At 70.2% G+C, this 461,373-nt stretch carries 374 protein-coding genes, 1 other RNA gene and 2 pseudogenes (1 of these 377 only partly in view); 232 read left to right on the top strand and 145 right to left on the bottom strand.

Annotated elements, in window-relative coordinates; genetic code table 11:
• The 4 genes in view from AB0B90_RS01885 to tsaD are tightly spaced (at most 31 nt apart) and all read left to right on the top strand, a layout consistent with a single transcriptional unit that may run on beyond the window.
• On the top strand, positions 1 to 201 hold the end of the coding sequence (locus AB0B90_RS01885; RefSeq protein WP_350943326.1) for a class F sortase. It extends 360 nt beyond the left edge of the window; only the last 201 of its 561 coding nucleotides appear in the window; the start codon falls outside the window, past its left edge; it ends in the stop codon at positions 199 to 201.
• A gap of 31 nt (positions 202 to 232) precedes the next feature.
• A complete protein-coding gene (tsaB, locus tag AB0B90_RS01880; protein ID WP_350943568.1) occupies positions 233 to 916 on the top strand; it encodes a tRNA (adenosine(37)-N6)-threonylcarbamoyltransferase complex dimerization subunit type 1 TsaB in 684 nt (227 codons plus the stop codon).
• 17 nt (positions 917 to 933) lie between these two features.
• Positions 934 to 1,365, top strand: a complete 432-nt coding sequence (gene rimI, locus AB0B90_RS01875; protein ID WP_350943570.1) for a ribosomal protein S18-alanine N-acetyltransferase — start codon at positions 934 to 936, stop codon at positions 1,363 to 1,365.
• Positions 1,358 to 2,389: a tRNA (adenosine(37)-N6)-threonylcarbamoyltransferase complex transferase subunit TsaD gene (tsaD, locus tag AB0B90_RS01870; protein WP_362920279.1), complete on the top strand. Its 1,032-nt coding sequence runs from the start codon at positions 1,358 to 1,360 to the stop codon at positions 2,387 to 2,389. Before rimI ends, tsaD begins: the two co-directional genes overlap by 8 nt.
• Before the next feature lie 280 nt (positions 2,390 to 2,669).
• On the opposite strand, the gene AB0B90_RS01865 is transcribed toward tsaD, so the two are convergent.
• The gene (locus AB0B90_RS01865) at positions 2,670 to 3,728 is read right to left on the bottom strand and encodes an alkene reductase (RefSeq protein ID WP_362920277.1); all 1,059 of its coding nucleotides are present in this window, start codon (positions 3,726 to 3,728) and stop codon (positions 2,670 to 2,672) included.
• 110 nt (positions 3,729 to 3,838) lie between these two features.
• On the opposite strand from AB0B90_RS01865, the gene AB0B90_RS01860 reads away from it, so the two are divergent.
• Positions 3,839 to 4,441 (top strand): MarR family transcriptional regulator, encoded by a 603-nt coding sequence (locus tag AB0B90_RS01860; protein ID WP_350943332.1) that lies wholly within the window; start codon positions 3,839 to 3,841, stop codon positions 4,439 to 4,441.
• A 183-nt stretch (positions 4,442 to 4,624) separates the two neighbouring features.
• Here the strand turns inward: AB0B90_RS01860 and AB0B90_RS01855 are convergent, their stop codons facing one another.
• Positions 4,625 to 5,902, bottom strand: coding sequence for a hypothetical protein (locus AB0B90_RS01855; RefSeq protein ID WP_350943333.1), 1,278 nt, complete (start codon positions 5,900 to 5,902; stop codon positions 4,625 to 4,627).
• A 214-nt stretch (positions 5,903 to 6,116) separates the two neighbouring features.
• Entirely contained in the window at positions 6,117 to 7,283 is a 1,167-nt protein-coding gene (locus AB0B90_RS01850; protein WP_350943335.1) for a class I SAM-dependent methyltransferase, read from the bottom strand.
• A gap of 244 nt (positions 7,284 to 7,527) precedes the next feature.
• Here AB0B90_RS01850 and groES point away from each other — a divergent pair, with 244 nt between their 5' ends.
• The 4 genes from groES (at position 7,528) to AB0B90_RS01830 (ending at position 10,753) form a co-directional block, all read left to right on the top strand.
• On the top strand, positions 7,528 to 7,839 hold the full coding sequence (gene groES / locus AB0B90_RS01845) for a co-chaperone GroES (RefSeq protein ID WP_030912806.1): 312 nt from the start codon (positions 7,528 to 7,530) through the stop codon (positions 7,837 to 7,839).
• Between the two features lie 90 nt (positions 7,840 to 7,929).
• A complete protein-coding gene (gene groL, locus AB0B90_RS01840) occupies positions 7,930 to 9,549 on the top strand; it encodes a chaperonin GroEL (RefSeq protein ID WP_350943337.1) in 1,620 nt (539 codons plus the stop codon).
• Positions 9,550 to 9,798: 249 nt separating this feature from the next.
• Entirely contained in the window at positions 9,799 to 10,467 is a 669-nt protein-coding gene (locus AB0B90_RS01835; RefSeq protein WP_344913643.1) for a sigma-70 family RNA polymerase sigma factor, read from the top strand.
• An 82-nt stretch (positions 10,468 to 10,549) separates the two neighbouring features.
• Positions 10,550 to 10,753 carry a hypothetical protein gene (locus AB0B90_RS01830; protein ID WP_350943339.1) on the top strand — a complete coding sequence of 68 codons (204 nt, stop codon included), beginning with the start codon at positions 10,550 to 10,552 and terminating at the stop codon, positions 10,751 to 10,753.
• On the opposite strand, the gene AB0B90_RS01825 is transcribed toward AB0B90_RS01830, so the two are convergent.
• Complete coding sequence (locus AB0B90_RS01825; protein WP_350943341.1) at positions 10,714 to 11,091, bottom strand: DUF5319 family protein; 378 nt, start codon at positions 11,089 to 11,091, stop codon at positions 10,714 to 10,716. The genes AB0B90_RS01830 and AB0B90_RS01825 overlap by 40 nt on opposite strands.
• A 206-nt stretch (positions 11,092 to 11,297) precedes the next feature.
• Positions 11,298 to 12,308, bottom strand: coding sequence for a helix-turn-helix transcriptional regulator (locus AB0B90_RS01820; protein ID WP_350943343.1), 1,011 nt, complete (start codon positions 12,306 to 12,308; stop codon positions 11,298 to 11,300).
• A 482-nt stretch (positions 12,309 to 12,790) separates the two neighbouring features.
• Between AB0B90_RS01820 and guaB the strand changes: the two genes are divergently transcribed.
• The 3 genes from guaB (at position 12,791) to AB0B90_RS01805 (ending at position 15,873) form a co-directional block, all read left to right on the top strand.
• On the top strand, positions 12,791 to 14,272 hold the full coding sequence (gene guaB / locus AB0B90_RS01815) for an IMP dehydrogenase (RefSeq protein ID WP_350943344.1): 1,482 nt from the start codon (positions 12,791 to 12,793) through the stop codon (positions 14,270 to 14,272).
• Between the two features lie 204 nt (positions 14,273 to 14,476).
• Positions 14,477 to 15,592, top strand: a complete 1,116-nt coding sequence (locus AB0B90_RS01810) for a GuaB3 family IMP dehydrogenase-related protein (protein ID WP_350943346.1) — start codon at positions 14,477 to 14,479, stop codon at positions 15,590 to 15,592.
• Positions 15,593 to 15,681: 89 nt separating this feature from the next.
• Positions 15,682 to 15,873, top strand: coding sequence for a hypothetical protein (locus tag AB0B90_RS01805; RefSeq protein ID WP_362920273.1), 192 nt, complete (start codon positions 15,682 to 15,684; stop codon positions 15,871 to 15,873).
• Here the strand turns inward: AB0B90_RS01805 and nagA are convergent.
• Positions 15,857 to 16,993, bottom strand: coding sequence for an N-acetylglucosamine-6-phosphate deacetylase (gene nagA, locus AB0B90_RS01800; protein WP_362920271.1), 1,137 nt, complete (start codon positions 16,991 to 16,993; stop codon positions 15,857 to 15,859). The genes AB0B90_RS01805 and nagA overlap by 17 nt on opposite strands.
• 330 nt (positions 16,994 to 17,323) lie before the next feature.
• Between nagA and AB0B90_RS01795 the strand changes: the two genes are divergently transcribed.
• Positions 17,324 to 19,066, top strand: coding sequence for a glycerol-3-phosphate dehydrogenase/oxidase (locus AB0B90_RS01795; RefSeq protein WP_350943351.1), 1,743 nt, complete (start codon positions 17,324 to 17,326; stop codon positions 19,064 to 19,066).
• A 174-nt stretch (positions 19,067 to 19,240) separates the two neighbouring features.
• Here AB0B90_RS01795 and AB0B90_RS01790 read toward each other — a convergent pair whose 3' ends face one another.
• Positions 19,241 to 22,153, bottom strand: a complete 2,913-nt coding sequence (locus tag AB0B90_RS01790) for a M36 family metallopeptidase (protein ID WP_362920269.1) — start codon at positions 22,151 to 22,153, stop codon at positions 19,241 to 19,243.
• Positions 22,154 to 22,382: 229 nt separating this feature from the next.
• Entirely contained in the window at positions 22,383 to 24,626 is a 2,244-nt protein-coding gene (locus AB0B90_RS01785; protein WP_362920267.1) for a beta-propeller domain-containing protein, read from the bottom strand.
• Positions 24,627 to 24,748: 122 nt separating this feature from the next.
• On the opposite strand from AB0B90_RS01785, the gene AB0B90_RS01780 reads away from it, so the two are divergent.
• Together AB0B90_RS01780 and AB0B90_RS01775 are read left to right on the top strand one after the other, a co-directional pair.
• The gene (locus tag AB0B90_RS01780; RefSeq protein WP_362920265.1) at positions 24,749 to 26,296 is read left to right on the top strand and encodes a succinic semialdehyde dehydrogenase; all 1,548 of its coding nucleotides are present in this window, start codon (positions 24,749 to 24,751) and stop codon (positions 26,294 to 26,296) included.
• A 160-nt stretch (positions 26,297 to 26,456) separates the two neighbouring features.
• Entirely contained in the window at positions 26,457 to 28,148 is a 1,692-nt protein-coding gene (locus AB0B90_RS01775) for a GMC family oxidoreductase (protein WP_362920263.1), read from the top strand.
• 94 nt (positions 28,149 to 28,242) lie between these two features.
• On the opposite strand, the gene AB0B90_RS01770 is transcribed toward AB0B90_RS01775, so the two are convergent.
• Positions 28,243 to 28,650 carry a helix-turn-helix domain-containing protein gene (locus AB0B90_RS01770; protein ID WP_350943359.1) on the bottom strand — a complete coding sequence of 136 codons (408 nt, stop codon included), beginning with the start codon at positions 28,648 to 28,650 and terminating at the stop codon, positions 28,243 to 28,245.
• A gap of 93 nt (positions 28,651 to 28,743) precedes the next feature.
• On the opposite strand from AB0B90_RS01770, the gene AB0B90_RS01765 reads away from it, so the two are divergent.
• On the top strand, positions 28,744 to 29,568 hold the full coding sequence (locus tag AB0B90_RS01765) for an NAD(P)H-binding protein (RefSeq protein WP_362920260.1): 825 nt from the start codon (positions 28,744 to 28,746) through the stop codon (positions 29,566 to 29,568).
• Between the two features lie 146 nt (positions 29,569 to 29,714).
• Here AB0B90_RS01765 and AB0B90_RS01760 read toward each other — a convergent pair whose 3' ends face one another.
• The gene (locus tag AB0B90_RS01760) at positions 29,715 to 31,016 is read right to left on the bottom strand and encodes a helix-turn-helix domain-containing protein (protein WP_362920258.1); all 1,302 of its coding nucleotides are present in this window, start codon (positions 31,014 to 31,016) and stop codon (positions 29,715 to 29,717) included.
• Positions 31,017 to 32,107: 1,091 nt separating this feature from the next.
• Here AB0B90_RS01760 and AB0B90_RS01755 point away from each other — a divergent pair.
• Entirely contained in the window at positions 32,108 to 32,509 is a 402-nt protein-coding gene (locus AB0B90_RS01755) for an ATP-binding protein (protein WP_362920256.1), read from the top strand.
• Positions 32,510 to 32,588: 79 nt separating this feature from the next.
• On the opposite strand, the gene AB0B90_RS01750 is transcribed toward AB0B90_RS01755, so the two are convergent.
• On the bottom strand, positions 32,589 to 32,825 hold the full coding sequence (locus tag AB0B90_RS01750) for a hypothetical protein (protein ID WP_362920254.1): 237 nt from the start codon (positions 32,823 to 32,825) through the stop codon (positions 32,589 to 32,591).
• A 214-nt stretch (positions 32,826 to 33,039) separates the two neighbouring features.
• Here AB0B90_RS01750 and AB0B90_RS01745 point away from each other — a divergent pair, with 214 nt between their 5' ends.
• The 4 genes from AB0B90_RS01745 to AB0B90_RS01730 all read left to right on the top strand — a co-directional run bounded on the left by AB0B90_RS01745 (position 33,040) and on the right by AB0B90_RS01730 (position 38,465).
• The gene (locus AB0B90_RS01745) at positions 33,040 to 34,581 is read left to right on the top strand and encodes a DUF885 family protein (RefSeq protein WP_362920252.1); all 1,542 of its coding nucleotides are present in this window, start codon (positions 33,040 to 33,042) and stop codon (positions 34,579 to 34,581) included.
• 54 nt (positions 34,582 to 34,635) lie between these two features.
• A complete protein-coding gene (locus tag AB0B90_RS01740) occupies positions 34,636 to 35,565 on the top strand; it encodes an SDR family NAD(P)-dependent oxidoreductase (RefSeq protein ID WP_362920250.1) in 930 nt (309 codons plus the stop codon).
• Between the two features lie 62 nt (positions 35,566 to 35,627).
• Positions 35,628 to 37,178, top strand: a complete 1,551-nt coding sequence (gene guaA, locus AB0B90_RS01735; RefSeq protein WP_350943366.1) for a glutamine-hydrolyzing GMP synthase — start codon at positions 35,628 to 35,630, stop codon at positions 37,176 to 37,178.
• An 81-nt stretch (positions 37,179 to 37,259) separates the two neighbouring features.
• Positions 37,260 to 38,465 (top strand): acyltransferase, encoded by a 1,206-nt coding sequence (locus AB0B90_RS01730; protein ID WP_362920248.1) that lies wholly within the window; start codon positions 37,260 to 37,262, stop codon positions 38,463 to 38,465.
• Positions 38,466 to 38,524: 59 nt separating this feature from the next.
• On the opposite strand, the gene AB0B90_RS01725 is transcribed toward AB0B90_RS01730, so the two are convergent.
• On the bottom strand, positions 38,525 to 39,355 hold the full coding sequence (locus AB0B90_RS01725; protein ID WP_350943369.1) for a polysaccharide deacetylase family protein: 831 nt from the start codon (positions 39,353 to 39,355) through the stop codon (positions 38,525 to 38,527).
• A 274-nt stretch (positions 39,356 to 39,629) separates the two neighbouring features.
• Between AB0B90_RS01725 and AB0B90_RS01720 the strand changes: the two genes are divergently transcribed.
• Positions 39,630 to 41,192, top strand: coding sequence for a hypothetical protein (locus AB0B90_RS01720; protein ID WP_362920246.1), 1,563 nt, complete (start codon positions 39,630 to 39,632; stop codon positions 41,190 to 41,192).
• A 16-nt stretch (positions 41,193 to 41,208) separates the two neighbouring features.
• Here the strand turns inward: AB0B90_RS01720 and AB0B90_RS01715 are convergent, their stop codons facing one another.
• The 3 genes from AB0B90_RS01715 to AB0B90_RS01705 form a co-directional block, all read right to left on the bottom strand.
• Positions 41,209 to 42,354 carry a glycosyltransferase gene (locus AB0B90_RS01715; protein ID WP_362920244.1) on the bottom strand — a complete coding sequence of 382 codons (1,146 nt, stop codon included), beginning with the start codon at positions 42,352 to 42,354 and terminating at the stop codon, positions 41,209 to 41,211.
• On the bottom strand, positions 42,351 to 45,233 hold the full coding sequence (locus AB0B90_RS01710; RefSeq protein ID WP_362920242.1) for a bifunctional glycosyltransferase family 2 protein/CDP-glycerol:glycerophosphate glycerophosphotransferase: 2,883 nt from the start codon (positions 45,231 to 45,233) through the stop codon (positions 42,351 to 42,353). The genes AB0B90_RS01715 and AB0B90_RS01710 overlap by 4 nt, the downstream gene beginning before the upstream one ends.
• A 122-nt stretch (positions 45,234 to 45,355) precedes the next feature.
• A complete protein-coding gene (locus AB0B90_RS01705; RefSeq protein ID WP_350943376.1) occupies positions 45,356 to 46,963 on the bottom strand; it encodes an NAD(P)/FAD-dependent oxidoreductase in 1,608 nt (535 codons plus the stop codon).
• A gap of 490 nt (positions 46,964 to 47,453) precedes the next feature.
• On the opposite strand from AB0B90_RS01705, the gene AB0B90_RS01700 reads away from it, so the two are divergent.
• From AB0B90_RS01700 to AB0B90_RS01685, 4 genes are all read left to right on the top strand, one after another.
• Positions 47,454 to 50,960 carry a bifunctional glycosyltransferase family 2 protein/CDP-glycerol:glycerophosphate glycerophosphotransferase gene (locus tag AB0B90_RS01700; RefSeq protein WP_362920240.1) on the top strand — a complete coding sequence of 1,169 codons (3,507 nt, stop codon included), beginning with the start codon at positions 47,454 to 47,456 and terminating at the stop codon, positions 50,958 to 50,960.
• A gap of 164 nt (positions 50,961 to 51,124) precedes the next feature.
• Positions 51,125 to 52,111: a CDP-alcohol phosphatidyltransferase family protein gene (locus AB0B90_RS01695; RefSeq protein WP_350943380.1), complete on the top strand. Its 987-nt coding sequence runs from the start codon at positions 51,125 to 51,127 to the stop codon at positions 52,109 to 52,111.
• Positions 52,112 to 52,136: 25 nt separating this feature from the next.
• A complete protein-coding gene (locus AB0B90_RS01690) occupies positions 52,137 to 53,147 on the top strand; it encodes a sulfotransferase (RefSeq protein WP_350943382.1) in 1,011 nt (336 codons plus the stop codon).
• Position 53,148: 1 nt separating this feature from the next.
• Complete coding sequence (locus tag AB0B90_RS01685; RefSeq protein ID WP_350943384.1) at positions 53,149 to 54,192, top strand: sulfotransferase; 1,044 nt, start codon at positions 53,149 to 53,151, stop codon at positions 54,190 to 54,192.
• Between the two features lie 156 nt (positions 54,193 to 54,348).
• On the opposite strand, the gene AB0B90_RS01680 is transcribed toward AB0B90_RS01685, so the two are convergent.
• Both AB0B90_RS01680 and AB0B90_RS01675 read right to left on the bottom strand, forming a co-directional pair.
• Positions 54,349 to 55,524, bottom strand: coding sequence for a glycosyltransferase (locus AB0B90_RS01680; protein ID WP_350943386.1), 1,176 nt, complete (start codon positions 55,522 to 55,524; stop codon positions 54,349 to 54,351).
• The gene (locus AB0B90_RS01675) at positions 55,521 to 58,316 is read right to left on the bottom strand and encodes a CDP-glycerol glycerophosphotransferase family protein (RefSeq protein ID WP_350943388.1); all 2,796 of its coding nucleotides are present in this window, start codon (positions 58,314 to 58,316) and stop codon (positions 55,521 to 55,523) included. Before AB0B90_RS01675 ends, AB0B90_RS01680 begins: the two co-directional genes overlap by 4 nt.
• Positions 58,317 to 59,510: 1,194 nt before the next feature.
• On the opposite strand from AB0B90_RS01675, the gene AB0B90_RS01670 reads away from it, so the two are divergent.
• From AB0B90_RS01670 to AB0B90_RS01655, 4 genes are all read left to right on the top strand, one after another.
• Positions 59,511 to 60,014: a hypothetical protein gene (locus tag AB0B90_RS01670; RefSeq protein WP_350943390.1), complete on the top strand. Its 504-nt coding sequence runs from the start codon at positions 59,511 to 59,513 to the stop codon at positions 60,012 to 60,014.
• Positions 60,015 to 60,138: 124 nt separating this feature from the next.
• On the top strand, positions 60,139 to 60,264 hold the full coding sequence (locus AB0B90_RS01665) for an AAA family ATPase (RefSeq protein ID WP_362920237.1): 126 nt from the start codon (positions 60,139 to 60,141) through the stop codon (positions 60,262 to 60,264).
• 421 nt (positions 60,265 to 60,685) lie between these two features.
• Positions 60,686 to 61,225 (top strand): RNA polymerase sigma factor, encoded by a 540-nt coding sequence (locus AB0B90_RS01660; protein WP_362920235.1) that lies wholly within the window; start codon positions 60,686 to 60,688, stop codon positions 61,223 to 61,225.
• On the top strand, positions 61,222 to 62,322 hold the full coding sequence (locus AB0B90_RS01655; protein WP_362920233.1) for a CU044_5270 family protein: 1,101 nt from the start codon (positions 61,222 to 61,224) through the stop codon (positions 62,320 to 62,322). The genes AB0B90_RS01660 and AB0B90_RS01655 overlap by 4 nt, the downstream gene beginning before the upstream one ends.
• Positions 62,323 to 62,350: 28 nt before the next feature.
• Here AB0B90_RS01655 and AB0B90_RS01650 read toward each other — a convergent pair whose 3' ends face one another.
• The 6 genes from AB0B90_RS01650 to AB0B90_RS01625 all read right to left on the bottom strand — a co-directional run bounded on the left by AB0B90_RS01650 (position 62,351) and on the right by AB0B90_RS01625 (position 68,019).
• On the bottom strand, positions 62,351 to 63,364 hold the full coding sequence (locus AB0B90_RS01650) for an SRPBCC domain-containing protein (RefSeq protein WP_350943396.1): 1,014 nt from the start codon (positions 63,362 to 63,364) through the stop codon (positions 62,351 to 62,353).
• 179 nt (positions 63,365 to 63,543) lie between these two features.
• Positions 63,544 to 64,524, bottom strand: a complete 981-nt coding sequence (locus AB0B90_RS01645) for a pyridoxamine 5'-phosphate oxidase family protein (protein ID WP_350943398.1) — start codon at positions 64,522 to 64,524, stop codon at positions 63,544 to 63,546.
• Positions 64,525 to 64,968 (bottom strand): VOC family protein, encoded by a 444-nt coding sequence (locus AB0B90_RS01640; protein WP_350943399.1) that lies wholly within the window; start codon positions 64,966 to 64,968, stop codon positions 64,525 to 64,527. It abuts the gene before it with no gap.
• A 433-nt stretch (positions 64,969 to 65,401) separates the two neighbouring features.
• Complete coding sequence (locus tag AB0B90_RS01635; RefSeq protein ID WP_362920229.1) at positions 65,402 to 65,977, bottom strand: ABATE domain-containing protein; 576 nt, start codon at positions 65,975 to 65,977, stop codon at positions 65,402 to 65,404.
• Positions 65,978 to 66,194: 217 nt separating this feature from the next.
• Complete coding sequence (locus AB0B90_RS01630; protein ID WP_362920227.1) at positions 66,195 to 66,401, bottom strand: hypothetical protein; 207 nt, start codon at positions 66,399 to 66,401, stop codon at positions 66,195 to 66,197.
• Positions 66,391 to 68,019: a PspC domain-containing protein gene (locus AB0B90_RS01625; protein WP_362920225.1), complete on the bottom strand. Its 1,629-nt coding sequence runs from the start codon at positions 68,017 to 68,019 to the stop codon at positions 66,391 to 66,393. Before AB0B90_RS01625 ends, AB0B90_RS01630 begins: the two co-directional genes overlap by 11 nt.
• Positions 68,020 to 68,161: 142 nt before the next feature.
• Here AB0B90_RS01625 and AB0B90_RS01620 point away from each other — a divergent pair, with 142 nt between their 5' ends.
• From AB0B90_RS01620 to AB0B90_RS01595, 6 genes are all read left to right on the top strand, one after another.
• Entirely contained in the window at positions 68,162 to 69,376 is a 1,215-nt protein-coding gene (locus AB0B90_RS01620; protein ID WP_350943406.1) for a PspC domain-containing protein, read from the top strand.
• A 67-nt stretch (positions 69,377 to 69,443) separates the two neighbouring features.
• Positions 69,444 to 70,082, top strand: coding sequence for a response regulator transcription factor (locus AB0B90_RS01615; protein ID WP_350943408.1), 639 nt, complete (start codon positions 69,444 to 69,446; stop codon positions 70,080 to 70,082).
• A 51-nt stretch (positions 70,083 to 70,133) separates the two neighbouring features.
• Positions 70,134 to 71,603: a glutamate-cysteine ligase family protein gene (locus AB0B90_RS01610; RefSeq protein ID WP_350943409.1), complete on the top strand. Its 1,470-nt coding sequence runs from the start codon at positions 70,134 to 70,136 to the stop codon at positions 71,601 to 71,603.
• 55 nt (positions 71,604 to 71,658) lie between these two features.
• Positions 71,659 to 72,333, top strand: a complete 675-nt coding sequence (locus AB0B90_RS01605; RefSeq protein ID WP_350943410.1) for a neutral zinc metallopeptidase — start codon at positions 71,659 to 71,661, stop codon at positions 72,331 to 72,333.
• Between the two features lie 270 nt (positions 72,334 to 72,603).
• Complete coding sequence (locus tag AB0B90_RS01600; protein WP_350943412.1) at positions 72,604 to 72,882, top strand: WhiB family transcriptional regulator; 279 nt, start codon at positions 72,604 to 72,606, stop codon at positions 72,880 to 72,882.
• A 123-nt stretch (positions 72,883 to 73,005) separates the two neighbouring features.
• Positions 73,006 to 74,016, top strand: coding sequence for a CPBP family intramembrane glutamic endopeptidase (locus AB0B90_RS01595; RefSeq protein WP_362920222.1), 1,011 nt, complete (start codon positions 73,006 to 73,008; stop codon positions 74,014 to 74,016).
• 102 nt (positions 74,017 to 74,118) lie between these two features.
• Here the strand turns inward: AB0B90_RS01595 and AB0B90_RS01590 are convergent, their stop codons facing one another.
• A complete protein-coding gene (locus AB0B90_RS01590) occupies positions 74,119 to 74,838 on the bottom strand; it encodes a PIG-L deacetylase family protein (RefSeq protein WP_350943416.1) in 720 nt (239 codons plus the stop codon).
• A 118-nt stretch (positions 74,839 to 74,956) separates the two neighbouring features.
• Here AB0B90_RS01590 and pcrA point away from each other — a divergent pair, with 118 nt between their 5' ends.
• Complete coding sequence (gene pcrA, locus AB0B90_RS01585) at positions 74,957 to 77,221, top strand: DNA helicase PcrA (RefSeq protein WP_350943417.1); 2,265 nt, start codon at positions 74,957 to 74,959, stop codon at positions 77,219 to 77,221.
• 276 nt (positions 77,222 to 77,497) lie between these two features.
• Here pcrA and AB0B90_RS01580 read toward each other — a convergent pair whose 3' ends face one another.
• Both AB0B90_RS01580 and AB0B90_RS01575 read right to left on the bottom strand, forming a co-directional pair.
• Positions 77,498 to 78,406 (bottom strand): hypothetical protein, encoded by a 909-nt coding sequence (locus tag AB0B90_RS01580; protein ID WP_350943419.1) that lies wholly within the window; start codon positions 78,404 to 78,406, stop codon positions 77,498 to 77,500.
• 472 nt (positions 78,407 to 78,878) lie between these two features.
• Positions 78,879 to 79,760, bottom strand: a complete 882-nt coding sequence (locus AB0B90_RS01575; RefSeq protein WP_350943420.1) for a hypothetical protein — start codon at positions 79,758 to 79,760, stop codon at positions 78,879 to 78,881.
• A gap of 465 nt (positions 79,761 to 80,225) precedes the next feature.
• Between AB0B90_RS01575 and AB0B90_RS01570 the strand changes: the two genes are divergently transcribed.
• From AB0B90_RS01570 to AB0B90_RS01555, 4 genes are all read left to right on the top strand, one after another.
• Entirely contained in the window at positions 80,226 to 80,633 is a 408-nt protein-coding gene (locus AB0B90_RS01570) for a cobalamin B12-binding domain-containing protein (protein ID WP_350943422.1), read from the top strand.
• Between the two features lie 288 nt (positions 80,634 to 80,921).
• Positions 80,922 to 82,103 (top strand): ADP-forming succinate--CoA ligase subunit beta, encoded by a 1,182-nt coding sequence (gene sucC, locus AB0B90_RS01565; protein WP_350943424.1) that lies wholly within the window; start codon positions 80,922 to 80,924, stop codon positions 82,101 to 82,103.
• Entirely contained in the window at positions 82,103 to 82,978 is an 876-nt protein-coding gene (gene sucD, locus AB0B90_RS01560) for a succinate--CoA ligase subunit alpha (RefSeq protein WP_350943426.1), read from the top strand. Before sucC ends, sucD begins: the two co-directional genes overlap by 1 nt.
• A gap of 187 nt (positions 82,979 to 83,165) precedes the next feature.
• Complete coding sequence (locus AB0B90_RS01555) at positions 83,166 to 84,827, top strand: DUF6350 family protein (protein ID WP_350943428.1); 1,662 nt, start codon at positions 83,166 to 83,168, stop codon at positions 84,825 to 84,827.
• A gap of 214 nt (positions 84,828 to 85,041) precedes the next feature.
• Here AB0B90_RS01555 and AB0B90_RS01550 read toward each other — a convergent pair whose 3' ends face one another.
• Positions 85,042 to 85,452 carry a hypothetical protein gene (locus tag AB0B90_RS01550; protein WP_362920219.1) on the bottom strand — a complete coding sequence of 137 codons (411 nt, stop codon included), beginning with the start codon at positions 85,450 to 85,452 and terminating at the stop codon, positions 85,042 to 85,044.
• A 79-nt stretch (positions 85,453 to 85,531) separates the two neighbouring features.
• Between AB0B90_RS01550 and purN the strand changes: the two genes are divergently transcribed.
• From purN to AB0B90_RS01535, 3 genes are all read left to right on the top strand, one after another.
• Positions 85,532 to 86,152, top strand: coding sequence for a phosphoribosylglycinamide formyltransferase (gene purN / locus AB0B90_RS01545; RefSeq protein WP_350943431.1), 621 nt, complete (start codon positions 85,532 to 85,534; stop codon positions 86,150 to 86,152).
• Positions 86,153 to 86,198: 46 nt separating this feature from the next.
• Positions 86,199 to 87,743: a bifunctional phosphoribosylaminoimidazolecarboxamide formyltransferase/IMP cyclohydrolase gene (purH, locus tag AB0B90_RS01540; RefSeq protein WP_362920217.1), complete on the top strand. Its 1,545-nt coding sequence runs from the start codon at positions 86,199 to 86,201 to the stop codon at positions 87,741 to 87,743.
• A 151-nt stretch (positions 87,744 to 87,894) separates the two neighbouring features.
• The gene (locus AB0B90_RS01535; RefSeq protein WP_350943434.1) at positions 87,895 to 88,077 is read left to right on the top strand and encodes a hypothetical protein; all 183 of its coding nucleotides are present in this window, start codon (positions 87,895 to 87,897) and stop codon (positions 88,075 to 88,077) included.
• A gap of 310 nt (positions 88,078 to 88,387) precedes the next feature.
• Here AB0B90_RS01535 and AB0B90_RS01530 read toward each other — a convergent pair whose 3' ends face one another.
• Positions 88,388 to 89,044 carry an FHA domain-containing protein gene (locus AB0B90_RS01530; protein WP_350943436.1) on the bottom strand — a complete coding sequence of 219 codons (657 nt, stop codon included), beginning with the start codon at positions 89,042 to 89,044 and terminating at the stop codon, positions 88,388 to 88,390.
• A 181-nt stretch (positions 89,045 to 89,225) separates the two neighbouring features.
• Between AB0B90_RS01530 and AB0B90_RS01525 the strand changes: the two genes are divergently transcribed.
• The 3 genes from AB0B90_RS01525 to AB0B90_RS01515 all read left to right on the top strand — a co-directional run bounded on the left by AB0B90_RS01525 (position 89,226) and on the right by AB0B90_RS01515 (position 92,113).
• Positions 89,226 to 90,347 (top strand): citrate/2-methylcitrate synthase, encoded by a 1,122-nt coding sequence (locus AB0B90_RS01525; RefSeq protein WP_350943438.1) that lies wholly within the window; start codon positions 89,226 to 89,228, stop codon positions 90,345 to 90,347.
• 147 nt (positions 90,348 to 90,494) lie between these two features.
• Positions 90,495 to 90,785: a DUF3017 domain-containing protein gene (locus tag AB0B90_RS01520; protein WP_350943439.1), complete on the top strand. Its 291-nt coding sequence runs from the start codon at positions 90,495 to 90,497 to the stop codon at positions 90,783 to 90,785.
• A 113-nt stretch (positions 90,786 to 90,898) separates the two neighbouring features.
• Positions 90,899 to 92,113: an NADP-dependent isocitrate dehydrogenase gene (locus AB0B90_RS01515; protein ID WP_350943440.1), complete on the top strand. Its 1,215-nt coding sequence runs from the start codon at positions 90,899 to 90,901 to the stop codon at positions 92,111 to 92,113.
• Positions 92,114 to 92,273: 160 nt separating this feature from the next.
• On the opposite strand, the gene AB0B90_RS01510 is transcribed toward AB0B90_RS01515, so the two are convergent.
• Entirely contained in the window at positions 92,274 to 93,875 is a 1,602-nt protein-coding gene (locus AB0B90_RS01510) for a hypothetical protein (protein ID WP_350943441.1), read from the bottom strand.
• Positions 93,876 to 94,120: 245 nt separating this feature from the next.
• Here AB0B90_RS01510 and AB0B90_RS01505 point away from each other — a divergent pair, with 245 nt between their 5' ends.
• The 3 genes from AB0B90_RS01505 (at position 94,121) to AB0B90_RS01495 (ending at position 98,977) form a co-directional block, all read left to right on the top strand.
• Entirely contained in the window at positions 94,121 to 96,589 is a 2,469-nt protein-coding gene (locus AB0B90_RS01505) for a transporter substrate-binding domain-containing protein (RefSeq protein WP_362920213.1), read from the top strand.
• Positions 96,590 to 96,882: 293 nt separating this feature from the next.
• Positions 96,883 to 97,860, top strand: coding sequence for a malate dehydrogenase (locus tag AB0B90_RS01500; protein ID WP_350943443.1), 978 nt, complete (start codon positions 96,883 to 96,885; stop codon positions 97,858 to 97,860).
• A gap of 268 nt (positions 97,861 to 98,128) precedes the next feature.
• Positions 98,129 to 98,977 carry a hypothetical protein gene (locus tag AB0B90_RS01495; protein WP_350943444.1) on the top strand — a complete coding sequence of 283 codons (849 nt, stop codon included), beginning with the start codon at positions 98,129 to 98,131 and terminating at the stop codon, positions 98,975 to 98,977.
• 74 nt (positions 98,978 to 99,051) lie between these two features.
• Here the strand turns inward: AB0B90_RS01495 and galE are convergent, their stop codons facing one another.
• A complete protein-coding gene (gene galE, locus AB0B90_RS01490; protein ID WP_350943445.1) occupies positions 99,052 to 100,011 on the bottom strand; it encodes a UDP-glucose 4-epimerase GalE in 960 nt (319 codons plus the stop codon).
• A gap of 122 nt (positions 100,012 to 100,133) precedes the next feature.
• Between galE and AB0B90_RS01485 the strand changes: the two genes are divergently transcribed.
• From AB0B90_RS01485 to AB0B90_RS01465, 5 genes are all read left to right on the top strand, one after another.
• Entirely contained in the window at positions 100,134 to 101,447 is a 1,314-nt protein-coding gene (locus AB0B90_RS01485; protein ID WP_362920209.1) for a hemolysin family protein, read from the top strand.
• A gap of 45 nt (positions 101,448 to 101,492) precedes the next feature.
• Positions 101,493 to 102,497 carry a tryptophan--tRNA ligase gene (gene trpS, locus AB0B90_RS01480; RefSeq protein WP_362502675.1) on the top strand — a complete coding sequence of 335 codons (1,005 nt, stop codon included), beginning with the start codon at positions 101,493 to 101,495 and terminating at the stop codon, positions 102,495 to 102,497.
• A gap of 182 nt (positions 102,498 to 102,679) precedes the next feature.
• Positions 102,680 to 103,612 carry a YihY/virulence factor BrkB family protein gene (locus AB0B90_RS01475; RefSeq protein WP_350943448.1) on the top strand — a complete coding sequence of 311 codons (933 nt, stop codon included), beginning with the start codon at positions 102,680 to 102,682 and terminating at the stop codon, positions 103,610 to 103,612.
• Positions 103,613 to 103,676: 64 nt separating this feature from the next.
• Positions 103,677 to 104,030, top strand: coding sequence for a PadR family transcriptional regulator (locus AB0B90_RS01470; protein ID WP_362896185.1), 354 nt, complete (start codon positions 103,677 to 103,679; stop codon positions 104,028 to 104,030).
• Positions 104,027 to 105,208 carry a hypothetical protein gene (locus tag AB0B90_RS01465; protein WP_362920207.1) on the top strand — a complete coding sequence of 394 codons (1,182 nt, stop codon included), beginning with the start codon at positions 104,027 to 104,029 and terminating at the stop codon, positions 105,206 to 105,208. The genes AB0B90_RS01470 and AB0B90_RS01465 overlap by 4 nt, the downstream gene beginning before the upstream one ends.
• A gap of 233 nt (positions 105,209 to 105,441) precedes the next feature.
• On the opposite strand, the gene AB0B90_RS01460 is transcribed toward AB0B90_RS01465, so the two are convergent.
• The gene (locus AB0B90_RS01460) at positions 105,442 to 106,650 is read right to left on the bottom strand and encodes a D-alanyl-D-alanine carboxypeptidase (RefSeq protein ID WP_362920205.1); all 1,209 of its coding nucleotides are present in this window, start codon (positions 106,648 to 106,650) and stop codon (positions 105,442 to 105,444) included.
• Between the two features lie 87 nt (positions 106,651 to 106,737).
• Between AB0B90_RS01460 and AB0B90_RS01455 the strand changes: the two genes are divergently transcribed.
• Entirely contained in the window at positions 106,738 to 106,956 is a 219-nt protein-coding gene (locus AB0B90_RS01455) for an SCO4848 family membrane protein (protein ID WP_350943452.1), read from the top strand.
• Here AB0B90_RS01455 and AB0B90_RS01450 read toward each other — a convergent pair.
• On the bottom strand, positions 106,915 to 108,330 hold the full coding sequence (locus tag AB0B90_RS01450) for a peptide ligase PGM1-related protein (RefSeq protein ID WP_350943453.1): 1,416 nt from the start codon (positions 108,328 to 108,330) through the stop codon (positions 106,915 to 106,917). The genes AB0B90_RS01455 and AB0B90_RS01450 overlap by 42 nt on opposite strands.
• 537 nt (positions 108,331 to 108,867) lie before the next feature.
• Here AB0B90_RS01450 and AB0B90_RS01445 point away from each other — a divergent pair.
• The 11 genes from AB0B90_RS01445 to AB0B90_RS01395 all read left to right on the top strand — a co-directional run bounded on the left by AB0B90_RS01445 (position 108,868) and on the right by AB0B90_RS01395 (position 120,782).
• Entirely contained in the window at positions 108,868 to 110,109 is a 1,242-nt protein-coding gene (locus tag AB0B90_RS01445) for a M20 family metallopeptidase (RefSeq protein ID WP_350943454.1), read from the top strand.
• Between the two features lie 300 nt (positions 110,110 to 110,409).
• A complete protein-coding gene (locus AB0B90_RS01440; RefSeq protein WP_350943455.1) occupies positions 110,410 to 111,489 on the top strand; it encodes a BMP family ABC transporter substrate-binding protein in 1,080 nt (359 codons plus the stop codon).
• Between the two features lie 122 nt (positions 111,490 to 111,611).
• Positions 111,612 to 113,135 (top strand): ABC transporter ATP-binding protein, encoded by a 1,524-nt coding sequence (locus AB0B90_RS01435; RefSeq protein WP_350943571.1) that lies wholly within the window; start codon positions 111,612 to 111,614, stop codon positions 113,133 to 113,135.
• Positions 113,136 to 113,253: 118 nt separating this feature from the next.
• Complete coding sequence (locus AB0B90_RS01430; protein WP_350943457.1) at positions 113,254 to 114,402, top strand: ABC transporter permease; 1,149 nt, start codon at positions 113,254 to 113,256, stop codon at positions 114,400 to 114,402.
• The gene (locus tag AB0B90_RS01425; RefSeq protein ID WP_362920202.1) at positions 114,399 to 115,682 is read left to right on the top strand and encodes an ABC transporter permease; all 1,284 of its coding nucleotides are present in this window, start codon (positions 114,399 to 114,401) and stop codon (positions 115,680 to 115,682) included. Before AB0B90_RS01430 ends, AB0B90_RS01425 begins: the two co-directional genes overlap by 4 nt.
• Positions 115,683 to 115,730: 48 nt before the next feature.
• Positions 115,731 to 116,195 carry a cytidine deaminase gene (locus tag AB0B90_RS01420; RefSeq protein WP_350943461.1) on the top strand — a complete coding sequence of 155 codons (465 nt, stop codon included), beginning with the start codon at positions 115,731 to 115,733 and terminating at the stop codon, positions 116,193 to 116,195.
• 2 nt (positions 116,196 to 116,197) lie between these two features.
• A complete protein-coding gene (locus AB0B90_RS01415) occupies positions 116,198 to 117,478 on the top strand; it encodes a thymidine phosphorylase (RefSeq protein WP_362920200.1) in 1,281 nt (426 codons plus the stop codon).
• A 198-nt stretch (positions 117,479 to 117,676) separates the two neighbouring features.
• Positions 117,677 to 118,297 (top strand): hypothetical protein, encoded by a 621-nt coding sequence (locus tag AB0B90_RS01410; RefSeq protein WP_362763073.1) that lies wholly within the window; start codon positions 117,677 to 117,679, stop codon positions 118,295 to 118,297.
• A 56-nt stretch (positions 118,298 to 118,353) separates the two neighbouring features.
• Positions 118,354 to 118,710, top strand: coding sequence for an AraC family ligand binding domain-containing protein (locus tag AB0B90_RS01405; protein WP_350943465.1), 357 nt, complete (start codon positions 118,354 to 118,356; stop codon positions 118,708 to 118,710).
• Between the two features lie 180 nt (positions 118,711 to 118,890).
• Positions 118,891 to 119,970 (top strand): adenosine deaminase, encoded by a 1,080-nt coding sequence (locus AB0B90_RS01400; RefSeq protein WP_350943466.1) that lies wholly within the window; start codon positions 118,891 to 118,893, stop codon positions 119,968 to 119,970.
• Positions 119,971 to 120,002: 32 nt separating this feature from the next.
• Positions 120,003 to 120,782, top strand: coding sequence for a hypothetical protein (locus AB0B90_RS01395; RefSeq protein ID WP_362920198.1), 780 nt, complete (start codon positions 120,003 to 120,005; stop codon positions 120,780 to 120,782).
• 55 nt (positions 120,783 to 120,837) lie between these two features.
• Here AB0B90_RS01395 and AB0B90_RS01390 read toward each other — a convergent pair whose 3' ends face one another.
• From AB0B90_RS01390 to AB0B90_RS01375, 4 genes are all read right to left on the bottom strand, one after another.
• Positions 120,838 to 122,481 carry a phospho-sugar mutase gene (locus tag AB0B90_RS01390; RefSeq protein WP_350943470.1) on the bottom strand — a complete coding sequence of 548 codons (1,644 nt, stop codon included), beginning with the start codon at positions 122,479 to 122,481 and terminating at the stop codon, positions 120,838 to 120,840.
• A 14-nt stretch (positions 122,482 to 122,495) separates the two neighbouring features.
• The gene (locus AB0B90_RS01385) at positions 122,496 to 123,299 is read right to left on the bottom strand and encodes a purine-nucleoside phosphorylase (RefSeq protein WP_350943471.1); all 804 of its coding nucleotides are present in this window, start codon (positions 123,297 to 123,299) and stop codon (positions 122,496 to 122,498) included.
• A gap of 204 nt (positions 123,300 to 123,503) precedes the next feature.
• Complete coding sequence (gene chrA, locus AB0B90_RS01380; RefSeq protein WP_362920195.1) at positions 123,504 to 124,646, bottom strand: chromate efflux transporter; 1,143 nt, start codon at positions 124,644 to 124,646, stop codon at positions 123,504 to 123,506.
• Between the two features lie 360 nt (positions 124,647 to 125,006).
• The gene (locus AB0B90_RS01375; RefSeq protein WP_350943474.1) at positions 125,007 to 125,459 is read right to left on the bottom strand and encodes a gamma-glutamylcyclotransferase; all 453 of its coding nucleotides are present in this window, start codon (positions 125,457 to 125,459) and stop codon (positions 125,007 to 125,009) included.
• Between the two features lie 153 nt (positions 125,460 to 125,612).
• On the opposite strand from AB0B90_RS01375, the gene AB0B90_RS01370 reads away from it, so the two are divergent.
• Positions 125,613 to 127,007 carry an NAD(P)H-quinone dehydrogenase gene (locus tag AB0B90_RS01370; RefSeq protein WP_362920193.1) on the top strand — a complete coding sequence of 465 codons (1,395 nt, stop codon included), beginning with the start codon at positions 125,613 to 125,615 and terminating at the stop codon, positions 127,005 to 127,007.
• A gap of 52 nt (positions 127,008 to 127,059) precedes the next feature.
• On the opposite strand, the gene AB0B90_RS01365 is transcribed toward AB0B90_RS01370, so the two are convergent.
• Both AB0B90_RS01365 and AB0B90_RS01360 read right to left on the bottom strand, forming a co-directional pair.
• On the bottom strand, positions 127,060 to 127,290 hold the full coding sequence (locus AB0B90_RS01365) for a DUF397 domain-containing protein (RefSeq protein WP_362920191.1): 231 nt from the start codon (positions 127,288 to 127,290) through the stop codon (positions 127,060 to 127,062).
• A gap of 17 nt (positions 127,291 to 127,307) precedes the next feature.
• Positions 127,308 to 128,171: a helix-turn-helix transcriptional regulator gene (locus AB0B90_RS01360; RefSeq protein ID WP_362920189.1), complete on the bottom strand. Its 864-nt coding sequence runs from the start codon at positions 128,169 to 128,171 to the stop codon at positions 127,308 to 127,310.
• 210 nt (positions 128,172 to 128,381) lie between these two features.
• On the opposite strand from AB0B90_RS01360, the gene AB0B90_RS01355 reads away from it, so the two are divergent.
• Positions 128,382 to 128,783 carry an ATP-binding protein gene (locus tag AB0B90_RS01355; protein WP_362920187.1) on the top strand — a complete coding sequence of 134 codons (402 nt, stop codon included), beginning with the start codon at positions 128,382 to 128,384 and terminating at the stop codon, positions 128,781 to 128,783.
• A gap of 195 nt (positions 128,784 to 128,978) precedes the next feature.
• Here the strand turns inward: AB0B90_RS01355 and AB0B90_RS01350 are convergent, their stop codons facing one another.
• Positions 128,979 to 130,175 (bottom strand): pentapeptide repeat-containing protein, encoded by a 1,197-nt coding sequence (locus AB0B90_RS01350; protein WP_362896217.1) that lies wholly within the window; start codon positions 130,173 to 130,175, stop codon positions 128,979 to 128,981.
• Positions 130,176 to 130,542: 367 nt separating this feature from the next.
• On the opposite strand from AB0B90_RS01350, the gene AB0B90_RS01345 reads away from it, so the two are divergent.
• Together AB0B90_RS01345 and AB0B90_RS01340 are read left to right on the top strand one after the other, a co-directional pair.
• Positions 130,543 to 131,130, top strand: coding sequence for a histidine phosphatase family protein (locus AB0B90_RS01345; protein ID WP_362920185.1), 588 nt, complete (start codon positions 130,543 to 130,545; stop codon positions 131,128 to 131,130).
• Positions 131,131 to 131,438: 308 nt separating this feature from the next.
• On the top strand, positions 131,439 to 132,164 hold the full coding sequence (locus tag AB0B90_RS01340; RefSeq protein WP_362920183.1) for an alpha/beta hydrolase: 726 nt from the start codon (positions 131,439 to 131,441) through the stop codon (positions 132,162 to 132,164).
• 143 nt (positions 132,165 to 132,307) lie between these two features.
• Here the strand turns inward: AB0B90_RS01340 and AB0B90_RS01335 are convergent, their stop codons facing one another.
• Genes AB0B90_RS01335 through AB0B90_RS01325 form a run of 3 tightly spaced genes read right to left on the bottom strand, consistent with a single transcriptional unit; the run spans position 132,308 to position 135,764 of the window.
• Positions 132,308 to 133,990, bottom strand: a complete 1,683-nt coding sequence (locus AB0B90_RS01335) for a pyruvate, phosphate dikinase (protein WP_362920181.1) — start codon at positions 133,988 to 133,990, stop codon at positions 132,308 to 132,310.
• The gene (locus AB0B90_RS01330) at positions 133,987 to 134,619 is read right to left on the bottom strand and encodes a transcriptional regulator (protein ID WP_350943486.1); all 633 of its coding nucleotides are present in this window, start codon (positions 134,617 to 134,619) and stop codon (positions 133,987 to 133,989) included. Before AB0B90_RS01330 ends, AB0B90_RS01335 begins: the two co-directional genes overlap by 4 nt.
• Positions 134,616 to 135,764 carry a helix-turn-helix domain-containing protein gene (locus AB0B90_RS01325; protein ID WP_362920179.1) on the bottom strand — a complete coding sequence of 383 codons (1,149 nt, stop codon included), beginning with the start codon at positions 135,762 to 135,764 and terminating at the stop codon, positions 134,616 to 134,618. Before AB0B90_RS01325 ends, AB0B90_RS01330 begins: the two co-directional genes overlap by 4 nt.
• Positions 135,765 to 135,864: 100 nt before the next feature.
• On the opposite strand from AB0B90_RS01325, the gene AB0B90_RS01320 reads away from it, so the two are divergent.
• From AB0B90_RS01320 to AB0B90_RS01310, 3 genes are all read left to right on the top strand, one after another.
• The gene (locus tag AB0B90_RS01320) at positions 135,865 to 136,842 is read left to right on the top strand and encodes an ATP-binding cassette domain-containing protein (protein ID WP_350943488.1); all 978 of its coding nucleotides are present in this window, start codon (positions 135,865 to 135,867) and stop codon (positions 136,840 to 136,842) included.
• A 67-nt stretch (positions 136,843 to 136,909) separates the two neighbouring features.
• Positions 136,910 to 137,713 carry an ABC transporter permease gene (locus AB0B90_RS01315; RefSeq protein WP_362920177.1) on the top strand — a complete coding sequence of 268 codons (804 nt, stop codon included), beginning with the start codon at positions 136,910 to 136,912 and terminating at the stop codon, positions 137,711 to 137,713.
• Positions 137,714 to 137,950: 237 nt separating this feature from the next.
• Entirely contained in the window at positions 137,951 to 138,751 is an 801-nt protein-coding gene (locus tag AB0B90_RS01310) for a hypothetical protein (RefSeq protein WP_362920175.1), read from the top strand.
• A 215-nt stretch (positions 138,752 to 138,966) separates the two neighbouring features.
• Here the strand turns inward: AB0B90_RS01310 and AB0B90_RS01305 are convergent, their stop codons facing one another.
• The gene (locus AB0B90_RS01305) at positions 138,967 to 139,941 is read right to left on the bottom strand and encodes a YafY family protein (RefSeq protein ID WP_362920173.1); all 975 of its coding nucleotides are present in this window, start codon (positions 139,939 to 139,941) and stop codon (positions 138,967 to 138,969) included.
• Positions 139,942 to 140,077: 136 nt separating this feature from the next.
• On the opposite strand from AB0B90_RS01305, the gene AB0B90_RS01300 reads away from it, so the two are divergent.
• The gene (locus tag AB0B90_RS01300) at positions 140,078 to 141,211 is read left to right on the top strand and encodes an epoxide hydrolase (protein WP_362920171.1); all 1,134 of its coding nucleotides are present in this window, start codon (positions 140,078 to 140,080) and stop codon (positions 141,209 to 141,211) included.
• A gap of 130 nt (positions 141,212 to 141,341) precedes the next feature.
• Here AB0B90_RS01300 and AB0B90_RS01295 read toward each other — a convergent pair whose 3' ends face one another.
• On the bottom strand, positions 141,342 to 143,399 hold the full coding sequence (locus tag AB0B90_RS01295) for a beta-galactosidase (RefSeq protein ID WP_362920169.1): 2,058 nt from the start codon (positions 143,397 to 143,399) through the stop codon (positions 141,342 to 141,344).
• A 205-nt stretch (positions 143,400 to 143,604) separates the two neighbouring features.
• On the opposite strand from AB0B90_RS01295, the gene AB0B90_RS01290 reads away from it, so the two are divergent.
• The 9 genes from AB0B90_RS01290 to AB0B90_RS01250 all read left to right on the top strand — a co-directional run bounded on the left by AB0B90_RS01290 (position 143,605) and on the right by AB0B90_RS01250 (position 156,106).
• A complete protein-coding gene (locus AB0B90_RS01290; RefSeq protein ID WP_362920167.1) occupies positions 143,605 to 145,920 on the top strand; it encodes a TIM-barrel domain-containing protein in 2,316 nt (771 codons plus the stop codon).
• A gap of 10 nt (positions 145,921 to 145,930) precedes the next feature.
• Complete coding sequence (locus AB0B90_RS01285; RefSeq protein ID WP_350943503.1) at positions 145,931 to 147,235, top strand: extracellular solute-binding protein; 1,305 nt, start codon at positions 145,931 to 145,933, stop codon at positions 147,233 to 147,235.
• 186 nt (positions 147,236 to 147,421) lie between these two features.
• A complete protein-coding gene (locus AB0B90_RS01280; protein ID WP_362896263.1) occupies positions 147,422 to 148,300 on the top strand; it encodes a sugar ABC transporter permease in 879 nt (292 codons plus the stop codon).
• Positions 148,297 to 149,112: a carbohydrate ABC transporter permease gene (locus AB0B90_RS01275; protein ID WP_350943505.1), complete on the top strand. Its 816-nt coding sequence runs from the start codon at positions 148,297 to 148,299 to the stop codon at positions 149,110 to 149,112. Before AB0B90_RS01280 ends, AB0B90_RS01275 begins: the two co-directional genes overlap by 4 nt.
• A 126-nt stretch (positions 149,113 to 149,238) precedes the next feature.
• On the top strand, positions 149,239 to 152,241 hold the full coding sequence (locus AB0B90_RS01270; RefSeq protein ID WP_362920165.1) for a glycoside hydrolase family 3 C-terminal domain-containing protein: 3,003 nt from the start codon (positions 149,239 to 149,241) through the stop codon (positions 152,239 to 152,241).
• A gap of 275 nt (positions 152,242 to 152,516) precedes the next feature.
• On the top strand, positions 152,517 to 153,536 hold the full coding sequence (locus AB0B90_RS01265; RefSeq protein ID WP_362920163.1) for a 5'-nucleotidase C-terminal domain-containing protein: 1,020 nt from the start codon (positions 152,517 to 152,519) through the stop codon (positions 153,534 to 153,536).
• Positions 153,537 to 154,180: 644 nt separating this feature from the next.
• Positions 154,181 to 155,047, top strand: a complete 867-nt coding sequence (locus AB0B90_RS01260) for an aldo/keto reductase (protein WP_350943509.1) — start codon at positions 154,181 to 154,183, stop codon at positions 155,045 to 155,047.
• A gap of 125 nt (positions 155,048 to 155,172) precedes the next feature.
• Positions 155,173 to 155,628, top strand: a complete 456-nt coding sequence (locus AB0B90_RS01255) for an Hsp20/alpha crystallin family protein (protein WP_350943510.1) — start codon at positions 155,173 to 155,175, stop codon at positions 155,626 to 155,628.
• A 154-nt stretch (positions 155,629 to 155,782) separates the two neighbouring features.
• On the top strand, positions 155,783 to 156,106 hold the full coding sequence (locus AB0B90_RS01250; protein ID WP_350946384.1) for a MerR family transcriptional regulator: 324 nt from the start codon (positions 155,783 to 155,785) through the stop codon (positions 156,104 to 156,106).
• 87 nt (positions 156,107 to 156,193) lie between these two features.
• Here AB0B90_RS01250 and AB0B90_RS01245 read toward each other — a convergent pair whose 3' ends face one another.
• The 3 genes from AB0B90_RS01245 to AB0B90_RS01235 are packed head-to-tail and all read right to left on the bottom strand — an operon-like array spanning position 156,194 to position 159,811.
• Positions 156,194 to 157,093: a carbohydrate ABC transporter permease gene (locus AB0B90_RS01245; RefSeq protein WP_350946385.1), complete on the bottom strand. Its 900-nt coding sequence runs from the start codon at positions 157,091 to 157,093 to the stop codon at positions 156,194 to 156,196.
• The gene (locus AB0B90_RS01240) at positions 157,090 to 158,073 is read right to left on the bottom strand and encodes an ABC transporter permease subunit (RefSeq protein WP_362920392.1); all 984 of its coding nucleotides are present in this window, start codon (positions 158,071 to 158,073) and stop codon (positions 157,090 to 157,092) included. The genes AB0B90_RS01245 and AB0B90_RS01240 overlap by 4 nt, the downstream gene beginning before the upstream one ends.
• 43 nt (positions 158,074 to 158,116) lie before the next feature.
• Complete coding sequence (locus tag AB0B90_RS01235; protein ID WP_362920160.1) at positions 158,117 to 159,811, bottom strand: extracellular solute-binding protein; 1,695 nt, start codon at positions 159,809 to 159,811, stop codon at positions 158,117 to 158,119.
• Between the two features lie 215 nt (positions 159,812 to 160,026).
• Here AB0B90_RS01235 and AB0B90_RS01230 point away from each other — a divergent pair, with 215 nt between their 5' ends.
• From AB0B90_RS01230 to AB0B90_RS01220, 3 genes are all read left to right on the top strand, one after another.
• Positions 160,027 to 161,232, top strand: a complete 1,206-nt coding sequence (locus tag AB0B90_RS01230) for an ROK family transcriptional regulator (RefSeq protein WP_350946387.1) — start codon at positions 160,027 to 160,029, stop codon at positions 161,230 to 161,232.
• A gap of 446 nt (positions 161,233 to 161,678) precedes the next feature.
• On the top strand, positions 161,679 to 164,483 hold the full coding sequence (locus AB0B90_RS01225) for a glycoside hydrolase family 3 C-terminal domain-containing protein (RefSeq protein ID WP_350946388.1): 2,805 nt from the start codon (positions 161,679 to 161,681) through the stop codon (positions 164,481 to 164,483).
• An 11-nt stretch (positions 164,484 to 164,494) separates the two neighbouring features.
• Positions 164,495 to 165,484 carry a LacI family DNA-binding transcriptional regulator gene (locus AB0B90_RS01220; RefSeq protein WP_350946389.1) on the top strand — a complete coding sequence of 330 codons (990 nt, stop codon included), beginning with the start codon at positions 164,495 to 164,497 and terminating at the stop codon, positions 165,482 to 165,484.
• A gap of 350 nt (positions 165,485 to 165,834) precedes the next feature.
• Here the strand turns inward: AB0B90_RS01220 and AB0B90_RS01215 are convergent, their stop codons facing one another.
• A complete protein-coding gene (locus AB0B90_RS01215; RefSeq protein ID WP_362920157.1) occupies positions 165,835 to 167,208 on the bottom strand; it encodes a hypothetical protein in 1,374 nt (457 codons plus the stop codon).
• 299 nt (positions 167,209 to 167,507) lie between these two features.
• Complete coding sequence (locus AB0B90_RS01210) at positions 167,508 to 169,265, bottom strand: biotin carboxylase N-terminal domain-containing protein (RefSeq protein ID WP_362920155.1); 1,758 nt, start codon at positions 169,263 to 169,265, stop codon at positions 167,508 to 167,510.
• 463 nt (positions 169,266 to 169,728) lie between these two features.
• On the opposite strand from AB0B90_RS01210, the gene AB0B90_RS01205 reads away from it, so the two are divergent.
• A complete protein-coding gene (locus AB0B90_RS01205; protein WP_350946392.1) occupies positions 169,729 to 170,001 on the top strand; it encodes a WXG100 family type VII secretion target in 273 nt (90 codons plus the stop codon).
• A 130-nt stretch (positions 170,002 to 170,131) separates the two neighbouring features.
• Here AB0B90_RS01205 and AB0B90_RS01200 read toward each other — a convergent pair whose 3' ends face one another.
• Entirely contained in the window at positions 170,132 to 174,754 is a 4,623-nt protein-coding gene (locus AB0B90_RS01200; RefSeq protein WP_362920153.1) for an FtsK/SpoIIIE domain-containing protein, read from the bottom strand.
• A gap of 562 nt (positions 174,755 to 175,316) precedes the next feature.
• On the opposite strand from AB0B90_RS01200, the gene AB0B90_RS01195 reads away from it, so the two are divergent.
• The 12 genes from AB0B90_RS01195 to AB0B90_RS01140 all read left to right on the top strand — a co-directional run bounded on the left by AB0B90_RS01195 (position 175,317) and on the right by AB0B90_RS01140 (position 186,323).
• Positions 175,317 to 176,018 carry a hypothetical protein gene (locus tag AB0B90_RS01195; RefSeq protein WP_350946394.1) on the top strand — a complete coding sequence of 234 codons (702 nt, stop codon included), beginning with the start codon at positions 175,317 to 175,319 and terminating at the stop codon, positions 176,016 to 176,018.
• 1 nt (position 176,019) lies between these two features.
• Positions 176,020 to 176,859 carry a hypothetical protein gene (locus AB0B90_RS01190; RefSeq protein ID WP_362920151.1) on the top strand — a complete coding sequence of 280 codons (840 nt, stop codon included), beginning with the start codon at positions 176,020 to 176,022 and terminating at the stop codon, positions 176,857 to 176,859.
• Complete coding sequence (locus tag AB0B90_RS01185) at positions 176,856 to 178,157, top strand: ATPase, T2SS/T4P/T4SS family (RefSeq protein WP_362920149.1); 1,302 nt, start codon at positions 176,856 to 176,858, stop codon at positions 178,155 to 178,157. Before AB0B90_RS01190 ends, AB0B90_RS01185 begins: the two co-directional genes overlap by 4 nt.
• Complete coding sequence (locus AB0B90_RS01180; RefSeq protein ID WP_350946397.1) at positions 178,154 to 179,041, top strand: type II secretion system F family protein; 888 nt, start codon at positions 178,154 to 178,156, stop codon at positions 179,039 to 179,041. Before AB0B90_RS01185 ends, AB0B90_RS01180 begins: the two co-directional genes overlap by 4 nt.
• A complete protein-coding gene (locus AB0B90_RS01175; protein WP_362920147.1) occupies positions 179,034 to 179,969 on the top strand; it encodes a type II secretion system protein in 936 nt (311 codons plus the stop codon). The genes AB0B90_RS01180 and AB0B90_RS01175 overlap by 8 nt, the downstream gene beginning before the upstream one ends.
• A 2-nt stretch (positions 179,970 to 179,971) precedes the next feature.
• Entirely contained in the window at positions 179,972 to 180,220 is a 249-nt protein-coding gene (locus tag AB0B90_RS01170) for a hypothetical protein (protein WP_350946399.1), read from the top strand.
• Positions 180,207 to 180,737 carry a TadE family protein gene (locus tag AB0B90_RS01165; RefSeq protein ID WP_362920145.1) on the top strand — a complete coding sequence of 177 codons (531 nt, stop codon included), beginning with the start codon at positions 180,207 to 180,209 and terminating at the stop codon, positions 180,735 to 180,737. Before AB0B90_RS01170 ends, AB0B90_RS01165 begins: the two co-directional genes overlap by 14 nt.
• The gene (locus tag AB0B90_RS01160) at positions 180,734 to 181,147 is read left to right on the top strand and encodes a TadE/TadG family type IV pilus assembly protein (protein WP_350946401.1); all 414 of its coding nucleotides are present in this window, start codon (positions 180,734 to 180,736) and stop codon (positions 181,145 to 181,147) included. Before AB0B90_RS01165 ends, AB0B90_RS01160 begins: the two co-directional genes overlap by 4 nt.
• Positions 181,144 to 181,602 carry a flp pilus-assembly TadE/G-like family protein gene (locus AB0B90_RS01155; RefSeq protein ID WP_350946402.1) on the top strand — a complete coding sequence of 153 codons (459 nt, stop codon included), beginning with the start codon at positions 181,144 to 181,146 and terminating at the stop codon, positions 181,600 to 181,602. Before AB0B90_RS01160 ends, AB0B90_RS01155 begins: the two co-directional genes overlap by 4 nt.
• A 52-nt stretch (positions 181,603 to 181,654) precedes the next feature.
• Positions 181,655 to 184,585 (top strand): hypothetical protein, encoded by a 2,931-nt coding sequence (locus AB0B90_RS01150; RefSeq protein ID WP_362920143.1) that lies wholly within the window; start codon positions 181,655 to 181,657, stop codon positions 184,583 to 184,585.
• A gap of 188 nt (positions 184,586 to 184,773) precedes the next feature.
• On the top strand, positions 184,774 to 185,403 hold the full coding sequence (locus tag AB0B90_RS01145) for a hypothetical protein (RefSeq protein ID WP_350946404.1): 630 nt from the start codon (positions 184,774 to 184,776) through the stop codon (positions 185,401 to 185,403).
• On the top strand, positions 185,400 to 186,323 hold the full coding sequence (locus tag AB0B90_RS01140; RefSeq protein WP_350946405.1) for a hypothetical protein: 924 nt from the start codon (positions 185,400 to 185,402) through the stop codon (positions 186,321 to 186,323). Before AB0B90_RS01145 ends, AB0B90_RS01140 begins: the two co-directional genes overlap by 4 nt.
• 133 nt (positions 186,324 to 186,456) lie before the next feature.
• Here the strand turns inward: AB0B90_RS01140 and AB0B90_RS01135 are convergent, their stop codons facing one another.
• The 5 genes from AB0B90_RS01135 to AB0B90_RS01115 all read right to left on the bottom strand — a co-directional run bounded on the left by AB0B90_RS01135 (position 186,457) and on the right by AB0B90_RS01115 (position 191,409).
• Complete coding sequence (locus tag AB0B90_RS01135; RefSeq protein ID WP_362920141.1) at positions 186,457 to 186,993, bottom strand: methylated-DNA--[protein]-cysteine S-methyltransferase; 537 nt, start codon at positions 186,991 to 186,993, stop codon at positions 186,457 to 186,459.
• Positions 186,990 to 188,399: an AlkA N-terminal domain-containing protein gene (locus AB0B90_RS01130; RefSeq protein ID WP_362920139.1), complete on the bottom strand. Its 1,410-nt coding sequence runs from the start codon at positions 188,397 to 188,399 to the stop codon at positions 186,990 to 186,992. The genes AB0B90_RS01135 and AB0B90_RS01130 overlap by 4 nt, the downstream gene beginning before the upstream one ends.
• 159 nt (positions 188,400 to 188,558) lie before the next feature.
• Positions 188,559 to 189,500, bottom strand: coding sequence for an NYN domain-containing protein (locus AB0B90_RS01125; protein WP_350946408.1), 942 nt, complete (start codon positions 189,498 to 189,500; stop codon positions 188,559 to 188,561).
• A 101-nt stretch (positions 189,501 to 189,601) separates the two neighbouring features.
• Complete coding sequence (locus AB0B90_RS01120) at positions 189,602 to 189,808, bottom strand: acyl-CoA carboxylase subunit epsilon (RefSeq protein WP_350946409.1); 207 nt, start codon at positions 189,806 to 189,808, stop codon at positions 189,602 to 189,604.
• Positions 189,805 to 191,409 (bottom strand): acyl-CoA carboxylase subunit beta, encoded by a 1,605-nt coding sequence (locus tag AB0B90_RS01115; protein WP_350946410.1) that lies wholly within the window; start codon positions 191,407 to 191,409, stop codon positions 189,805 to 189,807. The genes AB0B90_RS01120 and AB0B90_RS01115 overlap by 4 nt, the downstream gene beginning before the upstream one ends.
• 114 nt (positions 191,410 to 191,523) lie before the next feature.
• Between AB0B90_RS01115 and AB0B90_RS01110 the strand changes: the two genes are divergently transcribed.
• From AB0B90_RS01110 to AB0B90_RS01100, 3 genes are all read left to right on the top strand, one after another.
• Positions 191,524 to 192,309, top strand: a complete 786-nt coding sequence (locus AB0B90_RS01110; RefSeq protein WP_362920136.1) for an ABC transporter ATP-binding protein — start codon at positions 191,524 to 191,526, stop codon at positions 192,307 to 192,309.
• Positions 192,285 to 193,892 carry a hypothetical protein gene (locus AB0B90_RS01105; protein ID WP_362920134.1) on the top strand — a complete coding sequence of 536 codons (1,608 nt, stop codon included), beginning with the start codon at positions 192,285 to 192,287 and terminating at the stop codon, positions 193,890 to 193,892. The genes AB0B90_RS01110 and AB0B90_RS01105 overlap by 25 nt, the downstream gene beginning before the upstream one ends.
• Positions 193,893 to 194,093: 201 nt before the next feature.
• The gene (locus tag AB0B90_RS01100) at positions 194,094 to 196,730 is read left to right on the top strand and encodes a phosphoenolpyruvate carboxylase (protein WP_350946413.1); all 2,637 of its coding nucleotides are present in this window, start codon (positions 194,094 to 194,096) and stop codon (positions 196,728 to 196,730) included.
• A gap of 15 nt (positions 196,731 to 196,745) precedes the next feature.
• Here AB0B90_RS01100 and fdhD read toward each other — a convergent pair whose 3' ends face one another.
• On the bottom strand, positions 196,746 to 197,762 hold the full coding sequence (gene fdhD / locus AB0B90_RS01095) for a formate dehydrogenase accessory sulfurtransferase FdhD (RefSeq protein ID WP_362920131.1): 1,017 nt from the start codon (positions 197,760 to 197,762) through the stop codon (positions 196,746 to 196,748).
• Positions 197,763 to 197,915: 153 nt separating this feature from the next.
• On the opposite strand from fdhD, the gene AB0B90_RS01090 reads away from it, so the two are divergent.
• From AB0B90_RS01090 to AB0B90_RS01050, 9 genes are all read left to right on the top strand, one after another.
• A complete protein-coding gene (locus AB0B90_RS01090) occupies positions 197,916 to 198,740 on the top strand; it encodes a biotin--[acetyl-CoA-carboxylase] ligase (protein WP_350946415.1) in 825 nt (274 codons plus the stop codon).
• A gap of 33 nt (positions 198,741 to 198,773) precedes the next feature.
• A complete protein-coding gene (locus AB0B90_RS01085) occupies positions 198,774 to 199,289 on the top strand; it encodes a PH domain-containing protein (protein ID WP_350946416.1) in 516 nt (171 codons plus the stop codon).
• Between the two features lie 3 nt (positions 199,290 to 199,292).
• Positions 199,293 to 200,420: an adenylate/guanylate cyclase domain-containing protein gene (locus AB0B90_RS01080; protein WP_362920129.1), complete on the top strand. Its 1,128-nt coding sequence runs from the start codon at positions 199,293 to 199,295 to the stop codon at positions 200,418 to 200,420.
• Positions 200,421 to 200,496: 76 nt separating this feature from the next.
• Positions 200,497 to 201,582, top strand: a complete 1,086-nt coding sequence (locus tag AB0B90_RS01075) for an S-(hydroxymethyl)mycothiol dehydrogenase (RefSeq protein ID WP_350946609.1) — start codon at positions 200,497 to 200,499, stop codon at positions 201,580 to 201,582.
• Positions 201,579 to 202,196 (top strand): MBL fold metallo-hydrolase, encoded by a 618-nt coding sequence (locus AB0B90_RS01070; RefSeq protein ID WP_350946418.1) that lies wholly within the window; start codon positions 201,579 to 201,581, stop codon positions 202,194 to 202,196. The genes AB0B90_RS01075 and AB0B90_RS01070 overlap by 4 nt, the downstream gene beginning before the upstream one ends.
• A 280-nt stretch (positions 202,197 to 202,476) precedes the next feature.
• Complete coding sequence (locus tag AB0B90_RS01065) at positions 202,477 to 202,698, top strand: (2Fe-2S)-binding protein (RefSeq protein ID WP_362502459.1); 222 nt, start codon at positions 202,477 to 202,479, stop codon at positions 202,696 to 202,698.
• 15 nt (positions 202,699 to 202,713) lie between these two features.
• Positions 202,714 to 203,196: a bacterioferritin gene (gene bfr, locus AB0B90_RS01060; protein WP_350946420.1), complete on the top strand. Its 483-nt coding sequence runs from the start codon at positions 202,714 to 202,716 to the stop codon at positions 203,194 to 203,196.
• Between the two features lie 250 nt (positions 203,197 to 203,446).
• Positions 203,447 to 204,115: a response regulator transcription factor gene (locus tag AB0B90_RS01055; protein WP_012888073.1), complete on the top strand. Its 669-nt coding sequence runs from the start codon at positions 203,447 to 203,449 to the stop codon at positions 204,113 to 204,115.
• Positions 204,116 to 204,118: 3 nt separating this feature from the next.
• A complete protein-coding gene (locus AB0B90_RS01050; protein ID WP_350946421.1) occupies positions 204,119 to 205,396 on the top strand; it encodes an ATP-binding protein in 1,278 nt (425 codons plus the stop codon).
• A 114-nt stretch (positions 205,397 to 205,510) separates the two neighbouring features.
• On the opposite strand, the gene AB0B90_RS01045 is transcribed toward AB0B90_RS01050, so the two are convergent.
• Positions 205,511 to 206,089: a GtrA family protein gene (locus AB0B90_RS01045; RefSeq protein ID WP_362920126.1), complete on the bottom strand. Its 579-nt coding sequence runs from the start codon at positions 206,087 to 206,089 to the stop codon at positions 205,511 to 205,513.
• Between the two features lie 294 nt (positions 206,090 to 206,383).
• Here AB0B90_RS01045 and AB0B90_RS01040 point away from each other — a divergent pair, with 294 nt between their 5' ends.
• The 5 genes from AB0B90_RS01040 (at position 206,384) to AB0B90_RS01020 (ending at position 210,002) form a co-directional block, all read left to right on the top strand.
• The gene (locus AB0B90_RS01040; RefSeq protein WP_350946423.1) at positions 206,384 to 207,331 is read left to right on the top strand and encodes a hypothetical protein; all 948 of its coding nucleotides are present in this window, start codon (positions 206,384 to 206,386) and stop codon (positions 207,329 to 207,331) included.
• 106 nt (positions 207,332 to 207,437) lie between these two features.
• Positions 207,438 to 208,595: a 5-(carboxyamino)imidazole ribonucleotide synthase gene (locus AB0B90_RS01035; protein ID WP_362920124.1), complete on the top strand. Its 1,158-nt coding sequence runs from the start codon at positions 207,438 to 207,440 to the stop codon at positions 208,593 to 208,595.
• 220 nt (positions 208,596 to 208,815) lie between these two features.
• Positions 208,816 to 209,319: a 5-(carboxyamino)imidazole ribonucleotide mutase gene (gene purE, locus AB0B90_RS01030; RefSeq protein ID WP_350946425.1), complete on the top strand. Its 504-nt coding sequence runs from the start codon at positions 208,816 to 208,818 to the stop codon at positions 209,317 to 209,319.
• A 95-nt stretch (positions 209,320 to 209,414) separates the two neighbouring features.
• A complete protein-coding gene (locus AB0B90_RS01025; protein ID WP_362502443.1) occupies positions 209,415 to 209,540 on the top strand; it encodes a hypothetical protein in 126 nt (41 codons plus the stop codon).
• 225 nt (positions 209,541 to 209,765) lie between these two features.
• Positions 209,766 to 210,002, top strand: coding sequence for a DUF397 domain-containing protein (locus AB0B90_RS01020; RefSeq protein WP_350946427.1), 237 nt, complete (start codon positions 209,766 to 209,768; stop codon positions 210,000 to 210,002).
• 783 nt (positions 210,003 to 210,785) lie between these two features.
• Here AB0B90_RS01020 and AB0B90_RS01015 read toward each other — a convergent pair.
• Entirely contained in the window at positions 210,786 to 212,087 is a 1,302-nt protein-coding gene (locus AB0B90_RS01015; protein WP_350946610.1) for a UDP-glucose/GDP-mannose dehydrogenase family protein, read from the bottom strand.
• A 162-nt stretch (positions 212,088 to 212,249) separates the two neighbouring features.
• Between AB0B90_RS01015 and AB0B90_RS01010 the strand changes: the two genes are divergently transcribed.
• The 6 genes from AB0B90_RS01010 (at position 212,250) to AB0B90_RS00985 (ending at position 220,750) form a co-directional block, all read left to right on the top strand.
• Positions 212,250 to 213,413 (top strand): acyl-CoA dehydrogenase family protein, encoded by a 1,164-nt coding sequence (locus AB0B90_RS01010; RefSeq protein WP_350946428.1) that lies wholly within the window; start codon positions 212,250 to 212,252, stop codon positions 213,411 to 213,413.
• Between the two features lie 401 nt (positions 213,414 to 213,814).
• Positions 213,815 to 214,618, top strand: a complete 804-nt coding sequence (locus AB0B90_RS01005) for a HipA family kinase (RefSeq protein ID WP_362920122.1) — start codon at positions 213,815 to 213,817, stop codon at positions 214,616 to 214,618.
• Between the two features lie 4 nt (positions 214,619 to 214,622).
• Positions 214,623 to 215,495 (top strand): DUF3037 domain-containing protein, encoded by an 873-nt coding sequence (locus AB0B90_RS01000; protein WP_350946430.1) that lies wholly within the window; start codon positions 214,623 to 214,625, stop codon positions 215,493 to 215,495.
• A 1,184-nt stretch (positions 215,496 to 216,679) separates the two neighbouring features.
• Positions 216,680 to 219,340 carry a ricin-type beta-trefoil lectin domain protein gene (locus AB0B90_RS00995; RefSeq protein ID WP_362920120.1) on the top strand — a complete coding sequence of 887 codons (2,661 nt, stop codon included), beginning with the start codon at positions 216,680 to 216,682 and terminating at the stop codon, positions 219,338 to 219,340.
• A gap of 221 nt (positions 219,341 to 219,561) precedes the next feature.
• Positions 219,562 to 219,975 (top strand): YchJ family metal-binding protein, encoded by a 414-nt coding sequence (locus tag AB0B90_RS00990; RefSeq protein WP_362502428.1) that lies wholly within the window; start codon positions 219,562 to 219,564, stop codon positions 219,973 to 219,975.
• A gap of 169 nt (positions 219,976 to 220,144) precedes the next feature.
• Positions 220,145 to 220,750 carry a DUF4240 domain-containing protein gene (locus tag AB0B90_RS00985; RefSeq protein WP_350946433.1) on the top strand — a complete coding sequence of 202 codons (606 nt, stop codon included), beginning with the start codon at positions 220,145 to 220,147 and terminating at the stop codon, positions 220,748 to 220,750.
• 117 nt (positions 220,751 to 220,867) lie between these two features.
• Here the strand turns inward: AB0B90_RS00985 and AB0B90_RS00980 are convergent, their stop codons facing one another.
• Positions 220,868 to 221,500 carry an RloB family protein gene (locus AB0B90_RS00980; RefSeq protein WP_350946434.1) on the bottom strand — a complete coding sequence of 211 codons (633 nt, stop codon included), beginning with the start codon at positions 221,498 to 221,500 and terminating at the stop codon, positions 220,868 to 220,870.
• Positions 221,418 to 223,037 carry an ATP-binding protein gene (locus AB0B90_RS00975; protein ID WP_362920117.1) on the bottom strand — a complete coding sequence of 540 codons (1,620 nt, stop codon included), beginning with the start codon at positions 223,035 to 223,037 and terminating at the stop codon, positions 221,418 to 221,420. Before AB0B90_RS00975 ends, AB0B90_RS00980 begins: the two co-directional genes overlap by 83 nt.
• A 272-nt stretch (positions 223,038 to 223,309) precedes the next feature.
• Between AB0B90_RS00975 and AB0B90_RS00970 the strand changes: the two genes are divergently transcribed.
• The gene (locus AB0B90_RS00970) at positions 223,310 to 223,783 is read left to right on the top strand and encodes a TIGR00725 family protein (RefSeq protein WP_350946436.1); all 474 of its coding nucleotides are present in this window, start codon (positions 223,310 to 223,312) and stop codon (positions 223,781 to 223,783) included.
• Between the two features lie 155 nt (positions 223,784 to 223,938).
• Here AB0B90_RS00970 and AB0B90_RS00965 read toward each other — a convergent pair whose 3' ends face one another.
• Entirely contained in the window at positions 223,939 to 224,283 is a 345-nt protein-coding gene (locus tag AB0B90_RS00965; protein ID WP_350946437.1) for a hypothetical protein, read from the bottom strand.
• Positions 224,280 to 225,152: a DeoR/GlpR family DNA-binding transcription regulator gene (locus AB0B90_RS00960; RefSeq protein WP_350946438.1), complete on the bottom strand. Its 873-nt coding sequence runs from the start codon at positions 225,150 to 225,152 to the stop codon at positions 224,280 to 224,282. Before AB0B90_RS00960 ends, AB0B90_RS00965 begins: the two co-directional genes overlap by 4 nt.
• 294 nt (positions 225,153 to 225,446) lie before the next feature.
• On the opposite strand from AB0B90_RS00960, the gene AB0B90_RS00955 reads away from it, so the two are divergent.
• From AB0B90_RS00955 to AB0B90_RS00930, 6 genes are all read left to right on the top strand, one after another.
• Entirely contained in the window at positions 225,447 to 226,745 is a 1,299-nt protein-coding gene (locus tag AB0B90_RS00955) for a sugar ABC transporter substrate-binding protein (protein WP_350946439.1), read from the top strand.
• 55 nt (positions 226,746 to 226,800) lie between these two features.
• A complete protein-coding gene (locus AB0B90_RS00950; protein ID WP_350946440.1) occupies positions 226,801 to 227,754 on the top strand; it encodes a sugar ABC transporter permease in 954 nt (317 codons plus the stop codon).
• Between the two features lies 1 nt (position 227,755).
• Positions 227,756 to 228,622 (top strand): carbohydrate ABC transporter permease, encoded by an 867-nt coding sequence (locus AB0B90_RS00945; protein ID WP_350946441.1) that lies wholly within the window; start codon positions 227,756 to 227,758, stop codon positions 228,620 to 228,622.
• Between the two features lie 67 nt (positions 228,623 to 228,689).
• The gene (locus tag AB0B90_RS00940; protein ID WP_350946442.1) at positions 228,690 to 229,550 is read left to right on the top strand and encodes a ketose-bisphosphate aldolase; all 861 of its coding nucleotides are present in this window, start codon (positions 228,690 to 228,692) and stop codon (positions 229,548 to 229,550) included.
• Position 229,551: 1 nt separating this feature from the next.
• On the top strand, positions 229,552 to 230,757 hold the full coding sequence (locus AB0B90_RS00935) for an ADP-dependent glucokinase/phosphofructokinase (RefSeq protein ID WP_350946443.1): 1,206 nt from the start codon (positions 229,552 to 229,554) through the stop codon (positions 230,755 to 230,757).
• 110 nt (positions 230,758 to 230,867) lie between these two features.
• The gene (locus tag AB0B90_RS00930) at positions 230,868 to 231,842 is read left to right on the top strand and encodes a class I mannose-6-phosphate isomerase (RefSeq protein ID WP_362920113.1); all 975 of its coding nucleotides are present in this window, start codon (positions 230,868 to 230,870) and stop codon (positions 231,840 to 231,842) included.
• Positions 231,843 to 232,002: 160 nt separating this feature from the next.
• On the opposite strand, the gene AB0B90_RS00925 is transcribed toward AB0B90_RS00930, so the two are convergent.
• From AB0B90_RS00925 to AB0B90_RS00915, 3 genes are all read right to left on the bottom strand, one after another.
• A complete protein-coding gene (locus AB0B90_RS00925; RefSeq protein WP_350946445.1) occupies positions 232,003 to 232,398 on the bottom strand; it encodes an STAS domain-containing protein in 396 nt (131 codons plus the stop codon).
• A 331-nt stretch (positions 232,399 to 232,729) separates the two neighbouring features.
• Positions 232,730 to 233,098 (bottom strand): STAS domain-containing protein, encoded by a 369-nt coding sequence (locus tag AB0B90_RS00920; RefSeq protein ID WP_350946446.1) that lies wholly within the window; start codon positions 233,096 to 233,098, stop codon positions 232,730 to 232,732.
• Positions 233,099 to 233,155: 57 nt separating this feature from the next.
• Positions 233,156 to 234,649: an LCP family protein gene (locus tag AB0B90_RS00915; RefSeq protein WP_350946447.1), complete on the bottom strand. Its 1,494-nt coding sequence runs from the start codon at positions 234,647 to 234,649 to the stop codon at positions 233,156 to 233,158.
• Positions 234,650 to 234,715: 66 nt separating this feature from the next.
• Here AB0B90_RS00915 and AB0B90_RS00910 point away from each other — a divergent pair, with 66 nt between their 5' ends.
• Positions 234,716 to 235,747, top strand: coding sequence for a glycosyltransferase family 2 protein (locus AB0B90_RS00910; RefSeq protein WP_350946611.1), 1,032 nt, complete (start codon positions 234,716 to 234,718; stop codon positions 235,745 to 235,747).
• Here the strand turns inward: AB0B90_RS00910 and AB0B90_RS00905 are convergent, their stop codons facing one another.
• Entirely contained in the window at positions 235,748 to 237,127 is a 1,380-nt protein-coding gene (locus AB0B90_RS00905; protein WP_362920111.1) for a bifunctional cytidylyltransferase/SDR family oxidoreductase, read from the bottom strand. It lies immediately after the preceding gene.
• A gap of 155 nt (positions 237,128 to 237,282) precedes the next feature.
• Here AB0B90_RS00905 and AB0B90_RS00900 point away from each other — a divergent pair, with 155 nt between their 5' ends.
• The 7 genes from AB0B90_RS00900 (at position 237,283) to AB0B90_RS00870 (ending at position 244,220) form a co-directional block, all read left to right on the top strand.
• Positions 237,283 to 238,827 (top strand): CDP-alcohol phosphatidyltransferase family protein, encoded by a 1,545-nt coding sequence (locus tag AB0B90_RS00900; protein ID WP_350946449.1) that lies wholly within the window; start codon positions 237,283 to 237,285, stop codon positions 238,825 to 238,827.
• Between the two features lie 171 nt (positions 238,828 to 238,998).
• Positions 238,999 to 239,622 carry a DUF5941 domain-containing protein gene (locus tag AB0B90_RS00895; protein ID WP_350946450.1) on the top strand — a complete coding sequence of 208 codons (624 nt, stop codon included), beginning with the start codon at positions 238,999 to 239,001 and terminating at the stop codon, positions 239,620 to 239,622.
• Positions 239,623 to 239,728: 106 nt separating this feature from the next.
• On the top strand, positions 239,729 to 240,463 hold the full coding sequence (locus AB0B90_RS00890) for a phosphocholine cytidylyltransferase family protein (RefSeq protein WP_350946451.1): 735 nt from the start codon (positions 239,729 to 239,731) through the stop codon (positions 240,461 to 240,463).
• 5 nt (positions 240,464 to 240,468) lie between these two features.
• Positions 240,469 to 241,509, top strand: coding sequence for an iron-containing alcohol dehydrogenase family protein (locus tag AB0B90_RS00885; RefSeq protein ID WP_350946452.1), 1,041 nt, complete (start codon positions 240,469 to 240,471; stop codon positions 241,507 to 241,509).
• Positions 241,487 to 242,254, top strand: a complete 768-nt coding sequence (locus AB0B90_RS00880) for a CDP-alcohol phosphatidyltransferase family protein (protein WP_362920108.1) — start codon at positions 241,487 to 241,489, stop codon at positions 242,252 to 242,254. Before AB0B90_RS00885 ends, AB0B90_RS00880 begins: the two co-directional genes overlap by 23 nt.
• A gap of 195 nt (positions 242,255 to 242,449) precedes the next feature.
• The gene (locus tag AB0B90_RS00875) at positions 242,450 to 243,331 is read left to right on the top strand and encodes a glycosyltransferase (RefSeq protein ID WP_350946612.1); all 882 of its coding nucleotides are present in this window, start codon (positions 242,450 to 242,452) and stop codon (positions 243,329 to 243,331) included.
• Between the two features lie 13 nt (positions 243,332 to 243,344).
• A complete protein-coding gene (locus AB0B90_RS00870; protein WP_362896368.1) occupies positions 243,345 to 244,220 on the top strand; it encodes a sugar kinase in 876 nt (291 codons plus the stop codon).
• 244 nt (positions 244,221 to 244,464) lie between these two features.
• Here the strand turns inward: AB0B90_RS00870 and AB0B90_RS00865 are convergent, their stop codons facing one another.
• The 5 genes from AB0B90_RS00865 to AB0B90_RS00845 form a co-directional block, all read right to left on the bottom strand.
• The gene (locus AB0B90_RS00865; RefSeq protein WP_350946455.1) at positions 244,465 to 245,202 is read right to left on the bottom strand and encodes an acetoacetate decarboxylase family protein; all 738 of its coding nucleotides are present in this window, start codon (positions 245,200 to 245,202) and stop codon (positions 244,465 to 244,467) included.
• Positions 245,187 to 246,284, bottom strand: coding sequence for a glycosyltransferase (locus tag AB0B90_RS00860; protein ID WP_362920106.1), 1,098 nt, complete (start codon positions 246,282 to 246,284; stop codon positions 245,187 to 245,189). Before AB0B90_RS00860 ends, AB0B90_RS00865 begins: the two co-directional genes overlap by 16 nt.
• 100 nt (positions 246,285 to 246,384) lie before the next feature.
• Complete coding sequence (locus AB0B90_RS00855) at positions 246,385 to 248,541, bottom strand: acyltransferase family protein (protein ID WP_362920104.1); 2,157 nt, start codon at positions 248,539 to 248,541, stop codon at positions 246,385 to 246,387.
• Between the two features lie 247 nt (positions 248,542 to 248,788).
• Complete coding sequence (locus AB0B90_RS00850; RefSeq protein ID WP_350946458.1) at positions 248,789 to 250,405, bottom strand: LCP family protein; 1,617 nt, start codon at positions 250,403 to 250,405, stop codon at positions 248,789 to 248,791.
• Positions 250,406 to 250,561: 156 nt separating this feature from the next.
• Positions 250,562 to 252,019 (bottom strand): hypothetical protein, encoded by a 1,458-nt coding sequence (locus AB0B90_RS00845; protein ID WP_362920102.1) that lies wholly within the window; start codon positions 252,017 to 252,019, stop codon positions 250,562 to 250,564.
• 203 nt (positions 252,020 to 252,222) lie between these two features.
• On the opposite strand from AB0B90_RS00845, the gene AB0B90_RS00840 reads away from it, so the two are divergent.
• On the top strand, positions 252,223 to 254,460 hold the full coding sequence (locus AB0B90_RS00840; RefSeq protein WP_362920100.1) for a hypothetical protein: 2,238 nt from the start codon (positions 252,223 to 252,225) through the stop codon (positions 254,458 to 254,460).
• 83 nt (positions 254,461 to 254,543) lie between these two features.
• On the opposite strand, the gene AB0B90_RS00835 is transcribed toward AB0B90_RS00840, so the two are convergent.
• Together AB0B90_RS00835 and AB0B90_RS00830 are read right to left on the bottom strand one after the other, a co-directional pair.
• A complete protein-coding gene (locus AB0B90_RS00835) occupies positions 254,544 to 254,972 on the bottom strand; it encodes a hypothetical protein (protein WP_362920098.1) in 429 nt (142 codons plus the stop codon).
• Positions 254,965 to 255,369 carry a hypothetical protein gene (locus AB0B90_RS00830; RefSeq protein ID WP_350946462.1) on the bottom strand — a complete coding sequence of 135 codons (405 nt, stop codon included), beginning with the start codon at positions 255,367 to 255,369 and terminating at the stop codon, positions 254,965 to 254,967. Before AB0B90_RS00830 ends, AB0B90_RS00835 begins: the two co-directional genes overlap by 8 nt.
• Positions 255,370 to 255,779: 410 nt before the next feature.
• Between AB0B90_RS00830 and AB0B90_RS00825 the strand changes: the two genes are divergently transcribed.
• The gene (locus AB0B90_RS00825; protein WP_350946463.1) at positions 255,780 to 256,673 is read left to right on the top strand and encodes a glycosyltransferase family 2 protein; all 894 of its coding nucleotides are present in this window, start codon (positions 255,780 to 255,782) and stop codon (positions 256,671 to 256,673) included.
• Positions 256,674 to 257,765: pseudogene (locus AB0B90_RS00820) on the top strand (glycosyltransferase family 4 protein); the annotation flags it as partial. It lies immediately after the preceding gene.
• On the opposite strand, the gene AB0B90_RS00815 reads toward AB0B90_RS00820, so the two are convergent.
• A complete protein-coding gene (locus tag AB0B90_RS00815; RefSeq protein ID WP_362920096.1) occupies positions 257,744 to 258,868 on the bottom strand; it encodes a lysylphosphatidylglycerol synthase transmembrane domain-containing protein in 1,125 nt (374 codons plus the stop codon). The pseudogene AB0B90_RS00820 and the gene AB0B90_RS00815 overlap by 22 nt on opposite strands.
• A 123-nt stretch (positions 258,869 to 258,991) precedes the next feature.
• Here AB0B90_RS00815 and AB0B90_RS00810 point away from each other — a divergent pair, with 123 nt between their 5' ends.
• The 6 genes from AB0B90_RS00810 (at position 258,992) to AB0B90_RS00785 (ending at position 267,218) form a co-directional block, all read left to right on the top strand.
• Entirely contained in the window at positions 258,992 to 259,831 is an 840-nt protein-coding gene (locus AB0B90_RS00810; RefSeq protein WP_362896384.1) for a class I SAM-dependent methyltransferase, read from the top strand.
• A 109-nt stretch (positions 259,832 to 259,940) separates the two neighbouring features.
• Positions 259,941 to 260,858 carry a lysylphosphatidylglycerol synthase transmembrane domain-containing protein gene (locus tag AB0B90_RS00805; RefSeq protein ID WP_350946466.1) on the top strand — a complete coding sequence of 306 codons (918 nt, stop codon included), beginning with the start codon at positions 259,941 to 259,943 and terminating at the stop codon, positions 260,856 to 260,858.
• A 92-nt stretch (positions 260,859 to 260,950) separates the two neighbouring features.
• A complete protein-coding gene (locus tag AB0B90_RS00800) occupies positions 260,951 to 262,072 on the top strand; it encodes a glycosyltransferase family 1 protein (RefSeq protein ID WP_362896386.1) in 1,122 nt (373 codons plus the stop codon).
• Between the two features lie 17 nt (positions 262,073 to 262,089).
• Positions 262,090 to 263,184: an NDP-sugar synthase gene (locus AB0B90_RS00795; RefSeq protein ID WP_350946467.1), complete on the top strand. Its 1,095-nt coding sequence runs from the start codon at positions 262,090 to 262,092 to the stop codon at positions 263,182 to 263,184.
• 23 nt (positions 263,185 to 263,207) lie between these two features.
• Positions 263,208 to 264,104, top strand: coding sequence for a DNA-3-methyladenine glycosylase 2 family protein (locus AB0B90_RS00790; RefSeq protein WP_350946468.1), 897 nt, complete (start codon positions 263,208 to 263,210; stop codon positions 264,102 to 264,104).
• 504 nt (positions 264,105 to 264,608) lie between these two features.
• A complete protein-coding gene (locus tag AB0B90_RS00785; protein ID WP_362920093.1) occupies positions 264,609 to 267,218 on the top strand; it encodes a bifunctional FO biosynthesis protein CofGH in 2,610 nt (869 codons plus the stop codon).
• Between the two features lie 216 nt (positions 267,219 to 267,434).
• Here AB0B90_RS00785 and AB0B90_RS00780 read toward each other — a convergent pair whose 3' ends face one another.
• Positions 267,435 to 268,754, bottom strand: coding sequence for a coenzyme F420-0:L-glutamate ligase (locus tag AB0B90_RS00780; RefSeq protein WP_362920091.1), 1,320 nt, complete (start codon positions 268,752 to 268,754; stop codon positions 267,435 to 267,437).
• Complete coding sequence (cofD, locus tag AB0B90_RS00775) at positions 268,754 to 269,776, bottom strand: 2-phospho-L-lactate transferase (RefSeq protein ID WP_350946471.1); 1,023 nt, start codon at positions 269,774 to 269,776, stop codon at positions 268,754 to 268,756. Before cofD ends, AB0B90_RS00780 begins: the two co-directional genes overlap by 1 nt.
• A 251-nt stretch (positions 269,777 to 270,027) precedes the next feature.
• Between cofD and AB0B90_RS00770 the strand changes: the two genes are divergently transcribed.
• The 4 genes from AB0B90_RS00770 (at position 270,028) to AB0B90_RS00755 (ending at position 277,591) form a co-directional block, all read left to right on the top strand.
• Positions 270,028 to 272,469, top strand: coding sequence for a hypothetical protein (locus tag AB0B90_RS00770; protein ID WP_362920089.1), 2,442 nt, complete (start codon positions 270,028 to 270,030; stop codon positions 272,467 to 272,469).
• A 228-nt stretch (positions 272,470 to 272,697) separates the two neighbouring features.
• A complete protein-coding gene (locus AB0B90_RS00765) occupies positions 272,698 to 272,958 on the top strand; it encodes a WhiB family transcriptional regulator (RefSeq protein WP_037969494.1) in 261 nt (86 codons plus the stop codon).
• A 338-nt stretch (positions 272,959 to 273,296) separates the two neighbouring features.
• Positions 273,297 to 276,179 carry a glycosyltransferase family 2 protein gene (locus AB0B90_RS00760; RefSeq protein WP_350946473.1) on the top strand — a complete coding sequence of 961 codons (2,883 nt, stop codon included), beginning with the start codon at positions 273,297 to 273,299 and terminating at the stop codon, positions 276,177 to 276,179.
• Positions 276,176 to 277,591, top strand: a complete 1,416-nt coding sequence (locus AB0B90_RS00755; protein WP_350946474.1) for a DUF5719 family protein — start codon at positions 276,176 to 276,178, stop codon at positions 277,589 to 277,591. Before AB0B90_RS00760 ends, AB0B90_RS00755 begins: the two co-directional genes overlap by 4 nt.
• 141 nt (positions 277,592 to 277,732) lie before the next feature.
• Here the strand turns inward: AB0B90_RS00755 and AB0B90_RS00750 are convergent, their stop codons facing one another.
• Positions 277,733 to 278,188 carry a metallopeptidase family protein gene (locus AB0B90_RS00750; RefSeq protein WP_350946475.1) on the bottom strand — a complete coding sequence of 152 codons (456 nt, stop codon included), beginning with the start codon at positions 278,186 to 278,188 and terminating at the stop codon, positions 277,733 to 277,735.
• A 407-nt stretch (positions 278,189 to 278,595) separates the two neighbouring features.
• Here AB0B90_RS00750 and AB0B90_RS00745 point away from each other — a divergent pair, with 407 nt between their 5' ends.
• Genes AB0B90_RS00745 through AB0B90_RS00725 form a run of 5 tightly spaced genes read left to right on the top strand, consistent with a single transcriptional unit; the run spans position 278,596 to position 282,627 of the window.
• Positions 278,596 to 278,964, top strand: coding sequence for a DUF3499 domain-containing protein (locus AB0B90_RS00745; protein ID WP_350946476.1), 369 nt, complete (start codon positions 278,596 to 278,598; stop codon positions 278,962 to 278,964).
• Between the two features lie 48 nt (positions 278,965 to 279,012).
• Positions 279,013 to 280,368 carry a phosphomannomutase/phosphoglucomutase gene (locus AB0B90_RS00740; protein ID WP_350946477.1) on the top strand — a complete coding sequence of 452 codons (1,356 nt, stop codon included), beginning with the start codon at positions 279,013 to 279,015 and terminating at the stop codon, positions 280,366 to 280,368.
• Positions 280,369 to 280,372: 4 nt separating this feature from the next.
• Positions 280,373 to 280,546 (top strand): Trm112 family protein, encoded by a 174-nt coding sequence (locus AB0B90_RS00735; RefSeq protein ID WP_350946478.1) that lies wholly within the window; start codon positions 280,373 to 280,375, stop codon positions 280,544 to 280,546.
• The gene (locus AB0B90_RS00730) at positions 280,543 to 281,649 is read left to right on the top strand and encodes an SIS domain-containing protein (RefSeq protein WP_350946479.1); all 1,107 of its coding nucleotides are present in this window, start codon (positions 280,543 to 280,545) and stop codon (positions 281,647 to 281,649) included. Before AB0B90_RS00735 ends, AB0B90_RS00730 begins: the two co-directional genes overlap by 4 nt.
• A gap of 48 nt (positions 281,650 to 281,697) precedes the next feature.
• Positions 281,698 to 282,627: a cation diffusion facilitator family transporter gene (locus AB0B90_RS00725; RefSeq protein ID WP_350946614.1), complete on the top strand. Its 930-nt coding sequence runs from the start codon at positions 281,698 to 281,700 to the stop codon at positions 282,625 to 282,627.
• A gap of 67 nt (positions 282,628 to 282,694) precedes the next feature.
• Here AB0B90_RS00725 and AB0B90_RS00720 read toward each other — a convergent pair whose 3' ends face one another.
• Positions 282,695 to 283,036 carry a MerR family transcriptional regulator gene (locus AB0B90_RS00720; protein WP_350946480.1) on the bottom strand — a complete coding sequence of 114 codons (342 nt, stop codon included), beginning with the start codon at positions 283,034 to 283,036 and terminating at the stop codon, positions 282,695 to 282,697.
• Between the two features lie 219 nt (positions 283,037 to 283,255).
• Between AB0B90_RS00720 and ahcY the strand changes: the two genes are divergently transcribed.
• Both ahcY and AB0B90_RS00710 read left to right on the top strand, forming a co-directional pair.
• The gene (gene ahcY / locus AB0B90_RS00715) at positions 283,256 to 284,683 is read left to right on the top strand and encodes an adenosylhomocysteinase (RefSeq protein WP_362920085.1); all 1,428 of its coding nucleotides are present in this window, start codon (positions 283,256 to 283,258) and stop codon (positions 284,681 to 284,683) included.
• 86 nt (positions 284,684 to 284,769) lie between these two features.
• Complete coding sequence (locus AB0B90_RS00710) at positions 284,770 to 286,020, top strand: adenosylhomocysteinase (RefSeq protein ID WP_350946482.1); 1,251 nt, start codon at positions 284,770 to 284,772, stop codon at positions 286,018 to 286,020.
• 78 nt (positions 286,021 to 286,098) lie between these two features.
• On the opposite strand, the gene AB0B90_RS00705 is transcribed toward AB0B90_RS00710, so the two are convergent.
• The 4 genes from AB0B90_RS00705 to AB0B90_RS00690 form a co-directional block, all read right to left on the bottom strand.
• The gene (locus tag AB0B90_RS00705) at positions 286,099 to 287,157 is read right to left on the bottom strand and encodes a DUF916 domain-containing protein (RefSeq protein WP_350946483.1); all 1,059 of its coding nucleotides are present in this window, start codon (positions 287,155 to 287,157) and stop codon (positions 286,099 to 286,101) included.
• Positions 287,158 to 287,312: 155 nt separating this feature from the next.
• Complete coding sequence (locus AB0B90_RS00700) at positions 287,313 to 290,447, bottom strand: M14 family zinc carboxypeptidase (protein WP_362920082.1); 3,135 nt, start codon at positions 290,445 to 290,447, stop codon at positions 287,313 to 287,315.
• A gap of 627 nt (positions 290,448 to 291,074) precedes the next feature.
• Positions 291,075 to 291,704, bottom strand: coding sequence for a hypothetical protein (locus AB0B90_RS00695; protein WP_362920080.1), 630 nt, complete (start codon positions 291,702 to 291,704; stop codon positions 291,075 to 291,077).
• A 105-nt stretch (positions 291,705 to 291,809) separates the two neighbouring features.
• Entirely contained in the window at positions 291,810 to 293,597 is a 1,788-nt protein-coding gene (locus AB0B90_RS00690; protein ID WP_362920078.1) for a hypothetical protein, read from the bottom strand.
• 305 nt (positions 293,598 to 293,902) lie between these two features.
• On the opposite strand from AB0B90_RS00690, the gene AB0B90_RS00685 reads away from it, so the two are divergent.
• Complete coding sequence (locus tag AB0B90_RS00685; protein ID WP_362906243.1) at positions 293,903 to 294,544, top strand: DUF305 domain-containing protein; 642 nt, start codon at positions 293,903 to 293,905, stop codon at positions 294,542 to 294,544.
• 478 nt (positions 294,545 to 295,022) lie between these two features.
• Here AB0B90_RS00685 and AB0B90_RS00680 read toward each other — a convergent pair whose 3' ends face one another.
• A complete protein-coding gene (locus AB0B90_RS00680; RefSeq protein WP_350946488.1) occupies positions 295,023 to 295,682 on the bottom strand; it encodes a DUF305 domain-containing protein in 660 nt (219 codons plus the stop codon).
• Positions 295,683 to 296,077: 395 nt separating this feature from the next.
• On the opposite strand from AB0B90_RS00680, the gene AB0B90_RS00675 reads away from it, so the two are divergent.
• Together AB0B90_RS00675 and AB0B90_RS00670 are read left to right on the top strand one after the other, a co-directional pair.
• On the top strand, positions 296,078 to 297,490 hold the full coding sequence (locus AB0B90_RS00675; RefSeq protein WP_350946489.1) for a hypothetical protein: 1,413 nt from the start codon (positions 296,078 to 296,080) through the stop codon (positions 297,488 to 297,490).
• 291 nt (positions 297,491 to 297,781) lie between these two features.
• Positions 297,782 to 299,113: a hypothetical protein gene (locus tag AB0B90_RS00670; protein WP_350946615.1), complete on the top strand. Its 1,332-nt coding sequence runs from the start codon at positions 297,782 to 297,784 to the stop codon at positions 299,111 to 299,113.
• A 183-nt stretch (positions 299,114 to 299,296) separates the two neighbouring features.
• Here the strand turns inward: AB0B90_RS00670 and AB0B90_RS00665 are convergent, their stop codons facing one another.
• Positions 299,297 to 300,292, bottom strand: a complete 996-nt coding sequence (locus AB0B90_RS00665; protein WP_350946490.1) for an RDD family protein — start codon at positions 300,290 to 300,292, stop codon at positions 299,297 to 299,299.
• Between the two features lie 37 nt (positions 300,293 to 300,329).
• Here AB0B90_RS00665 and AB0B90_RS00660 point away from each other — a divergent pair, with 37 nt between their 5' ends.
• On the top strand, positions 300,330 to 301,325 hold the full coding sequence (locus tag AB0B90_RS00660; protein WP_362920075.1) for a stage II sporulation protein M: 996 nt from the start codon (positions 300,330 to 300,332) through the stop codon (positions 301,323 to 301,325).
• Positions 301,326 to 301,473: 148 nt separating this feature from the next.
• On the opposite strand, the gene AB0B90_RS00655 is transcribed toward AB0B90_RS00660, so the two are convergent.
• From AB0B90_RS00655 to AB0B90_RS00635, 5 genes are all read right to left on the bottom strand, one after another.
• Positions 301,474 to 302,838, bottom strand: coding sequence for a DUF58 domain-containing protein (locus AB0B90_RS00655; RefSeq protein ID WP_350946492.1), 1,365 nt, complete (start codon positions 302,836 to 302,838; stop codon positions 301,474 to 301,476).
• Between the two features lie 2 nt (positions 302,839 to 302,840).
• Complete coding sequence (locus tag AB0B90_RS00650; RefSeq protein WP_350946616.1) at positions 302,841 to 303,764, bottom strand: MoxR family ATPase; 924 nt, start codon at positions 303,762 to 303,764, stop codon at positions 302,841 to 302,843.
• Between the two features lie 110 nt (positions 303,765 to 303,874).
• A complete protein-coding gene (locus tag AB0B90_RS00645) occupies positions 303,875 to 305,152 on the bottom strand; it encodes a DUF4350 domain-containing protein (RefSeq protein WP_362920072.1) in 1,278 nt (425 codons plus the stop codon).
• On the bottom strand, positions 305,149 to 305,790 hold the full coding sequence (locus AB0B90_RS00640; RefSeq protein WP_350946494.1) for a DUF4129 domain-containing protein: 642 nt from the start codon (positions 305,788 to 305,790) through the stop codon (positions 305,149 to 305,151). Before AB0B90_RS00640 ends, AB0B90_RS00645 begins: the two co-directional genes overlap by 4 nt.
• Positions 305,775 to 307,082 (bottom strand): hypothetical protein, encoded by a 1,308-nt coding sequence (locus AB0B90_RS00635; protein WP_362920070.1) that lies wholly within the window; start codon positions 307,080 to 307,082, stop codon positions 305,775 to 305,777. The genes AB0B90_RS00640 and AB0B90_RS00635 overlap by 16 nt, the downstream gene beginning before the upstream one ends.
• A gap of 341 nt (positions 307,083 to 307,423) precedes the next feature.
• Between AB0B90_RS00635 and mtrA the strand changes: the two genes are divergently transcribed.
• From mtrA to AB0B90_RS00605, 6 genes are all read left to right on the top strand, one after another.
• On the top strand, positions 307,424 to 308,101 hold the full coding sequence (gene mtrA / locus AB0B90_RS00630) for an MtrAB system response regulator MtrA (RefSeq protein ID WP_030907316.1): 678 nt from the start codon (positions 307,424 to 307,426) through the stop codon (positions 308,099 to 308,101).
• Between the two features lie 25 nt (positions 308,102 to 308,126).
• Positions 308,127 to 309,848 carry an MtrAB system histidine kinase MtrB gene (mtrB, locus tag AB0B90_RS00625; protein WP_350946496.1) on the top strand — a complete coding sequence of 574 codons (1,722 nt, stop codon included), beginning with the start codon at positions 308,127 to 308,129 and terminating at the stop codon, positions 309,846 to 309,848.
• A 181-nt stretch (positions 309,849 to 310,029) separates the two neighbouring features.
• The gene (locus AB0B90_RS00620) at positions 310,030 to 311,775 is read left to right on the top strand and encodes an LpqB family beta-propeller domain-containing protein (protein WP_362920068.1); all 1,746 of its coding nucleotides are present in this window, start codon (positions 310,030 to 310,032) and stop codon (positions 311,773 to 311,775) included.
• 99 nt (positions 311,776 to 311,874) lie between these two features.
• Entirely contained in the window at positions 311,875 to 312,579 is a 705-nt protein-coding gene (locus AB0B90_RS00615) for a phosphoribosyltransferase family protein (RefSeq protein WP_362920066.1), read from the top strand.
• A 537-nt stretch (positions 312,580 to 313,116) separates the two neighbouring features.
• Positions 313,117 to 313,782, top strand: a complete 666-nt coding sequence (raiA, locus tag AB0B90_RS00610; RefSeq protein WP_350946499.1) for a ribosome-associated translation inhibitor RaiA — start codon at positions 313,117 to 313,119, stop codon at positions 313,780 to 313,782.
• Between the two features lie 94 nt (positions 313,783 to 313,876).
• Positions 313,877 to 314,581 carry a response regulator transcription factor gene (locus tag AB0B90_RS00605; protein ID WP_350946500.1) on the top strand — a complete coding sequence of 235 codons (705 nt, stop codon included), beginning with the start codon at positions 313,877 to 313,879 and terminating at the stop codon, positions 314,579 to 314,581.
• A gap of 87 nt (positions 314,582 to 314,668) precedes the next feature.
• Here the strand turns inward: AB0B90_RS00605 and AB0B90_RS00600 are convergent, their stop codons facing one another.
• Positions 314,669 to 315,862 carry a crosslink repair DNA glycosylase YcaQ family protein gene (locus AB0B90_RS00600; RefSeq protein ID WP_350946501.1) on the bottom strand — a complete coding sequence of 398 codons (1,194 nt, stop codon included), beginning with the start codon at positions 315,860 to 315,862 and terminating at the stop codon, positions 314,669 to 314,671.
• A 184-nt stretch (positions 315,863 to 316,046) separates the two neighbouring features.
• Entirely contained in the window at positions 316,047 to 316,361 is a 315-nt protein-coding gene (locus tag AB0B90_RS00595; RefSeq protein WP_362920063.1) for an HGxxPAAW family protein, read from the bottom strand.
• A 263-nt stretch (positions 316,362 to 316,624) separates the two neighbouring features.
• Between AB0B90_RS00595 and secA the strand changes: the two genes are divergently transcribed.
• Positions 316,625 to 319,438, top strand: a complete 2,814-nt coding sequence (secA, locus tag AB0B90_RS00590) for a preprotein translocase subunit SecA (RefSeq protein WP_350946503.1) — start codon at positions 316,625 to 316,627, stop codon at positions 319,436 to 319,438.
• Between the two features lie 239 nt (positions 319,439 to 319,677).
• On the opposite strand, the gene AB0B90_RS00585 is transcribed toward secA, so the two are convergent.
• The 3 genes from AB0B90_RS00585 to AB0B90_RS00575 all read right to left on the bottom strand — a co-directional run bounded on the left by AB0B90_RS00585 (position 319,678) and on the right by AB0B90_RS00575 (position 322,874).
• On the bottom strand, positions 319,678 to 320,259 hold the full coding sequence (locus AB0B90_RS00585; RefSeq protein ID WP_350946504.1) for an Rv3235 family protein: 582 nt from the start codon (positions 320,257 to 320,259) through the stop codon (positions 319,678 to 319,680).
• 223 nt (positions 320,260 to 320,482) lie between these two features.
• Positions 320,483 to 321,871 carry a PTS transporter subunit EIIC gene (locus tag AB0B90_RS00580; RefSeq protein WP_362920061.1) on the bottom strand — a complete coding sequence of 463 codons (1,389 nt, stop codon included), beginning with the start codon at positions 321,869 to 321,871 and terminating at the stop codon, positions 320,483 to 320,485.
• A gap of 229 nt (positions 321,872 to 322,100) precedes the next feature.
• Entirely contained in the window at positions 322,101 to 322,874 is a 774-nt protein-coding gene (locus AB0B90_RS00575) for a GntR family transcriptional regulator (protein ID WP_362920059.1), read from the bottom strand.
• A gap of 126 nt (positions 322,875 to 323,000) precedes the next feature.
• Here AB0B90_RS00575 and AB0B90_RS00570 point away from each other — a divergent pair, with 126 nt between their 5' ends.
• The 7 genes from AB0B90_RS00570 (at position 323,001) to AB0B90_RS00540 (ending at position 329,210) form a co-directional block, all read left to right on the top strand.
• Positions 323,001 to 324,035 carry an SIS domain-containing protein gene (locus AB0B90_RS00570; protein ID WP_350946507.1) on the top strand — a complete coding sequence of 345 codons (1,035 nt, stop codon included), beginning with the start codon at positions 323,001 to 323,003 and terminating at the stop codon, positions 324,033 to 324,035.
• Positions 324,036 to 324,099: 64 nt separating this feature from the next.
• Positions 324,100 to 324,336 carry a glucose PTS transporter subunit EIIB gene (locus AB0B90_RS00565; RefSeq protein WP_362920056.1) on the top strand — a complete coding sequence of 79 codons (237 nt, stop codon included), beginning with the start codon at positions 324,100 to 324,102 and terminating at the stop codon, positions 324,334 to 324,336.
• Between the two features lie 182 nt (positions 324,337 to 324,518).
• Positions 324,519 to 324,974, top strand: a complete 456-nt coding sequence (locus tag AB0B90_RS00560) for a PTS glucose transporter subunit IIA (protein ID WP_350946509.1) — start codon at positions 324,519 to 324,521, stop codon at positions 324,972 to 324,974.
• A gap of 95 nt (positions 324,975 to 325,069) precedes the next feature.
• Entirely contained in the window at positions 325,070 to 325,717 is a 648-nt protein-coding gene (locus AB0B90_RS00555; protein WP_362920054.1) for an HAD family phosphatase, read from the top strand.
• A 28-nt stretch (positions 325,718 to 325,745) separates the two neighbouring features.
• The gene (locus AB0B90_RS00550) at positions 325,746 to 326,003 is read left to right on the top strand and encodes an HPr family phosphocarrier protein (RefSeq protein WP_350946511.1); all 258 of its coding nucleotides are present in this window, start codon (positions 325,746 to 325,748) and stop codon (positions 326,001 to 326,003) included.
• The gene (gene ptsP / locus AB0B90_RS00545) at positions 326,000 to 327,691 is read left to right on the top strand and encodes a phosphoenolpyruvate--protein phosphotransferase (protein ID WP_362920052.1); all 1,692 of its coding nucleotides are present in this window, start codon (positions 326,000 to 326,002) and stop codon (positions 327,689 to 327,691) included. The genes AB0B90_RS00550 and ptsP overlap by 4 nt, the downstream gene beginning before the upstream one ends.
• A gap of 115 nt (positions 327,692 to 327,806) precedes the next feature.
• A complete protein-coding gene (locus tag AB0B90_RS00540; protein ID WP_350946513.1) occupies positions 327,807 to 329,210 on the top strand; it encodes a glycoside hydrolase family 3 protein in 1,404 nt (467 codons plus the stop codon).
• A 35-nt stretch (positions 329,211 to 329,245) separates the two neighbouring features.
• Here AB0B90_RS00540 and AB0B90_RS00535 read toward each other — a convergent pair whose 3' ends face one another.
• On the bottom strand, positions 329,246 to 329,371 hold the full coding sequence (locus AB0B90_RS00535) for a hypothetical protein (RefSeq protein WP_350946514.1): 126 nt from the start codon (positions 329,369 to 329,371) through the stop codon (positions 329,246 to 329,248).
• A gap of 66 nt (positions 329,372 to 329,437) precedes the next feature.
• Entirely contained in the window at positions 329,438 to 334,078 is a 4,641-nt protein-coding gene (locus tag AB0B90_RS00530; protein WP_362920050.1) for an HAD-IC family P-type ATPase, read from the bottom strand.
• A gap of 82 nt (positions 334,079 to 334,160) precedes the next feature.
• Between AB0B90_RS00530 and AB0B90_RS00525 the strand changes: the two genes are divergently transcribed.
• From AB0B90_RS00525 to AB0B90_RS00500, 6 genes are all read left to right on the top strand, one after another.
• Complete coding sequence (locus AB0B90_RS00525; protein ID WP_362920048.1) at positions 334,161 to 335,237, top strand: hypothetical protein; 1,077 nt, start codon at positions 334,161 to 334,163, stop codon at positions 335,235 to 335,237.
• A 712-nt stretch (positions 335,238 to 335,949) separates the two neighbouring features.
• Entirely contained in the window at positions 335,950 to 336,594 is a 645-nt protein-coding gene (locus AB0B90_RS00520) for an HAD family phosphatase (RefSeq protein WP_350946517.1), read from the top strand.
• A gap of 204 nt (positions 336,595 to 336,798) precedes the next feature.
• Positions 336,799 to 337,305 (top strand): hypothetical protein, encoded by a 507-nt coding sequence (locus AB0B90_RS00515; RefSeq protein WP_350946617.1) that lies wholly within the window; start codon positions 336,799 to 336,801, stop codon positions 337,303 to 337,305.
• 359 nt (positions 337,306 to 337,664) lie between these two features.
• A complete protein-coding gene (locus AB0B90_RS00510) occupies positions 337,665 to 338,294 on the top strand; it encodes an HAD hydrolase-like protein (RefSeq protein ID WP_350946518.1) in 630 nt (209 codons plus the stop codon).
• A gap of 157 nt (positions 338,295 to 338,451) precedes the next feature.
• Positions 338,452 to 339,186, top strand: coding sequence for a haloacid dehalogenase-like hydrolase (locus AB0B90_RS00505; protein WP_362906314.1), 735 nt, complete (start codon positions 338,452 to 338,454; stop codon positions 339,184 to 339,186).
• 259 nt (positions 339,187 to 339,445) lie between these two features.
• Positions 339,446 to 341,425: an acetoacetate--CoA ligase gene (locus AB0B90_RS00500; RefSeq protein ID WP_362920045.1), complete on the top strand. Its 1,980-nt coding sequence runs from the start codon at positions 339,446 to 339,448 to the stop codon at positions 341,423 to 341,425.
• A 311-nt stretch (positions 341,426 to 341,736) separates the two neighbouring features.
• Here AB0B90_RS00500 and AB0B90_RS00495 read toward each other — a convergent pair whose 3' ends face one another.
• The 6 genes from AB0B90_RS00495 to AB0B90_RS00470 form a co-directional block, all read right to left on the bottom strand.
• Entirely contained in the window at positions 341,737 to 343,158 is a 1,422-nt protein-coding gene (locus tag AB0B90_RS00495) for an FAD-binding oxidoreductase (protein WP_362920043.1), read from the bottom strand.
• Positions 343,159 to 343,333: 175 nt separating this feature from the next.
• A complete protein-coding gene (locus AB0B90_RS00490; protein ID WP_350946521.1) occupies positions 343,334 to 344,791 on the bottom strand; it encodes an NADH-ubiquinone oxidoreductase-F iron-sulfur binding region domain-containing protein in 1,458 nt (485 codons plus the stop codon).
• Complete coding sequence (locus AB0B90_RS00485) at positions 344,788 to 345,651, bottom strand: hypothetical protein (RefSeq protein WP_350946522.1); 864 nt, start codon at positions 345,649 to 345,651, stop codon at positions 344,788 to 344,790. The genes AB0B90_RS00490 and AB0B90_RS00485 overlap by 4 nt, the downstream gene beginning before the upstream one ends.
• 144 nt (positions 345,652 to 345,795) lie before the next feature.
• Entirely contained in the window at positions 345,796 to 347,286 is a 1,491-nt protein-coding gene (locus AB0B90_RS00480) for a DUF1996 domain-containing protein (protein ID WP_350946619.1), read from the bottom strand.
• Between the two features lie 5 nt (positions 347,287 to 347,291).
• Positions 347,292 to 347,963, bottom strand: coding sequence for a DUF4142 domain-containing protein (locus AB0B90_RS00475; RefSeq protein ID WP_350946523.1), 672 nt, complete (start codon positions 347,961 to 347,963; stop codon positions 347,292 to 347,294).
• A gap of 15 nt (positions 347,964 to 347,978) precedes the next feature.
• Entirely contained in the window at positions 347,979 to 348,110 is a 132-nt protein-coding gene (locus AB0B90_RS00470; RefSeq protein ID WP_350946524.1) for a hypothetical protein, read from the bottom strand.
• Positions 348,111 to 348,269: 159 nt separating this feature from the next.
• On the opposite strand from AB0B90_RS00470, the gene AB0B90_RS00465 reads away from it, so the two are divergent.
• The 3 genes from AB0B90_RS00465 to AB0B90_RS00455 all read left to right on the top strand — a co-directional run bounded on the left by AB0B90_RS00465 (position 348,270) and on the right by AB0B90_RS00455 (position 354,454).
• Complete coding sequence (locus AB0B90_RS00465) at positions 348,270 to 348,809, top strand: sigma-70 family RNA polymerase sigma factor (protein ID WP_350946525.1); 540 nt, start codon at positions 348,270 to 348,272, stop codon at positions 348,807 to 348,809.
• Complete coding sequence (locus AB0B90_RS00460) at positions 348,809 to 349,012, top strand: zf-HC2 domain-containing protein (RefSeq protein WP_350946526.1); 204 nt, start codon at positions 348,809 to 348,811, stop codon at positions 349,010 to 349,012. The genes AB0B90_RS00465 and AB0B90_RS00460 overlap by 1 nt, the downstream gene beginning before the upstream one ends.
• 561 nt (positions 349,013 to 349,573) lie before the next feature.
• Positions 349,574 to 354,454 (top strand): NAD-glutamate dehydrogenase, encoded by a 4,881-nt coding sequence (locus tag AB0B90_RS00455; RefSeq protein ID WP_350946527.1) that lies wholly within the window; start codon positions 349,574 to 349,576, stop codon positions 354,452 to 354,454.
• 185 nt (positions 354,455 to 354,639) lie between these two features.
• Here AB0B90_RS00455 and AB0B90_RS00450 read toward each other — a convergent pair whose 3' ends face one another.
• A complete protein-coding gene (locus tag AB0B90_RS00450; protein ID WP_350946528.1) occupies positions 354,640 to 355,722 on the bottom strand; it encodes a hypothetical protein in 1,083 nt (360 codons plus the stop codon).
• Between the two features lie 65 nt (positions 355,723 to 355,787).
• Between AB0B90_RS00450 and prfB the strand changes: the two genes are divergently transcribed.
• Positions 355,788 to 356,906 carry a peptide chain release factor 2 gene (gene prfB, locus AB0B90_RS00445; protein ID WP_350946529.1) on the top strand — a complete coding sequence of 373 codons (1,119 nt, stop codon included), beginning with the start codon at positions 355,788 to 355,790 and terminating at the stop codon, positions 356,904 to 356,906.
• Between the two features lie 265 nt (positions 356,907 to 357,171).
• Here prfB and AB0B90_RS00440 read toward each other — a convergent pair whose 3' ends face one another.
• Positions 357,172 to 357,363 carry a hypothetical protein gene (locus AB0B90_RS00440; protein ID WP_350946530.1) on the bottom strand — a complete coding sequence of 64 codons (192 nt, stop codon included), beginning with the start codon at positions 357,361 to 357,363 and terminating at the stop codon, positions 357,172 to 357,174.
• Between the two features lie 235 nt (positions 357,364 to 357,598).
• Between AB0B90_RS00440 and ftsE the strand changes: the two genes are divergently transcribed.
• The 5 genes from ftsE (at position 357,599) to ssrA (ending at position 362,414) form a co-directional block, all read left to right on the top strand.
• Entirely contained in the window at positions 357,599 to 358,288 is a 690-nt protein-coding gene (gene ftsE / locus AB0B90_RS00435) for a cell division ATP-binding protein FtsE (protein ID WP_012888192.1), read from the top strand.
• Positions 358,289 to 358,319: 31 nt separating this feature from the next.
• Positions 358,320 to 359,228 (top strand): permease-like cell division protein FtsX, encoded by a 909-nt coding sequence (ftsX, locus tag AB0B90_RS00430; RefSeq protein ID WP_350946531.1) that lies wholly within the window; start codon positions 358,320 to 358,322, stop codon positions 359,226 to 359,228.
• Positions 359,229 to 359,340: 112 nt separating this feature from the next.
• Positions 359,341 to 359,808, top strand: a complete 468-nt coding sequence (gene smpB / locus AB0B90_RS00425; RefSeq protein ID WP_344922291.1) for an SsrA-binding protein SmpB — start codon at positions 359,341 to 359,343, stop codon at positions 359,806 to 359,808.
• 2 nt (positions 359,809 to 359,810) lie between these two features.
• Positions 359,811 to 361,700, top strand: coding sequence for a penicillin-binding transpeptidase domain-containing protein (locus tag AB0B90_RS00420; RefSeq protein ID WP_350946532.1), 1,890 nt, complete (start codon positions 359,811 to 359,813; stop codon positions 361,698 to 361,700).
• 329 nt (positions 361,701 to 362,029) lie between these two features.
• Positions 362,030 to 362,414: a transfer-messenger RNA gene (gene ssrA, locus AB0B90_RS00415) on the top strand.
• A gap of 172 nt (positions 362,415 to 362,586) precedes the next feature.
• On the opposite strand, the gene AB0B90_RS00410 is transcribed toward ssrA, so the two are convergent.
• Positions 362,587 to 362,955 carry a hypothetical protein gene (locus AB0B90_RS00410; RefSeq protein WP_350946620.1) on the bottom strand — a complete coding sequence of 123 codons (369 nt, stop codon included), beginning with the start codon at positions 362,953 to 362,955 and terminating at the stop codon, positions 362,587 to 362,589.
• 478 nt (positions 362,956 to 363,433) lie between these two features.
• On the opposite strand from AB0B90_RS00410, the gene AB0B90_RS00405 reads away from it, so the two are divergent.
• Both AB0B90_RS00405 and AB0B90_RS00400 read left to right on the top strand, forming a co-directional pair.
• Positions 363,434 to 364,345: a DUF4388 domain-containing protein gene (locus AB0B90_RS00405; protein WP_350946533.1), complete on the top strand. Its 912-nt coding sequence runs from the start codon at positions 363,434 to 363,436 to the stop codon at positions 364,343 to 364,345.
• A gap of 283 nt (positions 364,346 to 364,628) precedes the next feature.
• Entirely contained in the window at positions 364,629 to 364,997 is a 369-nt protein-coding gene (locus tag AB0B90_RS00400) for a roadblock/LC7 domain-containing protein (protein WP_350946534.1), read from the top strand.
• Between the two features lie 158 nt (positions 364,998 to 365,155).
• Here AB0B90_RS00400 and glpK read toward each other — a convergent pair whose 3' ends face one another.
• Both glpK and AB0B90_RS00390 read right to left on the bottom strand, forming a co-directional pair.
• Entirely contained in the window at positions 365,156 to 366,673 is a 1,518-nt protein-coding gene (gene glpK, locus AB0B90_RS00395) for a glycerol kinase GlpK (protein ID WP_350946535.1), read from the bottom strand.
• Positions 366,674 to 366,760: 87 nt separating this feature from the next.
• Positions 366,761 to 367,591, bottom strand: a complete 831-nt coding sequence (locus AB0B90_RS00390) for an MIP/aquaporin family protein (protein WP_350946536.1) — start codon at positions 367,589 to 367,591, stop codon at positions 366,761 to 366,763.
• 381 nt (positions 367,592 to 367,972) lie between these two features.
• On the opposite strand from AB0B90_RS00390, the gene AB0B90_RS00385 reads away from it, so the two are divergent.
• Positions 367,973 to 369,043, top strand: a complete 1,071-nt coding sequence (locus AB0B90_RS00385) for a polysaccharide deacetylase family protein (protein WP_350946537.1) — start codon at positions 367,973 to 367,975, stop codon at positions 369,041 to 369,043.
• A gap of 228 nt (positions 369,044 to 369,271) precedes the next feature.
• Here AB0B90_RS00385 and AB0B90_RS00380 read toward each other — a convergent pair whose 3' ends face one another.
• Complete coding sequence (locus AB0B90_RS00380) at positions 369,272 to 370,384, bottom strand: trypsin-like peptidase domain-containing protein (protein ID WP_362920038.1); 1,113 nt, start codon at positions 370,382 to 370,384, stop codon at positions 369,272 to 369,274.
• A 358-nt stretch (positions 370,385 to 370,742) separates the two neighbouring features.
• On the opposite strand from AB0B90_RS00380, the gene AB0B90_RS00375 reads away from it, so the two are divergent.
• The 8 genes from AB0B90_RS00375 to AB0B90_RS00340 all read left to right on the top strand — a co-directional run bounded on the left by AB0B90_RS00375 (position 370,743) and on the right by AB0B90_RS00340 (position 384,194).
• Complete coding sequence (locus AB0B90_RS00375; protein ID WP_362920036.1) at positions 370,743 to 371,933, top strand: hypothetical protein; 1,191 nt, start codon at positions 370,743 to 370,745, stop codon at positions 371,931 to 371,933.
• 224 nt (positions 371,934 to 372,157) lie between these two features.
• Positions 372,158 to 374,383, top strand: coding sequence for an acyl-CoA dehydrogenase (locus AB0B90_RS00370; protein WP_350946540.1), 2,226 nt, complete (start codon positions 372,158 to 372,160; stop codon positions 374,381 to 374,383).
• Positions 374,384 to 374,574: 191 nt separating this feature from the next.
• Positions 374,575 to 375,345 (top strand): FkbM family methyltransferase, encoded by a 771-nt coding sequence (locus AB0B90_RS00365; RefSeq protein ID WP_350946541.1) that lies wholly within the window; start codon positions 374,575 to 374,577, stop codon positions 375,343 to 375,345.
• Positions 375,345 to 377,081, top strand: a complete 1,737-nt coding sequence (locus AB0B90_RS00360) for a hypothetical protein (RefSeq protein WP_350946542.1) — start codon at positions 375,345 to 375,347, stop codon at positions 377,079 to 377,081. Before AB0B90_RS00365 ends, AB0B90_RS00360 begins: the two co-directional genes overlap by 1 nt.
• A 139-nt stretch (positions 377,082 to 377,220) precedes the next feature.
• Positions 377,221 to 377,352 carry a hypothetical protein gene (locus tag AB0B90_RS00355; RefSeq protein ID WP_350946543.1) on the top strand — a complete coding sequence of 44 codons (132 nt, stop codon included), beginning with the start codon at positions 377,221 to 377,223 and terminating at the stop codon, positions 377,350 to 377,352.
• Positions 377,353 to 377,649: 297 nt separating this feature from the next.
• Entirely contained in the window at positions 377,650 to 378,864 is a 1,215-nt protein-coding gene (locus AB0B90_RS00350) for a glycosyltransferase family 4 protein (protein ID WP_350946621.1), read from the top strand.
• Positions 378,865 to 383,214, top strand: a complete 4,350-nt coding sequence (locus tag AB0B90_RS00345) for an alpha-(1->3)-arabinofuranosyltransferase family protein (protein ID WP_350946544.1) — start codon at positions 378,865 to 378,867, stop codon at positions 383,212 to 383,214.
• Complete coding sequence (locus AB0B90_RS00340; RefSeq protein ID WP_350946545.1) at positions 383,211 to 384,194, top strand: DUF3068 domain-containing protein; 984 nt, start codon at positions 383,211 to 383,213, stop codon at positions 384,192 to 384,194. The genes AB0B90_RS00345 and AB0B90_RS00340 overlap by 4 nt, the downstream gene beginning before the upstream one ends.
• A 13-nt stretch (positions 384,195 to 384,207) precedes the next feature.
• Here AB0B90_RS00340 and AB0B90_RS00335 read toward each other — a convergent pair.
• Positions 384,208 to 385,278: pseudogene (locus AB0B90_RS00335) on the bottom strand (acyltransferase); the annotation flags it as partial.
• Between the two features lie 202 nt (positions 385,279 to 385,480).
• On the opposite strand from AB0B90_RS00335, the gene AB0B90_RS00330 reads away from it, so the two are divergent.
• From AB0B90_RS00330 to AB0B90_RS00315, 4 genes are all read left to right on the top strand, one after another.
• A complete protein-coding gene (locus AB0B90_RS00330) occupies positions 385,481 to 386,395 on the top strand; it encodes a DUF3068 domain-containing protein (RefSeq protein WP_350946546.1) in 915 nt (304 codons plus the stop codon).
• Positions 386,396 to 386,638: 243 nt separating this feature from the next.
• On the top strand, positions 386,639 to 387,754 hold the full coding sequence (locus AB0B90_RS00325) for a nitronate monooxygenase family protein (RefSeq protein ID WP_350946547.1): 1,116 nt from the start codon (positions 386,639 to 386,641) through the stop codon (positions 387,752 to 387,754).
• Between the two features lie 60 nt (positions 387,755 to 387,814).
• Complete coding sequence (locus AB0B90_RS00320; RefSeq protein WP_350946548.1) at positions 387,815 to 389,635, top strand: hypothetical protein; 1,821 nt, start codon at positions 387,815 to 387,817, stop codon at positions 389,633 to 389,635.
• A 285-nt stretch (positions 389,636 to 389,920) separates the two neighbouring features.
• Positions 389,921 to 393,262 (top strand): family 16 glycoside hydrolase, encoded by a 3,342-nt coding sequence (locus AB0B90_RS00315; protein ID WP_362920031.1) that lies wholly within the window; start codon positions 389,921 to 389,923, stop codon positions 393,260 to 393,262.
• Between the two features lie 148 nt (positions 393,263 to 393,410).
• On the opposite strand, the gene AB0B90_RS00310 is transcribed toward AB0B90_RS00315, so the two are convergent.
• Positions 393,411 to 394,637, bottom strand: coding sequence for a cysteine desulfurase-like protein (locus AB0B90_RS00310; protein WP_350946550.1), 1,227 nt, complete (start codon positions 394,635 to 394,637; stop codon positions 393,411 to 393,413).
• A gap of 177 nt (positions 394,638 to 394,814) precedes the next feature.
• Positions 394,815 to 395,630 carry a crotonase/enoyl-CoA hydratase family protein gene (locus AB0B90_RS00305; protein ID WP_362920029.1) on the bottom strand — a complete coding sequence of 272 codons (816 nt, stop codon included), beginning with the start codon at positions 395,628 to 395,630 and terminating at the stop codon, positions 394,815 to 394,817.
• A gap of 372 nt (positions 395,631 to 396,002) precedes the next feature.
• On the opposite strand from AB0B90_RS00305, the gene AB0B90_RS00300 reads away from it, so the two are divergent.
• Genes AB0B90_RS00300 through AB0B90_RS00280 form a run of 5 tightly spaced genes read left to right on the top strand, consistent with a single transcriptional unit; the run spans position 396,003 to position 402,280 of the window.
• A complete protein-coding gene (locus AB0B90_RS00300) occupies positions 396,003 to 397,553 on the top strand; it encodes an acyl-CoA synthetase (protein ID WP_362920027.1) in 1,551 nt (516 codons plus the stop codon).
• A complete protein-coding gene (locus AB0B90_RS00295; RefSeq protein ID WP_362920025.1) occupies positions 397,543 to 398,454 on the top strand; it encodes an OB-fold domain-containing protein in 912 nt (303 codons plus the stop codon). Before AB0B90_RS00300 ends, AB0B90_RS00295 begins: the two co-directional genes overlap by 11 nt.
• On the top strand, positions 398,455 to 399,474 hold the full coding sequence (locus AB0B90_RS00290; protein ID WP_350946554.1) for a thiolase domain-containing protein: 1,020 nt from the start codon (positions 398,455 to 398,457) through the stop codon (positions 399,472 to 399,474).
• A 48-nt stretch (positions 399,475 to 399,522) separates the two neighbouring features.
• Positions 399,523 to 400,674 carry a thiolase domain-containing protein gene (locus tag AB0B90_RS00285; RefSeq protein WP_350946555.1) on the top strand — a complete coding sequence of 384 codons (1,152 nt, stop codon included), beginning with the start codon at positions 399,523 to 399,525 and terminating at the stop codon, positions 400,672 to 400,674.
• Positions 400,675 to 400,693: 19 nt separating this feature from the next.
• A complete protein-coding gene (locus tag AB0B90_RS00280; protein ID WP_350946556.1) occupies positions 400,694 to 402,280 on the top strand; it encodes an acyl-CoA synthetase in 1,587 nt (528 codons plus the stop codon).
• 29 nt (positions 402,281 to 402,309) lie between these two features.
• Here AB0B90_RS00280 and AB0B90_RS00275 read toward each other — a convergent pair whose 3' ends face one another.
• Complete coding sequence (locus tag AB0B90_RS00275) at positions 402,310 to 403,425, bottom strand: WYL domain-containing protein (protein WP_362920022.1); 1,116 nt, start codon at positions 403,423 to 403,425, stop codon at positions 402,310 to 402,312.
• A 181-nt stretch (positions 403,426 to 403,606) separates the two neighbouring features.
• On the opposite strand from AB0B90_RS00275, the gene AB0B90_RS00270 reads away from it, so the two are divergent.
• From AB0B90_RS00270 to AB0B90_RS00260, 3 genes are all read left to right on the top strand, one after another.
• On the top strand, positions 403,607 to 404,551 hold the full coding sequence (locus tag AB0B90_RS00270; RefSeq protein ID WP_362920020.1) for an alpha/beta hydrolase: 945 nt from the start codon (positions 403,607 to 403,609) through the stop codon (positions 404,549 to 404,551).
• 201 nt (positions 404,552 to 404,752) lie between these two features.
• Positions 404,753 to 405,475 carry a hypothetical protein gene (locus tag AB0B90_RS00265; RefSeq protein ID WP_362920018.1) on the top strand — a complete coding sequence of 241 codons (723 nt, stop codon included), beginning with the start codon at positions 404,753 to 404,755 and terminating at the stop codon, positions 405,473 to 405,475.
• Positions 405,476 to 405,542: 67 nt separating this feature from the next.
• Positions 405,543 to 407,012 carry an aldehyde dehydrogenase family protein gene (locus tag AB0B90_RS00260; protein WP_362920016.1) on the top strand — a complete coding sequence of 490 codons (1,470 nt, stop codon included), beginning with the start codon at positions 405,543 to 405,545 and terminating at the stop codon, positions 407,010 to 407,012.
• Between the two features lie 177 nt (positions 407,013 to 407,189).
• On the opposite strand, the gene AB0B90_RS00255 is transcribed toward AB0B90_RS00260, so the two are convergent.
• On the bottom strand, positions 407,190 to 408,527 hold the full coding sequence (locus AB0B90_RS00255; protein ID WP_350946561.1) for a pectate lyase: 1,338 nt from the start codon (positions 408,525 to 408,527) through the stop codon (positions 407,190 to 407,192).
• Positions 408,528 to 408,630: 103 nt separating this feature from the next.
• A complete protein-coding gene (locus tag AB0B90_RS00250) occupies positions 408,631 to 409,722 on the bottom strand; it encodes a Gfo/Idh/MocA family oxidoreductase (RefSeq protein WP_362920014.1) in 1,092 nt (363 codons plus the stop codon).
• A 263-nt stretch (positions 409,723 to 409,985) separates the two neighbouring features.
• On the opposite strand from AB0B90_RS00250, the gene AB0B90_RS00245 reads away from it, so the two are divergent.
• Positions 409,986 to 410,957 carry a LacI family DNA-binding transcriptional regulator gene (locus tag AB0B90_RS00245; RefSeq protein ID WP_350946563.1) on the top strand — a complete coding sequence of 324 codons (972 nt, stop codon included), beginning with the start codon at positions 409,986 to 409,988 and terminating at the stop codon, positions 410,955 to 410,957.
• Positions 410,954 to 411,907 carry an aldose epimerase family protein gene (locus AB0B90_RS00240; protein WP_350946564.1) on the top strand — a complete coding sequence of 318 codons (954 nt, stop codon included), beginning with the start codon at positions 410,954 to 410,956 and terminating at the stop codon, positions 411,905 to 411,907. The genes AB0B90_RS00245 and AB0B90_RS00240 overlap by 4 nt, the downstream gene beginning before the upstream one ends.
• 129 nt (positions 411,908 to 412,036) lie before the next feature.
• Here the strand turns inward: AB0B90_RS00240 and AB0B90_RS00235 are convergent, their stop codons facing one another.
• From AB0B90_RS00235 to AB0B90_RS00215, 5 genes are all read right to left on the bottom strand, one after another.
• On the bottom strand, positions 412,037 to 412,681 hold the full coding sequence (locus tag AB0B90_RS00235) for a LysE family translocator (protein WP_362920011.1): 645 nt from the start codon (positions 412,679 to 412,681) through the stop codon (positions 412,037 to 412,039).
• 43 nt (positions 412,682 to 412,724) lie between these two features.
• Positions 412,725 to 414,311: a DUF6297 family protein gene (locus AB0B90_RS00230; protein ID WP_362920009.1), complete on the bottom strand. Its 1,587-nt coding sequence runs from the start codon at positions 414,309 to 414,311 to the stop codon at positions 412,725 to 412,727.
• Positions 414,302 to 414,490, bottom strand: a complete 189-nt coding sequence (locus AB0B90_RS00225) for a hypothetical protein (RefSeq protein ID WP_350946567.1) — start codon at positions 414,488 to 414,490, stop codon at positions 414,302 to 414,304. The genes AB0B90_RS00230 and AB0B90_RS00225 overlap by 10 nt, the downstream gene beginning before the upstream one ends.
• Positions 414,487 to 415,128: a heme ABC exporter ATP-binding protein CcmA gene (gene ccmA, locus AB0B90_RS00220; RefSeq protein WP_362920007.1), complete on the bottom strand. Its 642-nt coding sequence runs from the start codon at positions 415,126 to 415,128 to the stop codon at positions 414,487 to 414,489. Before ccmA ends, AB0B90_RS00225 begins: the two co-directional genes overlap by 4 nt.
• Positions 415,129 to 415,213: 85 nt before the next feature.
• Complete coding sequence (locus AB0B90_RS00215; RefSeq protein WP_362920005.1) at positions 415,214 to 416,116, bottom strand: LysR family transcriptional regulator; 903 nt, start codon at positions 416,114 to 416,116, stop codon at positions 415,214 to 415,216.
• A 74-nt stretch (positions 416,117 to 416,190) separates the two neighbouring features.
• Here AB0B90_RS00215 and AB0B90_RS00210 point away from each other — a divergent pair, with 74 nt between their 5' ends.
• Positions 416,191 to 416,715 (top strand): cysteine dioxygenase family protein, encoded by a 525-nt coding sequence (locus tag AB0B90_RS00210; RefSeq protein ID WP_362920003.1) that lies wholly within the window; start codon positions 416,191 to 416,193, stop codon positions 416,713 to 416,715.
• A 154-nt stretch (positions 416,716 to 416,869) separates the two neighbouring features.
• Here AB0B90_RS00210 and AB0B90_RS00205 read toward each other — a convergent pair whose 3' ends face one another.
• The 4 genes from AB0B90_RS00205 to AB0B90_RS00190 form a co-directional block, all read right to left on the bottom strand.
• Complete coding sequence (locus AB0B90_RS00205; RefSeq protein ID WP_362920001.1) at positions 416,870 to 417,616, bottom strand: PspA/IM30 family protein; 747 nt, start codon at positions 417,614 to 417,616, stop codon at positions 416,870 to 416,872.
• A 10-nt stretch (positions 417,617 to 417,626) separates the two neighbouring features.
• A complete protein-coding gene (locus AB0B90_RS00200) occupies positions 417,627 to 418,358 on the bottom strand; it encodes a hypothetical protein (RefSeq protein WP_350946572.1) in 732 nt (243 codons plus the stop codon).
• Complete coding sequence (locus AB0B90_RS00195; RefSeq protein WP_362919999.1) at positions 418,358 to 420,208, bottom strand: substrate-binding and VWA domain-containing protein; 1,851 nt, start codon at positions 420,206 to 420,208, stop codon at positions 418,358 to 418,360. Before AB0B90_RS00195 ends, AB0B90_RS00200 begins: the two co-directional genes overlap by 1 nt.
• A 261-nt stretch (positions 420,209 to 420,469) precedes the next feature.
• Positions 420,470 to 421,816 carry a M20/M25/M40 family metallo-hydrolase gene (locus AB0B90_RS00190; RefSeq protein ID WP_350946574.1) on the bottom strand — a complete coding sequence of 449 codons (1,347 nt, stop codon included), beginning with the start codon at positions 421,814 to 421,816 and terminating at the stop codon, positions 420,470 to 420,472.
• Positions 421,817 to 422,097: 281 nt separating this feature from the next.
• On the opposite strand from AB0B90_RS00190, the gene AB0B90_RS00185 reads away from it, so the two are divergent.
• Together AB0B90_RS00185 and ald are read left to right on the top strand one after the other, a co-directional pair.
• Entirely contained in the window at positions 422,098 to 423,492 is a 1,395-nt protein-coding gene (locus AB0B90_RS00185) for an aspartate aminotransferase family protein (protein ID WP_350946575.1), read from the top strand.
• Positions 423,493 to 423,595: 103 nt separating this feature from the next.
• Positions 423,596 to 424,711: an alanine dehydrogenase gene (gene ald / locus AB0B90_RS00180; protein ID WP_350946576.1), complete on the top strand. Its 1,116-nt coding sequence runs from the start codon at positions 423,596 to 423,598 to the stop codon at positions 424,709 to 424,711.
• Between the two features lie 217 nt (positions 424,712 to 424,928).
• On the opposite strand, the gene AB0B90_RS00175 is transcribed toward ald, so the two are convergent.
• The 7 genes from AB0B90_RS00175 to AB0B90_RS00145 form a co-directional block, all read right to left on the bottom strand.
• Positions 424,929 to 426,338: a tetratricopeptide repeat protein gene (locus AB0B90_RS00175; RefSeq protein ID WP_350946577.1), complete on the bottom strand. Its 1,410-nt coding sequence runs from the start codon at positions 426,336 to 426,338 to the stop codon at positions 424,929 to 424,931.
• 295 nt (positions 426,339 to 426,633) lie between these two features.
• Positions 426,634 to 427,953, bottom strand: a complete 1,320-nt coding sequence (locus tag AB0B90_RS00170) for a sulfite exporter TauE/SafE family protein (RefSeq protein WP_362919998.1) — start codon at positions 427,951 to 427,953, stop codon at positions 426,634 to 426,636.
• Positions 427,954 to 428,131: 178 nt separating this feature from the next.
• The gene (locus AB0B90_RS00165; RefSeq protein WP_362919996.1) at positions 428,132 to 429,337 is read right to left on the bottom strand and encodes a hypothetical protein; all 1,206 of its coding nucleotides are present in this window, start codon (positions 429,335 to 429,337) and stop codon (positions 428,132 to 428,134) included.
• Positions 429,334 to 429,852, bottom strand: a complete 519-nt coding sequence (locus AB0B90_RS00160) for a sigma-70 family RNA polymerase sigma factor (RefSeq protein WP_362919994.1) — start codon at positions 429,850 to 429,852, stop codon at positions 429,334 to 429,336. The genes AB0B90_RS00165 and AB0B90_RS00160 overlap by 4 nt, the downstream gene beginning before the upstream one ends.
• Before the next feature lie 120 nt (positions 429,853 to 429,972).
• Positions 429,973 to 430,605, bottom strand: a complete 633-nt coding sequence (locus AB0B90_RS00155) for a Uma2 family endonuclease (protein WP_362919992.1) — start codon at positions 430,603 to 430,605, stop codon at positions 429,973 to 429,975.
• Between the two features lie 80 nt (positions 430,606 to 430,685).
• Positions 430,686 to 431,333 carry a response regulator transcription factor gene (locus tag AB0B90_RS00150; RefSeq protein ID WP_350946582.1) on the bottom strand — a complete coding sequence of 216 codons (648 nt, stop codon included), beginning with the start codon at positions 431,331 to 431,333 and terminating at the stop codon, positions 430,686 to 430,688.
• Positions 431,330 to 432,457 (bottom strand): sensor histidine kinase, encoded by a 1,128-nt coding sequence (locus tag AB0B90_RS00145; protein ID WP_362919989.1) that lies wholly within the window; start codon positions 432,455 to 432,457, stop codon positions 431,330 to 431,332. Before AB0B90_RS00145 ends, AB0B90_RS00150 begins: the two co-directional genes overlap by 4 nt.
• Positions 432,458 to 432,588: 131 nt before the next feature.
• Here AB0B90_RS00145 and AB0B90_RS00140 point away from each other — a divergent pair, with 131 nt between their 5' ends.
• Positions 432,589 to 434,355, top strand: coding sequence for a gamma-glutamyltransferase family protein (locus AB0B90_RS00140; RefSeq protein WP_350946584.1), 1,767 nt, complete (start codon positions 432,589 to 432,591; stop codon positions 434,353 to 434,355).
• 187 nt (positions 434,356 to 434,542) lie between these two features.
• Here AB0B90_RS00140 and AB0B90_RS00135 read toward each other — a convergent pair whose 3' ends face one another.
• Positions 434,543 to 434,719 carry a hypothetical protein gene (locus AB0B90_RS00135; RefSeq protein WP_350946585.1) on the bottom strand — a complete coding sequence of 59 codons (177 nt, stop codon included), beginning with the start codon at positions 434,717 to 434,719 and terminating at the stop codon, positions 434,543 to 434,545.
• Between the two features lie 130 nt (positions 434,720 to 434,849).
• Here AB0B90_RS00135 and AB0B90_RS00130 point away from each other — a divergent pair, with 130 nt between their 5' ends.
• Positions 434,850 to 435,767, top strand: coding sequence for an SURF1 family protein (locus tag AB0B90_RS00130; RefSeq protein ID WP_362919987.1), 918 nt, complete (start codon positions 434,850 to 434,852; stop codon positions 435,765 to 435,767).
• A 29-nt stretch (positions 435,768 to 435,796) separates the two neighbouring features.
• A complete protein-coding gene (locus tag AB0B90_RS00125) occupies positions 435,797 to 436,114 on the top strand; it encodes a DUF3817 domain-containing protein (RefSeq protein WP_350946587.1) in 318 nt (105 codons plus the stop codon).
• Between the two features lie 253 nt (positions 436,115 to 436,367).
• Here AB0B90_RS00125 and AB0B90_RS00120 read toward each other — a convergent pair whose 3' ends face one another.
• Entirely contained in the window at positions 436,368 to 436,559 is a 192-nt protein-coding gene (locus AB0B90_RS00120; RefSeq protein ID WP_350946588.1) for a hypothetical protein, read from the bottom strand.
• Between the two features lie 239 nt (positions 436,560 to 436,798).
• On the opposite strand from AB0B90_RS00120, the gene AB0B90_RS00115 reads away from it, so the two are divergent.
• Positions 436,799 to 436,933, top strand: a complete 135-nt coding sequence (locus AB0B90_RS00115) for a hypothetical protein (RefSeq protein ID WP_362919985.1) — start codon at positions 436,799 to 436,801, stop codon at positions 436,931 to 436,933.
• Positions 436,920 to 437,876, top strand: coding sequence for a helix-turn-helix domain-containing protein (locus AB0B90_RS00110; RefSeq protein WP_362919983.1), 957 nt, complete (start codon positions 436,920 to 436,922; stop codon positions 437,874 to 437,876). Before AB0B90_RS00115 ends, AB0B90_RS00110 begins: the two co-directional genes overlap by 14 nt.
• Before the next feature lie 46 nt (positions 437,877 to 437,922).
• On the opposite strand, the gene AB0B90_RS00105 is transcribed toward AB0B90_RS00110, so the two are convergent.
• The 5 genes from AB0B90_RS00105 to AB0B90_RS00085 form a co-directional block, all read right to left on the bottom strand.
• A complete protein-coding gene (locus AB0B90_RS00105; RefSeq protein ID WP_362919981.1) occupies positions 437,923 to 439,260 on the bottom strand; it encodes a hypothetical protein in 1,338 nt (445 codons plus the stop codon).
• A 78-nt stretch (positions 439,261 to 439,338) separates the two neighbouring features.
• Positions 439,339 to 440,895 (bottom strand): serine/threonine-protein kinase, encoded by a 1,557-nt coding sequence (locus tag AB0B90_RS00100; protein WP_362919979.1) that lies wholly within the window; start codon positions 440,893 to 440,895, stop codon positions 439,339 to 439,341.
• Complete coding sequence (locus AB0B90_RS00095; protein WP_350946593.1) at positions 440,888 to 442,762, bottom strand: hypothetical protein; 1,875 nt, start codon at positions 442,760 to 442,762, stop codon at positions 440,888 to 440,890. Before AB0B90_RS00095 ends, AB0B90_RS00100 begins: the two co-directional genes overlap by 8 nt.
• The gene (locus tag AB0B90_RS00090) at positions 442,759 to 444,330 is read right to left on the bottom strand and encodes a serine/threonine-protein kinase (protein WP_350946594.1); all 1,572 of its coding nucleotides are present in this window, start codon (positions 444,328 to 444,330) and stop codon (positions 442,759 to 442,761) included. The genes AB0B90_RS00095 and AB0B90_RS00090 overlap by 4 nt, the downstream gene beginning before the upstream one ends.
• A 412-nt stretch (positions 444,331 to 444,742) precedes the next feature.
• On the bottom strand, positions 444,743 to 445,591 hold the full coding sequence (locus AB0B90_RS00085; RefSeq protein ID WP_362919976.1) for an arylamine N-acetyltransferase: 849 nt from the start codon (positions 445,589 to 445,591) through the stop codon (positions 444,743 to 444,745).
• Positions 445,592 to 445,826: 235 nt separating this feature from the next.
• Here AB0B90_RS00085 and AB0B90_RS00080 point away from each other — a divergent pair, with 235 nt between their 5' ends.
• Positions 445,827 to 446,516, top strand: a complete 690-nt coding sequence (locus tag AB0B90_RS00080; RefSeq protein WP_350946596.1) for a response regulator transcription factor — start codon at positions 445,827 to 445,829, stop codon at positions 446,514 to 446,516.
• 246 nt (positions 446,517 to 446,762) lie between these two features.
• A complete protein-coding gene (locus tag AB0B90_RS00075) occupies positions 446,763 to 450,338 on the top strand; it encodes a DUF4153 domain-containing protein (RefSeq protein ID WP_362919974.1) in 3,576 nt (1,191 codons plus the stop codon).
• Between the two features lie 13 nt (positions 450,339 to 450,351).
• Here the strand turns inward: AB0B90_RS00075 and AB0B90_RS00070 are convergent, their stop codons facing one another.
• The 3 genes from AB0B90_RS00070 to AB0B90_RS00060 form a co-directional block, all read right to left on the bottom strand.
• A complete protein-coding gene (locus AB0B90_RS00070) occupies positions 450,352 to 450,783 on the bottom strand; it encodes a hypothetical protein (RefSeq protein WP_350946598.1) in 432 nt (143 codons plus the stop codon).
• A 115-nt stretch (positions 450,784 to 450,898) separates the two neighbouring features.
• The gene (locus tag AB0B90_RS00065; RefSeq protein ID WP_350946599.1) at positions 450,899 to 451,216 is read right to left on the bottom strand and encodes a hypothetical protein; all 318 of its coding nucleotides are present in this window, start codon (positions 451,214 to 451,216) and stop codon (positions 450,899 to 450,901) included.
• Entirely contained in the window at positions 451,213 to 451,443 is a 231-nt protein-coding gene (locus AB0B90_RS00060) for a hypothetical protein (protein WP_350946600.1), read from the bottom strand. Before AB0B90_RS00060 ends, AB0B90_RS00065 begins: the two co-directional genes overlap by 4 nt.
• 257 nt (positions 451,444 to 451,700) lie before the next feature.
• On the opposite strand from AB0B90_RS00060, the gene AB0B90_RS00055 reads away from it, so the two are divergent.
• On the top strand, positions 451,701 to 451,943 hold the full coding sequence (locus tag AB0B90_RS00055; RefSeq protein ID WP_350946601.1) for a GntR family transcriptional regulator: 243 nt from the start codon (positions 451,701 to 451,703) through the stop codon (positions 451,941 to 451,943).
• A 139-nt stretch (positions 451,944 to 452,082) separates the two neighbouring features.
• Positions 452,083 to 452,907 (top strand): inositol monophosphatase family protein, encoded by an 825-nt coding sequence (locus tag AB0B90_RS00050; RefSeq protein ID WP_350946602.1) that lies wholly within the window; start codon positions 452,083 to 452,085, stop codon positions 452,905 to 452,907.
• A 30-nt stretch (positions 452,908 to 452,937) separates the two neighbouring features.
• On the opposite strand, the gene AB0B90_RS00045 is transcribed toward AB0B90_RS00050, so the two are convergent.
• The 4 genes from AB0B90_RS00045 to AB0B90_RS00030 all read right to left on the bottom strand — a co-directional run bounded on the left by AB0B90_RS00045 (position 452,938) and on the right by AB0B90_RS00030 (position 454,550).
• Positions 452,938 to 453,372 carry a hypothetical protein gene (locus tag AB0B90_RS00045; protein ID WP_350946603.1) on the bottom strand — a complete coding sequence of 145 codons (435 nt, stop codon included), beginning with the start codon at positions 453,370 to 453,372 and terminating at the stop codon, positions 452,938 to 452,940.
• 2 nt (positions 453,373 to 453,374) lie between these two features.
• Entirely contained in the window at positions 453,375 to 453,683 is a 309-nt protein-coding gene (locus tag AB0B90_RS00040; protein WP_362919970.1) for a hypothetical protein, read from the bottom strand.
• Between the two features lie 322 nt (positions 453,684 to 454,005).
• Positions 454,006 to 454,323, bottom strand: a complete 318-nt coding sequence (locus AB0B90_RS00035; protein WP_362919968.1) for a hypothetical protein — start codon at positions 454,321 to 454,323, stop codon at positions 454,006 to 454,008.
• A complete protein-coding gene (locus AB0B90_RS00030; RefSeq protein ID WP_362919966.1) occupies positions 454,320 to 454,550 on the bottom strand; it encodes a hypothetical protein in 231 nt (76 codons plus the stop codon). The genes AB0B90_RS00035 and AB0B90_RS00030 overlap by 4 nt, the downstream gene beginning before the upstream one ends.
• A gap of 401 nt (positions 454,551 to 454,951) precedes the next feature.
• Between AB0B90_RS00030 and AB0B90_RS00025 the strand changes: the two genes are divergently transcribed.
• Both AB0B90_RS00025 and AB0B90_RS00020 read left to right on the top strand, forming a co-directional pair.
• Positions 454,952 to 456,037, top strand: a complete 1,086-nt coding sequence (locus AB0B90_RS00025; protein ID WP_362919964.1) for a hypothetical protein — start codon at positions 454,952 to 454,954, stop codon at positions 456,035 to 456,037.
• A gap of 185 nt (positions 456,038 to 456,222) precedes the next feature.
• The gene (locus AB0B90_RS00020) at positions 456,223 to 456,729 is read left to right on the top strand and encodes a hypothetical protein (protein WP_362919962.1); all 507 of its coding nucleotides are present in this window, start codon (positions 456,223 to 456,225) and stop codon (positions 456,727 to 456,729) included.
• Between the two features lie 220 nt (positions 456,730 to 456,949).
• On the opposite strand, the gene AB0B90_RS00015 is transcribed toward AB0B90_RS00020, so the two are convergent.
• A complete protein-coding gene (locus AB0B90_RS00015; RefSeq protein ID WP_362919960.1) occupies positions 456,950 to 458,668 on the bottom strand; it encodes a glycosyl hydrolase family 8 in 1,719 nt (572 codons plus the stop codon).
• Positions 458,669 to 458,871: 203 nt separating this feature from the next.
• Here AB0B90_RS00015 and AB0B90_RS00010 point away from each other — a divergent pair, with 203 nt between their 5' ends.
• Positions 458,872 to 460,395 (top strand): amidohydrolase family protein, encoded by a 1,524-nt coding sequence (locus AB0B90_RS00010; protein ID WP_362919958.1) that lies wholly within the window; start codon positions 458,872 to 458,874, stop codon positions 460,393 to 460,395.
• Between the two features lie 199 nt (positions 460,396 to 460,594).
• Positions 460,595 to 461,373, top strand: a 779-nt coding sequence (locus AB0B90_RS00005; RefSeq protein ID WP_362919956.1) for an alanine racemase, incomplete at its 3' end; no start/stop codon positions are given.

Genomic DNA, 461,373 nt, shown 5'->3' with positions numbered 1-461,373 from the left:
ATCAAGGTCGTACGCAGCGACGGCAAGGTCGCCCAGTACCGGGTGGACACGGTCGAGCAGATCAGCAAGAACCGGTTCCCGGCCGACAAGGTCTATCTGGAGGACGGCCTGCGACTGATCACCTGCGGCGGGTCCTTCGACTGGGACAACCACGAGTATCGCGACAACCTCATCGTCTACGCCACCCTGGTCAAGACCTGAGCCCTCGCGGGACGGGCTAGGCTAAGTGTTCGTGCTGGTCCTGGCCTTTGACACCGCGACCCCCGCCGTCACCGCAGCTCTGCACGACGGTGCGAGGGTCCTCGCCGAGTCGACGACGATCGACGCGCGCCGCCACGGTGAGCTGCTCGTCCCCACGATCGAGACGGTCCTGAGCGAGGCCGGGGCCTCGCTCCGCGACGTCACCGCCATCGTCGCGGGCTCGGGACCCGGCCCCTACACCGGCCTGCGGGTCGGCCTGGTGACCGCCCAGGCCCTCGCGACGTCGCTGGGCGTCCCGGCGTACGGCGTGTGCACCCTCGACGCGCTCGCGTACGGCAGCGGACCGGACGAGCCGTTCCTGGTGGCCACCGACGCCCGGCGCAAGGAGGTGTTCTGGGGCCACTACCGGGACCCGCGCACCCGGCTGTCGGGCCCCGCGGTGGACCGGCCCCAGGACCTGCCGGGGGAGCTCCCGCTGGTCGGCGCGGGCGCGCGGATGTACGCCGAGATCGTCGGCGCCTCCCGGATCCTGGACGTGCCGGAGTATCCCGGCGCGGGCGCGATGGCGGCGCTCGCCGCCGGGCGACTCGGCGAGCCGGGCGTCCGCGAGGCCGCGGAGAGCGGCACCCACCCCGTGCTCGGCCCGCCCAGGCCGATCTACCTGCGCCGGCCCGACGCCAAGGTGCCTTCGGCGCCCAAGAAGGTCTCCACGTGACGGCCGTCCTGCGCCGGATGACCGCGGACGACCTGCCCGCGGTGATGGAGGTCGAGCGGAAGACCTTCCCCGCCGACGCCTGGAGCGAGGGCATGCTCCGGGGGGAGCTCGACGACCAGCCGAGGACCAGGCACTACGTGGTGGCCCTGGTCGACGGCGTGATCGTCGGCTACGCGGGCCTCGCCGCGGCGGGGGACCAGGCCGACGTGCAGACCATCGCCGTCCTGGCCGAGTGGCGCGGGAACGGCGTCGGCGGCGCGATGCTGACCGATCTTCTGGCCGAGGCCGCCCGCAGGGGCGCCGTGTCGGTCTTCCTGGAGGTGCGCGCCGACAACCTGGGCGCGCAGGCCGTCTACGACAGGTTCGGGTTCGAGCGGATCGGCCTGCGCCGCCGCTACTACGAGGACGGCACTGACGCGATCATGATGAGGAAGGATCTCCATGCGTGACGAACCGGTGGTCCTGGGCATCGAGACCTCCTGCGACGAGACGGGAATCGGCCTCGTCAGGGGGCACACGATGCTGGCCAACGCCATCGCCTCCAGCGTCGAGCAGCACGCCCGCTTCGGCGGGGTGGTGCCCGAGGTCGCCTCCCGGGCGCACCTGGAGGCGATGACCCCGACCGTGGAGCGGGCACTGGAGCGGGCGGGCCTGCGGCTCGCCGACGTCGACGCGATCGCGGTCACCGCCGGGCCCGGCCTGTCCGGCGCGCTGCTCGTCGGCGTCGCCGCGGCCAAGGCGTACTCGCTGGGCCTGGGCGTGCCGCTGTACGGCGTCAACCACCTCGCCGCCCACGTCGCGGTGGACCAGCTGGAGCACGGGGCGCTGCCCAAGCCCTGCATCGCGATGCTGGTCTCCGGCGGGCACTCGTCGCTGCTGCTGGTGCCCGACGTCGCCAGGGACGTCATCTCGCTGGGTTCCACGGTGGACGACGCCGCGGGCGAGGCGTTCGACAAGGTGGCGAGAGTGCTCGGCCTGCCGTTCCCCGGCGGGCCGCACATCGACAGGGTGGCCCGTGACGGCTCCGGCGCGGCGATCGCGTTCCCGCGCGGCAAGTACGACGACGGGACGCTCGACTTCTCCTTCTCCGGCCTGAAGACCGCGGTGGCCCGATGGGTGGAGGCGAGGGAGAAGGCGGGGGAGCCGGTTCACGTGCCCGACGTGGCGGCGTCGTTCCAGGAGGCCGTCGTCGACGTGCTGACCCGCAAGGCGTTGCAGGCGTGCGCCAAGTACGACGTTCACGACCTGCTGATCGGTGGCGGGGTGGCGGCCAACTCCCGGCTGAGGGCGATGGCCCAGGAGCGTTGTGACGCGGCCGGTGTCCGGTTGCGGGTCCCCAGCCCCGGGCTGTGCACGGACAACGGCGCCATGGTGGCGGCCCTGGGCTCGGACCTGGTCGCGGCCGGCATCACGCCGTCGCGGCTGGACATCCCGGCCGACTCCTCGATGCCCATCACCACCGTCCACGTCTGACGGGCCCGTCCTCGTCAGGGGATGACGCCCGGCCGAGGGCGTCCGCGCGCTCCGTCGAACCCCCGCCGAGGGCGTTCGCGCGCCCGCCGACCCCGCCGGGGGTGTTCGTGCGTTGGACCCCCGCCGGCGTGTCCGTGTGCGCCCGTCGGCCGTCGCGCCCCCGTTGGGCGGCGGCCGCACGGAGCTCTCCCCTTTGCCGCGGGTTCTTCCTCCGGGGGCCGCCCCGAGGGTTTCTCCTTCGAGGGCTTCCTCCTCCCGGAGGTACTTCACCACGGGTGCCTTAGACGGAGTGCAGGGTGAGTACCGGGTAGTCGGTGTAGCCGCGGTGGTCGCCGCCGAAGGCCGAGCTGAAGTCGGCCTGGTTGAGCTCGGCGCCGAGGCGGAGGCGGAGCGGCAGGTCGGGGTTGGCCAGGAACGACTGGCCCAGCGAGACCAGGTCGGCGCCACGCTCCAGCCACCGCGTGACCCTTTCGACCGGGGCGTCGATCGAGGGGTCGTTGACGATGAGGGCGTTCGGCCACAGCGTCTGGATCTCCTGGTTGAGTTCCTCGGAGGAACTCGCCACCAGGTGGAGGTAGCCGAGGTCGAGCGCGGCGAGCTCGGAGACGAGCGCCGGGTAGATCTCGTGCATGTCGTCCTCGACCAGGTCTCCCGCGCCGTTGCCCGGCGAGAGGCGGATGCCGACCCTGGAGGCGCCGATCCGGTCCACGACCGCCCGCGTGGTCTCCACGGCGAAGCGGATCCTGTTCTCCGGCGAGCCGCCGAAGTGGTCGTCGCGCAGGTTGGCGTTCTGCGACAGGAACTGCTGGATGAGGTAGCCGTTGGCGCCGTGCAACTCGACCCCGTCGAAGCCCGCCTCCACGGCGCGTGCGGCGGCGTCGGCGAAGTCCTGGACGGTGGACTCGACCTGGGCGGTCGTCAGTTCGAGCGGGGTCTGGTAGTCCTGCAGGCCGGTGGGCGTGAAGATCTGCCCCGCCGGTCGTACGGCGGACGGCCCGAAGGGAAGCGCGCCGGTGTTGTCGGGGTGGCCGATCCGGCCGGCGTGCATGATCTGGGCGAAGATCCTGCCGCCCGCCGCGTGGACGGCGTCGGTGACCTCACGCCATCCGGCCACCTGTTCGTCGGTGTGCAACCCCGGGGTGTTCATGTAGCCCTTGCCGGCCTGGCTGGGTTGGACCCCCTCGGTGATGATCAGGCCCGCCGAGGCCCGCTGGGCGTAGTACAGGGCGGTGAGCGACGAGGGGATTCCGTCGACGTAGGCCCGAGAGCGTGTCATGGGCGCCATCACCAGGCGGTTGGGCAGCTGGAGGCCGGCGAGCGTGAACGGTGAGAACGGCATGGTGAACTCCTTTTGTTGGCTGGCCAACTTGGCTAGCCAATAAGTAGTTCTACAACTTGGTCGGCCAACATGCAAGCGGGTAGTCTCGGGGAGAGCGGAAGGATCCGACCATGGCGGAGTTGTCGATCGACGAAGAGCGCGACGTGACCGAAGAGCGCGGCACGACACCCGAGGCCCTCTCCGGAGGAGGTGACGAGGCCGGGGCGTGTCCCTCGTCCGCCGGCGAGTGCGGCGACTACGACAACGACCTCAACTGCCTGATGGCCTACGCCACTCGCGGCCACCGCGTGCTGCTCGCCGACCTCCTCGGCGAGATCGACCTCTACCCGGGCCAGGAGCGTGTGATGGGCGCGCTGTGGGACAACGGCCCCCAGTCGCAGAACGCCCTGGCGAGAATCGTCGGCGTCGACGTGTCCACCATGACCAAGACCCTGCAGCGCCTGGAGCGCAGCGGTTTCGTCAGCCGCAGGCCCGACCCCGCCAACCGGCGGATCAGCATCGTCGACATCACGCCCAAGGGGCACGCGCTCCGCCCGGAGGTGGACCGGGTCCTCGCCGAGGTGCACCGGCGGATGACCAACGGACTGACGGCCGAGCAGACCGACGAGCTGTCGTCCCTGCTCTCGGTGGTCAGGAACAACCTGTGCCGCGAGGCGAAGGTCGTCGAAGGCGCGGGGAGGCGCCCGGCGGCCGATGCCACCCGCTCCGGCTGACGGCGTCCGTGCTTCTCGCGCGGTTCGCCCTCTCCCCGCGAGGCCCGGGTCTCCCCACACGGTGAGGGCCGGGCGGGATCTTCCGCGAGGGGCGAGCGGGACCGGGGAGGCCGGGCGGGATCTTCCGCGAAGGCCGAGCTGGACCGGGGAGGGCCCGGAGCGGCCCTCGGCGGAGAACCGAGGTCAGTCCTTGTCGCCCCTGGTGGGACGGAGCAACGCCTCGGCCAGGGCGAGCATGGTCTCCTCCAGGGCGCTCAGACGACGGGTGAGGTCGGCGTGCGCGGGCTCGACGGTCTCGCTCAGGGCCTCGGAGAGCTCGTCGCGGTCGGGCAGGGCGCGGAGCGTCTCGGCGAGAGGGGAGAGCGCCGCCTCCGCCCTGATGACGCGTTCGTCCAGGGAGTCGAAGCGCTCGCGCTGCTCGGCGGTCTGAACGCCGATGAGCGCGCCGACGCCGAGCACGGCCGGCAGGTCCTCCAGGCGCTCGTCCAGGCTCTCCAGGCGCTCCGCGGACTTCTCCGCGCGCCCGTCCAGCGTGGACAGCCGGGAGTCGATGACGTCCATCCGGCAGGTGAGGCGCCCCTCGATGTCGTCGAGGCGCTCGTCGAGGGTGTCGAAGCGGCCACCGGCCGTCATGCGATGGCCGTCCAGCCTGTCGATGCGGCTCTCGACGGCGGCGGTGCACTCGTCGATCCTCGGCGCGACCAGGTCGACCCTGGCGCCCACCTGCTCGACCCTTCCGCTCACCAGGTCGACCTTGCCGTTCACCTGCTCGACGGCGGCGAGCATCCGGTCCGTGGCCGTGCCGACGGCCTGCTGGACGCTCGCCACCAGGTCGAGCATCCCCGCCTCGACGCGCCCGGTGCGCTGGGAGAGGTCGGCCACGGCCCGGTCGAGGCGGCTGAACCGGTGCGCCGCGACGCCCATGTCGGCCTGGAGCCTGCCCAGGTGCTCGGCCAGTTGCCCCACCTGCTCGTCGAGGCCCTGGGTGCCGTCGGAGATCGCCCGTAGGCGGGTGAGCGCCTCGTCCATGCTCTCGCCCACGGAACCGAGGTCGGTCCACAGGCTCGGCAGCTCGCCCAGGGGGACGACCCGGTCGCGGACGGTGTCGACGCGGCGGCCGAGGGAGTCGACCCGCTCGCCGACGGCGTCGACGTGGTCGCGTATCGCCTCGACGTGCTGGGCCAGGCCCTCGGCCCAGGAGGGCGGGCGGGCGGCGATGTCGTCCAGCCGGCCGTGGACGGACTCCAGCGTGCCGTTCAGCCCGCCGATCTCGCGCTCCCTGACCTCGCGAAGCACCCACTCCATGCCCTCCAGGCGCCGCCGGATCTCGTCGAGCACGGCCCCCTGGGTGCGCTGCTCGTAGACGTGGTCCTGTGCCGCGCGGGCGAGGAGCTCCCGCATCCGGTCGGAGATGGCGGCCTGGCCGCCCGCCTGGAGCAGGGTGTGGTCGGAGTGATCCACCGAGAGCTCCTTCGCTCGCCGACGCTCAGCCGCGCGGTTGGGTTTGATGGGATTTGCTGATGAACGAGAGGGAAACGCAGGCGAGAGAGAACTCCCGCCCGGCAACCTTAGCCCCTGGATCAGGGTTTTCTGGCAGCGAGAATAAAAGAAAGGAATTGCCGGTTGGCTGGAAGAATTGACTATTTTGGCTGGTCAGATGGTGATGATCCGCCGGTCAGTCGGGGGTGCACACGAAGGCGAACGGTCGGTCACCGATTCGGGTGAGAATGACCACCGCGGATTCCCCGCCGGAAAGTCGGAGGTCTTTCCTGAGACGGTCGACGTCCACCGCTGAGCCACGCTTCTTGATCGTCACATTGCCGGCGCCGCGCTCGCGGAGCGCCGCCCGCAGCCGCTTGAGCGAGAACGGCAGCGTCTCGTGGACCTCGTACCGCGACGCCCACGGCGTCGGCGTCGCGGTGTCACCGGTGATGTAGGCGATCTGCGGGTCGAGCAGGTGCCCGCCGACCGACGCGGCGATCTCCGCGACCAGGTGGGCGCGGATCGCCGCGCCGTCCGGCTCGTAGATGTAGCGTCCCGCGGGGCCGGTGGCGGGATCGCCGAGGGCGGGGTCGGGGGTCATCGTGGCCCCCGACGGCAGGATCGTGGCCCTGCGCGCCGTCTCGCCCGCCAGCGCACCGCACCAGATCACGGCCTCCTTGACGTCGCCCTTGTACGAGACCCACTCGGCCTCCGCGCCCTCGGGGACGAACTCGTACGGGATCCCGGGGGCGACCTTCAGGCAGGCGGCCCCGGCTCGGGCCACCATCTCCAGCACGGCGGGCCAGGGCGGTGAGTATCCCATCGGGTCGAAGGTCCGGCCCCGCGCGCCGCGGCGCGCGGGGTCGGCGAACAGGACGTCGAAGGCGGCCGGGTCCAGGGTGGAGGCGTCGGCGGCGCGGACCGAGACCCGGTCGCCGAAGCCCAGGGCGTCGGCGTTGGCCTGGGCGATCGCGGCGGTGAGCGGGTCGGCGTCGACGGCCTCGACGGAGCACCCGGCCCTGGCCAGGGCGAGGAGGTCGCCGCCGATGCCGCAGCAGACGTCGGCGACCCGCGAGCCCGCGGGGAGGCGCCGCGCCCTGTGGTCGGCGACCTCGCGGCGGGTGGCCTGCTCCAGGCCGGTCCGGGTGAAGTACATGAGATCGGCGTCGGCGCCGAACTTCTCCCTCGCGCGCAGCCTGAGCGTCGCCTGGGTGAGCGCCGCGGAGGTCAGGTCCGCGTCGTAGATCTTCCTTAACCTCGTCACCGCGGTCACCGGGTCGTCGGCGGCGGTCTCGGCCGCGGCGCCCAGGGCCTCCTGGCCGCGCTGGGTGAGGAGCTCCCGGAATGCGTCGAGATTCACATCGGCCGACGCTACCGCCTCGGCCGCAGGGCTTCGCCGTAGGGCTTCCACCTGGTTTGACGTTCGCGTGAAGCGGAGAAGGGGTGCTTCGTGTTGACTGTCAAGGCCACCTTGCATACTGTTCCGTATTGGCACTCTCCCGGTGAGAGTGCCAAATACATGCGACGAGGCAGGTCTGACACCCGCGACGGCAGACCGCTGGTCGCCTCTTCTAGATCATTCATATCTGAAGGGGAGGTCCGACGTGACGACCGCCACCAAGGTTCCCGTTAAGCCGCTCGGCGACCGCATTGTGGTCCAGCCGCTTGAGGCCGAGCAGACCACCGCTTCCGGTCTGGTCATCCCGGACACCGCCAAGGAGAAGCCGCAGGAGGGCAAGGTCCTCGCGGTGGGTCCCGGCAACTGGGACGACGAGGGCGAGAAGCGGATTCCGCTCGACGTCAAGGAGGGCGACGTGGTCCTCTACAGCAAGTACGGCGGCACCGAGGTGAAGTACAACGGCGAGGAGTATCTCGTGCTCTCCGCCCGTGACGTGCTCGCCATCATCGAGAAGTAGTTCTCGCTTCACAAAGATGACGTATCGAGCCCCGGGTCGCGTCAGCGCCCGGGGCTTTGATGCGCCGACGTACTTATAGAGAGGATTGTCATGCCGAAGACCCTGTCGTTCGAGGAGGACGCGCGCCGAGCTCTCGAGCGCGGCGTGAACGCTCTCGCGGACGCGGTCAAGGTGACGCTGGGCCCGCGCGGCCGCAACGTCGTCATCGACAAGAAGTTCGGTGCGCCCACCATCACCAACGACGGTGTCACCATCGCCCGCGAGGTCGAGCTGGAGACGCCGTACGAGAACCTGGGCGCCCAGCTGGCCAAGGAAGTGGCGACCAAGACCAACGACGTCGCCGGTGACGGCACCACCACCGCGACGGTCCTGGCCCAGGCCATGGTCCGCGAGGGTCTGCGCAACGTGGCCGCCGGAGCGCAGCCGCTCTCCCTCAAGCGCGGCATCGACATCGCGGCCAGGACCGTGAGCGACCGGCTGATCGAGTCGGCCCGCCCGGTCGAGGACAAGAAGGAGATCGCGAATGTGGCGACGATCTCCGCGCAGGACGCCAAGATCGGTGAGCTGATCGCCGAGGCGTTCGACAAGGTGGGCAAGGACGGTGTCATCACCGTCGAAGAGTCCAACAGCATGGGCCTGGAGCTCGAGTTCACCGAGGGTCTCCAGTTCGACAAGGGTTACCTGTCGCCCTACATGGTGACCGACCAGGAGCGCATGGAGGCGATCCTGGAGGACCCCTACATCCTGATCACCCAGGGCAAGATCGCCTCTGTCGCCGACTTCCTGCCGCTGCTCGAGAAGATCGCGCAGACGAAGAAGGCCCTGCTGGTCATCGCCGAGGACGTCGAGGGCGAGGCCCTCGCGGTCCTCGTCACGAACAAGATCCGTGGCACCTTCACCTCCGTCGCCGTCAAGGCGCCGGGCTTCGGTGACCGCCGCAAGGCCATGCTGCAGGACATCGCCATCCTCACCGGTGGCCAGGTCGTGAGCGAGGAGATCGGCCTCAAGCTGGAGCACGTCGGCCTGGAGGTGCTGGGCACCGCCCGGCGCGTCGTCATCACCAAGGACTCCACCACCGTCGTCGACGGTGCCGGTGAGGCCGCGGCGATCGCCGACCGCGTCAAGGAGATCAAGCTCGCCATCGAGCAGTCCGACTCCGACTGGGACCGCGAGAAGCTCCAGGAGCGTCTCGCCAAGCTCTCCGGCGGTGTCTGCGTGCTCAAGGTCGGCGCGGCCACCGAGGTGGAGCTGAAGGAGAAGAAGCACCGCCTGGAGGACGCCATCTCGGCGACGCGTGCGGCGATCGAGGAGGGCATCGTCTCCGGCGGTGGCTCCGCGCTCATCCACGTCTCCAAGGTCCTCGACGACCTGGGCCTGACCGGTGACGAGGCGACCGGTGTCTCCATCGTCCGCAAGGCCCTCGTCGAGCCGGCCCGCTGGATCGCGGAGAACGCCGGCCTTGAGGGCTACGTCGTGACGGCGAAGGTCACCGAGCTGTCCGTCGGCCAGGGCTTCAACGCCGCCACCGGCGAGTACGGCGACCTGATCGCCCAGGGCGTCATCGACCCGGTCAAGGTCACCCGCTCGGCCGTCCAGAACGCCGCCTCCATCGCCGGCATGCTGCTGACGACCGAGGCCCTCGTGGTGGACAAGCCCGAGGAGGAGGCCCCGGCCGCCGGCCAGGGTCACGGCCACGGCCACGGCCACTGATTCCTCAGCGGTTCCGAAGCGGTTCCGAACGGCTCGCGTCTCGCAGGAGGCGCGAGCCGTTCGCGTTTCGCGGTAAACCGAAAACGATCTCAAGCGTCATGTCGGACGGAAGACCAAACGCGGTTCTAGCGAATAGACGACGTATTTGGCAATCGAATGAAATATTTGCACATTCTGTAGTCGTTGTCGTCGCTGTTTGATTACGCCCCGTTACTCCGCCTCAATGTGACCAATCCGTAGCCGTTTGCGATGACGACAGTCACTATCGGGGCGGGCATCATGCCTAACGTGACCGAGGGATGCGTCGCCGACGCCAAAAATGGGGTGAGGCTTGCGACGAGGTCTGATGGGGTCGCCCACAGGGATGATCTCAAGGATCTGACAAGCCTCGCCGTTCAGGGGGATCGCACCGCGATCGAATCTCTGATCGCGCAACTGCGGCCGATGGTCGTCCGATATTGCCGTGGTCGTCTGGGCCGGGTTTCCGGCCAGTATCACATCGCGGACGACGTGGCCCAGGAAGTATGCATAGCGGTGCTGTCCGCGCTGCCCCGATACCGGGACATGGGACGCCCGTTCGCGTCCTTCGTCTTCGGTATCGCGTCTCACAAGGTGGCCGACGCGCTGCGCAGCTCCGTGCGATCCGCCGTGCCCACCCAGGATCTTCCTGACGGGCCCGACGAGGGGCCGGGGCCCGAGGAGACGGTGGTGCGTTACATCGAGGCCGAACACGCCCGCCGGCTGCTGTCCAGGCTGCCCGACAACCAACGCGAGCTGCTCATGCTCCGAGTGGTGTCGGGTCTTTCCGCCGAGGAGACCGGTAATGTACTCGGCATGTCACCAGGTGCGGTTCGTGTGGCCCAGCACAGGGCGCTCGCCCGGTTGCGGGCGATGGCGGAGCTGGAGTCGATAGCTTGACCGCGGAGCCGTCGAAGAGGGGGCGCGAGCGCAGGCCCGAGCCGCGGGACGGGGATCGCGACGACCCGGAGCGAGAACGATCATGACAACGGTTCACCCGCGCCGTCCGGTTCGTAGATACGGGCCGGACGAGGACCCGGCGGTAGCCGAGACCGACGAGCTCGTGGAGGCCCTCTCGGGCAGGACGCCCGTCTCCACCTCGGACGTCGCGGTCGCGCTGCTGGCGGCCCTGGTCGACGACGTGGATCAGCGGTGTTCTTCGGTGTCGATCACACCGTCCACGTAACCACGGGCGTATTCCCAGCTCACGTAGTCGGTGGGGTTGGGCTGGTAGGCGGGCTCGTGCACCTGGGGCTGGCCGTTCTCGATCATCTGGCGCAGGTTGCCGCGCAGCAGCTCCCAGTCGAAGTAGTGCTGCTCTCCACATTCCGGACAGTCGAGCACCAGGCCGAGCACGCCCTGAGGCTCCAGCAGCGAGCGGAAGACCTCCACGTCGGCGAGGTCGGTCATGGCCTCGTCGCGCTCGTCCGTCGTCAAGGGCTCGGGATCGTCGGCATCGCCCAGCGCCGCCGCCGGGTCGTCGGGGTCATCCGCGAATGGGTCGCGAGGGACATCGTCGAGCACGATCCCACCTTATGGCCTGGATGTGACAGACGAGTTCCGAACTGTATGAGTGGGACGCTTTAGGACAGTGCGGGCAACTTGGAGATGCCGAGGGTTCCCGGCGGTGGGGGGCGAAGGTCCAGGTGGCAGGGGAGACCTCGGGGGAGCCCGAGGGCGGCGGCCGTGCCGGGAGGCCCGGGTGAGCCCCGGGGAAGCCCCGGGGAAGCCTAGGTGAGCCAGCCGCGCCGGGCGGCCTCCACCCCCGCCTGGAACCGCGACTGCGCCCCCAGTTCGGCCATGGCGTCGGCGAACCTGGCACGCACCGTGCGGACCGAGACGCCCAGCTGCCGGGCGATCATCTCGTCGGTGACGCCCTGGCCGGCCAGTCGCAGCACCCGGACCACCCCGTCGTCGCGGTGGGTCCAGGGCAGGCGGGCGGCGCGGGCCCACAGCTCCTCGAAGAGCGAGCGCAGCGCGGCCACCACGACGGGAGCCCTCACCAGGTGGAAGTTGTAGGCGTTCTCGGGCAGCGTGCCGCCCCACTGGGCGGGCATGCCCGCGGCGTCGTCCCCCGCGATGAGGAACCAGCTCGGCACCGTGTCGAGGGTGCGGACCTCGGCCCCCGCCCGCTCGAACTGGTCCAGTTTGTCGCGCAGGCCGGGGATCTCCAGGGTGTGCACCGGGATGGTGACCCGGCAGGAGAGCAGGCCGTCGCGCTGGGCCGCGATCCACTGGTCGGCGTAGCGGTGCGCGAAGTCGCTCATCGTCCGTCTGTCGGGGATGCCCGACATCAGCTTCAGCGGCGGGGCCTGGACCGCCATGCCGATCACGCTCTCGTATAGCTCGTCCGCCCCTCCGACCAGGTCCACGGAGAACTGGCCGGTCTGGTAGTCGCGCCCGGCGTCGTACTGGTGGATGAAGCCGCGGATCGAGCCGAGCACGGTGTCGATCCTGCGACTCTCGGCGGCGAGCCGGTCCAGCCTCTCCGCGACCAGGTGGCCGAGGGCCGCGGCCGGGTGACGGGCGAGGTACTCACCCCCCTGCTCGTCGACGACTCCCAGCCGTACCAGGGTGGCCAGTTCGCGGCCGATCGGCTCGGGCGAGCCGTTGGTGGCCTGGGCGAGTTCGGCGCAGGTGGCGCGGTGCAGGCGCAGGACCGCGTTGTAAAGGGTCGTCTGGGCGGGGGTGAGCCCCAGGGTTTCCAGCGGATCGGGCAGTGCGGGGGTGTCTGTGCGCATCGGTGAGGGACTCCTGCAGGTACACGAGGTCTGGCGAGGATAACCCGGCGAATCATCCCTGTCCGGGCGTTGCTTCTACTCGCATGCCCTCGTGTGCAGCTTCGTGCAATTGCACGTTCGGACATTGCGTGGCGAACGCATCGTGACGCACCCTTGACGCAGCGTCGGCAAAGGCGCGGATCACACCGCCATCCGGATGTGGAGGGGGGTTCGGGTGGTGTCAAGGCGTCCCCGCGCCGACGCCGGTGATCCGGGGGACCGAGCGGATCACCGACCGCTCGGCCCCTCGCTTTCCCTTTCCTCCCCGTTTTACCTGGGGGGCCCGTCTTTCCCCCGGGCCCCCCGGACCCCTCTTCTCTCCGCGGTCCACCTGTCTCGCCTTTTTCCCCCGGGTCCACCGGGTTTGGCGCCAGACTCTAAACTGTGACCCGGGGGTCGGCGCCTTTCCCCGTCATGAGAGCGCCGCGGCAGGAGGATTGCAGATGGCCAAGTTCACCGAGCCGGGGTTCACGTTCGACGACGTGCTCCTCGTTCCCGCGTATTCGGACCTGCAGCCGGGGCAGGCCGACACCACCACGCGGCTGTCTCGGGGCATCACCCTGCGGATCCCGCTGGTCTCGGCGGCGATGGACACGGTGACCGAGGCCCGCATGGCGGTGGCGATGGCACGCCAGGGCGGCATCGGCGTCCTGCACCGCAACCTGTCGATCGAGGACCAGGCCCAGCAGGCCGACCTCGTCAAGCGCTCAGAGGCCGGGATGGTCACCAACCCGGTCACCTGCTCCCCGGACGACACGCTGGCCGACGTCGAGCGCCTGTGCGCGACGTACCGGATCTCCGGTGTCCCGGTGACCGACGAGACCGGTGTGCTCGTCGGCATCGTCACCAACCGCGACATGCGCTTCGAGACCGACGAGAACCGTCCGGTACGCGAGGTCATGACCCCGATGCCGCTGGTCACCGCGCCGGTCGGGGTCTCCACCGACGACGCGTTCGACCTGCTCAAGCAGAACAAGATCGAGAAGCTCCCGCTGGTCGACGCCGGAGGGCGGCTGCGCGGGCTCATCACCGTCAAGGACTTCACCAAGAGCGAGCAGTATCCCCTCGCCACCAAGGACGCCGACGGCCGGCTCGTCGTGGGGGCGGCCGTCGGCGTCGGGGGCGACGCGGAGAAGCGGGCGATGGCGCTGATCGAGGCCGGGGTCGACGTGATCGTGGTGGACGTCGCGCACGGTCACTCCAAGGGCCTCGCCGACATGATCGCCAAGATCAAGTCCAACAGCCGGGTCGACGTGATCGGTGGCAACATCGCCACCCGCGCGGGCGCCCAGATGCTCGTCGACGCCGGGGTCGACGCGGTCAAGGTCGGCGTCGGGCCGGGCTCCATCTGCACCACCCGCGTGGTCGCCGGTGTCGGCGCCCCGCAGGTGACGGCGATCCACGAGGCCTCGCTGGCCGCGGGTCCCGCCGGGGTTCCGGTGATCGGCGACGGCGGCCTGCAGTACTCGGGCGACATCGTCAAGGCCATCGCGGCCGGAGCCGACACGGTCATGCTCGGCTCGCTCCTGGCGGGTTGCGAGGAGTCCCCGGGTGAGCTGATCTTCATCAACGGCAAGCAGTTCAAGTCGTACCGGGGGATGGGCTCGCTCGGCGCGGTCCGCAACCGCGAGCGCGGCGGCGCCTCCTTCAGCAAGGACCGCTACGCGCAGGGCGACGTCGGCCACGAGGACAAGTTCATCCCCGAGGGCATCGAGGGGCAGGTCCCCTACCGCGGCCCGGTCGCCGCGGTGGCCCACCAGCTCATCGGGGGCCTGCGCCAGGGCATGTGGTACTCCGGGTGCCGTACGGTCGCCGAGATGCACGAGCGGTGCGAGCTGATGCCGATCACGGCGGCGGGTCTCAAGGAGAGCCACCCGCACGACATCCAGATGACGGTCGAGGCTCCCAACTACCACGGTCGCTAGAGCGGCGCGCGCCGCTCACACGGGAGAACGTGACGTGCGCCCCGCACGCGCGAGACGCCGCGCGTACGGCCGTACCGCAGGGAACGGCGTGTCGGGCGCACGCAGGGAACACAGCGTGCGCTGTGCGCGCACGGAACACGGCGTGCCGGGCGCACGCATGGAACACGGCGTGCGCTGTGCGCACGGAACGGGAAAGACAGGCATATGACTCAGGTAGAGATCGGCCGCGGCAAGAACGGCCGTCGTGCCTACGCGCTCGACGAGATCGGCATCGTTCCCTCCCGTCGCACCCGCGACCCGGAGGAGGTCTCGATCGCCTGGCAGATCGACGCCTACCGCTTCGAGCTGCCCGTCGTGGTGAGCCCGATGGACAGCGTGGTCTCACCGAAGACCGCCATCGAGGTCGGCAGGCTCGGCGGTCTCGCCGTGCTCGACCTCGAAGGGCTGTGGACCAGGTACGACGACCCGACGCCTCTGCTGGAAGAGGTGGCCGAGCTCAAGGGCGCGCCCGCCACGAAGCGGCTGCAGGAGATCTACGACGCGCCGATCAAGGAGGAGCTGATCGGCCGCCGCATCGAGGAGATCCGCGCCGCCGGGGTGGCGACGGCCGTCCGGCTGTCCCCGCAGCGCACGGTCCAGTACCACAAGGCCGTCATCGACGCGGGCGTGGACATCTTCGTGATCCGCGGCACCACGGTCTCGGCCGAGCACGTCTCCGGCAGGGCCGAGCCGCTCAACCTCAAGCAGTTCATCTACGAGCTCGACGTGCCCGTCGTCGTCGGGGGGTGTGCCACCTACACCGCGGCGCTGCACCTGATGCGGACCGGCGCGGCCGGGGTGCTCGTCGGCTTCGGCGGCGGCGCCTCGCACACCACCCGTACGGTGCTGGGCGTGGTGGTGCCGATGGCCACCGCGATCTCCGACGTCGCCGCCGCCCGCCGCGACTACATGGACGAGTCCGGTGGCCGTTACGTCCACGTCATCGCCGACGGCGGCATGGGCACCTCCGGCGACATCGCCAAGGCGATCGCCGTGGGCGCGGACGCGGTCATGGTCGGCTCGCCGCTGGCGAGGGCCGTCGAGGCTCCCGGCAAGGGCTTCCACTGGGGGTCCGAGGCGCAGCACCCCGAGCTGCCCAGGGGCAAGCGGGTCGAGTTCGGCACGGTCGGCACGCTGGAGCAGATCCTGCACGGCCCCTCCTCGGTCGCCGACGGCTCGATGAACCTGATGGGCGCGCTCAGGCGCACGATGGCCACCGCCGGATACTCCGACCTCAAGGAGTTCCAGCGGGTCGAGGTCGTCGTCGCTCCGCAGGGCTGACCTTCTCGCGAGGGCGGGGCCGGACCTCACGCCGGCCCCCGTGAGGTCGATCGAGGCAGGGGGGGTTTCGCGCGGCAGGCCCTCCCGGTGTGGTCCGGCGGTTCGCCCGGCACGGCGCCGGGGCCGGGGAGCGTGATCTCGGTGAGCTCTCCCCCAACGCCCACCACGCCGTGCACCCGATGGCCGGGTCGCTGGAACCCGGCCTGGTCGGCATCCGCCGGGACCGGCCCTGGTCCGGTCCTGATGCGGCTCTGATCCGCCGGGTCAGCGGGGCTCGGTGATCCAGGTGCCCCCGCGCATGACGCCGGAGACCTCCAGGTCGTCGGTGAGCACCACCAGGTCGGCCCGCTTGCCGACCGAGACGGATCCCAGCTGGTCGGCGAGTCCCAGAACCCTCGCGGGGGTGAGGGAGGCGATCTCGGACGCCTCGGCCAGGGACAGGCCCACCTCGCGCACGGCGCGGCGGAACGCGACGTCCATGGTGAGGGTGCTGCCCGCGATGGTGCCGCTCCCGGCGAGCCTGGCCTCACCGTTCACCACGTTCACCGTCATCGGGCCGAGCTCGTAGACGCCGTCGCCCATGCCCGCCGCCGCCATGGCGTCGGTGATCAGCGCGGTCCTGCCGGGCCCCGCGACCTCGAAGGCGAGGCGCGTCATGGCCGGGTGCAGGTGCACGCCGTCGTTGATCAGCTCCACCGTGACGCGCTCGTCCTGGAGCAGCGCGGCGATCGGCCCGGGATCGCGGTGGTGCAGCGGCGGCATCGCGTTGTAGAGGTGGGTCGCGACGCTGCCGCCCGCCTCGATGCCCGAGATCGTCTGCTCGTAGGTGGCGTCGCTGTGGCCGAGGGCCGCGATCACCCCGTTGGCCGTCGCCTCCCGTACGGTCTCCAGCGCGCCGGGCAGTTCGGCGGCGATGGTGATCATCCGTACGTGGCCGCGTCCGGCCTTGAGCAACCCGGCGAGCTCCGCCGGTGAGGGGTCCCGCAGCAGGGCCGGGTTGTGCGCACCGCAGCGGGCGGTGGAGATGTAGGGGCCCTCGAAGTGGATACCGGCGAGCAGGCCGTCCTCGCACAGGTCGGCGAGGGAGGCGGCGGCCCTGGCCAGATCGTCCGTGGAGGCGGTGACCAGGCTGGCCATGAGCGTGGTGGTGCCGTGACGGGCGTGCAGGTCGACGGCGAGGCTCGCCTGGTCGGGGTCCCCGGTGGGGAAGGAAGCGCCCGCCCCGCCGTGGTTGTGGATGTCGACGAAACCGGGCACGACGTACCGGCCGCCGAGACCGAGCCCGGCGCCGGGGGCCGAGCCCTGGCCCACGTGGGTGATGCGGCCGTCTTCGATGGTGAGCCAGCCTTCGTGGACACCTTCGGGGGTCACGACGCGGGCGTCGGCGAGTGTGATGCTCATGCTGCCCATCCTTGCGGGTCCCCGGGAGAACCGGCTCCCGGCACGGCCGTCGGGACCACGGGGGCAGGGATCTTCTCCCTATGAAGCGACGTGGTGCTCGCGCTCGACTTCGGATGGCCGGTGCGCCGTCCTCAGGTGACCGGTGATATACCGGGCGCGTCCGCTTTCCGGTGAGTTGTTGGTGAAATACTGCCGAGAACTTGGTTTCTTGATGTTCATAGGGTACGGCCTGAGTGCTGCCCGCCTTCCCTACCGGTCAGTAGTAATGCCTAGGGTAGATGGGTAGATACCTCACGTAAGGCGACAAGACGCACCCCAGGGGGTCGCACAATGACGGCGCGAATGGGCACCGGACGACTTGGTCCTGCCGAGCGGTCCGCCGCACTGGCGCAGATGGGCGCCGAAGAACTCGACGTGGTGGTGATCGGAGGCGGGGTCGTCGGAGCGGGGGTCGCTCTGGACGCGGTGACCAGGGGGTTGTCCGTCGGGCTGCTGGAGGCGCGCGACTTCGCCTCCGGCACCTCCTCCAGGTCGTCCAAGCTGATCCACGGCGGTCTGCGCTATCTGGAACAGCTCAATTTCGAGTTGGTGAGGGAGGCGCTCCAGGAACGGGCCCTGCTGCTGCAGCGGATCGCCCCTCACCTGGTCAGGCCGGTGCCGTTCTTGTTCCCGCTGACGCATTACGGCTGGGAGCGGCCCTATGTCGGCGCGGGTCTGGTGCTGTACGACACGATGGGCTTCTCCACCGGGCTCGCGAGGGGCGTACCGGGCCACAGGCACCTGTCGCGTACGAGGGCGTTGCGGCTCGCGCCCGCGCTGCGCAAGACGGCGTTCTCGGGTGCGGTGCAGTACTGGGACGCCCAGGTCGACGACGCCCGCCATGTGATGACCACGCTGCGGACGGCGGCGATGTACGGGGCGAACGTCGCCTCGCGGGCGCAGGTGGTGGGTTTCCTGCGCGAGGGGGAGCGGGTCACCGGGGTCCGGGTGCGTGACCTGGAGGGCGGCAAGGAGTTCGAGGTGCGGGCCCGGCAGGTGGTGAACGCCACCGGGGTGTGGACCGACGACATCCAGGAGATGGTCGGCGGGCGCGGGCAGATCCACGTGAGGGCCTCCAAGGGCATTCACCTGGTGGTGCCGCGCGACCGGATCCACTCCCTCACCGGGATCATCCTGCGCACCGAGAAGTCGGTGCTGTTCGTCATTCCCTGGGGCCGGCACTGGATCATCGGCACCACCGACACCCGATGGGAGCTGGACCGGGCACACCCGGCGGCGTCGCGCTCCGACATCGACTACGTCCTCGACCACGTGAACGAGATGCTCTCGGTCCCGCTCACCCGTGAGGACGTCGAGGGTGTCTACGCGGGGCTGCGCCCGCTGCTGTCGGGGGAGTCGGAGGAGACGTCCCAGCTCTCCCGCGAGCACGTGGTGGCCCACCCCGTGCCGGGGCTGGTGATGGTGGCCGGCGGAAAATACACGACATATCGTGTTATGGCAAAGGATGCGGTCGACGCCGTGGCACACGGCCTGGACCAGCGGGTCCCGCCCTCCTGCACCGATCGCGTCCCGCTGGCCGGGGCCGAGGGCTACCAGGCGCTGTGGAACTCCCGGCAGCGGCTCGCCCAGTCCTCCGGGCTGCACGTGGCCAGGATCGAGCACCTGCTCCAGCGGTACGGGTCGATGATCGACGAGGTCCTGGCGCTGGTCGAGCAGGACCCGTCGCTGGGCAAGCCGCTCACCGGGGCCGACGACTACCTGCGGGCGGAGGTGGTCTACGCGGCGACCCACGAGGGTGCCCGGCACGTGAACGACGTGCTGACCCGGCGTACGCACATCTCGATCGAGACCTTCCACCGAGGGGTGGGCGTGGTCCAGGAGGCGGCCCAGCTGCTCGCCGGGCCACTGGGCTGGGACGCCGAGCAGATCAAGCGCGAGGTGGAGTACTACACCAAGCGCGTCGAGTCGGAACGGCTGTCCCAGGAGCAGGACACCGACCACGAGGCCGACGCCATCCGCCTCGGCGCCCCGGAGATCGTGCCGGTCGCCGTTCCCGAGACGGACCCCGTCTAGCCTCGGGGAAATCGGGAAGCGGACCTCCTCGACGGAGGTTCTCGAACCGGAGGGCTCCGCAACCGGCCCTCGCGGCGGAGGACCTCGAACCGGGAGATCGCGGCACCGGCACCCGGAAACCGGGAGGTCCCCGGGGCCCGAGAAGCTCGGGCCCCGGGGACTCCGGGAGCGGGACTAGCGGGTGAAGGCCTGGAACTCGGCCGCGCGCAGGTGGTCCCTGGCGGGGCTCGCCGTGGCGCAGTCGGTGGCGGAGTTGGGGTCGGCGTCCTGTTCACCGGCGTAGACGGGGTTGCCGGTGCACTGGGTGGAGACGGCTCGCAGGGTGAGGTGGGTCGCGGTGGTCGTGGGGATCTTGAAGGACTCGATGAGCAGGTCGGCACCGCGAGGACGCGGCCTGCGCGTCTCGAAGGCGTTGGACGGGCTGGTGTAGACGACCGAGAAGGACGCGGGTGACGAGCAGTCCTTCTTGGTGGCGTCGCAGGCCAGGACCTCGAAGGCGCGCAGGGCGCTGAAGCGGTTCTGGGTGCCGGGGTCGGCCGGGTCGCTCGGCGCGGGCGGCCTGAGCATGGCGCTGACCTGCACGCGGCGGATCTTCTCCGGCTTGGTGCCGGCCAGGTCCACGGTGACGGACCTGCCCTTGACCGGAGCGGTGAGCGAGGCCCAGTTCGTCGCCTCCGTCTCGTCGATCAGCTTGGCCTGGTTGACGCCGTCACCGGTCGCGGTCGCGCCCAGCGCCGCCGAGGCGAGGTTCTTCGGCAGCGCGAGCGGCAGCGGCAGCTTCACGCCGGGCAGCACCGCGAACTTCACCCGGGTGTGCCCGAACCCGTTGCCCACGACCACGAAGTCGTAGATCCCCGGGGTCATCTCGACGGTGTCGCCGAGTTCGGTCGCCGGATCGGTGTCGGCCACCGGCACCACGCGGCCCTCGTAGTCGCCGACGTACAGCCGGAGCGCCGCGTCCTTCGCCTCAAGCAACGGCTTGAGCTGGATCCTGCCGTTCTTGCCGACCGGGTCGACGAAGCTCGGCGTCGGGTCGGGGTCGTTGCTCCCCGCGCTCGCCGCGCCCTGGCCGAGGCCGTGCTCGGCGAACGCGCGCCACATGATGGCCTGGTTCGCGCCGCCGAAGCGGATCACGTCGGCCGCGAGCATCGCGTCGCGGTGGTCGACGTAGCTGACCGAGCCGGAGGCCATCAGCAGCAGCGCGTCGAAGGAGACCTGCGCCCAGCGGCGGTTGCCCGGGCACTGCCCGAGCGGGGTCGTGCCCTCGGCGCACGCCTTCTGCTTGGCGGGGGTGCCTTCGCCGTACTTCTGGACGAAGGCCTTGCGCACGCCGTACTGGGTCGCCGACCAGATCTCACCGTCGGCGTGCACCTGCTGGCCGACGATGTCGTACGCGATGTCGCTGTAGTTCAGCGGGGACCTGGACATGTCGTAGTTGCGGATGCCCGCCTTCTTGTCGCCGGTGACGTAGCCGCCGGTGACGTAGGGGGTGTCGCCCGCGGGACGGTAGCCGTACTCGGAGAGGTACTCCATCGCGAACAGGTCGGAGGTGCTCTCGTTCATCGCCCCGGCCTGGGCGCCGCTCCACCCGGCGTTCGGACCGGCGATCATGCGACCGGAGATCGCGTGGGTGTACTCGTGCCCGATCACCGACATGTCGTAGTCGCCGTCCACGCAGGGCGAGTAGAACGAGCCCGCGATCGGCTGCCACATGTACATGTTGGTGATGGGGGCGACACCGTCGGGGCCGGTGATCTGGTTGGCGTTGTCGCGCACGCTGAGCACCCGGGCGCCCGCCTGGGCGTTGCCCTGCTCGGGGTCGCCGCCGAGGCCGCCGCGCTCGCCGTTGTCGTTCTGCATGTTCCAGGCGGTCTCGGTGAAGCCGAGCCGGTAGGACCAGTCGTGCATGCGGTTGTGCATGACGTGCAGGTTGGACATCGCGGCTTCGAGGTCGGCCTCACCCGGCTGGTCAAGGACGGCCGGGTCGCACTTGGCGGTGTACCACTTGTTCGTCCACGGGTAGACGTAGTCGCGGCTCGGGGTGGCCACGTTGCTCCGGGTGCCCACGGAGAACGCGTCGCCGCTGGCCCGGTTCTCCACGGTCTTGGCGGCGTTGCCGACGCTCGTGTTCGTCGGGGTGTTCGTGGCGTGGTCGACGTCCCACGCCTTGCCGGTGGCCGGGTCGGCGCCGATCACGTCACAGCCGGGGCCCGCCTTGGCGCACCACGTCGCGCGGGTGTCGGTGGAGGAGTAGTCGGCGGGGGGATTGGCGGTGAACGCCTTCCATCTGGGGTCGTCCGGCGCGCTGTGGTGGTCCACCAGGTTCTCGCGGGTGAGGATCTCGCCGCTGACCGCGTCCACGTGCGTCGTGTACGCGGCGGGCTCGCCCTCGCCGCCGCCGATCAGGACGACCTGGAACGCGTTGTGCGTCCCGTCGGGTGCGGGCACCGCCGTGGCGGTGACCTTCTTCACGGTGGCCGTGGCCAGGTCGATCCCGCCGTCCCTGGCCGCGATCTCCAGCGCCTGCTGCTCGGTGAGCCTGGCGGCGGGAGGCGCCTCGGAGGAGCGCGAGAGCGTCGAGGTGACGTGGAGGACCTTGCCGCCCTTCACCCCGATCACGACCTGCCCGTCCACACCCGCGGGCAGGTCGCCGAACCTCTGCCGCAGCAGTACGGCGTACCCGTCACCGATGGGGTTGGCGGCGATCTTCTCCAGTGCGTCCACGGCCTCGCCGGAGAGCCCGAAGAGGTTCTCGTTCGCCTTGAGGTAGGCCCGCGCGGCCCGCTCGGGGTCGGCGTCCAGGCCCTCGGCGAGGGGGGCGGAGTCGGCGATGACGGCCGGGGTGCCGAGGGCGTTCCACCGGATCGTCGCGGTGCTCGCGGTCGCGGATCTGGAGAGCGAGGCAGGGGGTGCGACGCTGCCGCGCCGGTTGTCCAGGTCGGGCTTGGCGCTGTGTTCCGACTGGAAGTCGTGGGGCTTGGGAGGCTGGCCACCGGGTTCGCCTTGGGCGACCCCCGGCAGGGGAATGAAGAGCGCCGCTGTGGCGGCGGCGATGACGGTAACGCGTGACCAGGGTTTGGTCGACACCGATCCTCCTGCGAAAGCTGGCCGTCGTCGGCCATGGCACACGCGGATCACGTGTGGTGGGCAAGAGGTAACACCGATTCAAGTGTCCTGACAAGATCTTGTAAAGGTGTGTATATCGGTGTTATAGGGGCTCTCAAGGCACATAACAGGACGCGCCCCCGGCGGTGGGCCGGGGGCGCGGTTCCGAGGCCTCGGGAGCCGGGCTCGGGATTTCCTCGGGGAGCCGGGCTCAGGAGAAGGGGATCCACGCCTGGTCGGCGAGGTCCTTCATGTCGCTGACCTTGAGGCCCAGGTCGGAGACCGTCCACAGGCTCTCGCCGATCACGACCGAGCGGCGGATGCCGGGATCGTACGCGGCGAAGCGGGTGTTCTCCGCGGGCTTGGGCCTGGGGTGACTGATCGTGCCGGTCCTGGTGACCGCGGAGTCGTCGATCCTGAGGACCAGGGCGGTCCCGTTGGTCGGCTCGGAACCTCCCCACGAGCTCAGCGGGAGGACCGCCATGCCCGTCCTGGCCCAGTACAGGAAGGCGTGCGGGTCCCACTCGGCCTCCGAGCCCGAGTCCTTCTGGAACATCTGCGACAGGCGGCGCGGGTTCGCCGGGTCGCTCACGTCGAACAGGGAGACCTGGGTGCCGAGTGTACGGCCCTGCTCGCTCGCCTCCTGGCCCACACCGATCAGCCGCCCGTCACCCGCCGGGTGCAGGTACGCCGAGTAGCCGGTGATCTTCAGTTCGCCCGTCTTCCTCGGCGCGGCGGGGTCGCGCAGGTCGAGCGTGTAGAGCGGATCCACCTGCTTGAACGTCACCACGTAGCCCACCGGGCCGATGAAGCGGACCGAGTAGATCCGCTCGCCCCGCCCGAGCCCGCCGACCTCGCCGGTCTTGGCCAGGGTGTCGGCGTCGAGCACGTAGACGGCGCTTGAACTGTCCTGCCCGTCCGTCGAGGTGGTGGCGACCCGCAGGTGTCCCTCGTGCTCCGACAGGGAGTACTGGTTGAGCAGCCTGCCGGAGACCTTGCCCGAGGCGACGTAGCGGGGTGCTCCGGCCGCGGTGATGTCGAACCGGTGGACCTCGGTCTCCTCGGGAGGCTGCCGCGGGGTCGGCTCGGCCGGGGCGGGCGTCGCGGGCACCGGGGTGGGCGAGGCGACGGTCGGTGCGGCGGGGTCGCTCGGCGAGGCCGTGCCGGTCACCGAGGGGTCGGGGACCGGTGAGGCGGGCGGCTCGGGCAGCAGGCTCGGGGCCGGGTCGGCGTTCGAGACGGACGCCGGGGTGACGGCGGGGGTGGGTGTCAAGGTCGACGCGGCGTTCGGCGTCAGGGAGGGCGCGGCGGTCGGTGCCGAGTCGGGCGCGCCGGTCGACGTCCCCGGGACGGCGGTGACGGTCGCGGAGTCGGACGGCTCGGACGGCTCGGAGGTCGCGGGAGCGTCCTCGACGATCGGCAGATCGACCGGCCGTGGCCACCACCAGCGCGGGTTGCTCGCCACGTACAGGCTGGAGCCCGTCCCGTAGACGGTGTCGCCGTCGGCCGCGACGCTGATCGGGGACGTCTCGGCGAGGGCCTGCGACAGGTCGAGGCTGTGCACGGTCAGCATCGACGTCCCCGTGTACTCCGCGGGGTGGCTGACCTGGCCGCAGTCGACCGTACGGTCCGAGGTCACGCCGTCGGCGGTCGTCAGCTCGTACTTCGGCAGCCACGCCTCGATCGGCGCCTTCGCGACGATCTCCGCGTTGCGCCGGGTGCGCTCGTTCTCCGACAGGTCGGGGCCGGGGTCGGGGAACTCGATCCGAGGCTGGCTACGGACCACGACCCGTACGGTCGAGCCGACCATCCTGGCGTCCACGTGGGCGCCGTCGGGGGTGAGCGAACCGATCACCTTCGGCTTCTCCGACAGGTCGATGAGAACGTAACGCGGTCCGGGACTCGCCGGGCGCTTGGCCGTCGCGCCGTACGGGATGATCCCGCCGCCGGAGAACAGCACCAGCGCACGGTCACCGCTGACCAGCAGATCGGCCGGGGCCCACGCCTGCTCGGCGTCGACGAGCCTGAGCGTGCCGGTGACCTTCCTGGTCGCGGCGTCCACCACCCGCAGCACGCCGCGGTTCACGACGACGACCCGCTCACCGTCGGTCTTCACCAGGTCGGGCTCGTCGACCCCGGCCTCGTGCGTGTTCGTGGTGGAGTGCTCGGGCGCGCCGGACCCGCTCTTGGCCGCGGTGTCGGAGGCGAGCGACCGCGCCTCCGCGAACATGATGGCGGGACCGCCGATCCCCCATGGGCCGACGTTCTCGGCCGTCGCCGCGCGCAGACCGGCCAGCATGTCGTCGCAGCCGCTGTAGGAGACCAGCTTGACGTTTCCCAGCTCGACCGGTGCCGTACGACCCGCGGCGGTCTTCGGCTCCGTCGAGCTGCACGCCGTGGCGAGCAGGGCCGCGGCGAGGGTGACCGCGCCGGCCGTACGAATCGATGTCCTCATGCCCCTACGACGGATCGGGAGGGCATGCGGTTCAACACCGTGCTACTCGCCGGTAGTCACGGCACGCCTCCCACGATTACGCTGCGAACATGGCCGTTCCCCCTGAAATGACACGGGCAGAGATGACACGGGTCCTCGACCCCCGCATGATCGAGCGCGTCCTACGGCACGTGACCTCCGGCGGCAGGACGCGGGAGATCACGGCGCCGTTCACCGGCGAGGCCCTCGCCGAGATGCCCGTCTCCACCGCCGACGACGTCCGCGCCGCCCACGCCTCGGCGCGACAGGCACAGCGGGAGTGGGCGGCCAGGTCCGCGCGGGAGCGTGCCGAGCCGTTCCTGCGCCTGCACGACGCCATCCTCGACCGCCGCGAGGAGATCCTCGACGTGGTCCAGTGGGAGACCGGCAAGGCCCGCAGGCACGCCTTCGAGGAGGTCCTCGACGTCGCGGGCTGCACCCTGTACTACGCGCGGCGGGCCCCCGGCCTGCTGGAGCCGAAGAGACGGGCGGGAATCCTGCCCGTCGCCACCAGGACGGTCGAGGCGCGCCGGCCCCGGGGGACGGTGGCCCTGGTCTCGCCGTGGAACTACCCGCTCTCGCTCGGCGTCACCGACGCCGTCCCCGCGCTGCTCGCGGGCAACGCCGTGGTCCACAAGCCCGACACCCAGACCGCGCTGTCCACGCTGTGGACGATCGACCTGCTCGTCTCCCTCGGCATGCCCCGCGACATCTGGCAGGTCGTCCTCGGCGACCCCGCGGAGGTGGGCGAGGCACTGCTCGACGACGCCGACTACCTGGCGTTCACCGGCTCGACCCGGGCCGGCAGGAAGATCGCGGAGGAGGCGGCGAAGCGGCTGATCGGCTGCTCGCTGGAACTCGGCGGCAAGAACCCGATGCTCGTGCTCGACGACGCCGACCTCGACGCCGCCACCCAGGGCGCGCTGCGCGCCTGCTTCACCAACGCCGGACAGCTGTGCCTCTCGGTCGAGCGGCTCTACGTCCACGACTCCGCGTACGACGCGTTCGTGGAACGGTTCGTCCGGCAGGTCGGCAACATGCGGCTCGGCGCGGGGCTCGACTGGAACGTGCAGATGGGCTCGCTCTCCTCCGCGAGGCAACTGGAGGCGGTCGGCGCCCACGTGGACGACGCCGTCGCGAAGGGCGCCACCCTCCTCGCGGGAGGCAAGGCCCGCCCCGACCTCGGCCCGCTGTTCTACGAGCCCACCGTCCTGTCCGGCGTCGACGAGAGCATGGAGATGTGCCGCGCCGAGACCTTCGGCCCCGTCGTCGCGATCTACCGCTTCGGCGACGACGACGAGGCGGTCGAGCGGGCCAACGACACCGCGTACGGGCTCAACGCCTCCGTCTGGACCCGCGACGTGCCGCGCGGGCGGGCGCTCGCCTCCCGGATCAGGGCGGGCACGGTCAACATCAACGAGGGGTACGCCTCGGCCTACGCCTCCTACGACGCGCCCATGGGCGGCATGAAGTCCTCGGGCCTCGGCCGCCGCCACGGGACCGAGGGGCTGCTGAGATACACCGAGGGACAGACCGTCTCCAGCCAGGCGCCCTGGCTGGGCTTCGAACCGGTCCTCGGCATGGCGTACGAGAAGTACGCCGACACCCTCGCGACCGCCTTCAAGCTCATGAAGACGCTCCGCCTGAAGTGAGCGTCACGGGGCCGCCCGGGACGCGGAGTCGCCTGGGCCGTCCGGGGCACGAGGTTTCCCGGGCGGCCGCGCCGAAGACGCGGAGCCTTGCCCGCCGAGGGCCGTCAAGGTCGCCGGGCCGGCTGAGGTCGATGGAGGTCGTCGTTCGAAGGGAGCCGCCGTGTTCGACCACGACGTGCTGGTGATCGGATCGGGGTTCGGCGGGAGCGTCTCGGCGCTGCGCCTGACGGAGAAGGGCTACCGGGTCGCCGTGCTCGAGGCGGGCCGCCGCTTCGACGAGACCACGCTCCCCAGGACCTCCTGGCGGATCCGCGACTTCCTGTGGGCTCCGGCGCTGGGTCTGAAGGGCATCCAGCGCATCCACGTGCTGCGGGGCGAGAAGGGCACCGGCGTGATGGTCCTGGCGGGCGCCGGGGTCGGCGGGGGCTCCCTGGTCTACGCCAACACCCTCTACGAGCCGCCGGACGCGTTCTTCCAGGACGCGCAGTGGTCGTCCATCACCGACTGGAAGGCCGAGCTCGCCCCGTACTACGACCAGGCCTCGCGCATGCTGGGCGTGACGCTCAACCCGACCGTCACCCCGGCCGACGAGGTGGTGCGCGCGGTCGCCGAACGGATGGGCGTGGGCGACACCTTCCACCTCGCGCCGGTCGGGGTCTTCTTCGGCACCCCCGGCGTCGAGGTGGACGACCCCTACTTCGGCGGCGCGGGGCCGCGCCGCAGGGGGTGCACCGAGTGCGGCGAGTGCATGACGGGCTGCCGCCACAACGCCAAGAACACGCTGGTCAAGAACTACCTCCACCTCGCGGAGCGGGCGGGGGCGAAAGTCTTCGCCGAGACCACGGTCACCTCGGTCGCCCCGGTCGAGGGCGGCTACCGGGTCGAGGTGCGCAGGACGGGGACGCCCTGGCGCCGCCGGGTGCTCACCGCCGAGCACGTGATCTTCGCCGCGGGGACGTACGGCACCCAGAGCCTGCTGCACCGGCTCAAGTCCTCGGGTGCGCTGCCCGGCCTCTCCGACCGCCTGGGCGCCCTCACCAGGACCAACTCCGAGGCGCTGCTCGGGTTCGAGCGCCTCTCGGTCACGGGGGAGAAGCTCAACCGGGGGGTGGCGATCACCTCCTCGATCCACCCCGACGCCCACACGCACATCGAGCCGGTCCGCTACGGCGACGGTTCCAACGCGATGGGCATGCTCCGCACCCTGCTCGTCGACGGAGGCGGCGCCCCGCGCTGGCTCAGGTTCCTCGGCGAGGCCATGCGCGCGCCGCGTCGGGCCGCGAGGATGTTCAACCACCGCCGGTGGTCGGAGCGCGGCATCATCGCGCTGGTCATGCAGGCCAAGGACAACTCGATCACCCTGTCCTCGCGCAGGGGGGTGTTCGGCCGCGGGCTGCGCTCGCGGCGGGGCCACGGCGACCCCAACCCCACCTGGCTGCCGGCCGGTCACGAGTTCGTCCGGCACGCGGCCGAGGAGGTCGGCGGCGTGCCCGCGGGCTCCTGGCTCGACCTGTTCGACATCCCGGCCACCGCCCACTTCCTGGGCGGCTGCGCCATCGGCGCCGGGCCGGACACCGGGGTGATCGACCCCTACCACCGCGTCCACGGCTACGCGGGGCTGCACGTCGTCGACGGCTCCGCGGTCTCCGCCAACCCGGGCGTCAACCCCTCCCTCACCATCACCGCACAGGCCGAGCGCGCGATGGCGCTGTGGCCCAACCGGGGAGAGCCCGACACCCGCCCCGCCCAGGGCTCCCCGTACGCCCGCCTCACACCCGTCGCCCCGGCGAACCCCGCCGTCCCCACCGCCGCCCCCGGTGCCCTCCGTCTCCCCATCGTCGACATCACCTGACGGGAGGTGCCGGTCCTGCCGTGAGTTCGGCCACGAGCCACAGCCAAAATCCCGGTGTGCGACTGAAGCCGGCACGGGAAAGTCTCGGCGGGGCTCAGCGGATGCCGGAGTCGGGGTGGGCGGCGTCCCAGCGGCGGCGCGACTCGGCGATGCCGTCGCGGTGCTCGGCCGACCAGTCGGCGAGGGCCCGCACCAGGTGGGTGAGGCTGTGCCCGGTCGGGGTCAGTTCGTAGTCGACCTGCGGCGGGACGACGGCGTGGACGGTCCTGGAGATCAGGCCGTCGCGCTCCAGGCGGCGTACGGTCAGGGTGAGCATCCGCTGCGAGATGCCGGGTACGGCCCGCTGGAGTTCGCGGAACCTGCGCACCCCCTGGGCCAGCTCCACGATCACCAGCACCGACCACTTGTCGCCAATGCGGTCGAGGACCTCACGGATGCCGCAGTCCTCGTCCCCGCAGGAGACGACCGGCTCCGTGGTTACCGCGGTGTGCCCCACTGACATCGAAGTGCCTCCTTATGCCACGCGTTCTGGTTATCGATGATGGACCCAGTTACCGGAGAGAACCACTCACGCGGGGAAGATTCCATGATTCTCATGACAGGGGCGACGGGCGCACTGGGGCGGCTCGTCGCCGCGCGGCTGGCGGGGCGGGACGACGTGGTGATCGGCAGCCGCGCCCCCGAGGCGGTCCCCGCCGGGACACCGAGCCGCCTGATCGACTTCGAGGACCCTGCTTCACTGGAGGAGGGCTTCGCCGGCGTGGACACGCTGCTGCTGATCTCCGCGGGCTACGGTGAGGACCACGTGGTGATCGCCAGGCACGGCGCGGCGATCGAGGCGGCGGAGAAGGCCGGGGTGTCGCACATCGTCTACACCAGCCTCAGCGCCGCCGGTGACCACCTGGCCTACGCGCTCGCCCACCGCTGGACCGAGCGCAGGCTCCGTGAGGGGACCGCGAACTGGACGATCCTGCGCAACGGGCTCTACGCCGAGCTGCTGGCGACGCTCGCACCCGTCGTGGACGGCAGGATCACCGCGCCGCTGGGCTCCGGACGGCTCGCCGCGGTGGCCCGCGAGGACCTGGCGGACGTGGCCGCCCTGGTCGCGACCGATGCCTCCGCGCACGCGGGCCGGACCTACGAGCTGGTCGGGGAGGAGGCGGTCGGCGGCGCGGAGCTGGCCGCCGCACTCACCGAGACCATCGGGAGCACCGTCTCGTACGAGCCGAGCACCCTCGCCGAGGCCCGCGAGGCGTTCACCGCCCTGGGCCTGGCGTCCTTCCAGGTCCCGATGCTGGTGGGCACCTACTCCTCGATCGCGAACGGGTTCATGGACGGCACGGACGGCGACCTGCGAAGCCTGCTCGGTACGGCACCCCGCTCCGCCCTGGAGATCATCGCCGGGAAGTCGTCCCGATAGTGCCGACTCCCGGGTTCGGAGCGGCGCGCGGTCTGGCCTCCGAGGTTCCGGGAGGCGGAGGAGAGTGTGCGTGAGGCGGCGTTCAGGGCGCATGCCAGGTTGATGCAGCACGTCGAGAAGGCCGCAGGACGCGAGGGCTGCGCAGATCAGCGTCGATAGCCGATGGCGGCGGCGAGCGCCTGCACACCGGCCACCCGAGGATGCTGGTCGATCAGGGTCACCGCCATCGCGCGGATGGCAGGCCGAGTGCGGACCTCGTCGGCCGACTGTCGGAAGGCGTTCAACAGGGCCGCCGTGGTCTGTTCGGGTTTGCCCCATTGCCACCATGCTCGTGCAAGATCGGTGTACAGGCGTCCGCGTCGTTCGGGGGTGGACAGCTGGCTGGGATGCACGTCGCGCGCGGCGTGCAGGGCCGCTCCGGCGTCGCCGAGGGACCAGTGCACGCCGATCTCGTACAGGCTGACGTGCGCGGGGCCGATGCTGAAGGGCTGGCCGGGGATCACCCGAGCGGGAAGCCGGGTGGTGACGTGCGCGGCTTGTTTGATCATCTCTAGGGCGCGGTCTCGGTCTCCCGCCTGTGCGGCGTTGTAGGCGCAGGTGCACAGCATCTGGGCGTAGGCGGCAGCGTGGGCGGGCGTGCCGAGTCCTGCGGCCTCCAGGCGGTGGGTGGCCTGCAGAGTGAGCTGGTCGGCGATTTTCCGGCGGCCTTCGTGGCGGAGCACGATGCCCAGGGAACGCGCCGAGGCGGCCATGCTGATCGGGGAGCCGGACAGGCTCGCGAACACGCCGGCGCGGTCTGCGGTGATCCTGCTCGCCTCATACCTCCCGATCTTGTTCAGGGTCGCGGTCGCCAGGTCGTAGCAGGCGGCCGCCCGCACGCAGGCACCCGCTTCTCGGCCGTCGGCCGCTTCGTGAGCCAGGGCCAGAAGGTCAGGCAGATCGGCGACAAGCCGAACCAGATCGCCGCTGTCGAAGCGACTTCGCGCTCGGGTCAGACGAGAGGTGATCTGCTCGGGCAAGGGGGGAGCGGAGGATGCGGGCGGGATGGCCAGCGCGTCATCGAGCCTGGACAGCAGATGGGCAGGGATGGCGAGTCCGGCGGCGGACAGCAGAGTGCGGCGGCGCATCAGGTCTTCCTTCGCGAGCTGACCCATCGTTTCGGCTACCGTAACCGGATTGATCAGCGCGCCGAGGATATGACTGGGTACCCCGGCTGCGTGGGCGACGCGGCGCAGCACCTGCAAATCGATCCCCGCACGCTGACCTGTCTCCAGTCGGGAGATCGTCGAGGCTGAATAGCCCGAGGCTTTTCCCAAGTCGGCCTGTTTCCAGCTCCGTAGCTGCCGCGCGAACCTGATGACACCACCGACGTCATGGGCGGCGATCAGTGTCCGTAACTGTGGCGACTGCCATTGATCGTCATCGCGTGTGATCGGTTGCCCACCCATCGCGACTCCTTGTCACGACATGATTTCTCTTAGTCACCATACTCTCGCTGTCCATCTCCAAGAGTCTGGATATGCAGATCCTGCACACGGCGTGCGCATCTGGCACACGCGCTGGTGAGGAGACGGGGCCGACGCTTCTCTGAAGGCAGGCCGAACATGGCCGCTCCACTTCAGCATCTACGGCGCCCCGGACGAGCCACGGCATCGCACGCCGGGGCGAGCTCTTTGACCGGACGCAGGAGGTCCGATCCGATGCACAACCTCAGAGGAAACCCCAGACCGATCCGGATCCGTTGGCACGCCGACCAGCCGCCGATGCCGCTCGGTTGCCGCTGGTGTGGGCATCCTCCGTACGCCCACGAGGCCACCAGCCTGCCGCACCGAACCCGCCACGACTGGCAGCAGCCCACCGCCGAGCAGGTCCGCGCCCGGATGTCCGCGCGCAGGCGTCTCGGTCTGTGCGGCCGGTCCCAGGCGGTGGTAGTGCCGACGCGACCGATCCTCCGGCCCGAACCTCCGACCTCCCGTCCGCCGCTGCACGCCGCACCCCGTACGGCTCGTCCCCCGCTGCGGCCCGACTTCCCGGTTCACTCACCCGGACGGCATCGGCGACAGGAGCAGCCCGTGACACCGGCCGCTCCTCCTCACCGGCGTGGATGGCCGCCGAACCTCTCAGGCTCGCGTCCGCTGGGCGCGAGCCGTACCGCCTCGGCGGTGACGGTGTGAGCGGGAGGGAAGGCCGGGAGCGGCCGACTGGGCGGCACCGGCGGGGCGCATCCGTCTTTCCGGTCGGTCCCCGGTGCTGGGACGCGGCCAGCATGGCCTGCGCTCGGCAGCTCGATCTGATCGAACCCGCCTGGGCCGTCTGGTACGGACCGGCCACCCGGTGCTTTCACGCTGTCGCCCTCTGGTACGCCCCAGAACCCCTGATCGTGTACGCGAGCACCGCCGACGGCCTCCGCGATGTGATGCGGGCGGCCGAGCAATCCTCCCCACCGCCCCGGCCGACCCACGAAACCCGACCCGCCGCGTCACCACCCTCAAAAACGCGTGAGAGCGAACACACCCCACCGGCACTCCGAGGAGCCACGATGCCCGATGTTCCGGACGACCCCCGTATCGCCTGCTGGGGCGTGCCGCACGACCCCTCGGCGATCGCAAAGATCCGCACCCTGGTGGATGAAACCCTCAACGCCTGGGGGTTTCGACACCTTGCCGACGATGTGGTCCTCGTCGCCGGGGAGCTTCTCGCCAACGCCGTCGTCCACGGCGACGCCCCGGCCGCCCTCTCCCTACGGGCCGGAGCCGGCGAACTCCTCCTCCAGGTCACCGACCACAGTCCGGGGCAGCCCCGCCACCTTCGCCTCGACACCGACGCCTTGCACGGGCGCGGTCTCACGATCGTCGAGGCCCTTGCGCACGACTCCGGCGTCACCCCGCTCCGCGACCATCCCGGCAAAACCGTCTGGGCCCGCTGGTGGCTTTGCTCTTGAACGACTCACTCGATCCACTTGGATACCGTTCTGAGCTTCCCCAGTCCGAGGGGCGGGCGGTAGGTGATCTCGGCGAGCGTCACGGGATCTCGCTCACCTCGCTCACCTCGATTCCCGCCGAGCGCCCCTGGGCGATCGCGGACGCGATCGCCTCCACCGCTCCACTGGCCTCGCGGTCGAACGTGGCGACGCCGGGTCCCCCCGCGACGGGATCGAACGACACCGTGGCGTCGTCCCATCCGGCCTCGTACAGAGCATCGATCACGGCTTCACCGCTCGGAGCCGTGAAATGAAGGTCGAAGCTGTAGACGGTCATGGGCCCATGTTCCATCTAAACCCGCTCACCCGCGCTGCGATTCTCGGTGGTGGGAGGAATGCACGGTCATACTGTTGGACGCGGATGGGCCCGGCAGGATCGATGTCGCCCGTCTGCCCAAGGCCCTGAAGCCTCGGGAGGCATCGCCGGGAGGGGCGTCCGGATAGTGCTTACTCTCGGGTTCGGGAGGGTTCGCTGATATAGCGTCGCGGTCATGAGCGAACTCGACGGCCGCCTTCGCGCGGTGTGCGACCTCACCGTCTCAGGCGTCAGGGAAATGGCCGGGCGGCACGAGTACGACGGACTCATCCAGGACCTCTCGCCCGAGGGGGTGCGCACCGGGCTGGCCGCGCTGGGCAGGGGGCCGCTGCCCGCCGATCCGTACGACGCGGCGCACCTGCAGATCTTCGAGGAGGCCGTACGGGTGCAGTTCGGCGAGCTGGAACTGCACCGCCGCAACCCTCTGGAGCATGTGGGCAACCTCGACCTGGCCACCTACGACCGCGAGTACGCCCCGGAGGCCGAGCGGAACGCCGCCAAGCTCGCGCACCTGGCCCGCTGGCCGGAGGCGGTGGACGGCGCGATCGCCTCGCTCGACCTGCTCAGCGCCCCCGTCGCGACCGCCCTGCTCGGAGTGGTGCGCGGTCTGGCCTCCGGGGTGCCCGGGGACGCCGAGGAGAGTGTGCGTGAGGCGGCGTTCAGGGCGCATGCCCGGTTGGTGCAGCACGTCGAGAAGGCCGCGCACGACGGCGACCCGGACGCCTCCCTCGGCGCCGAGGGGCTCACCAGGCTCATGGGTGGCGGTGAGGGCCTCCCGGTCGACCTGGGGCGGCTCGCCGAGCGCGCCGACGCCGAACGCGACCGCCTGATGGCCAGGCTGGCGGAGTCGTGCGCCGCGCTGGGACTCGCGGGACGGCCGCCGCTTGAGGTCGCGCGCGAACTCGTCAGGCGGCACCCCGACCCCGACGGTGTGATCGAGGCGGCCAGGGTCGGCACCGAGAGGGCGATCGCCTTCACCAGGGAGAAGGACCTGGTGCCCTATCACGACGGGGAGTGCCTGGTCGGCATCGCACCCGAGTCACGCCGGTGGGGCATGGCGATGATGAGCTGGTCGGCACCCGGCGAGCCGGACGGTCCCTCGTGGTACCACGTCACCCCGCCCGACCCCTCGTGGCCCGAGCGCGACATCGAGGAGTGGCTGGAGGTCTTCAGCGACACCACGCTTCCCGCGATCAACGTGCACGAGGTCGCTCCCGGGCACTTCTCCCACGGCCGCGCCCTGCGCCACGCCCGCTCCGACGTGCGGCGGACGCTGATGTCGCTCTCCTTCGCGGAGGGCTGGGCGCACTACGCGGAGGAGCTCTGCGTCGAGGAGGACTTCGCCCCGGGCGACCCGCGCTTCGAGATCGGCGTGTGGCTGGAGGCGCTCATCAGGGTGACCCGGCTGGCCTGCGCGATCGGGGTGCACTCCGGTGCGATGACCGTCGAGGAGGGGGCCCGGCGATTCGCCGCCGACACCCACCTCGCCGGTCCCGCGGCCCTGTCGGAGGCGGCGCGGGCCACCTTCGACCCCACCTACGGCCGCTACACCTGGGGCAAGCTGGAGATCCTCGACCTGCGTGACCGCGCCAGGGCCGAGTGGGGTCCCGGCTTCGGTCTCAACCGCTTCCACACCGCGATGCTCGACCTCGGCTCCCCGCCCCTCGGCCTCCTCGACCACGCCCTCCGGCACGAACCGGAGGAGCGCGAGGTGTGAACCAGCGGCCTGGAGGTACGACGATCCGTAACCATCGGGCTGGGAGGAAGCGCCATGCGGGAGTTGTCGGGCAAGGTCGCGGTCGTCACGGGGGCGGGCGGCGGGATCGGGAGAGCGCTCGCGCTGGGCCTGGCCGCGGAGGGGATGTCCCTCATGCTTGCCGACGTCGAGCCGGGAGATCTCGCGGACACCGCCTCGCTGGTGGAGGCGGTCGCCGACGGGGGCAAGGTCCTCACCGAGATCACCGACGTCTCCGACCCGGTGGCCGTGGAGCACCTCGCCGACCGTACGTTCGGTGAGCTGGGCGCGGTTCACGTGCTGTGCAACAACGCGGGGGTATTCCAGGGCGGCCGAATGTGGACGAGGGAGCCGGAGGACTTCGCCTGGCCGCTCGGGGTGAACCTGTGGGGCATCCTCCACGGCGTCCGGGCCTTCGTGCCCCGCATGATCGACCAGGACACCGAGGGGCACATCCTCAACACCGTCTCCGCCGCTGGACTGTTCGCCATCCCCTACCTGGGGCCCTATTCGGTCTCGAAGTACGCCGCGTTCGCCGCCTCACAGTCCCTCGCCCAGGATCTCGCGGCGGCCGGCTCCAGGCTCCGGGTGACCGCGCTGTGCCCCGGCGGGGTACGTACCGGTCTCAACCGCTCCGGCCGCCACCGGCCGGAGAACCTGGTGGCCGCCGGACGCGCCGAGGACGGGGACGAGGAGGTCTCCGCCGCGATCATCGACGGCCTGGTGGAGGAGGGCATCGACCCGTCCGAGGTGGCCCGCGCCGCGGTGGCCGCCATCCGCGAGGAGCGGTTCCTGGTCCTCACCCACCCGGGCTACGCGGAGATCCTGCGCGAGCAGACCGAGGCGCTGATCGCCGGGGCGCTGCCCTCGTTCTCCGGCCGGGGGGACCGTGCGGGTGGGCGCGACGGCGGGGAGGTCCTTCCTGGTCCGGGTGAGCGGGGCGGCGGGAGATCTTTTCGGCTGTGAGCGGGCGGGCTGACGGGCGCCGATAGACTGGGGACACCGCTCTGTTCCTTTTGGGGGTCTTGGTGTCTGAGTTCGACACGGTCCTGGTCGTCGACTTCGGCGCGCAGTACGCGCAGCTGATCGCGCGAAGGGTGCGTGAATGCCACGTCTACTCCGAGATCGTCCCTTCGACGATGCCGGTCGAGGAGATGATGGCGAAGAAGCCCAAGGCGATCATCCTGTCCGGCGGCCCCTCCTCGGTGTACGCCGAGGGTGCCCCCGCCGCCCCCGCGGGCCTGTTCGAGACCGGCGTGCCGACCTTCGGCATCTGCTACGGCTTCCAGGTCATGGCCCAGGAACTGGGCGGAAAGGTGGCCAGGACCGGCACCGCCGAGTACGGCGGCACCCACCTCGACGTCGAGGAGGAGGGTGTGCTCTTCGCGGGGCTGCCCGCCGCGCAGTCGGTCTGGATGTCCCACGGTGACAGCGTCTCCGCCGCCCCCGAGGGGTTCACGGTCACCGCCGCGACGGCCCAGACGCCCGTCGCCGCCTTCGAGCACCCCGAGCTGGGCCTGTACGGCGTCCAGTTCCACCCCGAGGTCCTCCACTCCGAGCACGGCCAGACCGTGTTGAAGCACTTCCTGGACGCGGCGGGCTGCCGCCCCTCCTGGACGATGGTCAACATCGTCGAGGACGCGGTCGAGGCGATCCGCGCCCAGATCGGCCCCGAGGGCCGCGCCATCTGCGGCCTGTCCGGCGGCGTCGACTCCGCGGTGGCCGCAGCCATGGTCCAGCGGGCGATCGGTGACCGGCTGACCTGCGTCTTCGTCGATCACGGGCTGCTGCGCAAGGGCGAGGCCGAGCAGGTCGAGCGCGACTTCGTGGCCGCCACCGGCGTCAAGCTGCGCGTGGCCGACGCCCAGGAGCGCTTCCTGAAGGCGCTCGACGGGGTCGTCGACCCCGAGGAGAAGCGCAAGATCATCGGTCGCGAGTTCATCAGGGTCTTCGAGGACGAGCAGCGCGCCATCCTCGCCGACGGCCCCGTCGACTTCCTCGTCCAGGGCACTCTTTACCCCGACGTGGTCGAGTCCGGCGGCGGCACCGGCACCGCCAACATCAAGTCCCACCACAACGTCGGCGGCCTCCCCGACGATCTCCGGTTCTCGCTGGTGGAGCCGCTGCGAGCACTGTTCAAGGACGAGGTGCGCCGGGCGGGGGAGCAACTGGGCCTGCCCGCCGAGATGGTCTGGCGCCAGCCGTTCCCCGGCCCCGGGCTGGGCATCCGCATCATCGGCGCGGTGAACCGCGAGCGCCTGGAGATCCTCCGCGAGGCGGACGCCATCGCCCGCGAGGAGCTCTCGCGCGCCGGTCTCGACCGGGACATCTGGCAGTGCCCGGTCGTCCTGCTCGCCGACGTCCGCTCGGTGGGTGTCCAGGGCGACGGCCGCACCTACGGTCACCCGGTCGTGCTGCGCCCGGTCTCCAGCGAGGACGCGATGACCGCCGACTGGTCGCGTGTCCCGTACGACGTGCTCGCCCGCGTCTCCACCCGCATCACGAACGAGGTTCGCGAGGTCAACAGGGTGGTGCTCGACGTGACCAGCAAGCCCCCGGGCACCATCGAGTGGGAGTAGCCGCCTCGGCGGCCGACGGGGGAGGGATCTCCTCGGTGGTTGGCGCCGTTTGACGGGAGGGCGAAGGGTAAGTTGGGGTGGGTGTCTTCCACCACCCCCATCGGCGCAGACTCCCCCAAGACCGCCGTCGCCCGCCTGGCGTGGCTCGACGCGTTGCGTGGCATCGGCGCGGTCGCCGTGTTGCTGGAGCACATGCTGCCCTGGTTCATGCCCGCCCTGAGACCGTACTGGTTCAACCTCGGGATGTACGGCGTCCTGGTGTTCTTCCTGGTCAGCGGCTACATCATCCCGGTCTCGCTGGAGAGGCACGGCGATGTCAGGGCGTTCTGGATCAGTCGCGTGTTCCGGCTCTACCCGATCTACCTGCTGGTCTCGGCGCTCGTCCTGGTGATGGCGTTCTGGATGCCCGTCCGCGAGCAGGTGCCCAGGGATCTGTCGTCGGTGGCCGCGCACGCCACGATGCTGCTGGACGTGGTGGGCAGGGGCGGCCTCGCCGACACCATGTGGACGCTCTCCTACGAGATGGTCTTCTACCTGGTCGTCACCGCGCTGTTCGTCGGCGGGCTGCACCGCGCGAGCGGGACCTTCGCGGTGGGCTTCGGTGTCGTCGCGGTCGCGGTGGGGCTGGTGCTGACGGCACCGCTGCTACAGGGCCCCTGGCCCGCGTACGTGTCCGGGGTGCTGTTCTTCGTGGGGCTGGCGTGCCTGATCGGCGGCCGGTTCAGAAGGACCGCCGCGTACGTCCTCGGTGCGACGGCGCTGGTGCTTCTGATCTTTTCGAGTTTCGTGCCGTGGTTCGGTGCGGCGATCCTGTCGGTGATGTTCGCCGGGACCGCGATCCGCCGCTGGGAGCAGGGTTCGGGCGGGCTCTGGCCCGTGGCGGCGGCGACCGTGCTCGTGGCGCTGGCGCCGGTCTGGGCGGAGCAGGCGGGCTGGTGGTGGGTACAGCCGGGGCCGTGGTTCACCACCATCGCGCTGGCCGGGGCGTCGTTCGCGGGTGCGATGGCCCTGCGCGAACGACGGCTGCCCAGGTTCCTCGTCTGGCTGGGCCTGGTCAGCTACTCGGTCTACCTGCTGCACCACCCGCTCCTGCGGATCGCGCACGTCGTCGTCGGTGACGTGCGGAACGCGGGGCAGGTGGTGCAGGTCTCACTGTCGGTGGCGTTCGTGCTGGTGGTGCTCGGCCTGAGCCTGCTCACCTACCGCTACGTGGAGCTTCCCATGCAGCGGCTGGGCAGGCGGCCGGCCCGGAGGCCGTCCTCCAGCGAGATCGCCCCCACGCGGTGAGGGTTCAAGCGGATCACCCCCGAGAGGTCGCCCCTGCGGTGCGGTGAGGGTTTAACGGCTCAGGAGCCGTCCTCGGGGGACTGGGCGTAGTCCTCGGGGTCGCCGGTGGGCGACTCGGAGGGCAGGTCCTTGTCCTTCTCGGAGCCGACGGGGTAGACGTCTCCGGGCTGGGTGGCCTTGGCGCCGCGCAGCGAGGAGACGGCCACCACGTGGTAGCCCTGCTTCTGGAGCGCGGTCAGCAGCTTCGGCATCACCTTGACGGTCTGCTCCACCCAGTCGTGCATGAGGATGACCCCGTCACGCTTGGCGTTCTTGAGCACCTCGTCGTAGATGGCCTTCTCGTTCTTGGTCGCCCAGTCTCGTGAACCGCCGTTCCACAGGATGATCGGCATGTTCATCTGGGTGGCGATCGCCGAGACCCGCTCGTCGAACTCACCGTAGGGCGGGCGAATCGTCGTCGGGTACTTGCCGGTGACCTTCTTGACGATGTCCTGGGTCTTGGTGAGTTCCTCGCGGATCTTGTCTTCCGAGATCTCCCGCAGGTGCGGGTGGGTGTAGCTGTGGTTACCGATGTCGTGGCCTTCGGTGACCATCCGCTTGGCGAACGCGGGGCGGGACTTCACGTACTGGCCCTCAAGGAAGAACGTCGCCTTGGACTTGTACTTCTTGAAGGTGTCGAGCAGCTTGTCCGCGTACTTGCCGGGGCCGTCGTCGAAGGTGAGCGCGATGCACTTCACCTTCGCGCAGTCCACGGGCTTCGGCGTGGGCTTGGCCTTGGGGGCGGGCTTGGCCTTGCTCGCCGTGGTGGCCTTCGGTTCGGGCTTCTCCGCGCTCCACGCGGTGGTCGGGACGGAAATCATGGCCAGCGCACAGGATGTGGCCAGCAACATTCGGACAGGAGACTTCATGAGGGGAGCTCCGGGTCAAATCGACGTCGGTCGAATGGGCATCCTATCGAGGTGCCTGATGCCTCCTGGGGCAGAAGCGTCACGATGTCCTGTGAAAGGCACGCTCTCCCGTGGCCGGGGCATGCCGTCTTCGCTCAGCACAAACTTGACGTTTCCCCAGGTCATGAGTGCGTATAGCGGGCCGTGGGCGTGCGGGGCGCACCTCGGGCGTATTCGATGATGGGCGTCGGTCCCCCGGAGGAGCGCGCTGGGAAAAATGACGATCAGTACGGCGAGCTTGAAACCGGTCGATAAAGGGCTCGGGGCGACCGATGGGGCGCCGGCCCGCGACCGGCGGTTCACGCTCGCCTGTTACGCCACCGCCCAGCTCGCGCTGCTCGGCTGGTGGCTCGGCTTCCACCCCGGGTTGATGAGCCCCGACTCCGTCACCTACGTCGCGCACGTCACGACGGGCCCCTGGGTGGCCGGGCAGTCGGTCGCCTACGACGCCCTGCTCGGGCTCTCCCTGAAGGTGACCGGCGACCTGTCCGCGGTCACCCTCCTGCAGACGGCGGCGATGGCCGCCGCCCTGGCCCACCTCGCGGGCGCGATCCGGCCGCTGGGGGTACGGGGACGCCCGCTGCTCGTGGCGGTGGGGTGCGCGGCGCTGTCACCGCCGCTCGGCGCCTTCACGGTGTCGATGTGGAAGGACGTGCCGTTCACCGTGTGCGCCGTACTGGCCGCCGGCACCGCGGTACGGCTCATGACCCGGCCTGGGGCGCGGCCCGGTGGGGATGCGGCCGGAGGCGTCGTGCGAGGTGAGGGCCGGATGTGGTACGCGGCCGGGGTCGGCGGGCGGGGGAGGGCCGGGCGCGGGGGCGGCCGGTGGGCGTGGGACCCGCGCTTGTTCGCCCTCGGGGCCGAACTGCTCGGCCTGGGGCTCTTCCGCAACAACGGCTTCCTCGTGGCGCTGGTCGCCGCCGTCGCGCTCGTCGCGCTCCTGGCCGGCCGCCCGGGAGCCCGCCGGCGGGTCGCGGCGCTCGCGGCCGGAGCGGTGGCGGCGCCGCCGCTCCTGCTGAGCGTCGGCTACCCGGCGATGGGCATCGCGTCGCCGTCCCGCTCGTTCGCCTACCAGACGGTGTTCGGCGACCTCGCCGTGGCGTACGGGGAGAGACCCCACCTCTTCGACCGCGAGCAGCGGGAACTCCTGGCGGAGATCGCCCCGCTCGACGTCTGGCGGCGGGGGGCGACCTGCCAGACCATGGCGCGGGTCTTCTTCGATCCCGGGTTCGGCCACGCGCGGGCCGAACAGCGGATGTCCGAGATCCTGGAACTGTGGCGAGGGCTGCTGGGCCGCGCGCCCGGCACGATCCTGAGCGCCAGGATCTGCCGCGCCGCGCTCGCCTGGCAGGTCGGCCCGACCTCGGGCGAGCCCGGCGGTGAGCTCTACCGCTTCTCCCTGGGGGACCCACGGCTCCCCGACGGCTGGGAGGGCTCCCCGGCGGCCTCGGCGATGCGGCGGCGGCCGATCTCCGAAGGGCTGCTCGCAGCCGGGCTGTTCGCGCTGGACGCGAGCACGGTGAGGCAGTTCGAATGGCTGCTCTGGCGGGCGCCCTTCTGGTGCTACCTCACCTACGCCACGGCCGCGCTCGCCTGGTGGCGGACGGGGAGCCGGGCGGCACTCGCGGGGGCGGCCGTGGTCGCGGGGCAGCAGATCGGGGTGATCCTCACCAACACCGCGCCGGACTTCCGGTTCATGGTGTCGCCGATCCTCGTCGGCGTCCTGTTCGTTCCGCTGCTCCTGCGGGAGGCGGGGCACCTCGCCCGTTCCGATCCGTAGGACGCGGGCCCGGTCGTCAGCGGTCGAGTTCGTCGAAGAGCGCCTCCCAGCGTTCCAGGACGCGCGGCAGCCGGTACCTCCTCATCCGTTCCCTGCCCCTCGCCCCCATCCTGCGGCGCAGTTCGGCGTCGGACATGAGGCGCTCCAGGGCGGCGGCGAAGCTCCCGGTGTCTCCGGGCTCGGCCAGTATGCCGTTGTCCCCGTCCTCGACCAGGGTCCTCACCCCCGCCGAGGCGTCGCAGGCCACGGCGGGCAGCCCGCAGGCCGCGCCTTCGGCGAGGACCAGCCCCCATCCCTCGAAGTCGCTGCTCAGGGTGACGATGGAGGCGTCCAGGTACTCGGCCTCGACGTTCTCGACCTGTCCGCGAAAGACGATCCGGTCGCCGAGGCCGGTCTGGGCGGCCTGCGCCTCCAGGGCCGCCCGAAGCGGTCCGTCGCCGATGACGTGCAGCTCCCACGGCTCGGCGACGGCCGGGGCCGCGGCGGCGAAGGCGTCGATCAGCAGGTCGATCCGCTTCACCCTGACCAGCCGTCCGGCCGAGACGATCCGCGGGTTGCGCAGCGGGGCCGCCTCCTCGGGGAAGACGCTGACCGGGTTCAGCATGGTGCCGCAGTTGGCGAGCCGGTGCGCGGTGAAGGACGCCGCGTAGTCGTCGCACAGGAACAGCGCCTTGTCGAGGTGCGCGTAGTGCTTCTTGATGAGCTTGAGGTTCGGTGAGTCCACCGCCTCGGTGTACGACTGGTGGTACTGGCCGATCTTGGCGATGTGCGGCATGGGCAGGTCGGCGATCCAGTGGGCGGCCCAGGGCGAGGCGATGACCATGTATCCGCCGTGTCCGCTGTGTCCGACGTCGATCCGGTCCGTCAGCCGCAGCAGCTTCCGCCTCGCGGCGGCGACCTCCTCCGGGCTCCTTCTCTGCCTGCCCCTGCGCCACGGCAGCGAGCGGGCGGCGGGCTCGGGGGCGGGCGTGTCGTACAGCGTGGCGTGCCGGTAGACGGGGTCGGCGACGTAGGTCTGCGGCTGCCGGGAGGGATTGATACTGATCAGGGTCACCCTGTGCCCCCGCGAGCCGAGGCCCTGGGCCAGGGTGTGGATGACCCGCTGGGACCCGCCCATCGAGTCGCCGTCGGTGCTGAGGAAGAAGACGTCTCGCGATCTCAACGCATGACCTCCGGGAAGAACGCGTCCACGACCCTGCCGCTCGCCTGCCCGTCGTCGAGGCCGCACCAGCGGTCGCGGAACTCCGCGTAGCGCCGCCGGTACCTCTCGGTGATCTCGGTGAGCCGCTCCAGCGCCTCGGCCAGCTCGCCCGGTTCGCGCAGCAGCGGCCCCGGGGCGACCTCGGCCAGGTCGAAGCAGATCCCCCGCTGGGCGGAGGCGTAGCGCTCGTAGTCGTCGACGTAGTAGAGGATCGGCCTGCCGAGACAGGCGTAGTCGAACATGATCGAGGAGTAGTCCGTCACCAGGACGTCCGAGGCGAGCATCAGGTCGTTGACCTCGGGGAACGCCGAGGCGTCCCGGACGAGCCAGCCGAGCGGGTCGGGCACCGTGAAACGGTCGTAGGGGTGGGCGCGCACCAGGATCACCCAGTCCGGGGGCAGCGCGCCGGCGAGGGCGGGCAGGTCGAGCCGGATCGAGTCGCCGCTGAAGCGCCTGTTGTCGCGGTAGGTGGGTGCGTAGAGGATCACCCGCTTTCCCGCGGGGATCTCGAAGAACTCCCTCACCTGCCGCGCCCGCTCGCGTTGCGCCGGTTCCATGTGCCGTACCAGCACGTCGGTGCGCGGGTATCCGGCGTGGATCAGCTCGCCCCTGAACCCGCTCGCCTCGGCGAAGTCGCGCAGGAAGTCGGGGCCCGGGGTGAGCAGCGCGTCCCAGCGTGCCACCGCCTCGGCGTACTTCCTGGCGAGGGCCGGCTGCGTCCGGTGCCTGGGCTCGTCCAGGCCCATCTTCTTGAGCACCTGACCATGCCAGGTCTGCAGGTAGCGGGTGCTCCCGCGCTTGCGGTAGCAGTAGGGCAGGTTGTGGCTGTCCACCCAGTGTCCGGCGCGCGCCAGGGTCCAGGCGTAGCGGAAGGTGTCGCGCCGGACGAGACCGACGTCCTCGGGGAAACGTTCGGGAACGTCCGCGTGGGACCAGACCGCCCGCAGGCCGGTGGCGCGCCGCTGCAGTTCCTCGTGGACGTAGCGCGGGTTGCCGGTGTAGCCGGTGCCCTCGGCCGACTCGAACAGCACCAGGTTCCGGCTCACCGGCACCGTCATGCTGACCAGCCGGTAGAAGCGGCCCAGGTTGCGGGGGGTGGCGAGGTCGGCGAGCAGGCCACGCCAGAGTTCCGGCACGCTCGGGAAACGCCGCTTGGCCGCGGGGCCGAGCCTGCGCGCCATGAGGCGGAACGGGAGGTCGGCGGACGCCTCGAGGACGAGGCGGCCGGAGCCCACCGTGCCCACGGAGGTGAACGAGAACCCCGGGACCGCGAGGAGGGGCCTGAGGTTCCCGCGCTCGCCCTCCTGGAGCGAGATCATGACCGCCTGCGGCCTGACGGCGTTGTCCGGCCACTCCAGCTCCGGCAGGGAGATCGTCACCGTCCCCTCCAGGATTCCCGTCCCCTCGGGAGGACCTCCCGTCATCCGCGGGATCCTCGTCCGCTCCGGCTCCTCCGGCTCCCACTGCCCTTCGAGCCCTCTCGGGCTCTTCTTCTCCCGCTCCTCCAGCGACTCGATCACGACGGGGGCCATCTGGACGGGGATCGAGGTGATCGTCCTCTTCCTGCCGCCGACGCGGAGCCACGCGGTCAGCGTGCGGCCGTCGAGCACCCGGCCGGGGTCGTAGGTTCGCAGGCGCAACCGGATCCGGTCCCTCGACGCCTGCAGGTCGATGAGCTCGTGCCGCAGCAGCGCTCCGGACAGCGGTTGCTCGGCCAGGCGCAGCTCGGTGACGTCCAGTTCGCTCCTGGCCCGCTCGTCCTGAGGGGGCACCGTCCCCCAGAACACCCGATCGCCGTCCGCCGTGACCGCCCGGGGCGGGACGGAGTGCCTGCCCCCCAGCTCGACGGCGGCGAGCGCCGCCTCGGCTCCGCGCCGCTCGCGGACGAGCTGGAGGCACACCCGCTCCGCCCTGGTCAGCCGCTCGATCGCGGCGGGTTCGAGCGTGTCCACGTACGGGATGACGATGTCGGCGAAGTCGGAGATCCACGCCGGGTCACGCTGGGGCAGGTCGCCCAGGTAGAGGCGGAGGTCGTGGGAGAGGAAGCGGAAGTCCTTGTCCTCCTTGAGGTCGAGGGAGTGGGTGTTCGCGAGGGCGCGGTCGCTCAGGACGGCGGCGGCGACGCGCTGGCGAACGTTCTCCAGTTCGTGCCGCCGCGACGAGATCGACCTGGTGGCCGGGGTGGCGGCGAGCAGCCAGCGGTAGACGGGCCACGGCACGACGGCGAACAGCTTGCTGCGGCAGAACAGCTCCGTCGACCAGACGATGTCCTCGTGGTGGATGTCCTCGGGGAAACGGATGCCGGTGACGTCGAGGAAGGTCCGCCGGTACAGCTTGTTGGTGGCGAGGCAGTTGAAGAGGAGTTCGGGTTCGGCGCGGATGCCGTCCACGACCCGTCGTTCCGCGAACAGCTGGGGGTACCAGAGGGTGACGGCGCCGGTCGCCTCGTCGACGCGCTCCACGGTGCCCATGACGAAGTCGGCGCCGGTCGCCTCCGCTTCGAGCAGGAGGCTCTTGCAGGCGTGTCTGGGCAGCTCGTCGTCGCTGTCGAGGAACATCAGGAAGGGCGAGCGGGAGGCGTCCATGCCCGCGTTGCGCGGCGCGCCGCAGCCGCCGCTGTTGGCGGGCAGCCGCAGGTAGCGGACCCGGCCGTCCTCCTCGGTGAGCGCCTTGGCCACCGCCGGGGTGTCGTCACCGGAACAGTCGTCCACGATGATCACTTCGAGGTTCTTGAGCGTCTGGCCGAGAACGGAGCGCACGGCCCGGGGTAACCGGGCCGCGTCGTTGTAGGTGATGACGATCACGCTGACGTCCGGGACCGTGTACGGCTGTGTTGTCATGGCGCGCAACTCCAAGGCGGCTGGGAGGAGAGCCTTGACCCGCGGTGGTCCGCGCTCGGCGGGGCGGAGGCGGCAACGGCAGGGCAAGGCGTCATGGGATCGCTGGTGTTGGATGTGGGCACTCAGCCCGAGGTGGGCGTGCCGGCGAGGAGGACGGGGGCGTCACGGCCGGTTCCCCTCGTGACCCTCGGGGTCCTCGGCCGTCCCGTGTGCTCCTCGTGGTACTCCGCGTCGACGTTGACCTGCCAGACGTCGTGCCCGGCTCCGTCGACGACGTTCTCCACGGTCAGCATCGCGGTGAGCATGGAGTGGTCCTGGTTGTTGTACCGGTGCATGCCGTTGCGGCCGACCGGGTGGATCTCCGGCCACTCCACGTCGAGATACTTCCTGAGCACCTCGACGTTGCCGGCGTAACCGGCGTCGTAGACGGGGTAGGCCTTCGGCATTCGCACCACGTAGCCCTGCCGGACCGAGCCGGGGGTCACCAGGCCCAGCCGCTCCAGCTCCCGGGTGCCGAACGCGATGAGGTCGTCGTCCGGAGCGCGCCACAGGTCGTCGCCCTCGTTGACGAAGTACTCCAGGCCGAGACAGGTCCGTCCCGCCTGCACCAGGTACGGCGACCAGGAACCGTAGTTCTGCACCCGGCCGAGCCGGACCTCGGGGGAGTGGATGTAGATCCAGTTGTCGGGGAAGGAGAACCGCTCGGGGACGACCAGCGCGACGGTGAGGAAGTCGCGGTATTTCAGCCCCGCGGCGGCCTCCGCGACGACATCGGGCACGTCCGGCCCGAACGCGCGGATCAGGGCGTTGAGCGGCATCGAGGAGATGAGGTTGTCACAGTGCACCTCGCGGACGGCGCCCCCGGCACCGTCCTGGCGGTCACCGTCCTGCCGAAGGGCGCCGCCATACGGGCGAACGCCGTCGTCGTGGACGTCGCCGCCCGCCGGACGAACGACACCGGCCCTCTCGTTCTCGCCGTCGTCGTGGCGGACGGTGACGGCGAGGCGGCCGTGGTGGCGGCGGATCCGTTCGACCCGGGTGCCGAGGTGGATGGTGGAACCCCGCTCGCGGACCCGGTCGGCGCAGGCCTCCCACATCATGCCCGGCCCCAGTTTGGGGTAGCGGAACTCCTCGATGAGACTCGTGATCTCCTTGCGGTTCCTCCCCGGCGTCAGCGCGGCGGCGATGGCCTTGCCCAGGGAGAGGTCCCTGATCCGCTGCGCGGCCCAGTCGGCCTGGATACTCGCGGCGGGAACGCCCCACACCTTCTCGGTGTAGGTCTTGAAGAAGATCCCGTAGAGCCGCCGGCCGAACCTGGCCGCGACCCAGCCCTCGAAGGTGGACTGGTCGGCGGGCGGCCTGATCCTGGCCCAGGCGTACGAGCCGACACAGCGCAGGGATTCCAGGACACCGAGGTTGCGCAGGGCGTTGGACGCCCTGAGCGGGTAGTCGTAGAAACGGCCCCCGTAGTGGATGCGGCTCATTCTCGGGCGGAGCAGGAAGTCCTCCTCGCCGAGGATCTCGTTCCAGAAGTCCTCCACCCGGGGCACCTTCGTGAAGAAGCGGTGCCCGCCGATGTCGAAGCGCCAGCCGTCGCGTTCCTCCGTCCGGCTGATGCCGCCGACCACGCGGTCGGCCTCGAAGACCTCGCACGGGTGTCCTCGCCGGGCCAGCTCGTAGGCCGCGGTGAGCCCGGCGGGCCCCGCTCCCACGACCACTGTTGAGTCCATGCGTTTCCCCCCGCGAATGCCGTTTGCCGCGATCTCGCCCGTCTCGGTCACCCGATCGTGTCGGACGGTCAGGGGGGATCGAGGGGTCATCACGTCTTACTAGGACGTGTGCATTCCCAGCCTTGACCTGGGCTTGGGGGAGGCGTTGCCGCGTCACGGACCCGAGGGCGGATCGGCCGGCCGGGGGAGATGTGCCGGAGATGGTCAAGTCTCGGTCAGCTCACTCCATCGCGGTCATATTTTGGGCTCGCCCGGCCCGGCGCGGAGCCATGCTGCTGACGTGACGTCTACGTCGCGTTCATGGCCGCCAGGTTGTGTCGACGGGCACACGGGCTCCTTCCGCCGCTTTCCGGCGACCACTGGGCTTCCCGCCGCGCGCCCGTGACGTCTTCCACGCTGAGTGGATCTTCGCCCGCGTGCCATGTCCGGCGTTCACGCCGATGGACCGGACTGTGAGCTTTCGACTACCGGAGGACCGATCGTGGCCCCAGTGAGCATCATCGTGCCCATATACAACGTGGAGCCGTACCTTGAGGCGTGTCTGGAGTCGTTGGTCGCGCAGACCTGGAGTGACATCGAGGTCGTCATGGTGGACGACGGCTCTCCCGACTCCAGTGCGGAGATCGCCGAGACCTTCGTCGAGCGTGACGCCCGGTTCCGGCTGATCCGGCAGGAGAACGGGGGCCTTGGCACCGCGCGCAACACCGGCATAAGGCACGCCAGCGGTGATTTCCTCGCCTTTTTGGACAGCGACGACATGCTCCCGTTGACGGCCGTCGAGACGATGGTGTGCTCTCTGACGGAGAGCGGATCCGATCTCGTCACGGGCAACGTCCTGCGCTTCAGCGGGCAGGGGGTGCGCCAGTCGGCGATGCACAAGGCGATCTTCGCCAACTCCGCCAGGCGGACCCACGTGACCGCCGACGAGATCCTGCTCAAGGACCGGCTGGTCACGAACAAGCTCTGGCGGCGCTCCTTCTGGGACGAGCGGGGGCTGAGCTTTCCCGAGGGGGTCCTGTGGGAGGACATCGCCGTCGCCCTGCCCGCCCACTTCCTCGCCGGGGCGGTGGACGTGCTGTCCACTCCGGTCTACCTGTGGCGGGAGCGGGAGGGGGAGAGCGTCTCGATCACCCAGAACCGGGGGCACCTCAAGGGGATCGAGGACCGGTTCGCCGCCGTCGACTCCGTGCGGAGTTTCCTCGTCGACACGGGGCGGACCCAGCACCTGAGGGCGTGGGACCGGATGGTCCTCGACAGCGACCTGCCGAACTTCCTGCAGGTGCTCGACCAGGCGGGGGAGGAGTTCCGGAGTCGCTTCCTCGACCTGGCGTGCGCCTATCTCGACAGGGCGGGGCCGAAGGTTCTCCCGCTCATCCCCGCGCAGCGCAGGGCGAAGTGGATCCTCGTCAAGGAACGCAGGATGAGCGACCTGCTCCAGCTGCTGGAGTGGGACAGGACGGTGAAGCCGACCGCCCGCGTCGTCGGGAGCAGCCTGCGCGGGTACCACCTCAACGTCCCCGTTCAGGTCGAGCGGTCCGCCACGCGGATGCGCGAGGAACTGGACCTGCGCCAGCGGGTGGACAGCCTGGAATGGAAGGACGACAAGCTGGTCGTCGAGGGCCGGGTCTCGCTGCGCTACCTGCGTCCCCGCAGGCGGATGCAGCAGCACCTCCTCGCCTGGCTCGTCCCAGAGGGCCCCGAGAGCACCGGGGACGCCAAGGGCACCGGGGGCGCCAAGGGCGCTAAGGGCGCTGAGGGCACCGAAGGACTCGAAGGTCGCCGGCGCAGGATCCGGCTCCCCGTCACGATCAGGCGGGGCCTGTCGCTGGTCGACACCGGCCCGCGCAGGCGCAAGGACTGGTGCGGGTTCCGGCTCACCGTCGATCCCGCCAAGCTCCCGGCCGGCTCGTCCTGGCGGATCGACCTGTGCGTACTGTCCCGAGGACTCCTGCGCCGGGGAAGGCTGGGGCAGCCGAGCCCGGCCGCACGGCGGCTGGAGTTCACCGAGCGCGAGCCGGGGACCGTGGCGTGGACGGAGTGGACGCCCGCCGAGGAGTTCAGGCTCCGGGTGGAGCGGCCGGGGGGCTGGGTCACCGGCCACCGGGTGGCCGAGGGCAAGCTGAGGATCGGCGGCCGGTGCGACGACGACCTCGGCGCCGCACCGACGCTGCGGCTGGTCCGGCCGCAGGGGGGCCGTGACCGGCGCTACCCGATGACCGTGTCGGACGGCGCCTTCGAGGCGGTGGTCGACCTCGACGGGGTGCTGTCCGAGCACTGGCCGGAGCTCGACCCGGCCGGCCTGGAGATGAGCGCGCTCAACCCCGGGGCCGAGTGGCACTTCGAGGTCGTCCCCGCCGAAGGAAAGGCCCGGCCGCTGCTCGTCGCCCGCGACGTGGAGCGTGGCCTCTACCGGCTCCGCGGGCGCGACGTGGTGCTGAACCGGTCGCAGGCCGGTGGGCTCGTGCTGCGCGAGCAGCGGCCGACGTTCTACGTGGAGCGGGTGGAGTGGACCGACCTGGGCCACCTCAGGGTGACCGGGGCCCCGATGCGCCCGATCGACGGCCCGGCGTGGCTGGTCGTCACCTCGCGCAACCGGCTCACCGAGCGGCTCTTCCCGCTCGTCGACGGCAGTGCCACGGTGACGCCCGAGGGGAGCGAGACGCTCGGTGGGTGGCTGCCGCTGCCGGCGGGCACGCACGGCTTCGCGATCCGTACCGGCGCCGGCACCGGTGACATGCGCATGGAGTTCCGGCTGTCCGCGCCGCTGGAGCACATCTCCGCCACCCGTACGTTCGTCTTCGACACCGACCTGATGAACGAGGCCGTCTTCACCGTGAGCGACGACCTGCGCGCCTCGGGCAGGCCGAAGCAGCAGCGGTTGCTGCGCGAGGACTTCTACCCCGCGAGGTGCCAGGAACCGCTGCGGCCCGCCGTCCTCTTCGACGGTTACGGGGGCAGGCAGTTCTCCGACAGCCCGAAGGCGATCTACGAGGAGCTCGTGCGGCGGGGTTCGGACCTGGAGTTCATGTGGGTCGTGCGGGACGGGCAGGTGGAACTGCCCGAGGGGGTGACGCCGGTCCGCCGGTACGGGCGGGAGTTCTTCGAGGCCCTCGCCCGCTGCAGGTACATCGTGACCAACAGCCACCTGCCCTCCTGGTTCGAGCGCAGGCAGGGGCAGACGGTGCTGCAGACCTGGCGGGGCACGCCGTTGAAGCGCGTCGGGTTCGACGTCGAGAAGGTGCCGTTCGCCAGGCCCGACCAACACGAGCGGCTCGCCAGGGCCGTCGCCCGGTGGAGCCACCTCATCTCGCCGAGTCCCTGGTGCACCTCGATCCTGGACGGTGCCCTGCGGTTCGAGGGGGAGATCCTGGAGATCGGCTCTCCTCGCGACGACCTGCTGCGTCGTGCCGGAGCCGAGCGGATCGGAAAGATCCGGGAGCGTCTCGGCCTGCCCGAGGGCAAGAAGGTCATCCTGTACGCCCCGACGTGGCGCGACGACAAGCTCTACAGCAGGGGACGCTACCGGCTCGACCTGCGCCTCGACGTTCGGCACATGGCGGAGAAGCTCGGCGAGGACCATGTGCTCATGATCCGTAAGCACCCGAACGTCACGGACAGGCTGCCCAGGGTCGGCACGGACTTCCTCTTCGATGTCTCGATATATCCGGACATCCAGGAGCTTTACCTGGTCGCGGACATGCTGATCACGGACTACTCGTCGGCGATGTTCGACTTCGCGGTGACCGGCAAGCCGATGTTCTTCTTCACCTACGACCTGGAGCGCTACCGCGACGAGGTGCGCGGCTTCTACTTCGACTTCGAGGCCGAGGCCCCCGGGCCGCTGCTGCGCACGACCGAGGAGGTCGTGACGGCCGTACGGGACGCCGACGAGGTGCGCGGTGAGTACCGGAAGCTGTACGACGCCTTCACCGCCAGGTTCTGCCCGCTGGAGGACGGCGGCGCGGCGGCCAGGGCCGTGGACCGGATCTTCCGGTAGCCGCCCGTCGTCCTCACGAAAGGCCGGGGAGACCCTCCTCGGCCTTTCGTGTCCTTCAAGCGCCGGAGCCCCATGGCGCGGGTCGGTCAAGAAGTGGCATGGAGATCTTCTAGTAGTTACAGAGCGTAGATGACAGGAGACACCGCGTGGCCATGCTGGAACGCATGAGGGCCTATTCGTTGGACGACGTTCTCGCGACCCGGAAACGAAAAGACTCCTGGTGGACCGTTTTCCTGGTCGACCCGGTGGCGTGCAGGCTCACCCTGCTCGTCGCCAACCACACGTCCATCACCCCCAACGGGCTCACCCGTTTCTCCCTGATCCTCGGCATGTGCTCGGCGATCTGCTTCGCGTCAGGACGGCTCGCCGCGGGGGCACTGCTGTTCTACGTGAGCTTCATGGTCGACTGCATGGACGGGAAGATCGCCCGGCTCAAGGGGACGGGGACGGCGTTCGGGCTCTGGCTCGACTACGTGGGCGACCGGATCAGGGTGCTCTGCTGCGCCGCGGGGCTGGCGTCCGGGCAGTACGTGGCGACGGGCGACGTCTCCTACATCCTGCTGGGCGCCGGGGTGGCCGTCCTCGACCTGTTCCGCTACGTGAACGCGCCGCAGATGAAGCGCGTGCGCGAGGTGGTCAGGGAGAACCGGCTCGGACGGCCGGTACCCGTCGAGTCCGTGGTGACCGTGGGATCCCCCAGGGCGGGGGAGGCGCCGGTGGCCGCCGGGCACACCGCCCACGCGGGACACCTCAGGCCCGTCGAGGTCATCACGCCCCGCGAGCCGCTGCGAGTCGCCGGATTCGAGGACCAGGAAGAAGACCGTGAAGAGGTGCGCGGCGAGAACCGGGGAGAGGACGGGGCCGGACGGCGGGGGCCCAGGAAAGGCAGGCGCCCGAGGCTGCCCCGCAGGTTCACCCGACTCCTGGCCCGCCACCGGGTGCGGACCCACCTGATCAGCGGTATCGAGTTCCACGCCGCCGTGTTCGTGGTCGCCCCGCTGGTCGGGACGGTCGCCCTGGTACCCCTCGCGGTCGCGGCGGGGGTCCTGCTTCTGCTGAACGAGGTCGTTCTGATCTACCGAATGTGGCTCTTCGCCCGGGTGGTGCCCGTCGTACCGCTCGTCGGGAAGGCGCCACGCATATCTGTTTGACCAAGCTTTACGGGGGTTCGTTGTCATGCAGTCCGACCGCCCGATCTTCGTGATCGGTTGTCCGCGTTCCGGCACCACGATGCTGCAGCTCATGCTGCACTCGCACCCGCGCATCGCGGTGCCTCCGGAGACACGGTTCGTGGTGCCCGGCTACTACCGCAGGTTCTCCTTCGGGGACCTGCGCGAGGAACGCAACCGGCGCAGGGTCGGCCGGTGGATCGTGAGCGACAAGGACACCAAGTTCAAGGAGCTCAAGCTCGACGGGGACAGGCTGATCGACGACATCGTCGCCGGTCCGCCCACGCTGGGGTCGGCGATGGGAATCACCTTCCGCTCCTACGCCGAGCAGTACGGCAAGAGCCGCTGGGGTGACAAGCGGCCCAGCTACTACCACCACGTGGACCTTCTGCTGCGGCTGTTCCCCGACGCCCAGTTCGTGCACCTGATCAGGGACGGCCGCGACTGCGTGGCGTCGCTGAAGGAGATGCCCTGGTACACCAAGGACGTCTTCCACGCGGCGGTCAACTGGAGCGAGGCGATCGACTACGGCCGCCGCCACGCCAAGAGGCTCCCCGCCGACAGCTACTACGAGCTGCGTTACGAGGACCTGACGGCCTACCCGGAGACCGAGCTGAGCAAGCTCTGCGACTTCCTCGGCGAGGACTACGACCCGGCGATGACCGAGCCGTACCACGTCGCCAGGGTGGCGATCCCGCAGCACAAGGTCTGGCACAGCCACACCCACGGCGACGTCACGACGGCGAGGGCGGGGTCGTGGAAGGCCAGGCTGGAGCCCTGGGAGATCTCGGTGTGCGAGACGGTGCTCGGCGACCGGCTCACCGCGAACGGCTACGAGCTGAGCGGCGCCCCCAAGGCGAGCAAGACCCACGTCGAGGCGTGCGAGAAGGCGGCGTCCAAGCGGCGCTGGGCACGCAGGCGCAAGGAGATGCGCGACCGCGTCAACCGGTTCCGCGAGCCGAGCCCGGTGGCCGCGAGGCTCACCAGCCGGCAACTCGGCGAGCTTGCGAAGGTCTGAGATGAAGCCCGATCGCCCGATCTTCATCCTGGGCTGTCCCCGCTCGGGGACCACGATGCTGCAGCTGATGCTGCACGCCCACCCGCGCGTCGCCATCCCGCCGGAGACCCGGTTCATGGTCTCCGCCTACCAGCGGCGGCTCCAGTTCGGCGACCTCAACGACGCCGCGCACCGGCGTGAGCTGGGCGAATGGGTGGTCGACCGGCGCCAGTCACGCTTCCACGAGCTGGAACTGGACCGCGACGAGGTGCTCGACCAGATCGTCGGCGGGCCGCCGACACTCGGCTCCGCGCTGGGCATCGTGCTGCGCGCCTACGCGGCCAGGCACGGCAAGCCGCGCTGGGGTGACAAGCGGCCCTCGTACTTCCAGTACACCGACGTGCTGCTGCGGCTGTTCCCCGACGCCCAGTTCGTGCACCTGATCAGGGACGGCCGCGACTGCGTGGCGTCGCTGAAGGAGATGCCCTGGTACAACGGGACCGTCTACAGCGCGGTCTCCGCCTGGGCCGAGGCGATCGACTTCGCCAGGCACGGCGCGCCGAAACTGCCGGGCGGCAGCTACCACGAGCTGCGCTACGAGGACCTGACCGCGGAGCCGGAGGCCCACCTGCGCAGGTTGTGCGAGTTCCTCGGTGAGGACTTCGCCCCCGCCATGTGCGACCCGGGCGCGATGGCCGGCATCGCCGTACCCGCACGCAAGACCTGGCACGCGCGCACCTTCGGCGAGGTGACCACCGCGCGGGCCGGTTCGTGGCGTGACCGGCTCGACCCCGGCGAGATCTCGCTGTGCGAGAGCGTGCTCGGGGACCGGCTGCAGACGTACGGGTACGAGCTCACCGGGGCGCCGAAGGCCGAGACCTCGCGGTTGATGTCCTACGAGCGGACGGCGGCCAGGCGGAAGCTGACCCGGGTGAAAAGGGTGACGTTCGACCGGCTGATCCGGCTCCGCGAGCCGAATCCGCTGGGGGCCCGGCTCACCTCCGCCCAGATCGTGCTGGCCGGGGTGCCCATGCCGCGCACCGAGCCCGTCGCGGCCGGCAGGTGAGGGGCTTCCCGCCGATCCGGTACGTGGTCGGCATCCGGCCGAACGGGACTTCCCGCCGGCGGTACGCGGTCAGAGGGTGATCCGGGCAGGGCTTTCCGCCGGTGGTACGCGGTCAGGGTGTGATCCGGACAGGGGTTCCCGCCGGTCCGGGGACGGTCAGCGGGTGATCTGGTCGAACAGGGCCTCCCAGCGGTCCAGGACGTGGTCGGGGCGGAACGCCTCGACGTGCGCGCGGGCGGCGGCTCCCAGCCGCCGCCGCTCCGCGGCCGAGGCGATCAGCCCGGCCAGCGCGGCGGCGAGCCCGGTCACGTCGGCCGGGGGCACCAGCACCCCGGTCTGCCCGTCCAGTACGAGTGACCTGAGTCCGCTCGACACGTCGAACGCCACCGAGGGCACCCCGTAGGAGGCCGCCTCGCCGACCACCAGCGGCAGCCCCTCGTGCTCGCTGGACAGCGCGAGCAGCGACCCGCCCGTGTACTCGTCCGCCATCCGGGCGGCGGGCACCGCGCCGCGGAACACCACCCGGTCGCTCACCTCGCACTCCGCGGCGTGCGACAGGAGCCGTTCCCGCTCGGCCCCCTCGCCGATCAGGTGCAGCTCCCAGCCCTCGCTCGCCTCGCGACGGGCCCTCACGAGATCCGGGTGGTCGCCGTCGCCCTCTGCGCCCTCTGTGCCTCCGGGACCCGGACGGCCGCACGCCCGCGCGAAGGCCGAGATCAGCCGGTCGAACCGTTTCACGCCCTCCAGCCTGCCGACCCCGAGCACCCGGCGGGCGGTGAGGTCCGCGGTCCGCGAGGGCCAGACGGGCAGCGGGTTCGGGATGGACCAGGTGTTGGGCAGCAACGCGTGCTCGGAGAACAGCCACGCGTCCTCCTCGCTGAGGAACACCGCCTTCTCCAGGGCGCCGTAGTGGCCGCGGACCGAGCCGAGGTGCCACGATCCCCGCGCGTGCTCGTAGGATCCGTGGTACTGCCCGATCGGCAGCAGTCGCTCGGGCAGCAGGTCCCCGATCCGGGTGACCACGCTGGGCGAGGAGAGCACCGCGAACCCCGACCCCACCTCCCGCAGCAGCCTGTCGAGCGCCTGCCGCTCGCGGCGCCTGCCGAGTCGGGAGAGCCTTCCCACCGGAGCCCGGTGGATCACGTGACTGGTGTAGCGAGGCCGTTCCACATAGCGGAACGGCTTCTCCGACCGATGCAGCCCGATCACGTGCACCTCGCGGCCCCGTTCCGCCAGGCCCTGCGCCACGGTGTGGGTGACGCGCTGGACGCCGCCCAGGGTGTCGGCGTCCAGGCACGCGAACACCACCGCCCCACCGCGCCCGCCGGTCACCGCGACCGTCCGAGCAGCGGCAGGCGTGCCAGGTGCCGTGGCACGATCGGGGGGCGTTCCCGCACGTCGGAGGGGAGAGGGGCCTGGGCGTGCCGGGGGTCGAAGAAGGCGTCCACCACGTTCGCCGAGGCGTTCCCCTTCTCGTCGGCGCACCACGTCCTGCGGAACGCGATGTACCTGGAGGCGAACGCCGCCGTCGTCCCGTCGAGATCTCGCAGCACCTCGATCAGCTCCTCGGTCGTGGTGAGGCAGGGGCCGGGGGCGATCGCGGGCAGGTCGTGGTAGACGCCGCGTTCCACCCTGCGGTACTCGTCCCAGTCGTCGATCAGGAACAGCATCGGCCGCCCGGTGATCGCGTAGTCGCACATCAGCGACGAGTAGTCGGTGAGCAGCGCGTCCGAGAGCAGGATCAGGTCGTTCACCTCCGGATAGGAGCCCGCGTGCCGGACGAAGTGGCGCAGATGCTCGGGCACCTCGAACCGCTCGACCGGGTGGGTCCGCAGGATCACCGTCCAGTCGCCGGAGAGGGCCTCGGCCATCGCGTCCAGGTCGGCCCTGACCGACTGCCCGGACCCCTTGGCCCGGTCGCGGTAGGTGGGGGCGTACAGCAGCACCCTGGACCAGTGCGGGATCTCCAGTCGCCTCCTCGCCCGCCCCGCCGCCTCCCGGTCGCCGCGCACGAGCACGTCACAGCGGGGAGAACCGTGCCGCAGCAACCGCCCCCGGTAGCCGTTGGAGGGCACGAAGACCCGCTCGAACTCGGCGCTGGGCGAGACCAGCGCGTCCCAGCGGTCCACCGCGGCCCGCCAGGTCGCCCTCGGTCCGTCGAAGTCGGCGCGCAGGTCGGGCGCGTCGAAGCCGACCGACTTGATGCCCTGGCCGTGCCAGGTCTGCAGGTAGCGGGTGCCCGGCGGTTTCGGATAGGCGAGCGGCATGCCATGGCTGTCGACCCAGTAGCCCGCCCTCGCCATGGTCCAGATGTGGCGCCAGCTCATCCGCCGTACCAGCCGGACACCGGAGGGAAAGTGCCCCCGTGCCGTGGCGGCCGACCACACCATCTTCAGCGGCGCGCCGCGTCGCCTGAGCTCCTCGTAGATGTAGCGCGGGTTCCCGGTGTATCCGGTGCCGACATCGGACTCGAACAGGGCGAGGTCCCTGCGCGCGGGCAGCACGGAGATCAGGCTTCTGTAGACGCGGAGCTTCACCTCCGGCCCGCTCACCTTCCGCAGCAGGCGGGCGGCGGCCCGCTTGAGCCTGGGCAGCTGCCGCAGCAGCCCCTGGCGGCGCCAGAGCACCCGCAGGAACGCGGCGTTCCCCTCCGCCTTGACGACGATCTCGTGGCACAGGACGGTCGTGCCCAACGGCGCGGTGGACGGGTCGACGAGCAACCGGTCGGCGGTGACCCGTCCGTCGGGGTTGAGGATCTCGATCACCGGGTCGTAGCGGCCCTCGAAGCCCAGCCGGCCGTGGTGGATCGTGGTGAGGTCGATCGTCGCCTCGCTCAGATAACCGCCGTCCGGCTGCTCGCGCGGTTCCAGCCGCAGCCGATCGTTCCTGAACCGCAGGTACGCGGTCCAGCCGGGCGTGGCGGTGAGCACGCCGAACGGGTCGTACGTCGTGATCGCGAGCCTGATCAGCGAGCCCTTGCCGGTGACGACCGCCTCGTGGCGCAGCCGGGAGGCGCTGTAGGGAAGCTCGGCCATCCGAAGCGAGGTGATCTCCCGCCTCTCGTCGGGGACCGCGCCCCAGTAGGTGCGCCCCCCTTCCCGTACGGCGACGCGCGGCGGGGCCTTCGGGCCGTTCAGCGACCGGGCGGCCACCAGCAGCTCGTCGGGCCTGCCGTCGAGGATGAAGCTGCAGCAGACCCGCATCAGCGGGTCGATCGTCTCGAACACCACCGGGTCGAGCTCCGCCAGGTAGGGGCGGACCACCGAGACGAACTCCTCGATCCACGCCGGGTCGCGCGAGGGCAGCGGGTTGAGATAGACCCGCAGGTCCTGGCGGATGAAGCGGCGCTGCCGCTCGTGCACCAGGTGGCCGAGGCCGTTGTCCCGCAGGATGTCGTCGCTGAGGCGGGCCGCCCTGATCCTGGAGCGGACGTTCGTCATCTCCGTCAGGCACAGCGAGATCGACAACCGGGTCTCGCTCTCCGCCGAGGCCCGGTGCCAGATGTAGACCACCCAGGGGACCACGGCGAACCGCCGCGCCGCGCAGTACAGGGCGGTGGTGAAGACATGGTCCTCGTAGTGCATGTCCTCGCGGAACGGCACCTGCCGCAGCAGTTCGGCCCGGTACAGCTTGTTGGTGCTGAAGGAGTCGAGGAACATCTCCGGCTCCTGGGCGATCCCCTCGACCGTCCTGCGCCTGGCGAACAGCGCGGGGTAGTAGCGCGCGGTCTTCCCGCTCCGCTCGTACAGCCGGGTGATCTGCCCGGTGACGAAGTCCGCGCCGGTCCTCTCGATCTCCAGCAGCATGCTCTTGCAGGCGTGTCTCGTCAGCTCGTCGTCGCTGTCCAGGAACATCACGTACGGCGCCCGCGCCGCCGCCACGCCCCTGTTGCGCGGGACCCCGCACCCCCCGCTGTTGACCTCCCCGCGCAGGTAGCGGACCCTCGGGTCCTTGCGCTGCAACTGCCGGGCCACCCTCTCGGTGTCGTCGGTGCTCGCGTCGTCCGCGATGATCACCTCGATGTCGCGCAGGGACTGCCGGAGTACGGACCGCACGGCCCTGGCCAGCCGTGGGGCATCGTTGTAGGTGATGACCACAACGCTGCATTCCGGGATATTGATCACGACCCGAGATATTCCCGGGAAAAAGTAGGCAGTTGTCCTACTTGTCCACTGATAACACTATTTTTGATGCCCTATGGGGCGCGATCCAGGTCCCGTGCTGCCGGGCACCGCCCGAGCCGTGACGGCCGGGGCCGTCAGGAGGACTTCGATCCTCTCATCGCCCGGTCGCGTCACAGTCCTCCTCGGAGGGGTCTGGCATGCATGATCTTCTAAGCCGCCCAGCCTCCACCTGCCGGGCTCGATACAGTGGTCGGCCAAGCTCGGCGAGACCTGCGGACGCCAGGCCACCCCGCGTACACGCGGCTATCAAACAGTCGTAAATCGCTGTTGGTGATCTAACTCTGGGCTTCGATCGATGGGTTAGTTGGGTGGCGCGATTCTTGCAGAAGTCCTTACCGTCCGGCAAAAGCATCTAATTGACTATAAAACTGCTCACCTCCCAGAGAATATTGATCATGGTCGGGCGATAGGGAAGGGATCCTCGAAACTTGTCTGCGGGCAGCCGGAGGGCGACGAGTCAATGCTCTCTGCAGTAAGGTTGTGGCCAACCTCTATCTTTTGCCGACGGGTGCGCGTAGGCTGATGATGGTTAAAATCCGGCAAGATCGGGCATCTGTGGCAAACTATATGTGAATAGAATAAAATCCCTTATGCGGCTAAAGGGAACGGTAAAACTTCTGTCAATCACGGGAAACTTATAGTGGCTGCAGGCGTCGCTGGTTAGCGTCCGTCTCATGAGCCAGCCAGACCGAGGGTACGTACGTGGAGAGGCCTGCAGTTGTGGACCGCCTCCCGAACGGTGCGTAAAGGACAGTGAAGTGCTGACTCACCACACCAAGAATGCGGGGGAGTTCCTTAACGCGCCTCGTGTCGAAACTGAACGCGAAGTTTCTCTTCTCAGAGGAAGGCTCACCACCGAAGAGGCCACGCGTTACCGCATCAGGCGGGGTGGCGAGGCGGCGATAAAAGCGGCAGTCGAAAGGTCGGAAGTCCGCCATACCACTGCCGGTCGCTTAAGGCAGGCCGGCTTCGCGGTGGTACACACCCCGGGAAGAAGGGTCAACGGCCCCCATGTTTCGGTGGTGTGGCCGGATGACGACCCGTTGGGGAGGCAGGACATCCCGTGGCCGGACAGCGTGGAGGCCGGGTTTGCTGACTGTTTTGTTGGACACGGCTAGATGTGAGGTGGTTTCAGTGAACCTTGACTCCCTGGTGAAACAAGGTCGCCTGCCATGGTGCCCAAATTCCCAAGCAAGCCGCCTGGAAGTCTTTCACCGGTACGAGATTCCACTTACCGGGGTCTTCTGGATGGGACAGTCCGCAGTCCTCTTCACGATGACCTTTGAAGGGGATAGAGATCTATCGGTCTGGGCTTACGTGGAGCTGGACGCAGAGGTGGCGGCGGGCATGAAGGGGCTTGTTTTCGAGTCTCTTGAGGCGCTCGACGAATGGGTCGATGCTCAGTTCGTCGGACGGGAAGCTGTTCTGGCGATCGTTCGCGAAGACAAGATCGGAGATCGTTGGACACGGATGCCTATAGAGTCCGGCCTGTTGGAGGCAACGGACTCCTTTCTTACCGCGATCATCCGGAGCTTAGAAAAGGTCGAAGACACCACGAGTAGGATTCGAGCCAAGATCGCAGGGCTTGACGCGGCCCGATCCGAGCTTCCCGACAATTCCGAACTCCTCAAAATTTAAGATCAGGTCGGTCTGTGTTTTGTGCGCCTGTCGAGGTGTCGACACCACACTGGTCTCCTGCTTGAACCCCTACGACTTCCAGAGCCTCATCGGCCCAGGTTCGCCATGACCCTTGAGGGAGGACATGAGCCCCGAATCCAGGCTGATCCTGCTGTGCGGGCTGCCCGGCTCCGGGAAGACGACGCTGGCCAAGCACTTGGCGAGAGAGCTTCCAGTGGTGCAAATGAGACGACATCGGCTGGCAGGCTGAAGTGCTACGAACAAGGCAGTCATCAAACCAGTGCGAGTGCCCTGCGTCGCGCGCAACCATGAAGGCCCCACAAGCGGGCAGCGCGGCACGGCGCGTGCATGTCGTATCAACAGGCTGCGAAGGTCAGCCGAAAGCGGTGTCGATATCGTCGGCCAGGGCCAGGGCCAGGGCCAGGGCCTGGGTCGAGACGGCGACGAGCATCAGTGCGGGGGCAGCGGCGTCCTTCGGCTCCGGCAACCTCCTTCACCACTCTCATCCCATCGTTGGCTGATGCACCGGCCTGAACGTCCACCGGGGCCGTAGCGACTGCCCAGAGGTTCCGGCTGCTTCCGCCGAAAGGGACGGCGAAAAATAAGGGAAGGGTGGGATGCCCGTCGGGCAAGAAGGGGTGTCTTGTCCTTCTGGCAAGGGAGCCCCTTGCATGATCGCTGTTTCTGATCTGTCCTCGCTGGTCGACCGGGAGCGGTTCGCCGCCGTCTTCGACGCCCACTACGAGGAGATTCGCCGCTACATCGGGCGGCGGCTCGGCCTCGATGTCGCCGAGGATCTGGCCGCCGAGACGTTCCTGATCGCCTTCCGTCGTCGCGACCGGTTCGATGCCGCCAGGGGCGGGGTCCGGCTCTGGCTGTACGGCATCGCCACCAACCTGATCGGCCGTCACCGTCGGGCCGAGATCCGCCGCTATCGGGCGCTGGCCAGGACCGGACCGCCTCCCGACGACGACGGCCACGATCAACGGGTTGCCGAGCGGGTGACGGCGGGGGTCACGGTCGGTCGGTTGTCAGGGGCATTGGCACGGCTGTCCAAGGGCGAGCGCGACGTGGTGCTGCTGATCGCGTACGGAGGGCTGACCTACGAGGAGATCGCCGAGGCGCTCGGGGTCGCCTACGGCACGGTGGCCTCCCGGCTCAGCCGGGCGAGGACCAAACTGCGCGACGTGCTGGGAGTGGAGGTCTGTTGAACGAGTTCCGGTTCATTGACGATGTGATGCCCGACGTCCCGCTCGCCGATGCGGCGAGAGTCGCCGAAACCAGGGCCAGAGCGCTGAACGACGCGAGGTTCTCACAACGACGGTTCGCAGGACGGTCCCGTAGCCGTTTTGGATGGGCGGTCGCGGCCGTTGCCACGGCAACGGTGGTCGCGTTCGTTGTAACCGTGCCCCGACTGGGGCCGGACGCCGCACCTCGGGCGGGAGGGCCGGGAGAGGTGCTGGAGGCGGTGGCCGACCGGGCGGCGGCGAGACCGAAGCCTGTCGAGAGCCTGTACTGGCGGGCGACCACCCAGTTGTTCCTGCGGGTGCGGGTCAACGGCTACGTCGTCGACGACTGGGGACGGCAGACGCTCTGGTACAGCCCTACTCTGCCCACGGTGCGCGAATGGACCAGGCTCGGTACGGTGCCGTCCACGGCGAAGGGCCGTGCCGCGTGGGAGCGGGCCGGTTCGCCGGAGCTTTGCGCTTCGCACCGCGACTGTGACGTCAACCTTCCACCGATCGACCGGACTCTTGTCACGCCGGATTCCTCGAATCGGCCGGCACGTCCCCTGCGGGTCTTCAACGTGCCCTTGGACGTGAAGGAGGTCATGGAACTGCCGGAGAAGCCGGAAGATCTCAGGGCCAGACTTCTCACGTACTGGCCCGCGTACAGCAAGGCGAAACCGAAAGGGCCTGACGAGACAGTGGACGACTGGCTCTGGTCACTGGGGTCCTCCCTCCTGTGGGACGTGCCCATTTCGCCGGGTACGGGCGCGGCCGTCTACCGGATGCTGGCGGCTCTCCCTGGTGTTCGGATCATCGAAACGGTCCAGGGGCCCCACGGGCGCGTGGCGATCGCACTGGCACGCGAATCCTCGTTCGAGGGTACGGAGAGCCGAATTTTGATCGACCCCTCCACCGGCGACCCACTCGGTCTCCGCAAAGCATTGGTGACGGCCAGGGACGGCATGCCATCCGGCACTGTGATCACAACAATCACCGTCGGAAAGTCCGATTGGACCGATAGGTCGCCTCACGTACCCAAGGGCTGCACGTCGGACGACGTCGAAAAGTGCGTTTACTGAGGATCGCGGGAGACGCTCTGACAGCTGGTCAGTGCCGTAGAGCGCGGCGGATCAGCCAGGTGAGCAGGATGAGGGCCGCCAGGGCGGCGACCAGGGGGCCGATGCGCTTGAGCAGGGGCATGCCCGCGACCTCCAGGAGGTTCAGGGCCTCCTCTTCCGGGCTGAGCGAGGTGCGCGAGGTGCCCGCGGGGTGGCTCTGGCGGGACTCGGCCTCCTCGTTGACGGAGAGGCCGGGCGGTGTGGGCACCGCGCTGAGGTGACGTCCCGGTGTGGCCGGGACGCCGGGGGCGTTCAGTCCTTCCGGGCCGCCGGGGCCACCCAGCCCGGACGCCGCCGCCTCAGAGGCCGCCGGGCCACCGGGGCCTTCCGCGCCGTGACCGGTGGAGCCTGCGGGGCCGGGGAACGCCGAGCCGGTGGTGCCGCTCTCCGCGCCGGGGCTCCCGGCGCCGGGGGGTGTCGAGCCCGTCGAGTCCGAGTCGGCCGGACGGGCCGGGCCGGGACCCCAGCTCTCCGAGATCGCCGGAACGTCGTCGGCCGACTCCGGTTTCCCGGCCGCGCTCCGGCCGCCCACGCCGGTCGTTTCCGTGCCGGAGCCCTCGCCCAGCAGGCGGGAGAGGTTGGCCTCGAACTTGTCGATCAGCTTCCCGCCCACCTCGGTCAGCACGCCTCGGCCCGCCTGGGCCGGGCGGCCGGTCACATCGAAGGAGGTGTCGACGGTGACCCGGGTCTCGCGACCCTGGGGGTGCAGGCGTGCGACGACCGTGGCACCGGCCGTGCCCGGACCTTTGGCCTCCTTTCCGGAGGCCCTGATGGTCATGGTGTGGGTGTCCTCGTCCACCTTCTCGAAAGCGACGTCGCCCTGGTACGTCACCGTGACCGGGCCGATCTTCATCTTCATCCGGCCGGTGTAGGAGCCGCCCTCGACCTTGTCCACGGCGGCACCCGGCAGGCAGGGCGCGATCCGCTCGACGTCGAGCAGCACCGGCCACGCCTGCTCGACAGGCAGGGGAACCGTGAACTCGTGCTCGAACCGCATCGCCATCGCTCCGCTCCTTGCCGGTCGGCCGCTGTCGCGACATTACGACTACGCGGGGGCGTATCGCCAGTATGCCGCTCTGGAGTCCCTTCGGACCCTCACGGCGGGCCGTGTCCACGCTCCAGCTTCGTGTCCTTTCCTTCCTACTGCCCTCATTGGCGAGGGCGATGCGTCCGGCCGTGCGGTCAGACCGGCGGGTTGTGGCGGGAGTACTCGGTGAACCTCCAGCGGAGCGGGCTGGCTCCCGGTACGCGGACGACCCGGTCCACCTCGAACCTGACCAGTCGCTCCGCGCCCGGAACGCTCCCCGGATCCCAGTCGATGCGGGCACGTCCGGTCAGGTGCAGGGCGTCGCCGCCCTCCCAGTCGAGGAAGAGCAGGCCGCAGCTGTCGTCCAGCTCCAGGTTCCCCAACGTCATGTACATGGAGTTGCCGACGTACTCCGGCCAGACCAGCCGCCGGTCGTCCAGCACCCGGACGAACCCGGGGTTGCCGCCCCGATGCGACAGGTCGGTGCCGAGGCCGGGCGCGGTGGTGGCGACGAAGAACGTGTCTGCGCCCTCGATCCAGGCCCGGTCGTCGTCGCCGAACGCCGTCGCCGAGGAGAAACCGGCGAGGTCGGCATCGGGAGAAGCGGAGGTCCTTTCATGGGGATCGGGTGAGCCGGGAATTTCCGGGGAGTCTCCGTGGGGATCGGCGGAGCCGGGAGTTCGGGAGGCGGGTCCCGCCGGTTCCGTGACGATCTCTCGCGCCTGGATGTACTTGGGACAGTTGGCGTACGTCTGCTCGGTACGGACGATCAGCCGGTCGCCTTGCCGCGAGACCGTGCCGTTGATCCGCATCCTGCGCCTGCTCCGCGGCTCGATCGCGAGCATCCCGATCTGGCCCCCGTCCAGCCCGGTCAGCGGGTCGTGCTCGCCGGGCACCGCGTCGATCACGACCGTCCGCTCGTCCACCGCCTCCGCGAATCCCTCGGGTCCGGTCAGGACGGACGCCCACAGGAGTCCGTCCCGTCCTGTCGCCCCGATCAGCAGCATCCGCTGTCGCCCCAGGAACTCGGCCGCCACCGTCGGGATCTCCGGCCGGGTCCTGGCCGAGCCCAGCGCCACCGCGCGGACCCCGGCCCTTCGCTGGACCGCGAGCTCTCCGGCGTGTTCCACGGGCATCTAGAAGAAGCCGCAGGTAGGAGCGGCGGCCACCGGTACGGGAGAACCTTCGACGCCCGTGGGCGTGTAGATCTCCAGCCGGATCCCGTCGGGGTCCTCGAAGAACACGCCGCCCGAGGACGCGCCCTCGCCGTGCGCCACCACGCCGTCGTGGTGGAGCGTGGCGCCGGCCTCCCTGATCGCGTCCTCGGCCCGGCGGACCGCCTCGACGTCCGGAACCTGGAAGGACAGGTGGTGCAGGCCGGGCAGGCCGGTGGCGAAGCGGCCCTCGCTCTGCTGCCAGAGGGTGAGCATCAGCGTGCCGTCGAGACCGAGGAAGGCGTACCTGCGGTCGGCCTCACCGGACTCGGCGAGGACCTCGAAGCCGAAGATCTTCAGGTAGAAGTCCCTGGACCTGTCGAGGTCGGAGACGTTGAGGCCGACATGGCCGGTCTGGAAGGTCATCTGATCTCTCCCGTCAGGTTTTCTAACGGATCGGTCCGTTAGTTTGGCTGCAGGATGAATCTAACGCATAACTGGCATTTTTCCCATTATAAATTTGTGGTGTAAATCACAATAAAGAAGGCCTAGATGTGAGATCGCGGCGTCGGGTGTGAGTTCGGCGCGGGTGTCGCGGGTGCGGCCCGACTCGGACGCGGACGTGAGGTGGATCGTCCCGGCGTCGGCCCACGTCGTTCCGTGGCGGGGGGCTCGGTGCCACCTCATGTCGTTCCGTGGCCGGGGTCTCGGTGTTGGTTCGCGTTGTTTCGTGGCCGAAGTTCCGGTGCCGGTTCGCGCCACCTCGCACCCGTGCGTGGGAAAACACCCGTGCGCTGGGAAAGGGGGAGCCGTCGCGGCGACGGCTCACGTGTCACTCGTGAGGGAATCCGGAAAGGCGTCAGCCGTCGCGGTGCTGGTGGTAGTGGCGGGCCGCGCGGGCACGGTTGCCGCAGCCGACCGAGCACCACTCCTGCCGGGCGTGGTCCTTGAGGAAGTAGAGCACGCAGCGCGGCGCGGGGCAGGTGCGGAGCCGCTCCCGCTGAGGCCCGGCGAGCAGCTCGATCGCCGACGTCGCGAGGGCCGCCCGGATCCGCGCCGACTCCGTGACCCCGTCGCCGTGGACGCTACGTGCCCGGGGAACGCCCTCGGCCGGCCACTCCAGCCGCGCGGCGAGCGGCACGGCGAGAGCCGCGGCGTTGACCAGGTCGAGCGACTCGGCGAAACCGGGAAGCCGGTGCGCGTCCGCGCCGCTCGCGGCGCCCGGCTTCACCGCCCTGGCGAAGAGCGCCCGTACGGCCTGCCGCAGCTCCACCACCTCGACCCGCAGCCGCTCCGAGGCGACGAAGTCCGAGTCGATCCCCAGCTCGGCGGCGTGCGCCCGGCCCCACGCGGTCATGCCCGCCACGTCGGCGAGCGTGTCCGTGAGTCCGGCCCGCGTCGCGCGGACGGTGCTGACGAACTCCAGGGCGGACATGCTCCGACTCTAATGCCTGATCTGGCCTTTTGCCGTGAGACCCGGGGGCGGCGGGATCGGGGAGGTGAAGCTCGTGGTCCTGGCGCCGGACGGCCTTGCGTGACCGCGCGGACCGTGCCGTCCTTGACGGTGAGATGCGAGGGCGAATCGGTGAACCGCTCGTTCGCGAGCCAGGAGCCCGTGCCGTTCTCGACTGTGAGGTGTGAGGCCCGCGGTTCTAACGCCGGACGGACTTGGCCAGGATGGCGACCAGACCCGCGAAGCCCAGGCCGCCCACCAGGATCGTGAGCATGACCAGCGGCGAGACGGACGGCTCGCTGATGAAGACGATCCCGGCCGCGATGAAGACCACGCCGCTGAGCAGGGCCATCCAGTCGGTGCGGTGTACGCGACGCTGCTCGGCCCTGTCGATGTCAGGCCGCACGGCGCACCTCCACGTCCCCGATGCCGGCCTTCACGTTCAGCACGATGGTCGCCACGTCGCCCTTGGGGGGCACCTCGGGCTCCAGGATCTTGTTGTGCGCGATGTCCGCCCCTCCCTCCACCGCATGGTCGATCTTGATGTCGCCGAACCTGGTGGCGCTGTTCACCTCGACTCTGGCCGTCGCGGGCAGGATCACGCTTATCGAGCCGACCGAGATCGAGACGTCCACGATGGTCCGTGAGCCCTGGGGCAGGACCAGGTCGCTCAGGTCGAGTCTGCCCGCTCCCACGCCCACCGAGTAGTCGCGGGCCACCTCGGACAGGGTGACGGGCCGCCAGTCGAAGTCGCCGAACTTCTTCGGCATACCGCCCAGCGTGGGCCCCGCGACCAGGGCGATCGACAGGATCGTGCCGGTCGCGACCAGTCCCGCTCCCCGGCCGAACCAGGTGGCGACCAGCAGGCCGGCGCCGATGACGACGAGTACCGCGCCGCCGACGACCGTCATGTTGACCGATCCCGAGGCGGACTGGATCGCCACGATGACCCCTCCAACGATCATGGCCAGACAGATGGTGATGCTCCCGACGAGCGACCTGGGCCGTCGCGGGGCGGGTGGTGCCACCACCGGCCCGCCGTACGCGGCCGGGTCGTAGGGGGAGTAGGGCTGCCGCCTCCGGGGATCCAGAGGCTGGTAGGGGCCGTACGGCGAGAAGGGGGCGCCGGAGGAGTCGAAGGACGGCCTCGTGTGGGCGTAGTACGGGTCCTGCGGGGTCTCGCCGCGTGCCTCCCGCGGTGGCATGGCGGGACCGGTGGGCATGCCCGGCGCATGCCCGGTGGGGCTTTGCGGAGTGGGGAGCGGATGGGACGTCGTGGAGCCCGGTCCGGCCTCGGGCGCGTACGGCTCCGTGACCGTCTCACCGCCCGGCCGCGGCGCGGCGTGAGCGGTGTCTCCCGAGGTGGTGCCGGGAGGGCCCGCCGTCGGAGCTCCGGCGTACGCGGTAGGGCCGGTGGCCCAGGGCGCGGCGGCGTGGGCGGCCGGGTCCCGTTCACCGACTCCGGGCGGTCCTGCGGGGGTGGACGGGCCCGGCCACCGGCCGGGCGGGTGCGGGGTGCGGCGCCTGCGCAGCCGATCGGGCAGGGACCTGGCCACGGCCAGCAGGTCGACCCCGCGGGAGTGGGCGGCGAGCAGGGCGATCGCGAACACCGTGCCGACCACGACCGTGCCGGTGCCGATGCCGTCCGAGGAGACGTTGACGATCAGCCCGAGGGCGAACAGGCCGGTGAGCAGGGTCAGGACCGTCTCGCTGTCGAAGTCGCGCCGGGTCCACTGCTCGAAGTAGCCGGGGCCGCCGTCGGTCTCGCGCATCAGCAGGAACGCCGCGAGGTAGAGCATGATGCCGATACCGGAGCCGAGCACCAGGACCGCGAAGCCGACCCGCAGCACCACGGGATCGATCTGGGCGTATCTCCCCAGCCCCGCGCAGACGCCCGTGAGCATCCGTCCCTCGTTGCTGCGCTTCAGGCCGTGCTCCTCGAAACGCTCCTCGGAGCGCTTTGCCGAGAAGGAGGAGGCGGACGGCGAGCTCGCCGGACCATGGGCCCGCCCGGTGTCGTTCATATGGTCAATCGTGGCCTTTCCCGGTCCGTGACGCATCCGGGAGACCCCTGAGTCGTCCCGGAGGGGGGATGCCTCTCTCAGGGTCGCTTCAGGGGAACGCCTGATGCAGTGGCAGGCTGGTTCATGTGACGATGCTGACGATATGGCTGACCGACAGACAGTTCGTGATTCGGCGCCCGTGACACCCGAAGAAGCCCCTTTCCCCCGCCTTGTGCGGCCGGTGGAAGGACGGCTGATCGCAGGGGTGGCCCAGGGCGCCGCCGCCCAGCTCCGGCTCGACCCGGTCGTGCTGCGGCTGACCTTCGTGCTGCTCACCGTTCTGGGCGGGTTCGGCACCCTGGCGTACGCCGCGCTGTGGATGTTCACCCCGCGCGAGCCGCACGAGGGCAGGGAGCCTTCGAGGGACTGGAGCCAGCTCGCCGCGTACGGCGCGATCGGGTTGGCGCTGACGGCCCTGGGCTGGCTCACCGGCGCCTCGGAGACCGGGATCGGGGCCTGGCCGCTCGCCGTGGGCGGCATCGGTTCGCTGATCCTGTGGCAGCAGGCCGACCCCGACCGGCGGCAGCGCTGGATGAACCACACCGTCGGGCAGGTCCGCCAGAACCGGGTCCGTACGTTCCTCGGGCTCGTGCTCGTCGTGGTCGGCGCGATCGGCTTCCTGGTGGCCAACGACGAGCTGGGCAAGGCCCGTCCCGGCATCGTGTTCACCATGGTGGTCGTGGGCGGTGTCGCGCTGATCGCGGCGCCCTGGCTCGCCGCCCTGTGGAAGGAGCTTCAGCGCGAGCGCCGCGAGCGCATCCGGCAGGAGGAACGCGCCGAGGTGGCCGCCCACGTGCACGATTCGGTGCTGCACACGCTGACGCTCATCCAGCGCAACGCCCAGGACCCGCGCGAGGTGATGCGGCTCGCCCGCTCCCAGGAGCGGGAGCTGCGCAACTGGCTCTACCAGCCCCAGCAGGACGCCGACGCGTCGGTGGCCGCGGCCGTGCGGCGGGTCGCGGCCGAGGAGGAGGACGCGCACGGGGTGCCGATCGAGGTCGTCTGTGTCGGCGACGGCCCGCTCACCCCCGAACTGTCCGCGATGATGCAGGCCGCGAGGCAGGCCATGGTCAACGCCGCGAAATACTCCGGTGCCGAGGTCGTCTCCGTGTACGCCGAGACGGAGCCGGACGAGGTCACCGTCTTCGTCAGGGACCGGGGGGCCGGGTTCGACATGAGCGAGGTGCCCGAGGATCGTATGGGTATCCGCCAGTCGATCATCGGCAGGATGGAACGCCACGGGGGCAGCGCCCGGGTGCGGACCGAGCCCGGCGAGGGCACGGAAGTGATGCTGACCATGAAGCTGGAGAAGACGTGAGTATCGAGCGAGCCGAAGTCGTGCGGCCGGCCGGAAGGCGGACCTCGGGACCGCGAGGGGAAGTCCGATGAGCGTGGTGAAGGTTTTGATCGTCGACGACCACCGTCTGTTCCGTTCCGGGGTACGGGCCGAGCTCGGAGACTCCATCGAGGTGATCGGGGAGGCCGAGGACGTGGAGTCCGCGGTCAAGGCGATCGCCGCCCTCGGGCCCGACGTGGTCCTTCTCGACGTGCACATGCCCGGTGGCGGAGGCCAGGAGGTGCTGCGCCGGGTCCTCGGCTCCGGTTCCACGGTGCGCTTCCTCGCCCTGTCGGTCTCCGACGCGGCCGAGGACGTGATCGGCGTGATCCGGGGCGGCGCGCGAGGATACGTGACCAAGAACATCAGCGGGCGGGAGCTCACCGACGCCATCCGCAGGGTGGCCGAGGGCGACGCGGTCTTCTCGCCGAGGCTGGCGGGGTTCGTGCTGGACGCGTTCGCCTCCAGCGAGGCCCCGCCGATCGACCCCGAACTCGACTCGCTCACCCAGCGCGAGCGCGAGGTCCTGCGGCTGATCGCCCGGGGGTACGCGTACAAGGAGATCGCCAAGGAGCTGTTCATCTCGGTGAAGACCGTGGAGACCCACGTCTCGTCCGTGCTGCGCAAGCTGCAGCTCTCCAACCGCCACGAGCTGTCCCGCTGGGCCACGGCGCGCCGCCTGGTCTGAACCTTCACCCCCTCCTGTACGAGCAGTTACTTATGTGCGACTCTGCGAAGTATGGGACGCGATGTACCCGCGATGGTGTTCAGCCGCGAGGACCGGCGGCGCTACCGGGACAAGGTTCGGCGGTGCCTTGACGTCTTCGCGCAGCTGCTGCGCGAGTCCAGGTTCGAGTTCGACAGGCCCCGGGCCGGGCTGGAGATCGAACTCAACCTCGTGGACGAGCGCGGCGAGGCCACGATGAAGAACACCGAGGTGCTGGAGGCGATCGCCGAGCCCGACTGGGGGACCGAGCTGGGCCAGTTCAACGTGGAGATCAACGTCCTGCCGGAGTCGCTGGAGGGAGACGGTGCGGCCCGGCTGGAGAAGGTGATCAGGGACCGTCTCAACCACGCGGAGGAACAGGCCCGCACCGTCGGCGGGCACATGGTGATGGTCGGCATCCTGCCCACATTGCGGGAGAGCGACGTCCACGAGGGCACCCTGTCGGCCAACCCCCGCTACAAACTCCTCAACGAGCAGATCTTCGCGGCGAGGGGCGAGGACCTGCACCTGTCGATCGAGGGCGACGAGTCCCTGGAGACCTACGCCGACAGCATCACCCCCGAGGCCGCCTGCACGAGCCTGCAGCTCCACCTCCAGGTCAGCCCCGAGGCGTTCGCCGCCAACTGGAACGCCGCCCAGGCCATCGCGGGCCCCCAGGTGGCGCTGGCGGCCAACTCGCCGTTCCTGTTCGGCCGCAGGCTCTGGCAGGAGACCAGGATCCCGCTGTTCGAGCAGGCCACCGACACCCGCCCGGTGGAGCTGAAGACCCAGGGCGTCCGGCCCCGGGTGTGGTTCGGCGAGCGGTGGATCACCTCGGTCTTCGACCTCTTCGAGGAGAACGCCCGCTACTTTCCCGCGCTGCTGCCCCTGTGCGACGAGGAGGACCCGCGCGAGGAACTGGCACGCGGGATCACCCCGCAGCTCGGCGAGCTGACCCTGCACAACGGCACCGTCTACCGGTGGAACCGGCCGATCTACGCGGTCGTGGACGGCACCCCGCACCTGCGGGTGGAGAACCGGGTGCTGCCCGCCGGGCCCTCGGTGGCGGACGTCGCCGCCAATGCCGCCTTCTACTACGGGCTCATGCGCGTCCTCCCGTACGCCGAGCGCCCGGTGTGGACGCGTATGTCGTTCGCCGCGGCCGAGGACAACCTGCACGCCGCGGCACGGCACGGCCTGGACGCCAGGCTCTTCTGGCCGGGGCTCGGTGAGGTGGCCGCGTCCGAACTGATCCTGCGCCGCCTGCTGCCGCTCGCCCACGAGGGACTCGACCTGTGGGGCGTGGCCCCCGACTCCAGGGACCGGCTGCTGGGGATCGTCGAGCAGCGCTGCCTGACGGGCACGACCGGGGCGAGCTGGCAGATCGACATGGTGAACGCGTTCGGCGACCTCGAAAGGCACGAGGCGCTGCGCCGGATGACGTTGCACTACATCGAGAACATGCACACCAACGAGCCCGTCCACACCTGGCCGTCCCCCTGAACCCCGGTCGTGCCGATTCCGCGCGCGGGGAGCGTAACTCCGTCACGATGGGTTCATGAGAGCGTTTTCTTTTCTCCTCGTGCTCGTGCTCGCGGCCGTCACCGCCTGCGGGAGCGTCGGGGAGGGCCCGGAACCGGAGGCCGGTCCCGCCGGTGAGCGGGCCACGCCCAGCGCGCGCGGGGAGACGTTCGAGTCGGACGTAGAGCTGGCCAGGGAGCTCACCGAGGCCTACTGGAAGCAGACCTTCTCCGCGGCGGGGCTGACCTACCGCCCGGTCGCCGCGTTCACCGCCTACCAGGGAGAGAACGGGCCCGACTGCGGCGGGCAGCCCTCGGTGCCGAACAACGCCTTCTACTGCCCGGTGGGGCACTTCATCGCCTACGACGAGAGGTGGATGAACGAGCTCTACGAGCGGATGGGCGACGGCTCGGTCTACGTGATCATCCCGCACGAGTTCGGCCACGCGGTGCAGGCACAGCTGAACACCGCCTTCCGGCTGAGCATCGAGCAGGAACTCCAGGCCGACTGCTACGCCGGAGGAACCCTCGGGGCGCTGGTCAAGGGCGGCGCGCTGCAGACCGAGCCGGGCGACGAGGACGAACTCCTGCTCAACCTCGCCGCGGCCGGCGACCCCACCGACGACTGGCTGCGTCCGGACGCCCACGGTACGGCGGGGCAGCGCCAGGAGCTGTTCGTCAAGGGCTACAACCAGGGGACGAGCGTCTGCTGAGGCGCACCGGGAGTCATCGCGCGGGAGCCGAGAGGCCCCGGAGCCGGGGACCACGTCCGCGATGGTCTCGCGCGGTTTCACGTCCGGGCGTCCGGAGCCGCCGCGTGGGAGCCGCGGGGGAGCCGGAGGAGCCGCCGGGCTGGGCACCCGCCTGACCAGGCCGCGACGAAAGTACGCCGCGATGAGTACACATGAATCCGCCGGGAGGTTGATGCCGGGCCGTCCCGGTCCACCTACGCTGAGGGCGGGGAGCGACCAGGGGGTGATGGCATGCGGATGACGGTGCGAGAGATCGGCTGGGCCGCGCGAGGTGCCTGCGGTACGAGCGATCCCGAGCTGTTCTTCCCGCTGACGCAGTCGGCCGAGCACGAGGCGCGGGCGAAGGCGGTCTGCGAGCGGTGTCCGGTGCTGAATGAGTGCCGGGCCTACGCGCTCCGTGCGGCCGAGCCGGAGGGGATCTGGGGTGGCCTGACGGTGAAGGAACGCCGCGGCCTGCGCTTCCCCGACGGTTGGCGCCAGGCCGCCACGGGCCGGGCCCCCGTCGCGTAGCCTCGAACCGGATTCGTGCCGGATCGGCGGGGATCATCGAAGGCGCGGGGCGGGCCCGAGGTCGCGATCCCCGGCGCGGCCCGGCAGGCGGGGCGCGAGACGACGTCCGAGGGAGTCGTGGGCATGGAACGCGAGCCGGGACGAGCCGCCCGTGCCGGATCCGAGGCGGTGCCCGGCGCTCTGCCGGGCACACTGGCGGGCACCCTGGCAGGCACGGTGGCGGTGCTGGTGGCGGCGAACGTGCTCAACAACCGCCTGGCGCCGAGGCTGGCACCGCTGACCTCGGCCGCGGCCACCGGCGCGCTGGTCGTCATGGCCCGCCGTTCCGGGCTCTCCTGGGCCGAGCTGGGGTTCCACCGGCGTTCGCGGGGCCTGCGGATCGGTGGCGCGCTCGCCTCCGCCGTGGCCGGGGCCTACGCCGCCGGCATCGCCGTGCCGGCCACCCGCAGGTTCTTCCGCGACGAGCGCGCCCTGTCCCTGTCGCGCGCCCGCGCGCTGGAGGAGGCCCTGATCCAGGTGCCGTTCGGCACGGTCCTGCTGGAGGAGGTCGGTTTTCGCGGGGTGACGCACGCCCTCGTCGCCCGCTCGCACGGCCACGGTACGGCGACCGCCGTCTCCTCGGTCCTCTTCGGCCTCTGGCACATCCTGCCCGCCGTCGACATGATGGCCGCCAACCCCGCCCTGAGCCGCCTGGCCACGGGGGAGGCCCTCGGCGCCCCCGGCGCCCCTGGCGTTCCCGGTGTCCCCGACGCCGCGGGCTCCGGTGGCTCCCGTGGCTCCCGTACGGAGGGGACGGGAGGCGAAGGCCCCGGCGTCCCGGTCGTCCGCGCCTCTCGCGCGCGGGGAACGGGAGGCGAGGACGGCTCCGGCGTACCGGCTGTGCCCGCCGGACCGGACGCGCCGGGCGTGCCACGAGGCCCGGAGGGGGCGCCCGCGTGGCAGGTGGCGCGCGTCGTGGCCGGGTCGGTGGTCACGACGGGCCTCGCCGGGGTGCTCTTCACCGAGCTGCGCAGGAGGGGCGGCCTCGCCGCCCCCGCCCTGTTCCACGTCGCGACCAACTCCCTGGGCTACCTGTTCGCCCGCCTCGCCCCGCCGGAGGAGCCGGCCTCGGGCCGCGGACCGCTGCCGAGGTGACCCCGCGCCGGCGGGTCCGGCAGTGCTCTCCCGGTCTCGGCCCCCGGCCGTGCCTTCCCGGCTCTTCCCGGGCCGTGCCCTCCCGGCCTGCGCGCGGGGAGATCAGACGGTGATGACCCGCTGGAAGGCCTCGACGTAGCGACCCTCGCCGAAGCCCGCCTCGGTGGCGATCTGCGAGAAGCGGCCCCGCAGGAAGTCCTCGAAGTCGTCCAGGTGGTCGATCTGGCTGGCGTGGGCGCGCAGGGCGGCGAGCTTGCGGTCGAAGGTGTCGGTGACGTCCACGTAGTGGTCGGGCGTCGGGCCGCCGTTGAGCCAGACCTCGCGGACGGTCCACGCCTCAAGTCCCTCGTCGAGCAGCAGCGAGGGGAAGGTGTACGGGTTGCGCGCGTCGGGATAGACGGCGTCGAGGGTGCAGCCGCCGACCGCCCGGTGGTCGGGGTGGCTGGGGGCGATGAACCGGTGGTTGCGCTCGGGGCTGTGGGTGATCACCAGGTCGGGCCTGACCTGGCGGATGACCCGGGTGATCTCGCACCGCAGCTCCAAGCTCTGCACCACGGTCCCGTCGTGGCGGCCGAGGTAGCGCACGTCGGTCACCCCGACGGCCTTGGCGGCGTTGGACTGCTCGGTCCGGCGCAGCTCGGCCATCCCGGTGTTGTCCAGCTCGCGGTCGAAGCCGCCGGCGTCACCGTCGGTGACCACGCAGTACGTCACCTCGACACCTCGCGCGGTGAACAGCGCCATGGTTCCCGCGGCGGCGAAGTCCACGTCGTCGGGATGCGCGGTGACCGCGAGCACGCGGCTGATCTCGTTTTCCGAAAGCATGGGAGGACCCTTTCGTTTTCCGCGTACCGCTCGGTCGTCACAACCGTGGGCGAGTCCACCCGCATTCCTTGACGACGACTGGACCCGGTTGTCGGTCGGTCGTTCTAACCTAGGGGACGTGTCGATCCCAGCCGCTTCCCTGACCCATCCGTTGCTCGACGGGCTCAATCCTCAGCAGCGCGAGGCCGTCGTGCACCACGGCAGCCCCCTGCTCATCGTCGCGGGTGCGGGTTCCGGCAAGACCCGGGTGCTCACCCACCGCATCGCCTACCTGCTGGGTGAGCGGGGCGTGCAGCCGCAGGAGATCCTGGCGATCACCTTCACCAACAAGGCCGCGAGGGAGATGAAGGACCGGGTCGACCGGCTCATCGGCCCGCGCTCGGCGGCGATGTGGGTGATGACCTTCCACAGCGCGTGCGTGCGGATCCTGCGCCGCGAGGCCAAGCGCCTCGGCTTCCCCTCGGGTTTCTCCATCTACGACCAGGCCGACTCCCAGCGCCTGATGGCGATGGTCTGCCGCGAGATGGACCTCGACCCCAAGCGTTACCCGCCGAGGTCGTTCTCCGCCCAGGTGAGCAACTTCAAGAACGAGCTGATCGACTACGAGACGGCGGCGGCCCAGGCGTCCACCCATCTGGAGCGCAAGCTCGCCGAGGCGTACCGCAACTACCAGCAGAAGCTCACCGAGGCCGGAGCGATGGACTTCGACGACCTCATCATGCTGACGGTGACGCTGTTCCAGATCTTCCCCGACGTGGCCGAACACTACCGGCTCCGCTGGCGCCACATCATGGTCGACGAGTACCAGGACACCAACCACGCCCAATACACCCTGATCCGCGAGATCGCGGGCCGTCCCGAGCCGCGCACCGCCGACGGTGACGTGGTCAGGGAGGGTGGCGAGAGCAGGGTCGCTCCGGCCGAGCTGTGCGTGGTGGGTGACGCCGACCAGTCGATCTACGCCTTCCGCGGTGCGACGATCCGCAACATCCTGGAGTTCGAGCGCGACTACCCGGAGGCGAGGACGATCCTGCTGGAGCAGAACTACCGCTCCACCCAGACGATCCTGTCCGCCGCCAACGCGGTGATCTCGCGCAACGCGAGCCGCAAGCCCAAGAACCTCTGGTCCGACCAGGGCGCCGGGGCGAAGATCATCGGCTATGTCGCCGACAACGAGCACGACGAGGCCATGTTCGTCGCCCAGGAGGTCGACAGGCTCACCGACGACGAGGACGTCGTTCCCGGCCAGGTCGCCGTGTTCTACCGGACCAACGCCGCCTCCCGGGTGTTCGAGGAGATCTTCATCCGGACCGGTCTGCCCTACAAGGTGGTGGGCGGGGTGCGCTTCTACGAGCGCAAGGAGGTCCGCGACCTGCTCGCCTACCTGCGCTTCCTGTCCAACCCGAACGACGTGGTCTCGCTGCGCCGCATCCTCAACGTGCCCAAGCGCGGCATCGGCGAGCGGGCCGAGGCGATGGTCGAGGCGTTCGCGACCAGGGAGCGGATCCCCTACTGGGAGGGGCTGCGCCGGGCGGACGAGGCGCCGGGCATGGCCACCCGCTCGCTCAAGGCCATCGGCGAGTTCGTCGCGCTGATGGACGAGCTCATGGTGAAGGCCGACGACATGACGCCCTCGGAGCTGGCCCAGGAGGTGCTGGTGAGCACCGGTTACCGCCTGGAGCTCACCGCCTCCAACGACCCGCAGGACGAGAGCCGCCTGGAGAACCTGGACGAGATGATCTCGGTCGCCTCCGAGTTCGAGGAGGCGAATCCCGAGGGCACGCTGGTCGAGTTCCTGGAGCAGGTCTCCCTGGTCGCCGACGCCGACCAGATCCCGGCGGCCGACGGCGGTCAGGGCGTGGTGACGTTGATGACGCTGCACACCGCCAAGGGGCTGGAGTTCCCCGTGGTGTTCCTCACCGGCATGGAAGACGGGGTCTTCCCGCACATGCGCTCTCTCGGCGAGCCCAAGGAGCTGGAGGAGGAGCGTCGCCTGGCCTATGTCGGCATCACCAGGGCCGAGCGGCGCCTCTACATCTCCAGGGCGGCCGTCCGTAGTTCCTGGGGCTCACCCGCGTTCAACCCGGCGTCCCGGTTCGTCGCCGAGATCCCGTCCGAGCTGGTCGACTGGCGCAGCGACCCGGAGAAGAGCGCCTGGAGCGCCGCCACCCGCCGCGACTCCCGCCCCGCCCCGGCGAGGAAGCCCGGCGGCAGGCAGATCCCCAACCTCACCCCCGGTGACCGGATCACCCACGACCAGTTCGGTCTGGGCACGGTGGTGTCGGTGGACGGCGTCGCGGAGAAGACCAAGGTCAAGATCGACTTCGGTGGCGGGGGAGAGAAGACCCTGCTGCTGGCGTACGCGCCGCTGGAGAAGCTCTGACCCGCGACCGGCGATCCACGCTGGGCTGACTTACTCCACGGCCCGGAGAGCTCCGTCGCTTCGACCTTCGGGACCCGCGGGTCCGGCACCGGATGACGATGCCGGACGTCGACCGACCGTAATCGAGCGAGAGGTGCCGAGAGCCGGGGTGTCCGGGCGGAGGTGTCCGACGAGTGCCCGGCTGTCGCTCGCCGGGCACTCATCCCGTCCGAGATGCCCTCGGTGATCGCCTCGGACCGGTCTTCGAGTCGCCGATCACCTCGGGCGGCGTGCGGTTCAGCCCTTGAAGATCTCTCCGATGGGGTCCTCCGGCGGGGAGGTGTCACCGATGAGCTCGTCGAACTCGACCACCTGGCCGGCGGGCGGCGCCTTGATCGTGACCTTGGTGCCCCAGCCGGTGTAGCGGGTGTCGTTGACGTAGGACAGCTCGGTGCTGTTGAGGCCCCGGGTCGACTCCGTGTACGACGACACGACCCGGCGGACCAGCTGGTCGGAGCCGACGTAGATCTTCCAGGTCACCGGGAGCGTCGCGGACCTGCCGGTGGGCTTCTTGACCAGCATCGCGCGCACCGCGGGAGAGACCTTGAAGAGCTCGGCCAGTGTGATCGTGCCCGAGTGGACCGTGGTCCGGGTCCCGTCCCACGTCCCGCCGGGACGCTTGGCGGTGGTGCGGGCCAGGGTCGCCCGCAGCGTGGCGGGCTCGACGGTGCTGATGATCTGCTGGACGGCGCTGACCAGGTAGGCCGTGTCGCCGCGAGTGCGCAGCCACTTCTTGCCCTCGGGCATGGACTCGGCGAAGATGCCGCCCGAGGTGTAGGAGACGCCCTTCAGCGAGATCGTCCGCGACGGGGTGAACAGGCCCTTGAGCTCGCCATCCTCTGCGGGCAGGTTGAACTTGGTGGTGAGGTCCGAGGCGACCAGGCCGGTCCTGCCGAACTCCAGCACGCCGCTCCGCCGGGTGAAGATCGCCCGGTGCTTCTTGCCCTCACCGACGACTTTCGTGTTCTCGGTGAGCTTCACGCCCCTGTGGGTCCTGAAGTGGCGCTTCAATGCCGAGACCGGGTCGGCCGCCGAGGCCGTCGCGGCCGGGGTGGTCTTCGCGCTCGCCGGAGTGACGGCGACCAGCGTGGGAGCGATCAGAGCTGCCACGGTGGCGCCGGTGAGGGCGGCGATCATTCGCCTCATCGAGGGGGTCCTCCCGTATGTGTCCTCGCGTCGTCGCTGAGGGCGGAAGAAGATTCTTGCCTATATCCCGAAATATCGGATCAAGAACCGCCGAAGCCGGCGAGTCCCGTGTGACCGAAGAACGCGGAGGGCGCCGACCGCCTGCCGAACCATACCGGGAGCCGAACATGCCGGACAGCCGATCGTCCCAGGCGGTAGGAGGATCCTTCGACGCGCCGGGTCCCGAGCCCGTCGGCTCCCGAGCCCGTCGGCTCCCGAGCACGTCAGGTCTCGCATGTGTCGGATCCCGCGCACATGGAAACGCCGCGAGCCGCGCCCGGCGGGTGAGGCCCACCGGGCGCGGCTCGTGTGGTTCGGGGTGGTCAGCGCGGGACGGTCAACGCGGTGTGATCATCGTGTGGCGACCGGCGAAATGCGATCGGTACGAAGCGATCGGCGTGGTGTGACCGACGCGGCGACCGAAGAAAGACGATCAGCTGGCGCCACTCAGCAGCTGGATGGGGGCGTCGGCCTCCACGCCCTCATCGAGGTCACCGGGCTGGGCGACCTGGTCGGCGGGCGGCGCCTTGACCGTGACCTTGGAGCCCCAACCGGTGTATCGGGTCTCGACCGAGAGGGTCGTCCCTCCCGGGGCGCCCAGGGCGCCGGCGGAGTAGCTGGTGGTCAGTTTCCTCGCGAGCAGGTCGGAACCGAGAACCAGCTTCCACTGCACCACGGTCTTCGACTGCTTGGCGGTCGGGGGAATGAAGATGCCCGCCCGGAACCACGGTGAGACCTTGTAGAGCTCACCGAAGGTGATCTTCCCCGAGTAGGCGGTCGGACGCTTGACCGTGGCGCGCGCGAGCAGGGCCTTGAGCGTCGCGGGTTCGGCCGGGTTGACAAGCTGGCTCAACCGGCCGTTGTTGCCCAGGATGCCGCTGGGAGTCTTCAGCCACGTTTTGTCGTCGGGCAGGAATTGGCCGAAGATTCCGCCGGAGATGTAGGAGGTGTTCTTGACGCGGATCACCCGTTCGGGCGAGGTCAGCCCGGCCAGAACTTTGGCGTCCTCCTCGCTCAGCTCCTCGGAAATCGCCGCGATGTCGCTCGCCTTGAAGCGCAGTTTGGTGGTCTGGTCGGACGCGTTGATTCCGGAGGCGCCGAACTGGAACACCCCCTTTCGCTGGGCCGTGACCGCGCTGCCGTATGAGGCTCGCACCTTCGTGGTGTCGACGTAGGTGACGCCAAGGCCGCTCTTGAACTGCTTCTTCAGCGCACTGACCGGGTCGGCGGCCTGCGCGTGCGCGGTCGATGCCAGCGCCGGAACGCCCAGCATGGCCGTCGCGGCGCACGCCAGACCGGCGATGTATCGCTTCAAAGGAAGATCCTCCTGATTGATCCCTCCACCCCGCTGGGGAGGGGAAACACATTCTTGCGGGGCAAGATCACGAAATGGTAGCGCATTTGGAGGATCGCCTTGAATTAAACGTGCATATTCGGTGCAGAGGCGTCCTCTGGACCTTTGGGGGCCCTACGGAGACACGGGTCTGTTTCCGGTCGACCACGGACGGTCGGTTTCCTTTTTTTCGTGGGTTTTTCGCGGGACCTCGGCCCTCCCGCGCATTCCCGCCGGTTTAACCGGGGCACGGTCGTTCGGGCGGCGGCCGTGGCGCCGTACGAGAAAAAACGATGAAATCGGCGCCGCTGTAATGTGGTTCGCGACGGCCCGCCGACTCCGGCGAGATGTGCCGGTCGCGGTGGCCCGCCGACCCCGGTGAGACGTGGCCGGTTACGCTTCCGACAGTTCCCACGTCGCGAGGGGAGCGCAGACAAGGAGGTCTGGATGGATGCCGTGTCAAGAATCCGCGTCGTCATCGCCAAGCCGGGGCTGGACGGCCACGACAGGGGTGTGAAGATCGTGGCGCGGGCGCTGCGGGACGCCGGGATGGAGGTCGTCTACACCGGCCTGCACCAGACGCCCGAGCAGATCGTGCGCACCGCGATCCAGGAGGACGCCGCGGCGATCGGGCTGTCCATCCTGTCCGGCGCGCACATGACGCTCTTCGCGAAGGTGCTGGAGCTGCTGAAGGAGAACGACGCGAGCGACATCGTCGTGTTCGGCGGCGGGATCATCCCCGAGGACGACATGCCCGCGCTCCAGGAGATGGGCGTCGCACGCGTCTTCACCCCGGGCGCCACCACCCAGGAGATCGTCGACTGGGTGCGCAGCGCGATCCCCTCGCCCGTCTGACATCCCCCTTCGGGCCGGTCTCCCGCCACTCCGACGGATCTCTGACAGGTCGCTCGCCGCTCCGGTGAACGATCTCACGGGGCGGCGGCAGGGCCTGTCGGTTCGGCGCTCACAGCGTTCGAGGCGTACGATCTGGAACCCGGTTACCTGGTCATGTCATCAGGCGGGCTAGGCTTCATTGGCGCAAAACCGTCGGGTCATTGGCGCAAAACCGTCGGGCTCCCCTTGGATCATGGAGTCGGCCCGCTCTCATCTGTACACCAGCCGGACAAGCAAGGACGGACCCTCGTGGACCTGTTCGAACATCAGGCGAAGGAGCTCTTCGCGGAGTACGGCATCCCGGTGCCGCGCGGCGTGGTCGCGCACACCGTGGAGGAGGCACGGGCGGCAGCCGAGGAGCTGACCGGCCGTGTCGTCGTCAAGGCCCAGGTCAAGACCGGTGGTCGCGGCAAGGCCGGTGGCGTGAAGGTCGCCGACGACGCCGCCGACGCCGAGCGGAAGGCCACCGACATCCTCGGCATGGACATCAAGGGCCACACGGTCCACAAGGTCCTGATCGAGGAGGCGAGCGCGATCGCGGAGGAGTACTACTTCTCCTTCCTGCTCGACCGCGCCAACCGTACGTTCCTCGCCATCTGCTCCGCCGCGGGCGGCATGGACATCGAAGAGGTCGCGCACAGCACCCCGGAGAAGGTCGCGAAGATCCCGATCTCCCCCCTGGACGGCGTCGACCGGGCCAAGGCCCGTGAGATCGCCCAGGCCGGCGGGCTGCCGGAGGCCGCGCTCGACGGCTCCGCCGAGCTCATCGAGAAGCTCTGGTGCGCCTTCGTCGACGAGGACGCCTCTCTCGTCGAGGTCAACCCGATGATCCTGTCCGCCGACGGCCAGGTGAAGGCCCTCGACGGCAAGGTCACCCTCGACGACAACGCGGCGTTCCGCCAGACGGACCACGCGGCCTTCGAGGACAAGGCCGCCGAGGACCCGCTGGAGGCCGCGGCCAAGGCCAAGGACCTCAACTACGTCAAGCTCGACGGTTCCGTCGGCATCATCGGCAACGGCGCCGGCCTGGTCATGTCGACCCTGGACGTCGTCGCCTACGCCGGCGAGGCGTTCCCCGGCACGCCCAAGCCCGCCAACTTCCTCGACATCGGCGGCGGCGCCTCGGCCGAGGTGATGGCGGCCGGTCTGGAGATCATCATCTCCGACCCCGCGGTGAAGTCGATTTTCGTCAACGTCTTCGGCGGCATCACCGCCTGTGACGCGGTCGCCAACGGCATCGTCTCGGCCTTCCAACTGCTGGAGGCCCGGGGCGAGAGCGTGAGCCGCCCGCTCGTCGTCCGCCTGGACGGCAACAACGCCGAACTCGGGCGTCAGATTCTCTCCGACGCGAAGCTCCCCGGCGTCGAACTGGTGGACACCATGGACGATGCGGCCAAGCGCGCCGCCGAACTCGCCGCGGTAGGTGCGTAATGGCCATCTGGCTGAACGAGAACAGCAAGATCATCGTCCAGGGCATGACCGGCGGTGAGGGCACCAAGCACACCCGCCGGATGCTCGCCTCGGGCGCCCGCGTCGTCGGCGGCGTCAACGCACGCAAGGCCGGCACCGTCCACGAGGGCCTGCCCGTCTTCGGCACCGTCGCGGAGGCGATCAAGGAGACCGGCGCCGACGTGTCGGTCGTCTTCGTGCCCCCGGCGTTCACCAAGGACGCCGTCAAGGAGGCGATCGACGCCGAGATCCCGCTCTGCGTGGTCATCACCGAGGGCGTCCCGATCCACGACACCACCGAGTTCTGGGCGTACGCGGTCGCCAAGGGCGGCAAGACCCGGATCATCGGGCCCAACTGCCCCGGCATCGCCTCGCCCGGCGCCTCGAACGCGGGGATCATCCCGGCCGACATCACCAGCGCGGGCCGCATCGGCCTGGTCTCGAAGTCGGGCACGCTGACGTACCAGCTCATGTACGAGCTGCGCGACATCGGGTTCTCCACCGCGGTCGGCATCGGCGGTGACCCGGTCATCGGCACCACGCACATCGACGCCCTGCAGGCGTTCCAGGACGACCCGGGCACCGAGGCGATCGTGATGATCGGCGAGATCGGCGGCGACGCCGAGGAGCGCGCGGCCGCCTACATCGAGCAGCACGTCACCAAGCCGGTCGTCGCCTACGTGGCGGGCTTCACCGCCCCCGAGGGCAAGACCATGGGCCACGCGGGCGCGATCGTGTCCGGCTCGGCCGGCACCGCCCAGGCGAAGAAGGACGCGCTGGAGAAGGTCGGCGTCCGCGTCGGCAGGACCCCGAGCGAGACCGCCCGCCTGATGCGCGAGGTCGTCAAGTCGCTCTGACGCACGGCTCCGGGGCCACGGCCCCGCCCACTTTCAAAGGGCGTCCGGCATCTCGCCGGGCGCCCTTCGCCATGCGGTTTCCGTGTCGGCGTCACCCGGATACCACAGGGAGATCCCGTGACGCGGTGCGCGACACGCGGGCGAGGGAGTCCCTTCCGCACCGAAGATCCTGAGAGCATCGACTACTGTGACGGCCCTTTTCGATCAGCTACGGACGGCTCCCCGTAACGTCCTCAGCCGTATCCCCCTGCCCGGCCTCACGGGTGACGACGACGACGCCCGTCGGCCGCTTCCCGTCTCCGGAATGCTCGCCGCCGCGTGGACCCTCGGCGTGGGGCTGGCGGTGCTCACCACGCTCACCCTGGTCGGCTGGATCGCCGCTCCCCGCGGCGCGCTCGGCGCGGGACTGCCCGCGGTGTTCCGCACCGCGTCGCAGCTCTGGCTCGCCGCGCACCACGCGGGCTTCGCGATCCCCGGCGGCTCGGTGGGCCTGCTTCCGCTCGGGCTGACGATCCTGCCCGCCTTCCTGCTGTACCGCGCCGGGATGTGGATGGCCCGCGACGCGGATCTGCGGCTCCGGCTGCCCGCCAGGCTGCCCAAGAACACCCCGAAGGAGGTGTCCAACGCCCGCCGCAGGGCGCAGCTGGTCCTGATCGCGCAGGCGGGCATCTCGCTGGCGGCGCCGTACGCGCTGCTGGCCGGGCTGATCGCGCTGGTCACCAGGAACGAGATCACCCAGCCCTTCCTCGGCGACGTGCTGGCCAGCCATCTGGTGCTGGCCTTCCTCGCGGGCTCGGTGGCCGTCGCCAGGACGATCGGCCCCTGGCGTTCGATGCTGCGCCTGCTGCCCGAGCGGCTGCGCTCGGTCGTGGCCGGGACGTCCGCCGCGCTGGGGATCATGCTCGTCGCGGGCGCCGTCATGGTGGCCGGGGCCGTCGTGGTCAACTTCGGGCAGGTGCGGGAACTCTCCGGGATCCTGGCGCCGGGGTTCGTCGGAGGTGCGCTGCTCCTGCTGGTGCAGGGGCTCTACCTGCTCAACGCCGTCATCTGGGGCCTCGCCTACATCGCGGGTCCGGGGTTCGCGGTCGGCACCGGCACGCTGGTCGCGCCGACGGGCGTGCAGCTCGGCACGGTCCCGAGCCTGCCGATCCTGGGCGCGCTGCCCGAGGCGGGCCCGACGCCGGCCTGGGTGATGATCGTGATCGCGGTGCCTTTCCTCGCCGGGGCCGTGGCGGGTGTCCTGGTCGTCCGGATCTCGCCCTCCCCCTCGTACGAGGGGGCGCCGCTGTGGGGATTCGCCTGCGGGCTCGCGACCGGGACGGTGGCGGGCCTGCTCGCCGCGCTCTCCGGCGGCTCGCTCGGCGGTTCGCGGCTGGCCGCGCTGGGTCCCTCGGGCTGGGAGGTGATGGTCTCGGTGACCCTGGAGGTGGGCGTCGCGGCCGGGATCGCCGCGGGACTGGCCAACTGGTGGTTGATCTTCCGCGGGCACAACACGGCCGTCACCAAGGCGGCGGCCAAGGTCGGCACCGCCACCGCACCGGTGCGCAAGGCGGGTGCCAAGATCGCCAAGGCGGCGGCCTCGGCGGCGGGAAAGGTCGGCTTCGCCGAGCCGGAGGAACTCCAGAAACTCCCCGGCTACTGGCTGGACGCCACGGAGTGCGACACCCAGCCGATCCCGGTCATCAGGGACGACTGGGAGGACGAGCACGCCTCGGCCGCGGCGGAGAACCCGCAGAAGGCCCGCCGCCCCGACCCGCCGCGCCCGCCCCGGCGCGACATCGTCGACGAGAGCGACGACAAGGGCGGCCACGTCATCTACGTCGACCCCTACGCCTGGGACCGCGACTGAGACTCCGCGCAGGTCCGGGCCGAGCGATCGATCCAAGCCGGTGAAGCTCTGTGCCGGTCGGAGCCGGGCGATGAGAGCCGAGCAGGTCCGAGCCGGTCAGGGAGGCGCCGGGAGAAGCCTCGCGCCGAACAGGGGCCGACGGATCCAAGCCGGTCAGAGTCGCGTCGGGTGAAGTCCCGTGCCGGTCAGGACCGGGCGATGAGAGCCGCGCCGGTCAGGGAGGGAAGGGGAAGCGCACCTGGCCGGGCTCCAGGAAGGGCAGCTTCTTCTCCATCGCCCGTTCGAGCTGCTCCACGCACTGGTTCTGCGCCGCCACGGTGCCCGCGCCCCTGCCGCACTCGGTGTAGGCGGCCAGCTCGTCACCGAAGTAGAACTGCAGCGACGTCACCGCGATCGAGATCAGCAACGCCGTGGCCGACAGCACGACGCCCACCACGGCGGTGCCCGCCGGCTTGGGGATGGCGCGGAGCGTCCCGATCGCGCGGATCGAGGTGGCGAGGGCGAAGATCGCCATGACGATCCCCGCGAGGGGGAGCAGCAGCGTCATCACCGCCGCGGCGACCGCGAGCCACAGCGCCCTGCGACCGGCGCTCTCAGCGGGCCGGACCTCGACCGGTGGTGTCACCTGACCTCCTTGCATCGTTCGTACGGACAGGCCGATACCCTTGCAGCGGCGTGAGTCCCCGTCCGAATGGAGTGCGTCGGTGTCATCCCAGGCCGTTCGGCTTGTGGTTCTCGTGTCCGGTTCTGGAACCAACCTACAGGCCCTGCTGGACGCTGTGGCAGACGAGACCTACGGTGCCCGGATCGTGGCCGTGGGCGCCGATCGCGGCGGTATCGAGGGGTTGACCCGTGCGGAGCGCGCGGGGGTGCCGACCTTCGTGGAGAGGCTGGCCGATCACCCCACCCGCGAGGAGTGGGACGGCAGGCTCGCCGCCCGGATCGCCGAGTACCGGCCGGACCTCGTGGTCTGCGCGGGGTTCATGAAGATCCTCGGCGCGCCGACGCTGAACGCCTTCCCGGTCCTCAACACCCATCCCGCCCTGCTGCCCTCCTTCCCCGGCGCGCACGGCGTCCGTGACGCGCTCTCGTACGGCGTGCGCGTCACCGGCTGCACCGTGATGCTCGCCGACGCGGGCGTCGACACCGGGCCGATCATCGCTCAGGAGGCCGTGCCCGTGCTGGACGGCGACGACGAGCCGACCCTGCACGAGCGCATCAAGACCGTCGAGCGTCATCTGCTCGTCGACACCGTCGGCCGGATGGCCCGCGAGGGCTGGACCGTCACCGGCAGGATTGTTCGATTCGGACGACCCGGCGGATGAGCCGGGTTCCCGGGGGAAACCCGGAACCAACCAGGAGGAGCACGAAGTGACCCGCATCGCCATCCGGCGCGCGTTGATCGCGGTGTACGACAAGAGCGGGCTGGAGGAGCTGGCCCGTGGGCTCGACGCCGCGGGTGTGGAGATCGTCTCCACCGGGGGCACCGCCGCGAAGATCGCCTCCTTCGGCGTCCCCGTCACTCCTGTCGAGTCGCTGACCGGCTTCCCCGAGTGCCTCGACGGCCGGGTCAAGACGCTGCACCCGCGCGTGCACGCCGGGCTGCTCGCCGACAGCGGCAACCCGTCCCACACCAAGCAGCTCGAAGAGCTGGAGATCGAGCCGTTCGAGCTGGTGGTGGTGAACCTCTACCCGTTCCAGGAGACCGTGGCCTCGGGCGCCTCCGACGCCGAGTGCGTGGAGCAGATCGACATCGGCGGCCCCGCGATGATCCGGGCCGGGGCGAAGAACCACGGCACCGCCGCGGTGGTCGTCGACCCCGCCTCGTACGGCGAGGTGCTGGCCGCGATCGCGGACGGGGGTTTCACCCTCGCCGAGCGCCGCCGCCTGGCCGCCGCCGCGTACGCCCACACCGCCGCCTACGACACCGCGGTGGCCTCCTGGTTCGCGAGCGTCTACGCCGCCGAGGAGGGCGCGTGGCCGCGTTACATGGGCGCGGCCTGGGAGCTGCGGTCGTCGCTGCGCTACGGCGAGAACCCGCACCAGGGCGCCGCCCTGTACTCGGGGCAGAAGGACGGCCTGGCCAACGCCGAGCAGCTGCACGGCAAGGAGATGTCCTACAACAACTACCTCGACGCCGACGCCGCGTGGCGGGCCGCGTGGGACTTCGACGCGCCCGCCGTGGCGATCATCAAGCACCAGAACCCGTGCGGCATCGCGATCGGCGCGGACGTCGCCGAGGCGCACCGCAAGGCCCACGCCTGCGACCCCGTCTCGGCGTACGGCGGGGTGATCGCGGTCAACGCGGAGGTGACCGGGGAGCTGGCCCGGCAGATCGCCGAGGTGTTCACCGAGGTCGTGGTGGCGCCCTCCTTCACGGCGGAGGCGCTGGAGGTGCTCACCGCCAAGAAGAACATCCGGCTGCTGTCCTGCCCCGCGGGGCCGTCCAACCCGGCGGAGTTCCGCCGGATCGACGGTGGCCTGCTGGTGCAGACCGCCGACCGGGTCGACGCCCCGGGCGACGATCCGTCCAACTGGGAGCTGAAGGCCGGACCCGCCGCCTCCGCGGAGGTGCTCGCCGACCTCGCCTTCGCCTGGCGGGCGTGCCGCTCGGTGAAGTCCAACGCGATCCTGCTCGCCTCGGACGGCGCGTCGGTGGGTGTCGGCATGGGTCAGGTCAACCGGGTCGACTCGGCGCGGCTCGCGGTCTCCCGGGCGGGCGAGCGAGCCTCAGGTGCCACCGCGGCCTCCGACGCGTTCTTCCCCTTCCCCGACGGTCTGCAGATCCTCATCGACGCGGGTGTGAAGGCGGTCGTGGAACCGGGCGGTTCGATCAGGGACGAGGAGGTCGTCGCGGCCGCCGAGGCGGCCGGGGTGACCCTCTACTTCACCGGAACCCGCCACTTCTTCCACTGACCCGCTCCCGCTGCGCGGCCGTCGCGACGACTGTGGCGGCTGCGCACAGGAGATAGGAAAGTGGCGGATTAGACAGGACCACCTGGATGAAAAAGCTTTGACCTGCGGTTAGTCTGAAGCATCCCTTTCGTCACAGTCGTGGAGCCTCCTCATGCCATTGCTCGACCACGCCCTGTACGCCTTTGTGATCATGCATGGTGTCTGGATCAGCCCCTGGATGATGATCATTCTCGCGCTCGGCGCGGCCTACCTCAGTGGGCGGGCGATGGAGTGGATCCCCTTCACCCGCAGGATCATCGAGCGCAAGGAGGCGAGGGAGGCGGAGCGCGGCTGACCCCGCGATCTCGGGCCCTTCTCCCTCGGGGACGCGGAGCAGGCCCGGCGACGCCTGACGGTCATGGCGTCGCCTGGCAGCACGGGCGGTGCCTGACGGTACGGGCGTCGCCTGACAGCACGGGCGACACCGAATGTCTCGGGCAGGACCGGATCATCCGGACCCGCCCGAACCATTCGGCTCGCTCGTTCGCGAGACCTCGCTCACCGGACCCGCCCGGCACTCACCGGATGATCCGGTCCTGCCCGACCCGTTCGGTGCGCCCGTCCATGAGACCTTGCTCACAGGATCCGCGGCCACCGGGCCTCGCTCACGAGGCCCTGCGGTTCGCGGTGGTGGACGACGCGGTCTGAGGCTCGGGAGCGCCGGCCGCGCGCTGCGGCGGCACCACGGGGGTGGGCCTGACCAGCCCCAGGGCGACGACCTCGTTCGCCAGCCTGGTGCGCCGGTTGGTGCCCTCCGGGATCCGGAACTTCTGGTAGAGGCGCAGGAGGTGCTGTTTGACAGCCGCCTCCGTCACCACCAGATCGTCGGCGATCTCCCTGGCCGTGGCCGGTGCGACGAACGCCTCGTCCGACAGCGCCGGACGACACAGTGACGTCAGGACATCAACCTCCCGCCTGGTCAGCTCCGGCGCCGCGGCGCGGCGGAGCTCGATCTCCGGGGCGAAGTCCTCGCGTGGCACTCCGCCGATCCTGCCTCGTGCCGCACCGAAGGACACCACGTCACCGTCGTCAAGCACCCTCCGGGCGATCGGCCGACCGTTGACCCGAGTGCCGTTGCGGGACAGGCCCAGGTCAACGACGTACAGGTAGGGTCCGCGCCGGACGAATTCCGCGTGCAGCCGGGAAACACTCGGATCGGTGAGCCGGATGTCCACTCCCCGGCCACGTCCGATCGTCGTGATCTCGGGGCGCAACGGGACCACCTCGCCTGTGTCCTCGATGCGTATGAACGGCCCCTCCACGGCAGTTCCTCCCCAGGTAGCCCGCCGTAACTATTCCTACAGCTCCGGCTTACCCAGACGAGGTGATGGGGAATCGCCTTTGCCAGAAGGAGAATCCCACGTGAAATTGGCGTGCACCTCTCGGGAGGGTTTCCGCTGCTCACAGGTAGACTTCGGGCACAGATAAGCGGAGGAAACACTTATGGCGGACAAACCCACCAAAGGTCTCGCCGATGTCGTAGCCGCATCCACAGCGCTCAGTGACATCGACGGTCAGGCCGGTCGCCTCTTCTATCGTGGCTACGACATCCACGATCTGGCGGGCCGCACCACCTTCGAAGAGACCGCCCACCTGCTCCAGTACGGCACCCTCCCCACCCGGGAGCAGCTGTCGGCGTACGGCGAGGAACTGGTTCGAGGGCGCACGCTCGGCGCGCTCGTCGAGGCCAACATCCCGGAGATCGCGGAGAAGCAGGCCCCCATGGAGGCGCTGCGCACGCTGGTCTCGCTGGCCGGAGGCGACGATCCCGACAAGGACACCAACGACCCCGAGGCGAACCTGCGCAAGGCCGCCAGGCTGACCGCACAGCAGCCGATCCTCGTCGCCCGCTACCACGCGGCCAGGACGGGCACCGCCGTTCCCGACGCGGACCCCGAGCTGAGCGTGGCCGCGAACTTCCTCCTCCAGATCACCGGCCGTACCCCCGGTGAGCGCGAGGTCGAGATCTTCGACGCCTGCCTGGTCCTGCACGCCGACCACACGATGAACGCCTCCACGTTCGCCGCCCGCGTCTGCGCCGCGACCCTGTCCGACATGCACTCGGCCGTGGTGGCGGCGATCGGCACCCTCAAGGGCCCCCTGCACGGCGGCGCCAACGAGCAGGTCATGCGCACCCTGGAGTCGCTCGACGCGGGTTCCGTCGCCCAGGCCGTACGGGACAGGCTCTCCGCGGGAGAGAAGATCATGGGCTTCGGGCACCGCGTCTACAAGACCGAGGACCCGCGGGCCACGCACCTGCGCAGGATGTCGCGGGAGCTCGGCGAGGCGTCCGGCGACGACACGTACTACCGGATGTCCAAGGAGATGGAGGAGGTCGTCTTCGAGACGAAGGGCCTCTACCCGAACGTCGACTTCTACGCGGCGACCGTCTACCACTATCTCGGCATCCCGACGGACCTGTTCACTCCCGTCTTCTCCGTGAGCCGCATGTCAGGATGGACCGCGCACGTCATCGAGCAGCACGCCGACAACCGGCTGATCCGTCCGGACAGCGAGTACATCGGCGAGCGTGACCAGAAGTGGAAGCCGATCACCGAGCGATGAGCCGGGATCAGGTGATCAGGGATCGTATGACCTGGAATCAGAGGAAATGGGATCATGCGCACCGGGATCATGTGACCCCGAATCAGAAGAACCGGGATCGGACAGGTCGGAATCGATGAGTCGGAGGCGAGAGCGAGTGATGGGCCGGTGAACGCGCGAGCGGTGAACGCGAACGAGGAGCGCTGGGGCGCGTACCCACTGGTGGCGGTCGGCGCGGTCGCCGCCATTGTCTTCGCGGTGCTGCTTGACATGCCCGAGTGGGGCGGTTTCGCCCTGGGTGCCGTCATGACGCTGGGGGCGCTGGCCAGGCTGGCCGGAGGCGGGCGGCTCGCCGTGCGCCGCAAGACGACCGACGTCCTCACCCTCGCGGGTCTCGGAATCGCGCTCATGGTGGGCGGGCTGATCCTCGAATATCCGGCGCTCATGCCGATGCGATAGGTCGGAGGAACGGGTGCGTCGCCAGGCGACGGGCCCGGTCCGATAGCCTCAACGGCCAGTGAGCCTCAAAAAGGACTGTCTGGCCAAATTAGTTCAGAAGGGGAACCACACGCATGCCCAAGATCAAGGTAGAGGGCCCCGTCGTCGAGCTTGACGGCGACGAGATGACCCGGATCATCTGGCAGTTCATCAAGGACCAGCTGATCCTTCCCTACCTCGACGTCGACCTGAAGTACTACGACCTCGGGATCGAGCACCGCGACGCCACCGACGACCAGGTGACGATCGACGCCGCGAACGCGATCAAGCAGTACGGCGTCGGCGTCAAGTGCGCCACGATCACCCCTGACGAGGCTCGGGTGGAGGAGTTCGGCCTCAAGAAGATGTGGAAGTCCCCGAACGGGACCATCCGCAACATCCTCGGCGGTGTCATCTTCCGTGAGCCGATCATCATGTCCAACGTGCCGAGGCTCGTTCCCGGCTGGACCAAGCCGATCATCATCGGCCGTCACGCGTTCGGCGACCAGTACCGCGCCACCGACCTGAAGATCCCCGGCGAGGGCAGCCTCACCCTCACCTACACCCCCAAGGACGGCTCGGAGCCGATCGAGCTCGACGTCTACGACTTCCCCGGCCCCGGCGTCGCGATGGCGATGTACAACCTGGACGAGTCGATCCGCGACTTCGCCCGCTCCTCCATGCGGTACGGCCTGTCGCGCGGTTACCCGGTCTACCTCTCCACGAAGAACACGATCATGAAGGTCTACGACGGCCGTTTCAAGGACATCTTCGCCGAGGTCTTCGAGACCGAGTTCAAGGCCGACTTCGACGCCGCCGGCATCACCTACGAGCACCGCCTCATCGACGACATGGTCGCCGCGGCGCTCAAGTGGGAGGGCGGATACGTCTGGGCCGCCAAGAACTACGACGGCGACGTCCAGTCCGACACCGTCGCGCAGGGCTTCGGCTCGCTCGGCCTGATGACCTCGGTCCTGCTCACCCCCGACGGCCGCACCGTCGAGGCCGAGGCCGCCCACGGCACGGTGACCCGCCACTACCGTGAGCACCAGAAGGGCAACCCCACCTCCACGAACCCGATCGCCTCGATCTTCGCGTGGACCCGGGGCCTGCAGCACCGCGGCAAGCTCGACAACAACCCCGCGCTGATCGACTTCGCGGAGAAGCTCGAGCAGGTCTGTGTCGAGACCGTCGAGGGCGGCCAGATGACCAAGGACCTCGCCCTGCTGGTCGGCGGCGACGCCAAGTGGCTGACCACCCAGGACTTCCTGGCGGCCCTGGACGAGAACCTGAAGAAGAAGATGGGCTGACCGGCACCCGACCGGTCTCCGGCGGCACCGGCCCTCACCCGGCCGGCACCGTCGCACGCAGAACCCGCAGGACCTGTAGAACTCGCAGGACCCGCAGAAAAGGGCCGCCCCACGGCGGCCCTTTTCCCGTTGCGGCCATGGCCCGGCACAGGGGGGCCGGTCACGACGCCGTCGCGGCCCCCAGGACGAGCGAGGCGTCGGCCGGGAGGCCGGGTACGCGGTGCGCCCGTCCGTTGACGGCGTCCACGCGGAAGAAGCCGAGGAGGTCGCCTCCCGCCTTCGCGCTCATCCTCACGACCACCTCGCGGTTGTTCAGCCAGCTCACGACCTCGGCCTCGGCGGGCCGCTTCACCTCGGGAAGCGGGAGCCGTTTGAAGACATCTCGTGATGTGGCGTCGACGATGTGGAGCCGGTGAGGCTTCTCGCCCTTCCCGGTGACGATCGCGGCGGAGTATCTCCCGCTGGGGGAGTCCGACCAGGTCCCGTACCGCTCCCGGAGCCAGGGGGAGATCTTCTCCGCCGGGGACACCTGTTCCGCGGGCAGGGATGTCAGGACGCCGGTCGTGAAGTCGGTGCGCAGACGCCGTTCGCCGAGGGTGACGGTGAAGTGGCGGCCGTTGGGGGAGACGCTCACCGCGGTGCCGTTCTCGGTGTCGGCGGGGACGAGGACCGGCGACAGATGACGCTTCACGCCGCTGCCGAGGTCATGGGCGACGTAGCGGCGCTCCGCCGCGCTGAGGTAGGCGATGCGGCGCCCGTCGCGGCTGACGGCGGGGACGAGCCGGGGGCGCTCCCCCTCGTCCCCGTGTGCGAGGCGCTGGGCGGCGTCGGGGACGCTCAGCGTCGACTCGCAGGGTTTCCGGCCCTCGCAGGCGTTGGGGCCGGGAGCGGGGCTCTCGGGGCCGCCGGGAGCCAGTGTCAGCGTCCAGCCCGCGCAGGTGACGTCTCCGGCCCGCGCCGGGGGTGCGGCGTCGCCCTCGGGACACGGTGCGGGGACCGCGTAGCGGATCACCGAGGAGGTCCGCGGAGCCTGCCACGGCGCCGGGGCGCCGCCGGGTTCCCCGCCGGCCTGTTCCCGGCCGTCGGGCGTGGAACCGTCCGGCTCCCGGCCGTCGGGCTCGGGGCTGGAGACCGCCCGTACGGGCTCCTGTGCCGCGCGGGCCTGGTTGCGCTCGCCCAGCGCCGAGTTCCACACCTCGCCCTGCTGGAGCACGATGAAGGCGGCGACCAGTCCGACCGGGACGAGCGCGGCGGCCACGGTGAGCAGGACCCCCCTGGCGCGGCGCCGCCTGAGCGTGCGCATGGACCGGGCGGAGAGATCGGGGACGGAGGCCTCACCCGCGGCGTTGGCCATCCTGGTGATCAGGCGGCTCTCACTGCCCTTGGTGAGGGTGTCGACCGCCTCGGCGATCTCCGCCTCCACGGTCTTCTCCGGCAGCCCGAGAAGGGAGGCCATCTCCGCGCGGGACCTGCCGTCGTGCAGGCAGGCGACCACGAGAAGCCGCTGCCGGGGCGGGATCCGTACCAGCGCCGTCGGCCCCGCCGCGCTCGGCCGCTGGAGGAAGCGGCGGTAGAGCGCGATCTGGGCGTGCGTGGTGGGGTTCTCCCACAGCGGCGGCGGCCAGGAGAGGGCGACGGTGTGGAAGGAACGCAGGGTGAGGCGGATGGCCTGCTCGTGGCTGCCGGTGAGGAGAAGGGCGGTGCCGACGAGGGAACGCTGATCGCGCTGTACGAACTCGCGATAACCGATATATCGGCGCATGGAAGTTTTTGCTCCGGCTTGCCTGAGGGACGTACAACGGTAGCGATCTAAGCGGCTGGAGCGCCAGATTGGGGTTAATGTCGGAAATTGGGCGGGTGGGATGCCCGTTGTTTCTCGGCGTGACACGACCGGAAGGCCGGTCGTTCCCGGAGGGAATATGAGGTCACGTCGGGATAACAGCGGGAGAGGGCGGGTCATGGCGCCGTAAAGTTTGCCACGTCGAAGATTACGAGACCGTGGGGACGATGATGCCGGATATCGCGCCACTGGAAGCGGGAGAGCCGCGCCAGCTCGGGCCGTTCCGCGTTGTCGGGCGGGTCGGCGAGGGCGGGCAGGGCGTCGTCTACCTCGGGATCAACGCCGCGGGGGAGCGGGCGGCGATCAAGTTGCTGCACGTGAAGTTCTCCGGCGACGCCATCGCGAGATCCCGGTTCGCCAGGGAGGCGAGGGCGGCCCAGCGGGTCGCCTCGTTCTGCACGGCGGGCGTGATGGACGCCGACCTCGAAGGCGACACCCCCTACATCGCGAGCGAGTACATCGAGGGCAGGTCGCTGCGCGAGGTCGTGGAGACCGACGGCCCCCTCAGGGGCGCCCCGCTGCAGCGGCTGGCGATCGGCACGGCCACCGCGCTCACCGCGATCCACCACGCCGCGATCGTGCACCGCGACTTCAAGCCCGACAACGTGCTCATCGCCGCCGACGGCCCGAGGGTCGTCGACTTCGGGATCGCCCGCATCCTCGACTCCACCGGAACGATCACCAGCCGGGCCATCGGCACCCCCGCCTACATGGCGCCCGAGCAGATCTCCGGCGCCGACGTCGGGCCGCACACCGACGTCTTCGCCTGGGGGGCGACCATCGCGTTCGCCGCGACCGGCGAGACCGTCTTCGCGGGCGGCTCGATCGCGGTGGTGCTCAACCGCATCCTCAACCACGAGATCGACCTCGGCATGCTGCCGGAGCCGCTGCGCGGCGTGGTCGGTTCGGCGCTGGCCAAGTCGCCCGCCATGCGACCCTCGGCCGACCAGCTCCTGCTCCGGCTGCTCGGCCATCCCGAGACGGCGAACGCCTCGCCCGCGATCCTCACCCAGGGCGCCCAGGTCGCCGTCCCCAAGTCCTCCCGCGACGAGCCTCGGTCTCGTACCCAGGACCGTGACCAGAGCGGTGACCGAAGCGGTGACCAGGGCCGTTCCCATGGGCAGGGCCTTTCCGACGGGCAGGGCCGTGAGCGGGGGTACGCCCGCGACGTCGGCGGTCAGGGCCGTGACGACGACGCCACCAGCCCCATGCGGACTCCGAACCCCAGGACGGGCGGTCTCCCGAACGACCCGCCTCTCCCGTCCACGGGGTTCCAGGTCCGGCATCCCGCCCACGACCGGCGTACCCACCCCGGCCACGGCGATCAGAGCGGAGGGACTCACCCGGGGCAGGGAAGCCGGACCGGGGCCGGCCAGGACGAGCGCCGCGCACCCACCGACCACGGCGGGCCCTCACACGTCCCCACATCCCCGGAGTACCCGTCCCTCCCGGACCACCGCGCTCCCGAGTCGTATCCCCCGGAGTATCCGTCCTTCCCCGGCCACCGCGCTCCCGAGTCGTATCCTTCGGAGCGGCGCCTCCCGGACCACCGCCCGCAGGAGCACCGCTCCTCGGGCCGTCACGACCATCCGGCCTCTCCCGACCACCGGGACCGCCCGCCGTCTCCCGACCACTGGGACCGGTCCCCGTCTCCGGGGTCTCCCGGGTACGTGGGGTACGCCGGGGAGGTGCCGCCGCCCAGCTGGCAGGCGGCCACGATCTCCGACGGGACACCGAAGACGCAGAAGACGCCGCGCCGCCCGCGTGGGAGGCGCTGGATCGCCGCCGCGGTGGCCGTGCTGCTGCTCGCCGCCGGGGCGGTCGCCGCCTACCGGTGGTGGCCGAGGCCCGTCGACAAGGGCGGGCCGGAGGAACCGGTCCCGACGGCGTTCACCTCCGTGGCGGACAAGGCCGCCAAGACCGGCAAACTCGTCATCGGCCTGCGCGACTCCCTGCCCGGCATCGCGCTGAAGAACCAGGGCAGGTGGAGCGGCTTCGAGGTCGACCTCGCCCTTGAGATCGCCAAGGCGCTGGGGGTGCCGGAGAGCGGCGTCACCTTCCGGGCCACCGCCCGTCCCGACCGGCCGAAACTGTTGGCGAACGGTGACGTCGACCTCGTCCTGGCCACGTACTCGATCAACGACACCGACGACGTCACCTTCGCGGGGCCGTACTACCTCGCCCACGTCGACGCCCTCGTCAAGGACGGCTCGCCGATCGTGACCGTGAAGGGCCTGGAGGGCAGCCGGATGTGCCAGCCGGACTTCAGCGCGGCCGTGGCGGTCCTGCAGGGCGCGGTGGAGCGGCTCACGCTGGTTCCCGCGAAGACCTACTCCGACTGCGTCAACAAGCTGGCCGCCGACGAGGTCGACGCGATCCCCGGTGACGACCTGCTGCTCGCCGGTTTCGGCAACCGGGAGAGCATCCGCTACAAGCTGCTCGGCCTGAAGCTCACCGACGAGCGCTACGCGGTGGCGCTCAAGAGGGGCGACGTGCGCGCCTGCGAGGCCGTCAGGGGGGCGATCGCCGACCTCTACCGGAGCGGCACGGTCCGTAAGCTGCTCGACAAGCACTTCTCCAAGGTCGAGTTCCCTGAGCGGGAGAACAACCTCCCCACCATGGCCCCCTGCTCCTGACGCGCCGTCACACGACCTCGCCGGGGAAACCGGACCCGGAGGGAGCCGGTCACCCGGTCGTGACATTCGGCCGACGTCCGGAGACGGGCCGGCGGTCCACCGGTGGACACCGGCGTCCACCGGCGTCCATCGGTGGATGGACGTACGGAGGTGCTCTCACCCACGGTCGGCGGGGCGTTCGTCGCACCGGTCCTGCCGCTCGGAGGGCCGATCAGGGCACTCGCCGGACGGTCGTCCGCGGTGGACGGGTAGCATCCGAGCGTCACAATTCATCCTTCGAGTGGGGGAAGGTCATGGCCCAGACTCCCGTAAAGGTCACCGTCACCGGCGCCGCCGGTCAGATCGGCTACGCGTTGCTTTTCCGCATCGCCTCGGGCCAGTTGCTGGGCGCTGACGTCCCGGTCAAGCTGAGCCTCCTGGAGATCCCGCAGGCCGTGAAGGCCGCGGAGGGCACCGCGATGGAGCTCGACGACTGCGCGTTCCCGCTGCTCAGCGGCATCGAGGTCACCGACGACCCGAACGTGGCGTTCAGCGGCGCCAACATCGCGCTGCTGGTCGGGGCCCGTCCCCGCAGCAAGGGCATGGAGCGCGGTGACCTCCTCCAGGCCAACGGCGGCATCTTCGGCCCGCAGGGCAAGGCGATCAACGACAACGCGGCGGACGACATCCGCGTGCTGGTGGTCGGCAACCCGGCCAACACCAACGCGCTCATCGCCCAGCAGCACGCCCCGGACGTCCCGGCCGAGCGCTTCAGCGCGATGATGCGTCTCGACCACAACCGCGCGATCTCCCAGCTCGCCGCCAAGCTCCAGGTCCCGGTCTCCGAGATCAGGAAGATGACCGTCTGGGGCAACCACTCGGCCACTCAGTACCCCGACCTCTTCCACACCGAGGTCGGCGGCAAGATCGCCGCTGAGCTGGTCGACGACGCCTGGCTGCGTGACACCTTCATCCCCACCGTCGCCAAGCGCGGCGCCGCGATCATCGAGGCCCGGGGCGCGTCCTCGGCCGCCTCCGCCGCCAACGCGGCGATCGACCACGTCTTCGACTGGGTCAACGGCACCGACTGGACCTCGGCGGCGATCCCCTCCGACGGCTCGTACGGCGTTCCCGAGGGGCTCATCTCGTCCTTCCCCGTCGCCTCGCGCGACGGAAAGTGGGAGATCGTCCAGGGGTTGGAGATCGACGCCTTCTCGCGCGAGCGCATCGACGCCACGGTGCGCGAGCTGGAGGAGGAGCGTTCCGCGGTGCGCGAGCTCGGTCTGGTCTGAGCGGCCACGCGGCCAGGCGGTTTTCGATCCGAGCACCTGCACGTTCTCCGGTCCGAGCCCGTCACGCGGTCTTCGACCTGAGCCGCCCCGCGAACGGGGCCCCGGCACGTGCCGGGGCCCCGTTCGCGTTCCCGGCCCTTTCTCCGCGCGGCGGCGGGAGGTTCCCCCGCGCGGAGACGGGAGGCTCCTTCGCGGTGCGGACGGCGAGGGGAGAAAGCGGCGTGTCGATCGTCGCGGAGCGGCGTGACCCGGCGTTCAATGATCACTTGTGGCCGGGGGATCGGTGTTCAGGGAGTACGCCGCGGTGAGGGTCGTCGCCGGGGTGATCTGTCTCGCGCTCGTCGCGACACCTCGGGGAGCGTTCGCCTCGCCAGGGGACGACACCTGGGGGGCCGCCGACCTGTCGGTTCGGCTCACGGCCTCCCCGAAGCGCGCGCAGCCGGGGCAGCCGATCACCTACCGGGCCGAGGTGCGCAACGACGGGCCGGGGGACGCGGTGCTTCCGCTGCTCACCGTCCGGTTGCCGGAAGAGGTGGCGGTGATCGGCGTGAACGTCGCCGAGTGCCGTCCCGGCGCGGTGGCAGGGGAGGTGGTCTGCCCCTCGGTGAAGGATGTCATGGCAGGTCAGGCCGGTGGGGTGACGATCACGGGGCTGGTGAGGTCCGGCGCGAGGGGGCCGCTGAGGGCGAGCGCGACGATCTCCTCCGAGGTCGTGGACGACGACGAGACGGACAATGTCTCCGAGACGCTGACCGAGGTGGACGAGGGTACGGATCTGGCGGTCCGGTTGTCGCGGGTGGCGCGTACGACGCGGGCGGGCCGCCTGGTGACCGTGGCCGCGGTGGTGCGCAACCGGGGACCGCGGCGCGTCCACGACGCGGGGGTCCTCTTCGACACCGGCGGGGCGCGCCTCATGTCGGCGAGGGGGGCGCGCTGCGACTCCCTCCCCGCCTATGTCGGGTGCAGGCTTCGTACGGTCGGCGCGGGCAGGCGGGTGAGCTTCACGCTCGCCTTCGTGGCCCGCGCGCACGCGCCCAGGGCCGAGGCGACCGTCTACTCTCTTCGGCTGGGCGACCGCCGTCCCGCCAACAACACGGCTCGCCTCCGCTTGAGGTAGGCGTGGCCGCCCGGCCGCACGTTTCCATGGACGGCGGCAGACGGCGGCAGACGAGGGCAGACGAGGGTGCTGTGTCAGCCGCGCAGGGCGGCCCAGGCGTCGGCGACGACGTCGCGGATCGACGGGTGCTCGGGCTTCCAGCCGAGCTCACGCTGGATCTTGGCGGACGAGGCGACCAGCACGGCCGGGTCACCGGCGCGGCGCTCGCGCACGACCGCGGGGATCTCGTGGCCGGTGACCTCACGGCAGACCGACAGCACCTCCTGCACGGAGAAGCCCGTCCCGCTGCCCAGGTTGTAGATCTTGTGCTCGCCCGCCGAGCAGGCGTCCAGTGCCAGCAGGTGGGCTTCGGCGAGGTCGGCCACGTGGATGTAGTCGCGCACGCATGTGCCGTCGGGAGTGGGGTAATCCGTGCCGAACACGCTGACCGACTCGCGACCGCCGAGTGCGACGGCGAGGACGTTGGGGATCAGGTGGGTCTCCACGGTGTGACGCTCGCGGTAGACGCCGCCGTCCGCGGCGGTGTATGCGCCGCCCACGTTGAAGTAGCGCAGGCTCACCGCGGCCAGGCCGTACAGTCCGGCGAACGCGCTCAGCGCGGTGTCGACCGCGAGCTTGGACGCGCCGTAGGGGTTGGTCGGCCGGGTCGGGTCGGTCTCCTCGATCGGGGAGCGCTCCGGCTCGCCGTACGTCGCGGCGGTGGAGGAGAAGACGATCCGTCCCACTCCCGCGCTCCGCATGGCGTCGAGCAGGGCGAGGGTGCCGCCGAGGTTGTGCGCCCAGTAGAGGTCCGGCCGTTCCACCGACTCGCCGACGAGGGACTTCGCCGCGAAGTGGAGCACGCCGTCCATGCCGGTCAGCAGGCCGGCGGCCTCGGTGATCGACCCTTCGACGAAACGGGCGCCCGGTGGCACCGCGTCGGCGTGGCCGGTGGAGAGGTCGTCCAGCACGGTGACCTCGTGGCCCGCCTCGACGAGTCGCGCCGCCACGACGCCGCCGATGTATCCGGCGCCTCCGGTGACGAGCAGCTTCACGGGGCCTCCTGTTTGATGATGTTTGTACTTGTTTACTTTTGTAAGTCTGTTGCCAGCATATGCTGGCACATCAAATATCGACCACCGCCGGAACGGGCGACCGCCATGACGGAGACGATCTCGTGAACAGCGTCCTGGCGAACATCGCCTTGGTCATGCTCTTCGTACTGATCGGGGGATTCTTCGCCGCGGCCGAGATGGCCATGGTCTCCCTCAGGGAGAGCCAGGTCAGGCGGCTCGACACCCAGGGCCGCAGGGGGGCGAGGGCGGCGAAGCTCGCTCGCGACCCCAACCGCTTCCTGTCCGCCGTGCAGATCGGCGTCACCGTGGCGACCATGCTCTCGGCCGCCTTCGGCGCCGACACCCTCGCCCAGGACCTCATCCCCGTGGTGACCGGCTGGGGGACGCCCGAGGCCGTGGCGGCCCCGCTCTCCCTGGTGCTGGTGACGCTGGCGATCTCGTACGCCTCGCTCGTCCTCGGCGAGCTGGTCCCCAAGCGCATCGCCCGGCAGCGCGCCGAGGGGATCTCCCTGCTGGTCGCGCCGTTCCTCGACCGGATGGCCCTGCTGTCGCGGCCGATCATCTGGACGCTGTCCAAGTCCACCGACGGGGTCGTCAAGCTGCTCGGCGGCGACCCCCGTGCCGACCGCGAGGAGATCTCCACCGAGGAGTTGCGCGACATGGTGGTGGGTCACCACGAACTCACCGCCGACGAGCGCCATCTGATCGGGGAGGTCTTCGCGGCGGGCAAGCGGCAGCTGCGCGAGGTGATGCTGCCGCGCACCGAGGTGGAGTTCATGTCCGTCGACACGCGGCTGGCCGAGGCGGCGGTGCTGGCCGCGGCCATGCCGCACTCCCGCTTTCCCGTCTATCGCGACTCCTACGATGACATCGTGGGCTTCGTCCACATCCGCGACCTGCTCGACCCGGTGCTGACCGGGTCCATCGAGCCGATCAGCGAGCTGGTGCCGATCCGCCCGGTCAAGCTGGTCCCCACCAGCAAGCGGCTGATGGCGACGCTGTCGGAGATGCGCAAGGAGGGGCACCACCTGGCGATCGTGGTCGACGAGTACGGCGGAACGGCGGGCATCGTCACCCTGGAGGACCTCGTCGAGGAGCTGATCGGCGACATCCGCGACGAGCACGACGTGGCGGACGAGCACGTCGCACTGCCCGCGGGAGAGGTCGAGCTCGACGGTCTGGCCAACCTCGACGAGGTGGCGGCCGAGACCGGGATCCGACTGCCCGACGGTCCGTACGAGACCCTCGGCGGGTTCGTCATGGGAGCGCTCGGACACCTTCCCGCGCTGGGGGATCGGGTGGAGATCCCGGGGTTCGACCTCACGGTCACCGACATGGACGGCCGCAGGGTCTCCCGGGTCAGGATCAAGCGGAGCGCGCCGAGGCAGGAGGCGCCGCCCGCCTCCGAGGGCTGAGCCTCGCGAACCAAGCACTCCCGACAGCTGACAGAATTGGCTGCTATGGCCAGTCCTCGTGTCCTGTCGGGAATCCAGCCGACCGCAGACTCCTTCCACCTGGGAAACTACCTCGGTGCCATCAGGCAGTACGTCGCCATGCAGGAGGGGTACGACGCGTTCTACTGCGTCGTCGACCTGCACGCGATCACCGTGGACTACCAGCCGGAGGTGCTGCGCAGGCGCTCCAGGGTCGCCGCGGCCCAGCTCTTCGCCGCGGGTCTCGACCCCGAGCGCTCCACGGTCTTCGTGCAGAGCCACGTCCGCGAGCACACCGAGCTGGCCTGGGTGCTGATCTGCCTCACCGGGATGGGCGAGGCCGGGCGGATGACCCAGTTCAAGGACAAGGCGGCGAAGGCCGGTGAGAGCTCGGCCAGTGTCGGGCTGTTCACCTACCCGATCCTGCAGGCGGCCGACATCCTGCTCTACCAGGCCAACCAGGTGCCGGTCGGCGCCGACCAGAAGCAGCACCTGGAGCTCACCCGCGACCTCGCGCAGCGCTTCAACCACCGCTTCGGCGAGACCTTCACGCTGCCGGACCCGCACATCGTCAAGGGGGTCGAGAAGATCACCGACCTCCAGGAGCCCACCGCGAAGATGTCGAAGTCCTCCTCCTCGCCCACCGGGATCCTGGACCTGCTGGAGCAGCCGGGGCCGCTCCGCAAGAAGATCATGCGTGCGGTCACCGACACCGGCTCCGAGGTCCTCGCCGACGACGAGAACAAGCCCGGCGTCACCAACCTGCTGCGCATCCAGTCCGCGCTGAGCGGCGTCCCGATCCCCGAGCTGGAGGCGCGCTACGCCGGGCAGGGGTACGGCACGTTCAAGAAGGACGTGGCCGAGGTGGTGATCGACACCTTCACCCCGATTCGCGAGCGCACCGAGAAGCTGCTCGCCAACGAGGCGGAGCTCGACCGGATGCTCGCCGTCGGGGCGACCAGGGCCCGCGCGGTGGCCGCCGAGACCATGGCCAAGGTGCGTGACCGGGTGGGCTTCCTGCCCACTTCATGATCTTCCGTCGCGGTCCGGGCGGTGTTCTCAGCCGGACCGCGACGCCTCCACACGGCCCCGACGACCTTCCTTCGCACGGGTTCGGGCGGCCTCCCGCCCGCTGCGTGATCTCTCGTGTACGCACGGCTGTTTTTTCGCCGCCGTTCACGATCGGGACGGCGGTGATTGGGTAGGGGGCGCACGTGACAAGCGTGCTGGAACGTATCCAATCGGCCCGTGAGCGGTTCGGGAGGGCGTTTGGTGCGGCCCGGATCAGGTGGCGCTGGCTGGATCATCTGGTCAGGACCTTCCAGCGCTACCAGATCCAGTCCGGTGACCGGCTCGCCGGAGCGGTCAGCTACTTCGCCTTCCTGTCGTTCTTCCCGATCATCGCGCTCGCCTTCGCGGTCTTCGGCTATTTCCTCTCCGTCAGGCCCGACGCCATCGTGACCCTGCAGACGGCGATCAACCAGTATCTGCCGGGCCTCGCCGACAAGCTGCCGATCCAGCAGATCGCCGAGTCCCGGACCAGTGCCGGGATCATCGGCCTGCTCGGGCTCCTCTACGCCGGACTCGGCGCGATCGACGCGCTGCGCGGCGCGTTGCGCGAGATCTTCATGACGACCGAGGCGCCGCTCAACTTCGTCCTGGCCAAGCTGAGGGATCTGGCCGCGCTCCTGCTCATCGGCACCACGCTGGTGTTGTCGGTGCTGATCGGGGGGTTCGCCACCCAGGCGAGCGGGGTCGTGGCCGGGTGGCTCGGTCTGGCGGGTTCGCCGGTGGCCACCGTCACGATCTGGCTGGCGGGGCTCGCGGTGAGCGTGCTCACCGACGTCGTCGTCTTCCTGGTCATCCTGCGCTGGCTGGGCCGCTCCAGGCAGCCGTTGCGGGTGCTGCTGCGCGGCGCGCTGTTCGGCGCGCTCGGTTTCGCCGCGCTCAAGCAACTCGCCGTGCTGATCCTTTCCGGCACCCTGAACAATCCCGTCTACGGGGTGTTCGCCGTGGTCGTCGGCCTGCTGGTCTGGCTCAACCTCTCGGCCCGGGTGATCATGTACGCCGCCGCCTGGACCGCCACCGCGTCCCTCGGCCCTCCGCCCGACCCCACCCCGGTCCCGACGACCGCCCTCCGCGCCTGATCCTCCGCAATCCCGCGAGCTCCGCCGCTCGCTATATCTTGTTCCCCGATATATGTTGTCAGGCATGACTCCGAGAGTGATGACGGAGCCCGCGTTTCTCATCCTCACCGCGCTGGTCGCCGAGCCGTGTCACGGCTACGGCATCGTGCGGGAGGTCGAGGAACTGTCCGGCGGGCGGGTTCGGCTCAAGGTCGGCACGCTTTACGGCGTGCTCGACCGGTTGGCGGGCGACGGGCTGGTGGCTCTCGACCGCGAGGAGGTCCAGCAGGGACGGCTGCGCCGTTACTACCGGATCACCGACTCCGGTTCACGGACGCTGGAGGCCGAGGCCGTCCGGCTCGCGGAGAACGCGAGGACCGCCGTCGACCGTCTCCGCGCCCGGCAGGGCCGCCCCTCCGTCGCGGGAGGCCCCGCGTGAGGGAGAACGAGAACGCCCATGCGAAAGCGGGCGAGGACGTCCACGTGAGGGAGAGCGGGGACGCCCACGTGAAAGCGGGCGAGGAAACTCGCATGGGGGAGAGCGGGGGCGACGGTGCGCCGACGAGCCTGCTGGAAAGGCGCTACCGCCACTGGCTGCGCCTGCTGCCCGCCTCCTACCGCGCCGAGCGCGAGGAGGAGATGGTCTCGGTGTTCCTGGAGGGCTCGCCCGGCGTCTCCGACGCAGACGGGCCCCGGCCGCGCTGGTCGGAGATCGCCAGCGTGGCCGTGCTCGCGGTCCGGGTCCGCCTCGGGGGAGCGGGTGGCGCGGAGCCCGGATTCCTCGCGTGGGGCGAGACGGTCCGCCTGACGGCCCTGCTGGGACTGGGCCTCCAGGCGTTCCTCGGCGTCCTGACCGCCGTGGTCGCCCTGCGTGCGTACGGGATGATCGGCACGGCCGAGCCCCTGCTCGCACAGGCGGCGGGGCCGGCGGGGTCGCCTGAGCGGCTCGCGAACATCCTGGGGGTTCTCACCGGTCCCCTGTGGTTCGCCCCGTTCGCGGCGCTCCTCCTCGGTCACCCCCGCGCGGCCAGAACGCTGGCGCTTGTCGCGCTCGCGGCGGGGCTGCCGATTCTGGTCCAGACGTCCCTGAACGGCTTCCCCGGGCTCGCGCTCGCCGGCCTGCCGGCCCCCCTGGTCACCGTGACGGCCCTGTGGGCCGGTTTCCAGCGGGACTCGCGCCCCGCGCGGCGGTCACCGTGGCTTCTGCTCCCTCCGCTCGCCGCCGGTGTCGCCGTCGCCGCGTTGTACGAGGTGATCGCGTCTCCCGCCGCGACCGTCGCCTGGGTATGGCCGTGGCTGGACGAGCTCGGCCTCAGAAGCGCGTTCGTCCTGGGGGCCGGCGTCGCGTACGTCTGCGTGCACGCGTACGCACCCGCGCGGCGCACCCCGTCGTGGCCGCTGGCTCTCGCGATCCTGGCGCTGCCGACGCTGTGTGCTCGCCTGGTCGGGCTGAGCCACCACTTCGGCTTCGCCGACGGGATAAGCCGGACCATCACCCTCGGCATGGTCGGCCAGGCGGTGCTGCTCCTCGCCCTCGTCGTCGGGGGTGTCGTCCTGGGGATGAGGATCCTTCCGGCCGCACCGGCCAGGAGCGGCAGGGGGCCGGTCGAGGGGTGAAGGGCCGCCCTTCGCGGCGGGGCCGTGCGTGCCGCCTCGGGTCGCTCCGGGGCGTAGGCGTGTCCGGAGCGGATCTCTCCGAGGGGCGCGGTGTCGCACGCGCCGCCCGGAGCGGACGTTCGCCGGGGTGGAGGCGCCGGTGCCGACTCCGATGCGCGGGATCGTGCGCGCCGCCCGGAGCGGGTCGCTCCGGGCGGCGCCGGCTCTCGTGCGGGCTCTCTTGAGGGCTCTCGTCAGCGTGCCCGGCGGGAGCGTCCGCGCAGGCCGTACGCCAGCCAGGTCAGGCCACCGAGCAGGACGGTGAGCAGCACGGCGCCGAGGGCGTAGTAGGTGGCGGGGACTCCCTCGTCGGCGGGTCTCGTGGCCGCGGCCGGGTCCTGCGCGGAGACCGGAGCGGGGAGTTCGGGGGCCGCGGCGGGGGGCGCCGAGGCGGCGGGCCCGGTGGGCAGCGGGGCGGGCTCGGGGACCGGGTCGACCAGTTGGCCGACCGGGACGACCTTGCCGCGGTTGGCGAATCCCCAGTCGAGCAGGTCGGCGACCTCCTCCCAGAAGTAGCCGTCATGCCGCATGATCGACACGATGACGGTGTGGCCGTCGCGCTTCGCCGCGCCGACGAAGCTGCCCAGGGCCTTGGAGGTCCAGCCGTTCTTGACGCCGATCATGCCCTTGTAGCGCCAGAGCAGCTTGTTGTGGTTGCCGATCTCGTAGTAGCCCTTGGGCGCCGGGAACTTGTCGGTCTTTGTGCTGATATATCGACGAAAATCGGCGTTGGCGAGGCCGGCGCGGGCGATCAGCGCCAGGTCGTAGGCCGAGCTGCTCTGACCGGGCTTGTCCAGCCCGCTCGGGGTCTTGGCCACCGTGTCGAACGCCTGCAGGCGCCTGGCCTCGGCGTTCATGTCCGCCAGGGTCGTGGCGAGGCCGCCGTTGGCCTCGGCGAGGGCCATCGCGCAGTCGTTGCCCGAGACCAGCATCAGCGCCTTGAACAGGTCCTCGACGGTGTAGAGCGGTTTGGGGACCAGGCCGACCGCGCTGCCCTCCTCGTTCACCGCGCGCCTGCTCGGCGTGATCTTCAGCTTCTTGTCCAGCTTGGGGATGAGGGTGAGGGCGGTGAGCGCCTTCAGCGTGCTCGCGGGAAGGTAGCGCCCGTGGGCGTCCTTGGCGGCCAGCACCTCACCGGTCTCGGCGTCGGCGATCACGTACGACTTCGCGGCCGTCTTGGGAGGGGCCTTCACACCCGCCGGGAGGATGAGACCTCGCCCCCCGAGCCGGGAGCCGCCGACCGGCTCCCTCTCGTGGTGCGCGGCCGCCGGAACGGCACCCGTGCGCAGGTCCGGTGAACCGGCCGCCGCGGGTGCGTCCGCGACCCGGGCCTGTGCGGGCGCGCCGAGGAGGGCGGTCGCCGCGAGCAGCACCCCGACGGGTGCGACATGTTTGATCCCCATGATGAGCTCAGGGTAGCTTCGTACCGGTTCGCATGGAGTTACAGGTGCCCTGACCAGCTGCGAACCACTCGGCGGAATACTGACACCATGCGAATAACGCGAAAGACAGCCGCTTTCCTGATCGGCCTTGCCGCTTTCATGATCTTCGAATGGATCACCCTTGGCTTCAACCTGGCGGATGGTCATCCGACGGCCTTCTACGTGGTCCACGGAATCCTGATCGCCGTCAACATCGTGCTGGCGATCGTGCTCGGTGCGATCGGCCTACGCGCTCTGGCGAAGCGTGACGAGCGTCCTTCCGTGTAGCTCGGCGGCCTCCTCGGCGGAGTCGCCGATGCTGGTGAACCCGAGCTTGCCGTATTTGGTGACCCCGCCCAGCATGTGCAGCACGTTCCCGGTGCGGCGCTCGCGGTCGAAGCCGAGGCCCTCGTCGTGGATCAGCTTGACCACCTCACCGGGCAGACGGCCGCGAAGGGAGGGCGAGGCGCAGTTGTCCGTCGCCACGTAGTGCTTCGGCCGGCCCGCGTGCACGAGCGTGTGGCTTTCCGGATCGTACGACGCGCCGGTGGTCAGGAGGGCGGCGCCGAACGGGTGGGTGGTGCCGCCGATGCGCAGGTTGATCTCGCACATCAGCGTCCGGTAACCGCCGTCGGTCTTGACGGCGAAGAAGTCGATGCCGAACAGCCCCACCACCCCGCGGCCCGCGAGGATCCTGGCGATCCGCTCGGCGTACTCGCCCAGCTCGGCCCGGTACTCCTGCCGGGCGGGGAAGCAACAGCCCTGGTAGACGTCGCCGTTGGGGCCGCCGAGGACCTGCTCGTGGGTGGCGACCACGTCGTACGAGCCGCCGGGGGTGATCCGGGCCAGCGCGCTGGGGGAGCGCAGCGGCCGGTCCTCGATGAACTCCTCGATCACCGCTCCCCGCTCGGCGACCTTCTCGGCGAACGTCGTCCAGTTCTCGTCGGAGGCGGAGAAGCTCGTGGGGCAGGAGGCGAGCGGCCGGTCGTCCTTGGTCACGATGGCGTTGCCGAGCCCCGAGTAGCTGTTGTTGAGCTTGACCATGAGCCTGCTCGCGGGCTTCATCGCGCGGGCGGCGTGTTCCACCTCGGTCAGCGAGCGCAGGTCGCCGAAGCCCCTGACCAGCGGCACCCCTGCCTCGTCGCCGATCACGCGCCCGCCGCTCTTGGAACCCAGGTGGGCGAGGGAGGTGGCGGGGCCGTAGATCGGCAGGGAGAGGATCCCCGCGAGGCGCTCCTCGTACTCGCTCACCACGAACGGCACCATCCAGGCGGGTCTGTCGTTCCTGCCCGCGTCCGAGGGGACGTCGCCCTGCGGGGGGTCGCCGAGGGCGGCACGGATGCGCGCGATCACGTCCGGGCGGCGCAGCAGCGCCTCGGTGAGCGGATGCGTGTCAGGATCATCCAAACTGATCATCCGCAGGCGGGTGCGGGCCTCGTCGGGATCGTCGAGGAAGCCCAGGTAGTAGTCCACGACCGCGCTGTCCACCGGCGTCGAGGTCAGGTAGACGACCTCGACCTTCGGCTTCCTCAGGGTGAGGAGGAGAAACAGCAGCCGCTCCTCGTAGGAGAGGGCGCCGGTGATCCTGCGCAGCTCATCCTGGGGAAGCGACAGCGAGGGGAGGACCACCAGGGTACCCTCGTCCGGTTCGAATATGCTCAAACGCGACTGCCTCTCCCCGAATGGGATGTTAGTGATCATGTGAGGAGTGAAACACGCATTCCTCCCGTTTACATCACTCCGCCGGGTTCGATGACCGGCACCTGAGGTCACGTAAATTGCCAGGTCGGCGATGTTTGGGAATGGTCCGGTGGTGACGTCCCCCCGGCACTCGCCCTCCCCCGATACGACCATCGTCTCATAGTCAATTTGGGCTATCTTTCCTGGTCATCCCGGGTCGGAAGGTGTACGAGTGGGGCATGGGGTGCCAAAACATTTGGCCTGGATGTCGGCGAGCTGCTCGGGAGGAGGGATAAAGTCGTTGTCATCGCCAACGCGACGGCTTCCCCGGGGCACCGGCCTGCCGCTCACGCGTCGGTGACCGACCAGCCCGTGCTGACGCGGCCCGTGAGACCCCACTCCGGTCCGTCGGTGCGGCGATCGCTTTTTTCGAGACTGCCTCATGGGTTTCGAGATCCTGGGCAGTTGCACGGTGCGTCGAGGATCCAGAGCCCGCCGGCGCGGATGGGACGGTGTGCAATGCGGGGGCGTAATTTGCGGGGAGAGCTCGACGCGTTCCTCGCCGGTCGTGAGCAGGAGCTCATCGCTTTCCGCCGGGATCTGCACATGCATCCCGAGCTCGCGTTCGCCGAATACCGCACGACGCAGCGCGTCGCCGAGCGCCTCACCGCCGCAGGGCTGGTCCCCTCGGTGCTGCCGCGCGGCACCGGCCTGCTCTGTGACGTCGGCAGCGGCGACGGCCCGACCGTGGCGCTGCGGGCCGACCTCGACGCGCTGCCCGTGCCCGACGAGAAGGACGTCCCCTACAGCTCGACGGTCCCCGGCGTGTGTCACGCCTGCGGGCACGACGTGCACACCACGATCCTGCTCGGCACCTCGCTCTTCCTCGCCCAGCAGGCCGAGGCCGGTCTGCTGCCCGGCAGGGTCCGGCTGATCTTCCAGCCCGCCGAGGAGCTTCCCGGCGGCGCGCTGGAGGTGATGGCCTCGGGCGGCATCAGCGGTGTGGACCGCATCTTCGGCCTGCACTGCGACCCCCGGCTGGACGTCGGCAAGGTCGGCCTCAAGGTCGGTCCGATCACCTCGGCCTGCGACAGGGTCACGATCCGGGTGAGCGGTCCCGGAGGGCACACCGCCAGGCCGCACCTCACCGCGGACCTCGTCTTCGCGCTCGCCAAGATCCTCACCGAGCTCCCCGCCGCGCTCTCGCGCCGGATCGACCCCCGTTCCTCGCTCAGCCTGGTCTGGGGCCGGGTCGAGGCGGGCTCGGTGGCCAACGCCATCCCGGACGACGGCGTCGCCGAGGGCACCGTGCGCTGCCTGGACGAGGCGGCCTGGCACGCGGCCCCCGACATGATCAAGTCGCTGCTCGAGTCGGTCGCCGGCGCGTACGGCGTCGAGGCCGAGATGGAGTACGTGCGCGGCGTGCCGCCGGTGGTCAACGACAAGGTGAGCGTGCAGATGCTCGCCGAGGCCGCCGAAGGCGTGCTCGGCGAGGGTGCCCCCGTGCCGACGGAGCAGAGTCTGGGCGGTGAGGACTTCGGCTGGTATCTGGAGTCCATCCCCGGCGCGTTCGCGAGGCTCGGCACCCGCGAGCCGGGGTCGGCGCACCTGGCCGACATCCACCAGGGCACCTTCGACGTGGACGAGAGCGCGATCGGCACCGGGGTACGTTTCCTCGCGGCGACCGCGCTCACCGCCCTGTGGGAGGGGCAGCGCCCCGTCGCGGGCGACACGCTCATGGCCGTGAACGCCGACAAGTAGCGAGTTCCTGACATCTAGTCAGACGAAAAGTCCGGACATATCCTGAGGAACCAGTCGATGGTCCCCGAAGAAGATCATCGGCTCCCGGGCGGACGCGCAGGTGTCGGCCCGTCGCGGACGTCCGGAGCTACCGACAGGTAACCCTGTCCGGTTTTTGGGTCACAAGGTGGCCTGAGCTGGATAACGGACCTGTTGCGGACTCATGCGTTGGTTTGGTCAACCCTGATGGACCAACTATCTTCCGTGCAGGGTTGCCGTGCGTCTCTTCGCGCGTGCACTGAAACGCGAAGGGAGTCCATCTTGCTTCAGAACCGATTCGGCAAGCTGGCCGCGACCGCACTGGCGGGCAGCATGCTCATGGGAGCTGCCGCGTGTGGTGGAAGCGAGGAACCGGCCACGTCGGCGCAGCCGAGCGGGGCCGCGAGCAGTGAGGCGCCGGCGGCGACGGGACCGAAGGTCGGTCTCGCGTACGACATCGGCGGGCGTGGCGACCAGTCGTTCAACGACTCCGCGGCGGCGGGCATCGACAAGGCCAAGACCGAGCTGAAGCTGGCCGAGGTCAGCGAGCTGGAGGCCGGTAACGGCGAGACCGAGGCGGCCAAGGAGGAGCGGCTCCGCCTGCTCGCCGACGGCGGCTTCAACCCGATCATCGCCGTGGGGTTCGCGTACTCCAACCCGGTGAAGAAGGTCGCGACCGAGTTCCCCGACGTCAAGTTCGCGATCGTCGACGACGCGGCGGCCGAGGCTCCCAACATCTCGAACCTGCTGTTCGCCGAGCACGAGGGCTCCTTCCTGGTCGGTGCCGCGGCGGCGCTGAAGAGCAAGAAGAACCACGTGGGCTTCGTCGGCGGCGTGCAGGTGCCGTTGATCAACAAGTTCGAGGCCGGATTCGCCGCGGGCGCCAAGGCCGTCAAGTCGGACGTGAAGATCGAGGTCAAGTACCTCACCCAGCCGCCGGACTTCACCGGCTTCAGTGACCCGGCCAAGGGCAAGACCGCGGCCGAGGGCATGTTCGACGCGGGCGCCGACGTGGTCTACCAGGCCGCGGGCGGCTCCGGTGGCGGCGTGTTCGAGGCGGCGAAGGCGGCCAAGGGCCTCGCCATCGGCGTCGACTCCGACCAGGCGAAGACCGCCGCCGCCGACCTGCAGAGCGTCATCATGACCTCCATGGTGAAGAAGGTCGACGTCGCCGTCTTCGACTTCCTGAAGAGCTTCACCACCAACCAGGTGAAGGCCGGCAGCACGATCTACGACCTCAAGGCCGACGGCGTCGACTACTCCACCACCGGTGGCCAGGTCGACGACATCAAGGCCCAGCTCGACGAGTACAAGCAGAAGATCATCTCCGGCGAGATCACCGTTCCGGACAAGACCTCCTGACCTGGTACTAATGAGGGGCCCGGCGGACATTTCCCCCGGGCCCTTTGTCCTACCTTGATCAACATCTGTTCCACTTTCACCACCACGTTCCGTATCGGGGCATCCGTACGGAGGAGGCCGTCATCAGCACCTCGGCACCGGCCGTCGAACTCTCGGGCATCACCAAACGATTCCCCGGCGTCGTCGCCAACCGCGACATCTCCCTTTCCGTGCGACAGGGCCACGTGCACGCCGTCGTCGGCGAGAACGGCGCGGGCAAGTCCACCCTCATGAAGATCCTGTACGGCATGCAGCGCCCGGACGAGGGGAAGATCCGCGTCAACGGCGAGGACGTGAGCTTCCGCTCCCCGGGCGAGGCGATCGCCGTGGGCATCGGCATGGTCCACCAGCACTTCATGCTGGCCGACAACCTCACCGTCCTGGAGAACGTGGTCCTCGGCAGCGAGCCCAGAAAGGGCGGGATCGCCCTCGACTTCGGCACCGCGCGAAGAAAGATCAAGGAGATCTCCGACTCGTACGGCCTCGGCGTCGACCCCGACGTCACCGTCGAGGACCTGGGCGTCGGGGCCCGCCAGCGGGTGGAGATCCTGAAGGTCCTCTACCGGGGTGCCCGGATCCTCATCCTGGACGAGCCGACCGCCGTGCTCGTGCCGCAGGAGGTGAAGGAGCTCTTCGCCAACCTGCGCGAGCTGGTCCGCGAAGGGCTGACGATCATCTTCATCTCGCACAAGCTGGACGAGGTGCTCTCGGTCGCCGACGCCATCACCGTCATCCGGCGCGGCACGACCGTGGCCAGCGTGGACCCCAAGGACGTGACCGCGAGGCAGCTCGCCGAGCTGATGGTCGGCAGCGAGCTGCCCAGCCCGGAGACCCGCGAGTCCACCGTCACCGACACGGTGGCGCTGTCGGTGCGCGACCTCACCGTCCTGTCCGCCGACGGCCGCCGCGTCGTGGACGACGTCGGCTTCGAGATCCGCAGGGGCGAGGTGCTCGGCATCGCCGGGGTCGAGGGCAACGGCCAGGCCGAGCTGGTCGAGGCGATCATGGGCATGCGCCCGGCCGACGGCGAGATCCGCCTCGGCGAGCACGACATCTCCGGCTGGACGACGCTGCGCCGCCGCGAGGCCGGCATCGGCTACATCCCCGAGGACCGCCACCGGCACGGCCTGCTGCTTGAGGCCCCGCTCTGGGAGAACCGGATCCTCGGACACCAGACGCGGCGACCCAACGTGAAGGGCTCCTGGATCGACCGCGCGGGAGCGCGCGAGGACACCCGGCGCATCGTCGAGGCGTACGACGTCCGTACCCCGGGCATCGACGTGGACGCCTCGGCCCTGTCCGGCGGCAACCAGCAGAAGCTGATCGTCGGCCGGGAGATGAGCGGGGAGCCCGTCTTCCTGATCGCCTCCCACCCGACGCGCGGCGTCGACGTGGGCGCCCAGGCCGCGATCTGGGACCACCTGCGCGCGGCGCGCGCCGCGGGCCTCGCGGTCCTGCTGATCTCGGCCGACCTCGACGAGCTCATCGGCCTGTCGGACACCCTCAAGGTGATCCTGCGCGGCCGGATCGTCGCCGAGGTGGATCCCAAGGACGTGACACCCGAGCGGCTCGGTTCGGCCATGACGGGTGCTGGAGAGGCGGCATGAACACCCACGTAGCGCACACGCCCCCGGGAGCGCGCGGTATGAACCCCCAGACGCACACGCCCTCCGGGACGCGCGGCACGAACACCCAGACGGCGCACACGCACCCCGGGACGCGCGGATGAGCCGGGAAAAGTCCACCTTCGCCGACCGGCTGCTCGGCAGGGTCTCCCCGGCGGGGCTGCTCTCGCTCGCCGCCCCGCTCGTCGCCATCGCGTTCGCCGCGGCGATCACCATGGTCATTCTCTCGATCATCGGCGCCCCGCCGCTCGACACGCTGGTCAGCATGGGCGAGTACGGCATCCGGCCGCGCTCGATCGCGCTCACCCTGAACGCCGCGACCTACTTCTACCTGTCCGCGCTCGCGGTGGCGATCGGGTTCAGGATGAACCTCTTCAACATCGGTGTCGACGGCCAGTACCGCCTCGCGGCGCTCACCGCCGCGGCCGTCGGCGGCGCGGTCACCCTGCCCGCCCCGCTGCACGTCGCGCTGATCATCTTCGTCGCGGTGCTGGTCGGCGCCGGATGGGCCTCGATCGCCGCTCTGCTCAAGGTGCGGCGCGGGGTGAGCGAGGTCATCTCCACGATCATGCTGAACGCGATCGCCACCTCGCTCGGCGCCTGGCTGCTCAACAAGGAGCGCCTCGCGGTCGAGGTCGCGGGCAGCAACAACATCGGAACCAGCCCGATCGGCCCCTCAGGTCAGGTGCCCGGCCTGGCGATCATCTCCGGCACCCAGACGAAGGTGTTCGGCCTGATCATCCTGTCGGTCGTGATGGGCGTCCTCTACCACGTGGTGATCAACCGGACCCGCTTCGGCTTCAACCTGCGCGCCACCGGCCGCTCGGAGTCGGCCGCGGTGGCGAGCGGCGTGAACGTCAAGCGGATGATCCTCATCTCGATGATCCTGTCCGGCGGGGTGGCGGGCCTGGTCGGCATGCCGCAGCTGCTCGGCGCCTCCTACAGCTACAGCCTGGACTTTCCCCCCGGCCTCGGCTTCACCGGCATCGCGATCGCGCTGCTCGGCCGCAACCACCCGGTCGGCATCGCGTTCGGCGCCCTGCTGTGGGCCTTCCTCAACACCTCGGCGGGCATCCTGCAGATCCAGAAGATCTCCCCGGACATCGTCACCATCATGCAGGGCACGATCGTGCTCTCGGTGATCATCGCCTACGAGCTGGTCCACCGCTACCAGATCTCCGCCGAGCAGCGCCGGGTGAGCCGCCAGCTGGCGGACGCCACCCCGACCAGGGAAGGAACGCCGGCATGAGCCAGGGCGCCCTCACCACGCCGGAGGCTCCCTTCCTGGAGCCGAAGGCCCCCGCCCGCTTCAGGGTCACCTGGCGGGTCCTGCTGCTCGCCCTCGGCGCGCTCGTCCTGCTGCTCTCGTTCACGCGGACCGTCACCGGCGCCGTCGACCTCACCTCCGCGGGCGCGATCAACGCCTCCGTCGCGCTCGCCATCCCCATCGGCCTGGCCGGTCTGGGCGGTCTGTGGGCCGAGCGGGCCGGAGTGGTCAACATCGGCCTCGAAGGCATGATGATCCTGGGCACCTGGTGCGGAGCCTGGGGCGCGATCCAGTTCGGCAACCCGTGGGCGGGCGTCGTCGCGGGCGCGATCGGCGGGGCCCTGGGCGGCCTGCTGCACGCGATCGCCACCGTGACCTTCGGCGTCGACCACATCATCTCCGGTGTCGCGATCACCATCCTGGGGCAGGGCGTCACCCAGTTCCTGTCCAAGGTCACCTTCGCCGAGATGCCGGGCGGCGGCGACTCCCAGTCGCCCCCGGTGCCCAAGCCCGAGATGGTGAGCCTGCCGTGGGACCGGATCGGGGACCCGCTCAGGGCACTGGAGGCCAAACAGTGGTTCCTGCTTTCGGACGTGGCGGGCATCCTGCGTGGCCTGACCACGAACGTCTCGCTGCTCACGATCCTGGCGATCCTGCTCGTCCCGCTCTCGTACTACCTGCTGTGGCGCACCGCGTTCGGCCTGCGCCTGCGCTCCTGCGGGGAGAGCCCGGTGGCCGCCGAGTCGCTGGGCGTGAACGTCTACACCTACAAGTACATCGCGGTGCTCGTCTCCGGAGCCCTGGCGGGCCTGGGCGGCGCGTTCCTGTCGCAGGTGGCCGCGAGCGCCTACCGCGAGGGGCAGACCGGCGGGCGCGGCTTCATCGGCCTCGCCGCCATGATCTTCGGTAACTGGCGGCCGGGCGGGCTGGCCGGCGGCGCCGTACTGTTCGGCTACACCGACGCGCTCCAGCTGCGCAGGGGCGGCGAGTCGGTGCACGCGCTGCTGCTCGTGGTGACGATCCTGCTCGTCGGGGTCGCCGTCTACCAGCTCGTACGGCAGAACCGGACGCGGGCCGCGCTGATCACCGGGGTCGCGGCGGTCGCCGTGTTCGTCGTGTTCGCGCTGACCGACAGCGTTCCCTCGGAGTTCACCTCCGCCACCCCGCACATCACCACGCTGCTGGTGCTCTCGCTGGCGGCGCAGCGGCTCCGCGCGCCCGCCGCGATCGGCCTGACGTATCGCAGGGGACAGAGTAAGTGATCGTGACACGCGCACCTCACGAGCGGATCTGATTCGATGGGCACCGAGATGAGCAGCGAACCGAACACCGGCCCGACCGGTGAGCAGGGCATTCCGGACACTGAGCCGGGCGGCGGGCAGGGCATCGACTGGGCGGCGCTGAAGGCCGAGGCCGTACGGGCGATGGGGCACGCCTACGCCCCCTACTCCAAGTTCCCCGTCGGCGCCGCCGCGCTGGTGGACGACGGGCGGATCGTGTCCGGCTGCAATGTCGAGAACGCCTCCTACGGCATCGGGCTGTGCGCCGAGTGCGGGCTGGTCTCCTCGCTCCAGGCCACCGGCGGCGGCCGTCTCGTCGCGTTCACCTGCGTCGACGGGCACGAGGAGCTCCTCATGCCGTGCGGCAGGTGCCGCCAGCTGCTGTACGAGTTCGGCGGCCCCGAACTGCTGCTGGAGACCATCGACGGCCCGAAGCCGATGGCGGAGATCCTGCCCTACGCCTTCGGGCCCCACGACCTGAGCCGGGGAGCCTGAACATGGACGCCATCGACGTCATCGTCACCAAGCGGGACGGCAGGGAGCTGTCGGCCGAGCAGATCGACTGGGTGATCGACGCCTACACCAAGGGCGTCGTCGCCGACGAGCAGATGTCCGCGCTCGCGATGGCGATCCTGCTCAACGGCATGAACCGGCGGGAGATCGCCGAGTGGACCCAGGCCATGATCCGTTCCGGGGCGAGGATGGACTGGTCGTCGCTGCCGGGACCCACCACCGACAAGCACTCCACCGGCGGCGTCGGCGACAAGATCACGCTGCCGCTCGCGCCGCTCGTCGCCGCGTGCGGGGGATACGTACCCCAGCTGTCCGGCAGGGGACTCGGTCACACCGGCGGCACCCTGGACAAACTGGAGTCCATCCCCGGCTGGCGGGCGTCGCTGTCCAACGACGAGATGCTCGACGTACTCGGCAAGGCCGGAGCGGTCGTCTGCGCGGCGGGCGACGGTCTCGCCCCCGCCGACAAGAAGCTCTACGCCCTCCGCGACGTCACGGGCACCGTCGAGGCGATCCCGCTGATCGCCTCCTCGATCATGTCGAAGAAGATCGCGGAGGGTACCGGCGCGCTCGTACTGGACGTGAAGGTCGGCTCGGGGGCCTTCATGAAGAACGTGGAGCAGGCCCGCGAGCTGGCCACGACCATGGTCGAGCTCGGCACCGACGCCGGGGTCGAGACGGTCGCGCTGCTGACCGCGATGGACCGGCCGCTGGGCCTGGCGGTGGGCAACGCCCTGGAGGTCGCCGAGTCGGTGGAGGTGCTCGCCGGAGGCGGGCCCGCCGACGTGGTCGAGCTGACCGTACGGCTGGCGCGGGAGATGCTCCAGGCCGCGGGCATCTCCGGCGGCAAGGACCCCGAGACCGCCCTCGCGGACGGTTCGGCGATGGACGTCTGGCGCCGGATGATCACCGCGCAGGGCGGCGCCCCCGACGCCCCGCTGCCCAGGGCCGCCGAGACCATGGAGATCACCGCTCCCTCCTCGGGCGTGCTGTCCCGGCTCGACGCGTACGGCGTGGGCCTGGCGGCCTGGCGGCTCGGCGCGGGCCGGGAGCGCAAGGAGGACCCGGTGTCGTTCGGCGCGGGCATCGTGCTGCACGCCAAGCCCGGGGACCCGGTCCGCGAGGGGCAGCCGCTGATGACGTTGCACGCCGACGAGACCTCGCGCTTCGCGCGGGCGCTCGCCGCCCTCGAAGGCGCCTACACCGTCGGCGAGACCACCGGCCCCGGCCTGCTGCCGCTGGTGATCGACCGCATCACCGCCTGACGCCCGGTACGCCCTCGCGTCCGGAGCGTCTTAGCTGTCAGAGGGACGTCCGGAGATCGTCAGGAGGACGTCCGGAGAGGGGAAGGGTGCTTGACTACTTCCTCGACAAGGTGTCACGATCCGGCGAGGGCGCATGTGGTCGGCCGGAGGGTGAACCTCTCAGGGGATCCGAGCATCTAACGGGGCAGGAGGCTCATCATGAACCGCACCCTCGTTCCTCTCGCGCTCGTCCCCGTGCTCCTGTTCGCGGCCGGCTGCGGCTCGGCCACGCAGACCGCGACCCCGTCCCCGGCGGACACACCGACCACGGCGACCACGGCTCCGGCGGATCCGTCCTCCACGTCGACCACGTCCCCCACGCCCTCCGCCGCCACGGCGGCCCTCCTTCCTCCGACGAGCACCAAGGAGATCGAGGTCGACCGCGCCGTCTCCACCCAGCCGATCGTCACCGGGGCCCGGTTCGCCGAGCACCAGGGGTTCGACCGGGTGGTGATCGACCTCAAGGGCGAGCTGCCTGGCTACCGGGCGCGGTGGGTCTCCGAACTCGTCCAGGACGGCTCGGGAGACAAGGTCGACGTCAAGGGCGGCGCCTACCTGCAGTTGACGATCACCCCGGCCGTCGCGCACACCGAGGCGGGCCAGTCCACCTGGAAGGGCGGCCCGATCTTCCAGGCCCAGTTGGGCAACGTCCAGAACGTGGTCAAGGTCGGTGACTTCGAGGGCGTGGTGAGCGTGGGCGTCGTCCTCGACCGCAAGGCGCCGTTCCGGGTTCTGGAGCAGAAGAGCCCGAACCGGCTGGTCGTCGACATCTCACACTGAGAGCGCCGGGGAACCGGGTGGCGCCGGGCCCCGAGACCGGGTGACAGACTGGCCTGATGGTACGCAAAATCGACAGCGCGACACGGATTCCCGTCCCCGGTGGCAAGACGATCGACGAATACGTCGGTCTGGCCAACAGCGGCGACCCTCGGATCTCGATCGCGTACATGAAGGCCCCGGCCGGGTGGGACGAGCCCGCCCAGACGCCGGAGTTCGCCGAATACACGCTGGTGCTCAAGGGCACCGTCATCGTGGAGCACGACGAGGGCACGACCGAGGTCGGCGTCGGGCAGGTGTTCCTGTGCGAGCCGGGGGAGCGTATCCGCTACAGCTCAGGTCCCGACGGCGCCGAGTACGTCGCCGTCTGCCTGCCGGCCTTCTCCCCGGAGACCGTCAACCGCGAGGGTGAGTGAGGGGGCGGCCCCGGTGACGGTTCGTCGCGCGTCGATCCCGGTGTCTCCGTACCGGGATCGGCGCCGTGTCCCCTCGTGGTCCCCCTCGCGCGGGACACCCGTGCGAACATTCCCAGGCCGGGCCGTGACGGCGCCTTCGCGCAGGCCGACTGGTCAGGCCCCTGACGGTAAGGTTACCGAATGAGTCAGCTACCCACTTTCGAGCAGATCCGCCTGGCTCCGAAGGTGTTGCTCCACGATCACCTCGACGGTGGCCTTCGGCCGGAGACCATCATCGAGCTGGCCCGCGAGTCGGGCTACGACAGATTGCCCGCGACCGAGACGGAGAGCCTGCGCGCCTGGTTCAGGGAGTCCGCCGACTCCGGCTCGCTGGAGCGCTACCTGGAGACCTTCGACCACACGGTCGGCGTCATGCAGACGCGCGAGGCGCTGGTGAGGGTCGCCGCCGAGTGCGCCGAGGACCTGGCGAACGACGGCGTCGTCTACGCCGAGGTGCGTTACGCGCCCGAGCAGCACACCTCCGCGGGCCTGAGCCTCGAAGAGGTCATCGAGGCCGTGCAGGAGGGCTTCGACACCGGTTCGGCGGGCCGTGGCATCCGGGTGGGCACGCTGCTCACCGCGATGCGCCACCAGGCCAGGTCCATGGAGATCGCCGAACTCGCGGTCCGCTACCGCGACGCCGGGGTGGCGGGGTTCGACATCGCCGGAGCGGAGGCGGGCTACCCTCCCACCCGCCACCTCGACGCCTTCGAATACCTCCAGCGGGAGAACGCCCACTTCACCATCCACGCGGGCGAGGCGTTCGGCCTGCCGTCGATCTGGCAGGCGATCCAGTGGTGCGGCGCCGACCGTCTCGGTCACGGTGTCCGGATCATCGACGACATCTCCGTCTCCGGCGACGCCGAGCCCAAGCTGGGCCGCCTGGCGGCCTACGTCCGTGACAAGCGCATCCCCCTGGAGATGTGCCCGACGTCCAATCTGCAGACCGGTGCGGCGGCCTCCATCGCCGAGCACCCGATCGGCCTGCTGCGCCGCCTGAACTTCCGGGTCACGGTCAACACCGACAACCGGCTGATGAGCGGTACGTCCGTCTCCGAGGAGTTCGCCAAGCTGTCGGAGGCGTTCGGCTACGGCTGGGACGACATGCAGTGGTTCACCGTCAACGCCATGAAGTCCGCGTTCCTGCCGTTCGACGAGCGCCTGTCGCTCATCAACGGCGTCATCAAGCCCGGGTTCGCCCGCCTCAAGTGGCAGGTGTGAACGGGCTCGCCCGAGTGAAGTGAGCTTTTCCGATGAAGCAGGTGTTCCGCTCCAACCTCGCGATGATCGTCGGCTGGGTCTGGATGGCCTTCGCCGCGGTCAACGCGGTCGATCTGGTCGTCCGCTACAGCGGGCGGATGTCGATGATCGCCGCGGCGGTGCTGGCGGTGCTGACCGCGCTGGTCTTCGTCGGCTGCCTGCGCCCGGCGATCCTCCTCACCGAGGAGGGCGTCCACGTCCGCAACCCGCTGAGAAACGCCTTCGTGCCCTGGCTGGGCGTGGACGAGGTCACGGTCTCCCACTCGATCACGATCACCTCCGGCGATGAGAGCGTCCGCTGCTGGGTGCCGCAGACCTCCGCCCGCGAGCGGGCGGCGGCCGCGCGCAGGGGGAGGGCCGCGGCCACGCCCGCCCGGGGGCGCTTCAGGACCGAGCCGGTCCGATCGAAGGCCGAGCAGGCCGCCGCCGAGGCGCTGGCGGGCAGGACCCACGCCGACTGGGTGGCCGAGCAGATCACCGAACGCGCGGAATCCGCCAGGCGCGCGGCCTCACTCGCCGCGACCACGAAGGACGACGCGACCGGGCCGGGGGTGGCGACCGAGGGTAGCGGCGGAACCGGAGCCGAGCCCGGAGCGGGTGCTGTGTCCGAGGCCGGAGCCGCGCCTGAGGAGGGCGTCATACCCGAAGCCGGTGCCGCGTCCGAAGCGGGTGCCGCGCCCGGAACCGGCGCGCTCACGATCACCTGGTCGCCGGGCGCCCTGGCCGCGCTGGCCGCCGCCGCCCTGCTGGTGATCGCGGCCTTCCTCGCCTGACGGGGTCGGAGGCCGGGAGCCGTGATGGGGTCAGCGGCCGGGAGTCCTGGCCGGGTCAGAGGCCGAGGGCCTCGGTGAGGTCGGCCTTCAGCGCGTCGAGATCCCGCACCGCCCGCGCGCGGGCCTCGGAGACCTCGCCGGTCACCGGGACCACGACCTCCAGGTAGCACTTGAGCTTGGGCTCGGTCCCCGAAGGGCGGACGACGACCCGGGCTCCTCCCGCCAGGTGGTAGCGAAGGCCGTCGGTGGGCGGCAGCCCGCCCGCGCCGAGGCTCAGGTCGTCGGCGGCCTCGACCTCGCGACCGCCGAGCCGCGCGGGCGGCGCGTCCCGCAGGCGGGACATGGCCCCGGTGATCAGCGACAGGTCGGCCACCCGGAAGGACAGCTGGGAGGTGGCGTGCAGGCCGTGCCGGCGGGCCAGGTCGTCCAGGAGATCGAGCAGGCCGCGACCCTCCAGCTTCGCCTGCGCGGCGATCCCGGCCACGGTCAGCGCCGCGCCGATGCCGTCCTTGTCGTGCACGGGCAGTCCGAGGTCGGAGCCGACGCTGTATCCCAGCGCCTCCTCGTACCCGAACCGCAGGCCCTCGCCTGCCTTCATGATCCACTTGAAGCCGGTGAGGGTCTCGGCGCAGCGCACCCCGTACTCGGCGGCGATCTTGCCGAGCAGGGACGACGACACGATGGTGGTCGCCACCAGGCGGCCGTCACCCGAGGTCCGCCGGATCACGTGCTCGCCCAGCAGGGCGCCCACCTCGTCGCCGGTCAGCATCCGGTAGCCGCCGCCGGGCAGCGGCACGCCCACCGCGCAGCGGTCCGCGTCGGGGTCGTTGGCCAGCACCAGGTCCGCGCCGACGCGTTCGGCGAGCTCCAGGGCGAGGTCCATCGCGCCCGGCTCCTCCGGGTTGGGGAAGGCGACGGTGGGGAAGTCGGGGTCGGGCGCGGCCTGCGCCTCGACGGTCGCGGGCGCGTCGAACCCCGCGGCGGCGAAGGCCCTGGTCAGGGTGTCGCCGCCCACACCGTGCAGCGGGGTGTACGCCACCCGCAGCTCGCGGGCGTCGCCGATCGGGAGCGCGGTCACCGCCTCCAGATAGGCGTCCACGACGTCGTCGTCCAGCTCGTTCCACGCCGGGTCGCCGGGGGAGCCGAGGGGCAGCTCGGAGACGGGCCCCGTCGCGTCGATGGCGGCGGAGATCTCGGCGTCGACCGGCGGCACGATCTGGGAGCCGTCGCCCCAGTAGACCTTGTAGCCGTTGTCGCGGGGCGGGTTGTGGCTGGCGGTGACGGTCACGCCCGCGTCGGCGCCGAGGTGGCGGACGGCGAAGGCGAGCACGGGGGTGGGCAGCGGCCGGGGGAGGACCGAGGCGCGCAGCCCGGCCCCGGTGAGTACGGCCGCGGTGTCGTGGGCGAAGGCGTCCGACTTGTGCCGGGCGTCGTAGCCGATCACGACGTGTTTGCCGGGGCCGAGTACGCGGGCGAGCCCGGCCGCGGCGCGCATGACCGTCACCCGGTTCATCCGGTTGGGGCCGGCGCCCAGCTCACCCCTGAGCCCCGCGGTGCCGAACTCCAGCCGGGAACCGAACCGCTCGCGCAGCGCGTCGCCGTCACCGCTCTCCAGCAGCTTCTTCAGCTCCGCGCGCGTGTCGGGGTCGGGGTCCTGGGCGAGCCAGGAACGGGCGAGCCCCGCGAGATCGCTGCTCATCGTCACCTCCCGGGTCACAGCTTGCCGACGACGCCGGCCAGCAGGCCGCCCATGCGCGCGGCGGTGGCGCGACCGACCTCCAGCACCTCCTCGTGGTTGAGCGGCTCGCCCACCAGTCCGGCGCCCGGGTTCGTGACCAGGGAGATGCCCAGCACCTCGGCACCGCCCTCGCGGGCCGCGATCGCCTCGAGCACGGTGGACATGCCGACCATGTCGCCGCCGAGGATGCGGCACATGCGAACCTCGGCCGGAGTCTCGTACGTCGGGCCGCGGAAGGCCACGTAGACGCCCTCTTTCAGCGAAGGGTCGGCCTCGCGGGCCAGTTCGCGCAGGCGCGGGGTGTAGACGTCGGTGAGGTCGACGAAGGTGGCGCCGGTGATCGGGCTGGCGCCGGTCAGGTTGATGTGGTCACTGATCAGCACCGCCTCGCCGACCTCCTGGGTCTCGGGGCGCAGGCCCCCGGCGGCGTTGGTCAGCACGACCGTGCCCACCCCGGCCTTGATCGCGGTCCGTACGCCGTGCACGACCGGGTCCACGCCGCGGCCCTCGTAGAGGTGGGTACGGCCCAGGAAGATCAGTGCGTTCTTGCCCGACTCGGTTCGTACGGCGCGGATCCGGCCCGCGTGGCCCTGCACGGCGGGTGGCGCGAAGCCGGGCAGATCGGTCACCGGGATCTCGGCGACCGTCTCACCGATCACGTCGGCGGCCGGGACCCAGCCGGAGCCCATCACCAGCGCGACATCGAAGGAGTCCACGCCGACGGCGCTTCTCAGCGCGTTCGCAGCGTCGGTGGCGAGTGCATACGGGTCATTGGTCACGTCAGTGAGCGTACCGGTCGGCTGCCTTCACACAGCGTCGTGTCCCCTGCTCAGGGGGAGGGCAGGTCCGTCCCCTGCTCAGGTCCGTCTCCTCCTCGGATCCGCTTCCCGCTGAGGCCCGTCCCCGCTCGGGCCCGTCCCCGCTCGGCGGAGGGGGTGACGCGTCCGGGCCGCCCAGTGAAGGACGCGACGCGCCCGGGACGTTCAGCCGAGCCCGGTGACGGCCACCGAGACCAGGCCGACCGCCGCTCCGGCCGCGATCAGCCACGCCGAGTTCAGCTTCGTCCTCCACAGCACGAGCAGTGTTCCCGCGGTGAGCGCCCAGGTGAGCGGATCGACCAGGGAGATGCGGCCGAGCTGGAACGCGACTCCGGCCATCAGGGCGAGCGAGGCGGCGTTCACCCCGTCGAGCAGCGCGCTCGACCAGGTCCTCGCCCTGATCCGGTCGGTGATCTTGGTGAGCAGCCCGACCAGCAGGAAGCTCGGCAGGAAGATCGCGACGGTGGCGACGATCGCGCCGGGGACCCCGGCGATCAGGTAGCCGACGAAGGTGGCCGTGGTGAACACCGGACCGGGGGTGAACTGGCCGATCGAGACGGCGTCGGTGAGCTGGGTGCCGGTGAGCCAGCCGAGCCGATGGACGAAGTCGCCCTCCAGGAAGGCGAGCAGGACGTAGCCGCTCCCGTACAGGACGGCCCCGATCTTGAGCATGGTGAGGAAGAGCCGGAGCAACTGGTCGGGGTCCTGGCCACCGGTGAGGACCAGCGGTGCGGCCAGCAGCGCCCGCGCGCCGTTCCCGTGAGGTTTCTCACCCGGCCCGCGCGGGCGGGAGCGCCAAGCGGAGGCCGTCCGTACCGCCACCGTGAGCAGGGCCCCGGCAACGAGCAGGAGCAGCTCGTTCACGCCGAGCAGGTAGGCCGTCAGGACACCCACGGCCAGGATCCACAGATAGGTGGTCCCCAGCGCGGTACGGACCAGGGAGAGCAGGGCCCAGATGATGATCGCGATGACGACGGGCCTGATGCCGTAAAGGATCCCGCTCACCGCAGGGGTGTGGCCGTAGTGGACGTACAGGGCCGCCAGCCCGCCGACCATGAGCGCGGCGGGCAGGATGAAACAGACCCCGGCGGACACCAGGCCGCGCCACCCGGCACGGTCGTAGCCGATGTGGATGGCCATCTCCGTGGAGTTGGGGCCGGGGATGAGGTTGGTCGCGCCGATGAGATCAAGGAAACGCTGCTCGGTCAGCCAGCCGCGCCGCCGCACCACCTCGTCGTGCATCATCGCGATGTGCGCCGCGGGTCCTCCGAAGGCGATGACGCCCAGCCGCAGGAACAGCCAGGTCACCTCGCGCAGGGATGAACCGCGCCCGGTTTCGCCATTTTCGGGAGGTACGTCATTCACCAGGGAATCATGACATTTTCCCAGGTGAAGGCGGGGTGGCCTCCGGGTTAACTCCACCCCCGCGCGTGCCCGCGTGCGGCGAACTCGTTCGAGCGGGTCAGGCTCGGTCAGGCCCACCTCTCGCGCGTGTCCGCGTGCGGCCTGCTCACGCCGGCCTTCCGCGTGACGGCGATCCGCGTGTCCCTGTGCGGGAGGTGACGAGCGATGCTCTCAGGCTCCCGGGGGGAGTTCCCCCGGGAGATCGTCATGTGCGCGCCCGGAGTGCCTCGGCTCGCAGGGAGCCCGGGGGTCTCTGCAGGGAGGTCAGCTTCCCAGCGAGGTGCAGGGACGCCCACGCAGCTCCCTGACGTAGTCGTCGGGGGCGCCCGCGCGCTCGGCGGCCTCGGCCAGGATGCCGAGGTAGCGGGCCGAGGGCAGCCCGCCCTCGTACCCGTCGAGCACGTAGAACCACGCCACGACCTCGCCCTCCATGGTCTGCACCCGGAGCTTGACCTTGTGATAGAGGCCGCGCGCCGCGCCCTCCCACTGGTCGAGGGAGCTCTCGTCCCACTCGGGCACGTCGTAGAGGACGACGAAGACCTGGTCGTCAGGGTCCTCGACGATGGAGGCGAGCGCGCCCTCCCAGCCGAGATCGTTCCCGCCGAAGGTCAGACGCCAGCCCTGGAGCCAGCCCGTCCCCCTGATCGGGGAGTGAGGGGCCCGCTGGGCCATCTGCTTCGGGTCCATGTTGCTGCCGTAAGCGGCGTAGACAGGCACGGAGACAAACACTAATCCAAGATCCGCGAGACGCTCACCCGGCTTCGAGGCCACGCCGATGACTGGTGGAATCTCGATGGTTTTGTGGTGGTTTCGTGGTTTGGGAGGGGTGCCCAGCGATGCCCGGTCCCGTCATGCGGGAGAATGGGCCATGTGACGAGGATAGTGATCATCGGTGGCGGTCCCGGCGGATACGAGGCGGCGCTGGTCGCCGCCCAGCTGGGAGCGCAGGTCACCGTGGTCGAACAGGACGGCCCCGGCGGGGCCTGCGTCCTCACCGACTGCGTGCCGTCCAAGACGCTGATCGCCACCTCGGTGCGCAAGCAGGCGCTCCTCGACGCCAGCATGCTGGGAGTCCACTACACCGGTGGCCCCGACGGCGACGTCGGCGGCGTCATCGCCGACATGCCACTGGTGAACAGGCGCGTCAAGGAGCTCGCTCGCGCCCAGTCCGCGGACATCGCCGCCCGGCTGGCGGCGGAGGGCGTCGAGGTGATCAAGGCCCCCGGGCGGCTGGTCGACCCGCAGGTGGTCAGGGCGGGAGACCGGACGATCCGCGCGGACGTCGTCATCGTGGCGACCGGCGCGACCCCGCGCATCCTCAACGGCGCCGAGCCCGACGGCGAGCGCATCCTCACCTGGCGCCAGCTGTACGACCTGGAGGAGCTGCCCGAACACCTCATCGTGGTCGGCTCCGGCGTCACCGGCGCGGAGTTCGCCGGGGCCTACCGCTCGCTGGGCTCGGAGGTCACGCTCGTCTCCTCCCGCGACCGCATGATGCCCAACGAGGACGCCGACGCCGCCGAGGTCCTCGAAGAGGTATACCGGCGCCGTGGCATGAACGTCATGGGCCGCTCCCGCGCCGAGTCCGTCAAGCGCACCCCGGACGGCGTGGTCGTCACCCTGGAGGACGGCCGGACCGCCGAGGGCAGCCACTGCCTGATGACGGTCGGCATGGTCCCCAACACCGCGGGGATCGGCCTCGAGGAGGCCGGGGTCACCCTTGACCGGGGCGGCTTCATCCAGGTCGACAAGGTCTCCCGCACCTCCGCGCCCGGCGTCTACGCGGCCGGAGACTGCACCGGTGTCCTGATGCTCGCCTCGGTCGCCGCCATGCAGGGCCGGATCGCCGTCTGGCACGCCCTCGGCGAGGCCGTGCACCCGCTCCGCCTCGCGACCGTGGCCTCCGCTATCTTCACCGACCCCGAGATCGCCGCCGTGGGCATCGCCGAGCGGGCGATCGAGAACGGTGAGATCGAGGCCAACATCGTCAAGCTGCCGCTCGCCACCAACGCCCGCGCCAAGATGCAGGGTTTCAACGACGGCTTCGTGAAGCTCTTCTGCCGCCCCAACACCGGCATCATCCTCGGCGGCGTCGTGGTCGCCCCCCGCGCCTCCGAGCTGATCCTCGGGGTCTCGGTCGCCGTGCAGCAGAGACTCACCGTCGACCAGATCGCCCACACCTTCGCGGTCTACCCTTCCCTGTCCGGCTCCGTCACCGAGGCCGCCCGCCGCCTCATGCAGCCGATGACCCCCAGCGGCATCTGACCGTCCGGCTGGAGAGGGGACCGGGACCCGGTCAACAAGGTCCGCTCGACTTTCAGGAAGATCCCGGACCGAAGTCGAACTCTCCGGCACGGACACCGGAGATGAAGGCGTCCCATTCCGCGCGGGTGTAGTGGATCATCGGTCCATCGGGATCTTTGCTGTGCCGTACGGCGATACGTCCAGTGCCGTCGTTCACCGCCCCCGCCTCGACGCAGTTGCCGCCGCCGTCGGCACTGAAGCTGCTGATGTGCCAGGAAATCGGAGTGTGCTCGGGAGCGGACATGAGCGGTGCGGCTCCATTCATGTGGGCTGATGGAACTTTTCCGCGATCGCTGTGATCAACTCGATGGATTTCTTGGGGTCGAGCGAATCATGGCAAATGCGGTCGAACTTGGACGCAAGCCTGTTGGCGGCTTCGGCTTCAACGTATATCGCACCAGCGGGGCTCGGGACATAGGCGACGGCGGGGTAGGGGCCGGAGATCTCGAAGATTCGAAAGGCCCCGTCGGGGCTGGCGTGGGCACCTGCACTGAGGGGCAACACGCGGAGTTCGATGTTCGTCTGGTTCGCGGAGGCGAGGAGTCGATCGAGCTGATCATGCATAACTTCGAATCCGCCTACTCTGCGGCGCAGCGTGGCCTCGTCGAGAACCGCGATGAGGTTTGGCGCGTTGTCCGTGTTCAAGATCTGCTGGCGGGTCTGCCGGAACTTGATCCAGCGGTCGACCTGTTCTGGATCTGCCGTGGGTTCCTCGGCTCGGATCATGGCATCCATGTATTCCCTGGTCTGGAGCAGTCCTGGGATGACGAACGCGTCGAACGATCTGATCCTCTGAGCGCGTGACTCCAGCCAGGCGTAGTCGACGATGTTCAGGGACAGGTCCTCGGAGTAGTTGTCCCACCAGCCGCTCTGCCAGACGTCGCGGCTCAGCCGGATGAGTCCGTCTCGTCGCTGCTCTCCTGCGACACCGTACAGATCGAGCAGCGCGATGACATCCGGTGTCCGGGCAGGGTACAGGCCGGCTTCGAAACGGCTGACTGTGGAACCGTCGCGTTGCAGGAAATCGCCGGTTTCTTTGAGGGTGAGATTGGCTGCCTCCCGTAGTTCACGGAGCTGCTTGCCCAGCCACTGAGATCGCAGAGTCACTCCGCGCTTGGCGTTCACGGTCACCCTCCTTTGTGTACGGACAGTGGTCGAAGGTTACACCTCTGTCACGCATATGGGAGGAGTTCACGATTCCGCTGTGCAGATTTGCAGAGCGCATGCCACAGTTCATCGTGTTCAACTCATTACTCTCTGTATCCGAGAGGTTGTGAACGACATGAGAACGTTCGCGTGCGTTGGCCGCGCTACTCGTAGCGAGGGGGGCACATCGTGATCGGCGTAACGTGGCGTGGGTCTTTTCCCGGAGATCCGGACCAGCTCCACGATGTCCGCAGACTCGTTGGAGCACTCCTGGCCGGATGTCCCGTCCTGGATGACGCGATCGCCTGCCTTGCCGAGCTGGCTTCGAACGCGGTAGTCCACACCAAGTCCCACGGCGACGTGTTCACGGTCGAGGTCCGGCTGATGGATGGCTCTGTCCGGGTCGCCGTAACGGACGCCGGAGGGCCTACAGTGCCGACCCTTCCTTCTCACGTTCCGGGAGAGATGCTCGAAAGCGGGAGAGGGCTGGCCATCGTTGCCGCGTTAAGCACGCAGATGGGCACCGAGGGCGATGAGGAAGGCCGGACTGTGTGGGCGGAACTCAAGTGGGCTGTCCAAGACGGGCGCTGAGAGGCAGGGGGGCGGCCTCTGTCGCTTTCACGTACCGGTGATCTCGACACGGGTAAGAGGTCGAGGTGGTCAGTGAACCTCGCGGAGCGTTGTCCACCGCTTCCTCGTCCCCTTCGCGGCGCCTCGGCTCGGACGCCTCACGCGCACCTGCCCGAACCCACGTTCTCTCGATCGCCGCCGTCCCGCCGAACCGTGTCAGTGGACGCGGGGGCGGAGGCGGTCCAGGGCGGCTCTGCCGTCCTGGACGGCGCGGGCCACGAAGTGCAGTTCCTCTTCGCGGCGGGCGACGAGAAGGGCCTGCTTGGCCGCCTCGTAGGCGTCGAGGGCGAGGCGCCAGTCGCGGTCGGCGGTCATGCCGCCGCGACCGCTGACCTGGAACTCGTAGTCGAGCTGGTCGATCTCCTCGCCCAGCCGGGTGATGTTCTCCTCCGCGCCGTTCCGCATCAGCACGAACCGGGCGTTGCGCCGGCTCCGCCGCTGGGCGCTGACGCCCCAGGCCACCACGGTCAGCGCCAGGCCCACCGCGCTGAGCACGACCATGACGAGTCCGACGGACGGGCCGCCGCTCTGGATGGGGTCGTCCTGCGGGGCGTTCGTTTCCCTGGCTCCGAAGATGTCGAGGTCGGGCAGCGAGGTCGGGAGCGGGACGGTGAGACCGGTGGGGGTGCCCTTGGCGCCGGTGAGGTCGACGTCGTCGGCCTGGATGAAGGACGCGGCCTCGACCAGCGCGCCGGTGAAGTCGGCGCCGTCCAGCTCGGCCTGGGTGAACTCGACCTCGCGCACGTCGGCGTCCTTGAACGTCGCGTTGCGCAGGTTCGCCTGGCTCATCTTGGCCTCGCGGAGCTTGGCCCTGGTGAAGTCGGCCTTGCGCGCCTTGAGCTGGCCGGGGGTGCTCTCCTCCAGGTCGGCGTCGACCAGCTTGGCGTTGGTGAAGTTGACCTGGGTCAGCTCGGCCCTGGTCAGCTTCGCCCCGGTCAGGTCCGCGTGCGGGAACTCCGCCTGTCCGGCCTCGGCGTCGACCAGGATCGCCTTGCGCAGGTCGGCGTGGTCGGCGTGCATCTGCCCCAGGTCGGCCTCGGTGAGGTTGGCGCCCCGCAGGTCGGCGTACTTCAGCGTGGCCTGGGTGAGGTTGGCCTGCCTGAGCGAGGCGCCGCGCAGGATCGCTCCGGTGAGGTCCTTCTGGATGAGTTCCACACCGTTCAGCTTCGCCCCGGTCAGGTCGGCGCAGCGCAGGGTGACGGGAAGCTGGGCGCCCCTGGTGAAGTCCTTGCCGCGCAGGTTGACGCCCTGACCGGGCTTGCACGGCCCGGCCGCGGCCTGGGCGGGAGAGATGACTGTCCCCGAGAGCGCGAAGATCGCGACGATGAGAGCCAGGGGGATGGGACGACGCACGGGAGCCTCCTTCAAAGCAGCCCCGATCGTGGCAGCGGACCATTGCATCACGCTAGACACCCACTTGCACCTTTCGCGCCGGGGTTCGTGGACAACCTCCCGGTGGGGCTACCTCCGTCGCGTGACGGCAGGGCTCGCGCTTCTCATTGTTCAGATGTTGAAAACATTTGGATTTTGTTAGTATCCTGATTTCTGTTGTTCTGGGAAAGGGGGTGGCGATGGTTCGGCTGATTCGGGGTGCGGTGTGCTCGGACCTCTCCGAGCAGGCCCGCACCGGGCGGCGGAGAGGAGCGTCGGCCCTCGCCGTACGGCGCCTCGGAGCCGTACGAGGATCCGGTCCCCACACCCCGAGACCTGGGAGCTGACGATGGCGACTCGGCACCTGTACGTGATGCGGCACGGCGTGGCGGACGCGTTCGGCACGTTGACCGACGTCGGGCAGCGGCAGTCCGAGCTGGTCGGGAAGCGCCTGGCCGCCCTGCCCGTCGACGTCGTGTGGCATTCGCCCCTTCCCCGGGCGGTGCGCTCCGCCCAGATCGTCGGCGAGCACCTGCCGGGCGCTGCGGTGCGCGAAGCGGCCGAGCTGATCGACCATGTGCCGTACGTGCCGGACGAGATGCCCCCCGCGTGGGCGGGGTTCTTCGACGGGTACGACGCGGAGGAGGCCGCCGCGGGCGCGGCCCTCGCGGACGCGCTGGTCGACAGGTTCGCGCGCCCGGCGGAGACCGAGACCCACGAGGTCCTGGTCACCCACGCCTATCCGGTGGCCTGGCTGCTGCGGCACGCCCTCGACGCGCCACCGGTGCGATGGCTGGGGCTGAACTGCGGAAACACGGCGCTGACGGCGATCGAGTATCGCGACGCCGTGGCGCCGACGGTGCTGTTGTACAACGACATGGGCCACCTCCCGCCCGACCTGCGCTGGACGGGGTTCGGGCCGGGCACGCGACCCTGAGCACACGATCGACCAGGACCGTCCCGGACGCTCGACGGCGCGGGCCGAGCGGGGAGCATGCACGACCGCTCCGACGTGCCGGTTACCCGGCGAGGCCGGACCGGAGCGGGCCAGGCCGGGTACCGCGCCGGGCGGCCTGTGCCCGCAGAGGTCCGTGTGATACGTTCGGCGGCGCCGTGCGGCAATACGACCGAAGGAGGTGAGACCGATCAACGCTGTGACGACAGATCGGGGCTCCCTCCCACGCATGGTCTAGGGAGCGCCCGACAAGGCACCCCCGAAAGGCTTCGAACGCCATGCGCTTCAGCTTGACCTCTCAGACGTCGACCGACGGCGTCACCGAACGGTCCTTCACCCTCGGCGAGATCCCCGGCGTGTTGTTCACGCCGGAAGGCGCCACCGGAACCCGCCCGCTGATCCTGATGGGACACGGTGGCGGCCAGCACAGGAGAGCACCCGGCGTCCTGGCCGGCGCGTACCGGTTCGCCGCCGAGGGAGGTTTCGCCGTCGCGACGATCGACGCTCCCAACCACGGCGAGCGGCGGAAAAGCGAACGGTTCCTCCGGTTCGCGGGCGACATGCGGGCCCGCATGGCCGCCGGCGAGGATCCGGCCGGGCTGGTCGCGGCCATGCACGACCTGCTGGCAGAGCAGGCCGTCGCCGACTGGCAGGCCGTTCTGACCGCGGTCCAGGAGCTCGACCATGTGGGCACCGGCCCGGTCGGCTACTGGGGGGTGTCGATGGGCTGCGGGCTCGGCGTGCCGCTCCTCGCCGTCGAGCCCCGGATCCGCGCCGCGGTGCTGGGCCTGCTCGGCGTGCACGGGCTGGCCGAGAGCGCCGCCCGGGTCACCGTGCCGGTGCAGTTCCTGCTCCAGTGGGACGACACGCGAGTTCCCAGAGACCAGGCGCTGGCGCTGTTCGACGCCCTGGGCTCGACCGAGAAGACGCTGCACGCCAACCCCGGCGACCACGGGGGAGTCCCCGAGTTCGAAACCGACACCGCGCTGCGGTTCCTCACCCGGCACCTTGGATAGGAGCGTCGCCGTTTGACGAGCTCCCCGCGGCCTCTCACATGGATGACCGTTGATCCATGTGAGGGGCCCGGACGGGACCGGACTCCCAAGGCCGGTTCGTGCGGATACGGGAAGATGAGGCTTCACGCCCGCGCGGTAGGCGGTCACGTCGAAGAGTCACCGTCTCCCAATCGCGATCGACCCGTGCCCCCGTGACGGGACGCGCCGGTCTCTCGCCCACCCGAGGACCCAAGGTCCTGGCCGTGACGGAGTACGGCATGGGCGGCGCCGAGGCGCAGGGCCTCGTCGCGTTCCGAGTGGTCGCCCGACACCTCGTCGGCCCATTCGAGGAGCCGGCGCAGGTGTGCGTCGGCCCCGGTCGTGACGACACCGGGACTGCCGAGGGCGACCTCGCCGCCGGTCCCGTCGATGGTGACGAGGGTGCCCTCACCGACGGTGCGTCCACCGGCCCGCACCGAGGCGCCGGTGACGTCGACGACGAGGTCGCCGATCCCCACCACAGCGGGCTTTCCCATCGATCGCGCGACGACCGCGGCGTGGCTGGCCGGCCCGCCGCGGGCGGTGACGATTCCGGCGGCGGCCGACAGACCGTGCATGTCGTGCGGGGAGGTCTCCGGCCGTACCAGGATGACCGGGCCGTCCGCGGCCATGCGTACCGCTCCGTCCGAGGTGGTCGCCACCCTGCCGGCCGCGACACCGGGGCAGGCGCCGATCCCCCTGGCCAGGATGTCGGCGGTTCCCGCGATCCGGGGTGTGCGGACGTGCGGGAGATGCCGCGGTGAGATCCTGAGCAGCGCTTCGTGCCGCCCGATCACCCGCTCGTCGGCGAGGTCGGTCGCGACGCGGACGGCGGCACCCCCGACGAACCTTCCCGGCCGGACCTGCAGAATCCACAGCTCCCCGGCCTGGAAGGTGAACTCGACGTAGCACGCGTCGCGGTAGTGCCCCTCGACCCGGCGCAGCGCGTCCAGGAGGCCGGCCCACACCGCCGGTTCCCGGTCGGCGAGTTCGCGCAGCGGCCGGGTGAGTGAGCTGCCGGAGACGACGTCCTCACCCTGGTGCCCGAACAGGACCTCACCGAACGGGACGTTCTCCCCGGTGTTGGGGTCGCGGCTGAACGCGACCCCGGTGCCGCTGCGGCCATCGCGGTTCCCGAAGACCATCGTCTGCACGATCACGGCCGTACCGAGGTCGTGCGGGATGTCGTGCAGCTCGCGGTAGGTTCTGGCGCGCGGTGTGTCCCACGACGAGAACACGGCCTCGACCGCCGACTCCAACTGCCGCGCCGCGTCGTCCGGGATCGGCCGGCCCCACCGTCGCCGGATGAGCTCCTCGATCGCCTCGATCCGTGCCTGCTCGTCGCCTGCCCCTTGCCCGAGGGTTCCGTCGTCCACGTTGACGATCGCGGCGGCGAAGCCGGCCAGGAACCGCAACCGTGAGTTCAGCGCGAACCGCGCGTCGCCCGTCTCGGACGCCAGAGCGGCCGTGGCCTCGGTCGTGAGGCCGAGGTTGAGGATCGTGTTCATCATGCCGGGCATCGACACCTCGGCCCCGGAGCGAACGGAGACCGCCAACGGCGTCCGTGATCCCCCGAAGCGACGCCCGGTGGAGGCTTCGAGATCGGCGACGGCCGCCGCGAGTTCGTCGTCGAGCCCGTCGGGAAGACGCCCGTCGCGCAGGAACGTGCGACACGCGTGGGTGGTGACGACGAACCCGGGGGGCACCGGCAACCCGAGACGTCTCAGGACCAGGAGACCGTGTGCCTTGCCGCCCAGCGTCTCCGCCGTCTCCTCGACACGCGGAGAGAGCGGGCGAACCCATCTCATACCCATCGGGGGATCCCGAGTGTGGCGTGCAGGTCCTCGTGCAGCTCCGCCCACACGATGTGGTACGACGAGAAGTCGTCGGCCACGTACGCCAACTCGCCGGCGGCGGCGCGATCGAGTGCCTCGGTAAGACGGACCCGGTAGCGGCCGAAGCGGGGCAACGCCGCGGACAGCCGGGCACCGACGACGGCGGCACGCCGGTCGAAGTCGACGAACCGGGAGAGGACGCGGGCGTCGTAGGAGGCGTCACGATGGTCGTTGGCGGCCATGACACCGTCGACGGACCGGATCTGCCACGCCGTGCACAGTTCGAGCAGTTCCGGGTTGAGCACGAGAAAGTCGTCGAACGCCGCCTGCACGGCGGCACGGGCACCGGCCGACTCCAACTCGGCGGCGAGGCGTTCGGCGTTCACGACCCGGCCGACGTCGGTGAGACTCCACCCGCCGAAGTCGCCGCCCGCATACGTGACGAGACCGGCGACCGCGAGATCGATCAGCTCGGACTCGACGTCGGATTCACCGAGCCCCGTGGTGCCGGCGAGGCGGGTGAGGCCGGAGGCGCCGCTGCAGCGCAGGGCGTGGAGCACCGACAGACCGGTGTCGGTCGCGAAAGACTCGGATCGGGTCATGACGTGGGCCCCTTCGGCAGGGTGTCGTTCGAGTCGTCGGCGGTGGAGGTGCCGGAGGTCGAGACGTCGGAGGTCGAGGCCGCGTACGCGGCGCCTCGCCCGTGGGCTCGGGCGACGATCGCGCCGTTCCGGACGCGTACGGCGGACTCCGTCTCGTCGTCGAGGTCCGTCAGGCCGATCGCCGACGCCACCAGGGCGGCGCCGTCGAGGACGAGCCGGACACGCCGCCAGGCGTCTGGAGCGAAGACCCGCCGCAGGCAGCCGACGAGATCGGTGATCCTGAGCCGTACGAGGCGGCCCGTCTCGGCGGCGTCGTCCGTGACGACGACCACCGTCACCTGCTCGCCGGGCCGGGCGGAACGGACGGCCTCCTCGACGGCGGCGAGACGACCGGCCCCCAGCACCGTGATCAGGCCGTCGGCGCCGAGGTCGGCCCGACCCCCGCTGATCCGATCCGTGAGTTCGGCGGGCGGATCCCACGTGTCCTCGCACGGTCGCGCCGGAGTGACATAGGGAAGATACGGCGGCTCCCAGGTGTCGGTGAGCTCGATCCCGGCCAGATGCTCACACGCGCGTGCCAGGTCGAAGGGGTCGCCGAATCCCGGCGCGCTCTCGGCCAGGTGACCCGAACCGTCCAGCAGCGTCAGCGCCAGCTCGGCGAGCCGTACCCGCCGCACCGGCGTCGCGCGGTCCTGTTCGCACGACTCCAGGGCGAGGGCGAGCAGCAACGCCTCCACCCTGACGACCTGCGCCAGCACCGTACGCCCCCGCTCGTCGTCGAGGACGCCGCCGAGCGAGCGCAGGTGCAGGCGCCCTCCGGAGGCCGTGTCGCCGACCAGAGGCAGCCGTTCGAGCCAGGTCCTGGCGAACGCGCCCAGTGCATCGGACGTCGTCGTCGGCTGGGCCGGCGGTGGCGGCGGCTCGTCCGCGGTGGGGTTCTCGACCATGTCGATCAGCACCGCGAGATACAGCGCGCGCTTGCTCGGGAAGTTCGAGTAGACCGCCCCGCGGGTCAGGTCGGCCCGATCGGCGATCCGGTCGACCTTGGCCGCCGCGTAGCCGTGCTCGGTGAACTCCTCCCTCGCCGCCGTCAGCACGAACCTCCGGGTGCGCTCCTGCTGCTGCACCCGCGTCAGTCGAACCATCACCGTTCCTTTCTGCGAACCATCGGCATTAGGATACTCTCAAAATTCAGATGTTAGGAACATCTGAATTGCGAGACGATCGAGATGAAGGATGGTGAAGGTGAGCGATCATGGGTTCGAGACCGAAGGGTTGGCCAAGGCGTTCGGCAAGGTCACCGCGCTGGACGGTGTCGATCTGGCCGCTCCGCGCGGACAGGTGCTCGGCCTGCTGGGACCCAACGGTGCGGGAAAGACCACCGTGATCCGCGTCCTCGCGACCCTGCTGCGTCCCGACGGCGGACGCGCGTCCGTGGCCGGGTTCGACGTGGTACGCCAGCCGGGAGAGGTGCGCCGCCGGATCGCGCTGTCGGGCCAGCACACCAGCGTGGACGAGGAGCTGACCGGCCTGGCGAACCTGGTCATGATCGGCCGGCTCCTCGACCTGTCCCGGTCGCAGGCGCTCCTGCGCGCCACCGACCTGCTCGCCCGTTTCGGCCTGGAGGACGCGGCGAAAAGACCGGTGGCCGGCTACTCCGGTGGCATGCGCCGCCGCCTCGACCTCGCCGCGAGCATGGTCGGACACCCCGAGGTGGTCTTCCTCGACGAGCCCTCGGTGGGACTGGACCCCGGCAAACGCGACGAGCTGTGGCAGATGATCCGGGGCCTGAGCGCGGACGGCGTCACCGTCCTGCTCACCACCCAGTACCTCGAAGAGGCCGACGCCCTCGCCGACGCCATCGCCGTCATCGACCAGGGACGGGTCATCGCCTCCGGCACCCCCGCCGAGCTGAAACGAGAAGTCGGCGGGCACACCATCGCCGTGCGGCCGAACGACCCCGCCGACACCGACGTGGCCGCCCGCATCCTGGCCGACGTCGCGGGCCGGGCCCCGGAGCGCTCCAGCCGCCACGAGCTGGTCGTGCCCGTCACCGGTGACGCGGACTTCTTCGAGATCGCCGCCCGGCTGCGTGAAAGCCGCATCGGCGTCTCCGAGCTGTCGCTGCGCCTGCCCAGCCTCGACGAGGTCTTCCTCGCCCTGACCGGAACACCCGCCACCCCCGCCGCCTCCGCCGAAGAACCGACGAAAGCCGCACGATGACCGCCACCGAACGATCGCGTACCGGAATACCTACCACCGCCGCCGACGAACCGACGAGGGCCGCCCGATGACCGCCACCGTGTCCAGCATCGAACCACCGCGCACCCGGCCCCTCGCCTGGCTACGGCACAGCTTCGTGCTCGCCGGCCGCAGCCTCGCCAAGACCACCCGCAACCCCGGCCCGATCATCAACGGGGTCGTCACACCCGCCCTGTTCATGGTGCTCTTCCTCTATCTCTTCGGCGGCTCCGTGGCCGGCTCCACCGCCGACTACCTGCAGTACCTCTTCCCCGGCATCCTCGTCATGGGCGCCGGCCTCGCCGGGTTGGTCTCGACCGGCACCAACATCAACCTCGACCTCAAGAACGGCGTCACCGACCGGTTCCGCAGCCTGCCCATCAGCCGCCTCGCGCCCCTGCTCGGCTCCGTACTGGCCGACATCGTCCGCTATCTGCTCGCCGTCGCCATTCTCTTCGCCATCGGCACGCTCCTCGGCTTCCGCGCCCACGGCGGTCTCCCCGCGGCCCTCGCCGCCGCCGGCCTCGCCATCACCTTCGGCTTCTGCCTCAGCTGGGTCACCGTGTTCTTCGGCGTCCTCGTCAAGAGCGCCGACACCGTCCTCGCGATCAGCTTCATCGGTTTCCTGCCGTTGCAGCTCGGCACCAGCCTCGCCGCTCCCGTCGAGACCCTGCCCGGCTGGCTGCGAGCCTGGGCCGAGATCAACCCCGTCACCCACGCCATGGACGCCTGCCGCGCCCTCCTCAACGGCACCCCGGTCGGCGGCACCGTCACCACCACGCTCATCTGGTGCGCGGCCCTCTTCGTGGTCTTCTGCCCCCTCGCCATCCGCGCCTACAGCCGCCAGCAATGACCCGGCCTCGGTGAAGCGACATGAAGATTTCGGGGAATCGTCGGCCGCGCCGTCGCACCTGCAAAACCGGACTCCGTCCTATGGGCAGGTCGAGGTCCTGCACCGGTACGGTCGGTACTCCTTGAAACGAGCCGCGTTCCTGGTGCTCGGCCATGGCGGCCCGCAGGGGGTGAGACACGTCCGTGATCAAGGTCGGGGAAGATTGCCCTTCTTTTCCCGGACTATCGAGGAACCCCTATGAAGCGAATGATCGCGAGCATCTCCGCGGTCACGGCCGTCGCGCTCGTGACCGGGACACCGGCCCAAGCCCAGGCTCAGGCCGCCCCCGCCGATCCGGTCAAGGCGTTGAAGAGCCAGTTCGTTCCGGGCAAGGGGGTGAGGTTCAGCGATCGGAGCACCATGATCGAAGATGGCGAGGGCCAGCCTTACCTGCGGCGCACCGGTTCCTTCCAGTTCGGCCGAGGCGGGGTCGTCGCCTCCGACATCAGCTCGCAGAGTGCCCGCCCGGCCGACGATCGCCTCAATCCGCCCGTTCCCGAACGAACGATCCGGGTCGGCACCACGAGCTACTCCCAAGGTGGCACCTATCGCGACAAAATGCCGCGAGGCAAGAGTTGGTACAAGGACCCGGACGGCATGACGGGCGGTACGGACGGCTGGTTCAGCCAGCTGGTGAACGTCGCCGAGCCGGCGACCCTCACCAGCCTGCTCAAGGGGGCCAAGAAGTCACGTACCACCTACAGCGGCACCACCACCTTCGGCAGGCTCGCCAAGGTCTCGCCCTGGTTCCGCGCCACCCTGCCGCTCCGGTCGAGCGACAAGACCGTGGTGACGTTCAAACTCACCGTGGACAGAAACCACCTGCCACAGCGCCTGACCACGTCCTTCCCCGTCGTCGGCATCTTCGACAGCACCGGGTGGGAGGGCAAGACGATCAGCGTCGAGACCCGATTCACCGGCTGGGGCAGCAGGGTCTCCATCAAGGCGCCGCCCGCGAACAAGGTGACGACCAAGCTTGAGGACAGGGACGGGTTGTGACAGCTGACGGTGGCGCTGTTGTCATGAGACGGGCCGGCCTCGGTGACCCCGTGGCCGGCCATGCCGATGACCATTGCTGCCACGTCTTCACCTCCTGACGGCTCACGCTCAGGCCCGGAGCGCACTGCCTCAAGGCGGCTACTGCCACGCCTGCGATCGAGTGCCGAACGACGGCACATTCCTCGATGCGTCGAAGTTCGGCGTTCGGAATCGCCTCAAACATTCGCGTGACCAGGTTCGGCGGCGCGGATGGCGCGGGCGCCCGCCGCACGCAGGTACGCCAGCAGTTCGGGCGGCTCGTGCACCTGGAACTCGCAGCCGAGCAGGAGCAGCCGGGAGGCGAGCCACTCCAAGGTGTCGGCGCGCCCGTGCAGGCGGCAGCTGTGCTCGTCGATCGGCTGGACGTCGCCGGGGGCAGTGCCGAGCCTTCGCGTCACCTGGTCGGCCGGAAGGTGCAGGGTCGCCCGCATCTCATAGGTGGGTGCCGACGCGTACAACTTGTCGACGATGAAGGCGGCCGCGTCCTGCTCGGGCGGCTCGCGGGGTGAGACCCGCACGCCGGTTGGCCGCGGATCGCCGATTCGGTCGACGCGGAAGGTCCGCCAGTCATCGCGATCGTTGTCGTAGGCCAGCAGATACCAGCGGCGTTCGGCCGCCACCAGGCGGTACGGCTCGACCAGGCGTCTGGTCTCGTTCCCGTCGCTCGCCTGATAGGCGAACCGCAGGCGTTCTCGGTTGGCGACCGTACCGGCGAGCACCGTCAGGTTCTGCGGATCGACACTCGGCCCGTTCCCGGTCAGTGTCGACACCAGGGCCGCGGCCAGCGCGGCGACCCGGTACCGCAGCCGAGACGGCAGCACCTGCTCCAACTTGGCCAGGGCCCGCACGGATGCCTCCTCCATGCCGTCCACCGGAGTCCCGGCCGCCATGCGCAGACCGACCGCGATGGCCACCGCCTCCTCGTCGTCCAGCAGCAACGGTGGCATGGCCTTGCCGGCGGCGAGCCGGTAGCCACCCACCGCTCCCATCGTCGCCCGTACCGGATAACCCAGCTCGCGCAGCCGATCGACGTCCCGCCGGATCGTCCGGGGGCTGACTCCCAGACGCTCGGCCAGCTCGCTGCCGGGCCATTCGCGCGGCGTCTGCAGCAGGGACAGCAGTTTGAGCAGTCGTGCGGGGGTGTCGCTCATGGAGGCCATCATGCCCGGCCATATAGGTCAGGAACTGTCCCAGATGATTCCTACTCTCGGTCAGGTCACCGCGACGTACCACCGGGCCTGCCCGGGGACGACGTGGCGGGACATCGCGTACCCACTGAGGAGAGTCATGAGCACCGAGGTCCGCCCCTTCCGCATCGATATCCCCCAGGCAGATCTGGACGAGCTGCGCGGCCGGCTGGCCCGGACCCGGTGGCCTCGGGAACTTCCCGGTGAGGGGTGGAGCCGGGGCGTCCCCGCCGGCTACCTCAAGGACCTGGCCGAATACTGGCGCGGCGAGTACGACTGGCGCGGGCACGAGGCACGGTTGAACGGGTTTCCGCAGTTCATGACCGAGATCGACGGTCAGGACATCCACTTCCTGCACGTGCGTTCCCCCGAGCCCGACGCCCTGCCGATCATCCTCACCCACGGTTGGCCGAACTCGTTCGTGGAGTTCACCGACCTCGTCGGCCCGCTCACCGACCCCCGCGCGCACGGCGGCGACCCGTCCCAGGCGTTCCACGTCGTCGTGCCGTCGATACCCGGTTTCGGGTTCTCCTCGCCGCCGCACGAGAACGGCTGGAACGCCACTCGCGTCGCGCGGATCTGGGCGGGTCTGATGCGTCGCCTCGGATACGACCGCTACGGCACCCAGGGCGGGGACTTCGGCGCGTACGTCGCCCCGGAAGTCGCCAAGGTCGCCCCGGAGCACGTGGTCGGCGTCTATGTCATCAGCGGGCTCGGCTTCCCCACCGAAGACGACGTTCCCGAGATGACCGACGACGAGCGGGAGGCATATGCGCAGCTTCAGAAGCAGGACTGGATGAGCGGCGTGGATCATCATGGGTTGCTGCGCGCGGCGCCCCAGACCTTCGCCTATGGATGGCACGACTCGCCGGTCGCCGCGCTGGCCTGGATGACGCAGAAATTCAAGGAGTTCACCGTCGCCGCGAAATCGCCTGAGCAGGTGATCGATCGCGACCTGATCCTTACCAACGTCAGCCTCTACTGGCTCACCGGAACGTTGGGAACCTCTTCCTGGCCCTATTACGAGAGCACGGGCTTCGGCTGGCCGGAGGGGCAGACGGCGGCACCGACCGGTGTGTACAACGGACCGCCTGGAATCCGCCGGTTCGCCGAACGACGCAACGTCATCGTGCACTGGCCGGAAGACAATCCAGGCAGCCACCACTTCGTCGCCATGGAGCGGCCCGATCACGTCGCCGCCGACATCCGCGAGTTCTTCGGCAAGGTCCGCTGACCTTCCCGACGGACGTGCCTCTCACGTCCGGTGACGTGGACCCGACATGGTCCCTTCGGGGTCGGTGAAAGTCGCGATACGTCTTTCCGAGCAGAGGCCCTACGGTTCGGCATCGAGGTGGCCGCCGTTGTCATCCTCGCTCAACGTGTGGTCGTACGGCGAAACCGCCCGGGGACAGTCGCTCGCCGTCCACTTCGTGTTCCTCGTCGCCGTGGTTGACGGCGAAGAGCCAGTCGCCGCGTCGTACGAGTTCCACGGGGGCGGGGGAGAGGCCGAGCAGGCGGGCGTAGGCGTCGTCGGTCAGGCGGGTGGAGATGTAGAGGGCCGTTCCTGAGCCGTACGGGTGGCGGGTGATGGCGGGTTGGCCGGAGAGGGGGGTGTCGAGGGTGTGCGGGCCGGTGTAGACGGCCAGCGCCTCGGCGCCCTCCAGGTGGACGTGTTCGCTCCAGAAGGTGCCGGTCTCCGGCCGGTCACCGGGGAACGTCGTTTCACCGGAAAACGTCGCCTCGTCGGTCGGGGGACGTGCGGGTGTTCCGGCCCGGGAGGAGGTGCTCCGGGGGGCGAGGACGTCAGGAGCTGACAGGGTGAGGGCGACGTCGGGGGGCAGGGGGTGGAACTCCTCGACGCGGATGCCGAGGAGGTCGCGGAGGGCGCCGGGGTAGCCGCCGAGGCGGACGCGGGCGTGTTCGTCGGCGATGCCGCTGAGGTAGGAGACCACGAGGGTGCCGCCGCCGGAGACGTAGCGGCGCAGGTTGTCGGCGTCGGCGTCGGAGATCAGGTAGAGGCTGGGGACGAGGACGAGCGGGTAGGCCGACAGGTCGGCGGAGGGGTGGACGAGGTCGGCGGTGACGCCGTGCCGGTAGAGGACCCGGTGGGCCTGGCGTACGGCCTCGGTGTAGTTCAGTTCGGTGGAGGGCAGTCCGGGTGCCTGGAGCGCCCAGTTCGCCTCGGCGTCCCAGAGGATCGCGGCCCCGGTCTCGACGGGAGCCGCGCAGGCGTCCTCCAGCGTGGGGAGCAGGGCGCCCAGGTCGCAGATCTCGCGGAAGATCCGCGAGTCGGGCCCGGCGTGCGGGACCATGCCGCCGTACCAGAGTTCGGCGCCGCCGCGGGAGGCCCGCCACTGGAAGAACATGGCTCCCCGTGAGCCGCGCGCGATGTGCGACAGGCTCAGCCTGGTGATCTCACCGGGGCGCTTGGCGCGCATCCGGGGGCCGGTGTAGGTGACCACCGCCTGCTCCATCAGCAGCCAGGGTTTCCCGGTGGCCGGGCAAGGTGCCGGGGCGTCGGTTGGGGCGTGCGCCGGGGACGCGGCCCAGCCGCGGGCCAGGTCGGCGGCGAAGGCGGTCTCGGCGGGCGGGTCGGTGGACGGGTAGTGGTCGATCGCCACCAGGTCGACCTCGGCCGCCCAGCGGCGGTGGTTCACCGGCACCCAGTCGCCGAGGACGAAGTTCGTGGTGATCGGGATGTCCGGGGTGAGCTCGCGCAGCACCGCCTTCTGCTCGCGGAAGTGGTCGAGCATCGCGTCGGAGACGAACCGGCGGAAGTCCAGGGCCTGGGAGGGGTTGGGCAGGTACTGGGTGGCTCGCGGGGTGGTGATCTGCTCCCAGGCGGAGTAGTGCTGGCTCCAGAACGACGTGGTCCAGGCGTCGTTCAGCGCCTCCAGGGTGCCGTGCCGCGCCCGCAGCCAGATCCTGAAGGCGTCGGCGGCGTGGTCGCAGTGGCAGGTGGTGCCGTACTCGTTGTGCACGTGCCACATGGCGAGCGCCGGGTGGTCGCGGTAGCGCTCGGCGAGCGTGCGGACGATCCCGGCGCAGGCGGCGCGGTAGGCGGGGGAGTGCACGCAGTAGGTGTCGCGGCTGCCGTGGGTGAGCCGGGTGCCGTCGTGGGTGACGGTGAGGGCGTCGGGGTGGGCGAGGCCGAACCAGGGGGGTGGCGAGGCGGTCGGGGTGGCGAGGTCGACCCGGATCCCGCCGTCGTGCAGCAGGTCGAGGACGCGGTCGAGCCAGCCGAGGTCGTGGACGCCGGGTGCGGGCTCCAGGCGCGCCCAGGAGAACACACCGACGCTGACCAGGTTCACCCCGGCCCGCCGCATCAGCTCGACGTCCTCCTTCCAGACCTCCTCCGGCCACTGCTCGGGGTTGTAGTCCCCGCCGTAACACAGCCCGCCGAGCCGTTCCGACCAGTCCACGGCTCCCCTTTGTTTGGATGGAAACTAAACTAATTATCCACGCGCGGCGGGCCGGGCTCAAGAGGGCGGCTCCGGCTTCCTTCGTCCGCGAACGACCTGTTCGAGGGGGTGGGTCAGCGGAGTTCGGCAGGTCGAGGGCATTGACGTTTGTTGGTTTGGACGTAAAACTAACTCGGCAGATGCAGGCCCGAGCGCTGGAGTTCCCATGCCTTACCGTCCCCCGTTGGTCGCGCACGAGTACTTCGTCGCCGACCCGCCTGAGCTGCCCGTACGCTCGCACGGTGAGGGGGGCCTGTCGGCGTTGATCTCGGCTGAGCCGGTCGCCTCCGATGCGGCAGGGGTGATCCTGAAGGCCGTGACATCGGCCGAGGAGACGCTTTTGGTCCAGTTGAGCGTGGCGGGCGAGGGGGTGATCCGGGTCCGGCTCGGGCAGGACGCGGACGCGCGGACCCGGTCGGCCGCGGCGATCTCGATGGTCACGCCGGGCGAGTTCGCCGGGGCTCGGGTGGAGAGCCGCGAGGGGACGATCCTGCTGGACGCGGGCTCGCTGCGCGCGGAGATCACCCTGGCTCCCTGGCACCTGAGGTTCACCGACGCGAGCGGGGCGCCGCTGCTCGAGCAGGACCGGGGGCACACCGACATCAGTGGCCGGTTGCGCACGCTGCCGTTCGGCCGTTCCAGCTCGGGTGGCGCGGTGGTCGGCTATCACGAGAGCTTCGTGGCCCCCGCCGACGAGGCGTTCAGCGGGTTCGGCGAGTCGTTCACCCGGCTGGACAAGCGCGGCCAGCGGCCGGTGATGTGGAACTTCGACGCGTTCGGCGCCGAGTCGCAGCGGGCGTACAAGAACATCCCGTTCTACCTGTCCAGCAGGGGTTACGGCGTGCTGGTGGACAGCGGGACGCCGGTGGAGTTCGACGTGTGCCAGTCCACGCACAGCTGCGTGCAGATCGTGGTCCCGGACGACCTGATCGACTACTACGTGATCGCCGGGCCGACCCCGTCGGAGGTGCTGGAGCGGTTCGACCTGCTGACCTGCCGGCCGCTGCTCCCGCCGAAGTGGGCGTTCGGCACCTGGATCTCCTCGGGGTTCTTCGTGGACACCCAGGAGCGGGTGATGGCGCGGGCGCGGAGGATCCGCGAGCGCGGCATCCCGTGTGACGTGCTGCACCTGGACACGTACTGGCAGACCGACGGCCACTGGTCCGACCTGCGCTGGGACGCCGAGGGCTTCCCCGACCCCACCGGCATGCTGGCCGAGCTGAAGGAGATGGGGTTCAAGGTCTGCCTGTGGATGAACCCGTACATCTCCCACCTCAGCCCGATCTTCGCTGAAGCGGCCGAGAGCGGATATTTCCTGAAAAAGCCTGATGGTGAGGTCTACGTCGCCGACTGCTGGCACGGCTCCTACCCGGCCTGCGGCATCGTCGACTTCACCGACCCGGCCGCCACCGAGTGGTTCAAGGGACTGCTGCGCCCGCTGCTCGAACAGGGCGTCCAGGTCTTCAAGACCGACTTCGCCGAGGGCGTGCCGCACGACGCGGTCGCGGCCAACGGCATGTCCGGCACCGACCTGCACAACGTCTACACGCTTCTGTTCAACGACGCCGTCTCCGAGGTGACCAAGGAGGTCGCGGGGCACGGCATGGTCTGGGCGCGCTCGTCGTTCCTCGGCGGGCAGCGGCATTCGGCGCAGTGGAGCGGCGACACCTACACCAGCTACGCCGCGATGGGCAGCACGCTGCGCGGCGGGCTGGCGCACGGCCTGTCCGGCGTCCCGTTCTGGAGCCACGACGCGGGCGGGTTCACCGGCCGCCCCACCGACGACCTGTACGTCAGGTGGACCCAGTTCGGCGCGCTCTCCCCGCTGCTGCGCCTGCACGGCACCACCAGCAGGGAGCCGTGGGAGTTTCCCGAGGTCGAGGCGGAGGCGGTCGAGGCGCTGAGGCTGCGCTACCGGCTCATGCCGTACATCTACACGGCGGCCGTCGAGGCGGCCAGGACCGGGGCCCCGATGATGCGGGCGCTGTGCGTGGACTACCCGGACGACCCGGTGGCCTGGCAGGCGGACCTGCAGTATCTCCTCGGCCGCGACCTGCTGGTGGCGCCGATGACCTCGCCCGAGCAGGTGAGGAAGGTCTACCTGCCCGAGGGGGAGTGGGTGGACCACTGGACGGGCGAGATCCTGTCCGGCGGCCGGTACGTCACGGCCGCCACGCCGCTGGACCGCGTTCCGCTGTACGTCCGGCGCGGGGCCGTCGTCCCCGTTCTCACCGAGCAGGGCGGGACCGAGGCGGGCGGGACCGTCGGGGACGGGCCGTTCGGGGAGATCACCCTGGTCGCGTACGGAGTCGGAGCCGACAGCGGCGAGATCCGTACCGTCGTCTCCGACCTCGACGGGGACACCGTGATCACCGCGGTCCCCGAGGGGGAGGGCCTGCGGGTGACCGTCTCGGGGAGCGCGCGGATCGCGGGCGTCGAGTTGGTGGGGGCCGACATACCACTCGTCATCACCACCATCTAGGAGAAAGACCATGTTCAACCTGAAAGTCGGTGTCGCCGCGGTGGCGGCGCTCATGGCGCTCGCCGCCTGCGGCGGCACCGAACCCGCGGCGGACACCCCTGCCGCGGAGGGCCCCCGTGTCCTGAAACTCTGGCACTACGAGGGCGCCGACAGCGCGATGGGCAAGGCGTGGGCCGAGGCCGTCAAGCAGTTCGAGGCCTCGCACCCCGGCGTGACGGTCAAGTTCGAGGAGAAGGCGTTCGAGCAGATCCGCCAGTCGGCGGGGATGATCCTGAACTCGGACGAGGCCCCCGACGTGATGGAGTACAACAAGGGCAACGCCACGGCCGGTCTGCTGTCGAAGCAGGGTCTGCTCACCGACCTCACCCCCGAGGTGACCAAGCGCGGCTGGGACAAGCTGCTCAGCCCTTCGATCCAGACGACCGCGAGATACGACGAGCGCGGTGTGATGGGCGGGGGCAAGTGGTACGGCGTCCCCAACTACGCCGAGTACGTGATGGTCTACTACAACAAGGACGCCTTCAAGAAGGCGGGCGTCGAGGTGCCCACCACCTTCGAGGAGTTCACCGCCGCGCTCGACACGTTCGTCAAGGCGGGGACCACCCCCATCGCGGTCGGCGGCGCCGAGTATCCCGCGCAGCAGATCTTCTACCAGCTCGCGCTGAGCAAGGCGCAGCGACCGTGGGTGGACGCCTTCCAGCTCTACAAGGGCAAGGTCGACTTCAAGGGACCCGAGTTCAAGTACGCGGCCGACACCTTCGCCGACTGGGTCAAGAAGGGCTACGTCGACAAGGACTCCGCCGCGATCAAGGCCGAGGACATGGGCACCTCCTTCATCGGCGGCAAGTATCCGATCCTGGTCTCCGGCAGCTGGTGGTACGGCCGCTTCGCCAGCGACGTCAAGGACTTCGAGTGGGGCTCGTTCCTGTGGCCGGGTAACACGATGAGCGCCGGATCCAGCGGCAACATCTGGGTCGTCCCCGAGAACGCCAAGAACAAGGATCTCGCCTACGACTTCATCGACATCACGATGAAGAAGGACATCCAGAACCTGCTCGGCAACTCCGGCGGCATCCCGGTCGCCGCCGACACGGACGCGATCACCGACGAGAAGAGCAAGGAGCTGATCGAGAACTTCAACAGGCTCTCGACCTCCGACGGGCTGGCCTTCTACCCCGACTGGCCGGCGCCGGGCTACTACGACGTGCTCGTCTCGGGCGTGCAGAACCTCATCAACGGCACCAAGACCCCCGACGCGGTCCTGGACGAGATCGCCGCTCCGTACGAGGAGAACCTCGCCGACATCGGCAACTGACGTCTCCCACGGCCCGCGCCGTGACGATCACGGTGTCACGGCGCGGGCCGCGCGTACCGAACACGCGGCCCGCGCACGGAGCAGTGCACGGAGCAGAGCGTGCGCGCAGATCACAGAACACGTGCGCGGGACACGCGCACGGAGCAGAGAAAGCCGTACGCACAGAACAGAGAAAGGAGACCTCCGATGCCGAGGTCTCGCGACCGCGGGTACTGGGTGTTCCTGCTGCCGAGCGCCGTGCTCTTCACCGCGGTCATCGTCGTGCCGTTCCTGATGAACGTCGGCATCGGCTTCACCCGCTGGCAGGGGATCGGCGACCCGAGGTGGATCGGGCTGGAGAACTACACCCGCCTCCTCGCCGACGAGCGGTTCTGGTCCTCCTTCCGCAACAACGTCGCGCTCATCGTGGCGATGGCGATCGTCCCGACGCTCATCGGCCTCGTCCTGGCCGCCACGCTCTTCGACTACGTGGGCAAGAAGGTCGGTCCCCGTGCGGCCAGTGTGCTGCGGGCCGCGTACTACCTGCCGCAGGTGCTGCCGGTCGCGGTGGCCGGGATCGTCTGGGGCTGGATCATGCACCCGCGCTTCGGGGCGCTCAACGACCTGCTCGGGCTGCTGGGGATGGAGCCGAGGAACTGGCTCGGCGACCCGGCCTGGGCGCTGCCGAGCGTGATGGCGATCATGGTGTGGTTCCAGATCGGCTACCCGGTCGTCATCTTCATGGCGGGGCTGCAGCGGGTCGATCCCGCGCTGTACGAGGCCGCCGAGATGGACGGCGCCTCGTGGTGGCGGCGGTTCTGGCACATCACGATCCCGCAGATCCGGCCGGAGATCTACGTGGTCCTGCTCACCTGCACGATCGCCGCGCTCAAGGTCTTCGGGCCGATCTTCGTGCTGACCAGGGGCGGTCCCGGCGGTGCCACGCTCGTGCCGTCCTACTTCAGCTACCAGAACTTCTTCGAGAAGGCCAACGTCGGGTACGGGGCGGCGATCGCCACCGTGCTCACCCTCGTGATCATCGCGGTGACGGTGTTCTTCCTGCGGGTTCAGGACAGGGAATCATGATCCGGAAATACTCGGTCCTGGTCTCGCTGGTCGTGCTGGCCGTCGCGATGCTGGTGCCGTTCGCCATCGTCACGCTCAACGCGGTGAAGTCCCCGGCCGACTACTCCTCGGGCGGGCCGCTGGGACTGCCGAGCGAGCTGTATCTCGACGGGATCGTCGACTTCTGGAACCGGGTCGACTTCGGCGGCAAGCTGTGGAACAGCCTGCTGATCAGCGGCTCGGTCGCGGTGCTCGCCACGGTCCTTTCTGTGCTCAACGCCTACGCGCTCGGCATCGGCAGGGTGCGCGGGCGGGTGTGGATCCTGGTCGTCTTCCTGGTGGCGAACACGCTGCCGCAGGAGGCGCTGGTCTACCCGCTGTACTACCTGGCCAAGCAGGTCGGACTGTACGACACCAGGCTCGGTGTGATCATCATCTTCACGGTGATCCAGAGCGCCTTCGGGACGTACCTGCTCGCCTCGGTGCTCGGCCGCTTCCCGCGCGAGATCCTGGAGGCGGCGGCCCTGGACGGCGCGGGCAAATGGCGGGCCCTGTGGCAGGTCGTCGTGCCGATCAGCAGGCCGACGCTGAGCGTGCTGCTCATCTTCTTCTTCATCTGGACCTGGAACGAGTTCTTCCTGCCTCTCGTCTTCCTCATCTCCAACGAGAACCAGACCGTCCCGGTCGCGCTCGGGGTGTTGCAGGGGGACAAGATGATGGACGCCACGATGTCCAGCGCCTCGGCGCTGCTCGGCATCCTGCCCGCGGTCGCCTTCTTCCTCATCTTCCAGCGGACCCTCACCCGCGGCGTGACCGTGGGCGCCGTCAAATGACCGCATCTCATCTCACGCTCGATCACATGACCACACCGTGTCTGCCGTTCGACGTCGTACGCCGCTCGGGGGCGGACGGCGTCCCGACAGCGGTGTTTCTTCGACTCCCCCTGACCTGGAGGCGAAATGTCGTTATCCACCACGTCCGTTGCGGCGGTCGCCGTGACGGCCCTCACCCTGGGGTTGTGCGCGGTCCCCGCCCATGCGGTCCCCGCTCGCGTGCCCCACGAGACGACCCCCGCCCACGAGTCGCACGAGCGATCGGCCCGCGCCCCCACCCGCACGGTTCCCGAACATCCCTTCCGCGACCCCTCACTCCCGCTGAACCGGCGCGTCGACGACCTGCTCGGCCGCCTCACCACGGCGGAGAAGGTCTCCTGGCTCCACCAGTACCAGCCCGCGGTGGAGCGGCTCGGCATCGGGCTGTTCAAGACCGGCACCGAGGCGCTGCACGGCGTCGCCTGGTCCACCGACGTCGACAACGCCGGGAACGTCGTGACGGCGGAGGGAACCGTGTTCCCGCAGGCCGTCGGCCTGGCCAGCACGTGGAACCCCGACCTGGTCAAGAAGGTCGGCACTGCCGTCGGTGAGGAGGCGAGAGGCTACCACGCGGAGAATTCCCGTCTGTGGGGCCTGCAGTTGTGGACGCCGGTGGTCAACCCGCTCCGTGACCCACGCTGGGGCCGCAACGAGGAGGGCTACTCCGAGGACCCGCTGCTCACCGGCGCGATCTCCACCGCGTACGGCTCGGGTATCCAGGGCGACGACCCCGACCACTTACGGGCGGCCCCGGTACTCAAGCACTTCCTCGGCAACAACAACGAGGTCCGTCGCGACACGACCTCCTCCAGCCTGCGCCCTCGCGTCCTGAACGAGTACGAGTACCCGGCGTTCAAAACGGCGTTGGAGGCGGGCGCGGCCACCGGCGTGATGACCGCGTACAACCTGGTCAACGGGCGGCCCGCCACGGTGACCGACCTGAACTCCACCGTCAGGGCCTGGACGGACCGGCCGCTGTTCAACGTCTCCGACGCAGGGGGGCCCAACAACCTCACCGGCTCCCAGGGCTACTTCGCCACCAAGGCCGAAGGCGCCGCAGCCATGCTCAAGGCGGGCGTCGAGAGCTTCACGGTGGACAACACCGACGGCGCCCCGACGGTGGCCGCGGTGAACGAGGCGCTGGCGCAGGGGCTGCTCACCCAGGCCGACCTCGACACCGCCGTCCGCCGCATTCTCGTTCTCCGGTTCAGACTCGGCGAGTTCGACCCGGACGGCGGCCCGTACGGAAAGATCACCAAGGACGTGGTCGACAGTACCGCGCACCGCGAGCTGGCCAGGCGGACCGCGGGCGAGGCGGCGGTGCTGCTGAAGAACTCGGGGAAGACCCTGCCGCTGCGTCCCTCGCAGAAGGTCGCGGTGGTCGGCCCGCTGGCCGACACCCTCTACACCGACTGGTACTCGGGCAGGCTTCCGTACCGGGTCACCCCGCTCGACGGGATCGGGGAGCGGGCCGCCACGGTCACGTCCGAGGGCGTCGACAGGATCGCGCTCAAGTCCGGCGGCAGGTACCTCACCGCGGGTACGGGGGCGGGCGCGGACCTGAGGCTCTCGGGGATCTCGGCGGGTGCGACCGAGCAGTTCGACGTCTTCGACTGGGGCGAGGGGATCGTCACCCTGCGCAGCGTCGCCAACGGAAAGTACGTCAGCCGCGCCAACTGGTCCACCCTGGTCAACAATCAGGAGCAGCCCACCGGCTGGTTCGTGCAGGAGCAGTTCAAGCTGGAGGCGCAGGCCGACGGCACGACGCTGCTGCGCTACGCGGGCTACGAGACCGCCTACGACTGGTTCGGCCAGAACAAGTACGTCAAGGCGGCGGCCGACGGCACGCTCGGCCTCACCGTCGCGGAGGACGCCACCCGCTTCGAGAAGGAGATCGTGCGCAGCGGGACCGCGGAGGCGGTCGCGGCGGCGAGGAGCGCCGACGTGGCGGTGGTCGTCGTCGGCAGCATGCCGTTCATCAACGGCCGTGAGGACCACGACCGGACCGACCTCGGTCTCGCCGAGGGGCAGCAGGCGCTTGTGGAGGCGGTGCGCGCCGCCAACCCGAACACGGTCGTGATCCTGGAGAACAGCTACCCGACCACGATCGACCGGCTGCAGGAGAAGGTCCCGGCGATCCTGTGGACCACCCATGCCGGAGCCGAGACCGGCAACGCACTGGCCGACCTGTTGTACGGCGACGTCAACCCGGCAGGCCGCCTCACCCAGACCTGGCCCCGAGCCGGCACGCCGTTGCCGGACATCCTCGACTACGACATCGTCAAGACCGGCTCGACCTACCTGTACTCGAAGCGGAGGCCGCTCTACGCTTTCGGCCACGGGCTGAGCTACACCACCTTCGGCTACCAGGGCCTCAAGGCCGTTGCGAAGGGTGGCGGGCACGAGGTGAGCGTCAAGGTGACCAACACCGGCTCGCGCGCGGGTGACGAGGTCGTCCAGCTCTACACCCACCAGCACACCTCCCGGGTGGAGCAGCCGGTCAGGCAGCTGCGCGGCTTCCAGCGGGTGCGCCTGGCCCCCGGGGAGTCGAAGGTCGTGAGGTTCACGCTCAGGACCGCGGACCTGGCCCTGTGGGACGTGACCAGGGGCCGCTTCGCGGTGGAGCCGGCGACTCACGACGTCCTGGTCGGCTCGGCCTCGGACGCGATCCGGCAGCGCGTGACCATGCGGGTGGACGGCGAGCGCATCCCGGCCCGCGACCTCACCCGGACCACCCGCGCCGCCGACTTCGACGACTACTCGGGCGTCGAACTGGTCGACGAGACCAAGGTCCGAGGCGACGCGGTCGGCGCCTCGGCGGGCGAATGGATCTCCTTCGAGGACGCCGACCTCCGCGCCGGGGTCACCGGCGTGCGGCTCGGGGTCGCGGCCACCGCCGCCTCCTCCGTCGAGATCCGCCTCGGCTCCCCGACCGGCAGGCTCGCCGGGACCGTGCGGGTGCCCGCCACCGGCGGGACCTACTCGTGGGCCACGGCCACCGCCCCCGTCTCGGCCGTACGGGGCGCTCAGGACGTCTACCTGGTCTTCCGCGGCGCCCTGCGGATCAAGGACGTGACCTTCACCCGCTGACCGCCCCCCTCACGCGGCCCGTCCCCTCCGCCGGGGGCGGGCCGTGCGGCGTATGTGGTGAACTTCCTGCCGCGCGAGGTGGAGAATTCTCGGACTTCGTTTTCCCAGCCCGTTTCATGGTCCATACACGATGGTTTTCTCCCGCCCGTCGGACGGGCGCTTCGCTCCTCTTATCGGTTTCACAGAATTGTCGGTCGGCCTGGTTAGCATCTGCTCGTCCAGAGGAACGGGATCGCCCCGTTATTCCTTGTCATGGCTCGGCGGATAGGAGTTCTGTGAAATTTTCCAGTAGGGTTGGGCGCCGGATCGGATGGCTGGCGGCCTTTGTCGCTCTGGCGTCCGGCGCCTTCGCCCCGGCAGCGCACGCCGCACCGAAACAGGCCGTTTCCGGTACGGCTTCCGCGGCGCCCGCGCAGGACGATCCGGTTCAGAACCCCGTGGGGAAGGTCACCATCCACTTCGAGCGGACCACCGCGTCGAAGTGCCCGGTGACCTTCAGGATCCACGGTTCCTTCGAGGGGCTCCCCGCCGGCGTGCAGATCATCCGGTACCGCGTCGTCGGCACCGAGAAGTGGCGGAGCTTCAAGGTTCCGCCCAACCACGGTGGCGCGTACACCACCGTCCTGCAGACGTTCGAATGGGACTGGGAGACGGAGGAGACGTCGGTCCAGATCGAGATCAAGCAGCCGGACGGTCTCGTGTCCAACGTCCTCCACTACTTCAAGTGCGGGTTGCCGGGCGAGGACGAGACGTTCGGCGAGACCACGGGGGATGTCGGGCTGACGGCCTCGGGCGGCCCACTGGCCGAACTCGTCGCCGACGCCTACGTGGACGCCGTCCAGGCTCTCTCCGGTGCGGAGGTCGCCCTGGTCAGCAGGTACGGCTTCTACGCGGGCCTGGACGCGGGCCCGGTCACCCGCGAGGAACTGTGGGGCACCCAGTCGGCCGGGCTCGCCGTGGACGTGCACGCGATGACCGGCGCGCAGCTCAAAAGTCTCCTGGCGTACCCGAACCCGCAGGGCTGGGTGCTCACTCCCTCGGCCGCGCTCCGCTACACGCTTGAGGGCGGAGCCGTCACCGAGATAACGCTGAACGATGTCCCGGTGACCGACACCCAGGTTATCAAGATCGCGGCCAACTACATCCTGATGGGCGGCTGGCAGGGGTTCCCGCAGTGGACGGGGACCACCAGCGTTTATCACGGCGGTCCGGACGACACGGCGGCACTGGCGTCCTACCTCGTGAAGAACTCGCCGGTGAATCCGCCCGCGGGGGACCGCGTCACCATTCGATAAGTGCCGATGAATCGTCCCGGCGAACATAGTACCGGGTGACCGAGCTGGTCGCCGGACGGAATTCGTTCCGTCCGGCGACCGGCCATCGGCCGGAATATCGCCACGCATACAGGAAAAAGGCTTCACGCTGTCGGTATTCCTCTTGAAGCTCAGTGTATTGGAGGTAAAGGTGCCGCCGGCATGTCGAATACGGTGAAAAAGGATCCTCGGAGCCCGGATTTCCGAAGAGTTCGCGGCCGGGCGTGGGGTTGAAATAGACACCGTGGACCGGTCTTTCGTTCGCTCCACTCGGCCGGGGGCTTTCCGAGGGCCGACTACGCTTCCCCGCGCGCCGGTGAGGGGCGGCACCGCGTCACCCTCGGAGGCGGCGAAGACGCTTCCCCTGCGCGCCGTGGGGGTGGCTCCCGGCATGGCGAGGATGGGGTCCTCCGCGCGGGACGGCGTGATCGTGTTCGACGTGCTCGGCCCCGGCGAAGCGGAGCGATGGTCGCTCGGTCGTCGCGCGGTCCGGCCGTCCTCGCCTCGGGTCGCTTTGCGAGTGCGTGCCGGAAGGTTTACGGGCGACGGGAGGCGCAGGGGGAATCGGTCACTTCGTCGTCCTGTTGCGAATCATGAACGCCAGACCGAATTCGCAGGAGGACATCATGACGACCACGACGCGTCCCGCCGAGGCCTCCGGGCAGTTCACCATCGGGGGCGACCTCACCGTCAACCGCCTGGGCTACGGGTCGATGCAGCTCACCGGCGAGGGAGTGTGGGGAGACCCACGCGACCCCGACGAGGCCGTCCGGGTCCTGCGCAGGGCGGTCGAGCTCGGCGTGAACCTCATCGACACAGCCGACTCCTACGGCCCGTTCGTCGCCGAGCTGCTCATCAAGAAGGCGCTGCACCCCTACGCCGACGACCTGGTGATCGCGACCAAGGCGGGGTTCACCCGGCAGGGTCCCGGGCTCTGGACGCCGGTCGGCCGTCCCGAATACCTGCGCCAGCAGGTCGAGCTGAGCCTGCGCCACCTCGGCGTCGAGCGGATCGACCTGCTGCAGCTGCACCGCATCGACCCGGCCGTCCCCGTCGCCGACCAGGTCGGGGAGCTGGCGCTGATGCAGCGGGAGGGCAAGATCCGCCACATCGGCCTCAGCGAGGTGAGCGTCGAGGACGTCGAGGAGGCGGGGAAGTCCGCGACGATCGTCTCGGTGCAGAACCTCTACAACCTCGCGCACCGCGACGCCGAGCCCCTGCTGGAGTACTCGGAGGCGAACGGCATCGGCTTCATCCCCTGGTTCCCGCTCGCGACCGGCAGGCTGGCGGCGGAGGGCGGCCCGCTCGCCGCGGCGGCGAGGGAACACGGCGCAACCCCTTCGCAGCTCGCCCTGGCGTGGCTGCTGCGCCGTTCCCCGGTGATGCTGCCCATCCCCGGCACCTCGACGGTCGCCCACCTGGAGGACAACGTCGCCGCCGCGGCCGTCCGGTTGACCGACGAGGAGTTCAACGCTCTGACCAGGGGCGTCTGAGGAGACCTGAGAATTTTCCCGAGGATACTTGCGAACAGAAGAGCCGCTAACCTATAACTGAAGTAAGAGGTTTCCGAGAAGGCAGGCTTGAGGATACCTGCCAGTTCACACGGAGGTGGTTACCGATGCTGCTGACGTCGATCGACCCGTTCATCCAGGAGTTCGACCGCCAGTTCGACAGGCTCTCCCGCCAGGTCCTGGGGTCGGGTGATGGTGCCGCGCGCGTGGCCATGCCGCTCGACGGGGTCCGCCGCAAGGACGACGTCCTCCTGAAGTTCGATCTCCCGGGCATCGACCCCGACACCATCGAGGTGACCGTCGACCGCGGGGTGCTCTCGGTGAGCGCCGGCCGCGAGGAGGAGTACGGGGAGGAGGACCGCCTGTTCGTCCGCGAGCGCCCGATGGGCACCTTCACCCGCCGCGTCTACCTGTCCGAGCACCTCGACAGCGACAAGGTCGACGCCGCCTACTCCAACGGCGTCCTGGCGGTGCGCATCCCGGTCATCGAGCGGGCCAAGCCCCGCAAGGTCGCGATCCAGAAGGCCGAGAGCACGGCCGACCAGAAGTCGATCAAGGCGTGAGGTCCAGGGTCTGACCGCAGAACCTCCTCGGGGTGGGTGCCGGTTCCGGCACCCACCCCGCGCGTTTCCCGCCCCGTCCCCTCCTGGGGAACCATCCACGAACCCCACGACCCCGCAAGGGAACCCCATGACCCCGCAAGGGAAAGGAGCGGTGATGGCCCGGTTACCCTTCGACGACGAGCACGCCCCGCTGTACTCCGTCGGCCAGGTCGCCGACATGCTCGAGGTCGAGCAGGCGTTCCTGCGCAGGCTCGACGAGCACGACGTGGTCAGCCCGGCCCGCTCCACCGGCGGCCAGCGACGCTACACCCGCCACGAGATCGGTGACCTGCAGGACGCCATCCGGCTCGTCGGCGAGGGGATGAGCCTCGCCGCCGTACGCCGGATCTTCACCCTGCAGCAGCAGGTCCGCGACCTGCAGGAGGAACTGGCCAGGGAGCGTGCCGCCCGGCAGGAGGAGCGCTCCGCCGAGCGGTAGGACGGGAGGAGCCTGCCAGGGAGCGTGCCGCCCGAGGGGAGGAGCGCTCCACTGAGCGGCAGGGGCGGCAGGGGCGGCAGGATCCGCTCAGCCCTTGATGGCGCCGATGATGACCCCCTTGGTGAAGTGCCGCTGGACGAACGGGTAGACGAACAGCACCGGCAGCAGCGCGAGGACGACGATGGCCATCTGGATGGCCAGGCTCGGCGGCGGTGACTGCCCGGCGATGGTGCCGACGCCGGTCTGGCCGGCGATGAGTGACTGGCCCTGGAGCACGTACTGCCGCAGCACCACCTGCAGCGGCCACTTGGCGCTGTCGTTGAGATAGAGGACGGCGTTGAAGAACGAGTTCCAGTAGCCGACCGCGTAGAACATGCCGATGACGGCGGTGACGCCCTTCGACATGGGCAGCACGATCGTCCGCAGGATGCGGAACTCGCTCGCGCCGTCGATGCGGGCGCTGTCGGTCACCTCGTCGGGGATGTTCATGAAGAACGCCCGCATCACCACCAGGTTGAACGCGGTGACCGCGCCGGGCAGGATGAGCGACCAGTAGGTGTCGATCAGTCCCAGCGAGCTGACCAGCAGATAGTTGGGGATCAGCCCCGGTCCGAACAGGAAGGTGAGCAGGACCAGGAACAGCATCGGCCGGTGCAGCAGCGAGCCGGGCCGCGACAGGCCGTAGGCGGCGAGCACGGTGACGGTGAGGCTGATCGCCGTGCCGACGAGGGTGACGCCGAGGCTCACCATCACCGACCTGGTCACCACGCCGCCCGCGAACAACTCCTGGTAGGCGGCGAAGGACAGCCCGTTCGGCACGGTGACCAGGCCGCCGGCCTCCGTCACCGCCTCCTGGGTGGACAGGCTGGTCAGTACGACCATGTAGATCGGGAAGAGCACGCACGCGACGATGAGCGTGAGGACGAGTCCCTTGAGGAGAGCGCCGACGCGGCTGGGCCGCTCGGCCCAGGGGGGAAGAGTCGTCATGATCGTTTGTAGATTCCCTGCTCGCCGAATCGGTGGGCGACCTTGTTGGCCACCAGGATGAGCACCAGTCCCACCAGGCCCTTCACCAGACCGGCCGCCGCGCCGTAGCTCCACTCGCCGGTGAGCAGCGTGCGCCAGTACACGAACGTGTCCAGCACCTCGGCGGCCTCCCTGCCGACCGCGTCGCGTTGCAGGAAGAACTGCTCGAAGCCGACGTTCAGCGCCTCGCCGAGGCGCAGGATGAGCAGCAGCACGATGACCGGGCGCAGGCCGGGCAGGGTGATGTGCCACAGCCGTCGCCAGCGGCTCGCGCCGTCGACGGCGGCGGCCTCGTAGAGGTTCTGGTTGATGGCGGCGAGCGCGGCGAGGAAGATGATCGTTCCCCAGCCGGCGTCCTTCCAGACCGTCTCCGCCGTGACCAGCACGATGAACGTATCCGGATTTGTCATGATGTCGATGCCGTCGTACCCGTGGTCCCGCAGCGTCTGCGCGAGCAGGCCCGCGCCGCCGAACATCTGCTGGAACAGCGTGACCACCAGCACCCACGAGAAGAAGTGCGGCATGTAGACGATGCTCTGGATGAACAGCCGCAGCCGGGGCCGCACCACGCTGTCCAGGAGCACGGCGAGCAGGATCGGCAGGGGGAAGTAGAAGATCAGCTGAAACGTGGTGATCGTGAGGGTGTTGATCGTCGCGTCCCAGAAGCTCGCGTCGAACATCAGCCAGTGGAAGTTGGCGAACCCCACCCACGGACTGTCCCCGATGCCCACGTACGGCGAGTAGTCCTGGAACGCGATCACGTTGCCGAGCAGCGGGACATAGTGGAACAGGATGAGCAGCCCGATGGCGGGCAGGGTCATCAGCAGCAGCTGCCAGTCACGTTTCAGTCGCGATCCGAAGGGTTGCGGGCGCGCCCGGCTTGTCCTCGAACCCCTTTTGCGGACATCCTTGGAGGTGCCGGCGCCGGCGGGTGAGGTCAGGTCACCCGCCGGCCCGGTCCCTTCGCTGTCTTCGGGGGCGGTCCTAAGCACGGCCGTTGTCCCGCAGGACCTTCATGTAGAACTCGCGGGCCTCGTCCCCGCCGTCCCGCCGCCACTCCGTGACGATCTGCTTGGCGTCGCTCACCGGCCGCCGGCCCCGCATGATGTCGGTGAACTTGTCCTCGGTGGGGACCTGCAGACCGGAGTACTTCGACGGCTTCTGGATCCTGATCCCGTCGAAAGGACCCTTCTCCAGATACTGGAAGCTCGCGTTCTGCCACTCCATGTTGAGCTTGACGGCGTCGGGGAAGGCCCAGTCCACGTAGATCGGGCGCCCACCCAGGAAGCCGTAGGTGTAGGCGACCTCCTTGCGGCCGAGGTCGGTCCCTTCAGGGATGCCGTTCGCGTCCCGCTTGAAGTGCTTGCCCTCCACACCGAAGTTGGCGAGCTCGTACTCCTTGGTCCCGTACGGCGCCGCGCACCAGTTGAGGATGGAGATGATCTCCTCCACCCGCTCCTTCGGCAGGCCCTTCTTGACGAAGGTGAAGAGGCCCGCCGCGTTGCCGTGGTACATCAGCGGCGTGCCGCCGTCGTGGGCGAAGACCGGAAAGGCGCCCAGGCCGAACTCGGGGTTCCTGCCGCGGTGCTGCTGCAGGAGCTCCTTCCAGCCGCCCAGTCCGTCGCGGTAGATCAGGATCTGCCCGCTCCCCATCAGCTCCTTCTCGTTGGCGCCCTTGCTGCCGACGACGCTCGGGTGGACCAGCCCTTCCTTGAAGACCTTCCGCATGAACTCCAGCATCGGCTCGAACTCGGGGGTCTCGTACTTGTGGACGAGCTTGCCGCCCTCGTACCGCCACTCCTGCGGGATGCGGAAGGTCGGCCACATCATCTCGTGGATGCTGCCGAACGCCCAACGTTTGGCCTTGGCGTCGGTGATCTCCTTGCCGAGTTCGAACAGCTCGTCGGCGGTCTTGGGGTTGGTGTTCCAGCCGTTCTTGTCGAACAGGTCCTTGCGGTAGAGCAGCGCGAAGGGATACGGCTCGGTCGGGAACGGCACCGCCATGAGCTTGTCGTTCCAGACCGACCACTGCCACGCGGCGGTCGGCAGGTTGGCCAGCAGCTGGTAGGGCTTGACCTTGTCGCCCTGCAGGTAGGGGGTGAGGTCCTCGAAGGCCTTGTCGACGGCGGTGTTGAAGTCCGCCATCTTGTCGATCTCCCAGCTGGGGATGCACATGATCTCCGGGATGTCCCCGGCGGCGAGCCTGGCGATGACCTTGTCGACGTAGACGTTGCCGTCGGCGATCTGGAACTCCACGGTGGAGCCGATGTCGGCGTTGACGGCCTGGAAGTAGGAGTTGCTCGCCAGACCGGGCGGCGGCGGGCCCCACAGCGGGGTCATCGCCTTGTAGGTGCCGCCCCTGCCCGCCTTCTGGGTGAGCGCCGGGAGGGGGGTGGCCGGGTAGGAGGTGAAGCCGCCGCTGACGTCGGGTACCCCGGGATGGGTGGAGATCGTGCCGGGGATGTCGGGCTTGAGCCCGGGGAAGGCGGTGTAGGTGGGGGTGAGGGACGTGAGCTTGTCCGCCGCGGCGGCCGTGGCGCCTCCGCTGCCGGGCCGGGGGCCGCTCGGCGCGGAGCACGCGCCGAGCAGGCCGCCGCCCGCGGTCATCGCGGCGGTGAGCCCCACCAGCCCGAGGAATCCGCGGCGGCTGGTCAACGCGCCCTGGGGAAGGTCGTTCACGGGGCGCTCCCTTCGTTGGTTCGTGGTGGATCGGGGGGGGTGTCGTGGAGGATGGCTCCGGGGTAGAATTAGTTCGTCTTTCGACCAAACAAATTAGTCGAGGGTGGCCGCCGCCACAAGGGACCGCCGATCGCGGGGCACGGGGGAGCGGTCACGGATTGGTGAACGATGGGGCATGATGGGGCCAGCCTGGCCGAGCGGGAGCGGGACTCACCTTGATCACATCTACGACTGACCCGCGGCCGGCGGACTTCGCCGACGTGCGGGCCACCAACCTCGCCGTCGTGCTGAGGTTCGTACGCGGGCACGCGCCGTGCTCGCGGGCCGACATCGCGGCGTCCACCGGTCTCAACAAGGCGACCGTGTCGAGCCTGGTCGCCGATCTGATCGACCGCCGGCTGGTCAGGGAGACCGGCCTGACGGAGAACCGCGTCGGCCGCCCCGCCACGATGCTCGTGCTCGACGGCTCGCCGTACGCGGCGATCGGCATCGAGGTGAACGTCGACTACGTCACCGCGGTCGCGGTGGACCTGTCGGGGGAGAAGCTGCTGTCCTGGCGCCGGTCCTTTCCCGGCGCGGCCGGTACGGCGGGCCAGGCGATGGCCACCGTCGCCGGAATCGTCCGCCGGGTGGTGAGCCGGATGGCGAAGGAGGAGCGCCAGGTCCTGGGGCTCACCGTGGGCGTGCCCGGACTGATCGGCACCGACGGCGCCGTGCGCGTCGCCCCCAACCTCGGCTGGCGTGACGCCGACCTCTGCGGCGACCTCACCAAGGCCCTGCGCGACCCGGGCTTCCCCGTGCAGGTCGACAACGACGCCAACCTCGCGGCCCTGGCCGAGCACCGCTTCGGCCCGCACGCGGGGACGGCGAACCTGGTCTACCTCACCGGCGAGATCGGGGTCGGGGCCGGGATCATCCTCGACGGACGGCTGCGCCGCGGGGGCCAGGGATACGGCGGGGAGATCGGTCACATCCAGATCGACCCGCTCGGCGCCGAGTGCCGCTGCGGACGCCTGGGCTGCCTGGAGGCCGTCGCCGGGATCGGCGCCGTGCTGGAACACGCCGCGATCTCGCCCGCCGAGGTCGAGACCGAGCTCGAAGAGGTGGCGCGACTTGCCCGCGTGGGCGACGAGCGCACGCTCGCCGTGCTGAGCACCGTGGGCCACAACCTCGGCAAGGGCGTGGCCCTGCTGGCCAACCTGCTCAACCCCGAGGTGGTCATCCTGGGCGGCTACTACGTGCCGCTCGCGCCGTGGTTGCTGCCCGCGGTGGAGGCGGAGATCGCGGGACGCACGATCGCGCCGGACGCCGGGGGCTGCCGGGTGGTGGCCTCCACACTCGGGTACGGGGCGGCCGCGCTGGGGGGCGCCGCCCGGGTGCTCGACTCCGTGGACGCCGGCCACCTGCCGCGAGTCTCGTGATCCGCGTGCGGCCGGGGGAGTGCCCCGTGGGTCCGAAGGGCCTGCCGCGGGTCTCGCGATCTGGGTGAGGCCGAGGCGGGGTATCGCCCCGGGCGGATCGAAGAACCCGCGGTCCTCGTGATCGGCGTCAGGGCGGACGCCCCGTTGGATTCATGCTGTTTTCAAAGGATCCCCTGACCCGGATCCGAGGTTTTCCGGTCGCCGTCAGGCGTTCTTTCGATCCGGATCCGGGTGGATTCAGGCCGTTTGCCGGGTAACTCTTGACCTCGGCCGCACAGGAGTGCACCCTTCAGGGAAGCTCCGTTCGAAACACGCGCGTAACGAACACCGGGGCGCGCGGGTGACGACGGAGTTTTCCCGGACCGATTATCGAAGCGCTTCGACTGAAGCGCCCTTCCACGCCGGAAAGTCGAAGCGCTTCGACGCTCTCAAAGGGATGGTCCCCGATGAACGAACCGTTCCGTGACCCGGAACTCCCCCTCGCGCGGCGGATCGCGGACCTGCGCGGCAGGCTCACCCTGGAGGAGAAGGTCGGGCTGCTGCACCAGTACCAGCAGCCGGTGACCCGCCTGGGGGTCGGCCCGTTCCGCACCGGCACCGAGGCGCTGCACGGCCTCGCCTGGCTCGGTCCGGCGACGGTGTTCCCGCAGGCGATCGGGCTGGCCAGCACCTGGGACCCCGACCTGGTCCGGCGGGTCGGCGAGGCCACGAGCGACGAGGTCCTCGCCTTCCACCACAAGGATCCGACGGGGGCGGGGCTCAACGTCTGGGCTCCGGTCGTCAACCCGCTGCGCGACCCCCGCTGGGGCCGCAACGAGGAGGGCTACTCCGAGGACCCGTGGCTGACCGGCCTCATGGCGACGGCGTACGCGTCCGGCCTTCGGGGGAGCGATCCCGCGGTGCTGAAGACCGCGCCCACCCTCAAGCACTTCCTCGGCTACAACAACGAGACCGACCGCTGCGTCACCTCCAGCGAGCTGCCGCCCCGGGTGCTGCGCGAGTACGAACTCCCGGCCTACCGGCCCGCGCTGGAGAGCGGCGCCGCGGTCGCCGTGATGCCCTCCTACAACCTGGTCAACGGCCGCCCCGCCCACCTCAGCCCGCTGATCGAGGAGGTGCTGCGGGCATGGGCGCCCGACGACATCCTTGTCGTCAGCGACGCGTACGCGCCGGGCAACCTCACCGGCGCGCAGGGATACCACGACGACCTGCCCGAGGCGTACGCCCACGCGATCAGGGCCGGGCTCGACAGCTTCACCCAGGACGACGACCGTTCCGAGGCCACCCTCGGCCACATCCGCGCCGCGCTGGAGCGCGGCCTGCTCACCGAGGAGGACGTCGACGCCGCCGTGGGGCACGCGCTGTCCGTCCGCTTCCGGCTGGGCGAGTTCGACCCCACCACCCCGTACGACGACATCGACGAGGCGGTCGTCAACTGCCCCGAGCACCAGAGCCTCGCCCGCGAGGCCGCCAGGCGCTCGATCGTGCTGCTGCGCAACGACGGCCTCCTGCCGCTCGACGCCTCGGTGCGCAGGATCGCGGTCATCGGCCAGCTCGGCGACACGCTCATGGAGGACTGGTACTCGGGGACCCTCCCGTACGCCGTCACCGCCCGCGCAGGGCTCGCCGAGCGGTGCGAGACCGTCTTCTGCGAGGCCGTGGACCGGATCACCATCTCGGTGGACGGTGGCGCGGAAGGAACGAACGGCCGTTTCGTCGTCGCCGACCCCGACGGCGGGCCGCTCGGGCTCGGCGGCGAGCCCGACCTGTTCGACCTGTTCGACTGGGGCGGCGGCTGCTACGCCCTGCGGGCCGTGACGACCGGCCGCCACCTGTCCGTCGACGAGAAGGGAGTGCTGGTCAACGACCAGCCGGGTCCCAACGGCTGGGAGGTGCGCCAGACCTTCCGCACCGAGGACCGCCCCCGAGGCGCGCTCGCGCTCCGGCACATCTCCACCGGCCGCTACCTCGCCTTCGACGGTGAGGTCTTCCGTCTCGCCGACGACGCCGACGCCGCGGCCTGGCTCACCGTGGAGCGGGTGGTGAGCGGCGCCGAGGCCGCCGCCGCGCTCGCCGCGACCGCGGACGTGGCCGTGGTGGTCGTCGGCGACCACCCCCTGGTCAACGGCAGGGAGACCGAGGACCGCCTCGACCTCGCGCTGCCCGCCGCGCAGCAGGCCGTGGTGCGGGCGGTGCGCGAGGCGAACCCGAGAACCGTGATGGTGATCAGCAGCGGCTACCCGGTGAGCTGGGACGGCGACGACCCGCCCGCGGTGCTGTGGTCCTCGCACGGGGGCCAGGAGTACGGCCACGCGCTGGCCGAGGTGCTGTTCGGCGACGCCGACCCCGAGGGGAGACTCACCCAGACCTGGTACCGCTCGGCGAGCGAGCTGCCCGACCTGCTCGACTACGACATCATCGCCACCGACGCGACCTACCAGTACTTCAGGGGGACCCCGCTCTACCCCTTCGGGCACGGTCTCGGCTACACCACCTTCGAGTACGCCGACCTGGCCGTCTCGGTGGAGGGCGGCAGGCTCACCGCCTCGGTCACCGTCACCAACACCGGCTCCCGCGAAGGGGTGGAGGTCGTCCAGATCTACACCCGCCAGCGGCGCTCCCGGGTCAAGCAGGCGCTGCGCCACCTGCGCGGCTTCGTCAAGGTGCGTCTCGCCCCCGGCGAGAGCACCCGGGTCGACTGGGGGCTCGACATCGCGGAACTGGCCTTCTGGGACGTCACCAGGGGCCGGTTCGTCGTCGAGGACGCACCCCACAAGGTCATGGTCGGTGGCTCCGCGCGGGACATCCGGCTGTGCGCCCCCTTCCACGTGGACGGCGAGCGGATCCCGCCGCGCGACGCCTTCGCGGGCCCGATCGCCGCCGTGGACCACGACGAGTACGACTCGGTGGCGTTCGTGGACGCGGCCAGGGTCTCGGGTGACGCCGTACGGTCCGCCGCCGAGGGCGCGTGGATCGTGTTCCGCTCGGTCGACCTGGGGGAGGGGGCGCACAGCCGGATGTCCTGCTCGGCCACCGCGACCAGCGCCGAGGGCGGCGTGCTCACCCTGCGCCTGGACGACCCCCTCTACGGGCCCGTCGTCGGCGACCTCCCCGTTCCCCGCGCGGGCCGTTACGACCTCGCCGAGATACGCGCCGGGCTTGCGGAGGCCGGGGGAGTCCACGATCTTTATGTGGTGTTCGAGAACGCGGGGATCACCCTCGCCTCCCTGAGCTTCGGCGCGGTCACGTGAGCGGGCGGGCGGTGACGATCAGCGAGGTCGCCAGGCACGCCGGAGTGGCCGTGAGCACGGTGTCGTACGTGCTCAGCGGGAAGCGCGCGATCTCGGCCGACACCCGGCGCCGGGTGCTCGACAGCGTGCGGGTCCTCGGATACCACCCCAACGCCGGTGCGAGGGCCCTGGCCAGCAAGCGGGCCAACGTCATCGCGCTGGTACTGCCCCTTCGGGCGGGCGTGCACGTCCCGGTGCTGATGCAGTTCGCCACCTCGGTGGTCACCGCCGCGCGCAGGTACGACCACGACGTGCTGCTGCTCACCGCCGACGAGGGCTCCGACGGGCTGCGCAGGGCGGCGGCGAGCGCCTTGGTCGACGGGCTGGTCGTGATGGACGTGGAACTCCACGACAGCCGGGTACCGCTGCTCAGGGATCTCGCCGAACCCAGCGTGCTGATCGGCTTCCCCGCCGACTCGGCCGGCCTCACCTGCGTCGACCTCGACTTCGCGCGGGCGGGCGCGCTCTGTGTGGAGCACCTGGCCGAGCGCGGGCACCGGGAGGTCGCGCTGCTCGGCGCCCCCTCGGTCGTCTACGACCGGGGCACCGGCTTCGCCCGCCGCACCAGGGAGGGCTTCGTCGCGGCCGTGGGCGAGACCGGCCTGACCGGCGTGGCCCTGCCGTGCGAGGAGAACTTCGACCAGGTCTCCGCCACGATCGCCGAGCTCCTCGACAGCAGGCCGGGCCTGTCCGGGCTGGTCGTGCACAACGAGGCCGCGGTCGGTCACGTGCTGGGGGCGCTGCGCCAGTACGGCAGGCGGGTGCCCGGCGACGTCGCCGTGGTGGCGATCTGCCCCGACGACATCGCGGAACGCTCCAGTCCGCCGCTCACCTCGGTGCTGATCCCGGCCGAGGAGGTGGGCCGTCAGGCGGTCCGGCTGCTCATGGAGAAACTCGAAGGCCGCGCCGTCCCCGACGGCACCCTGCTCCAGCCGAGGCTCACCGTCCGCGACAGCACCTGAGGTGCCTTTCGCCGAGGTCCTCGTCGTTCCCGACGGCTCCTGAGGTGCCTTTCGCCGAGGTCCTCGCCATCCACGACGGCATCTGAGGCGCTGCCTTCCGACGGTTTCCCCGCACTCCGAGGCCCCACCGCCCGCGACGGCATCCGAGGCGCCCTGCGCCGAGGTTCTCACCGTCCTCGACGGCTCTTGAGGCGCCCGACCCGGCGGCTTCCCGCCAAGGTCTTCCCGGCGAACCCCCTGTTTCCCCTCAACGGCGACGGGCGCGCTCCCCCAAGGGAAACGCGCCCGCCGGTCTTGCGTGCGTACTGTCCTACCTGTTCGGCTTCTGCCGGGTGTTCCGCGCGGAACGACTACCAGTCGCCGCCGCCGAAGTCACCGCCGCCGAAGTCGCCTCCGCCGCCGAAGTCACCCCAGCCCCCACCGCCGAAGTCGCCTCCGCCGCCGAAGTCGGTGGCGCCGCTGCTGTCGCCGCCGCCGCCGTAGCCGCCGTAGCCGTAGCCGCCGAAGCCGCCGCTCATCATGCTGCCGATCATCGTGCCGACCAGCATGCCGGTCATGACGTCGCCGAAGCCGCCGTAGTAGCCCTGGGCGTAGGGCTGGTAGGCCGGGCCCGCGTCGTAGTACGGGCGGCGCTGACCGTTGACCATGACCTCGCGCGCCTGCGGCTCGAAGCCGCGCTCGACGGCCTCCGCGTCGGCCGCGCAGGCGGGCACGTCGCGCAGCGCACCGCCGGGCGGGGCCCAGCGCACGTCGCGGACGGAGGGGCCGTGCTGCGGGTTGAAGAAGCACGGGGAGCGTCGCTCGGGCAGCGGCTGGTTGTTGACGCGCGCCTTCACGCAGGCGAGGGCGTAGCGGCCCTCCTCCAGCGCGGTGGTCACGCCACGGAGCTCGTCGGGGCGGTTGACCGCCGCGAGCTCCAGCTTGGCCCGCTCGTAGGAGTCGAGGGCGCGCTGCCAGTCCTGCTGGTGGTCGGCGCCGTCGTTGAGCAGCTTGACGTCGGTGTCGAGGTCGGTGATCTCCTCACCGAACTTGGTGACGTCCTCGTCCACGGTCTGCTTGACCGCGGCCAGCTCGGCGGCCTCGCGCTCCTCGCGCTGCTTCTTCTTCTTGCGGGAGTAGAAGAAGATGCCCGCGCCACCGGCGAGGGCGAGCACCAGGATGCCGACCAGCACGCCCGTGCCGGAGCCGCCGGAAGAGCTGGAGGAAGCGGAGGAGGAGTCGGAGGAGCCGGCCGGGGCACCGCCACCGACGGCCGCCGCGTCGGCCAGCTTGATGAAGTTGATCACGTTGTCGGTCGGGCTGGAGGCGGTCTTCGCCCGCCCGAGCAGCTCGTCGACGTCGACGCCCTTGATGTTGGTGACGCCGAACGGCGTGGTGCCGCTCATCACCAGGACGACGGACTTGGAACCGACGCCCTTGAGGATCGAGCTCAGCAGAGTCCTCGCCTGGGACTGGCTGCCGATCGAGCCCTTGGGCAGCAGTGCCACGTAGACGGAGGAAGTCTCGTCGGCAGCCTTGCGCATGGCGTCGACGGCATCGGTGGGCAGACCCGCAGCGGGATCGGCGTAGAAGTTGTCCCCGTCCGTCAGCTCAGAGACGATCGCACTGGGGTCTGGCGCCGCGGCGTGGGCCGCCGGGGCGATCATGGACATGGCGAGCAGCCCGACGAACAATGCCATGATCATGGCACCGAAACGACCTGGCGCGGCTTTTGTGATGGTCACGGCAGAAAGCCTCCTTCGTCCTGAAGACGAATGAGTGGACGACAGAGTTCCCCACTCATCGACCGTATCCCCTTCAGGGCCGGGTCAAGCGTCCCCCGCCCACCTCGGTAGGGGATCGTCACACTGCCCCTCTCGGCTCGGCACCCGGCCTCGCCCGGTTCGACCCGGTACGCGCCCGCGTCCCCGGCTCGGCGTGCATCCGTGCGGACCCTCTCCGCGCTTACCCGCCCTCGCCTTTCCAGCTCCGCCGGACCGTGCTCCGCAGACCCGGGCCGCCGAACCGTGGACCGCGGGCGCGCTCAGGTGTCCTTGATCTCGCAGATCGTGGCGCCGGAGGAGATGGTCTGGCCGACCGACGCCGCCAGTCCCGTGACGGTGCCCGCCTTGTGGGCGGTGAGCGGCTGCTCCATCTTCATCGCCTCGAGCACGACGATCGTGTCACCGGCCGCGACGGTGTCGCCGTCGGCGACGACGATCTTGACGATCGTGCCCTGCATCGGGCTGATCAGGGAGTCGCCGCTCGCGGCCTTCCCCGCCACCCCGCCGCCGCTCCGGCGCGGCGCCTTCGAGGCCGCGCGGCCCGCCCCCGCGGCGTTGCCGACGGCGAATCCCGAGGGCAGCACCACCTCAAGCCGCTTGCCGCCCACCTCGACGGTGATCCGCTCCCGCTCGGCCAGCTCCCCGGCCGTGCCCGGCTCTCCCTCGTACGGCGGGATCACGGTGTCGAACTCGGTCTCGATCCACCGGGTGTGCACCGAGAACGGCTCGCCCGTGAACGCGGGGTCGTCCACCACGGCCCGGTGGAAGGGCAGCACGGTCGGCATGCCGCCGATCTCGAACTCCGCCAGGGCCCTGCGCGAGCGCTCCAGTGCCTGCCGCCGGGTCGCACCGGTCACGATCAGCTTGGCGACCAGCGAGTCGAAGGACTGCGGGACGGTCATGCCCGCCTCGTAGCCGGCGTCCAGGCGCACCCCGGGACCCGAGGGGGCGCTCATGCTCGTGATCGTGCCGGGGGCGGGCAGGAAGCCGCGCCCGGCGTCCTCGGCGTTGACGCGGAACTCGATCGAGTGGCCGCGCGCCACGGGGTCGCCGTAGCCGAGCTCCTCACCGTCGGCGACGCGGAACATCTCCCGTACGAGATCGATGCCCGCGACCTCCTCGGTCACCGGGTGCTCGACCTGCAGACGGGTGTTGACCTCCAGGAAGGAGATCGTGCCGTCCTGGCCCACCAGGAACTCGCACGTGCCGGCGCCGACGTAACCCGCCTCGCGCAGGATCGCCTTGGAGCTGGTGTAGAGCAGGTCGAGCTGCTCGGGTGACAGGAACGGGGCCGGTGCCTCCTCGACCAGCTTCTGGTGGCGGCGCTGCAGCGAGCAGTCGCGGGTGGACACCACGACCACGGTGCCGTGGGCGTCGGCGAGGCACTGGGTCTCCACGTGCCGGGGCCGGTCCAGGTAGCGCTCGACGAAGCACTCGCCCCTGCCGAAGGCGGTGACGGCCTCGCGGACCGCGCTGTCGTACAGGTCGGGGATCTCCTCCAGGGTGCGCGCGACCTTCAGCCCGCGCCCGCCGCCGCCGTAGGCGGCCTTGATCGCGATCGGCAGGCCGTGTTCGGCGGCGAAGGCGACGACCTCCTCGCTCCCCGAGACCGGATCGGTGGTGCCCGCCACGAGCGGCGCGCCGACCTTCTGGGCGATGTGCCGGGCCTGCACCTTGTCGCCGAGCGCGGTGATCGCGGCCGGCGGCGGGCCGATCCAGGTCAGCCCCGCGTCGATCACGGCCTGGGCGAAGGCGGCGTTCTCGGCGAGGAAGCCGTAGCCGGGGTGCACGGCGTCGGCTCCGGCCTCGGCGGCGACGCCCAGCAGCTTGCCGACGTCGAGGTAGGTCTCCGCGGGAGTCTCGCCGCCGAGCGCGCGGGCCTCGTCCGCGACCCGGACATGGAGCGCGTCCAGATCCTGGTCGGAGTAGACGGCGACGCTGGCCAGCCCGGCGTCCTTGCAGGCACGGGCGATTCGTACGGCGATCTCACCACGGTTGGCGATCAGGACCTTGTGCACCGACGTCGTTCCCTTCAGTACGTGCCAGTACGTGCGGAGGAGAGGACTGGCGGGCCTTCAACGGAGTGTAGGCGTCGCCTGACGGCAAGGGGTGGGTGGGTCCCGCAGTCCTGGTCATGCCCCCGGGTCCCGTTTCCGATATCGCCCCTGCCCCTGCTCTCAGCCCCGGCCCCGGTTTCGACCTCGGTCGTGGTCCTCGTCCCGGTCTCGGCCCCGGCCGGGGCGCGGAGGAGCCCCGCCCGGCCGCTCCCGAGGTCCCGCCCTTCACCGCGATCTCGCATAACAGTCCTATAACCCCTCTGAATTACGAAAAATCACAGCAATGGAGAACGTTTAGCCTCTCGGCCACCGAGGGAACGTCCATAGCCGCTTGGCATAACCCGGGCACCTCTGTGATCCTTGCGCCTATCGTGTTTTCGTTTGGCGACCGACTCTCCCCGACACCGATCCTAAGGAGACTGGCATGAGCCAGAACTTGCTCGGCGGCAATCCCGCGGAAATGCAGCAGATGGCCACCCAGTTCACCCAGCAGGCCGACCAGGTGAGGGCCACCGTGGCCGCCCTCGACCGGGAGGCCGCGAAGGTCGGCACCGCCTGGACGGGGCCCGGTGCCCAGCGTTTCAGCGAGGCCTGGCAGAACTACCGCGCCGCTTTCCAGCGCATGTCCGAGGAGCTGTCCGAGGCTTCTCGGGTCATCAACACCTACCGCGGCAATATCGAGTCCGCCACGCGCTAGAAAACGGTCCGCCGAAATGCCCCGTCCCACAAGGGACGGGGCATTTCCGCACTGGACGCATCGGCAGCGGAGAGTGCGCCGGCACGAGGGCCTCTCGTGCGATGACGAACCGTCGTACGACGGCGGCCTCTCATGTGACGGCGGCCTGGATGGGGGTGACCGAGCCCAGGGTCACGAGCAGGCCGCGGCCGGGAGGGCCGCCGACCGCGCCGCGGGGGAGGCGGACGGTGAACAGGTCACCGTCGGCGGGACTCTGGACCGCGAGCAGCAGGCCCGTCCTGCCCTTGCGGGCCTCGGCCGCGAACCCCCGGTAGGCGGTGGTCAGATCGCCGGTGGTGCCGCCGACGAGCAGGCCGTGCTCGCCGTCCCTGCCGCTGCGCAGCACCTGTTCCAGCGCGGTACCCAGGGGGGAGTCGGGGGAGATCAGCTCGGCGTCGTCGACGATCACGACGTAGCGGTCCTGCCCCGCGACGGCCTCGTGCAGGTCGCCGTTCGAGTCCAGCACGGCCAGCACGCCGGGGGTGTCCACCAGCGTGCACAGGGGGCTGCGCCGAGGGGTGACGAGGACCGCGGGGGTGCCGTGGGAGAGCAGCGAGTGGGTGGCGGTCAGCAGGGCCGTCGACCTGCCCGACCTGGGCGGACCGGCGACGACCGCCGCCGGGCCGTGCGCGAGCAGGTCGACGCCGAGCGGTGCCAGCGAGTCGCCTCCCGCGCCGAGCAGCGCCCACAGCGGTGAGGGAGGCCGGAAGGAGGGCACGAGGTCCAGGACCTGCGCGGCGGTGACGCGCATCGGCAGCGCGTCCACCCGCATCGGCGGCTCTGCGGTGATCTTCGGCGCCGAGCGGGCCAGTGCCTGGAGCGTGGCGACCTGCGCCGGTCCCGAGGGGTCGTCGCACAGCAGCGCGATCTGGCTCTCGATCGTGCCGTGCTCGCCGGTGGACAGCGCGCGGCCCGGCGCGAGGGTGGCCGGCAGGTCCTTGATGGACAGCCCGGCCAGGCCGTAGTCGGTGGGGTCGGCCAGCCGCAGGATCAGCCGGTCGTCGAAGACCGTGGAGATCTGCCCGATCAGCGCCGACCTGTCGCCGGTCACCACGGCCCGCAGTCCCACCGCGGGGCCTTCGCGCAGCAGCTGCATCAGCGACTCGATCAGCCGCCCGTAGTCGTACGCCTCGAACGCGGCGACGAACCCCTCCCACCGGTCGAGCATCAGGACCAGCCACGGCAGCCGCGGCCCGTCCTCGGCGGCGCGCAGCTCGGCGAGCGAGGCGTACCCGGCCTCGGCGAGGAGCTGCTGGCGCCGTCCCACCTCCGCGCGGAGCCTGGCCAGCAGCCGTTCCACCCGGTCGAGCTGGTCGCGGGTCACCACCGCCCCGCAGTGCGGCATCGCCACCAGGGGCAGCAGCGATCCCGAGCCGCAGTCGATCGCGTGCAGGTGGACGTCGTCGGGGGAGGCTCCGGCGGCGATCGCCCCGGCCAGCGTGCGCAGCGCGGTGGAGCGACCGCTGCGCGAGGCGCCCGCGACGAGCAGGTGCCCCCCGTGGGCGAGGTCGAGCGCGAGCGCGCGCCGGTCCTGTGCCCAGGGCAGGTCGGTGATCCCGAAGGCGAGCGGCGGCACCTCCTCGACCCCCGCGCGGTACGGCAGGGCGCGGGGCGCGTCATCGGGAAGCACGGGCGTCGCGGGAAGGACGGGGACGGTCACGAGGTCGGGGAGCGGTTCGAGCCAGGGACTCGGCTGCTCGGCGACCCCGTCCAGGCGGGCCGCCTCGACCAGGGCGTCGACGAGCAGGGAGAGGTCGGTGACGTGGCCGCTCTCGGCCCCGGCGTGGACCGGCCTGGGCCGTCCCAGGGCCTGCCAGCCGACCTCCGTCACCCGTACCCTCACCTCGCCTCCTGAGGCGCCGGGACTCCGGCCGCCGATCCGCGCGGTCTGCACGGACGTCGCCGCTCCCGCGCCCGACTTCACGTAGCAGCGGCCGGGCGCGGACTTGGGGATGTACGAGGCGTCGGGGCGGTCGATGACGTCGGCCGACTCCGACGCCTCGGTGACCCGCAGGGCGATCCGCAGGGAGGTGTTGGCCTGGATGTCGGCGGTCACCACACCGCCGGGCCGCTGGGTGGCGAGGATGAGGTGGATGCCCAGCGAGCGTCCCCGCCTGGCGATGTCGACCAGCCCGGTCATGAAGTCGGGCAGCTCGCTCACCATGGCCGCGAACTCGTCGATGACCAGCACCAGCCGGGGCAGCGGCGGCGGGGGCTCCAAGGACGCAGAGGTCGCCGAGGCCGCCGAGGCCGCCGAGGCCGCTGTGCGCCCGCGCAGCGGCCTGACCTGGGGGCCGCCTCCGGCGACGAGCAGGTCGCGGGAGGCGCGGGCGGTGCGGGTGTCGCGCAGCTCGTGGTAGTCCTCGATGTCCTTCGCCCCCGCGGCGAGCAGCAGCCGCTCGCGGCGGCGGATCTCCGCGGCGAGCGAGGCGAGGGCCCGCTGGGTGAGGTGGCCGTCGAGGTCGCTCACCATGCCGACGGTGTGCGGCAGCCGCACGCACTCCTTGAACGCGGCGCCGCCCTTGTAGTCGATGAGCACGAACGTCATCTCGTCCGGCCGGTTCGCCACCGCGAGCGAGGAGATCAGGGTCTGCAGCAGTTCCGACTTGCCCGCGCCCGTGGTGCCCGCGATGAGCGCGTGCGGCCCGTCCCTGCGCAGGTCGACGGAGAACGGCCCCTCGGGGCCCACGCCCACCACGGCCTCGGTGGCCCGTCCCCAGCGCCCGGTCAGGGCCGCGCCGGAGAGCGAGGGCAGTTCCAGCAGGTCCAGCAGCCGCGCGGAGTCCGGCAGGGCGAGTCCGGCGTCGTCGCGGCTGACGTCGCGGATCGGCGCCATCGAGCGGGCCAGCCTGTCGCACCAGGCGGACGTCACCTGGTCGGCGAGGATCTCGCCGAGGTCGTCCAGGCCGCCGCCGCGCAGCCGCACCGTGCCGTCGGCCTCCACGGCGGCGACGGTGGCGCACTCCTCGGGCAGCAGTCGCTGGTCGCCGTCGACGGCCAGGGTGTGGACGCCCGCCCTGGGCCCCTGGCGCAGCACCTGGGGCATGCCGGGCAGGGCGCGCAGCGCCTGCGCGCCGTCGAGCACGACCAGCACGTCGTAGGGACGCTCGTCGTAGACGGGGGCGGCGTACAACTGGTCGGCGCCGGTGCCCGCGCCGCCGCCCAGGTCGCCCCAGCCGGCCGGGATGCGGCCCAGCTTGGCCGCGGGACCCGCGGCGGCGTCGTCGCCGAGGCGCTCGTCGATCAGCGCGGCGAGCTCGCTCACCCGGCGGGCCGCGCTCTCCGGATCGGCGCCGACCAGGGCCACGCAGTCCTCGCCGCCGCGCGGGGCGCAGTGCGGCAGCCAGCGGACCCAGTTCCAGCGTTCCTCGCCGTCGCCGTGCGCGGACAGGACGACGATCGCCAGGTCGCGCGGGCTGTGCAGGGCGGCGGCCTGGCCGACCAGCCAGCGCGCCACCCCCGCCGTCGTGTTCCTCGGCCCGGTGAGGCCGGCGACGCCCAGGCGGCGCATGGCCAGCGCCACCGGTACCGCCTGGCAGGTGGGCGGGGCGGGCAGCGGGGCGTCGGCCGGTGCGGAGCGCTCGGGGGTGAACTCCAGGTCGGCGGGGAGGTCGGCGAGGCCGACCCGCAGCCGCAGCGCGTCGGGGTCGTGGTCGCGCCGCTCCCAGAGCCGCCGCCGGGGGCCGGTCACGGTGAGCAGCACCTCGGCGGGGTCGGGCGCGGCGGCGCGGCGGGCGGTCTCGTCGTCGGCGCGCGCCCGGTCCACGGCCGCCTCGAAGACCTCCAGCCGCTGTTTGTACTCCTTGAGCTGCCGGCGGTACTGCTTGCGGCCGTGCCGCCTGTCGCTCCACCACTGGCCGATCATGATCAGTGGTGTCATGAACGCGAACAGCAGGAAGTACGGCGATTTGAGGGCGATGGCGAGGCCCACGCCCAGCGCGGCGGGCAGGAACGCGGTGAGCAGCTGCAGCCGCATCGTCTCCGCCCGCCTGGGCTCGGCCGGGACCTCGAAGCGCCGCGCGCCGCCCGGCGGCCGGAACCTGGGCGGCCGGTTGTAGGCGAGCCCGCCGTCGGGTTGCGCGTCCAGGTGGGCGTCGGGCGGCTCCACCGCCTTGAGGGTGAGCACGGTGCCGCCGCAGCTCAGCAGGGCGTGTTCCGGCCAGGGCAGCGGGCCTTCCAGGGGGTCGCGGCCCAGCAGGGGCGCCGTGCCATCCCCGGGTTCCACGGTGATGGCGTCCGGGGTGAGCCGTACCACCGCGGCCCGCGCGGGCAGCCGGGGGTCGGCCACGGAGACCGAGCAGGCGGGGTCGGAGCCTATGGTGTGCACGCCCAGGCTGAGGCGGTGCACGGAGCCCGCGGCGGGTCCGCCGACCACCCGGATCTCCACGATCCCGCCGGGCTCCTCGGCGAGGGTGGCCGTCGCGAGGGAGCGGTCGAGGGTGACGAGGTCGCCGTCGCGGAGCAGGCCGAGCGCGGGGGCGGCGGGGTCGAGGGGGCGGCCGTCCATCCACAGCGTCGGGGGCTCGGCCCCGGCGGAGTCGCGATCCAGCCCGTACGGGGCCTTGCTGCGCGTCAGCCGCACCACGTTGCTCGGTCGCTCGCCGCCCTGGCCCGCCAGGGACTCCGCGAGTCGTGCCACCGTGGTCGTCTCGTCGCCCTCGACCACGACATCGCGGTCGGCGTGCTCGCTGAGCACGGTGAGCATGATTCGCATCGCCGCTCTCCTCGGGTCGGGCCGCGGGTCCACCGTACAGAGGGAAAACCATCCCGGTGGGAGTGTTCGCGGCAATGTGGTGACTCACCGCCGGTATGTGGAAAACGGTAAAGCCTGTGGATAACTGCCTGGGGATGATGGCCGGTTATACCGTCTCAAGTGGGCATTTGTCGCTGCGGAGGCTTCGGGGCGGTGACCTGCTCGTGATGCGGGGCTGTGGAAAACCTGTTCGGAGAACCGGGGGGAAGTCGCGCGCTCCGCTCCGGATCCGGAAACCGGCGGCATCCCCTTGCGGGGCGGGCATGCCGGACACGGGAATGAGGGGTGAAAAAGCTGGGGTGATTGGTGCGAGAGTTAATTACCGTCCATATCACCCGGATAAGCCTCCCGTCAGCTAGCCAAACGGACATCTTCTTCTGAAGTGGCGTTGACAGCGGTGTTCCTATCAAACGAGCATGGGTCCTGGCTTTTGTCCTACAGCCCGTCCGCATGGTGCGCATAATGGCGTAAATTCGACCAGTAGTTCCCCATATTTTGATCACTCTGGGAGTCCCCCTAACCCATGAGGACCAGTGAGAAGCCAACGGGCCGCGTCCCGGTGAACGCCGAGCGTCAGACCTCGGCGGGCGCCCTGTCGGGTCCGGCGTCGCGCAAGCTCCCCGTGCCCCCACGCGAGCGCAAACCCGCCCTCGCCGCCCTCGCCGTCCTCCTCATCCTGGGCGGCGCCCTCGCCACCACGCTGCTCGTCCTGCGCAGCGGCGACCGCGTCTCGGCGATCGCCGTCTCCCAGCAGATCGGCGCCGGACAGCCCTTCACCGAGGCGATGCTCAAGGAGGTCCAGATCGCCGACACCGGCATCGGCTACGTGGCCTGGTCCCAGCGCGCCCGCGTCACCGAGAACTTCGCCCGCGTCACCCTCCTGCCCGGCACGCTCCTCACCCGCGACATGGTGGTCTCCTCCAGCAGGGAGCTCGGCCCGGGCAAGGCCCAGGTCGGCCTCGCGCTCAAACCCGGCCAGACACCGGGCACCCTGGAGCGCGGCGACCGGGTCCAGGTCGTCCACGTGCCGAGCAAGGGCAGTGGCGCCGACCGGGAGAGCCGGGTGCTGGCGCAGAGCGCCCTCGTCCACCAGATCGGCACGCCGGGCAGGACGGGGGCGAACGGCCTGGTCACCATCATCGTGGACAGCTCCGTCTCACCGCAGATCGTCGCGTACGCCTCCGCGGGTGAGATCGCCCTCGCCGAGCTGCCGGGAGCGCGCTGACGTGGCGCTCATCGTGCTGGCCGCCGACAAGGGCGCGCCCGGCGTGACCACGGCGGCCACCGCGCTCGGCGCGATCTGGCCGCGTCCGGTGCTGCTCGCCGAGTGCGACCCGGCGGGCGGCGACCTCGCCTACCGCCTGCCCGCCGCCGACGGCGGCGTGCTCAACCCCGCGCGCGGACTGCTCACCCTGGGGGCCACGGCCCGCAGGGGCCTGCACCCCGACCAGATCCACGAGCACACCCAGAAGATCGTCGGTGGTCTGGACGTGCTGGCCGGGCTCACCCACGGCGAGCAGGCGTCCGGGCTGACCTGGCTCTGGGGTCCGCTCGGCCGGGCGCTGGCCACACTGCCCGACGCCGACGTGCTCGCCGACTGCGGGCGTCTCGGCGGACACCCGCAGCTCGCCGAGCTGACCGCTGAGGCCGCGCTGGTGGTGCTGTTCACCAGGGCGAGCCTCGACCACGTCGCCCACCTGCGCGAACGCCTGCAGATCATGCCGCGCGAGCCCCAGGTGGGCGTGGTGGTGATCGCCGACCCCCGCCAGTACCGCACGACCATCGACGAGGTGCGCCGGATCGTCGCGGGCACCGGCAGGCACATCGCCTTCGTGAGCGGGCTCGCGCACGACCCCAAGGGCGCCGAGCTGCTGCGCGGCCAGTGGGGCGGACGTCTGGACCGCTCCCTGCTGATCCGCACCGCCAGGGAGCTGGGCGGCCGTCTCGACGCCCAGCTCCGCGCCCAGGAGTCGGCGGAGTCGGCCTTCCGCGCACGGGAGCAGGCCGCACGCTCGCCGGTCAAGCCCGTCGAGCCCGTCGAGCCTTCGAGCGGAGCGAGGCCGTGACCATCGACCACACGCTGGTGAAGCGTTTCCGGCAGGACGTCGGCGACAGGCTCGCCCACCAGCGCCGCCTCGACCAGGCGAGCGGCCTGCCACCGATGAGCGGCGAGGACGAGCGTCAGTTCGCCCGCGCGCTGATCGCCCAGATCCTGGAGGAGTTCGCCCGCGGCGAGATCGGCGTCGGCAGGACGCCGCCCACCGCCGAGGAGGAGGAGGCGCTGGCCGCGGGGATCCACGCGGCCCTGTTCGGCGTCGGCCGCCTCCAGCCGCTGCTCGACGACCCCGAGGTCGAGAACATCGACATCAACGGCTGCGACCGGGTGTTCGTCGGCTACGCCGACGGCCAGGAGCTCATGCGCGAGCCGGTGGCCGAGTCCGACGAGGAGCTGGTCGAGCTGATCCAGATCCTCGCCGCCTACAGCGGTCTGTCCAGCAGGCCGTTCGACACCGCCAACCCACAGCTCGACCTGCGCCTGCCCGACGGCTCCCGGCTCTCGGCCGTGATGGACGTGACGGTGCGCCCGTCCATCTCCATCCGCCGTTCCCGGCTGGGCAAGGTGTTCCTCAGCGACCTCGTGGGAAACGGCACCCTCACCCCCGAGCTGGGACGGTTCCTCGCGGCCGCGGTGGCGGCGAGGAAGAACATCATGATCTCCGGTTCGACGAACGCGGGGAAGACGACCCTGCTGCGTGCGCTCGCCAACGAGATCTCGCCGTCCGAGCGCCTCATCACCGTCGAACGCGCGCTGGAACTCGGCCTCGACCAGTTTCCCGAGCTGCACCCCAACGTGGTCGCCTTCGAGCAAAGGCTCCCCAACTCCGAGGGCCAGGGCGAGATCAGCATGGCGGAGCTGGTCCGCCGCTCCCTGCGGATGAACCCGTCCAGGGTGATCGTCGGTGAGGTCCTCGGCGACGAGATCGTCACCATGCTCAACGCGATGACCCAGGGCAACGACGGCTCGCTGTCGACCATCCACGCCAACTCCTCGATGGAGGTCTTCAACCGCATCGCCACCTACGCCCTCCAGGCCTCGGAGCGCCTGCCGATCGAGGCCACCCACATGCTCATCGCCGGCGCGATCGACTTCGTGGTGTTCATCGAGAAGCGCAACGACTACGCGGTGGGCGGCAGGCTGCGCCGCTTCGTGTCGAGCGTGCGCGAGGTGGCCGGGGTGGACGGGCGGGTGCTCTCCTCCGAGGTGTTCGCGACGGCGCCCGACGGCCGGGTGACACCGCACGCTCCGCTGTCGTGCCTGGAGGAGCTCGCCCACTTCGGCTACGACCCGGGAGGCTGGACATGACCTCCCTGCCTCCGGGCCTGTTCGACCCGCTGGTGCTGCTCTCCGGCCTCGCGCTCGGCGCCGGGCTCTTCCTGCTCTTCCTCTCCCTGTACGGGGTGCCCGTCCGGCCGGCCACCCCCGGCAGGTCGGCGGGCAGGCGCGAGTTCCTGCGCGCGCTGTCCACCCGGTCGGCGGTGGGGGTCATCGCCGGGGTGCTCGTGCTCGTGGTGACCGGGTGGCCGGTCATGGCGGTGGGGGCCGTGCTCCTCGCGCTGGCCTGGCGCGGCCTGTCCGGCGGCGCCGCGGAGGAACGGACCGCGATGCGGCGGCTGGAGGCCCTGGCCGCCTGGACCGAGTCGCTCCGCGACACCATCGCCGGGGCGTCCGGGCTGGAACAGGCGATCCCGTCCTCGATCCGGGCGGCCGCCCCCACCCTGCGCCCGCACCTGCGGTCCATGGTCGACCGCCTGCACACCAGGATGGCGCTGCCCGACGCGCTCAGGCTCTTCGCCGACGAGCTCGACGACCCCTCGGCCGACCTGGTCGTGGCCGCCCTCATCCTCAACTCCAAGCTGCGCGGCCCCGGCCTGCGCGACGTGCTCGGCGCGCTGGCCGTGTCGGCCCGCGAGGAGCTCGACATGCGCCGCCGGGTCGAGGCCGAGCGCCGCTCCACCCGTCGCAGCGTGCAGATCGTGGTCGGTACGGCCCTCGCCTTCGCCGTCATGCTCGTCGTGTTCAACCCCTCCTACGTCGAGGAGTACGACAACACGCTCGGCCAGGCGGTGCTCGTGGTGGTCGCCGGATTCTTCGGCGCCGGGTTCGCCTGGATGCGCCGCCTGGCCCGCTTCGACAAGCCCGCACGCCTGCTCGGCCTGCCCTCCGGAGGCGAGGTGCGCGATGACTGAGGCGCTGCTCGCGGGATCGGTGCTCGGGATGGGCCTGTTCCTGCTGATGCGGGCGCTGTTTCCGGCCCGTCCCGGGCTGGTGACGCGCCTGATGGCGCTCGACGCCGCCAGGGAGGGCACCGACGCGCCCCGCGCGCGGCTCATCCTGCCCGACGAGGAGGTGAGCGCGTTCCGGCGCGGCCTGGGGGAGCGGATGGCCCGCTTCTACGCCGCACGGGGCTGGGAGGCCCGCTCGGCGAGAGCCGACCTCGCGCTGCTCGGCAGGTCGTTCGAGGGCTTCCTCGCCACCAAGGTGCTGCTCGCGGTCTCCGGGCTGCTGGCGTTCCCGCTGCTGGTCGGCTGGCTGGTGCTGATGGGGTGGGGCCTGTCCCTCACCGTCCCGCTGTGGGCGGCGCTCGTGGTCGCCGGAGTCTTCTTCGTCCTGCCCGACCTGCAGGTCAAGCGGGACGCCGCGCGGATGCGCCGCGACTTCCGGCACGTCGTCGGCTCCTTCCTCGACCTCGTCGCGATGAACCTGGCGGGCGGGCGAGGGGTGCCCGAGGCGTTGATGATGGCGGTCTCGGTGGGCAGCCCCGGTCCCGACGAGGACGGGGCCAACTGGGCGATGTCCCGCATCCGCGAGGCGCTCGGCAACGCCAGGATCGTCGGCATCACCCCCTGGCAGGCCCTCGGCCAGCTCGGTGACGAGATCAACGTCGACGAGCTGCGCGACCTGTCCGCCGCCCTGGGGCTGGTCGCCGACGACGGTGCCAAGGTCCGCGCCTCCCTCACCGCCCGCGCCGCGACCATGCGGCGCCGGGAGCTCGCCGAGATCGAAGGGCAGGCGGGTGAGCGTTCCCAGTCGATGCTCGTCGCCCAGCTCCTGCTCTGCGCGGGTTTTGTGATCTTTCTGAGTTTTCCGGCCGCTATGAAGATGTTGGGGTCCTGACCATGCTGAGCCATCCGTGGATCGTCTACGCGGTCGCCGTTCTGAGCGTCCGGATCGAGAAGGCGCGCAGCGCCCCCACCCGGGGCGCCTCCGCCGTCGAATGGGTCATCATCACGGCCATCATCGCCGGGGTGGCGCTCGGGCTCGCCACCCTCATCAAGGGCCTCGTCGAGGGCAAGCAGGCCGAGATCTCCAACCAGTTCGGCGGCGGGGGCGGCGGGGGCGGGGGCGGCGAACTTGGAGACCCGTGAGCGCGCGCGACGCCGCACCCGAGGAGCCCGAGGAGCCCGAGGAGACCGGGATGCCCGGGACAGGGACGGCGAGCGCGACCGGGAGGGCAGCGCGCGCCCCGGCGCCGGGGACCGTACCGGCGAGCGCGGCGCCACGGTCGTCGAACTGGCGATCATCATGCCGGTGGTGCTGGTCGTCGTCCTGCTCATCGTGCAGTCCGCGCTGTGGTTCCACGGACGCCAGATCGCCGACGCCGCGGCGAGGGAGGGGGCGCGGCTCGCCAGGGTCGACTCCGAGTCCTGGCAGCAGGACGCCGAGTCCCGCGCCCAGGAGCTGATCCGCACCATCGGCCCGAAACTTCTCGAAGGCGCCACGGTCACCGCCTGGGAGGAGGGCGACCAGCGGGGTGTCGAGGTGAGTGCCTCGGCGGTCCAGGTCGTCCCGCTGCTGCCGTCCACCACGTTCACCGTCACCGCGCGCTTCGGCGGTCCCATCGAGTGCTTCCGTCCCGACGACGGGAGCGAAGGATGCGAGTGATCCCCTTGACGTCCGGCGGGGACAGGAACGAGCGCGGGTCGCTCAGCACCGAGACGGTGCTGCTCGCCCCGGTCTTCCTGCTGTTCCTGCTCTTCCTGGTGGGCGCGGGAAGGGTGGTCGAGGCCCAGGGCGAGGTCAACGGCGCCGCCAGGGACGCCGCCAGGGCCGCCTCCGTCGAGCGCACCCTGGCCGACGCCGAGGCCGCCGCGGACGAGGCGGCCCGCGGAGCACTGTCGGGCGAGTGCGAGCCGCAGGTCAGCCTGTCCGGCACGACCTGGGAGGAGGGCGGCCAGGTCCACGCCGAGGTGACCTGCTCCCTGGACCTGGACTTCCTGGGCTTCGGGGCGGCCAAGGACATCAAGGGCGACTCGGTGGTCCCGCTGGAGCAGTTCAGGAGGGTCGAGGAGTGAACCCCGCGCACCCGTCTCCTCCCGCCGCGCCCGGCGAGCGGGGGTCGATGTCGATCTTCACGGTGATCTTCTCGGTGGTGGTGTTCCTGCTGGCCGGGCTGCTCGTCGACGGCGGGGCCGCCATCAACGCCCGGCTGCGGGCGGCCGACGTCGCCGAACAGGCCGCCAGGGCCGCCGCCGACCAGATCGACGTCGAGCACCTGCGTTCCACCGGCCAGGCCCGGCTGCTGGGGGAGGGGGAGTCCTGCGGGCAGGCCGAGGAGATCGTCTCCGCTCACGGCGGCGGCGACGTACAGCTCACGGAATGCACCCTCGGCGGCGGCCAGGGCGAGGTCACCGTGAGCGTCTCCGTCACCTGGAAGGCGTTCTTCCTGGCCGCCTTCGGCTTCCCCGGTTCGGAGATGGAGGCCGAGGCCACGGCCGGGCCGGACGTCGGGGAAGAGCAATTGCCGTGAATCGCCGGCCCACCGGTTGACCGAGGACGAATCCGAACGGGGAGGGAGACGAATGCCAACGCGACAGCCCGTGCGCATCAAGGCCAGGCGCACACCGGGAGACCTGCTGGCCGGCCTCGGCGCGCTCGTCGTCCTGGTCGCGCTCATCGCGGGGGTCCCCTACGCCCTGTTCCGGCTGGCCGGGCCGCCGCTCCCGCCCGAGCTGCTCAACCTCGACCTGCTGACCAGCCAGGTGGGTACGAGCACGATCGTCGCGATCCTCGTGCTGCTGGTCTGGCTCGCCTGGCTGCAGCTGGTGGTCTGCGTGCTGGTCGAGATCTACGCGGGGCTGCGCCGGGTCGGCATGCCGGCCAGGGTGCCGCTGTCGGGCGGCACGCAGATGTTCGCCAACCGGCTGGTCTCGGCTGCCATGCTGCTGTTCACCGTCTCGGCGGTGGCCCTGCCGATCGCGAAGATGACCAGCCTGCCGCCCACCGCTCCCGGCATCGTCTCCACCGGCCTGTCGTCGCCGTCCGCTCCGGCCGCCGACGAGCGGGCCGAGCTGGCGCCCGCACGCAAGGCGAAGAAGGTCTACGTGGTGCAGCCGCCGCACGGGCGCCACCACGAGAGCCTGTGGGAGATCGCGGAGAAGTGCCTCGGCGACGGGCGCAGGTATCCGGAGATCTACCGGCTCAACCAGCACAAGGAACAGCCCGACGGCAGCCGCCTGCACATGGCCGACCTGATCAGGCCCGGCTGGGTCCTGGACATGCCGGACGACGCGCGCAACATCCACATCGTCCCGGCCTCCCAGCCGCGTGACGACACCCTCAAGGACCATCCGGACAAGCCGACGGAGCTGGACGGCCGTACCCAGACCATCACCCCCGGCCGCGCCGACCTTCCCGCGGAGCCCGCGCCCGAGGTCTCCGGCCCCCGAGAAAGGGCCGGGGACAGGATCGGGGCCGAAGGGAGACGGGAGGTCGGCCCGGCGCAGGAACGCGGGGACGGCGCCCGTGACAGTGCCCGTGACAGCGCCCGTGACAGTGCCCGCACCGTGCCCGATGCGGCGGCCGACAGCGGGCGGCAGGACCCCGGGCAGGTGGAGCGGCGAGACCCGGCGGCGGTGGCCGAACCCCCTGACATCGGACAGAACGCCGGGCAGGAGACCGCCCTGGGGATGCTCGACTACCTGGCGGGGGCCTCGCTGGCGGCGGCGGGACTGCTCGCCGCGCTCGGACGCAGGCGCAGGCAGCAGCTCTGGCACCGCGCTTTCGGGCGCCGGATCACCCGACCCAGGGACGACGCCGCCCAGGCCGAACTCGCGCTCAGGCTCGGTGCCGACGCCCCCGGCAGCCGGATGCTCGACGTAGGACTCCGGCTCCTCGGCAGGTCCCTCGCCGCCCAGAACCGCGTCCCGCCCACGATCTACGCCGCCCACCTGTCGCCGCAGACTCTCGACCTGTGGATCCACCCGCCGGACTCCGACGCGCCCGCGCCCTGGACCTCCCACGACGGCGGCCAGGTCTGGCGGCTTCCCGCGCACGAGGGCCGGATGATCGACGAGCGGACGCTCGCCGACGCGCCCGCCCCCTACCCGGGACTGGTCTCGATCGGTTCCAACGGTGAGGGCGGTGAGGGCAGGGTGCTCGTCGACCTGGAGGCCGCCCACGGGCCGATCGGCATCAACGGCCCGCGGACCACCGAGGCCCTGGCCGCGCTCGCCGTGGAGCTGGCCACCAACCGCTGGTCGGACCGGATGCGCCTCACGCTGGTCGGCTTCGGCGAGGAGCTGACCGTGATCGCCTCCGATCGGATCAGATACGTGGGCGCCCTGGCGGAGGTCCTGCCCGAGCTGGAGGCGGGGGCTGGTAAGCGCGATCACGCCGGTGAGGTGCTCACCGGCCGGATCCACGGGCGCGCCGGCGACCCGGTCGCCACGCCGCACTACCTGCTGTCCGCGATCGCCCCGACCCCCGAGGAGGGCCGCCGCCTCGCCCTGCTCGCGAGGAAGGGCGTACGGACCGCGGCCGGGTACGTGATCGCGGGTGACGTGCCGCACGCCACCTGGAACTGGACGATCACCGAGGGGGGCCGCGCCGAGATCGACGCGCTCGGCTTCGACGTGGCCGCGCAGCTGCTGCCCCGGCGCCAGTACCGGGCGCTGATCGACCTGTTCCTCGCGACCGAGCGGCTGGAGGGCGAGCCGCTTTCCGACGAGCCGGAGCCCGTACCGCACACTCCCTCGGTCGAGGTGCGCATCCTCGGTCCGGCCGAGGTCGTCGGCCCCCCGCCGATGGAGGAGGGACGGGCCGTGATCGCCGTCGAGCTCGCCGTCTACCTGGCGACGCACCCCGGTGGCGTCCATCCCGTCGTGCTCGGCGGCATCCTCTGGCCGAGGGGCGTGCAGTCGGTGGTGCGGGACGCCACGATCGCGAGGGTCGTCGCCTGGCTGGGCACCGACAGTCAGGGGCGGCCCAACCTCTACGCCGACGAGTCAGGGCGGCTCAAGCTCGGTCCCGAGGTGCGCACCGACTGGATGCTCTTCCGCGACCTCGTCCGCCGGTCGCACGCCGGCCCCGCCGGGCGTCCCGAGCTCCTTGACCGGGCACTCGGCCTGGTACGGGGCCCGCTGCTGAACGGCCGTCCCCGTGGTCGCTACGCCTGGCTCGCCGCCGACGACCTGGAGTACAACGTGACCGCGGGCGTCGCGGACGCCGCGCACCGGCTCTGCGAGGTGCGCCTGGCCCGAGGCGAGACCGACGAGGCCGTCGCGGCGGTGCGTGCCGGGCTGCTGCTGGCCGCGGACGACGAGGGGCTCTGGCGCGACCTGCTGCGGGCCACCCACCTCACCGCCGACCCCGTCCGCCTGCGCGCCGTGGTCGACGCCCTGCACCGCAGGGCCGAGTCCCATCCCTACGGCGGCGGGATGGCTCCCGAGACCGAGGCCCTCATCGACGAGCTGCTGCCCTCGTGGCGGATGCGCTCGGCCCCGACCGCATGACGGGCCGGGCGGACCCGGCCCGTGCGCCGGACGTCACGCGGTGGCGGGCGGGTGCCGCGCCCGGCGACCGTCGGGCGGGAGGTGTGACGGGTCGTCGTGAGGAGGGCCGCGAGGAGGACGAGGAGAGAGTCATGCCGAATCGCGCATATCGGTGGTTTCGGTGGTCGGGCGCTCCTAGCGTGATCGGTGTGCGTGTCGCGATCGCGCTGGTCGTACTCCTGTCGACGGCCTGCGCCCCGTCGGAGGCCGAGCGGTTCACTCCCGTCGACCTTCCCGCCGAGACCTCCGCGCCGGGCTCCGCCGCGACGGCGCCGACGGCGCCGAGGGTGGAGACGGTCCAGGTCTCCGCAGACGTCCAGGTGGTGGTGGAGTGGCCGGTCACGACCGACGAGGACACCATCGCGATGATCAACACTTTCCGCGACTACCGTGCCGGGTCCTTCCGTTCGGTCGTCACCGGAGGTGAGGACACCGCGTACTACGAGACGGTCCAGGAGGGGGCGAGCATGGACGCGTACGCGTGGGTGAAGGCGTTCCTGGACCAGCGCCGTTCGGTGCGCGGGGTTTCCCGGCTGTACGCGCTGAACGTCGTCTCGGTCACCGGCAGGGGAGCCGAGTTGAACGCGTGCGTGGACGAGACCGGGATGCGACTGCTGGACGCGGAGACCGGGAAGGCGGTCCGCAAGCAGCCCGACTGGGCCAGGCGCCCCTTCCTCCAGGTCGCCGGTCTCCGGCGGGGTGACGACGGGGTCTGGCGGATCAAGCTGCTCCAGCACGCCAAACCTTTCAGTGACGCCTCGAAGGGATGTCATCGATGATCATGAATGTGGTGGTCGCGGGGCTGCTGCTGCTCGGTCCGAATCCCGGTGGCGGCGGTGGTGGCTCCGATGTTCAGGTCCGAGGCAACCAGGACGGGAACACGGCGGGGGTCAGTCTCAAGAACTCCCAGATCATCATCAGCGGGAACGGCCGCGGGGGAAAAAGCGACGGCTACCGGCTCAAGCGGCCCTGCTGGTACGAACCCGCCCAGAACGCCTCAGAGATGCTGGACTTCCAGCAGCGGACCACCCGGGTGGACCCGGGCGCGCCGCAGACCCGGCAGGAGGCACTCAAGCCTTTCGTGGAGAAGCTCGGCGAGGAGGGGCGCTGGTGGACGGTCGCCCACGACTCGTCCGATCCCAACGGGGTGAGCTGCCAGATGGGGCTGGACACCTACGTGTTCGTACCGCCCAACACGACCCCGCCCGCGGGGATCACCATGGCCGAACTGGTCGACATCGCCCGCGCCGCGCTCACCGTCCCCGAGCCGAAGATCGAGCTCAACCCGGACGCCAAGAGCTACGTCAACCTGCCGACCTGGGTCTGGTTGAGCGGTGTCGGCGAGACCACCAGGTCCGTGACCGCGACGCTGCCCGGGATCATGAGCGCCACCGTGACCGCCACCCTGCAGGACATCCAGATCGACGCGGGCACCACCGCGGACCGGGCGGAGGTCAAGGAGGAGTGCGGTCCGGGCGGCAAGCCGTACCAGCAGGGCGCCGAGTTCACCTGCGGCGTCCGCTATCTGCGCTCCTCGATCGACCAGCCGCGTGACGTCTACGTGCTGGAGGTCACCTCGGTCTGGCCCATCGAGGTCGAGGACGACGTGGTGCCCTTCGTCTACGACCCGATCGAGGTGGGGGTGACCCGCGACGTCCCGGTGGGCGAGGTGCAGAGCACGGTGAGAAAGGCCGGTTGACCGTCCGGGGCGATCACCGGGTCCCGGGAGGACCGTCGGCCGTCCCGGGACCCGGCGCGGGGTGCGTCGAGGAGGACCGGTCACGGGCCGGTGGTCGGCCGGTGAGACGCGGAACACGGCGGGGATAGCCGGGTCAGCGGCCCTTCTCGTGGGTTCTGAGCCGTTCGGCGGCCGGTGCCCCCTCGTGGGTGAGCAGCCACTGCTTCACCGGGGTGCCGTAGTAGTAGCCGCCGTACCCGCCGGTGGACGGCAGGATGCGGTGGCAGGGGACGAACGGCGCGATCAGGTTCCGCGCGCACGCGGACCCCGCGGCCCTGGCCGCGGTCCTGGGCAGCCCCGCCCGCTCGGCGAGCTCGGCGTAGCTGATCGTGACGCCCGCGGGCACCTGGCGCAGGGCGGCGAGCAGCCGCTGCCGGGTGGGCGTGCCCGGCTGTTCCACCGGAACCGCGTCGAGGGCGGCGAGGTCGCCGTCCAGATAGTCGCGTACCGCCCGCGCCGGCCCGCCCAGGTCGTCGCTGAGAACGAGCCCTTCTGCGCGTACCTCGGGGGAGAGCCGCGCGAACATCTCCTCGGGTCCCGCCGCGGTGAAGCCCGCCGCCAGCAGCACACCCTCGCGGGCGAGCATGGCGAGCGGACCTGCCGGGGTGTCGAGAACCTGTGCCTCTATCATGCCGAGCTCCAAAGGTGCAGCGCGGCGTACGCCCGCCAGGGACGCCACCGCTCGATGTGATCTTCAGGGATGCCGAGGCAGGCCATGGCCCGCCGCAGGCCGAGGTCTCCGCCAGGCCAGGCGTCCGGATCGCGCAGCGCCCGCAGCGCGATGTAACCGCAGGTCCACGGCCCGATGCCGGGAACCTCCAGCAGGGCGGCCACCGCTCGCGCGGGCTCCTGCGCGCCGTCCAGGTCGATCTCGCCGCTCGCCACCCGCGCGGCGAGCGCCTTCAGCGTCGCCACCCGCCGCCCGGTCAGGCCCAGCCCGGCGAGATCGGCCTCGGCGAGCTCCTCCGCGGTCGGGAACAGATGGGGCAGGCCCTGGTCGCCGCCTGCGCGCCCGGCCCTGGCCGCGACGCGGCCCAGGATGGTACGGGCACCGGCGACGGAGATCTGCTGGCCGACCACGGCGCGGACGGCCATCTCGAAACCGTCCCAGGCGCCGGGCACGCGCAGACCGGGGCGGGCGGCGACGAGCGGAGCCAGCGAGGTCTCGCCGAGGGCGGAGGAGATCGCCTCGGGGTCCGCGTCGAGGTCGAGGAGGCGGCGGCAGCGGGCGACGATCCTGGCCAGGTGGCGGGTGTCGTCGACGCTCACCTCCAGCCGTACGTGGCCCGGCACGGGGGTGAGGGTGATCGTTCCGCCGGGGACGGCCCGGCGGTAGGAGGTGCCGTCCCCGTGCTCCAGCCCCGGGATCGCCCTCGCCGCCAGGAACCGCATCAGAGTCTCGGCGTCGTAGGGCTCCCTGCGGTGCAACCGCAGGGTGAGCGCGTCGCCGCGTATCTCCGGCCTCGCCCCCGTCGTCGCCCGCAGCTCGCCGGGGGTGAAGCCGTAGGTGTCCTTCATGGTCGCGTTGAACTGCCGTACGCTGCCGAAACCCGAGGCGAACGCCACGTCGACGATCGGCAGCCCGGTCTCGGTGAGCAGCTGCTTGGCCAGCAGCAGGCGCTTGGTCCTGGCCACGGCGAGCGGGCCCACGCCGATCTCCGCGGTGAACAGCCGGTGCAGATGCCGTCCGGTGATGTGCAGCCGCCCGGCCAGCCGGGTCATCCCGCCGTCGTCCGCCACCCCCTCGTCGATCAGCCGGAGCGCCCGGCCGACCAGGTCGCCCCGGTGGTCCCAGCCGGGATCGCCGGGGCTCAGCTCGGGCCGGCACCGCTTGCACGGCCGGAACCCGGCCGCCTCGGCCGAGGCCGCGTGGCGGTAGAACCGCACGTTGCGGGTGGAGGGGGTGCGTGCCGGGCAGATCGGCCGGCAGTAGATGTTGGTGGAGGTGACCGCCGTGTAGAACCGCCCGTCGAACCGGGCGTCCCTCGCGGCCACCGCGCGGTAACAGGAGTCGAAGTCGAGCTCTCTCACGGACACGGTGACGACGCTACCCGCGGCTCAGGGGGGACGGCTGGCGGGAATCGGACCTGGCCGTGGGGGCCCGTCGCGCCGGGGCCGGGACGGTCCACCGGGGGCCGGGAACCGGCCGCGGCAGTCGTCGCGACACAGGCCGGGGACCGGACGGTCCGGCGGAGGTCACTTGGAGGAGACGCCGACGCCGATCTCGAACTCCCGGTAGACGCGGGCCCAGAATCCGTCGCGGAGCCAGACGCGCGCCTCGGGGTACGGGCGCAGCGAGTGGCCCAGCTCCTTCTCCGCCTCGATGAGCAGCTCGGTGTCGATCACCGTGGGCAGGATCGGCCCCGGCAGCAGGTCGCGGATGTTGTCGCGGCCGCGGGTGAGGATCCACTTCTGGGCGACGTGCTCGCCGACCTCCTCGACGCGCGGGCGGCTCGGCCCCAGCTTGGTGACCTGGCCCACGGGGGCCTTGGGCTTGGCGGCGGTGCGCCCGGCGAAGACCTGGGCGGGGGAGGGGGCGATCGGGGGCACCGGCACGGGGACCGGTGCGGGGGCGCGGCTGAAGTAGGAGCGCAGGAAGTCGGCGCTGATGATCTCGACGGTGTCGGACTCCCAGACCAGGCGTTCCGCCTGGTTGGTGCCGTAGGGGGGCTCCACGCCCCACAGGTGGATCCGCACCCCGTAGGCCTGGGCGGCCTCGACGGCGGGGACCATGTCCTCGTCCCCGGCGAGCAGTATCGTGTCGCTCACCGCGTGGTGCCTGGCCAGCGCCTCCAGGTCGCTCCTGATCTGCGCGTCCACGCCCTTCTGCTGGCCTCGCGCGTTCAGGTTGCCCAGGCGCACCTTGACCCAGGGGAGCTGGGCGATGACCCGCTGGTCGACGGTCGGCACCCGGTCGCGGGCGGCGTCGTACCAGTAGATCCGGAGCAGCTCGCCGTGGATGCGCTCCTCGGCGTGCTTCTGCAACGCCTGGATCAGCTCGTCCGCCGCCACCCGGTATTCCTTGCGCTCCTTGGCGCCCAGGAGCACCTCCCCGGCCGCCGCGTACAGATAGCCGACGTCGACCAGGACGGCGTACTTCGCGGCGATGGGATGTGATGTGAGGTCCAGGATGCTCATGTCGTCCTCCAGGCCTCGGAACTAGCTGATCGGCTGACTATATGCGCCCATTTCTTAGATGGTCCCAACTCTCGCGCAACTTGACACCCCGTTCCTTGGATCTATCTCGGCAGCGCGCTGGATCGCCACGCGCCTTGTCCGACAGGAAGTGCTTTTCGCATGCGATCTGAGGGATTGCTCCAGGATTTCGAGGTCTGCGGGGTTTTTCGCACCGGATTCGCCGGTGTGGCAAGCGCCGAGAGGGCGATCACCACCGCGGCGATCTCCTCGGGGGTCGCGTCCCCCTTAATGATCTTCAGGTGTCTCATAGCGGGATGTTCCCGTGCTTCTTCGGGGGCAGGGTCGCGCGCTTGCCACGCAGGGCCCGTAGCGCCTTGACGATCTGGACGCGGGTGTCTGAAGGGCGGATCACGGCGTCCACATACCCACGTTCGGCCGCGAGATACGGGTTGGCGAGAGTGTCTTCGTACTCGGTCACGAACCTGGCCCGCGCGGCGTCCGGCTCCTCGGCCGCGGCCAGCTCGCGCCGGTAGAGGATGTTGACCGCGCCCTGCGCGCCCATCACCGCGATCTGCGCGGTCGGCCAGGCCAGGTTGATGTCGGCGCCCAGGTGCTTGGACCCCATGACGTCGTACGCCCCGCCGTACGCCTTCCTGGTGATGACCGTGACCAGGGGCACGGTCGCCTCCGCGTAGGCGTAGAGCAGCTTGGCGCCGCGCCGGATGATCCCGTTCCATTCCTGGTCGGTGCCCGGCAGGAATCCGGGAACGTCGACGAATGTCAGTACGGGAATGTTAAAGGCATCGCAAGTACGAACGAATCTCGCGGCTTTCTCGGAGGCCGCGATGTCCAGCGTTCCGGCGAAACTCATCGGCTGGTTGGCGACGATCCCCACGGAGCGTCCCTCGACCCTGCCGAAACCCACGAGGATGTTCGGCGCGAATTGCGCGTGCACCTCCAGGAATTCGCCGTCGTCGAGGACGTGTTCGAGAACCGTCCGCATTTCGTAGGGCTGGTTCGCCGAGTCGGGGATGAGCGTGTCGAGCTCGCGGTCGGAGTCGGTGGTCTCCAGCGGCGGATCGGCGTCGAACGCCGGTGCCTCGTCCATGTTGTTGGACGGCAGGTACGACAGCAGCGCCCTGGCGAAATCCAGGCAGTCGGCCTCGTCGGACGCCTCGTAGTGGGCCACACCCGAGCGGGAGTTGTGCGTGTGCGCCCCGCCGAGCTCCTCGAACGTCACCTCCTCGCCGGTGACCGTCCTGATCACGTCGGGGCCGGTGATGAACATGTGCGACTTCTCCGACACCATCAGCACGAAGTCGGTGAGCGCGGGCGAGTAGACGGCGCCGCCCGCGCAGGGGCCCATGACGAGCGAGATCTGCGGGATCACCCCGGAGGCGTGGACGTTGCGCCGGAAGATCTCGGCGTACAGGCCCAGCGAGACGACGCCCTCCTGGATGCGCGCCCCTCCGGAGTCGTTGATGCCGATCACCGGGCAACCGGTCTTCAGCGCGTGGTCCATCACCTTGACGATCTTCTCTCCGAAGACCTCGCCCAGGGACCCGCCGAAGACCGTGAAGTCCTGGGCGAACACCGCCACCGGGCGGTCGTCGACCGTGCCGTACCCGGTCACGACCCCGTCACCGTACGGCCGCTGGCGCTCCAGGCCGAAACTGGTGGACCGGTGCCTGGCCAGCTCGTCGAACTCCACGAAGCTGCCCTCGTCGAGGAGGGCGAGCACCCGCTCCCTCGCGGTCATCTTCCCGGCGGCGTGCTGCTTCTCGACGGCTCGTGCCGAACCCGCGTGGGCCGCCTCACCCAGGCGGCGCTCAAGATCGGCCAGCTTGCCGGCCGTCGTGTGGATGTCGGGTCCGGAATCCAGCGGTTCGGCGCTCAGGGGCTCGCTCATTCCAGCAGGGTAACCGTCCGCTCACATCGCGAACCATCGGGGGCGATCGTTCGTTTCCTCCCTGCGAGTGAACCGAAGTGGACTGATCGGTCAAGCTGGGGGAAGGGCGGCGCCATGGCAGATATCACGGAGGCGGTAAGAACACGGGGGCTGGTCAAGAGATTCGGGCAGCAGGTCGCCGTGGGAGGTGTCGACCTGGTCGTGCCACAGGGCGGTTTCGCCGGGCTTGTCGGACCCAACGGGGCGGGGAAGACCACCACCCTCAGCATGGTCACCGGCCTGCTCCGCCCCGACGACGGCTCGGTCCACATCGGTGGCGCCGACGTCTGGCGTGACCAGGTCGCGGTCAAGGCCCGCATCGGGGTGCTCCCCGAGGGATTACGCCTGTTCGAGCGCCTGTCGGGCAGGGAGCTGCTCTCCTACAACGGCCAGCTCCGCGGCATCCCCAAGGCCGAGGTGGACCGGCGGGCGGAGGAGTTGCTGAACGTCATGGCCCTCACCGGCTCGGCGGACAAGCTCGTCGTCGACTACTCCACCGGCATGCGCAAGAAGATCGGCCTGGCCGCGGCGCTGCTGCACAACCCCGACGTGCTCTTCCTCGACGAGCCGTTCGAGGGCGTCGACCCGGTCAGCGCCAACACCCTCGTCGAGGTGCTCAGGCGCTACACCGCCTCCGGCTCGACGGTGGTCTTCTCCAGCCACGTGATGGAGCTCGTCGAGCGCCTGTGCGACTGGGTCTCGGTGATGGACCGCGGGCGGATCGTCGCCCAGGGGCCGCTGGACGAGGTGAGGGCGGGCCGCAGTCTCAACGAGGCGTTCCTCGCCCTGGTCGGGGCGAGGGGCGACGGCGATCCGGCGGGAAGGGAGGGCCTGTCGTGGCTGGGCGCGACTCCCTCGTGAACGCCGGGACCGTACGGGTGGGGCCCATGGTGTTCGTGCGGCTCAAGCTGCGGCTCGTCGCGGGAAACCTGCGGGGCAGCACCCAGCGCCTGCTGGGGTTCGTCTTCACGACGATCGCCGCGCTCCTCTTCGGCACCGTCGGCTTCCTGATGATGTCCTCGCTGCGCCTCGCGTCCGCCGACGTCGCCGTGGAGACCGTGACGGTGCTGTTCACCGTCTTCCTGGTGGGCTGGGCGATCGTGCCGCTGCTGGCGTTCGGGGTGGACGACACGCTCGACCCGTCGCGCCTCGCCCTGTTCCCGCTGCGGACCGGCCAGCTCGTCACCGGCATGTTCGCCGCCTCGATCACCGGCGTGTGGCCGCTCGCCTCGCTCGCCGTGACGGCGGGGGCGGTGGCCGGTCTGGCCACCGGGATCGGCGGGGTGCTCCTGGGCGCGGTCGTGGTGCTGCTCCACTTCGCGCTCTGCGTCATGCTCTCCCGGCTGGTCACCACGTCGCTGTCGGGGATCCTGCGCACCCGCAGGGGCCGCGACGTGCTCGCCGTCTCGGTGGTCTTCATCGTCCTGGCGGCCCAGCTGCCCAACCTGCTGATCAACGGCGGCGTGTCGGCCGATCCCAGGGCCGTGCTGCACGCCCTGGCCTCGGCGCTGAGCTGGACCCCCTCCGGTGTCGCGGCCCGCTCCATCGCCGACGGCGGCCTGACGGCGCTCGCCGGGGCGGCCCTGCTCGCGCTCCTGATCGCCGGGGCGGGGTGGCTGTGGATCGCGGCGCTGCGCCGTGCCCTGGTCACCCCCGACGCCTCCACCCAGGGCGCGTCGGTGCGCAACTCCCGTGGCCTGCCGGCGAAGGTCCTGCCCGACGGCCCGCTCGCCGCGGTCGTGGGCAAGGAGTTCAGGTACGCCAGGCGCGACCCGCGAGGCAGGGTCGGCTGGTTCGCCGCCATCGCGGTCACCGGCGTGATGGCCTTCTCCATGTACGGGGACGGCGAGGGCGCGGCCGGGGGCGTCCTCGCGATCGCGCCCGCCTGCATCGGCGCGGTGATGATCAGCATCCAGTGGTGCAACGCCTTCGGTATCGACGGCCGTTCCCTGTGGATGAACGCCGTCGCCTACGGCAGCGACCGCGACTGGCGTACCGACATCGCCGGGAGGCACCTCGCCGTGGCGACGATCGCGGTCCCGCTGCTGCTCCTGCTCGCCGCGGTCGCGGCGCTGCTCTCCGGGGACGTCGGGTGGGTGGTCCCCGCCGCGCTCACCGCCTGGGGCGTGCTGGGGGCCGGGCTCGGCGTGGGCGCGCTGACCAGCGTGCTGGTGCCCTACACCGTGCCCGAGCGCCTGAACGCCTTCACCGGCGCGGCCCCCGGCCAGGGCGGCATCGCCTTCGTGGCGTCGTTCGGCGCGCTGATCTGCACCGGCCTGCTCGCGCTGCCGATCGTCCTGCCGGTCCTGCTCGGCCTCACCTGGGTCAGCGCGCTCGCGGTGCCGTACGGGCTGCTGCTCTCCTGGGGCGGCCGCAGGATCGCGGGAAAGATCGCCTTCGCCAGGTATCCGGCGCTCCTGCAGGCGACCTCCGTCGCCACCTGACGCCCCCGCGCCTCCCCTCCTGGCCGTACGCGGGCCCGGAGGGGAGCGGCGGCCCGACGGCTGCCGGAACGGTGAAGAACGGTCCTCGGTGACTGTCACGCACGGCCCCGGGAACGGCAGGGGAGCAGCCTCCTCAGTGGTCTAGTCCAATGGGTGAGACCGGTCTCCGTTCGACAAAACGGACTGGGTACGCTGGCGAGCATGCCCGCCACCGTGTCCCATCAGGCAGAGCGTTCCTCCGCTGTCACCGAGATGCCCGACGAGCTGCGCGCGGACGTGCGACTGCTCGGCGAGCTCCTGGGGCAGGTCATCGCCGAGCATGGCGGCGATGACCTGCTCGCCGATGTCGAACGGCTACGCAAGGCCGTCATCGGGGCCCGCAGAAAGCAGGTGTCGGTCGACGAGATCACCGCGATGGTGGCCGAGTGGCCGATCGACCGCGCGGTGCAGATCGCCCGCGCGTTCACCTGTTACTTCCACCTGGCGAACCTCGCCGAGGAGCACTTCAGGATCCGCACGCTCAGGGTTCGCGACACCGGCGAGGAGCCGCTGCCCGAGTCCCTGGCACAGGCCGTGCAGGAGCTCGGCGACGGCAAGGTCGCCGAGCTCGTCGAGGGACTGCGCCTGCACCCCGTGCTGACCGCGCATCCCACCGAGGCCCGCAGGCGCGCCGTGGTCACCGCGATCCAGCGCATCAGCGGCCAGCTCACCGCCTACAACAGCTCGGACAGGGGCGCGGCCGAGCGGGCGGAGACCCGGCGGCGGCTGCTGGAGGAGATCGACCTGCTGTGGCGTACCGCCCAGCTCAGGTCCACCAAGCTCGACCCGCTGGACGAGGTGCGCACCGCGATGGCGGCCTTCGACGAGACCCTCTTCCGGGTGGTCCCGCAGGTCTACCGCGCCCTGGACGCCGCGCTCGGCGGCGGAGGCGGCACCGCCAAGCCCCGGGCCCGCGCCTTCATCAGGTACGGCAGCTGGATCGGCGGCGACCGCGACGGCAACCCGAACGTCACCTCCAAGGTGACCAGGGACGCGGTGCTCATCCAGGCCGAGCACGTGCTGATCGCCCTGGAGAACGCCACGCTCAGGATCGGCCGCTCGCTCACCCTCACCGCCGACTACACCCCCGCCTCGGCGGGGCTGAGGGCCGCGCTGTCGAGCGCGGTGAACGACCACCCCGACGTGGTCTCGGAGATGGCGACCCGCTCCCCGAGGGAGCCGCACCGGCAGTGGCTGATGTTCGTCGCCGCCCGCATCGCGGCCACCCGCCAGCGCGGCCTCGACCTGGCCTACCGCTCGCCCGAGCAGCTGCTCGCCGACCTGCGCACGGCCCAGGACTCGCTGGTCGAGGCCGGGGCGAACCGGCAGGCGTACGGAGAGCTGCAGCACCTCATCTGGCAGGTGGAGACGTTCGGCTTCCACCTGGCCGAGCTGGAGGTCCGCCAGCACTCGCAGGTCCACGCCGCCGCACTGGAGGACATCGCCGCCGGGCGCACCTCCGAGCGGACCGAGGAGGTCCTGGCCACGATCCGCACGATCGCCTGGATCCAGGAGCGGTTCGGGGTGACCGCCTGCCGCCGCTACGTCGTCTCCTTCACCCGCTCGGCCGACGACATCGCCGCCGTCCACGCGCTGGCCGCGCACGCGATGGGCGACCGGGCCCCCAGGCTCGACGTCGTCCCGCTGTTCGAGTCGGGCGCCGACCTGGCCGCCGCCCCGGCCGTCCTGTCGGGGATGCTCCAGATCCCGGCCGTACAGGCCAGGCTCGCCGAGGAGCGGCGCCTGGAGGTCATGCTCGGCTACTCCGACTCCGCCAAGGAACTCGGCCCGGCCGCCGCGACCCTGAAGCTCTACGAGGCCCAGGAGGCGCTCGCCACCTGGTCGGCCGAGCACGACGTGCCGCTCACGCTGTTCCACGGCCGGGGCGGCGCCCTGGGCCGAGGCGGCGGCCCGGCCAACAGGGCCGTGCTCGCGCAGGCCCCAGGGTCGGTCGGCGGCAGGTTCAAGGTCACCGAGCAGGGCGAGGTCATCTTCGCCCGCTACGGCCACGACGCCATCGCCCGCCGCCACATGGAGCAGGTCACCTCGGCGGTGCTGCTCGCCTCCACCCCGTCCATCGAGGCCCGGACGGCCGAGGCGGCGGGGCGCTTCCGCGGTGTGGCCGAACGGGTCGCCTCCGCCTCGGAGAAGGCGTACCGGCTGCTGACCGAGGCGCCCGGCTTTCCCGAGTGGTTCTCCCTGGTCAGCCCGCTGGAGGAGATCGGCTCGCTGCGCCTGGGGTCCCGCCCGGCCCGGCGCGGTCTCGGCGCGCCCAGGTCCCTGGACGACCTGCGGGCCATCCCGTGGGTGTTCGCCTGGGCACAGACCCGGGTCAACCTGCCGGGCTGGTACGGCCTGGGCAGCGGCCTGGAGGCGGTGATCTCCGAGGCGGGCCTGGACGAGCTGCGCGCCGCCTACCGCGAATGGCCGCTGTTCGCCTCGCTGCTGGACAACGTGGAGATGTCGCTCGCCAAGACCGACCGCGACATCGCCGCCCGCTACCTCGCACTCGGCGCGAGGGACGACTTCGTCGAGCAGGTCCTGACCGAGTACGACCTGACGCGCCGCCTGGTCCTGGAGATCACCGGCCACACCCGCCTGCTGGAGGACCGCAAGGTGCTGTCCCGCGCGGTGCAGCTCCGCGACCCGTACGTGGACGCGCTCTCCCACCTGCAGTTGCGCGCCCTGTCCACGCTCCGCGCGGACGAGGGGCTGTCGGAGGGCGAGCGCGAGCGCCTGTCCACGCTGCTGCTCCTGTCGGTCAACGGCGTCGCCGCCGGCCTGCAGAACACCGGCTGAGCGCGGGCGGACGGTTCAACGGCCGATGCGGTGGGCCCCCGCGTAGACGTTGAAGCGCTCCTCGCGCAGGAAGCCGACCAGCGTCATCCCGAACTCCCTCGCCAGGTCGACGGCGAGGGAGGACGGCGCGGAGACCGCGCAGACGACCGGCAGGCCCGCGGTGAGGGCCTTCTGCATGATCTCGTAGCTGGTCCGCCCGCTCACCATGAGCACGTGCCCGCCCAGCGGTAGCCTCCCGCCCATCATGGCCCAGCCGACCAGCTTGTCCAGCGCGTTGTGCCGCCCCACGTCCTCGCGGACCGCGAGCGGCTCACCGTCGGGGGTGAACAGGCCGGCCGCGTGCAGCCCTCCGGTCTTGCCGAAGACCCCCTGGGCGCTCCTCAGCCGGTCGGGGAGGTCGTACAGGACCTCGGGGGAGACGAGCAGGTCCTCCTGGTCGGGCAGCGGCGAGCAGCGGCCGCGCAGGGCGTCGAGGCCGGCGGTGCCGCAGACGCCGCACGCGCTCGACGTCACGAAGTGCCGGTCGAGCGAGGGCAGGTCGGGCAGCACGCGACCGCGCAGCCGTACGGTCACCGTGTTGTAGCGCGCCTCGGGCGGCACGTCCTCGTCGGTGCAGTAGGCGACGGACGCGACGTCCGCCGGTGCCGCGACCCCCTCGCCGTACAGGAATCCGGCCGCCAGCTCGAAGTCGTGCCCGGGGGTGCGCATGGTGATCGCGACCGTGCGACGCTCCTCGCCCGCCTGGATGCGGATCTCCATCGGCTCCTCGGTGGCGAGGTCGTCCCGGCGCTCGTGAAGGGTCCCCGCCCGCATCTGCCCGACCCGCGCCCTGGTGGTGGGCCCCGGTCTCCGCACGGCCTCCACGATCTCCAAGCCCGAGTCCGTTCTTGAGCCCGGAGTCGCCTTCCTGGCGAAGGCAGGTTCCGAGGTGTCCCCTCCCGCCTCTCGGGCCGCCGCCGGGCCCGTACCCATCTCGGAGCCGGGATCGCCCCCCGTGCCGGTCGTGTTCCGCGCGCTGAGATGTCTGCTCATACGTTCATCGTCTCTTTTCGCGACCTTCCGCACGCTTTCCCGACCCGGTCAAAGGCCTGACCTTGCCCGCCGACCCAGACTTCGGTAACAGTATTCCCTGGTCATTGGATTAATTCGGTAACAGGGGGTCGTTAGTGGAGGCAAGATGGCTAAGTGCTCGACTCGCCCTTCACCGATCTTGACCGCCCGCCGCTCTCCCAGGCGGCGCTCACCCGCGCCCTGGTCCGTCCCGGGGGCCTCTGGTCCGGCATCACCGTGGTCGACAGGACCGGATCGACCAACGCCGACCTCGCGCACGCCGTCCGCGACGGCGCACGGCAGGGAGCCGTCGTCGTCGCCGAGTCCCAGTTCGCCGGGCGCGGCAGGCTCGGCCGTGTCTGGAGCGCTCCGCCGCGTTCCGGCCTGACGTTCTCGGTGCTCCTGCGTCCCGACCCGCCCATGTCCACCCAGGGGTGGCTGCCCCTGCTCGTCGGCCTGGCGGTCGCGTCGGCCGTCCGGAAGGTCGCCGAGATCGACGTACGGCTCAAGTGGCCCAACGACCTGCTGATCGGCGAACGAAAGCTCGCCGGGGTGCTCGCCGAGCGGATCGACAGCGCGGTGATCGTGGGGGTCGGCCTCAACGTGAGCGTGCGCCCGGAGGAACTGCCGGTGGAGACCGCGACCTCCCTCGCCGTCGAGAAGGCCGCCTGCACCGACCGCGACCCGATCCTGCGCGCGGTGCTGCGGGAGATCGAGACCCACTACCGCGAGTGGTCGGAGGCGGACGGCGACGTCGAGGCGTGCGGCCTGCGGGCCGCCTATCTCGCGGTCAGCGCCACGGTCGGGCGGGAGGTGAGGGTGGAGCTGCCGGGCGAGCGGGTGCTGACCGGCACCGCCACCGGCGTCGACCGCGCCGGGCACCTGCTCGTCAGCTCCAAGGGGGAGGAGCACACGCTCAGCGCGGGTGACGTCGTGCATGTTCGGCCTCACACCTCGTGACGCAGGGCATGCGCACGTGTCACGATTTGCCCCATGGGTCTACCCGATCACCACATGACGGAGGGGGAGCGACGGATCACGTCGTTCCACCCTCACTGGAAGCGACTCACCGGCCCGTTCCTCATGCTGATCCTGATCAGCGCAGGATCCGGTGCCGCCCTTTACTTCATGCCCGACTTCGAATATCGGCTCTACGCGAGCGTCGCGGTGGCGGTGATCGCCGTCGGCCTGCTGACGGTGTGGTCGTTCATTCCGTACCTGCGCTGGAAGAACGCCGTCTACATCCTCACCTCGCACCGGTTCACCATCAGCACCGGGGTGCTGAACAAGTCCATCGACGACATCCCGATGGTCAAGGTGAACTCGGTCAGCGCCGACCAGACCTTCATGGAGAGGCTCCTGGGCTGCGGCACGCTGGTCGTCGAGTCGGCGAGCGAGCAGGGCCGGATCACGCTGCGGGACATCCCCCACATCCAGGAGGTCCGGGCCGAGCTGTTCCGCGCGCTCGACGACGCGCTCGACGGGGAGCCGTCGGAACCCGGACGGTGACCCGTGGGGCGTGACCTCCCGGATCCGGGGGAGGCCGGGGGAGAGGCGGAGGTCCCCGTCGGACGTCCGGCGGCCGAGCGTGCCCACGCCGGACCTCCGGAGGCCGAGCAGGCTCACGCCGGACCTCCGGAGGCCGAGCAGGCTCACGCCGGACGCCCGACGGCCGAGCAGATCGAACGCCTCTTCGTCGGGGCGTCTCCTCGCCACACCCGGATCCAGGTGGCGAGTCTTGCCCGGGTGCCGCAGGAGCTCACCGAGCGGATCTGGCGCGCGCTGGGGTTCGCCACGCTCCCGGACGACGCCGTGGCCTTCACCGACGCGGACGTGGCCGTGCTGGAGCGGGTCCGGGCGATGATGGAGGGCGACCTGCTGGACGACCAGACCGTCATCCGGATGGCGAGGGCGCTCGGCCAGACGACGGCGAGGCTCGCGCAGTGGCAGGCCGAGATCATGATCGGCGCGATGCTCGACCCGGGCCGCCGCCCCACCGACGAGGACCTGGCGGCGGTCATGGAGACCTCGCGCCGGCTGCTCCCCGACTTCGAGCAGATACTGGTCCACATCTGGCGCGCCCAGCTCGCCGCCGCGGGGACCCGCCTGCTCACGCTCGCCGACATCACCGACGAGATCGTGCCGGACAGGCTCACCCTCGCGGTGGGCTTCGCCGACCTGGTCTCCTTCACCCGGGTCTCGCGCGAGCTGGACGAGCGGGGCCTGGCCGAGCTGGTCGAGGGTTTCGAGTCGCGGGCCTCGGACGTGGTCGCCGAGCACGGGGGACGGATGGTCAAGACGCTCGGGGACGAGGTGTTCTTCACGGCGGCCGACCCGAGGAAGGCCGCGGTGATCGCCCTGGATCTGGTCGGCGCGATCCGCAGGTACGGGCCCGAGGTGCGGATCGGGCTCGCGTACGGTCCGGTGCTGCCGATCATGGGCGACGTCTTCGGTACGACGGTCAACCTGGCGGCCAGGCTCACCGCCATCGCCCGCCCCGGCACGGTCGTCGTCGACGACAGGCTGGCCGAGGCGCTGAAGGGCGCGCCCGGTGTCGAGATCGGCCGCATCCGCCAGCGGCCGGCCCGTGGCCTGGGGGTGGTGCAGCCCTACGTGTTGCGCCGGGCTGGTAATCATTGACTGCCGGGTGCCCAGGTCCGTTCAATCGGTAAGCGGCCCCGTGAAGGTCGAAACCATGACAGATGAGGTGCAGGACATGCCGTACACCGTGCAAGGCGTGGTCGCGCGTGGCAAGGGCGAGCCCGTCTCGCTGGAGACCGTTATCGTGCCGGATCCCGGCCCTGGCGAGGCCGTGGTGACGGTCCAGGCCTGTGGTGTCTGCCACACGGACCTGCACTACCGCGAGGGCGGCATCAACGACGAGTTCCCGTTCCTGCTCGGCCACGAGGCCGCGGGAGTGGTCGAGGCCGTCGGCGAGGGCGTCACCGAGGTGGCCCCCGGTGACTTCGTGATCCTGAACTGGCGGGCCGTCTGCGGCGAGTGCCGGGCGTGTCTGCGAGGCCGTCCCTGGTACTGCTTCAACACCCACAACGCCACCCAGAAGATGACCCTGGAGGACGGCACGCCGCTCAGCCCGGCCCTGGGCATCGGCGCCTTCATCGAGAAGACCCTGGTCGCGGCCGGGCAGTGCACCAAGGTCGACCCTGCGGCACCGGCGCAGGTGGCCGGGCTGCTGGGCTGCGGCGTGATGGCGGGCATCGGCGCGGCGATCAACACCGGCGGCGTGACCCGCGGTGACAGCGTGGCGGTCATCGGATGCGGCGGCGTCGGCGACGCGGCCGTTCTCGGCGCCGCCCTGGCGGGCGCCTCGAAGATCATCGCGGTGGACGTGGACGACCGCAAACTCGCCTGGGCCAAGGAGTTCGGCGCCACCCACACGGTCAACTCCCGCACCTCCGACGTGGTCGAGACGGTCAAGGAGCTCACCGGCGGCAACGGCGCGGACGTGGTCATCGAGGCGGTCGGCCGCCCGGAGACGTACCGGCAGGCCTTCTACGCCCGCGACCTGGCCGGGACCGTCGTCCTGGTCGGGGTGCCCACCCCGGACATGACGCTGGAGCTGCCGCTGCTCGACGTCTTCGGCCGAGGTGGCGCGCTGAAGTCCTCCTGGTACGGCGACTGCCTGCCCAGCCGCGACTTCCCCATGCTCATCGACCTCTATCTCCAGGGGCGGCTCGACCTCGACCGCTTCGTCTCCGAGACGATCGGTCTCGGCGACATCGAGGACGCCTTCGCGAAGATGCACCGCGGCGAGGTCCTGCGTTCGGTGGTGATCCTGTGATCGACAAGGTCGTCACCTCGGGAACGTTCTCGCTGGACGGCGGGACGTGGGACGTCGACAACAACGTCTGGATCGTCGGCTCGGCGAGCGAGGTGCTGATCGTCGACGCCGCCCACGACGCCGCCGCGATCGCCGAGAGGGTCGGCGACCGCGAGGTCAAGGCCATCGTCTGCACCCACGCGCACAACGACCACATCGACGCGGCGGCCGACCTCGCCGAGCGGACGGGCGCGCCGATCCTGCTCCACCCGGCCGACCAGGTGCTGTGGGAGATGGTCTACACCGACCTGCCGTACACCCCGCTCAAGGACGGGCAGGTGCTCTCGGCCGGCGGAGTCGAGCTGACCGTGCTGCACACGCCCGGCCACGCTCCGGGCGCGGTCTGCCTGTACGGGGCGGAGATCGGCGCGGTCTTCACCGGCGACACCCTGTTCAACGGGGGTCCCGGCGCGACGGGGAGGTCCTTCTCCTCCTTCGACACGATCATCGAGTCGATCACGGCGAAGCTGCTCACCCTGCCGCCGGGGACGGCCGTGCACACCGGTCACGGCGAGTCCACCTCCATCGGCGCGGAGGCGGGGCACCTGGAGGAATGGCTCGCCAGGGGCCACTGACCCGCGTCTTTCCGCACTCGATCCGCTCACGCGTCCCGGCCTTCGCCGGGGCGCGTTCGCGTTTCCCGCTCCCCTGCCCCGGTGGTGTGTCCACGGGTCCCCTTCCCGGGTTTCCGGCGGACCTTTTCCGGTGATCGCCCGCCAGTCGGCCCTGAGGTCGTGAGGTTTTCCGCACGTCGACCGGTTGCCGCCCGGGTGGGAACTTCGGACCGATGACAGAGAGATTAAGGTCGTGTGCCCTAGTTCACATAGGCAAGGCTTACCAAATGAGCTAGTTTAGGTGTGCCTAACCTATGGTAGCCTCCAGAAAGGTCGCACTCCCGTGTACGTATGCCTCTGCCGCGCGGTGACCGAGAACGAGGTGCACGACTGCATCTCGGCAGGGGCCAGAAGCGCGCGCCAGATCCGCGATGCCACGGGCGCCGGCGGCGACTGTGCTTCTTGCGTGCGAAAAATCTGTGCGATCCTGAAGCGGTCTGAAGATTTGATGCCGACCGCATAGCACGAGGAGCCCGCCATGCAGGGCGACAAGAAAATCATCGAACTGCTCAACGAGCAGCTGACCGCGGAGCTGACCGCGATCAACCAGTACTTCCTGCACGCCAAGATGCAGGAGAACTGGGGGTATACCCGGTTGGCCAAATACACCCGCGAAGAGTCCATCGACGAGATGCGCCACGCGGAGAAGCTCACCGACCGCATCCTCTTCCTTGAAGGACTGCCCAACTACCAGAAGCTGGGCACCCTCCACATCGGCCAGACCGTCGCCGAGCAGCTCCGCGCCGACCTGGACGTCGAGCTTGAGGTCGTCAACCGGCTGAAGCCCGCCATCATCCTGATGCGTGAGAAGGGCGACACCACCTCGGCCCGGCTCTTCGAGGAGATCCTGGAGGACGAGGAGCACCACATCGACTACCTGGAGACCGAGCTGGGTCTCATCGGGAGCCTCGGGGAGCAGCTCTACCTCGCCCGCTACGCAGAGCCGCCCTCGGCGTCTTGAGGTAATAAAGCATGAACACGCCCACCAGATCCCCTCTGGTGGGCGTGTTCTGTTTTGTCGCCTCCCCCTTTTGGGGCGCTGTGCTTTCCAGGCACTTCCAATGCGGGAGACCTACTCCGTGGCCCTCGGCCGTTGCGGGATGACTATCCGGGATTTATCAGTGTTTGCCCAGGTCAATGGATAGGTCAACGACGAGTCAAACCGCGCGCTGTACCCGGGAAACGATCCCCTAAGGTCCTACGATCGCAACATGACCTGTGTACTACTCGCCGAGGATGACACCTCGATTTCCGAGCCACTGGCGCGAGCTCTGCGCCGCGAGGGTTATCAAGTAGAGGTGAGCCCTGATGGCCCGCAGGCTCTGGAGCGGGCTCTGTCGGGTGGCATAGACCTGATCGTTCTCGATCTGGGCCTGCCCGAGATGGACGGCCTGGAGGTGGCCCGGCGCATTCGCGCCGAGGGCCACGGGACTCCCGTGCTGATCCTCACCGCCCGTGTCGACGAGGTCGACACGGTGGTGGGCCTCGACGCCGGGGCCGACGACTATGTCACCAAGCCTTTCCGCCTCGCCGAGCTGCTGGCGCGCGTCCGCGCGCTCCTGCGGCGCGGCACGTCCGAGACGCCCGTGGTCCAGGGCGTGCGCATCGACGCCGACTCACGTCGCGCGTGGATGGGAGACAAGGAGTTGCATCTGACCACCAAGGAGTTCGATCTGCTGAGGGTCCTGGTCCGGGACGCGGGAAAGGTGGTCACCCGCGAGCAGATCATGCGCGAGGTGTGGGACACCAACTGGTGGGGGTCGACCAAGACCCTGGACATGCACATCTCGTGGCTCCGCCGGAAACTCGGTGACGACGCCGCCAAGCCCCGATACATCACGACCGTTCGAGGAGTCGGCTTCAGGTTCGAGCGCGAGTAGGGGATGCGTCGCCGCCTGCTCTCCTCAACCCTCCTCGTCGCGGTCATCGGGGTGTTGCTGCTCGGCATCCCCCTCGGTGTGGCGGTCAACCGGCTCATCGAGGAGGAGGCGACCCAGGAGCTCTCCTCGCACGCCAGAAGCCTGCTGGGGGAGGTCGAGTACGCCCGGATCCAGGATCAGCCCGTCGACGAGCACCAGCTGCAGCGCAAGTATTCCGATCTCTACATTCAGATTTACGCGAAAGGGACGCCGCCCCAGGTGATAACGGTGGGCACCGAGCCCCCCGAGAACCAGAAGATGACCGAGGACGCGCAGTCGGAGAACGGCGTGTACGTCGCGGTCAGCCGGGACAAGACGGGAGTGGAGCGCGAGGTCCGCGCGTGGTTGTTCCTCATCCTGGGACTCGCCGCGGCTGCCCTCGCGGTCGCGGTGGGGCTCGCCATAGTGCAGTCGCGCCGCCTGAGCTTACCGCTCAGCGACCTTGCGATGATCGCTGAGCGGCTCGGTTCCGGCGACGCCAGACCGAGCAAGCACCGCTACGGCATCCAGGAGCTCGATCGGGTGGCCGAGGTGCTCGACCGCAGCGCGACCCGCATCTCCGACCTCCTGTCCAGGGAGCGGGAGTTCGCCACCGACGCCTCCCACCAGCTGCGCACTCCGCTCACCGGCCTGACCATGAGACTTGAGGAGATCGTCGCCGCCGCCGACGAGCCGGGCATCGTCAAGGAGGAGGGCGAGGCCGCGATCGTGCAGGCCGAACGGCTCACCGCCGTGATCGACGAGCTGCTGGCCACCGCCAGAAGGCAGCGTCAGGCACAGTCCGAGGTCGTCGAGCTCGACACGCTGCTCGACCAGCAGTTCATCGAGTGGGGCCCCGCGTTTCGCAGGGCCGGGCGGCGGCTCAGCCTGGCCGGTACGCGCGGGCTCCAGGCGCTGGGCACCGGTGGCGGCATCGGCCAGGTGATCTCCACCCTGCTGGAGAACTCGCTGAAGCACGGAGACGGCACGGTGACCGTGACCACCTGCACCAAGGAGAGGTCCGTCGTGATCGAGGTGGCCGACGAGGGCAGGGGCATCACCGACGACCTGGTTCCGCGGGTCTTCGAGCGGAACGTGAGCGGGGGCGGCGGCACCGGGCTCGGCCTGCCCCTCGCCAGGGCGCAGGCCGCGGCGGACGGCGGACGTCTGGAGCTCGTGAAGGCGCGTCCCGCGACGTTCGCGCTCTTTCTGCGTCAGGTGGGCGAGACCGTCAGGAACCGCGTCGTCCGCGGGCCCGCCTGACCGCGGCCGGCCGGCGCGCTTCGATCGAAGCAGGACTCGTTTCCGCGGGTGCCATCTCGTGGCCGTCCGATCCGGTGCGGCGGACGATCACCCCGGGTCGAGGGAACGCGCGGATCAGCCGGACTGGCGCGGGCCGGTGGGGGGCGTGTTCTCTTCCGCCGACTTGCCCAGGAGATACATGTGGCCGTTGACCTGGCTGTTCGGCACCGCCGACCGGTTGGGCGGCGTACCGGGCACGGGCTCCGCCTGCCCCACGGGCGGCGAGATCGGCAGGAAGACCCACTTCTTGTACGACCAGAACCTGAACAGGGTCCCGAGGGCGGTACCGGTGAGCAGGGCGATGTTGTAACTCAGCACGTCCTGCAGGCCCAGGGTGTAGGTCACGAAGCCGATCACCAGCAGCGAGATCAGCAGGCCGATGCCGTTGAGGACGAAGAACAGGAAATACTCGCGGGCGAGGCCGCTCTGCTCGCGGTGCCTGAACGTCCAGTAGCGGTTTCCCAGGTAGGCCAGGGTCGCCGCGACGATAGTGGCGATCACCTTGGAGGTGAGCGGTCCCCAGCCGAGACCGAACCTGAGCAGGTTGGTGCCGCCGGTGTCGACCACGAAGGCGATCGCGCCGATCGTCCCGAACTTCGCCAGCTCGCGCGCCAGGTCGGCGAGCCGCCGGTAGGCGTGTCGGAGAAACTCCACGTTTCCTGCACGGTCCTTTCGGGGGTCGGCCGCCGATCCGCCGCTTCGGAGGATCTCGAACACTCTTCGGGTCAGGTTACCGGTGAGGAGGCGTGATCCGCGCGAGGTTGACTCGTCGGTGTAGATATCCGTCAGCAAGTGCCTTTTCAACAAATGTCTCATAACACGGGATAAATGGGGGCGGTGACGTTACGCTGACCCGGTAGATCACGGGAAGCCCTCGGCAGCTCCGCCTCCCGTGGTCGGTCCAGACGGACTGCCGTACGCGACGGCCACTACCCCGGGGATCCACCCTTGCGCCGCCGACTCCTCGCCTTGATCCTGGGCCTGTCGATGACGACCGCCTGCGGTGCGGGGAGCGAGACGCGGGTCACCACCCCCGAGGCCGGCGGCCCGTCGCGCGAGGCGTCCACCGAGGTGGAGCTCGGCGAGGCGACCGACGCCCTCGCGCTGCTGAGCAGGCTCGACGACGCCTGGCGCGACAAGGACTGCGCGACGGTCGAGAGGCTCACCACCTGGGCGGAGAGAGCGCTGGGCGGTCGTGCCTGTGAGGCGACCCGGAACGGCCGCCCAGCCCCCGCCAGGAAGTCCTACAGCGTGGCGGAGTTGTACCTGCCGGGCACCGTCGGCGAGGACCGCTGGTTCGTCGCCCTGGCCCGAGAGCCCGACCCGGCCTACTTCCTCTTCGTCCAGGAGGGCGGCGAGTGGCGGCTCGGCGCCGGGCCCATCCCGATCAGGGGCGAGATCCGCGAGCCGACCGAGGGCGCGGTGCCCGCCGACGACCCGTCGGTGGGGGTGAAGGCCCGCCTTGTGCCGCAGCGCTACCTGGCCTACCTGACCGACCCGGCGGGGGTGAGCGGGGTGACCTTCCCCAAGGGCGACCCGGCCCGTGATCTCTTCGGTGATCTGGTCAGGCGCCCGCAGAGCGTGCGGCCCGACCGTCTCACCACCGAGGTCCGCCTGCTCGTCGGCCCCCAGCGCGCGCTGCTGCTGCCCGGCGGCGGTGCCCTGGTCATCCACGCCCTGGAGATCGAACACCGGCAGAGGGCCCGTGAGGGGCGCTCCGCCCTGGCCCGCCCCCTCTACGGCAAGGCCGACCTGCGCGGTTTCACCGGCAGGACCAGAACCGCCAGGCTGACCGGTACCGAGGTCGTGCTCGTCGCCACCGAGATCATGGGCAAGGGTGCCGAACTCGCCACCACCGGCCTGCGCCGCGGCCTCGCCACCCTCACGGCGGACTGACCTCACCCCGTCACGACCCTGTCACAACGTCCGCCGGCCACCCGCCGTCCGCCCGCCGTCCGCCCGACGCCTGGCCGCGCATCGTGCGACGGTAAACTTAACCGCTGTGAGCAGCCCTTCTTTGGCCAGTCCCATCGGACCCGTCGTCGGCGTGATCGGAGCGGGCCAGCTGGCCCGGATGACGCAGCAGGCGGCGATCGCCCTCGGCATCGAGCTGCGGGTCCTGGCCAACTCGCCCGACGAGAGCGCCGCCCGTGTGATCGCCGACGTGCGCCTGGGCGACTACCGGTCGCTGGCGGACCTGCGCGATCTCGCCAAGGGGTGTGACGCGGTCACGTTCGACCACGAGCACGTGCCCACCGAGCACGTCCGCGCCCTGGCCGAGGACGGCTTCGCCGTGCGTCCCGGCGCGGAGGCGCTCGTCCATGCCCAGGACAAGGCCGTGATGCGCGAGCGGCTGACCGCGATCGGCGTCCCCTGCCCACCCTGGCGGCGGGTCGAGACGGTCGCCGACGTCGAGGGGTTCGCCGCGGAGAACGGCTGGCCGGTCGTGCTCAAGGCGGTGAGGGGCGGCTACGACGGGCGCGGCGTCTGGGTCTGCCACTCGGCGGGCGAGACGACCGAGGTCCTCGCCTCCGGCGTACCGCTGATGGCCGAGGGGTTCGTGCCGTTCGAGCGGGAGCTCGCCGTGCTGGTCGCCAGGTCGCCGCACGGGCAGGGGGTCAGCTACCCGGTGGTGGAGACCGTCCAGCGCGACGGCATCTGCGTCGAGGTGCTCGCCCCGGCTCCCGGCCTCGACCCCGAGTGGGCCGCGGTGGCCCAGCGGATCGCCCTGACCATCGCCAAGGAGCTGGGTGTGACCGGGCTGCTCGCCGTGGAGATGTTCGCCACCCCCTCGGGGCTGGTGGTGAACGAGCTGGCGATGCGCCCGCACAACAGCGGCCACTGGACGATCGACGGGGCCCGCACCTCCCAGTACGAGCAGCACCTGCGTGCGGTCCTCGACCTTCCGCTCGGGTCGCCCGCGCCGACCGCCCCCGTGGTGGTGATGGCGAACCTCCTGGGCGGCGACGACCCCGACATCTTCTCCCGGTACGAGCACGTGATGGCCCACGACCCGGGGATCAAGGTCCACTTCTACGGCAAGGAGGTGCGGCCGGGACGCAAGATCGGCCACGTCACCGCCATGGGAACCGACCTTGACGAGGTCCGGGCGCGTGCCAGGCACGCCGCGGTCTATCTCGCCGAGGGAAGATACACCTGAGCTCGCTTCGGGACACCTTGTCGTCGGCGGCAGTCGGCGGCAGTCGGCGGCAGCCGGGGCCGTGCCGGTGGAACACCCCGGTACCACCGAGGTCCCGAGCGCCGGAAGACCCGGGAGGGTGAAGGCTCCGGCGGCACAGCAGACCGCTGCCCCCTCCGCGGGGCAGGACACCAACGCGAACGCGCGGCCGGTCGGTCGCGACGAGGCACAGGGAGAAAGCATGACCACCGTCGGCATCGTCATGGGCAGCGACTCCGACTGGCCGGTGATGAGACTCGCCGCCGAGGCGCTCGCCGAGTTCGGGGTGGCGTTCGAGGCCGACGTGGTCTCCGCGCACCGCATGCCCGAGGAGATGATCGCGTACGGCGCGGAGGCGGCCGGGCGCGGTCTGAAGGTGATCATCGCGGGCGCCGGGGGAGCCGCCCACCTGCCGGGCATGCTCGCCTCGGTGACCCCCCTGCCGGTGATCGGCGTCCCCGTCCCGCTGAAGTATCTCGACGGTATGGACTCCCTGCTCTCGATCGTCCAGATGCCCGCCGGGGTCCCGGTCGCGACGGTCGCCGTCGGGGGTGCCCGCAACGCGGGCCTGCTGGCCGTACGGATCCTCGCCGCCGCCGACGAGGGGCTGCGGGCGAAGATGGAGGCGTTCCAGGTCGCCCTCAAGGACCAAGCCCATGCCAAGGGCGCGAAGCTTCGCGCCGAAGCCGCCCAGCTCGGCGCCTGATATGGCCGCTTTTGGCCAATAGCTTGACAACAATACGGATATATGAGGACTCGGAGGGAAGGAGCAGATCTCCACGGATTTTGGAGGTGGGGATCATGAGGAACGCTATCCGCGCCGTCCTCGGGCTCACGGTGGCGGTGCTGGCGGTGTTCGGAAGCCTGGGCATGGGTGAGAGTCAGAAGACCACCGACTCCGCCGTGAGTTCCGTCTCGACGCGCTGACTTCCTGGTGCTCCGGCTTGGTCTCTTCGTCGTTGCGGCTGTCTCGGACGGCCCGGATACTGTGTGCGTGGAGCCCGCCACCCGTTCGCGGAGCCGTCACAGGAGGGCACGTCACTGAGATCATCCTCGGGACGTGACGGAGGCTTGTCGGCGTTGCGGGGGCGATCCGCGCGAATGACCGCGCCCGTTGTGGGCGACCGCCGACATAGCGAGGGTGATGACGACGTGGAAGCAGACCTCAGCAACGCCGTCTGGCGCAAGGCGGCCCCGGAGGGGGACGACAGCGGTCCTTGCGTCGAGGTGGCCGTTGTCGACGCTCCCGAGGAGGGCCACAAGGCCGGGTCGGGTTCTCTTTACGTATTGCGCGACTCCAAGAATCCCGACGGACCGAAGCTGTTCTTCACCCGTTCGGAGTGGGACGCCTTCGTCGGGGGCGTGAAACTCGGCGAGTTCGACAACTGACCCGACGGGATCGGGGCGGGTAAAAGGCCCTCGTCGGTGACGGGGGCCTTCTTGCTGCGCGCTTCCAGGGTTTCTCCCTCGTCGCCGCGATCGGATCGCCCGCCGGGTCGACCCGGTGAAAGGTGCGCCATCCTCGGGGTTCACGCTTCGGCCACCGCTCACCCGTGAGGGTAAAAACCCTTTTGTCGAAAGAAAAGGAAGAGCTGGTTCTGTGAGGCGGCTCGCCCTGCTGCAGTGCGAGCGACTTCGCCGTAATCGCCGCCAAAAGCGTTATACGGATAACTTGGGGGCGATTTGGTGTTTTTTGCCATGAAATTTCGAATATCGTAGTAATTGTCATGTCCAAGGGATTACTACGAGAGAGGTGTCCCGATGGGTATCACGATGTTCCCGGGGGGTGCTTGGCCGGCTCACGACCCGCACTGGCACTACCACCATCACCGTCACTACCATCGCCGCAGGCGCTGGCATCGTAGATATCACTGGGGCGGTTGGAACTGGTGACCTGAGAGACAGTGGTGACCGACGCGATATCCGAGAAGTCGACGACCATCCGGCCCGTTTCCGGCACAAACCGGGGACCCGCCGTCGTGTCCGCTCCGCCTGCCACGTGAGCGGACCTCGCGACGTCCACGCCGTTCTGGCGAGACCGGCGGGTTCGCTTCAGGGCGACATGCCTCGACCCGGGAGAGATGCGGCAAAGGGAGGTACGCCCGGCCGTGTCGTCAGGGTCGCCTCGGAACGACCCTGACGAGGGGAGGGGCGCGGGATGACGCGCTGCGCTCAGGGACGGCCCAGAGCGCGGTAGTGCCAGCCGGAGGCCCGCCAGGTCTCGGCGTCGAGGGCGTTACGACCATCAACGATCTTGCGGGAGATCACCACGGAACCCAGCTCCTCGGGATCCATCGCGACGAACTCCTGCCACTCGGTCAGCAGCAGCACGACGTGGGCGTTTTTGGCCGCGTCCAGGGCCGAGGTGCCGTAGGCGAGTCCTGGGTGGGCCTTGCGGGCGTTCTCCTGGGCGACGGGATCGTAGACGGTGACCCGGCCACCCTGCTCGCTGATCTTGACGGCGACGTCCAGGGCGGGCGAGTCGCGGATGTCGTCGGAGTTGGGCTTGAACGCGGCGCCGAGCACCGCGACCGTACAGCCGCGGAAGGAGCCGCCGGCCAGCTCGCGGGCGAGGTCGACCATGCGGGCGCGGCGGCGCATGTTGATCGCGTCGACCTCCCGCAGGAAGGTCAGTGCCTGGTCGGCGCCGAGCTCACCGGCCCGGGCCATGAAGGCGCGGATGTCCTTGGGCAGGCAGCCGCCGCCGAAGCCGAGACCGGGGTTGAGGAACTTGCCGCCGATGCGGTCGTCGAAGGACAGCGCGAGGGAGAGCTGCTTGACGTCGGCGTGGGCGGCCTCGCAGACCTCGGCCATCGCGTTGATGAAGGAGATCTTCGTGGCGAGGAAGGCGTTGGCGGCCACCTTGACCAGCTCCGCCGTGGGGTAGTCGGTGATCACCATCGGGGTGCCCATCTCCAGCATGGAGGCGTACACCTCCCGCATGACCTTCTCGGCCCGGTCGGAGGCGACACCGAGCACGATCCTGTCGGGGTGGAGGGTGTCCTTCACCGCGAAGCCCTCACGAAGGAACTCGGGGTTCCACGCGAGCTCGGCGCCCGCGCCGATGGGGGCGAGCCGGGCCAGCTTGTCGGCGAGGCGCTGCGCGGTGCCGACCGGGACGGTCGACTTGCCGACGATCAGGCACTCTCGGTCCAGATGGGGGGCGAGCGACTCGATCGCGGCGTCCAGGTAGGACACGTCCGCGGCGTACTCTCCCGGCTTCTGCGGCGTGCCCAGGCACAGGAAGTGCACGTCGCCGAAGGCCGCGGCCTCCTCGTACGAGGTGGTGAAGCGCAGTCGGCCGTTGGCCAGGTTGCGTCGCAGGATCTCCTGCAGGCCCGGTTCGTAGATGGGCAGATCGCCGGCCCGCAGGCGGTCGATCTTCTCCGCGTCAACGTCGAGGCTGAGGACTTCGAAGCCCAACTCGGCCATGCACGCGGAAGTCGTCGCACCGAGATATCCGGTTCCCACCATCGTGAGGCGGTAGGCCACTGGTGCTCCCTTCGTTCTGCCCAATTCTTTGCCGACAGGGTATCGGCACCTTGTGGTCCCACTTTGCCACCTGCGCAAACGCCGCAGGACATACCACATGGGGTGGAGCGCTCCATGTTTTGTTGGACGTCCTAGTATTTTCCCATGAGCTACCCTCTCTACGCACTGCCCGAGGAGCACGAGATGCTCCGCGAGACGGTCCGCGCTCTCGCCGACGAGAAGATCGCCCCTCGCGCCGCCGAGGCCGACGAGACCGGGGAGTTTCCCTGGGACGTCTACAAGGCGCTCGTCGCGGCGGACCTGCACGCCGTGCATGTCCCCGAGGAGTACGGGGGCGCCGGCGCCGACGCCCTCGCGGCGGTGATCGTCATCGAGGAGGTGGCGCGGGCCTGCGCCTCGTCCTCGCTGATTCCCGCCGTCAACAAGCTCGGCACCGTTCCGCTGATGCTCGCGGCCTCCGAGGAGCTCAAGCGGGACTATCTCCCGCCGGTCGCGCGGGGGGACGCGATGTTCTCGTACGCCCTCTCGGAGGCCGAGGCGGGCAGCGACGCCGCCGCCATGAAGACCCGCGCTGTCCTCGACGGCGACCACTACGTGCTCAACGGCGCCAAGATGTGGATCACCAACGCCGGGGTGTCGGAGTACTACACGGTGATGGCCGTCACCGAGCCGGGCGTCGGGGCGAAGGGCATCTCCGCGTTCGTCGTGGAGAAGGGCGACGAGGGCGTCAGCTTCGGGGCGAAGGAGCGCAAGCTCGGCATCAAGGGCTCCCCGACCCGCCAGGTCATCCTGGAGAACGTGCGGATCCCCGCGTCCCGGATGATCGGCGAGCCGGGCACCGGTTTCAAGACCGCCCTCGCCACCCTGGACCACACCCGCGTCACCATCGCCGCCCAGGCGCTCGGCATCGCCCAGGGCGCGCTGGACTACGCGATCGGCTACGTCAAGGAGCGCAGGCAGTTCGGCAAGGCCGTCGCCGACTTCCAGGGCGTGCAGTTCATGGTCGCCGACATGGCGATGAAGCTGGAGGCCGCACGCCAGCTCACCTACGCCGCCGCCGCCAAGTCGGAACTCGCCATGCACGGCGAACCGCAGAAGGACCTCACCTTCCTCTCCAGCGCCGCCAAGTGCGCCGCCTCCGACGCCGCGATGGAGATCACCACCGACGCGGTCCAGCTCCTGGGCGGGTACGGCTACACCAGCGACTACCCGGTCGAGCGCATGATGCGCGACGCGAAGATCACCCAGATCTACGAGGGCACCAACCAGATCCAGCGCATGGTGATGGCTCGGCAGCTGTTGAAGTAGTTGTCGACGCCGGAAACCCCGCCCACCGGAGTTCGGTGACGAGGTTTCCGGCGTCCGATTTCGCACCCTGAACAATCACCGTTCTGTTCCTGTTTCATGAGAGAGGAACCGCGGCCAGGACAACGGGTCGTCGATGGCCTGGCGGGCGCGGTCGTGTGAGGCCGGCATCATGTGTGCGCAGACACGGAGAGCGAACCCTGGATCGGCGGAGCCGAGGTGCTCGGCCAGTGCCTTGATTGAGACGGCCGACCTGCCATTTGATAGCCCCGGTTTGTGATCGGAGGCCGCGGTGACGTGCGGAGAGCCACTTTTTCCATTGCAGGTTCGCCAATCCACAAGCAAACGTCCGTCCCGCCTGTACTCTCACTCACGGTTTTGGGTTGCGTGCGGAAGGTGACCGAGTGGTCGGCGAGAGTGATTGGGCGGGACGAGTCGGCGGGCGTAACGACGACTTCGACGAACTTCAGGTTGTCGCCATCCTGGAGCCCGGCCGGGCCTCGTGGGGCTCACCCTTTCAGGTAAGGGCCGGCGACGGGCACGACTACTTCGTCAAGGTCCTTGAGGGCTGCACTCGGAACTGGGCACGTGGCGCTCTCGTGGCCGAGTATGTCGTCAGCCGCGTGGGAGCCCTCATCGGCGCACCCGTGTGCCAGAGCAGTCTCATCCGGATCCCGGAGGAGCTCCGTGGGCATGGGATTGCCAGAGGTGTCGAACTCACTCCGGGGATAGGACATGCGAGCCGAACCATCCGGCACGCCGACGAAGTGCGGGACAGACTCGGCCACAGGCGGCGTGACGACAACCGCAGCCGGCACGTCGGTCTCTACGCGCTCTATGACTGGTGCTACGGGGATGATCCGCAATGGCTGCACGACTTGGAAGACGACTACACCGTCTACTCTCATGATCACGGTCTTTATCTTCCGCCGAACACGGGAGAGATCTCGCCTCAGGTCCTGCGTGAAGCGAAGGACGAGCCAAACGAGTTGCCAGACGTCCGGAATGGGCTGAACGCGGAGGCGGTTTCCCTGGTAGCGGATGCCCTTGAGAAAATTGACCGCGAAGTTCTCGTCAACATCATGTGCGGCGTGCCAGCATCATGGCCAGCAACCGATGAAGAACTGGCCACACTGGGCTGGTTCCTCGAATACCGCGCTCCAGTCGTAGCGGGCCGGGTGCGCAACCTGATCCGGAGGGAGGGGTAGATCGATGAGCCGCTACCTGTACTCGATCATCCGCTGTCTCCCCGATCCGCAGACAGGTGAATTTGTGAACGTCGGGGTCATCGCCGGGGATCCGGTCACCGGGGACTGGGCCGTTCGCCGCCTGTCCAACATCGAGCGGATCCGCAGGTTTGCTCCGCAGCCGGTTCTAGAGGTATCTGAACGCTTCATGGCCCGCGTGACAGGCGAGATCGCCGACGCCAGGGCTGCGGTGGAGGTGGACAGAGGAGAGCCACTCGGGGAAGCGTGGCTTGATCGACTCTGTCGAGACCATCGCAATACCGTTCAACTCAGCGCGCCCGCTCCCGTCATCGCGAGACGGGCCGAAGAGGCGCTGGCGATGATCTTCGACAGTATGATGATCGATCCCGCCTTGCCTCCGCGCCAGCAGTCGATAAGCAGGATCAGGGCAGTCCAGGACCTGAAAGACGCCTACAACCGGGCGGAGATCCCGGGATCGCTGCTGAAGCCGAAATGTCGGATCTACATCGGGGATCGGCTGAACTCTCTCATCGACATCGCCGTCGCCAACGGCTCCGCAATTCAGCTCACGCAAGCATGGTCCTTCCAAATCAGCTCGATCGATGACCTCTCCACCCGCGTCAAGGCATGGGGTTACGCAATAGAGCGACTCCGGCGAGGCGACGAGGCCCGCCTGATCGACGCGCAGGACTCGGTCAGCGAGGTAGCCTCCGACGTGGATCTCCAGATTGTCGTAGTGCCCCCAGAGACGGCACAGCAAGAGTTCGCGTATGAAGAGGCAGAGCAAGTCTTCATTGGTCTTGGCGCGGCGGTGCACACGCTTGACGACGTCGATGCGGTCCCTGCCCGCGCCGCAGCCTTGCTGGCGGCGAAGTGATAGCGCAGAACCGATTGGCTGAAGTCCGGCGCGGGCCGTCCTCCATAGGAGTGCCCCACGCCCTGGTTGTCTGAGTGTGCAGCGGGGAACACCCAGATCTACGAGGGCACCAACCAGATCCAGCGCATGGTGATGGCCCGCCAGCTCTTCAAGTAGACCGTCGACCAGCGGAAACCCGGTCCGAACCATGCCCGTGGACCGGGTTTCGCCTGTGCCTCCGGGTTTCGGTCTGGTCGGTGTGGGGTGGCCTACGGCACCTACCGCAAGATTGAGCGAACCGGCGGACGTGATCGCCGTCGCCGATGAAAGTTACATCGGCGACGGTGATTCACCACTGCCGAAGTAAGTGATTTCCTCCCCCGCTCTGCCCGGAGCGCGGGCTGATCCGGCAGGGATCCGGTGCGTCGCGAGCGCCGTGCGGAGGACTGCGCCTAGTCGTCGGCGACCGGCGCGACGACGGAGACGTCGGCTCCTGACCTGCAAGATCGGACTCACTGTCCGCCGGGTCGCATCGTGCGCATGAGCGACAGGCCTCTGCCGCGCCCCGCGAGAGGTCCACCGTGTCGTGGAAGATCATCTGATGTCGTGGCGCCGGGATGGACAAAGGTGCGCCTCACCCGCTCAGTGGACTATTGCGAGACATCCCTGTTAATGGGACATTACACCCAGACATCAGTCGGCATACGTCATACGTTACGAAATAGTAACGCTGCGTCTGCCACGGATTCTTGGGGCGCGCTATGAGGAGACCTCTCGCGCCCCGGCGGCGATGACCCTCGTCAGCGCGGCGCCGGGGTGGGCGACCAGGGTTCCTTCGGCGCCGACGAGATCGTCCTTCGCGTGCCGGAGAGCCCGTGAGCCGCCTGGGGCGAATGCTCGGTGCCACGAGACGGCGGGCACCGCTCATCCCGCGACAAGGACATTCGGCCTCACCGACGACGAGCCTGCCGAGTCCCACGCTCTGCCGGCGATCGCCGCGCATGGCGTGCGGGTGGGCCGACCCCTCGGGCCGGAAAGGTGCACAGCCCTCCGATCGATGCCCTCAACCGCAAGACAGGCGTCACATCCGCGCGACGGCACACCCCGATGAGTTCCACGGCGACGGGTGATCACGCGGCGACCACTCTGCTCGGAATCAGCGAAAGGAACAGAGCGTGAAGTCAGCCTCGTCCACCACTGGGAAGGTGTTAGCAGCGCTCGCGGTGTTCGCCGCCGCGGTGCTGCCGACCTTCGTGGGTAATACCTCGGCCTCGGCGGCGGCCCAGGCGACCTACTACGTCGCCCCCGACGGCAACGACGCCAACCCCGGAACGATCACGTCGCCGTTCAGAACCCTGCAGCGCGCGCGGGACGTCGTCCGTACGGTGAACGCCAACATGACGGACGACATCTACGTGTATCTCCGCGGGGGCAACTACTCGATCGGCAGCACCGTCGACTTCACGTCGGCCGACTCCGGCACGAATGGTTACCGGGTCATATACGCCGCGTACCAGAACGAGACGCCGATCCTCAGCGGAGGCGTTCAGGTGACCGGATGGACGCAGCACAGCGGCAACATCTGGAAAGCCCCGCTGAATCGCAGCAACAAGCTTCGCGCGCTCTACGTCAACGACAAGCGAGCGTTCATGGCTTCGAAGACGATGAACTCCGCGGGATGCTACGGCACCTACAGCATCACGGCAGGGCAGGCGTCCTGGGCGTGGGAATCGGGTTCGCAGTGCGCGGGGGTGAAGTACAACCTGAATGATTTTCCCGCCATCGCCGCCAATCAGGACGACATCGAAATCGAGACGGGGACGACCTGGACCACGGCCATCGTGGGAGCCCGGCAGGTCACCTCTGACGGGGCGAACCGGATCGTCCAGTTCCAGCAACCGGGAGCGGCCATCGCCCAGGGGGCCTTCAACGGCAACGCCCAGATCAACGGCAGCCACAAGGTCATGAACGCCTACGAGTTCCTGGACGCGCCGGGCGAGTTCTTCTTCGACAAGACGAGCCGGACGCTGTACTACTACAAGGCGAGCTCCGAGAACATGACCACCGCGACGGTTTTCGCGCCGAACAACGTGTCCACCCTCCTCAGGGTCGCCGGCACCTCCACGAGCAGTCGCGCCCGGAACATCACCTTCTCCGGCCTCACGGTCCAGCACTCCGACTGGAACCTGTTCAACGTGGCCGGCTCGGTGCTCAAGCAGGCCCAGCAGGGCAACCTCGGTGCGCAGGCGTACGCCAGGCAGAACTTCCACGTCTACTACTACCGCAACGTCGACATGGCGCCCGGCATCATCCAGATCGAGAACGCCGACGGGCTCGTCCTGCAGAACAACAGGGTGCAGCACACCGGCGTCGACGGAATCAACATGGTCAACGACGTGGTGAACACGAAGCTGATCGGAAACTACACGAACGACATCGCCGGATCCGCCATCGCCGTGGGCCATCCCCAGCACGTCTACATCGGGGACCACACCTCGACGAACCGCGAGAAGTATCCCGCCCAGGTCGAAGGCGCGCCCAAGAACATCGAGATCAAGAACAACTACATCTACGACAGCGCCGTGTTGTTCAACGGGCACAGCCCCATCTCGGCGTACTTCGCCGACGGCCTGTCCATCCAGCGCAACCGCATCGAGAAGACCCCTTGGTCCGGTGTGACGCTCGGCTGGGGATGGTGGAACTTCGACGGATCGTCAGGCTCGATCGCGCCCAACCGGCCGACCACCACGGCGAGGAACAACACCATCAGCTACAACCACTTCATCGACACGGTGCAGCGCCTGAGCGACACGGCTCCCGTCTACACGCTGGGCAACCAGCCGGGAACCACGATCACCAACAACTACATGCAGGGCGTCCCGTCCGGCCACAAGTACGGACTCCACCCGGACGAGGGCTCGGGAAACATGGTTTTCCGCGACAACCTCCTGAGCGTGGACAAGAACATCACGTGGCTCATCAACTCCGACGACTTCGGGCGCAAGCACGATCTGAGCATCACGCAGACGTACGGCCCCATCAACAAGGTCTCCAACAAGAACCTGCCGAACAGCACGGTCCACGACATCCTCGTGTCCTCCGACTACGTCTGGCCGTCGCAGGCGTACAGCATCGCGGTGAATTCCGGACTTGAGGACGCGTACCGAAACATCATTCCGCAGAGCAATCTTTCCCTGCCGGATTACGTCCTGCCCGCCAGCACCGTCGTCAGCGCCGGTGCGACGTCGATTCCCATCCGCAGCGCCGGCGACGCGAGCAAGTCGGTCTGGCTCGCCCCCCTGGGTACGACGTCCTTCGCCGCCGGCAACACGATGACCAGGGCGAGCGGAACCGCGACCTCCATCGCCGTTCCGACGTCGAACGGTGAATATCGGCTCTACGTCGTGGACGCCCAGGGGAACCGGTCGGCCGAGTCGAAATCGCTCGTCAGGCAGGGAAGCGGCGGAAGCAACCAGCAGAACGGCACGATCGTGGGCGGCCAGTCGGGTCGATGCGTGGACATCAACGGCGGCACGGCGACCAACGGCGCTCAGGCGCAGCTGTGGGACTGCAACGGCGGCACCGGCCAGCGGTGGACGTACACCTCGGGCAAGCAACTGCAGGTGTTCGGCAACAAGTGCCTGGACGCCTACGGCCAGGGCACCTCGAACGGCACTCAGGTCGTGATCTGGGACTGCAACGGACAGACCAACCAGCAGTGGAACGTCAACTCCAACGGCACCATCACCGGTGTGCAGTCCGGGTTGTGCCTGGACGCCAACGGTGCCGGCACCGCCAACGGTACGAGGATGATTCTGTGGGCGTGCAACGGCGGCACGAACCAGCAGTGGAGCCTGCGCAACTGACGTGAGCTCCCACCGGGTCGCGGGCGGTCGTACGCGCCGCCCGCGGCCATCCCGGCGAGGGCCGAAATCCCCTCGGAGGCCGATGCGGCACCGGTGAGGTGACCCGCCGGACGGGGCCTTGCAAACGGAACGACATGCCCGCGGAACGGATCCGGCCGGTTTCCGGGGCCGAGGTGGGTGCAGGGAACGGGCCCGGTGGAGGGCGCGGGCATACTGGGGGCGTGCCACGACGTGATCCACGGTCCCGAGTCCGTTTCGCGCCCACCGCCTCGTGTCCGTGCGGCCTGCCCGCGCCGTACGGGGACTGCTGCGGGCGACTGCACCGCGGGGAGGCGTCCGCGACGACGGCCGAGGCGCTGATGCGGTCGAGGTTCAGCGCCTTCAGCGTCGGCGACGCCGGCTATCTCCTGCGCACCTGGCACCCGTCGACGCGCCCGCCCGCCGTCGACCTCGGTGGCGGGCTGCGGTGGACGCGACTGGAGGTGACGGAGACGACCGGCGGCAGCGCCTTCCACACCGAGGGCACCGTCCGCTTCCGTGCCCACTACGTCGAGCGCGGCGAGGAGGGCCACCTGGAGGAGCACAGTCGCTTCGTCAGGCACGGGGGAGACTGGGTGTACGTCGGGGCGCTCTGAAAGCCTCGTTCCGCGGCGGAGGCGGTGCCGTCAACACGATCGTGAACCCTTTCTGGGTACCGCCATGGTGCATCCAAGCGTTTGCTCTGTCCGTGGGGACTCCGCGTGCCGTGAAGGAAGACGGTCGTGATCTATTCGGGGATGTTCGTGAATGCCAGAATCATGTCCCATGGATGAGGACGCCTTCTGGGAGCTGGTCGATCGGTCCGACCGGGAGACCGATACCAGAAAGAAGCGACTTGCCTGGCTGGATGGCGAGCTTTCCCGGCGCTCGGCCGAGGAGATCGCCGACTTCTCGATGTGGTGGGACTCCGCGACGAGCAGGCTCTGCACCTGGGACATGTACGCGGTGTACTGCTACGTCTTTTCGCGGCAGTCGTTCAACGCCTTCGAGTACTTCGTGAACTGGCTCGTCAGCCTTGGCCGTGTGGCGTTCGAACAGGTGGCGGCCGATCCGGACAGTTTGGTCGAGCTGCCCGAATTCCTGCGTCTGATGAAAGTGCTTCGCGCGAGGATCGCCGCCGGTAAGTACCCTGTATGGTCGGTGAACGAGGAACCGGAGTTCGAACTCCTTGCCTACGTGACGTTCGAGCCTTATCGAAAGGCCACTGGCCTGGATACGAGTCATCTGGGCGACGTTGTCCACGCTCGGGGGGTCCATGCGAAGTTCCCTCTCCTTGGCGAGAATTTCGACGGTGAGGAATGGGACTTCGAGGACGAGGCGGAGATAGGCCGTAGGCTTCCCCGGGTGGCTAGTTATCTGGGCATTTTCTGAGGTCGATTTGAGGTTGCGACATCGGTCGCCGGCTGTGACAACTGGCTAAAAGTGCGATCGGAACACCGGCTGTGAGCAGTGTCAAGCCTGATCGCGCAAAATGATCTATCCCGTTCTTTACATTTGAGCGCGCAAACTGTCGACAAGCTCCCAAACGGAAGTGAATGGATTTCGTTTCGCCGGCCTGGGCTCAATCTTGTGAGCTTCTTCGAGTGTCTGAGCACGTTTGCGTGCGAGTTCATAGCTCCGCATGATGGCGGTAGGCTCGAAGCTCTTTCCGTTGCGGGTGTAGGCGCATCCCCCTTGTGCTTCCAGTGAAGCACAAGCTTCGTCTGTTGTTAGGTAGGTGCGCTGATCTTTCACGTGCAGTATGAGCCAGAGCTCAAAGCAGGGATTAGAGATGGCGCACTTTATGTTATTTTGTCTGGCCAGAACCAATGCTTGCTCTAGTGAGCCATGAGGGGTTGGCGCTTCAACATCTATTACGCACCAAACCTGGTCATATGGAGTCTTTTTATCACTAAGGGAGTTAGGCGCTCTCCGCTTATGGTCAAGAGCAGCTCGCACAAGCCCTAGTGGCTCCCCGTGGGTCGAACCAAAGCGAACGCCGGGGATTCGAAGGTCCCGCACCAGCGCTCCTAGGTAAACGCGCTCTGTGACTTCACCTTCACAGTAGACGAGGAAGCGCTTCCTGCCCGGCAGGTTTCCCGGAGTCCGTTTCAGGGGCTTGTTCCGACTGCGGAGCGACATGTGAACCAGTGTGCCCTCTCAGGGCGCGCTCCAAGAAGTGATCGTCGAAAATCGGCACTCCTCTGTACCGGCCGAGCATGTAGCCCCGGAACACGTTGTCGAGGCCCTCCCTTACCCGGTATCGCGTCAGGGGGTGCAGTTCTGTCGCTCCGTCGGAGGCGCGATCCGCCAGCCAGATCTGATCGCGTCTCAACCGGGCATCGGCGAGTGGAGACATAAGGGTCACGTCGTGCGTATTGAAAAGTATTTGAGCGCCTAGCTTATTGTAAGTCGGGCTCTGAAACAGTTTCAAAAGCTCGGAAGCCAGCAAGGGGTGCAGGAAAGCATTCAGCTCGTCGACCACCAGCAACTTGCCTAGCGAGAGCGCATTGACAACGGGGCCCAGAAGGGCGAACCAGCCACGCGTTCCACTGGATTCGTGGTCCGCCGACAGGGTGTATTCTCGCTCGTTTACGCGATGAACAAAATCGATTTTTGGCGGCCCCTGCACCTCGACGCTCTCATCGGCGGCATTTTCGGGGTCCATCACTTTGATGAGCGCTAGAAACCTCTCCCGTATCTCTGCGTTAAACGGTTGCTGCTCATGGCGAACATCGGTGATGCCGAAATCTGCGTAGTTGAGTAGGCTCAGAACGCTTTTTCGGCCATGTTCTGACAGCCCGTGCAGGGTGGCGATAGGATTTTGATGTGGATGGCCTGCAGCCACATACGAAATATCGCTCTCAAACCAACGATAGATCCGGGTAAGCTGCTCATGGTTGTTTGCGGCAGCCGTTGAGAGGTACAGGCTGTTCGGTCTTACCAGGTCGGCGATTGCCCGCTTTCGCCCTTTGAGGCTCTCGCCGAAGCGGATGGAACTTCCCTGTGGCCCTGCTCGCTCGAATATGAGGCGTCGGACCAGTCGTTGCTGTCTGGTGAAGCTGTAGAGCCACTCGCTCTTTATCTCGTGGTCATCCAGAGAGAACCCATACTCATAGCGAACCCCGTCGAGCGCGATATCGACGGAGAACTCCGTGGGATTGATGTGGCTTTTTTCGTCAAAACGGAAATTGTTGCGCCGGATATGCGCTCCGGGCTTCCACAGTTGATGGGATTCTTCGACGGCATTTGCCATGAAGCGTAACGCCTGAAGCAGGTTGGACTTTCCTGACGCGTTGCCACCATAGATGGCAACGGCCGGTAGCACCGACAGGTCCTCTCGCGTCGGACTCCGCACCGCTAGATCGCCATGCTCGTCCAGCGCAACCAGACTGAGTTCCTGCTCGTCGCGCAACGACGCGTAGTTGGCGACACGGAAGCGGAGCAGCACCTTGCCTCCCGTCAGGCAACTCTCGGACATGGGTGTGTGACTAGGGGCCCCGAGCGTCACTACTTGACGATTATGCGCCTTAAAGCTACCGGGAGGTAGGTCCTTGAGCGTGTAGATGGTAAAAATCGGCCCTCCTGGCTCTGCGAGTGCACCATCACCTGCGGCATCAAAGATCACGACTGATGCAGGAACCTCCGTCTGAGCGGGTCGGATATCGGCCGCGATCATGGGCCCCGGCTCCGGATTTCGGTGCATCGAGAGGAGGTCCCCGGCGCCTCCTCCTTCAGAGGGCACGCCTCGTAGCGCACGACCAGCGGAGACCCGGCTGCCGATCATGCCCGTGGACCCGATTCCGTGTGTCGTGTGGATCGGGAGGGAGGTTATGTCCGAGGGCGGTTTCGCGGGTCGTGGGCGGGGTGCAGGTGTTCGTTCGGCGCGCGCCTCGCGGTCACCTTGGAGGTCTCTGGTCGGTGGTCGTCGCTCGCGGGCAGGATCCCCACGTGACGATTCAGGTGGCGGTGTGCGGTCCGCGCGAGTGTACGGCGCAGGAGGAGTCCAACGCCCGCGAGGTCGGCCGATTACTGGCGGAGCGCGGTGCGGTGGTGATCTGCGGTGGTCACACCGGGGTGATGGCCGCCGTGGCGGCCGGTGCCCGGTCGGCGGGTGGAACGGTGGTCGGCGTTCTGCCCCGGTCGGACAGGGCGGACGCCAATCCCGATCTCTCCATCGTGATCCCGACCGGTTTGGGGGAGGCGCGGAACACCGTCATCGTCAACTCGGGGGACGCCGTGATCGTCATCGGCGGATCATGGGGCACGCTGTCCGAGTTGGCGTTCGCGATGCGGTACGGCCGTGTCCCCGTGGTCCAGCTCGGCGGCTGGCGGATCCTCGACGGGGAGGGGCGTCCGGTCGCCGGTATCACGCACGTCTCGTCTCCTGAGGAGGCGGTGGCGGCCACGGGGCTATGGCGGTGACCCCCGGAGGGGGGCCTGAGAGACCGGCCGCGACACGCTCCGGAGACGCCCTGTTCCGTTCGTGGCGCCATCCCCGCGAGTTCTCACTCCCACGGTTGTGCGCTTCTTCGCGTGAGAGCCGCTCGGGATTCCCGCGGAGACGGTCAGGTCCAGGGTCAGCCCGGGGAGGGACTCGTCCTTGGTGCCGGAGGGGTTTTCGAGTGCTTGGCGCATGTGGTGTCCCACTCGGGGATGCGGAGCAGCGCGGGATTGGCGACGCCGCTCTCGCCGCGTGCCCCGCTCGACGTGCTGGCGAAGGCGAGGCCCTCGACGCAGATCCGGGCGACGTTGGGGAAGTTGTCCGCGTTGCGGAAGACCTCGACGTAGTCGACGTCGCCGACCTTGTCCGGCGCCGCGTTCTCCTTGCCGCCGCGATCGCCCAGCTGGTCGGAGGAGCAACCGGTCAGCAGGAGAGCGGCGAGAACCGCTCCGGTCCAACCGGCGGACACCGGACGTGTCATTCGTTACTCCTTCGCGTGGGGGAAACGGGCTGGCTCCTGGCCTCTCGTGGCCTCGGTGGAGCCGCGGGGGTGATCAGCTCCACCTCGTTCGCGGCGAGGGCGTCTCTCAGGTCGGGCGGCGGCATGGTGTCGGTGATGAGGTAGTCGGCGGCGCCGAGCTCCGACACCTGGGCGAACAGCCGGCGTCCGAACTTGGAGGAGTCGGCGAGGATCGCCACGCGGGCCGCGCGGGCGAGCATCTCCTGCATCATCGCTGCCTCGGCGAGGTTGCTCGTCGTGTAGCCGGCGTCCGCGGAGACGGCGCCGACGCCGATGAGCGCCAGGTCGCAGCTGACGTCCAGCTCGGTGCCGGTGTTGGTGCGGAAGCTGACCGGGCCGATCGTGGCGAGCGTGAGCGAGCGCACCGCGCCGCCGAAGATGTAGATGTCGCGGATCGCCGTCGGCGGCAGCGCGCCGGGCACCAGCAGGTTGTTCGTCGCCACCGTGAGGTCGCGGTGCTGGCGCAGGCCGCGGGCGAACGCGAGGGTGGTCGTCCCGCCGTTGATCATGATGGTCGAGCCGTCCTGGACGAGTGCCGCGGCCAGTGCCGCGATCTTCTCCTTCTCCTTCTCCTGCTCGTTGAGTCGCTGGTCGACGGCGCGGTCGGTGCGGGAGATCGTGGACAGGCTGACGGCGCCGCCGTACGTGCGCACGAGGATGCCGTCGGCGCTCAGCTGGTCGAGGTCGCGTCGCACGGTGTCGATGGAGACGCCGAAGCGCTCCGCCAGCTCGCTCACCGTGACCTGCCCGGTGTCGGAGACGTACGCGGCCAGTTGGGCCTTGCGTCCGGCAGGTAGGTGGCGCTGCCGATCGTCCCTGTCGCCGCTCACTGATCTCCCTTCGGTAGTGCGGCAGTATGCCACAAACGCACCCCGCTCACGTGCATCGCAGCATAGAACAGCGAAAACCTGCAAGGGTGGGCGGGGTCCTCGAAGCCATGCATCTCCCTGTTCATCTCCAGGTCGAAGCAGGTGGCCGAGACGCCTGCCCTGCCGTGCGGCGCGAGACTTTGCCATAGTGCGCAGCTTTCTGCCGTTCTTCTCTTGTTTACGTTCGTAATGCGCTGCTAACGTGACCGCCACACAGCAGAAAACAGAAAGATCTAGATGTGGAAGGAGCTGGCCATGACGATTCGCGCAGCCCGGCTGAGGCGACTGACAGGGGCGGTGACAGCGGCCGCGATGGTCGCGTTCGTTGCGGCGTGCGGCTCGGGCAGCACAAGCGACTCGGCTGACGCCGGTGCGGACAACACCGTGACGCTGGAGTTCGCGCAGTGGTGGGGGGCCGAGCTCCCGGCCGAGGATTTCGACAAGATCATCAACGACTTCACGGCCCAGAACCCGAACATCAAGATCAAGCTGCTGAGTGCGCCGTACGCCTCGACCAAGCAGCAGCTGCTCACCGGTGCGGCGTCCAAGACCCTGCCCGACGTGGTCGGTCTCGACGGCGCCTGGGTGAACGACTTCGCCAAGCAGGGCGCGATCACCGACATGTCCAAGCTGATGGCCGAGGCGGGCTACGACGACAGCCAGCTCGCCAGCCAGGTGCAGCTCGACGGCAAGACGTACATGATCCCGGTGGTCAACTTCGTCTACCCGCTCTTCGTCAACAAGGACCTGCTCACCAAGGCGGGCATCGAGAAGGTGCCCGGCACGCGCTCCGAGTTCCTGGACGCGGCCAAGAAGATCAGTGCGACCGGCGGCAACGCCAAGGGCTGGGCGCTCCCGCTCGACACCGCGGTGCCCAACGGCATCCAGAACGACGTCATGTCCTGGCTGTGGGCCTCGGGCGGCAGCATGCTGCAGGACGGCAAGCCGAACCTGACCAGTCCCGAGGTCAAGGGCGTGGTCGACTTCGTGAAGAGCCTGAACGACGCCGACGCCATCGCGCCGGGCTCGCTCACCATGAAAGAGCAGGACAAGGTCGAGAAGTTCACCAACGGCCAGGTCGGCATGATGATCGACTCGCTCGCGCACATCAACCTGATCAAGAAGAACAAGCCGGACCTGAAGTTCGAGATCGCGGCCCTGCCCGCCGAGGACGGCTACACCGGCAAGCGCGGCATCCCCTACGCGTCATGGGGCATCGGCATCTCCGACTCCACCGAGCACAAGGCCGAGGCGTTCAAGTTCGTGTCCTACCTGATGAGCCAGGAGGCGAACGCGAAGCTCAGCACGATCGCGAACGGCTTCCCCGGCAACAAGAACGCGGAGCCCGACTTCAGCGGCGGTGACCCGATGTTCAAGACCGCTTTCGAGATCTACCAGCAGGGCTACCCGGCCAACGAGTTCGTCGGCCTGCCCAAGGCCGAGGACCTGATGCGCAGCTTCGACGAGCAGCTCCAGCTCGTGCTGACCGGCAAGACGAGCGTCGACGAGGCCCTCCAGAAGTCCCAGGAGTCCTGGTCCTCGGTGATCGAGTAGTCCGCCCGGGCGCCGCGCCGCTCCGCCGGCGCGGCGCCTGACCAAGGAGACAGCGATGACATCGGCGCAAGTCGAACCCATGACCGCGCCGGAGAGCGCGCCGCCGCCGGGGCGGGCCGCCCCCGGCCGCGACCGCTCCACCCCGGCCCGGCGCCTGGTCCCGTACGGCTATCTGTCCCCCACGATCCTGCTGATCGTGCTCCTGATGGTGGTCCCCATCGTCATGGTGGTCGGCTACTCGTTCCGGGACAACGTGATCATCCAGGAGAACTCGGTGTTCGCCGGGTTCGCCAACTACGCCAAGGTGCTCACCGACCCGGACTTCCTGGCCGCGCTGAAGAACACCGCGATCTTCATCTCGGTCAGCACCGTGGCCCACCTCGTCCTCGGCCTCGCCTTCGCGATGATGCTCAACACGCGGCTGCTGGGCGGGGTCGCGAAGGCCGTCTTCCGGATCGTCTACATCCTGCCCTGGCTGTTCACGATCGCGGTGATCGCGGTCATCTGGCGGCTGCTGCTCGACCCGGCCGGCGTGGTCAACTACGTGCTGCAGACGCTGGGCCTCATCCAGGAGGGTGTGAACTGGCTCGGTGACCCGAGCACGGCGCTCTGGGCGGTCACCTTCGTCAACATCTGGTCCGGCTATCCGTTCTTCATGATCAGCCTGCTCGCCGGGTTGCAGGGCATTCCCGCCGACCTGTACGAGGCGGCCGCGGTGGACGGGGCGAATCCGCTCCGGCGCTTCCTGAACGTGACGCTCCCGCAGCTGCGGCCGGTGATCATCGGCATGGCGGTGCTCGACCTGATCTGGACGTCCCAGCAGTTCGCGCTGATCTGGATGATGACCGGCGGCGGGCCGCTGAACACCACCGAGATGCTCAGCACCTACACCTACAAGCAGGCCTTCAGCGAGTACGAGTTCGCGACCGCGTCCGCGGCCGCCGTGGTCGTACTGCTGCTCACGATGGTCCTGGCCTTCTTCTACGTACGCCAGCAAAGGGAGCGGTGAGATGGCCAGCGTCAAGAGCAGCGTCAGGATGACCGTCAAGACGCGGCACACCCTCGCGAAGGCCGGGGTCGTCACGGGACTCGTCCTCGGCGCGCTGTTCGCCGTCCTGCCGGTCCTGTGGATGCTCTCCACCTCGTTCAAGGGGAACGGAGAGGTCTTCCAGAGCCCGCCGCAGCTGATCACCGAGGGTTTCTCGCTGGACGCCTACCGCGAGATCCTGGGCAGCGGCGAGCAGCTGCGGTTCTTCCTCAACAGCTACATCGTCGCCCTCGCGGTGACGGCCCTCACGCTCCTGGTGGCGATCCTGGCCGGGTACGCGTTCAGCCGCTTCACGTTCCCGTTCCAGCGGACCATCAACGCCGTGATCGTCAGCGTCCAGGCGGTGCCGCCGATCACGCTCGTCATCCCGTACTTCGGGCTCGTCGTCGGGCTCGGCCTGTACAACACCTATCCCGGCCTCATCCTCACGCACATGGTGTTCACCCTCCCGTACGCGATCATCATGATCACCGCGTACCTGAACACGCTGCCGCGCGAGCTGGACGAGTCGGTCAAGGTCGACGGCGGTACCGGCTGGACCGCGCTGTGGCGGATCCTGGTGCCGGTCTCGGTGCCCGGTCTGATCGCGGTCGGGATCTACACGTTCATGATCTCGTGGAACGAGTATCTGTTCGCGCTCACGCTGACCCGTACCAACGACATGCGCACGGTGCCGATCGGCATCCAGCTGCTCATGGGCCAGCACTCCTACGAGTGGAACCAGATGATGGCGATGAGCATCCTCGGCTCCATCCCCGTTCTCATCCTCTTCCTTCTCTTCCAGCGGCGGTTCATCGGCGGGCTCACCGCCGGCGCCGTCAAGGCCTGATCCCTCCCGGCCGCTGAACACCCCCCAGTAACCAGACACACCCCCATTTATAAGGAGAAAAACCGAAATGCTGACGACCGGCAAGGCGATTCTGGACGTCGCCAACGAGCACAGTTTCGCCGTGCCCGCGTTCAACATCAGCGACTGGGCGATGTTCAAGGGCATCGTGGAGATCAGCGAGGAGAAGAACGCGCCGCTGATCGTCGGGATCCACCCCGACGAGGCGCGGCACATCGGCCGCGAGATGATCACCGGCATCATCGAGCGCTCGCACAACGCTAGCGTCCCGGTCGCGATCCACTGGGACCACGGCGCCACCTACGAGCAGATCCTGCAGGCGATCCAGTACGGCTTCACCTCCGTGATGATCGACGCCTCGCTGAAGCCGTTCGACGAGAACATCGCCATCTCCAAGCGGGTCGCCGACTCCGCGCACGCCCTCGGCATCTCCGTGGAGGCCGAACTCGGCACGATCGGCGCGACCGACGGCGAGGCCGAGGAGGGCGCCGACACGATCATCTACACCGATCCGGACGACGCGGTCACCTTCGTCGAGGTCACCGGTGCGGACAGTCTCGCCATCGCGATCGGCACCTACCACGGCATCTATCCGGCGCACCTGAAGCCCGAGCTGAAGCTCGACCTGCTCAAGGAGATCAAGAGCCGGCTGCCGATTCCGCTCGTGCTGCACGGCGGCTCCGGCAACCCGGACGACGAGATCGCCGAGGCCGCGCGGATCGGCATCAACAAGATCAACATCTCCAGTGACATCAAGGTCGCGTACCACGACAAGATGCGCGAGATGCTCGCCGACGGAAAGCTGCGCGAGCCGAACAGCATCCAGCCCGCGTGCGTCGAGGCGATGAAGGCGGTCGCCGCCCACAAGATCGACCTGTTCGGCGCCGCCGGCAAGGGCTCGCTCTACTGACATGGCCGACGCGTCCCGTGTGGTTCTCGGCCTCGGCGGTTGCGTCGACTACGAGTTGACGCTCACCGCCGGCGTCCTGGAGCGGCTGGTCGCCGACTACGGCATCCTCGCCGCCGAACTGGAGTCGCCGCCGGTTACCGTGACCGGCGAGCGGGACCTCGTGGTGTCCATTCTCGGATACGTGGCCCGGGGCCGTGGCGGCGAGCACTTCGTCGCCTCCGCCCCGGCGCTCGAGGCCTTCGCCGACCGTTTCCCCTACCGGGCGACCCTGGGCGGCACCTCGGTGCGGGCCGGGATCCTGATGAGCCGGTTGGGCGTGCCGTCGACGCTCCACCTGGTCAGCGTGAACGACACGATCCGGCGGCTGCTGCCGCCGGACGGTGACTACGTCTCCAGCGGCGTCGAGGACACCTTCTACCCCCACCTGATCGTCCAGTACGACCAGGGCCTGCGAATCCGGAGCGGTGACCTCGACATCACCGCGCCGTTCCCGAACCGGCTGATCTACGTCAACGACCCGGCCAACGGCGACATGCTGCTCACCGACGACCTGGGCGACCGGCTCGCCAAGGCGGAGGTTTTTCTCATCTCGGGCCTCAACGCGATGCAGGACGAGGCGGAGCTCGACCGGCGCCTCGCCGAGCTGCGCTCGCACATGCGGCGGCTGCCGCCGGGGGCGGTGACCTACTTCGAGGACGCGGCGTACCACGAGCCCGCCTTCAGCCACCGGGTCAGGGACGCGCTGCTCGACGAGATCGACGTGTACGGGCTGAACGAGGACGAGATGCAGTCGTACCTCGGACGCCAGGTCGACCTGCTCTCGGCGGAGGACGTCGCCGCCGCGCTCACGGCGGTCCGCGCGCTCATCCCGGTGCCGACGCTGGTGCTGCACACGAAGTACTGGGCGGCGGCGTTCGGGGAAGGCGCGGGCGAGTACGCCGACGCCCTCGACACCGGCACCGTGATGGCCGCGACCCGCTACTGCCACGGTGACGACTTCACCGGCGAGGACGTCGACCGGCTGCGCCGACGACCGCGAAGGATCGAGTCCGTCGCCTTCGCGAGGGCGTTGCACGAGCGGATGGGCGACACCGTCCACTGCGTCCCGGGATTCTCGCTCGACGTCCAGAACCCCACGACCGTCGGGCTGGGGGACACGTTCGTCGGGGGCTTTCTCGCCGCGCTGGCCCGCGAGGAGCGCCGATGACCATCGCTCGCCGCGTCGGCGCGCACGGAGAACCGACGGTCTCCCGCCGCGCCGGCGCGTATGGAAAACCGATGCCCGTCTCCCGTCGCGTCGGCTCGTAAGGAGGCCCGATGACCATCGAGATACTGTCCGCCAACCAGCCGGAGACGTTCTACCGCGGCGCAGGCCGGATCGCGGAGTTCCGCGGCGCACCGGCGCTGCCCGATCGCCCCGAGGACTGGGTGGGCTCGGTGACCAGCAGGTTCGGGCTCGCCCCTTCCGGGCTGTCCACCCTGCGGGACGGCCGGGTGCTGGCCGAGGCGATCGCCGCCGACCCCGCCTGGTGGCTCGGTCCCGGGCGCACCGACACCGGCGTGCTGGTGAAGCTGCTCGACGCCGGGCAGCGGCTGCCGTTGCACGTGCACCCCGACCGCCGTTTCGCGAACGCGCACCTGGCCTCGCCCTACGGGAAGACCGAGGCATGGGTGATCGTCTCCGCGCGGCCCGACGCGTACGTCCACCTGGGTTTCGCCCGGGACGTGGAGGCCGGCGAGCTGGCCGGTTGGGTGGCGGGCCAGGAGACCGAGCGGATGCTCGCCGCCACCAACAAGGTCCCGGTCGCGGCCGGTGACGCGATCCTCTGCCCGGCAGGACTGCCGCACGCGATCGGCGACGGCATCCTGCTGGTCGAGATCCAGGAGCCGACCGACTTCTCCGTACTGCTGGAGTACGAGGGCTTCGGCCTGTCGGACGGCCACCTCGGCCTCGACTACGACCTCGCCCTGGGCTGCGTCGACCGCGGCGCGTGGACGCCGTCGCGCCTGGACGGGCTTCGGGGCACTCCGGCGCGACTGCTGCCCGAGGCCGCCGACGAGTTCTTCTCCGCACGCCGCGTGCGCGGCGGCGACCGCCTGGACCAGGGGTTCGGCGTCCTGGTCGCGGTGTCGGGCGTGGGAAGGCTGACCGGCGGGAAGGACGACTGGTCGCTCAGGAGGGGGGACACGCTGCTGGTTCCGTACGCGGCCGGCCCGCTTCTCCTGGACGGCGAGATCGAGGTGATCCACATGTCGGCGCCCACCGCTCCCCACCGTCCGCCGTCGGGCTGAGGACATGACCGCGGGCCGACCCACATCGAGTGCCCTGACCATCCGCGGACCTCGCGGATCTTCGACCCGGCCCTGGTGAACGGAGAGTCGCCCGACCCGGGAGGAGTAGTCGATCCCGGGCGGAAAACCTCTCCGGTTGGGCGGCGGTGTGGGCCGGCTTCTACCGGTCGGCGAGAGGGGAGGCCGTCTTGGGATGTGAGGCGGCCTCGGGACAGCCCGGCGGAGGGCTCATCGCTCCCGAGCGGGAGACCACGGTGAAGGACGCGTCGAGGTTCGTGAGCTTCAGGAGCTTGAGAACCACGGGCGGGGCTCCGGCCAGGAGCAGAGGTGTGTCCCGTTCGCGCGCGTGCCGCCTGATGGCGATCAGCGCGCTCAGGCCGCAGGCGTCGATGAAGGTGACGCCTGACAGGTCGATGATGACCGTACCGGGGCGGGCGTCGATGACGTCCTGGGTGAAGACCGACAGTTTCGGCCTGGTGGCGAGGTCGAGCTCACCGGCCACCGTGATGACCACGAAGCCATCGGCGTGCTCGCTCGTGAGTTGCAGTGCGTTCATCGCCCACTTCCCTGCAGGCTGACGTGAATGTACGTATCCGGCCAGGGGGTGTCGCTCGGACGCCTGGCCTCAGCTCGCCGCCTCCCTGGCCGCGTCGTGCGGGCGCGGAGGGGATGGACGATCTGAAGCCACGATACTCCCTAACGGTGCGAACCATCGCTTTCCGTGATCGTGTAGCTTCGAAGCGAAGTGTAGATGCCAACCTGGATATGTGCCAGCTATTCAAGGAAACAGCTTTGTAGCCGTGTCCCCGAAGGGTCGTCAGGGTGGTTCCCGAGTGGCGGGAGAGGGTCCTGCGCCGGGTGGGAAAGCGGGCCTGAGCTGGGCGGAGTCAGCCCGCGGAATGGCTCGGGGCCATGGCGTCGAGCGCGTCGCGCAGGGTGGCTCGCGTCTCGAAGTGCCTGTCGAGATTCGTGATCGTCAACAGGTGTGTGATCATGCCGGGGCTCACCACCAGCATGAGGTGACCGTGGGCCTCCTTGATCCGGGTGAGCGTGCCCACGATGACCCCCAGCCCCACCGAGTCGCAGAACGGCACGCCCGTCAGGTCCAGCACCAGGTTCGGGGTTCCGGCGTCCTCCAGGGCGTGGTCGATCTCCGCGCGCAACCGCGGAGCCACGGCCATGTCGAGCTCGCCCGCCGCCTGTACGACCACACAGGTGCCACTGCGCCACGTCTGAACGTCGAATGTCGAGATCACGATCATCACCTCCGTGCCTTTTCAGCTTCCCTGGCAGAAGGTTGTTATGCACGTAGCTCACTTTTTGCAGATATTGTCGGTCGCTGTTCTTGCTGTCGGAGTCGCGGTAGGGGTGGCGACCGCTGTAGGCGCGGCGGTCTCCTGCACGGTGACCTTCTTCGCCCGCTCGTGTTTCCGGCCGACGACCACCTCGATCTTGTCGCCGAGGCTCTCCACCGGGCGCAGGTCCGCTCCGGGCAGCGCGGCGGCGACGGTGTGTGCCGAGTCCTCGCGGCCGGGGCCGTACCGGATGACGGTCTTGTCGAAGTCCTTCTGCGGGGTGTTGCCGGGGATCTCGGGCACCAGGAAGCCGACCCTCTGCAGGTCCGCCCTGGTCTGCGCGCCCAGCCCCGTGATCGTGGTGCCGTTGAGCACGGTGAGGGCGATCCGCGAGGGCGCGACGGTCAGCGCGGGAGCCGAGGGGGAGGCCGTCGGGGTGGGCGTGGCCTTAGGGGGCTTGGAGGGCTTGACGAGCGTCTCGTCGGCGGCGATCCTGCGGAACAACTCCTTGGCCGCCGCTTTGTCCCAGAGGACGGCGGACTCACCGGTCGGCGTCTTGTAGTCGACGTCCGCGAGCGGGACCGTGGCGAAGGTCACGTCGTCGGTGGAGACGTCCTTGAGCTGGTCGGCCAGGCCGAGCAGGTCCCCGCGGAGCGCGTCGTCCACCCGGATCGTGTCGAGGGCCGTGTCGACGAACGAGGCGAGCCTGACCGGGTTGGTCAGCGTCTCACCGCTGAGCGCCTGGTTCAGCAACGCGGAGATCACCTGCTGCTGGCGGTCGATGCGGTCGAGGTCGGAGCGGGCGGTGGCGCGGGTGCGGGCGTAGGCGAGCGCCTTGACGCCGTCGAAGGAGTATGTGCCCGGCTGCAGGTTGAGCGCGGTCTTCGGGTCGTTGATCGGGACCGGGGTGCAGACCGAGATGCCGCCGAGGGCGTCGACCACCTCGATGAACCCCAGCACGTTGACCTCGACGTAGTGATGGATGGTCAGGCCGGTGACGGCCTGCACCGTGCGCGTCGTGAGCTTCGGGCCGCCGAACTGGTAGGCGGCGTTGATCTTGTGCTCGCCGTTGCCGGGAATCGCCGTCCAGGTGTCGCGGGGGAGGCTGACCACGGTGACCTTGCGGTGGTCCTCCGACACGTGGATCACCATCATGGTGTCGGTGCGCTCGCCGGTCTCGCGGCCCAGCTTGAGCTGGTTCTGCTGTTTGCGGGTGAGGTTGTCACGCTTGTCGACCCCGACCACCAGGATGTTCATCGCGCCGGTGCTCGACCGCGATCCCTGGACCCCGGCGTCGACCGCCTCGATCTTCTTCGTGGCGTAGTTGGTCAACGCCCAGGTCACTCCAGAACTGCCCAGGACCAGGCAGGACAGCGCGCCGGCGATCACCAGGCCGCGCCGCCTGGTGCGGGCGCCCCTCGCCGACCTGCGAACACGCCTCGGGTCCACCCGGACGCTTCCGTAGGCGTCACCGCCCACGTGCACACCCGAATCCTCCTCCGGGTCGCGCATGCATGGCCCCCTAGGCTCCAGCTGGGTCGATGAGGTACCCGTTCGTACAGTAGCGTGAGCGACGCCATGAAGCAGTTCCCCGACTCGCCCTCGCCGGCGTCGTCTTCCGAGACACGTGTCTGGCCCCCCATCTCCATCGTCATCCCGGTGCTGAACGAGGAGCGCCATCTGAGGGAGGCGGTGCGTCAGGTGCTGTCGCAGCGATACGCGGGACCGATCGAGGTCGTGCTCGCGATCGGCCCCTCCCACGACCGTACCCAGGAAGTCGCCGACGAAATCGCCGCCGCCGACCCTCGGGTGATCGTCGTTCCCAACCCGACCGGCCGCACTCCCAACGCGCTCAACGCGGCGATCGCCGCGTCCGGTAACTCGATCATCGCGAGGGTGGACGGCCACGCGATGCTCCCCGAGGACTACCTCCAGGTCGCGGTGGAGACCCTTGAGGAGACCGGCGCCGACAACGTGGGCGGCGTGATGGCGGCCGAGGGCGTCACTCCCTTCGAGCAGGCCGTGGCCCGCGCGATGACGTCCAAGATCGGTGTCGGCGGCGCCCGGTTCCACACCGGCGGCACCGCCGGCCCGGCCGACACGGTCTACCTCGGTGTGTTCCGCCGCGCCGCGCTGGAGCGGGTCGGCGGCTACGACGAACACTTCCAGCGCGCCCAGGACTGGGAGATGAACCACCGCATCCGCGAGTCGGGCGGCCTGGTCTGGTTCCAGCCCCGGATGCGCGTCTCCTACCGCCCGAGGCCCAACCTCAAGGCCCTCGCCAAGCAGTACTTCCACTACGGCCGCTGGCGCAGGGTGGTCGCCCGCACCCACGAGGGCACGATCAACCTGCGTTACCTGGCGCCTCCGCTCGCCGTGCTCGCCATCCTGGCGGGCCTGGTGGTCTCCCCGTTCTTCTGGCCGGGGCTGTTGATCCCCGGCGGCTACCTGGCGGCGATCCTCGCCGGTTCCGCGATCACCGGCAGCGGCCTGCCCACCCCGGCGCTCGTCCGGCTGCCGCTGGTCTACGTCACCATGCACATGTCGTGGGGCTGGGGTTTTCTCACCAGCCCGAGAAGGCTGGGAAAGGCCGACCACGCGGGCGGCTGATCAAGGACGGGAGTCGATCACCTGACCGGTGACGCCGGAGGCGAGCACGTCCAGCGAGGTGCGGGCGACGGTGTGCGAGGAGGACGGGCTCGTCGGCGTCGCGGCTCCGGCCCGTCCGGGTTGCACGCAGTTGACCCGAATCCCGTACTCCGTCCACTCCCTGGCGAGAGCGAGGGTCAGCCCGGCCACGGCGGCTCCCGCGAAGGAGCGCAGGCCCTCGCCCGCCCCGTCCCCACCGGGAGAGGGGGAGTGGAACAGCAACTGTCCCCGCGTCTCGCGGAGACGGGGGAGCGCCGCCCTGGCGACGGTGACGGGACCGAGGTGGTCCGCGTTCACGGTCCCGGCGATCGTGGCGTCGTCCACCGCGTCGAGCCTGCCCTGTGGTGGCGTGCCCGCCGCGCTGATCACGTAGTCGACACCGCCCGTCTCCTTGACGACCCGGGCGAGCGCGTCGGCCACCGCCCGGGGGTCGTCCACGCGCACTTCGCCGGGGGCCGGTGATCCGGGGAAGGGGAACACCCGGGCGCCGTAATCTCCGGCGAGTCGCGCCACCTCGGCGCCCGCGCCGTCGTCCGCGCGGAAGACCACCACGGTCCTGCCCTCCAGCGCCTCGCGCAGGGCGGTGTCCGAGCGGGAGGGAACCTCGCTCGCGGCGAGCCTGAGGAGCCTGTCGGCGACGAAGAGGTCCACCGGGTGCGTGACCTTCATGTTCCGCTCGCTGCCCGGCACCACGTGGATCGGCACGTCGGGCAGGTAGCGCAGCACCACGCCGCAGTCGTCGGTGGCCGGCCGGTCGCCGAAGCCGGGATCGGCGAAGGCACGCTCGTACGCCTCGCGGATCACCGAGAGCCGAAAACACTGCGGGGTCTGGACGCGGCGCAGGCGGGCACGGTCGGGGACGTCACTGACGATCTCCCCGTGCGGCCCCGGCGAGGTCACCACGATCGTGTCGGAACTCGGGATCGCCACCTCGACCGCCGAGAAGGTCCTCAGCGCCTCGACGCAGTCGGCGATGATCCTTCTGTCCGCCAGCGGCCGTACGGCGTCGTGCAGCAGCACGTGGCACTCCTGCGCACCCAGGGCCTGCAGCGCTCGCCAGGTGGTCTCCGGGCGGCTCGCGCCGCCCTCCAGGATCCTGCCGACCTTCGTGAAGCCGTTGCGCTCGACGATCCGCTCCACCTCGCCGGTGAAGCCGGGCGCCATCAGGACGATGATCTCGTCGATCTCCGGTGCCTCCTGGAACAGGGCGAGGGTGTGTTCGAGGATCGTCCTGCCCGCTATCTCCAGCAGTTGTTTGGGGGTGTCGTGGCCGACGCGTCGGCCGACGCCGCCCGCCAGGACCACACCGACGGTTCGGGGACGCGGTTCACGTTCGGCCACGATCGGATTCCTTTGACAGTTCGGGTATGGCGAGCGTAATGGGTGTGTCCCTGATCGTCCGGCGTGCTCCCGTGCTATCCCGTCAAGATCTAGCTACGCTGAGTGCGCACTCCCCGATTCGTACGGTGATCCCGTCGGATACGAAGGAGCCCGGATTGCCTGACTCTCGCGCCACCGTCTCGTCCGACGCCTCGCAGGCGGTCGCGGTCGTGCTCGCCACCACCGAGGCGTCCGACCTGCGATGTTCCGCAGGGACGCTCCTCGACAGGCTGACCGGCCAGCTCGCCACGCTTCCCGTACGGGATGTGCACGTGATGGCCCGTTCCAGTGACATCATCCACGTGCCGGGCGGCACCCACATGATCGGGACGGAGGGGCCGAAAGGGCTCGCCGACGACCTGCGCAGGGTCGCGAAGGCGGCCCGCTCGTCCGTCGGGCCGGTGCTGGTGGTCGCCGGTGACCTGGTGGCGCACACCGAGGCGCTGGCCATGCTCGTGGAGCACCCGGCCCGCGACACCTGCGCGCTGGTGGGCGGAAAGGACGAGCCGCCGGGGCCGACGCGACCGCCGGTCAGGATCGAGGGCAGGTCGGTGGTGGCCGCCGGCACCTCCTTCCACGAGGTGGGCGAGACCAACGGCACCTTCAGGGGCGCGCTCCAGGTCGGCGTGCCCGATCTCGCGGGCTTCGCCGAGACCACCGAGACGCTCGCCGAGCTCGCCGAGGCGGGCGGCTTCGGCCCGATGGACGGCGGCGAGGTCCCCGGCCTGCTCCTGGTCGGCCTCGTTCGCTCCGGCGTCCAGGTGCGCGCGGCGAGACTCGGCCGCCTCCACGCCGACCGGATGACCGTGCAGGCGGACGCCGACGTGGCCGTGTCCCGGCTGGCCGAGGTCGACGAGAACGAGGCCAGGCTGGACGCCGCGGTCAAGAGCGACGACGGCTTCTTCGCCACGTACGCGGTGAGCTCCTGGTCCAGGCACCTGCTGAGGCCGATCGCCGGGCTCGGCCTGACCCCGAACGCGGTCACCGGCATATCCGTCGGTCTCGCCGCGCTCGCGGCGGTCTGGTTCTCCGAGGGCACCAGACCGGGGCTGATCGCGGGGGCGGTCCTGCTCTACCTGTCGTTCGTGCTCGATTGCGTCGACGGGCAGCTCGCCCGCTACACCCGCACCTTCTCGCCGCTCGGGGCGTGGCTGGACGCCACCTTCGACCGTGTCAAGGAGTACGCCGTCTACCTGGGCCTCGCCGTCGGATACGCGGCGGGGGCGGACGTCGCGGGTGGCGGCCCTGACGGCATCTGGGCGCTCGCGGTGGCCGCGATGATCCTGCAGATGCTCCGCCACGTGATCGACTTCTCGTACGCGGGCGCGCGGGCCGACGCGAGCCGGGTGGGCGCGGCCTGGACCAGGTCGGCGGGCTCGCTGGGGAGGACGGACTCGCTGAGCAGGGCGGCCGCCGCGGACGGCGCCTGGACAGGAGGCGGCAACCCGATCCTGCGGCTCTCGCGGACCATGGAGAAGGCGTCGCCCACCCGCTGGTTCAAGAAGATCATCGTGTTGCCCATCGGGGAACGGATGGCCCTGATCGCGGTGACCGCGGCCTTCTTCAACGCCCGGGTGACCTTCGTCGCGCTGCTGGTCTGGGGTGGGATCGCGGCCCTCTACGTCCTCTCCGGCCGGACCGGCAGATCGCTCAGCCGATGACCGGAGGCCGCGGGCGCGATGACCGGCGGGGACGGATGTCCCGCCGGACGAGGGACGAATCCGTCCTCGGGTCTCTCCTCACCCGGGACGAATCTCGCCTCGGGTCTCTCCTCACCCGGACGGATCTCCCGTCAGGCGACCCTCAGGTAAGTGGAAGAAGCAGGTGCGATCATGATTTCTGTGCATATGGCGCCGGTGCCGCGGAGCGCCGTGGTCGCCTACCGGGACGACGGGGTGCTGTCGAGGGGCATGGGCGCCATGGTGGCCGGGCAACTCCCGCCGCTGCCGCCCGCGATCGTCGGGATGTTCGTCACCGGGGTGCTGCTCCTCGTCGGCGTGGCCGGCACCGAAGGACCCGCGGTGTTCGCCCCGGCGGTGGCGCTGCTGCTGGCCGGTCCCGGCAGCTCCCATCCGCACGACGGCCGGCTCGACTGGCTGGTGCCGCCGATCCTGCGCCTCACCGAGTACGGCTTCGTGGCCTCGGTGGGCTTCGCGCACGACGTGCCGCCGTGGCTGATCTTCATGTTGCTCGGCGCGATGGCCTTCCACCACTACGACGTCGTCTATCGGCTGAGGCAGCGGGTCTACCCGCCCGCCTGGCTGGCCACATCCGGCCTCGGCTGGGACGGCCGGATGCTGCTCATCGCCCTCGGCGGGCTCGCCGGGCAGGTCACGCTGATGTTCGCCCTGCTCTCGCTCTACCTGTGGTGCCTCTTCTCCTGGGAAAGTGTCACCTGCTGGCTGGCCGCCCCGAGGTTCGGGGTGGACGCGGCCGACCTCGGCACCCACGATTGAGAACGCCCGGCAAATGCCCGATTACACGATCAGGGCGTGAAGGCAACTAATCTTTGGGGCCTAGGAGTGCCCGCCGGGAGGCTCTCACCCGAATGAGGAGTGCACGTTGCTGGGAATGGTGCTGGCCGCCGGGGCCGGACGACGCCTGCGGCCGTACACGGACACGCTGCCCAAGGCGCTCGTGCCGGTCGACGGCGACACCACGATCATGGACATCTCGCTGCGCAACCTCGCGGCGGCCGATCTTCGTGACGTCGTGGTCATCGTCGGCTACCAGGCGCAGGCGGTACACGAGCGCAAGGCCGAGCTGGAGCGGCGGCACGGTGTGAAGCTCACCCTCGTGCACAACGACAAGGCCGAGGAGTGGAACAACGCCTACTCCCTGTGGTGCGCGCGCGACTACTTCGACCAGGGCGTGCTCCTGGTCAACGGTGACACGGTGCACCCCGTCTCGGTGGAGGAGACGCTGCTCTCCGCGCCGGCGACCAGCGACATCCTGCTCGCGGTCGACGACGTCAAGAAGCTCGCCGACGAGGAGATGAAGGTGACCCTCGACGACGACCGTCACCTGCGGCTGATCACCAAGTTGATGGACCCGGCCGCCGCCGCCGGTGAGTACATCGGCGCCACGCTCATCCGTTCCGGCATCGGCGACCGCCTCGCCGACGCCCTCCAGGCCACCTTCGAGCGCGACCCGCAGCTCTACTACGAGGACGGCTACCAGGAGCTCGTCGCCCGCGGTGAGAAGATCGCCGTCGCTCCGATCGGCGACGTCCCGTGGGTCGAGGTAGACAACCACGACGACCTCGCCAAGGCGCGGGAGATCGCGTGCCGATACTAGCCAGGATGCTCCCGGCGCCCCTGTCCATGGAGGTGCGCCGGGGCGCCGTCGCCCAGCTCGGCACGTTGCTGGCCGACAGCAGGGTGGCGACCTCCGGTCGGGTGGCGGTGGCCGTGGGCGCGGGCCAGGGAGACAGGATCGCCTCGGTGATCACTCCCTCGCTCGGCCAGGCCCAGGTCTTCCGGGTGCCCGACGGCTCGGTCGACGCGGCGATCTCGCTCGGCGCCGACCTGCGCAAGGGGGCGTACGAGGCGGTCGTGGGCATCGGCGGCGGCAAGACCATCGACGTGACCAAGTACGCCGCGTCGCTGGCCGGGATCCCGATGGTGGCGGTGGCCACCAACCTGTCGCACGACGGGATCTGCTCGCCGGTGGCCTCGCTCACGCACGACGGGGGCAAGGGCTCCTTCGGCGTCCCCATGCCGCTCGCCATCATGGTCGATCTCGATTTCGTGCACGACGCGCCCGCCTCGCTGGTCAGGTCCGGGGTCGGTGACGTGGTCAGCAACCTCTCGGCGATCGAGGACTGGCAGCTCGGCGCGGGCGAGCGCGGGGAGCCGATCGACGGCCTGGCCTGCGCGATGGCCCGCACCGCGGCGGAGGCGGTGATCGGCAGATCCGACTCGATCGAGTCCGACGCGTTCCTGACCGTGCTGGCCGAGGCGCTTATCCTGTCGGGCATGTCGATGGTGGTCGCCGGATCCTCACGTCCTTCGAGTGGCGGAGATCATGAGATCCTGCATGCCGTGGATCAGCTTTTTCCCGGCACCTCCAACCACGGCGAGCTCGCCGGGATAGGTGCCGCGTTCTGTTTCTTCCTCCGCGAGGACTCACGGAGGCTCAATCAGGTCGTCGACTGCCTGCGCGGGCACGAGCTGCCGGTCACCCCCGCCGATGTGGGGCTGTCCCCGGCCGAGTTCACCGAGGCGGTCGCGCTGGCCCCGGCCACGCGTCCCGGCCGCTACACGATTCTTGAGCACCTGCGCCTGTCGGAGCCGGAGATTCGCGATCGGGTGGAGGATTATGTCCGGGCCGTCGGTCGCTGAGCTCCGTGCGGTGGCCCAGCCGCACACGACCATGGACCGCAACAGCGGCGAGCACTGGGCCGGCGCTCTCTACATGCGCAAGCTGTCGATCTACGTCACCTGGTTTCTCGCCAAGACGCCGATCACGCCCAACCAGACCACCTGGCTGATGATCTTCACCGGCCTGCTGGCCGGAGCCGTGCTCGCGCTGCCCGGACTCTGGGCGGCCGTCCTCGCGGCCCTGCTGGTCCAGCTCTACCTGCTGCTCGACTGCTCCGACGGTGAGCTGGCCCGCTGGACCGGGCGCACCTCCATCACGGGCGTCTACCTCGACCGGGTCGGTCACTACTTCGCCGAGGCCGCGATCCTCATCGGGCTGGGCTTCCGGGCGTCGGAGGTCCTGCCCGACTGGTACACCGTGACGGGGTTCGCCGCCGCGCTCGGCGCGATCCTGATCAAGGCGGAGACCGACCTGGTCGACGTGGCCCGCGCCCGCTCCGGGCTGGTCGCGGCGACCGAGGCCTCGGCCGAGCACTTCCGGTCGCGCGGGCTGGGCATGGCGCGCAAGGCGGCCGCGGCGCTGAAGTTCCACCGGATCGTGCAGGCGGTCGAGCTGTCACTCCTCATCGTGGTCGCCGCGATCTGGGACGCGATCGACGGGGGGCTGGCGGCGACGAGGGTCCTCGTGGTGGCCTGCGTGGTCGTCGCCGTGCTGCAGATGATCCTGCATCTGATCAGCATTCTGGCGTCCAGGCGGCTTTCATGAGGAACCGGATGGCGTCCGGGCGCGTCGTAGGTGCGAACACACCGCTGTTTGGCGGGTGTTCGTCGGCGGTTCCGATACGCTTGTGCCCCGGTATACCAGGAAACTCCAGCCCTGCCAGAATTCCCGACCCAGCAGACTCGGTGATCATGAAAGTATGCTCCGTACGTGCTCTCGACGCGTCAGGACGATGACCCGTTGAAGATCTCGTGCGTCATCCTCACCATGGGCAACCGTGTCCCCGAGCTGGACCGCGCGGTCGAGTCCGCGCTGAACCAGGTCGACGGTGACGTCGAGGTGGTCATCGTCGGCAACGGCGCGGACGTCCCCGAACTCTCGGTCACCGTGCCCGCGGGGTCCTCGGCCTCGATCAGGAGCGTGCGGCTGAACCACAACGCGGGCATTCCCGCGGGCCGTAACCGAGGCGTCGAGGAGTGTTCCGGCGACGTCGTCCTCTTCCTCGACGACGACGGCTGGTACGCCGACACCGGGCTCGTCTCCCACCTGCGGGAGCGCTTCTCCACCGAGCACGACCTCGCGGTCGTCTCCTTCCGGGTGAAGGATCCCGAGGGCGGCATCGGCCAGCGCCGTCACGTTCCCCGCCTGCGCGCGGGCGACCCCGAGCGGTCCTCTCCGGTCACCACCTTCCTGGGCGGCGCGTGCGCCATCCGCCGTTCGGCCTTCCTCCAGGTCGGCGGGCTCCCCGAGCGTTTCTTCTACGCCCACGAGGAGACCGACCTGGCGTGGAGGCTCCTCGGCGAGGGATACCGCATCGAGTACGACGCCGAGACGGTCATGTACCACCCGCAGGTCCCCCCGACCCGGCACACCGACTTCTACCGCCTCAACGCCCGCAACCGGGTCTGGCTCGCCCGTCGCAACCTTCCCTGGCCGCTGGCCGCGCTCTACCTCCTCAACTGGATGGTGCTCACCCTCGTCCGCGAGCGCTCCAGGCCCGCCCTGCGCGCCTGGTTCAAGGGCTTCGCGGAAGGGCTCCGCGAGCCCGCGGGAGAACGTCGCCCCATGGGCTGGAAGACCGCCTGGCGGATGCTCCGCCTCGGCCGTCCGCCGATCGTCTGACCTTCGATCAGCAGTGGACGTATACACCCTCGGCGAGGCGTTCGGCGTCGTCACCAGCGGCCGGATCCGCCACGAGCACGAGGCCAGGCTGGACGTCGCCGGAGCCGAGTTCACCGTCGCGGTCGGTCTGTCCAGGCTCGGCCACCGGGTGGGCTGGCTGGGCAAGGTCGGCGGCGACGAGCTGGGAGCGAGGATCCTCACCGTGCTGCGCGGCGAGGGCGTGGACGTCTCCGACGCCAGGGTGGACGAGGGGTCCCCGACCGGGATCCTGCTGAAGGAGTCGAGGCTCGGCCAGGCGGCGAGGGTCACCTACTACCGCACCGGCGTCAGGCTGGCCCAGGGGAACGTTCCCGTGGACCGGATCGCGGCCTCGCGCATCCTGCACGTGAGCGGGATCACCGCCGCGCTGAGCGCGCGCGACGCCATGCACGCGGCCGTACGCGCCGCGCGGACCGCCGGGGTCGCGGTCTCGGTGGCGATCGACTACCACGACCAGCTCTGGCCCGACCTGCGCGAGGCGGAGGAGATCCTCAGCGTGCTGGCCTGCTCCGCCGACGTGCTGTTCGTCCGGCAGAGCGAGCTCGACCTGGTCAAGCCCGCGCTCACCGGGGATCGCGAGGTCATCGTGACGCGCGGTGCACGAGGGGCGAGCGTGCGGGTCGACGGAGTACGCCACGACGCCGCGAGCCTCTCCGCGCCCGTGGTCGACCCCAACGGCGCGGGGGACGCCTTCGTCGCGGGCTATCTCAGCGCGCTGCTCGAAGGTCTTCACCCGGCCGACCGGCTGCGCAGGGGCGGCCTGCTCGCGGCCTTCGCCTCGTCGGGGCCGAGTGACTGGCAGGGCCTGCCGACGAGGGCCGAACTGCCCCTCCTGGAGCTCGACACCTGACGGTGAGGATGTGGGTGAGCGCCTCCGGGCGGGGTCTGACCCAACCTCCGACCGACCGCAGGGTCCTTGACAGGATCTGACCCGCCGATCCGCGCGGCTTCTCGCCGTGCGCGGGCGGGTCAGGGCCTTTTCGAGGCCCGATGCCTGGTCCGGTGCCCGATTTCTCGCCGGGGGAGGGTCTCCGAGCGCTCCGCCGGGCCGGGACGTGCCTTGCCTTGTCCGGCCGGGCCTCTCACGAGGAGCCTCAGGGCTCCTTGGCCTCACCGAGGGTCATGGCCAGGTGGGAGATCGTGCTCGTCATCAGGGCGCGTTTGGGCAGACCGAGCTCGCTCAGCTCCTTGGCGATCGGATGGTTGCCCAGGCGGATGAGAGCGCCCCCGGGACGCGTGCGGACCCCGCGGGGAGAGAGCGACCACGGGATGCGGCGGGTGACGCCGTCCAGGTGGCTGTAGGCGTCGAGGGCGGTCATCATCCCGGTGCCCGGCACCGGGACGCCGGGTTTGATCAGCAGGTCCAGCACCAGGCGGCCGTCCTTGCGCAGGACGCACCGCTTGTAGGGGGAGGAGATCCGCAGGTCGATGTCGGCCAGTTCCTTGGGGAAGCCCCAGATGGCGCGGCCCGCCTCCAAGGTGAAGTCCTGGTCGACCGGGAGCCAGTGGACGAACGCCCCGGCGCCGGTGCGGCGCAGCTCGGACAGGTTCGCGCGCAGCCCTCCGCCGGGAACGTGGCCCGCGCCGGGCGGCCTCGCCAGGAAGGCGACACCGAACTCGTGGTAGCGGCCCAGATCACCGTCGCGGTAGTCGGCGAACACCAGCGTGCACAGGGCCTTGCGGGGTAACACCTCGGCGACGTCCAGGTGCGAGTAGGCGATCACGGCCCGCGCGGCGTCCGCCCGGACCAGGTAGGACGCGCTGCAGACCATGACGTCGCGGACGCGGACCGGCATGGTGACCTCGCGCCCCTGGATCAGATGGCGTGCCATGCCTCCAGTACACCAATCTCCCGGCCGGACGTCACTGGTTTGCCGGCCCATTCCTCAAGCCGCCCGACGAAGGCGCCCGCGTGATCCGGCCAGTTGTGGCGGGCGAGGGCCTCGGCGTGGCCGCGCGCTCCCATCTCGGCCGCCCCTTCCCGGTCGTCCCGCAGCGCCAGCACCGCGCGTACCGTCGCCTCGGCGTCCCCGAAGGGTACGACGACGCCGCACCCGACCTTCTCGACCATGGACGCGGCGGCGGACAGGGGGGTGGTGACGACGGGGACCCCCTTGGACATGTAGTCGATGATCTTGGCGGGTACGGGCCGGGTGCCGGGTGCGTCGTGCGGGAGCGACAGGCCGGCGATCGCCCCCTCGGCCATCCGCAGCGCGTGCCGGTTGGGCACGTAGCCGTACCAGTCGAGCAGGCCCTCCCGCTGCGCGTCCCGCAGCAGCGGCCTGACGCGGACGTCGGCGGAGCCGATCAGGTCGAGCCTGATCCCGTGCGGGAGCAGCCGCCTCGCCGCTTCGATCAGCTCGCCCACGCCTCCGGCCCTGGAGAGGTGGCCCACGTGGATCACCCGGTTCCCGCCGGGCGGCGCGGGCGGGCACGGGGAGACGTAGGCGGTGTCGGGAACGACCTGGTGGGGGCCGGAGAGCCGTTCCCGGTGGGACTCCTCGGCCAGGATCAGGTGCAGGCGGTGCTCCGGGGAGGCCCCGATCCGGCGCGCGAGCGCGGGCAGGGCGCGGCTCAGGTGGCCGGGGAGGGTGAGGCCGAGCGCGGCGGTCACGCCCCAGCCGCCCCAGCCGTCCCCGATGTCCTCGCGCACGTCCCAGACGGTGACGGGACGGTGCCTGGGCAGGCGGAACAGCAGCTCCCTGTCGTGCACGACCAGCAGGTCCGCGCCCTCCACCCCGCGCTTGAGAGCCCCCCGCGCGGCCTTCAGCGCGCGTCTGCGGCGGTTGGGGATCGCCCGGGGTACGTCGATCGCGCGGATACCGGGATCCGGGGTGACGTTGCAGTCGGTGAAGGGGGCGACATAGGTGATCTCATGCCCGGCGTCGAGGAGCGCCCGGATCTGCCGATGCATGATCCTGGCGTCCTCTGGGTGATGAGCGATCGTCGCGACGCATACCCGCATGTCCCGATGTTGAGTGTTCGTTCCGTCATCACCGGATGTGTTGCGTTAATCAGCGGGGAACTGAGGCTGAACTCTCCTTGGCGGCGGGTGCGCCCTCGGCCGGTGCGGTGGTAGCGGCGGGGGGAGGGGAGGGGCGGCGGTAGAGCCATACGAGCCGGGGTTCGAGCATCCACTTGAAGAGCTTGCGGGTCTCGGGCAGGCACAGCACGATGGCGAGGGCGAGCGAGCTCGACGCGATCGCCGCCACGCCCAGCGGGCCGTACAGCCAGGGGAAGCTCAGCCAGCCCTGGTCCTTGGCGATGACCACCACGACGCCGTGGAGCAGGTAGGCGTACAGGGTGCGGGTGCCGAGGTCGGAGAACCAGGTCTCGCCCCGGGGGATCAGCGCGAGCAGCGCCACCGTCATGGCGAGTGCCGCGATCAGCAGGGCGCCTCGCACGCCGAGGCCCAGCCACCAGGACATGTCCATCGCCTTGAAGCTGTAGCGGAAGTAGATCGGCGCGCGCGGGACGTGGGGCGCGATGAGGATCGCCACCCCGGCGGCGCCGATGAGGACGACCGCTGAGGTGATCTTGACCCAGAGGGGCTTGAGCAGGTCGAAGTGCTCCGGCTTGAGCAGCAGGCCGAGCACGTAGAACGGCAGCAGGCCGAAGAAGCGGTCGATGCTGAAGTCGCCGGAGATCTCCGAGAAGCCCGCGACCAGGTAGATGACGACCGCGACCAGCAGGGGCTGTCGCATCCGCGTCCAGATGGGCGTGGAGATCCGCCAGAGGACAAGGGCGACCAAGTACCAGTTGAGCCAGGCCGGATCAATGATCGTCAGCGTCCACTTCTGGCCGAGCCCGTAGCGGAGCAGCGCGTAACCGATCTCCACGACGATGTACGGGATCAACAGGGTGTCGACCAGCTTGTTGATCTTCGCGTTGGAGTTCCAGAAGTTGCGTCCCAGATAACCGCTGATCAGCACGAACGCCGGCATGTGGAACGTGTAGATGAACAGGTACGCGGCCTCCGACGAGTGCGCCTTCAGGGTGGGGACGAGCGAGTGGCCCATCACCACCAGGGCGATCAGGACGAACTTCACGTTGTCGAGGTACGGCTCGCGCTTCTTCTTGACCGGAGGGGCCGGGGGCTCCTCCTCGGCGACCGTCTCGCGCTCACGCTCCGCCCGCAGCTCCTGCTCGGCCCGCGGTCCCTGGTTCCAGAACGAGGGACCGCCGTCCCTCGTGGTGTTCTCCCAGTACGAGGGGCCGCCGTCCCTGGCGGTGTTCTCCCAGTACGAGAAGGGGCGTTCACCGGACGCTCGCGGCTCCTGCCGGGGTCTCGGGGCCTCCGCGTCCGGGAACCGCACGGGAGCCTGGGGCTCCCCGGGGAGCCTGGGACGTCCGGGAAGCCCGGAGAGCTCAGGTTCCTCGGGGAACCGGGGCCGCCCCGGATCGGGCGTCCAGCCGGGATCCTGAGGGTGCGCGGCTCCTGGCGGTGGGGAGGCCGGCGCGGGGACGCGCGGTGTCATGGGCGGCGGGGCCCAGTCGGGCCGGGGGGACGGCGCACGGGGGGCGCCCTGCGGAGGGGTGGGCCCCTCAGCCCACGACGGCGTCTCCTGTGCCCACGGTGACTCCCGCGTCCACGACGGGCCGTCCTGTGCCCAGCCGGGCTCCTCGCGGTCCCACGAGGGGTCCTGGACGACCGGCTCGGGCGCGAGGGGCTTCGACAGGTCGAGCGGGTCGTGGGAGCCGTGGGCCCCGCCGAACGAGGGGCCGCCGGGACGCTCGCCGAAGTAGGACTCGCCGAACGGGGATCCGCCGGGCCGGGGTTCACCGAAGGGGGACCCGCCGGGACGAGGCTCGCCGGGGTGGGTCTCGCCGAAGTGGGGTCCGCCGGGGTGGGATTCGCCGGTGGAGGGTCCGCCGGCACGGGTCCCGCCGGGGTGGGGCTCGCGATACGCCGGGTAGCCCCCCCACTCGGTGACCTCGCCGGGGCTCTCCTCGCGGCCGTCCCCGATGTCGCGCCGGGACGCCCCGCCGGAGGTGACCGGTCCCGGTGGCTCCGGCCACGAGGGCTGGGATCCACCGGACGCCTGCGCCTGGCCGGGCGTGGGCCACGGAGCGGACCTCCTGCCCTGCCCGCCGTTGGCCCCACCGGAGCCGGGGTCGGAACCGCCGTCGTCCTGGGGGGCAGGCACCTGGAAGGGTCGGATGTCGCTCACGAGGGGGAGGCTCAGCTATCTGTCGGAGACCGGGGGAAGTGTCGGGCAGATCGGCGGGGCGCCCAGGGGAAGGGTCGGGGACGCGGGCAGGTGTTCGCCTCGCCGCCTTGACCAACCCTAAACCGACTGTGCGCCCTCTGTCGCACGCATGCACTTTGATTCGGACGGTTCTCGGGGAATCGTGACTGTCCACGGGGTCACGGGCCCGGCCGCGCCCTCGGGGCGGCCGGGGGTGAGGGGAGGCGTCTCAGCTGCAGGGGTTGGTCTTGCTGTCGACGACCTTGTCCGTGAGGGCGTCGGGGATCTTCGGGAGGGCGCGGACGCCCGGCCAGTCGGCGCCGATGACGAGCTGGATGACCGGCCCGGTCGGAGCCTTGCCCTCCGGGGTGGGCGGGGGCGCCACGGCCGGGACGTACTTCTCGGTGGTGACCGGCTTGACCTTGCCCGCGACCGGGGTCCGCTTGTCGCCGGAGAGCCTGGCGGCCACCGCGTCGCCGTACGAGGCGCCGTCGGCGGCGTCCTTCTTGGCGTAGCGCACCGTGGTGGTGGGCACGTTGGCGGTCGCCGGGCGGGCGTTGCCGACATGGGTGACCACGAACCCCTGGTCGGCCAGCTCTGCGGCGACCTCCCTCGCCCTGTTCGGCGTGTCCGTGCCGTTGAAGACCTGGAGCCTGACCTGCTCGCGCTTGACGGCCGGCTTGGCCTTGGGGTCGGGGGGCGGGGTGACCTCGGTGTCGTTCTTGATCGCGGCGAACAGCTGGTTCGCGTACGGCTGCACCCAGGCGACCCGGTTCGGGTCGTCGGGGTGGGGGCCCCACGGGACGGTGATCAGCTTGACGCCGCTCGCGGTCAGCTTCTGGGCGCTCTGCCCGATCTGGAGCAGGGTGTTGGTGTCCCTGGCCAGTTCCTCGTCCATCCGGACGGACTTGGCGGCGGTGGTGATGAAGTTCAGCATCTTGGCGGGGTCGCTCAGCAGCTCGCTGCTGGTCGCCTTCTTCACCACCTGGCTGAGGAAGACCTGCTGGCGCTTGATGCGGCCGATGTCGCTGCCGTCGCCGTAGTTGCGCAGCCGGACGTAGCCCAGCGCCTTCTCGCCCGCGAGGAGGTGCCAGCCCGCGGGGAGGGTGAGCTTGGACTTCTTGTCGTCGACCGGCTTGGTCAGGCAGATCCTGACGCCGCCGAGAGCGTTCACGATGTTCTTGAAGCCGGTGAAGTCGACCTCGACGAAGTGGTCGATGCGGATGTCGGTGAGCGACTCGATCGTGGTGATCGTGCAGGTGATGCCGCCCTCGTTGTAGGCGGCGTTGATCATTTCGGTGCGGGCCGCGACCGGCGCGCCGGTCTCCGACTTGCAGGGGGGCATCTCGACGACCGAGTCACGGGGGAAGCTGATGAAGGTCGCCTTGTCCCGGTCGGGGGCGATGTGCATGAGGATGATCGTGTCGGTGCGCTTGCCCGCGTCGGCCATCTTCTGGCCGTACTTCAGGTTGTCGCCCTCGCGGGTGTCGGAGCCCACGATCAGCACGTTGAGGGCGCCCTTCACGGCAGCCGGCCGGTTCTGGCCGAGTTTGCCGCTGAGGTCGACGGTCTGGAACTCGCCGAGGGTGTCGCGGTAGACCTTGTAGCCGCCGAGGGTGCTGAGCACCAGTACTCCGGTCGCCGCGATGCCGGCCCAGGCGCCGATGCTGAGCCGCCGCTGCTTGCGGCCCCGGCCCCTCGGTGCTTTCTCCTGCGGAGGCGGCGGGAGGTCTCCCGGCGGACCCTGGGGCGGGGCGTCCCCTCTTGAGCGCCGCGGTCCGCGGTGGCCGGGGGAGGTCGGTTCGCTCCGGCGGTCTCTGACGGCCGCCTGCCGGTGGTCGCTCATGCGATCCTTCCGCTCGGCGGCGTCGTCCGGTGCTCATGCTCGGTCATCGAGCCCAAAGGGTAGATCACGAGATACGCGCCAGGAGACATGATGATGCGAACTTGGCCAAGACCGCCCCCTGACAACCGCCATGTTTGGATCCGGCGGCCAGCATACTCAAATACGGACATTAGTAGGAATGTTACTGAAATTAGGTTTACGTACGGCAAGTGCCGCTGCCAGGCAGGCGGCGGGCACGGCCGGCAGGACGTACCGGTAGTCGAACTCCGCCACCGCCGGCGGCAGCACCAGCAGCACCACCGCCACCGACCAGGGCAGCGCCCACGCCGTGGACTCCGGGCGGAAGCGCCGGACACACGCCGCCGCGGGCGGCAGCAGGAGAATCACCAGGACAGCCGCGCCAGGCAGTCCTGCGACTCCCTGATAGGTACGGATCCAGCCCGCGTACGGTTCGACGATCCGGGTGGAGATCGGTCCCCGCTCGTAGCGCTTCGCGGCCTCGGCGCCCACCGTCGCCGGATAGCGTCCCGGCGGCGCGGGCGGTGTCGCGGGGAACCGGTAGTAGTCGTAGATCTCCTGATCCGGGTAGACCGGGCGGCCCACGGTGAACGAGCGGGCCAGTTCCGAGGCGACCGAACCGAGATAGTCCAGCGGCTGGCTCATGATCGCCAGTGACGCGAACCGCCCGGCCAGCGTGTCGTTCGTCCGGGTGAAGGTGATGCCGGGCAGTTTGACCAGCGGGGAGTCCTGCGCCCAGACGTACTCCTGTGCGGGAGGCCGCAGGTGCGGCGGGCGGGGATCGCAGAGCACCGCCAGGTCGGGCGGCGGGCGCATCACGTCGCAGTCGGCGAAGGTCATCGTCTTGCCGTACAGGAAGACGCCGTTCGCGCCCACGATGCCGATCCGCTGGTACGTCGCGTAGAACCAGGCCCCGTACCCCACGATCGGCACCGTCGCGGCGGCGATCATCACGCCGGCCGCGAGCACCCGCCCCCGCTCCCTGAAGATCAGCCAGGCGGCGAAGAGCGCCACCAGCGGCAGCCCGACGGTCCTCGTCAGCGTCGCCGCCGCGAGCAGCAGTCCGATCCCGCACGCCGTACGCCATCCGACGGAGTCGCGCACGGCGAGGCAGGCCGCCGACACGACCAGGACCGCGAACAGGGTGTCGGAGACCAGCAGGTGCTCCAGCTGGATCTGGTAGGCGTCCAGGAGGGAGGGGACCGCCGCGAGCGTCGCGGCCCAGCCCGGCGCCCGCAGCCGCCGCGCGGTGAGATAGACCAGCACGCCGACGAGCAGCCCCAGCAGGTGCTGGGCCGCCACGACGACGGCGAACTCGTGGAACGGTTCGAGCAGTCGCATGAACATCGGGTATCCGGCGGGACGGACCAGGTCGGGCCGGGGTTTCAGCGCGGTGACGACGTACGTGTAGGAGTCGGGGAACCAGAGCGCGGGCCGGTAGCCGAGCATGGTGATCACCCGCAGCGCGATCCCCGCGCCGAGCACGGCCAGGAACCAGCGATGGTCGGTGAGCCGGCGGCGACCGGGGAGCCCGCGGCGCTCAGGAAACCCGCGACCGCCCGCGCCCCCGCGACCACCCCGCACCCACCCGATCACTCGTCCCCCTCCTCGCACGCTGCGCGTACGCTACCGGCTCTCCCCCGGCTCCGTGCTCGCACCGGCCCTCGTGTCCGCGCATCCGGTGCCCGCCCGGCCCCGGTCGGGCCTCGCCGGAAACCCGGTGCCCGCCCGGACGCGTGTCCGGCCGGGCCCGGCGTGCCCGGTGCGGGCGGGAAGTGGCACTACGCTCGGTTCGAATCATGACCATCGGCTGGCTGGACCGTACGCGCAGGCCCTCGGCGGGCAGGGTGCTCGCCGTGGTCTCCGTCGTGCCCGTGCTCGTCCTGGCGGGCTGGCTGCTGGCAGGGCTGCCGCTGCTGCTGCTCGGCTGGTTCCGGCCGCTCGTCGCGGTCCCGCTGGGGCTGGTGGCCATCGCGCTGCTGTGCCGGTACGGCCTGCGCCGCCTGCCGGAGATCGTCGAGGCGACCGCCTGGCAGGTGACCGGGGTGGTCGCCGTCGCCCTCGCCTCCGGGATCTTCAACGGCCTGCTCCACGGCGAGCAGCTGATCGTCCGTCGCGACCCCGCCACCTACGCGCAGTACGGCATCTGGCTGGCCAGGCACGGCTCGCTGCCGATCCCCTTCCAGGACTGGGCCTTCGGCGGCACCGACCCGGCGCTCCACTTCGACAGCGTGGGCTTCTACGTCTCCGGCGGCGCGGTCGTACCGCAGTTCATGCCGGGCGCGCCGATGCTGCACGTGGTGGGCGCCTGGCTGGGGGACATCGCGGGGTTGCTGCTGGTACCGCCGGTGCTGGGAGCGGCGGCCGTGCTCGTCCTCGCGGGGGTCGTCGCCCGGCTCGCCGGGGCTCGCTGGGCACCTCTCGCCGCGCTGGTCTTCGCCGTCTGCCTGCCGATCCTCTACACCTCGCGGACGACCTTCAGCGAGATCCCGTCCCTCGTCCTGCTCTTCGGCGGTCTCGCGCTGCTGTACGACGCCGAGGCGAGGCTCCGCTCCCACACCGTCGGCGCCGGCGCCCCGCCGCACATGCCCCTCACCCCCGCCCTCAGCCCCACCCCCACCCCCACCCCCGTCTCCGCCTCCGACCCCGTCTCCGCCCCCGACCTCGGCCTCGGCCTCGCCTCCGGCCTCAACCCCGGCCCCGGCCCCGGCGAGGGCATGGCGCGAACGGGCGCCGCCCTGGCGGGGCTGGTGTTCGGGCTGGCCATCCTGATCAGGATCGACGGGCTGCGCGACGTGCTCCCGGTGCTCGTCTACGCCGGGCTGCTCATCGCCCTGAGCCGGGCGGGGAACCGCGACGGGGGACGGCTGGGCATGCCGCTGCTCGGCGGGCTCGCGGTGGGGACCGGGCTGGGTCTGGCCGCCGCCTACCTGCTGTCCAGGCCGTACCTGAAATACCTGTCGGACTCGCTGATCCCGTTGCTCGCCGTCTGCGGCGCGGTCGTGGTCCTCACCGTGGTGGCGGCGGTGCTCGCCCCGTGGCTCGCGGCGCCGTTGCGGCGGATGGCCGGGATCGGGAGACTGCCCGAGATCGCCGCCGGACTGGTGGTGCTGGTCGCGGCGGCCTTCGCCGCCCGGCCGTGGCTGGAGACCGTGATCCGGCCCCCCGTCACCTCGGGCGACCGGATGACCGCGCAGTTCATCGAGGGGGTCCAGCGGGTCGAGCGCCTGCCGCTCGACGGTTCCCGGCTCTACTACGAGAACTCGGCGCACTGGGTGATCTGGTACGTCGGACTCCCCGTGGCGATCATGGCCACCCTCGCCGCGGCGGTGCTCGCGCGCAGGCTCGTCAGGGGGACGGCGCCCGGCTGGCTGCTGCCGCTCGCCGTGATCGGCTGGACCACGGTCACCACGCTCTACCGGCCGGGCATCACCCCCGACCACCCGTGGGCCGCCCGGCGGCTCGTCCCCGTCGTCATCCCCGGCCTGATCCTGCTCGCCGTCTGGGGCCTGGGCTGGACGCGTGACAGGGTGCGGAGGTCGGGGTACGGCCAGGGCGTGCGCAGGGGCCTCGTCGCGGTCGGCGCGGTCCTCTTCCTCGTCCCGCCGGTGATCACCTCGGGGGGGACGGCGTTCAGCCCGGTCGACCGCGACGAGCTCGCCGCGGTCGAGGCCATGTGCGCGGCCCTCCCGCCCCGAGCCTCGGTGCTCGTCGTCGAGCGCGTCACCGCCGCCCGCTTCACCCAGGTCGTCCGGGGCGTCTGCGGCCTTCCCGCAGCCAGGCTCACCATCTATCGCTCCGACCTTCCCAAGGCCGCCGACGTCGCCCGCCTGGCCGCCCGGGTCCGCTCCGTCGGCCGTACCCCGGTCCTGCTCGCCGCCGAGTCCCGCCAGCTCTCCCAATACGGCGCCCCCGTCCACATCATGAACCTCCGCACCCGCCAGGACGACCGTTCCCTCGTCACCCCGCCCAACGGCACCTGGTCCCTCGCCGCCGACGTCTGGATGGCCGTCCCGTGGGTGGACCCGAGAACCTGATCCGTCATCGAGACGATCAAGCGCTAGCAGTGCGCTGCTGCCGGAGCGGGGGAGACGACAGGACGGCTGTCACCCCACTCCGATCAGCAGGTGGCGAGCACGTCGATGGCGCGCACGGAGTCGGCCTTGAGGCTGATGGCCGTCGTCGCCGCTTTCACCGGGGCGCGGTCGCGCTGGTGCTCCACCAATGCGGCCATCTCCAGCCCGTGGTCGATGGCCACCGCCGCGGTGAACGATCGTGACCTGAGGATCCTGGTGAACAGTTTCTGGAACTCGGCGGCTCCTCGTGTCCTCAGTATCTCCCGGCGCTCACTTCGGCTGATCTCGGCATAGGCCCAGAGGTTCGAGTCGCTTCCATGCCCGTCCAGGCACTCGAAGAGGTAGTACTTCCGGTGCTGCTGGATGATTCCGGCGAGTGGAACGTCGTAGTGGTTCACGACTTTGTCGAGCTTCGCCGTGTCTGCCGGCAGCCATGGTTCAGCGCCGATTCGCAGATGGATCTGCTCACTCATCGCCGCTCTCCTTCCATATCGGCTCGCCGAAACATTCGTTGAAGCGGGCACTGTCATCATCAGTCCATTCCCGCTTCGCGTCCAGATTTTCGACAGAGACGTGAACCTGATTCCACTGGTTTGGAGTGTATTCGACGCGAAATTTGGCCTCACGGAGGCGTCCCGCTGTGGTGTGTCGAACCCCCTCACCTTTGCGGGCGACAGCTCGGCGGTTGGGGAAGTTGGCGACGGCCTCGTCCACCGGAAGCCGGCCCCGCATGAGTGAGACCGCGTTCTTGATGTGCGGTTTGACAGGGCGGTCCTTGAACGGCTTGCCTTTGACCGGCCTTTCCCGATCTCCGTATTCGGTGAGGACTTCGTCATCGGCGATCTTCTTGCGTCGCCCGAACCATCGCATGGTCGTGGATGGTAGAGCTTGATCGCATTAAACGTAATCGGGTCGATACTTTAAGTGATTAACGGTTGAGTTGCGGTGGAATCATCCTGTTGCTGCACGGTCGAAGCCATGGCCTGGAGTCGTCATCACTCTTACCGGTCGATGCTCTCCGGTTGACCAAGGGTCCCGCGCTCCCGCCCGCGTAGTCCGTACCGCGTCGCCGGCCGGGCCCACCGGCGGCGACCGTGCACGGGCGGGGGCGGTATGCGACCTCCGGGGCATCGGTTCCTCCTGCGGGGAGCCTCTCCGGCGATCCCGGCAGGGCTGTCCCGAGGGGGTGTCCCGGAAAGGCGATGTGCGCTCGGGGCCTGTCCGGGCAGAGTATCCTCGCCCGTCGAGAGCATGCCCGAGAGCCCGAGAGTGGATCAGCCGTGGACGCAACGCCGTACGTGACCATCGTCCTGCCGTGTTACAACGAGCAGGACCACGTCATCGCCGAGGTCGAGCGCATCTGCGAGGCGATGGACCACAGCGGATACACCTACGAACTCGTCGCCGTCGACGACTTCTCCACCGACGAGACCCTGGCGAGGCTGAAGGAGGCCGCGCCCAGGTTCCCGAACATGCGGATCAGGGCCTTCCACCGCAACGGCGGCTCCGGCACGGTGCGCAGGATCGGCACGCAGGAGGCGCGCGGCGAGATCGTCGTGTGGACCGACGCCGACATGACGTACCCGAACGAGCGGATCCCCGAGCTCGTCCAGATCCTGGAGAAGGACCCGACGATCGACCAGGTCGTGGGCGCGCGGACCAGCGAGGAGGGCTCGCACAAGTTTCTGCGGGTCCCGGCCAAGTGGTTCATCCGCAAGGTGGCCGAGCGGCTGGCCGGGCAGAAGATCCCCGACCTCAACAGCGGGCTGCGGGCGTTCCGCAAGTCGGTCGCCAAGCCCTATCTGCGGCTGCTGCCCCCCGGCTTCTCCTGCGTCACGACGATCACGCTGTCGTTCCTGTCGAACCAGCACGACGTCTACTACCTGCCGATCGGCTACAGCAAGCGGGCCGGCAAGTCCAAGTTCAGCTTCGTCTCCGACGCCTACCGCTACATCCTGCAGGTGCTGCGGATGGTGATGTACTTCAACCCGCTCAAGGTCCTCATGCCGCCCGCACTCTGGCTGGTCGGCATCGGCCTGGTCAAGGGCGTCGTCGACATCGTCCGCTACGGGTTCTACCTGACCAGCAACACCATCGTGATCTTCCTGTCCGGCCTGCTCATCGGCTCGCTGGCGCTGCTGGCCGACCTCATCGTGCGCTCCAGGAGCGAGTAGATGCGGATCGCCGTCATCGGGCCGACGTACCCCTACAAGGGCGGCGGGGCCGCGCACACCACCGAGCTGGCACACCGGCTGCGGGCCGCGGGGCACGACGTGGTGATCGAGTCGTGGCGGGCGCAGTACCCCTCCTTCCTGTATCCGGGGCGGCAGACCGTCGAGGTGCCCGACGGCGAGCCGTTCCCGAACGTCCTGCGCGACCTCGACTGGCGCCGTCCGGACGGCTGGGTCCGCGCCGGGCGGCGGCTCAGGAGCGCCGACCTCGTCGTCCTCGTCGTCCTCAGCCCGGTGCAGGTCCCGCCCTACCTGGGCATCCTGTACGGCCTGGACCGCAGGACCCGGGTCGTGGCGCTCTGCCACAACGTCCTGCCGCACGAACGCAAGCCGTACGACACGCCGCTGATGAAGGCGCTGCTGCGCCGGGTGGACACGGTGCTCGTCCACTCGGAGGGGCAGGCGGGCAAGGCCCGCGAGCTGGCGGCCACGCCGGTGCGGGTGGCCGAGATGGCGCCGCACCTCCCGTCGGGGGCCGACAGGCACGGCGGGCACAGCGGACACAGCGGACACAGGCCGGCCGAGGGCGTGCACGACAGGCTGCTGTTCTTCGGGCTCGTCAGGCCGTACAAGGGGCTTGACCTGCTGATCCGCGCGCTGCCCGACGGGGTGTCGCTGCGGGTCGCCGGGGAGTTCTGGGGCGGCCTTGAGGAGACGACCCGGGCGCTCGCCGCCGAGCTGGGGCTGGACGGGCGGGTGGAGCTGCGGCCGGGATACGTGGCCTCGGCCGACCTGCCGGGGCTGTTCGCGGACGTGGACGCGCTCGTCCTGCCCTACCGGAGCGGGACGGCGAGCCAGCAGGTGTGGCTCGGCCACGAGCACGGGGTGCCGGTCATCGCCAGCAGGGTGGGCACGCTCGGCGACCACGTCACCGACGGGGTGGACGGGCTGCTGGTCGAACCGGGCTCGGTGGAGGGCCTGCGTGCCGCGCTGACCGCGTTCTACCGGCCTGGTGAGCCCGAGCGGCTCCGCGCGGGGGTCAAGGCCGTCGACCCCGAGCCTTACTGGGCCTCCTACGTCGAGGCGCTGGTCTCGGACGCCGTTCCGGACGCGGTCTCGGAGGCGGCCCCGACTCCCGGCACGGAGGCCGGTCCTGACCCGAGCCCGGACGCGGTCCCGGTCCCCGAGCCGGATCCGGCTCCCGGCCCTGACCCGGTCTCGGCCCCGGCTGACGGCCCGGATCCGGAGCCCGGTCCGGTCTCGGAGGCGGGCCCGGGTTCCTCGCGCTGACCCCCGGGACGGGAGAGACGTCCCCACAGGAAGCCGATCCCGGCCCAGCTCAGGTCGGCGAGGGTGAACATCACCCTCGACACCACCGCGGCCACCAGCGCCCTGGGGGAGTCGAGCACCGGTGCCAGGGCGAGCACCAGCGCCCCCTCGCGGACGCCGATCCCGGCGGGGACGATCACCGTGACGATGCCCGTCGCCCAGGCGAGCGCGTAGGCGCCGACCGCCACCGGATAGAGGGAGTCGCCCCGGGCGCCCAGGTCGGCCATGGGGAGCAGCAGGTGGGCGCCGTACACCACCCAGCCGGTGACCGTGAGGGCGACCGCGAGGAGCACCGCCCCGCCGCTGAGCAGCCGGCCCTGGCCGAGGGGCTCCTGGCGGGCGATCCGCAGGGCCAGGTTGAGCCCGAACGTGAGCACGGCCGGGTGCAGGCAGACGGCGATCACCGGGATCAGCGCCAGCAGGTACCACGCCTGGGTCATGGTCTCGCGCAGGGTGACCGCCGCGACGAGGAGCGCGCAGCCCAGGGAGATCAGCAGGGCGAGGGAGACGGAGCCGAACATGCGCCGGGGCGGGACGTCGTGGTCGCGGCCGAGCTCCATCATCGCGGCGTACGCCCAGACGCTGCCCGGCACGTACTTGCCGAGCTGGCCGACGAAGAACACCCTCGCGGTGCTTCCGAGGGGGAGCGGCGAGCCCATCCCGGCCAGCACCGTCCGCCAGGCCAGCACCATGAAGCCGATCCCGGCCATCACCGAGAGGTAGGAGCCGCCGAGGGACCACCACGACAGCTGGGAGATCGCGGCCGTCGTCTCCTCGCGGTTCCTGACCAGGCCGTACCCGAGGAAGCCCACCGCGACCAGCGCGAGCAGCACCCGGAGGAGGCGGCTTGACCGCAGTCGGCTGAGCATCCGCCAAGGGTACGACGGCCTGCTTACCCGACGGTAGGGTCGCGGGTCACCGGTACTCTTGGGCGGCGTCGTGCGAAGTCGCGGAGTCGCGTGGAGGGGAAGAAGAGGAGCGGTGAGCGAGTGATGAGCGCCGAGCGGGTCGCCCAGCTTGAGTACTCCGAGTTCCAGGCGGCGATGCTGGACGAGGAGAAGCGCCGCAGGAAGGCCGCGAAGATCGTCGCTGTGCTCGGGCACTTCCTCGGCAGGGACACCGACGTCCTCGCCGGTCTGACGGTCGCCGACATCGGCTGTTCGGCGGGCTTCATCGCCGACGAGCTGGCCTCGGCGGGCGCGAGCCACACGTTCGGCGTCGACATCGACGTGCCGGGCCTGCGCAGGGCGTCCCAGAGGTTCGGCGAGCGGGTCGAGTTCGTGTGCGCGGACGGCACCGCGCTGCCCTTCCCCGACGGCTCGATCGACGTGCTGGTCTTCAACCACATCTACGAGCACGTGGTCGACCCTGACGCGATCATGGCCGAGATGCGCCGGGTGCTCTCCGAGGACGGCGTCCTCTACCTGGGGCTGGGCAACCGGCTCGGGGTGATGGAGCCGCACTACAAGCTGCCGTTCCTGTCCTATCTGCCGCCCGCGCTCGCCGACCGCTACGTGCGGCTCTTCGGCCGGGCCGACAGCTACTACGAGCGCTACCGCACCAGAAGGGGCCTGCGGAAGATGGTGCGCGGCCTGCGGGTGTGGGACTACACCTTCCCCGTGCTCGTCACCCCGGCCGCGTTCGCCGGGAACGAGCTCTTCCCCGGCGTGGTGGGACGGGTCGCGGGCGGGGTGCTGTCGCGGCTGCCCCGCCCGGTGCTGCGGGCGCTGCTGCCGGTGGTGCCCACCTACCTGTGGGTGGCGACCAGGGGCGACCGCCGCCCGGCCGGGGCCTCCCTGCGCCGGCCGCCCGAGCCGGTACGCCCCCTGTGAGCTCCTCGCGGGCCCGCCACATCTCCTTCCCGGGGCGTGCCGCCGCGGTGACCTCGGCGGGGCTCTGGTGACCGCGGGTGCCGGATCCGGCAGGTCCACCCTGAGGCGGGTGGCCCGCGTCGCGTTCCTGCTCGTCGCGCTCGGGTTCGGCGCGTGGGTGGTGGTGGACCAGTGGGAGGAGATCCGCGCGGGGTTCGCCCGGCTGTCGTGGACGTCCCTCGCGCTGTCGCTCGTCGCGGTGCTCGCCGCGCTGTGCGGCGGGATGATGACGTGGCGGGCGCTGCTGGCCGACCTGGGCTCGCCGCTGCCGCTGCGCGCGGGGGCGAAGGTCTTCTTCGTGGGCCAGCTGGGCAAGTACATTCCCGGATCGCTGTGGCCGGTGATCGCCCAGATGGAGATGGGCAAGGAGCTGGGAGTGCCCAGGTCGCGGAGCGCGGCGGCATTCTTCCTGACGCTGCCGGTGCAGCTCGGCAGCGGGCTCGTGGTCTCGGGGGTGACCCTGCTGGCGGCGATGCCGGGGGCCGCGGCGCCGTACGCGTGGGCGTTCCTGCTCATCCCGGTGCTCGCGGTGGCCTTCGAGCCGAGGGTGGTGAACGCGGTCCTCGGGTTCGGGTTGCGGAAGCTGGGGCGCGAGCCGCTGGAGCGCCCGCTCACCCGCGGGGGCATGCTCACCGCGCTGGGCTGGGCGCTGCTCGGCTGGATCGCGTACGGGCTGCACCTGGCGGCGATCGTCCACGACCTCGGGTCCTCCGGCCTTTCCGCGGTCCTGTTCTCGATCGGCGCGTTCGCGCTCTCGTGGTGTCTGGGGATCATGACGTTCGTCGTCCCGGCGGGGGCGGGGGTGCGCGAGGTGGCTATGGTGGCCGTGCTGGCGCCGGTCCTGGACCGGGGATCGGCGATCACGGTGGCGCTCTGCTCCCGGATCGTGATCATCCTCGGAGACCTTCTCTGCGCGGGTCTCGCCGGCCTGACCGCGCGCCGCGCCGAGGGATCCCGAAAGGACCGCGCTTCGGGAAAAGCAGTGTGATTTCCCCCACGGTTTCAGCGACTCTGGCAATAGAGTAAACAAGAGGAAGGGGACGGTCGTCCCGCTGTGGATCATGAGGGGGGCGATCCTTCTTGACGCCGAGAGTGCTCGTCGACGCGGCCGCGGTTCCGGCCGATCGCGGTGCGCTGATCAGGTATGTCGATGGGCTCGTCGCCGCACTGGACAGAGCGGGCGCTGATCTCGCGGTCGTCTGCCAGCGCGCCGACGCCGCCCGATACGCCGGGTTGGCACCCTCCGCGCGGATTGTGCCCGGGCCTCACGGGATCACCAACCGGGCCGCCCGCCTGACATGGGAGCAGACGGGTCTGCCGTTTCTGGCCCGGCAGGTCGGCGCCCAGGTCATCCACGCCCCTTACTACTCGATCCCGCTGAGTCCCGGCCTGCCCACCGTGGCGACCGTGCACGACCTCACCTGCTTCACCGAGCCCCTGCAGCACGACGCGGTCAAGGCGGCGTTCTTCCGGGCCGCGACCCGCACGGCGGTCCGGCACGCCGCCCGGGTGATCGTGCCCTCCAAGGCGACCAGGGACGAGCTGATCAGGATCCTCTCCGCCGACCCGACCCGCATCGACGTCGCCTACCACGGCGTCGATCCCGCGCTGTTCCACCCGCCGTCCGAGCGGGAGATCACCCACGCCTCCGACCGGCTCGGCCTGCACGGCACCCCGTACGTCGCCTTCCTCGGCCCGCTGGAGCCGCGCAAGAACGTGCCGAACCTGATCCGCGGCTTCGTGCGGGCCGTCGAGAACATCCCCGACCCGCCCGCCCTGGTGCTCGCGGGGGGCATCCGCGACGCCGAGGTGGACGCCGCGGTGGAGAAGGTCCCCTCGACCGTGCGGGTGCTGCGTCCGGGCTTCCTGTCGTTCTCCGACCTGTGCGGCTTTCTCGGCGGCGCGGTGGTCGCGGCCTTCCCCTCGCGGGGCGAGGGTTTCGGGCTGCCGGTGCTCGAGGCGATGGCCTGCGGCGCGCCGGTGCTCACCACCCACCGCACCTCGTTGCCCGAGGTGGGGGGCGACGCGGTCGCCTACACCGAGCCGGACGCCGAGAGCATCGCCGAGGCGCTGCGCACGCTGCTCTCCTCGCCCGAGCGCAGGGAGGCGCTGTCCGTCGCCGGGATCGCCCGCGCCAAGGAGTTCACCTGGGAGGCCTCGGCGGAGGCGCACCTGCTCTCCTATCAGCGCGCGATCGAGTAGTGGGTTAACCTCTCGGCATGATGGAGACCCCCTTGCCCGATCTAGAGGCGATTCTCCTTGTCGGTGGACGAGGGACACGCCTGCGTCCGATGACGCTCGGCACACCGAAACCCCTGTTGCCCACGGCAGGGGTGCCCTTCCTCGCCCACCAGCTCGCCAGGGCGAGGGCTTTCGGGGTGCGGCGCATCGTGTTCGCGACCTCCTACCGGGCGGAGATGTTCTCCGAGGCGTTCGGAGACGGCGAGGCGTTCGGCCTCGCGCTCGAATACATGACGGAGGAGGTCCCGCTCGGCACCGGCGGAGCCATCCGCAACGCCGCGGAGGCGCTCACCTGCGGTCCCGACGACCCGGTGCTCGTGCTCAACGGTGACATCCTGTCCGGTCACGACATCGGCGACCAGATCGCGACGCACGTGGCGAGGAGGGCCGCCGTCACCCTGCACCTGACCGAGGTGGAGGATCCCTCACGCTTCGGGTGCGTGCCCACCGACGAGGAAGGGCGGGTGACCGCCTTCCTGGAGAAGACCCCCAACCCGGTGACGAACCGGATCAACGCCGGATGTTACGTCTTCACCCGCTCGGTGATCGACACGATCCCCGAGGGCGAGGTCGTCTCGGTCGAGCGTGAGACCTTCCCCGGCCTGATCGAGGACGGCGCCCTGGTGCTCGGCTACGCCGACGCCTCCTACTGGCTCGACGTGGGCACGCCCGCGGCCTTCGTGAAGGGCTCCCGCGACCTGGTGCTCGGCCGTCTCGCCTCGCCCGCCCTGCCGGGACCCACCGGTGACTTCCTCGCCCTGCCCGGCGCCATGATCTCGCCGGAGGCGAAGGTCTCCGGCGGCTCCGTGATCGGCGCCCGCGCGATCGTGGAGTCGGGAGCGCAGATCGGCGGCAGTGTGCTCGGGGACGACTGCGTCGTTCACTCGGGCGCGGTCGTGGTCGACTCGGTGGTCGGCATCGGCGCGCGCGTCAACTCTGGAGCGGTCCTGAGGGACGTCGTCCTCGGCGACGGCGCCGTGGTCGGCTCGGGGAACGAACTGCTCGCGGGCAGCCGGGTCTGGCCCGGCGTCGTGCTTCCCGAGTTCGCGATCCGCTTCTCCAGCGACATCTGAGCGTCCGGGGCGCGTGGACCTTCGTGAGGGAACGCGAGTGGTGCCCGCCCTGGCCGGTCGACCTGGCGCTCTCACTCGACCCGCACCGGCGCGGGAGCGGCGACCCCACCCTGAGGTCGGTGCCCGGTGGGGCCTTCTGGCGGACCTCGCGCACGCCCGACGGGCCGGGGACGCTACGGGTGGCCCTCACGGGCGGCCGGGTGGCGGCCTCGGCGTGGGGGCCCGGGGCGGAGTGGATGCTGGAGACGCTCCCCGCGCTGCTGGGCGACGGTGACGACGTCTCGGGGTTCGTTCCCGGGCACGAGGTGCTGCGTGACGCGGCGAGACGCCATCCGGGGCTGAGGATCGGCAGGACCTCACGGGTGCTTGAGGCGCTGGTCCCGGCCGTGCTGGAGCAGAAGGTGGTGTCCACCGAGGCGCGGCGGGCGTGGCGGTGGCTGCTGGGCCGCTATGGCGAGCCCGCGCCGGGTCCCGCGCCCGAGGGGATGAGGGTCTTCCCGCCACCCGAGGTGTGGTGGTCGATTCCTTCGTGGGACTGGCACCGCGCGGGGGCGGAGGCGGTGCGGGCCCGGACGATCGCGAACGCCGCCCGGTACGCGGGGCGGCTGGAGGCGGTCGGGGGCAGCGCCGACGCGGATCGGCTGCTGAGGGCGCTGCCCGGGATCGGGGTGTGGACGTCCGCCGAGGTGCGCCAGCGCTCGCACGGTGACGCGGACGCGATCTCGGTGGGCGACTTCCACCTGCCCGCGCTGGTCGGCTGGTCGCTCAGCGGTGAGCGGGTGGACGACGCGCGGATGTTGCGGCTGCTCGCTCCCTACCGGGGGCACCGGCACCGGGTCAGCCGGCTGCTGGGGTTGGGCGGTGTGCGGCCACCCGCTCGCGGGCCGAGGATGCCCGTGCGCGACTACCGGTCGTTCTGAGCGCTCCCTCGGATGCCGGTGCGCGATCACCGGTCGTTCTGCGGGTTCCCTCGTCGGGGAAGGGTTCGCCGCGTTGCCAGTCGAGGCTGTCGCGCGTGTCGGCTCCGATCAGCGGGGCGAGGACGGCGACGGCGGCGAGGGCGAGGAGAAACCAGAGCATTGTCGGCTCCTGTCGGGTGAGGTCCGAGGGGGTCCCACGGAGGATCGGGGCGGGTTTCCCGCAGGGGCGGGGTTCCGGTTGATGCCTCTAATTTATGCATCTGCAAGTATTTACGTCTATCGAGACTTGCTTGACGACATGCTTTAGAAACACTGAAGTGTCCGGCCTTCGCCGTCGTCCGGTGCGGGTGGTGTTCCTGCGCCCGGACAGGGCCTTCGCCGAGGTCCGGCGTCCGGGCATTCGGGTGGGGCGGGCATCGGGCCCGGGGCCTGTGCCGGGAGTCCGTGGGCCGTGAGCGGGTACCCGCCGCCCCGCGTTCTCGTCTCGCGCCGTACTGTGCCGTCATGAGCGCTCACCCCACCGACAACGCGATGCGCCGGGCTCTGGCCAGGGCCCGCGACGGCAAAGCTCTCGACGTCACCGAAGCCACCGTCCTGCTGCACGCGCGGGACGAACATCTGGAGACCCTCCTCGACCACGCGGGGAGGGTGCGGGACGCCGGCCTTGAGGCGGTCGGCCGGCAAGGGATCATCACCTACAGCCGCAAGGTCTTCATCCCCCTGACACGCCTGTGCCGCGACCGCTGCGGTTACTGCACGTTCGCCACCGCCCCGCACAAGCTGGAAAGCATGTTCCTGAGCCCCGACGAGGTGCTGGAGATCGCGAGGCAGGGCGCGGCGATGGGGTGCAAGGAGGCGCTGTTCACCCTGGGCGACCGGCCGGAGGACCGCTGGCACCAGGCCCGTGAGTGGCTGGACGCGCACGGCTACGACGACACGCTGTCCTACGTCCGCGCGATGGCCGTGCGGGTGCTCGAGGAGACCGGGCTGCTGCCGCACCTGAACCCGGGCGTCATGACCTGGCGGGACCTGCAGCGGCTCAAGCCGGTCGCGCCCTCCATGGGCATGATGCTGGAGACGACCTCACGGCGGCTCTTCGAGGAGAAGGGGCAGGCGCACCACGGCTCGCCCGACAAGGATCCCGCCGTGCGGCTGCGCGTGCTGGAGGACGCCGGGCGGACGAACGTGCCGTTCACCAGCGGCATCCTCATCGGCATCGGGGAGACGGTCGCCGACCGCGCCGAGTCGCTGTTCGCGCTGCGCAGGGTGGCGCGTGAGTACGGCGGCATCCAGGAGATCATCGTCCAGAACTTCCGCGCCAAGCCGGACACCGCGATGCGCGGCATGCCGGACGCCGACCTGCAGGAGCTGGCCGCGACGATCGCGGTGACCCGGCTCGTGCTCGGACCGAAGATGAGGGTGCAGGCCCCGCCGAACCTCGTCGACTCCGAGTACGAGCTGATGATCAGGGCGGGCATCGACGACTGGGGCGGCGTCTCGCCGCTCACGCCCGACCACGTCAACCCCGAGCGGCCCTGGCCGCAGATCGACGACCTCGCCGCCCGTACGGCCGCGGCCGGGTTCGCGCTGCGCGAGCGGCTCACCATCTACCCCGAGTTCGTGCTGGCCGGGGAGCCCTGGCTCGACCCGAGGCTCAACGCGCACGTCGCAGCCCTGGCGGACCCCGAGACCGGGCTCGCCTGCGAGGACGCGGTCCTGACCGGCCGCCCCTGGCAGGAGCCCGACGGCGGTTTCGTCTCCCTGGGCCGCGTCGACCTGCACACGGCGGTCGACACCGAGGGGCGCGGCGCCGACCGCCGCGACGACTTCGACAGCGTGTACGGCGACTGGGAGGCGCTCAGGGAGCGTCTGCCCGCGGCCACCTCGGCCGTGCGGGGCGACGTGCGGGAGGCCCTGAACCGGGCCGAGAGCGACCCGGCGGGCCTGAGCGACGCCCAGGCGCTCGTCCTGCTGGACCTCGCGGGAGACCAGAACGGGGTGGGCGCCGACGACGCCGCGCTGGACGAGCTCTGCCGGATCGCCGACGGTCTGCGCAGGGAGGCCGTCGGCGACGAGGTCACCTACGTGGTGAACCGGAACATCAACTTCACCAACGTCTGCTACACCGGCTGCCGCTTCTGCGCCTTCGCGCAGCGCCGTACCGACGCCGACGCCTACACCCTCTCCCTGGAGCAGGTCGCCGACCGCGCCTGGGAGGGCTGGCAGGCCGGGGCGACCGAGGTGTGCATGCAGGGCGGCATCCACCCCGACATGCCCGGCACCGCGTACTTCGACATCGCGAGGGCGGTCAAGGCCAGGGTGCCGGAGATGCACGTCCACGCGTTCTCGCCGATGGAGGTGATCAACGGTGCCAGCCGTACCAACCTGTCCGTCGAGGACTGGCTGGTCGCCGCGAAGGAGGCGGGCGTCGACTCGCTCCCGGGCACCGCGGCGGAGATCCTCGACGACGACGTCCGCTGGGTGCTGACCAAGGGCAAGCTTCCCACCAGGGAGTGGGTCGAGGTCATCTCCACCGCGCACCGGGTCGGCATCCCGACGACCTCCACGATGATGTACGGCCACGTCGACAACCACGGGCACTGGGTGCGGCACATCCGGCTGATCCGCCGTATCCAGGAGGAGACCGGCGGGTTCACCGAGTTCGTGCCGTTGCCGTTCGTCCACCACAGCGCGCCCATCTACCTGGCGGGGATCGCCCGTCCGGGGCCGACGGCGCGGGAGAACCGGGCCGTGCACGCGCTGGCGCGCGTCCTGCTGCACGGCGCGATCGCCAATGTCCAGTGCTCGTGGGTGAAGCTCCAGGACGAGCTCTGCCGCGAGGTGCTGCTCGGCGGGGTCAACGATCTCGGCGGCACGCTGATGGAGGAGACGATCAGCAGGATGGCCGGGTCGGAGAACGGCTCCTTCAAGACCATCGGTGAGATCGAGGCGATGGTCGCCCCGACCGGGAGGCCGCTCCGGCAGCGGACCACCTCCTACGGCGTGCCGGACGCCGAGCGGGTGGCTGCGGCGAGGGCGAGTGACGGCGTCTGCCGCAGCGTCCGCCCCAACGCGCTTCCGCTGCTCTCCCTGGAGCCCTCGGCGAAGTCATAACAAGTTCTACGTCTGGCCGTCTTCGCGGAAGGTTCGTCGGCGCAATCGGCACTCCCTCTGTAGCCATATGTAGGGAGAGGTCCCGGTTTGTCGTCATCCGGCGGACACCGCGCGGCAGCCGACGTCGAGCGCCGCCGGCGTGCCGCCGGCGTGCGTCTGTCGCCGGCGGCGGTCGCGGTCGCCGGGTCCGCCCGAACGGCCGACCCGGTGCTCCCGTCAGCGGACGACGACGAAGTCGGACGCGAGCCTGGGGGCGCGGTCCCTCGGCGGGGCGGCGGGGTGGCCGATGGCGACGGCGCCCATCGGGTCCCAGTCCAGGGGCAGGTCGAGGACCTGCCTGACCACGTCGCGGCAGAACATGGTGGACGACACCCAGGCGGATCCCAGGCCCTCCACCGCGAGCTGGACCAGGAAGTTCTGCACCCCCGCGCCGGTCGCGACCACGAACATCTCCCGCTCGGCCGCATCGCGCCGGGCGTCGCCGTAGGTGTGCGAGCCGTCCATCACCAGGCAGGGCACCGCCAGACAGGGGGCCGCGCGCAACACGTCGCCCCGCCTCACCCGCTTGGCGATCGACTCCTCGGAGAATCCGTCACCGCGCAGGTCGGTGATCCAGGCCTCCCGCATCGCGTCGAGCAGCTTCTCGCGGGTCTCCGCCGACTCCAGCAGGACGAACCGCCACGGGGTCGTGTGGTGCGGGGCGGGTGCGGCGATCGCGGCCTCGACCGCCCTGCGGACCTTGGCGCCGTCCACGGGGTCGGCGGAGAACTCGCGGACGGTCCTGCGGGCGAAGACCACGTCGCGCGAACCGTACCGGAACATGTCCTCGGCGGACGGGCGGAGCAGCTCGCCGACTCCCGGACCGTCCTCCTCCGTGGTGTACTCCGCCAGACCTCTGATCACCGCCACCGGGGTCTGCGAGACCTTCCCCTTGACCAGGTCCCCGGCCGCCGCGAACTCGTCGGCGACGGCGGTCAGGGTGACCTCGAGCGGGTTGCCGTGGTCGTCGGACATGCCCCGGTAGTCGAGCGCGGGCGTCACCCCCGCGAGGCCGACGGCGAGGTCGGTCTGGCCGTTGCGCCACGGGCGGCCGAAGGTGTCGGAGATGACCACGCCGACCGACACACCGAGCAGCTCCCTGACGCGCGCCCTGACGGCCGAGGCGGAGGCGTCCGGGTCGGTGGGCAGCAGGACGACCGTGCCGGGACGGGTGTTGGAGGCGTCGACCCCGGCGGCGGCCATCACGAACCCGTGCGCCGTCTCGGCGATCACGGTCTCACCCCTGCGGGCGACCACCCGCCGCGTCTCCGCCTCGACGGCCTCGGCGCGGGTCGCGTCGTGCAGCACCCGGCCCTCGGCCTTGCTGGAGATCTTCGAGGTGACCACGAGGATGTCGCCGTCGCGCAGGTCGGGCAGGGCCGTGGCGATCAGCTCGCCGACGTCGTCGCCCTCGCGCACCTCGGGCATGCCGGGAACCGCGAAGACCTCCACCTTGACGTCCGAGGACTCCTCCTGTCCGCGCCTGAACCGGCTCATCACACACCTTCCTCGGGGGTCGCGGACGCGCCGGATCCGTTCGCGGCGGGAGAACCCTCGTACGGCGCCGGAGGGGCGGCGCGCCGGCCCGCGAGCCGTACGGCCATGTCCAGGGCGGCACGGGCGATGGCCGCGGCGGACTCGACGTCGTGCATGATCAGCGGGCGGGCCTCGACGTCGACGCCGTCGAGGGCGACCCCGGCGTCCTCCTCCGCGACCAGCCAGCCGTCCACCAGCGGTGATCCGTACAGTTCGAGGACGGCCTGCGCGGTGGTCTCCACGCCGATCGCGGTCAGGCAGGCGTCGGCCATGCCCCGGACGGGGGCGCCGCCGACGATGGGCGAGACGCCGACGACGGTCTTGCCCTCAAGGGCCTCGCGGACGCCCTTGATCTGCAGGATCGTGCCGATGCTGACGACCGGGTTGGACGGCGGGAGGATGACCGCGTCCGCGGCGGCGATGGACTCCAGCACTCCGGGGGCGGGGGAGGCGTCGTCCGCGCCGACCAGGATGATCTGCTCGGCGGGGACCGAGGCGCGCAGCCGCACCCACCACTCCTGGAAGTGGATGGCGCGACGGCCCCGCTCGTCGGAGACGACGACGTGGGTCTCGGTCCTGTCGTCGCTCATCGGGATCAGGCGTACGCCCGGCTGCCAGCGCGCGCACAGCGCCTCGGTGACCGCGGACAGGGGGTATCCGGCGTCGAGCATCTGGGTGCGCACGATGTGGGTGGCGAAGTCACGGTCGCCGAGGCCGAACCACTGCGGCTCGACGCCGTAGGCGGCGAGTTCCTCCTTGACGACGTGCGACTCGGACCGCCGTCCCCACCCCTGCTCCTCGTCGATGCCGCCGCCCAGTGTGTACATCACGGTGTCGAGGTCGGGGCAGACCCGCAGGCCGTAGAGGCTGATGTCGTCACCGGTGTTGCCGATGACGGTGATCTCGGAATCGGGGGCCGCGGTGAGCAGGCCGCGCAGGAAACGGGCGCCGCCGATTCCGCCGGCGAGGGAGACGATGCGCATGCCGTCCAGTGTTCCACTAGGTCACCTGACCCGTTGTCGGGGTACCGGCGGGCGATTCACACTACTCTTTTCATGATCGTTATGCGGGGCGCCCGCCCTGCCGGATCGCCTGGTAGGACGCCCGAAATGTGGGCTTATAGGGTGTCAAAAAAGTATTTGTGGGGTTGGTGGGCTTCCCGGGACCACCGGCAGCAAAGTCAGCCATGTGCAAAACTGACCCGGGTTTACCTAAAGACCCTCTGGGGGTAGTTGTGATCAATGTCGAGGCGGGCCGGCTCCGGGAACCGGCCGCGTGGCTCATGGTCGCCTTCGGGTCCGCGAGCGTTCTCGTCGGCATCGAACGCCTGCTTTTCGGGGGTGGGCCGTCGTCCTCCTTCGCCGAGCGCTCGTCGGACTTCACGGGGCAGTTCACCTCGCCGGTCGCGTCCGCGTTGCTCGTGGGCGCCGTGCTGCTGGCGACCAACTTCGGCCCGGTGATCGAGCGGCTGAAGGTGATGGCCCTCGTCGTGGCCGGCACGCTCGGCCTCTCCGCGCTGTTCGGCCTGATCGGCCTGTTCGGCGGGCTGTTCGGGGGCGCGGAGGGCTTCCTGGGGAAGGTCGAGTTCTTCCTCGTCAACCTGCCCGCCCTCGCGTTGACCGTGGTCGCGCTGCTGTACGTGCTGCCGAAGGCGATCCCGCCGGGCCCGCGCGAGGACCCCTTCCGCGCCGGTGGCGGCTTCGGCCACTCCCCGGACCCGCAGGAGCAGCGGTACGCCTACAGCCGGCCGCCCGTCCCCGGGCAGCAGGCTCCCTCCCAGGGCCCCCAGGGCGTTCCGGGACAGGGCGTTCCGCAGGGCGCGTACCCCCAGGCCCAGGGCGGCCCCCCTCCCCACGGCCCCCAGGGGCAGATGCCCCCGCAGGGCGGCCAGGGGTATCCGCAGGGCCAGGGGCCGCAGGGCGGCCAGGGGTATCCGCAGGCCCAGGAGCCGCAGGGCGGCCAGGGACACCCGCAGGAGGCCCCGCCCGTCCCGGCTCCGCAGCCCCCGTACGAGCGCCCCGCGCTCCCGCCGGCGCCCGCGCACAGTTCCACCGGAGCCCAGGAGGGATACGGCCGGCCGGAGGCGTCCCCCGCGCCGCAGGCCGGTGAGGGATACTCACAGGCCCCCTACCCGCCGCCCGCCGAGAACCAGTCCTACGCCGCCCAGCCCGGCCCCTACGCTCAGCCGTCCCAGCAGCAGGAGCCGCAGGGGTACGCGCAGCAGGAGCAGAACCACCCGCAGCCCGCCTCGCCTGTGGAGAGCTACACCCCGAACCCGTACGTCGCGGCGGACGTCCAGCCCTCGGCCCCTGCCAAGCCGTACGATCCCCCGGCCGCGGCCTACGACCCGCCGATCTACGCCGCCCCGGTGGAGCCGCACGCCCAGACGGAACCCCGTCTGCCGAGCTACCCGCAGTTCCCCGACTCCTCGTCGTACGGTCAGGAGTCGCAGGACTTCGGCAGGCAGGCTGAATCTCCGGCGTCCCCGGCGTTCCCGGAGTCCCCGGCCTCGCCGGTTCCCCCCGCGTACGGCCAGGAGGCGCAGCCGTCGGGATCCGGGCGGCACTCCAGCCCTCGGCTGCCGAGCTACTCCCAGTACTCAGAGCCCTCCCAGTACGCCGAGCCCTCGTCGTCCTCGTCGTACGGTCAGGGGACGCAGGACTTCGGCAGGCAGGCCGACTCGTCCGCGTACGGTCATCAGTCGGACCCGCTGCGGTCCGACTATGGGCAGACCGCTCCTTCCGGACAGTCCGACCCGCTCTTCGGACGCCAGGACGAGCCTCCGACGTCCCCGGTCTCGCCGGTTTCTCCCGCGTACGATCAGGAACCGCGGCAGCCGGGCTACCCGCAGCCCGAGCAGCCGAGCTACTCGCAGCCCGATCCGCAGGGATACCCGCCCGCCGACTCGCAGGGCTACCAGCGGTCCGAGGTCCCGGGCTTCGGCGGGCACCGGGAGTCGCAGTCCTACCCGCAGCCGGAGCCGCAGTCGCCCGGCTACGGGCACCAGCCCGAGCAGCAGGCCGAGGGGCACCAGGGCCGGACGGCGGACAGCCGGCAGCACCCGCCGTTCGACGGCCCGCCGCAGTCCTTCCCGCAGCCGCCGGAGAACTACGGCCAGCCGTTCACCGGTTACTCCGGCGCCGAGTTCGGCCGTCAGGGCGAGCAGAGCCCGGCATACCCGGCGCCCGACCCGGTGGACCTCAGGTCCCAGCAGATGGCCCAGGCGTACCAGCAGGCGGAGAGCTACCAGCAGCAGGCCCAGCAGGGCGGCACCGAGCCGCAGCTGCGCGTTCCCGAGTACGGTTCCCCGGGGTACGAGGGCCCGTTCGGGCACCCGCAGACCCCTGAGGCCCCGCGCCCCCCGCAGAGTCCCCAGCCCTCACAGACCCCTCAGGCTCCGCAGGACTCCCAGGCGCCGTACGGGTCCCACCAGTGGGACCCCCAGTCGGAGACGACGGTCCGGTTCGACCCGAGCGCCTACCAGGGAGACCCGCTGAGCGGTCCCTCGCCCGCGGCCAGGACGTGGGACTCGCAGCCGATAGACCCCACGGCGATCTACAAGCCCGAACAACGCCCAGGTCAGGTCACGGATGAGGAAACCACGGATAGAGAGAGGGTGGGCCCCGGTCAGGATCAGAACATGTCCTGGTACGGTTCCGACCGCCGAGAGCACTGAGCCCCTGGCGGTCGAAGCGATCACCTGGTGCAATTGCCGTCGTGGCAGGCACACGACCCACAACCGGGGAGAGCAGGTCTTTCCCCGGATACCAGCATGCCGCTTGACGCCACACCGAGCACACGCGTGTAATTACACACGTGTTGTTACGCCTTCCTCTGGGTGGGTAAGGGGGAGGCGTTCATAGGGGGGCTCCAATTTTGCGGGCTTGCGGCAGGGAGGTGTGCAGTGGCCGACCTGGTCATCGCACAGGAGAGCATCGCTGAAGAGCAGCTTGGCTGGCAGGAGCGCGCCTTGTGCGCGCAGACCGACCCGGAGGCGTTCTTCCCGGAGAAGGGAGGGTCCACCCGCGAGGCCAAGAAGGTTTGCCGCTCCTGCGAGGTGCGTGCCGAGTGTCTTGAGTACGCACTCGAACACGACGAGCGGTTTGGAATCTGGGGTGGGTTGTCGGAGCGTGAGCGCCGCCGCATCAAGCGTGAGGCGGTCTGAGCCGTCCGGAGACCGGGTGGCCGGAAGGCTTGAGCGCTCTGGCGTCCGGACGCTCTGGACGTCCGGGCACCGGCGAACACTATGAACACGACAAACACCATGAACACCATGAAAACCGATCGAGACCGAGGCGCCGAAGCGGTGGCGAAGAGGCTTGATCGGTCTGGCAGAAGTGCATGACGCCTCTAGGAGGCGTTTGACGAATATGTCCACGGGGTCACGTGACCGTCGGTCACGTGACCCTTTTTTCATGCCCGCGACCAGGTGTAAGACATAGTCCGACAGAGGGTGCCGTATCGTTAGCGCGCCGATTCCCGCCACTCCTGAACACGGGACATATGTCCATCACCGACCCCCCGCACCCCCAGCGCCCCCAGCACACCGTCACCGCGATCGTCGTCTCCCACGACGGTTCCCGCTGGCTGGGGGAGACCCTGGAAGCCCTGCTCAAACAGACCCGCCCGGTGGACCGGGTCGTCGGGGTCGACAACGGCAGCAGGGACGGCAGCGCCGCGCTGCTCACCGCGGCCCTCGGCTCCAGGGCGGTGCTCACCCTGCCGCGCTCGACCGGTTTCGGCGAGGCCGTCGCCGAGGTCCTCGACCGGCTCGGCCCCGGTGGCGGACAGGAGTGGATCTGGCTGCTGCACGACGACTGCGCCCCGGACGTCCACGCCCTGCGGCTCCTGCTGGAGGCCGCGGACGAGGACCCCAAGGCGGCGGTGCTCGGGCCCAAGCTCCGCGACTGGCTCGACCGGCGGCTCCTGCTGGAGGTCGGCGTCACCGTCGACCGTACCGGCCGCAGGGACACCGGGCTGGAGCCCCGCGAGTTCGACCAGGGGCAGTACGACGGGACCAGGGACGTGCTCTCGGTCTCCACCGCGGGCATGCTGGTCCGCAGGGACGTCTGGGAGGAGGTCGGCGGGCTCGATCCCGCCCTGCCGCTGTTCCGCGACGACCTCGACCTGTGCTGGCGCGTCAGGAACGCCGGACACCGCGTGCGGAACGTCACGGGGGCGGTCGCCTGGCACGCGGAGGCGGCCACCCGGCGGCGGCGCCGCATCACCGCGAGCGGGGACCACCCCCGCCGCCTGGACCGCCGCAACGCGCTCTTCGTCGTCATGGCGAACCTGCCCCTGCGCCCGCTGCTGTGGGCACTGGTGCGCAACGCCTTCGGGTCGATCTTCCGTACGGTGCTGTTCCTGGTGGCCAAGCAGCCCGCCAACGCGCTGGACGAGTTTCTCGCGTTCGGCTCGGTGTTCGGTCACCCCATCCGGATGATCAAGGCAAGGCGGGTGCGGGCGAAGGGCCGCAGGCAGGGGTACGCGGCGGTGAGCCGGCTCCTCACCCAGCCGGGCGCCGGTTACCGCCGGCTCGCCGACAGGGCACGGAGCTACCTGGCCGGGGGCGGGTTCGTGGAGTCCGCGGGACGCCACCACGCCATGGCGGCCTCGCCGCACGCGCAGGAGGACGGCGAGGAACTGCTCACCGACGCCGGGGTGATGCAGCGCGTCTTCGGAAACCCCGGCGTCCTGCTCTTCCTGGCGCTCGTCCTGGTGACGCTGGTCGCCGAGCGCGCGGTGACCGGCGGGGCCAGGCTGGGCGGCGGCGCGCTCGTCCCGGTGATCGGCGGGGCCTCCGACCTGTGGGACCTCTACCGCGCGAGCTACCACCAGGTGGGACTGGGCACCGACGCGTGGGCCCCGCCGTACGTGGCGGTGCTGGCCGTGCTCTCCACGCTGATGTTCGGCAAGACGTGGCTCGCGGTGTCGCTGCTGCTGCTCGGCTGCGTGCCGCTGGCGGGGATCTCCGCGTACGCGGCCACCCGGTCGATGATCCCCGGCCGCTGGACCAGGGTCTGGCTCGCCTCCTCGTACGCCCTCCTGCCTGTCGCCACCGGCGCGGTCGCCGCGGGACGGCTCGGCACCGCGGTGGTCTTCGTGCTGCTGCCCGTCTACGCGGCGCTCGCCACCGCCGTCCTCACCGCGGAGCGCCGTCGCGCCCGCCGCGCCGCCTGGGGCCTGGGACTTCTCCTCGCCGTCGGCACGGCCTTCGCCCCGCTGGTCTACCCGCTGACCGCGATCCTCGGCGCGCTGGCGGCGCTCGCCTTCCCGCGCAGGGGCGTCGCGGTCTCGATGCTCGTGGCGTTCGCCGTCCCCGTGGCCCTGCTGTTCCCCTGGCTCCTCCAGGTGGTCGCCGCCCCCGGGCAGCTGCTGCTGGAGGCCGGGCTGCACCAGCCGGAGCTGGTCGACCCCGCGCTGCCCGCCGGGTCGCTGCTGTTGCTCAGCCCCGGCGGTCCCGGCATGCCGCCGCTCTGGGTGACCGGTGGTCTCCTCGCCGCCTGCCTGCTCGCGCTGCTGATGCGCCGCAACCGGATGGTGATCGCGGTCGGCTGGGGCGTCGCGCTCTTCGGGGTGCTGGTGGCGATCCTGGTCAGCAGGACCACCGTCACCTCGATCAACGGCGACGTCGAGGCCCCCGCGTGGCCGGGGGTGCCGCTCGCCTTCGCCGCCACCGGCATGCTCGTGGTGGCCGCGCTCACCGCCGACAGGATCGTGGAGTTCCGGGCCGCGGGGGGAGTGCGCAGGCTCGCCGCGCTCGGTGTCGTGCTGGTCGCGTTCTCCACGCCGCTGCTCGCGGCGGGCATGTGGATCGTGAAGGGCGTGGACGGCCCGCTCCGAGGGACCGTACGCGACGTCATGCCGGCCCTCGCCGCGAACAACTCCTCGGGCGGCGAGCGGACCCTGCTGCTGCGCTCCTCGACGGGCGGTCTGCTCTTCACCGTGCTGCGCGGGCGCACCCCGGTGGTCGGCGAGGCCGACATCCCCGTCCCCGAAGGGCCCAGGGAGCTGGTCCGGCTCGCCGCGGCGGGGCTGGTGTCCGGCAGGGGCGGTGACGACGCCCGGGTCCTCGCGGCCCACGGCGTGCGGTTCGTCGTGGTGACCGCGCCCGTCGATCCGGAGATCAGCCACGCGCTCGACTCGCAGCCCTCGCTGGCGAGGATGAGCCTGTCCCGCTCGGTCGGCGTGTGGCGGCTCACCCAGCCGATCGCCCTTCCGGTGCCCCCGCCGGGAGACCCCTGGCACGGCCGCTGGCTCTGGGCCCAGGCCGCGCTGGTGCTGGTCGTCCTGGTCCTGGCCGCACCCGGGGCGCGTACCGAGTCCGACGAGCCCGCGCTCCCCCAGAACCTGCCCGAACCTCGCAGAGAGCTGGCCGCCCGGTGAAATCCCTGATCGAGAACCGGTTCAGCCTGCTGGTGCTGGTCCTGGTGGCCCTCCTCGCCCTGTACGGGGTGGCCTACGCCACCCAGCCGCAGGCCGTCGTCGTCACCGCCCCGGGGTTCGAGAAGGTGCCCGTCGCCTCGGTGACGGCCGTCTGCCCGGCGCCCGGAGACACCTCCGTCGGGGTGGTCGTCCCGCCGGGCAGCCGGGAGCCGGGCTCCGCGACGCTCGTCACGGGCGACAAGAGCCTCGCCACCGTCGACGTCCCCGGACGTCTCTGGCACGACGAGGTGCCGGCCTCGTCGCCGCCCCTCGTCGTCGCGGCCACCGGGAGCATGGCCGCCGGTCTGGAGATCTCGCAGACCCGCAGGGAGAAGTCGGGCGAGCAGCGAGGACTGGCGGGGACACGCTGCACGGAGCCGACGGCGAGCACCTGGCTGGTCGGGCCGGGGCCGGCCGCGGCGGACGTCACGCTGTACCTGACCAACGCCGATCTCGCCCCGGCCATCGCGGAGATCATGGTCTACACGGGCGAGGGGCCGGTGTTCGACGACTCGGGCGGCGTGTTCACCCTCAAGCCGGGCCAGAGCCGCTCGATCAAGGTCGTGGACATCGCCCCCTCGGCGCTCGTCGTGGCGATCCAGGTCCGTACCAGCGCGGGGCGGGTCACCGCCGCGGCACGGGCGATCATGAACGACGGGCGGGGCGTGGACTGGCTGCCCGCCTCCGCGCCCCCCGCCACCCGCGTCGTCGTGCCGGGCATTCCCGGCGGCGGCGGAAAACGCGAGCTGATCGTCGCCTCCGCAGAGGAGTTCGACACCCTGGTGGAGGTCAAGGCACTCACCCCCGAAGGGACGTACGCGCTCCAGGGCCGCGAACTCGTCGAGGTGCCCGCGGGTTCCGTGACGAGCCTCGACCTGTCCGGCGGGATCGGCGGCCAGCCGTCCGCGCTGGTGCTCACCTCGGACACCCCGATCGTCGCCGGGCTCGTCGCCACCGGCACCGGTTCGAAGACCGATGTGGCCTTCACGGCGGGGGCGGCCCCCATCGACCTGGGCAGCGTCGTCGCCGACAACCGTACGGGCGGCAAGGTGAGCTCCCGGCTGCTGCTGACCGCGCCGGACACGGCCGGCCTGGTGAGCGTGCAGGTGGTCCCGCGCGAGGGCGAGCCGGGCGAGCCGTTCCAGGTGGAGATCCCCGCCGAGCGGACCAAACAGGTCGCGCTCACCAAGGTGAAAGGGCCCTTCGCGGTGGTCGTGCAACCGCTGCCCGGGTCGGGACCGGTCTACGGGGGGCGCGTCCTGGAGGAACGGCTCAAGGGTGGGCCCGCGCTGACCGTGCAGCCGCTCGCCCCCGCCCGCCTGTGGGCGCTGGTCCCGCCGATCGCCGAGTCCGCCGCGACCGTCCTGCCCTGAACCGTTCTGCCCTGAACCGTCCTGTCCTGAACGGGGTCCTGCGCCGGAAGGCCACGGGAGCGTCGTGGTCTCCCATGTCGTGCCGGGTCGGTCGTGGCCGCCTCGGGACACGGCGGGGACGGCCCTCTCCGGCGCGGCGGGTCAGTCGTGATCGTCGAAGCCGGGATCGACCGACTCCGGGGAGAGCCCGAACAGGCCCGCGACCTGCTCGACCACCGTCTCGTGCACCATCGCGCCCAGGTGGTCGCGGTCGCGCGCCCTGCTCTCCAGCGGGCGACGGTAGATGATCACAACGGCCGGGCGGCTCCCCGCGGCGGGCTCCGAGCGTCCGAAGGGGATGGGGTCGCCGTTCAGCAGTCCGGGACCGTCGCCCAGCTCGCTGATCGGCGGGACCTCCTCGACCGCGAACTCCACGGCGGACAACTGCTTGGCCCACCGGGGCTTGAGCCGGTCGACGGCGTCCAGGACGAGATCGTCGAACCGCTCGCTGCGGGCCTTGGCGATCGGCACGTGCGAGGGCGCCAGCGGGCCGCGCAGGCCGCGACCATGCCTGTCGCGCCTGCGGGGAGGGCGGGGTCTGCCGGGTGCCGGGCTCACGGCCCCAGCTTAGACGTGACCCGGACCAGGGCGGGAGGTGCCGTGACCGGAGTGCGGGCGGACGGAAGGGGTGACGGCGGGGGCGCGGGTGACGGGGGATGCCGAGGAGAGGCGCGCGGACGACAGGAGTGATGTGGCGGAGCGGCAGGGGAGGGGCGCGGGAGGGAGGGGGCGTGCGGGAGATCCTGTCGTTCGCGTCAGGCGCACAGCGGTGGGACGAGAACCCCGTCGGGGAACGCCGCCCGCGGCGGCTCGTTTCTCCTCCCGGAGAAACACCGGGAATCGGCGAACGGTTGTAAGCCGTACAGGCAGGTGGAACCCGGGACACGTGTCCGAATTGTGGCGACACGCTCGTTAAGAGCGCTCAGATAGTGGCGCCTCGGACGCTTACCGGATACGGTCCCACCGTGAGCCCCGTCCGCCGCTGTTCCCGCACCGCGTGCAGTCAGCCTGCCGTTTTCACGCTCACGTACGTCTACGCCGATTCGACCGCTGTTCTCGGACCCTTGGCGACGTACGCCGAGCCGCACTGTTACGACCTGTGTGCCGAGCACGCCGAGCGGCTCACCGCCCCCCGAGGCTGGGAGGTGGTGCGCCTGCCGACCGATGGCGCGCCGCCGAGCACGGACGACCTGGAGGCCCTCGCGAACGCGGTCCGCGAGGCGGCCAGGCCCACGCCGAGCGGCGGCACCGAGCCGGTCGGCCAGGGGGTCGAGGTCGGCCGCCGAGGTCACCTGCGAGTGCTTCGCTCCGCACAGCCCCAGCGCGACCGCTGACCCTACTAGGCTGGGAGCACGAGACACGACGCAAGGGGTGGAGCTGGAGTGGGCGACCTCGCCAAGATCTTCAAGGCGTACGACGTCCGTGGCGTCGTGCCGGACGAGCTCGACGAGGAGACCGCGGAGGCGGTCGGCGCGGCCTTCGTGGAGGTGACCGGGGCGAAGACCGCCGTGGTGGCGTACGACATGCGCGAGTCGTCGGTGCCGCTGGCCGCGGCCTTCACCCGGGGGGCGACCTCGCGGGGGGCCGATGTGATCAACGCGGGCCTGGGCTCCACGGACCTGCTCTACTACGCGAGTGGCAGCCTCGGCCTGCCCGGGGTGATGTTCACCGCGAGCCACAACCCGGCCCGCTACAACGGCATGAAGATGTGCAGGGCGGGCGCCGTGCCGATCGGTGGCGCCACCGGGCTCGTCGAGATCCGCGAGCGGGCCGCCGCGATCCTGGCCTCGGGCATCCTCGGCGGCGAGGGGGGCGGGAAGGTCTCCGAGCGCGATCTGCTGCGCGGCTACGCCGACCACCTGCGCACCCTGGTCGACCTGTCGGGCATCCGGCCGCTGCGAGTGGTGGTCGACGCGGGCAACGGGATGGGCGGGCACACGGTCCCGACGGTGTTCGAGGGGCTGCCCGTCGAGCTGACGTCCCTCTACTTCGAGCTCGACGGCACCTTCCCCAACCACGAGGCGAACCCCATCGAGCCCGACAACCTGCGCGACCTGCAGAAGGCCGTGCTCGACGTGGGCGCCGACATCGGGCTCGCCTTCGACGGAGACGCCGACCGCTGCTGGGTCGTCGACGAGCGCGGCGAGTCCGTCTCCCCGTCGACGATCACCGCGCTGGTCGCGGTCCGCGAGCTGGGCAGGCACCCCGGGGCCGCGATCATCCACAACCTGATCACCTCCAGGGGCGTTCCGGAGATCGTCGCCGAGCACGGCGGCCGTCCGGTCCGCACCCGCGTGGGGCACTCGTTCATCAAGGCCGAGATGGCCGCGACCGGCGCGGTCTTCGGCGGCGAGCACTCCGCCCACTACTACTTCAGGGACTTCTGGTTCGCCGACTCCGGCATGCTGGCCGCGCTGCACGTGCTGGCCGCGCTGGGCGAGCAGGAGAAGCCTCTCTCGGAGATCCTCGCCGAATACACTCGGTACGCGGCCTCCGAGGAGATCAACAGCACGGTCGCCGACCAGGATGCGGCGACGAAGCGGGTCCGCGAGATCTTCGCCGCCCGCGCAGGCGTCACCTTCGACGAGCTGGACGGCCTGACCGTCTCCGGCCCCGGATGGTGGTTCAACCTCCGTCCTTCCAACACAGAGCCGCTGCTCAGGCTGAACGCCGAGGCGGCCGACGAGATTCAGATGGCAGCGATCAGGGACGAGGTCCTGGCTGTCGTGAGGAGCTGAACGAGTGAAGATCGACGACTGGCTGCTGGAGATCCTTGCCTGCCCCAACTGCAAGTCCCCCCTGAGGGCCGATCCCAAGGTGGACGAGCTGTCCTGCACCTCCGCCTCGTGCGGCCTGGTCTATCCGGTACGGGACGACATCCCGGTCCTGCTGGTCGACGAGGCCCGGAAGTCGTGAACTGGGAGCCCGATCGGCTCGACGACCAGAAATGGCTGATCGAGGGAGACCCGGCGGGCATGTTACGGGCGGTGGCCGGCTCGGCCGCGCAGGTCCGCACCTCCCGCAGGGCCGCCCTGGAGTCGGGCCTGTCCTCGCTCGCCGAGGACGGCAGGCCCCGGGCGGTCGTGGTCGCCGGTATGGGCTCCTCGGGCATCGCCGGTGACATCCTCGACGTGGTGTGCGGCCACGGCGCCCCGCTGCCGATCGTGACCGTCAGGTCCTACCGGCTGCCCGGCTGGATCGGCGCGACCGACCTGGTGATCGCGGTGTCGCGTTCCGGCAGGACCGAGGAGACGCTCGCGGTCGCCGCCGAGGCCGTACGCAGAGGCTGCCGCCTGCTCGCCGTCGGCGGGCCCGACTCGCCGCTGCACGCGATCGCCAGGCAGGCGGGAGCGCCGTTCGTGCCCGTCGCGGGCGGCGGGCAGGCGCGCGCCGCGGTGTGGGCGGCGTCGGTCCCGCTGATCGTCGCCGCCGCCCGGCTCGGCCTGGTCGAAGCCGGGGAGGAGGTGTTCGAGGAGGTGGCCACGCGCCTTGAGGATCTCGCCCACCGCTGCCGCCCGGCGAGCGAGTCGTTCATCAATCCCGGCAAGTCGCTCGCGATGGAGTTCGCCGAGACCGTGCCGATGATCTGGGGATCCTCCCCGCTGGCCGCCGTCGCGGCCCGCCGGTGGGCCGGTGCGCTCAATACGAACGGTAAATACCCGGCGATGTACGGCGAACTACCCGGGGCCGGTCACGACCAGGTGGCCGTCCTCGACGGCCCGCTCGCCCAGCGGGACATTTTCGCCGACGAGAGCGGCAGATCGCTCCGGCTGTTCGTGCTCCGCGACGTGGAGGAGCACCCCCGGGTCGTACGGCAGCGGGAGGCGTCGGTGCGGCTGGCGGAGGATCGCGGCGTCCCGGTCACGCAGATCGCCGCGGAGGGGACGCATCCGCTGGAGCGGCTCGCGACATTGGTCGCGCTCGGAGATTTCGCGAGTACGTACCTCGCGCTCGGGTACGGGATCGACCCGGCAACTGTGTCGGCCATCACAGGACTCAAGGCCAGGGTTTCGCAATAGGATCCCTTGTCTTGTCTTTCCCTACCAACCAGCTGAGTGGAGGCTGCCGTGAGCGCGGGCGGCGGTACTAAGGCAATCATCGCGGCGTTGGCGGCCAACCTGGCGATCGCCGTGGCCAAATTCGTGGCGTTTCTCTTCACGGGCTCGTCATCGATGATCGCCGAATCGGTTCACTCGGTGGCCGACTCGGGCAACCAGGCGCTGCTGCTCCTGGGCGGCAAGCGCGCGCAGCGGGCGCGTACGCCCCAGCATCCCTTCGGATACGGCAGGGAGCGTTACTTCTACGCGTTCGTGGTGGCGGTGGTGCTGTTCACCATCGGCGCGGTGTTCTCGCTCTACGAGGGCTGGCACAAGATCCACGCTCCCGAGGAGCTCACGTCGCCCCAGTGGGCCTTCGGCGTGCTGATCTTCGCGATCATCGCCGAGGGGTTCTCGTTCAGGACGGCGATCATCGAGTCCAACCACGTCCGTGGAAAGCAGTCGTGGGTGCAGTTCATCCGCCGCTCCAAGGCGCCCGAGCTGCCGGTCATCGTGCTGGAGGACCTGGGCGCGCTGCTCGGCCTGATCTTCGCGCTCTTCGGCGTGACGATGGCCGTGGTGACCGGCGACCCCGTCTGGGACGGCATCGGCACCATGATGATCGGCGCCCTGCTCGCGGTGATCGCGGTGATCCTGGCGATCGAGACCAAGTCGCTGCTGATCGGTGAGAGCGCGGGGCCCGAGGTTCAGACCCGCATCGCGGACGCCCTGGAGAGCGCGCCCGAGGTGACCCGGGTCATCCACATGCGCACGCTCCACCTGGGGCCCGAGGAGATCCTGGTCGCCGCCAAGATCGCGGTGGACCACGACGACACGGCCGCCGAGGTGGCCCGCGGCATCGACGAGGCCGAGCAGCGCATCCGCGCCGCCGTTCCCGAGGCGCGCGTCATCTATCTGGAGCCCGATCTCGACAGGGCCGGCGTCGCCGACCGCGTCTGAGCCTCACCGGACGGTCCGGGGCCGTGAAAGGCTCCGGACCCGTGGGAGTCGTCCGGGATTCGCGGTGTCACCGCTGGGTGCGGCGCTGGAGCAGGCGCAGCGCCTTCTCCTTCTCGAAGTCCAGTGCCCTGCGGGGTGCCTGCAGGCGGCCGATCCGCAGCCCCAGGTCCCGTACGGCCTGTGCGACCGCGGGTTCGCTCAGTGTGCGCAGTGCGAAGGCGAGCTCGGCGGGGGAGACGTCGAACCGTTTCTCCAACTCGACGCTCTGGGCGACGGCCGAGAGCTCCTCCGGGCCGAACCGCCGGTGCGCGCCCCGGTCCCTGATCGGGGGCAGCAGTCCGAGTGCCTCGCGGTAGCGGAGCATCCGGGGGGACATGCCCAGCTTTCTGGCGGCCTCGGTGATCCGCATGGTGCCCTCTTTCCGGTGATTTCCCAGAAAAGCTTACATTCTTGTGTCAGGTTACTCGCTCAGAGGGTGCGCGGAGCCGTTCCGGCCGCCTAAACTCCCAGACATCGACTGTTCCGATGGAACGGCGGGCCCGGCCCCAGAGCGAAGCACGATCGCGAGACGAGCGCGACGGGCGAGGGTGTGAGGCGAACGCCGCCCATCAACCAGAGGGGTAACCACATGGACTTCAAGGTCGCCGACCTTTCTCTCGCGGCCTTCGGCCGCCGGGAGATCCAGCTCGCCGAGCACGAGATGCCGGGCCTGATGGCCATCCGCAAGGAATACGCCGCGGCCCAGCCGCTGGCCGGTGCGAAGATCATGGGCTCGCTGCACATGACCATCCAGACCGCCGTGCTCATCGAGACCCTGGTCGCGCTCGGCGCCGAGGTCCGCTGGGTGAGCTGCAACATCTTCTCCACCCAGGACCACGCCGCCGCCGCCGTGGTCGTCGGCCCCGAGGGCACCGTGGAGGACCCGCGGGGCGTCCCGGTCTTCGCCTGGAAGGGCGAGACCCTGGAGGAGTACTGGTGGTGCACCGAGCAGGCTCTGACGTGGCCCGGTGACGACGGCCCCAACATGATCCTCGACGACGGTGGCGACGCCACCCTGCTCGTCCACAGGGGGGCCGAGTACGAGAAGGCCGGTGCCGTCCCCAGCGCCGACGAGAACGACCCCGAGGAGTGGAGCGTCATCCTCGACCTGCTCCGCCGCACGGTCACCGACGAGAAGCGCTGGACCAAGGTCGCCGCGCGCATCAAGGGCGTCACCGAGGAGACCACCACCGGTGTGCACCGCCTGTACGAGATGTTCAGGAACGGCACGCTGCTCTTCCCGGCGATCAACGTCAACGACTCGGTGACCAAGTCCAAGTTCGACAACAAGTACGGCTGCCGCCACTCGGTGATCGACGGCCTCAACCGCGCCACCGACGTGCTGATCGGCGGCAAGGTGGCGGTCGTCGCCGGATACGGCGACGTCGGCAAGGGCTGCGCCGACGCGCTCAAGGGCCAGGGCGCCCGCGTCATCATCACCGAGATCGACCCGATCTGCGCGCTGCAGGCCGCGATGGACGGCTTCCAGGTCACCACCCTGGAGGAGGTCGTCGGCATCGCCGACATCTTCGTCACGACGACCGGTAACTTCGACATCATCACGGCCGACCACATGGCCCGGATGAAGCACAACGCGATCGTGTCCAACATCGGTCACTTCGACAACGAGATCGACATGACCGGCCTGGCCCGGATCCCCGGCATCGAGAAGACCGAGGTCAAGCCGCAGGTCCACACCTGGCGCTTCCCCGACGGCAAGCAGATCATCGTGCTCGCCGAGGGCCGTCTGATGAACCTGGGCTGCGCCACCGGCCACCCCTCGTTCGTCATGTCCAACTCCTTCACCAACCAGGTGATCGCGCAGATCGAGCTGTTCACCAAGACCGACGACTACCCGGTCGGCGTCTACGTGCTGCCCAAGCACCTGGACGAGAAGGTCGCGCGCCTCCACCTCGACGCCCTGGGCGTGAAGCTCACCACGCTCACCAAGGCCCAGGCCGAATACATCGGCGTGGACGTCGAGGGCCCCTACAAGTCCGACCACTACCGTTACTGACATCCGCGGTCGAGTTTCGCCGGGCCCCCGCCGCTTCGCGGGGGCCTTCCGGCGATTTCGGGGTTCGGGTAGATCTGGGGAGAGATGTGGACAGCGCTGAGCGCGCCCTGGGGGCCGCGGGGGAGCTGAGGATCGGGTGGGCGGCGCGGGCGATGCCCGTGCTCACCGCCCTTGGCGAGCGGTTCGCCGCGGAGCGGCCCTTCGACGGGCTGCGGATCGCCGCGTGCCTGCACGTCACCGCCGAGACCGCCGTGCTCATGGGCACCCTCAAGGCGGGCGGGGCCGAGATCGCGCTGGCCGCGTCGAACCCCCTGTCCACCCAGGACGACGTCGCCGAGGCGCTCCGTGACTACGGCGTCGTCGTGCACGCGCGGGCCGGGGTGACCATGGACGCCTACTACCGCCACATCCACCAGGCGCTCGACATCGTGCCGGACATCGTCCTGGACGACGGCTGTGACCTCGTCAACATCCTGCACACCGAGCGGACCGAGCTGCTGGAGACGGTCTCCGGGGGGTGCGAGGAGACCACCACCGGGATCATCAGGCTCCGGCGGATGGCCGCGGAGAAGGCGCTCAGGTTTCCCGTGGTGGCGGTCAACGACACGCGGACCAAGCGGATGTTCGACAACCGCTACGGCACCGGTCAGTCGACCATCGACGGGATCATGCGCGCCACGAACACCCTGCTCGCGGGCAAGACCGTGGTGGTCGCCGGATTCGGCTACTGCGGCCGGGGCGTCGCCGAGCGGGCGAGGGGCCTGGGGGCGCGGGTCGTGGTGACCGAGATCGACCCGGTCAAGGCGCTGGACGCCTTACTGCAGGGCTACGACGTACGGTCGATGGCGGCCGCGGCCCGGGTCGGGGACGTGTTCGTCACGGTCACCGGCAACCGTGACGTGATCAGGGGTGAGCACCTGGCGGAGATGAAGGACGGGGCGATCCTGGCCAACGCCGGGCACTTCGACGTCGAGATCGACGTCCGCGCCCTGGACGACCTGGCGCACGCCGTCCACCGGGGGGTCCGCCCCAACACCGACGAGTACGTGCTCGCCGACGGCCGCAGGCTCCTGTTGCTCGCCGAGGGCCGCCTGGTGAACCTCACCGCCGCCGAGGGGCATCCCGCCGCCGTCATGGACATGTCCTTCTCCGCGCAGGTGCTCTCGGTGGCGTGGCTGGTCCGCGAGCGGGCGCGGCTGGAGCCGGGGGTCTACGACGTGCCGGGAGAGGTCGACGTGGAGGTGGCGCGGCTCAAGCTGGCCGCGGCCGGGATCGAGATGGACGATCTCACCGTTGACCAGGAGGAGTACCTCCACTCCTGGCGGCTCGGTTCCTGACCTCCTTTCCCTCGGTCACAGACGGGATACGCCGCGCACGCGGCCTCGGGCCGGGGAGAACCCCCTGCCACGACGCTGTCACGATGACTTCTCCGGCTTGTTGCCGTACTGGGCGATCAGTTCGCTCGCCTCGCGCAGGATCGCGGCCTGCTGCTCGCGGCGCTTGCGGCGCCGGGAAAGCAGCGTCCGGGCGACGAGGAAGGCGAGAACGAGGAGGACGAGGAAGACGAGCTGCGGCCACGGCAACGCCCAGAGCGAGGTGTCGACCGTGGTCTGCTGGGCGGCGACGCCCTGGATCGACTCACCCACGACCGTGGGGGTCGCCACGACCTGCGAGGTGATCGGTCCCAGCGGCCAGACGCCGGTCACCTGTACGGTGAACTCGCGCCTGCCGCCCGGCATGACCTCTCTGGTCTTGGCGTCGGAGGTGTCCTTCCATCCGCTTTCGCCGACGAATCCGGACGTCTGGACATTCGTGTCCGCGGCCACCCGGACATTGCCTTCGTTGGTGACGGTGTAGGTCATGTCGATGGACCCCGAGGAGAACGGGTTCCACGATCCCTTGTACTCGGCCCGCAGGCCGGTCACGGCGACCTTGGCCACGTAGTCGCCGGTCACCCGGAGGTTCATCCGGACCCCCACCCGGTTCTGGACCCTGACCTGGCCGGAGATCGTGTCCACGGACGCCGTGACCCCCGCGGGGTGATCACCCGGCGTCGCGTTCTTCGGCACCGAGACCTTGACCGGCACGACGGCGGTGCCACCGGCGGGAATCGTCACCCGCTCGGGAATCTTGATCCATGCCCCGCCGTCGGTCGGCGTGGCGTCCGAGGGCCGCATGTCGAACAGTCCCTTGGCGGTCAGGTAGCCGTCGTTGGCGTCGATCGCGAAGGCGACCTCCTTGGTGGAGCGATTGGTGACCGCGATGTGCTCGGTCACCTCCTGCCCACCGGCGAGCTCGATGTCGATGGCGCTGCGGCCGTCGGGGCCCTTGGCGTCGGCCGGCGCGACCGACCAGGTGATGTCCCCCGGGCCCGCGGCGGCGGCCGGGAGGGCGTATCCCGTCAAGGTGGTCGCGCCGACAGCGCAGAGGGCGGAGAAGAGGGCGAGTGCCCTCCGCGAACTGCTCGTGAACAACGGTGGTATCTCCTGTTTCATGGTGAACATCCGGGACGTGTGGGTTAGGTTCGCACACGTCCCGGACACGCACAGCGGGGGGTGGCGTTCTGCCCCGCCATTGGTTCAGGACCGGTTGAACAAGATGGCGTTCACTGGTCGGCGTCGGGATCGGGTCAGCCGCAGCTGAGCGTGTTGTAGGTGGTGTCGTAGGTGGAGGTGGCCGGCTGGCCGTTGATGGTCGCGGCGCCCGTGACGGTCACGGTACCGGCGGCGAGTTGCCCGGTCCGGGTGTTGAAGGACTGGTATGCCTGCTTGCCCGGGGCGACGTCGGCGACGGTCTTGGAGCCGTAGGGGGTCGACAGGGTGATGGTGGCGGGTGCGGTTCCGTTGTTGACGGCCGTGACCGCCAGGTGCGCCGTCGTACCCACGCAACGGGACTCCGCCGTCACGGTGAGCGGGAGCGTCGGGGCGACCGGCACCTCGACGGCCTTGATCTCCTCGACGTTCCCGGCCTTGTCGACGGCGCGGTACCGCACCTCGTGCTGCCCCTGCCCCGAGACGATGACCGTCCCGGTGTACGTCGTCCAGGCGCCGCCGTCCAGGGAGTACTCGATCTTCTCCACGCCGGACGTCTCGTCCGTCGCGGAGAGGGTGACCGGCACGCCGCCGTTGTCCTGCGAGCCGACGGCCGAGGTCGTCGTCGGCGCCGTCGCGTCGATCTTGACGGTGAGCGTCATGGTCGCCTCGACGTTGCCCCCCTTGTCGACGGAGCGGTAGGCCAGCTCGTGCGAGCCGTCGCCGGTGATGGCGACCGGCGCGGTGTACGTGGTCCAGGCGCCGCCGTCGAGCTGGTACTCGGTACGGTCGACCTTCTTCCCGTCCTTCCCGGGGGTCGCGGACAGCGTCACCGACACCGGACCGGTGAACCAGCCTCCGGCCGGCTGGGCCGGGGCGACCGTCGCGGTCGTCACCGGCGCCTTGTTGGTGACCTTCACGGTCTGCTTGCCGTAGTTGGCGCCGTTGCCTTCCGGCTTGTAGTTCCTCTCGACGTTGCCGGCGATGTCGACGGAGAACCAGGACACCTCGGTGGTCTTGTCGACCGTGATCTTCTGGGCCGCCTCACGCATGCCCGCCGCCCGCAGTTTCAGCGAGTCGAACGTCGGCCGCGTGCCGTCCAGCGTGTAGTACACGTTGGCGGGCTCGTTCACCTCGAAGGTGAACGTGGTGGAGCCTTCGGTCCTATCGGTGATCTTCAGGCTGGAGGTGGGACGCTTCTGGTCCTCGGCGAAGGCACGGGCGACCTCCAGGATGGCGATCTGACCGTTGGCGAACTCCATCGCCTCCTGGTGCCCCTCGCTGAAGGGCGGCTGGAAACCGACCGCGGTGAAGCGCTGGGTGGCCGGGTCGTAGATGTCCGCGCCGACCTCGAAGTCCCAGCCGATGATGCCCCGGTTGTACCAGTGCTCGTCGGCGCTGTTGCCGGCCGCCGAGTAGAGGACGTCGGTGACGGGACCGGTGCGGCCCGGCCAGATCGCCGTGCCGCGGTGGGTCTGCACCGCGGACAGGATGTGGTCGGAGGCGGACCAGAAGTAGTTCTCGGTACCGAAGTCGACCCGCGGCAGCACCTCGCGTCCGGCGGTCTTGTAGGCGCCGGGAGGCCACATGAAGTAGCCGCCGTAGGAGTGCGTGTTCATCGCGAACTTGATGTTCGGGTACTCGTTGGTGAGCCACACCTCGTTGCGGGCCTCCGGCTCCGAGAGCTTGGCGGGGCCGGCGTAGGTGTCGCTGGTGCAGGTCGCCGAGGCGCCGTTGTATCCGTCGGAGAAGGCGCCGACCGAGAAGTTGCGGTTCAGGTCCACCCCCCAGGAGTTGCGGCGCGCGGGGTCGGACGCGTTGTCGGCGCAGTGGTTGGTCATGTTCCTGCGCTGCATGTTGTAGTCGTACATCGAGTAGTGCGAGCCGTCGGGGTTGGTGGTCGGCAGCACGAAGATGTCGAGGTCGTCCACGAGCTTCTTGGTCTCCCTGTCCTGCGCGTAGTTGCGCAGCAGCCGCTCGGCGGCCTCCAGACAGGTGATCGGGGTGACCCACTCACGAGCGTGTTCCTGGCAGTAGAGGAACACGCCGGTCTTGGAACGGTCCCGCTTCTTGCCGATGCGAAGGACCTTCATCTGGAACGGGTCGCGTGACACGCTCGCCGGCGCCGTGAGGAAGTCGGTGAGCCGTACGGCCGCCGCGGCGGCGACCACGCCCGCGCCCGCGTTGCCGCGGTAGGTGTTCGCCGTCACCAGAGCGGATGCCGCCGAGTTGGCGTTGACGGCGTCCACCACCTGCTTGGCGGTGCTGGTGATCGCGCCGGAGGCGTCCGTGGCCAGGTTGACCACGATGTCCTTGCCGTTGACCGTGACCGAGAGCGGGGAGTCCGCGGCGTTCGGGTTGACGAGCGCCGCGGTGATGTCGTTGCCGCCCTCGCTGCCGTAGCTCCTGGAGTTCAGGTAGACGATGGAGGCCGTGGCCGTGCCGAACTGCGCCTGGGCGGACCGGCGGTAGCCGTTCGTCTTGTAGGGCAGGTCGACGATCTCCGAGATCTTCGGGAACTCGGCGGCGAGGCCGACGATCCGATCGGTGATCTCGGTCGGGTCCATGTAGCGGTCGACGAAGTCGGAGACGTAGTGCGGCTTCGGCGGCTTGCGCGTGGCACCCAGCCACTTGGTCACCTTCGCCGTCACCGAACCGCCGCGGTTGCTGGTGACCGTGACCTTGGACGGCTCCTTGTCGACCGCGAGCGGCGAGGTGAACCGGTGGTACATGTACTGGCCGGCGTCGGTGAAGCGGGACATCGTCGCCGTGCCGCCCGAGTCGGGGGCGGTGTTCTTGCCGCTGTCCCAGGTGGTGGTGAGGACGGTCTGCGCGTCGGTCGCGCTCGACTTCACCTCGACCGACAGGAAGCGCTGGTTGTCCACACTGGTGAACCACTCCGCGCGCAGGACCGTGAGAGTGTCCTCCGCGGCCTCGGCCGCGGTGCTCTTGGCGAGAGCCTTGGACCGCTCGACCTTGTTGGCGGCGAAGTCGCTCTCGTCGGAGATGACGCCGCGAAGGTCGAAGCCCTGGTCCCTGAGGCTGTCGGCCTCCTCGGGGCTGAGGACGGCGTGCACCTCGATGCCGTCGTCCAGGGGCTTCTTGTATTCGGCCAGGTCCACCCCCATGTCGGTCAGCCGGTCCACGTCGGACTGGTCGGGTACGACGATCCTGATCAGGGCGACACCGTTCTGCTCGGTGGCGGGCAGCCGATCAGGAGCGACGTCGCTCACCGGCGGTCCCGGATCGGCGAGCACCGGGAGCGAGCTGACAGTGATCGCTATGGGTAGTGCGAGTAAGACGAGGGAACGTCGAACTCGTCTGCTGTAGGCAGCGCCTCTCACTGATCCTCCATCTGGCGTGCTGCCAGGTAGGGGGTCGGCCTGGCGGGGCGCACGCAAGTCGAAGGCAGTCTTTTGCAACGTTCCGTTTTTCGTCAAGCGGTCATATAGCCCGAATTTGGACTTTTAGATAACGGTATGGTTTCTAAGGATTTTTCGGTATATAGCGCCCTAAGGCCGTGTCGATGGTGCCGCACGAACCCCCGTGGACATGGGGGATCGAACGGTGCCCCGGCTGGTGACCATGAAGCGCACCCGGGGTGCGGACGGTCAGGTGTCAGGGAAGGCGGTGGCGCCGGTGGAACCGGGGGGTTCCACCGGCGCCGAGTCGTGACACGCCCGTCCAGCGGTGTCGTACCCGCCGGAAGGAAGGCCGGCGGGTATCGCGTCGGTTGTCGTCGGTCGTCATGTGACGGTGTGCCGGCGGGTGTGGGGGGAGGTGCCGGATTCCCTCTCATGACTCGTCACGACAGTGGACGTGGTCTCGCCGCGGCGGGCGGAAACGGGCTACCCGTCGGCTCAGGACTGGTTGAACAGCGAGAGCGTGAGGGTGGAGTTGTACTCGCCGGCGGTGACGTCGACGGGGGTGCGCAGAGCGAGGTCGGCGTTGACCTCCCAGGTGCCGATCTCGTCGGCGGAGTTGGCGGTGGAGACGAGGAGTTCCTGTCCCTGGAGACCGACGTTGGGGGCGCCGGTGCCGTCGGAGATGACGCTGGAGACGGGCTCGCCGGCGGCGACGGCTCCGGTTTCGGTTTCGCTGATCAGGCGGGGGGCCCAGCCGAGGTACTCGGGGCCGATGGTGGCGGTGCCGCCGCCGGTGGCGGTGAACTGGCTGGCCTGGCCGACGACGGCCCAGAAGTCCCCGGCGGGGATCTCCTCGGGCAGGCGGGTGTCGGTGACGGTGACGGTGGGCAGGGTGCCGGTGAACTGGCGGGCGGCGGCGTTGGTGCCGTTCTCGGTGAGGGTGACGCCGTTGTTGTCGGCGACGGTCATGGAGACCTCACCGGGGACGCGGATGGGGTCGATGGTGACCGAGACCTCGATGCCCTCGTCGGGGTCGGCGGAGGCCATCGCGGGGGCGGCGGTGGCGGCGAGGGCGAGGCCGAGCAGGGACGCGGCGATGACCCGGGTGGTGCGGGTGGACTTCATGGGCTTGCTCCGTTTATGGGGGGCGGGGCCGACCGGCATGTCGGCCGGCCCCGGTTGAAAGTGGCGACGTTCAAGGGTGTGTGCCGTGTCGCCGTTGAGGTCGGGTCAGCAGCTGAGCGTGTTGTAGGCGGTGTTGTGGTCGGCGGTTACCGCCTGGCCGCCGATGGTCGCGGCGCCCGTGGCGGTCGCGGTGCCGGCGGCGAGCTGCGCGGTCCGGGTGTTGAAGGACTGGTAGGCCTGCTTGCCCGGGGCCACGTTGGCGAACGTCTTGGTGCCGTAGGGGGTGGACAGGGCGATGTCGGCGGGCACGGTGCCGTTGTTGACGGCCGTGACCGCCAGGTGCGCCGTGGTACCCACACAACGAGCCTGCGCGGTGAGGGCCATCGAGAGACCGGAGGTGAACTTCGTCTGGTTCTGCGGGTTGATCCTGTCGGTCTTCACGGCGGCCGCGGCGTTGATCTCGGCCTGGGTGAGGGACTCGCTCGGCTTCAGCTTGAAGGTGTCGAAACCGCGCACGATCTCGTTACCGTAGATGTGGCCGTTGTACCAGTAGGCGGACCAGAAGCCACCGGTGACCAGCGAGGTCGGGCTGACCGGGCCGCGGTCGAAGAACGCGATCTCCTTGGGGTTGGCGGAGTCGGTGAAGTCGAACACCGACAGGCCACCCTGGTACCAGGCCTGGACCATGACGTCACGACCCGGGACCGGGATGAGCGACCCGTTGTGCGCGACACAGTTCTCCAGCGTCGTCTGCGGCGCCGGGAGCTTGTAGTAGCTCTTGAAGACGAGCTTGCCGTCGACGATGTCGTAGATCGAGTTCGCACCCCACGACGGCAGGTCGGTGGTCCGGCAGCGCGCACCGGAGCCGCCGCCCCACTCGTCGGTGAAGACGACCTTCGTACCGTCGTTGTTGAAGGTGGCCGAGTGCCAGTACGCGTAGTTGGGGTCGGAGACCGCGTCGAGCCGCTTCGGGTTCGTCGGGTCCGAGATGTCGATCAGGATGCCGTTACCCGCACAGGCGCCGGCGGCGAGACCGATCTCCGGGTACGACGTGATGTCGTGGCACTGGTTGGTGACCGGTGACGGCGACCAGTTGGTGCCGGCCGGGTGCTGCGGGGTGGGCGGCGTGTTCTGCAGCCCGTTGATCGCGCCGGTCTCCTCGTTGGTGAAGATCCGGGGGTTGCTCACGACCGCGGCGTTCTGCGGAGCGGCGAGCGGAACCCGGATGACGTCGATCCGCCACAGCGAGGTGGCCGGGTCGGTCGCCGCCGTGTTGGCGCAGCCCGCGAGTTCCTGGCCGGAGCGCACGCTGGAGGTGCCGGAGACGTAGACGTACAGGTTCTCCGGCTCGTTCTTGCTGGTCACCAGCGAGTGCGTGTGCGAACCACGGCAGGTCTGCACCGCCGCCACCTGCGTCGGGTGCTCGATGTCGCTGATGTCGAAGATACGGACGCCGCGGAACCTGTCGGGGTTGACGGTTCCGGTGGCCCCCTGGGTGCCGCAGTCGATCCGACCGCGGGTCTCCTCGACCGACATGAAGAGCAGGTTCCCCTGCACCGACAGGTCGCCCTGCCCGCCGGGGCAGACCACCGACGTCTTCAGAACGGGCGTGCTGCCCGTGGAGATGTCGTAGATGTTGAAACCGTTGTAGTTACCGGAGAACGCGTAGTTCCCACTGAACGCCAGGTCGGAGTTGAGATACCCACCGCTGCCTGGGTTGGAGGGTACGTAGAAGCCCTCCGGCCTGTCCAGGTGTGAGGTCTTCTCCAGGTTGCTGATGGCTTCCTGGGCGTCCAACCATCCGGCACCAAGACCGATGCGGGGGTCGACGTCGGCCGCCGCGGAGGCCGTGGCCGGCAGGAGTCCTGCCAACACCGCACCTATCGCGATCATCCCGAGCTTTTGTAGTCTGGCACGTCCCCCACGCGCCGAACGGCTACCTCTCACGGGCCGCTTCCCTTTCTTTCGGGCATCCCCTCCCTAGGTGATCTATCGCGAAGGGCGACCCGGGATCTGCCGGTGCCTCTTTGTGACGCCAGCTGGGGGGGAGATCCACTTTGGTGTTACACGCCGAACTGTAACGGAAGCGGCCTTGATGTTCTATACCCTGACATATCTACTGTTCCGGATGGCCGCTACCTAGAAGGGTGCAAGGGGTTCACATAATGACTTCACTGCCCAAATGGCGAAATGTAAGCATGTTCGTGATCGCGGTCGGCATGCTCGCCGGATGCACCACGGAGTCGCCCAAGGCGTCGGCCGCTCCAGTGATCGTTCAGCCGGGAGCGCCGGGAGATCGCGGACAGACGCTCGCCGCCTCCTCGATGCCAACGGTCGCGGACACCCTGTTCACCGCCGCCGACGTGCTCTTCATGCAGGGGATGATCCCGCACCACGCCCAGGCGCTGCGGATGACCGACCTCGTGCCCTCCCGCAGCAAGAACCGGGATATCACCTTGATCGCCCAGCGGATGCAGGCGTCCCAGGAGGACGAGGTCGCGCTGATGCGACGCTGGCTCCAGGACCGCGACCAGAAGGTGCCGGACGCGAACCACGATCACTCCGGCGCAGGTGGGGAGCTCATGCCCGGGATGCTGAACGAGGAGCAGTTCGCCGAGCTGAAGAAGGCCACGGGCAAGGACTTCGACCGGCTCTTCGTGCAATACATGATCATCCACCATACGGGCGCGCTCCAGATGGTCGAGAAGCTGTTCGCCGACGGTGGCGGCCAGGAAACGGAGATCTTCACCTACGCCTCCCACGTCGACGCCGACCAGCGCATCGAGATCGACCGCATGCAGAAGCTCCTCGCCCAGCTGGGCGGTCCCGCTTCCGGCTGATCGTCGTTCCCCCTCCCGGCCGGGGCGCGTTCGCCCGGGGAGGGGGGCGGGAAAGGCGTGGACGGGCGGCTGTTTCGACGGCGGGGACAATGGTCACCGATCTTTGGTATTGACCGTCGCCCAAGCGGGGGCGAACAGGAAAGAAGGTGTCCTGTAAATTTTTTCCGAGGATCAAGTAAAGAGATGAATCAAATTTTGTTCTGACAAAGTCATGATTTGTCAGTCCGATTGTCGGTGCAGGCGATTCACTGATTCGCCGATTCGTGCTTTTTCCGTATCCGTTCCGTGTTCGTTCTATGCCTGTTTCGCGGCCGGGGCCGGTCCGATCAAGACGCTGGTCCCCCTGCCGCAGGGCTGCGACGTACGGTCATGGCGACGGCGGTCCGCGCCGGGTGCGTGGTCAGGGGTGGTGCCAGGCGGAGGCGGGGTACGAGGACGGGACGGCGCGATCCTCGCGAGCCGTCCACGAAGGGGCGAGTCAGAGCTCGGCCTGCATCTCCCGCATCCTGCGGATCTCGGCGCTCTGGGTGACCGAGATGTCGTTGGCCAGTTCCTCGACCCGCACGTGTGAACCGGAGGTCAGGACCTGCTCGGACATCGCGAGCGCGCCCTGGTGATGCGCGATCATGAGCTGGAGGAAGAGCCGGTCGAAGTCCTTGCCCGAGGCGGCCTTGAGCGCGTCCATCTGCTCCGGTGTGGCCATACCGGGCATGTCGCCGTGCCCGGCATGGTGTTCGGGGACCCGCTGCCCCTGCTGCTGGAGCCAGGTGGTCATGAACTGGATCTCCGGCCCCTGCGCGTCCTTGATACGGGAGGCGAGGCCCTTGAGCCTGGTGTGCTCGCCCCTGGCCGGGGCGAGGGTGGCCATGTCGAGGGCTTGGCGGTGGTGGACGATCATGTCCTGGAGGTACTTCACGTCGGCCGCGTTCACGGTGGGCGAGGGTACGAGCGTGGCGGCCTCACTCGGGCCGACGGTCCTGGCGACCTCACCCGGCCTACCTGGGACGATCACCGGCGCCGAGGCGGCGGCCTCGGGGATCGCGGGGGCCTCCGGCTCCGAGGTGCACGCGCCGAGGGACAGGACGGCGACCACGGCGATGAGCGCGACGCGCACCCGGCCTCCTTCGTGAATGTTCATTACCGTCCTTCCGCGGCCCGGGGCTATCGGCTTCCGGGCCCGGCCGGATCCGCGATCCGCGGACCGGGCGCGCCTCAAGCTCCACGTGAACATCCACGCGAACGCGGCACGCCCTGTCCCGGCAGGAACGCCACGTCCATCATGTCCGCTGTGGATCACCCCAACCCTAACGGGTCGGGGTGATATGAGGAGAGAGACGTCGCGCGGGCGATGTGGGGTGTTTCGGGCTGTATGTCCAGTGCCGCAAGACCGTAACCCCTCCGGGTGGTGTTCGTAAAGACTGCATGTCGGAAACAGTTGCTGACACTGTGACGGCTTGCCTGACCGGCCGCGCAGGATGAACGATTCAGACATTTATGCACGCTTTATCAGTGCATGCAGCTAGGAGGTACAAAGTGTCCACCCCCCCAGGGAAGAGCCTGACCGGCCGCTTCCTGTTCGTGGCCGGCCTCGCCGTCGCCACGGTTCTGGCCGCGGTACCCGCGCAGGCCGCTGATATCCCGGCGCCTGGCGAGATCGCCAAGAGCGGGAACGTCGAGCACGTCACCAACGTGCCCAAGCCGGCCAACCTGACAGACATCAACACCGACATGGCGTTCCAGGGCGACTACGCCTTCGTCGGCAACTACAGCGGCTTCTCGATCTACGACATCAAGAACCCGAAGAAGACCTCGGTGGTCAGCTCGGTGGTCTGCCCCGGCGGCCAGATGGACCTGTCCGTCCATGGCGACCTGCTCTTCGCCGCGGTCGACTCCTCGCGCAACAACGACTCCTGCAGCAGCGTCGGCCAGAGCGCCGCGATCAAGGAGTCGTGGGAGGGTGTCCGGATCTTCGACGTCAGCGACAAGAAGAACCCCAAGTACGTCAAGGCGGTCGAGACCAACTGTGGCTCGCACACCCTGACCCTCGTCCCCGGCAAGGGCAGGGACAAGAAGAACGTCTACGTCTACGTCTCCTCCTACAGCCCGAACGCGTCGTTCCCCGACTGCCAGCCGCCGCACGACAAGATCTCGATCATCAAGGTGCCGGTGAAGAACCCGGAGGCCGCCGCGGTCGTCGCCACGCCGGTTCTGTTCCCGGACGGTGGTAACCCCGGCGAGAGCCTGCCGTACCCCTACCGCACCTCGGCGACGAGCGGCTGCCACGACATCACCGCCTACCCGGAGAAGGACATCGCCGCCGGAGCCTGCATGGGCGAGGGCATCCTGATGGACATCTCCAACCCGGTCGACCCGAAGGTCACCGCCACGGTCCGTGACGACGAGAACTTCGCGTTCTGGCACTCGGCGACGTTCAACAACAAGGGCACCAAGGTCGTCTTCACCGACGAGCTCGGCGGCGGTGGCGCGGCCACCTGCAACGAGGCGATCGGCCCGAACCGTGGCGCCAACGCCTACTACGACCTCCAGGACGGCCAGTTCGCCTTCAAGGGTTACTTCAAGATCCCCCGCCACCAGGCCGACAACGAGAACTGCGTCGCGCACAACGGCTCGCTCATCCCGGTCAAGGGCAAGGACATCATGGTCCAGGCCTGGTACCAGGGTGGCATCTCGGTCGTCGACTTCACCGACTCGGCCAACGCGCAGGAGATCGCCTTCTTCGAGCGCGGCCCTGACAGCGCCAACCCGCTCAGCGGTGGATTCTGGTCGGCGTACTACTACAACGGCCACGTCTACGGCAGCGACTTCAACCTTGGTCTTGACGTTCTGAAGATCAACGACAAGCGTCTCGACAAGGCGGACAAGGTCAAGTTCAAGGACCTGAACCCGCAGACCCAGGACTCCTACCAGCCCGACAAGGGTCACTGACCTCTGACGTGACGGTCGCCGGGCGCCGGACGGGCGCCCGGCGACCGTCGCTCATGCCGGAACCCCACGGTGAGCCACAAAAAAGGGGGAAGACACTAAACTTATCCGGAGAGTAAGTAAAGAGGTTGAATCAAATTTTATTGTGACAAAGTCATGTGATGTTGACTCGGGCGTCAAGGTGGACGGTTTGCTAATTTATGCATGCCTTATGTCCGCTTCAAGGAGGCACCCGCAGTGTTCGCTCCCCGAAGGGTCGTCCGGGCGTTGGCGGTGGTGGCCACGGCCGCCGCGATGCTGACGTCCACGGTCTCGGCCCAGGCCGCCGACATCCCTCCACCCGGCGAGGTCGTCACCAGCCCCAACGTGACACACGTCGGCACCCTGCCCAAGCTTCCCGGCCTTGAGACCACCGTCAACAGCGACATCGCCTTCCAGGGCAACTACGCCTACGTCGGCAACTACGGCGGTTTCTCGATCTACGACATCAGCAACCCGAAGCGCGCCAAGCTCGTCAGCGGTGTCCTGTGCCCCGGCTCCCAGATGGACGTGTCGGTCTACGACGACCTGTTGTTCGCCGCGGTCGACAACTCCCGCAGCGACGACTCCTGTAACAGCGTCGGCCAACCGGCCAGCGTCAAGGAGTCGTGGGAGGGTGTCCGGATCTTCGACATCAAGGACAAGAAAAACCCCAAGTACATCAAGTCGGTCGAGACCAATTGCGGCTCCCACACCCTGACCCTTGTTCCCGGTAAAACCGGGGACCGCAAGAACGTCTACCTCTACGTCTCCTCCTACAACCCGAGCGACACGTTCCCCGACTGCCTGCCGCCGCACGACAAGATCTCGATCATCAAGGTGCCGCTGCGCAACCCGACCGCCGCCGCCGTGGTCAAGACGCCGGTCATCTTCCCCGACGGGGGCAACGAGACGCAGCCGGGCCTGCTGTTGCCGACCAGCGGCTGCCACGACATCACCGTCTACGCGGAGAAGAACATCGCGGCCGGGGCCTGCATGGGTGACGGCGTCCTGTTCGACATCTCCGACCGGGAGAACCCGGTGATCACCGCGCGGACCACCGACCCGAACTTCGCGTTCTGGCACTCGGCGACGTTCAACAACAGGGGCGACAAGGTCATCTTCACCGACGAGCTCGGCGGTGGCGGCGCGGCGACCTGCAACGAGGCGATCGGCCCGAACCGCGGCGCCGACGCCATCTACGAGATCAAGCGCGGCAAGCTGGTCTTCAAGAGCTACTTCAAGATTCCCCGCCACCAGGCCGACAGCGAGAACTGCGTCGCGCACAACGGCTCGCTCATTCCGGTCAAGGGCAAGGACATCATGGTCCAGGCCTGGTACCAGGGCGGCGTCTCCTTCGTGGACCTCAGCGACCCGGCCCGCCCGAAGGAGATCGGCTACTTCGAGCGCGGCCCCGAGCCCGACGGCGGAGGCGGCGGCATCTGGTCTGCGTACTACTACAACGGCTACGTCTACGCCAGCGACTTCTACCGAGGGCTGGACGTCCTCAGGATCGACGACCGTCGCACCGACCCGGCCAAGAACGTCCGGATGGACCGGCTGAACGTGCAGACCCAGGCCTCCTACGGAGAGCACGGCCACCACTGACCGTCCGAGCGGCCCGCCCCCGAGGGGACGCGGTCGCCCGCGAGACGTGCGTGAGGGGCGGCGGGCCTTCCCGCCGCCCCTTTTCCGTGCTCCGGCTCTGTGCTCCGGCTCTGTGATCCGGCGCGACGCTCTTCACCGGCGTGAGTGCCCGCCTGCGGGGAGTGAGGGTGCGGAAGCCGTCAGTCAGGCGGGGGGGACGAAGCCGCCGGGCGTGGAGTCGGGCCGCCGCGCGGGAGGCGGGGACGTGGGCGGGGGAGGTGCCGGGTGGGGCGACCCCGCCGGAGGCGGCAGGGGGATCCGCGGCTGCGACGGCCGGTGGTCGGGCCGAGGCGCCGATCCGGGAGGCGCGTAAGGAACGGGGACGTACGGAGCGGCGTACGGGGCGGGAGGGTGCGGCTGACCTGTCCACTGCCGCTCCGGCCGGTGCCCGCCGGTTCGCCGAGCCAGGCGCGCCTGCTCGCGGCGACGGCGTTCGGCCAGGACGGCGGTCAGGTAGGCGAACGGCGGCACACCCGGCGGGGCGGGCGGGGAGACGAAGGCCGACATCTCGGTGGCGATGCGCACGCCCATCTCGTGCTGGACGGCCGGGGCGAGGTCGTGCCAGCGCATGAGGTACTGCCGTGCGGTGGCCGCCACCTGCTCGGGCAGCCGCGACAGCTCCAGCGTCGCCGCCCACGGGGCGAGCATCGGCGGCATGTCCAGCGGCGGCCCGTACTGCCGCGGGGCGCGCTCGGAGATCACGATGGTGCCGGAGAAGACGTCGCCGAGCCGCTTGCCCTTCTCCGAGATCAGCGAGCTGATCAGCGCGGGGGCACCGCTGAGCATCCAGAACTCCAGGACCCCCGCCAGCCCGCGGAACAGGGCCTGCCGGAACCGCTCGGGACCGCCGTCGTCGCTGACGACCCGCAGCCCCAGCGCGAGCTTGCCCAGGCTGCGCCCACGCGTGAGCGTCTCGAAGGTCACCGGGTAGCCGACGACCACGAGCACGGTGAGCACGATGTAGACCATCGTCGTCAGCGCCGGATCGTCCAGGAATCCCAGGTTGCCGACGAGGAGGGAGGCCCCCAGCAGGGTCACGATCTGGATCGCCATGTCGATCAGCAGTGCCGCGGCCCTGCTCGGGAGCTGGGCCACGCGGACCTCGACGACCACGGCCTCGCCGGTTACGACATCGGACACAACCAGCACCCTACCTTCGACTGGATAGGCTGATCGCGTGGACATCGACGCCTTTGTCACCGCGCACCGGCCCGCCTGGGATCGTCTCGAGGATCTGGTCCGGCGTCGCGGCTCGCTGGACGGCGCCGAGGTCGACGAGCTGGTCGACCTCTACCAGCGGGTGGCCACGCACCTGTCCCTCGTCCGCTCGGCCTCCGCCGATCCCATCCTGGTGGGCCGCCTGTCGGCGCTCGTCGCCCGAGCCCGCTCCGCGGTGACCGGGGCGCACACCCCGGCCTGGCGGGAGTTCGTCCGCTTCTTCACCGTCTCCTTCCCGGTGGTCGCCTACCGGGCCCGTCGCTGGTGGCTGGCCACGGGCGTCGCGTTCCTGCTGGTCTCCACGGTCGTCGCGGTCTGGGTGGGGGAGAACCCCGGGGTCCAGGCGGCGATCGCCACCCCGGAGGAGATCACCCAACTCGTCGAGCACGACTTCGCCGACTACTACTCGGAGAACCCGGCGACCTCGTTCGCCGGACAGGTCTGGGTCAACAACGCCTGGGTCTCGATGCAGGTCATCATGATGTCCGTCCTGCTCGGCCTGCCGATCCCGTACGTCCTGTGGGAGAACGCGCTCAACGTGGCCGTCTCCGCCGGGCTGATGGCCTCGCGCGGCAAGCTCGACATCTTCTTCGGGCTGATCACCCCGCACGGCCTGCTGGAGCTGACCGCGGTGTTCCTCGCCGCGGCCGTCGGCATGCGCCTCGGCTGGACGGTCGTCGACCCCGGTCCGCGCAGGCGCACGGAGGCTCTGGCCGAGCAGGGCAGGGCCGTGATGAGCGTGGCCCTCGGCCTGGTCGTGGTGCTGTTCGTCTCCGGGCTGATCGAGGGCCTGGTCACGCCCTCGGGGTTGCCCACCTGGGCACGGATCGGCATCGGGGTGGTCGCGGAGGTCGCGTTCCTCGCCTACGTGATCTTCTTCGGCCGCCGCGCCGTGGTCGCGGGCGAGAGCGGGGACATCGAACGTGCCCCCGACCTGGCTCCGAGCGCCGGCTGAGCGCGCCGGCTGAGCGTTCGGCCCCGGCGGAGTGCCCGGCCCAGGCCGGACTCCGGTGGCTCGGAGTGCCGCGTGAGCGCCACGCGGCCCCGGGCGTCGAACCCCCGCGGCTCCGCGCCGACTGGGCGCCGGTGCGTGCCGGGGCGGCTCAGAGCCGCCCGGCCGCCTTCAGCGCCAGGTAGGCGTCGGCGAGGGCCGGGGCGATCTGGTCGGGGGCGGTGTCCACGACCTCCACCCCCTGACGGCGCAGCAGGGTGGTGATCCTGCGCCGTCCCGCGCGCAGATGCTCGGCCGCCGCCGCGCCGTAGACCAGCTCGGAGGTGCCGCGCCCGGCGGCCATCTCGGCCACCTGGGGGTCGGAGACGGCGGCCAGGAGCACCAGGTGCCGCGAGGAGAGGCGGGGAAGGACGGGCAGCAGCCCCTCCTCAAGCGCCGCCGGGTTGAGGTCGGTCAGCACGACGACCAGGCAACGTCGCCTGGCCCGCGCCATGACGGCCGCGACCATCCCCGCGGAGTCGGCCTCGACCAGTTCGGCCTCGATCGGGGCCATGGTGTTGACCAGGGACGAGAGCAGCTCCGTACGGCCGGTGCCGGACACCCAGGCGCGCACCCCCCGGTCGTGGGCCATGAAGTCGACCCGGTCGCCCGCCCGGGAGGCGAGGGCGGCCAGCAGCAGCGCCGCGTCCATCGACCAGTCGAGGCGGGGCCAGCCGGGCACGACCCGCGCCCCGCTCCCGGCGCCGGTCCTCGGCACCTCCCCGGCCAACGGGATCGGGGCGGTGCCCACCCGTCCGGCCGAGGTACGGCCGGTGTCGAGCACGATCAGCACCCGGCGGTCGCGCTCGGGCCGCCAGGTGCGGACCACGACGTCGTCGCGGCGCGCGGTGGCCCGCCAGTCGATCGAGCGGACGTCGTCGCCGACCACGTACTCCCGCAGCGAGTCGAACTCGGTGCCCTGCCCCCGGATCATCGACGGGTGCCGGCCCTCCAGCTCCCTGAGCCTGGACAGCTTGGCGGGCAGGTGCTTGCGGCTGAGGAACGGCGGCAGCACCCTGACCGACCAGGGCACCCGGTGTGAGCCCTGGCGGGCCGCCACACCCAGCGGGCCCAGCGTCCGCACCGTCACCGTGACCGCCTCGCGGTCGCCCCTGCGGGTGGGGGTGAGCGTCGTGACCAGCCGGCGGCGCTCGCCGGGGGGAACGTCCAGCGGCAGGTGCCGGGGCGTGGCGCCCGCGGAGGGCGGCCAGGCGTCCCTGAGCACGCCGCGCACCCTGCGTGGGCCGGGGTTCTCCACGATCAGCTCGACCGTGACCGACTCGCCGAGCCGTACCAGCCGCTCGCCCGAGCGGGTGAAGCGCAGCGGGCGCACGCTCCCGGCCAGCAGCAGGTCGACCGCGACCAGCGCCACGATCAGCAGCGCCACCCCGGCCACCGCGAGCCCGGGCCGGGGGGCGAACAGCACGGCCAGGGTGCCCAGCAGCGCCAGCAGCGCGGCCCGTCCTGTCAGCGCCATGGTCAGCGGGGGACGGGGACGGAGGCGAGGATGGCGTCGATGAGGCCGTCGGCGGTCGCGCCCTCCAGCTCGGCCTCGGGACGTATCTGGATCCGGTGCCGCATCGCGGGCCTGGCCAGCGCCTTGACGTCGTCGGGCGTCACGTAGGTGCGGCCGGACAGCCACGCCCAGGCCCGCGCCCCGGCGAGCAGCGCGGTGGCGCCGCGCGGGGAGACACCGAGCTGGAGCGAGGGCGACTGGCGGGTCGCCCGCGCGATGTCCACGATGTAGCCGAGCACCTCGGGGCCCACGTGGACCTTGCCGACCGCCGCGCGTCCCGCGGCGAGGTCGGCGGCGCCTGCCACGGCCTTGACGTGCGAGAGGTCGCGCGGGTCGAAGCCGAGCGCGTGCCGCTCCAGCACCGCGATCTCCTGGTCGCGAGGCGGCAGCGGGACGGTCAGCTTGAGCAGGAACCGGTCGAGCTGCGCCTCGGGCAGCTGGTAGGTGCCCTCGTACTCGACGGGGTTCTGGGTGGCGGCCACGATGAACGGGTCGGGCAGCGCGCGCGCCGCCCCCTCCACGCTGATCTGACGCTCCTCCATCGCCTCGAGCAGCGCGGCCTGCGTCTTCGGCGGCGTGCGGTTCACCTCGTCGGCGAGCAGGAGGTTCGTGAAGACCGGCCCCTCGCGGAACTCGAACTCCGACGTCTTCGCGTCGTAGATCAGCGAGCCGGTGATGTCGCCCGGCATGAGGTCGGGGGTGAACTGCACCCGCTTGAAGTCGAGTGAGAGCGCCGCCGACAGTGTCCTGACGAGCAGGGTCTTGGCGACGCCGGGCACGCCTTCGAGCAGCACGTGGCCCCGGCAGAGCAGCGCGATCACCAGCCCGGTGACCACGGCGTCCTGGCCGACGACCGCCTTGGAGACCTCGGCGCGCAGGGCTCCCAGCGCCTCCCTGGCCTGGTCCGCGCTCTGCGCGGCGGGTACGGCGGATGCGCCGGGCGCGGTCCTCGCGACGGAGGCCGCCTCGGTGAGACCGTCGTTCCCCGGTGGTGTGGTCACGACTTTCCGACCTGCCTTTCCAAGATGTCCATGTATTCGGCGAGGGCTACCAGCCCCGCCTCGTCGACCGGCGGAGGTCCGTACAGGGCGGCGCCGACGTGCGACGCCGCCTGGCCGGTCCGCTCGGCGATCGCGTTCACCAGCGCGTCGGGGCCGGTCCCCGGTGGCAGCCCGAGGCGGGGGGTGACCCGGTCGGTGAAGCCCGCGCGCAGGGCCGCGGCGGCCCGGTCGCGGGCCCGCCGTGCCCGGTAGAGCCTGGCACGTCCCTCGACGGTCTCGGCCGCCCGCACGACGACGGGCAGCCGCTCGGCCACCACGGGACCGAGCCTGCGGCCCCGCCAGAGCGCGAGCAGCAGCACCGCGAGGAACACCTGGACCACGGCCCACTTGACCCCCGGGGGGACCAGGTCGTAGAAACCCTCCTTGCGGTCGCCCGCCTGGGGGGTGGCCTCGGGAGGCGTGAGCCAGAGCAGGGTGGGCCGCCCGCCGGCGAGGTTCGTCGCCAGCGCGGCGTTGCCGTCCTCGGCGAGCCGCAGGTTGGTCATGAACTGCGCGTCGCCCGCGACGGTGACCGTCCGGTCCCCCACGCCGTGGGAGACCAGGGTGGGCTTCCCGCCCGCCGGGTAGCAGCCGATCGCCCCGGCGGGCAGGGTGAGGGTCACGCCGCCGCTGTAGGCGCTGCCCGCCCTCGTCGCGGCCGGCAGCGCGCACCGGGGCTCGCGGGAGCGCGCCCGCGCCTCACCCACCGGGGCCACCCCGGGCGCGAGCAGGTCCAGGTGCTCGGGTACGCCCACCACCAGCAGGTCCGAGGGTGCGGCGGCGAGCAGCTCCGCCTCGTCCTCGTCGAGCGGGAAGGTCCGGCTCACCAGCAGGGTGCTGCCCTCGGGGCCCGCCTGCTCGGCCAGTGACGAGGCCTCCTCGGCCGAGGTGACCCGGGTGACCCGCACCCCGTTCGCCTGCAGCAGCCGGGCCAGGCCCTTGCCTCCCGAGAGCGAGGTGTCGGCGGGGTCGAGGGGTCTTTCCGGTCCGCCGGAGCCTCCGAGCAGCACGCCGGCGACGGCGACGGCGACCACGAGGAACGCCACCGGCAGGATGCCCCTGCCGCCGCGCCAGAGGCCGCCCGCGGTCGGCGAGGTGGAGGTCGTCGCGGAGGCGCGCGTCGCGTTCCCTGCGTTCCCTGCGTTCCCTGCGTTCCCTGCGTTCCCTGCGTTCCCTGCGTTCCCTGCGTCCTCGGCGGAGGCCGATCCCGTCCTTCCCGGCGGGGCGAGGCTCATGGCGCGTCCGCCCGTACGACGGGCGCGGGGCGGGCCGTGCGCAGGTGCTCGTCGAGGTCGCGCATGATCCCGTACGCCTCGGGGGTGCCGGGCACCTCGCCGTAGGTCACGTCGTCGAACACCCGCGCCGCCGCGGCGAGTTCGGAGGCGAGCGCGGGCAGGGCTCGGCCCGCCTCCACGGCGAGCTCGTCGGCGGTGCGGCCGGGGGTGTGGTCGATGATCACGCGGTCCTCCAGATCACGGGCGACGGCCCGGAGCCGTTCGCGGACCGCCTCGGCCCATCGGGCCTCCGCCGCCAGCCGCTCGGCGGCCTCGCGGTGCTCGGCGGCGCTGAGGCGGCGGTCGCCGAAGATCCCGCCCTCGCGGGTGCCGCCGCCCCCGGCGGTCCTGCGGGCGACCAGGAGCAGCGCGACGACGATCCCGATCACGATCACGAGCAGGGCCGCCCGTGCCGCCAGGCTGCCGACGGTGCCCATGGACTCCTGGTCGAGCAGGTCGCCGAGAAACTGGTTGATGTTGCGCCAGACGCGGTCGAGCAGGGACTCCTTGGCGTACTCGGATCTGAGCAGCTCCTGGATCGCCTGGCGCCGCGCCTCTTCGCGCCCGATGTCGACGGGGGACGTCAGGAATGGGGCCACGGGGCTCCCTGGCCGGGGGGCTCGTGCCGCGCGGGGCCCGCGGGTGTGATGGAGGGGTCCCACAGATCGTCGGCCGACGCGTGGACCCAGCCCTGTCGCCGCTGCTCGATCGCCGCGGTCTGGAGCACCAGGTCGAACGCCTCGGAGCGCATCCGCCGGTCGGCGTAGAGCAGGCCGTTCACTCCTGCCTGGAGGGGATAGGTGATCATCGAGCCGAGGGTGACGCCCACCGCGATGAGGATCGCCGCGGCGATCCGCGCGCCGTCCGAGCTCTCGCCGAGGAGTACGAGGAAACTCCCGCCCAGGACGAAGGGGAAGGAGAGCAGCTGGCCGACGAGGAACGCGATGATCTGGGTGAGGATCACGATGCCGAGCGTTCGCCAGAAGCCGCCGGAGACGAGGTGCCAGGACCTGAGCAACGAGTCGACGACGCCGCGCCGCTCCAGCACCGCGGCCGCGGGGGCGAGCACCAGCCGGGTGCTGACGAAGAAGGCGTAGGCCACGTAGGCCAATACCGCCACCACGCCCACGATCGCGATCACCCCGACACCGGCCCCCGCCGAGCCGAGCGCGAAGAACACACCGATGATCATGGCCATCGGTACGAGCAGGATCACGAGGTTGACGACGACGAGCCCGAACAGCGTGGGCACCCGGCTCCGGGTCAGCGTCCATGCCTCGCTGGCCGTCATCTTGCCGCCGAAGACCGCGCGGCCCAGGATGCGGGTGATCACGCCGGTGAGCAGCGTCACGGCGACGAACTGGATCGCGTAGGAGAGCAGGCTGCCGCCGTACTGGGAGAGGAAACTCCCCTCGTCGGGGGCCGCGTTCGGGTTCTCCAGGAGCGGGGTGATGGATTCGAGCGCGATCACCTGCCCGATCGCGAGGGGGATCGCGCCCAGCGCGGCGGCGATCGCCGACAGGCCCAGGACGCTCTTGGGGTTGGAGCGCATCAGCTTGATCGCCCCGTCGAGGATGTCGCCCACGCCGAGCGGCCGCAGCGGGATGATGCCGGGGCGCATCGCGGGAGGCGGCATGTGCGCGCCGTACGGCGGCGGCCCGTAGGGGCCCTGCTGGTACGGCTGCTGGTGCGGCGGCTGCCCGTATGGTGCCTGGCCGTGGGGCTGCCAGGGTCCCTGAGGGGGCCCCTGCGGCGGCGCGGGAGGATCGGGCGCGGGGCCGGGGGCGGTCCACGGGGATCCCTGGGCGTTGCCGTACGGCGGGGGTTGGTTGGACGCCCAGCCCGTGGGCGTGCCGGGATCGCCGGGACTGGAGCCGTGACCGTCTGACATATCCCAATCCTGGCATGTGGACACACCATCCGTGGTGATCGGGTGATCACACGAACGTTTCATCCCCCTGAAGGAGGGTGGAGATGCCGGAGGGATGGCCGAGACACCGTGGTTTACCGCAGACTGTGAACGTGGTCATCACCGCCCGGTGCCCGCAGTCACCGGGTCGGCGGCGGCCGTGGGGGGCGTAACTGCACGTTTTACGTTGAGTGCGCCTAAAATTCGTCAGTTGGACGCCCCGTCGTTGGCCGGTGTCATCCAGTAGGCGGACGAGGGTAATCTTCGATGATCGACCGATTTATCACGATAACTCCCGAACTGCGTAAACCGAATGAGGGGCCATGAAAGGACGCGTGCTGGTCGTCGACGACGACGCGGCTCTCGCCGAGATGCTCGGTATCGTGCTGCGCGGAGAGGGCTTCGAACCCTCGTTCGTCTCCGACGGCGACAAGGCACTCGACGCGTTCCGCGACACCCGGCCGGACCTGGTCCTGCTCGACCTGATGCTGCCGGGGGCCGACGGGATCGACGTCTGCCGCCGCATCAGGGCCGAGTCCGGGGTGCCGATCGTCATGCTGACCGCCAAGAGCGACACCATCGACGTGGTGCTCGGGCTGGAGTCGGGGGCCGACGACTACATCGTCAAGCCCTTCAAGCCCAAGGAGCTCGTCGCCAGGGTCCGCGCCCGGCTGCGCCGCACCGACGAGCCGACGCCGGAGATCCTGCAGATCGGCGACATCACGATCGACGTCGCCGGGCACTCGGTGAAGCGGGAGGAGGAGACCATCAATCTCACCCCGCTGGAGTTCGACCTGCTGGTCGCCCTCGCCAGGAAGCCCCGCCAGGTCTTCACCCGCGAGGTCCTGCTCGAACAGGTCTGGGGCTACCGCCACGCGGCCGACACCCGTCTGGTCAACGTGCACGTCCAGCGGCTCCGGGCGAAGATCGAGAAGGATCCTGAGCACCCCGAGATCGTCGTGACGGTCCGCGGGGTCGGATACAAGGCCGGACCGGCCTAGCCGCCCTCCTCCCCGGACCCCCGAGATGCCTCCCGCACCGAAGAAACGCCGTCGCACCCCGCGCCAGCTGCTGCGGGGTGTCCGGCGTCGTGTCCGGCGCGTCGCCGGCCGGGCGCGACGCGTCTTCTGGCGCTCGCTCCAGCTGCGCGTGGTCACCAGCACGATGGTCATCTCCATCGTGGTCGTCGCCGTACTCGGCGTCTTCCTGATGCAGCAGATCATCAGGACCACCCTGGAGACCAGGGAGAGCGCGGCCAAGAGCGAGGCGCAGGCCGACAGGAACGCGGTGCTCGGCTATCTCAGCCAGCCGGCGGCCGAGGCCGCCAAGCAGGCCGCGGAGCCGGGCCAGGCGCTGCAGCCGGTGGGAAGCAGCCCGCTCAGCCAGGCCACGGAGGCGCTCGCGCGGCGCGCGGGCTCGGCGAGCCGCTACTCGGTGATCATCCGTAACGAGACGCTGCCGGGGGCGTTCTACGGAACCACGGACATCGACCCCGTCAGCATCCCGCCCAGGCAGCGTGAGGAGCTGTTCAAGAAGGAGGCCGGCGAGGACAGCACCTGGTACACCCCGCTGTACTACAAGGGACAGCCGGAGCAGCCCGTGCCCGGCATGATCATCGGCACCCGCCTCGACTCGTCGTACGAGATCTACCACCTCATCCCGCTGGACAAGGAGGAGCAGACCCTCGCCTCGGTGCAGCAGATGATCATCCTTGTCGGCGCCGGCCTCGTGCTGCTGCTGGCCGTGATCTCCTCCCTGGTCACCCGCCAGGTCGTCACGCCGGTGCGGCTGGCCAGGCAGGCCGCCGAGCGGCTGGCCGCCGGGCGCCTGGACGAGCGGCTGAAGGTGCGCGGCGAGGACGACCTCGCCCGGCTGGCCGCCTCCTTCAACGAGATGGCCGCCAACCTGGCGCTGAAGATCCACCAGCTGGAGGAGCTCTCCCAGGTCCAGCGCCAGTTCGTCTCGGACGTCTCGCACGAACTGCGTACCCCGCTCACCACCGTGCGGATGGCCGCCGACCTGCTCTTCGACGCCCGCGAGGACTTCGATCCGATGGCCGCCAGGTCGGCGGAGCTGATGCAGAACCAGCTCAACCGGTTCGAGGCGATGCTCGCCGACCTTTTGGAGATCAGCCGCTACGACGCGGGCGCGGCCGACCTCGACGTCGATTCCGTGGACGTCAGGGACGTGGTGCTGCGCGCCGTCGCCGACTCCGAGGCGCTGGCCGAGCGCCACTCCACCCGCTTCGACCTGCGCCTTCCCGGCGAGCCGTGCATGGCGGAGATGGACAGCCGCAGGGTCGAGCGCATCCTGCGCAACCTGCTGTTCAACGCGATCGAGCACGGAGAGGGCCGCGACATCGTCGTCTCGGTCGCCGCCGACAGGGACGCGGTGGCGGTGGCCGTACGCGACCACGGGGTGGGACTGAGAGCCGGCGAGGAGAACCTGGTCTTCGACCGCTTCTGGCGGGCGGACCCGTCCCGGGCGCGCACGATCGGCGGTACGGGCCTGGGGCTCGCCATCTCCCGCGAGGACGCCATCCTGCACGGCGGCTGGCTGCAGGCGTGGGGCTCGCACGGGGAGGGCTCGCAGTTCCGGCTCTCGCTGCCCAGGGTGGCGGGGGCGGTGCTGCGGGGCTCGCCGTTGCCGCTCGTACCCCCGGAGGTGGAGATGCGGCGCACCTGGCGAGGGCACATGACGCCGGTGCTGTCGCCGGCGGCGGCCGACGGGGGACGCGATGCGGACTAGGGCGGGCAGCACGGGCAGGACGGGAGGCGCGCGACGCCGGCCGGAGCCTGTGGGGAGCGCGACGCGGACCGTCGGCGGAAGGGCGCGGCGACGGCCCGAGCCGGTCGGTGGCGCCGCGCGGACCGGTGTCCGCGGGGGGCGGTACGCGGCGCTGAGGGGAGGCGCGCGGAACGCGGGGACGGTGATCCTCGCGATCGCCCTCGTCTACGCGGTGAGCGCCTGTTCGGTCATCCCCACCGGGGGCAAGTCCGTCGTCGCCGTCGACAACGAGCGCAAGGGCAACCCGCTGGGCGACCCGTACGCGCGGGTCATCGCGATGCCGCCGAAGGCCGGCTGGTCGCCGGAGGAGGTCGTCACCGGCTTCCGCGCGGCGATGGCGAGCCTCGACGACCCCGCCTTCCAGGTCGCCCGCGAATACCTCACCGGCGACTTCGCCGCCAAGTGGAACCCGCGCAGCGGCGTCACTGTCTACCGGCAGGGCACGTACGAGAAGTTCGCGCCCCCCCGCGACGAGGACAAGCAAGCCCAGGTGACGCTCAAGGGCAGCAAAACCGCGATCATCGACCAGGACGGTCGATACCGCCCGAGCGGCGGCACGCTGAACCAGGCGTTCACCCTCGCCAAGGACGCGAACGGCGAGTGGCGCATCAGCGCGGCCCCCGACGGGCTTCTGTTGTCCGAGGCCGACGTCGCCCGCGGCTACCTGCCCGTCGACCTGTACTTCCTCGACTCCCAGTGGAAGGGCCTGGTCGTCGACCAGGTGCGGGTGCCGATCGACCCGGCCGCCAACTTCGCCAAGACGACGGTCGAGCGGCTGATCAGGGGGCCGAGCAGTTCCCTCAAGGACGCGGTGCGCACCGCCTTCACCGGCACCGAGCTCATCGACGTCACCATCGAGAACAACCGGGTCGTCGTCGACCTCACCAGGCGGGTGGACTCCGACCTGATCGACCCGATGTCGGCCCAGCTCGCCGCGACGCTCGCCGCGCTCACCAAGGGCGGCTGGGGCTTCGAGGTCACCGTGAACGGCGAGTCGTACTATCCCGACGCGTCCCTCCAGATCGACGCTCAGGAGCATTCGAACTTCGACCCCTGGACGACCCCCGACGCCGTCTACCCGTTCTATCTCGCGGGTGGCGCGCTGCAGCTGCTGGACAAGGAGAACGTCGGGCGGCCCGTGCCCGGCAGGGCCGGTCAGAAGGGGGTGGGGACCCACCCCGCGATCAGTGGCCAGCCCGTACAGCAGGTGGCGGTGCTCTCCGGAGACGGCAGGAGCGTCTCCGTCGCGCCGCTCGCCGCGGGCGGTGAGTGGCGCGACTGGAGCACGGGGGTCTCCCTCGCCCCGCCCGCCTGGGACCGCTATCACACGCTCTGGACGGTCGACCGGCCCAACGACCACGCCTCGGTCATCACCCGGCACGACGGCGACAACAAACACCGGTACCGGGTGTCGGCCCCGGACCTGGAGACGTTGTACGTCAAGTCGCTCAAGGTCGCGCGGGACGGCGTGCACGTCGCCGTGATCGTCAAGGACGGGCTGGGCGAGCAGGTCCAGGTCGGCACCGTCATCGGAGAGCGGGAGAACACCCGCGTCACCAACCTGCAGACCGTGGTCAACGCCGACGGCAACCGGACGATCAAGGACATCGCCTGGAAGGACGGCAAGACCCTGTACGCGCTCACCGGCAAGTCGGAACTGCTCGAGGCCTCGGTCTCCGCCGAGCCCAAGTCGCTGCCCTTCGACTCCCGGATCGAGAGCATCACCGCCCTGGACAGCACCCTGCTCGCCGGGGCCAGGGACGAGCAGGGGGCCCGGCAGGTCCTGTTCTGGAACTCCACCAGGTGGGAGTCGCTGGTCAAGAACGAGACCGGGACCACGGACTTCACGGAGGACGGTCCCGCCTTCCCGGCCTTTCCCCTGAGCTGAGTCGAGCGACTCCTTCCATCGCCTCCGGTGGGGGACCGAACCCCCCTCCGGTACCCTGGGCTGGGCTTTTTTGTCGGTGCCGTATGCAACCTTGGATCCGTGACGACCGCCATGCTCGACCTGATCCTGCCGCCCCGCTGCGCCGGATGCGACGCGCTGGGCGCCCTCGTCTGTCCCCGCTGCGCGAAGGAGCTGCACGGGGCGCCCGCCCTCCGGATGCCGGACCCCGTTCCGCCAGGCACGCCCGAGTGCTGGTCGGCGGCCGAATACACCCCCGCCGTGCGGCGAGCGATCATCGCCTACAAGGAGCGCGGTCGCACGGCCCTCGCCCCTCCGCTGGCCGGGGCCCTCGCCCTCGCGGTGGCGACGGCGGCCGGCGAGCGGCCGGTGCTGCTGGTGCCGGTGCCCAGCGCCCGCCCGGCCCTGAGGCGCCGCGGGCACGACCCGGTGGCCCGGCTCGCGACGCTGGCGGCCGGTTACCTCCGCGAGGCCGGCTGGCCCGCGAGCGTGGCACGGGTGCTCGCCCAGCGCCGCCGCGTCGCCGACCAGGCGGGGCTGAGTTCCCTCCAGCGGGCCGCCAATCTCTCCTCCGCCTTTACGGTCACGATCGGCCGCAACGCGCCTGTGCCGCGCTCCTGGGGCGGTACGGAGGCGATTGTGCTGGTCGACGACGTCGTCACCACCGGTGCGACGCTCGCGGAGGCGGCGAGGGCGATGCGGGAGGCGGGGCTCACGCCCTCCCTCGCCGCCACGGTCGCCGCGACACGCCGGAGATCGAAAACCGGTGATCGCGACGGATCGTGACGCAGGGTGAGGTGGTGACCCGATCGTGGGGTCACCTCGACGCCACACCTCACTGTCCTGACCGTCTCGACGATGCCCTCATGGCTGCTCAAGAACGTGAGAAGCCCTCGCCGCTCCCGCCGTCGCCTTCCAGGAGCGGGAGCCCCGGAGCCGGTCGCCCGGTCCTGGATTACGCAAAGTGATCCTTTGGCCCACGGTCAGGCTGACATTCGGCCGGGATGCGGATAGCGTCTGAGCCATGGCACCCGCTCGGGTCCGTGGTTGCACCGGACCGACCTCCGCGAGGAGGCCGGCCCGGCTAGCCGATGCCAGCCGCAGGCGAAACGGTCCACGTAAGACGACTTCTCGTCGATCGATCACGGTGCGGCTTAGAGGTAAGTCCTGCCTTCCCAGGGAGCCAGATGTTCCTTGCCAGAAGAGAAGGGCATGTAGTGGCAAAGAGCTGCGAAACCCTCAGCAGGCGGATGTGGGGACGAAGACCAGGTCGGCCGAGCGGGTGTCGCAATACCACCGTCGAGGTTCGAAGGGGGGCTGTGCATGGAGATCATCGTCAAGGGTCGGCACACCGGAGTGAGTGACCGATTCCGAGACCAGGTGAATACCAAGCTGGCCAGGATCGAGCGTTTGGACCACAAGCTCATCCGCGTTGACGTGGAGGTGTCCAAGGAAAGTAATCCGCGTATCGTCGACCAGCGGGAGCGCGTCGAGCTCACCATTCATTCACGTGGTCCCGCGATCCGGGCGGAGGCTTCGGCCGACGACCGATTCGCCGCCCTTGACATCGCACTCGGCAAGCTCGAAGGACGGCTGCGGCGGCTCGCCGACCGCAGGAAGATCCATCACGGCAACCACTGCCCGCCCTCGGTCGCCGAACTGACGGCCACCGCGCTCGCCGAATCCTTCGACACCGCCCCGGCTCATCTGTTCACCGAGCAGTCGCCGGCCGCGTCCAAGAGCGAGGCCGACGCCGACGTCACGGAGGACAAGAGCATCATCCCGATCCAGATGGACGGGGACGGTCCGCTGATGGTCAGGGAGAAGTTCCACGAGGCCGATCCGATGACCGTCGATCAGGCCCTTCTTGAGATGGAACTCGTGGGACACGATTTCTATCTCTTCCGTGACAAGGAGAGCGGGCAGCCAAGCGTCGTATACCTCCGACAGGGGTACAACTACGGCGTGCTGCGGCTCGTTGAGCCCTGAAGAACGCGTTCGAAGATCCTCTCCGACCAACCGAGGACCATGAAACCCGTGTAATCATGGCGGTCCACCGGCTCTGGCCCCCCGAGGAGGAGGCGTGACGGAACCCGACGACGCAACCGGCCCGTCCGGACACGGCGAACCGATCCGCGTGCTGATCGTTGACGATCACGCGTTGATCCGCCGCAGTCTGGAGATGGCGCTGGCCGCGGAGACGGACATCGAGGTTGTCGGCGAGGCGAGCGACGGGCAGGAGGCGGTCGAACTCGCCGACCGCCTCACCCCGGATGTCATGCTCATGGACGTCCGGATGCCACGGAGGAGCGGTATCGAGGCCACTCGTGAGATCAAGGCCTCGGTGCCGAGCACACGGATCATCATGTTGACCGTGAGTGACGAGGAGGAGGATCTCTTCGAGGCGATCAAGGCGGGTGCCACCGGCTATCTGCTGAAGAACGTCCAACTCGACGAGGTCCCGGAGGCCGTCCGCGGCGTCCACGAGGGACAGTCGCTGATCAATCCGGCGATGGCCGCCAAACTCATCAGCGAGTTCGCCAACATGAGCCGTAAGGAGGCCGAGCGCCCCCCGCAACTCCCCGTTCCGCGCCTGACCGACCGGGAGATGGAGGTGCTCCGTCTCGTCGCGAAGGGCATGAACAACCGCGAGATCGCCAAGCAGCTGTTCATCTCGGAGAACACCGTGAAGAACCACGTCAGAAACATCCTGGACAAGCTTCAGCTCCACTCCAGGATGGAGGCGGTGGTCTACGCGGTCCGCGAGCGGATGCTTGAGATCACCTGACGCGTGCCCGGTGCGGTGACCGCCCGGCGGTCACCGCGCCCGGCCCCGGGCATCACGTTCGCGGGCCGGGCCGCGAGGTCACCGCGCTCAGCCCTGGGCGCCGTCCTTCAGGGCGTCCTGCAGGGGGCCGGCCAGGAGAGGATCGACGCGCTCGACCCGGACGGCCTCGCAGCCGACCCAGCTCGCGGCCTCCCAGAGCGCTCCGGCCAGCGATGCGGCGCCCCTGGCCGGTGTGACATCGCCTTCGAGGCTCACCTGACGGGCCACCAGCGTGGCCCCCTCCCGGGCCGGGTCGATCCGCCCGATCAGCCGGCCCCCGGCGAGGACCGGCATCGTGAAGTAACCGTGGACGCGCTTCTCCTTGGGCACGTACGCCTCAAGGCGGTGGTTGAAGCCGAACACGCGGGCGGTGCGGGCGCGATCCCAGACCAGGGAGTCGAACGGGGAGAGCGGGGTCGTGCGGTGACGGCCCCTGGGCTCGGTCTCCAGCGCGGCCGGGTCGGCCCAGGCGTCGGCGGACCGCTCGGGCCACCCGGCGACGCGGACGGGCACCAGCCCGGTGGAGCCGTCGAGCAGGCACGCGTCGAGCAGCCGTGCCTCCGGGGCCTTCAGCCGCAGGAAGTCGACGAGGTCGGCACGGGTGGCCACGCCGAGCGCGACCCCGGCCATCCCGGCGAGACGGGTGACGCACTCGGCGTCGGACAACTCCTCGGCCAGCAGATCCGCGGGGACCGCGCGCTCCGCCAGGTCGTAGACGCGGCGCCAGCCCACCCTGCGCGTGCAGACGACCTCGCCGGTGTCGAGCAGCCACTCAATGGCGATCTTGGAGTCCGACCAGTCCCACCACGGTCCGCCCTTCTTGGCGCCGCCGATGTCGGCGGTGGTGACCGGGCCGCTCTCACGGACCAGGTTCAGCACCTTGTCGACGCTGTCGGGGACCTCGTGCCAGCGGAACTTCCTCGCGCGGAAGTATCTCCGTCTGAAGGCGTACAGCGCCCAGTCGCCGATCGGCAGGATGCAGGCGGCGTGGCACCAGTATTCGAAGGCCCGCGCGGGCTCGTCCCAGTAGGCCCGCTCGACCTCCTGCCTGCCGACGGCGCCGAGGCGGGCGTACGCGACCAGCTCGTGGGAGCGGGCCAGCACGGAGATCGTGTCGAGCTGGACGGCGCCCAGACGGCGCAGGGTCGCGGGGGCGCCGCCTCGCCGGGACTCGGCGCCCAGGAACCCCTGGGCGCGCAGGATGACGCGGCGGGCCTCGTCGGAGGAAAGGGAGAGCTGCATGACCGCCCCAGGGGGAGACAACACGTCGTGGGCCGAGGCTAGCGCCTGACACCGACAACGCGGCCACGCCGGTGTCAGGGGGGCGCGTCCGGAGCGGGCGGGGTGAACCCCGGGGCGGGCGGGGATGAGCGCGCGCCCGCCGCGTCCGGGGATGAACCGGGGCGAACCCCGCCGCGCCGGGCGGTCAGTCCAGGACGCTCCGGCCGGTTCCGCTCATCCTGCGAGGAGCCTCGACGACGATGTCCTGGAAGACGCGGAAGACCAGGATGAGAACGCCGCCCATGGCGCAGACCGCCGCACCCATCCAGAAGACGAACCAGTTGGGGCCCAGACAGAGGGCGACCCCCGCGACGGTGAAGCCCAGCAGGATCACGGTCACCGCGAGCCAGGACGACGCCCTTCCCCCGTGGCCCCCCGAGCCCTTGTGGAGCGCGGGACCGCCGTCGCCCCCCTGACCCTCGTGGGTCCCGCCACCTGCCGGACGTGTGTCCTCCGTCATCACGACTCCTCCTCCCAGGCAGTGACCAGGCATGGCGACGCGCCCGCGCGAATCCCTCGCGGACGCGGCAAAGAGCGACATACCCTATGAAGCTGGTCGTACTCTCTCAAAGAAGCGGGCAAGGAACTCCCAGGGCCACAAGAGCGTCTTTGAGGGTGGCTGTGTCTGGTGGCGGAACCGCCTACGATGGCAGCGGAGAACCATGTCTCGTCCTCAGCCGGGCCGGTCCGGCCGCGGAAGACCTGCGAGGAGCTTTACCTAAAGTGCCAGCCTTTCTCGATAGAATTCTTCGCGCCGGCGAAGGCAAGCTTCTGCGTAAGCTCAAGCGGATCGCCGACCAGGTCAACTCCATCGAAGACGACTTCACGAGCTTGACCGACGCCGAATTGCGCGCGCTCACCGACGACTACAAACAGCGTTACGCCGAGGGTGAATCCCTTGACGACCTGCTTCCCGAGGCGTTCGCCACCGTTCGTGAGGCGTCCAGGCGGGTTCTGGGCAAGCGTCACTTCGACGTGCAGATCATGGGCGGGGCCAACCTGCACATGGGCAACATCTCGGAGATGCGCACCGGTGAGGGCAAGACCCTCACCTGTACGCTGCCCACCTACCTCAACGCCATCTCGGGCAAAGGCGTCCACGTCATCACGGTCAACGACTACCTGGCCAAGCGTGACGGCGACGAGATGGGCCGTATCCACCGCTTCCTCGGTCTCGAAGTCGGCGTGATCCTGGCCAACATGCCGGCCGACGAGCGTCGCAAGCAGTACAACGCCGACATCACGTACGGCACGAACAACGAGTTCGGCTTCGACTACCTGCGCGACAACATGGCGTGGTCGCTCGAGGAGTGCGTCCAGCGCGGCCACCACTTCGCCGTCGTCGACGAGGTCGACTCCATCCTCATCGACGAGGCCAGGACGCCGCTGATCATCTCCGGCCCCGGCGAGCAGTCCGGCAAGTGGTACGCCGAGTTCGCCAAGATCGTCCCCCGGCTCCGCAGGGGCACCGAGGGCAAGGACGGCGAGGAGAACACCGGCGACTACGCCGTCGACGAGAAGAAGCGCACGGTCGGCATCTTCGAGTCCGGCGTGGAGAAGGTCGAAGACTGGCTCGGCATCGAAAACCTCTACAAGCCCGAGCACACCCACCTGGTCGGCTTCCTCAACAACGCGTTGAAGGCCAAGGAGCTCTACAAGAAGGACAAGGACTACATCGTCGTCGACGGCGAGGTCCTGATCGTCGACGAGTTCACCGGTCGAGTCCTGCACGGACGCCGCTACAACGAGGGCATGCACCAGGCCATCGAGGCGAAGGAAGGCGTCAAGATCAAGGACGAGAACCAGACTCTCGCCACGATCACGCTGCAGAACTACTTCCGCCTCTACGAGACCCTCTCCGGCATGACCGGCACCGCGGCGACCGAGGCCAACGAGTTCCACCAGACCTACAAGCTCGGCGTCGTCCCGATCCCGACGAACCGGCCGATGATCCGCAAGGACCAGGCCGACGTGGTCTACAAGACCGAGGACGCCAAGTTCCTGGCGAGCGTCGAGGACATCAAGGAGCGCTACGAGCGGGGCCAGCCGGTGCTGGTCGGCACCACGAGCGTCGCCAAGTCCGAGCGCCTCGCCAAGGAGCTCAAGCGCAAGGGCGTCAAGCACGAGGTCCTCAACGCCAAGAACCACGCCCGTGAGGCGGCCATCATCGCCGAGGCGGGCCGCAAGCACGCCGTCACCGTGGCGACCAACATGGCCGGTCGAGGCACCGACATCATGCTCGGCGGCAACCCCGACTTCCGCGCCGACCTGGAGCTGCGCAGCCGGGGTCTCGACCCGGTCGAGACCCCGGAGGAGTACGACAAGGCCTGGGGCGAGGCGCTGGAGAAGGCCAAGGCGGCCGTGCAGGCCGAGCACGACGAGGTCACCGAGCTCGGCGGCCTCTACGTCCTGGGCACCGAGCGGCACGAGTCGCGGCGCATCGACAACCAGCTCCGCGGTCGTTCCGGCCGTCAGGGCGACCCGGGCGAGTCGCGCTTCTACCTCTCGCTCGAAGACGACCTCATGCGCCTGTTCAACTCGGCGAGGGTCGAGATGATCATGACGCGTCTCAACATCCCCGACGACGTCCCGATCGAGTCCGGCATCGTCTCCAAGGCCATCGCCTCCGCCCAGCACCAGGTCGAGCAGCAGAACTTCGAGATCCGTAAGAACGTTCTGAAGTACGACGAGGTCATGAACCGGCAGCGCAAGGTGATCTACGCCGAGCGTCACCGGGTGCTGGAGGGCGCGGACCTGCACGAGCAGATCCGCGGCTTCGTCAACGACGTGATCGACGAGTACATCGCGGGCGCCACCGCCGAGGGCTTCGCCGAGGAGTGGGACCTCGACAAGCTGTGGAAGGCCCTCGGCCAGCTGTACCCCATCAGCATCACCGCCGAGCAGCTCATCGAGGAGGCCGGGGGACGCGAGGAGCTGACCGCCCAGTTCCTCGACGAGCGGATCAAGGCCGACGCGATGGCCGCCTACGACCGTCGCGAAGAGGAGATCAACGCCCAGGCCATGGACCCGGAGGCGATGCGGGTGCTGGAGCGCCGCGTCATCCTGTCGGTCCTCGACCGCAAGTGGCGCGAGCACCTCTACGAGATGGACTATCTCCAGGAGGGCATCGGCCTGCGGGCGATGGCCCAGCGCGACCCGCTGATCGAGTATCAGCGTGAGGGCTTCGAGATGTTCTCCCAGATGCTTGAGGGCATCAAGGAGGAGTCGGTCGGCTACCTGTTCAACCTTGAGGTCGAGGTCCAGAGCAACCCGATCGTCGAGGAGCACGACCACTCCGAGGACGCCGCGCTCGCGGAGACCCGCTCGATCATCGCCCGTGGCCTGCGCGGCCCGCAGCGTCCCGCCGAGCTGGAGTACACGGCTCCCGGCGAGAGCGGCGAGGTGGAGCACACCCGGGTCAGCACCAAGGCACAGCGCGACGCTTACGGCAACGTGGAGCGCAACGCCCCGTGCCCCTGCGGCTCCGGCAAGAAGTACAAGCGCTGCCACGGAGACCCCAAGAACGTCGAGGTCTGACCGTCGCCGGAGGGCCCGCACCACCACGGTGCGGGCCCTCCGGCATGTCCGGATCTCGTCCGCTCCGGGCGGAGTGCGGCGGGCCGGGGGCGGTGGCCGCACGGATTCCGGCAACGAGCGGTCACGGGCGTGGCGGGCTCCGCGTGGGAGCGGCCGGCCACGATTTCCTGGAACGAGCGACGCGTGCGGCGGACTCTGTCGCGAGCGGGCCGGTCAGGGGGTCGTCGGCTTCACGGCCTTCACGGCCTTCGGGGACGAGCTGCGGACGCGGCGGTGGGCCTGGGCGTCGCGGGCCCTCGGCGCGGGACGCGGTCGGGGGCCGTCTCGAACTCGGTGCACAGCCAGCGCACGCCCCTGCGTTCCAGCCGCAACGCCAGGACGCGCGAGCGGTCGCCGCAGTCGACCACGACGCACATCTCCACGATCCCGTCCTCGGGCTGGGAGACGTGGACCCTGCCGACCCGGGGCGGGCGCGCACTGTCGATGACCTTCCCGCTCCTGGCCAGCTCGGCCAGGACCCTGCCGGTCAGGTGGCGGGAGACGCTCGCCGGGGGGCGTCTTCCGGACAGGATCTCGGCGACGGCCTGCGCGAGGGCCCGCAGTCTCCGCTCGTCGGGGACCGCGCCGGGCGGGCCCCAGACCAGCGGTTTCCCGGCCGAGGAGCCAGGCTCTCGGGGATCGAGGGCGAGAGCGAGGGTGCCCTGCACGTACGGCGGTACGGCCGGGGCGTTCCCGGTGGGGCGGTCGTCGTCGTAGGGCGGTTCCGCGGCGGGGGAGGGGGCGATTCTGGGGAGTGCTGCCGGGCGTCGTGGGGGCGGCATGAGGGCTCCGATGTGCTGGTCCGGGGGCGGGGAAATCAACACATCAGGGAGTTTCCGGCCCGCTGTGCAGATACGCGGCCCGCCAACTTCCCGGAAATCGCGGTCGCTTCGTCCTGTTGGGCGGAGAAGGTCGCCTCAGGTTGGAGCGGTCGCCTCCGGTGATGAGGCGGGTTGTGGCCAGAGCCGTGATCGCCGACGGACGGCCGAAACCACTCGGCGCACCTCAGCAGGAGAGGGGCGGTCCGCTCTCCGTGTCTCCCCGTGTCCGGCCACCGTCCGCGCCTCCCCGCACCGGGGCGGAGGACTCCCCGGAGTCGACGTCGGGTTCGGGCTCGCGGCCGGGGGTCATGATGTTCAGTCTTCTGATCAGGAAGGTGAAAACGGTGTAGTAGATCACCGCGTAGAACAGCCCCATCACGATGATGATCGGTATCCCCCGGGCGTTGGGCGCGGTCCCGTACAGGCCGAGGTCGATCAATCCGGAGGAGAAGCTGAAGGCGAGTTTGGCGCCCAGGGCGGAGGCGACGGCCATGGAGATGCCGGTGAGCACGATATGGATCACGAACAGGACCGGCGCCACGAAGATGAAGGCGAACTCGATCGGTTCGGTGATCCCGGTGAGGAACGCGGTGAGCGCCGCGGAGATCATGATCGAGCCGACCGCGGTGCGGCGGTGCGGTGGCGCGGCCCGCCAGATGGCGATCGCGGCGGCGGGCAGGCCGAACATGAGGACCGGGTAGAAGCCGGCCTCGAAGCCGCCGTAGCCGACGGCGCCGTTGTTGAAGCAGATCAGGTCCCCGGCGAGCTTCTTGCCGTCGACCACGCACTCGGGCACCTGGGTCCAGATCACGTTGTTGACGATGTGGTGCATGCCGAGGGGGAGCAGGGCGCGGTTGATCATGCCGTAGATCCCGGCGCCGAGCTCGCTGTTGGAGGCGAGCCAGGCCCCCGAGGCGCGGACCCAGCCGCCCAGCAACGGCCAGACGAAGCCGAAGAGCACGCCGATCACGAGCCCGGCGAAGGCGGTGAGGATCGGCACCAGGCGACGCCCACCGAAGAAGGCGAGCCAGGTCGGCAGCTTGGTGCGGTAGTAGCGCTGCCAGAGCAGGGCCGAGACCAGGCCCATCACGATCCCCCCGAGCACCCGGGTCGGGTTCTGCGCGCCGAGGTTCAGCACCGTGTCGGGGACGCCGGGGTCGCTCCTGTCGAACACCTCCGTGGTGATGGGCCCCCTCAGATCGGCGTCGAAGAGGATGAAGAACATGTTCATGCTCACGGCGTGGAAGACCAGGTAGCCGACGAGTGCCGCCAGGGCGGTGGAGCCGTCGGCCTTGCGGGCGAACCCGATGGCGACGCCGATCGCGAACAGGATGGGCAGGTTGTCGAACAGGGCGCCGCCCGCGGTGCCGACGACCCGGGCCACGTCGTCGAGCAGCGCGCTGTCGGTCCGGCCGAGGAGGTCGTCCTGCCCGAGCCGGAACAGCAGACCCGCGGCCGGCAGGACCGCGATCGGCAGCATCAGGGACCGTCCCAGGCGCTGGAGCACGCTCATCGCCGCGGACCCGCGCGGGTGGGCGGCGGGCGGACCCGCGTCCGCCGAGAGAGGGCTCATCGGGCTTTCCTCCAGAGGCTGGAAGGGAGGAGGGCGGCGAAGGGGCGGTGGGCGGGGGGTGACGGTGGCGGTACGGGCACGGCGGATGGGACGTTGTCGGAGGGCGAGGTCGGAGGGCGAGGTCGGCGGTGGACGGGACGTGCGCGGGAAGTCGAGGCCGGTGGCCGGTCTCGGATGTGGTCGAGAAGCGGGATCGGTGGCGGGTCTCGGCTGTGGCCGAGAAGCGTGGTCAGCTGCGGCGGGTCGGTATCTCCAGGATCGTACGGAGCTGGTAGCGGTCGGCGCGATAGGTGGACACCCCGAGTTCCGCGCAGACGCCTCCCGCGAAGGAACGTCGCTGGAGTAGCAGCACGGCCCCGCCGCGCGGCAGCTTCAGCAGGTCGGCGTCACCGGGATCGGCGATGCCGCCGTCGATGGTGAGCTCTCCGGCGTCGAGCACCAGGCCGTAGCGGGTCTCCAGAAGGGCGTAGAGGGAGCGGCCCGTCAGGTCGTGGGTGTCGAGGTCGGGCGCGAGGGAGACGGGAATGTGGGCCCGCTCGATGCACATGGGCTCGTCGGCCGCGGTCCGCAGCCGTTCGATGAAGTGAACCTCTTCGCCCGGCTGGATGCCGAGTTCCCGCGCCAGGTGCGCGCTCGCCCTGACCACCCGCCGGTCCAGGTCGCGGGAGCCGGGTTCCATGCCCCTGGCGCGCATCTCGTCGCTGAAGGAGGTGAGCCGCAGGGACATCTCGATCTTGGGGCGGGCCACGAAGGTGCCCTTGCCCGCCACCCGCTGCAGCCTGCCCTCGGAGACGAGGTGGTCCACGGCCTGCCGCACGGTCATGCGGGACAGTCCGAAGCGCTGGCAGAGCTCGCGTTCCGACGGGATCGCCGTGCCGATCGCCAGCTCGTTGTTCTCGATGAGATCGAGCAGGATCTCCCGGAGCTGGAAGTATTTGGGCACCGGGCTGTCCGGATCGATCCGGGCCACAGGATCCTCCCCCCTCGATCTGAGATGCCTCATGAGTTATGGTTCGTACTGGTCTAGTCCGGACTAGACCACAGGCCGGAAAAGGGTGTCAACGTACGGACCGGAGACGGATCGGTAACGGCCCGGTCTCGTCCGTCCGAACCGAAGGATGAGCGCGAGATGACGACCAAGATGCGCAGCGAGATCGCCGAGCAGCCCGCCGCGCTGCGAGCCACGCTCGACGCACTTCTCCCCAGGGTCGGGGAGGTGGAGCGGCTCGCCGGGCAGACCCGCCAGCTGCTGTTCATCGCCCGCGGCACCTCCGACAACGCCGCGGTCTACGGCCGCTATCTCGCCGAGACGCACACGGGCAGGCTCTCCACGCTCGCCGCTCCCTCGATCGCCACGACCTACCGGCGCAGGCTGGACCTCGACGGTGTGCTGGCCGTCGCCCTCTCCCAGTCGGGCAGGACCGAGGAGATCGTCGAGACCCTCGCCTGGGCGAAGGACTGCGGCGCCAGGACCGTGGCCATCACCAACGGCGGCGAGCAGACCCCCCTCGCGCAGGCCGCCGACCTCGCCCTGTGCACGGTCGCGGGCGAGGAGAAGGCCGTCCCCGCCACCAAGACCTACACCACCGCGCTCGCCGCGCTCGCCGTGCTCGCCCTCGGGCTCGGTGCGGACGTCGACGCCGCCGACCTGCGGCGGGTGCCGGACGCGGTCGAGAAGCTGATCGGTGACCCGGGCGACCTGGAGGCGATCGTCGAGGGCCTGGCCGACAAGCCGGGTGTCGTGGTCTCCGGCCGGGGTCTGGCCTTCTCCACCGCGCTGGAGGTGGCGCTCAAGCTCAAGGAGGCCTGCTACCTGCACGCGATGGGCCTGTCGTACGCCGACCTTCTGCACGGCCCGATCGCCGTGGTCGACTCCGACACCCCGGCCATCCTGGTCGCGGCGGGCGAGGGCCCGACCCTGGCGGGCACCGTGGCGCTCGCGGAGAGGGTGACCGGCGCGGGCGCCTCGGCGTACACGGTCGGCGGCGGCGATGCGCTCTCCTCGGTCGCCACCGCCGCGCTGAACGGCCCCGACCTTCCCGAGTGGGTCGCGCCGCTGGGCCTCATCGTCCCAGGTCAGCTGCTCACCGAGGCGCTCGCGCGCAGGCTGGGGATCGACCCCGACTCCCCCCGAGGTCTCAACAAGGTGACCCAGACCGACTGATCGTGACATGTCCTTTAGCCTGGTCATAGCCTTGGGGACAGGGTGATCACATCTGGAGGGCGACATGGCGGCCGACGCCGACGCGATCATCGCTGGACTCGGTGGGGCGGACAACATCATCGAGATCGAACCGTGCATCACCCGGCTCCGCACCGAGGTGCGCGACGCCTCCAGGGTCGACCGGGCCGCCCTGCGGGCGGCCGGCGTGCACGGTGTGATGGCGGCGGGCAACGTCGTCCAGGTGGTGGTGGGCCCCGAGGCCGACACGATCGCCAGCGACATCGAGGACATCATCGGCTGAACACGACCGACATGGACATGGGCACGGGCACGGGCCGATCAGGGCAGGGGAGGACGCTCTCACGGCGGGGGTGTGCCCGAACGGCCCGAACGGCCCGAGTGGTACGGGCGACGCGGGCGGCAGGGGCGGCAGGGTCAGGGACGGGCCGCCCTCGCGGGCGGCGGCAGGCCGAGGGGGGAACGGTGACCACAGTTCTGGCACCGGTCGCGGGGGTGGCCGTGCGGCTCGGCTCGGTGCCCGACCCGGTTTTCTCCGAAGGACTGGTCGGGCCCGGTGTGGCGATCGAGCCGGACAGGGCACCCGGCAGGGTGCTCTCTCCCATCGCGGGCACCATCGTCAAGCTGCACCCGCACGCGTTCGTGGTCGTCGGCGACGACGGCCGGGGGGTCCTCGTCCACCTCGGCATCGACACGGTCGAACTCAGGGGCGAGGGCTTCGAGACACTGGCCGCCGAGGGTGACCGGGTGAGCGCGGGGCAGCCGGTGGTGGCGTGGGATCCGGCCGGGATCGAGGCCGGCGGTCGCTGCCCGATCTGCCCGGTCGTGGCGCTCGACGCCGCCGCGAGTGCCGTCACCGGCCTCGCCACGGGGGCCGTCGACGCCGGGGACGACCTTTTCGAGTGGGACGATCCGGTCTGAGAGCTCGCGGAAGCGACCACGAGACACCGGCCGTGCGACACCGGCCGCGAAGCCGAGAGTGGGGACGAGAAGTGGCGACGACAGCGAGACCGCCCGTGAAGGCGGCACTCTTCGATCTCGACGGAACGCTGATCAACACCGAGCGGCGGAGCATGGCGATGTGGTCGATGCTGCTCGACAGCCACGGGGTGGTCCACGACGAGATCGTGCTGCGCGGATTCATGGGACGGCGTGGGCGCGACGTCCTGACGGAGCGCGCCCATCTCTTCCCCGGTAAGCGGATCGACGACCTGATCGAGGAGGTCTTCTCCTTCCAGGACCATCCAGGCCTGCCCGGCATCGTGCCGGTGCCCGGCGCCGCCGAACTGGTCCGCAGGGTCGCGGCGCACGGTTCGCCGGTCGCGGTCGTCACCTCCGCCGACCGTGACTGGGCGGAGGAACGGCTCGCGCAGGTCGGTGTCCGCGACCTGCTGGAGACGATCGTGTCCGCCCACGACGTGATCGTGGGCAAGCCCGATCCCGAGGGATTCCTCCTGGCCGCCGCACGCCTGTCGGTCGATCCGGCACACTGTGTGGCGTTCGAGGATTCCATTGCCGGGATCACGGCGGCGAAGGCGGCGGGCATGGCGTGCGTGGGCATAGCGACCACGCACGCGGGCCCCGAGCTGGCCGGGGCCGATCTCGTGGTCACCGACCTGACGGGGGTCGCCTGGCCTCTGTCGCCCAACGATCTCGCGGTCTAGACCGCGAGAGGACTCTCGGGAGGAACACGTGGCCGAGCGCCAAGTCATCGTCAAGTCGGAGGTCGGCCTGCACGCCAGACCCGCCGCGACGTTCGTCCAGACGGCCGCCAAGGCGTCCCTGGACGTCACCGTCGCCAAGGGGGGCGGTGAGCCGGTGAACGCGAAGAGCATCCTGGGGGTCCTCTCGCTCGACGTCAGGGAGGGCGACACCGTGGTGATCAGGGCGGAGGGTGAGGGGGCCGACGAGCTCGTCGACCGGCTGGCCGACATCGCGTCGGCGCCGTGAGCACACTCACCGGGGTGGGGGTCAGCCCAGGGGTCGGTGTCGGCCCCGCCCACGTGCTCGCGTACGAGGCGACCGTCCCCGACCCTGATTCCCGGCACGGCGGGGACGCCGGGGACGCCGAGGCGGAGCTGGCCAGGGCCGGGCGGGCGCTGGAGCGGGTCGCCGCCGACCTGGAGGAGCGGGGGGTCCGCGTCGGAGGCGAGGCGAGGGAGATCCTCCAGGCGCAGGCCATGATGGCGCGCGACCCCGGCCTGGCCGACGGGGTGGCGAGGCTGGTCGAGGCGGGCACCTCCGCGGCCCGCGCGGTCTACGAGGCGTTCGGCCACTACCGCGACCTGCTCGCCGCGGCCGGGGGATACCTCGGCGCGCGCGTCGCGGACCTGGACGACATCAGGGACCGTGTCGTCGCGGTGATCGAGGGCAGGTCGATGCCCGGCGTGCCCACCGGCACCGGGCAGCCGTACGTCCTCGTCGCCCGTGACCTGGCGCCCGCCGACACGGCGCTGCTGTCTCCCGACGTGGTGGCGGCCTTCGTCACCGAGCAGGGCGGACCCACCGGCCACACCGCGATCCTCGCCCGCGCCCTGGGGGTGCCGGCCGTGGTGGCCTGCCAGGGGGTGACCTCGATCGTTCCGGGGACGCCGCTGCTGGTCGACGGTGCCTCGGGCCTCGTACGGCCCGAGCCCTCCGACGACGAGGTCCTCCGGGCGCGCGAGGCCGCCGCCGCGCGGAAGGCGGGACAGGCGTCCGCCAAGGGGCCGGGCAGGACCGCCGACGGGCACGCCGTGCCGCTGCTCGCCAACATCGGCGGGCCGCGCGACGTGGCCGCCGCGCTGGAGCACGGGGCCGAGGGGGTCGGGCTGTACCGGACCGAGTTCCTCTTCCTCGACCGGGCCGAGGCGCCCTCAGAACAGGAGCAGGAGGCCGCCTACCTGGAGGTGCTGGACGCCTTCCCCGGCGGCGGGGTGGTCGTGCGGACCCTCGACGCGGGAGCCGACAAGCCCCTCGCCTTCCTGCCACCGGGAGCGCACGAGCCCAACCCGGCGCTGGGGGAGCGCGGGGTGCGGCTGTTCAGGACGCACCCGGAGATCATGGACACCCAGCTCGCCGCGCTGGCCGCGGCGGCCTCCCGTTCGTCGGCGAGGCTCCAGGTGATGGCGCCGATGGTGGCCACCGCCGAGGAGGCCGCCTGGTTCGCCGCCGCCTGCGACGCGGCGGGGCTGCCGTCGGCGGGCGTGATGATCGAGATCCCGTCGGCGGCCCTGCGCGCCGCCGACCTGGCGGTCCGTGCCGCTTTCTTCTCCATCGGCACCAACGACCTCGCCCAGTACACCCTCGCCGCCGATCGGCAGCTGGGCGCGCTGGCCGGGCTCCAGGAGGCATGGCAGCCCGCGCTGCTCGACCTGGTCGCCCTCGCCGCGGCGGGCGCCGCCGAGCGCGGGAGGCCGTGCGGGGTCTGCGGTGAGGCCGCGGCCGATCCCGCCCTCGCCTGTGTCTTCGTCGGGCTCGGGGTGACCTCGCTGTCGATGTCCGCCCCGTCGCTGCCCGCCGTGCGGGCCGCGCTGGCGCGCCACACGCGGCAACAGTGCCACCTCGCCGCCGTCGCGGCGCGGGCCGCCTCCTCCGCGGGCGAGGCGCGCGCCGAGGCGCGCTCGCACCTGCCCGGCCTCGCCGATCTCGGCCTCTGACGTGGGCGGATCCCCTTCACAGGTGGCGAGGACCCGGCGGGTGAGGGGCGTGGGGCCGGTGGTGACCGGGTGGATGCGGAGGCAGTGGTGCGCGAGCCCGGATAGCGTAAGCGGCATGGCTCGGTGGACACGTGTGGCGGGTATCGCAGTGATCGCGACGATGATGGCGGGATGCGCCGAGGCGGGGATGGCCGCTCCACCCACCTCGGGTGCCACCCGGGCGGACGAGACCCCCGCGAACGCCGACGCGGCGGCACCCACCGGCACGACCGCTGTGACCCCCGGGCCCCCCGGGGCCGCTGTGACCCCTGAGACCCCCGGTACCCCAGATCCCTCCGCTCCCCCCGCGGCCTCCGCGACGGCGGAGGCGCCGGGCGTGGAGGGCGTGCTCGCCGCGATGAGCGTGGAGGAGAAGGTCGGCCAGCTGTTCATGCCCGTGCTCTACGGCCCGTCGGCCGACACGGCGTCGGGGGAGAACCAGGCGAGGTTCGGCGTGGACACCCCGGCGAAGATGGTCGCCCGCTATCGCCCCGGCGGGGTGATCCTCTTTCCCTGGGCGGGCAACGTGAAAAATGTGCGGCAGGTCGTGGCGTTGACCAACGGGCTGCAGAAGGCGTCCCCCGAGATCCCGCTCCTGATCGGCATCGACCAGGAGAACGGCAAGGTCTCCCGCCTCGCCCCCCTGGTCACCCCCCTGCCCGGGGCCTCGGTCATCGGCGCGACCGGCGACGTCTCGCTGGCCCGCCGGGCCGCCAAGGTGACGGGCACCGAACTGCGCGCCCTGGGCGTGAACCTCGACTTCGCGCCCGTCGCCGACGTCAACCTCAACCCGCGCAACCCGGTGATCGGCCCGCGCGCGTACGGCTCCGACCCGAAGAAGGTGGCGCCGATGGTCGCCGCCGCCGTACAGGGCTTCCACGACGCGGGAATCGGGGCGACGGCGAAGCACTTTCCCGGTCACGGTGACACCACCGTCGACAGCCACACCGGGCTGCCGGTGATCAAGCACTCCCGGTCCCAGTGGAACAGACTGGACGCTCCGCCGTTCGCCGCGGCGATCGGCAAGGACGTCGACGCGATCATGAGCGCGCACGTCGTGATGCCGAAGCTCGACCCCTCGGGGGACCCCGCCACCCTCTCCAAGCCGATCCTGACCGGGCTGCTCCGCGAGAAGCTCGGCTTCGACGGGGTCGTCTCGACCGACGCGCTGGACATGGCGGGGGTACGCAAGAAGTACCGCGACGGGGAGGTCGCGGTACGGGCGATTCAGGCGGGGGTGGACCTGCTGCTCATGCCGCCGGACTACCGCGAGGCCCATCGGGCGCTGCTCGCCGCCGTGGGGTCCGGAAAGATCTCCGAGGCGCGGCTCGACCAGTCCGTCCGGCGACTGCTGAAGCTGAAGGCCGCTCGCGGCCTGCTGAACAAGGCGCCGGTCGCCGACCCCGCCAAGGCCGAGCGGGTGCTTCGCTCGGCCGAGCATCTCAAGGTCGCCCGGCTCATCGCCGCACGGGGCCGCTGAGCGGGACCCCGGGGCTCCGTGCCGTCAGGGGTGGATCAGGCGACCTGAAGGTTGCCGGTCCTGGCCAGCGAGACGACGAGCGACTGGATGATGCGCGTGAGCAGGGCCTCGATCAGCATGACGGCGGCCTTCGCGATCACGGTGGAGATGAATCCGGACATAGTAACCTCACAGGGAGAAAGGGGTCTTAAGGCGATAATTCATACCAAAGGAGTCTAAGTCACCAGTCACGAGGTTACCGTTTGGTGAACGTTCGGTGACGAACCCCGCCTCGACGCCTGGAAGGCCACCCCGGCCGCCGTCGTGGCGGCCGCGCTCCCCAGGGCGACGGTCCACCCCACCGGCCCCAGGTAGCGGCAGTCGAAGAACCGGCAGAGCCACGGGAGCGAGACCGACGCCCCCAGAACGCCGAGGGAGAGCAGCGAGGCGAGAACGACCATGCGATCCCGGCTGCCCATCGCCAGGGTCTGCAGCAGCTGCGACGCCACGAGCGCGACCAGCCCCATCGAGTTCGCCCGCCCGCGCGTACCGGTCACCCTGCCGATCGCCCAGGCCAGACCCGCCGCGCTCGCCGTGGTGGCGGCACGCAGGTAGATGTCGCGGGTCAGGGAGGCCCCCAGCGAGGCCTCGGGCCCCTCGTCGAGCAGTTTCTCCGGGCTGGTGGCCGTCGGCGGCCTGGAGGCCACCGCCATCGCGGGCAGCATGTCGGTGAGCAGGTTGACCAGCAGCAGCTGCCGGGCGTTCAGCACGTTCCCGCCGCTGACCAGGCTGGACCCGACCGCGAAGACGATCTCGCCGATGTTGCCGCCGAGCAGGATGCTGAGGGCGTCGCGGACCGAGCTCCACATCGCCCTGCCCTCGATGATCGCGTCGACGATCGTCTCGATGCGGTCGTCGGTCACCACGATGTCGGCCGCCGCCCGCGCCGCCGGGGTGGCGCGGGAGCCGAGGGCGATCCCCACGTCCGCGACCCGGATCGCGGGGGCGTCGTTGGCGCCGTCGCCGGTGACCGCGACCACCTTGCCGGTCCGGCGCAGGCAGCCGACGATCCGCGCCTTGTGCGCCGGAGTGGTCCTGGCGAAGACCGTCACCTCGGGCAGCGCCTCCACCAGGGCGTCGTCGTCCATCTCGTCCAGCTCGGGCCCCGTCATCACCTGCCCGCCGTTCAGCACGTTCAGCTCGACGCCGATCGCCTCGGCCGTGCTCGGATGATCGCCCGTGATCATGACAACGCGTACGCCCGCCCGGGTGAGGCGGCCGACGCTCTCCGCGGCCGTGGGCCGCACGGGGTCGGCGAGGCCGAGGAACCCGAGAAAGCACAGCTCCTGGATGCGGGACTCGTCGAGATCACGACGACTGGAGGCGGGGCGCTCCGCGACCGCGAGCACCCGATAGCCCTGCCGGGCGAGCTGGTCGAGCTCTTTTTCGATCTCCGCCACGAGATGGTCCGCGAGGGGGACCACCTGGCCGTCACGAAGTATGGACGTGCACCGGGTGATCATGATCTCCGGAGCACCCTTGACGCTCAGCAGCGGGCCGGAGTCACCCTTGCCGAGTACGGCGTGGTAGCCGCGCCCCGGCTCGAAGGGGATCTCGTCGATCCGCTCCCAGCTCCCGGCCCCCTTCTCGGTCACGCCCAGCTGCTCGGCCCCCTTGAGCACGGCACGGTCGGTGGGATGCGCGACGGAACGCCCCTCGCCATGCTTGGGGCAGGCGCGCACCCCCGCGGTCACGACGTACCTCAGCTCGGGCGTCAGGTCCTCCAGAGTGCGTGCCTCCTGCAGGTCGGAGACGCACCGCAGGCTGATGCGCCCCTCGGTGAGGGTTCCCGTCTTGTCGAAACACAGGACGTTCACCCGGCCGAGGGCCTCGATCGTGGAGGGATTGGGCACCAGGGTCCTGCGGGTCGACAGCCGCCGCGCGGAGGCGAGCTCCGCGACCGAGGCGACGAACGGCAGCCCTTCGGGTACGGCGGCGACGGCGAGGCTCACCGCCGGCGCGAGCGCCTGCGCCACGGGGCTGCCGCGCAACAGGTCGGTGGCGAGCAGGACGACGCCGGATCCGACCGCGACGGGAAGGACCCGCCGGCTCAGCTCCCGCAGCCGCAACCGCACGCCCGAGGCCGGGGGCTGCTCCGCGGCGAGCCTGGCGGTCCTCGCCGCCTCGGTCGACTCACCCGCGGCGACCACCACGGCGAGCCCGCTTCCGGCCGCCACCGTCGTCCCCTGGTAGACCATCGAGGTCCGGTCGGCGACGGCGGGCGCGTTGACGGGCTCCGGTGACTTGGTGACGAGCTGCGACTCGCCGGTCAGGGCGGCCTCGTCGATCTCCAGGCCCACCGCCTTGAGTACGCGGCAGTCGGCCGGCACGGTGTCACCCGCGCGCAGCTCGACCACATCGCCGGGTACGAGGTCCTCGACGGTCGTCTTCACCCGCTCGTGGGAGCGAGCGGCGCTCGCCTTCTCCTGAGGGCCGGGATCGTGAGGGGGAGTCGCCTTCGTCCGCTTATCCGGTGTGAGGTCCTCGGTGGTCGCGTTCGCCTGCTCCTGGGGGCGGCGCAGTCGTACCGGGATCGCCACCGCCTCGGTGAGGCGGTGTAGGGCCCGGTCGGCCCTGTACCGCTGGCCTCCCCCGATGAGCGCGTTGGCGAGCACGACCGTGCCGATCATCACCGAGTCGGAGACCGAGCCGACCATGGCCGACAGGCCCGCGCCGGCCGCCAGGACGGGGGTGAGCGGATTGGCCAGCTCCTCGGCGGACACGTGGAGCAGCGAGTCGGGGCCCTTCGGCTCCCCCGATCCCGTGGTCGACCTGCGCCGCCTGGCCTCGGCCTCGCTGATCCCCTCGGCCGACGAGCCCAGCAGGGCCAGGACCTCCTTGGCGGGCATCGCGTGCCAGGGGGTCGTGTCGATCAGGACCGGCGGCGTCTCCCGCCCGGCCTGCCACCCCGCCCACCCGCCCGCGACGAGGGCGGCCAGTGACGTGCAGCTGCTCGCTAACTGCGCCTTGCTCTGGGAGTTCTCCGCCGGTCCGAGGGTCGTCAGCACGCCTCCGGCGACGGTTCCCGCGGTGGTGAGCCACACGCAGCGCTCGCTCGTCCTCCTCGCGGGCCCCAGGCAGCTCAGGAGCAGGTGAACCTCCTCAAGATCGGCGATCACGTCCGCGTCCCAGGGCACCCGGCCCGAGCGGCGCAGCACACCGATCCCCAGGTCGGCCTGGGCGAGCGCGGCCATGCGGCGCTCCGACACCACGGCGACCCCGTGACCCGCCGCCTGGAGGGCGCGGACCGACCGGGCGAGCCGGGGACCGCCCGGCACGATCTCGTCGATGCCGAGCCGCAGGCCGAGTTCCGTGTCGTCTCCCGCGAGCGCCACGGCGCACGCACCCCCGGCCGCGGCGACGATCGCGTCGGCGAGCGGGTCGACCCGCGGCGCCATGCCGACAAGGGCCACGGGAACGCCCTTCCTCGTCACGTGAACGGCCCGGATCCCTCGGACCTCCCAGTCCCTGGCCTCCTCCGTGACGAGCCCGGCGGGACCCTCGAGGGGTTCGGCCTTCCACGTGTCGCGCTCCCTCCGCGCGCCGGGGTCGTCGACGTCGATCAGGGTGAGCAGCCGCGCACGCAACACGTCGAGCCCCTCGCCGTTCGCGGAGTCCGCGTCACCGAGGGGGATGATGCGGTCGATCTCCCACGAACCGGTGCCGAGCACGTCGGCGTCGAGGATGACCGTGTCGATGCCGTCCATGCGGCGCAGGGCGCGGTTGTGGAGGACGACCGCGCCGCGTCTCGCCAGGGCGCGCCCGATCGCGACCGCGAAGAACTCGCGGCCCAGTTTCGCGGCCTTGGGCGTCGTCGCGGTGAGCATGGCGACGGCACGCGCGTGGCCGTCGCCGAGAAGGTACGTCAGCCCGGAGGCGCCGGCCGCCACCGGGCTTCCGACGCGTTCGAACCGATCCACCGGGCTGTGGGCCATGGGCGCGGGACGCCGTCTCCTCGCGGTGCGGATGTGGCGGTAGGAGCCCTTTCTCGACGCCAGTTCGTGCTGGCGCGCCTCCCAGGCCCGCCGCGTGTCGCGCGCCTCGGTGTAGCGGCCCGCGGCGGTGATCGACTGGACGAGCATCTCCACCCGGCGCAGCGCCAGGGTGTGGGTGACGATGTTCGCCGTCGCGAACAGGTTGACGGTGGCCGGACCGCCGATGCGGCGTTCCACCTCGTGGCGGACTCTCGGGGTGGACTCGGCCAGACCCAGCAGGGCGGGAAAGATCGGCGGGATCGACGGTGCGCGCACCGCCTGCCCGGCGAACGCCACGCCCGCCCCGATCAGGTTCGCGCCGAGCCGGATGCCGGCCCGGGTGTGCCGCTCCACCAGCCTGGCGGTATGGTGCTCCGCCAGCCTGGAGGCGACGAACTTCAGCGCCGGAGACGAGGTCTCGTCGGACTCGGTGTCCTCTTCCTCCTCTTCGGCTTCCTCCTCTTCCTCTTCGGCTTCTTCGGCTTCCTCTTCCAGGTCGTCGGTCAGATCGTCGCCCGCACCCTCGTCGTCGAGGGCGTCGATGATCGCCATCAGCCTCTCCAGGTCGACCAGGCCCGTGTCACACCCCACGAAGACGGAGCCGAGTACACCGTTGACCTCCGCTCGCTCGACCCCCTCCAGCTTCAGCAGGGCCTTCTCCAGCCGCCGGGCCTTGGAGTCGCTCCCCGGAGCGCCGATCACACGCAGATCGACATGGAGCCCTCCGGAACAGACACGCCTCCCACGCGAATGTGGCAGGGCGTTTCTGACCGCGCCGGGTACGACCTTGATCGCACCGGGCACGACGCTCCAGAGGGTTTCCGCGGGAACGGACAGCAGGCGGGGCACGAACATTCAGATCTCCAGCAGACAAGATGACGGGGCCGATCAGGCCTTTGTTGACGCGTGGCCTGATCGGCCCCATCGCTGCGACTACTTGGACGACTTCCCGGAGGTCGACCCCTTCGAGCGAGAGGCGGACGGCGTCGCCCGGGACGCGGAGCTCGCGGTGCGAGAGGTGGACGCCGACGCGCGAGCCCGCGAAGTGGGCGTCGCGGCCCGTCGCGACGTGGACTTCGTGGTCCGCGACGCCGGCTTGGTGGTCCGCGACGCGGGTTTCGTGGCCCGTGCCGCGGGCTTGGTGGTCCGTGCCGCGGGCTTCGCGGTCCGCGAGCGTGCGGTGGACGTGCCGGCCCGGGAAGCGCCGCTCGTGGTTCGTGAGGTGGTGCTTCCCGTGCGGCTCGCGGTGGTGCGGGTCCGTGAGGTGGGGCTCGTGGCCCGGGAGGCCGAGGCGGCCGCCCTGGACGCGGCGCCCGCCGCGCGTGAGGCGGCGCCGGTCGCCCGTGAGGCGGCGGCGCCGGTCGCGCGGGTCGCGGCGCCCGCCGCGCGTGAGGTGGTGCTCTTCGCGCGGGATGTGGGTTTCGTGGCCCGTGAGGCGGTGCCACCTGTACGGCTCGCGGTGGTGCGGGTCCGTGAGGTGGGGCTCGTGGCCCGGGACGCGGTGCCCGCCGCGCGTGAGGCGGCGCCCGCCGCGCGTGAGGCGGTGCGGGTCGCGCGTGAGGCGGCGGTGCCCGCCGCGCGGGTCGCGGTACCGGCTGCCCGGGACGCGGCGCTCGCGGTGCGCGACGCGGCGGTGCCCGCGGCTCGGGAGACGGTGCTCGCGGTCTTGGAGGCGGTGCGTGACGCGGACGCCGCCGTACGGGAGGGCGTGGTCCGTGCCGTGGGCTTCGCGGTCCGTGAACGTGAGGTGGACGTGCCGGCCCGTGTCCGGGACGTGGTGCCTCCCGTGCGAGAACGGGATGTGGAACCGGTGGTCCGGGTCCGGGATGTCGCCCTCGTCGTCGGGGACGTGGCGCCGCCGGGCGAGGCAGCGGATGTCGAAGGTCTGGAGACCGGGCTCGACGACCCGTTCTTCCTGCGTGCACGTTGCGCGATCAGCGTTCCGACCCCGATGGCCGCCGCTACCGGCCATTCGAGCAATCCAGCCACCGCGAGCGCGCCGAGCCCTCCGTAGTAGGCGATGCGCTCGGCCGGCGGGAGGAAGGACTTGGCCGTGTCCACGGCCTGTCCCGCCTCCTGCCTGCTGACATGCGGCAAGTGAACATGCGGAGGCCGCAGCTGCACGGTCATCATCGGAAGTTTGAGCGTTAACGATTTGCCGTCCTGTTTCCTGCCTGCCTGGGCATGCGTGGTGGACGGCGCGGATGTGGTCGGTCGCTGTGCCGTACGGGCGCGCGACCGGCTCGCCTGAGCTACTGCCATGATCCCTCCTCATGGGAACCGAGGGAAGCTGCAAATGGAGCCCGCAGGAGGTCGATCATGCCTTCTACGTGCGGTTATATGGCCTGAGTGCCATTCTCGTAATCTTCCTCGTATTGAGACCGTGAAACGCGTAACGGTCGTTGAATCGGATGTTAGGGGAGGAATCTCCGGGCCGTCGGGTCGCGCCCTGTCTGTTTAGGGATGTTTTAGGAGGTATGCGACCCGAGCTCGCGGCAGGCCACGGTTCGTGAACCACGGGCGGATCGCCGAAGACGCGCGTCGCGCGGACCCACCCGTACACCGCCGAGAGCGAGACGTCGTCGGACGATCCCTGCCACCACGGACCCGGACGGCGCGGTCGACGGCCTCGCGCGCCGTCCTCGGAGCGGCGACCTCGACAGAGGCGGCCGCTCGTGTCCACCGGTCCGCGCCTAATCTGGAAGCCGTTCCGGCAAGGAGGAGAAATGCTGAAGGGCGTGCTGATCGACTGGGGCGGTGTGCTCACCGTCGATCTCACCGAGGCGGTCGCCGAGTGGATCGTCGCGGAGAGACTCGACGAGGCCCACTACCGCGAGGTGATGCGTGAACTCATCGTCCACGCGTACGAGAACACGGAGAACGGCGAGAACACCATCCACGCCCTGGAGCGCGGAGAGATCTCCGGCCTGGACTTCGAACGTGACCTGGCGGCCAGACTGATCACGACGGACGGCGTGCCACCGGCCGCCGAGGGGTTGCTGAACAGGATGTTCTCCCGCTTCCACCGGGTCGAGCCGATGTACGAGATGCTCCGTGAGGCGCGCGCGGCGGGGCTGCGCACCTGCCTGCTCTCCAACTCCTGGGCGAACGAGTATCCCCGTGAGGGCTGGGACGACTTCTTCGACGAGGTCGTCATCTCGGGGGAGATCGGCATGCGCAAGCCCGAGCCCAGGATCTTCGAGCACGCGCTCGGCAGGATCGGCCTGGCCGGGGAGGAGTGCGTTTTCGTCGACGACGTCAAGGCCAACATCGAGGCCGCCAGGCGGCTCGGCATCGTCGGCGTGCACCACCGCGACCCCGAGCTGACCATCGCCGAGTTGGAGACCCTGTTCCAGGTCTCGCTGCGCTGACCTGTCCCGCTCACCTCTCGCCGTGTCACCGTGCCCGATGCCCGATGCCCGATGCCCGATGCCCGATGCCCGGGCGCGGGTCGTCGCCGTCGGATCGTGCCGCTCCGCGCGGGTGGTATCACCGGGGGGCGCCGATGCTGGCACACTCGATGCGTGAATCGGCGCCGAACGGTGCCGATGTCGGAGAGACAGATCGAGGCATGGATGCGCGTCTACCTGCCGTGTACGCTTCCGGCGCTGGCCCGCGTGGCCGCCGTGGGGGAGTTGGGGCCGGCCCCGCTGACCGGCTACGCGGTGACCCCCGCGTTGACCGAGTGGTACGCCTCGGGTGACACCGAGGAACTCGAGTACGTCGCCCTGACCGAGGCGGCCAGGCATTCCCTGCGGATGCTCGCCGCCGACCGCGCCGACGGGCTGGAGGTCGCCGCGCGGCGGGTGGTCGTCGCCGTCGACGTGCCGGAGGGTGACGTGAGCGCGAGCACCGACCTGGAGGAGCGTGCCCGGGTGCGGCTCGCCGCGGCGGTCCCGCTGAAGCTGGTCGCCGCGGTCCACGTGGACGACCTGCCCGCGGTGAAGGATGTCGAGGCCGCTCTCGCCGCGCTGCCCGCGGCCGATCGCGGGGACGACGACGCCCGCTTCACCGTGGACGGCGCCGAGGCGAACGAACTCCTGTGGTACGCCACCCAGGAGATTCCCGACCTGGTCGGCTGATGGGAGCCACCGGGTCGGCTGATCGGGCAGACCCGGTGCCTGACAGCCGCCGGTGGGTGAGCACCCTCTTCGGCTGGACCGATGTTCGGGTCCTGAGGCCGGACCGTGCCCTCGCCGGTGGTCAGGGGCCTTGATCACTGATGGATGTCGTGCCGGACCTGGTGGCGCGAGACCGGTCCGGCAGCGTGGCGTCCGGAGTCTCGTGTCCTCTCCTCCCGAGGGCCGAGCGCGGAGGAGATTCCCTCGGCCGGCCCTGTCGTGAGCACCTCGGACCGGGCCTCGGACCGGGGCGCCGATAGGGCCGTATCCCCTGCCGCGGCGCCGATCCGACGGGAAATTTCGCTATCCTGGAGGGCAATATGAGACACATTGTTTGGGATTGGAACGGCACGCTGTTTCACGACATCGACGCCGTCGTCGGTGCGACGAACGCGGTGTTCGAGCCCTACGGGCGTTCCTACGATGCCGACAGCTTCCGCGCGGTCTACACGCGCCCGATCTGGACCGCCTACGAGCGCATGCTCGGCCGTGCCCTTGAGGACGGCGAGTGGGAGAGGCTCGACCTCGGCTTCCACGAGAACTACCACCGGCTGATGCTGGAGTGCGGGCTCGCCGCCGACGCCCTCTCCACCCTGCGGAGCTGGGAGCGCGCGGGGGGCAAGCAGTCTCTGCTGTCCATGTGGGCGCACGAACGGCTGGTTCCCAAGATCGCGGAGTTCGGGATCGACCACCACTTCACCCGGATCGACGGCCTGCGCGGTGTCCCAGGCGGGCACAAGGCCGAATCCATGGTGGCCCACCTCACCGCCCTCGGCGTCGACCCGGCCGATGTCCTCGTCATCGGCGACAGCCTGGACGACGCGCACGCCGCCCAGCACGTCGGGGCACGCGCGGTCCTCTACACCGGTGGCATGACCAGCCGGGCCGATCTGATGGCCTTCGGCGTCCCGGTCGTCGACACCCTGGAGAACGCGCTCGACCACGCCTGAGGGCACTGAGGGCACCAACACGGGCACTGACACGGGCGCTGAGGGCGCTGACACGACCTCGCGAGAACCGGCGAACGGATCCTTTCGGTATCGAAGGCGGTCACCGTACGCCCGGGGCCTTACCCTGGGCATCCACCCCCATTCCGGGAGGCCCCCGATCAACCGCCTCGTTCTCTGGAACATCGACCTCACGCTGGTCGACGTGTCGATCGTCACCCGTGAGGCATACGCGGAGGCGTTCCGCGCCGTCACCGGAAGGCCCCTGGTCAAACTGACCCAGGCCAACGGGCGTCCCGACTCGGAGATCGTGTTCGAGATGCTCGCCATCAACGGGATCGTCGCCGAGGACGACCACCTCCCCCGGTTCCTCGACGCGCTCGCCGACTCCTTCGGAGCCCGGCGCAGGCGCCTGGCCAAGGAGGGCAGGATGATGTCCGGCGCCCGCGACGCACTGAAGGCCGTGGCGAGGCTCGACGGCGTGGTCCAGTCGGTGCTCACCGGCACGATCAAGAGCAACGCGGCGCACAAGCTGACCGCGTTCGGCCTCGACAGGCACATCGATTTCGAGATCGGCGGTTACGGCGAGGAGGTCTATCCCAAGGCGACCCTCCTGCAGGTCGCGCAGGGACGCGCCAAGCGGAAGTACGGGGCGACCTTCGACGGGCGCAACACGGTGCTGGTCGGCGACTCGGCCAGGGATGTCCAGGCCGCCAGGATCGCCGGGGCCGCGATGATCGGGGTCGCCTCGGGGCGTTCCCTCCCCGCCGAACTGCACGAGGCGGGAGCCGACGTGGTCCTGCCCGACCTCTCCAACCCCTCCGAGGTCGTCGCCGCCGTCGCCGGTCTCACCTCTCCGGCCCGGCGCGCCGGCCACTTCCCCGCGGACCGCTGACCTCCGGCCCCCTGCGGCGGCCAACGGCCGTACGGGGGCGAATCACACGGAGTCCGGCGCTGTCCGTCGCTGTCCGGCGCTGTTCGTCGCTGTCCTTCGTCATCGGTCGGCCCCACATGCCCGGCGGCGATCCATGTCCCCGGCCCGATGCCGCTCGTTCCCTTCGGAAGGTCCGTACGTGTGCGTCCCACACCGGGGGGCCGGAGGGTGTGTGGTCCCGGGGGATGACATTCGGGTGGGGCACCGAGAGGATGGAGTCATGGTTGAGGAAGGTGCGCCGCTCTGGGAGCCGTCCCCGGAGATCGTGAGAAACGCCAAGGTCACCCGCTACGCGGAATGGCTGGGCCGGTCCGGTGACTACGAGTCCCTGTGGCGGTGGTCGGTCGACGCGCCCGAGGAGTTCTGGACGTCGATCTGGGACTACTTCGGGGTGGTGGGGGAGCGCGGCGACGGGCCCGTCATGTCGGGGGAGATGCCCGGCACCGAGTGGTTCGCCGGGTCGACGCTGAACTACGCGGCGAACGCGCTGCGCGGGGCCGCGTCCGACCCCGGGCGGCTCGCGGTGGTCTCCCGCGACGAGGCGGGCGGGCGCCGGGCGCTCACCCTGGGAGAACTCGCCGAGGAGGTGGCGCGGGTCCGTACGGGGCTCGCCGCGCTGGGTGTCGGGCGCGGTGACCGGGTGGCGGCCTACCTGCCGAACGTCCCCGAGGCGCTGATCGCCTTCCTCGCGACCGTCTCCCTGGGCGCCGTCTGGTCCTCCTGCTCGCCCGACTTCGGCGCGCCCAGCGTGATCGACCGTTTCACCCAGATCGAGCCGAAGGTGCTCGTCGCGGTGGACGGCTACGACTACAACGGCAGGCGCTTCGACCGGAGCGCGGTCGTCCAGGACATCGCCGCCAAGCTGCCGACCCTGGTGGCGCGGGTGCGCGTCCCGGCCCAGGACGCGCTCGGCGCCGACACCTCCGGTACGGCACAGCAGGCGGCCGTGACCGGTGACGGCGTCCGTACGGTGGGCTGGGCGGAGGTACGCGCCGTCGCGGGACCGCTCGACTTCGAGCCGGTGCCGTTCGGGCACCCGCTCTGGATCGTCTACTCCTCGGGCACCACCGGGTTGCCCAAGCCGATCGTGCACGGTCACGGCGGCGTGGTGCTCGAGCACCTCAAGGCGCTCTCCTTCCACCAGGACCTGGGCGAGGGCGACGTCTTCTTCTGGTACACCACGACCGGCTGGATGATGTGGAACTACCTCGTCGGCGGCCTGCTGGTCGGCTCGGCTGTGGTGCTCTACGACGGGGCGGCGACCTACCCGGAGACCGGCGCGCTCTGGCGGCTCGCCGCCGAGGAGGGGGTCACCTACTTCGGTACGGGGGCTCCGTACGTGATCGCGTCCATGAAGGCCGGCCTGGAGCCGTCCGGTCTCGACCGGCTGCGTGGCCTCGGCTCCACCGGCTCGCCGCTGCCGCCCGAGGGGTTCGCCTGGGTGCACGACGTGATGCCGGAGGTCCAGCTCGGCTCGTTCTCCGGCGGCACCGACGTGTGCACCGGTTTCGTGGGCGCCGTACCGCTGCTCCCGGTCCGTGCGGGGGTGATCCCGTGCCGCTGCCTGGGGGCGAGGGTCGAGTCCTTCGACCCGTCGGGCGCGTCGGTGGTCGGCGAGGTGGGCGAGCTGGTGCTGACCCTGCCGATGCCGTCGATGCCGGTGATGTTCTGGAACGACCCCGACGGGTCCCGCTACCGCGACAGCTACTTCTCCGAGTATCCGGGCGTCTGGCGGCACGGCGACTGGATCAAGATCCTTCCCGATGGCGGCTGCGTGATCTACGGCCGCTCCGACTCGACCCTGAACCGGGGCGGTGTCCGGATGGGCACCAGCGAGTTCTACCGCGTGGTGGAGCGCTTCGAGGAGATCACCGACAGCCTGGTGATCGACACCGGCCGGCTCGGTCAGGAGGGTCGCCTGCTGCTGTACGTCACCATGGCCGAGGGGGCACCCCTGGACGACGATCTGGTCGGGCGCCTGCGCAGGGAGCTGAGGGAAGGTCTCTCACCGCGCCACGTGCCGAACGAGATCATCGAGGTTCCCGGCATCCCCCGTACCCTCAGCGGCAAGAAGCTGGAGGTCCCCATCCGTAAGATCCTCCTCGGCGCGGCGCCGGAGCAGGCCGCCAACCTCGACGCGATGGCCAACCCCGAGGTCCTGTCCCACTTCGTACCGGGAGCCGACGTCACCCGGCACTGACCTCCCAGGAACCGCGGGCACGCGGCGCCGACCGCCCCCGGAGCCACGCGGCGTCGACCGTTCGGGGACCGGTGCCACGCGGCACCGACCTCCCGGGAGCGGTGTCACCCGGCACCGGCCGCCCCTCGGGAGTGGCGTCATGCCGCTCTGGCCTCCCGAGGAGTGGCGTCATGCCGCTCTGGCCTCCCGAGGAGTGGCGTCATGCCGCTCTGGCTCCCGGGAAGCGGTGTCGCGCGGCACCGGCCTGCCGGGGAGCGGCGTCGCACGACGGCGGCCGCCGCTCGGGAGCGGTGTCACGCGGCCTTCGGGGGTCAGATCCCCTGGGGAAGGCGGAACAGGCGGCCCGGGTCACGGGCGGCCTTGACCTGGGCGAGCCTGGTGGCGTTGCCCCCGTAGTAGGCGGCGCGCCAGCCGCCGAGCTCAGGGTCGACGTAGTTGACGTACGCGTGGTCGCCGAAGTGGGGCCGCATCGCCGCGCGCGCGGTCCTGGTCCAGACCTTCGCGCCGAGGCGGTGGGCGTAGTACTGCACGCTGTAGAGGGCGGTCCGGTGCGGGAAGGCCGTGGCGTCGGGGCGGACCCTGGCGACGGCGCCGCCGAGGGCGTCCAGCAGCACGGTGTGCTCGCCGGGGCGGGCGACCTGGGCGACGAGGGCCTTGGCCCCGGCCTCGGAGAGCGGGCGGTAGGCCATGTGCGACCTGGCGGTGAAGTTGCCCCTGGACAGCCGCCCGCCCCGGGCCTGTCCGGGCAGGGTGGCGGGCAGGCGGCACTCGGCGACCGAACGCGAGGCGCAGCCCGCCATGATGAGCATCGCCCGGCGGTAGGAGGTCTGGGTGACGGAACTCGACGACGGCGACCCGGCCGCGTCGGCGAGCCGGTCGAGCAGCCGTTCGCAGCCGGCCTTGCCGCCGAGGTAGAGCCCGACGACCTCCACGTCCGTCCCGCCGTTGCGGCTCAGGTGCATCCCCGACCACATGGCGTCGGGAGCCGAGGGAGCCCACGCCTGCCAGGCGCGCAGGGCCTTCACCGCCTTCGACCACGGCCAGTGCAGGAAGAACACCGTGACCTCACGGGTGGGGTGGGTGCGGAACTCGAAGGAGACCGCCACGCCGAGGTTGCCCCCGCCGCCGCCCCGCGAGGCCCAGTACAGGTCGGCGTTGTGGTTCGCGTCGCAGGTCAGCAGCCGTCCGTCGGCCGTGACGATCTGGACCGACTCCATCACGTCGCAGGTCAGCCCGTACTTCCTGGAGACCACGCCGATGCCGCCGCCCAGGGTCAGCCCGCTCACCCCGACCGTCGCGCAGGTGCCCGCGGGGACGCTGACCCCGCTCGCGGCCAGCTTGTCGTAGAGGTCGATCAGCTTGGCGCCCGCCCCGACGGTCGCGCGCCCCGAGGAGTGGGCGACCTTGTTCATCCGGGACACGTCGAGGACGAGACCGTTCCCGGTGGACCAGCCCGCGTAGGAGTGGCCGCCGGAGCGTACGGCGAGCGGCAGTTTCAACCGGCGCGCGAAGCCGACGCACTCGGCGACGTCGGAGGGGTTGGCGCAGAGGGCCACCCCCGCGGGCCGGATCGCGTCGAAGGTGGGGTTGAACAGCTTCCTGGCGCCGGGGTACGCGGCGTCGCCGGGCCGGATGAGCTTGCCGTCCAGTCCGTCGGCGAGCGCCCGCCAGTCGGCGGGCCGTGGCGCGCCCGCGGCGCCCTTGGCGGTGGTGTCGGCCTGGGCGCCGTTCATGCCGACGGCGCCCAGGGGGGATAAGCCCTGAGCGCCCAGCGTGAGGGCGGCGAGGCCGCCGGTTCGAAGGAATGCCCGCCTGTCCGGGGGGGTCGGCATGTTCTTACTCCCGAGATTCGGTGTCACCTGCCTGATAAGGACGGCCACACCGCCCTTCAGGTTGATCACGTTCGCATCACGTCCCCTGAACCACGCGCAGTGCGAGGGCCGGGCACATCTCGACGGCCCTGCGGGCCATCCGCCGGAACTGGGCGGGTACGGTGTCGCGGCTGAACACCGGGTAGCCGTGCTCGTCGAGGTGGACGAGGTCGGGGGCGAGTTGAGCGCACAGGCTGTGGCCCTGGCAGCGGGTCCAGTCCACGGTGAGCTTCACCTCCGGCTCGTTCTCCTGCGGGGGCAGGGGGAGCACACCGTGCACCGGGCGCCCGCAGCCGCCGCGCAGCAGGTGCTCCTCGATGTCCTCGGGGAAGGCGTCCAGTGCCGACAGTACGAACCTGGACGTTCCGTCGGGGTGGAAGCACGCTCCCCTGCCCTTCACGCTCGCGGACCTGCTCCGCAACTCGTCCAGGGCGGAGGCGGACCCGTTCACGAGCTCGGCCATCGACTGCGCGACGTCCGGGAGGCCGAGGCGGCATGGGCCGCACTGCCCCGACGACTGGGCGGCGAGGTATCTCGCGACCCTGACCGTCTCGCCCAGCGGGCAGGTCTCCCCGCCGAGCGGCACGATGATCCCGGCGCCGAGCTGGCCGCCCGCCTCCGCGATGCCCTGACGGGAGACGGTCGCCACGGCCGCGGCGTCCGCGTGCAGCCACGCGCCGTGGTAGCCGCCGACCAGCACCCCGTCGCCGGTCGAGGCCTGGCAGGCGTCCAGGACCGCGTACAGCGGGGTGCCGGTCGCGACCTCGACCACGGCGGGGGCCTTGGCCGAGCCGCCCACGGTGAGCAGGACCGTCCCCGGCTCGCGTGCCGTGCCGACGTCGGCGTACCGTTCCGCGCCCAGGGTGGCGAGGACCGCGAGCTGGGCGTACGTCTCGGCGTTGGACAGCAGGGTGGGCAGCCCGTTCACGCCGCTCTCCACGGCCCGTACCTTGCGGCCGGGCGGCTCGCCGACCTGGCCGTTCACCGAACGGACCAGGGCGCCGCCCTCGCCGGAGATGAACCTCTCGACGATGCCGACCACCCGGACCCGGTCACTGATGCCCCGCTCCTCGACCGCGGCTGCCACGGACGACTGGCCCATGCCGCCCTCGACGGTCGCGATCACGACCTGTTTGGCGCCGATCGCGTCCGCCGCGAGGAGCGCGCCCTCGATGACCAGGTGGGGGGTCCTGGTGAGCAGCATCGTGTCCTTGCTGCTCGCGGGCTCGCCCTCGGCCGCGTTGACCAGGACGATCTTGTCGGCCTTCTTGTCCATCACCGCGCGGACCTTGCGGGCGAAGGGGAACGCGGCCCCGCCGCGCCCGCGCATGTCCACCTCGTCGGCGAGCGCCGCGAGCTCCTCACCGGACATGCTCGGCGCGGTGCCGTGCATGTCGCGGTGTTCCGCGAGGTCCATCCTGCGGCAGTCGTCGAGTCCGGCGGTCAGCCTGGCCGGCCCCAGCCGGCGAACGGGTGGGACACGGTAGGGAATCATCCGACATCTCCGATACGGCGAAGCTCCGGCTGCTCCTCACGGACGATGCGCGGGATGCGGCCGACGATGCTCGTGGGCGGGGTCAGGCTGGTGGGCGAGGTCGTCTCCATCCCGACCGGCGCTGCGACCGGCACCGCGGCGGGCACCGCCACCGGCGCCTCCTCGGGTACGAAGATCGGCTTGGGCTGCAGTTCGGAGATCACCCGGATCAGCAGGGCGGCTCCCACCGCGACCAGGCAGACCACGTAGCTCCAGGTCACCCACTCGGCGGGCGCGCGGCCCGCGGTCAGCCCGTGCAGGACCGCCATCGGCCACGCCAGGTAGGCGGAGCCGTGCAGCATGCGCCAGAGCCACGGCCTGCTGTTCTCCGCGAACCTGGCACGGGCCACCCCGGTGAGGAAGACGAGGATCATCAGGTCGGAGGCGATGGCGCCGAAGCCGACGTACAGGCCCTGGCCGCTCGCCGAGAGCGGGATCACGACGGAGGGGAGAGACGTCCTGCTTTCGATGATCTTCATCGTGACGTGGATGGCGAGGAAGCCCATGCCGGCCATGGCGGTGGCCCGGTGGGCGAGCTGCGACCGGATCCTGCCCAGGACGGGCAGCACGATCCGGTCGGCGGAGAGCAGGCCGAGCGCCACGGTCACGGTGAGCGACACGAGGGCGATCACGCCGGAGAAGAACGAGAAGACGCCGCGGACGGCGGCGGCCACCTCCATGCCGGGCGCCGTACGCCCGAGCATCAGGAGGCCGACCACGGAGACCGTGATCGTGACACCGAGGCCGATCCTGGCGGGCCTCTGGTCGAGGCTGATCCCGGCCTCGGACCGGGTGTGCCTCGGAGTCCGTCTGTTACCCACCTGTTGCTCCTGTCTGCGAAGCGGCTCGGACGACGGCTGCGTCCGAGGGGGATGGACTCTGATATCGCGAGATGCCGCCCCCCGTTTCCGCGGGATGTGGAAGAGGCGCGGAGACGGGGAGCGGCGGTCCCGGGAGGGGTTCCGTCAGCAGCGACGGTTCCTGTTGATGCAGTCGACCGCGAACCTCATCAGCCGGTCGGGCATCACGTTGGCGAAGTCGGCGTGGTCGGTGACGGGGTTGTGCCGTTGCTCGGGGAAGGCGTCCAGCGCGAAGGACGCGGTGCGCGGTGTGGCGTAGAACAGGCTCATCCGCAGCTGTGGGATCGCCCTGGTGCCGGACGGGCAGGCGCCGTTCGCGTCGGGGAACACCACGTGCGTGCGGTGGTTGGCGCTGTCGTTGTTCTGGCCGTCCCAGCAGCTGGGGAAGTCCAGGATCCGGACGAGCAGGCTGCCGCGCGGGCAGAGCGGATACTTGGTGGTGATCCGGTTGGTGAACCCGGTGCAGGTCCACTTGGCGAGGGCGTTCGCGCCGCCGTTGGTGGCGGCCTTGGCGTCGCCGGTGAGCATCCTGATGAAGCGCGGCATCGGGCTCACCCTGGAGACCGGGTTCCCGCGGAACTGCAGGCTCACCTGGCGGGCCCGCATGATGGTGCCGACGTTGCCGTCCGGGTCGTTCGCGTTGGCGTCGCTCGTACGGTCGCGAAGGACCGGCCAGAAGTAGGTCGAGCGGTCGTTGAACGCGCACGTGGTGCCCGCGGCGGCCAGTGACTGGTCCGTGGAGAAGGCGTCGGTCGACAGGTTGCCGACGTAGTCGTGGATGTGGTGGGCGCCGTTGGACACGCCGGGGGCCACGATGAAGTTGTCGGAGTTGTGGTGGCCGTTCCTGTTCGTGCCGCACTGGGAGGTGAAGACGCCGCCGGAGCCGCCGCGCCGGGTCCGGACGTCCTGGAAGTTGCGCGGGACTCGCCGGATGTCGATGAAGTCCTCGGGGAACGGCCCGAGGTCGGCGCACTCGGCCTCCTCACCGCCGGGCGGGGGAGCGGAGGTCTCACCGGGTGCCGGGTTCGCGGGCGGGTCGGCGGGCGGGGCGTCGGTCGGCGGAGTGTCGGCGGGGTTCTGCGTGGGCGCCTGGTTCGGCCGGCGGCGGGCATTGGCGTCGCTGCCGTCGTTACCGTCGCCGCCCAGGGTCTGTGCCTCCTGGTCGGCGAACTCGTCGGGGGTGGCGGGGTCGGTGGGGGAGGCCGGGATGAGGCTTCCGCCCGCGGGAGGCGCGTCGGCGGGCTGGTCCTGAGGGAGCTGATCCTGAGCGGGCTGGTTCTGGGCCGGCTGGTCTTGAGCGGGCTGGTCCTGGGGGGGAGCGTCCTGTGGAAGTTGGTCCTGGGCCGGCTGGTCCTGCGGAGGGGCGTCCTGCGCGGGCTGGTTCTGGTTCTGGCCCTGATCCTGTTGGTTCTGATTCTGGTTCTGCTGCCCCTGGTCCTGCTGACTTCGCTGGTTCTGCCGGTTCTGGTTCTGTTGCTCGGCGGGGTCGCAGTGATCACCGTAGGCGGGGGTCGTGACCGCCACCGTGAACGTGACGGTGGTGAGCGTGCCGGCGGCCAGTACCAGCGCCGACAGGGAGGCCATCGAGCGTTTCATGATCTTCAAGCGATTTCTCTCCTCACAGGTGTGTCGAGAGCGGAGGCGGGCGGCGGCGGTGCGGGCATCGGAGGCTCGGGCAGGTCCGAGTAGTCGACCAGCCCGGTGCTCTCCAGCAGGGTCATGTGCTTCATGACCACCTCGACCGCCCGCTGGGCGAATGTCCTGACCAGGTCGTTGCGGGTGCCGGCTCGTACGCCGGCGACCACCCCGAAGACCTTTCCGTGGGCCTGCCGCAGCAGCCGGGCGAACAGGAGGTCGTACTCGGCGCCCGCCTTCACCGCCGTCAGCTGCGCCATCCAGGACTGCTGGTCGGCGTTGGCCTGGTCGGGCAGCGGCACGTTCAGTTTGGCCGCGAGGGCGCGGACCTCCTCGTCGAGCTTGAGGTGGTCGGTCATCAGGTGCATGCCGACCTCCTTCACCCGTTTGCTCGCCGCCCGCTGCTGGGCCTGCTGGCCGCTGGGAATCTCCCAGAGCCCGGCCAGGCGGACCTTGACCAGCAGGTCGCGATCGGCCGGACCCAGGGGGCCCTGAGGGGTCTGGACCCAGCTCTGATCGGCCAGTGCACCGCCGCCGGGAGGGGTGATCAGGACGACCGCCACGGCGGCGACCGCGATGAAGACCCCGAACAGCAGGGGTTCGCCGTTCTTGAAGCGGCGGAACAGTGATCTGAACATGGCCCGGCCCCGCTCTCAGATACCGGCCGCCACCGGGGCCTTCTCGGCGCCCGGCGCGGTGACGAACGTGCCGCCCGGCCCGTGAGGGGCCGGGTGCGTGAGGAGGAGGACAGTTCCGACCGGCCACGGGATGTGCCGCACCGCCATGTCGTTTCCTTTCCCCGGGGCCCGCCGATGCGGGCGCACTTGGTGGGAGGTACGCGGCACTGCCCGGGGTGGTTCAGCAGAAGTGATGAGATAGTTAGAAATGACTGGAGTTGCCAGAGATGCAGACGGGACGGATAACGAAGGTGTAAAGATGTGCCCGTGCGTCAACTCGACAGTCGGTTCGAGAGCGCGGACACCGATGTCCTCCTGGTAGAAGATCTGTACCGAGAGTTCGGTGTACCCCTGCTCCGCCATGTGCGTAAGGCCACCGGTAACGATCTGCAGTGGGCAGAGGACGTCGTCCAGGAGACGCTCGTCCGTGCCTGGCGTAACGCAGGGAGGTTGCAACGAGAGCCCGGCCTTCTGTGGGCCTGGCTCCTGACCGTCGCCCGTCGTATCGTCATCGACGGGCGCCGTAGACGAGGCACCCGACCACAGGAGGTCGAACCCGCCGACGCGAACGCCGTGCCCGTTCCCGACGGGGCCGATCGCGCGCTGGAGGCGATGGTCGTCGCCGAGGCGCTGCGAGAACTGTCCCCAGAACACCGCGAAGTCATCGAGCACACTTACCTGCGGGACCGTACGATTAACGAGGCGGCGGAAATCCTCGGGATACCGCCGGGTACGGTCAAGTCCCGGCTCTACTACGGGATCCGGGCTCTCCGAAAGGTCTTGAAGGAGAGAGGTGTCGCGAGCTGATGTTGCCCTCCCCGCATCATGACGTGGCGGCGTACGCGCTCGGGGTGCTCGACGAAGAGGATCACGAGACGTTCCAACGCCATCTCATGGCCTGCGAGGAGTGCCAGGTCGAGCTCCGGGAACTCGGCGAGGTTCCCGGATTTCTCGATGCGGTGAAGCGGGACCGCTCCAATGTCGTGGACGATGACCGCACGCCACATTGACGTTTAGCTGCTTTTGGGGTGATATCAGGAACGGTGGTACGTCCCGGTCAACGAGGATCGGGACAGACGGCCACTGGAGGTGTCGTGCCGCGGGCCATGCCCGATGGGCGGAGCGCGGGTCGGTCGACCCCGATCGCCGGGCGAGGCGTCCGGGGCGAGGCCAGACTCGCCCGGCTGCGCCGTAGCCCTTCCGAGGTGACCCTGTGGAATGATTGCCCCACCGCCACCTCGTGGGGAGAATTCGCCGTCTCCGACCAGGAGCCCTTCCGTTCCCCGTTGGCAGCGGCGAGAGACCGCGGTTCCCATGACGAGCCGTGGCGCCTGGCCGCGATCCCGATCACCCAACAAGAGACGATCACCCCGTGGTGGGCGTTTCGTGCCCCCGCTGCCGGGGAGCTGAATGTGGCCGGAAACGGGCGGCAGGGCGAGGGCACCACATCCCCGAGGGCGCGGGCGACATCACTTTCTCTCCGCCGGGCACCATTTCCGCGGAGCTTATGAGATTCCATCCTGGAGTCTCACCCAACCATGCAGAACCCCTCACAAAGGAGTGAGAGCGACATGCCGCTCGACGAGGCCAAGGACGAGCTGCTGAGGAGTGCCGCGGAGACATGCGCGCGCACACCGGGCAGTGATCACGTGAGCGTGGAGGAGGCGCTCGCCTTCCTACGGCTCTACTACCGGCATGTCGCCCCCGAGGACCTGCTCGGCCGCGACCTGGTCGACGTGTACGGCCCGGCGATGGTCCAGCGGCGGCTCGCCGAGCAACGCCCCCAGGGCCGCGCCCTGGTGCGCGCCTACACCCCCACCTCCGAGGAGCAGGGCTGGGCCCGCGGGTTCTCCGTCGTGGAGATCGTCACCGACGACATGCCCTTCCTCGTCGACTCGGTGACCATGGAGCTCAACCGGCACGGCGTCGGCACCCACCTGATCGTCCACCCGCAGATGCGCGTGCGCAGGGACATGACGGGCAAGCTGCTCGGCCGCGACGAGGAGGACGTCACCGGGCAGGTGCTCGCCGAGTCCTGGATGCACTTCGAGATCGACAGGCAGAACGACGAGGCCGCGCTCAAGGCGATCGAGACCGACCTGCAGCGCGTCCTGGAGGACGTGCGCGGCGCCGTCGAGGACTTCGCCAAGATGCGGGCGCTCGCCCTGCGGACCGCCGAGGACGTCTCCGTCAACCCGCCGCCCCTCGACCCTGCGGGGGTGGAGGACAGCCTGGAGCTGCTGCGCTGGCTCGCCGACGGGCACTTCACCTTCCTCGGCTACCGCGAGTACCGCCTGGAGGAGGGCGAGGAGGGCGACAGGCTGCACCCGATCCCCGGGACGGGGCTGGGCATCCTCCGCGGCGACAGCGCCGACTCGGGCAGCTTCGCCGCGCTCCCGCCCGACCTGCGCGCCAAGGCCCGCGAGAAGCAGCAGATGCTGATCGTCACCAAGGCCAACAGCCGCGCCACCGTCCACCGCTCCGCCTACCTCGACTACGTGGGCGTCAAGCTCTTCGACGCCTCGGGCGAGGTCGTCGGCGAGCGGCGTTTCCTCGGCCTCTTCACCCACGTGGCCTACAGCGAGTCGATCTCGCGCGTCCCGGTGCTCCGGCGCAAGCTGGCCGAGGTGCTCGTGCTCGCCGGGCTGACCGCCGACAGCCACGACGGCAAGGATCTCATCGAGATCCTGGAGACCTTCCCCAGGGACGAGCTCTTCCAGACCTCGGTGGATCAGCTGCTGCCGATCGCCCTCGGCGTGCTCAGGCTCCGCGAGCGCAAACAGGTCAAGGTCTTCCTGCGTCCGGACGACTACGGCCGCTACGTCTCGTGCCTGGTCTACCTGCCGCGCGACCGCTACACCACCAAGATCCGTATCAAGCTGCAGGACATCCTGCTCAGGACGCTCGGCGCCACCACCTTCGACTACAGCGCGATGATCGGAGAGTCGGCACTCGCCAGGCTGCACGTGGTCGTGCGCGGTGAGCGTGGCAGGCCGCTGCGCGTCGACACGGTGAACGTCGAGGAGCTGGAGGCGAGGCTCGCCGCGGCCACCAGGTCCTGGGAGGACGACCTGGCCTCCGCGATCACCGAGCTGTGCCCCGAGGGCGAGGTTTCCAAGCTCGTCCGCCGCTACGTCCAGGCGTTCCCCGAGGGCTACAAGGCCGACTTCCCGGCCCGGATGGCGGTCGCCGACCTGCGCCGCCTGGAGGATCTCGCCGCCTCCTCGGACGAGATCGAGATGAACCTCTACGAGCCGCACGACGCGACGGAGGGTGAGCGCCGCTTCAAGCTCTACCGCCTCGGCGCGCCGGTCTACCTCTCGCACGTGCTGCCGCTGCTCCAACGGATGGGCGTGGAGGTGGTCGACGAACGGCCGTACGAGGTCGACCGCGACGGGGACCCGGCGACCAAGGACGCCTGGATCTACGACTTCGGCCTGCGCTACACGCCCTCGCCCGAGGTCGACAGGGATGAGTTCAAGCGGCTCTTCCAGGACGCGTTCGGCGCGTTATGGGCAGGGCGGGTGGAGAACGACGGGTTCAACGGCCTCGTCCTGGCCGCCGGGCTCACCTGGGAGCAGGTCGAGATCCTGCGCGTGTACGCCAGGTATCTGCGCCAGGCGGGCACCGCGTTCAGCCAGGAGTACATCGAGCGGGTGCTGACGGGCAACGTGCGGCTCGCCCGGCTGCTGGTGCGCCTGTTCGAGGCGAGGCTGAACCCGCGGCGCCCGGCCGAGGTCCGCTCCGACCTGTCCGAGGCGCTGCGCGAGGAGATCCTCGCGGCCCTGGACGACGTGGCCTCGCTGGACGAGGACCGGATCCTGCGGGCCTACCTGGAGATGATCGGGGCCACCCTGCGGACCAACTACTTCCAGCGGGTCGACGGCGAGCGCAAGCCGTACATCAGCCTGAAGCTCGACTCGCCGTCGATCAGCGTGCTGCCGCTGCCCCGGCCCGCGTACGAGGTGTTCGTCTACTCGCCCAGGGTCGAGGGCGTGCACCTGCGCTTCGGCAAGGTCGCGCGAGGCGGGCTGCGCTGGTCGGACCGGATGGAGGACTTCCGTACGGAGGTGCTCGGGCTGGTGAAGGCGCAGATGGTGAAAAACACCGTCATCGTCCCCACCGGCTCCAAGGGTGGCTTCGTCGTGAAAAATCCGCCGAAGTCGGGGTCGCGGGAGGACACCCTGGTCGAGGGCATCGCCTGCTACCGGATGTTCATCTCCGGCCTGCTCGACCTCACCGACAACCTCGTCGACGGCGAGGTGGTCCCGCCCGCCGACGTCGTCAGGCACGACGGCGACGACACCTACCTGGTGGTCGCCGCCGACAAGGGCACCGCGACGTTCTCCGACATCGCCAACGCGGTGGCCAAGGAGTACGGCTTCTGGCTGGGCGACGCCTTCGCCTCCGGCGGCTCGATCGGCTACGACCACAAGGCGATGGGCATCACCGCGAGGGGCGCCTGGGAGTCGGTCAAGTACCACTTCCGCACGACCGGCGTCGACATCCAGAACACCGACTTCACCGTCGCCGGAATCGGCGACATGTCCGGTGACGTGTTCGGCAACGGCATGCTGCTCTCCCGGCACATCCGGCTGGTCGCCGCGTTCGACCACCGGCACATCTTCGTCGACCCCCGGCCCGACGTCGCGGTGAGCTACGCCGAGCGCGCCCGGCTCTTCGCGCTGCCCCGCAGTTCCTGGGAGGACTACGACGCCTCGCTCATCTCCGCGGGAGGCGGCGTCTGGCCCCGCACGGCCAAGTCGATCCCCGTCTCCGCGCAGACGCGCGCCGCGCTCGGCATCGACGCCGACGTGACGTCGCTCGCCCCGGCCGACCTGATCAGCGCCATCCTGCGGGCCCCGGTCGACCTGCTGTGGAACGGCGGCATCGGCACCTACGTCAGGGCGTCGAGCGAGTCCAACGCCGACGTCGGCGACAAGGCCAACGACGGCCTGCGGGTCACCGCCGGCGAACTGCGCTGCAAGGTGATCGGCGAGGGCGGCAACCTGGGCTTCACCCAGCTCGCCCGGATAGAGTTCGCGCTCAACGGCGGCCTGGTCAACACCGACTTCATCGACAACTCCGCCGGGGTGGACACCTCCGACCACGAGGTCAACATCAAGATCCTGCTGGACCGGGCCGTCCGCGACGGGGAGCTCACCGACAAACAGCGTAACCAGCTCTTCCTCGACATGACCGACGAGGTGGCCGAGCTCGTCCTGCGCGACAACTACGACCAGAACGTGGTGCTCGCCGCCGCCCGCGAGCAGGCCCCCGACATGCTGCACGTCCACTCGCGTCAGCTGCGCAGGCTGGAGCGGGCCGGGCTGCTCAACCGGGAGCTGGAGTTCCTGCCGTCGGACAAGATGCTCGCCGAGCGGCGTCAGGCCAGGCTCGGGCTGACCGCGCCGGAGTTCTCCGTGCTGCTCGCCTACACCAAGCTGGTGACCGACGCCGAGATCCTCGCCTCCGACCTGCCCGACGACCCCTACCTCGCCTCCTGGCTGGTGTCCTACTTCCCCTCCGCGCTGCGCGACGCCCGGATCCGCACCTACATGGACACCCACCCGCTGCGCAGGGAGATCATCACCACCGGGGTGGTGAACGACCTGGTCAACTCCAGCGGGACCACCTTCCTGTTCCGCATCGGCGAGGAGAGCGGCGCGTCCACCCCCGACATCGCCCGCGCCTACCTGGTCACGCGCGAGGTCTTCGACATGCCCAACCTCTGGCGCCAGATCGAGGAGCTGGACAACAAGGTCGACACCCCCACCCAGATCGCGATGGAGCTGGAGGCCCGCAAGCTCGTCGAGCGGGGCACCCGCTGGTTGCTGGGCAACCGGCGCCCGCCGCTGGACCTCGCCTCCACCGTCGGCTTCTTCGCCAAGGGGATGAACGGCCTGCTGCCGCACCTGCCCAAGCTGCTGACCGGGGTCGACCTGTCCGCGTTCGAGGAGCGGCGCGACGGCTTCGTCTCCCGGGGCGTCCCGGCCGAGCTGGCCGAGCGCGTCGCGGCGATGGTGCCCGCCTACTCCACGTTCGACCTGGTCGAGGTGGCCGCACGCACCGGCCGTCCCGTGCACGACGTCGCCGAGGTCTACTTCGACCTCGCCGACCGGCTCCAGCTCTCCAGGCTGCGCGAGCGCGTCGTCGCGCTGCCCAGGGACAGCCGCTGGAACTCCATGGCGCGGGCCGCACTCCGTGACGACCTCTACGCCGCGCACGCCGCGCTCACCCACGGCGTCCTGACGCACAGCACCCCCGGACTGTCGCCGGAGGAGCGGCTGGCACGCTGGACCGAGGCGAACTCGGCGGCGGTCTCGCGGGCGCGGCAGACCCTGTCGGAGATCTGGGAGAGCGACAACTTCGACCTCGCGACCCTCTCGGTGGCACTGCGCGCGATCCGCACGCTGGTGGCCACCATCAACCTCCCGCACACCGGCGCCTGACCCGCCCGACGCCCGGCCGGGCCTCCTCCATCGGGGTCCGGTCGGGCGGCGCGCCACACGGTAGGCGCGTCGCCCGGTATGACGGGTCCGGTTTCCCGCGGCACGGGCCGGTGCGCGGCCGGTCCGGGCCCGCGGGCTCCGTACGAACTCGGTGAACCTCGCACGGCTCGCGCGGGAGGGGGAACCTAGCTCACGATGACCTTGGTGAGACCGCCGAGATAGCCGATCACCTTGGCCGCGTGGCCGCTGTCCTTGGCCGGGACCGTGCTCACGTACAGCTGCGTCTCCACCGTGCGCAGCTCCTTGAGGATGAACCGCTCCTTCGTCAGCTTCCTGGCCTCGGGCGGGATACGGGTGTCCGACCCGCACGGGGTGACCTTGATCGACCGCGTCGTCGTCCTGATGAGGGAGTACAGGACGAGAGCGCCGCCGTCGGCGGTGCGCAGCGCGTGAACCGGGTAGTCGCTCGCCGCGAAGATCGAGTCGTAGCCCAGGCAGTTGTTCTTCTCCTCCGCGCGCCTCCTGGTGATCTCGTCGGCGAGCCCCGTGGTGTGCGGGCCCTCCTCGATCAGCCCCGTCGCGAACCCCCGCTCGCCCTCCTCCGCCGAGGTCGCGTGCAGCGGGGCCATCAGGCGCGGGCTGATCGCCACCGTCGCGTCCTCCTCGCCCAGCGCCGTCGCGTACCCCTCGGTGTCCGTGACGACCTCCGGGGGCCGGACGCCCTCGTCGAGCAGGGAGGTCGAGCTGACCCGCCAGTCCTCACCGCCCTGCCGCATCAGGGTGAGCACGGCGGTGCGCACCTCGCCCGAGGACTCCTCGCGGTCCACGAACGCGGCGAACCAGAGCGGACCCTGCTGGTTGCGCGGGACGAGCAGCCGGGGAGTGCCCCACGTGTAGTGGGGAATGTCCTCGGCGGAGCCGCTGAAGGCCGCGATGGTGAGGGCCTCCTGCCCGTCGCGGGTCTGCTCCAGCATGAGCCTGCGGTCGGCGTCCAGGTGCGGCGTCGCCGCTCCCAGCACCCCGTCGGCGCCCACGACGCCCGCGAGAGCCCTCTTCGCCTCGGCGAGCGTGACCGGGGGCGGCGAGGGGGTGGCCGTGGGGCGGGCGGTCGGCGTGACGGCGTCGGCCGAAGGGCTCCGCTCGGGCCGGCCGTCGCCGGAACCCGAACACGCCGCGGTCGCGGTGATCAACGCCAGCGCGAGTGCGAGCACACCCCGTCGCCCGTTTTCGCGCACGTACACCTCCCGATACTCCCCGATGCGGGCCATGCTAGCCATGGTGGGGGAGCCTGCCGTACACGATGGGGTTCGGAGGTCGCGTACCCTTTACAGACGTGGCACTCATCGATCCGGCAGAACAGATCAACGAGCTTACCGGGACGCTGAACAGCATCCAGGACGTGCTCGACCTTGGCGCGATGCGCAAGCAGATCGAGGAGCTGGAGGATCAGGCCGCCGCCCCCGACCTGTGGAACGACCAGGAACGCGCGCAGAAGGTCACCAGCAGGCTCTCCTATCTCCAGGGCGAGATCAACAGGATCGAGTCGCTGGAGCAGCGGCTGGACGACCTCTCCGTCCTGTACGAACTCGCCGCCGACGAGGGAGACGACGACACGCGGGAGGAGGCCGACCGCGAGCTGGAGTCCCTGCGGGGCGACATCGGCGCCCTGGAGGTCCGCACCCTCCTGTCCGGGGAGTACGACGCCCGCGAGGCGGTCGTCACGATCCAGTCACAGGCGGGCGGTGTGGACGCGGCCGACTGGGCCCAGATGCTCCAGCGGATGTACCTACGGTGGGCCGAGCGCAAGGGCTACCCGACCGACATCTACGAGACCTCCTACGCGGAGGAGGCGGGCATCAAGTCGACGACCTTCACCGTCAAGGCCCCCTACGCGTACGGCACGCTGCGCGGCGAGCACGGCACCCACCGGCTGGTCCGCATCAGCCCGTTCGACAACCAGGGGCGCAGGCAGACCTCGTTCGCGGGCGTCGACGTGGTGCCGGTCGTCGAGACGACCGACCACATCGACATCAACGAGGACGACCTGCGCGTCGACGTCTACCGCTCCTCGGGTCCCGGCGGCCAGGGCGTCAACACGACCGACTCCGCGGTCCGCCTCACCCACCTGCCCACGGGCATCGTGGTCTCCTGTCAGAACGAGCGCTCGCAGCTGCAGAACAAGGCGACCGCGATGGCGGTCCTGCAGGCCAAGCTGCTGGAGCGCAAGCGCCAGGAGGAGAAGGCGGCGCTGAACGAGATCCGGGGCGAGTCGACCACGTCGTGGGGCACCCAGATCCGTAACTACGTGCTCCACCCGTACCAGATCGTGAAGGACCTGCGGACGGGCGCCGAGGACGGCAACCCGGGCGGGGTGCTCGACGGCGACCTGGACGGCTTCATCGAGGCCGAGATCCGCTGGACCCGCCGCCAGGAGTCGGGCGCCGACGACTAGGACGTCCTTCTCCCGTCCCTGGGAGCCGGACACGGGCGGAACCCTCGTCCCGGGGAATGGACGAGCGGGAACGGTTGCTCGCCGACATCCGGGGCCCTCGTTTCCGAAGGATGAATGCCCGCGGGAACTCCCGGTGAGCCGGGAGTCGGCGGAAAGACCGTGTTCCGGCCCCGGGCATGTCGGAGTCCTCACTCACGGGCGCCGCTGAGCGCCCGTGAGGCGGGTTTTCCGTGCGAGACGGGAACAACCGCCTCGAAAGGGCGTGTCAGGCGCCGCTGAGGTGCTTCAGGGCCAGGGTGAGGAAGAAGAGCGCGATCAGCGCCAGCGACAGGAGTGCGGGGGTCATCCCCCCGAAGGTGTGCTGGTGCATCCGCTCGCGATACGCGCGGCAGCGGGGGCAGCGGCCTTCGGCCACGGGGTGGGCGCACCCCGCGCAGACCAGGTCTTCACAGCTCATGATGTCCTCCCTCGTCGAGGTCAGAACTACTTTATGCGGTCGTTACCGGGCGCCGAATCGTTTTGTTTCCGTTATGGGCTTTCCATGTCAGTCTTCCCCCTAGACTGGGCTCCGGCCAACCGGAACGTCGATCGAGAGCAAAGACCGGCGCCCCCCGGCCGGCGAGAGGCGGAAGTGGCCCTCTGCCACTCCTGCGACCGTCCTAACCCCTAGACTGGCATGCCGTGATGCGCCCGTGATCCATTTTGATAATGTCACCAAGGTCTACGCGAACCAGAACCGGCCCGCGCTGGACCACGTCAGCGTCGATGTCGACAAGGGCGAGTTCGTGTTCCTCGTCGGCCCCTCGGGGTCCGGGAAGTCGACCTTTCTCCGCCTGGTCCTGAAGGAGGAGCGCCCGAACTCGGGCGCGATCCACGTGGCCGGCAAGGACCTCGCCCGACTGTCCAACTTCAAGATTCCACACCTGCGCCGCCGGATCGGATGTGTCTTCCAGGACTTCCGGCTGCTCCCGAACAAGAACGTGTACGAGAACGTCGCGTTCGCCCTGGAGGTCATCGGCAAGCCCCGGCGTTTCATCCGTAAGGTGGTCCCGGAGGTCGTCGAGCTCGTCGGCCTTGAGGGCAAGGCACACCGGATGCCCGACGAGTTGTCCGGTGGCGAGCAGCAGCGGGTCGCGATGGCCCGCGCGTTCGTCAACCGGCCGATGATCCTGCTGGCCGACGAGCCGACCGGAAACATCGACCCCGCGACGAGCATCGGCATCATGAAGGTGCTCGACCGGATCAACCGGACCGGCACCACGGTCGTCATGGCCACGCACGACGCGGCCATCGTCGACTCCATGCGCAAGCGGGTGGTGGAACTGGAGGACGGCAAGATCGTCCGTGACCAGTCGCGAGGCGTGTACGGCCAGGCGTACTGACACCAGGACCGGATAGAGCGACAGGAAGAGCATGCGGGCAAACTTCATCTTCTCCGAGGTCTGGATCGGCCTCCGCCGCAACCTCACGATGACCATCGCGGTCATCGTGACCGTGGCGATCGGCATGGCGTTGCTGGGCGTCGGTCTGATGATCAACTCCCAGATCTCCAGCATGAAGGACTTCTGGGCGGACAAGGTCGAGGTCTCGGTCTTCCTGTGCAAGAAGGACGACCCCTTCCCGCAGTGCAAGGGCAGCGGTGGCGTGAACGCCCAGGAGCGGGCCGCGCTGAAGGGGGACATCGAGGCCATGCCCCAGGTCGAGAAGGTCGACGTGGAGGACGCGGCCCAGGCCTACAAGAACTTCCGGGCACAGAACGCCAACAACACCGTGCTGCTCTCCGCCATCCAGGTCGAGGACATGCCCGAGTCGCTGCGGGTCAAGCTCAAGGACCCCGACGCCTACGCGGCGGTGATCGAGGCGGTCAAGGGTGCCCCCGGGGTCTCCAACGTGGTGAACCAGCGGGAGCTGCTGGAGAAGTTCTTCGGGCTGCTGGAGAAGCTCCGCTGGGCGGCCCTGGTGGTGGCGATCATCCTGGTCTTCGCGGCCACGCTGCTGATCGGCAACACCGTGCGGCTCTCGGCGTACAACCGCAGGCGTGAGACCGGCATCATGCGGCTGGTGGGGGCCTCCAACCTCTACATCCAGCTGCCCTTCGTGATGGAGGGCGTCATCGCCGGTCTGATCGGCGGTGTGATGGCCGCGATACTGCTGATCATCAGCAAGGTCTTCCTCTTCGACGGGGTGCAGCTCTACCTCTCTCCCAACAGCCAGCTGTCCTGGGAGACGGTCGCCTCGGTGATCAGTATCACCATGATCTTCGGCGTGCTCATCTGTGTTCTGGCGTCCTTCGTCACGCTCCGCCGCTACCTGCGGGTGTGACGCTCCCGTGTCCTCGTACGCCCCGCGGGCGTGGCGCGTCCGTACGTCGCTCAGGGCCTCGCCCGCGCTCGCGGGCGCGGCCCGACACTCCGGTCACCGGTAGGCTCCAGACATGCCACGTGAGACCGGGCGGAAGGTAATCGCTCAGAACAAGCGTGCCTGGCACGACTACCACATCGAGGACACCTACGAGGCCGGCCTCGTGCTCCAGGGCACCGAGGTCAAGTCGCTGCGGCTCGGCCGTGCCTCCCTCCTCGACGGGTACGCCGTCATCAAGGACGGCGAGGCCTGGCTGATCAACGTCCACATTCCCGAATACACCATGGGGACCTGGACCAACCACGCCGCGCGCCGAACCCGCAAGCTCCTGCTCCACCGCAAGGAGATCGACAAGCTGGTCTCCAAGACCAAGGAGGGCGGGCTCACCCTGGTGCCGCTCGCCATCTACTTCAAGGACGGCAGGGCCAAGATAGAGATCGGCCTCGCCAAGGGAAAGAAAGACTGGGACAAGCGGCAGACGCTGGCCGAGAACCAGGCCAAGCGGGAGATGGCGCGCGCGCTCAGGCACAGGAACAGGTGATCGTGAGGGGCAAGGCCCGGCGAGCCACCGCCGCGGCGCTCGCGCTGGCGGTGACGACTCCCATGTTGTCCGCGTGCTTCGAGGAGCCCTCGGCTCACGAGGCGGTGCGCGACTTCCTGATCGGCTGGCAGACGGGCGACTACGCCGCCGCGGCCAGGCGCACGGACGGCGACGAGAAGGTGGTGAGCCGGGCGCTGGAGGACGCCAAGCTCCAGCTCGACGCGGCCTCGTTCCGTTTCGACGTCACGAGCATGCGGCGCGCGGCGGACGAGGTCGAGGCCGACTTCGACGCCGAGGTCGACCTGGGGGAGAACAACCCCCTGTGGGAGTACGAGGGCGTGCTGCCGCTCCACCTGGTCGACGGCCGGTGGAAGGTGCGCTGGTCGCCCAGCGTCCTGCACCCCCAGCTGCGCGAGGGGGAGCGGTTCGCCGTGAAGGTCACCCCCGAGGGGCGTCAGCCGATCCTCGACCGCAACGGTGACCCGCTGCAGGAGAAGGCAGTCCTGCACGTGGCGAGTGTGGTCCCGGCCACCCTGAAGAGCGGTCAGGCGGACGAGCTCTGCGCGAAGCTCTCCAAGATCACAGGCTTTCCCCAGGACCGCCTGCTGAGCCGGATCCGCTCCGCGCCGCCCAACCTCCAGGTCCCCCTGGTCACCTTCGGCCGTACGAAGTTCGGGCAGTTGCGCGCGCAGCTGGAGGCGATCCCCGGGATCACCCTCTCCGCGCAGGAGCAGGCGGTCGCCCCCGCCTCGCCCACCCAGATCGTCGGCACCGTCACCGCCGTCACCCCGGAGAGCGAGCAGCAGCTCGGCGGCCCGCAGCGGGCCGGGGACACGGTCGGCAGGGCCGGTCTGCAGAAGGCGTACCAGGAGCATCTGACCGGTTCGACCGACACACGTGTGATCATCGTCGATCTCAAGACGCTCAAGGTGACCGAGCTCAAGAAGTGGCGGCCCGACCGCTCCACCTCGTCCGTGCAGACCACGCTCGACCGTTCCCACCAGAAGGCGGCCGACAGCGCGCTGCTCGGCGGCGGGGCTCCCGGCATGCTGGTCGCGGTCCAGGCCTCGACCGGCGACATCCTGGCGGTGTCCAGCACCGAGCAGTACGACCAGGAGAAGCACGCCCTCGCGGGGAGGTTCCCCGCGGGGACCGCCTTCTCGATCATGACCGTCGGGGGCATGCTCAAGGCGAAGATCGACCCCAAGCAGAAGATGGCCTGCCCGGCAGACAGGTCCGTCGGGGGGGCCGCGTTCCACCAGGAGGGCGCGCCCGCGGGGAGCTCGCCGAGTATCCAGGCCAACTTCGCCACCGGCTGCGTGACCGCGCTCGCCGCGCTGGCCCGCAGGATCGACGGCGCGGAGCTGGCGGCCGACGCCGCGAAGTTCGGCATCGGGGCGCCGTGGACGCTCCCGCTGAGGTCGTTCAGCGGTTCCATGAAACCGCTGAGGAACGACGCGGCCACGGCCAAGGCGATCGCCGGGCAGAACGTCCTGGTCAGCCCGCTGTCCATGGCGCTGGTCGCGGGAGCCGTCTCCTCGGGCACCTGGCGCCCGCCGGTCCTGGTCACCGAGCCCGAGGTCGCCGACTCCACACCCGACGCCAAGCCGTCCAAGGCGCCGGACCCGGTCAAGCTGGACGACAAGACGGTCGAGACCCTCCGCACCTTCATGCGCAGTGGAGTGACGGTGGGCTCCGCGCGTGCCGCTGCGGCACCCGGCGACCCCGTCCACGGCATCACCGCCGTCGCCTCGCAGAAACGCAAGCCGCTCGCCTGGTTCGTGGGGTGGCAGGGGGACGTCGCCGTCGCGGTGCTGACGCAGAGCTCGGACGCCACGGCCGGGGCGGCCGTCGCGGGGAGGTTCTTCCAGGGGCTTCACGCGGGGTTGTGACGTTCCGCACTGTTTTTTTCACCCTGAGCAACCATGGGGTGTCTTGTTTGCGTCCTTCTAAGTGACCGGGCTCCGCTTGGGGGGTTGCGGACCCGGTCGCAATGATGGGACAGGGCTTCATCTCGGGGGAAGCCCTGCCGTCAGGACCGGCTCGACCCTGCCGGTCGACCCCGGGGGCGCTCGCGATTCGCGGGTGTCCCCGGGGTTTCGGCGTTCGGGGCTCCGCTGGTTCACGCAGGCGCCGCGCGGGAATTCGATTCGCGTCGGCCGTGTTGTAGGAGGTATCTTCGGATGGCTCGACCCCACGGGGTCGCGTTGAAAACTCAACAGGGGGTGACTGGTTTCGACTTTGGCTTTTCAAGCCAGGTGAAGCGGGTCGAGGACTGCGGACATAACCTCGTTAACACTGTGACCGCGACCAACAAGTGCCAATAAGACGCACTCCGAAGTCAGCCAGGGCAACCTGGCACTCGCCGCCTAAGCAGCGAGTGACTTCTGCCGGCCCGGGAGCGCCTCCGGCCCGGATCCGGCATCGCTAGGAGGCTCAACCGATCGACCCGGCCACGGGGAAGATCGGGAAATCTTACAGTGGCTGAGCCCGTCGGCGACTTGCCTGCGTGATTGCCGGGGCTGAGAAAAGCACAGCAGGCTGCACCCGGAGAAGCCCTGTCTTGGAGTTGAAGGACGCGGGTTCGATTCCCGCCACCTCCACCCCCGTTCCGCGCCGACCGCGCGGAACAGATCGCCGAAGGGCGGTCGAGTCGGCTCAGTGCCGCCTCGGCCGCCCTTCGCCTTTTCCTGGCCACAGCGGGGTCGCTTTTTCGGAAGCCTTCGTCGCCGGGTGAACTCGCCTTCCGGTCGTGACGCCGCCCCGTGGTTCTCGCGGCTAGATGGTGAGCGCGGACTCGATGCGCCTGAGGTGGTGCCTGGCCAGGGCGAGGTTGGAGCGGTCGCGGTCGAGCACCAGGTAGAGGAAGGTGTGGCCGGCGCTGTCGGACAGCAGCCTGATGATGTGATACTGCCTGGCCAGCGTGATGAGGATGTCCTCGACGGAGTCGTTGATGTTCAGCGCGGCCATGGTCCGCACCTTGGCCCGGACGACCTCGGTGTTGCCCGCGGCGGCGACTTCCAGATCGAGGTCGCGGCCTCCACCGATCGTGCCGAGAGACATGCCGCTTTCGTAGTCGACCAGCGCCGCGCCGACCGCGCCGTCGATCGTCATGGTCTCCTTGAGGGCGGTTTCGATGTTCATGATCTTCTTTCCCGGGCGAGCGACCGCACCTCGGCGCCTCGCCGAGGAGGGGACTTATCGGACATACAGATGGGGCAGTTTGTGGCTGTCGATACGTAAAGTACACTTAACTACTACCGTTAGTGAAGTGCAATATGGTCTAGTAGCGGATGAACAGCTCATTAGGGGAGATATCCGGAGTTCGTGGCCGGGGGCATGACCTGTCCCGTCCCACGGATTCAGGGGTGTCGCGCCGCGTCCGGGCGTCTCCCGGCTCGTCCGGAGTGCACGGGCGCCGAGGTCGCGTCGTCTCCCGTCCGAGCGCCCGTGAAAGAGCCGAGGGAGACATCCGGTGGTGAAGACCGGCCCACATTCCGTACGTGAACGACTCACCCTCAGCGAGCAGAACCAGAGGTGACGCTGTGCCGTCGTCGGCCGCCATCCAGCCGATGCCGTCTCGTGGAGCGGCCGGCCGCTCCCCTTCCCCGAACGGGATGACGGCGTGACCGCCGGGGAGCCGGAGATCCTGGGCGAGATCGGAAGATGCCTGCAGCAACTCTCCCGCGAGCGGTTCTCCGGCGTGCTCCGCGTCGAAGGAGGCCCGGGAGGAGCGCTGTGGGTGCGGGACGGCCTCGTGGTGGCCGCCACGACACCGGCGGCCCCCGGCCCCGAATCGCTGCTGCTGCGCTCGGGCAGGGTGTCGGAGAAGGACTGGACCGACGCGTACACGACCGGTGCCCCCGCCGACCGGCTCGCCGCCGAACTCGCCGAGCGCGGCGTCATCGGCGAGGCGGGCCTGGAGGCGGTGTGCCTGGCCGCGCTCTTCGACGCGGTGTTCGCCATGGTCCTGTACGGCGTCGAGTCGTGCGCCGCCGAACCGGTGGGCTCCGGCGACCGCCGGCCGCTGCTGCCCGTCCTGCCGGGGATCGGGCACGAACGGCTGGCACGGGAGACCGCGCGCCGTATGGGATACGTGGAGACCTGGCGACGGCTGGGCCTGTCCATGCGCGTCAGGCCCGTGCCCCCGGCCGTCTCCGTTCCCACGCTGCTCGGCGCCGACCGCATCCGCCGCGCCGTCCTGGACCGGGCGAACGGGCGCCGGACGCCGCGGGACATCGCCTTCGTCCTGGGCAAGGGCCTGTTCGCGGTGATGAGCGAGATCGCGAGGATGGTCGAGGAAGGGGTGCTCGACCTCGGCGGTTCCCCGGCGGGAGAGGTGACGCCCGCTCCCGAGCCCGCGGCGGAGGATCCGGACGAGAGTCCGGCTCCCGGGCTGCCGCGCCGCCATCCGGGCACCAGCAAGGTCAACGAGATACTGGCCGCCGCAGGGGGAGGACCGATCCCCTCCCGGCCCCTCCTCGCGCTGCGGTCCCTGCCCTCGCTTCCGCCTTCCTGGGAACCGGAGGGCGATTGACCTCCTTCCCACGGTCGAAGCCAGGGGACTCCGACCCTCACGGGTCGGGTTTCCTGCTTCATCGCCGTTTGCCCGCCAGGAGGAAAACTCTCCCCTTTGAGGTCTTACCTCGGCTCCACAGGCGTTTTCCCTCTCCGCCGGCCCGGCGGCGAGGGTGGTGCGGGTCATACGTGCGGCGGCTTGGTCGTCGCCACCGCACGCACATGCTGACGACCTGTGCGGTGTCTTGCCGCGTTTTCTTCCCACGCCTGAAGGCGGGGCGCTCCACGTTGAAAGGAACACGATGACCAGGCAAGCGGTGCTCGCCGAGCTGAAGATCCTGCGCGATCAGGTGGCCGGTGTGATGGAGACGGCCGTGGCGTCCGTGGACGGGCTGCTCGTCGCGGCCGACAGCGAGGGGCCGAGGCCGGAGGTGCTGGCGGCGCTGGCCGCCGCCACGCTCGGCCTGGGCAAGCGGACGGGCTACGAGGTGGGCATGGGGGAGCTTCGTGAGGTGGTGACCCGCTGCCGCAGCGGGTACATCGTCGTCTACGCCGTGCGTCAGGAGGCGCTGCTCGTCGTGCTCGCCGACGAGGGATTGGACGTCTCCCGGTTGCACGTGGAGTCCCGGCCCACGGTCGAGCGGCTGGGCGCGCTCCTCGTCGCCACCTGACCGGCACTCCACCCGCGACCGGCACTCCACCCGCGACCGAGATCCCGCTCACCGCCGGAGCCGTACCCGCGACCGGCTCTCGTCCGGGAACCGGGCCGTACCCGTGACCGGGCTCTCGTCGGTGAGCGGAGTCGTACCCGCGACCGGGATCCGGTCGTTCAGGACACGTCGACCCAGTCGAGGGTGCGCTCGACCGCCTTCTTCCAGTGGGCGTAGCCGTCGGCCCGCTGCTCGTCCGACCACTGGGGCTCCCAGCGGCGGCCCTCCTGCCAGTTCTGCTTGAGCTCGTCGGTCGACTTCCAGAAGCCGACGGCGAGCCCCGCCGCGTACGCGGCCCCCAGGGCGGTCGTCTCCGCCACGACGGGCCGGGAGACGGGCACGCCGAGGATGTCGGCCTGGATCTGCATGCACAGGTCGTTGGCGGTGACGCCGCCGTCGACGCGCAGGACGTCGAGGGCGACCCCTGAGTCCTGTCGCATCGCCTCGACCACGTCGCGGCTCTGGTAGCAGATGGACTCCAGGGTGGCCCGCGCGAGGTGGGCGTTGTTGTTGAAGCGCGACAGGCCAACGATGGCGCCCCGGGCGTCGGATCGCCAGTACGGGGCGAAGAGGCCGGAGAAGGCGGGGACGAAGTAGACGCCGCCGTTGTCCTCGACCTGCCGGGCGAGCGCCTCGCTCTGCGACGCCCCCGAGATGATGCCGAGCTGGTCGCGCAGCCACTGCACCGCGGAGCCGGTCACCGCGATGGAGCCCTCAAGGGCGTACACCGGAGGCTCCTCGCCGAAGCGGTAGCAGACGGTGGTGAGCAGGCCGTTCTGGGACCGCACCAGCTCGGTGCCGGTGTTGAGCAGCAGGAAGTTGCCGGTCCCGTAGGTGTTCTTGGCCTCGCCGACGCCGAAGCAGACCTGTCCGACGGTGGCGGCCTGCTGGTCGCCGAGGTCGCCGGAGAGCGGGACCTCGCCTCCCAGCGGGCCTCTCGCCAGGGTGGTGCCGTACAGGCCGGGGTGGGAGGAGGGGGCGATGGCCGGCAGCATCCGGCGGGGGATGCCGAAGAAGGACAGCAGCTCGTCGTCCCAGTCGAGGGTCTCCAGGTCCATCAGCATCGTGCGGCTGGCGTTCGTCGGGTCGGTGACGTGCACGCCGCCGTCGGGGCCGCCGGTCAGGTTCCACAGCAGCCACGAGTCGGTGTTGCCGAAGATCGCGTCCCCGGCCTCGGCCGCCTCGCGCACCCCCTGGACGTTCTCCAGGATCCACTGGATCTTGCCGCCGGAGAAGTACGTCGCCGGGGGCAGGCCCGCCTTGTGACGGATGACGTCGCCCCTGCCGTCGCGGTCCAGGGCCGAGGCGATCCGGTCGGTACGGGTGTCCTGCCAGACGATCGCGTTGTGGTACGGGCGCCCGGTTCTGCGGTTCCAGACCACCGCGGTCTCGCGCTGGTTGGTGACGCCGAGCGCGGCGAGGTCGGAGGCGGAGAGTCCCGCCCTGTTCATCGCGGTCTCGATCACCGCCCTCGTGCGCTCCCAGATCTCCGTGGGGTTGTGCTCGACCCACCCGGCCCGCGGCAGGATCTGCTCGTGTTCGAGCTGGTGGCGACCTATCTCGTTACCGCCGTGATCGAAGATCATGAAGCGGGTGCTCGTCGTTCCCTGGTCGATGGCTCCGACGAAGTCAGGCATGGATGGTGCCTCCTCTGTGAGACTCTCCGGGAGATCTGCCGCTCTCCCCGTAACGGTTCTCGGCCGTGGTCGTCGTCCCGCTCCTGTTCAGGCGGTGTCGGCTTTCTCGTCGGACGGCATCCGTCCCACCTCGGGCTCGGCCTCCTCGGAAGGAAGGAACCTGGAGATCAGGACCTGGTACAGGAACGCCCCGATCAGCCCTCCGATCACCGGCGCCACGATCGGCACCCAGAAGTACAGTTGGCCGTACTGATCCTGCCAGGCGGTCTCATACCCGGTGAGGTACGAGGCAAGCCGGGGCCCGAAGTCGCGGGCGGGGTTGATGGCGTACCCCGCGTTGGTGCCCCAGGCCATGCCGATGGCCACGACGATCAGGCCGATCACGAAGGGGGCGAGGTTGGCCATCGGCGCCGAGTTGCGCGCGTCGGAGACGGCGAGGATGAGCAGGAGCAGGATCGCGGTGCCGATCACCTGGTCGCGGAAGGCGCCCCAGGTGCCGATGGGCAGGGTCCCGTTGCCCGGCAGGGTCGAGAAGACGCCCTGGGTCTTGATCGTGAGCCCGGGGTCGGCCTTCTGCAGCACCTCGCTGTAGTTGAAGCGGACGATGAGCGCCGCCACGAACGCGCCCGCGGTCTGTGCCAGGGCGTAGGGCAGGACCTTGCGCCAGGAGAAGCCCTTGAAGGCGGCGAGGGCGACGGTGACGGCCGGGTTGAGGTGGGCTCCGCTGGTGCGTGCCGCGACGTAGACGCCCAGGGTCACCCCGAGTCCCCATGCCCACGCGATGCTGTCGTGGTCGCCGATCTCGGCCGCCGCGACCTGGGCCACCACCCCCACCCCGAACAGGATAAGGATCATGGTGCCCACGAACTCGGCTGCCATCTCGCCAAGAAGACCCCGGTTTTTCAGGCGTTCTGCCATATTTCCCCCTCACGGCGCCGCTCCGGATGCTCGGACGGTAGGCACGAATTCCAGGGCGGTCAACGATTTCGTGACGAGATTGTTGATTTTTGGTCAACAATCTAAGTAATTGGCAACGCCACCGAAACATGCCCTTATGTCCCTACTTGTGATGTAACCGTCGAGTAAGAATCCCGTCACCTTCCGGGATTCCGCGTGAGGACGTCCTCTTCTCCGGGCCGCCCGGTGCCGCCCGGTGCCGCCCGGTGCCGTCCGGTGTCTCCAGCGCCCTCCCGGCGCAGCCAAGAGCCGCTCGGGCGGGAACCTTTGCCGGGTGCGGAGGTCAACTCGCAGGTCAGAGGGGGATGAGAAGCGTATCTTCAGTGCGCTTGGAGGAATTCGATGGGCCGTCTCAGAATGTGCAGGGCCGGTGTGGCCGTCGTCGCGACGGGAGCCGTGCTGGCCGGATGCGGATCGACGGGGCCGGATGAGAATGACGAACAGAAGGCCAGGGTGGCGGCTGCGGCGAAGGCGTCGGCCGCCGCGGCCTCGCAGGCCAACCTCCTCAAGGCCAAGACGGAGGCCGCCGCCAAGGTCAAGGCCAACGAGCTCGGGCAGGTGCCCGTCCTCATGTATCACCGGATCGTCGACAAACCCTCCACCCAGGACGACCGCACCCCCAAGCAGTTCCGTACCGAGTTGGAGCGGCTCGCCAAGGAGGACTACGTCGCGATCACCGCGGCCGAGTTCGTCACCGGGCGCATCGACATCCCGGCGGGCAAGCACCCCGTCGTCCTCACCTTCGACGACTCCTCGCCCTCGCAGTTCGATCTGGACGGGATGGGCCTGCCCAAGCCGAACACCGCCGTCGCGATCCTCCAGGAGGTCGCCAAGGCACACCCGGGCTTCCGAGGGGTCGGAACGTTCTATGTGACGCGCGACATGTTCGGCAAGGCGACGCCCGAGGAGGGGGCGCAGATGCTCCTCTGGCTCGCCGAGAAGGGCTTCGACATCGGCAACCACACCCGCGACCATCTCAACCTGAGGGGCAAGCCGAAGAAGGAGGTGAACACGGAGGTGGCGGCGGGCCACCGGCTCATCACCGACCTGATCAAGGTTCCGCCGGTCACGCTCGCCCTGCCGTACGGCAACCAGCCCGACGGCAAGGAGTGGGGACGCAAGGGCTCCTCGGGCGACGTCTCCTACGACTACGGCGGCGTCTTCCTGGCCGGTTACACCCCGGCGATGTCACCGTTCAACAAGAAGTTCGACCCGCTCGGCATCCCGCGCATCCGCTCGATGGACAAGAAGGGCGACTGCGCGAAGTTCTGCTCCGTGGCCTGGCTCGACTGGCTGAAGGCGAACGCCGACGAACGCTACACCTCCGACGGCGACGTGAAGACGGTCGCCTTCCCCAAGTTCAAGGCCCCCTTCGTGGCCAAGTCCTTCACCGACCGCGTCCTGCCCTACTGACCCGGCCCGGCCCGGCCCGGCCTGACCCGGCCTGACCCGGCCCGGCCTGACCGGAAACGGTTTGGGTCAGCCCGGATTGACCTTAATCATCCCGAACTGATCTGAACCTGCCGAGGATCGGTCCTGGCCTACCGATCCTCGGCCGGACGGTCGATGTCTCTTCGATGTGTCCCGAGGTGGCCGAGCAGGACCCGAGCGTGTCCCGAGGTTTCCCGCGGGGCACCGGGATCAGCCGGGGAGTTCCTCGAGGGGAACCGTCACGGTGGTCGTCGAGCCGTTGGGGCGCAGGGTCTCCACCTTCGCGTCGTCGCCGGGCTTGAGCTGCGCGAGGACCGTCGCCAGCTCCTGGGTCGACGGGGTGGGGGTGCCGTTGACCGAGACGATCAGATCTCCGGCCTTGAGTCCCGCCCTCTCCGCGCCGCTGTTCCTCTGTACCCGTACGACGCTGACGCCCGCGGGCTCCCCGTTCATGTCGATCACGGTCTGTACGACGACGCCGAGCGCGGCCCTGCGGGTGTTGGTGACCTTGCCGTCCCTGATGATCTGCGTGGCGACGTCCTTGGCGGTGTTGGCCGGGATCGCGAAGCCGATGCCGGGGGCCTGGGCGTTGCCGAGTTCGGGATTGACGGCGGTCAGGGTCGGCACGCCGACGACCTCGCCCCTGAGGTTGACCAGGGCGCCGCCGCTGTTGCCCGGATTGATGGGGGCGGATGTCTGGATGGCCCCGGTGATCGTCGCGCCCGGCGAGCCCTCGCCCCCGGGTTCGGTGATCGTGCGGCCCAGCGCCGAGACGATCCCGTCGGTGACGCTGCCCGACAGGCCCAGCGGGTTGCCCATCGCCATCACGATCTCACCGACGCGCAGCCTGGCGGAGTCGCCGAAGACGGCGGGCCTCAGCCCGGTCGGGTCCTCCACCTTGATCACGGCCAGGTCGCCCAGCTCGAAGGAGTCGATCAGCCTCGCCGTACGCGGGGCGCCGCCGCTGGCGAGCGTGACCTCGAAACGCTTGGAGCTCCCGACCACGTGGGCGTTGGTGATGATGTGCCCGGCGTCGTCGTAGACGATCCCCGAGCCGAGGCCGTTGTCGGTGGTGATCTGCACGATGGACGGCAGCACCTTGGCGATCGTCCGCTCGTACGCGGTCTCCAGGGCGTCCGGGACGTACGCGGGCGCGGGGGAGTCCGGCGGGGACGCTTCGGCGGAGGTGCTCGCCGGCGCGCCGGGTGTGGGGGCGACGGGTGAGCCGACCATCCCGGATGTTCGCAGTTCCGGGCCCTGACCGCAGCCCGCGAGTGTCACGGCGGCGGCCAGTAGCGCGACGCCTGTCTTTGATACCCCCATACAAGGGTATTTGCCCAGCTCAGGGAGGAAGATACGCCTTGTGAGGGTTGTCGCGGCGGAGCCCGCCCGATCGTGAGCGCGCCGACCTCTCGCGCACCCCATGCCGGGACCAGCGGAGTGACATTCTGTTCATGCGGCGGAAAAGGCGGTCACCTGGGCGGATGTGCCTCCCGTAGCCGAAGCGTAATAAACGACGATGCGTCGAATCTTTCCGAGGTGACATAACCTGGCGCGTATGGCGGACGTCGGCGGCAATTCCTCCGGGCGCTCTCATGAGAGATACATCCCCTCATACGAGGCGCCCACGGCTCCCATACCCGCCATACCCGCCGAAGACGGCTCGATCATCAGTCCTCGGGTGCCCCGGCGGTTTCCCATCGGCGACGGCGAGGAGACCGTTCTGGTCTCCGGGCCTCCTGGATCGTTCCCTCGCTCGCCGTCCTCGCCGGGTACGGCGTCGGGCGACGGGCGGGACGAGCCTGAGGAGGACGCCGGCCAGGTGCGCGAGTCAGGCGGTCTCGGCACGATCCCGGTCAGGCAGGTAGGCGGCTCCGCGGGGCTCTGGCGCCCTGATCGGACCGGTATGCCCGGCCGGACGGGTGGAGGGGCACCGGCGGGCGCGGCCGGAGGGCGAAGCGCGGCGGGGCAGGGCGACCGGCTCGGCAGTGGGCAGGACGGTGGACAGAGCGACGGGCAGGGCACGGCGGCCGGATGGCCCGGCGCGGCGCGGCGGCCCGGCGTGTTCGCGGAGTCCGGCGGGCAGGACCGGCCGGAGGCGCAGAGCGGGCCGCAGGCGCGGGGTGGGACGAAGAGGTCCGGCGGCCTGCTGATGCGGATCGGCGACATCCCGATCCGGTTGGCCTACAGCCTGGGTGCCGCCGTCCTCACCGGTGTCATCGTGGCCCTGATCTTCGTCCTGTTCTCCGGTGACCAGCCCAAGGACCCGGCGGGGGTCGGCAGGGCCGTGATGCCCGCCGCGAAGCCCTCGCCCACCGTCTCGCCGATCACACTGCCGGCCCTGCCGGGCGCGACCGCCCTGCAGGTCCTGCCGGGCACGCCGAGTACGGTGCTGGGCGCGGTGACCGACACGAGGTCCGCGCTCACCTACGCCAGCCTGGGAACGCCGTGGGAGAGCAAGGCCGTGCCGTCGTTCTCGGTCGGCCAGCAGGTCGGCGCGACCCGTCTGCCGCGCACGGTCATCGCCTCGGGGCCACTGCCCGGCGCCACCCCGGCCAAGGCGCTCAAGAGCGACGCCGACTACCGCAGGGCGGCGCTGAACGCGGTGAGGTGGACGATCCGCGGCCACCACCCCGCGGGGAGCAAGGTCGTCTGGACCGCCTCGCAGCGGCCCGCCGGAGGCAAGGGATGGCTGCTCGCCTACAAGGTCACCTATGAGGTCAACGGCAGGAAGCGCACCTCGCAGTCGGCGCTCGCCGTGATCGACGTGGGCCGTCGCAAGCCCTCGATGCTCTTCGTGACCGTGCCCGACGGGCGCAAGCGGCTCTGGGCCGACATCGCTCCGCTGATGGCGAGCGTCCGCGCCCTCTGACCTCTTCCGCGTCCGTCCGGCTCCGGCTCACGGGGGAGGCCGACGGGCGGGCACGGAACGGGTGTCCTCCACGCGGCGGGCCGGGGGCCGGGAGCCTCGGCGTGCGGGATTCTCTCCGGTTGTCCACGGCGCGAGATCGCGTGCCCGGAAGGTGATCTCGCGCGTTGTGATGGAAGTACCTTCTAGAATATGGTTCTGGCATTGAATCCTGTCTGGAGGCTGTCATGGCGATCGGATTGAGTGAGGAGCACGAGGCGCTCCGGGAGTCGGTGACCAGGTGGGCGGAGCGCAACATCCCGTCCGGGACCGTGCGCGCCGCCGTCGCGGCGGAGGGTGGGGAACGCCCCGGTTTCTGGGCAGGACTGGCCGACCAGGGCCTGCTCGGCCTGCACATCCCCGAGGAGCACGGCGGCAGCGGTTACGGCCTGCTGGAGACCGTCGTCGCCGTCGAGGCCCTCGGCGAGCGCGTCGCCCCAGGCCCGTACGTCCCCACGGTGCTGGCCGGCGCCGTGATCCTCGCCTCCGACGGCAAGGCCCAGGCCGAGCTCCTGCCCGGTCTCGCCGACGGCACGCTGACCGGTGCGGTCGCGCTGGGCGCCTCCGTCACCGGCACCCGCGCGAAGGACGGCACCCTCACGATCGGCGGCGTCGCCGAGCCGGTCCTGGGCGGCGCGTCGGCCGACGTCCTGGTGCTCCCCGTGAGCACCGACCGAGGCGAGGAGTGGGTCGCGGTGGACGCCTCCGCGGCGACCGTCACCCCGGTCAGGTCGCTCGACCTCACCCGGGGGGTGGCCAAGGTCGAGCTGGACGCGGTCACCGTACCGGCGGGGCGGATCCTCGACCGGCTGCGGGGCTCGCAGGTCCTGGATCTGGCCGCGATCCTGTTCGGCGCGGAGGCCGCGGGCGTCGCGTCGTGGTGCGTGACCGCCGCCGCCGAGTACGCCAAGGTGCGCGTGCAGTTCGGCCGCCCGATCGGGCAGTTCCAGGGGGTCAAGCACAAGGCGTCCCGGATGCTCGTCGCCCTGGAGCAGGCCCGCGCGACCGTGTGGGACGCCGTCCGCGCCGCCGAGGTGACGGGCGGCACCGAGGTGTCGGCCGACGAACGGGCGTACGCCGCCGCGATCGCCGGTGTGGTCGCCCCCGACGCGGCTGTGCTCTGCGCCAAGGACGCCATCCAGATCTTCGGCGGCATCGGTTACACCTACGAGCACGACGCCCACCTGTACTACCGGCGCGCGCTCACCCTGCGCGCCCTGCTCGGCTCCTCGGGGGAGTGGGCGGAGAAGGTCGCGGAGCTGGCACTGAACGGCGTGAGCCGGGAGCTGGAGATCGAGCTGCCCGACGAGGCCGCCGAGCTGCGCGAGAGCATCCGGACCGAGATCGCCGGGATCGCCGCGCTGGAGGGCCAGGAGCAGAAGCGGGCACTGGCGAGCGCCGGATACGTCATGCCGCACCTGGCCAGGCCCTGGGGACGCGACGCCAAGCCGCTGGAGCAGGTCCTCATCTTCCAGGAGCTCAAGGCCGCGAAGGTCAGGCTGCCCCAGATGATCATCGGTGCCTGGGTGGTGCCCTCGATCGTCACATACGGCACCCCCGAGCAGCAGGAGCGCTTCCTGCCGCCCACGCTGAGCGGCGAGATGATCTGGTGTCAGCTCTTCTCCGAGCCCGGTGCGGGCTCCGACCTGGCGAACGTGCAGATGAAGGCCGAGAAGGTCGAGGGCGGCTGGCGGCTCAACGGTCAGAAGATCTGGACCTCGGTGGCGCACTTCGCCGAGTGGGGCATCTGCATCGCCCGCAACTCCTCCGAGGGGTCCAAGCACGAGGGCATCACCTACTTCCTGGTCGACATGAAGGGGGCCGGCGTCACGGTCAGGCCGCTCACCGAGATGACGGGGGAGAACCTGTTCAACGAGGTCTTCCTCGACGACGTGTTCGTCCCCGACGAGCTCGTCGTCGGCGAGGTCGGGCAGGGCTGGAAGGTCGCGAGGAACACGCTGTCCAACGAGCGGGTTTCGCTCTCCTCCGGTTCCGGCGGCACCGGCTCGTCCGTCCCCGACCTGCTCGGCCTGACCGGGCGCCTCGGCAGGGAGCTGACCCCCGCCGAGCGCCAGGAACTGGCCCGCGTGGTCTGCGAGGGCCACTCGATCGCCGCGCTCGGACTGCGGGTGACCCTGAAGCAGCTGACCGGCCAGGAGCCCGGCGCCGACGCATCGGTCCGCAAGTTCCTGTCCACCTCGCACGCCCAGCACGTCTCGGAGTGCGCGGTCTCGTTGCTCGGTTCCTCGGCCGTCGTCGCCGCCGACATGAAGCTCGGCGACGCGGGCTACTGGAACCGCGCGATCCTCTCCACCCGGGCCATGACGATCTACGGCGGTACCACGGAGGTGCAGCTCAACATCATCGCCGAACGCATGCTCGGCCTGCCCCGCGACCCCGAGCCGGGGAAGTGAGCCGTCTGCCGTGGTGAGGGGACGCGCTCGGTTCGTCCCGAGTGCCCGCGCCCGGGGAGTGACCCGCCTCCCGTCGTGAGCGTAAGGAAGGCGCGTTCTCGCCCGCCCGTGATCCTGCGGGCGGGCACCGCAGGTCAAGGGCGGTTATTTCAGTACAGGTCGGGTTTGACCCCTTCGGTTAGGCTTCGCGCATGTCGATGCGGTTCCGGCCAGGTGTGGTCGTCCGGAGCGCCGTGGCCGGCGCGATCCCGCTGCGCTGGTTCGGCGCCCTGATCCGCCGGGTCTACCCCCGGCTGGACGCCGAACTGGCCCGTGCCGAAGAATTCGTGCCACGCGGCGGCACCGCCGTCGACGTGGGCGTCTGGTACGGGCCGTGGACCGCGAGGCTTCGGAGGCTCGGCTGCGACGTCGTCTCGATCGAGGCGAACCCCCGCCTGGCCGCCATGCTCGGGCGGACCTTTCCCGACGTCCGGGTGATCGCGGCGGGTGCCTCGGACAGCTCGGGCACGGCGCGGCTGTGGATACCCGGCGGCGGGCGGGGAGCGGAGGCCACGGCCTCGCTCGTCCACGGCGAGGGGGAGGGGGTGCCGGTGGACATCCCGACCGTCACCATCGACGAGCTGGACCTGAAGGACGTCCGTTTCATCAAGGTCGATGTGGAGGGCCACGAACTCGCCGCGCTGCGCGGCGCCGCGCGGACCGTCCACCGGGACCGGCCCGTCCTGCTGGTCGAGTTGGAGACCAGACACCAGGACATCGGCCTGGTCGTCGACCAGCTCGCGGAGTGGGGCTACACCGGCTCCGTCCTCACCGGCGGCACCTGGGTTCCGCTGGACGGCTTCGACCTGGCCGCCCACCAGGCGGCGGCGGTCGGCGAGGTGGAGCGGAGCTTCGTCTCCCGTCTCGTCAGGCCCGGCGGTGAGTACGTGAACATGGTGCTGTTCCGTCCCACCGTCTCGTAGTGCGCGCCCCCCGCGTGTCCGCTCTCGGCGCCATCGCCTCCCGCGTGTTCGCCCTCGGTGCCCTCGCCTCCCGCGTCTCCGCCCTCCGCGCGCTCACCCCCCGAGCCCTCACCTCCCGCGCGCTCGCCCCCCGCACCCCCGTCCCGCACCCGGCCGCGGGGCACGTCTTCGCGTCGTTCCTGGTCCCGGCCCTGGTGGGGCTCGCCCTCGGGGTGCTCGCGCTCTGGCCCGCGCTCGGCTCCGGTTTCGTGCTCCGCTACGACATGGTGTTCGTGCCCGACCCGCCGATCCCGGCGCGGAGCGGCGGTTTCCCCCGTGCCGTGCCGAGCGACCTCGTGGTGGCCCTGCTCTCCTCGGTCCTTCCCGGCCAGATCGCGCAGAAGGCGATCCTGTTGGGGATCTTCGTGCTCGCCGCGACGGGCGCCGCGGCCCTGGTGCCGGGGGAGCGCCGGATCGCCCGGCTGGTCGCCGCGGTCTTCTACGCCTGGAACGTCTACCTCGCCCAGCGGTTGCTGCTCGGCCAGTGGGCGCTGCTGCTCGGGTACGCGGGCCTGCCGTGGGCGGTACGCGCGGTCACCCGAGGGGGGATGCGCAGGACGGTCCTCGCGCTGATCCCCGCGGCGATCGGGGGCTTCCAGGCGATGCTCGTCTCGGCGATGGCGGTCGTGCCGGTGGCGGGCCGCCGGGCGCCGCGAGCGCTGCTCGCCGTCGCCGTGCTGAGCCTGCCGTGGCTGGTCCCGGCGCTGGGCAGCTCCGCCGTCACCGATCCGGCCGGGGTCCGGGCCTTCGCACCACGGGCGGACGGGCCGTTGGGCACCCTCGGCAGCCTGCTCACCCTCGGCGGCGTGTGGAACTCCGGAGCGGCCGTACCGGGACAGGAGACCTGGTGGTCGGCCCTCGTCCGGCTCGCGGTGGCCGTGGCGGCGGTGACCGGGTACGCCCTCCTCGCGCGGGGGTGGCCGTCGGCGGGCCACGTGGCCGGGGGCGGGCCGGTCGCGAAGAGCGGACGGGGTACGGCTGGGGGCGGGCGGGACAGCGGGCGGCCCGCGTACTGGGGTGGGCTGACGGTCGCCTCGGTGGCGGGGCTGACGGTGGCGTGTGCCGGGGCCTTCCTGCCGGGGGCGGTGGAGGCGCTGGTCGGGCTGTGGCCCGGCTTCGGACCGCTCCGCGACGGGCAGCTCTATCTCGCCCCCTTCGCCTTGCTGCAGGCGGTCGGCCTGGCCGCGGTGACCGCGCGCCTGTCCCCGGTGATCCGTCCCGGCATGCTCGTGCTGCCCCTGCTGGTGCTGCCCACCTTCGCGTTGGGGGCGTTCGGCAGGCTGGTCGCGGTCGACTACCACCCGGACTGGTCCGGGGTGCGGAGCGTCGTGGACGCGGATCCCGTGCCGGGGGCGCTGCTGACGCTGCCGTGGGGGGCCTACCGGGTGTTCGGCTGGAACGGGGGCCGGGTGGTGCTCGACCCGGCCGTCAAGTCCTTCCGGCGCGAGGTCGTCTGGAACGACGGCCTGCCGGTCGGGCTGGGAGACGGTCGTACGCTCGTCCTCGCGGGCGAGGATCCGAGGGCGCGCAGGGTCGGCGCGATCCTCGCGGGGTCCGGCCCGCTGACCGGGCCGCTGGCCGCTGAGGGGATCAGCCACGTGCTGGTCCAGAGGTCGAGCGAGAACTTGTTTCGTTCCAGACTGCCCGGCGCGCGGCTGATATTCGCTGGTCAGGAGCTCGTGCTGTACCGCCTCTGATCCTCTGGGACGCGAATACACCGAGATTTACCAGCTGGTAGCATTTTCCACACACTTTCGGCGATTGACTAGCTGAGTACCTGTATCAGGTTCTACTGTCAGGCAGACCGCACGACCGCGCGTTGGAGGGAGAACTCGGGTGTTGCGAGTGATTGCCGCTCTGGCGGTAGGGGCAGTGCTGGCGGTCGGAGCCTCGGTGGCCGTCGTGAACGTCGCGGCACCGACCCCCGAGCCGCCCAACAGGCCGCTCTACAACTACGGCAACAGGTGACGCGCGAAGGCCGCGGATCGGTCCTGGCGCTCACCTGAGCATCCGGCCCTCGGGGGCGGAGACCCGCTCCGGATCACGTCGACGAGACAGGGCCTGGCCGCCGCATGCGCGAAAACCCTCGGTGCCGTCGTTCTCGCACGCCGGACAGCGACATTCACCCCATAAAGTGACACCTCGTCCGGAGAGCGCGGAGCGTACGGGGGCACGGAGCGCTCGGAGAATTCGGAGATAGGAGTGGTCGTGGCCGGACAGGGCGCCAGGGCGACCCGCCGGGCGTCGGGCCCGTCCCCCGCGGGCCTGGTGGCCGCGACGGCGCGGCAGCGGCCGTTGCTGCGCGGGGTGCGCGTCGCCGTCCTGAACTTCCGTGAGCCGCTGCAGTCGGTGGCGGGGGGCGCCGAGGAGTACGCCTGGCAGGTGAGCCGCCACCTGGTGGGGCAGGGGGCGTCGGTCACCTTCGTCACCTCCAAGGAGGCGGGGCAGTCCTCGGCCGAGGAACGGGACGGCATCGCGCTGCGGCGGATGGGCAACCCGTTCCTGGTCTATCTGCTGGTCCCGCTCTGGATGCTGCTGCGGCGCCGGCGCTTCGACGTCGTCATCGACTGCATGAACGGCATCCCCTTCTTCGCCCCTCTGGTCACCGGACGGCGCACGGTCGTCATCTCCCTGGTGCACCACGTGCACGACCGCCAGTTCTACGCCTTCTTCCCGCGCTGGCTGGCCCGTATCGGCTGCTTCATCGAGGGGCCGGTCGCCCGGCTGGTCTACCGGCGCCGCGCGACCGTCACGGTCTCCGAGTCCTCCAGGAAGGAGTTGCGCGAGCGGCTCGGCTGGCTCGCGCCGATCCAGATCATCCCGAACGGCAGCCCGGTGGCGCGCCTGGTCGCGAGCGGCGAGGGCGTGGCGGGGGACCCCTCGGTGGTCTACCTCGGCAGGCTCGTGGGCCACAAGCGCGTCGAACGGGTGGTGGACCTCGCGGGAGACCTCGAAGGGGCGTGGCCGGGCATCCACGTGCACGTCGTCGGGCGCGGCTGCGAACAGGAGCGGCTCGCGGCACACGCCGCCCGCCGCGGCCTCGAAGACCGGGTCCACCTGCACGGCTTCCTGCCCGAGGCCGCCAAGAACGCGATCCTGGGGGCGGCGCGGGTCAACGTCACCGCCTCGGAGTTCGAGGGCTGGGGGCTGACCGTGATCGAGGCCGCCGCGCTCGGCGTCCCGACCGTCGCCTACGACGTCGCGGGACTGCGCGACTCGGTGCGTGACGGTGTCACGGGCTGGCTGGTCGGGGAGGGGGAGGCGCTCGCCGACGTGGTGGACCGCGCGCTGCGGGAACTGTCGGACCCGGCCAGGCGCGAGGAGATCCAGCAGGCGTGCAGGCTCTGGGCGGCCGAATTCACCTGGGGGAGAACGGGCGCTACGATGACCGGACTAATCACCACAGAACTATCTAAAAACGGCCGCCACCTTCATGTATCCGATCTCTGTCTCGCCGCGGGTGAGACCGACCCGCCATAAGTGACGGTGATCCCCGAGGCGTGGATCACCCGCCTTTCCGCACCTCCCTCCGAGTTCGGAGCCTCCGACACCGGGCTTCGCCGCAGGCTCAGGCTGCTCGCCGGGTGCCTCTTCCTCGCCGCCGTCGCCTTCCACATGGCGCCGGGCATGCTCATCGCCGAGACGAAGCTGGACATGCCGATCAACCCGATCGGCTTCCTCTCCCAGGCGCTGAGCATGTGGGACCAGGACTACCTGGGACACCTGCAGAACCAGGCGTACGGCTACATCTTCCCGATGGGTCCCTTCTACACCCTGCTGATCAACGCGGGCATGCCCCCGTGGGTGGTGCAGCGGCTCTGGGTGACGCTGATCCTGTGCGTCGCCTTCGTCGGCGTCGCCCAGCTGGCCAGGGCGCTGCGGATCGGCGGGCAGCTCGCCGGGGTGCTGGCCGGTCTCGCCTACGCGCTCGCCCCGCACGCGCAGGCGCTCATGGGCTTCAACTCCGTGGAGTTCGCCCCCAGCGCCGTCCTGCCCTGGGTGCTGCTCTTCCTCGTCAGGGGCGCGCAGGGGGAGACGAGCCCGCGCAGGGCCGCCTGCCTGTCGGCGCTCGTGTTCCTGTTCGCGGGCGGCATCAACGCCGCCGCCGAACTGGCCGTGCTCGTGGTACCGATGATCTACCTGCTCACCCGGGCGCGCGGCCCGCGCAAGCGACGGCTCATCGCCTGGTGGCTCGCCGCGATCGCCGCCGTGTCGTTCTGGTGGCTCGTCCCGCTGGTGCTGCTCGGCCGCTACGTCTTCTCCTTCATGCCCTTCACCGAGAACGCGTGGACGACCACGGTCGTGGGCTCGCTCACCAACGTGCTGCGCGGCATGAACAGCTGGGTCGCCTTCCTGCCGGTGGACGGACGCCCCTTCCTGCCCGCCGCCTACGAGCACGCCACCGTGCCCTGGCTCGTGCTGGTCACCGCGCTCGTCGCCGGGCTGGGGCTGGCCGGGCTCACCCTCGCGCGCACGCCCGAGCGGACCTTCCTGATCCTGACCGCGCTCGTGGGCGTCGCCGTCCTCGTCGCGGGCCACGCCGGGCCGCTCGCCGAACCCCTCAGGGCGCTGCTGGACGGCCCGCTCGCGCCGTTCCGCAACCTGCACAAGTTCAACGCGCTCGTACGGCTGCCGCTGGTGCTCGGACTCGCCGCGTTCGTCTCCTACGTGGGAGCGCGCAGGCCCGCCGTCCGCCTCCCCGCTGTGGTGGTGGGGGCCGGGCTGGTCGGGCTCACCCTCGTCCCCGTCGCCACCGCGGGCATCGCCCCGAGCGGCGCCTTCGCCGACGTCCCCGAGCACTGGCGGCAGGCGGCCTCCTGGCTGGACGACCGGGCCGAGGAGGGCACCGTGCTGGTCCTGCCCGGAGCCCGGCGAGGCGAGTACACCTGGGGGCGTCCGCTCGACGAGCCGTTCCAGCCACTGCTGAAGAAGGCCCGCTGGGTGAGCAACACGATCGTGCCGTGGGGCACGGCCGGCTCCAACCGGCTCGTCAAGGCGATCGACGACCGCTTCGCCAACGGGCAGGGATCGGAAGGGCTCACCCGGACGCTGCGCCGGATGGGAGTGCGCTACCTGCTGATCCGCAACGACCTCGACAGGGTCGCCTTCGGTGACGCGTGGCCCGCCCGGGTGCACGAGGCGCTGGACCGCTCTCCCGGCCTGACCCGGGTACGCGGCTTCGGGCCCACGGTCGGCTTCGAGGACTCCCAGACCGGCGCGAGCTGGCTCGACCAGCCGTACACGTCCCTGGAGATCTACGAGGTCACCGGGGCGCGTCCCGTCGTCGGCACGGTCGCGGCGCGGCGGCCGCTGCGGGTCTCCGGCGGTCCCGAGGCACTGCTCACCATGGCCGAGGAGGGGGTCCTCGAAGACGACCGGCCGGTGATCCTCGGCGACGACCCCGGAGCGGACGCGATCCCCGCCGCCGACACGGTGCTCACCGACACCATGCGGCGGCGCGAGCTGGTGGTGAGCGACCTGCGCAGGCCGTACGGCGAGACGATGACGCCGGACGAGCCCTATGAGGGGTACGGGCCCGCCTACGACCTCACCGACCCCGGCTGGTCCGATCCCGGCACCGTCGCCGCCTTCATCGGGATCAAGGGGGTGACCGCCTCCTCCTCACAGTCCGGGCTCGGGGTGACCCCGGGAACCCGCGACAGCGGGCAGCAGCCGTACGCGGCGGTGGACTTCGACCTGCGCACCGGCTGGCGCTCCACCGGCTGGAAGCCGGCCACCGAGCAGTGGCTGGAGGTACAGCTCGCCAAACCGACCTCGGTGCCCTTCATCCAGGCGGTCTTCGAACGCTCGGAGGAGACGGTGACGGTCTCCGAGGTCATGGTCGAGACCGACGCCGGCAGGGTGCGCACCCGGCTCGGCCTCACCTCGCTGTGGGAGCGGCTGAACGTTCCGCAGGGCGAGACGTCCCGGATCCGGATCCGGGTCACCGGCGTCCTGCGTGACCCCAACCCCCGGGTCGGCATCACCGAGCTGTCCATTCCCGGGGTCCGCGCGGAGCGCACGCTCGTGGTGCCGCCCGTCTCCTCGTCCGCATCCTCGGCCGACCCCGCTTCGCCCGGGCAGACGGTCGTGACCAGCCGGACGGACACCGCCCCCGGCTGCATGCTCGGCTCCTACGCCTGGACCTGCGCGGACAGGCTGCGCTTCGTGGGCGAGGACGGTTACGCCTTCGACAGGTTGGTCCCCGTCGCCGAGGGAAGGCAGACGCTGGCGGGCAGGGCCGTGCTCACCGACCGGCGGGTGGCCGAGACCGTGCTGATGCCGGAGGGGAGCTTCCCCCGCGTCACCGCCTCCTCCACCGCGAGCGACATCCCGGCCACCGGCGCCTACGCGGCCTTCGACGACGACCGCAGGACCATCTGGTACGCCGGGGACAAGGACCTGGAGCCCTCGCTCTCCTTCGAGCTGGGCAGGGAGATGACCCTGTCCCGGCTGCGCGTCGACTTCCCCGACACCAGGCTGGGCGCTCCGCCGGTCCGGGTCACCGTCACGACCGACGACGGCGTCCGGTACGCCTGGGCCTCGAAGGACGGGTGGATCCACTTCGCGCCGATGAGGGCGAGCCGGGTGAAGCTCACCTTCGCCGCCCTCGGCTCCTGGCGGATGGAGGTGCTCGGGGTGGCGATCCCAGGGGTCGAGCCGCTGCCCACCCCGGACACGCAGCCGGTGAGGATGCCCTGCGGGCTCGGTCCGACGCTCACCGTGAACGGGGTCGCGACGCCCACCGAGATCCACAGCGGGACCCTGGGCGACCTGCTCAACGGCCGTCCGGTCGGCTACCGGGCCTGTGAGGCGGTGGAGACGCGGGACGGCACGCTGCGGGTGCGCGCCGCCGCGCTCCAGGGCTTCCGGGTGGACTCGATGGTCCTGCGCGCCGCCGACGCGGAGGGCGAGGGGAGCGGCGACGGTGCGGCGAACGGCGCCGAGGACGCCGCGGGGAGTCGAAGGAGCCCGAAGAGCCCGAACGGAAGCGGCGCCGGGAGGACCGAGAGGACCGAGAGGACCGAGAGCACCGGGAACGCGGGAAACGCCGGGGGCACCGGGAGTGCGGAGAGAGCCGGGAATGCCGGAGGCGCCGCGGCGCCGGAGGTGGTCCTGCGGCCCGCGACCGTCGAGAGCTGGGAGGCGGGGGAGCGCCGGGTGAGGGTCTCCACGACGGAGCCCTCCTACCTGGCGCTCGGCGAGAACTTCAACAAAGGCTGGCAGGCGTCGTTCGACGGACGCGTGCTGGAACCGGCGAGGCTGGACGGGTGGCGGCAGGCGTGGCTGCTGCCCCCCGGGAGCGGGACCGTGGTGATGACGTACGCCCCCGACGGCCTGTATCGGATGTCGCTGGTCGTGGGATGGGTGCTGGTCGCGCTGGTCGTCGCGCTCGCTCTGGTCCGCCCCCGCCGCCCGCTCCGCGAGCTTCCCGCGTCGCCGCCCGCGGTGCTGCGGGCGGCCTGGCTGTGGCCGCCGGCCCTCGTGCTGGGCCTGGTGGCCGAGGGGTGGGCCGGTGCCGCCCTGGCCGGTCTGGTGGCGGCACTCGCCCTGTGGCTGCGGGGCATCGCGGGGGCCGAGCACAGCGCGGGCGGCCCGCTGTACAGGATCGGCCGGGTGCTGCTCACACCGTTCCCCGTGGTGGCGGCGCTCGGCGGGGCCGGTCTCGCGCTCGGCTACGGCGGGGCGGCGGGGGCGGCGGGGGCACAGTATCTCTCCCTGGTCGCCGTGGGCCTGTTGTTCGCCGCGGCGCGCGTGTCGAGGTCGCCCCGCCGTTGGCTGCGGGCGTGGGAGAAGGACGATCCCCTCCAACCCGTGGAGCGACGATGATCGGCCGGAGACCGCGCGGTGTGCTCGTCCTGGTCGCCGGTGCCTTCCTGATCACGCTGGCCGCGCTGGTGCGCCTCTACATCTATCCCAGCGGCCTGGTACTGCCCGCGGAGCAGGACCGGATCACCAAGCTGACCACCGAGTCCGGCTCCTACTTCGACACCGCCACCCTGCGCACGCACCGGGGCGTCCCGCTGGAGACGGCCGTGGCCAGATACGGGGACACGGTCAGGTCCACGCCGGACGTCGCGGTGTGGACGGAGTTCGTCTCCCTCGCCACCCGCGACGGGCGGCGCATCGACTACCACGAGCGGCGGGCCGCGTTCGACCGCCGTACGGGGCAGGCGGTCAACTGCTGCGAGAACTACGTCGACGAGAACGGCAACCCCGCCCCGCGCGGGCTGGTGTTCCGCTGGCCCTTCGGAGCCGGGCCGGTCGCCTACCAGGTCTACGACCCGCTCGTCCGGCGTCCGGTGGCCGCCCGCTTCGAGGGGATCGAGACCCTGTACGGCGTCCGGGTCAACCGCTACGCGCAGCGTCTGGTCAACGAGCGGCTCGTCCAGCGGGCGATGGAACTGCCGGGGACGGTCCTCGGGCTGGGCGGCAGGGAGACGTTCCCCGTCAACGCCTACCTCGAAGGGACCCGTACCTTCTGGGTGGAACCGGAGAGCGGGATGGTGATCGGGGTCAGGGAGAACCTGGTCAAGACCCTGCGCACCGACGACGGTGCGGGACGGCTGGTCGCGCTCGCCGCCGACATGCGCACCAGCACCGGGGACGAGCGGTGGAACGCGGGGGAGGCGCGGCAGTTCCTTCGCTGGGCGACACTCGTCAATCGGGTGATCCCGCTGTCGTGCGCCGTGCTCGGCGTGCTGCTGCTGTTCGCGGGTTTGCGCCTGCAGAGTCGCGCCTCCGCCGCCCCCGCCCCCGCTCCCGGCGCCGGAGCCGCAACGCCGGAGCCTCGATCAGCCGATGGCTGAGGTCGGCGAGCAGGACGGTGAACGCGGTGCACACCACCAGCGTCGTGAGCAGATCGCCGCTGAAGCTCTGCTGCCCGGTCAGCTCGTACCAGCCCACGATCACCACGAACTGCCACAGGAAGACGCCGTAGGAGATGCGGCCGAGATAGCGCATCACCCGGTTGCCGAGCAGCGAGCGCAGCGGCGAGGGTTCGGAGGTCTGCAGGGCCACGGGAGCGAGCAGGGCGAGGACGAAGACCGTGTAGAGGGTCATCTCGAAGATGTCCGTCCACAGGTCCTGGACCTCGAAGAGGCGGCCTCCCGCGATGGGGCTGGCCGCGACGGCGTAGACGAAAGCGGCGATGATCCAGCAGGTCACCCACGACTCGCGCACCCCCCTGGTGAGCCGTCGCACCGGGGCGTCGGGGTCGGTCTCGGCGTGCGCCCAGAACGAGACGACGGCGAGGGCCATGCCCGTCGCGAAGTAGAGCATCGACCGGGGGAGCCAGAGCCCGAGTTCGGGGCGGTGCGCGGGGATGTGGCTGAAGACCGCCCAGAGGGGGGAGACCAGGGCGAGGGCGCCGATGCCGACGAGCAGCCGCTTGGCCCTGGCCGCGGGGTCCGCGCCGCGCCGCGCGATGGCGCGCAGCGCGACGGCGAGGAGCGGGAGGGCGAGATAGAAGGTCATCTCGACCGAGAGGCTCCACATCTGCCCGAGCCCCGGCGGGCTCGCGCCGGCCCACCACGGCTCCGGCACGTAGTTCTGCACCAGCAGCAGGAAGGGCAGCCAGTTGACGGGTTCGGCCGCCTGCGGCCACGACCACAGCGGCAGCGCGACGGCGACCACGAGCCAGTACGCGGGCAGGATGCGCAGCGCGCGCTTCCACAGGTAACCGCCGGCGCCGGGGGGCGCCTCACCTCGCACGACCTCGCCGGCCCAGGGCCGGTAGAGGAGGAAGCCCGACAGCAGGAAGAAGATCGGCACCCCGATGTCGCCCCTGGAGAGCAGGGCGGGCAGAAACCCCTCCCTGAGGGAGGCGCCCGTCGTGCTCGCCACGTGGTAGAGAAGGACGCCGAAGGAGGCGACCGCGCGGACGCCGTCCATCGCGTCGAGATGCCCGCCGACCGCGGGAAGATCCCGCACGTCCCTGCCGGTGGACCCCTGGTGAACCGGCATAGAACCTGTTTCGGTCACTTTTCGGCATCCCTGGTGACTGTGGATGTTTGCCAGCACTAACATATCGCGAAATGGAACTTGTTATAGGGTGAGCGGGATATATGTGTAGCGGGCGGCCCCAGGAGGAGCGATGCGTCGCGTCATCGGTTTGATATTCATCGGACTCGGGGCGTTTCTCATCGTTCTGGCACCGCTCGTGCGGTTCCAGGTGGCGACCGGTCTCATCGCCGCTCCCGCCGACCAGTACGGCATCAGCAAGCTGGAGGCCGTCGACGCCCAGTACTTCAGCCCCGGGGACCTGAAGGTCGTGAAGGGCAACCTTGACATTACCGTCACCACCAGGGGGGACGTTACCGCGGCCGAAGGCGACCGGGTCGTCTGGGAGGAGGCCACGGCGGTCAACGACGTCACCAACAAGAACCCCCTCATCTCGTTCAGCGAGCGTCGCAGCGCGTTCAACAAGTACACGGGCGAGGGCGTGAACTGCTGCAACGTCAACGTCGACAAGACCCCCGTGCAACTCCAGGGGCAGATCTACAAGTGGCCCTTCGACGTCGAGAAGAAGACGTACAGCGTGTTCAACGCGATCACCGGCAAGGCGTTCGACGCCAATTTCGTCGGTGAGGAGCAGGTCGGAGGGCTCTCGGTCTACCGGTTCGAGCAGACCGTCCCGCCAACCAAGATCGACACCGTCACCGTCCCGGCCTCCATCCTCGGCATGGACGATCCCGGCGACGTGCAGGCGGACCGCGTCTACGACGGCGTCAACACCTTCTGGATCGAGCCGGCCACCGGCTCGCCGGTGCGGCAGGAACAGCGGCGCCACGACGTCCTCAAGACCTCGGACGGCGTCGAGCGCTCGCTCGCCTTCGCCGCCGACGTGAAGATGACCCAGAACACCGTGGACGACCTGGTCAAGAACGCGCTCGACAGCAGGAACAGCATCACGCTGCTCAAGACCATGATCCCGCTGGTGCTCCTGCTGATCGGCCTCGCCCTGGTCGTCACCGGCGCCCTGCTCGTGAGGCGCCGCAGGGACATGTGAGAGACCGGGGGCGCCGGGCCCCGGGCGGGGAAGGTGTGGAGGGAGGCCGTGGGCACGCGCCCGCGGCCTCCCTTTCCGTTCGCCGCGAACCTTGTGGACCGTCGTTCCCCGTACGTGTCACTGGAACATGTTCCATCGTTTTTCCTGCTTCATTACTCACGAGTAGCTTAGGTTTTCTGTCGAAAGAAAGGTTCTCTATTAGAACGCGTTGCAGTTAGTTTGACGCGGTCGTACAGTCGCAGCATGCGGACACGTGTTACCGACATGCTCGGGATCGAATTTCCGATCTTCGCGTTCAGCCACTGCCGTGACGTCGTCGCCGAGGTCAGTCGCGCGGGGGGGATGGGCGTGCTCGGCGCCCTCTACTTCACCCCCGAGGAGCTCGAGACGGAGCTCAAGTGGATCGACGACCACGTCGACGGCAAACCGTACGGCGTCGACGTGGTCATGCCCGCCTCGTACGCGGGCTCCGACCTCGGCGTCGACTCGCCAGAGGACCTCGTGGGACGGCTCCAGGGGATGATCCCCCAGGGCCACCGGGACTTCGTCGACGGCCTGCTCGCCTCCCACGGCGTGCCACCGCTCTCGGCCGACGCGGACGCGGGCAAGGTGCTGCTCGGCTGGACCGACGCCACCGCGCGCCCGCAGGTCGAGGTGGCCCTGCGGCACCCGATCGCACTGCTCGCCAACGCGCTGGGCCCGCCCCCCGCCGACGTGGTCGACCAGGCGCACGCCAAGGGGGTGAAGGTCGCCGCGCTCGCCTCCACCCCGAGGCACGCGATCAAGCAGGTCGAGGTCGGGGTGGACATCGTCGTCGCCCAGGGCACCGAGGCGGGCGGGCACACCGGGGAGATCTCCACGATGGTCCTCATCCCGCAGGTCGTGGACGCCGTCGACGTCCCCGTACTGGCCGCGGGCGGCATCGGCGACGGCCGCCAGATGGCGGCCGGGCTCGCGCTCGGCGCCGAGGGCGTGTGGACGGGATCGATCTGGCTCGCCGTGGAGGAGGCCGACACCTCCGAGGTGGTCAAGCGCCGCATCCTGGGGGCGACCTCGCGCGACACCGTGCGCTCGCGGTCGTGGACCGGCAAGCCCGCCCGGCTGCTCAGGAACGAGTGGACCGACGCCTGGGAGTCCCAGGAGTCGCCCGGCACGCTCCCCATGCCGCTGCAGTTCATGCTGATCTCCGACGCGCTCCGCAGGATCGGCCGTTCCGACGCGACCGAGCTGGCGACCTTCCCGGCCGGGCAGATCATCGGCGCGATGAACCAGGTCAGGTCCACCAGGGACGTCGTCTTCGGCATGATCGAGCAGTACGTCGAGGCAATGGAACGATTGGGTCGCATTACCGGTGAGTAGGTAGCTCATGTCCGAAGGAATGGGCTAAGAACTCATCAGAGCCGATGAGTTTGGAGAGTGATGACGTCCCCGCAGGTCACCGATGATGTCGCTGACGATGTCACCGATCCCCCGGCAGGGCCTTCGCGGTCCTTTCCCGGGGGTCGGCGGGTGCTCGGCGCCGCGCTCGTCCTCATCGTGGTCCAGCTCGCCTGGCGGGCCGTGATCCTGTACAGGGGCGGCTTCTTCGGCGACGACCTCAACATGGTGGGCAGGGCCGCGGCCGAACCCTTCGGGCTCGACTACCTCTTCGGCGTCTACTCCGCGCACGTGATGCCGGTCGGGATGATCGCCAACACGGTCGTCACCTCGCTCGGCGCGTACGACTGGACGGTGACCGCGGCGGCGCTGCTGCTCTTCCAGCTCGCCGCCTCGCTCGCCGTGTACCGCATGCTGCGCGTGCTGTTCGGTGCCCGCTGGATGATCCTGGTGCCGCTGTCCCTCTACCTGTTCACACCGCTCGCCCTGCCCGCCTTCTACTGGTGGGCGGCGGCGGTCCAGGCCCTGCCGCTGCAGATCGCGATCGCGATGGCGGTCGCCTCGCACGTGACGTTCCTGCGCTCCGGGCGCGGCGTGGACGCGGTCGTGACCGGGCTGTGGTTCCTGTTCGGGCTCGGCTCCTTCCACCTCAAGGCCGTCTTCGCCATCCCCCTGCTGCTCGTCCTGGTCACCGTCCTGTACTTCCCCGTCCGTGAGCGCCTGCGCTCCCTGGCGACGGTGTTCGGCGCGTACGCGGTCATGGCGGGCGCCTACTCGATCCTGTTCCTCCTGCAGCTCGACCGCCTGCACGGCCAGGAGATCGGGGCGCCCTCCTCCGAGGTGGCCGGCCGGGCCGTGGCGCGGATGCTGGGCGTCACCCTTCCGGTGCTCGCGGCCGGGGGACCCGGGCCCTGGTGGTACAAGTTCTACGCGGTGCCGCCGCAGGCGATGGTCGGCGCGGCCTGGGCGCTCATCGGGGTGGTCGTCGCCGTCACCCTGCTCCTCAGGCGGGGAGCGTGGAAGGCCTGGCTGATCCTCTGCCTCTATCCGCCCCTCCTCATGGTGCCGATCCTGGCCGGACGATCCCTGGACCGGGCCCTGGGCGAGGAGGCCCGCTACCTCGCGGACGTGACCCCGGTGATCGCCCTCTGTCTGGGGCTGGCGATGCTCCCGCTGCTGGGCGAGGCGCGCCCGTACCGCTGGCGGATCCCGGCCCGCGTCGCCGGGACCGGCTGCGCGTTGCTGGCGATGGCGGTCGCCGCCTTCTCCGTCTACTCCGCGCACAGATACGTGATGGGGACGGAGCCGGGGCGGGCCGAGATCCGCTCCTACCTCGCCTCGGTGCGGGCCACGCTCGCCTCCGCCCCGCCGGGCAGTGACATCTATCCCCAGCAGACGCCCTACGACCAGTTCGGCTTCGGGTACGGGGACGAAGGGCTCAGCCACCTCACCCTCAGCCCGCTCGCCCCGCCCGAACTCGCCGCCCTCATGCGCAACCCCCGGCCCGCCGTCGCCCCGCTCGTGCTCGACCCCACCGGGCGCCGCCTCGTCCCGGTCCGCCTCACCGGCCCCTACGTCGCCGCCCCCGGCGGCTGCTTCCCCCAGCTGGGCGGCACGATCTCGATCCCCCTCGCGCACAAGGGCGGCATGGTCGTCCTCGGCCTCGACTACCGCTCCACCGCCAGGACGGCGGCCTACGTGCAGGTGGGGGAGCAGGAGGTCGAGATCGTCCTCGAACAGGGAACCGGCAGGATCCACATCCCCTTCACCGCCCCCGGCGCCTCGGTGCGGATGGAGGTCCTGTCCGCCGACACCCGGGTCTGCGTCATCGGCGGCCTCTTCGGCGGCCCGGTCCCTGGCTAGAGGGGCGGCTCCGAAGCGCGGTCGGTGATCGGGTGATCGGTGGCGCGGTCGCGCCGGAGCGCGGCGTCCTCTTCTTTTGCCGTGAGAGGTATGACTTTTGCTGGTTTTCGGCATAAACGTATGGGCAAGTGGAAAATCTTGCTTTAGATTACGGCCAGAGCGGCATTAACTCCTCCCCGTCACAGCGAATCAGGTCCGGCGTCCGCCATCCGATCGGTCACACCGGCGGTGCCGCATCCCCCCACGCCGCGCCGAAAGCGGCCTCCTCACCGAGATGGAACGGTCATGCGGAAATCCCCCCTGTTATCCGTCTTACTGCTCACCGCGCTCTCATGGCTCGCCGTACCCGCTCAAGCACACGTGGCAGTGCCGCCACAGGTGCCGGGCGTCACCCTGCGCACCTACGACGTCCAGGTCGAACTGTCCAAGCTCTGCACGCTCAAGCCCGGTCAGACACCCAACGTGGACAAGCTGATGCCCACGATCGACTGGAGCTCCGACGCCGACTTCGGCCTGACCGACATGTTCGTCACCGAGGCGATCGGCAACATCTCCATCGCCACCGCGGGCACCTACGAGTTCCGGCTCACCAGCGACGACGGCTCTCGGCTGCGCATCGACGACACCGTCGTGATCACCAACGACGGGCGGCACGGGCCGATCGCCGTGGACGGCACGATCACCCTGACCACCGGCTACCACGCGTTGCGCGTCGACCACTTCGAGCACCTGTACGGCCAGCAGCTCAAGCTGGAGTGGAAACCACCCGGATCCTCGGGGTTCGCCCTCGTGCCGAACTCGGTGCTGAGCACGGACGCGGACGTGGTGCGGGTCACCGCCCCCGGGCGCAAGGAGTGCGAGAGCGGCGCCGACTCTCCGGGCGACGGGCTGCCGCTGGAGTCGGTACACCCCGACTTCACGCTCACCGACCTGCGACCGGAGGGTTTCCGGCCGCAGGTGACCGCGATGGACTGGCTGCCCGACGGCCGGTTGGCGGTCGCCACGTGGGGCGGCTCGGAAACCAAGCTCGGCGAGGTCTACCTGCTCGGCAACGTCACGGGCAAGACCTCACCCGCGCAGGTGACCACCAAGAAGATCGCCGGTGGGCTCCAGGAGCCCATGGGCATCAAGTACGTGGACGGCAAGCTCTACGTCTCGGAGAAGTCCCGGCTGGTGGAGCTGAACGACACCGACGGCGACGAGGTCGCCGACAACCTCAGGACCGTGGCGACCTGGCCGTTCGGCGGCAACTTCCACGAGTTCGCGTTCGGGCTGCTCTACCGTGACGGCCACTTCTACATCAACCTCTCCGTCGCCATCAACTACGGCGGCGCCACCACCGACCCGCAACCGGCGCCGGACAGGGGCACGACCATCAAGGTCGACAAGGCCACCGGCAAGGTCGAGTACGTCGCCGGCGGCCTGCGCACGCCCAACGGGCTCGGCTGGGGCCCGAACGACGACCTGTTCGTCATGGACAACCAGGGCGGCTGGCTGCCCGCCTCGAAACTGGTGCACGTCAAGAAGGACCGGTTCTTCAACCACTACACCAACCCCGACGGCCGGTTCGACGACAACGTGGTGAGCGCGCCCGTGCTCTGGCTGCCGCACAACGAGATCGCCAATTCCCCCAGCACGCCACTGCTCATGAAGCAGGGCAGGTACGCGGGTCAGATGCTGTTCGGCGACGTCACCTACGGCGGGATCCAGCGCGGCTACCTGGAGAAGGTCAACGGCGAGTACCAGGGCGCGGTCTTCCGCTTCACCCAGGGCCTTGAGGCGGGGGTCAACCGGATCAGCCTGGGACCCGACGGCGCCGTCTACGCCGGAGGTCTCGGCGCCGGCGGAAACTGGGGCCAGCCGGGCAAGCTCACCTACGGACTGCAGAAGCTGACCCCCGGCGACGACAAGGCCTTCGACATCCTGAAGATGCGCGCGATCGAGGGCGGCTTCGAGCTGCAGTACACCCAGCCGCTGTCGGCCGAGACCGCCGCGTCGCTGGCGGCGAGGTACCAGGCCACCCAGTGGCGGTACGCCGCGGCCTCCACCTACGGTGGCCCCAAGGTGGACGAGGAGCCGCTGACCGTCACCTCCGCGACCCTGAACCCCAGCGGGAAGAAGGTCACGCTGAAGATCGCCGGTCTCAAGCCGGGGCGCGTGGTGCACCTGCGGTCGCCGCGCCCGTTCGGTTCGGCGTCGGGGCAGCCGCTGTGGAGCACCGAGGCCTGGTACACGCTCAACTCGATGGTCGACGGTCCGGAGACGGACACCGTGTACGAGGCGGAGAGCGCCTCGCACAGCGGCGGCGCGAAGCTGAACACCGATCATCTGAGCTACTCGGGAAGCGGCTTCGTCGACGGTTACCAGGCCGTGGGAGCGGCCACGCAGTTCGCCGTGCACGCGGCCAGGGAGGGCACGTACCACGTCGGCCTGCGCTACTCCAACGGCCCGAACCCCGCGCCCGGCACCAAGTCCCTGAGCGTGTACGTCAACGGGACCAAGGTCAGGCAGGTGCCGCTGCCCACCACGGAGACCTGGGACCTGTGGGCCACCCGGGTCGAACCGCTTGCGTTGAGGAAGGGCGCCAACCTCATCACCTACAGGTTCGACAGCGGTGACGTGGGCCACGTCAACCTGGACTCCATCACCGTGGCCGCGCAGCGGGTGTTCGAGGCCGAGAACGCCTCGCTGAGCGGTGGCGCGAAGGCGAACCAGAACCACCAGGGCTACACCTACAAGGGCTTCGTCGACGGCTACTGGAACCAGGGCGCGAGCACGTCGTTCTCCGTGTGGTCGGACTCGACCGGCGCGCACAACGTGGGGCTCCGCTACGCGGCCGACGTCGGCAGGTCGTTGAGCGTGTACGTCAACGGAGAGAAGGTCAGGCAGGTGCGGCTGGCCGCCACCGGCGGCTGGGACGCCTGGGCCGTCCAGACGGAGCCGCTCAACCTGAACCGGGGCACGAACACGATCGCCTACAGGTACGACTCCGGCGACACGGGCAACGTCAACCTCGACCACATCACCGTGTCGAAGGCGCAGCGGATCACGCTGTTCGACGGGTCAAGTCTGGCGGCGTGGGAGAAACGGGCCGGCGGAGCGGCGACCTGGCCGATCGCGAACGGCTCCGTGGAGTCCTACGGCGGCGACATCCGTACCCGGCAGACGTTCGGCGACTTCAAGCTCCACGCCGAGTGGTACGAGCCGGACTACCCGCCGGACGTGACCGGACAGCAGCGGGGCAACAGCGGCGTCTTCCTCCAGGAACGCTACGAGATCCAGGTCCTGGAGTCGTACGGTGACACCACGCCGGCCGCCAACGAGGCGGGGGCGATCTACAACAAGCGCGCGCCCGACCGCAACATGGCCACCGCCTCGGGAACGTGGCAGACCTACGACATCACCTTCCGCGCGGCCCGGTACACCGGCGCGGGAGTGAAGGTCGACGACGCGCGGGTCACGGTCGTCTGGAACGGCGTGGTGGTGCACGACGACGTGGCCGTCGACGGCGGCACGGGCGACCACATCCCGGAGAGCGCGGCGTCGGGCGGGATCCGCCTTCAGGACCACGGCGACGCCGGCGAGAACCCCCGCTTCCGCAACATATGGATCGAACCCGTCTCCTGACCTCATCCGCTCAGCAGGCCGTCCCGCTCTCCGCGCGGGGCGGCCTGCCCTGTGCGCGAGGCCACCCGCCGGGCCGTGAGCGCACCGCGACGCCCCCGTCCTCCCAGCCGTTCGTCCGGGACCCGGGCCCCGCCCGTGGCGGTGCCGTTCACGCCGGTTCGGGCCGTGCCGCCTTCCCGGCCAGCTCCTGGACGCCCTTGAGGAGCCTGTCCACGTCGGACTCGTCGGTGTACGGCGCGATTCCGGCCCGGATGGCGCCGGTGTCGCCGAGGCCCAGGCGGCGGGAGCACTCCAGCGCGTAGAAGCTGCCCGCGGGGGCGTTGACGCCGCGTTCGGCCAGGAAGCGGTAGGCGTCGGCGGACCTGACGTGGTCGACGGAGAACAGGGTCGTGGGGGTGCGGGCGCGCGACGCCGCGCCGTAGAAGGTCACTCCGGCGATCTCGGCCAGCCCCGCGTCGAGCCGTTCGAGCAGGATCCTCTCGTGCTCCTCCAGCTCGGCCATCGAGCCTTCCAGGCGTTCGCGCCTGGTCCCCTCACCCGGTACGAGCCCGGCGAGGAAGTCGACCGCCGCCGTCGTGCCGGCGAGCAGCTCGTAGGGCAGCGTGCCCAGCTCGAAGCGTTCGGGCACCGCGTCGGTGGCGGGGAGCAGCTTGTCGGGGTGGACGCTCTCCAGCAGGCCGGGGTCGGCGGCGAGCACGCCTAGGTGCGGGCCGAGAAACTTGTACGGCGAGCAGGCGTAGAAGTCGGCGCCCAGCCGTCCGACGTCGACCAGGCTGTGCGGCGTCAGGTGCACGCCGTCGACGTAGAGCAGCGCCCCGGCCGCGTGCACCCGTTCGGCGATCGCCGGGATGTCCGGACGGCTGCCCAGCAGGTTCGACGCGGCCGTGACGGCCACCAGCCGGGTGCGCCCGCCGAGCAGGTGGGCGATCGTGTCGACGCTCAGCTCGCCGCTTTCCGGGTCGAAGTCGGCCCGGCGTACCGTGACCCCGCGCGCCTCGGCGGCATGCACCCAGGGCCGGATGTTCGCGTCGTGGTCCAGGGTGGTGACCACGACCTCGTCACCGGGGCTCCACTCCTTGGCGAGCGCGCGGGCCATGTCGTAGGTGAGCTGGGTCATGCTCCGGCCGAACACGACGCCGCCCGGGGTGGCGCCGAGCAGGTCGGCCATCGCCTGGCGCGCCTCGGTCACGATCCCGTCGGCGCGCCGCTCGGCGGCGGTCTCGGCCCCCCGGTTGGAGACGGCGGCCCGCAGCGCACCGGCCACGGCCTCCGCGACCGGCTCGGGCACCTGCGACCCCCCGGGCCCGTCGAAGTGCGCCGCTCCCTCGTCCAACGCGGGAAAGTGCGCCCGTACAGCCGCCACGTCGTATGCCACAAAACCTCCAGGACCGCTGCCGGCCATCGGTGTTCTTGTCAGGCGTCCCCATTGGAGCGGAACGTGGCCAGAGTACTTCGTCAGGTTGATTTGGGTAGGTGGTGTGCCGGCTGGGGCGGGCAGGGGGCGCGCTGGTCCACGCGTGGACGAGGGCTTGGAGCGTGGACGGCACCCGGGTCATTCGCCCCGGTAGGAGGGTGGGCGCTTCTCGCGGAAGGCGCGGGAGCCCTCCTTGGCGTCCGCCGAGCCGATGACCGGCCAGCCGACGGCGTCGGAGACCTTCAGCGCCTCGGCCTCGGGCAGGCCCAGGGTCTCGCGGTAGGTGCGGAGGATGGCCTGGACGGCGAGGGGGCCGCACTCGGCGATCTGGGCGGCGATCTCCAGGGCGGTCGTGAGTGCCTCCCCGTCGGGGACGACCCGGTTGACCAGGCCCATGGTCAGCGCCTCCCGCGCGGTGACGGCGCGGCCGGTGAGCAGGATGTCCATCGCGAAGGCGTACGGGATCTGGCGGGGCAGGCGGATCGCGGAGCCGCCCATGGGGAAGAGGGCGCGGCGGGCCTCGAACAGGCCGAGGGTGGCGGACTCGGCGACCACCCTCAGGTCGGTGCCGACGAGCAGTTCGGTGCCCCCGGCGACGGCGTACCCCTCGACCGCGCAGACGATCGGCTTCGTCGGCAGCGCGCCGGAGTCGCGGAGCAGGCCCTTCCAGTGGAAGTCGGGGATGGCCGCGGCGCGCTCCCTGACCCGGGCGTCCTGCGAAGGGGTGCCCATCGCCTTCAGGTCGGCGCCCGCGCAGAACGTCCCGTGCGCGCCGGTGAGGACGGCGACGCGGACCTCGGGCTCCTCGGAGACGTACGCCCAGGCGTCGGCCAGGCCGACCAGCATGTCGGTGGAGAGCGCGTTCCTCGCCTCCGGCCGGTCCATGGTGACGACCACGACGTGACCGTCACGCTCGATCCGGCAGTGCGGTGTGCTGATCGGCAGGAGTTCCACGGGACGACCTCCGTTGGTTCAACCAGGTGCCTGGTGGGGGAAATTCTGGACGCGTGCCGGCTCCCGTGCGGTGTGGCCGCCCGGGGCCGTTCGCTCCCGCGCGGTGAGGGGGCGTTCGCTCCCGTGCGGGGTGTGGGAGCGGGGTCTCGGCGACGCCGGGAGGGACGTCTCCGAGGAGGGCCGATCCCACGCGGAAAGAGTGGGGCCTGTGCTGGGTCAAGCGCTTGCTAGGCGCACCTCCCGAGGTTAGTCTGCCCATGCGCACAAGAACAGATTCTTGTTCTATATACCCCGTTCCGCCAGGGCTTGTCGCGATAAAGAGAACGTGATGCACTTCGGTGTACCGGGGCCTTTCCAGCGAAAGGATGTCCGATGGGTACGCTCGGTTTCTGGAGACTGGCGCAGGCGGACCCCGACTGGGTGGCCGCCGTCGACCCGGACGGCGCGGAACATCGCGCCGGTGACCTCCTCGCCCGTGCCAACCGTCTCGTCCACGGCCTGAGAGAGCTCGGCCTCCAGGCGGGCGACGGCATCTGCGGCCTGGTGCCCAACGGTTCCGACGGGCTCGTCCTCTATCTCGCCGCCCTGCAGGCCGGCTGGTACTACACGCCGATCAACTGGCACCTCACCGGCCCCGAGATCGGCTACATCGTCGCCGACAGTGAGGCGCGGGCCTTCTTCGTCGACGAGCGCTACGCCGAGGAGGGCCTGCGCGGCGCCGCCGAGTCGGGCATCGCCCCCGAGCGGGTCTTCGCGTTCGGGCACCTGGAGGGCGCGCGGCCCGTCTCCGAGCTGACCGAGGGGCGCCCCGACACCGCACCCGCCGACCGTACGGCGGGCGCCACCATGCACTACACCTCCGGCACCACCGGCAGGCCCAAGGGGGTGCGGCGCCCGCTCAGCGGCATGGACCCGGACGACGCCGCCGAGCTGATGACGTTCCTGCTCACCCTGTTCGGCATCACCCCCGGCAAGGAGAACGTCCACCTCGTCACCTCGCCGAACTACCACACCGCCGTCACCCAGTTCGGGGGGACGGCCCTGCACATGGGGCACACGCTCGTCTACATGGACAAATGGGACGCCGAGGAGACCCTCCGGCTCTGCGCGAGGTACCGCGTCACCAACTCGCACCTGGTCCCCACCCACTTCAAGCGCCTGCTCGCCCTCCCCGCCGACGTGAGGTCGAAGTACGACCTCACCTCCCTGCGGTGGATGATCCACGCCGCGGCCCCGTGCCCGGTCCCCGTCAAGTGGGCGATGCTGGAGTGGTGGGGTGACTGCGTCTACGAGTACTACGCGGCCACCGAGGGCGGCGGCACCATCGCCACCCCGCAGGACTGGAGGAGCCGTCCCGGCACCGTCGGCACCGCCTGGCCGATCAGCGAGCTGCTCATCGTGGACGAGAACCTGGAGCCCGTGCCGGCGGGGACCCCCGGAACCGTCTACATGAAGATGCGGGGCCTCAGCTTCGAGTACAAGGGCGACCCGGCGAAGACCGAGGCCAACCGGTTGCGCGACCACTTCACCGTCGGCGACATCGGCTACCTGGACGAGGACGGCTTCCTCTTCCTCTGCGACCGCAAGGCCGACATGATCATCTCCGGCGGGGCGAACATCTACCCCGCCGAGATCGAGAACGAGCTGATGGTCCACCCCAAGGTCGCGGACGTGGCCGTGTTCGGCATCCCCGACGAGGAGTGGGGCGAGCAGATCAAGGCCGTGGTCGAGCCCGCGCCCGGCGTCGCACCCTCGCCCGAGCTCGCCGCCGAGCTCGTCGAGTCGCTGAGGGGCCGCCTGTCGACGATGAAGTGGCCGAGATCCGTCGACTTCGTCACGGAGATGCCCCGCGAGCCCAACGGCAAGCTCCTCAAACGCAAGCTGCGTGACCCGTACTGGAAGGGACGCGAACGTGCCATCTAGCGAAGACCCCCCGGCACCGCTGCGGGCACGGCACGTACTGGAGTTCCCCGGCGGATACACGCGCACGACGGGACCGGTGATCGGGCGCTTCCTCACCGAACTGCGCGACGGGCGGCTCTTCGGGGTCCGCACGGCGGCGGGACGCACGCTGGTGCCGCCGCTGGAGTACGACCCCGAGACCGGCGACGCGGTGACCGAGGAGTTCGTCGAGGTCGGCCCCGCGGGCACCGTGGAGAGCTGGGCCTGGGTGACCGTCCCCAGGAAGGGCCACCCGCTGGACCGGCCGTTCGCCTGGGCCCTCATCCGGCTGGACGGCGCCGACACCTCGCTGGTGCACGCGGTGGACGCCGGAGACGTCAGGGCGATGCGCCAGGGGCTGCGGGTGCGCCCCCGCTGGCGGGCCGAGCGCACCGGCCACATCACCGACATCGAGAGCTTCGTCCCCGAGGTCACCAGGATCGTCTCCGAGGTCCGCGCCGAGTACACGGTCACGCCGGGGCTCGCGCTGCGCCGCTTCCTGGAGGGGGTCGCAGAGGGCGTCCTCATCGGCTGCCGGTGCGGCACCTGCCACAAGGTCTACGTGCCCTACCGGCTCTCCTGCCCCGAGTGCGGGGTCTCGATCACCGAGGAGACGGTCGTCCCGGACACCGGCACCATCACCACCTTCGCCATCAACAACCTGCCCGACCCACGGGCCCCCGAGGTGCCGTTCGTCTCGGCGTACATCCAGCTCGACGGCACCGACATCCCGATGATCGCCCTGGTCGGCGGGATCGCGGCCCACGAGGTGCGCCAGGGCATGCGGGTGCGGGCCGTCTGGGTGCCGCAGGAGGAGCGGACGATGTCCATGTCGAACATCAAGTGGTTCGCCCCCACCGGCGAGCCGGACGTGGAGCTGTAGATGCGGGAGATAGCGGTCGTCGCGTTCGCGCAGACCCGGCACAGCGCCGTCGACGAGGGACAGAGCGAGGCCGAGCTCATCCTGCCCCCGCTGGAGGAGGTGAGGGCCGCGACCGGGCTGCGCAGGTTCGGCTTCACCTGCTCGGGGTCGTGCGACTACCTGGCGGGCGCGCCGTTCTCGTTCGTCTCCGCGCTCGACGCGCTCGGCGCCTGGCCGCCGATCTCGGAGAGCCACGTCGAGATGGACGCCGCCTGGGCGCTGTACGAGGCGTGGGTCAGGCTCCAGCACGGCGACGTCGACTCGGCCCTGGTCTACGGCTTCGGCAAGTCCTCCCAGGGGGACCTTCGGGAGATCATGACGCTCCAGCTGGACCCGTACTACCTGGCTCCCCTCGGGCTGGACCAGGTCTCCTTCGCCGCGCTGCAGGCGTCGGCCACCGGGGCGGACCGGGCCGAACTCGACGAGATCGTGCGGCGCAGCCGGGCCGACGGCCACGCGAACCCCTACGCCCTCGACCTGCCGGACCCCTCGGGCGAGGACGCGGAGGTCGCGCCGCTGCGGCCGTACGACGTCGCCCCGATCACCGACGGCGCCGCCGCGGTGGTGCTGGCGGCCGGGGACCTGGCCAGGGAGCTGTGCGAGCGGCCCGCGTGGATAACGGGGATCGCCCACCGCATCGAGCCGCACTACCTGGGCATGAGGGATCTCGCCCGGTCGGCCTCCGCCGCCGACGCCGCACGCGCGGCGGGGGCCGGCAAGGGTGACGTCGACGTGGCCGAGCTGCACGTCCAGTTCAGCCACGAGGAGCTCATCCTGCGCGAGGCGCTGGAACTCGGTGAGGGCACGCGCGTCAACCCGAGCGGCGGCCCCCTCGCCGCGAACCCGGTCATGGCCACCGGCCTCATCAGGATCGGCGAGGCGGCCGCCCGGATCATGGACGGCACCGCGAGCCGCGTCCTCGGGCACGCCGCGAGCGGACCCTGTCTCCAGCACAACCTCGTCACCGTGATGGAGGCATGAAAGAGATGGGCACCCCCCCGCACGGCGAACGAGGAACGGTGAGCGACCATGGGTAACCCCTGCGCGGTCATCGGTGTCGGCCAGACCCACTACACGACCAAGCGACGCGACGTCTCCCTCGCCGGGCTGGTCCGCGAGGCGGCCCTGCGCGCGCTCCAGGACGCGGGCCTGACCTGGAAGGACATCGACGCGGTCGTCATCGGCAAGGCCCCCGACCTGTTCGAGGGCGTGATGATGCCCGAGGCGTACCTCGCCGACGCGCTGGGCGCCGCGGGCAAGCCGATGATGCGGGTCCACACGGCGGGCTCGGTCGGCGGGTCCACCGCGCTCGTCGGCGCCTCGCTCATCCAGGGCGGCGTGCACGACCGGGTGCTGGTGGTGGCGTTCGAGAAGCAGTCGGAGTCCAACGCGACCTGGGCCCTGTCCACCCACCTGCCGTTCAGCGCCTCGCTCGTCGTCGGTGCGGGAGGCTACTTCGCCCCGCACATCCGCGAGTACATCCGCCGCTCCGGCGCCCCCGAGCACATCGGCCACCTGGTGGCCGTCAAGGACCGGCGCAACGCGCTGAAGAACCCGTACGCCCACCTGAGGATCCCCGGCATCGACCGGAAGATGGTCGAGTCGACCCCGATGCTCTGGGAGCCGATCCGCTACCTCGACACCTGCCCGTCCTCCGACGGCGCCTGCGCGATGGTGCTGGCCGCGCAGGACAAGCTCACCGACAGCACCCCAGCCTGGGTGCTCGGCGCGGCGACCCGCTCCGAGCCGATCTTCCGCGCCGGTCGCGACACCGTGAACCCGCAGGGCGGCAAGGACTGCGCGGCCGACGTCTACCGGCAGGCCGGGATCACGGACCCGCGCAGGGAGATCGACGTGGCGGAGGTGTACGTGCCCTTCTCCTGGTACGAGCCGATGTGGCTGGAGAACCTCGGCTTCGCCGCCGAGGGGGAGGGCTGGAAGCTCACCGAGTCCGGAGCGACCGCCCTGGACGGCGACATCCCGTGGAACGCCTCGGGCGGTGTGCTGTCGAGCAACCCGATCGGCGCCTCGGGGCTGATCCGGTTCGCCGAGGCGGCGCTCCAGGTGCGAGGGATGGCGGGGGAGCACCAGGTGGACGGCGCCCGGCGGGCGCTCGGGCACGCCTACGGGGGCGGCGCGCAGTTCTTCGCGATGTGGATGGTCGGCAGCGACAAACCCTGATCCCCCAGGAGGGGTGCGAATGGAGTTCAACCACGCGGATCTGTTCGAAGGACTCGCCGACGCGATCGGGGACCGCACGGCCGTCGTCTGCGGCGACCGCCGCGTGACCTACGCCGAGCTGGACGCGCACGCCAACCGGCTCGCCCACTTCCTGGAGAGCAGGGGAGTGCGCGCCGGGCAGCACGTCGGAATACACCTCTACAACGGCATCGAGTACGTGGCGGGACTGCTCGCCACCCTCAAGATCCGCGCCGTGCCGGTCAACGTGAACTACCGCTACGTCGAGGCGGAGCTGCTCTATCTCTACCGGGACTCCGACATCGTCGCCCTGCTGTTCGACGTGGAGTTCGACGCCCGGGTGGCGGCCACGGCCCCCGACGCCCCCGCCCTGCGACATCTGATCGCCGTGGGAGGGCCGTCCCAGGTCGAGGGCGCGGTGCCGTACGAGGAGGCGCTGGCCGGGCAGCCGGAGACGCGCGGATTCCCCGAACGCTCAGGCGACGACCTCTACATCATCTACACCGGCGGCACGACCGGCATGCCCAAGGGCGTGATGTGGCGTACCGAGGATCTGTTCTTCGCCTTCGGCGGCGGCAACCCCTACGGCGAGCCGCGCGCCACCCCCGGCGAGGTGATCGAAGCGGCCTCGGCCGCGGGCGAGATGACCATGATGGCCGCGGCGCCGCTGATGCACGGCGCCGCCCAGATGGGCACCTTCATCACCTGGTGCATGGGCGGCACGATCGCCTACGTCCGCAGGTTCGACGCGGCCGAGGTGCTGCGGACGATCGAGCGGGAGAGGGTCCTCACGCTCAACATCACCGGGGACGCGATGGCCCGCCCGCTCGCCGACGAGATCGCCGGCGGCGGCTACGACCTGTCCTCGCTGTTCGCGCTGAGCTCCACCGGCGCGATCCTCAGCGGTTCGGTACGCGAACGGCTGGAGGAGCTGCTGCCCGGCAAGATGATCATCGACAGCTTCGGCTCCACCGAGTCCGGCTACACCGCCTCGGCGGTTCCCGGATCCTCCCCCGAGTCCGGGCTGCGCTACCAGGCGAACCCGCACGCCGGCCTCGCCGTGCTCAACGAGTCGCTGGAACCGGTCAAGCCCGGCTCTGACGAGCTGGGCACCGTGGCCAGGAGCGGCCGGATCGCCTCCGGCTACTACAAGGACGAGGCCAAGACGGCCCGCACCTTCGTGACGGACAAGGACGGGGTCCGCTGGCTGCTCACCGGAGACATGGCCAAGGTCGAGGAGGACGGCACCATCGCGGTCTTCGGCAGGGGCTCCGCGTGCATCAACACCGGCGGGGAGAAGGTCTTCCCCGAGGAGGTCGAGGCGGTGCTCAAGGGCCACCCGGCGGTCTTCGACGCGGTCGTGACCGGCATCCCGGACGAGCGGTGGGGCACCCGCGTCGCGGCGGTGATCGAGCCGCGTCCCGGCACGGCGCCGACGGCCGAGGAACTCGACGCCCACTGCCGGGAGAAGATCTCCGGCTACAAGGTGCCCAGGACCTTCGCCTTCGTCGACGAGATGGTCCGCTCCCCGGCGGGCAAGGCCGACTACCGCTGGGCCAGGACGACCGCCGAGGCCGCCCGTTCCTGACGGTTTCACCGGGTCACCCCTCCCGCACGTCACGGGCTCTCCTGGCCGGAGGCCGTCAGGACGTCGCCCTGTTCGTCGCCGGGGGCCGCTGGACGGGCTGGGCTGTCGTACTGCCGGAGGCGAGGCGTGGACCGGCCGGACACGAGGTCACTGCGCGGCCGCGGTGAAAGATTCAGCAGGGGGGCGCTGGGGCTGTCTCGGCCGTATCGCTCGACGAGCGCGTTGCCGATCAAGGTGAGGTGGTCTCGCACGCCAGGCGGGCCGGTCACTTCGAGCCATTCGACCAGTCCGGCGAGCTCGCCCGCGAGCGCGTACTCGTTGTAGCCGCGGATCACGACCTCGATGCGGCCGTCGACCGTGGAACCTCCAACCTCAAGCCGGTCCCCGAGCGTCATCCGGAGCTTGCCGATCCCTTCGGGAGTGCACACGGCCTGGATTTCGAGAGGTGTTCGCCTTCGGTCGACTTCGTCGGCGATCTCCCTCCAGCTCTCGGCAAGGTCGAACCCCTCGGGTCGGCGCACGGGATCGTCGGTCGGCTCGACGGATGACACGCGATCGATCCGGAACGTCCGCCGACCGGCGTCGGTGTCGGTGACGAGGTACCACGTCGGCCCTTTGGCGACGATGCCCAGCGGGTGGACGGTTCTCTCGGTTTCGCTGCCTTCGCGGTCGACGTAGCCGAGCCGCACCTGGACGCCGCGGATCACCGCGTCCTGGAGTTCGTCGAGGAAGCGAGGTGGCCGGCGCTCGACCCGGCTCGACCCCCATCGTTGCGGGTCCATGACCAACGACGACGCCGCCGCCTCGGCCTGCCCCCGGAAGGGCTCCGGCAGGGCGTGGACGAGCTTGCGCAGAGCCGCTTTCACGGCCGGCGTCGCAGCCGAGACCGGGCTGGCGACCAGGAACAGGGCGCGGGCCTCACTCGCGGTCAACCCGGACAGGTCGGTGCGGGCGCCGCCCACGAGGCGCCAGCCGCCGCTTCGGCCCTGCATGGAGTACACCGGCACCCCGGCCATGGCCAGGGCGTCGAGGTCGCGGCGGGCGGTGCGCTCGGAGACCTCCAGCTCTCGGGCGACCTCTGCCGCCGTCACCTGCTCGCGCCGTTGCAGCAAGAGGAGGATGGCCACCAGCCGGTCGGTTCGCACGCCGACAACACTTTCACGTAAAACCGGTCATGGGGTGACCGGTTTCGGTTGGCAGGATGGCGACATCACCTCACCGACGAGGTCGACCACAGGCGAACACCCCCGGCCCGTCAGGGGTGCGCCGACGTCGTCTCCGGGAACCTTCGTCGCCCGATCACCCCGAAAAGACAGAGGAAACGCGATGCCCGATCCAACCGATTTTCCCAAGCCCACCCTTGTTCCGGTCAACGGTGTGGAACTCGAAGTCTTCGAGGCGGGCCGAGAAAATGCGGGAAAACCCATCGTGCTCTGCCACGGCTGGCCGGAGCACGCCTTCTCCTGGCGGCACCAGATGCCCGTCCTCGCCGCCGCCGGCTACCACGTCATCGCACCGAACCAGCGGGGTTACGGCAACTCGTCCCGCCCGGCCGAAGTGACGGACTACGACATCGAACACCTGTCGGGTGACCTCGTCGCACTCCTCGACCACTATGGATACGAAGACGCCGTCTTCGTCGGCCATGACTGGGGTGCGTTCGTCGTCTGGGGACTGACCCTGTTGCACCCCGACCGTGTGAACAAGGTGATCAACCTGAGCCTGCCCTACCCCGAGCGCGGAGAGAGGCCCTGGATCGAGTCCATGGAGGACATGCTCGGCGGCGACTTCTACTTCGTTCACTTCAATCGACAGCCGGGCGTCGCGGACGCCGTGTTCGAAGACAACACATTCCAGTTCCTCCGCAACATCTACCGGAAGAACGAGCCCCCCAGAGAGTCTCAGCAGGGCATGGCGCTGATCGATCTCGCCAGAGCGGAGACACCGCTCGGTGAGCCCATCATGAGCGACGGCGAACTGGCCGTCCTCGTCTCCGCCTTCGAATCATCGGGATTCACGGGCGGCATCAACTGGTACAGGAACCTCGACCGCAACTGGCACCTGCTGGCGGATGTGGACCCGATCATCCGACAGCCCGCACTCATGATCTATGGCGACAGGGATCTGGTCGCACGGGGTGAGAACCTGGCGGAGTTCGTGCCCAACGTGGAGGTGGTCAGCCTTGACTGCGGTCACTGGATCCAGCAGGAGAGGCCGGAAGAAACGAACCAGGCGATTGTGAAGTGGCTGGAACAGCAGGACGCCACCTGACCGCGATATGACAGGCCGACATCCGGGAGGTGGCCGGTCCGCTCGACACCGAAGACGTACGTGACCTCTGCGACCCCGGTAATCGGTCGTTGTCCGCGACAGCTATCGTGATCGTCTCCGTCGCCGATTTCCGCACCCGGACTCCTCGCGGGCCCGGTGGGGCGTGAACCGCTCCGGCCCGCGATCCGTTTCCTGAAGGTGATGCGTTTTCTGCGGACCGTCGTCCCGCTCCTCCTCGTGGTCGGCTGCTCGGGGACCACCGGCGTCGCCGTCGAGACCACCGCGCCGGCCGGGGAACGGCCGGGTGCCGTCGTCGTCCGGTACGTCAGCTGCGGTGGGATGACGTGCGAGGGCGGCGACAGCATGAGCGTCACCGCCGACGGGCGGGCCGGCTCGCTGCGTGACGGAGAGCTGGTCGTCGTCCCCCTCCCGGCGGCCGAGCTGCGTGACCTGCGGGCCGGGCTGGTCGAGTCCCTGGCCGGGAGGGAGGGCACGCTCGACCGTACCGGAGGGGCGACCGACCAGCCCTTCGCCGTCGTCACCGTGGTGGACTCCGGCGGCAGGACCCACGAGACCAGGCTGGAGGGGACGCCGACGGCGGAGGACGCCCCCGTCGTCGCCGCGACCGAGCGCCTCTCGAAACTGACCGCGCGGATCCGCGCCACCGGCACGCCCGATCCCACCGCGCCGGTCACGGTGACGATGTACGAGGACCCGAGCACCAGGCCGATCCGGCAGGCGACCTGGCCCGAGGGCATCACCACCCCGATCGAGGCCGCGTCCGGCGGCAACTTCGGCACCGAGACCTACCGGGGAGACGAGGCGAAAGCGCTACGCACCGCCCTGGGCAAGGCGGGGGACAACGTGACGGTGACCACCGGAGGCAAGACCCTGATCGCCCGCTGGGAGGCCGTGCTCCCTTGATCCGAGGGAAAGCGCTTACCGTTGGCGGGTAGCCTGGCGTGGCAGGCTCCGCTGAGGAAAGGCTTTCGTGGTGATCCACTCAATCGACCCCAGGACCGGTGAGTCCTTCGGAGATCCCTTCCCCCTCACCTCGGACGACGAGGTGGACGCGAGCGTTGCGGCGGCTCTCGCGGCCGGGCCCGCCTGGCGTTCCGCGGACCGGGCGGCGGCGCTGGAGGCGGTGGCGGCGGCGCTGGAGGGAGGCGTCGAGGAGCTCTGGCGGGCCGCCGACGCGGAGACCGCGCTCGGGGAGACCAGGCTGCGCGGGGAGGTGGCGCGGGCCGCCGGTCAGTTCCGGCTCTTCGCCCAGGTGCTGCGGGACGGCGGGCACGTGGAGGCGGTGATCGACCACGCGACGGCCCAGCCGCCGATCCCCGACCTGCGGCGGATGAACCACCCGCTGCCCGGCGTGGCCGGGGTCTTCGCGGCGAGCAACTTCCCCTTCGCCTTCTCGGTCGCGGGCGGCGACACGGCCTCCGCGCTGGCCGCCGGATGCCCGGTGGTGGTCAAGGCCCACGACGGGCACCCCGGCACGTCGGAGCTGTCCTGGCGGATCATCCGAGGCGCCCTGCCCGACCCGGCGCTGCTCGGTCTGGTCCGCGGGCTCGACGCGGGGAAGCGGCTCGCCCGGCACCCGTCCGTCGCGGCCGTCGGGTTCACCGGCTCCATCCCCGGTGGCAAGGCGATCCAGGCGCTCATCGCCGAGCGGCCCGACCCCATCCCGTTCTACGGCGAGCTGGGCAGCGTCAACCCCGTCGTCGTGCTGCCCTCGGCCGCCCGCGACGGCCTCGCCCAGGGGTTCGCCGCCTCGCTCACCCTCGGCACCGGGCAGTTCTGCACCAACCCCGGGCTGGTGTTCGTCCCCGACGACGCCGACCTCCTGGCGTCCATCTCCAAGGCGGTCTCCGAGACCGTGGGCGGGCCGATGCTCACCGAGCGGATGCAGGGGGGTTTCCAGCACGGGCTGGCCAGGCTCGGCAGGCTCACCCCGCTCGCCGAGGGGAAGCCGGGTGAGGGGGCGTTCGCGGTGACCCCGCAGGTGTTCGTCACCGACCTGGCGACGTTCGCCGCCGACCTGCCCGATCTCGTGGAGGAGTGCTTCGGTCCGGCCGCCGTCGTGGTCGTCTACGCCGATGTCGCCGACCTGCCACCCGTACTGGAGCGGCTGGACGGCTCGCTCACCGCGACGGTCCACGCGACCGACCCCGCCGAGGCGCGCGAGAGCGCCGAGGTGCTGCTCGGGAAGGCGGGACGGCTGATCTGGAACGGCTGGCCGACCGGGGTGGCGGTCCGCTGGGCGATGCACCACGGCGGTCCCTGGCCCGCGAGCACGGCCGCCGCCCACACCTCGGTCGGCGCCGCCGCGATCCGCAGGTGGCTGGTGCCCACCGCCTACCAGGACTGGCCCGCCGAGCTCCTGCCGCCGGAGCTGCGCGACGACAACCCCCTCGGCATCCCCCGCCGGGTCGACGGAGTCCTCGTGGAGGGGCACGCCTGAGGCCTCCCGCCGGTCCCTGGACCCGCCGGAGAGGCGCCCTGTTGCGGCGTGCCCCGCCACCGGCCTCGCCGATGCCTCTTCGGCGGGCCGGCTCTACCGGCCCGGGGGAGAACCCGAGGACCGGACGGCTCGTGAACGACGGGCCGTCCGGGGCCGCGGTGCCGGGCCGACGTGTTCTCAGCCGATCTCGCCGACCCCCGCGTGCCGGGAGACCGAACGCTGCACCGACGAGGCCGGGTCGATCCCGGTGTGCAGGGCCGGGGTCCAGCCCGCGTCCGCGCCGAGGTCGGGGTCGTGGGCGGCGTTGTAGACGGAGACGAGGTCGACCGGGGAGACCTTGCCCCCGACGCGGAGCAGGTTCCCCCGCGCGGTGAGGGCGGTGCCGCCCCAGTCGTAGAGGAGACTCGACGGGGCGACCGCCCGGCTCAGCCGGAAGAGGTTGTTCTCGGCGAAGATCTGCGACTGCACGCCCACGCCGAGGGCGTACTCGAAGGTCGAGGCGTCGGGGATCTCGTAGTAGTTGTTGTAGACGTGCACCTGGCCGAAGCGCACGCGCGGGAGCCGCTGGAGCACGTTCTCGAAGTGGTTGTGGTGCAGGGTGACGTTCAGCTTGCCCGTGTCGTTCGCCGGGTTATTGGTGGAGCCGATCAGCATCGTCTTGTCGTGGCCGGAGAAGCGGTTCCAGGAGGCCGTGACGAAGTCGGAGGCGTGGGTGATGTCGAGCTGCCCGTCGTGCACCTGGTAGGGCCTGCCGAAACGCAACGGCTGCTTCGAGTCCGGGTTGTCGCCGTCGGTGAAGGTGTTGTGGTCCACCCACACGTGCGTCGAGCCGGTCACCGAGATGTTGTCGTACAGGGAGTTCCAGTTGCCCTCGGCGCCGTCGGTCGGGGTCCACTTGGGGAAGCAGTCGGCGGTGTCATCGAAGAGGATGTTGCGGATGATGACGTTGTCGACCTTGTCGACGTGCAGGTTCACGCCGCGGATCCGCGCGTTCTTGCCGAGGCCGACGATGGTGGTGTTGGAGCCGACCTTGAGCCTGATGTTCGCGCTCTGCCTCGCGGCCGAGGCGACCCGCGCGTCCTCCAGCGGGCCCGAGGGGTCGCTCTCCCTGCCCCACACCGCCGGGTCGTACGCGGCGAGATAGCCCTCCAGGGTGTAGCCGCCGGTCGCGTAGTCGGCGCAGGTCCTGTCGGTGTCGATCGTCCCCTTCACGTAGATGATCTTTGGTGAGGGGGCGGCGAGCGCGGTGGCCAGTTCGGTGCGGGTGGAGACGGTGTGCACGTTCGACGCGGGCGCCGCGGCTCCACCGGTGGTGCCGGAGCCCTCGGCGGCCCAGCCGTCGTTCGCGGGCAGGGTCTGGCGGCCCAGGTCCGGCCTGCGCCCGGCGGCCTTCGACTCCGACTCCGACGGGGTGGTGGTCTCGGGGGCGCCGGTACTCAAGGAGGTGGCGGACGCGGCAGGGGCGGAGAGGACCGCCAGGGACAGCAGGGCGGTGAGCGCGACGGCTCGTTTCATGGTCTTCCTTCACGAGGTCAGGTGGGAGGGACGCTGCGGGGCAGGGCGGCAAGGCGCGTACGGCCCCGGGGTTTTTCCGGATACTGGAGCGGGCGCGCCCAGGTCAGGGGTGGGCACGTCCGCTCCAGGGCACGCGCAGTTCCGAGTAGAGCGCGAGCCGTTCCGCGCTCGCCGCCGTCACCTCGGCGATCCTGGGCAGCACCCGGCGCTCGTCGCCGACCTCCTGGAACACGTCCGGTATGGCGAGTGGCTCCGGCGCGAGCCGTACCGCCTCCAGGACGCGCATGAAACCCGCGGTCCTCTCCAGCGGTACGAGCAGCTCGGCGCCGTCGCGGAGGTGGGCGACGAGGTTCTCCAGCAGGTCGGTCCTGGGGTGGACGACCGAGGTCCCCGCGAACTCGACCCGGTCCTCGGTGTAGGTCAGCCGGATCCGCCCCCTCTCGCCGTGCACGATGAGGTACGGCTCGTGCCGCCGGTCCGCGCACAGCGAGGCCGCGACCGTCACCGTCGTCCCGTCGTCCATCCGCATCCGCGCGCACGAGGTGTCGTCCGCCTCGATCGCGTTGGCCCGGTAGAGCTCGACCTCGACGTTCTCCACCGCCGCGCCGGAGATGGCGAGCGCGGTCGCGGTGGCGTGTGCGAGCGGGTTGGTGAGAACGCCGTCGCCCGTGGGAGCGCCGCCGGCCTCGCGCCTGCCCGCCCACGGCACCCGGTCGTAGTAGGAGTAGGGGCGCTCCCACGCGCCCGCCGCGCCGATCCCGGTGACCCTGCCGATCGTTCCCTCGGCGACCATCCGCCGGATCGCGGGGATCGCCTCGGAGCCCAGGCTCTGGAATCCCACCTGGCAGGCGAGCCCTGTCTCCCCGGCCACCGCGACGATCCGCAGGTAGTCGGCGTACGTGGCGGCGGGCGGCTTCTCCAGCAGCACGTGCGACCCGGCGCGCAGCGCCTTCTCCGCCAGCTCGGCGTGGGTGTGAATGGGGGTGCACAGGATCGTCACCTCGGCACCGGTACGTCCGATCAGCTCCACCAGGTCGTCGGAGAACTCCGCGCTCTCGGGCAGGTCGTCGACCGGCCGCACGTCGCACACCCCGGCGAGCCTCACCAGCCCGGCCTCGGCCAGCCGCCGCACGTTCGACAGATGCCACCAGCCGTGCCCGTGCGCTCCGGCGAGCACCACGCGAACCGGTTCCATTACGCCATCTCCCATCGCGGTCCCGGGCCCCGGCATCCTGCAACCGGTTGCAAGAAACATTGATGACATCCGCGATTAACGTCAAGGGCCCAATTTAGTAAGACGCTTCCCATCTGCGGGTTTTTCGAGATTTCCTATCGCCAGGGCGACGCGAGCCCTCACATATCGTTTGGCAGACCGCCCAACTCCGGCGTTGACAGTCGCGCAACCGCTTGCACTAATGTGCTTCAAGGCCCCATGGTGGGCCAGGGCGAAGGAGCACGGTGGCAGCGACGATCAGGGATGTGGCACGGGCGTCGGGAGTGCACGTCTCGACGGTGTCCCGCACCTTCTCCGCACCGCACCTGGTGAACGCCGAGACCCGCAACCGCGTGCTCGCCGTCGCCGAGGAGCTCGGCTACCGGCCCAACCGTGCCGCGCGGGCGCTCACCACCGGCAGGACCCACAACATCGGCCTCATCGTCGCCGACATCTCCAACCCGTTCTTCCCGCCACTGATCAAGTCCGCCCAGGCGCAGGCGAGGGCCCGCGACTACCACGTGTTCGTGGCCGACACCGACGAGGACCCGCTGGTCGAGGAGGAGCTGATCCAGACGCTCGCCAAGCAGGTCGACGGGGTCCTGCTCTGCAGTCCCAGGTTGTCCAACCGGGTCATAGAGCGCCTCCGCGCCGACGTGCCGTTCGTGGTCGTGAACCGCAGGGTGAGAGGCATGCCGACGATCCTGATGGACGTCGGCCAGGGCGCCCGCCTCGCGATCGAGCACCTGATGCGGCTCGGCCACCGCAGGATCGCCCTGCTCCTGGGGCCGGCCGGCTCGTGGACCAGCGGTGAGATGCGCGCCGCCGCGACCGCGACGGACGGCGTCGAGCTGGTGATCCTCGGCCCGAACGCGCCCACCGAGCAGGGCGGCCTCGCCGTCGCCGCCGAGGTGATCTCCGCCGGGGTGACGGGCGTGCTCGCCTACAACGACCTGGTGGCCATCGGCCTCATCGAGGGCCTGTACGAACGCGGCGTACGCGTCCCGGACGAGGTCAGCGTGGTCGGCGTCGACGACATCGTTCCCGGGCGGCTGAACCGCCCCAAACTGACCACCGTGGCCATGCCCACGGCCGCCGCCGGGCGGATGGCCGTGGACCTGCTGCTGCAGTCGTTCGACGCCGGCGCCACCCCCACCCTGGCCACCCTGGACACCAGCCTGGTCGTCCGTGAATCCACCGGAGAGGCACGCAAATGAGCTTCGGAACCACCCCGTCGGGCGAGCGAGTCGAGCGGCACGTGCTGTCGAACGGGCCGATGCGCGCCGCGATCCTCAGCTACGGGGCGATCCTGCAGTCGCTGGAGGTCTCCGGCGTCGACGTGGTCCTCGGCTACGACGACCTCGGCGACTACCTGACGCGCAGCCGCTACTTCGGCGCGGTGGTCGGCCGGTACGGCAACCGCATCGCGGGCGGACGCTTCACCCTCGACGGACGTGACCACGAGCTGCCGATCAACAACGGCCCCAACAGCCTGCACGGCGGGCCGCACGGCTTCGACACCCGGGTCTGGCGGATCACCCACGCCTCGGACACCGCCGTGACCCTGGAGTACGTGAGCCCGGACGGTGAGGAGGGCTACCCCGGCACGCTCACCGTCGCGGTCACCTACACGCTGACCGCCGACGCGATCCGGATGGACTATCGCGCGGCCACCGACGCGCCGACCGTGCTGAACCTCACCAACCACTCCTACTTCAACCTCGCCGGGGGCGGCGACGTTCTCAAGCACGTGGTCCGTATCGACGCCGACCACTACCTGCCGGTCGACGCCACGCAGATCCCGACCGGGGAGATCGCCCCGGTCGCCGGGACCCCGTTCGACTTCACCTCGCCGCGCGAGATCGGCGAGCGGATCGCCGACCCGCTGCTCGGGGACGGCTACGACCACTGCTACGTCCTGCGCGGTGGCATGGAGGTCCGCGAACCCGCGGGCGGGCTCACGATGGAGGTCACCACCACCGAGCCGGGCGTGCAGTTCTACACGGGCAACTTCCTGGACGGCGTCGCCACCGCGTACGCGAAGCACGCGGGCCTGTGCCTGGAGACCCAGCACTTCCCCGACTCGCCCAACCAGCCCGGCTTCCCCTCGACGGTCCTGCGTCCCGGCGAGCGGTTCGAGTCCACCACCACCTACCGCTTCACCTGACGGACACCGGGACCCTCGGAAGGTCCGGGCGGGGAAGTCCTTCCGAGGGTTCGGGACTCATGTCCCGCCAGAGGATCCTCGGCGGGCCGGAGAGCGAGGGCGGAGGAGGCCGAGGCGGGGTCGCCCCGCTCAGGCCTTGGCCGCGGCGCTCTCGCCGCCGAAGGCCGCGACGGCTCCCAGGCCGAGATAGACGAAGCCGCTGGTGACGTCCAGGCGGCGGCGGGCACGGGCCGAGCGGCGCAGGCGGCCCGCCACGGCCGAGGAGAGCAGGGCGAAGGCGCCGTCGCTCGCGATGCCGAGCACCGTCCAGATCAGGCCGAGCAGCACGATCTGCGGGGCGATCGGTCCGGCCTGCGGGTCGACGAACTGCGGCAGGAAGGCGAGGAAGAAGATCGCGGTCTTCGGGTTGAGCACGTTGACCACGAAGCCCTCCCAGAACATCCGGGACCTCGTCGCTGTCTTCGGTTCGAAGGAGTCCTCCCCGTTCGAGCGGGTCATGAGCTTGCGCACGCCCAGCCAGACGAGGTAGGCGGCACCGAGATACTTGACGATCATGAATCCGGTCGACGAGGCCGCGAGCAGGGCACTGACGCCCAGGGCGGCGGCGGCCACGTGGACCAGCGAGCCGAGGTGGATGCCGAGCACCGATATCAGTCCGGCGGACCGGCCCTGGGCGACACTGCGGGTCACGATGTAGAGGACCGCGGGTCCCGGCACGAGCAGCAGGGCGAGGGTCGCGGCGGCGAAGAGCGCGAGTGTGGACAAATCCGGCATAGCCGGATCGTAGAGGCATCGACTTCCCCGGCGCCTCGCATTTTCACCGTCGGTCCGCTCCGCGCGGACCCCGCCCGGAGCAGACCGTTGTTCGGTTCCGCACGGACCCCGCCCGGAGCAGGTAGCCCAGCAGGACGGCCGTACCGGCCAGAGCCTGGACGGCGAGGAACCCCACGAGGGAGGAGGGTTGGAGACCCAGGGCGAGCGTCAGCGGCAGGCACCCGAGCACCGCGAGATCCACGCCGGTCAAACCCCAGATGAGCGGGCCTGTCGGTATCGCCCCTCCTCCCGTCTCGATGACCGGCATGGAGTGGTCGATCGGGTTCCGGCGGGCCATCCGCAACCCTCCGGCGGCCAGCGCGGGGGCCGCGAGCGGTCCGAAGAGCCACCACGGGCCCGTCCCGAGCGCGCCCGTCAGGGACATGAAGGCGAGGGCGACGGTCAGCCAGCCACCGCCCAGCAGCGCCGGCAACAGCGACCTGGCGGCCAGAGCCGCGCGGGCGCCGACCCCGAGGAGCCGGGCCAGAGCCGGATTGTCGCCGTCGCGGCGCGCGCCCGAGATGCCCGCCGTCGCGGCGGTCAGCGCCCCGGCGAACACGACTCCCGTCACGACCGTGCCGACCTCACCGGCCGCGAGCGCTGCCAGCGCGGGTAGCGCCGTCCCCCCGAGCAGGGTGGCCAGGCGGCCAGGGCGCCGTCCAAGGCGACGCCAGTCCTGCCAGGCCAGGGCGAGCGGTGCGGGCAGCGGCGGCCAGGGGCGCGAGCGCAGGGTGCGCCCCCGCCAGTGGTTGTCCTCGGCGATCCAGGTCAGGGCCGACGGGTCCATGCCGACGGCGGCGGTGCCCACGTGGCCCGCCCGGGTGGAGGCGGAGAGCACGGCCCTGGCCGGGATCCCGGCCAGGGCCGACCACGCACGCCACCCGAGCAGGGCGGCCGACACGGCGGCGAGGGCGGCCACCGACGCGCCGTGCGACGCGGGCACGTTCGCGATCTCGGCCACGAAACGCCGCGTCGGGCCGCTCACCGCCGACAGCGCCGCCACCGCGGCCAGCAGAGCGGTCACCACGACGACCGCGTTCGACCACGGCTGCCAGCTCTGCGACGACTGGGCGAGTACGGTCAGCGCCACGCCGCCCACACTCGCCGAGACCCCCAGGATCACCGCGATGGCCAGCCGCAGCGCGAGCAGGTCCGGCGCGCCGAGGACGGCGAGCGCACCCACCCCGAGCGCGACCCCGGCCAGGACGGACCCCACCAGGAGAATCGTCGCCGTCCGGCCCAGCACGCCACGGCGGTGCAGCGGGGACAACAGCAGCCAGGCGGCGTCGGCGGCCGGCAGCGCGACGGGACCGATCGCGCGGGCGGCGAGGAGAAGGCCGGCGTAGGCGAGCATGACCAGGGCGAGGCCGGCTCCCGCTCGCCACGGGTCCACCTGCCGGGAGAGCGAGGCGAGCGCGGAGGAGAACGGCTGGGCCAGCACCAAGAGCAGCATCGCGAGGCCGAACAGCCGCACGTAGCGGTCCAGCCAGCTCACGGGGGCGCCGCGGCGCGTTCCGACGAAGGCGCGGACGCTCCGGACCGTGGCCGTGCCCTGGTCCACGTCCACACCCGGCGCCGTGTTCACGACCATGCCCGCTCCTGGTCCGTGTCGGCACCCGGCGCCGCGTTCACACCGGTGCGTACTCCCTGGTCGGTGTCGGCACCTGGCGCCGTGTTCACCGCCGCGCTCACAGCTGTGTTCGCAACCGTGTCCGCGTCCCGTTCCGCGTTCGCGCCCGGCACCGTGGTCATGTCGCGTTCCGCGTTCACGATCGGCTCGTCGCCTGTCCGGCCTCCAGCACGACCTGGCGGGCCCCGGTGTTCTCGGCGAGTCGGTGATCGTGGGTCGCCATGACCACCGTGCCGCCGGCGCCCGCGTAGTCCGTGAGGATCGTGGCCAGGCGCTCGCGGAACGCCTCGTCGAGCCCGCGCTCCGGCTCGTCCAGGAGTAGCAGCCTGCTCGGCCTGAGCAGGGCGGCCGCGAGTGAGAGCCGCTGCCGCTGGCCGGTGGAGAGGGCCTGCGGCGACGCGTCGGCCCGCTCCCGGAGGTCGAACGACTCCAGCGCCGCCTCGACCTCCAGCCGGGCCGGAGCGTGGACGGCGTACGTCAGCTCCAGGTGCTCGCGTACCGTCAGGCCCGGATACCAGGCCGGTTCGTCCCCGACCAGGGCGACGTCACGCCAGAAGCCGGCGTCGTCCCTCGGCGGGCCGCCCAGGACGCGCAACGCGCCGGAGGGCGTGGGGTGCAGCCCCGCCAGGCAGCGCAGCAGCGTCGATTTTCCCGCGCCGTTCGCGCCGATCACGGCGATGACCTCGCCGGGGGCCGCCGTCAGGCCGATGTCGCGGAGCACGGGGTTGCCGCCGAGTTCCACGCTGAGACCGCTCACCGTGATGATCGCTGTGGACACCGTTCGAGCCTAGCCACTGCCGACTCCGCGCGGGCAGGCCGTCGTGACCCGTGGCGGCCTGCCCGCGCGTTCGGCCGGGGATCGATCACGGGTGGCTACGGGGACCCACCGCCGCCCCCGCCGCCACCGAGGTCACCGAGGTGAGGGCGCTGAGCAGGGCGGTGGTGGCCGGGGGGTCGGGGGGCTCGCCGTAGGTGGCGGCGTAGACGTGGCGGGTCGAGCCGGGAAGCTCGACCGTGGTGACCTTCGGATTCCGGTGGGCGTGCAGGGCGAGTCCCGGCAGGGCGCTCACCCCCACCCCGGCGGCGACGAGGGCCTGGACGGCGACGACGTCGTCGGTGGTGAAGGCGATCTCCGGTTCGAAGCCCGCCCTGGCGCACAGCTCCAGCAGGTGACTGCGGCACCGGTCGCAGCCGCCGATCCACCGGGAGTCGCGGTACGAGATCAGCTCGCCGACCGGACCGGAGGTGATGAGGTAGCTGGGATCGTCCAGCAGGGGGAGCAGCCGGATCCCGTCGGCCTCGGGGGCGGTGTCGTCGTAGCGGAAGATGACCGCCACGTCCACGTATCCGGCCTTGAGCATGCGCAGCGCGTCGGGAGGCTCGGTCTCGGTCAGCCGCAGCTCCAGGCCGGGGTGTGTCCCGGCGAGGGCGGCGGCGGCCTCGGGCACGAAGGTTCCCAGGGCGGAGGGGAAGGCCGCCAGCCTGACCCGTCCGGCGCGCAGGCCAACGTGCGCCGACAGCTCGGCGGACGCGGAGTCGAGACGACCGATGATCTCGATGGCCCGTTCGGCGAGCAGACGGCCCGCCTCGGTCAGCCGGATGCCCCGGCCGGCCCGCTGGATCAGCTTGGCCCCGGTCTCGGCCTCGAGCTTCGCGAGATGGTGGCTCACCGACGGCTGGGAGTAGTGCAACTCCCTCGCCGCCGCGGTCACCGAGCCGTGCCGGGACACCGCAGCGAGGACGCGAAGTCGCACGATATCGAGCATGTATCAACTTTATCTATGAATAACGGGAAAGATGGGCATTAGACGTTATGGATCCCCCGGAGCATCCTTGAGGCATGACAACCTTGACGCTCACCCGCCCGGGCCTGGCCGAGTTGGTCGCGGGGGTCCGGGAACTCGCCGACCCGTCCGCCGACCCTCGGGCGACGGCCTTCGCCGTGGCGGCGCTGCTGCGTGAACGGCTGCCGTCCCCCGAGATCCTCACCGAGGAGGAGCGCCTCGGCGACCCCGACCACTACGTCGGCCACACCCTGCACACCGAGGACGCCTTCTCGGTCGTGGCCGTGGTCTGGCGGCCGGGCCAGAAGACCGTGATCCACGACCACGTCGCGTGGTGCGTGTTCGGTGTGCTGCAGGGCGTGGAGTACGAGACCCTCTACCGCGACCACGGCGACCACCTCACCGAGATCGGCAGGACCGCCAACCGGACCGGCGAGGTGAGCGGTTTCGCCCCGCCCGGTGACATCCACCGCGTCCACAACACGGGCGACGAGACGGCGATCTCGCTTCACGTCTACGGTGCCGACCTCGGCGCCGCTCCCACCAGCGTCCGCCGCGTCTACGACCTGCCCGTCCGCTGAACGAATCCCGCGTTCCTCTTCTTCCGGGGAACGGGGTGATGGATCCGGGGGAATCCCGGTGGCCCTCCTCGCTGAGCGGGTGACGGGCGCGCGTGAATCCCGCCTCCCCTGCCGGTGAACGGGGTGACGGACCCGGCGCAGGGACCGCTGTCGCCTACTTCTCGACTTCGGGCTTCCCGTCCGGGTGCAGGCTCTTCCTGATCGCGTCCAGACGGGCGGCGCCCTCGGCGTCGATGGCGGCGCGCTCGACCTCGATCATGCGGGCCTCGACGGACCCCGAGGTCAGCTCGGCCTCACCCAGGGCACGGGCGTAGCGCTTCTCGATCTTGTCGCGGACCTCGTCCATGGTGGGAGTGTCGCCGGCCGGGGTGAGGCCAGACAGATCGGCCATCGCCCTGTTGAGCTCCTCCTGCACCTTGGCCTGGTCGAGCTGGGAGAGCAGGCGCATCCGCTCGGCGATCTTCTTCTGCAGGGCCATCGCGTTGGTCTCGACCGCGGCACGTGCCTGGGCCGAGGCTCCCGCTGCCCGTTCGTGCGCCAGCCGCGACTCCTGCTGCGCGCCCTCGGCCGCCACCAGGCGCGAGGCGAAGGCGCGGGCCGAGTCCTCGTACGACAGGGCCTTGCTCTCGTCGCCCGCGGCCCGGCTCTGCTCGGCGAGCAGGAGGGCCTGGCGGGCGTTGGCCTGGAGCCGCTCGGTCTCCTCCACCGAACGGGCGAGCCTCATCTCCAGCTCACGCTCGTTTCCGATCACCGCCGCGGCCTGCCGGCTCAGCCGCCGGTGCTGCTCCTTGGCCTCCGCGATGGCCTGCTCGATCTGGACCCGAGGGTCGGACAGCTCGTCCAGCCGCCCGGAGAGGGCGAAGACCAGGTAGCGCCAGGCCCTACGGATGACCTTGAACATGGGGGACTCCTTATCGATCCAGCGCGTCGCGCGTGATCTGTTCGGTTTCGTGGAGGCCCTGGCGGACTCCTTCGAGGGTGTCGGCGAGCTCGTCCAGCACCCGCAGTGGCTCCAGCGGCCCGTTCGCCGACACCGCGGACAACTCCACCAGCCGGGCGAGGAGCCCTTCGATGCCGATCGCGCTCGACTCCATCCTGGCGAGCACCCGCTGCCGGGTCGCGGAGAGCCGCTCGACGACGGCCCGCTGGGAGTCCAGCGAGGCGAGGGCACGGTCGAGGTCCTCGGCCAGGCCGGGTCCCGCCTCCTGCCGGGCCCGCGCCAGCCTGGCCCGCTCGTGCCCGAGCATCTCCAGGTCGAACCTGGCCAGCGCGGTACCGGTGAGCGAGGCCTGCTCGGCCAGCCGCTCCAGCGTGGCCGTCGAGTCGTCCACCTGGGGACGCATCAGCGCGACCCTTTCGGCGAGCGGGCCGCGCTCCATCGAGGCGCTCAGCTCGCCGAACCCGTGCGCGGCGGATCCGGCCCGGGTGAGCCAGTACTCCTCCTGGCTGCCGGGGGTGACGGCGGGCCGGTCGCGGTCCCCGCGCTCCGACAACGCCGAGATCCCGGCCTTGGTCAGCCAGACGACGACACCGACGAACCCAGCGGCGATCGGGTGCACGCTGACGGCCCACGCGGCGCCGCCGGCGGTCGCGCCCAGCAGCAGCCCCCACGGGTCCTTGAGTTCGTCGACGAAGCGCGCCATCAGAAGTTGGATACCACCGCGGTGAACACCTGGTCGATACTTCCCGGCTCGCGAGAGTCGTACGCGGCGGCGGCGGTCGCCTCGGAGATCTGCTTCAGCACGTCGAGGTCGGCGTCCTGGCCGTAGGCGATGGTGAACATCCGCACCGTCTCCTGACCGGCCTCGGTACGCAGGTCGGGGAGCAGGTTCTCCAAAGAGAGGCTCTCGGGGTCCTCGTTCTTGCCGTCGGTCAGGAAGACCACCGCGTTGATCGCGTCACCGCCGCGCAGCCTGCGCACCCGCTCGTGGGCGGCGAGGGCGGTGTCGTACAGGCCGGTGCCGCCGTCGGGGGTGAGGCCCTCCAGCCTGGCGCGCAGCTTCTCGCGCTGGGCCTTGTCGACGGCGGAGAGCGGGGCCAGCTCCAGGTGGTCCTTGTCGCCGTCACGCTTGGTGGAGAACATCCACAGCCCGACCTTGTCGTGCGCGGCGAACTGGGGCAGCGAGTTGATCGCGGCCTGCTTGGCGAGGTCGAGCTTGCTCTTGCCGGTTCCGGGCACGGTGGCGCCCATCGAGCCGGAGACGTCGATGACGATGAGGACGTTCGCGGGCTTGCGCAGGTCGGCCCAGCCGGTGAGCACCTTGTCGAGCACGTTCGGCGCGGGCGGGCTGAGGGTCGTCCTCGGCTCGGCGGGCAGCAGCCCGTTCGCCTGGGTGATCAGCTTGCCCGGCTTGCCCTCGTGGGAGCGGAAGGCGAACTCGGCGAACCGGTCCTGCTGCTCGGGGGCCTGCAGGTGGGCGAGGAAGTCGGCCGCCACCGCCCGCTTGGCGTCGTCGACCCACGGGGCGCTCAGCACCGCGTACGGGTTGTCGGAGTAGAGCGTGCCCTCCTTGGGATAGATCGCCGCGAGCGGCACCTTGGGCTTGGCGTGCTTGCCCAGCGTCGCGGGGTCACCGGTCGGGTTGCCCTGGTTGTAGTCCCAGACCGACTTCTCCTCCACCGCGACCGCGGAGATGTAGCTCAGTCCCGCACCCGCGTCGTCGGCCCGCTGCAGGTTGGACAGGAACGTCAGCGTCGTGTCGCCGTAGTGCACGATCGAACGTTCCACGTCCCGGACGAAGTCCCTGGTCCTGGCGTCGGCCACGTTCTTCTCCGACAGGTCGCCCGACAGGCCGGTCGCCGCGAAGTAGGCGCCGATCGTGGCGTTCAGGCCGCTGGTGGAGAAGTTGGGGTTGGTCTTGCCGAGCTTGAAACTCCCCCACTCGGGGTGGTCGTACTTCGCCCACGATCCGGCCGACACGGCGAGCACGTCGGACCAGCCGAGCTTCTTGTCCGGCCAGCCCAGCGCCTGGGCCATCGGCATGGGCATCGCGACGACCAGCGGCGTCTTGGCGATCGACGGGTTGTCGGCGGCGACGAGGGAGGCGGAGTCGTTTCCGGTGGCGCGCTGCTGGAGCAGGGTGATCCAGCCGCTGCTGGCGGGCGACCACACGTCGGGGCGGGGGCCGTCCTGGCGTTCGTCCCAGCCCCTGGCCAGCGCCTGCATCGCGCCGCCGCTCGCCTTGGTCTCGATGACGACGTCGGCGCAGCGCCCCTGCACGGTCTTGCCGTTGTAGTCGGAGGCGATCGTCCGAAGCAGCTCGGCCTTCTCCGACGAGGCGGCGACGGTGAGGGTGACGCCGTCGTCGCACGTCTTGGACTGCTCGCCGGTCTTCGGCGCCCCCGACGTCCCTGACGACCCTGACGCCCCCGACCTTCCGGGTTCGTTTCCGCCGACGAAGATCCGCAGGGCGACGATCAGAGCTCCGGCGAGAATGATCGCGACGATGAACGGCGCGAAGTTCCTACGCCGGCGCTGCGGTTGCTGGTACAACCCTGCCTCCTGGGGGGATGTCTGTACTTATCCGACGAACGAACCGCCCCGAGAGTTCTCCGCGACCGGAGTTCGTCGCGGGCGCGGCAGCGGGCAGGGGGAGGGAACGCTCCGCGACCGGAGACGCGAGCCCCGGAGAAACAGAGGTGCCCGTACGCCAAGGGCACTCCCGGTAAGCACCGGAAGTGCCCGATGGATGTCGGCCGCCGGACCGCCGCGGAGGCGTACAGCCTGTCAGATCGCGATGGAGGCGTACAGCCTTCAGACCGCCGCGGAGGCGTACTCCTGGAGGAAGAGCGCCTCGGCGGTGGCGGTGCGGCGCAGCTCCTCGATGTTCACCCGCTCGTTGGGGGCGTGGATCGCCGCGTCGTCGTCCTCGGCGCCGAAGAGCAGGATCGTGGCGGCGGGGAACTGCCTGACGAAGGTGGAGACGAGCGGGATCGAGCCACCGGCGCCGACGTCGCGCGGGGGGCGGCCGAAGGCGCGCTCCATGGCCCGGTTCAGCGCGGAGCGGGCCGCGCCACCGGTGTCGGCGAGGTAGCCGGAGCCCATGGTGTAGTCGCCGACCTCCACCTGGACACCCCAGGGGGCGACCTGCCGCAGGAAGTCGACGACGGCCTCGACGGTCGTCTTCGGGTCGCCGGCCGGGGGAACCCGTACGGTCACCCGGGCCCTCGCGACGGCCTGCACCGCGTTGATCGCACCGGAGACCGTCGGCACGTCCAGGCCGGTGACCGTGATCGCGTACGAGGCCCACAGGCGGTCGGCGAGCGAGCCGGAACCGACCGTGGAGACGCCGTCGAGCACGCCCGCGGTGACGCGGAACTCCTCCTCCGACGGGCCCGAGCCGAGGAAGCTGCCACGAGGCAGGCCGGGCACGCGGATGTCGCCGTGGTCGTCGTGCAGGGCGGCGAGCATCCGGATCAGCGCGGCGAGGGCGTCGGGGGCGGCGCCGCCGAACGAGCCGCTGTGCAGCGACTCCTTGAGGGTGCGCACCTCGACGGTGAAGGCGCCGGTGCCGCGCAGCGAGGTCGTCACCGCGGGGTCGCCGACGCGGGGGTTGCCGGTGTCGGCGACCACGATCGCGTCGGCGCGGAACAGCTCGGGGTTCTGCTCGACGAAGGCCTCCAGGCGCTCGCCCGCGTACTCCTCCTGGCCCTCGACGATGACCTTGACGCCGACCGGGAAGCGCCCCTGGAAGGCGCGGAGCGCCGCGACGTGGGAGATGACGCCCGACTTGTCGTCGGCCGCGCCACGGCCGTAGATCGCGCCGTCGATCTCCGTCGGCTCGAAGGGCGGGGTGCGCCAGAGTGCGAGGTCGCCGGTGGGCTGCACGTCGTAGTGCGCGTACAGGAGCACGGTCGGCGCACCTGGCGGGGCGGGGGCCTCGGCGTAGACGGCGGGGTAACTGCCCTCGACGGGGATCTGCCGGACGTGCGGCAGGCCGGTGCTGCGCAGCAGTTCCTCGGTCACGGCGGCGGCCGCGTGCACGGGCTCCTCGGGGTGGCCGGGAAAGGCCACCGAGGGGATGGAGACGAGCCGCTTGAGGTCGGCCACCGCCTGGGGCAGGCCGGTGGCGACGGCGTTCTCGATCTCGTCAGGAGTCACGACTTTCCCCCGCATCTCAATATCTGGTGCGTCCTATTGGATCACAGCCGTGAGTACGGCCGCTCTCGCGCACGATTCCAGCACATCAGGGTTCCGCCAAGTGGAACCGGGGTTTGGGTAATGATCGGCCCGCCATCTCATCTGATCGCGGATTTCGTCGTTGTTACATGACGGTTTTGCGGATTCCGAGGTTCTCGCACTTTAATGCCACGTTTTCACTTGGCAAGCGCTGTTCTGGCAGGCAGACTGTTGGAAGCCCAGCTCAACGAGGGAAGATCGCGATGACGCACCCTGAAAACACCGACGTGACCTCGCTCATGAAGGCCGCCCAGGACAACCTGTGGATGCACTTCACCCGGCACAGCTCGTACGAGGGTGCCGAGGTGCCGATGATCGTGCGGGGCGAGGGCTCCTACATCTACGACGTGCACGGCAAGCGCTACCTCGACGGACTCGCGGGGCTCTTCGTGGTCCAGGCGGGGCACGGCCGCAGCGAGCTGGCCGAGGCCGCCGCCAAGCAGGCCCAGGAGCTGGCGTTCTTCCCGCTGTGGTCGTACGCGCACCCCAAGGCCGTAGAGCTGGCCCAGCGGCTCGCCGCGGAGACCCCCGGCGACCTCAACCGGGTCTTCTTCACCACCGGCGGCGGCGAGGCCGTCGAGACCGCGTGGAAACTCGCCAAGCAGTACTTCAAGATCACCGGCAGGCCGCTCAAGCACAAGGTCATCAGCCGCCAGATCGCCTACCACGGCACCCCGCAGGGCGCCCTGTCGATCACCGGCATCCCGGCCTTCAAGCAGATGTTCGAGCCGCTGGTCCCGGGTTCCGTCAGGGTGCCCAACACCAACCACTACCGCGCCGACGAGATCACCGGCATGCCCGGCATGACGCCCGAGCAGTACGGCTACTGGGCCGCCGAGCGGGTCGCCCGCGCCATCGAGATGGAGGGCCCCGACACCGTGGCCGCCGTCTTCGTCGAGCCGGTGCAGAACGCGGGCGGCTGCTTCCCGCCGCCCCCCGGATACTTCCAGCGCCTGCGCGAGATCTGCGACGAGTACGACGTCCTGCTCGTCTCGGACGAGGTCATCTGCGCCTTCGGCCGCCTCGGCACCATGTTCGGCGGGCAGAAGTTCGACTACGTGCCCGACATCATCACCTGCGCCAAGGGCATGACCAGCGGCTACTCGCCGATCGGCGCCATGATCGCCTCCGACCGCCTCTTCGAGCCGTTCAAGAACGGCACCGAGATGTTCGCCCACGGCTACACCTTCGGCGGCCACCCGGTGTCCTCGGCCGTCGCGCTGGCCAACCTCGACCTGTTCGAGCGGGAGGACCTGCTCGGCCACGTCACCCGCAACGAGCCGGTCTTCCGCTCCACCCTGGAGCGTCTGCGCGACCTGCCGATCGTCGGCGACGTGCGCGGCTCCGGCTACTTCTGGGGCATCGAGCTCGTCAAGGACAAGGCGACCAAGGAGACCTTCAACACCGAGGAGTCCGAGCGCCTCATCAGGGGCTTCCTCTCCGGCGCCCTCTACGAGGCGGGCCTGTACTGCCGCGCCGACGACCGGGGCGACCCCGTCATCCAGCTCGCCCCGCCGCTCATCTGCGGGCCGAAGGAGTTCGACGAGATCGAGTCCATCCTCCGCTCGGTGCTGACGGAGGCGTGGAGCCGCCTCTGAGCGCGCACGTCCGCGCCTTCCGGGCGCCGGATCCGCCGGAGTGACCCGCGCCGCACCCGCACAGACCTCGGTGCCACTCCGTTGAACAAGGAAAGGAAATCCCATGAAGATCGGCGTGCCTGCCGAGGTCAAGAACCACGAGTACCGCGTCGCCGCGACCCCGGCGGGCGTGCACGAGCTTGTCCGCCACGGCCACGACGTCTACATCCAGCGCGACGCGGGCCTCGGCTCGCACCTCACCGACGAGGAGTACCTCTTCGCCGGCGCCAAGATCCTCGACACCGCGGACGAGGTGTGGGACCAGGCCGAGATGATCCTCAAGGTGAAGGAGCCCATCGCGGAGGAGTACCACCGCATGCGCCCCGGCCAGGTGCTCTTCACCTACCTGCACCTCGCGGCGGGCCGCGAGTGCACCGAGGCCCTCCTTGAGCGCGAGGTCACCGGCATCGCGTACGAGACCGTCCAGGTCGGCAACACCCTGCCGCTGCTCGCCCCGATGTCCGAGGTCGCGGGCCGGCTCGCCCCGCAGGTCGGCGCCTACAACCTCATGCGCTTCAACGGCGGGCGCGGCGTGCTGCCCGGCGGCGTGCCCGGTGTGGCGCCCGCCAAGGTCGTCGTCATCGGCGCGGGCGTCTCCGGGCTCAACGCCGCGCAGATCGCGGTCGGCATGGGCGCCGACGTCACCGTCCTCGACCTCAACGTCGACCGCCTGCGTTTCATCGACGCCATCTACCAGGGCCGTCTCAAGACCCTCGTCTCGACCTCGTACGCGATCGAGAAGGAAGTCCTGGAGGCCGACCTCGTCATCGGCGCGGTGCTGATCCCCGGAGCCAAGGCCCCGACCCTCGTCTCCAACGAACTGGTCTCCCGGATGAAGCCGGGCTCCGTGCTCGTCGACATCGCGATCGACCAGGGCGGCTGCTTCGAGGACTCCCGCCCGACCACGCACGCCGAGCCGACCTACCAGGTCCACAACTCGATCTTCTACTGCGTGGCCAACATGCCGGGGTCCGTCGCCAACACCTCCACCTACGCGCTGACCAACGCCACGCTGCCCTACGCGGTCAAGCTGGCCGGCCTGGGCTGGAAGGAAGCGCTCCAGCAGGACGCCTCCCTCGCGCCGGGTCTCAACACCCACGCGGGACGGCTCACCAACGAGCAGGTCGCCATCGCCCTCGAACTGCCGTACGTGCCGGTCTCCGAGGTCATCGCCGCCTGAGCCGGATCCCGCACGTCCCGCGCGGTCAGGGTGCGGGACGTGCGGGATCCACAGGTCCGGCCGGACCGGTTCGTGAGAGGCGGCCGACGCCGCTCACGGTGATCGGTACCGACCGCAGGGCAGGATCGGTGCCGGTCGCGATGATCGGCCGGAGCGCAGGGCAGGGCCGGTGCCGATCACGGTGAGCAGCCGGAGCACGGGACACGATCGGTGCCGATCACGGTGACAGAGCCGAGCGCAGGGCGCGGGCGGTGATCAGGACGTGCTCGATCTCCGCCGGGGTCGGCCAGGGGACGCCACCGGGACGCAACAGCGCGGCCCGTACGGCGGCCAGGTGCTCGACCGCGCCCAACGGCAGCCCGCTCCGCTCGGCCAGCCACGCCGTGACGTCGGTGTGGTCGCGCAACGGCCGGGTGACGAGATCCCAGGTGCCGAGGATCTCGGTCAGGTCGGCGATCCTCAGGGTGGCGCCACCCCGCCGGGCGACGGCGGCCGCGGCCAGCTCGGCGCGGGCGACGAGCTCCGGCTCGGCGGTCCGGCCCCACGGGGGAGAGGGCGGGTCGGACAGCCACCGCTCCGCCTCGCGGGAGAACCCCGCGGCCGACAGCAGCGCGGCCAGCTCGACCGCGGCCCGGTGGTGCCCGGCCTGTGCCGCCTGGCGGAACCAGTGCTGACCGCCCTGCAGGTCGCTGTGCTCGGCGATGAGCAGCAGGCCGAAATTGAAGGCGGCCTCCGGGTCGCCGCTCGCCGCGGCCCGGCTGAACCAGTGGCCGGCCCCCTGCGCGTCGCTCATCTCCACGCACACGAACCCGGCCGTTCGCTGGTCGTCGATCCTGCCGGTGCAGGCCGCCCGCTCGAACCAGGCACGCGCGGTGCGCAGGTCACCGAGGGAGAGCGCGATCCCGCCCAGTTGGGACGCGGCACCGGGGTGCTCGTGCCTGGCGGCCAGCCGGAAGAACGCCTCCGCCCCCTCGGGATCGAGATTGGCCTGCAGGAACAGCCCGAGATGGTAGGCCGCGTCGGCATGACCGTTCCTGGCGGCCGACTCCCACCAGCGCAGCGCCTCGTCCTCCTCCCCGGCGGCGTAGGCGAGGAAGCCGAGATCGTGGGCCGAGGCGAGGTCGCCGTCCATCGCGGCCCTGCGATGCCACTCCACGGCGGCCTTCACCTCGCCGCCGTCCTCGCAGAGCAGCGCGAGCCGCCTGGCCGCCGCCCGGGAGCCCGCCCCGGCCGCCGTCTCGAACCACCGCCGGGCGGCGGGGACGTCGCCGTGCTGGTCCAGCAGGAGGGTCGCCAGGTTCACCGCCGCCTCGACGTCTCCGGCGTTCGCCGCCAGCTCGTACCACCTCGCGGCCTCCGCGGGGGTGCCGTGTTTCTCGTGCCAGATGCCCAGGTTGTAGGCGCTGTCGAGGTTTCCCGCGGCCGCCGCGCGCTCCCACCAGTGCCGCGCCGCCGAACGGTCACCGCACTGGGCGAAGTGGCGGCCGAGCAGGTGGGCGGCCTGCACGTCGCCGCCGTGCGCGGCGAGCAGCAACTCCGTCTCGCCGTCCATGTCGTTCTCGTGCTCGGTGCCGCGGGGGGTGGGTATCAGCCCCGCGGTCGTCTCCGGGTCGTCAGGCCACCCCATGATCACACTCCTCGCCGACGGCGCCCAACCGACAGATCACAGGGTGACACGTAAGCACTCCGTGACGGAGGGTAATCGCGGACTTTCGCTCGACACCCCGCCTCCCGGTCCGCTCCGGTGCTCGGACGAGGCGTACGAATCCCGCCCGCACGCCTGTCGGGTCATCGGGGTGCCACGTCCGGTGAGTGTGGACGAACGCCTCCCGGCCGAGGTCGGCAGATCCTGTTGAAGACACCACGGTCGGTCAGGCGACGAGCCGGACCTCACCGGGAGGTGTTCACCTCCATCCTCACGGTCAGACGAAGCGGATGAACCCCACGTACATCCCCATCGAGCAGACGTAACGCAGCGAGCCCGCGTCCCGAGCGCCCAGCCGTACGGTGGCGGGCAGTGTCACGTCGCGACCGTCGATCGTGAGCGTCCGGGTGCAGCCGGGGGCGCCCACCAGGTGGAAGACGAGCTCCGTGGGGAATCCCGCGCGGGCGGTCACCACACCCGGCCGGTAGCCCCGGTCGGTGGCCCAGATGTCGATCCGCTGGACGCCGCCGGAGCGTACGGCCGCCCGTGCGTGATCGCCCGTCGTCCCCGCCGGGCCGTCGGGGATGCCGCCCGCCGGGCCGTCCGCCGCTCCCGCCTCGTCCGTCGCCCCCGCCATCGGGTTCCGCGCGGTCCCCGCCGGGGCGCCCGCCGCCATCGCCGGGCCGCCCGATCCGGGGAGCCACCCTCCGAGGCTCAGCCCCGAGGAGATCGTCCACAGGCCCGTCGCGAGTGCGGCGACCCCGGCCAGCGCCGCCAGCCTGGTGGTCGCGGCCCGCCGCAGGACCAGCCCGAGAAGCGCGAACGCGGGCGTCGTCCCTGCCACGAACCCCGCCATCACCGCGCCCCCGCCCAGCACCGACCCGCTGGAGACCGCCACCGTCTCGATGCCGAGCGTCACCCCGCACGGCAGCAGGATCGTCGCGGCACCGAGCGCGAGCGCCCTGGGAGCGGGGACGGTGATTCCCGCGAGTCCCGCGAGTCCCGTGATCCCGGACACGCCGCCGCGACGGGACGTACGCCCGCCCGCTGCGACGCCCGGGTGGCATCCGGTTCGCGGCCCGCGCCCGAACATGCGGATTCCGAAGCCCACGACCGCGATCCCGGCCGCGACGAGCAACGCGGCCCTGACCTGAGGGCCGAGCAGCACGGCGGACCCGGCCAGTCCGAGCAGCGCCCCGGCCACCACGTGGGAACCGAGGCGCCCGGCGAGGAAGAGCGCGACGACCACGGGACCCGAAGGCCCCGCTTCGGCACCGCCGCCCTTACCGTCTCCGCCGTTCCCGCAGTGCTCGTCGGTTCCGTCGGTTCCGTCGGTTTCGTCGGTCCCGCGGTGCTCGTTGGCTCCGTCGGTTTCGTCGGTCCCGTCGCATTCGCGGGTCTCGCGGTGTCGGCGGGAGCGGGCAGGAAGGTCGCGCGAGGTGAGACCTGCGAGCAGGCCACCCTGTACGGCCGTGCACGAGGCCGTACCCGCGACCAGTCCCGCGGCGAGCCCGGCGGCGAACAGCGCGGCCGGCCCCGCGCTCAGCGGGCATCCCCGGTAGCCATCCCGATCTCCACTGACCCAAGGTAATCTCACCAGAGGATGACTGATAGTGATATTTCCTTACCGAGCGCTCACGCTGTCCTTACCGGACGTCCACGTTTCGCGGCGTTTTTCCGATGTTCCTCGACGCCAACGGCCCGGGGACCTCCCGGGCCGTTCTCGCTGTGCGATGGACATCACGGCGCGCGACGAATCCCGCCGACGGCGAAACTCAGCGGGCGGCGGCGTTCAGGTCGACGAGAACCTGCGTGCCCGACCCCGACCGGAACCGGAACATGTCCTCGTGCATGTACAGGGTGGGAGCGGCCTTGTCCCCCCGGCGCGTCGGAACCGGGAACAGCCGGCCGGTGCGTCCCGTGGCGAGGTCGTGCACAGAACTCGCCCCCCTGCCGTCGCGGTCCTCCTGGTGGAGCAGGACGAAGCGGCCCGAGTGGAGATACCCGCGAGCCGTCCCCGGCAGCGCGTGCCGCCCGGTTCCGTCGCGCCGCCACGCCTCGATGTTGTTGAAGCACCACGTCACCCCGCAGTCGTTCCACGACGTCCGCCCGGCGGGAGGAACCACGTCCCTGGCCTCGCCGGTGAGCACGTTCTGCAGGTGCTCCACGGGGCGGGAAGCGGATCTCTCCTCCGCGCCTCGCCGAGGCCGTTCGGCCCACGGCCAGTCGGCGAGGTGGAAGCCTTTGGTGCCGTCGACCAGGGACGCCTTCCCGCCCTTCAGCGGAGCCCGGTAGACACCGCCGCCGTCGACCGGCGACCAGACGGCCGTGCCGTCGGCGACGGCCAGGTCGATCCCGCTGTAGCTGTCGTCGATGATCACGGCCTTGACCGAGGCGATCCGCCGCGGGACGCCGCCCGTGACCGGCACCGCCCATATCTCCGTCCTGCGGTCGTTGAGCGTGGACCATGCGAGGTACCCGTCGCCGAAGACCAGCTTGCTCGACGCGTTCGAACTCTTGAGCGCCGCGATCCGGGTGAACCTCCGTCTGTCGACGTCGTAGGACCAGATCCCGTCGGGCCGGTTCCCGGTGAGTCCCGCCCCCACCACGACCCGGTCGGTGACGAACAGGTCCGGGGTGAACACCCGGCCACCCGGTGCCTTCGTCGGGATCTCGTGCACCGCGCCCGGCCAGACCTGCTTGACCGGCGGCGCGAGAGGACCGACGTAGGGCGTCGGCTGTGCCGCCGGAGCCGTTGGAACCGCCGGAACCGTCGGAGTAGGTGACGCGACCGTACGCGTTCCCACGACGGTGGCCGTCGTCACGACCGCGATGGAGGCCGCCACCGCCACCGGTGCCCACGGCCTGAATCTCGGCGACGCCCCGCGTGACGCGGGTGGCGTCCCGAACCGCCCGTCGTCCCGTACGGCCTCCGCCCTGGCGGTCATCGCGTCCCTGAGCCGATCCTCGATGTCGGTCATGCCCTGTCTCCCAGTTCGCGTTCAAGCCGTTCCAGAGCCCTGAAAACGGTGGACCGTACGGTGCTCTCCCTGACGCGCATCGCCTCGGCGATGTCGGCGTGGGACAGATCGAGGTAGTAACGCAGGACGAGGACCTCGCGCTGCCGCCTGGGCAGCCGGTTGAGCGCGGCCAGCATCTCCTGTCGTGACTCGCCGAGCAGCGCGGCCGTCTCCGCCGAGTCCACCGGCTCCTCCCGCCGCCCCACCATCACCCTGGCGGCGATACCGCGCCGGCGCAGGACGGACCGCGAGGCGTTCAGCACGCAGACGCGGACGTATGTCAGGGTGAGCGGCTCGGGGGGCCTGTCGTGCAGCCTGGAGAAGACGTCCTGTACGACGTCCTCGGCGGCCTCCCTGTCGCCGACGAGCAGCACGGCGAAGCGCACCAGGGCGAGGCGGTGCTCGCGATACAGGCCGACCAGTATCGTCTCGGCACCTGGTGGTCCGGGCGCGCGAGCGGCTATCTCACCGTTCATGACCTAAAGAACGCGTAGCGGTCCCGATCCGCTGCTTCGACGGGCACGGCGATCGCGGCCCCGCCCGGCCGGCCGATCGGGGCCGCGGAGCCTACCTTCCGTGGCGTACGGCCCCGCTCGTCACGGGGTGGTCTGAGTGTTCGCGAAGATCGAGGTGTCGAGGGTGAAGTCGACCGGCTCGGGCAGGTGCAGGCGCGAACCGATCTCGACCCGGGTGGAGGTCCGATATTCGCCCTCCTTGGGGTCGCTGAGGACCGTCACGGTGGCGGGGGAGACCACGGGGTTGATCAGAAGCATCACGGGGACACCGCCCGAGGCGTAGATGGCGGGCTTGCGGTCGCGGTCGTCGAAGATGCTGCCCGGGGACACGATCTCGGCGACCATGAGGAGGCCGGAGGAGCGCAGTTCGCGGTCACCCCAGCGCGGGCAGTCTTCGGGCGCCAGCACGAAGTCGGGGACGACCAGGTCGTGGGACCCGTCGACACGGACCGCGACGTTGCCCGTGTACGCGTTCAGGTCGCCGTCCTTGATCGGCCGATGGAGTTCCGCGAAGAGGCGCATCGCCACCTGGGCGTACTCGGGGCCGCTCAGCGGGCTCACCACCAGTTTTCCTTCGATCACCTCGGCCCGCAGTCCGGGAAGAGGTGGGAGCGCGTCGTAGAGTTCGTGCGGTGTGTGCGGCAGACGCAGGGATGCGGTCTCCGGAGAGGGAGCCAGATCCGCGTGGTGACGCGGTGTCGTTTCGGTAGTCATATGCCCCTCCGTATCCTGGTGAACACGATGAGTATTCCAGGGGGGCGGGTGAAGCATGGGTTTCTCGTGGAAAGGGAGGATCAGATCCAGCCGGGGCGGACGAGGCCGGATTCGTAGGCGACGACGACCAGTTGGGCACGGTCGCGGGCGTGGAGTTTCATCATGGTCCTGCTGATGTGGGTCTTGGCGGTGGCGGGGCTCATGAAGAGCTTGCCCGCGATCTCGTCGTTGGTCATGCCGGTGCCGACCAGGGCGAGGACCTCGCGCTCGCGGTCGGTGAGCAGGCCGAGGTCGCGGGCGTGGCGCGGCTCCTTGGCCCGGCTCGCGTACTCGGCGATCAGGCGACGGGTCACGCCGGGGGAGAGCAGGGCGTCGCCCGCGGCCACCACCCGGACGGCCTGGATGAGCTCGGCCGGTTCGGTGTCCTTGACGAGGAAGCCGCTGGCGCCGCCTCGGAGGGCCTCGAAGACGTACTCGTCCAGCTCGAAGGTCGTGAGAATGATGATCTTCGGTCCGGCGGGCATCTCCCGGGTGGCGGTCAGCCCGTCCATGCCGGGCATGCGGATGTCCATCAGGACCACGTCCGGCTCGTGCTCGGCGGCGAGCCGCAGGGCCTGGGCCCCGTCGGAGGCCTCGGCCACCACGGTCATCCCCGGCTGCGCGTCCAGCAGGGCACGGAACCCCGCCCTGACGAGGGCCTGGTCGTCGGCGAGAACAATCTTGATCATCGGGATTCCTCCGGGATCGGCAGCAGGGCCTCGACGCGGAAGCCCCGGCCGTGATGCGTGGCGGTGAGCGTTCCCCCGAGCGCCGATGCCCGCTCCCGCATGCCGGGAACGCCGTTCCCGCTGCCCAGGCTCTCCCCGGGGGCGTCGCCGCCCGAGTCGGTGACCTGGACGGTGAGCGCGTGGGGAGCGTAGTCGAGCACGATCGTGACCGACGCGCCGGGGGCGTGCCGGGTGACGTTGGTGAGGGCCTCCTGCACGATGCGGTACCCGGCCCGGTCGACGCCGGGAGGCAGCGGCCCGGCCTCGCCGACGATCTCCTTGGTGACCGGCAGCCCGCTGCGCTCGATGAGCTCGTCGAGCCGGTCCAGCCCGGCGGTGGGGGAACGGGGGGCGCCGTCGCGCAGGACGTTGAGCACCGACCGCATCTCGGTCAGCACGTCCTTGGACGCCTGCTTGATCGTGGTGAGCGCGGTCCGCGCCTGCTCGGGGTGGTCGTCGATGAGGTGCAACGCGGTGGACGCCTGCACGTGGATGAGGGAGATGTTGTGCGCGAGGACGTCGTGCAGCTCCTGGGCCATGGTGAGCCGCTCCTCGCTGGCCCGCCGCCGTAGCTCCTCCTGCTCCACCCGCGCGTGCTCGGCCTGCCGCTCCCTCCTGGCCCGGGAGACCTCGGCGGCCACCACCGCGAGGCCCATCAGCGCGGCCACCGCGAGATCGTGGAACCAGCCGGTCGTACGAACGGGGGCGAACCAGGACGTGTAAACCACGAAGAACACGTAGGCCAGGCCCCATATCGACCAGGCCGCCCGCCGGTGCCCGGTGACCACGGCGGTGTGGAACGCGATGATCGGACTGAGGAAGACCGGCCCGTAGGAGTAGCCGAGGCCGATGAAGATCACTGTGGAGCCCGCCGCGACGGCCAGGCTGAGCACCGGACGGCGCCGGCGTACGATCAGGACCAGCGGCCCGGCCAGCAGGAGCACCCAGCCCAGCGGGTCGAGCGGGATCCTGAGTATGCCGGGGTCGTGGACCTGCCACCACTGCACACCGCGGGTGACCACGCCCTGGAAGACCCCCACGAGCAGCGGGAGCGGCAACTCGGCCCAGCGGGGTTTGACGTGCACGCTCAGCACTGTACGTGCGCCCACAGGCAGGGCGCGTCCATCCCGTGAGGCATGAGGCGATACATCCCCTGCGGTAGGGAAGGGGCTGACAAGGCTTACGGGCTGAGTCAAGCTGTCTGCGGGAGGTCATCATGATCAATCGTCGAGTCGCCGCCCCCCTGGCGGGGGTCCTGGTGGGAAGTTCCTTACTGCTCGTCCAACCCGCCGCCGCCTCTCCACAGGCGTCACCGGTACGGCCGGGTGCGGAGAAGAAACCCGTCGCGGAGGGGTACGGGGGCGCGGTCTCGACCGTCGACCTCGACGCCGGCAAGGTCGCGCTGGGCGTGCTGCGCCAGGGCGGCAACGCCATGGACGCGGCGGTCGCCGCCGCGGCCGCCCTGGGGGTGACCGAGCCCTACTCGGCCGGGCTGGCCGGGGGCGGGTTCATCGTCTACTACGACGCGCGCCACAAGAAGGTCCACACGATCGACGGCAGGGAGACCGCCCCGAAGGCGATGGGGCCGACCTCTCTGGAGGGCATTCCGTTCGAGGAGGCCGTGACCAGCGGGCTGTCCGCGGGGGTGCCCGGCAGTGTGGCCCAGTGGGAGCTGGCGCTGCGCAAATTCGGCACGCTCTCGCTGAAGCAGGCGCTGAAACCCGCGACCGAGCTCGCCTCCAAGGGATTCAAGGTCGACCAGACCTTCTACGACCAGACAGCCGCGAACGCCGCCCGTTTCAAGGACTTCACCTCCACCGCCAAGCTCTACCTGCCGAACGGCGCCCCGCCGCCGGTCGGTTCCACCTTCCGCAACCCCGAGCTGGCCGAGACCTACCGCAAACTCGGTAAGCAGGGCGGCGGGTGGCTGTACGGCGGCTCCCTGGGCGCCGAGGTCGTGGCCACCGTGAAGAAGCCGCCGGTCACCCCGGGCTCCACCCGTAACGTGCGGCCGGGACTGATGGAGCTGGCCGACCTCAAGGCCTACCGGGCGCTCGAACGGCCGCCCACGAAGGTGACGTACAAGGGCATGGACGTGTACGGCATGGCGCCGCCGTCCTCGGGAGGCTCGACGGTCGGCGAGGCGCTCAACATCCTCCAGGTCCTGCCGAAGGTCGGTGAGCACGAGTATCTGGAGGCCTCCAGGCTCTCCTTCGCCGACCGGGGCAAGTACGTCGGCGACATCCCGGGCGTCCCGCTCCAGGAGCTGCTCTCCGACGGGTTCGCCAAGGAACGCGCCTGCCTGATCGGCGAGCGGGCGCTGACGAGCCCGGTCGCGCCCGGTAACCCCGACGGGACGTACGGGCCGTGCGCGCCCGCTCCCTCGGCGGAGGCCACCCCGTCGGCCCCCGAAGGGCCGGAGACCACGCACCTGGTGGTCACCGACCGGTGGAACAACGTGGTCGCCTACAACATCACCATCGAGTCGACCGGCGGCAACGGCATCGTCGTCCCCGGCCGGGGTTTCCTGCTCAACAACGAGCTGACCGACTTCACCTTCGGCCCGGCCCCCGGCGACCCGAACCTGCCCGCCCCGGGTAAGCGGCCCCGTTCCTCGATGGCGCCGACGATCGTGCTGGACGACGGCAGGCCGCTGCTCGCGCTGGGTTCCCCCGGCGGTTCGACGATCATCACCACCGTGCTGCAGATCCTGGTCAACCGCTGGGACCTCGGCATGTCGCTCCCCGAGGCGCTCGCCGCGCCCCGGGCCACCCAGCGCAACACCCCCCAGACCCAGGCGGAGCAGGCATACATCGACCGCTACGGCGCCGAACTCACCGAACGGGGCCACAGCCTCGTACTGAACCCCGAGATCGGCGCGGCCACCGCGGTCGAGTTCCTGCGGAACGGGAGGCTCCAGGCGGTGGCGGAGCCGACCCGTCGCGGCGGAGGCAGCGCGCTGGTGGTGAACGAGCGCAGATAGGGGTCCCGTACTCGCGGCGGCACGTACGGTGACGGCGCGAACGGACACCGGATCCGGCGGCGTGGTCTCGGCCGCGCCGCCGGGGACGCCGAAGGGCGTCGGCGGGACGTCTAAGGACGTCCAGGGACGTTCGGGAACGCGAAAAGCGCCGAGGGCGATGCCTTCGGCGCTGCGGACTCCCCGGTCGTCAGAGCAGCAGGTACGCGGCCACGGCGACGACGACCAGCACCCCGACCACCACCGCCGCCGTGATCGGCAGGACGAGCGACCGCTTCTCGGGGGCGGCCTCGGGGTCCTTACGCTGGGCGAACGCGCGGAACGCCTGGGTGTTGCCCGCGGGGTCAATCTGCTGAGGATCAGACATGGAGATGACTGTAGCGATACGGGATACCTCCCAACACTGATTTGTCCACTTTCACGAGACGGATTCCGCTGCTTGGCCAGGGACGAGGGCTGAGGGCCGGACCGCCGACCGGGGCGGATAGCGTGGTGTCATGCTCCGGATCCTGTTCTCCGCCCGCGTGGTGGTGCTCCACCTGCTCGCGGTCGGGGCCCTCGTCGTGTGCGGGCTGCTGGGCAGGTGGCAGCTCGGCGTCTTCGAGGATTCCGGCATGCCCCAGTCGCTGCGGGATCCCGCCCCCGTGGCGGTCGCCACCCTCACCGCGCCGGGAAAGCACATGGCGGCCGACGCGGTCAGCCGCCAGGTGACCGCCGAGGGGACCTTCGACGTCTCGAAGCAGCTCCTGGTGGCCGAGCGCGACGGGGGTCTGTGGCTGCTGGCCCCGCTGGACCTCGGCGACGGCACCTCCATCCCGGTCGTACGCGGCTGGGTGGCCACGGCGGGAGATCCCGCCGTCACGGCCCCTGCCGAGGGGCGGGTGACCCTCAGCGGGCGCCTGCGGCCCTCGGAGTCCACCGACAGCGTCCAGCGCCGGACCAGGCAGCTGCCGCCGGGGCAGGTGCTGACCGTGTCGTCGGCCGAACTGGTCAACCTCTGGCGGGGTACGAAGCTGCGCGACGGTTTCGTGATCGCCACCGCCCAGTCACCGGCTCCCGCGGTCGCGGCCAGGCCGGTGAGCGCCCCTCCGCCGACCGAGCCGGGCGGGCTCACCTGGCGCAACCTCGCCTACGCCGCCCAGTGGTGGATCTTCGGGCTTTTCGCGGTCTTCATGTGGTGGCATTTCGTTCGTGACGCGCTGCGCGGCGGCACGCGGAAGATCGACGCCACTCCCACCACCGCCACTGAGGCCGACACCGCCACTGTCACAGCCACTGTCACCGACACCGAATCCGGTGCCGCTCCCGACTCCGCCTCCGACGCCGGGATCGCCCCCGGCCCGGGGGCCGCCCACGAGGGCGGCGCCGGTGGAGAGCCGGAGACGCCCGCCCTGCCGGCCCGTACCGCCCCGTGAACCGAACCCCAAGACCGAGGTAACCGACCGTGGAATCCGCTCTCAAGCCCTTTCGCATCCTGGCCTACATCGTCGGCGTGATGCTGCTCATCCTGGTCACCTGCATCGTGCTCAGGTACGGCTTCGGTATCGAGGAGCCCTCGAAGATCGTCTCTCCGATCCACGGCTTCCTTTACATGCTCTATCTCGTGGCCACGATGAACCTGGGCATGAAGGCACGCTGGACGTGGCAGTACATCCTCGGGGTGATGCTCGCGGGCACCGTGCCGCTGCTCTCGTTCGTGTTCGAGCGCAGGGTGACCCGCCGGGTGGAGTCGGAGCTCGCGACCGCCGCCGCCACCGCCTGACCGATCCGGGCCGGGGCCGGAGGCGGGTCACGGTGCGTCCGACCGGGACCAGGTCAGGTCCGGAAGCGGACCACCCGGCCCGCGCCGGGTTCGAAGACGGGCTCGCGAGATGCGTCTGAACGGTCCGGCCCGGAGGCGGTGTGTGAGGCGCGTCTGAACGGTCCGGCCTAGAGGCGGGTCTGTGAGGCGCGCCTGAACGGCCCGGCTCGGAAACGGGATCGCGAGGCCGGGCCGTGCGGGGGGCGTCGCCGCGTCAGCGGCCGAGCCCCCGGCGACGCGAACGCTTGAGACGCTCGCGCTGAGACGGGTCGAGCATCAGGTAGCCGACGACCGGGGCGGCGACGACGCCCAGGAGGATCAGCAGCGTCAGGAAACCTGGCAGGAACAGCCACGACAGGAACACCACTGCTCCGGCGCCGATCGCGTACTTCTGGACGGGCGACATCCTCAACATCCTCCGAACGCGGGGCGGACGCCCCGTCTGTAGTTCATTGTGCGTCGCCCGTCCAACGTGTGAACCCATCGCCGTGGTTCCAGCCGAGATATATCGCGATTTTCCCGGTGATGGCCGTCCCCTGCCACGGGTGCGACAGGAGGGCGTACCGGGCCGTCCGGGCGGCGCCGGGTTGGTAGTTTGGCGGTTTCGCCGGGAACGAGAGTGAACATGTTCCACCGGAAACCGACATGATCATGCTCGTAGGTGCCGGGTTCGGCGACGGGCACCACCGCAGGAGTGACGACCGGACGGGCGCGACCACGCTCGCCGGCGGCGAGAACGATCACGCGACCATGTGGAGGACAGGCTGTGGACGGCACTGAGCGGGAGCCGGCGCGAGGCGAGCTCAGTGCGATCGGGCAGGCACTGGCGATCCTGGGAGACCGGTGGGTGCTGCTGATCCTGCAGCGGGCGTTCCTGCTGCGGATCCGGACCTTCGCCGGCTGGCACGACGCGCTGGGCATCTCCGAGTCGGTTCTCGCCGCCAGGCTCAGAGAACTGGTCGACCACGGCATCTTCGAGCTGTCGGCGTACCGCAGCGGTCGCACCCGCTACGAGTATCGGCTGACGGAGCGCGGGCTCCGGTTGTGGACCCTGCTGGTGGCGATCCACGCGTGGGAGCGAGACTGGGTCGAGCCGAAACGACGCCCGCCGCTGCTGCACGAGCAGTGCGGCCAGGACGCCAAGCCGCACCTCGGGTGCGGTTCCTGCCTGCGGCCGATGAGTGCCCGCGACACCCGGACCGAGCCCGGCCCGCTCGCCACGTTCTCCCGGATCGGCACGCCGCGGCGGCACCGCCGCACGGTCCGCGCCGACACCCCGATCGACCCGATCGGCTACTACACGACGTCGATGGAGATCCTCGGCGACCGGTGGGGCACCAGCGTCCTGGCCGGGGCGTTCCTCGGCATCCGCCGGTTCGTCGACTTCCAGTCCGGCCTCGGCATCGCGCCCTCGGTGCTCACCGACCGGCTGCGCCGCTTCGTCGAACTGCGCGTCTTCGACGCCCGGCCCGACGGCTCGTACCGGCTCACGGACAAAGGACTCGCCTTCTTCGAGGTCTTCGCCTTCCTCGTCGACTGGGCCCAGCGCGAGTTCCCCGCCCCCGAGGGCTCGGCCCTGTCGATCACCCACGCGTTCTGTGGCGCCGCGTTCCAGCCGGTCCTGCTGTGCAGGGCGTGCGAGCGACCGCTCCAGCGACGCGAGGTCCGCTTCATCCTCCCCGATGACCCGATGACGACGCTTGAGGGTTCGCCACCCGGGTGACGGCGCTCGAAGGTTCGCGACCGGAGGGACGGCGCTCGGGGGTTCGCTACCCGGATGGCGTCTCCCGGACGCGGAGTGAGTCGACCGTCCAGCGGGCCGCCTGGAGGGCTCCGGCGCTTCCCCTGCCATCGGTGTCCGGAACGGTGAACCGGTGATACTGCAGCGCCGTCACGATGTTTCCCACACGAATGACGATCACCGAGTTGACGCTCGAATGACCGTTGCTGATCTGGTAGGCGTAGGCCTCGTCGCCGAGCCCCGGCACATCGGCGAGAGCGCTCACGGTCCGCGTGTCCTTCGTGTCCTGTGCGTGGAGGCGAAGGTATTTCGCGTGCGCGAGCGTCGCCTTCGATTCGCGGACGACGGTGATCTTCAGAGTGTTCCTGAGACTGCCGGGCGCGGTCGTGTCAGCCGCCTGCCACTCGCACGTCGCCTTCTCTCTCGACGGGGAGGGCGCGAGGTAGAGGCGGCCCGCCTGTTCCTCCGAGATCAGGGAGCACGGGTCAGGGGCCTTCGCGAAGAAGGTGGGCAGCGGTGCCGGAGCCGCGTTCGTCGGCTGGGACGCGGGACGGGACCAGAGCCAGAACGCCGTACCGCCGCCGGCCAGGAGGACCAGCGCGGCGGCCACGACGATCAGGAGGGGGCGGCGTGATCCGGCGGGCCGGGGGGTGAGTCCCCGCAGGATCGTGCGGGCGGTGTCGGCGTCCGGGCGGTGGGCCGGGTCGGCCGTGAGCAGACTCTCCACCAGCGGGGCGAGCGGGCCGGAGGTCGCCGCGCCGGTGCCCCCCGAGGCGGGGCCGGATTCGACGAGGTCCCCCAGGGGAGAGGCCGGGGCGGTGCCGTCCGCCGGGCGCGGGCCGGTGTCCGGCACCTGTCCCTCGACGGCGGTGAACAGGACGGCGCCCAGGTCGCGCAGCTCGTCGGTGGCGTCGAACATGGCGAAGCCGGTGACCACGACCCTGCCGTCAGGGGTGAGAAGCACGCTCTCCGGGCCTGCCAGAAGGTGAACACCGCGCTCGTGGGCGGCGGTCTGCGCGTCCAGTACGCGCAGCCCGACCTCGGCCGTCCGCTCGGAGGTGAGCGGCCCCTCGGCCCGGACGGTCTGCAGCACCGAGCGGCCCTCGACCGACTCCAGGATCAGCCAGACCTGGTCGGGGAAGGAGACGACGTCGTGCAGGGTGATGACGTTCGGGTGCCTGAGGTCCGCCGCGGCGCGGATCCTGGCGAGGAGGCCGTCGCGCTGCGGGCCGGGCGGCGGGAGCGCCATCCCGGTGACCGTGACGTCGCGCTGGAGCAGTTCGTCGCGGGAACGCCAGGTGGTTCCTGTGCGGTCGCGGCGCTCCAGCAACCGATAGCGACCGGCCAGCAGGTTCGGGTCGCTCATACCGGTTCCTCGGGTGCGCTGGTGTCGAACCGTGCGGGTCGCCCGAGGGCCGCCGGGGGAAACGCGGGACGAGGGCGCTCAGTCAAGGTTGTTCAGCTTCTCGGCGACCTGGCGGGCGGCGCGAAGGGCCTGCCGGCGCATTTCGGCGTTCGGGCGCTCGCCCTTCTGTGACACGTCTACCTCGATCAGCAGGTTGCTGATCCGGAAACGAACCGTGGAGTGGACCCGGTCCAGCGCGGTCACGTCGAAGGCGAAGGCCTCCGCGCCCACCCGATCGGCCTTCCTGACGGCACCGGTCGAGCCGAAGGGGCCTTCTCCCCTGTCGGCGATGGTCCTGGTGCGTTCGGAGACGAAGAACTCGTGGGCCACCTCCGGGGCGGCCTTCGCGTTCACGGGGGCCTTGCGGGTGAGTGAGACCCGCAACCAGTGCGCTTCCGACGGCCCGCCCCAGCCGCAGGAGGACCCCTCTTCCGCCCGCGTGGTCGTCGCGGGCTTGGGGGTCGCGCTGGGCGCCACGGCCCGGCTCTGGGAGTCCGCCAGCAGCGAGCAGGCGTCGGGCGCGGTGGCGAACCGTCCGGCGCCGGTCGTGGGCGACGGGGTCGCGGGCGCCTCTGAGTCGTTCGACGTCATCAGGACCACCGCCCCGGTCGCGGCGAGCGCCACCGTGGCGAGCGCGGCCCCGGTGATCAGGGCGGTACGGCGGGGCTTGGCCGCCCGCCTTCCCGGCACGGTCTCCTGCGTGGAGAGGGGCGGGGCGGCCGGGCCGGGGGAGGCCGGGGAGACCGGGGAGAGCGGCTGCGGGGGCAGTCCCTGGGAGATCTGCCGCAGGGCCGTGCGCAGTCCCGCCTCCCCTGGGCGCAGCCGGGGATCCTTGGTCAGGGCCGCCATGAGCACCGGAGTCAGATCCCCCGCCCCGCGGGGCGGGGGCACCTCCTGGGTGAGGATCGCGCCGATGGTCGCGGCCGGGCTGTCGCGACGGAAGGGACTCCGGCCCTCGACGGCCGTGTACAGGGTCGCCGCAAGGGACCACAGGTCGGTGGCCGGGCCGTCGTCGGTGCCGCGCAGCCGCTCGGGGGCCATGTAGCCGGGGGAGCCGATCAGCGCGTCCGGGGAGGTGAGCTGGACGTCCCCCTCCAGGACGGCGATGCCGAAGTCGGTCAGCAGCACCCCGCCGTCCACGGCGAGCATGATGTTCGCCGGTTTCACGTCGCGGTGCACGATGCCCCGGCTGTGCGCGAGGGCGAGCGCGTCCAGCACGGCCAGGCCGATCACGGCCGCCCTCCGGGGCGGGAGCGGCCCCTCGGCCTGGATCGCCTGTTCCAGCGAACGGCCCTTGACCAGGTCCATCACGATCCACGGGCGGCCGTCCTGCGCGACGACGTCGTGTACGGCCACGATGGACGGGTGCCCCAGCCGGGCGGCGGCACGCGCCTCGCGCAGGGTGCGTTCCCGCGCCTCGACGCGTTGCGCCTCGGGCAGGTGCGGGCCGAGCTTGACCTCCTTGATCGCGACCTCGCGGTGGAGCAGCTCGTCGCGGGCCCGCCACACGACACCCATCCCGCCCGCGCCGAGCTTCTCCACGGCCCGGTAGCGACCCGCCAGTATCGGCAGCGGGCCCGCCATCCGATCAGTCATCGGTTTTCAGGGAGTCGTTGAGCCAGCGGGCCACCCGCAGCGCGCCTTCGGCGATCTTGCCGTCGGGGTCCTCCTTGACGCCGCCCCGCTCGTACTCGACCTCGGCGATCAGGTTGCTGACCCGGAAGACCACGGTCGCCTTGTAGGAGCCGTTGTACAGGTTGATGGCGTTGTACGTGCCCGAGGTGAACGCCTCCTCGCCGACGCCCCGCAGGTCCTTGGGCGGGAGGGGCTTGGGGGTGACGAACTGGCCCTTGTCGACGAGATCCTTCTTCTTGCCCGCCAGATACTCCCTCGCCCTCATGACCTCGGAACCGTCCTGCTTCTGGGCGATCAACCGGACGCGCAGGTCGTACTTCTCGACGTTGGGCTTGCGCCAGTCGTGCTGGTTGAGCCAGTTGCAGACGGAGTGCTCGACCTCCGAGCTCTTGTATCCCGGTACGACCTGGCTCACCTGGTCGTCGTCGAGCAGGCCGCAGGCCCGGGGAGCCGTGGCGAAGCGGCCCTTTGCGCCCGACGGTTCGGCGGCGACGGTGTCGTCGGCGTTCGTGACGATCGAGGTGAGGAGGACGCCGATGGTGACCGCCATGCCGAAGAGCAGCGCGCCGGTGAGCGCGACGACGGGCCGGGGTACGAGCACCCCCGTCGTCCGCTCGGAAGGCTCCGCGGACGCGCCCGGTGGCGTGGGAACGGGAAGGGGGGCCGGCTCACGCGAGGTGGGGGCGTCCTGCGGGTTCTGGTGGGGCGGTGTGGGAGCGGAGGGGAAGGGCGCGCCTGGGTGGGGCTGTCCCTGCTGGGGTGTGCCCTGGTGGGGCTGTCCCTGCGGGGGGAGGCCGGGGGCGGTCCGCTGCTGCGGTGAGGGCTGGTTCTGCGAAGGCTGGTTCTGCCAGGCGATCGGCGTGCCCGGAGAGGAGGAGAGCGCGACCTGTGGGGGGACGGGGACGTCCTGCTGGGGAAGCTTCGCCGTGATGTCGGACATCTGCTCGGTGAGGGTCTTCCTGAAGGGCGCGGTCTCCTCTCCCGGGCGGGACGGGGCGGCCTCGTCCTCCTGCCTGCCCGCGACCCCGGGACCTCCGAGGGGCGCGGTCGCCTCGTACCTCTGCGGTCCTGTCGTGGTGGCCGCTCCCGGGGCCCCGGGAGTGCCGGGGCCCGGAGGGGGCGTCTGCCCGAAGGCCGCCGTCGCCGCGACAGCGGAGGGGGGGAAAGGGATGGAAGGGGAGGAAACGGAAGACGAAGGGGGGTCGGAGGCTCCCGGCTCCGAGGTTCCCCCGACGAAACCTCCCGAGGTCGAAGGGAGCGCGCCGGTGGGAGGCGGCGCGGCCGGAGGCCCCGGACGGTACTGGGAGACCTCGATCAGGGCGCCGCGCAGGGTGATCGGGTCGGGCCGCTGGGAGGGGTCGGCCGCGAGCAGGTGGAACAGGACGGGCGCGATCGGGCCCGCGTTGTCCAGGGAACCGCCGGGCGACGGCGGACGGCCCTCGACGGCGGTGTAGAGGGTCGCGCCGAGTGACCACAGGTCGGCGGCGGGGCTGGTCACCCCCTCGGGGGAGGTGAAGAGCGGGGACGGCAGGGACGGCGCGGATAGGATGATCTGCTCGTACGGGCCGAGCAGTACCGAACCCGGCCGTACGTCGCCGTGGAGCATGCCCTGCCGGTGCGACACCACGAGCTGGTCCAGCACGGCCACCCCGACCACCGCGGCCTGCTGCGGGGACATCGGCCCGAACCGGGCGATCACCTGTTCCAGTGAGCTCTGTTCAAGCATCGGCGCGCCCTCGGCTCCGGCGATCCCGGGCCCCGGCGCGGTGGGAGCGGCGTGCGCGCCCGCGTGCCTGCCCTGCGTTCGAGGGACCTCTGGATGGTTCATCCGCTCGCTTTCTGCTTGTTCAAGGCGTTCGCGACCCATGTCGCGGTGGTGTGAGCGCCCGCCTGGATCGCCGGGCCGTCCTTGCTGCCGTCGACCACGGTGTAACCGACGTCGAGGACGAGATTGTCCACGCGTACGACCACGTAGCTCTGCTCCAGCCTGCCTGTCTTGCGATTCTCGTAGACGTCGTAGCCGAACGCCTCGTCCCCGACGGGTTCCACCGCCATCGGCGCCGTGCTGCGCGAGGAGCGGATACCGGCCTGGATCTCCGGCCAGCTCCAGGCGTTCTCCCCGCTCGGTATGACCTCGTGGCGCCGGTTCACGAACAGCTCGTGGGCCTGCCGCGGGCTCTTGCCCCACTGGTCGGCGCCGGAGAGACGCACCTCCAGCCCCATGCCGCTGGTGGCCCACTGGCAGCCACCGTCGTTGGTCGGCTTGCCCTCGCCCGTCAGCGCGGGCAGCAGCTGCCTGGCCATGGAGCCGGGGACGAGCGCGCACACGTCCACCGGCGTGGCGAAGGCGCCGGGACTCTCGCTGAGCCTGACCCGCTTCTCGGCGGCCGTGGGGTTCGAGGTGAGCAGGAACGTCACCCCGAAGGTGACCGCGACGACCACCGCGATCCCGGCCGTCTCGACGGCGGCCCACCGCGCCGTACGGCTCAGGCGCGGCTTGGGCGGCAGTACGGGGACGACGGGGGCGGGGGACGGCGGGGGGACGGGCGGCGCGGCCGGTGTCCCGGTCGCCGTACGCCCTGCGGCCAGCTCTCCCAGCGAGCGGGCGACGGACTCGAAGGACGGCCGGGTCTCGGGAACCGGGTCGAGCATGCGCGTCAGCAGCTCGCCCAGCTCGCCCGCGCGCTCCGGCGGCCTAGGCGGTTCGGTGAGCACCCGGCCGATCGCCGCGATGGGGCTCTCCGCGGGGTGCGGCGGCACCCCCTCGACGGCGAAGTAGAGCGTGGCGCCGAGGGACCACAGGTCGGAGGCGGGGCCGCCGCGCTCGCCGCGCAGCCGTTCCGGCGCGATGTAGTTGGGCGAGCCGACCAGGTGGCCGGTCCGGCCCGAGGTGGCCTCGCCGTCGGCGACCGCGAAGCCGAAGTCGGTGAGGACGGCCTTGCCGGTCCTGGTGAGGAAGACGTTGCCGGGCTTGACGTCGTGGTGGACCACCCCGGCGGCGTGCGCGGCACCGAGCGCGCTGAGGATGCCCACGCCGATCCTCGCCACCTGGTGCGCGGGCAGCGGGCTCCGGTCGCGGACGGTCTGCTCCAGGGAGGTGCCCGACAGCAACTCCATGACGAGCCAGGGCTGATCCCGGTCGATGATCACGTCGTGGACGGTCACGATCGAGGGGTGCTTGAGCCGGGCGGCGAGGTTCGCCTCGCGGAGCGCCGAGGCGAAGATCTCCTGTCGCCTGGCGGGATCGAGGTCAGGAGGGAGTCGTACCTCCTTCACCGCCACGTCGCGGCCAAGCGTCTCGTCGGTGGCGAGCCAGACCGTGCCCGCCCCGCCCTCGGCGAGAGGGTTCAGCAGCCGGTAACGGCCCGCCAGCACTCGAGTGTCGATCCCGTTCACCCCGTTCGCTCAACCCATCGCGGACAGCAACATAGTCACTTAGTGGCACATGAACCAATGAGCAATGATTCCGCCCCATCCGCCGTCCCGTGGCTTCTGTTCTCGTAGTGTTACGAGTGTCCTCATGATGCCCCTGGGGCGGGGTGAAACGGAGAGCAGGGGGCTGCCTCCTGCGAGTTCTCCGAACGCCTGGAGGTCGTCGAGACGCTACTCCGCAACTTCCTGGGAAAGATCCTCAAGCGGAGCCGAAGCAGTCGCCGACGACGGGCGGCGAAGGGCGCAACCGGGGAGTACGGGAGTTTCGGGCCGGTCTGAACCGGGTTGAGTTGAGAGCTGAACTGAGCCGGGTCGAGAGCCGAGCCAAGCCGGGAGCTGAACCGAGCCGGATTGAGAGCCGAGCCGGAGCCGGGGGTCAGTGGGAGTCGGACCACTTCTCGTGGGCGGTCCACAACCGCTGCCAGAGCTTGGCGCGTTCCAGCGGGGTGACGTCGGGCAGGTGCAGGCCGAAGACGTCGGCGAGGATCTGGAAGTAGTCGCGTTCGGTCCGCGCGGTCAGGGAGTGCTCGCGGTCGCCACGACGACTCAGGATCAGCCCTCGCATGACGTCGACACCGCCGGCGTCGCGCCGCTGGATCGTGGCCACGCGGACGAAACCCGAATCGGGCGAGGTGGAGAGAAAATCGTGCATCGCGGCGAACTCCCGCATCTCGGCGGGCACGCCGCAAAAGTCCATGCCGAGGAAGTCGCCGCGCGGGTCGTGGTCGAACCGCCATCCGCCGGGCTCCACCTCGGAGGGACGCAGGCCGTAGGTGAAGGGCCCCTGCCGGTACGTGCCCTCGACGAGCGGGAGCGGGTCGTGGAGCGCGTCGCCCAGGCCCTGGTCGACGAGCCACCTCCCTTGAGGATTGTCCGGGGTCGGCAGCCCGGAGACCGTGAGCACGAGGTGACCGCCGTCCACGTTCGCCGGGCCCTGGGCGCGGCCCTGCACCCCGCCGCGATGCCGGGTCACCCGGTAGCCGAGCGCCTTCAGCAACTCGGAGAAGGCCCCGTTCAGGTGGTAGCAGTAGCCGCCACGGCCCCGGACGATCCGCGCCGCCGACTCCACCGGGTCGACGGTCGTCGGACGGCCCAGCCAGATCTCCATGCACTCGTACGGCACGCGCTCGATGTGTGCCCGGTGCAGCAGATGCAGTGACTCCACGCTCGGAGGTCCGTCGACCTTCACGCCGATCCTGCGGAGGTACGCGGTGACATCGATCACCCTGTCACGTTAACGCCCAGGTGAGCGCGTACCTAGCCTCGGACGTGCGCTTTCTCGGGAACAAGACGCGCGCTTTCGCGGGAACGAGGGAAATACGGGAAAGGTCGCGAACGTCCGCCGCACCCCGACGGGTGTCAGGACGCGGACGGTCGGCGGGTCAGCCGGTCGCCGGGTGCGCAGAACCTTCACAATTCACCACAGGTCTTCTGCACGGCTCAGGTCTACGCTGCCGGTCATGGCAACCCCTCAGCAACGCCGTGTCCTCGTGGTCGAGGACGACGAGACGATCGCGCGGGCCGTACGCCACAGGCTGGCCGCCGAGGGCTTCGACGTGCAGGTCGTCGGGGACGGGCAGACCGCGCTCGCCGCCTACGCGAAGACGGGACCCGACGTGGTGGTGCTCGACCGGCTGCTGCCCGGCCTCGACGGGCTGGAGGTGTGCAGGAGGATGCAGGCCGCGAGGCCGGTACCGGTGCTCATGCTCACCGCGCTGGGAGAGGAGACCGACCTTCTCGTGGGGCTCGGGGTCGGGGCCGACGACTACATGGCCAAGCCGTTCAGCATGCGCGAGCTGGTCGCCCGGGTGCACGCCCTGCTGCGCCGGGTCGAGCGGGCCTCCCAGCTGGCCGTGGCCGACACGGTCATCCGCCTCGCCGACATCGAGATCGACACCGCCGAGCGCCGCGTCTACGTGCGGGGCACCGAGGCCCAGCTGACCAGGACCGAGTTCGACCTGCTCTGCCGCCTCGCCGAGCGCCCCGGCCAGGTCTTCGAGCGGGAACGGCTGCTCGCCGACATCTGGGGCTTCTCCGAGGCCGCGGCCACCCGTACGGTCGACAGCCACGTGCGGGCACTGCGCCGCAAGCTCGGCCCCGGAGTCGTCCGCACCGTCCACGGCGTCGGCTACGCCCTCGTCAAACCGTGAACTGCCCTCCCGGTACGCCGATCGCCGTTCACGGTCCGACAGGGGCGCCCGGCCGCGACCGCGGTTCTCCGTGGTGCCACGGACCCACGCTCGACGGTGCCACGGACCCACGTTCGTGTACGGCCGCTAACGCTGGTTTCCGCGCGCCTCCGAAACGGCGCTCACGCTCGGAGGAGAACCGATCGCCCTCCCCGTCACTCAGACACTCATGTGCCCTTCCACTCCAACACCGGGACGCGCCGACCATTGAGACCTCTCGACTTCCTGGGCCGGATCAAGGTAAAGCTCGGAATGGTGATCCTGCTGGCCGTGGTGACGGCGTTCGTCGTCAACGAGGTCGGCATCAACGCCGGCTACTCACGCGACGTGCGCGTCGCGGTGGCCGTGGTGTTCGCGCTGATCATGGTGCAGCTGCTCGGGCGGGGGATGACCAAGCCGCTGCGCGAGATGGCCGCCGCCGCGCAGACCATCGCGAAGGGCCGGTACGGCCTGCGGGTCACCGCGTCCTCCCGTGACGAGGTCGGCGAGCTCGCCCGTGCCTTCAACGCGATGGCCGCCGACCTGGGGGAGGTGGACCGGCAGCGACGTGAGCTGGTGGCCAACGTCAGCCACGAGCTCCGTACGCCGATCACCGCGCTCCGTGCGGTGCTGGAGAACGTGGTCGACGGGGTCTCGGAGCCCGACCCCGTCACCCTCGGCACCGCGCTCGCCCAGACCGAGCGGCTGGGCCGCCTGGTCGCGCAGCTGCTCGACCTGTCCCGCCTGGAGTCCGGGGCACGGCTCATCGAGCGCGAGGACGTCGAGCTGCGTCCGCTGTGCGAGCAGGCCCTGCGGGAGGCCGTACTCGCGAGGGAGGGGGTGGTGGCGCGCTGCGAGGTCCCCGAGGGCCTGAGCCTGCGCGCCGATCCCGACCTGCTCGCGCAGGTCCTCGCCAACCTGCTGGACAACGCGGTGCGCCACAGCCCCGCAGGCGGGGCGGTGGTGCTGGCGGCCACGGCCAGGGGAGAGGGGGTCCGGCTGAGAGTGAGCGACCAGGGGCCGGGGATCGCGGTCGAGGACCGGGCGCGGGCGTTCGAGCGCTTCTCCCGCCTGGACGCGGGCCGGGCCGCCGACGACGGCGGCGCCGGGCTGGGCCTCGCCATCACCAAGGAGATCGTCGAACTCCACGGCGGCTCCATCCACGTCGACGACGGTGTCGGCTGCCACATCGTGGCCGACCTTCCGGAAAGGATCGAGATGAACCCCCCGTCCCTCCCCGGCAAGGACCCCCTCCCCTCGGGGGAGGACGCCGCCGCCCGGGGCGAGGAGCCTTCGAGCGAGGCTCCCGCAGAGCCCGCAGAGCCCGCAGAACCTGCGGTTCTCGCGGTCTCCGCGCCGCCGGTCCCGCTCGTGGCCGGTACGGCGCCGGTCCCGTCCGAGACCTCCGCGCCGCCGCTTCCGTCCACGGCCGGTACGCCGCCGGTCCCGGTCGCGGCCTCCACGTCGTCCGTCCCGCTCGTGGCGGGGCCGTCGTCCGGACGTCGCGAGGTCGTCGAGGTCGCCGCAGTCACTGGGGTCACCGGGACTCCCGTGTCCGACGAACCGGTGGAAGCCGGTCGCGCGTCCGGGGCCGATCAGGGTTCCGTGGCCGTCGAATCCAGGGAGCCGGTCGAACCGGCGGAGAGCGGGCGCGCGCCCGAAGTCCCTGAGACGGTCGCGGCCGGACAGGTGCCCGCTTCTCCGGGGCCGGGGCCGGGGCCGGGGCCGGGGCCGGGGCCGGGGGCGGGGGCGGGGGCGGGACCGGCGCCTGCCGCCCTCGACCCCGGAACCGCCGCCCTGCCTCCTCCCGTACGACCCTCTCCGCAGCCGTACCCTCCACGACCCGTGCTCGCCAGAGACGGGAGCGCACGTCAGCAGCCGGTCGTGATGCGGAACTGGCCGGGAGCGTTCTCCGGGGTCTTCCTCGGCGGTATCGCGGGGCTGGTGTGCGGTGTGCTCGTGGGCATCGCCCTCGCGACCGTTGACGCCCTGCTGGCCGCTTTCGCTGGATCCGTCCTCTTCGCCATCGGCGCGTTCGTCGGCACGGTCATCGGCGCCACGACGCCGACCAGTGATTTCCTGGCCTCCGTCGAGCCGCTCCCGCACCGACCTCCGGGACGGGAACCCACCGCGCGACGCGCAGCGGGTCCGGGAGCTCCCCGGCGGGAAGGCGAGGCGCGGCCGACGGGAGTCGGGGAGGGGGCGACGGGCTCACCAACGGGGTCACCGATGGGCCCGTCGGCGGTCTCCCGGCCGGGTGGGGGGAGCGGTCCCGGGGCGCCCGGAGGCCACAACGGTCCCGGGGGTCCGGGAGGGTACAAGGCGCCGCCGGTCTTCCCTCGCCCCGAACTGCCGGACACGCCCCGGTGGGTGCTGCCGGTGTCGGCCGCCGTCGGGCTGCTCGCCGCGGTCGCGGTGCCGTACAGCAAGGCCGGGCTGGGACTCGTGCTGGTGTCCGCGGCGATGGGGGCGGCGGCGATCCCAGCGGTGCGCAGGAGGATCACCCCGTGGTCGGCGGGGCTGGGGGCGATCGCCTACGGGCTGGTCGCGACGGTGATGTTCAGGGACGCGGACTGGCTGGTCGGCATCCTGCTGATAGCCGGGTTCCTGACGGCCGCGCTCGCTCTGTCGGGGGCCGGGCGCGGCTGGCTCGGGGTGTTCAGGGGCGGTGCGTCGGTGGTCCTGGACCTGCTGCCGGTGCCTTGGTTCCTCGGGGCAGGGCTGAAGGGCCTCATGTCCCGTCGCCGGGTGATGCCCCTGCTGCTGGGGGGCGGGCTGACCGTCGTGCTGCTCGCGGTGTTCGGCGCGCTGTTCGCGTCGGCTGACGCGGTCTTCGCCGAGGCCGTCGAGCGGGTGTTCAGCGCGCAGGAGTGGGCGGAGTCGCTGCCGTTGCGGATCGTCCTCTTCGTCGTCTTCGCGTGCGTGGTCGCCTCCGCCGTGCTGGTCGGGCTGCGACCCGTGGCCGAGCCGAAGGCCCCCGACCTGAAGGTCACGGTCGGTCGCGGTCTCTGGGTGACCCCGCTGACGGCGCTGAACCTGCTGTTCGCGACGTTCGTGGGGATGCAGCTCACCGTGCTGTTCGGCTCCACCCGGTGGGTGGTCTCCGCCACCGGGCTGACCTACGCGGAGTACGCGCGTTCGGGGTTCTTCCAGCTCGTCGTCGTCAGCGTGTTCGTACTCGCCATCGTCGCGGTCGCCTCGGGGACGCTGGATCTCAAGGGCTCCGACCGCTGGCTGATGGCCGGACTGCTCGGCGTGCTCTGCGTGCTCACCCTGGTGATCCTGTTCTCTGCGCTGCACCGCCTGGACCTGTACGCGGACGCCTACGGGCTCTCCCGGCTGCGAGCCTCGGTGTCGGCGACGGTGCTGTGGCTGGGCGGGGTCTTCGCGCTGGTCCTCGCCGCGGGCGCGGCCCGGCTCACCGGGCGCGGGCACGCGCGCTGGCTGCCCAGGACCCTGGTGCTGATGACGAGCGTCTCGCTGCTGGCGTTCGCGGTGTGGAACCCCGACCTGCGGGTCGCGGAGACCCAGATCGCCGTACGGGGCGTGGACCGGATCGACCTCGAATACCTGGGCGACCTCGGCGCGGAGGCCGTGCCCGCCCTGGACCGGCTGCCCGAACCGTCCCGCAGCTGCGTCCTGCGGGACGTGGTCGCGGCCAACGACCTCGCCGGACCCGATTCGTGGAACGGCTGGAACCTGGCCCGCCGCGAGGCGAGGGAACTGCTGGCTCAGCGGCCGGTGCTCAGCACGGTTTCCTGCCCGCAGACGCTCTCCCGCCTGGAGATCCCCGACCAGGACTGAACGACGGCCGCGCTCACTTCGTCTCCGCGCCTTCCGGGTCGCCGGCGAGCGTGCGCGCGGCCGCCGCGTCGTCCTCGTTCCAGCCCCAGTGGCCGTCGCGTTCCCCGGTCTGCTCGTCGATCCACCGGTTGTGGGCCTCCCACGCCGCCTGCTTGCTGGTCCCCAGCGCGGCACCGATCTGCGACCACGAGGCGCCTGCCCGGCGGGCGGAGCGTACGGAGAGCTGACGTCCGTAGCCCGCCTTCCGCGCGATCACCTCGCCCAGTGCGAGGAGCTCCAGTGCCTCACCCCGGGTCAGGGGCTCGGCGCCGGGGTCGAGCGGCGCGAGCTCGGCGTCGTCCTCGTCGGCCGGTGCGGTCAGGGCCTCACGGGTGCGTAGTACGTCGTAGCGCGCGGTCGCGGCCAATAGCGTGAACTGACGTTCAAGATCCTCTGGAGTCGCCATGGGTCGAGTATTTCGTCATGCTGCCTTGACGTCAAGCCTCCTTGACGTCAAGGCAGCATGACGTTGGTTGGCGGCTCTCTTGGTAGTCATGCGAGAGGGCCGTCGTGCCCGTTCATCAGAAGTGGCCGATGCTGACTGAACTGGAGGTGAGTGCCCAGCGGTGGAGCGTGGTTCTCTCGGCCTCGCGCATCTGGGCCCTCAGCCCTTCGGCGGTCCGGTCGCAGATGATCAGCGGCTCGGGGACGGGCCAGGTGGCGATGGCGTGGAAGAGACGACTGCTGGTGCCGTACAGCACGGCCCAGCCCGGCTGGGTGATCTCCAGCATCGCGGCCTCGGCACGGGCTTCGTGGTCCCAGGTGTAGCGCGGGACCGAAATGACGGCCTGGCCGTCGCGGTGGCGGCCTCGGGCGGCGGACAGACAGCGGCGGATCATGAGATCACCTGTCCGGCCTGCGCCTCCCGTGCGATGGTTTCCTGCCGGTCGGTCTCGGCCCGCAAGGCCTCCAGGTTGTCGGCGTCGACGGTCCGCTCGGCACCGGCGTGGAAGGCGACCGAAGGGAAGGGCTCCTCCCGGCTGGCCCACAGCCGCCCGGCATCACTGAGAATCAACCGCCAGCCGGGGATGGTGGGCTCGGGGTCGGTGGATTTACCATCGTTCATCGATTGGACCTCCATCCAATCAAGGGCTCGTCCGGACGTTTCCAGCGGTGGACGGGCCCGTTTTATGTGGTGGACAGGGCATGGAAGGGTGCGCCGTACGGGCAAGGCGGTCGGTACGGCGGCAGGGCGAGTGCTGCGCGATTCAGTACCCGGTGGTCTTTCGCTGTCTGCGGGAGAACCGTACCTCTGGTGTACTACCCCCGTCTAGCCTCTGGGGTAGCTATCAGGTGTTTAGGGGGGTCGCATAGGCTCGCTGAATGATCGACAGAGAGGGGCCGGTGCCGCCTTATCGGCAGATTGCCGGGATTTTGCGCCAGCGCATCGCCTCGGGACAGATCCCGCCAGGCCGCCGGATCCCGAGCCTCGTCGAGTTGGAAGCGGAGTTCGCGGTCGCTCGCGACACTTTGCGCAAGGCGGTCCAGGTCCTCAAGGACGAAGGGCTCGTAGAGACCGTGCGTGGAATGGGTGTATACGTCAAGTCCCCATCCAGCGCGGAATAAGCCCTCGGTCACACCGGACACCGCATACAGGGGAAGTGAAATCTTTACGGACCGCTGGCGCTGAACTCACCGCAAGGAACTTCATGGCGGCCATGGAGCGAGATCTTGAAGTCGCCGTAGGAGAGACCAGGGAGATCTTTTGACTGGGGACGCCTATGCACTCCTGCCGATCGCCGAGCAGGCGGTCACTATCGCCAGTGAGATCGTGAAGACCCGTCTCCCCGGAGCCGTCACCGCCAAGGGCGACCGTGACATGGCCACCGAGGTGGACTATGCCGTGGAGCATGCGGTTCGTGACTTCCTGAGCCGTGAGACACCCGAGATCGGGTTCCTCGGTGAAGAGGAAGGGGCCATGGCCGGTGCCGGAAACGGCCTGGTGTGGGTGCTCGACCCGGTCGACGGAACCGCCAACTTCCTGCGGGGCGTCCCGCTATGCGGTGTCTCACTTGGCCTGGTCAAGGAAGATGTTCCGACTCTCGGCGTGATCGATCTGCCGTTCCTCGACTCCCGCTACAGCGCGGCCGAGGGGCATGGAGCGCGAGCCAACGGACATGAGATCCGCGCGAGCGAGACAGATGACCTGCACACCGCCGTGGTCGCTATCGGCGACTACGCGGTCGGCACCGACGCGGAGACGGAGAACCGGCCTCGCCTGGAGATCACCCGCAGGCTCGCCGCCCGAGTGCAGCGCGTCCGGATGTTCGGTTCAGCCGCGATCGACCTCGCCTGGGTGGCAGAAGGCAAGGTCGATGCCAACATCATGCTCAGCAACAAACCCTGGGACACCGCAGCGGGAGTGATCATCGCCCGTGAAGCCGGAGCCGTCGTCGTTGATCTGGACGGCAGTCCGCACACCATGAACGCCGAAGCCACCATCGCGGCAGGTCCCAAAGTTCTCGCCGACCTCATTGAACTCATCGCCAAGGTACGCGAAACGAGGCTCCCCCCTGCGGAGCGTTCCTGATGTCGTGCACCGGGAATCCGGGCCTACGGACTACTTGCCGGCTTCGATCTTCTTCTTTCGTGGACGACGCAGTGGCCGCAGAATGAGCGACTGATCGCGATCGTCCGTCGCCGTGTCGAGCCTGATGCCACTGCGCTCCAGCAGTTCCACGATGTTCAGAACGGAGTCCTGGAGCCGTCGTGTCTCCTCGCCGGACAGCACCGCCGCAGGTGGAGCGGTAGGTGCCATCGCTGCGGCTTCCAGCGCCACCTCGCGCAACCAGGCGCTCAGTTTCATTCCCGCCGCAGCGGCGGCCTCAGTCAGCAGGCCGAGGTCTTCAGGGCTGACCCGTACTGATACGACTCGGTCGAGAACGGCAGGTGTGGATTCTTCGGCGACCTGCTCACGATTGTCGTAGAACCACTGGGCACGCTCAGCCTCGTCCATCGCGGCGATGTCCTGCGCGGTCGGTTCGTTCTCAGTCATGCTCAGCCTTTCCTTGGTGTGTCGTATGCGGTAACCGGTCGTGCGATTTCCAGTTCGTACACACCCCAGTCACGCTTCCTGGTGACGGGGTAGAGGACGATCACGGTGACACGTCGCCCCGCGTCGGTAACCCCCTCCAGGAGGTAGTGATCAGGGACAGGCTTCCCCTCCCTCCGTGATTGGCGCACGTCGGGCAGGTTGCGGACGACCTGTTCGATCTCCTCTCGCGAGATCCCGTGCCGCTGTGCATGGTCGATGTTCGACTCGTCCCAATCCAACGGCAGTTCGATGATCGGGAGCGGCTTGCTCATTCACGACCTTCCCTGTCATACAGATTACCCTGTTGTTGTCATACGAATCGGCCTTGGAGGTAGAGCATTCGACCGGTCCATCGCGGGTCAACGTTGCACGCTGTGGACATGCTTCGTCACCCAGATCACAGAAATCACCCCCCTCAGGTGCCGAAGCCGTCTTCCGAGGTGTTGTTTTCGGATGTTTGAGGACTTTTGCGTGGGCGACGAGGGCAGGTTGGTGGAGCGTGTCCACCCGTGTCACGCACTACATGGACGTCTCTTCACGCCTGTGCGGTACGGCGGCCCAAGCTGGAGAAGATGGGGCCGCCGTGCCCGTCTATCAGAAGTGACCGATGCTGACCGAGCTGGAGGTGAGGGCCCAGCGGTGCAGGACGGTCGTCTCGGCCTCGTACATCTGGGTCTTCAACCCCTCCAGGGTCCGGTCGCAGATGATCAGCGGCTCGGGGGTGGGCCAGGTGGCGATGGCGTGGAAGAGACGGCTGCCGGTGCCGTAGAGCACCGACCAGCCTGGGCGGGTGGCCTGCAGCATCGCGGCCTCGGCGCGGGCTTCATGGTCCCAGGTGTAGCGCGGGACCGCGATGACGGCTTGGCCGTCGCGGTGACGGCCTCGGGCGACGGACAGGCAGCGGCGGATCATGAGATCACCTGCCCGGCCTGTGCCTCCCGTGCGATGGCCTCCTGCCGTTCGGTCTCGGCCCGCAGGGCTTCCAGATTGTCGGCGTCGACGGTCCGCTCGGCGCCGGCGTGGAAGGCGACCGAGGGGAAGGGCTCCTCCCGGCTGGCCCACAGCCGCCCGGCATCACTGAGAATCAACCGCCAGCCGGGGATGGTGGATTCAGGGTCGGTGGATTTGGCCTTGTTCACTGATTGGACCTCCATCCGATAACGGGCTTGTCCGATCGTTCGCAGTGATGGACGAGTCCGTTTTTCACGAGGTGGGCAAAGATGTGGAGGGGATGCCGTACGGGCTGGATGGCCAGTACGAAGGCGGGGTGATTGCTGAGCACCTTCGGGTCCCGCCTGTTTGAATTCTCTGCCCATCACACGCGGTAAACCTGTGCATCGGTAGGTGGTGCTGGGGGAAAATAAAGGGGTCGACGTTTCCCCTCGGCCCGAGGTGCGTGATGAAAAAGCTTCCAGTATGGGCTGTTCGACTCCGCGAAGAGCGGTGTGCCCGGCTTTGGTCGCAAAAGGAGATGGCCAGGCGCCTGGCCGAAGCGGCTGACGAGTGGACCCGAGAGCGCCTCCCGGCCAGGGAGTCGCTGGTGCGATCGATCAAGGGATGGGAAGCGGGGAAACACCGGCCCAGGGAGCCTTATCTCACGCTGTACTGCCGGGTGTTTGGTTTCAGGGAAACCGAATTGTTCGAGGAGAACGTCCATATTCGTCCAGACGCATCGGCATCACTGGGCATCGAGGCGCTTGATCCATTTGTCGTAGACGGCCGACCGGCCGACGCGGACTATGTGATGACGCTCCGGACCACCGGGCAGGCGCTTGTCGCGCTGGACACCGCGTACGGGGGAAACGAGATCTTCCCCCTCGCAGTGCGGGTCTTCCGGGCCGCCGGTGCCAAACTCGCCGCAGGAAACTTCACCGCGACCGTCGAGCGAGACCTCGAAGCCGCTGCCGGAGAGGCCGGGGAGATCGCCGCATGGCAGGCCCATGACGCCGATCGGCAGGACGTCTCACGTCAGATCATCCACGAGGCGATGATGCTCTCCCGTCTCGCAGGAGATCGCAGTATGGAGCTGCTGGAGCTGGCTCACCTCTCGATGCTGTCCCAGTTTCAGCGTCGCCCGCACGAGACGTTGCGGATCGCCGACGACGTGCTCGCCGGTGGTGACCTCCCTCCTCGTGTCGAAGCGATATTCCAGGTACGGCGAGGTCGGGCGCTCGCCGCACTGGGTGACGGGACACGGGGGTTCGAAGCGCTCCATCGGGCACGGTCCGCGCTCACCGAGAGCATCGGCACTCGCGATCCGTACTGGTCGTGGTGGATGGACGAGGCCGAGTTGGCCGGGCATCAGGGGATGGCCTACGCGGAGCTGGGCGCGTGGGGCAAGGCTGTCACACCGCTTACGGAGGCTTACGAGCATCACCTGACGCGGGGACGTTCTCGCTATAACTGCGGGGCCCAACTGCTCAACGGCCTCGTACACGCACAAGCGTGGCAGGAGGCCGAGCCGGTCATCGTGGAGGTGATGGCACAGGCGAGCGAGATCGCCTCGGCACGTACGGTCAACCTGCTGCTCCGTGTCGCCGACCGCATCGAGCTCGCCGGAACGGGGCCGACGTCAACGCTGACGGACTCGGCCCAGGACCTGCGCCGCGTGCTGACCTGCGCGTGAGGCTCACGAGTGGCGGCCCGCGTGGCACCCCTGCTGTTCCAGCTCGAAGAGGCTGCTGTGCCTGCTATGGGATATTTGCCCCCTAGTGCACTATTGGCAGTAAATTCACACCTAAGGTGACCGCAGGTCTGATTCGGTGAATTTGGGTGGGGAAATATTCCTTAATGGGGAGCTAATTGCGGCCGGTGGACGTTATTGATGTCAAGGTCGCCAGTTCTTCCGGAGGGGAAGTGTCATTGGAGAGCATCGTGGCCATCTGCAGTGTCGCCGTAGCCGTGGTGGCTGTCGGCTTCGCGGCCCAGCAGACGCGTGCCGCGACGAAGCAGGTGCAGATCGGTAACGCCATCGCCGGGGCGTCCACCACGGACAGTGTTTTCGTCAATCTCCACAATGCTCTGCGGGTCATCATCGACCACCCCGAGCTGTATCCCTACTTCTACGAGTCCAAGCCGGTGCCGCAGAACGGAGAGACACGGGTTCGCGTGCTCGTGACGGCAGAGATGCTGTGTGATGTGCTGAGCATCGGTCTGCGTGCGGCGGAACAGATTCCCGCCACCGGGCACGGTCTGAATCTCTGGAGGGATTACAGCCTTCAGATGTTCAAGAGCTGCCCGGCCATCAGGGAGGTGGTGGACCGGGACCCGGACCTATGGCACTACCTCGCACCTTTGCGTACGGCCTCGGTCGCCTGACCTTCGGGCAGGCCGCCCGCGAGAACGGCCAGTTGTATTGACCCGCAGGGTTGTTGACGCGGGTGATCGGTGGCCGAAGGGTGGGAAGAGGCTTCACGCCACATCGGTGCCCACACTTTCCGTAACAGCCTTCCGGGCGATATAAGAATCCGTTGACGATTACGGGCACGCCGACGCGGCCCTCGCCGGGAGGCGAGGGCCGCGTCGGTTCGGGTGAGGGTCAGGGCACCCAGTGGTTGCCGGTTACGGTGATCATGACTTGGAGCTGGACGCTGGTCGAGTAGTAGTCGTTCGCGGTGAACGGGGTGTTGAGCATCTTGTTCCACAGGGCGTCCAGCCAGGACTGGCTGCCGGAGTCGGTCATCGCCGCCACCGCGAACGGGGCGAAGTGGGCCGGTGCGCTGCCGCTGGAGATCTGGGTGCCGTTGAGGGAGTATCCGATCGCGATGTTGTTCGGGTTGCCGCCGGTCTTGCCCTTGATCCAGGTGTTGAGCTTGCGCGCGGCGGCGAGGGACTTGGCGTCGCCGCTGGTCACCGCGTCGTTGCCGATCCGCCACGGGTCACGGCAGGCGTTCCACCAGTACTTGCCGTCGTTGGCGGACTCCAGGACCTCACCCGGCGCGGGCTTGGGGGTGGTGTTGGTGTTGACGACGAAGTCGGCCAGCAGGCCGGTGTTCGGCGCGTAGGTCGACTGCTGGGAGGCGATCAGGTTCTGGTGGTTGGTGCGGACGGTGTCCCAGGTGGTGTCGCCGGTGGCCTTGCGGAACGCCCTGAAGTGATCGATCATCCAGTCCGAGGAGCGGCTGATCCAGTAGTACTGGTCGCCGGAGCTGCTCCAGTCGCCGAGCTTCATCAGCTTGGTGGTCGGGTTGACCTCACCGGCCTTGATCGCGTTGATGTGGTTGATCGCGAGCTGCCGGTAGTTGTAGGTGCCCGTGCTTCCCCACTGCCGGTCGGCCAGGAGCAGGCCGTAGGCCACGTCCAGGTCGCCGTCGGTGGCGGAGTCGCCGCCGTTGACGCTCTGGCAGGCGGTGTTCTGCTCGGCGGCGAGCAGGCCGGGGGTGATCGACGACGGGTGGGCCAGGACGTACTTCACCAGGCCGTCGAAGATCTTCTTCGCGTCCGGGTCGGCTCCGGCCATCGTGGCGGTGATGACCATGCCGTAGCCCTGCGCCTCGGCCACGTACGGGTGGTCGGCGTCGGGGGAGATGATCTGGTACCAGCCGTTGCCGCAGTTCTGCTTGACGAAGGCGGCCTTCCAGCGCCGGTAGTAGTCGACCACCTTCTGGTCGAGCGTCGCCTGGGTTCCGGTCGGGCGCAGCATCCCGGCCGCGTAGGGGATCTTGTGGGAGCCGAACGGCACACCGGGGGCGCCGGGGGACGGGGTGGCCGTGGGGGTGGGGCTCGGGGTCGTGCCGCCCGTGCTGCCGTAGACCTCCATCTCGTACAGCGAGTAGCCGTACACGGTGCCCCGCGCGGTCCCGTACATCCGCACGTAGCGGCCGGTACCCGAGAGGGTCAGGTCGTCGACGCCGCCGTCGCCGGTGGTGGTCGAGTAGACCGACGTCCAGGTGGAGCCGTTGGGCGAGACCTCGATGCGGTACGACTTCCCGTACGCGGCCTCCCAGGTCAGCTTGACCCGGGAGACGGTGGCGGAGGCGCCGAGGTCGACGCGGATCCACTCCGGGTCGTGGCCCTCGGCGGAGGCCCAGCGGGTGGCGGCGTTGCCGTCGAAGGCGGCGCCGGGAAGCAGGGTGGAGTCCTCGGTGGAGGAGGCGGTGGCCGGGCGGCCACGGGAGAGCAGGGAGTCGGCGGCGAAGCCGGCCGGTGCCGCCAGCACGAACAGCGATGCGATCAGTGCCGACGCCAGTGCCAGGGCGAGGACGGGCGAGGGGCGTTGGAGGCGTTCGAGGCGTTCGAGGCGCGGTCTCGCATGCACAGGGGTGCCCTCTCTGCGATCATCTAGTTAGGAAAGGTTCCTAACTAGGGAAAGATGGCACCATCCCTGACACGCTACGGTCAAGGGGATGGGGGGCCCAAATTCCTCCCATACCTAGAACCGGGGAAATCCGGGACAGCGGCAGGGAGAACGAAGACGAGCGCTGGATGCGGCGCAGACCTTTCGGGTGATTGAATCCCCGCATGTCGTTCGATGTGTTGATCAGGGATGGCTGGGTGCTCGACGGCACCGGGGCTCCGGCTCACCGGGCCGACGTCGGTGTCAACGGAGACCGGATCACCGCCGTGGGCCGTCTGGAGGGCGCGGACGCCGCGACCGTCGTCGAGGCCGCCGGGCGCCACGTCATGCCCGGCCTCGTCGACTGCCACGCCCACGGTGACGCCCTCGTCTTCGACAAGGACGTGCAGTTCGCCGCGCTCCGCCAGGGCGTGACCACGTTCGTCCTCGGCCAGGACGGGCTCTCCTTCGCCCCCTCCACCACCCCGGAGACCTTCGCCTACGCGACCCGCTACTTCGCCGCCGTCAACGGCGTCCATCCCTCGGCCGACGGGCCGATCGGTGTGGCGGAGCTGCTCGCGGGCTACGACCGGGCGACCGCGCTGAACACCGCGTACCTGCTCCCGCACGGCACGATCCGCCACGACGTGATGGGCGCCGCCGAGCGGGCCGCCACCGCCGACGAGCTGGCCGCGATGCTGGCTCGCGTCGAACGCGGCCTGTCGGAGGGCGCCGTCGGCCTCTCCACCGGCCTGGAGTACGCCCCCGGCCGCTACGCCGACGCCGCCGAGATCGCCGCGCTCTGCGCACCGCTGGGCACCCTGCCGTATGTGACGCACATGCGCGGGTACGGTGCGGCGGCTCCGGCAGGGATGGCCGAGGTGAGCGACATCGCCCGGCGCTCGGGCGCCGCCGTGCACGTCTCGCACTACCACGGCCCGGCCTCCACGCTCCTGCCGCTCGTCGACGAGGCCCGGCTCATGGGGGTCGACCTCACCTTCGACACCTATCCCTACCTGCGGGGCAGCACGATCCTCGCGATGGTCGCGCTGCCGCCGTGGGTTCCGGCCGCCGATGTCGAGCGCACGCTGGAGGTGCTGGAGTCCGAGGCGATCCAGTGGGACGAGGCGCTCTGGCCGAGGATCACCTTCTCCCACGTGCCCGGTGCCGAGTGGGCCGAGGGGATGACATTGCCCGACGCCGCGGCCGAGGCCGGTCTTGAGCCGGGGGAGTTCTGCCGCAGGATCCTGATCGACACCCGGCTGGAGGCCGGATGCGTGGCGGCCCGTCCCGACGAGGGCCCCGAGGGTGAGGCGTCGGTCCGCGAGGTCCTGCGTCACCCGGCCCACACCGGCGGCTCCGACGGCATCTACGTGGGCGGCCACCCCCACCCGCGTGGCTACGGGGCGTTCGCCCGCATGCTCGGCCACCACGTCCGCGAGACCGGCGACTGGACCCTGGAGCAGGCCGTCGTCCACCTCGCCTCGCACCCGGCCCGCCGCTTCGGCCTCGAAGGGCGGGGCCTCGTCCGCCCCGGCCAGGTCGCCGACCTGGTCGTCCTGGACGCCACCGCGGTCGCCGACCTGGCCACGTACGCCGTCCCGCGCACCCCGGCCACCGGGATCGGCGACGTCCTCGTCTCGGGGGTCCCGGTGCTCACCGCGGGAGCACTCACCGGTGCCACCCCCGGCAGGGCACTACGCCCCTGAGAAACGGTGCCGCCCCTCGGCAGGTCGCCGGGCTTTCGAGGAACGGCGCCGCCCCCGGCGGCCCTTCGGGCACGCCCCTGAAAAGGTCGCCGTGAGGATAGGGTCCTCAGGGCGGCGAAGGGGGACGCGATCTCCCACGCCCGGATGCGGCGGCCGATAAGCCGTCGAATCCGTCAGGCGACGCGGAGGGGGACGGGACATGAAGGGCATCGTGGATATCGCGGATCCCGGGGCGGTGCTGGGAGCCTCACTGTTCGGCGGGGCGTTCACCTTCCCCGTGATGGTGGCCCACCGCAGCGCGCTGGAGCACAACATCGCGACCCTCGCGGCCTTCACCCGCGAGTACGGGCTCACCTTCGCCCCGCACGCCAAGACCACCATGTCGCCCGAGCTGGTGAAGGCGCAGCTCGACGCGGGCGCCTGGGGGATGACGGTCGCCACCCCCAGCCAGGCGCTCACCCTGCGCGGGTTCGGCGTCTCCCGCATCGTCCTCGCCAACCAGGTCTTCGACCCGGCGGGGCTGACCGCCCTCGCCGCTCAGCTGGACGAGGATCCCGCCTTCGAGTTCCTGTGCTTCGTCGACTCGACGGCCGGGGTCGAGGCGCTCTCCCGGCACGCGGGAGCCAGGCCGTTCCGCGTGCTGGCCGAACTCGGTCACGAGGGCGGGCGCGGTGGCAGCCGTACGCTCGCCCAGCTGCTGGAGGTCGCCTCGGCCGCGCAGGCGGCCGAGGGCGTGGAGTTGGCGGGCGTCGCGGGATACGAGGGGTCGCTGGGGTCGGCGGAGGAGGTACGGGCCTACCTGCACCGGCTGCTTGAGGCGCTGGAGCACCTGCGGGTGCGTGACCCGATCCTGTCGGTGGGCGGCAGCCAGTGGTTCGACGTGATCGGCCGCGAGCTCGCCGCCTGCCAGGCGAGGGTGATGCTGCGCAGCGGCGCGTACGTCTCCCACGACGACGGCTACTACCGCGAGCGCACCCC

The sequence above is a fragment of the Streptosporangium sp. NPDC049078 genome (genome assembly GCF_040648855.1).
In the GTDB taxonomy this organism is placed as follows: domain Bacteria; phylum Actinomycetota; class Actinomycetes; order Streptosporangiales; family Streptosporangiaceae; genus Streptosporangium.
The sequence above is the reverse complement of the archived record's forward strand: the minus strand, read 5'-3'. Positions and strand labels throughout refer to the sequence as shown.

What these genes read in the sequence shown, in the direction of transcription:
- AB0B90_RS00535 (WP_350946514.1), bottom strand. Translation starts at nt 329,371, where the DNA reads ATGTCCGGATTCATCTCCACCGTGATCGCGAAGGCCGCCGTCATGCTG.
- AB0B90_RS01420 (WP_350943461.1), top strand. Translation starts at nt 115,731, where the DNA reads ATGAGCAGCGAACCGAACACCGGCCCGACCGGTGAGCAGGGCATTCCG.
- AB0B90_RS00885 (WP_350946452.1), top strand. Translation starts at nt 240,469, where the DNA reads ATGCTCCCGGCGCCCCTGTCCATGGAGGTGCGCCGGGGCGCCGTCGCC.
- AB0B90_RS00200 (WP_350946572.1), bottom strand. Translation starts at nt 418,358, where the DNA reads ATGGCGCGCTTCGTCGACGAACTCAAGGACCCGTGGGGGCTGCTGCTG.
- AB0B90_RS00370 (WP_350946540.1), top strand. Translation starts at nt 372,158, where the DNA reads ATGGCGATCGGATTGAGTGAGGAGCACGAGGCGCTCCGGGAGTCGGTG.
- AB0B90_RS00380 (WP_362920038.1), bottom strand. Translation starts at nt 370,384, where the DNA reads ATGGGGGTATCAAAGACAGGCGTCGCGCTACTGGCCGCCGCCGTGACA.
- AB0B90_RS00230 (WP_362920009.1), bottom strand. Translation starts at nt 414,311, where the DNA reads ATGGTCGTGAACACGGCGCCGGGTGTGGACGTGGACCAGGGCACGGCC.
- glpK (WP_350946535.1), bottom strand. Translation starts at nt 366,673, where the DNA reads ATGCCTGACTTCGTCGGAGCCATCGACCAGGGAACGACGAGCACCCGC.
- AB0B90_RS01665 (WP_362920237.1), top strand. Translation starts at nt 60,139, where the DNA reads ATGAGCCCCGAATCCAGGCTGATCCTGCTGTGCGGGCTGCCCGGCTCC.
- AB0B90_RS01425 (WP_362920202.1), top strand. Translation starts at nt 114,399, where the DNA reads ATGAGCCAGGGCGCCCTCACCACGCCGGAGGCTCCCTTCCTGGAGCCG.
- AB0B90_RS01195 (WP_350946394.1), top strand. Translation starts at nt 175,317, where the DNA reads ATGAGGACCAGTGAGAAGCCAACGGGCCGCGTCCCGGTGAACGCCGAG.
- AB0B90_RS01000 (WP_350946430.1), top strand. Translation starts at nt 214,623, where the DNA reads ATGAGCCGCTACCTGTACTCGATCATCCGCTGTCTCCCCGATCCGCAG.
- AB0B90_RS00795 (WP_350946467.1), top strand. Translation starts at nt 262,090, where the DNA reads ATGATGGAGACCCCCTTGCCCGATCTAGAGGCGATTCTCCTTGTCGGT.
- AB0B90_RS01500 (WP_350943443.1), top strand. Translation starts at nt 96,883, where the DNA reads ATGGCCCAGACTCCCGTAAAGGTCACCGTCACCGGCGCCGCCGGTCAG.
- AB0B90_RS01610 (WP_350943409.1), top strand. Translation starts at nt 70,134, where the DNA reads ATGGGACGCGATGTACCCGCGATGGTGTTCAGCCGCGAGGACCGGCGG.
- AB0B90_RS00860 (WP_362920106.1), bottom strand. Translation starts at nt 246,284, where the DNA reads ATGCATCGGCAGATCCGGGCGCTCCTCGACGCCGGGCATGAGATCACC.
- AB0B90_RS01055 (WP_012888073.1), top strand. Translation starts at nt 203,447, where the DNA reads ATGACCTGTGTACTACTCGCCGAGGATGACACCTCGATTTCCGAGCCA.
- fdhD (WP_362920131.1), bottom strand. Translation starts at nt 197,762, where the DNA reads ATGAGCAGACATCTCAGCGCGCGGAACACGACCGGCACGGGGGGCGAT.
- AB0B90_RS01740 (WP_362920250.1), top strand. Translation starts at nt 34,636, where the DNA reads ATGCGGGAGTTGTCGGGCAAGGTCGCGGTCGTCACGGGGGCGGGCGGC.
- AB0B90_RS01365 (WP_362920191.1), bottom strand. Translation starts at nt 127,290, where the DNA reads ATGTCCGCTCCCGAGCACACTCCGATTTCCTGGCACATCAGCAGCTTC.
- AB0B90_RS01280 (WP_362896263.1), top strand. Translation starts at nt 147,422, where the DNA reads ATGCCGAGGTCTCGCGACCGCGGGTACTGGGTGTTCCTGCTGCCGAGC.
- AB0B90_RS00565 (WP_362920056.1), top strand. Translation starts at nt 324,100, where the DNA reads ATGGCGGCCGACGCCGACGCGATCATCGCTGGACTCGGTGGGGCGGAC.
- AB0B90_RS01170 (WP_350946399.1), top strand. Translation starts at nt 179,972, where the DNA reads ATGCTGAGCCATCCGTGGATCGTCTACGCGGTCGCCGTTCTGAGCGTC.
- AB0B90_RS01335 (WP_362920181.1), bottom strand. Translation starts at nt 133,990, where the DNA reads ATGAGATGGGTTCGCCCGCTCTCTCCGCGTGTCGAGGAGACGGCGGAG.
- trpS (WP_362502675.1), top strand. Translation starts at nt 101,493, where the DNA reads ATGGCCAGTCCTCGTGTCCTGTCGGGAATCCAGCCGACCGCAGACTCC.
- AB0B90_RS00130 (WP_362919987.1), top strand. Translation starts at nt 434,850, where the DNA reads ATGCTCCGGATCCTGTTCTCCGCCCGCGTGGTGGTGCTCCACCTGCTC.
- AB0B90_RS00785 (WP_362920093.1), top strand. Translation starts at nt 264,609, where the DNA reads ATGAGCGCTCACCCCACCGACAACGCGATGCGCCGGGCTCTGGCCAGG.
- AB0B90_RS01330 (WP_350943486.1), bottom strand. Translation starts at nt 134,619, where the DNA reads ATGACCCGATCCGAGTCTTTCGCGACCGACACCGGTCTGTCGGTGCTC.
- AB0B90_RS00760 (WP_350946473.1), top strand. Translation starts at nt 273,297, where the DNA reads ATGTCCATCACCGACCCCCCGCACCCCCAGCGCCCCCAGCACACCGTC.
- AB0B90_RS00440 (WP_350946530.1), bottom strand. Translation starts at nt 357,363, where the DNA reads ATGAGCTGTGAAGACCTGGTCTGCGCGGGGTGCGCCCACCCCGTGGCC.
- AB0B90_RS00055 (WP_350946601.1), top strand. Translation starts at nt 451,701, where the DNA reads ATGATCGACAGAGAGGGGCCGGTGCCGCCTTATCGGCAGATTGCCGGG.
- AB0B90_RS01300 (WP_362920171.1), top strand. Translation starts at nt 140,078, where the DNA reads ATGAGCACCGAGGTCCGCCCCTTCCGCATCGATATCCCCCAGGCAGAT.
- AB0B90_RS01755 (WP_362920256.1), top strand. Translation starts at nt 32,108, where the DNA reads ATGCCCGATGTTCCGGACGACCCCCGTATCGCCTGCTGGGGCGTGCCG.
- AB0B90_RS00315 (WP_362920031.1), top strand. Translation starts at nt 389,921, where the DNA reads ATGCGGAAATCCCCCCTGTTATCCGTCTTACTGCTCACCGCGCTCTCA.
- AB0B90_RS01225 (WP_350946388.1), top strand. Translation starts at nt 161,679, where the DNA reads ATGAACGAACCGTTCCGTGACCCGGAACTCCCCCTCGCGCGGCGGATC.
- AB0B90_RS00330 (WP_350946546.1), top strand. Translation starts at nt 385,481, where the DNA reads ATGCGTCGCGTCATCGGTTTGATATTCATCGGACTCGGGGCGTTTCTC.
- AB0B90_RS01205 (WP_350946392.1), top strand. Translation starts at nt 169,729, where the DNA reads ATGAGCCAGAACTTGCTCGGCGGCAATCCCGCGGAAATGCAGCAGATG.
- AB0B90_RS00325 (WP_350946547.1), top strand. Translation starts at nt 386,639, where the DNA reads ATGCGGACACGTGTTACCGACATGCTCGGGATCGAATTTCCGATCTTC.
- AB0B90_RS00655 (WP_350946492.1), bottom strand. Translation starts at nt 302,838, where the DNA reads ATGGCGCTGACAGGACGGGCCGCGCTGCTGGCGCTGCTGGGCACCCTG.
- AB0B90_RS00240 (WP_350946564.1), top strand. Translation starts at nt 410,954, where the DNA reads ATGAGCTTCGGAACCACCCCGTCGGGCGAGCGAGTCGAGCGGCACGTG.
- AB0B90_RS01505 (WP_362920213.1), top strand. Translation starts at nt 94,121, where the DNA reads ATGATGCCGGATATCGCGCCACTGGAAGCGGGAGAGCCGCGCCAGCTC.
- AB0B90_RS00490 (WP_350946521.1), bottom strand. Translation starts at nt 344,791, where the DNA reads ATGATTCCCTACCGTGTCCCACCCGTTCGCCGGCTGGGGCCGGCCAGG.
- bfr (WP_350946420.1), top strand. Translation starts at nt 202,714, where the DNA reads ATGCAGGGCGACAAGAAAATCATCGAACTGCTCAACGAGCAGCTGACC.
- AB0B90_RS01625 (WP_362920225.1), bottom strand. Translation starts at nt 68,019, where the DNA reads ATGAACGACACCGGGCGGGCCCATGGTCCGGCGAGCTCGCCGTCCGCC.
- AB0B90_RS00865 (WP_350946455.1), bottom strand. Translation starts at nt 245,202, where the DNA reads ATGGCACGCCATCTGATCCAGGGGCGCGAGGTCACCATGCCGGTCCGC.
- AB0B90_RS01785 (WP_362920267.1), bottom strand. Translation starts at nt 24,626, where the DNA reads ATGAGGACATCGATTCGTACGGCCGGCGCGGTCACCCTCGCCGCGGCC.
- AB0B90_RS00690 (WP_362920078.1), bottom strand. Translation starts at nt 293,597, where the DNA reads ATGATCGCGATAGGTGCGGTGTTGGCAGGACTCCTGCCGGCCACGGCC.
- mtrA (WP_030907316.1), top strand. Translation starts at nt 307,424, where the DNA reads ATGAAAGGACGCGTGCTGGTCGTCGACGACGACGCGGCTCTCGCCGAG.
- AB0B90_RS01725 (WP_350943369.1), bottom strand. Translation starts at nt 39,355, where the DNA reads ATGTTGCTGGCCACATCCTGTGCGCTGGCCATGATTTCCGTCCCGACC.
- AB0B90_RS01470 (WP_362896185.1), top strand. Translation starts at nt 103,677, where the DNA reads ATGACTCCGAGAGTGATGACGGAGCCCGCGTTTCTCATCCTCACCGCG.
- AB0B90_RS00035 (WP_362919968.1), bottom strand. Translation starts at nt 454,323, where the DNA reads ATGATCCGCCGCTGCCTGTCCGTCGCCCGAGGCCGTCACCGCGACGGC.
- groL (WP_350943337.1), top strand. Translation starts at nt 7,930, where the DNA reads ATGCCGAAGACCCTGTCGTTCGAGGAGGACGCGCGCCGAGCTCTCGAG.
- AB0B90_RS01830 (WP_350943339.1), top strand. Translation starts at nt 10,550, where the DNA reads ATGACAACGGTTCACCCGCGCCGTCCGGTTCGTAGATACGGGCCGGAC.
- AB0B90_RS01275 (WP_350943505.1), top strand. Translation starts at nt 148,297, where the DNA reads ATGATCCGGAAATACTCGGTCCTGGTCTCGCTGGTCGTGCTGGCCGTC.
- AB0B90_RS01860 (WP_350943332.1), top strand. Translation starts at nt 3,839, where the DNA reads ATGGCGGAGTTGTCGATCGACGAAGAGCGCGACGTGACCGAAGAGCGC.
- AB0B90_RS00935 (WP_350946443.1), top strand. Translation starts at nt 229,552, where the DNA reads ATGGCCGACGCGTCCCGTGTGGTTCTCGGCCTCGGCGGTTGCGTCGAC.
- AB0B90_RS00520 (WP_350946517.1), top strand. Translation starts at nt 335,950, where the DNA reads ATGCTGAAGGGCGTGCTGATCGACTGGGGCGGTGTGCTCACCGTCGAT.
- AB0B90_RS01200 (WP_362920153.1), bottom strand. Translation starts at nt 174,754, where the DNA reads ATGCGAATCATGCTCACCGTGCTCAGCGAGCACGCCGACCGCGATGTC.
- AB0B90_RS00105 (WP_362919981.1), bottom strand. Translation starts at nt 439,260, where the DNA reads ATGAGCGACCCGAACCTGCTGGCCGGTCGCTATCGGTTGCTGGAGCGC.
- AB0B90_RS01535 (WP_350943434.1), top strand. Translation starts at nt 87,895, where the DNA reads ATGCCATTGCTCGACCACGCCCTGTACGCCTTTGTGATCATGCATGGT.
- AB0B90_RS00450 (WP_350946528.1), bottom strand. Translation starts at nt 355,722, where the DNA reads ATGGCCCGCATCGGGGAGTATCGGGAGGTGTACGTGCGCGAAAACGGG.
- AB0B90_RS01260 (WP_350943509.1), top strand. Translation starts at nt 154,181, where the DNA reads ATGACGACCACGACGCGTCCCGCCGAGGCCTCCGGGCAGTTCACCATC.
- AB0B90_RS01430 (WP_350943457.1), top strand. Translation starts at nt 113,254, where the DNA reads ATGAGCCGGGAAAAGTCCACCTTCGCCGACCGGCTGCTCGGCAGGGTC.
- AB0B90_RS00835 (WP_362920098.1), bottom strand. Translation starts at nt 254,972, where the DNA reads ATGAGTGAGCAGATCCATCTGCGAATCGGCGCTGAACCATGGCTGCCG.
- AB0B90_RS01590 (WP_350943416.1), bottom strand. Translation starts at nt 74,838, where the DNA reads ATGCTTTCGGAAAACGAGATCAGCCGCGTGCTCGCGGTCACCGCGCAT.
- AB0B90_RS00320 (WP_350946548.1), top strand. Translation starts at nt 387,815, where the DNA reads ATGACGTCCCCGCAGGTCACCGATGATGTCGCTGACGATGTCACCGAT.
- AB0B90_RS00100 (WP_362919979.1), bottom strand. Translation starts at nt 440,895, where the DNA reads ATGACTGATCGGATGGCGGGCCCGCTGCCGATACTGGCGGGTCGCTAC.
- AB0B90_RS01835 (WP_344913643.1), top strand. Translation starts at nt 9,799, where the DNA reads ATGACGACAGTCACTATCGGGGCGGGCATCATGCCTAACGTGACCGAG.
- AB0B90_RS00585 (WP_350946504.1), bottom strand. Translation starts at nt 320,259, where the DNA reads ATGCCGCCCCCACGACGCCCGGCAGCACTCCCCAGAATCGCCCCCTCC.
- AB0B90_RS01290 (WP_362920167.1), top strand. Translation starts at nt 143,605, where the DNA reads ATGCCTTACCGTCCCCCGTTGGTCGCGCACGAGTACTTCGTCGCCGAC.
- AB0B90_RS01570 (WP_350943422.1), top strand. Translation starts at nt 80,226, where the DNA reads ATGGATGCCGTGTCAAGAATCCGCGTCGTCATCGCCAAGCCGGGGCTG.
- AB0B90_RS00940 (WP_350946442.1), top strand. Translation starts at nt 228,690, where the DNA reads ATGCTGACGACCGGCAAGGCGATTCTGGACGTCGCCAACGAGCACAGT.
- AB0B90_RS01110 (WP_362920136.1), top strand. Translation starts at nt 191,524, where the DNA reads ATGGCAGATATCACGGAGGCGGTAAGAACACGGGGGCTGGTCAAGAGA.
- AB0B90_RS01620 (WP_350943406.1), top strand. Translation starts at nt 68,162, where the DNA reads ATGGCTGACCGACAGACAGTTCGTGATTCGGCGCCCGTGACACCCGAA.
- AB0B90_RS00530 (WP_362920050.1), bottom strand. Translation starts at nt 334,078, where the DNA reads ATGTTCGTGCCCCGCCTGCTGTCCGTTCCCGCGGAAACCCTCTGGAGC.
- AB0B90_RS01015 (WP_350946610.1), bottom strand. Translation starts at nt 212,087, where the DNA reads ATGGTGGGAACCGGATATCTCGGTGCGACGACTTCCGCGTGCATGGCC.
- AB0B90_RS01285 (WP_350943503.1), top strand. Translation starts at nt 145,931, where the DNA reads ATGTTCAACCTGAAAGTCGGTGTCGCCGCGGTGGCGGCGCTCATGGCG.
- AB0B90_RS00120 (WP_350946588.1), bottom strand. Translation starts at nt 436,559, where the DNA reads ATGTCGCCCGTCCAGAAGTACGCGATCGGCGCCGGAGCAGTGGTGTTC.
- AB0B90_RS00915 (WP_350946447.1), bottom strand. Translation starts at nt 234,649, where the DNA reads ATGCGCGACCCGGAGGAGGATTCGGGTGTGCACGTGGGCGGTGACGCC.
- mtrB (WP_350946496.1), top strand. Translation starts at nt 308,127, where the DNA reads ATGCCTCCCGCACCGAAGAAACGCCGTCGCACCCCGCGCCAGCTGCTG.
- AB0B90_RS00930 (WP_362920113.1), top strand. Translation starts at nt 230,868, where the DNA reads ATGACCATCGAGATACTGTCCGCCAACCAGCCGGAGACGTTCTACCGC.
- AB0B90_RS00475 (WP_350946523.1), bottom strand. Translation starts at nt 347,963, where the DNA reads ATGTTCAGATCACTGTTCCGCCGCTTCAAGAACGGCGAACCCCTGCTG.
- AB0B90_RS01085 (WP_350946416.1), top strand. Translation starts at nt 198,774, where the DNA reads ATGGGTCTACCCGATCACCACATGACGGAGGGGGAGCGACGGATCACG.
- AB0B90_RS01695 (WP_350943380.1), top strand. Translation starts at nt 51,125, where the DNA reads ATGAGGGCCTATTCGTTGGACGACGTTCTCGCGACCCGGAAACGAAAA.
- AB0B90_RS00165 (WP_362919996.1), bottom strand. Translation starts at nt 429,337, where the DNA reads ATGACCGACATCGAGGATCGGCTCAGGGACGCGATGACCGCCAGGGCG.
- AB0B90_RS01635 (WP_362920229.1), bottom strand. Translation starts at nt 65,977, where the DNA reads ATGTCCGCCCTGGAGTTCGTCAGCACCGTCCGCGCGACGCGGGCCGGA.
- AB0B90_RS00175 (WP_350946577.1), bottom strand. Translation starts at nt 426,338, where the DNA reads ATGGGGTGGCCTGACGACCCGGAGACGACCGCGGGGCTGATACCCACC.
- guaB (WP_350943344.1), top strand. Translation starts at nt 12,791, where the DNA reads ATGGCCAAGTTCACCGAGCCGGGGTTCACGTTCGACGACGTGCTCCTC.
- AB0B90_RS00210 (WP_362920003.1), top strand. Translation starts at nt 416,191, where the DNA reads ATGACAACCTTGACGCTCACCCGCCCGGGCCTGGCCGAGTTGGTCGCG.
- AB0B90_RS00265 (WP_362920018.1), top strand. Translation starts at nt 404,753, where the DNA reads ATGCGTTTTCTGCGGACCGTCGTCCCGCTCCTCCTCGTGGTCGGCTGC.
- AB0B90_RS01400 (WP_350943466.1), top strand. Translation starts at nt 118,891, where the DNA reads ATGAGTCAGCTACCCACTTTCGAGCAGATCCGCCTGGCTCCGAAGGTG.
- AB0B90_RS00570 (WP_350946507.1), top strand. Translation starts at nt 323,001, where the DNA reads ATGACGACCAAGATGCGCAGCGAGATCGCCGAGCAGCCCGCCGCGCTG.
- AB0B90_RS01780 (WP_362920265.1), top strand. Translation starts at nt 24,749, where the DNA reads ATGACACGGGTCCTCGACCCCCGCATGATCGAGCGCGTCCTACGGCAC.
- AB0B90_RS00840 (WP_362920100.1), top strand. Translation starts at nt 252,223, where the DNA reads ATGACCATCGGCTGGCTGGACCGTACGCGCAGGCCCTCGGCGGGCAGG.
- AB0B90_RS01455 (WP_350943452.1), top strand. Translation starts at nt 106,738, where the DNA reads ATGCGAATAACGCGAAAGACAGCCGCTTTCCTGATCGGCCTTGCCGCT.
- AB0B90_RS01600 (WP_350943412.1), top strand. Translation starts at nt 72,604, where the DNA reads ATGCGGATGACGGTGCGAGAGATCGGCTGGGCCGCGCGAGGTGCCTGC.
- AB0B90_RS00540 (WP_350946513.1), top strand. Translation starts at nt 327,807, where the DNA reads ATGGCTCGGTGGACACGTGTGGCGGGTATCGCAGTGATCGCGACGATG.
- AB0B90_RS00880 (WP_362920108.1), top strand. Translation starts at nt 241,487, where the DNA reads ATGTCCGGGCCGTCGGTCGCTGAGCTCCGTGCGGTGGCCCAGCCGCAC.
- AB0B90_RS00945 (WP_350946441.1), top strand. Translation starts at nt 227,756, where the DNA reads ATGGCCAGCGTCAAGAGCAGCGTCAGGATGACCGTCAAGACGCGGCAC.
- AB0B90_RS01705 (WP_350943376.1), bottom strand. Translation starts at nt 46,963, where the DNA reads ATGGACTCAACAGTGGTCGTGGGAGCGGGGCCCGCCGGGCTCACCGCG.
- purE (WP_350946425.1), top strand. Translation starts at nt 208,816, where the DNA reads ATGACCACCGTCGGCATCGTCATGGGCAGCGACTCCGACTGGCCGGTG.
- AB0B90_RS01645 (WP_350943398.1), bottom strand. Translation starts at nt 64,524, where the DNA reads ATGCCCGTGGAACACGCCGGAGAGCTCGCGGTCCAGCGAAGGGCCGGG.
- AB0B90_RS01250 (WP_350946384.1), top strand. Translation starts at nt 155,783, where the DNA reads ATGGCCCGGTTACCCTTCGACGACGAGCACGCCCCGCTGTACTCCGTC.
- AB0B90_RS01710 (WP_362920242.1), bottom strand. Translation starts at nt 45,233, where the DNA reads ATGACAACACAGCCGTACACGGTCCCGGACGTCAGCGTGATCGTCATC.
- AB0B90_RS01270 (WP_362920165.1), top strand. Translation starts at nt 149,239, where the DNA reads ATGTCGTTATCCACCACGTCCGTTGCGGCGGTCGCCGTGACGGCCCTC.
- AB0B90_RS01125 (WP_350946408.1), bottom strand. Translation starts at nt 189,500, where the DNA reads ATGAGCATCCTGGACCTCACATCACATCCCATCGCCGCGAAGTACGCC.
- AB0B90_RS00670 (WP_350946615.1), top strand. Translation starts at nt 297,782, where the DNA reads ATGCTGACGTCCACGGTCTCGGCCCAGGCCGCCGACATCCCTCCACCC.
- rimI (WP_350943570.1), top strand. Translation starts at nt 934, where the DNA reads ATGACCGCGGACGACCTGCCCGCGGTGATGGAGGTCGAGCGGAAGACC.
- AB0B90_RS01820 (WP_350943343.1), bottom strand. Translation starts at nt 12,308, where the DNA reads ATGCGCACAGACACCCCCGCACTGCCCGATCCGCTGGAAACCCTGGGG.
- AB0B90_RS00635 (WP_362920070.1), bottom strand. Translation starts at nt 307,082, where the DNA reads ATGTCAGACGGTCACGGCTCCAGTCCCGGCGATCCCGGCACGCCCACG.
- AB0B90_RS01120 (WP_350946409.1), bottom strand. Translation starts at nt 189,808, where the DNA reads ATGAGACACCTGAAGATCATTAAGGGGGACGCGACCCCCGAGGAGATC.
- AB0B90_RS00815 (WP_362920096.1), bottom strand. Translation starts at nt 258,868, where the DNA reads ATGCTCAGCCGACTGCGGTCAAGCCGCCTCCTCCGGGTGCTGCTCGCG.
- AB0B90_RS00340 (WP_350946545.1), top strand. Translation starts at nt 383,211, where the DNA reads ATGATCGGCCGGAGACCGCGCGGTGTGCTCGTCCTGGTCGCCGGTGCC.
- AB0B90_RS00895 (WP_350946450.1), top strand. Translation starts at nt 238,999, where the DNA reads ATGATTTCTGTGCATATGGCGCCGGTGCCGCGGAGCGCCGTGGTCGCC.
- AB0B90_RS00040 (WP_362919970.1), bottom strand. Translation starts at nt 453,683, where the DNA reads ATGAGCAAGCCGCTCCCGATCATCGAACTGCCGTTGGATTGGGACGAG.
- AB0B90_RS01395 (WP_362920198.1), top strand. Translation starts at nt 120,003, where the DNA reads ATGAAGCAGGTGTTCCGCTCCAACCTCGCGATGATCGTCGGCTGGGTC.
- ald (WP_350946576.1), top strand. Translation starts at nt 423,596, where the DNA reads ATGAAGATCGGCGTGCCTGCCGAGGTCAAGAACCACGAGTACCGCGTC.
- AB0B90_RS01135 (WP_362920141.1), bottom strand. Translation starts at nt 186,993, where the DNA reads ATGATAGAGGCACAGGTTCTCGACACCCCGGCAGGTCCGCTCGCCATG.
- AB0B90_RS00965 (WP_350946437.1), bottom strand. Translation starts at nt 224,283, where the DNA reads ATGACACGTCCGGTGTCCGCCGGTTGGACCGGAGCGGTTCTCGCCGCT.
- AB0B90_RS01460 (WP_362920205.1), bottom strand. Translation starts at nt 106,650, where the DNA reads ATGGGGATCAAACATGTCGCACCCGTCGGGGTGCTGCTCGCGGCGACC.
- AB0B90_RS01010 (WP_350946428.1), top strand. Translation starts at nt 212,250, where the DNA reads ATGAGCTACCCTCTCTACGCACTGCCCGAGGAGCACGAGATGCTCCGC.
- AB0B90_RS01140 (WP_350946405.1), top strand. Translation starts at nt 185,400, where the DNA reads ATGATCATGAATGTGGTGGTCGCGGGGCTGCTGCTGCTCGGTCCGAAT.
- AB0B90_RS01795 (WP_350943351.1), top strand. Translation starts at nt 17,324, where the DNA reads ATGACGGCGCGAATGGGCACCGGACGACTTGGTCCTGCCGAGCGGTCC.
- AB0B90_RS00810 (WP_362896384.1), top strand. Translation starts at nt 258,992, where the DNA reads ATGAGCGCCGAGCGGGTCGCCCAGCTTGAGTACTCCGAGTTCCAGGCG.
- AB0B90_RS00095 (WP_350946593.1), bottom strand. Translation starts at nt 442,762, where the DNA reads ATGAACCATCCAGAGGTCCCTCGAACGCAGGGCAGGCACGCGGGCGCG.
- AB0B90_RS00365 (WP_350946541.1), top strand. Translation starts at nt 374,575, where the DNA reads ATGTCGATGCGGTTCCGGCCAGGTGTGGTCGTCCGGAGCGCCGTGGCC.
- AB0B90_RS01445 (WP_350943454.1), top strand. Translation starts at nt 108,868, where the DNA reads ATGCGGGGGCGTAATTTGCGGGGAGAGCTCGACGCGTTCCTCGCCGGT.
- cofD (WP_350946471.1), bottom strand. Translation starts at nt 269,776, where the DNA reads ATGCGCATCGTCTCCCTCGCCGGCGGAATCGGCGGCGCCCGTTTCCTG.
- ftsX (WP_350946531.1), top strand. Translation starts at nt 358,320, where the DNA reads ATGCGGGCAAACTTCATCTTCTCCGAGGTCTGGATCGGCCTCCGCCGC.
- AB0B90_RS00850 (WP_350946458.1), bottom strand. Translation starts at nt 250,405, where the DNA reads ATGAGCGACCACCGGCAGGCGGCCGTCAGAGACCGCCGGAGCGAACCG.
- AB0B90_RS01050 (WP_350946421.1), top strand. Translation starts at nt 204,119, where the DNA reads ATGCGTCGCCGCCTGCTCTCCTCAACCCTCCTCGTCGCGGTCATCGGG.
- AB0B90_RS00975 (WP_362920117.1), bottom strand. Translation starts at nt 223,037, where the DNA reads ATGATCGCGGCCGATATCCGACCCGCTCAGACGGAGGTTCCTGCATCA.
- AB0B90_RS01745 (WP_362920252.1), top strand. Translation starts at nt 33,040, where the DNA reads ATGAGCGAACTCGACGGCCGCCTTCGCGCGGTGTGCGACCTCACCGTC.
- AB0B90_RS01310 (WP_362920175.1), top strand. Translation starts at nt 137,951, where the DNA reads ATGAAGCGAATGATCGCGAGCATCTCCGCGGTCACGGCCGTCGCGCTC.
- AB0B90_RS01690 (WP_350943382.1), top strand. Translation starts at nt 52,137, where the DNA reads ATGCAGTCCGACCGCCCGATCTTCGTGATCGGTTGTCCGCGTTCCGGC.
- AB0B90_RS00685 (WP_362906243.1), top strand. Translation starts at nt 293,903, where the DNA reads ATGTTCGTGATCGCGGTCGGCATGCTCGCCGGATGCACCACGGAGTCG.
- tsaD (WP_362920279.1), top strand. Translation starts at nt 1,358, where the DNA reads ATGCGTGACGAACCGGTGGTCCTGGGCATCGAGACCTCCTGCGACGAG.
- AB0B90_RS01595 (WP_362920222.1), top strand. Translation starts at nt 73,006, where the DNA reads ATGGAACGCGAGCCGGGACGAGCCGCCCGTGCCGGATCCGAGGCGGTG.
- AB0B90_RS01750 (WP_362920254.1), bottom strand. Translation starts at nt 32,825, where the DNA reads ATGACCGTCTACAGCTTCGACCTTCATTTCACGGCTCCGAGCGGTGAA.
- AB0B90_RS01075 (WP_350946609.1), top strand. Translation starts at nt 200,497, where the DNA reads ATGCCGTACACCGTGCAAGGCGTGGTCGCGCGTGGCAAGGGCGAGCCC.
- AB0B90_RS01175 (WP_362920147.1), top strand. Translation starts at nt 179,034, where the DNA reads ATGACTGAGGCGCTGCTCGCGGGATCGGTGCTCGGGATGGGCCTGTTC.
- AB0B90_RS00250 (WP_362920014.1), bottom strand. Translation starts at nt 409,722, where the DNA reads ATGGAACCGGTTCGCGTGGTGCTCGCCGGAGCGCACGGGCACGGCTGG.
- AB0B90_RS01390 (WP_350943470.1), bottom strand. Translation starts at nt 122,481, where the DNA reads ATGAGCAGCGATCTCGCGGGGCTCGCCCGTTCCTGGCTCGCCCAGGAC.
- AB0B90_RS01025 (WP_362502443.1), top strand. Translation starts at nt 209,415, where the DNA reads ATGAGGAACGCTATCCGCGCCGTCCTCGGGCTCACGGTGGCGGTGCTG.
- AB0B90_RS00150 (WP_350946582.1), bottom strand. Translation starts at nt 431,333, where the DNA reads ATGATCAAGATTGTTCTCGCCGACGACCAGGCCCTCGTCAGGGCGGGG.
- AB0B90_RS01305 (WP_362920173.1), bottom strand. Translation starts at nt 139,941, where the DNA reads ATGAGCGACACCCCCGCACGACTGCTCAAACTGCTGTCCCTGCTGCAG.
- AB0B90_RS01720 (WP_362920246.1), top strand. Translation starts at nt 39,630, where the DNA reads ATGACGATCAGTACGGCGAGCTTGAAACCGGTCGATAAAGGGCTCGGG.
- AB0B90_RS01770 (WP_350943359.1), bottom strand. Translation starts at nt 28,650, where the DNA reads ATGTCAGTGGGGCACACCGCGGTAACCACGGAGCCGGTCGTCTCCTGC.
- AB0B90_RS01650 (WP_350943396.1), bottom strand. Translation starts at nt 63,364, where the DNA reads ATGGCGATGCGGTTCGAGCACGAGTTCACGGTTCCCCTGCCTGTCGAG.
- AB0B90_RS01180 (WP_350946397.1), top strand. Translation starts at nt 178,154, where the DNA reads ATGACCTCCCTGCCTCCGGGCCTGTTCGACCCGCTGGTGCTGCTCTCC.
- AB0B90_RS01765 (WP_362920260.1), top strand. Translation starts at nt 28,744, where the DNA reads ATGACAGGGGCGACGGGCGCACTGGGGCGGCTCGTCGCCGCGCGGCTG.
- AB0B90_RS00680 (WP_350946488.1), bottom strand. Translation starts at nt 295,682, where the DNA reads ATGAACATTCACGAAGGAGGCCGGGTGCGCGTCGCGCTCATCGCCGTG.
- AB0B90_RS01525 (WP_350943438.1), top strand. Translation starts at nt 89,226, where the DNA reads ATGGCGGACAAACCCACCAAAGGTCTCGCCGATGTCGTAGCCGCATCC.
- AB0B90_RS01605 (WP_350943410.1), top strand. Translation starts at nt 71,659, where the DNA reads ATGAGAGCGTTTTCTTTTCTCCTCGTGCTCGTGCTCGCGGCCGTCACC.
- AB0B90_RS01415 (WP_362920200.1), top strand. Translation starts at nt 116,198, where the DNA reads ATGGACGCCATCGACGTCATCGTCACCAAGCGGGACGGCAGGGAGCTG.
- AB0B90_RS00255 (WP_350946561.1), bottom strand. Translation starts at nt 408,527, where the DNA reads ATGAAACGAGCCGTCGCGCTCACCGCCCTGCTGTCCCTGGCGGTCCTC.
- AB0B90_RS00830 (WP_350946462.1), bottom strand. Translation starts at nt 255,369, where the DNA reads ATGCGATGGTTCGGGCGACGCAAGAAGATCGCCGATGACGAAGTCCTC.
- AB0B90_RS01325 (WP_362920179.1), bottom strand. Translation starts at nt 135,764, where the DNA reads ATGGTTCGACTGACGCGGGTGCAGCAGCAGGAGCGCACCCGGAGGTTC.
- AB0B90_RS00470 (WP_350946524.1), bottom strand. Translation starts at nt 348,110, where the DNA reads ATGGCGGTGCGGCACATCCCGTGGCCGGTCGGAACTGTCCTCCTCCTC.
- AB0B90_RS00510 (WP_350946518.1), top strand. Translation starts at nt 337,665, where the DNA reads ATGAGACACATTGTTTGGGATTGGAACGGCACGCTGTTTCACGACATC.
- AB0B90_RS01100 (WP_350946413.1), top strand. Translation starts at nt 194,094, where the DNA reads ATGCCCGCCACCGTGTCCCATCAGGCAGAGCGTTCCTCCGCTGTCACC.
- AB0B90_RS00695 (WP_362920080.1), bottom strand. Translation starts at nt 291,704, where the DNA reads ATGAAGTCCACCCGCACCACCCGGGTCATCGCCGCGTCCCTGCTCGGC.
- AB0B90_RS00390 (WP_350946536.1), bottom strand. Translation starts at nt 367,591, where the DNA reads ATGGCAGAACGCCTGAAAAACCGGGGTCTTCTTGGCGAGATGGCAGCC.
- AB0B90_RS00045 (WP_350946603.1), bottom strand. Translation starts at nt 453,372, where the DNA reads ATGACTGAGAACGAACCGACCGCGCAGGACATCGCCGCGATGGACGAG.
- AB0B90_RS01345 (WP_362920185.1), top strand. Translation starts at nt 130,543, where the DNA reads ATGGCGACTCGGCACCTGTACGTGATGCGGCACGGCGTGGCGGACGCG.
- AB0B90_RS01865 (WP_362920277.1), bottom strand. Translation starts at nt 3,728, where the DNA reads ATGCCGTTCTCACCGTTCACGCTCGCCGGCCTCCAGCTGCCCAACCGC.
- AB0B90_RS01685 (WP_350943384.1), top strand. Translation starts at nt 53,149, where the DNA reads ATGAAGCCCGATCGCCCGATCTTCATCCTGGGCTGTCCCCGCTCGGGG.
- AB0B90_RS00115 (WP_362919985.1), top strand. Translation starts at nt 436,799, where the DNA reads ATGATCATGCTCGTAGGTGCCGGGTTCGGCGACGGGCACCACCGCAGG.
- AB0B90_RS00385 (WP_350946537.1), top strand. Translation starts at nt 367,973, where the DNA reads ATGGGCCGTCTCAGAATGTGCAGGGCCGGTGTGGCCGTCGTCGCGACG.
- AB0B90_RS00500 (WP_362920045.1), top strand. Translation starts at nt 339,446, where the DNA reads ATGGTTGAGGAAGGTGCGCCGCTCTGGGAGCCGTCCCCGGAGATCGTG.
- AB0B90_RS00400 (WP_350946534.1), top strand. Translation starts at nt 364,629, where the DNA reads ATGACCAGGCAAGCGGTGCTCGCCGAGCTGAAGATCCTGCGCGATCAG.
- smpB (WP_344922291.1), top strand. Translation starts at nt 359,341, where the DNA reads ATGCCACGTGAGACCGGGCGGAAGGTAATCGCTCAGAACAAGCGTGCC.
- AB0B90_RS01615 (WP_350943408.1), top strand. Translation starts at nt 69,444, where the DNA reads ATGAGCGTGGTGAAGGTTTTGATCGTCGACGACCACCGTCTGTTCCGT.
- AB0B90_RS01315 (WP_362920177.1), top strand. Translation starts at nt 136,910, where the DNA reads ATGACCGCCACCGTGTCCAGCATCGAACCACCGCGCACCCGGCCCCTC.
- AB0B90_RS00205 (WP_362920001.1), bottom strand. Translation starts at nt 417,616, where the DNA reads ATGTTCAAGGTCATCCGTAGGGCCTGGCGCTACCTGGTCTTCGCCCTC.
- AB0B90_RS00270 (WP_362920020.1), top strand. Translation starts at nt 403,607, where the DNA reads ATGCCCGATCCAACCGATTTTCCCAAGCCCACCCTTGTTCCGGTCAAC.
- AB0B90_RS01150 (WP_362920143.1), top strand. Translation starts at nt 181,655, where the DNA reads ATGCCAACGCGACAGCCCGTGCGCATCAAGGCCAGGCGCACACCGGGA.
- AB0B90_RS00185 (WP_350946575.1), top strand. Translation starts at nt 422,098, where the DNA reads ATGACGCACCCTGAAAACACCGACGTGACCTCGCTCATGAAGGCCGCC.
- AB0B90_RS00135 (WP_350946585.1), bottom strand. Translation starts at nt 434,719, where the DNA reads ATGTCTGATCCTCAGCAGATTGACCCCGCGGGCAACACCCAGGCGTTC.
- AB0B90_RS00580 (WP_362920061.1), bottom strand. Translation starts at nt 321,871, where the DNA reads ATGAGCCCTCTCTCGGCGGACGCGGGTCCGCCCGCCGCCCACCCGCGC.
- nagA (WP_362920271.1), bottom strand. Translation starts at nt 16,993, where the DNA reads ATGAGCATCACACTCGCCGACGCCCGCGTCGTGACCCCCGAAGGTGTC.
- AB0B90_RS00720 (WP_350946480.1), bottom strand. Translation starts at nt 283,036, where the DNA reads ATGCGGATCACCGAGGCCGCCAGAAAGCTGGGCATGTCCCCCCGGATG.
- AB0B90_RS00280 (WP_350946556.1), top strand. Translation starts at nt 400,694, where the DNA reads ATGGAGTTCAACCACGCGGATCTGTTCGAAGGACTCGCCGACGCGATC.
- AB0B90_RS00455 (WP_350946527.1), top strand. Translation starts at nt 349,574, where the DNA reads ATGCCGCTCGACGAGGCCAAGGACGAGCTGCTGAGGAGTGCCGCGGAG.
- AB0B90_RS01580 (WP_350943419.1), bottom strand. Translation starts at nt 78,406, where the DNA reads ATGAGGCGAATGATCGCCGCCCTCACCGGCGCCACCGTGGCAGCTCTG.
- AB0B90_RS00460 (WP_350946526.1), top strand. Translation starts at nt 348,809, where the DNA reads ATGTTGCCCTCCCCGCATCATGACGTGGCGGCGTACGCGCTCGGGGTG.
- AB0B90_RS01640 (WP_350943399.1), bottom strand. Translation starts at nt 64,968, where the DNA reads ATGACCTTCCAGACCGGCCATGTCGGCCTCAACGTCTCCGACCTCGAC.
- AB0B90_RS01245 (WP_350946385.1), bottom strand. Translation starts at nt 157,093, where the DNA reads ATGACGACTCTTCCCCCCTGGGCCGAGCGGCCCAGCCGCGTCGGCGCT.
- AB0B90_RS00600 (WP_350946501.1), bottom strand. Translation starts at nt 315,862, where the DNA reads ATGCAGCTCTCCCTTTCCTCCGACGAGGCCCGCCGCGTCATCCTGCGC.
- AB0B90_RS01810 (WP_350943346.1), top strand. Translation starts at nt 14,477, where the DNA reads ATGACTCAGGTAGAGATCGGCCGCGGCAAGAACGGCCGTCGTGCCTAC.
- AB0B90_RS00980 (WP_350946434.1), bottom strand. Translation starts at nt 221,500, where the DNA reads ATGTCGCTCCGCAGTCGGAACAAGCCCCTGAAACGGACTCCGGGAAAC.
- AB0B90_RS01515 (WP_350943440.1), top strand. Translation starts at nt 90,899, where the DNA reads ATGCCCAAGATCAAGGTAGAGGGCCCCGTCGTCGAGCTTGACGGCGAC.
- AB0B90_RS00065 (WP_350946599.1), bottom strand. Translation starts at nt 451,216, where the DNA reads ATGATCCGCCGCTGTCTGTCCGCCGCCCGAGGCCGCCACCGCGACGGC.
- sucD (WP_350943426.1), top strand. Translation starts at nt 82,103, where the DNA reads ATGGCCATCTGGCTGAACGAGAACAGCAAGATCATCGTCCAGGGCATG.
- AB0B90_RS00925 (WP_350946445.1), bottom strand. Translation starts at nt 232,398, where the DNA reads ATGAACGCACTGCAACTCACGAGCGAGCACGCCGATGGCTTCGTGGTC.
- AB0B90_RS01405 (WP_350943465.1), top strand. Translation starts at nt 118,354, where the DNA reads ATGGTACGCAAAATCGACAGCGCGACACGGATTCCCGTCCCCGGTGGC.
- AB0B90_RS00290 (WP_350946554.1), top strand. Translation starts at nt 398,455, where the DNA reads ATGCGGGAGATAGCGGTCGTCGCGTTCGCGCAGACCCGGCACAGCGCC.
- AB0B90_RS00160 (WP_362919994.1), bottom strand. Translation starts at nt 429,852, where the DNA reads ATGAACGGTGAGATAGCCGCTCGCGCGCCCGGACCACCAGGTGCCGAG.
- AB0B90_RS00155 (WP_362919992.1), bottom strand. Translation starts at nt 430,605, where the DNA reads ATGACTACCGAAACGACACCGCGTCACCACGCGGATCTGGCTCCCTCT.
- AB0B90_RS01115 (WP_350946410.1), bottom strand. Translation starts at nt 191,409, where the DNA reads ATGAGCGAGCCCCTGAGCGCCGAACCGCTGGATTCCGGACCCGACATC.
- AB0B90_RS00515 (WP_350946617.1), top strand. Translation starts at nt 336,799, where the DNA reads ATGCGCGTCTACCTGCCGTGTACGCTTCCGGCGCTGGCCCGCGTGGCC.
- AB0B90_RS00910 (WP_350946611.1), top strand. Translation starts at nt 234,716, where the DNA reads ATGAAGCAGTTCCCCGACTCGCCCTCGCCGGCGTCGTCTTCCGAGACA.
- AB0B90_RS00070 (WP_350946598.1), bottom strand. Translation starts at nt 450,783, where the DNA reads ATGGCGACTCCAGAGGATCTTGAACGTCAGTTCACGCTATTGGCCGCG.
- AB0B90_RS00215 (WP_362920005.1), bottom strand. Translation starts at nt 416,116, where the DNA reads ATGCTCGATATCGTGCGACTTCGCGTCCTCGCTGCGGTGTCCCGGCAC.
- AB0B90_RS00950 (WP_350946440.1), top strand. Translation starts at nt 226,801, where the DNA reads ATGACATCGGCGCAAGTCGAACCCATGACCGCGCCGGAGAGCGCGCCG.
- AB0B90_RS00480 (WP_350946619.1), bottom strand. Translation starts at nt 347,286, where the DNA reads ATGAAACGCTCGATGGCCTCCCTGTCGGCGCTGGTACTGGCCGCCGGC.
- AB0B90_RS00080 (WP_350946596.1), top strand. Translation starts at nt 445,827, where the DNA reads ATGGCAACCCCTCAGCAACGCCGTGTCCTCGTGGTCGAGGACGACGAG.
- AB0B90_RS00060 (WP_350946600.1), bottom strand. Translation starts at nt 451,443, where the DNA reads ATGAACGATGGTAAATCCACCGACCCCGAGCCCACCATCCCCGGCTGG.
- AB0B90_RS00985 (WP_350946433.1), top strand. Translation starts at nt 220,145, where the DNA reads ATGGATGAGGACGCCTTCTGGGAGCTGGTCGATCGGTCCGACCGGGAG.
- AB0B90_RS00010 (WP_362919958.1), top strand. Translation starts at nt 458,872, where the DNA reads ATGTCGTTCGATGTGTTGATCAGGGATGGCTGGGTGCTCGACGGCACC.
- AB0B90_RS00780 (WP_362920091.1), bottom strand. Translation starts at nt 268,754, where the DNA reads ATGAGCCGGTTCAGGCGCGGACAGGAGGAGTCCTCGGACGTCAAGGTG.
- AB0B90_RS01760 (WP_362920258.1), bottom strand. Translation starts at nt 31,016, where the DNA reads ATGGGTGGGCAACCGATCACACGCGATGACGATCAATGGCAGTCGCCA.
- AB0B90_RS00300 (WP_362920027.1), top strand. Translation starts at nt 396,003, where the DNA reads ATGGGTACGCTCGGTTTCTGGAGACTGGCGCAGGCGGACCCCGACTGG.
- AB0B90_RS00595 (WP_362920063.1), bottom strand. Translation starts at nt 316,361, where the DNA reads ATGACGGAGGACACACGTCCGGCAGGTGGCGGGACCCACGAGGGTCAG.
- AB0B90_RS01510 (WP_350943441.1), bottom strand. Translation starts at nt 93,875, where the DNA reads ATGCGCCGATATATCGGTTATCGCGAGTTCGTACAGCGCGATCAGCGT.
- AB0B90_RS00285 (WP_350946555.1), top strand. Translation starts at nt 399,523, where the DNA reads ATGGGTAACCCCTGCGCGGTCATCGGTGTCGGCCAGACCCACTACACG.
- AB0B90_RS00495 (WP_362920043.1), bottom strand. Translation starts at nt 343,158, where the DNA reads ATGAACGGCGCCCAGGCCGACACCACCGCCAAGGGCGCCGCGGGCGCG.
- AB0B90_RS00140 (WP_350946584.1), top strand. Translation starts at nt 432,589, where the DNA reads ATGATCAATCGTCGAGTCGCCGCCCCCCTGGCGGGGGTCCTGGTGGGA.
- AB0B90_RS01410 (WP_362763073.1), top strand. Translation starts at nt 117,677, where the DNA reads ATGAACCGCACCCTCGTTCCTCTCGCGCTCGTCCCCGTGCTCCTGTTC.
- ahcY (WP_362920085.1), top strand. Translation starts at nt 283,256, where the DNA reads ATGGACTTCAAGGTCGCCGACCTTTCTCTCGCGGCCTTCGGCCGCCGG.
- AB0B90_RS01255 (WP_350943510.1), top strand. Translation starts at nt 155,173, where the DNA reads ATGCTGCTGACGTCGATCGACCCGTTCATCCAGGAGTTCGACCGCCAG.
- AB0B90_RS01660 (WP_362920235.1), top strand. Translation starts at nt 60,686, where the DNA reads ATGATCGCTGTTTCTGATCTGTCCTCGCTGGTCGACCGGGAGCGGTTC.
- AB0B90_RS00235 (WP_362920011.1), bottom strand. Translation starts at nt 412,681, where the DNA reads ATGCCGGATTTGTCCACACTCGCGCTCTTCGCCGCCGCGACCCTCGCC.
- AB0B90_RS00645 (WP_362920072.1), bottom strand. Translation starts at nt 305,152, where the DNA reads ATGAGCCTCGCCCCGCCGGGAAGGACGGGATCGGCCTCCGCCGAGGAC.
- raiA (WP_350946499.1), top strand. Translation starts at nt 313,117, where the DNA reads ATGGAGATCATCGTCAAGGGTCGGCACACCGGAGTGAGTGACCGATTC.
- AB0B90_RS00575 (WP_362920059.1), bottom strand. Translation starts at nt 322,874, where the DNA reads ATGAGGCATCTCAGATCGAGGGGGGAGGATCCTGTGGCCCGGATCGAT.
- AB0B90_RS00955 (WP_350946439.1), top strand. Translation starts at nt 225,447, where the DNA reads ATGACGATTCGCGCAGCCCGGCTGAGGCGACTGACAGGGGCGGTGACA.